Here is a 461,373-nt window from a genome sequence, read left to right as displayed (position 1 = left end):
TGACGGTTGCTGACGCTGCCAGCGCCGACGCGCCCGTAGTTACCGGTCCAGCGTTGCCTGCCACGCCGGCGGCACCAGCTACCCGTCCCAAGGTGGCGCTTGTGCTCTCCGGTGGCGGTGCGCGTGGCTTCGCCCACATTGGCGTGCTCAGGGCTCTGCAGGAATTGCGGGTGCCGGTCGATATCGTGGTGGGGACCAGCATGGGTAGCGTGGTCGGTGGCGCTTATGCGGCTGGCAGCTCGGTCGAGCAACTGGAGCTGCTGGTGCGCCGCACCGACTGGGCAGCGGTGGTGGCCGACCGCCCGCCGCGCGACGAGCTGGTGTTCCGCCGCCGAGAGGAAGATTTATTGCTGCCCTCGCGCATCGAGCTGGGCGCCAAGTGGGACGGCGTGACCCTGCCGCCGGCCGCCGCCGGCAACGAGGCGCTGGAGCTGGCCTTGACGCGGGTGCTGCCGCACGGCGCGCGCGACAAGCCGGTCAACCTGCTGCAACTGCCGTTTCGCTCGGTGGCGTCGGACCTGGTGACGGGCGAATTGGTCGAGCTGTCCGACACGCCGCTGTTCCTGGCCATGCGCGCGTCGCTGGCGGTGCCGGGCGTGTTTGCGCCGGTGCGCATCAAGGACCGGCTGCTGGTCGATGGCGGCCTGGTGCGCAACCTGCCGGTGGACGTGGCGCGCGAGATGGGCGCCGACATCATCATTGCCGTCAATGTCGGCACGCCGCTGGCGCAGGAGAAGGAACTGGTCAGTGCAGTGAGCGTGGCGCAGCAGATGCTGCAAATCCTTACCGAGCAGAACGTGCAGCGCTCGCTCAAGGAACTGCGGCCCGACGACATCCTGCTGGCACCGGACCTGGGGGGCATCGGCTTCCTCGACTTTACCCGCCACGACCGCGCCATGCGGGCGGGGGAAGCGGCGGTGCGCGCCATGAGCGACAAGCTGGTCGGCCTGGCGCTGCCCGAGGGGCAGTACGCAGCGTATGAATTGAGCCGGCTGTCGGCGCCGGTGCCGATCGACCAGCCGATGCGCCTGGCCAAGCTCGAGGTCGCGCCGAGCGGCCACATCAATCCCAACGAACTGGCCGCGCAGTCGGGCCTCAAAGTGGGGCAAATGGTCACCGGCGAGCAGGCCCAGCGCGCTGGCAATTCGCTGTTCGGGCGCGGCGACCTGGCGCGGGTAGAAACCGAGGTGCGCGACGATGGTGATGGCCGCAGCGTGCTGATCAAGCCGACCGAGGCCGACTGGGCCCGCAGCCGCCTGCGCGTGGGGCTCGAGTTCAGCAGCGACTCGCATGACAACAACACCTTCCAGTTCAAGTTCATGCACGTGCTATCGTCGGTCAACGACTGGGGCGCCGAGCTGCGCACGGTGGTCAACCTCGGCACCCAGCGCGCGTTCGGCACGCAGTTCTGGCAACCGCTGGGCGCGGGTTCGCAATGGTACGTGGCGCCGTCGCTGCAGCACGGCATCGTCGCGCGCGACATCTTCGACAGCAGTGGCTTCCGCCAGGCGCGCTACGGCTACAACGCCCACAGCGCCACCTTTGCGATCGGCCGCCAGCTGGGCCGCTGGGGCGACCTGCGCTACAGCGTGTCGCGCCAGCGCGCCAACTACCAGCAAACCATCCCCTACCAGTCGCAGAGCACCAGCGACCGCGAGACCGTGCGCGCACTGTCGTACAGCGTGGACAGCCTCGACACCATCGCCTTCCCCACCCGGGGCCGGCTGTTCAACATCGAGTGGCAGGGCCGCGAAAACGGCGACGCCAACGCTGCCGTCGCCACCCAGCAGCGGGTGCAATGGCTCGAAGCATTCCACCTCGACCGCTGGGCCGGCCACGTCTATGGCGAATGGTCGCGCAACCGGGGCGCTTCGTCCACGTCGAGCCTGGGCGGCTTCCTGCGGCTGTCGGGCACCATGCCCGAATCGGTGGCCGGCGCGCGCACCGTGCTGGCGCGGGTGGTGACGGCGCGCAGCATCGGCAGCATGCCGGCCGCCCTGGGCGGCGACGTGCGGGTAGGTTTCTCACTGGAAACCGGCGGCGCCTACAGCGACAGCGCATCCCTGCACCGCAACACCCTGCGCCAGGCGGCCAGCGCCTTCATCTCGGTCGATACTCGGTTCGGCCCGCTGTACTTCGGTGCCGGCAAGACCCGCGATGGCAGTACCAGCGGGTATTTGTTCCTGGGGCCGGTTTGGTGATGTGTATCGGATAAACTGCCGGCGAGCCTATTGCGCCGGCGACTGCGCGCGCCTGAGCGCGGTAAACGCCGCGAACTCCCACGACCGGAAGCCGACCAGCAAGGTGAAGCCATCGCGGTCGCCTGGCGCCAGTTTGCGGTCGCCCTGGTGCAGGCGGGCCAGTTCGCCGGCCAGTTGCTGGATGCGGCCCACCAGTTCCTGGGCGCTTGGCAGCGACAGCCGGGCCGGCAGGCATAGCAGGGTTTCGCCGGCGCCGTCGAAGCTGCCGCTGAAGTAGTCGCTGACCGCGTGGTCGCGGAAAAATTGCTGCACCGGGCCGTCCGGTAGCCAGCGGAAGGCGTTCGAGACGCGCAGCCGGTAACGGTTCAGCGGTTTCAATTCGATCACGCCCAAGCGGTCGAGCTCGGCCAGCAGCATGATGCATTCGGGTTCGGTGAGGGTGTAGGTTTCCAGCACCTGCTCCACGGTCCAGTGGCCAAGGCAGCAGATCGCCATTAACAGCAGATGCGGGTGCGCCAGCAGCGCTTTTTCCTGGGTGAGGGTGAGGGCGTCGGTTTGCGGGGTGGCATCGGCGGCGCCGCGCAGCACGTCTTCCATCGGCACGCCGGCAGCTTTGCAGATCTGGGCCAGGCGCGAGAGCGCCATATCTTGCTGGCCGAACATGCGCTTGACGCTCGATTCGCTCATGCCGATGCGCTCGGCCAGCATTTTGTAGGTGACGCCAGCGGTGCGCATTTGCGTGCGCAGCACCTGCAACAGCAATTCGGGAGAGCTCATGGTCCGCCTGGTCGGTGTGATAAGGTATCGTAGCACGATACCAGGCGTAGTGAAAAGTGATGCCTGGGACAATCCGCTAGGACTGGGCGGGAAATGGGAGGACACTGCTTGCATGGATAGCGAGCCGACGCCAGCACCGGCGTCCGCCGCAGATCCAGACAAATTCCAGCAAGGGCCTCGAACACGGCAACGTGTTTGAGGCCTTTTTTATGACTGGTCGGGGTCGGCCTTGGGATCGATTTTGGCCAGCAAGCGCTTGGCTGCCTGGCGCTCGGTGGACTGCGGCTTGGCATGGGGGCCGGCGCCACCGGCGCGCGCCTTGGCAGCGACCGCCACCGGGTTGCGCGGCGGCGGCGATGGCGGCACCCGCGTGGGCGTCACTTGTTTCTTTTGCCGCGTTGCCAGTGCTTTGTTTGCCATCACTTAACTCCTATGGAAGCTTGAAAACCGTAGCGAGCGGCTTGCTATCGTCTTGAGTAGCGGAAGCGTACGGACGTACGCTGAGCAACGGAGAGGCGATAGCGGGCCGCGCAGTAGGTTTGCGAGCTTCCATGTTACAGGACGTAGCGGGACAGGTCTTCGTTGACTGCCAGCGCGTCGAGCCGCTCGTTGACATAGGCAGCGTCGATCGTGACGACCTTGCCGCTGGTTTCGCTGGCGGAGAACGATACTTCTTCCAGGAGCTTTTCCATTACCGTGTACAGGCGGCGCGCGCCGATGTTTTCGGTGCGCTCGTTGACCGAGAACGCGATTTCCGCCAGGCGCGTGATGCCTTCCTGCGAAAACTCGACTCTAACGTCTTCGGTGGCCAGCAGCGCCTCGTACTGCTTGGTCAGGCACGCATCGGTGCTGGTGAGAATGCGTTCGAAATCGGCAATCGACAGCGATTCCAGTTCCACGCGGATCGGGAAGCGGCCCTGCAGCTCGGGTATCAGGTCCGATGGCTTGGCCAGGTGGAATGCGCCCGACGCGATGAACAGGATGTGGTCGGTGCGAATCATGCCGTACTTGGTGTTGACCGTGGTGCCTTCCACCAGCGGCAGCAGGTCGCGCTGTACGCCGGCGCGCGAGACATCGCCACCGCCGATTTCGGAACGCGTGGCGATCTTGTCGATCTCGTCGAGGAACACGATGCCGTTCTGTTCGACGTTCTGGATCGCCTTCTGCTTCATTTCCTCGTCGTTGATCAGCTTGGCAGCTTCCTCGTCGACCAGGAACTTCATCGCTTCCTTGATCTTGACCTTGCGCGCTTTTTTACGCGTGTTGCCGATGCCCGAGAACATCGATTTGATCTGTTCGGTCATTTCTTCCATGCCCGGCGGCGCCATGATTTCCATTTGCGGACCGGCATCGGCGATTTCGATCTCGATTTCTTTTTCGTCGAGCTCGCCCTGGCGCAGGCGCTTGCGGAAGGTCTGGCGCGTGCTGTCGCCTTCCTTCGGTGCGTCGGTCGCGGTGCTATTGCCAGGCTGGAAGCCGAAGTCGCGCGGTGGCGGCAGCAGGATGTCCAGCACGCGGTCTTCTGCTGCGTCTTCGGCGCGTGCGCGCACCTTGGCCATTTCGGCCAGGCGGGTTTGCTTGATGCCGATGTCGATCAGGTCGCGGATGATGGTGTCCACGTCGCGGCCCACGTAACCGACTTCGGTAAACTTGGTGGCTTCGATCTTGATGAACGGCGCATCGGCCAGCTTGGCCAGGCGACGGGCGATCTCGGTTTTACCCACGCCGGTCGGCCCGATCATGAGGATGTTCTTGGGCGTGATTTCGTGGCGCAGCGGTTCTTCGACCTGCTGGCGGCGCCAGCGGTTGCGCAGGGCGATTGCCACTGCCTTCTTGGCCTTGCCCTGGCCGACCACGTGTTTGTCGAGTTCGCCGACGATTTCCTGGGGAGTCATGTTCATGCGGGTTCCAGTGTTTCGATGATGTGGTTCAAGTTGGTGTAGATGCACAACTGGCCGGCGATCGTCAGTGATTTTTTGACCACGTCCGCAGGCGAGAGTTCCGTATTTTCTACCAGCGCCTTGGCGGCCGACTGGGCGTACGTGCCGCCCGAGCCGATCGCGCCCACGCCGTCTTCGGGCTCAAGCACGTCGCCGTTACCGGTGATCACCAGGGTCGATTCGCTGTCGGCCACCAGCAGCATCGCTTCGAGGCGGCGCAGCACGCGGTCGGTGCGCCAGTCCTTGGCCAGTTCGACCGAGGCGCGCAGCAGGTTGCCCTGGTGTTTTTCCAGTTTGCCTTCGAAGCGGTCGAGCAGGGTGAAGGCGTCGGCGGTGCCGCCGGCGAAGCCGACCAGGACCTTGCCGTTATACACCTTGCGCACCTTGCGGGCCGTGCCCTTCATGACGATGTTGCCGAGCGTGACCTGGCCATCGCCGCCGAGCGCGACTTCCTTGCCGCGTCGCACGCACAAGATGGTGGTGCCGTGAAATTGTTCCATGTTGACCTCAAATATTCAGTTGGTTGATGCCGCACTGCGTCTTGAAGGGGGAAATGGGGACGGAAAACGCAATTGCAATCCCCGCGCCCTGCACGGCGCCAGGGCAAAAAAAAGCACGCGGGGATTAGGCGCGTGCTTGGGTAGGTATTGCCTGGCGGTTAATCGCCGTACAGCTTTTGCTTCAGTTCGCGGCGCTGCTGCGCTTCCAGAGACAGCGTGGCGGTCGGGCGGGCGATCAGGCGCGGGATGCCGATCGGCTCGCCGGTCTCTTCGCACCAGCCGTAGTCGCCGCCGTCGATGGCCACGATCGATTGCTGGACTTTTTTGAGCAGCTTGCGCTCGCGGTCGCGCGTGCGCAGTTCCAGCGCGTGCTCTTCCTCGATGGTGGCGCGGTCGGCCGGATCGGGGACCAGCACGGTTTCGCGCAGGTGCTCGGTGGTTTCGCCGGCGTTCTTGAGCAGCTCTTTTTCAAGCTGTTGCAATTTCGCCTTGAAAAACGCCATCTGCGCCGGGTTCATGTAGTCCTTCTCATCCATTTTGAGAATTTCTTCTTCGGTCAGGATGCGTTCGGCTGCGGTCGATTTATTAGTTTTAGTGGTCATAACTTCGCTTACCTTCGATACGACAGAGTTTTCAAATTGATCAGCAGAAGGGCCCCAGGCCGTTGCGCTGCACCGGTATCCGCCAGTGGGCTTGCCAGCTTGCAGATGGTGTGGTGTTTATGCTATCCCCACAAAACCCGGATAGTTTATACCAGACATTGTTCTAATCCGCTAATAAAGATATCTTTTGGCAGATTTTTACCTATAAATACCATTTTGCTGCCACGGACCTCGTTTTCACCCCATTTTGCGCCGAGGTCGCTCCCCATGATCTGGTGCACGCCCTGGAACACCACCTTGCGATCGGCATCCTGCATTAACAATACGCCTTTATAGCGCAGCATGCGAGGACCATAGACATTGACCAGCCCGCCAAGGAATTCGTCGAGCTTGGCGGTGTCGAACGGACGTGTACTTTTGAAGACAAACGCGGCGATGTCGTCGCTGTGGTGGCCGTGATGGTGGTTATGCTCGTGCCCGTGATCATGGTGACCATGATTGTGGCCGCAATGTTCGTCATGGACGTGGTCGTCGTCATGGGTCTGGTCGGTGGCCAGGAAATCCGGGTCAAGCTCGAGCTTGTCGTTGAGGTTGAAGCCTTTCAGGTCCATCACCTCGGCCAGCGGCGCGCGGCCGAAGTCGGCGGTGCTGATCGGCGCGCGCGGGTTGATGCGTTTCAGGCGCGCGGTCAGCGTGGCCAGTTCTTCCGGCGTGACCAGGTCGGTTTTCGAGAGCAGCAGCTTGTCGGCAAAACCCACCTGGCGCTGGGCTTCCTCGTGCTGGTCCAGCTGGTCCATCGCGTGGCGCGCATCGACCACCGTCACCACGGCGTCAAGCATGAAGTGAGCGCCTACTTCTTCGTCCACGAAGAAGGTTTGCGCCACCGGGCCCGGGTTGGCCAGGCCGGTGGTTTCAATCACCACGCGATCAAACGTGAGCTCGCCGGCTTCGCGCTTTTGCGCCAGGCTGGACAGCGCCACGATCAGGTCGCCGCGCACGGTGCAGCAGATGCAGCCGTTGTTCATTTCGACGATTTGCTCGCCGCTGTCCTGGACCAGGATTTCGTTGTCGATGTTTTCCTGGCCGAACTCGTTTTCAATCACGGCTATGCGCATGCCGTGCGGTTCCTGCAGGATGCGGTTGAGCAGCGTGGTCTTGCCGGCGCCAAGAAAGCCGGTCAGGATCGTGGTAGGTATCATATTCGCGCGCCAGTCTGTTGTGTGGGTCCCCTAGATGGGGATCAAGTGCAAAAATGCAATCGCTGATTATGCCGGAAAATTAATCGGAACCATGTTTCGTCCGATTGAGGCGCGTCAGTACGTCCAGCAGCTTATTTGATCTTGGCGCGCGGATGCGCTTTGTCATACACGTCGGCCAGGTGCTGGAAGTCGAGCGCCGTGTATACCTGGGTGGAACTGATGCTGGCATGCCCCAGCATGTCCTGCACCGCCCGCAGGTCTCCCGACGATTGCAATACGTGCGACGCAAACGAGTGGCGCAACATGTGCGGGTGCACATGCACCGGCGCGCCGCTGGCCACGCCGTGCGCCTGCAAGCGCTGCTGGATCACGCGCGGCGACACGCGGGTGCCGCGTGTGCTTAAAAACAAGGCAGCGCTGTCGTCATTGGGAGTAGGGCGCACCGCCAGCCAGGCCGCCAGCGCGGTCATTGCCGCGCTGCCCACCGGCACCACGCGGCGCTTGTTGCCCTTGCCGGTCACGACCACTTCGCGGTTTTCCAGCACTACCCAGCCGAGCGCATCCTTGCCGGGTGTGACGTCGAGGCCGGCCAGTTCCGATACCCGCAAGCCGCTGGAATACAGCAACTCGAACATGGCGCGGTTGCAGAGCTCGGCCGGTTCTGCGCCGCCTTTGCCATCGCTGCCGGCGGCGCGCAGTTGCATATGGGACGGCGCCACCAGCTGGACCGCGTCGTCCACCGACAGCGCCCGTGGCAAAGTTTTGGCGCGCTTGGGGGCACGCACGCCTTGCACCGGGTTGGCGGCGAGGGTGGTCTGGGTACCGAGCCAGTCGAAAAAGCCACGCCAGCTCGAGAGCTTGCGGGCGATCGAACGCGGATCGAGCTCGAGCGCATGCAGCTTCGACGTCAGGCGGCGAACCAGGAAATGATCGATATCGGTCCAGTCGCGGCCTTCGGCCAGCGTACGCAGTTCGACCAAGTCGCGGCCATAGGCGGCGGTAGTGTTGTTGGAGAGTTGCCGGCCGTGGCGCAGGTGCGCCAGGTAGTCGGCGATCCAGTCGCGGTCCGCTGTCGGGCCAGCAGCAGATTTAGCAGCGGGCACGACAGCAGCAGGCACCGCAGCAAGTGAGCCAAGAGCGGGCTCTGCCTTCGTGCCGGCAGCGTTGGCCGCCCTTGCAGCATCGGTCACACCGGCGCCCGCGCCAGCCATGGTCAGGCCAGCAGCCAGGCCAGGGCGGTGCTGCTGGTTTCGCCCATGTGGACCAGGAAGTCGGTGGCCATCAGCGAGGTAAAGCGGTTGGCATCGGCCGACCCCATCACCAGCAAACCGAAAGCCTGCTTGTCGCCGGTCTTGCGCAGCGGGATGATCACGGTGGAGACCACGCTGGCTGAGTCATCGAGCCAGCGCACGGCTTCAAAATCCTTGTTGCTGCCGCAGTAAGGGGACAGCAGGCTGTTGGCGAAAATGCGCACATCTTCGGTCACGCCCTTGGTGAACCATTCGTCGGCGTAGTCGGGCGCGGTGTTCCACAGGCGCACGGTCACTTGCGGCACGTCGAACGCGGATTTCAGGCCGCTGACCACCGAGTGTGGCATGGAACCCACATCTTCCGCTTCCAGCAGCACCTTGGTCCAGCGGTGGAACTTGTTGGCGATGGCTTCGTTTTCCGACGCCAGGCGCATCAGATTGCTCATGCGCAGTTCCAGCGTCTTGTATTTCTCGCGCATCACTTCCATTTGCCGTTCCTGCAACGAGACGGTGCGGCCCATCATGGGGCTGGCAAGCTTGATTTCACCGAGCAAATCGGCGTGTTCGACGAAGAAATTCGGATGCTCGGTGAGGTATTGCGCGACTAGTGTGGAATCCAGTGGGACGGTCATGGCTGCTCTATCGAAATCGGGGTGGGAACTAGCCGACCATTCTACCCGACACGGGCAGAAAAGACGGACAAGGTTGCCCTTGTCCGTGCTTGCCCCTGCAGCCGTCAGAAGTTGTGGTGGATGCCGACGCTGACGAAGTTGAACGCGGTGACCGCTTTCTTGCGCGTGGCATCCGCATACAGGTAGGTACGCGGCGACAGGTTGTAGTCGTAACCGACCGAGTACTGGCGGGTTTTGGCGATGCCCGGATCATTGAACTGGTTGTCCGGGCGTTTCTGGCCATAGCCGGCCCGGATCAGACCCGCACCGAGCGTGTAGTTGGCGCCCAACACCCAGCCCTTGGTTTCAGGATTGATGAACACGCTTTCTTGCTGGTCCTGCTTCTGGTACGTGGCCATCAGCTTGAGCGGCTCGATCGGCTTGAACCAGCCGCCCACCGACCACAGCGTGGTGTCCACCGCGTTGCGCTCGTAGGCGGCGTAGGCGGAGAACTTGCCTTGCGTGGCCGTGGCGCTGACCGAGTACGGCACCACGGCTGCCTGGCTGTTGGCCGGGAACTGCGGCGCCAGCGCGGTGCCCCGGCCGATGATGGCCGGGTTGTTGTTGGCTTCCTTGGACGCCACCGTGACGTTGAGCTGGAAGATGCCGGCGATCAGCGGCGTGTTGTAGAACACGGCGTTGGAGAAGCGGTTGAGCGAGTTGCCGGCCGGGCTGAGCGGATCGCTGGTGTAACCGGCCACTTGCAGGTCGGTCTGGTAACCGGCCACGGCGGGCATGCCGCTCCAGGGTTCGTACGCGGTACTGGTTTCCTGGAAGGCGGTCAGGCCACGGCCGAGACGCACCGTGCCGAAGTCTCCTTGCAAGCCCACCCGCGACTGGCCCTGGAACAGTGGACGGGAGTTGCTTTCGATGGTGCCAGTATCGGGCTCGTAGCGGATCTCGAGCTGGAACAGGGCCTTCAGGCCGCTGCCCAGGTCTTCGACGCCGCGAAAGCCCAGCTTGTTGTTGTCGCGCTTGCCCACCACGGTGGGCGTGTTGGGGCCGCTGCGATTGGCAATGCCGGCATCGAGCGTGCCGTAGATGGACACCGACGATTGCGCATGCACGCCGCATGAGGTGCCAGCGAGCGCGCCGGTCAGTGCCAGGGCCACGAGAGATTTTTTCATTGATAGGTTCCTTTTTTAAGTAGATCGAACAAGCGTCCGCCGCTGTATCGGTACTGGTAGGTCCTTGGTTCGGAACCTTAAAGGCTCGCCGGGAAAATTGCGCGGGAGTGGTCGATTGAAGAGGCCAGTCTTGGTTGAAAGCCCCGCAACGACAGCTGCTTGTGGTTTTTTTGAAACGCGGGTGTGGGCCCGCCAGGTACGCTTTCTTTGCAAGGGGTTACGCTAACTCCTTTCAATCGGGCACTAAAACAGCTCTAGCCTACAAGCGCGGGCAGGGTGCTCGATTTGTGAGAGATCAAGCCGTGGCGCGGTTTTCCTAGGATGTGGCGTGGATCGCACGCTACACTGGACGACAACTCCGCACTTCCCAACCCTCTGTTCCTGATCAATCTTTCCCCGCCTAAACGATGGTCAATCGAGCTGAACTAGGCGTCATCCGTGGCGCGCGCGCCGGCGATCCCGCTTGCCAGCTGGCCCTGGGCAAGCTGTACCTGTTCGGCGGCGCCAGCCTGCCGCGCAACATGCCCACCGCGCTGCACTGGCTCAACCGCGCGGCCCGCCAGCAGCAGGCTGAAGCGTGGATGCTGATCGGCAGCCACGTGCCGTTCGAGCATGCGCGGCACTGCGTGGACGAAGTGTTGCCGTGGTACGAGCGCGCCTTCGCGGCCGGGATCGAGCAGGCTGGACTGGTGCTGGCGCAACTGGCGCCGCCGAGCGATGCGACAACGCAGGAGGCCTTTCGGTACAAGGCGCGCTTTGAAGCACCGCCAGTCGAGTCTGCATTGCAGGGGCTGGCGTCGCTGCATGGTCGTGAGTGCGTCGCAGGCAGTAGTGAGCAGGCCGCAGGCAGTTGGCAGCCAGTGCCGGAGCATTGCAAACAGGGCGCAGAGAATCGAGAAAAAAGTGCAGAGAATCGAGGCGCAAGCGCAGCGCAGCGAGAGCAGGGTGCAGCGGAGCGAGAGCAGGGTGCAGCGAGTCGGGAGCCGGGTGCCGCGCCGCGAGAACCGTCCGCAGAAAATCGCGAACAGGCCGCGCAGGCCGGCGACCGTGCGGCGCAACTGGCGCTTGGTTTGTGGTTCGCGCGCCTGCAGCGCGATGGCAGTCGGCAGCCGGACGGCATCGCCACCGTCAACTTCAAGCGCGCGATCCGCTGGCTCACGCTGGCCGGTGAACAGGGCGATCCTAATGCCTGGTTTGCGCTCTCGCGCATCTACATGAAACCGGAGTTTTCGCAGCGCAGCGTGGCCGAGGCGCAGGTCTGCCTCGAGCGTGCAGCCGAATTGGGCCATCGCGGCGCGCAGCTCGAGTGCGGCCTCTACGCGTGGCGTCACCGCCGCCAAGAAGCGGGCAGCGACGTGCGCGCCGTGTACTGGTTGCAGCAAGCGGCGGCCCAGGGGTGCGAGCAGGCGCAGCGGCAGTTGGCGCGCATCGCCCCGGCGCCTCGTGCGGCCGCGTGGGGCCAGGCACTGCTGGCCCTGGCGCCGGCAGCATTGCACACGCTGGCCATGCGCCAGCCGTTGCTGGCGGCGCGGCTGATGCTGGCACGTGCCTTCGGTTTGAACCGGGCCGAAGCGTTGTTACTTGATGTGAAAGAGGCCGATCACGGCCATTGCCTGGTGGTCGATATCCGCGCCAGTTACGGACGCAGCAAGCGCCGCCTGATTGCGCTGCGCACGGCGCAGGACCGGCAACTGCTGGACCAGGTGGTGGCGCAGTTCGACCGGTTTGATGGCTGCCTGGAAGGGAATTACCGCCAGCGCTTGTACCGCCTCAAGACCTGCTTGCCGGCGCTGGCGGACGAACCTTCGCCGGCTTGAAACCCACCGGCTTGAAACCCGCCGGCTTGAAACCCACCGGTTTGAGGCCCGCCGGCTTGAAGCCCATCGACTTGAAAACCGCTGGCTTCAAGCCCATCGACTTGAAACCGCTGGCTTCAAGCCCATCGACTTGAAACCGCTGGCTTGAAACCCACCGGCTTGAAGCCCAACAGCTTGAAGCTCATAAGGCATGCGCAGCGCTGGCAGCCTGGCTAGTTAAATCTCGATCTCGCCCTCGAACACCGTCACCGCCGGCCCCGTCAACAGCACTGGCTCACCCTCGCCAGCCCAGCTGATCGACAACTGTCCGCCGCGCGCATCGACCCGTACCGGGCTGTCGAGCACGCCACGGCGGATACCGGCCACTGCGGCCGCGCAGGCGCCGGTGCCGCAAGCGAGCGTCTCGCCCACGCCGCGCTCGAACACGCGCAGCTTGACGTGCTGGCGGTCGAGCACTTGCATGAAGCCGGCATTGACGCGGTTGGGGAAGCGCACATGGTGTTCGATCAGCGGGCCGGTCAGTTCCACCGGCGCCGTCTCGACGTCATCGACGATCTGCACCGCGTGCGGGTTGCCCATCGAGACCGCCGAGATCAGCACGGTTTCGCGCGCGCCGCCCAGTTCCAGCAGCAGCGGCCACAGCGTGTCCTGCGCCTGGGCTTCGCCCTGCAAGCCCTCGGCATCGAACGGTACCCTGGCCGGTTCCAGCACCGGTGCGCCCATGTTCACGGTGATGCTGCCATCGAGTTCGAGGCGCGGCGCGATGATGCCGGCCTTGGTTTCCACCGTGATGCTGCGCTGGTCGGTCAGGCCTTTTTCCGCCACGAATTTGACGAAGGCGCGCGAACCATTGCCGCATTGCTCGACTTCGCCGCCGTCGGCGTTGAAGATGCGGTAGCGGAAGTCGCAGCCGGGTTGCGTCGGCTTTTCCACCAGCAGGATCTGGTCGGCGCCCACGCCGAAGCGGCGGTCGCCCAGCAGTTGCCATTGCGCCGGGGTGAAGTCGATGTGCTGGTTGATGCCGTCGATGACCACGAAGTCGTTGCCGGCGCCGTGCATTTTGGTGAATTTGAGTTTCATAGTTTATTTACGACGTGGATACAACGATGGTTCGCCATTCGGGCGGGTCTTGAAGCGCTTGTGCGTCCAGAAATATTCAGCCGGGGCTTCGCGCACGCGCTCCTCGATGAATTCGTTCATGCGGCGGGTGGCGGCCACCATGTCGGGGCCGGGGTAATTGTCCCACACCGGGTAGAATTTCACACGCCAGCCCTGGTAATTCGGCAGGAACGTGGCGATCACCGGCATCACCTGGGCGCCGGTGGTGGCGGCGATGCGCGCGGTGGCGGTCAGGGTCGCCGCGTCGATGCCGAAGAACGGCACGAACTCGGCATCCTTCTCGCCGAAGTCCATGTCCGGCAGCATGAAGTACGGCAGCTTGTCGCGCAGCGCGCGCAGGATCGGCTTGATGCCGTCCTGTCGCGTGAACAATTTCACCGGCTTGAACCGGGCGCGGCCGGCGCGCAGCACCTGGTCGAACGCGGCATTCTTTTGCGTCACGTACATCGACGACGCGCTGGCCACCATCGCGATCGACGCGCCGGCCACGTCCAGGCACACGAAATGCGGGCACAGCAAAATAGTCGGCTTGGCTGTCATTTCCGCCACCGGTACCGGGCCCGGTTCTACTTTGATCAGGCGGTTCAGGCGCGCTTCCGACGCCCACCACAGGATGCCGCGCTCCCAGATGCTGCGCGCATAGGCTTGGAAATGCTGGCGCGCCAGCGTTACCCGTTCGGCCTCGGTCAGCTCAGGCATGCACAGGCGCAAGTTGGTCAGCGTGATCTCGCGCCGCGCGCGCAGGAAGATAAACAGCAGGCTGCCGGTGAACTTGCCAAAACGGCCCAGCACGGGCAAGGGCAGCCAGTGCAGCAGCCACATCAATCCGAGTACTAACTTCATGCTGCTTCTCCAGTCTGTGGCGCATCGATGCCGTGGGGCACCTTGTAGCGGTTGTAGCTCCAGTAGTACTGGGTGGGATTACGCGCGATCAGGTGCTCCATCGCGGTGTTGATCGCCTGTGCCTGGCTGGCGGTGTCGCCGTCCAGCGACTCGGTAAACGGCACGAAGTGGATCACGTAGCCCTTTCCACCCGGCAGACGCTCGGCGTACGTGACGATCACGGTGGCGTTGCCCATCTGCGCCAGCTTGGCGGGCAGGGTCATGCTGTAGGCGTCGCGGCCGAAAAAGGTGGCCCATACGCCTTCGCCTTCCTGCGGCACCTGGTCGGGCAGCAGGCCGATCGGCTGGCCTTTTTTGAGGAACTTGGCCAGCATGCGCACGCCGCTCATATTGGCCGGCGCCAGCAGCAGGTTCTTGCGCGCGCGCGCGCCTTCGATCAGCGGCTTCAAGGCCTCTTTTTTCGGCGGCCGGTACATCACCATCAGCTCGGTGCGCAGGGCGATTTCCTGGGCCACGATTTCAAAGCAGCCCAGGTGGGGCGTGAGGAACACGATGCCGCGCCCGGCGTCGAGCTCGGTTTGCACGAGTTGCCAGTTTTCCAGCGTGGCGTGGCGCGACACGCGCGCCGGATCGGCGCACCAGATGAAGGGCAATTCGATAATGCTTTTACCGGCTTCGGCCACGGCGGCCGACAGGTGCTGCGAGTAGCCGGCCTGGGTCATGTTGTCGCGCATGCGGCGCCGGTACGACGGGGATGCCAGGTACACCACCCATCCCAGCGCACTGCCGGCGGCATGCAGGAAGGACAAGGGAAATACGGAAAGGAAACGAAAAATGGGTACGAGCATGAAAGTGTTGTGTGCCTGTGTTTATGCTTGCCTGGTTGCTGGACGAGAAGCAAGTTTTTTTAAAAAAGCGTAAAATAACACGTTAGTAGGAACCGCTGAGTTAATGACAACTTGCGATGCGGGATATAAATATCGCTAAAGCGTCGCAACCCCCGTTGGTGCGCGACAACCATTTTTACCGCCATTTCCAGGAGTTGCGATGTCTAATGATTACCTCTTCACTTCCGAATCTGTCTCGGAAGGCCACCCCGACAAAGTTGCGGACCAGATCTCCGATGCGATTCTGGACGCCATCCTGACCCAGGATCCGAAAGCGCGCGTTGCCGCCGAAACCCTGTGCAACACCGGTCTGGTGGTGCTGGCTGGTGAAATCACCACCCACGCCAATGTGGATTATATTCAAGTTGCCCGCGAAACCATCAAGCGCATTGGTTACGACAATACCGACTTCGGTATCGACTACCGTGGTTGCGCCGTGCTGGTCGCCTATGACAAGCAGTCGCCCGACATCGCCCAGGGCGTGGACGAAGGCGCAGGTATCGACCTCGACCAGGGCGCCGGCGACCAGGGCCTGATGTTCGGCTACGCCTGCGACGAAACCCCGGAACTGATGCCAGCCGCCATCCACTACGCTCACCGCCTGGTCGAGCGCCAGTCGCAGCTGCGCAAGGACGGCCGCCTGCCATGGCTGCGCCCGGACGCCAAGTCGCAAGTGACGCTGCGTTACGTCAACGGCCGCCCGGTGGCCGTGGACACCGTGGTGCTGTCCACCCAGCACGCGCCGGAAATGCAACATAAACAGATCGAAGAAGCGGTGATCGAAGAGATCATCAAGCAAGTGCTGCCGCGCGAATGGCTGACTGACACCAAGTACCTGGTCAACCCGACCGGTCGCTTCGTCATTGGCGGTCCGCAAGGCGATTGCGGCCTGACCGGCCGCAAGATCATCGTGGACACCTACGGTGGCGCCAGCCCGCACGGCGGCGGCGCATTCTCCGGTAAAGATCCGACGAAAGTGGACCGTTCGGCAGCGTATGCCGCCCGCTACGTGGCCAAGAACGTGGTCGCTGCCGGCCTGGCGCGCCAGTGCCAGGTGCAGGTGTCGTACGCGATCGGCGTGGCGCGTCCGATCAACATCACCGTGTACACCGAAGGCACGGGCGTGATTCCTGACGAGCAAATCGCCAAGCTGGTGATGGAGCATTTCGACCTGCGTCCGAAAGGCATCGTGCAGATGCTGGACCTGCTGCGTCCGATCTACGCCAAGACCGCCGCGTACGGCCACTTCGGCCGCGAAGAGCCGGAATTCACGTGGGAGCACACCGACAAGGCGGCGATCCTGCGCGATGCGGCCGGCCTGAAATAAGCTTGTCGTTTCTGCCAGGGTGGTGATGCTGCCCTGCATGTTTTAGCACGTTGCACGTCGTCACCGGCGCGCAACGATGCTAGAATGCCCCTTCCGAGGAGCGCTGCGACGAATCCTTTTCGCCAGGCTCGGAATCTGCAACCGCGCTCACGTTACTTTTTTCTAACTGAAAGGAGGGCGTGATGAACGCCGTACTCAAACCTCTGCAAGACTACCTGGTCGCCAATATCTCCCTGTCCCCGTGGGGCGACAAGGAAATCAAGATCGCTGAAACCGAAATGCCGGGCCTGATGGCCATCCGCGACGAATTCGCCGCTGCCCAGCCGTTGAAAGGCGCGCGCATCACCGGTTCGCTGCACATGACCATCCAGACCGCCGTGCTGATCCAGACGCTGGAAGCGCTGGGCGCCACCGTGCGTTGGGCTTCGTGCAACATCTACTCGACCCAGGACCATGCCGCTGCCGCCATCGCTGCCGCCGGCACCCCGGTGTTTGCCGTCAAGGGCGAAACCCTGGACGAATACTGGGATTACACCCACCGCATCTTCGAGTGGCCAGCGGATGCCGCCGGCAACCCGGTGTACTCGAACATGATTCTCGATGACGGCGGCGACGCCACCTTGCTGCTGCACATTGGCGCGCGCGCCGAGCAGGACATCTCGGTGGTCGGCAACCCGACCTCGGAAGAAGAAATCTGCCTGTTCAATGCCATCAAGGCCAAGCTGGCGATCGACCCGACCTGGTACTCGAAACGCCTGCCGCAAATCCTCGGCGTGACCGAAGAAACCACCACCGGCGTGCACCGCCTGTACCAGATGCACAAGGAAGGCAAGCTGGCCTTCCCGGCCATCAACGTCAACGACTCCGTGACCAAGTCGAAGTTCGACAACCTGTACGGTTGCCGCGAATCGCTGGTCGATGGCATCAAGCGCGCGACCGACGTCATGATCGCCGGTAAAGTGGCTGTCATCGCCGGTTACGGCGACGTGGGCAAGGGCTCGGCCCAGGCCATGCGCGCGCTGTCGGCGCAAGTGTGGGTGACCGAGATCGATCCGATCTGCGCGCTGCAAGCCGCGATGGAAGGCTACCGCGTGGTGACCATGGATTATGCCGCCGAACACGGCGACATCTTCGTGACCTGCACCGGCAACTATCACATCTTGACCGAAGAGCACATGCTCAAGATGAAGGATCAGGCGATCGTCTGCAACATCGGCCACTTCGACAACGAAATCGACGTTGCTGCGCTGAAGAAATACACCTGGGAAAACATCAAGCCACAGGTCGATCACGTGATCTTCCCGTCGGGCAAGCGCATCATCCTGCTGGCCGAAGGCCGCCTGGTGAACCTCGGTTGCGGTACCGGCCACCCGTCGTACGTGATGAGCTCGTCGTTTGCGAACCAGACCATCGCCCAGATCGAACTGTTTGCCAACACCGCCAACTACCCGGTCGGCGTGTACGTGCTGCCGAAGCACCTGGACGAAAAAGTCGCGCGCCTGCAGCTGAAAAAGCTCAACGCCCAACTGTCCGAGCTGACCCCGGAGCAAGCGGCCTACATCAACGTGTCCGTCGAAGGCCCTTACAAGCCTGACACCTACCGCTATTAATTAGCGCTGGTTGAATAGGGTCGGCGGAGTTTGCCGGCCCTGTTTTTTATCGACTTTTAGCAGCGAGAATCTATATTATGCGTTTGGTCCTTACCTGGCTAATCAATGCGGTTGCCCTGCTGGCAATCCCTTACCTGATGCATTCCGTTAATGTCACAAGCATTAGCGCCGCCCTCTTTGCCGCGCTCGTACTGGCCCTGGTCAATACGCTGATCCGCCCCGTGCTGCTGATCCTGACGTTGCCCGTGACCGTGGTGTCGCTGGGACTGTTTATCTTCATCATCAATGGCTTTTCGTTCTGGCTGGCGGCGCAATTCGTGCCCGGCTTTAGCGTTGACAGCTTCATGTCGGCTGTCGGTGGCGCGCTGTTGTACAGCATTATTTCCTGGGCCCTGTCTACCTTACTTTTGAAGAACGCAGATGGCTAATCATAATTTCAGTATTGAATTCTTTCCGCCCAAGACGGCAGAAGGAGCGGACAAGCTGCGCGCCACGCGCGCCAAGCTGTCCGAACTGAAACCCAAGTATTTTTCCGTGACCTTCGGCGCCGGCGGCAGCACCCAGCGCGGCACGCTCGACACGGTGGTGGAAATCCTGGCCGCCGGCGAAGACGCCGCGCCGCACCTGTCGTGCGTGGGCGGTTCGCGCGAGTCGATCCGCGCCATCCTGGCCGAGTTCAAGTCGCATAACATCCGCCGCATCGTGGCGTTGCGCGGCGACCTGCCCAGCGGCTACGGCGGGGCAGGTGAATTCCGCTACGCCAACGAGCTGGTCGAGTTCATCCGCCAGGAAACCGGCGACTGGTTCCGCATCGAAGTGGCAGCCTATCCCGAGGTGCACCCGCAGGCGAAATCGCCGCAGGACGACCTGCTGGCGTTCGAGCGCAAGATCAAGGCCGGCGCCAACGCCGCGATCACCCAGTATTTTTACAATGCGGACGCGTACTTCCAGTTTGTCGAGCAAACCCGCAAGCTGGGCATCGATGTGCCGATCGTGCCGGGCATCATGCCGATCCTGAACTACACGCAGCTGATGCGTTTTTCGGACATGTGCGGCGCCGAGATTCCGCGCTGGGTACGCCTCAAGCTGGCCAGCTTCGGCGACGACTCGGCCTCGATCAAGGCGTTCGGGCTCGACGTGGTGACGCAGCTGGGCGAGCGCCTGCTGGCTGGCGGCGCACCGGGGCTGCATTTTTACAGCATGAACCAGGCGGCACCGACCACGGCGCTGTGGCAGCGGCTGGTATAACTGTCAGCGTGGCGTTGGTTCGGTGATCATCCGGTCCAGCGCCACATCGTGCAAGTCCGCGTCAAACCCCACCTGCAACGCCGAATAGGCAATTCCCACCGTCACCGGCCGTGGCGTCCTTGCCAACGTCCGGTCATAAAACCCTCCGCCATACCCAAGCCGGTATCCCCCCGCATTGAACCCCAGGCACGGCACCAGCAACGCCGCCGGGTAGTCTTGCAGCCGCAAATCGGCCGGCACCGCCACCCCCATGCCATCCCTGACCATCGCCTCGCCGATGCGCCAGTCGGCAAATTCGAGGGCCGCGTCGCGGGCGACCACCACCGGCAGCAGCAGCCGCGCACCGAGGCGTTCCAGCTCCGCGTAAGCAGCCGACAGATCGGGCTCGCCGCGCAGCGGCCAGTACACGCCCAATGTGGCCGGTTGCGCCGCGTGCCACCACGCCACTACCTGGCGGCCGATGTCCCGGTCCCATTGCGCCCGCGACTCCGTATCGAAGGCGCGCCGCGCGGCCAGCAGTTGCTGCCTTAATTCTCCCTTGCCCGGTGCGGATGGGGCTATTGCTTCGTTCTCGCTGCGTGGTATTCTAGGGTCGCTGGTCATGGTTGGTTCTACTCAGGTTCAAGACAGGTTCAAGACTAATAGAGAGTTGCACATTGATTTCCGTTTCGAAATGGATCGCCGGCGCAGTGGGCGCCATGGTGGCCGTCACCGCCTTTGCCCAATCCGAGGATATCGGCGCTGAAACCCGGCGCGAGGACGATGCCTTCCTGCTCATGCGCGACGCCGTGCGCAAGGACGAGACGTCCAAGGTCGATTTCTACGCCGCGCGCCTGGCCAATTATTCGATTCCGTCGTACGTCGACTATTATCGGCTCAAAGCGCGCCTGCGCGATGCTTCGCAGGCGGAAATTCGCGGCTTCATGCAGCGCTACCAGGGCCAGGCCATCGTCGATCGGCTGCGCAACGACTGGCTGCTCGAACTGGGCCGCACCCGCGACTGGACCACCTTCGACGAACAACTGCCGCTGTTCGTCCTCAACGACGACACCCAGCTCAAATGCTACGCGCTGCAATCGCGCGCGATCAAGGGCCAGAACGTCGCCAGCGAGGCGCGCGCGCTGCTGATTTCCCCCAACGGCTACGGCGAGCCGTGCGCGGGCCTGATCGGCACCCTGTACCAGGCCCGCCAGTTCGACGCCGACGACCTTTACACGCAGTTGCGCCTGTCCGGCGAGTTCAATTCCACCGGCCAGGCGCGGCGCATCGTCGCGCTGCTCGGCGGGCCCGATAAAAAAGTCGTGCAGGCGATCGATTTGCCCGCAGTGGCCGTGGCCAAGGGGCCGGGTAACGGGCGCACCGAACATGAAATCTTCATCGTTGCCGTGGGCCGCCTGGCCAAGACCAGCATCAAGCTGGCCACGCTGGCGCTCAACAAGGCCGCGTCCAGGCTGACAGCGCAGGAGCAGCGCGCCGCCTGGGCGGCAATTGCGCTGCAATCGTCGTACTCGCTGTCGGACGACACCACCGGTTACTGGAAGCGGGCCGACGGCGCGCCGCTGTCGATCGACCAGGCCCAGTGGAGCACCCGCATCGCGCTGCGCAACGGCGACTGGCGCCAGGTGCACAAGAATATCGATGCCATGCCGGCCATCCTGCGCGAAGATCCCACCTGGATCTACTGGAAGGGCCGCGCCCTGATGGCCGACGGCAGCGATACCAGCCCGCCGTCGGGCGAGGCGCTGCGGCTGTTCAACAGCATTGCCGACCAGCCCAATTTCTATGGCCAGCTGGCGCGCGAGGAAACCGGCCGCCTGGTGTCGATCCCGCCGCCGGGCGCGCCGATCACCGCCGCTGAAATCGCGCCGATTGCCGCCAACCCCAACTTCCAGCGCGCGCTGAAATTCTTCAGCATGCGGCTGCGCTTCGAAGGCACGCGCGAATGGAACTGGGGCCTGCGCGGCCTGAGCGAACGCGAACACCTGGCCGCCGCCGAATACGCGCGCCAGAACCACATCCTCGACCGCATGGTCAACACGTCGGACCGCACCCGCGTGCTGGTCGATTACACCCAGCGCTTCCCGTCGCCGCACGACGACATCATGCACCCGGCCACCAAGACCCTGGGCCTCGACAAGGCCTGGGTGTATGGCCTGATCCGGCAAGAGTCGCGCTTCATCATGGACGCGCAGTCGCACGCGGGCGCGTCGGGCCTGATGCAGGTGATGCCGTCCACCGGCCGCTGGGTGGCGAAAAAACTGGGCCTGACCGACTTCGCGCAGGACATGCTCTCCGACGTCAAGACCAACATCATGCTCGGCACGAACTACCTGAACATGGTGCTCGGGAATATGGACGGCTCGCAGGTGCTGGCCACCGCCGCCTACAACGCCGGCCCGGGACGCTCGCGCACCTGGCGCGCGTCGCTGGACAAGCCGATGGAGTCGGCCGTGTTCATCGAGTCGATTCCGTTTTTCGAGACGCGCACCTACGTCAAGAACGTGATGTCCAACGCCAACTACTACGCCGCGCTGTTCGAGGGGCGGCCGCAGTCGCTCAAGGCGCGCATCGGCGTGGTCACGCCCAAGGGCTACACCCTGCAGGAAGAGCAGGAAACGACCTTCGCCCGCTGAACCGGCGGCGACCAGATTATTCATACATTAAATCCATCATGCAGACCACCCAACTCGATCCCAGCCTGTCCAACGCTTTGGCTGCCGCCCGTTCGCCCGGCCTGACCCTCGTCATCGGCAACAAGAATTATTCGTCATGGTCGATGCGGCCGTGGGTGGCGATGGCCGCGTTCGGCATCCCGTTCCAGGAAGTGCGCATCCTGCTCGACCAGCCTGACACCGCCAACCGCATCTGCAGCTACTCGGCCTGCGGCCGGGTGCCGGTGCTGCTGGCCGGCGAGATCACCATCTGGGACAGCCTGGCCATCGTCGAATACCTGGCCGAGCAGTTCCCCGAACTGCACCTGTGGCCGCAGGACGTGGCCGCGCGCGCCATGGCCCGCTCGATCTGCGCCGAGATGCACTGCGGTTTCACCGACCTGCGCAACGCCATGCCGATGAATATCAGCGCCAGCCTGCCGGGCAAGGGCCGCACCAATGGCTCGCAGGCCGACATCGGCCGCATCAGCGAGATCTGGGAAGAATGCCTGTCGCGCTTCGGCCACCACCAGTTTTTGTTTGGCGACTTCTCGATTGCGGACGCGTACTTCGCCCCCGTGGTGGCGCGCTTCCGCACGTATGGCGTCTCGCTGGCGCCGGCGCTGGACGCCTACTGCCAGCGTGTGCTGGCCCATCCGGCTGTCGCACGCTGGGTGACCGAAGCGCTGGCTGAAACCGAAACGGCGCCCAAGCACGACGCCGAGCTGCCGGATTGATGATGAAGATTTATGTCGTAGGCGGCGCCGTGCGCGACGAGTTGCTTGGCCTGCCGGTCAAGGACCACGACCACGTGGTGGTGGGCGCCACGCCCGATGACATGGTGGCGCAGGGCTACCGCCCGGTGGGCAAGGATTTCCCGGTGTTCCTGCATCCGAAGACGCAGGAGGAATACGCGCTGGCGCGCACCGAACGCAAGACCGCGCCCGGCTACAAGGGTTTTGTCTTCCACACGTCCACCGAGGTGACGCTGGAAGAAGACCTGGTGCGGCGCGACCTGACCATCAATGCGATTGCCCGCGCCGACGACGGCACGCTCACCGATCCGTTCGGCGGCCAGCGTGATATCGCCGCGCGCATCTTCCGCCACGTGTCCGACGCCTTTGCCGAAGACCCGGTGCGCATCCTTCGCGTGGCGCGCTTTGCCGCGCGCTATCCCGATTTTCGCGTGGCGCCCGAAACCAATGCGCTGATGCGGCAGATGGTGGAGCAGGGCGAGGTCGATGCGCTGGTGGCTGAACGCGTGTGGCAGGAACTGTCGCGCGGTCTGATGGAGCAGCAGCCGTCGCGCATGCTCGAGGTGCTGCGCGACTGCGGCGCACTGGCGCGCATCCTGCCCGAACTGGACGTCTTGTGGGGCGTGCCGCAGCCGGAAAAATGGCACCCGGAGATCGACACCGGCGCCCACATCCTGCAAGTGATCGACTGCGCCGCCCGCGCCAACCTGGAGCTGCCTGCGCGCGTGGCCTGCCTGATGCACGACCTGGGCAAGGGCGTGACGCCGCCCGACAACTGGCCGGCGCACCACGGCCACGAGGAACTCGGCGTAAAACTGGTGGAGCAGGTGTGCAAGCGCCTGCGGGTGCCCACCGACTGCCGCGACCTGGCCGTAATGACCGCGCGCGAGCATGGCAACGTGGGCCGCGCACTGCAACTGCGGCCCAACACGATCGTGAAGTTGCTGGAACGCTGCGACGCGTTCCGCAAGCCGGCGCGGTTTTCGCAAATGTTGCTGGCAACCGAGTGCGATTCGCGCGGGCGCATCGGACCGTCGGCCAGCTACCAGGATGCGCCTTTCCCGCAAGGGGCGTACCTGGAAACGGCAATGGCAGCCGCGCGCGCGGTGAACGCGGGCGAAATTGCGCAAAGGTGCCTCGACAACCCGCAACGCATCCCTGAATTCGTGCATCGGGAGCGGGTGAAGGCCGTCAACATCGCGCTCAATGCCGACGATGACGACGCCGCCGTGTAACCGGCACGGCCGCGCCGGGGTGCGGGGTTAGCGATGGCCCCCATCGACCTGTTCCAGAACCCGCTGCGCGCGCGCAGCAAAACCCCCGACGGCAAATACCGCCCGCGCGTGCCGGTCAAGCAGCTGCACCCGCGCGACCGGCGCCGCATGCGCCGTCACTTCCTCGACCTCGAACCGTCCGATCGCCTGCTGCGCTTCGGCACCGAACTGCCCGACGAGCAGATCGAGCGCTACGTCGCCGCCATCGATTTTTCGCGCGACATCGTATTCGGCGTGTACAACCGCGTGTTCCGGCTGGTGGCGGTGGGCCACCTGGCGTTCGCCCCGCGCGACGCCGCGCAGGACGCAGTGACCGACAAGGCGCGCGTGGCCGAATTCGGCGTGTCGGTCAGCCGCAGCGCGCGCGGCATCGGCGTCGGCTCGAAGATGTTCGAGCGCGCCGCCATCCACTGCCGCAACAACGATGTCGATACGCTGTACATGCACTGCCTGTCGTCCAACAAGACCATGATGCACATCGCCAAAAAGGCGGGCATGGAAATCCACCGCGAATACGGCGAGGCCGACGCCTACCTCAAGCTGCTGCCGGCCGATCCTTCCAGCGTGATGCAGGAAGCGCTCGACGAACAATTCGCCACTCTCGACTACACCTTCAAGGCCAACAAACGCGCCGCGTTGAAATGGCTGGAGCGCCTCACGTTCCGCAAGCCGAAAAAAAAGTAGTGCCTTTCTAGAACCTTTGCTGCCCGGACCGGAATGAACGGTCCGACAAGATACGCAACTGGCAGCGAGGCTCTCACTTACCGTGTCGCTGATTTCATCGATCCTGCCCTGGACCTGGGACGCCGCGTGCGGCGCGCACCTGTACGCCGCGTCGGCGTGGGACTTCCTGCGCCTGCTGCTGCTCTCGCCCGTGCTCGAAGAACTCGTGGTGCGTGCCGGTCTGCAGGAGTGGCTGATGCGGCGCTGGCCGGCTTCGGCGTGGCCGGTGCTGGTGTCGGCCGGCGCCTTCAGCCTGCTGCACCTGGGCAGCGGCTGGCACGTGGCGCTGGCGGTGCTGGGGCCGGGACTGGTGCTGGCGATGCTGTATGCGCGCACCCGCAGCTGGCGCTGGTGCGCGCTGGCGCACAGCGGCATGAATGCCTTTGCGATCTCCGTTTGCAGTATCTAAATTCACTTCAGGAGAACAGGCATGGGCGGGACAATGGGGACGGGATTGGCGGGACGTATGGCCGGGGCGGTATTGATCATCGGGGCGGCAGCAGCTGCGCCGCATGCAGGCGCCGCCGATGCGCTCAACGGCAGAAATTTGTATCTCAACGGCCCGGTGACCGGCGGCGCCAGTTGCGCGTCGTGCCACGGCGCCTCGCCGGCGGCCAATGTCAACGGCATCACGCGCGCGGCCAACCAGCCGTCCGTGATCGCCAATGCGATTGCCAATAATCGCGGCGGCATGGGCAGCCTGTTCACGGGCCGGTTCTCGTCCACCGAGCTGGAAGACCTGGCCGCGTTCATCGGCAACCCGAATGTGACCGCCGCGCCGGCAGCCTCGCTGGCGCCGGCCAGCCTGACGTTTACCGGCACCGCCATCGGCCAGACCAGCGGCCCGCTGTCCACTACGCTCAGCAACACCGGCAGCGCCGCGCTCAACATCGGCACCATCGCGCTGGGCGGCGCCGCTGCCGGCGATTACAGCATCGGCGGCGGCACCTGCGCCAACGGCGCGGCCATTGCCGCCGGCGCCAGCTGCACCGTGCAAACCAGTTTCCGTCCGACTGCCGCCGGCAGCCGCGCTGCCACGTTCACCATCACCCATAACGCCACCGGCGGCAGCAGCAGCGTGGCCCTCTCCGGCACCGGCAACAGCACGCCGCAAGCCACCATCGGCCTGTCGGCTGCCACCATCAACTTTGGCGCCCAGCTGACTGGCGCCGCGTCCGCGCCATCTACCGTCACCGTCACCAACAGCGGCCAGGCCGCGCTCACGTTCAGCAGCATCGTCGTGGGCGGCGCCAACGCCGGTATCTTCACGGTTGGCGGCACCTGCGCCACCGCCACTGCGGTGGCCGCCGGCGCCAGCTGCACCGTGACCGTTACCGCCACGCCAACCGCCGCCGGCGCCTTTGCCGGCACGCTGACGCTGGCGTCGAACGCTGCCAATGGCAGCGCCGGCGTGGGCTTGAGCGGCACCGCCAGCGCCGCCGCCCCGGCGGTGACCGCCACGCCATCGGCCATCGCCTTTGGCGCGCAGACCGTCAACACGCCTGCCGTTGCGCAGACCGTGGTACTGGCCAATACCGGCAACGTGGTCCTGAACATCGCCAGCATCGGCGTCACCGGCGCCGCCAGCGTCACCATCGCGGGCAGCGATTGCAGCAGCACGCTGGCCGTGGGCGCGCGCTGCTCGGTGCCGCTGCGCTTCGCACCGACCACCGCTGGCGCCATTGCCGCCACCCTGGCCGTCACGTCGAACGCTGCGCCGCTGCAAGTGGCGGTCACCGGCACCGGCAGCGCCCAGGCGGTTGGCGTGCCGGTCTTGTCCGAAGCCGGTCCGATCGCGTTTGCCGACACCCAGGTGGGCGCCACGGCCGCCGTGCACACGACCACCTTCAATAACGCCGGTACCGCTGCGCTGCGCATCGCCACGCTCACGCTGGGCGGCGCCAATCCCGGCGACTTCGTCCTCGGCGGCACCTGCGTGGCCAACGCCCAGGTGGGTGCCGGCGCCAGCTGCACCCTGACCACGGCGCTGCGTCCGACGGCAGCCGGCGCCCGCAGCGCCACGCTGATGGTCGTCACCGACGGCGGTTCGCAGTTCTCGCTGGCGCTGGGCGGCAATGGCGTGGCTGTGGCAGCCGGTGCGCCGGCGCTTGGCGTCAATCCGCAAAGCTTCGACTTCGGCGCTGTCACCATCGGCGCCACGCCAACGCGCCGCTTCACCCTGACCAACAGCGGTTCGGCTGCGCTCACGCTGTCCGGCGCCACCTTCAGTGGTCCGTTCGCCCAGGTCACCGACAGCACCGGCTGCGCCGCGTTCCCGCTCACGCTCAATCCCGGCACCACGTGCGACCTGGTGGTGCGCTATACCCCGGTCAACCCGGGCAGCAATAGCGGTTCCATCGTGCTCAATGCGAACGTGGCCGGCGGCAGCTCGACCATCGCCTTGACCGGCCAGGCCACTGCCGCACCGGCAGCCAACGCCACGCCGCAGAACACGGGCGGCGGCGGTTGCTCGGCCTCGCAAGACGTCAACGACCCGATGCTGGCCTTCCTGGTCCTGCTGGCCGGCGGCGTGATCTTCTGGCGCCGCAAGCGCAGCACGTGATCGCGCCGGCATGACATACCGGGCCGTCCACGTGGCGGCCCGCCCAACACCAACCGAGGAGCTAAGCAATGAAGATGTTATCGATGGTATCGGCGGCCACCCTGGCTGTCACGCTGGCCGCAGCGCCCGCGCTGGTGCTGGCGCTAGACAAGGGGGCGCCCGCACCGCAGTTCACGCTGCCGGGCGCCGACGGCGAGGTCAAGCTGGCCAGCCTGCAGGGCAAGGTGGTGTACGTGGACTTCTGGGCATCGTGGTGCGGTCCGTGCCGCCAGTCGTTCCCGTGGATGAACGAGATGCAGGCCAAGTACGGCGCACGCGGTTTGCAGATCGTGGGCGTGAACGTGGACGCCACCAGCGACGAGGCGCGCAAATTCCTCGCCACCACGCCGGCCAGGTTCACCATCGCTTTCGATCCCAAGGGCGCCACCCCGCGCCAGTACGGCATCAAGGGCATGCCCAGCAGCGTGCTGGTGGGCGCCGACGGCAAGGTGATCGCCGAGCACTCGGGCTTCCGCGACAGCGACCGCGCCGCGCTGGAGGCGCAGATCGTCGCCGCCCTGGGAGCGGCCAAATGAAGCTCGTGTTCGCGCTCATGCTGGCCGCAGGGCTGACCGGTTGCGCAGGCTTCGGCCAGGTGCAGCCGTGGGAAAAGGGCAACCTGGCCAAGCCCGAAATGACCTTCAACGACAGCGGGGTGTTCAACCGCTATGACGACCATATCTACACCAGCCGCGAATCGTCTTCGGGCGGCGCCGGCGTTGGTGGCGGCGGCTGCGGCTGCAACTAGGAAGAGCACATGGAACCTATCAAGACCGAAACCCCTTCCGGGGCGGCCCCGTCCGCTACGTCTCCCTTCGCGGCCTCCGCCATCCTGGCCGCCGCGCTGCTGCTGCCCGGCGTGCAGGCGCAGGCCGAGGCGCCGCCCACCAATGGCGTGATCAGCATCGGCTACCTCGATTACAAGGACAGCCAGTCAGGCCTTGACCGCATCCACGTGAAAGCGCCGTCGGTGTCTGTCATGGCGCCGGTGGCCGGCGTGTGGAGCATCAGCGCGTCGGCCGTGAATGACGACGTCTCGGGCGCTACCCCGCGCTACCACAGCGCGGTATCTGGCGCCTCGCGCATGAGCGACCATCGCACGGCCGGCGACGTTGCCGTCAAGCGCTACTTCGACCGCGGCAGCCTGACCGTGGGGGCGGCGTATTCGTCCGAGGACGATTACCTGTCGCGCGCGCTGTCGTTGTCGGGTACCTTCGAGAGCGAAGACCGCAACACCACCTGGTCGGCTGGCATCGGCCGCGCCAACGATGAAATCAACCCCACCAACCAGATCGTCCGGGACGAGCGCAAACACAGCACCAACCTGCTGCTCGGCGTCACGCAGGTGCTGGGCAAGGCCGACGTGGTGCAGGTTACGCTGGCCCACGATATCGGCAAGGGATACTTCAACGATCCGTACAAGTTTCCCGATAACCGCCCGCGCAGCCGCGACGAGAGCACGCTGCTGCTGCGCTGGAACCATTACGTGGAAGCGACCGGCGGCACCAGCCGCACGTCGTACCGCTACTACCGCGACAGCTTCGGCGTGCGCGGTCACACGCTGGGCCAGGAGTTCGTGCAGCCGCTGGCCGATGGCTGGACCGTCACGCCGGAAGTACGGCTGTACACCCAGCGCGCGGCCGACTTTTATTTCGATCCCGTGTACGACCAGGCGCTGGGCCAGCCGTTCCCGCCGGGGTACAGTCCGAGCAACTTCGCGTCGGCCGACTACCGGCTCTCGGGCTTCGGCGCGGTGACGCTGGGCCTCAAGGTGAGCAAGCAGATCGACAAGGACTGGTCGGTCGATGCCAAGGTCTCGGCCTACCAGCAGCGCGGCAGCTGGCGCGCGTTCGGCTCGGGCAGCCCGGGCCTCGAACCGCTGCGCGCGCGCACCATCCAGCTGGCGGTCAACCGCACATGGTAGCGGCCATCCACCGCCAGCAGTTCGACGCCATGGGCAGCCGCTGCGAGCTGCGCCTGTCGGCGCCGAACGCGGCGGCGGCTGCAGACCTGGCGGCGCGCGCGATCGCCGAGGTGCGGCGCATCGAGACCAAGTACTCGCGCTACCGGCCCGACAGCATCGTCTCGCGCATCAACGCCGCTGCCGGCCGCGCGCCGGTGGCGTGCGACAGCGAGACCATGGCGCTGATCGATTACGCGGCCGCGCTGTTCGCGGCCAGCGGCGGCCTGTTCGACATCACGTCGGGCGTGCTGCGCCGGGCCTGGGACTTCGGCAAGCCGCGCGTGCCCGATGCCGATACCCTGGGGCCGTTGCTGGCGCTGGTGGGCTGGCGCCATGTCCATTGCGAACGGCAGCAGGTGTACCTGCTGCAACCGGGCATGGAGATCGACTTCGGCGGCTTCGGCAAGGAATACGCGGCCGACCGCGCAGCGGCGGTGCTGATCGAGGCCGGCGTGCGGCACGGATACGTGAACCTGGGCGGCGACATGCGCTTTATCGGCCCGCGCCTGGACGGGCGGCCGTGGAGCATCGGCATCCAGGACCCGCGCGACCCCGGCGCCACGATCGCCAGCATCCCGATCAACTCCGGTGCCTTGACTACCAGCGGCGACTACGAGCGGTTTTTCGAGCTCGATGGCGTGCGTTACTGCCACATCCTCGATCCGCGCACCGGCATGCCGGTGCGGTACTGGCGCTCGGTCAGCGTGATGGCGCCGATGGCGGTGGCGGCGGGCAGCTGCTCCACCATCGCCATGCTCAAGCAACACGAAGGACACACTTTTCTCAAGACCTCCGACATGGGCTACCTGGCCATCGACGAGCACGGACAGACGCTTTACAGGAATCTCTGACATGAAAACACAACAATGGCTGTGGCGCCGCATGCAAATGCCGGCTGCCATGATGGTGGCCGCCCTGGCCATGCTGCTGGCACTGATCGTTGGCATGACCAACCCGGCGCGCGCCGCCGACTTCCTCGAACCCGAGCAGGCGTTCAAGCTCACCGCCACCCAGACCGACGCCCGCACCGTGCGCCTGGCGTGGAAGATCGCCCCCGACTACCACCTGTACCGCGAGCGCCTGAGCTTTGAGGCCGACGGTGTGGCGCTGGCCACGCCGCGCCTGCCGGACGGCATCCGCAAGTTCGACACCAACTTCAACAAGGAGATGGAGACGTACCAGGATCAGCTGGTGGTCGATCTGCCGCTGGCGTCTGGCAAGCCGATGAAGCTCACGGTGAATTACCAGGGCTGCGCCGACGCGGGCCTGTGCTACGCGCCGGCCAGTGCCAGCTATGCCATCGACCCGGCCAAAACCGGCGTGCTGACGGCGCTGACGGCCGATGGCGAAGCTGCTTTGGCGGTATCCGCAAGTGCTGCACCAGCCGTGCCGCCAGCGGCGGCGGGTGCACCGGCAGCGGCGCCGGCCGTGCATGAAGACGACAGCTCGATCGCCCAGCGCACGCTGGAGAGCGGCAGCGCCTGGCGCATCGGCCTCGCCTTCCTGGTCTTCGGCCTGCTGCTGTCGTTTACGCCCTGCGTGCTGCCGATGGTGCCGATCCTGTCGTCGATCATCGTCGGTGAAGGCAATCCGTCGCGCGGTCGCGGCTTTGCGCTGGCGCTGGCGTACAGCCTGGGCATGGCGCTGGTGTATACGTCGCTAGGCGTGGCGGCGGGGCTGGCCGGCGAAGGCCTGGCGGCAGCGCTGCAAAAGCCGGCCGTGCTGCTGACCTTTGGCGCACTGCTGTTCGTGCTGTCGCTGTCGATGTTCGACGTGTACCAGTTGCAGCTGCCCAGCAGCCTGCAAAGCCGGCTCAGTTCCGCCAGCGGCAATATGGGCGGCGGCAAGTTCGCCGGCGTGTTTGTCATGGGCGCGCTGTCGGCCCTGATCGTGGGGCCGTGCGTGGCCGGTCCGCTGGCCGGTGCGCTGCTGTACATCAGCCAGACCCGCAACGTGTGGACCGGCGGCTGGGCGCTGTTCTCGATGGCCGTGGGCATGAGCGTGCCGCTGCTGCTGACCGGGATCTCGGCCGGCAGCCTGCTGCCGCGCGCCGGCGGCTGGATGAATGGCGTGAAAAAGCTGTTTGGCCTGCTGTTGATCGCCACCGCGATCTGGATGATCACGCCGGTGTTTTCGGCCACGACCGGCATGGTGCTGTGGGGCGTGTTCGCGCTGCTGTGCGCTGCGTTCCTCAACGTGTTCGAATCGGCCGCCAAGGGCGCGGGACTGGGCACGTACGTGGGCAAGGCGCTGGGCATGGCGCTGCTGCTGGTCGGTGTGCTGGAACTGACGGGCGCCGCCAGCGGTGGCCGCGATGTGCTGCAGCCGCTCGGCCACCTGGCGGCACGCGGTGGTGACGCAGGCGCCGCGCCGGCGGCGGCCGACGCGCACTTCCCGCGCATCAAAACCGTGGCGGAGCTGGACCAGGTCCTGGCCACCACCAAGACCCCGGTGATGCTGGACTTCTACGCCGACTGGTGCGTGTCGTGCAAGGAGATGGAGCGCTTCACGTTCTCGCAGCAGGCGGTGAAAGACAAGATGGCCAAGATCCGCGTGCTGCAAGTGGACGTGACGGCCAATAACGCCGACGACAAGGCGCTGATGAAACGCTTCGGCCTGTTCGGCCCCCCCGGCATGATCCTGTTCAAGGATGGCCAGGAAGTGCCTGGCAGCCGCGTGATCGGCTTCATGAAAGCCGAGCCGTTTTTAAATCATCTGAACCGTCACTTCCCATAACGGCGGTTACGGCTGGCTGGTCAGCGGCAGCGCGGTCGTATCCTTGATGCGCTGCAGGGCGAAGCTCGATTTCACGTCGAGCACCGCCGGGTGGCGCAGCAGGGTGGCCATCATGAAGCGCGAGAAGTGCTCCATGTCTTCCACGTGGACGCGCAGCAGGTAGTCCATCTCCCCCGTCATCGCATAGCAGGCCACCACTTCTGGCCACTGTCCCACCGAGTCGGCAAAGTCGGCGCGCGGCGAGGGCGGCGCGTTGGGGGCGCCCAGCGCCCGCGCGTTGCTGTGGGCGCCGGCGTCGCTGTGCTTTTCGAGCCGCACGTTCACATAGGCCAGCAGGCCCAGGCCGATCTTGTCGGGGTCGAGCAGCGCCACGTACTGGCGGATCACGCCAGCCTCTTCAAGCCGCTTGATGCGGCGCAGGCACGGCGATGGCGACAGCGCCACCATCTCGGCAACATCCTGGTTGGATAGCCGGCCGTCGGCTTGCAAAATGGACAGAATTTTGCGATCGGTTTTGTCCAATGCAACTTTGGTCATAAATACCTCAATAAATCAGCGTTAAGGCAATATTATTGCGCACATTCGCCATGTCGGGGAATTGTTTGCAATTAAATGCCGGGTTGGCGGGTCTATACTGGGCGATAAATTTGCAAAACAAAACCAGGAGGAGACAGCAATGCAATTCCAGCCATGGGACAACCCGATGGGCACCGACGGCTTCGAGTTCGTCGAATACGCGGCCCCGGACCCGCAAGCGCTTGGCGCCCTGTTCGAGAGCATGGGCTTTACCGCCATCGCCCGCCATCGCCATAAAAACGTCACCTTGTACCGCCAGGGCGACATAAATTTCCTCATCAACGCCGAACAGGATTCGTTCGCCCAGCGCTTCGCGCGCCACCACGGCCCGTCCGTGTGCGCGATCGCGATCCGCGTCAAGGACGCCGCGTTTGCGTACCGGCGCGCGCTCGAGCAGGGCGCCTGGGGATTCGACAACAAGAACGGTCCGATGGAACTCAATATCCCCGCCATCAAGGGCGTGGGCGATTCGCTGATCTACCTGGTCGATCGCTGGCGCGGCAAGAACGGCGGTGAGCAGGGCGCCATCGGCGACATCAGCATCTATGACGTCGATTTCGTCGCCATACCCGGCGCCGAGGCCAACCCGGTCGGCCATGGCCTCACGTACATCGACCACCTGACCAACAACGTCCATCGCGGCCGCATGAAGGAATGGGCCGACTTCTACGAGAAGATGTTCAACTTCCGCGAAGTGCGCTACTTCGATATCGAGGGCAAGCACACCGGCCTGAAATCGAAGGCCATGACCTCGCCATGCGGCAAGGTGCGCATCCCGATCAACGAATCGTCGGACGACAAGTCGCAGATCGCCGAATACCTGGACCAGTACCACGGCGAAGGCATCCAGCACATCGCGCTCGGCACCGACGACATTTACACGTCGATCGAGGGCATGAAGACTGCCGGCATCGCCTTCCAGGACACCATCGAAACGTATTACGAATTGGTCAACCGCCGCCTGCCGAACCACGGCGAGCGGCTCGAGGACCTGCGCCGCCTGCGCATCCTGATCGATGGCCAGAGTAACGAAACTGAGCGCGAACTGCTGCTGCAGATTTTCACGCAAAACGTGATCGGCCCGATCTTCTTCGAGATCATCCAGCGCAAGGGCGACCAGGGCTTCGGCGAGGGTAATTTCCGCGCCCTGTTCGAATCGATCGAACTCGATCAAATCAAGCGCGGGGTGTTGACCGCATAATCGTTATTTTCGCCGGCAGCGCCTCACAGATTGGCGCGCCGGCACTGAAACACATTCCGTGCGCGCTCACGAGGCGCGCACTGCAAGAATAGTGGAGACAAACACAATGAACGCACCTCAAAAGGGTTTGCTACTGGATCCGGCCATCCCGACGGATGTACCTGAATTCTCGCTCGACGACAAGTGGACGCTCGAACGCGGCCGCGCCTTCATGACCGGCACCCAGGCCCTGATCCGCCTGCCGATGATGCAGCGCGAACGCGACTTGCAGGCCGGCCTCAATACCGCCGGCTATATCACCGGCTATCGCGGCTCCCCCGTCACCAGCGTCGATATGACGGCCATGAAGGCCAAGAAATACCTGGACGCCCACCACGTCAAGTTCCATCCCGGCATGAACGAAGACCTGGCCGCCACCGCCGTCTGGGGCACCCAGCAGACCAACCTGTTCAAGGACGCCAAGTACGACGGCGTGTTCAGCATGTGGTACGGCAAAGGCCCTGGTGTCGATCGCTGCGGCGACGTCTTCAAGCACGCCAACAACGCCGGTTCCGCGCAGCACGGCGGCGTGCTGGTACTGGCCGGCGACGACCATGCCGCCAAGTCGTCGTCCACGGCGCACCAGTCGGATCACATCCTCAATGCCTGCGGCATCCCGGTGCTGTACCCGGCCTCGGTGCAGGAATACATCGACTACGGCCTGCACGCGTGGGCCATGAGCCGCTACACCGGCCTGTGGGTGTCGATGAAATGCGTCACCGACATCATCGAGTCGGGCGCGGTGGTCGATTTCGACCCGGACCGCGTCAAGATCGAGCTGCCGACGGACTTCGAGCTGCCGGCCGGCGGCTTGAACATCCGCTGGCCCGACACCGTGCTCGATATGGAAGTGCGGATGAACACCTACAAGTGGTACGCGGCGCTCGCGTACTGCCGCGCCAACAAACTCAATAAAATCATCTGGGACAGCCCGAAGCCGAAGATCGGCATCATCACCGCCGGCAAGTCGTACCTCGACACGCGCCAGGCGCTGGCCGACCTCGGCATCGACGAGCAGGCCGCCGCCGACATCGGCATCCGCCTGTATAAAATCGGCATGACCTGGCCGCTCGAAGCGGACGGCGTGCACGAATTCGCCAAGGGCCTCGACGAAATCCTGGTGGTTGAAGAAAAACGGCAAATCCTCGAATACGCGTTGAAGGAAGAACTGTACAACCTGCCCGACGGCGAACGTCCGCGCGTGGTGGGCAAGTTCGACGACACGGGCGAATGGAGCAACAAGGGCAAGACCGGCCACGGCGACTGGCTGCTGCCAGCCACCTACGAACTCAATCCGGCGCAGATCGCCCGCGCGATTGCTAGCCGCATCGCCCACTACTGCGACGGCCACCCGGTGGCCGAACGCGTCAAGCAGCGTATCGCCTTTTTGGAGGCGAAAGAGCTGGCGCTGACCACGCTGCCGGCAAAACCGAATCCGCAAACCGACCGCACGCCGTTCTTCTGCTCCGGCTGCCCGCACAACAGTTCGACCAAGGTGCCGGAAGGCTCGCGCGCGCTGGCCGGCATCGGCTGCCATTACATGGTGTTGTGGATGGACCGCGAGACGTCCACGTTTACCCACATGGGCGCTGAAGGCGTGACCTGGGTAGGGCAGGCGCCGTTCACCAACGAAAAGCACGTCTTTACCAACCTCGGTGACGGCACGTATTTCCATTCCGGCATCCTGGCGATCCGCGCCGCCGTCGCGGCCAAGGTCAACATCACCTATAAAATCCTGTTCAACGACGCGGTGGCCATGACCGGCGGCCAGTCGTTCGACGGTCCGCTCGATCCCGGCATGATCTCGCGCCAGATCGCCGCCGAAGGCGTCACGCCGATCATCGTCGTCACCGACGAACCCGATAAATACCCGTCCGATTACAAGTGGGCCGAAGGCGTGACCGTGCGCCACCGCTCGGAACTGATGGACGTGCAGCGCGAACTGCGCGACCAGCCGGGCGTGTCGGCCATGATCTACGACCAGACCTGTGCGTCGGAAAAGCGCCGCCGCCGGAAACGCAACGAGTACCCGGATCCGGCCAAGCGCGCCGTGATCAATGAAGCCGTGTGCGAAGGCTGCGGCGACTGTTCGGTGCAGTCGAACTGCCTGTCGGTCGAACCACTGGAGACGGAACTGGGACGCAAGCGGCAAATCAACCAGTCGTCGTGCAACAAGGACTTTTCGTGCACCACCGGTTTCTGCCCGAGCTTTGTGACGGTGGAAGGCGGCGCGCTGAAAAAGCCGAAAAAGGCTGCTGCCGGCAAGGACGCTGCGCCGCCTGCGGTGCTGCCAACGCCGGTACTGCCGTCCACCGCGCAACCGTACGGCATCCTGATCACCGGCATCGGCGGCACCGGCGTGGTGACGGTCGGCCAGATCCTGGCCGTGGCCGCGCACGTGGAAGGCAAGGGCGCCATCGTGCTCGACATGAGCGGCCTGGCGCAGAAGGGCGGCCCGGTGATGTCGCACGTGCGCCTGGCCGACAGTCAAGCCGACCTGCACTCCACCCGCGTGGGCACCGGCAGCGCCGACTTGGTGATCGGCTGCGACCTGATCGTCACGGCCAGCCGCGACGCCCTGTCGCGCATGGGAGAAAACCGCACGCACGCCATGATCAACTCCACCGGCTCATCGACGGCGGCATTCGTCAAGAACCCGGACTGGCAGTTCCCGGACGCCAGCTCGCGCAGCGAAATCGTGCGCGCCTGCGGCGAAAACATGGCCGACTTCGTCGATGCCGGCCAGATCGCTACCGCGCTGATGGGCGACTCGATCGCCACCAATATGTTCATGCTCGGCTACGCGTTCCAGAAGGGCCATGTGCCGCTGTCGGAATCGTCGATCGTGCGCGCGATCGAACTCAATGGCGTGTCGGTGGCGTTCAACCAGGCCGCGTTTACCTGGGGCCGCACGGCCGCGCACGACCTCGGTTCGGTCACGCGATTGACCGCGCCAGCAAAGGTGATCGAGTTCAAGCGCATCCAGACGCTTGACGACGTGATCGCCAAACGGGTGGAACTGCTCACCGCGTACCAGAATGCGGCGTACGCGCAGCAGTACCTGGCACTGGTGGACGACGTGCGCGCCGCCGAAGCGAAACTGGGCAAGGGCACGCGCCTGGCCGAAGCCGTGGCGCGCTATTACTACAAGCTGATGGCCTACAAGGACGAGTACGAGGTGGCGCGCCTGTACACGGACGGCGCGTTCCAGAAAAAGATCGCCGCCATGTTCGAGGGCGATATCACGCTCAAGTTCCACCTGGCGCCGCCGATCATGGCCAGGCACGATGCCCAGGGTCAGCTGGTGAAAAAGGAGTTCGGCCCCTGGATGATGAAGGCGTTTGGCGTGCTGGCCAAGTTCAAGGGCTTGCGCGGCACGGCGTTCGATATCTTCGGCTACACCGAAGAGCGCAAGACCGAGCGCGCCCTGATCGGCCAGTACCGCGAGACCGTGCGTACGCTGCTGCCCAAGCTGACCGCAGCGAACCTGGCGCAGGCGGTGGCGATTGCCAGCATTCCTGAAGATATCCGCGGTTATGGCCACGTCAAGGAACGCCACCTGAAGGCGGCCAGGCAGAAGGAAGCGGGCTTGATTGCCGCTTTTGATCAGCCGGCTGAAAAGGTGATTGAGCTGGTGCGAAAGGTGCACGTGGCCTGAGGTGCGGTGACTGGATCAACCTGCTGCGCGCTTGTTTGGCGCGGCGGTTTTTCCCGGCCTGGCTAGGCCCGGAGGATTTGGCGAAACAGCTCGCGGTCGCCCGGTTCCGTGAAGCGCGAGTTATGCCATAGCAGGTTGAAGTCGCCGTAGCGCAGCGCGGTGTGCTTGAGCCGCGCCATGGCGGCCAGCGCCGACTCGGGGTCCGCCCGGGCCGAGTCGCCAAGCACTGCGCTTTCCATCAGCATCAGGGGCCTCTGCCGCAAACGTAGCGGCCCTTGCTTTTTCCAGCTCCACATCGGAAATTCGCGTGCCGTGCCATGGCGGAAGCCCGGATCGTATGGAAAGCCTCCCGTCGCATCGTAGTCGAAGCCGGCCTGCTCCAGCAGGTCCGGCGTGATGCCCGCATCCCAGCGCAGGTAGTGCTGGCGGTTGCCGCGTACCTGGGTGTCGCCGCCGGTCCCGGTAGCGCGCCCGTTCCCCGCAGTTGCGGCCGCAGCTGCACCGCCACCAGCACCAGCACCAGCACCAGCACCAGCACCAGCACTGGCTCCTGCGCCGCCACTGGCACTTGCACCGGCGCGTGCGCAGGCGGCCATCAGGCGCTGGCGTTCACGGGCCAGTTGCGCGCCGTTGCGGTAGGTGTGAAAACTGCCGTGCAGGCCGATTTCGTGGCCGCGCGCGGCGATCTGCGCCAGCAGCGCCTGCATCCTCGGTTCCTCCAGCGCGTAGGCGCAGTCGTAGCGGGTGCGCCCCGGCGTGGCGATGAAGTAGAACGCGCCCCTGCTGCCGCACGCTTCGAGCTGGGTCATGTACCAGTCGAAGGTCCAGTGCGGGTCGTGGCGATAGTCGCCCCGGCGGCTTTGCCACGCGTTTTTCAGCCGCGCCGTCGCGCCCGCGACCGACCGTTTGCGCAGCAGCGCGCCGGCCACACCCTGCGCCAGCAGCCACGGATTGCGGACCCAGCGCTCGTACGGTTCATCGACATCGCAGCTTACGCGCATGGCGCCACCGGCCTTGCTGCGGGTGAGGCCGGGCCAGACGCTGCGCAGCGCCGCCCACAGGATCTCGATGTATTCGTCCACCAGCGGTCGTTGCAGGAAGCCGCGCTGCACTGCCAGCGAAGCGGCAGCGGGAAAGCGGTCGTACTGGTCGCGCGCGGGGCTGAGCACTTCCTCGTAGCGCGACAGCAGGAAGAAAATCGCGCCGATCACGTCGAGCTTCAGGTGTGCGCCGTGGGGCGTTTGGACCAGGCCCGGCGCGCCCCACAGCACCGGGATCGCCGCATCTTCCAGCTGCACGTCCAGCATGGCGCGCACATTGATCCACTGGCGCGGCGGATCGAGCAGCAATGCCGCCGGTTGCTGCCACAGGTCATGGTGCCGGCGGAAGAAATCGTTCTCCAGCGTCAGCGCCCGGCCGCGCCAGCGCAATGCAAACTGGTCGCCCGCATTGCCGCCAGCCTGCTTTCCGCCGATCTGCTGTTCGGTGTGCTCCACGAAGCGCGCCGGTACGCCCAGCACCTCGTCGAAGATCCACCGCAGCACCCAGTGGGCAGGCTGGCGGCAGGCCGCTGGCACCACCATCTCGAGAGCGTCATTCATAAAAGGCCTCCTGCATCAGGTGAATGACTGGCGGCGCACCCGCCGCCACAGCCACAGGGGCCAGCGATGAACCCGGTCCCAGCGCAGTGCATTGCAGGTCAGGCAGTCGGGCGAATCGCACAGGTTGAAGCGGCGGTCGCGCGCCAGGATCTCATGCTCGATGGCGTAGCACTGCGCGGCCGGCGCGCAGATGGCATAGGCGTTGCCGACGCGGCCGGTGTTGAGGATGCCGTGCCGCACATAGGCGCCATAAAACTTCCAGTACGAGTTGGAGCAGCAGCCGGGATCGCGCCGGTGGAATACGCGCACCTGGCCCTGGTCGTCGCGGTAGCGGCTCACCGACAGCCAGGGGAAGATGCGGCGCTGGTGCAGCCCCAGGTCCACTTCCGCCAGGTGGGTGGTGGTAAAGCCCGGGTTGACGGCCACGCAGCCGGCCACCAGCATTTTCGCGTCGAGCGCGATCAGCTTGCGCATCGGTTCGTAGGCGCCATCGGCGGGGCCGTGCCCTTCGGTGAGCGCCCGCGCATGGCGGCCGATGGCGACGATCGAGCATTGCGGATGGGTGCTGCGGCAGGCATCGGGGTGGGCCAGCATGGCGTTGGGCAGGGCGCCCGCATACGAGGGTGTGGCGGGCGTGAACGGCGCCAGGCGCCTGGCCTGCCACCACCAGCCGCCCCGGGTGAACGCCAGGCAGGCCACCGTGCCCTGGTCGCCCAGCAGGTCGAGCAGCTCGGCCAGAAAATCGCCGCCGCCTGCACCCGCCCGGCCGACGGCGCGGTATGCAGCGCGCGCCAGCACCACGTCGCCGGGAGCGATGCCCATTTGTAGTAAATCGTTGCGCAGCGAGGTTGCCATGATGGACAGAGAAAGTGGACGGACGAGGATCCAAGTTAGCAGCGCCGCCAGGGCAGGGCAGGAGGTAGCGCAAACGAGTGCACCAAAATAATGCATAAGCATGCGCGAAAACGTTCGTTCACGACTGAAGTGATCGTTGCTAAGGTGGCAGCCTTTACTTTATAGAACCATTTCAATGACAACACAATTCGAATTGAAACCGCTGGCGGCGGGCGCTATCGCGCTGCTGTGCAGCGTGGCGAGCCCAGTTACCCTGGCACAAACGGGAGTTGCCGCTCCCGCCGCCACCCCTGCGGCCACCGAGGTCGTCATCACCGGCTCGCGCATCCCGCGCGCCAGCCTGGAAGGACCATCCCCCGTCACCATCATCACCGCTGCCGATCTGACCAAGCAAGGTTTTACCAATGTGTTCGATGCGCTGTCGAACCAGTCGCAGAACAGCGGCTTTACCCAGGGCGCCGATTACGGCAACACGTTTACGCCGTCGGCCAACGCCATCAGTCTGCGCGGCCTCGGGCCGAATCACACGCTGGTGCTGCTCAACGGCCGCCGCATGGCGGACTTCCCGATCGCCTACGAAGGCACGGTCAACTTCACCAACCTGGCCAATATTCCGTCGAGCGTGGTGGAGCGCATCGAGATTCTCAGCGGCGGTGCGTCCGCCATTTATGGCTCGGACGCGATTGCCGGCGTGGTCAACATCATCCTGAAAAAGCAGTACAGCGGCTACGACATCAACCTCAAGGCCGGCGGCACGTCGCGCGGCGGCGCAGCCAACCAGCGCTTGCAGTTTTCCGGCGGCCAGAGCTTCGGCAAGCTCAATACCCTGTTCAGCGTGGAGCTGCTTGAGCGCGACCCGCTGTCCAGCGCCGACCGCGATTTCATGGCCACGCGTACCGGCGTGGCGCCCACGTCGCTGCTGGGACGGCGCGACGTCACCGCCAACCGCTACATCGATCCGGGCGATACCTGCGCCGCACTGGGCGACCTGTTCGGCGGCAGCACCGTCAAGTACACGGCGCGTAACGGCAGCTACTGCGCCAGCCCCAAGGTGGGCCCCACCTACTGGACCACCCAGACCAGGAACAGCAGCCAGAACGTGTTCGGCGGCGCCAACTACGCGCTGTCGCCGACCACCACGCTGTATGCGGAAGCGCTGTTCGGCCAGAACCGCACCACCAACAACACGCGCGGCCCGTCGTGGACGTCGCGCTCGGTGAGCGACGCCTACTTCTGGAACCGCAACACCAGTGCCTACGAGGCCTGGAGCCGCTATATCTCGCCCGAGGAAATGGGCGGCGTGGAACGCTATAACCGGCGCTGGGACGACCAGGCCAGCTCGTTGTCGCTGGGCGCCAGGGGCGATATTCCCGGCACCGGCTGGCAGTACGAGGCCGGCTACACCGCCTCGCTGTACAAGAGCCAGGGCACCACCCCGCGCGCGCTGGCCAATATCGACAGCTTCTTCCTCGGCCCGCAGCAGGGCGTGGACGCCAACGGCGTGGCGATTTATGCGCCCGATCCGGCGCGCCTGGCGCAGCGCCTGACGCCGGCGGAATTCGACAGCATCACCGGCCGCACCGTGAGCGACGATAAGTCCTGGACCAATACCCTGAGCCTGACGGCCAATGGCGAAGCGTTCGCGCTGCCGGCCGGTCCGCTGCGGCTGGCCACGGTGGCCGAAGTGGGCAAGCAGGGCTTTTCCAACCGCCCGGACGGGCGCATCAACGAAGGCTATTTCAATCTGGCCGGCACGTCCGACGTCACGGCGGGCACCCGCGAGCGCTACGCGCTGGGCCTGGAAGCGAATGTGCCGATCCTGTCCACGCTGTCGGCCACGCTGGCCGGCCGCTACGACCGCTACAGCTTTGCCGATCGCCACGATGGCAAGGCCACCTACAACGGCGGCATCGAATGGCGTCCGCTCAAGCAGTTGCTGGTGCGCGGCACCTACGGCACCAGCTTCCGCGCGCCGGACATGAACTACATCTACAAGGCGCGCGGCACCGGCTACTACTCGCAAACCACCGATTACTACCGCTGCGCGCAGGCCGGCCAGCAGGTGGCCGACTGCGATTTCGCCAACGTCTCGCCGGGGTCGAACTACGTGCAGACCGGCAGCCGCGACCTGCGTTCCGAAAAGGGCCGCTCGAGTGGCCTCGGCATCGTCTGGTCGCCCAGCGCCGACTTCGACGTCACGCTCGACTACTGGAACATCAAGATCGACGACCTGGTGACCAACCTCAGTGCCGACCAGCTGCTGCGCGACGAAGCCCAGTGCCGCATCGCCGGCGACCTGACGTCGCCCACCTGCGCCGACACCATCGGCCGCATTTCACGCTATCCGCTCACGGCGATTAACCGCCCCGGCGAAATCCGCGAAATCCTGGTCAACCCGATCAACGCCGCCTCCACCAGCGTCGATGGCATCGATGTGAGCGGCCGCTATGCGCTGCGCACCACCGGCTACGGCGTGTTCACCACCAAGTTCAATTACTCGAAAACGCTCAACAAGCATTCGCGCCAGTTCGCCGGCGATCCGCTCAACGACGATCTGGCGGACCTGGGCAACTATGACTGGCGCGACAAGCTCAATGCCAGCCTGACCTGGAACCAGGGGGCCTGGTCCAACACAGTGTTCCTGCAACGCTATGGCAAGGTGCCCAACGGCGCCGGTGACGCCTACCTGACGCCGACCACCCTGGTCAACGCCAGCGTGGTGTACCGCCTCAACGAGCGCGCCACGGTGTCGGTCTCGGTCAACAACCTGTTCAACAAGGTCAAGAGCGATGTGAGCGGTGGCTGGCCGTACTACCCGGTAGGGAACTACAGTCCGGTCGGACGACAGGGCTGGGTGGAAGTGAACTACCACTTCTAAAATTGACATAGCCTTCAGAGCAAGGCGCAGCGACGAAGACAGTACGATAGTACGGTGAGGCGCTGCAACGCCGCCATGAAGGCTATGTTATACCGGTTTGCGCTGTGCCGAGGTGTGGGCGGCATACTCGGTCATCCAGTACATCAATGCCAGGCCGGGGAACGCCATCCCGGTCAGCAGCGCCGCATGCCAGCCATGTGCGGCGTACATCCAGCCGCCCAGGGCGGAACCGAGCGCGCCACCGGCGAAGAACAGCGCGAAGTACACGCCATTCAAACGGCTGCGCACATGGGCGCCCAGCGAGAAGATCGCGCGCTGGCCCAGCACCAGGTTGGCCGCCACGCCCATGTCCAGCACGATGGACGCCACCACCAATATTCCCAGCGAGACGTTGCGCATGGCCGCCGATTCGGGCGCCAGCATCGGCAGGGCGAACGCGATCACGCCCAGCGCCAGGGCCGCCGCCGTGGCTGTCAAGGTGTGGCCCGCATCGGCCAGGCGGCCGGCGATCGGCGATGCTACGGCGCCAGCCATGCCCACCAGGGCAAAGATGGCGATGCCGGTTTGCGACAGGTGGAACTGCGGGTCAGCGAGCATTAACGGCGTCACGGTCCAGAACAGGCTGAACGAACCGAACAGGCCGGCGTGGTAGGCGGCGCGGCGGCGCAGCACCGGCGTGGTCGCAAACAGATGCCACAGCGATGCCAGCAGGGCAGGGTAGGTGATGCTCGATACCGGTACGCGTTCGGGCAGCCTGGCGCGCAGGATCAACGCCACGACCAGCACGATCAGTGCGGCGCCGCCGAACACCACGTGCCAGTTGGTGGCGTCGGCCACCAGGCTGGCGACCGGGCGCGCCAGCATGATCCCCAGCAGCAGGCCGCTGACCACCTTACCGACCGTGTGGCCGCGCGTGGCCTCTTTCGAGAGGTGGGCGGCAAACGGCACGATGATCTGCGCCGCCACCGAACCGAGGCCGATGCCGAGTGCGGCCACCAGGAACAGCCAGGCGCTGGTGGAAAACGCGGCGATGACCAGCATCGCCGAGGTAAACAGCAGGCCGGTAAAGATCAGGCGGCGGTTTTCCAGCAGGTCGCCCAGCGGCACGATGAACAGCAGGCCGATGGTGTAGCCGATCTGGGTGAGCGTGACGATCAGGCCGGCCGCTTCGGCCGACAGCCCGGTGGCAGCGCTGATCGGACCGACCAGGGTCTGGGCGTAGTACAGGTTGGCGACGATCAGGCCGGTGGCGACGGCCAGCAGCATGACCATGCCCGGGCTAATATCTTGTTCCTTGATGTCTTTGTCTTCTGTGTGATTCATGATGAACTCCGGTGGAGATAACGATGAACCCAGTGTAGGCCGATTGCGGACTAAGATAATCAGGGCATAATGGTCACATACCATTCATTTAATGTGAACAATCATGGACAGATTGAAGGCCATGCAGACCTTTGTGCGCATCGTCGAAGCCAACAGCTATACCAAGGCTGCCGAAACGCTCGACCTGCCGCGCGCCGCGCTCACCGCCACCATCAACAAGCTCGAAGCGTTCCTCGGCACCCGGCTGCTGCACCGGACCACGCGCCGGTTGTCGCTCACGCCCGACGGCGCCGACTACTTCAAGAAGTGCCTGGACATATTGGAGGCGGTGGAAGACGCCGAAAGTACTTTTCGGGGACAGAATTTGCAGCGCCCGCGCGGCAAATTGCGGGTGGACCTGCCCGGCGCGGTGGGCCGCCACCTGGTCATTCCGCGCATTGCCGACTTCACCCGCGCCTATCCCGAGATCGAACTGATGGTCAGCATGACCGAGCGCGTGGTGGACCTGACGCAGGAGGGCCTCGACTGCGCGCTGCGCGTGGGCGAATTGCAGGACTCGTCGCTGGTGGGGCGGCGCCTGGGCAATATGGGCTTTCTCACCTGCGCCTCGCCGTGGTACCTGGCGCAGCACGGGGCGCCGCACACGCTCGACGATTTGCCCGGCCATCGCGGCGTGCTGCATTTTTCCGGCCGCACGGGGCGTGTGTTCGACTGGGACTTCATGGTCGATGGCCGCGCCGTGATCATCCCCATACGCGGGGCGATCGCGGTCAACGAACCGGATGCCTATATCAGCTGCGCGTTGCAGGGCATGGGCCTGATCCAGGCCGCACGCTACCAGGTGCGCGACCACCTGGCCAGCGGCGCGCTGGTGGAGGTGCTGGCGGCCACGCCACCGGCGCCGATGCCGATCTCGCTGCTGTACCCGCAAGGCCGCATGGCGTCGCCGCGCCTGGGCGTGTTCGCGGCATGGCTGGCGGAGCTGTTGCGCAGCGACCCCGACTTGCAGGCATAGAGCCCGTCGATTGCGAAAATAAGTAGCTTAATTTGCACTTTTCTCGTATGTCGCCAGCTATAATGTTGCACATGAACATTAAATTATCTCCTGCATTCATGGCCGCGCTCGCTGCCGCAGCCATGTTGTCCGGCTGCGGCGGTGGTGGTGGCTCCTCCGGCACGACCGCCGGCAACGGTACAAATTCCGGCAGCGGAGCCACGGGCTCAACAGACACGCGCAGCGACTATGTCAAGCTGGCCGCCTCGTGCCAGCGTCCGCGCAGCGGCACCTCGGCCGCCGGCGTGCGTTTCCCCGACCGCCAGGGCAGCCTGAGCGACGAGCTCAAATGGGTGCGTTCGTTCATCGACGAGACCTACCTGTGGTACCGCGAAGTGCCAACCACCCTGCGCCAGGAAAACTACAGCAACCCGATCGATTACTTCGCCGACCTCAAGACGACGGCGGTCACGTCCTCGGGCCGTGCCAAGGACCAGTTCCACTTCACCTATGCCACCGACGAGTGGGAAGCGTCGTCCACCAGCGGCATCGAACTGGGTTACGGCGTGACCTGGGCTTCCAGCGCGGCCAACGTGTTGCCGCGCCTGTGGCGGGTCACCCTGGTGGAGCCGGGTTCACCGGCCGCCCTCGCCGGCGTGCAGCGCGGCGATACCCTGCAACTGGTCGATGGCGTATCGATTTCCGACACCACGCAGTCCGGCATCAACGTGATCAATGCCGCGCTGTTCCCGCAGTCGGCGGGCAGCCTGCACCGCTTTGCGCTGGACCGCAACGGCGTCACCGTCAATGTGCAGCTGGCCGCCGCCCGGCTGTCGCTGCAGCCGGTCGCCAACGTCAAGGTCATCGACACCCCGACCGGCAAGGTCGGCTACCTGCTGTTCAACGACCATAATGCGGTCGCCGAAACCCAGCTGATCGCCGCCATCAACACCCTGAAAGCGGCCAACGTCACCGACGTGGTGCTCGACATGCGTTACAACGGCGGCGGCTACCTGGCCATTGCCAACGAACTGGCCTACATGATCGCCGGTCCCACCCCGACTACCGGCAAAGTGTTCTCGCGCCTGCAGTTCAACGACAAGACTACACCGATCGCGCCGATGAACTTCCTCGCCAGCGCGGCGGGTATCAGCTCGCCGGCGCCGACTGCGGCCGGCACCGCGCTGCCTTACCTCGGCCTGCGCCGGGTAACGATGCTGACCACGCCCGGCACCTGCTCGGCCAGCGAGTCGGTGATCAACGGCTTGCGCGGCGTCGATGTGGAGGTGAACCTGGTCGGCGGCGAAACCTGCGGCAAGCCCTATGGTTTCTACCCCGAGGACAACTGCGGCACCACGTATTTCGCGGTGCAGTTCCAGGGTGTGAACAACAAGGGCTTCGGTGACTACGCCAACGGCTTCCAGCCGACCTGCCGCGTCAGCGACGACCTGACCCGCCCGGTGGGCGATACCAGCGAAGGCATGCTGTCGGCGGCGCTCAGCTACCGCGCCAACGGCATCTGTCCTGCCACGGCCTCGCGCTTTGCCGCCGGCGCCGCCACGCCGCTGAAACTGGTGCGCCCGCTGGCCAAGGAAGCCGCCATCCTCAGGTAGTTTCAAGCGCCGAAGCGGATTATAATTTTCCAGGTTGCGACGCCGTCCCGGCGTCGGCCCACCTGGAAACTTCTTCATGATCCGTTTCGCCGTATCGCTCGCCCTTGCCACGCTGGCCGCCAGTGCCAGCGCAGCGCCTGCCGCATCGCCACTGACCACCGTCTCCGAACGCTCGGGCTTCCAGAACACCGGCCGTTATGCGGAGGTGGTGGACCTGTGCACGCGCTTTCAAAAAGCGTACCCGAAGCAGGTGCGTTGCTTCGAGTTCGGCCGCACGCCGGAAAACCGGCCGATGCTGGCGCTGGCCGTCACCCGCACCGGCGCCCTGACCGCCGACCAGGCGAAGAAAAAAGGCGTGCCGGTGCTGCTGATCCAGGGCGGCATCCACGCCGGTGAAATCGACGGCAAGGACGCCGGCTTCCTGGCCCTGCGCGAGGTGCTGGAAAACCGCGCCGCCCCCGGTGCGCTGGAAAAACAGGTGCTGCTGTTCGTCCCCGTGTTCAACGTCGATGGCCACGAGCGCTTCGGCCGCTACAACCGCCCCAACCAGCGCGGCCCGGTGGAGATGGGCTGGCGCACCACGGCGCAGAACTACAACCTCAATCGCGATTACGTCAAAGCTGACACCACCGAGATGCAGGCCATGCTGGCGCTGGTCAACGCCTGGGATCCGCTGGCGTACGTCGATCTGCACGTGACCGACGGCGCCAAGTTCCAGCCCGATATCTCGATCCAGGTGGAGCCGGTGCACGGCGGCGACGCGCCGCTGCGCGAGGCCGGCAGCGCGCTGCAACAAGGGGTGCTGGCCGATCTGAAGGCCCAGGGTTCCGATCCCAAACCGTATTACATCTCGTTTGCCAAGGAAGACGACCCGATGTCGGGCTTCGTGGACAGCATGCCCACGCCGCGCTTCTCGCACGGCTACTTCGTCATGCGCAACCGTTTCGGCGTACTGGTGGAAACCCACTCGTGGAAGGACTACCCGACCCGCGTGCGCATCACCCGCAACACCATCGTCTCGCTGCTGTCGCAGGTGGGACAGCATGGCAAGGAATGGGCCAAGACCGCGCAGGAAGCTGACGCCCGCGCCGCCGCCATGGGCGGCGCCGACTTTACGCTCACGTACCGCACCACCTTCAACGCCAAGACCATCGATTTCCCCGGCTACGCCTACACGCGTGGCCACTCGGAGATCTCCGGCGCCCTGATGACGCAGTACGATGAAACCAAACCGCAGGTGTGGACCGTGCCGCTGCGCGATGAAATCGTGCCGGAGCTGAAAGTGGCGGCGCCGCAGGGCGGCTACCTGGTGCCGCTGGCCGAAGCGGCGCGCGTGGCCGCCAAGCTCAAACAGCACGGCATCACCTACAAGCTGCTGGGCGCCGACGAGATGTCGGCCGAGGTGGAAACCTTCCGCGCCACCAAGACCACGTTCGGCGCCAAGTCGTTCGAAGGCCACCAGGCGCTGGCGGTGGAAGGCGAGTGGGCGCGCGAGCGCCGCGCCTTGTCCAAGGGCGCGCTGTTCGTGCCGATCGCGCAGCCGAAGGCGCGCCTGGTGATGACCATGCTCGAGCCGCGTGGCCCGGACTCGCTGCTGGCCTGGGGCGCGTTCAACAACTGGTTCGAGCGCAAGGAGTACATGGAGGACTACGTGGCGGAGGACGTGGCGCGCGAACAGCTGGAAACCAGCCCCGCGCTGCGCGAAGAATTCCGCAAGAAGCTCGACACCGATGCGGACTTCAACAAGAGTCCGCAGGCACGGCTGGAATTCTTCGCGCGCCGCCATTCGTCGTGGGATGAGCGCTACAACCTCTACCCGGTGATGCGCACGGCGATGAAGTACTAGTCTTCCCGCTGCAGCGAAATGACGCCCAGCCCCGTGGTGGGCGTCGAACACGGCTCTTCGTCGAACGCGATATCGCCGAGCGGATTGGCCTGGCCGTCCGCCTTCAGGTCGGCAAAGCCGAACAGGTCGCGGTCCATCAGGTGCGACGGCACCACCGTGGAGAGCGACGAGAAGATGCTCTCCACGCGGCCCGGGAATTTCTTTTCCCAGTCGCGCATCATGGCCTTGATCTGCTTGCGCTGCAGGTTTTCCTGCGAGCCGCACAGGTCGCACGGGATGATCGGGAAGCCTTTGACTTCGGCATAGCGTTCGGTGTCTTCTTCCTTCACGTACGCCAGCGGGCGGATCACCATGTGCTTGCCGTCGTCGGACATCAGCTTGGCCGGCATGCCTTTCAGTTTCCCGCCGAAGAACATATTCAGGAAGAAGGTCTCGAGGATGTCGTCGCGGTGGTGGCCCAGCGCGATCTTGGTGGCGCCCAGTTCGTCGGCCACGCGGTACAGGATGCCCCGGCGCAGGCGCGAGCACAGCGAGCACGTGGTTTTACCTTCGGGGATCAGGCGCTTGACGATGCTGTAGGTGTCCTGGTTTTCGATGTGGTACGGGATGCCCAGCTTTTCCAGGTACGCCGGCAGGATGTGGTCGGGGAAGTTGGGCTGCTTCTGGTCCAGGTTGACGGCCACGATCTCGAAGTTGATCGGCGCGCGCTCGCGCAGCGTCATCAGGATGTCGAGCAGGGCGTAGCTGTCCTTGCCGCCGGACAGGCATACCATCACCTTGTCGCCTTCTTCGATCATGTTGAAGTCGCCGATGGCCTGGCCCACCAGCCGGCACAGGCGCTTGTGCAGCTTGTTGTTTTCGTGGGCGATCTTCTCGGCCGATTTGCCCAGCGGCGCGTTCAGGGTTTCCACGGTTTCCATCACTGCGGCATTCATACCGACTCCTTGGTCTTGAAGACTTCCACGCCCACGCCTTCGCAGTCCGGATAGACGTCCGGCTTCATGGTGGACACATTGGCCGCGCGCACGCGCGGGTGGGCCAGCATGGCGCGCACGATGTCGTCGCACAGGCTTTCCTGCAGCTGCACGTGGCCGCGCGCCATCAGCTTGGCGATGGTGTCGCGGATGAAATCGTAGTCCACCACTTCCTCGAGCTGGTCGTTGATCGGGGTCGATTCCGCCAGCGGGATGTACAGGTCGACGTTGATCAGGAGGCGCTGCTCGCCCTTTTTCTCGAACTCGTACACGCCGATGTTGATCATCACTTCGTAATTGCGCAGGAACAGGCGACGGCAGTCGGTCAGACTGGGGTGCATCAGGGAGGACAACATGGGCGTTACCTTCTTTCGGTTGAATGGGGTGCTACTAACATTATTTGGCCACGAACATCACGTCGCGCGGCAGCGGCACCAGGTGCTGGCCGCCATCGACAACCAGCGTGGTGCCGGTGAGCGCGCGCGCCGATGCCGCATAGACCACGCTGTCGGCGATATCGTCGGGCGTGCTCGAACGCCCGAGCGGCGTTTGCCGGTGGGCGTTGGCAAAGCCGTCTGCGGTCTGGTCGCCGGACACCATGGTGATGCCGGGCGCCACGCCCACCACCCGCACCGTGGGCGCCAGTTGCTGCGCCAGCATGGTGGTGGCCGTGTGCAGCGCAGCCTTGGACAGGGTGTACGACAAAAAGTCGGGGTTGAGATTGTACAGTTTCTGGTCCAGCAGGTTGATCACCACGGCCTGGCCGGCCGGCGCAGTCGCCGGCGTGGCCGCGTGCAGCGCCTGCGCCAGCAGGATCGGTGCGGCGACGTTGGCGTGCATGTGGGCGTCGAGCCGGGCCACCGTGAAGTCAGTCGCGCTGTCGTAGTCGAACAGCGAGGCGTTGTTGACCACGCAGCGCACCGGGCCCAGGGCGGCAATCGCCTGCGCCAGCAGCGTGCGCACGTCGGCCTCGATGGCCAGGTCGCAGCGCAGCGTAACCGCGCGCCGGCCCAGCGCCGCGATGTCGGCCGCCACCTGCTGCGCTTCGGTCGCGGAGTCGCGGTAGTGCACGGCCACGTCCCAGCCGGCGCGCGCCAGGCCGAGCGCAATGGCGCGGCCCAGGCGGCGGGCGGCGCCGGTCACGAGCGCGACGGGCGCTGCAAGAGCTACGGGAGCTGCGGGAGCAATAGGCGATTCCAAGGTTGTCATGATGGTCTGATCGTTTAAAAAGAGGCAGGGCGTGCCGATTCGCTACAATATCGGGATGTCCCTACCCGAACCTTCTAGCGACGCGCTGGCCGCGTCCCACGCCCTGCAGCACCTGATCGCCGCCGACATCGAACGCAACGCAGGCGCCATTTCCTTTGCCCGCTACATGGAGCTGGCCCTGTACGCGCCCGGTCTGGGCTACTACAGCGGCGGCTCCGCCAAGCTGGGAAAAGATGGCGATTTCACCACTGCGCCCGAACTCACGCCGCTGTTCGGCGCGACCCTGGCGCGGGTGGCAGCCGCTATTATCGCCCAAAGCGCGCCGTACATCCTCGAATTCGGCGCCGGCACCGGCAAGCTGGCCTTCGATATCCTGACCGAACTGGCCGCTGCCGGCATCCGCGTCGAACGCTACAGCATCGTCGAACTGTCGGGCGAACTGCGCGCGCGCCAGCAGCACACGCTGCGCGATTTCCCGCAAGTGCAATGGCTCGATGCCATGCCCGAGTCGTTTGACGGCGTGGTGTTCGGCAACGAGGTGCTCGATGCCATGCCGGTGCACCTGGTCACCAGACATCCGGACGGCTGGCGCGAACTGCAAGTGACGGTGGCCAACGGCCGCTTCGACTACCTGGAAGCGCCGATCGGCGCCGACCTGCTGGCGCAGGTGCAGCGCCAGATCGCCCACCACGACGCGCTCCCGGTCGGTTATGTGACCGAGGTGCACGGCGTGGCCTGCGGCTTCATGGCCAGTGTGAGCCGCATGCTGCTGGCCGGCCGCGCCAACGCCGCCTTCCTGTTCGACTACGGTTTCCCGGCGCACGAGTTTTACCTCGACCTGCGCGCCACCGGCACCCTGATGTGCCACTACCGCCACCATGCCCACGCCGAACCGTTCTTCCACCCTGGTCTGCAGGACATCACCGCCCACGTCGATTTCACGGCCATGGCGCTGGCCGCGCAGGACGCCGGCATCGACATCCTCGGCTACTTCAACCAGGCCGGCTTCCTGCTGGGCGCCGGCATCGGCGAGTTGCTGCTGCGTACCGACCCGGACAACGTGATTGCCTACATCCCGCAGTCAAAAGCCGTGCACAAGCTGGTGTCGCCGGCCGAGATGGGGGAATTGTTCAAAGTTTTGGCGATCGGCAAGAATGTAGCGCTGCCGGAAACGATCCTGGCGCAGGACCGCAGCCACCGGCTATGAGCGAATCTGTAGCTAAAAAGGCACGATGATTGATAAAGCAATGGCGTGCATCGACTCTGCGTGCCGGATTGCTGCTGCGCGCGGCGCAAGATCGGCTATCATGAATGATTCAGCGTCGATTTGGCTGCATCATTGACGTCAACCTCCTTCCACCGCCTCGGCCAGCATTGCACAGATGGGCAAAGTACATACTCACTATGACAACCTGAAAGTGTCGCGCATGGCGCCGCAGGAGGTCATCCGTGCGGCCTACAAGGCACTCAGCCAGAAATATCATCCGGACAAGAACCCGGGCGATGAAAAAGCCGCGCGCATCATGGCCATCGTCAATGGCGCGTATACCACCTTGTCCGACCCCCAGCGCCGCAAGGAGCACGACGAGTGGATCGCGGCCGAGGAATGGGAAGTCGACTGGGTCGAAAGCACGCGCCACGAAGACCATCGCGGCGACAAGGGGCGCCCCGATGCCGAGCACTGGCAGCCAGAGACGGTGGACCGTACGCCCCGCAAGCGTAAAGCGCTGGGACGCTGGAAGTGGGGCGCCGCGCTGTTCGGCTGCCTGGTGGTGGGCTGGGTGGGCGGCGCCGTCACGGCCGAGCCGCACTGGCTCGACAAGGCCTGGGGCGGCCGCACGCCGCCCGGCATTTCCCAGGCACGCGCCGCCGCGCCAGATCCGCTGCCCGAACCGCACGACGCCCTGGCCGCCGCCGACCGCGCCGGCCTGTCCGACCGCCCGGCCGGCATCAAGGTCGTGGCTATGTCGCAGGTGGTGCTGCCCAGCGGCGACTGCGACAACAACGACACCGGCAACCACGCGCTGCCGCTGCTCGCCCCCAACGGCGAACCGTGGCCGCGCCAGTCCGGCTATCTCGACGGCTTTTCGGTCGGCAACCGGGGCGACGACATGCAGCTGATGCTCGACAACGCCAACAATGCCTCGGCCGTGTTCATCAAGGTCTATGACGTCGATCGCCGCGCCAATGTGCGCTACGCGTACGTGCAGGCGCACGACAAGTACATGGTCGATCAGTTGGCCAATGGCAAGTACGAAATCCGTTACCAGAACCTCGACAGCAGCGCGTCCTGCCCGGCGTCCACGGTGCCCGCGCCAAGCCGCGCGGCCGACGCCAACCCGCGCCCGTCCTCGCTGCTCTGATACTTTCATAAGGCAAGTTTCAACCGTGCCGGCAGCGCCGCCCGGCGGGTTGTTGCGCGCTGGTGGGCCGACTTCCATTGGGCTTGTCACCGTGTGGGAATCTGATTATGCTAGGGCAATATCAGCCGCACGAGACTCAACAGGAGATAGTCCGCATGACCGATTCCCACGCCACCGAGGAAGACTGGCTGATCGAGGAAGACGAGGAGCTTCCCCCGCCAGCCTGCGGCGGCCCGGAACAGCGCCAATGGCGCGTGCTGATTGTCGATGACGATGTCGATGTGCATGCGGTCACGCGGCTGGCGCTGCGCAATGTGAGCTTCAAGGGGCGCGAGCTGGAACTGTTTTCGGCCTACAGCGGCCGCGAAGGCTTCGCCATCCTGCGCGATACGCCCGACATCGCGCTGGTGCTGCTCGACGTGGTGATGGAAACCGACGATGCGGGCCTGATCCTGGCGCGCCGCATCCGCGAAGAGCTCGACAACCAGATCGTGCGCGTGGTGCTGCGCACGGGCCAGCCGGGCCAGGCGCCCGAGCAGCGCGTGATCATCGAATACGACATCAACGATTACAAGGCCAAGACCGAGCTGACCACGCAAAAGCTGTTCACCACGGTGATCTCGTCGCTGCGCGCGTACGAGAGTCTCAATATGCTTGAACGCAGCCGCGCCGGGCTGGGCAAAATCCTCTCCGGCGCCACCAACCTGTACCAGATCCACTCGCTGCGCGAATTCGCCTCCGGGGTACTGAACCAGGTCAGCGCCATCCTCGACGTGGGCGCCGACGGCGTGCTGTGCCTGATGCAGGGCGGCACCGGCGCCACCAGCGTGGTGGCCGCCACCGGCGGCTATGCGACGCTGGCCGACGCCGAGGCCATGCCGGCCGACCACCCGCTATGGCCCACCATCGCCAAGGCCTTCGCCGAAAAGAAAAGCCAGTTCGACCACCCGGCCAACGTGCTGTTCATCCACACGCTGGAAAACCGTGAAGTCGCCATTTCCGTCACGCCGCCCTGGCCGCTGGCGCAGATCCAGCGCGACCTGCTGGAGGTGTTCTGCCAGCGCATTGCGGCCGCCTTCGACAATCTGTACATGTTCGGCCAGCTGCGCAAGGCGCAGGAAGCCACCGTGGTGGCGCTGGCCGACCTGGCCGAGTTCCGCGACGACACCACGGGCGGCCATGTGCGGCGGGTGCAGCATCTGTCCACGGCGCTGGCCGAACGTGTGGCCGAGCGCGGCGCGTACGCCGATGAAATCACCCCACAGCTGCTGGAGATGATCGGCCTGGCCAGCATCCTGCACGACGTGGGCAAGGTGGCCACGCCCGACGCCATCCTGCTCAAGCCCGGCCCGCACACGCCCGAGGAACGGGTGCGCATGCGCGAACACGCAGGCGTGGGGCAGGCCATCCTCGAACGCGCGGCCAACATGGTCGATGGCGTGAGCTACCTTACCTACGGCGCCCAGATCGCCGGCGGCCACCACGAGCACTTCGACGGCAACGGCTACCCGCATGGCCTCAAGGGCCGCGCCATCCCGATCGCGGCCAGGATCGTGGCGGTGGTCGATGTCTTCGACTCGCTGCTGCACGAGCGCCCGTACAAGGAGCCGTGGCCGCACAGCGAGGTGGTGGCGTACATCCGCGAACGGGCGGGTACGCAGTTCGATCCTGAAGTGGTGGCGGCGTTGTCCGACCTGATCGAGCGCGATCCGTCGATCGGGCACACGCCGGCTTAGACGGAACTGGCGCCGGCGCGCACCATCGCCTCGAACTCGCAAGCCGGCATCGGTCGCGCAAACAGGTAGCCCTGCGCCTCTTCGCACTGCTTGGAGCGCAGGAAGTCGCGCTGGGCTTCGGTTTCCACGCCCTCGGCTACCACGGCCAGGCCCAGCGAATGGGCCAGCGCGATGGTGGCCGCCACGATCACCGCATCGTCGGGATCTGTTTCGATATCCTTCACGAAGCCGCGGTCGATCTTGATGCGGTCGATCTCGAACAGCTTCAGGTAGCTGAGCGACGAATAACCGGTGCCGAAGTCGTCGATTGCCACCTTGATGCCGCGCGCGCGCAGTTGTTCGAGCAGCACGCGGCTGCGTTCCGGATCCTGCATCGCCGCCGATTCGGTGATCTCCAGTTCCAGCAGCGCCGGGTCGATACCCTGGCTGCCCAGCAGGCGGTCGAGCAGGGGCAGCAGGCCGGGGCCGTGGCACTGGCGCGCCGACAGGTTGACGGCCAGGCGCAAATGCGCCAGATCGCCGCCGCGCCATGCCGCCAGCCGTGCCGTGGCCTCGTGCAGCACCCACTCGCCCAGCGGCAGGATCAATCCCGATTCCTCGGCGATCGGAATGAAGCGGTCGGGCCCCACCATGCCCAGCTCGGGATGGTGCCAGCGCAGCAGCGCTTCGGCGCCGATGATGCGCGCGGTGGCCAGGTCCACTTGCGGTTGCAGATACAGCTCGAACTCGTGCTGTTCGAGCGCCTGCCACAGCCGGCCTTCGAGCAGCAGCCGCTCGTGGGTGGCAGCGTTCATTTCGGCCGAGAAGAACTGGAAATTGCCGCGTCCCTGGTTCTTGGCCGCGTACATCGCGGTGTCGGCATGGCGCATCAGGGTGCCGGCGTCGATGCCGTCGGACGGGAACATCGCCACGCCCACGCTGGTGCCGCTGTGGATGGTCTTGCCCTGCAAGGTGTAGGGGGCGCTCAGCGACTCCACCAGCCGCACGGCGATGTTGGAAGCGTCGTCCGGGCTCACCGCGCCGGACGTGACGATGATGAATTCGTCGCCGCCCAGGCGGGCGATGATGTCCACCTCGCGCAGCAGTTCGCGCAGCCGGTTGGCCGCCGCCACCAGCAACTGGTCGCCCACCGCGTGACCATGGGTGTCGTTGATTTTCTTGAAGTGGTCGAGGTCGAGGAACAGCACGGCAGCAGTGCCTTGCCCGCGCCGCGTTTGCGACAGCAACTGGTCGAGCCGCAGGTTGAGCGACAGGCGGTTGTCGAGGCCCGTGAGGGCGTCGCTGTGGGCCAGGCGGTGGATGCGCTCCTGCGCCTGGTGCTGGGCCGTCAGATCGTGCAGGATGGCCACGAACAGGTGCTCGTCGGGCAGCTCCACCTCGCTCACCGAAATGGCCAGCGGGAATTCGCTGCCGTCGCTGCGCCAGCCCGTCAGCTCGTATTCGTGGGTGACGCCGCAGGCGATCATGCGCAGCAGGCCCGCCGCATCGAGCCCCTCGGCCTCGCCCACGCCGACCGGCACCAGGCGCTCCAGGCGCAGGCGCATCATCTGCTCGGGCGAGTAGCCGAACAGGCGGCCGGCGGCGGCATTGGCCGACTTGAGCCAGCCGTCGCCATCGACCGTGAGGATGGCGTCGGCGGCCTTGTTCAAAATCGCCTGCAGCCGCGCCTCGCGTTCGCGCAGGCGCGCGGTGCTGTCGGTCACCTGCGCCTGGATGCGCGCGCGTTCGCCGCTGATCAGCAGCATCAGCACCCCCAACAGGCCGGTGAGCAGCAGGCCGCCGGTCAGCACGGTCCAGCTTTGCCAGCCGCGCTGGAGCATCTGGTAGGCCGGCGTGGGCGCCAGGGTCAGCTCGTAGGTGCGGCCGCCAAAGCTCAGCTGGCGGCGGTAGTCGTTGCCGCTCGTGCTGGCGCCTGCCGGCAGCGTGTCGCGCAGGATGCGGCTCGAACTGGTGTCGCCCACATCGATGAAGCGGACCAGAAAGTGCTCGAACTCGGAGCGCTTGAGCGCCTGTTCCAGCAGCGTGTCGAACTGCATGGTGAGCAGCAGGGCGCCGGTGGCATTGCGCTGATCGCTGGCGGGATATACGGTTTGCAGCAGCACCAGGCCGGCGCTGGGCAGGTTGCGTACGAACTGCAAAGGCGGGCCCGCCGTGGGCTGGCCGGACTGGATCGCCAGCTCCAGCGTGGCGCGGCGCTGGTCCTCGGACAGGAAGTCCAGGCCCAGGTAGGCGCGTGCATCGGCCGGCTCGATGTAGGTCGCCACAAAATATTTTTCACGCGAGCTGGCCTTGCGCGGATAACCGGTCAGCGTCGGTTCGCGGATTTCGAAGCCGGGGTCGATATGCTGGCGCGCCCATGCCTCGAAACCGGCGCGTTCGCTGCCGGCCACCGGCACCAGCCACGACATTGACAGCAGTTCAGGGCGCTGGTCCAGGTAGCCGTGCGCCAGGTTGCTGAATTCTTCCGCGTGCAGCGTGCGGCGCGGATCGTCGAGCGCCTTGGCCATGGCGAAAACAAAGCGTTCGTGCTCGCTGAACTGCGCTTGCAGCAGGTCGCCGGTCTGCTGCGCCTTGAGGCGGAACGTCTGCATCTGCTGGTTGTTCTCCCAGCGGTCGGCTTGCAGGTAGATGCCGATGAAGGCGGCGGTGGACAGCAGCAATGGCAGGCCGACCAGCAGGCGCCGGCGCGACCACAGCGCGCGCGGACGGCCGATGGCGATCCAGGTCAGCGGCGCGGCCAGCAGGATGCCGATGGAGTCGCCCATCCACCAGGCCAGCCAGTCGCCGACGATGGTGTCGCCCTGCAGCTGGCCCGCCAGCACGTGGCCGGCCAGCGCCACGGTGCTGCTGACGAACGTGACGCCGACGGCCAGCAGAACGAAGCGCGCCACATCGCGCCCGGAGCCGATGGCCGGATCGATACAGCGGCGGAACACGGTACTGCCGGCCCAGGCCTGGAAGGTGGCGCCGATGGTGGTGGCCACGGCGCACGCCAGCAGCGCCGGCGTGAGGGGGATGTGATTGACCAGGAGCACCAGCAAGTTGACGACCAGGGCGCCGAGCGCCACCGCCGGCAACAGCCGGGCGCCGCCGACGGCGCAGGCGGCCAGGGCGATGCCGGCCGGCAGAAAGATGGGGGAGGCGTAGGCCGGCGGCAGCGCCAGCAGCAGGCCCAGGCGCCCGGCAATCACATAGGCGGCCAGCAGGGCCAGGTTGGCGCACAGCAGGCGCCATGGGTTGTTTCCCGACTGATGATCCAAACGAGGGGGCTCCTGGCAGGTGATGGTCGAAAGATTGTATAGGGTTGTTTGGAGGAAATCATCGCCTAAAATTTCAGCATTCAATTCAACTTAAAAACAACACTTGCACTTTTGCAGTTCGTGCAGTTACAATCTCGCCCCGAAGCAGACAGTTAATTGCAACGACACGAAATAATGTCAGACGCAGTTGACAGGTCAAAGAAGTTGCTTCATACTCTGCGGTTCCTCGCGGAGGGGTGGCCGAGTGGTTAAAGGCGACGGACTGTAAATCCGTTCTCTATGAGTACGCTGGTTCGAATCCAGCCCCCTCCACCAAGTTGTTGCAGTGAGACTGATAGTAGTGAAATGAACGATACCTCGCGGGTGTAGCTCAATGGTAGAGCAGAAGCCTTCCAAGCTTACGACGAGGGTTCGATTCCCTTCACCCGCTCCAGTGTTGTTGCAATGCCGATGCGCAATCAGGGCATCACCGTAGTACACAAATAAGTAGTACCCAATCAGCCCTTTTAGCTCAGTGGTAGAGCACTCCCTTGGTAAGGGAGAGGCCACGTGTTCAATCCACGTAAAGGGCACCAGAATTCGCAGTACGCAGTATTGGCTGCCACGCGCGGCCCCATCAGCAAAAAGCATAGTATTAAGTCAGCAGTCGGGCGTAGGCCCGGGCAATCACCCCACATCGTTAGGAGTCTAAAATGGCAAAAGAGAAATTCGAGCGGACCAAGCCGCACGTCAACGTCGGCACCATTGGTCACGTTGACCACGGCAAGACCACCCTGACCGCTGCAATCGCTACCGTTCTGTCGAAAAAATTCGGCGGCGAAGCTAAAGCCTACGACCAGATCGATGCTGCACCAGAAGAAAAAGCACGCGGTATTACCATCAACACCGCTCACGTCGAGTACGAAACCGCCGGCCGTCACTACGCCCACGTTGACTGCCCAGGCCACGCCGACTACATCAAAAACATGATTACCGGTGCAGCGCAGATGGACGGCGCGATCCTGGTTTGCTCCGCAGCTGACGGCCCAATGCCACAGACCCGCGAGCACATCCTGCTGGCCCGTCAAGTTGGCGTTCCATACATCATCGTGTTCCTGAACAAGTGCGACCTGGTCGACGACGCAGAACTGCTGGAACTGGTCGAAATGGAAGTTCGTGAGTTGCTGTCGAAATACGAGTTCCCAGGCGACGACGTACCAATCATCAAAGGTTCGGCACGTATGGCGCTGGAAGGCAAAGAAGGCGAGATGGGCGTTGACGCCATCATGCGTCTGGCCGATGCACTGGACAGCTACATCCCTACGCCAGAGCGCGCAGTGGATGGCGCCTTCCTGATGCCAGTGGAAGACGTGTTCTCGATCTCGGGTCGCGGTACCGTTGTGACCGGTCGTATCGAACGCGGCGTGATCAAAGTCGGCGAAGAGATCGAAATCGTCGGCATTATCGACACCGTCAAAACCACTTGCACCGGCGTGGAAATGTTCCGCAAGCTGCTGGACCAGGGTCAAGCTGGCGACAACGTTGGTCTGCTGCTGCGCGGCACCAAGCGTGAAGACGTGCAACGTGGTCAGGTTCTGGCCAAGCCAGCGTCGATCAAGCCGCACAACCACTTCACCGGCGAGATCTACGTTCTGTCGAAAGATGAAGGCGGCCGTCACACCCCGTTCTTCAACAACTATCGTCCACAGTTCTACTTCCGTACGACTGACGTGACCGGTTCGATCGAGCTGCCAGCGGACAAAGAAATGGTTATGCCAGGCGACAACGTGTCGATCACCGTCAAGCTGATCAACCCGATCGCGATGGAAGAAGGTCTGCGCTTCGCAATCCGCGAAGGTGGCCGTACCGTAGGTGCAGGCGTTGTAGCAAAAATCATCGCCTAATTAGGATGGCGGATTGGCCACCAGGGGTGTCCCTGGTGGTATAATCGAAATCCTTTGTAAGTAGTACTCGGAAGGGGCGTAGCTCAATTGGCAGAGCGTCGGTCTCCAAAACCGAAGGTTGGGGGTTCGAGGCCCTCCGCCCCTGCCACCGAATCTGGTGCAGGGCACCGAAAGTAAAAATACAATGTCTAATCAATCCGTGCAGACCGTCAGCACGTCGAATGACAAGATTAAGGTTGCGCTGGCCATAGCCGTCGCAATCGCAGGTGTGGTCGGGTTTTATTACCTGTTGGACAAACCAGCTCTGGTGCGCGCGGGCGCACTTGTAGCTGGTTTGGCTTTTGCCGTTCTGCTCTTGTGGACTTCGTCGACTGGCCGTGATTTCCTGAATTTCGCCCAAGAATCCGTTCGCGAAACGAAAAAGGTCGTCTGGCCTACCCGTCGCGAAGCGATGCAAATCACTGGTATCGTGTTTGCCTTTGTGTTTGTGATGGCGCTGTTCCTGTGGGGCACGGATAAGACACTGGAATTCCTGTTATACGATCTCATTCTGGGCATACGAAAATAATGAGCGAAAATGTGCAAGAAGACGTGCAAGGCGAAGTGCCTGCACAAGAAGCTGGCGCAGCGCCAATCAGCGTCCCAGTAAGCAACAAGCGCTGGTACGTTGTTCATGCGTATTCCGGTATGGAAAAAAGCGTGCAGCGCGCGCTGACCGAGCGCGTAGAGCGCGCCGGCATGCAAGACCAGTTCGGCCAGATCCTGGTGCCAACTGAAGAAGTAGTCGAAGTGAAAAACGGTCAAAAGTCCGTCACCGAGCGTCGTTTCTTCCCTGGCTACGTGCTGGTGGAAATGGAAATGACCGACGAAACCTGGCACCTGGTGAAAAACACCAGCAAGGTCACCGGTTTCATCGGCGGCAAATCGAACAAGCCGACCCCGATTCCTGCCCGCGAGATCGACAAGATCATGCAGCAGATGCAAGAAGGTGTCGAGAAGCCACGGCCAAAAGTGCTGTACGAAGTGGGCGAGCAAGTCCGCATCAAGGATGGCCCGTTCACCGACTTCAACGGCAACGTCGAGGAAGTCAACTACGAGAAATCGAAAGTGCGCGTCTCGGTCACCATCTTCGGTCGCGCCACTCCAGTCGAACTCGAGTTCGGCCAGGTCGAAAAAGTATAAGCAGCACCGTTCGCCAGAACGGGCGACGGTGTAAAAACCTGACAAATCTGGCACAAGAGGAGCCCCGCATGCAATGTATCGCATCGCGGGGCGCTACTACTCAACTCCAAAGACAGGAGCCATCATGGCAAAGAAAATCATTGGTTTTATCAAGCTGCAAGTACCAGCTGGTAAAGCAAACCCATCCCCACCGATCGGCCCAGCGCTGGGTCAGCGCGGTCTGAACATCATGGAATTCTGCAAGGCCTTCAATGCACAGACCCAAGGTCTGGAGCCAGGCATGCCGATTCCAGTCGTGATCACCGCCTTTGCTGACAAGTCCTTCACCTTCGTGATGAAGACCCCACCAGCAACGTTCCTGATCAAGAAACACGCTGGCATCACCAAAGGTTCGCCGAAGCCACATACCGACAAAGTCGGTACGCTGACCCGTGCCCAAGCTGAAGAAATCGCTAAATTGAAAACCCCTGATCTGACCGCTGCCGACCTGGATGCTGCTGTACGCACCATCGCTGGTTCCGCACGTTCGATGGGCATCACGGTGGAAGGTCTGTAATCATGGCAAAACTGTCCAAACGCGCAAAAGCTATCAAGGCTAAAGTTGATAGCACCAAGTCCTACGCCTTCGACAACGCAGTCGCGCTGATCAAAGAACTGGCTACCGCCAAGTTCAATGAATCGATCGACGTGTCGGTACAACTGGGTGTGGATCCGAAGAAATCGGACCAGGTCGTTCGCGGTTCCGTCGTGCTGCCAGCTGGCACCGGCAAAACCGTTCGCGTTGCTGTGTTCGCTTCGGGCGAAAAAGCAGAAGCTGCTAAAGCAGCTGGCGCCGACGTTGTTGGTATGGAAGACCTGGCCGAGCGCGTCAAAGCCGGCGACATGCCTTTCGATATCGTCATCGCTTCGCCAGACACCATGCGTATCGTTGGTACCCTGGGTCAGATCCTGGGCCCACGTGGGCTGATGCCTAACCCGAAAGTCGGCACCGTAACCCCTGACGTCGCTACCGCCGTGAAAAACGCGAAAGCCGGTCAAGTTCAGTACCGTACCGACAAAGCCGGTATCATCCACGCTACGATCGGCCGCAAATCGTTCGCTGACGCAGATCTGAAGAGCAACCTGGTTGCCCTGATCGACGCGCTGAACAAAGCCAAGCCAGCATCGAGCAAAGGTGTTTACCTGCGCAAGGTATCGCTGTCGTCGACCATGGGCGCTGGCGTCCGTGTTGACCAGGCTACCCTGGCTGCCTAAGTTTCACGTATCAAATTTAGTCGCTGAGCTGAACAGCTCGGCGCAGTTCTTTGGGATGGCTGCCGTGCAAACGGCAGTCGCAATCAAAGACCGTTGGGCCAGGTGCATCAGGCAGGCGCCCGGTTAATTGAGTTGTTTCACCCAACGCAGATGGTGTTCCCGACCAAGTTTTGCAGTCCATTGGACTCCTAACCTCGGACGCCGTTGTTCGAACCGATAACCGGCAATTGGGCTGGTTATCATTTAAGGAGATTGACCGTGGGTCTCAATCTGAATGACAAAAAGGCCGTCGTCGCCGAAGTTTCCGCAAAAGTAGCAACTGCGCAAACCATCGTCGTGGCCGAGTATCGTGGCATCCAGGTTGCTCACTTGACGCAACTCCGTGCCAAGGCGCGTGCTCAAGGCGTGTACCTGCGAGTGTTGAAAAACACCCTCGCACGTCGCGCTGTCGAAGGCACGCAGTTCGCCTCGCTGGCAGACAGCATGACCGGTCCGCTGATCTATTCGATCTCGGACGACGCCGTTGCAGCAGCTAAAGTCATCGCTGACTTCGCTAAAACCAACGACAAACTGGTCATCACTGCCGGTAACTACGCAGGCAAGCAGCTGGATAAAGCTGCTGTTGCCGCGTTGGCGAGCATTCCTAGCCGTGAAGTCCTCATCTCGCAGCTGTTGGGCGTTATGCTGGCTCCGGTATCGGGCTTCGCACGTGGTCTGGCTGCTCTGGCAGCGAAAAAATCCGAAGGTGCTCCTGCTGCTGAAGTTGCAGCAGAAGAAGCTCCTGCAGAAGCTTAATCAGCTGATGCATCCCGGCCTCGCGGCCGGGGCGGGTTTTTTTCAAGTAGCTATCTGATGTATTAAACGAATCAAAATTATTGGAGTTTCAAATGGCAATTAGCAAAGACGACATCCTGAACGCAGTGAGCGAAATGTCCGTAATGGACCTGAACGACCTGGTTAAGGCATTCGAAGAGAAATTCGGCGTTTCGGCCGCTGCAATGGCAGCTCCTGCTGCTGGCGGCGCTGCTGCAGCAGCTGTTGAAGAGCAAACCGAATTCAACCTGGTTCTGACCGAAATCGGCGCGAACAAAGTTGGCGTGATTAAAGCAGTTCGCGAAATCACCGGTCTGGGCCTGAAAGAAGCCAAAGACGTTGTTGACGGCGCACCAAAAACCGTTAAAGAAGCTCTGTCGAAAGCTGACGCTGAAGCCGCTAAGAAAAAGCTGGAAGAAGCTGGCGCCAAGGCCGAACTGAAGTAATTCAAGCTGTATTGGCGGCTACCATTAGCGCCACGAGCCAAAGCTGCGGGATTTCTCTCTTTACCGGGGGAAATCCCGGCTTTGGCTCCTTTGTCGTCTGTGTCGTATTTGTAACGTTGTCAAGACGTTGCAGTTCCAATTGATCCGCTGGAAATGGTAGAGATTTCAGGTTTCGTCTGTGTGACACGCAGCCGAGATTGTTGCTGAAGTGGCTGGCAGTGCACTGGCAAAACCTGAATTTTTTTCCTTTCTGTCACTCACGGAGTGTCCATGCACTACTCATTTACTGAGAAGAAACGCATTCGCAAATCATTCGCGAAGCGCGCCAACGTTCACAACGTTCCGTTCCTGCTGGCTACCCAGCTCGAGTCCTACCACAGTTTCTTGCAAGAAGATGTTAGCGCATCGGCGCGCAAGAACGACGGCCTGCAGTCGGCCTTTACCTCGATTTTCCCTATCGTTTCGCACAATGGCTTTGCGCGTCTCGAATTCCTGTCGTACGTTCTGGGCGATCCTGCCTTTGACGTCAAGGAATGCCAACTGCGTGGCCTGACGTTCGCGTCACCGCTGCGCGCCAAGGTGCGTCTGGTGATCCTGGACAAGGAATCGCCGACCAAGCCAGTCGTCAAGGAAATGAAGGAACAGGAAGTCTACATGGGCGAACTGCCCCTGATGACGACCACCGGTTCGTTCGTGATCAATGGTACCGAGCGTGTCATCGTTTCGCAGCTGCATCGCTCCCCGGGTGTGTTCTTCGAACACGACCGCGGCAAGACCCACTCGTCCGGCAAATTGCTGTTCTCGGCACGTATCATTCCTTACCGCGGCTCGTGGCTGGACTTCGAGTTCGACCCGAAAGACATCCTGTACTTCCGCGTCGACCGTCGCCGCAAGATGCCGGTATCGATCCTGCTGAAAGCCATCGGCATGACGCCGGAACAGATCCTGGCTAACTTCTTTGTCTTCGACAATTTCCACCTGCGCTCCGAAGGCGCGGAAATGGAATTCGTTGCCGAACGCCTGCGCGGCGAAGTCGCGCGCTTCGACATCGTCGATCCGAAGTCGGCCAAGACCATCGTCATGAAAGACAAGCGCATCAATGCCAAGCATGTGCGCGACATCGATGCCGCTGGCCTGAAGCACATCTCGGTGCCGGAAGACTACCTGCTGGGCCGCGTACTGGCCAAGAACATCGTTGATCCGGAGACCGGCGAAGTTGTCGCGTCCGCCAACGAAGAACTGACCGAAGACGTACTGAACCGTCTGCGCGATGCCGGCATCACCGACATCCAGACCCTGTACACCAACGACCTGGACCAGGGCGGCTACATCTCGCAAACCCTGCGCATGGACGACACCGCCGACCAAACGGCCGCGCGCGTGGCGATCTACCGCATGATGCGTCCTGGCGAACCGCCAACCGAAGACTCGGTCGAAGCACTGTTCAACGGCCTGTTCTACAGCCCTGAGCGTTACGACCTGTCGGCCGTGGGCCGCATGAAGTTCAACCGCCGTATCGGCCGTGATGAACTGACCGGTGCCATGACCCTGTCGAACGAAGACGTGCTGGCCGTGATCAAGATCCTGGTCGAGCTGCGCAACGGTCGCGGCGAAGTCGATGACATCGATCACCTGGGTAACCGTCGCGTACGTTGCGTCGGCGAACTGGCAGAAAATCAATTCCGTGCCGGCCTGGTGCGTGTTGAGCGCGCTGTCAAGGAACGCCTCGGCCAGGCCGAAGCGGACAACCTGATGCCGCACGACCTGATCAACAGCAAGCCGATCTCGGCCGCGATCCGTGAATTCTTCGGTTCGTCGCAGCTGTCGCAGTTTATGGACCAGACCAACCCGCTGTCGGAAATCACGCACAAACGTCGTGTATCCGCTCTGGGGCCTGGCGGTCTGACCCGCGAACGTGCCGGCTTCGAGGTGCGCGACGTGCACCCGACCCACTACGGCCGCGTGTGCCCGATCGAAACGCCTGAAGGCCCGAACATCGGCCTGATCAACTCGCTGGCTCTGTACGCCCGCCTGAACGAATACGGCTTCCTGGAAACCCCGTACCGCAAGGTTGACGGTTCCAAGGTCACCGAGCAGATCGATTACCTGTCGGCCATCGAAGAAGGCCGCTACATCATCGCCCAGGCTAACGCCAAAGTCGATGAGACCGGTACCCTGGTCGATGAACTGGTATCGTCGCGTGAAGCTGGCGAAACCATTCTGGTATCGCCAGAGCGCGTCCAGTACATGGACGTGGCGCCAGGCCAGATCGTTTCCGTTGCAGCATCGCTGATTCCATTCCTGGAACACGATGATGCGAACCGTGCATTGATGGGCGCCAACATGCAGCGCCAGGCAGTTCCTTGCCTGCGCCCTGAAAAAGCGCTGGTCGGGACCGGTATCGAACGCACCGTGGCAGTTGACTCGGGCACCACCGTGCAAGCACTGCGTGGCGGACTGGTTGACTACATCGATGCGGGTCGTGTCGTGATTCGCGTGAACGATGAAGAAGCCACCGCCGGCGAAGTCGGTGTGGACATCTACAACCTGATCAAGTACACCCGTTCAAACCAGAACACCAACATCAACCAGCGTCCGATCGTGCAAGTTGGCGACCGCGTGGCCAAAGGCGACGTGATTGCCGACGGCGCATCGACCGACCTGGGCGAGCTGGCACTGGGCCAGAACATGACCGTGGCGTTCATGCCATGGAATGGTCTGAACTTCGAAGATTCGATCCTGATCTCGGAAAACGTCGTCAAAGACGACCGTTACACCTCGATCCACATCGAAGAACTGAGCGTTGTTGCACGTGATACCAAGCTGGGCGCCGAAGAAATCACCCGTGATATCTCGAACCTGGCCGAAAATCAACTGGCACGCCTGGACGAATCGGGCATCGTGTACATCGGCGCGGAAGTTACCGCCGGCGACACCCTGGTCGGTAAAGTGACGCCTAAAGGCGAAACCCAGCTGACCCCGGAAGAAAAGCTGCTGCGCGCGATCTTCGGCGAAAAAGCTTCGGACGTTAAAGATACGTCGCTGCGCGTGCCTTCGGGCATGGTCGGTACCGTGATCGACGTGCAGGTGTTCACCCGTGAAGGCATCGTTCGCGACAAGCGCGCGCAACAGATCATCGACGATGAACTGAAGCGTTTCCGCCTGGACCTGAACGACCAGATGCGTATTGTGGAAGGCGATGCCTTCCAGCGTCTGGAAAAAATGCTGATCAATCAAGTGGTGAATGGCGGCCCTAAAAAGCTGGCCAAAGGCGCCAAGATCACCAAGGAATACCTGGACGATCTGGACAAGTACCACTGGTTCGACATCCGCCCATCGGAAGATGCTGCTGCCACCGCCCTCGAAGCGATCAAGGAATCGATCGCCGAGAAGCGTCACCAGTTCGATCTGGCCTTCGAAGAGAAGCGCAAGAAACTGACCCAGGGCGACGAGCTGCAACCTGGCGTGCAAAAAATGGTCAAGGTGTACCTGGCCGTGAAACGCCGCCTGCAGTCGGGCGACAAGATGGCGGGTCGCCACGGTAACAAGGGTGTGGTATCGCGCATTGTTCCAGTGGAAGACATGCCATACATGGCGGACGGTACGCCGGCCGACGTGGTACTGAATCCGCTGGGTGTTCCATCGCGTATGAACGTGGGTCAGATTCTCGAGACCCACCTCGGTTGGGCAGCGAAGGGCCTGGGCATCCGTATCGGCGAAATGCTGCAAGCGCAGATCAAGGTCGAAGAGATGCGCAAGTACCTGACCACGGTCTACAACGAATCGGGTCGTCCGGAAGATCTGGACCAGTTCGACGACGAAGAGATCATGAAGCTGGCGTACAACCTGAAAAAAGGTGTGCCGTTCGCTACCCCGGTATTCGACGGCGCGCACGAGTCGGAAATCCGTCGCATGCTCGATCTGGCGTATCCTGATGATGTCGCTGCCAAGCTGGGCATGACCCCATCGAAAAACCAGGTCACCATGTACGACGGCCGCACCGGCGAAGCGTTCGAGCGCAAGGTCACCGTTGGCGTGATGCACATGCTGAAACTGCACCACTTGGTTGACGACAAGATGCACGCGCGTTCGACCGGTCCATACTCGCTGGTAACGCAGCAGCCACTGGGCGGTAAAGCCCAGTTCGGTGGTCAGCGTTTCGGTGAGATGGAGGTGTGGGCACTGGAAGCGTACGGCGCATCGTACGTGCTGCAAGAAATGTTGACCGTGAAGTCCGATGACGTGAATGGCCGTACCAAAGTGTACGAAAACCTCGTCAAAGGCGACCACGTGATCGACGCCGGCATGCCGGAATCGTTCAACGTGCTGGTCAAGGAAATCCGTTCGCTCGGTATCGATATCGACCTCGAACGAAACTAAAAGACAGACTACCGTCATTTTGGTTTGAGATGTACAAAGCCCGGCTGGGTAACCATGCCGGGCAATGTAGTCTTAGGAATTAGAAGTTTAATCACCTCTGGAGTGATACATGAAAGCACTGCTCGATCTATTCAAGCAAGTACAGACGAACGAGACCTTTGACGCGATCAAGATCGGTCTCGCTTCGCCTGAAAAAATCCGTTCGTGGTCCTACGGCGAAGTTAAAAAGCCGGAAACCATCAACTATCGTACCTTCAAGCCCGAGCGCGACGGCCTGTTCTGCGCCAAGATCTTTGGCCCAATCAAGGACTACGAGTGCCTGTGCGGCAAGTACAAACGTCTGAAGCACCGCGGCGTGATCTGCGAAAAGTGCGGCGTTGAAGTGACCCTGGCCAAAGTGCGTCGTGAGCGCATGGGCCACATCGAACTGGCGTCGCCAACCGCGCACATCTGGTTCCTGAAATCGCTGCCGTCGCGTCTGGGCATGGTCCTCGACATGACCCTGCGGGACATCGAACGCGTGCTGTACTTCGAAGCATATGTCGTGACCGATCCAGGCATGACCCCGCTGAAGAAGTGCCAGATCATGTCGGAAGACGACTACGCCGCCAAGTACGAAGAGTACGGCGACGACTTCACCGCCTTCATGGGCGCCGAAGGTATCCGTGAACTGCTGCGCTCGATCGACATCCACCGCGATGCCGAAACCCTGCGCGTGGAACTGAAGGAATCGAAGTCCGAAGCGAAGATCAAGAAATACGCCAAGCGTCTGAAAGTGCTGGAAGCGTTCCAGCGTTCGGGCATCAAGCCTGAGTGGATGATCATGGAAGTGCTGCCGGTGCTGCCACCGGAACTGCGCCCACTGGTACCACTGGACGGCGGCCGTTTCGCGACCTCGGATCTGAACGATCTGTATCGCCGCGTGATCAACCGTAACAACCGTCTGAAACGCCTGATGGAGCTGCGCGCTCCAGAGATCATCACGCGCAACGAAAAGCGCATGCTGCAAGAAGCAGTCGATTCGCTGCTGGACAACGGCCGTCGCGGTAAAGCGATGACCGGCGCCAACAAGCGTCCGCTGAAATCGCTGGCCGAGATGATCAAGGGTAAAGGCGGTCGTTTCCGTCAGAACTTGCTGGGTAAACGCGTCGACTACTCGGGCCGTTCGGTCATCGTGGTGGGTCCACAGCTGAAACTGCACCAGTGCGGTCTGCCGAAACTGATGGCGCTGGAACTGTTCAAGCCATTCATCTTCAACAAGCTGGAACTGATGGGCTTGGCTACCACGATCAAGGCCGCCAAGAAGCTGGTCGAGATTCAAGAGCCGGTCGTCTGGGACATCCTGGAAGACGTGATCCGCGAACACCCGATCATGCTCAACCGTGCACCAACCCTGCACCGTCTGGGTATCCAGGCGTTCGAGCCGGTCCTGATTGAAGGTAAAGCGATCCAGCTGCACCCACTCGTTTGCGCGGCATTCAACGCCGACTTCGACGGTGACCAGATGGCTGTGCACGTACCGCTGTCGATCGAAGCGCAGATGGAAGCACGTACGCTGATGCTGGCGTCGAACAACATCCTGTTCCCGTCGAACGGCGAACCGTCGATCGTTCCTTCGCAGGATATCGTGCTGGGTCTGTACTACGCGACCCGCGAAGCGATCAACGCGAAAAACGAAGGCATGCTGTTCCCTGACGTGTCGGAAGTCATTCGTGCCTACGACAACAAGGAAGTGGAACTGACCACCCGTATCACGGTGCGTATCGTCGAGAATCCAAAAGATCTCGAAACAGGCGAGTTCGTCCGTACCGTTACCCGCTACGAGACCACGGTTGGCCGCGCCATCCTGTCGGAAATTCTGCCGAAAGGTCTGCCTTTCTCGGTGCTGAATCGCGCGCTGAAAAAGAAAGAAATTTCCAAGCTGATCAACACCTCGTTCCGTAAGTGCGGTCTGCGCGCGACGGTCGTGTTTGCTGACCAACTGATGCAGTCGGGCTTCCGCCTGGCAACCCGCGCCGGTATTTCGATCTGCGTGGACGACATGCTGGTACCGCCACAAAAAGTCACCCTGATTTCGGCTGCAGAGTCCGAAGTCAAACAGATCGAGCAGCAGTACGCTTCGGGTCTGGTGACCGCCGGCGAGCGTTACAACAAGGTCGTCGACATCTGGGGCAAAACCTCGGACGAAGTCGGCAAGGCCATGATGGACCAGCTGAAAGTGGAAGACGTCATCAAGCGTGACGGCACGAAATCGACCCAGGAATCGTTCAACGCGATTTACATGATGGCCGACTCGGGCGCACGTGGTTCGGCAGCGCAGATTCGCCAGCTGGCAGGTATGCGTGGTCTGATGGCGAAACCGGACGGTTCGATTATCGAAACGCCGATTACCGCGAACTTCCGCGAAGGTCTGAACGTGTTGCAGTACTTCATTTCGACCCACGGCGCTCGTAAAGGTCTGGCCGATACGGCACTGAAAACCGCGAACTCGGGTTACCTGACCCGTCGTCTGGTCGACGTGACCCAGGATCTGGTCGTGATCGAAGATGATTGCGGCACGTCCAACGGTACCGTCATGAAGGCGCTGGTTGAAGGTGGTGAAGTCATCGAAGCGCTGCGCGACCGTATCCTCGGCCGCGTGGTGGTCAACGACGTCGTCAATCCTGAGAACCAGGAAACGCTGTACGAAGCCGGCACCCTGATGGACGAAGACATGGTCGAAGAGATCGAGCGTCTGTCGATCGACGAAGTCAAAGTCCGCACGCCACTGACTTGCGACACGCGCTTCGGCCTGTGCGCCAAGTGCTACGGTCGCGACCTGGGCCGTGGCATGCTGGTCAACTCCGGCGAAGCCGTCGGTGTGGTGGCAGCGCAGTCGATTGGTGAGCCTGGTACCCAGCTGACCATGCGTACGTTCCACATCGGTGGTGCGGCATCGCGTGCAGCAGTGGCATCGTCGGTGGAAGCGAAGTCGAACGGTACCATCCGTTTCACCTCGACCATGCGTTACGTTACCAACGGCAAGGGCGCGCAAATCGTCATTTCCCGTTCGGGCGAAGTGCTGATCACCGACGACCACGGCCGTGAGCGTGAGCGTCATAAAGTGCCGTACGGCGCGACCCTGATCGTCAAGGATGGCCTGGTCATCAAGGCCGGTACGGCCCTGGCAACTTGGGATCCGCTGACCCGTCCGATCATCACCGAGTACGCTGGTACCGTCCGCTTCGAGAACGTCGAAGAAGGCGTGACCGTGGCCCGTCAGGTCGACGAAGTGACCGGTCTGGCAACCCTGGTGGTGATCGATGCGAAACGTCGCGGCTCGCTGACCAAAACCCTGCGTCCACAGGTCAAACTGTTGAACGAAGAAGGTCACGAAGTGAAGATCGCCGGTACCGAACACGCTGTAGCGATCGGTTTCCAGGTTGGCGCACTGATCATGGTGAAAGACGGCCAGCAAGTGTCCGTGGGTGAGGTTCTGGCGCGTATCCCGACCGAATCGCAGAAAACCCGTGACATTACCGGTGGTCTGCCACGCGTAGCCGAGCTGTTCGAAGCACGTTCGCCGAAAGACGCGGGCATGCTGGCGGAAGTGACCGGTACTGTAGCCTTCGGTAAAGAAACCAAGGGCAAACAGCGTCTGGAAATCACCGACATGGACGGCAACAAGCACGAGTTCCTGATCACCAAGGACAAGCAAGTGCTGGTCCACGATGGTCAAGTCGTGAACAAGGGCGAGATGATCGTGGACGGCCCGGCCGATCCGCAAGACATCCTGCGCCTGCTGGGTATCGAAGCGCTGGCGCGTTACATCGTTGACGAAGTGCAAGACGTGTACCGTCTGCAAGGCGTGAAGATTAACGACAAGCACATCGAAGTGATCGTACGCCAGATGCTGCGTCGCGTTCAGATCGTCAACGCCGGCGACACCAACTACATCGTTGGCGAGCAGGTCGAGCGTTCGGAACTGCTGGACGAAAACGATCGTATGGATCGCGAAAGCAAGATCCCTGCGACCTACGAAAACGTCCTGCTGGGTATTACCAAGGCATCGCTGTCGACCGACTCGTTCATCTCGGCCGCATCGTTCCAGGAAACCACCCGCGTGCTGACCGAAGCTGCGATCATGGGCAAGCGCGACGGTCTGCGCGGCCTGAAAGAAAACGTGATCGTTGGTCGTCTGATCCCGGGCGGTACCGGTCTGGCGTTCCACCGCGCCCGCAAAGAGAAAGAGCTGTGGGAAGTGGAAGAGCGTCAAGCCCTGCTGCAAGCAGAAAAAGCTGCCATGTCCGGCGGCGATGTGGAAGTGACCGAATCGGTCACCCCGCACGGCGACGAAGCGTAATCAGCTTCCTAGTCCTCTAGAAACGGCGCCTGCGGGCGCCGTTTTTTTATTACTACAAGTTATTGTTTTTGCTGAAAGTTAGTGTTAAGCTGGAGAAATTATAGTTGCAATAAAAGTATGATTTATGGGCAAGTTGGCGGAGCCTCATGTATTGCTTGCTTCCGGCAATCCGAATAGGTTATTGAAAAATTTAGGGCATATACTTTCTGAGACCGAATTAGATAAAATCCGACGGGCAGTTGATCATGAGGTATTCGGATTATATCAACTTGGAATGTCTCATTACGATTTTGCGTCTAGTATAGGAAAATCCGAATGGCGACAAAAAATATCAAGACTTTATTACGCTGCATACAATGTGAAGAGAGCTATTCAGCTAAAAGATAGTGGAGTTTATTCTACGGATAGTAGCGATCACCAACGAATTGATGAACTTCCAAAAAATCTGGAGAACGCTGCTACTTATAAAGGAAAGCTAAAAAATTTGCGAGATGATAGAAATTTGGCAGATTATAGTCACGTAGCAAATGAAGCAGACTTGCTTATCAAAGTTACCGAGTCAGAGGCCTTGGTAGAGGACTTTATTACAGATGCAAAAAAATTATTAGAGGATCAAGGTATTGTGTTATGAATATTGATTTGTCAATTCAGCAGGCTGCTGATCATGCGGTGGATATCTTCTCAATAGAGCTGGGGGGCGTTACTCCTTCATACCATATTAAAACAAGGCCCGACGGTCATTTTTTGATGTTCGAATTTGCAAAAGACAACAATCGACTTCATAAAATACTTGAGCAAGTCAATGATAAATTGGGTTCGGATCATCCATTTTACGATAAATGTGCGATTGTTACCCGTGCAAAGAAGCCTGCGGACATACTTTCAATGGCAGAAACTCGCTTGCTTCAAAAAGCTATTGGTGAGAGTCTAACTATTGATCGCCATAGTTTTGGCGATGATTTTTTTTCCCGTTATACCCCATCCGTTGCAAATTTCGAACAAGATGTGACTAGCGTTGGAAATCATATAGTTTTTGGTAGGCGTGGTGCAGGAAAATCAAGTCTTTTAGCTTATTCAATGCATACACTAACAAAGCGTAATTTACCATTCGCTTGGATTGCCATGCAAACGTACGCTAATCGTGACGATGAAAATGTAATTTGTAGCGTATTAGCAGAAATGTTGACAGCTATAAGGCATCATCCAGAGATTGCTTCAGATGTAAATTCTTTGATTGATCAACTTGAGTTATTAGCAGAGTCGGAGGGCTCTGTCGCTTCCCGTGTTGATAAAATTATTCCTAGAATTAGGCGACAGGTCACCTCAATAGCATCTCCGAGAGTGCCGTTTACATTATTCTTAGACGATTTCCATGTGGTAGACGAATCTCTTCAGCCGCGTATCTTACACGCTCTCTATTCTGTAGCTCGGGGAAATAATATGAGTATTAAGCTCTCCGGAATTGAGCAGTTCACAAAAACTTGGGACGAGGCTAAAAAGCAAGGTCTGCAATCTGGTCACGATGCACGCGTATTAAAGTTGGACCTGAATCTAACGATGCCAGATCGCTCTAAAACTCATATCGTTGGAATTCTGAATGCCCATGCCAATTATTGCGGCTTACCTTCTATATCTTATTTGACGTCAGACTCAGTATTGTCAAGGCTGGTATTGGTTGCAGCTGCAGTGCCCAGGGACGCATTAAGTCTATTCGCACAAGCAATTAATAAGGCAAATATTAAGGGGCAAAAAGAAGTAACCTTGGTGAGCTTGAACGCCGCGGCATCTGAAATGGCCGAAGGTAAGCTTCAAGATATTGAAAAGGATGCTAGTTCAGAATTGGATGGTGTACTTCGAATGCTTGAGGTGGTAAAGACATTCTGTATAACTGAGCAAAAAAGAAATTCATTTTTGGTTAAAATACAAAATTCAGATGATTTCTATAAGGCCATTCAGAAGCTTATTGCACTACGTCTTGTTCATGTATTGCACGAGGGAATAACTCCGCACAAAGCCGGTCAAAGGTTTATGGCCCTGATGCTAGACTACGGATTCTATATTGGAATCAGAGCTTCTCGAAGTGTTAAGCTGTTCCCTACTGAACCTAAGGTACTTCTTGCCAATGATCTTAGAAAGCTTCCTATATTTAAGGTATAGTAAATTTATCTATTTCTGAAAAATAATAATTTCTGATTGGAGATGGTCCGTTAACATTTCACACGATATTTTCCTTTAATAAGTGGCCATGTGGAAGCTTTCAATCTTTCTGCATAGATTGCATGCTTCCATGCTAATATTTGGCTCATGATCGCCCAAGCCCTCTTCACTCCCGCCCAGCAAAAACTGCTGGGTTTGCTTTTTATACGCACCACCGACGGCTATCACCTCAACGAAATCATGCGCCTGACGGGCCTGGGCAGCGCCTCGGCCCAGCGCGAACTGAAACGCTTGCATGAGGCCGGCGTGATCGTCTCCGAGCGCATCGGCAACGTGCGCCGCTTCAAGCCGAATCGCGATTGCATGGTGTACGAGGAACTGACCAGCGTGGTGAAAAAGACCTTCGGCCTGGTCAGCGTGCTGAACTCGGCGCTGGCGCCGTTACAGCATGTCCTTAATGTCGCGTTCGTGTATGGCGCCACGGCCAAGGAGCACGAGGGCATGAATACGCCGGTGGAGTTGCTGTTGATCGGCGAAAACACCAGCTACGGCGAACTGCTGTCGCGGCTGCCGGTGGCGGAGCGCTTGTTGCGGCGGAAGATCAATCCGAACCTGTACGCGCTGCCGGATTTTAAAAGGCGCTTGCGCGAGCAGCAGGGGTTTATTTTGCAGGTGCTCAGGGAGCAGAAGATTTATGTGCTCGGTGATGAGACGGATCTGGAGCGGATAGTGAGCGAGCCGGCTGGTGCTGGGATAAGTACGTAGAATAGCAAGAGCGACCGCCAGATATCCGCTCAAAAGGGAGTGCACAATCATGAGACTTAGTTCCGTTCACCTGGAAAATTACAGGTGTCATGTCAGCCTGAAGATGGATTTGAGGCCAGGTTTCAACGTGATTGTAGGCGTCAACGGCAGTGGAAAAACGTCGGTGTTGAAGGCGATCTGCGATGTCTTGACCGGCTTTACTGGCTGGGTATCGCTACCTTTCGCAAATTACAGTGCTCTTGCCGAACCGAATGTCGCCAGGTTAAAAGGCGAGGTTGTTCAAGGTCGATATCGCTTCGAGCCGCAATTCCCCGTAAAAGTCACCGCAGTAGCCCAAGCATTCGATCACAGCAGCGCCTGTACATGGACCGTCGAAAAATCGAGCCAGGTGAACCACGCTCACCAAAGTGGCATCAGCCCTGGACAGATCTGGCAAGAACAGCACCAGGCGGTAGCAAGCGGAGCGTTTGAAAACGCCTTGCCTGTCATCGCTTTTTATCGCGCCAGCCGCCACTGGAGCCAGTCGCAGCCCACCGAAATGCAGGCGGCAACAAGTGGCAATGCCAGGACAGATGGTTACGCCTCCTGGTGGGACGCTTCCCTGGACTCCAGCGCTTTGCAAGGATGGGTAATCGGCAAATGCCTGGAGCGTCTTCAGATATCATCCGAGTCCGGCGAAGCTTTTGATGACATCGAATCGGATGAGCTGGCCCTTGTGAATCTGGCTTTGGGTACGGCGATCGACGGTGCGAAAGGTCTCAGATACGACATCAGGCAAAAAAGTTTACTGGTTGAATGGACAACGGCACCTGGCGAGAAAGAGCGGCCACCTACCGCTTTTGAAAACCTCAGCGATGGCCAGCGAGCTGTCATCGGTCTGGTCGCAGACATCGCTCGTCGCATGTGCATCTTGAATCCGCAATTGGGCCCGGATGTCACTGCCAAGACTTCTGGCGTGGTGTTGATTGACGAGCTGGATATGCACCTGCATCCGAGGTGGCAGCGGATATTGACCAGCGGACTGAAGCAAGCGTTCCCGGAAGTGCAGTTTATTGTCGCGAGCCACTCTCCGCAGGTATTGGGCGAATTGCAGCCTGAAGAAATTATCCTTCTCCGGACAAATAGTACGACTCATCCGCAAGTCAGTTATGGACTGACATCCAGCCAGGTGCTGGAAGAAATTATGGGCGCAGATGCCAGGTCTCCTGCAGTTCAACAAATGCTGGACGAAGCATTCGAGTCGTTGGAGCGCGGTGAGCTTGAAGTGGCGCGAGAAAAGCTGGACGACCTCGAGACTGCTGCGTCCGGAATTCCGGAATTGGCTGGCGCGTGGGCGTTATTGCGCCGCAAAGAGGTTATAGGGCGATGAAATATGTCACGAAGCAAGCTGAGCCAGCTATGTTTGCCGAGTGGAAAGCGAAAGCAAACGAGGAATGGCAACCCAGCTACGAAGCGTTGCAGAATCCTGAAAAGCGGGTTTTACACACGGCCCTGTTGATTGAGCAAGGTAGTGTATGTTGCTACTGCGGTCGAACCATCTCACTGGCAGACAGCCATATCGAGCATTTCCGTCCACAAGAGTCGCACGAAGATTTGGCGCTCGATTACCGGAATTTGCACGCATCGTGCATTCGGGAGACCAATCCTGGCACGCCGTTACATTGCGGGCACGCCAAGGGTAGCGGTTTCGACGAAAAGCGTATCATTTCTCCTTTAGGTGACGGCTGCGAAAGACGATTCATTTACTCATCGCGAGATGGTGCGATATACCCGACGGATAAGGCTGACGAGGCTGCTGGGTACATGATCAGCCTTCTAAAGCTTGACGTCAGCTTTCTCAACGAACGGCGCGCAGAAGTCCTCAAGAATGTTTATGACGACGAGTTTTTAGTGTCTGCAAGTGAGGAGGAGTTGGCTCAACTTGCAAGGGCCTTTCGTGCGCCCGATGAGGCTGGTCGCTTGACGAATTTCGGCCATGTCCTGTCTCGATATGCTGAGCAATTGCTTAATCATCCCGTTTGAATATCGATTTTTATGGAGCTAAGATGAGCGGATTGATTGAAAAACTGGAGACGGATATTGCCATGCGTGTACGTGCTGGAAAGATCCTTTCCAGCATCCTGTGCATCGTCTCCGTCGCCGCTGTAGTGATGGTTGTCTATGTTTCCTGGGGTATGTCGTCCTGACAGCTATCCGCAGATTACTGCTGCTGCGCAATCCACCGATCCACCTTCTCCTCCAGCAACGCCAGCGGCAAGGTCCCATCGCCCAGTACCACTTCGTGGAACTTCGGCAGGCTGAACCGTTCGCCCAAGGCTTCCTCCGCGCGGTGGCGCAATTCCACGATTTTTAATGAACCGATCTTGTAGCCCAGCGCCTGCGCCGGCCAGGCCATGTAGCGCTCGGTTTCGCTTTTTGCCACTTCATCGTAGCCGAGCGTCTCGCGCATGTACTTGATGCTCTGTTCCCGGGTCCAGCCTTTGGCGTGCATGCCGGTATCGACCACCAGGCGCGTGGCGCGCAGCAGTTCGTCGTTCAGGTGACCGAAGTATTGTGCCGGGTCGTCGAACAGGCCCATTTCCTTGCCCAGCGTTTCCGCGTACAAGGCCCAGCCTTCGGTGAAGGCGTTGTTGCCGCCGAATTTGCGGAAGTCGGGCAAATTCAATTCCTGCATCAGGGCGATGTGGAAGTGGTGGCCGGGCTTGCCTTCGTGCAGGAAGAGCGTGGTCATGCCGGTGCTGCCGTACTTGGTCGGATCGGTCACCACCGACCAGAACACGCCCGGGCGTGAGCCGTCGATGGCCGGGGCCGTGTAGTGGTCGGCGGCGGTGTCGCGGCTCAGTTCGGGTTCCAGGCGCATGTCGAGCTTGGCTTTAGGTACCAGCGTGAACATCATCGGCAGCTTGGTGTCGAGCACGCCGTTGAGCTTGTGGTAGACCGCTTGCACTTCGTCTTCGGTCTTGAACGGGCGGAACTTCGGTTGCGCCGCCACCCACACCGGCAGGCCCGCTGGCAGGCCGTCGTAGCCGAGCTTGGGTCCGAGGATTTCGAACTGCGACTGGATGCGCGCCACTTCGCGCAGGCCGATCGCGTGGATCTCGTCCGGCTTCAGCGACGTGGTGGTGGCGTTGGCCACGCGCGCCTGGTACCAGGCGGCGCCGTCGGGCAGGGCGCCGAGGCCGGTCGAAGTGCGGCACGCCGGGATGTAATCCTTTTCCACGAACGCGGCCAGGCGGCCCAGGGCCGGCATGATCTGTTCGGCGATCTGCTTGCGGTAGGCTTCGGTCAGACGCGCCTTGTCGGCGGCGCTGAAGCTCGCTGGCAAGTTTTTGATCGGGGTGTAATAGATGCTGGTCTCGGGCGTGTCGCTGAGCAGTTTTTTGTACTGCGGCAGGGCCGAGATCATGATGGCTTTTGGCTGCGTAATCCCCTTCTTGATGCCGTCGCGCATATTGCTGATCGCCTGGTCGATCCACGCCGGCATCTGGCTGATACGGCTCAGGTAGGCGTCGTATTGCGCCACGGTACCGATTGGCTGCGATGCCTGACCGCCCGCGTAGTTGGCGAGAATCACCGGCACGCTGTCCATCTGGTTAATTGGCAGCAGGTGTTCGGGGAAGCGCTCCATGGCGATCAGGCCGCGCAGCTCGTAGCGCAGGATGTCGTAGTCGAGGCGGTCTTCGGCGTTCAGCACTTCACGCTTGATGGCCTTGATGCGCTGGGCAAAATCGCGGTACAGCTTGAACTGCAGGGCGCGCTTGCCGGGCGAGATGCTCAGGCCCAACTGGTCGTCGAAGCGGTTGTCGCCGTTTTCGGTGGCGCCGAGCGGCTCGAAGGTGGCGACGGCGTTGTAGTATTCGTCGGCAATGGCTTGCAGCGCCTGGTGCGCCGGGGTGGCGCTCACGCGCGGCACCGGGCGGTTGGGGGCGTCGGCCAGCGGCAGGGCGAAGGTATTGCTAACTGGAATAAACGCCAGCGCCAGGGTGGCGGCGAGGGCGGAAATGCGGGCGGTACTGGTGAGTCGCTTCATCGTTGTTTCCTGGTCCATGGTGGTTCATGCACCGACTAGGATAAGGCATGCCGAGCTGCGCAGCGCAACAAATTGTATCAATCGAAAACGGTTTATCACCTTCTCAGGCCGCCGCCTCCGCCAGCCGGGTTTGGTACAGCGCGGCCACCAGGTCGGACTGGGTAATGATGCCGACAAACCGGTCTTCCGCATCGACAATCGGAATATGGTGGAAGCCCGAGTTGGCCATCAGCGGCACCAGGTCCACGATCGGCGTGTCGGTGCGCGCGGTGGTCGGATGGCCGCTCATGATCTGGCCCACGACCTCGGCCTTTTCGGTATGGGTGACGCCGCTCTTGCGCAGGAAACGCTGCAACTGGCGGCGCATGCCAGCGTAGCTGTCGAGGCCACCATGCTCGAGGAAGTCGGTCTGGGTGACGATGCCGATCACGCGCCGCGCCCGGTTGAGCACGGGCAGGGCCACCACGCGGTGGTTACGCATCAGTTGCCAGGCCGGTTCCAGCCCGGTGCCGAACTCGGCGCTGACGATATCGCGCGACATGATGTCGGCGCAGGTGATCACGCCAAAGCGGCGCTGGTAGGCGCGCTGCTCGGTTTGCATGAACAGCGATTCAAGGTCGTCACGGCTGATGTCGAGCACCTGGTTGTATTGCTTGAGCACGGCATCGAGGTCTTCCGTCTTGAAGCCGAGCCGCACCGTCGGTGCGTCATCCGTGGTGCCATGGACGTTGACGGGCGCACTCTGCTGCACGTGCGGGTAGCGCCGCCCGGTCAGGTTGTTATAGACCATGGCCATGGCGACCAGCAGCGCGGTGTCGATGGCGACCGTGAACAGCACGAACTCGAAGCCGGCCGCGTGCACGACCGGACCGCCGAGCACGGTGGTCAGCGCGACCGCGCCGCCGGGCGGATGCAGGCAGCGCATCACGAACATGGCAGCGATGGCGAGACCGCCGGCCAGGCCGCCCAGCAACGGCAGCGGCAGGCTGTCGCCGAGCCAGCGCACGCAGGCCACACCCACCAGGCCGCTGATGACGTTACCGCCGAACACCGACCACGGCTGCGCCAGCGGGCTGGCCGGCACCGCGAACAGCAGCACGGCGGACGCGCCCATCGGCGCTATCATGAAGATGGAAGTGCCGGTCCGCGCCAATAAATAATGGGCGAACAGGGCGGTGATCAACAGGCCGCACAGGGCGCCGGCAGCGGCGCGCAACTGTTCGGGGCGACTGACGTTGCTGGGGCCGGGCAACCAGTTGAAGAATGCGCGCATAGCTTTTAATTAAATATTTGGATGCGGCATTATCTCACGGCATGATATTTCTCGCACCGGAATGGTGCATTGTTCAAGCGTAGGGTACGAGGTCGAGCGGTAAAGCGGTGGTGAACTTGATCTGCTCCATCGAGAATGCCGACGACACTCCGGTCAGCTGTCCCACCTTGATCAGGCGTTTATAAAACGCGTCATAGCCTTCAATATCGGTCGTGACGACCTTGAGCAGGTAATCGACATCGCCGCTCATGCGGTGGAATTCCTGCACTTCGGGCAGGGCCATGACGGCGGCGGCAAAGCGGTCGAGCCACTTGGCATCGTGCTGGCCGGTGCGCACGCTGACGTACACGGTCACCGGCAAGCCCACCTTGCGGCGGTTGACGATGGCGACCCGGCTCTCGATATAGCCCTCTTCTTCGAGGCGCTTGACCCGCTTCCAGCACGGCGTGCTCGACAGCCCGACCTTCTCGCTAAGCGCGGCGATCGACAAGGTGCCGTCGATTTGCAGGGCGGCCAGGATGGCGCAATCGTATTTGTCGAGTGAGTGCATGGGGCTGTTCTGGTAAATGAAAGTTATTTCATTCTACCGAAGTTCCATAAGAAGCATGAACATGCTTTTATGCGCATCTAACGCAGTCGGCTTTGGCATATTTTCTCCTGGAAAGTTCGCTAAACTGTTTAGCTCATATCGACCGCCTTCCTGCCTTTTAAAATGAATAACGAAATCTACCTCGACGGCAACGCCACCACCTGCATCCTGCCTGCCGCCGCACTGGCTGCTGCCGACATCATGGGCCAGCGTTACGGCAACCCCAGCAGCTCCCACGGCACCGGCCTGCGCGCCAAGGTCGTGCTCGACCAGGCGCGCCAGTGCGCGGTGCGCCTGTTGGGCGTGGGCGATGGGCGGTTGATGTTCAACAGCGGCGCCACCGAGGGCATCCAGACCGCCGTGTTGTCCGCGCTGGTGGCGGTGCGCGAGCGCCAGGCCCGGGGCGAGGCCACCGGCAGCTTGCTGGTGTACGGCGCCACCGAGCACAAGGCCGTGCCGGAAGCGCTGGCGCACTGGAACCGCCTGCTGGGCACCAACCTGACATTGACGGCTTTGCCGGTCGATGGCGACGGCCTGCATGACCTGGCCGCGCTGCGCGCGCTGGCGCCGGACGCGGCCATGATCTGCACCATGGCCGCCAACAACGAGACTGGCGTGGTCAGCGACCTCGACGACATTGCCGCCACCATCGCCGCCAGCGGCACCGGCGCGCTGTGGATGGTCGATTGCGTGCAGTCGCTGGGCAAGCTGCGCTTGAACCTGGCCGCCACCCGCATCGATTACGCGCCGTTTTCCGGCCACAAGCTGCACGCGCCGAAGGGCGTGGGCATGTTGTACGTGCGCGCTGGCGCACCATTCACGCCGCTGATCATGGGCGGCGGCCAGGAAACCGGCCAGCGCTCTGGCACCGAAAACATGGCCGGCATTGCCGCGCTGGGCGTGGTGCTGGCCGCGCTCGAACGCGGCGACACGTTTCCGTCCCACGACCAGTTGCATGGCTACCGCGAACGCCTGGCCGACGCCCTGCGCGCGGCGCTGCCCGGCGTGGTATTCAACAATGCTTTCGACAAATCGCTGCCGACCACGATCAACTTCGCGGTGCCGGGCGTGTCGAGCCGCGAGCTGATGGACGTGTTCGATGCGGCGCGGGTGCGCGTGAGCGCCGGCAGTGCCTGCTCGGCCAGCAAGGCCGCGCCCAGCTATGTGCTCGACGCCATGGGCCTGCCGCTGTGGCGCAGTGCGGGCGCCATCCGCATGTCGTTCGGCGCCATGGTCGATGAGGCCACCATCGCCACCGCCTGCCAGCGCATCGCCCACTGCGGCGCCGCGCTGCGCGCCGCCGGCATAATCGCCGACCAGCCCAGCGCCGAGCCCGACGACGGCTTGCTGCAACTGGGCGTGGAGGGAGAATGCGGCTGGCTGGTGCTGGACGCGGCCAGCCGCAGCTGCATCGTGATCGACCCGTTGCCCACGCTCACCTCGCGCATCACGGCCATCGTGCGCGGCCATAACTACCGGGTGCTGGCCATGGTGGCCACCACCGCCGGCGCCGATCACGCGCCATTGGCCCGGTCGCTGGGCGCCCACTATGACGCCCAGGCGATGACGGACGCGTTTGGCTGGCCGGCCATCACGGCCCATCGCCTGACCTTGGGCGACGGCGCCGAAGTCAATGCGATTGCCATCGGCAGCCAGGTGCTGGCGCAGGTGTCGGCCGGGGAGGGCGCGCGCGCCTATTTATTGGGCAGCAAGGACGGCGCCAGCCTGGCGGCTGCTGACGTGCGCTTTGCCTTCACCGCGCACGCCGACTCGGCCTTGCCGGTCATCACCACCGCGCAGACCCTGCTGTGCCCGACCCGCGATGCCCGCAACCAGCTTTGTGCCGGCCATGGCGGCGACCAGGCTGCTGCCGACCTGCAACTCGACAGCAGCGCGCTGGAGGCATTCCTGCAAGCCCATCCCGGCGCGGTAGTGGTCGATGTACGCGAGCCGTACGAGTTTGCCGCCACCGTGCCGGCGCCAGCGGGCGCGCATGCGGCACAGAGCGTGCCGCTGAGCCGCCTGGTCGAGCACGCCAGCCTGTGGCTGCGCGGCGACATCCATGCGCCGCTGGTCTTCATCTGTCGCAGCGGCAACCGCAGCATGAAAGCTGCGCAATGCCTGCGCCGGCTCGGCCACACCAGCAGCTACAGCCTCACCGGTGGACTGGCACTAGCGGCCTGAACTGCTCACGAAAGTGATTGAAAGGGGTCGCTTCGAGCGGCCCTTTGCGCTTATGTTCGTAAGCGCACAGTAGCAAATTGTTACGAGACGTATCATTGCTTGGCACACATTCCCACTAATCACCGCGCCAGCTTACCGGACGCGGTTTTGTCGCGCACGTCCAAGCGAGGTTTACGTTGAACAAGTCCAATCCCCTGCTCCCCGAGATGTCGCTCGGCTTTCGCGAATCCAACACGGCGGCCATGGTCTCCGACGAAGACGAAGATCTGCCCTTAAGAGCGGAGCTTTTCAGCGCGGCGCAGATGGCCGCGCACGGCCGCTCGCTCGCTTCCCACCACGAATTGAGCCCGCGCGGCGGCGGCGACCAGCTGCTGGCGCGCCTGAGCGACAACGCGGAAGTGATCAGCGCCACCTGCGACGAGCTGACCGCCGCCATCAAGGACGGCCGCCAGATCACGCCCGCCTCCGAATGGCTGCTCGATAACCTGTACCTGATCGAAGAACAGATCCGCATTGCGCGCCGCCACCTGCCCAAGGGCTACAGCAAGGAACTGCCACGCCTGGCCAAGGGCGCGCCAGAGGGCTGCCCGCGCGTGTACAAGCTGGCGCTCGAGATCATCTCGCACGGCGATGGCCGCGTCGATCCGGAATCGCTGTCGCGCTTTGTCGATGCGTACCAGGAAATCGCGCCGCTCAAGCTGGGCGAGTTGTGGGCAATTCCCATCATGCTGCGCCTGGCGCTGATCGAAAACCTGCGCCGCGTGGCCGCGCGCGTGGCGGACAACCGCGCCGAACGCGACCTGGCCAACAGCTGGGCCGACCAGATGAGCGAGGAAGCGGAAAAGAACCCGAGCGGCCTGATTCTGAAAGTGGCCGACATGGCCCGCTCCAATCCACCGATCACCAGCGCCTTCGTGGCGGAGCTGTCGCGCCGCCTGCAGGGCCAAAGCCCGGCGCTGACCATGGCGCTGACCTGGATCACCAGCCGCCTGGCCGATGCCGGCCAGACCATCGAACAGCAGATCCAGGCCGAGATCCAGCAGCAGGCTGCCGACCAAGTGTCGATCGCCAACAGCATCGGCAGCCTGCGCTACCTGGGCACCATGGACTGGCAGGAGTTCGTCGAGACCATGAGCATGGTCGAACAGACCTTGCGCCAGGACCCGGCCGGCGTGTACGGCCAGATGGAATTCGCCACCCGCGACCAGTATCGCCACGTGATCGAAAACATCGCCAAGCGCTCCGACTACTCAGAGGTGGAAGTGGCCGCGCAAGCGCTGCAACTGGCGCAATCCCACGTCGGCAGCGACGACCTGCGCCACAGCCACGTGGGCTTCTACCTGATCGGCGGCGGCCAGGCCGCGCTGGAAAAGCAGACGCGCATGCGCCGCCCGTGGATCGAATCCATGCAACGCACCACCAGCGCCTCGCCACTGACGTCGTACCTGGGCGCCATCGTGGTGCTGTCGGTGATCGCCACTGCGCTGCTGCTGGAGCGCTCGGCGTTCCACGGCGTGCACGGCGCGCTGCTGGTCGCCATGGGCGTGCTGGCGCTGATCGGCAGCAGCCAGCTGGCGCTCAACCTGGTCAACTGGATCACCACCAAGGTCACCCAGCCCAAGCCGCTGCCGCGCATGGATTTTGAAGCCGGTATTCCGCCCGACGCGCGCGCGCTGGTCGTGGTGCCCACGCTGGTGTACAGCCGCGAGAACATCGAAGAGCTATGCGAGCAGCTGGAAGTGCGCTTCCTGTCCAACCGCGATCCGAACCTGCGTTTCTGTCTTCTCACCGACTTTGCCGACGCGCCCACCGAAACCCTGCCCGGCGACGCTGCGCTGATGGACCACATGCGCGAGGGCGTCGAACAACTCAATCGCAAGTACGCGCTGCACCTGAATGGCGACCCGGCCACGCCGTTCCTGCTGCTGCATCGCCCGCGCCTGTGGAATCCGCAAGAAGGCGTGTGGATGGGCTATGAGCGCAAGCGCGGCAAGCTGCAGGACATGAACCGCTACCTGCGCGGCGGCGCGCGCGACAAGTTCTCGCTGGCCGTGGGCGACACCACCGACCTGGAAAGCATCAAGTACGTCATCACGCTCGATACCGACACCCAGTTGCCGCGCGACGCCGCGCGCGACTTCATCTCCACCATGATGCACCCGCTGAACCGCCCGCGCGTGGACAAGGCGCTGGGCCGCGTGGTCGATGGCTACGGCATCCTGCAACCGCGCGTGGCTGTCAGCCTGCCAAGCAAAACCGCGTCGCTGTACGAGAAATTGTGCGGTGGCGAACCGGGTATCGACCCGTACACCCGCACCGTCTCCGATGTGTACCAGGACGTGTTCCTGGAAGGATCGTTCGTTGGTAAAGGCATTTACGACGTCGATGTGTTCGAGCAGGTGCTGGGCCACCGTTTGCCCGACAACCAGGTTCTGAGCCACGACTTGCTGGAAGGCGCCTACGTGCGCGCCGGCTTGATGAGCGACGCCCAGTTGTACGAGGAATACCCGAGCCGCTACAGCGACGACGTCGGCCGCCGCCACCGCTGGATCCGTGGCGACTGGCAGTTGCTCGGATGGCTGCTGCCGCGCGTACCGGGCCCGGGCCGCCGCCGCGAGAAAAATCCGCTGTCGCTGCTGTCGCGCTGGAAGCTGTTCGACAACCTGCGCCGCTCGCTGGTCGCGCCCGCGATGGTGATCGCGCTGGTCGTCGCCTGGCGCTGGCTGCCCGCGCCGTGGCTGTGGACCGGCGCCGTACTCACCGTGATCTTCCTGCCGCCGCTGGTCAATGCGCTGCACGATCTGCTGCACCGCCCGAAAGACACGCTGTGGGACCAGCACCTGCGCAATACCGGCCGCAGCGTGGGCATCCAGCTCTCGCACGCCTTGCTCACGCTGGCGTTCCTGCCGTACGAGGCGTACTTCAATCTCGACGCCATCGTGCGCAGCCTGTTCCGCATGTACGTCTCGCGCCGCCACCTGCTGCAATGGCGCGCGTCGGCACTCGCGCGTTCCACCACCAGTACCTGGGTCACCATGTGGGCCGCGCCGGTCACCGCACTGTTCGTGGGCGGCTTGCTGCTGGGCTGGCGCCCGGCCAGCCTGGCCCCGGCCGCGCTGTTCCTGCTGGCGTGGCTGGTGGCGCCTGCGGTGGCCGACTGGATCAGCCGTCCGATCAAGCGCCGCAACGCCGATCTGGGCGCCGACCAGCACATCTTCCTCAACAAGCTGGCGCGCCGTACCTGGGCGTATTTCGACCGCTTCGTCGGGCCCGACGACAACTGGCTGCCGCCCGATAACGTGCAGGAGCATCCGAGCCAGGTGATCGCGCACCGCACGTCGCCCACCAATATCGGCATGGCGCTGCTGGCCAACCTCACCGCGCACGATTTCGGCTACATCACCGGCGCCCAGGTCGTGGCCCGTACCGGCGCCACCCTGACCACCATGGACCAGCTGGAACGCCACCTGGGCCATTTCTACAACTGGTACGACACGCAGTCGTTGCAGCCTTTGCACCCGGTGTACATCTCCACCGTCGATAGCGGCAACCTGGCCGGTCACCTGCTTACACTGCAACCGGGCCTGATCGCCCTGTATGATCAGCCGGTGGTGGGGCCGCAATACGTGGACGGCTTGCTGACCACCTTGCGCGTCATGGAAGAAACCATCACCACCATCGACGGCACCTTCACGGTGGGCACGGCGGCATCGGCTGCGACTGCAGCCGCCGATGCAGCGGTGCCCGCCGGCACCGGCAACGGCGCCCTGGCCGGCATCGATACGCCCGAATTAGTGGCATTGCGCGCGGTGCTGTCCGACCGTCCCGACGCCACCCATTTGCAGCAGCTGCACGCGTGGCTCACGCGCGTGGCGCAGGCCGCCGACGCACTGCGTCCGCTGGTGGCGGCGCAGGCCGATGTCGCCATGTGGGCCAATTCCCTGGCACAGCAAGCGCACGCCGCGCTCGACGAACTGGCCTTGTTCACGCCATGGGTCAACCTGCCGGCGGACACGGTGCTCGACACCAACCTGCTGCGCGTGCCGACCCTGCGCGAACTGGCGGCACTGGCCAATGCCGGCGCCGACATTCCCGTCTCCGACCTGGCGCCGGCCGAACTGGAACGCCGCCAGCAGATGGCGCAGCTGCTCGAACAGGGCGGCGCCGCCGCCCACGACCGCATGCGCCAGCTGGCCGAACTGGCCCAGCGCAGCACTGCGTTCGCGCAAATGGAATACGGCTTCCTGTACAACGCCACCACCAACCTGCTGGCGATCGGCTACAACGTCAGCGAACGCCGCCTGGACGCCAGCTACTACGACCTGCTGGCGTCCGAAGTGCGCCTGGCCAGTTTCGTCGCCATCGCCCAGGGCCAGCTGCCGCAGGACCACTGGTTCGCGCTGGGGCGCCAGCTGTGCATCGTCGGCGGCAAGCCGGTGCTGCTGTCCTGGAGCGGCTCGATGTTCGAGTACCTGATGCCGCTGCTGGTCATGCCGACTTACGAGAGCACGCTGCTCGACCAGACCTACAACTCGGTGATCGACGCCCAGATCGCCTACGGCAAGCAGCACAACGTGCCGTGGGGGATTTCGGAGTCGGGCTACAACACCACCGACGCCAATCTCAATTACCAGTACCGCGCCTTCGGCGTGCCGGGCCTGGGCCTCAAACGCGGCCTCGGTGACGACCTGGTGATCGCACCGTACGCCAGCATGATGGGCCTGATGGTCCAGCCGGAAGCGTCGTGCCTGAACCTGCAAAAAATGGATGGCCTGGGCTTCATGGGCCGCTACGGCTTCTACGAAGCGATCGACTACACGCCGACGCGCCTGCCGCGCGGCGTCAGTCACGCCGTGGTCCGTTCGTTCATGGTTCACCACCAGGGCATGGGCTTCCTGGCCCTGAGCTACCTGCTGCACGACCGTCCGATGCAGCGCCGTTTCGAATCCGATCCGCTGCTGCAATCGACGTTGCTGGTGCTGCAGGAACGCAGCCCGCAGGTGGGCGCCTTCTATTCCACGTCGGTGGAGTCGGCGGCCATCCGCACCACGGCGCCCGATTCCGGCATGCCGCTGCGCGTGCTTACCTCGCACAGCACCCCGGTGCCGGAAACCCAGCTGCTGTCCAATGGCCGCTATCACGTGATGGTGACCAACGCCGGCGGCAGCTACAGCCGCTGGAAAGACCAGTCGGTGACCCGCTGGCGCGAAGACAGCACCCGCGACAACTGGGGCGCCTTCTGCTACGTGCGCGACATGGAAGACGGCGACTTCTGGTCCACCACGTATCAGCCGACGCTGGTGGAACCGCGCCACCACGAAGTGATCTTCTCGGAAGGCCGCGCCGAGTTCCGCCGCTCCGACAACGGCATCGACCTGTACACGGAAATCGTGGTCTCGCCCGAGGACGACATCGAACTGCGCCGCACCCGCATCACCAACACCACCGACCGCGTGCGCACCATCGAGGTGACCAGCTTTGCCGAAGTGGTGATGGCGCCGGCGGCGGCCGATGCCGCCCACCCGGCGTTCAGCAAACTGTTCGTGCAGACCGAGATCCTGCGCGCCGAGAATGCCATCCTGTGCACGCGCCGTCCGCGCGGCGGCAACGAAGCCATGCCGTACATGATGCACACCATGACCGTGCACGATGCGGCCGTGGGCAACGTCTCGTACGAAACCGACCGCTCGCGCTTCATCGGCCGGGGCAACACGGCCGCCGCGCCGCAGGCCCTGCTCGACGACGCGCCGCTGTCCGGCGGCGAAGGCTCGGTGCTCGATCCGGTGGTGGCGATCCGCTATACCATCACGTTAAAACCCGACCAGACCGCGACCGTGGACATGGTCACCGGCATGACCGACCAGCGCGACGCCGCGCTGCACCTGATCGACAAGTACCACGACCGCCACCTGGCCGACCGCGTGTTCGAACTGGCATGGACCCACAGCCAGGTCGTGCTGCGCCAGCTGAACGCCACCGAAACCGACGCCCAGCTGTACGGCCGCCTGGCCGGCTCGGTGATCTACCCGAACGCCTCGCTGCGCGCCGACGCCGCCACGCTGGTGAAAAACCATCGCGGCCAGTCCGGCCTGTGGGCGTACGCCATTTCCGGCGACCTGCCGATCGTGCTGTTGCAGATCAAGGACTCGGCCAATATCGAACTGGCCCGCCAGATGGTGCAGGCCCACGCCTACTGGCGCCTGAAGGGCCTGGTGGTGGACCTGGTGATCTGGCACGAAGACCAGTCGGGATACCGCCAGCTGCTGCACGATCAAATCATGGGCCTGATTGCCTCGGGTATCGACGCCCAGGCCATCGACCGTCCGGGCGGCATCTTTGTACGCATGGGCGACCAGATCGCCACCGAAGACCGCATCCTGCTGCAAACGGTGGCGCGCGTGATCATCAGCGACACCCGTGGTACGCTGGCCGAGCAGATCAAGCGCCCCGGCCCGCCGGTGCTGCGCATGCCGCCGCTGGCAATCGACCCGCGCAGCGATGGCGCCGACGCCAGCGATGTCGTCGCGCCGCCGCGCCGCAAGCGCGTGCTGCAACTGGAGAACGGCATCGGCGGCTTCTCGGAAGACGGCCGCGAATACGTGATCACCACCAGCGAAGAGCAGCGCACGCCGGCGCCGTGGTCCAACGTGCTGGCCAACGCCAGTTTCGGCACCGTGATTTCGGAAAGCGGCCAGGCCTACACCTGGCACGAGAACGCCCATGAATTCCGCCTCACGCCTTGGCACAACGATCCGGTGAGCGACGCCAGCGGCGAAGCGTTTTACCTGCGCGACGAAACCACCGGCGAGTTCTGGTCGCCTTCGGCGCTGCCGGCGCGCGGCACCGGCGACTACACCACGCGCCACGGCTTCGGCTACAGCGTGTTCGAGCATACCGAGTCGGGCATCGCCACCGAGATGACCACGTTCGTCGCTACCGACGCGCCGATCAAGTACACCGTCATCAAGGTGCGCAACGACTCGGCGGTGGCGCGCAAGCTGTCCATCACCGGCTACGTGGAATGGGTGATGGGCGACATGCGCTCCAAGTCCGGCATGCACATCCTGACCGAACTCGATCCGGTGAGCGGGGCGCTGTTTGCCCGCAATCAGTACAACACCGACTTCACCGGCCGCGTGGCGTTCTTCAATTGCGATGCGACCACGCGCACCGTGACCGCCGACCGCGCGGAATTCCTGGGCCGTAACGGTTCGCTGGCCGCGCCTGTGGCCATGCGCCGCTCGCGCCTGTCCGGCAAGGTGGGCGCGGGGCTGGACGCCTGCGCCGCCATCCAGGCGCCGCTCGAACTGCTGCCCGGCCAGGAACGCGAAATCGTGTTCGTGCTCGGTGTGGCAGGCCGCCGCAACGCCGACGCCAGCGGCATGGTGCAAAAGCACCGCAGCACCGGCGCCGCGCAGGAGGCGCTGGCCGCCGTCCACGCGCACTGGAACGAAACGCTGGGCGCGGTGCACATCAAGACGCCGGAACCGGCGCTCGACGTCATCGCCAACGGCTGGCTGATGTACCAGACCATCGCCTGCCGCATCTGGGCGCGCAGCGGCTACTACCAGTCTGGCGGCGCGTTCGGCTTCCGCGACCAGCTGCAGGATGCGATGGCCACCATCCACACCAAGCCGCACCTGCTGCGCGACCAGCTGATGCTGTGCGCAGCGCACCAGTTCATCGAAGGCGATGTGCAGCACTGGTGGCATCCGCCGTCGGACCGGGGCGTGCGCACCAAGTGCTCGGACGACTACCTGTGGCTGCCGCTGGGCGCCTGGCGCTACGTGTCGAGCACCGGTGATTTGAGTATCCTCGACGAGGAACTGCCATTCCTGGAAGGGCGTTTGCTCAAGGCGGAAGAGGATTCGTATTACGACCTGCCGGGCCGCTCCAACCAGAGCGGCACCATGTACGAGCACTGCGTGCGGGCCATCCGCCACGGCCTGCGCTTCGGCGAACATGGCCTGCCGCTGATCGGCTCCTGCGACTGGAACGACGGCATGGACAAGGTAGGCGAGCATGGCAAGGGCGAGAGCGTGTGGCTGGCCTTCTTCCTGTGCGAAGTGCTGCAACGCTTTGCCGAAGTGGCGGAAATGAAGAACGACGACGCGTTCGCGCAGGAATGCCGCGAGCAGTCTGTCAAGCTGGCCGCCAACGTCGAGCAGAACGCCTGGGACGGCGAATGGTATCGCCGCGCCTATTTCGATGACGGCACGCCGCTCGGTTCGCACACCAACGAAGAATGCCAGATCGATTCGATTTCGCAGAGCTGGGGCGTGCTGTCCGGCGTGGCCAACCCGGTGCGGGTACGCGGCGCGATGGAGCAGGTCAACCAGCGCCTGGTGCGCAGGGATTCCGGCATCATCCAGCTGCTCGACCCGCCGTTCGACAAGGCCGGCCCCAACCCCGGTTACATCCGAGGTTACGTGCCGGGCGTGCGCGAAAACGGCGGGCAGTACACCCACGCCGCGATCTGGACCGCGATGGCCTTCGCGCGGCTCGGTAACACCGACCGCGCCTGGGAGCTGGCGCGCATGATCAACCCGGTCATGCACGGCACCGATGCGGAAAACGTGGCGATCTACAAGGTGGAACCGTACGTGGTGACGGCCGACGTCTATGCGGTAGCGCCGCACGTGGGACGCGGCGGCTGGAGCTGGTACACCGGCTCGTCGGGCTGGATGTACCGCCTGATCGTGGAGTCGCTATTGGGCGTAACGCGTGGCGCGCACGAGCTGACGCTGGCGCCGCGCATGCCGGCGGAATGGAACGAGTTCACGCTCACCTACCGCCACGCCAGCAGTTCGTACGTGATCCGCGTGGCGCGTGCTTTGCCGGGCCAGGCGGCCACCTTGAGTGTCGATGGCGTCACGCGCGAAGGCAATGTGATTGCGCTGGACGACACCGGCGCCACGCACCAGGTGCAGTTGCTGCTGCCGGCATTGCCGGCGTCGGTGGAGGCGCCGGCGATTACGCTGTAATCACGACGCCAGGCCGGCGCCGACACCGAGCAGGGTAGCGACGCCGAGCACCGCGAAGATCACGGCAGCAATGCCGTGCACCAGCTTGAGCGAAATCCGGTGGGCGATGCGGTCGCCCAGGTACACGGCCGGCACGTTGGCCAGCATCATGCCCAGCGTCGTGCCGGCCACCACTGCCAGCAGGCTGTCGTAGCGCGCGGCCAGGGCCACGGTGGCCACTTGCGTCTTGTCGCCCATCTCGGCCATGAAAAAGGCGATCAGGGTGGTCATGAATACGCCGTAGCGCGCGAAGTTGGTGTCTTCCTCATCGAGCTTGTCGGGTACCAGCGTCCATACGGCCATTGCGATGAACGAGGCGCCAAGCACCCAGCGCAATATGTCGGGGCCCAGCAGGCTGGTGATCCAGGTGCCGATGGCGGCGGCAAACGCGTGGTTGGCCAGGGTAGCGACGAAAATGGCGGCGACGATCGGAACGGGACGGCGGAATTTTGCGGCAAGAACGAAAGCGAGCAGCTGGGTTTTGTCGCCGATTTCTGCCAGCGCGACAATGCCTGTGGAGATGAAGAATGCTTCCATTGGGGTGTTGAGTGAGATGCGCGGGCCGGCTGATAAGAACCTATGATCCAAAGCGCGTCCCCGGCCCACTATGGCCGCGCTTCGATCATGGTCTCGTCAAGTTTTTCAACCATTTGCACCACGGTCTGCGGACCGATCATGTTGATGCAAATTCCTGCGCCAGGAGGCGCGGGCCGACTACTCCCCACTTACGGCCGACATGATAGCACAGCCCAGTTAGCACCTTGCAAGCCTGGCAGCGCCGCTGTACACATTACGGATACATGGCTATGCTATTCTGCTCCGCGCTTGAGACCAACATTGAAAAGATCACCATGCAAATCAAGAAAATCTTGTCCGCGGTCGTGCTATCCGCACTGATGTCGCTGGGCGTGACCGTTGCCCACGCCGACCCGCTGAGCTACGCCCGCTACGACCAGGTGCGCACCAGCGACCTGTATCTGGACCTGAAGGCCGATTTCGGCCGCAAGACCCTGTCCGGCTACGCCGAACTGACGCTGAACTGGATCGACAAGACCTCGCGCACGCTGGTGCTCGACACCAAGGAACTCAATATCTCGCGCGTGCAGATATTGAACCCGAACGGTCGCTGGACCTCCACGTCGTACATGCTCGACAAGTTCGACCTGCAAAAGGGACGTGCCCTGCGCATCGCGCTGCCGTTCCAGCCGCAGAAGGTGCGCGTGTACTACCGCACCGCGCCGTCGGCCGCCGCGCTGCAATGGATGGCGCCCGCGCAGACCATGTCGGGCAAGCGTCCGTTCATGTTCAGCCAGTCGCAGGACATCAACGCCCGCTCGTGGGCGCCGGTGCAGGATACGCCTGCCGTGCGCTTCACCTACAGCGCCCGCATCGACGCGCCGGCCGGCCTGCGCGTGCTGATGAGCGCTGACAACGACCCTGCCGCCACCGGCAAGGGCGGCTGGAAGTTCAAGATGACGCAGCCGATTCCATCGTACCTGCTGGCCATTGCCATCGGAGAGATCGACGTGCGCACGCTGGGCCCGCGTTCGGCCGTGTATGCCGAACCGGCGCGCATCGAAGCGGCTGCCAGCGAGCTGGCCGACACCGAGAAAATGATCGAAGCGGCCGAGAGCCTGTATGGCCCGTACCGGTGGGAGCGCTACGACATGATCGTGCTGCCGCCGTCGTTCCCGTACGGCGGCATGGAAAACCCGCGCCTGACCTTCCTCACGCCGACCATGATCGCCGGCGACAAGAGCCTGGTCGATCTGATCGCGCATGAACTGGCGCACTCGTGGTCCGGCAACCTGGTGACCAACGCCTCGTGGAAGTACATGTGGCTCAACGAGGGCTTTACCACTTACGTCACCACCCGCATCGTGGAAAAAATCTACGGCGCCGAGATCGCCGAGATGAACCTGCAAGTGGAGCAGGAAGAGGCGCTGGCGTCGCTGGCCACCATCCCCGCCGCCAGGCAGGCGCTGGCCACGCGCGGCCCGGACGTCGATCCGTCGGCGTACTCGGACGGCAGCCTGATTTATCCGAAGGGCGCCTGGTTCCTGCGCACGCTCGAGCAGCGCGCCGGCCGCGAAACGTTCGATGTGTTCCTGCGCGGCTGGTTCGATTCGCACGCGTTCAAGTCGGCCACCACCGACGAATTCGTCGACTACCTGAAAAAGAACCTGCTCGACGCCCATCCCGAATACATGGCGCAGGTAGAGCTCGACGAGTGGCTGTACGGCGCCGGCATTCCGGCCAATGCCGTGCGCGCGGCCTCGCCACGCCTGGCGGCGCTGGACGAACAGCGCAACAGCTGGCTGCGCGGCGAACTGCCCACGGCCGACCTCAATGGCAAGGGCTGGATCGCGCTCGAATGGATGCACTTCCTGAACGACATCGACGGCAAGGCCACGGCGGCGCAATTGCGTGACCTCGACCAGAACTTCGGCCTGGCAAAAAGCGGCAATAACGAAATCGCCTTCCGCTTCTACCTGGCTTCCGTGAAGGCCGGCTACGACGTGCGCGAACCGCTCACCAAATTCCTGATGAGCGTGGGCCGCCAGAAGTTCGTGGTGCCGCTGTACACGGCGCTGCTGAAACAACCGGCGCAAGCCGAGTGGGCGCGCAGCGTGTACGCCAAGGCGCGCGACCATTACCACCCGGTGACGCAGGCATCGGTCGATAAACAGTTCAAGAAATAAGCCGATGAAGATTGTTCGTTTGTTCAATGCCAGCGCGATGGCGCTGGCGCTGGTAGCGCTCGGCGCTGCCGTTCCCGTGTTGGCGGCGCCGGCAACTGCCGCGACCAAAGCTGCGCCGGTCCCCGCCTACAACCTCGATGCCGACGTCAACCTGGCATTGAAGACGTTCGATGTGCCGGGCATCGCGATTGCCATCGTCAAGGACGGCAAAGTCGTGGCCACCAGGGGTTACGGCGTGCGCAAGCTGGGCGACCCCGCGCCGGTGGACGGCAAGACGCTGTTCGAGGTGGCGTCGAACTCCAAGGGCTTCACCGCCGCCGCGCTGGCCATGCTGGTCGATGAAGGAAAACTCAAATGGGACGACCCGGTGACCATGCACCTGCCGGGCTTCCAGATGTACGACTCGTACGTGACCGGCGTGATGACCATCCGCGACCTGCTCACGCACCGCAGCGGCCTGGGGCTGGGCGCCGGCGACTTGCTGTGGTGGCCGAGCACCGCGTTCTCCACCGACGAAATCATCGCCAGACTCCGGCACGTCAAGCCGGCGACCAGCTTCCGCAACAGCTACGCGTACGACAACCTGCTCTACATCGTGGCCGGCAAGATCATCGCCGAAAAAGACGGCAAGACCTGGGGCCAGTCCATTCACGACCGCATCCTGGCGCCGCTGGGCATGACCGGCACCAAGACCAGCGTGGCCGAGATGCTGGCAACCGACAACCACTCGGCGCCGCACAGCCTGATCGACGGCAAGGCAGCCGTGGTCAAGCCGATGCCGGTGCCGAACGCCGACGGCGCGGTGGGCATCGACACCAACGCCGAGGACCTGGCGCGCTGGATGATCACGCTCATGAACCACGGGAAAAGCGCGGACGGTAAGCAGCTGATCAGCGCCAGGCAGGTCGAGGAGTTGTGGAGCCAGCAAACGCCGATGCGCATCCGCGAACCGAAACCGGCGCTGGCCGCCACCAAGCCCAATTTCGCCGCCTATGGCCTGGGCTTCTCGCTGCGCGATTACAAGGGCCGCAAGATGGCCATGCACGGCGGTGCGCTGCAGGGCTTTTACTCGACGGTGCTGATGGTGCCGGAAGAAAAGCTGGGCATCGCCATTTTGACCAACGCCGAGAACAGCCCGGCCATGGCGGCGCTGTACTGGCGCATCCTGGACCAGTATCTGAAGGTGCCGGCCAGCGACTGGATCAAGCTGTACGCGGACCAGCAGGCGGCAACGCGCCAGGAAGAGCTTGAGCGCCAGGCCAAGGCCACCACGGCGCGCGCGGCGCAGTCGCAGCCATCGCTGCCGCTGGCGGCGTATGACGGCGAGTACGAGGATGCGTGGTACGGCGTGGCGACCATCGGCGAAGAAAACGGCAAACGCATCATGCGGTTTACGCGCACGCCGGATCTGACGGGGGAACTCGAGCACTTCCAGCACGACACCTTCATCGTGCGCTGGAAAGAGCGCAACTTCAACGCCGACGCCTACGTGACGTTCTCGCTCAACCCGGACGCCAGCATCGACCGCATGAAGATGGCGCCGATATCGACCGAGACCGATTTCAGCTACGACTTCCAGGACCTGGAGTTCAAGCCGAAGGCGAAGAAGTAACCCTAGCGGGCCAGCGCCGCATCCTGTCGCAGCAGCTGCGACATGTACTGCGGCGTGATCCCGAGGAACGACGCCACCACCTTCTGCGAAATGCGCTGCTCGAGGCCCGGGTAGTCGCGGCGAAACGCTTCGAGCCGGCCCTGGGCCGGGCACACGCTCAGGTACAGGCGGCGGCTCTGGTCCATGATGCCGCATTCCGACACCTTGACGTAGTAATCGCGCAGTACCGGGTGCTGCTCGGCCAGCGCCCACAGCGCGCGCCAGTCGAAGCGGTACGCCTGCACCGCCGTTTCCGCCACCACGAAATTGTGTGCCGGAGCGTTGCCCATGGCGCGCAGCACATCGTCGTGCGCCACGGCCAGGTGGCCGTCGGTGCGGAAATACAGCGTCACCTCGTTGCCGTTGTCGGGCAAGAAGCCGGCGCGCGCCACGCCGCTGTGCAGCCAGTGGATGTACTGCACTACTTCGCCGCTGCGCTGCAATTGTTCGCCCTTGCGCACGCTGACATGCGTGGCCAGTGGCGCCATCAGGCGCGAAATTTCGTCGTACATTTCAGGGGATACCCGAAAACGCTCGGCGAGCACTTGCCGGTATTTTGCCCGGTGATCTAGGAATGCCTGGTTCATATTCTATGGCGCGGCCGGGGTAGCCGGCATTGGTGTGATGGGTCTTTCGCTGGGTGGGTAGCAAAAAGGCAGCCAGCAGTGTAAACCTTTTTTGAGTCAAAAGTGCAAATATCGTTGCGATTTAGCATTAATTCCCCAGCGTGGGCAATGACCAAGAGTATCGCCTGAAACCAGGTGAAATCGGGGCAGGCACGCTGCCACGGCGCCGCACCAAACATCCTGTTTTGCTAGTCACTAAAGGCGCCGTTTCAAGGTTGTGAGTCTGCAACAGCTGCCTGCAGCGCCCCGTCCGTTTCAAAATTTTAAGCAACATTTACCAGGCATTGCGCTAGAGTGGGACCTCGGCGCCCCCCTTTTGAGGCGCTGGCTGCCGGAGCGGGGTGCCATCGCGTGAAGACGATTTTCGGAGTCGAAGCAAGCTTCAGACAACTGTTTGCGCCGTTCGCACTGGCGGCGGCGGGTGGTGCGGGCACCATCGTGGCTGGCTGGACCGCATGGGGCTGGTACACCGTGTTGTGGGCTGCGCTGCTGGTGGCCGGCGCCGCATGGTGCGCGTTCGGACCGGCGGCGGGCGGCCAGGCACCCGGCGGCGACAGCATGATAGGGCGCTACCTGCACGGGCGCGACGCATTCGGCGCGGCGGTGCTACCGGTGTGGAGCCGCCACATGGAAAACTCGCGCACGCAAATGGAAGACGCGGTGGCCGACCTGGCCACCCGCTTTTCGAGCATCGTCGATAAGCTCGACCACGCGCTGCACGTCTCCAGCCTCGAAGGGAATCAGGGCGGGCAGTCGATGACGGCCGTGTTCTCGCACAGCGCCTCGCAACTGGCGTCCGTGGTGGCGTCGATGAAGTCGGCCATGCAGTCCAAGCAGGCCATGCTGGGGCAGATCCGCGACCTCGAACGCTTTACCCGCGAGCTGCGCGACATGGCCGAAGGCGTGGCCAGCATCGCTGCCCAGACCAATCTGCTGGCCCTGAACGCGGCCATCGAGGCCGCGCGCGCCGGTCCCGCCGGCGCCGGCTTCGCGGTGGTGGCGCAGGAGGTGCGCCACCTGTCGAGCCGCTCGGCCGAGACGGGCCGCAATATCGCGCAGCGCGTGGGCCAGATCAGTAGCGCCATCCTGGCCGCCAGCCAGGCCGCCGAGGCGTCCAGCGATGCGGAAGACCAGAGCATGCAGTCGGCCGAAGGCATGATCGACTCGGTGCTGGCCGACTTCCGCACCATGACCGACGCGCTGGTGCAATCGTCCGACCTGCTCAAGCAGGAAAGCATCGCCATCCAGGGCGAGGTGGGCGAGGCGCTGGTGCAGCTGCAATTCCAGGACCGCGTGAGCCAGGTGATGTCGCACGTGCGCGAAAACCTCGCACTGATGCCGACAGTACTGGAAGAAAACCGCCGCCATTTCGAGGCCACCGGCGAACTGCTGGCGCCAGACCCGGCGCCGCTGCTCGACGCGTTAAAGAGCACCTACGCCATGGCCGAGGAACACGCGGTGCACAGCGGCTCGCGCCACGTGGCGCCCAAGGCGGCGGATGCCGACGAGATCACTTTTTTCTAGAATGGGGTAAAACAGCATGGCAAAGACGATACTGGTGGTTGACGATTCGGCCTCGCTGCGCCAGGTGGTGGGCATCGCGCTCAAGGGCGCGGGCTACGACGTGATCGAAGGCCGCGACGGCGCCGACGCGCTCACCAAGTGCACGGGCCAGAAGATTCACCTGGTCGTGTGCGACGTGAACATGCCCAATATGGACGGCATCACGTTTGTCAAAGAGTTCAAGAAGCTGGCCAGCTACCGGTTTACGCCGGTGATCATGCTGACCACCGAATCGCAGGAAAGTAAGAAAGAGGAGGGCAAGGCCGCCGGCGCCAAGGCGTGGGTGGTCAAGCCGTTCAAGCCCGAGGTGCTGCTGGGCGCCGTCGCCAAGCTGGTGCTGCCGTGAGCGATATCGGCCACCTGGCCTGGAGCGGCGAGATCAATATCTACCGCGCCGCCGATCTGAAGCTTGAAGTGCTTCAGACGCTGCGCGCCGCGCCGGTGCTGGAAATCGACCTGGCCGGCGTGACCGAACTCGATACCGCAGGCTTGCAGGTGCTGATGCTGGCCAAGCGCACCGCATCCATCGAACAGCGCGAACTGCGGCTGCGCAACCACAGCCCGGCCGTGGTGGACGTGGTGGAGATGCTGAACCTGGGCGCGTTCTTCGGCGATGCCGTCCTGATCCACAGTTGAGGAGCCGGCAATGAACCTGGACCAGGCGCTGCAAACCTTCATCACCGAAAGCCGCGAGCTGCTGGCCGACATGGAACACGCGCTGCTCAATATCGACCTGTCCCAGGATTTGGGTGACCAGGGCGAGGCGATCAACGCCATCTTCCGCGCCGCTCACACCATCAAGGGGTCGGCCGGCCTGTTCAGCCTTGATCACATGGTGGCGTTTACCCACGTGGTGGAAAGCCTGCTCGACGCCGTGCGCGATGGCCGCGCGGTGATCGACGACGACATGGTGGCGCTGCTGCTGGCCTGCTGCGACCATTTATCGAGCATGACCGACGGTCTGGCGGCTGGCCAATACGAGGCCGACCCGGACACCGCGCCCGAGGGCGAACGCCTGCTGCAGCAGCTGCGGCGGCGCATGGGCGCAGGTGACGAACCGGCGCAATCGCTGGCGGAGCAGTCACTGACAGTGCAGCCGGAGCCGGATGTGGAGCGCATGGGCCAGGCGGCCGGTGATGGCGACAGCGACTACTGGCATATCTCGCTGCGGTTCGGTGCCGGCGTGCTGCAAAACGGCATGGACCCGATCGCGTTCCTGCGCTACCTGGCCCGGTTGGGCCGCATTGCCGGCATGGCCACCGTGGCCGATGCGCTGCCGGCGGCCGACGAGATGGACGCGGAACTCTGTTATCTCGGCTTCGAGATCGCCTTCGAGAGCACGGCCGACCGCGCGGCGATCCTGGGCGTGTTCGAATTCGTGCGGGACGACTGCGAGATCCGCCTCGTCGCGCCGCGCGGCAAGGTGTCCGAGTACGTGGAACTGATCCGCGCGCTGCCGGAAAACCCGGCCCGGCTGGGCGAAATGCTGGTGCAGTGCGGCAGCGTGACAGCAGCGGAGCTGGCAGCGGCGCTGGCGCAGCAGTCGCAGCAATCGCTACACCCGGAGGTGCAGGGGGAAGCGGGCGCGCAGCCCGCGCAGGAAGCCCCGCAGCGCCTGGGCAGCATCCTGGTCGCTGCCGGCCAGGTGGCGCCGGTGGTGGTGGAGGCGGCGCTCACGCGGCAAAAGCAGGTGGTCGAACAAAAGGCGCAGGAAAACCGCTCGATCCGGGTCGATTCCGACAAGCTCGATCGGCTGATCGACCTGGTCGGCGAATTGATCATCGCCGGCGCGCGCACCAGCGTGATCGGCCAGCGTCTGCACGACGCCGAGCTGCTGGAGGCAACATCCACGGTGTCGAACCTGGTGGAGCAGGTGCGCGACGCCGCGCTGGAACTGCGCATGGTGAAAATCGGCGCTACCTTCAACCGCTTCCAGCGCGTGGTGCACGACGTGGCGCGCGAGCTGGGCAAGGACATCGGCCTGGCGGTCGATGGCGAGGACGCGGAGCTCGATAAAACGGTGGTGGAAAAAATCGGCGACCCGTTGATGCACCTGGTGCGCAACGCCATGGACCACGGCATCGAGCCGGCCGCCGTGCGCGTGGCTGCCGGCAAACTGGCGCGCGGCATGATCACGTTGAACGCCTTCCACGAATCGGGCAGCATCGTGATCGAAGTGAGCGACGACGGCGGCGGCCTGCGCAAGGAGAAAATCCTGGCCAAGGCCATCGAGCGCGGCCTGGTGGACCCGGAGCGCAAGCTCACCGATGCCGAAATCTACAATCTGATTTTCGAAGCCGGCTTTTCCACCGCCGAGACGATTACCAACCTGTCCGGGCGCGGGGTGGGCATGGATGTCGTCAAGCGCAACATCACCGCGCTGCGCGGCAGCGTCGATGTCCGCAGCGTCGAAGGTCAGGGCGCCACCGTGACCGTGCGCCTGCCGCTCACGCTGGCCATCATCGACGGCTTCCTGGTGCAGGTGGGATCGTCCGTGTTCGTGATCCCGCTCGACACCATCGAGGAGTGCATCGAGTTTGCCGCCGAACCGGGGCAGGATTACAGCAACCTGCGCGGCCAGGTGCTGCCATTCATCCGCCTGCGCGCGCTGTTCCATATCGCCGGCGCGCCCACGCGCCGCGAGAGCATCGTGGTACTCCGCTTCGGCAAGGTGCGCGCGGGGCTGGTGGTCGATACCTTGCTCGGCGAATTCCAGACCGTGATCAAGCCGCTCAGTCCCATCTTCAGCGAAGTGCGCTGCATCAGCGGCTCCACCATCCTCGGCAGCGGCGACGTGGCGCTGATACTCGATGTCGGTGCGCTGCTGCAGGCCGTGGACGGTCGTGGCGCCGTCGCCCCCGCATTGCCTGCCCTGGCCGTCTGATGGAGAACACCGCCATGAACCTTGCCACCATCCAGCACGGCGCCGAGCCGCTGTCCACGCAGTACCTGACCTTCCTGCTGGGCGAGGAGCGGTTTGCGGTCGGCATCCTGCATGTCAAGGAAATCATCGAATACGCGGGCACCGCCACCGTGCCGATGATGCCCGACTGCGTGCGCGGCGTGATCAACCTGCGCGGCGCGGTGGTGCCGGTGATCGACCTGTCGGCGCGCTTCGGGCGCGGCGTGGCGGCCATCGGCAAGCGCACGTCGATCATCATCGCCGAGATCGACGATGGCGAAGGCAAGCAGGTGCTGGGCATGATGGTCGATGCGGTGAACGCGGTGGTGGAAATCGAGCCGGCCGACATCGAGGCGGCGCCGCCGTTCGGGGCCCGCATCCGCGCCGACTTCATTGCCGGCATTGCCAAGTGCCAGGGGCGCTTCGTGATCCTGCTGGCGCTCGAACGCGTGCTGTCCACCTGCGAGGTGGTGGAGCTCTCCCGCCATGCCGTGCCGCTGGCCACGGCCAGTTCGCGTGCCGGCCCATGACCTCAGCAGCCCTGACCGACCGCGAATTTTCCCAGTTCCAGCGCTTTATTTACGACGCCGCCGGCATCAGCATGTCGGACGGCAAACAGGCGCTGGTGAGCGGGCGCCTGGCCAAGCGCCTGGCGCACCACCGGCTGGCCAGCTACGGCGACTATTTGCGGCTGCTGCAAAGCCGCAGTGACCCGGCCGAGCTGCAAGTGGCGATCGACCTGCTCACCACCAACGAGACCTATTTTTTCCGCGAACCGAAGCACTTCCAGCTGCTGCGCCAACTGGCGGAAGACGCGCGCAATCGCGACCGGGGGCGCGGGTTGCGCGTGTGGAGCGCGGCCAGCTCCAGCGGCGAGGAAGCGTACAGCATCGCCATGGTGCTGGCCGACGTGCTGGGCGACGCCGCCTGGGAAGTGCTGGGCACCGACATCAGTACCCGCGTGCTGCAACGGGCGCGCAACGGCCACTATCCGCTCGAACGCGCCAGCCAGATGCCGATCGGCTATCTGAAGCGTTTTTGCCTGCGGGGCCAGGGCAGCGAGGAGGGCACCATGCTGATCGAGCGCCCGCTGCGCCAGCGGGTACAATTCCAGCAGGTGAACCTGAACCAGGCGCTGCCCGCATTGGGCCAGTTCGACGTGATCTTCCTGCGGAATGTAATGATCTATTTTAATCTCGATACCAAGCGCCAGGTGGTGGCGCGCCTGCTGGCGCTGTTGCGGCCCGGTGGCCATTTCCTGATCGGGCACTCGGAAACCCTGAACGACATCAACGACACGCTGTCGATGGTGGCGCCATCGGTGTACCGCAAGGACCAGCAATGAGCGACATCAAGGTCATGATCGTCGACGATTCGGCCGTGGTGCGGCAGGTGCTCAGCGGCCTGCTCAACGCCGCGCCGGGCATCACCGTCACCTATGCCGTGGCCAACCCGCTGCTGGCGATCGAGCGCATGAAGATGCAGTGGCCCGACGTGATCGTGCTTGATGTCGAAATGCCGAAGATGGACGGCATCTCGTTCCTGCGCAAGATCATGGCCGAGCGGCCCACGCCCGTGGTGATCTGCTCCACCCTCACCGAGAAGGGCGCGCAGACGTCGGTCGAAGCCTTGACCGCTGGCGCCGTGGCCGTCATCACCAAGCCGCGCCTGGACCTCAAGCAGTTTTTGTACGACAGCTCGGACGAACTGGTATCGGCCGTGCGCACGGCTGCCGGCGCCCACGTGGTCAAGTCCGCGTACCATGCGCCGCTGCCGCCATTGCCACCGGTGACCGCCAAGCTCAATGCGGATGCGGTGCTGTCGCTGGGCGATACGCGACCCATGACTGCGACCACCGAGCGGATCGTGGCGATCGGCACTTCCACCGGCGGCACCCAGGCGCTGGAAGAAGTGCTTACGTCGCTGCCGCGCGTTTGCCCCGGCATCGTGGTGGTGCAGCACATGCCTGAAAAATTCACCGCCGCCTTTGCCGCGCGGCTCGACAGCGTATGCGAGGTGCGCGTCAAGGAAGCGGCCAATAACGACCGCGTGCTGCAAGGCCAGGTGCTGATCGCGCCCGGCGGCAAACACATGCTCCTGCGCCGCAATGGTGCACAGTATTTTGTCGAGGTAGTCGATGGTCCGCTGGTCAATCGCCACCGGCCGTCGGTGGATGTGCTGTTCCGTTCGACCGCGCGCGCGGCCGGCGCCAATGCGCTGGGCGTGATCATGACGGGGATGGGGGACGACGGCGCGGCAGGCCTGCTGGAGATGCTCAAGGCGGGCGCGCGCACCGTGGCGCAGGACGAGGCGTCGTGCGTGGTGTACGGCATGCCGAAGGAGGCGGTCAAGCGCGGGGCGGTGGAAAAATCGGTGCCGTTGACGGCAATTTACCGCGAGATCTTGCAGCAGCTGGGCTGAGGCCGGGGCGCATCCCCGGCCGGCATAACACTTACGGCTTGACGAATTTGAGCGTCATGCGATCGCTCTCGCCGATGGCCTGGTACTTGGCGCGGTCTTCATCCTTGTTGGTGAAGGTGGGTGGCAATGCCCACACGCCGTTCTTGTGGTCGGCCGTGTCCTTGGGATTGGCGTTGATCTCCGATTTGGCGGCCAGCTTGAAGCCTGCCGCTTCGGCCAGGCCGATCACGTACTTCTCGTGCATGTAGCCGCTGCTGGCAGTGGCGTCCTGGGTTTTGGAGGCCGGCAGGCGGTGCTCCACCACGCCGAATACGCCGCCCGGTTTCAGGCTGTCGTACACGCTGGTAAACAGCGCCTTGAGGTTGTCCGGGCCGGTCGGAATCCAGTTGTGGATGTTGCGGAACGTGAGCACCATGTCGACGCTGTTATTTGGTGCGAATTCGTATTTGCGCGGCGGCGAGAACACGCCCAGCGCCACCTTGTTGTACACGGCCGGATTGGCGTTCAGGCGCTCCATGAAGCGCTCGGCGCCCTTGCGTTCGCGCTCGTTGGGCGACGTCAGGTCGTTGCCGGCGGCGATCAGCTTGCCGTTGTCGCGCAGGTACGGCGCCAGGATCTCGGTGTACCAGCCAGCGCCCGGCGACAGTTCCACCACCGTCATGTTCGGGCGAATGCCGAAGAAGGCCAGGGTCTCGTAAGGATGGCGGGCGGCGTCGCGCTGCACGTTGGCGGGCGTGCGCGAGCTGGCGCCGATGGCGTCCTTGAGCTTCGCATCCACCGCCTGCGCCGAGGCGCCAGTGGCGGCGAACAGCGTGGTGCAGGCCAGAGCGGCCACGAGGTATTTCTTCATACTCGGTCTCCTGAGGGTTCAATGGCGGCGCCGTGCGGCCGCCCTGCGCGATCATGGGCGAGGACCGCACGCAGGTCAAGCGAATCGGCGCCAGCGTAAAAATCGCGCAAGTGTGGCGCCGCTTGTAACGCAGTGTATCGCTGTGGCAGATGGCATACATATTGCTATCCCTTTCGTTGATCAGGCGCTAATATTGCCTTTCTGTTGCCCAGGGCGGCTGGCCCGAATCAGGGAAACCTCGAACCATCCCACAAGGGTTTTGCGAGGTGCTCCTGTCTCACATTTGGAGAGATGATGGAACGACGTGCATTCCTCAACATTGGTAGTCTGGCGCTGGGCACGATGTTGCTGCCCGCTTTTGGCCGCGCCATCGCGGCCGAAGAATTACTCAACCCGGTCGCCCTGCAGTTCAAGAAAATGCTGGCCGATACCGCGATGACGGCCGCCACCCAGGCCGGCGCCAGTTACTGCGACGTGCGCGTGGGCCGCTACCTGAACCAGTTCATCACCACCCGCGACCTCAACGTGGAAAACGTGGTCAACACCGAATCTGCCGGCGTGGGCGTGCGCGTGATCGCCGGCGGCGCCTACGGCTTTGCCGCCACCAACGACATGACGCCCGACGGCGTGGCCGGCGCCGCGCGCCAGGCCGTGGCGATTGCCCGCGCCAACGCCAAGCTGCAAACCGAACCTGTCGTGCTGGCGCCGGTGAAAAGCCTGGGCGAAGTGGCGTGGGCCACGCCCATCGTCAAGGACTGGCGCACGGTGCCGATCAAGGAAAAGGCCGAGCTGCTGATCACTGCCAACAAGGCCGGCATGGACGGCGGCGCGAGCTTCATGCAGTCGATGCTGTTCCAGGTGAACCAGCAAAAATACTTCGCGTCCACCGACGGCTCGTATATCGACCAGGACGTGCACCGCCTGTGGATGCCGGTGTACGCCACCGCCGTGGACCAGAAGAGCAACAAGTTCCGCACCCGCCAGGGCCTGTCGGCGCCGGTGGGCATGGGCTACGAATACCTGGATGCGCGCCCCGAGCACAAGGTCAAGGCGGCCGGCGGCGTGACCACGCTGTACACCAAGTCCTATGACCTGATCGAAGATGCGCGCGCGGCCGGCAAACAGGCAAAACAGAAGCTGACCGCCAAGTCGGTGGAGCCGGGCAAATACGACCTGGTGCTTACGCCCGAGCACCTTTGGCTGACCATCCACGAATCAGTGGGGCACCCGACCGAACTCGATCGCGTGCTCGGTTACGAGGCCAACTTCGCCGGCACCAGCTTCGCCACGCTCGATAAATGGGAAACCAAGAAATTCAAGTACGGCTCCGATATCGTCAACATCGTCGCCGACAAGACCACGCCAGGCTCGCTGGCCAACGTGGGCTACGACGACGAGGGCGTGCCGTGCAAGCGCTGGGATATCATCAAGGACGGCATCCTGGTCAATTACCAGGCCACGCGCGACCAGGCAGCCATCATCGGCGAGAAGGAATCGCACGGCTGCTCGTATGCCGACAACTGGAGCAGCGTGCAGTTCCAGCGCATGCCCAATGTGTCGCTGCAGGCCGGTAAAAAGCAGCTTACCCCGGACGAGATGGTCAAGGACGTCAAGAAGGGCATCTATATCGTGGGCGACGGTTCGTTCTCGATCGACCAGCAGCGCTACAACTTCCAGTTCGGCGGTCAGCTGTACTACGAGATCAAGAACGGCAAGATCGGCCAGATGCTCGAAGACGTGGCCTACCAGTCGAACACCCAGGAATTCTGGAACGCCTGCACGGCCATGTGCGACGAGCGCGATTGGCGCATGGGCGGCTCCTTCTTTGACGGCAAAGGCCAGCCTTCGCAATCGTCGGTGGTGTCGCATGGCGCCAGTACGACCCGCTTTAACGGGGTTAACGTGATTAATACTGCGCGCAAGATCGCTTAAGCCGGAGACCCTGACCAATGAAAAACCTCAACCAGGACGACGCCAAGCGCATTTGCGACAAGGTGCTGGCACTGACCAGCGCCGACCAGTGCGAAGTGAACCTGACCGGCAGCCGTAACGGTAACATCCGCTACGCGCGCAACGCCGTCTCCACGGCTGGCCTGATCGAAAATACCGAACTGGCGATCGCGGTCGCCTTCGGCAAGAAGCAGGGCATCGCCACCATCAATGAGTTCGACGACAAATCGATCGAACGCGCGGTGCGTCGCGCCGAGGAACTGGCGCGCCTGGCCCCGGACAACCCGGAGTTCATGCCCACGCCATCGAAACAGCAATACAAGGCCAGCGAAACGTTCTTCCAGAAGACCGCCGACATCGACCCGGAATTCCGCGCCCAGGTGGCCGCCTACAGCATCGAGAACAGCCGCAAGAACAAGCTGGTGGCAGCGGGCTTTTTTGCCGACAGCGCCAAGTTCACGGCGGTGGCCAACTCCAATGGCGTCTTCGGCTTCCAGCGCGATACTGGACTGGACTTCACCATTACGGTGCGCACCGAAGACGGGCGCGGTTCGGGCTGGGCCAAGCGCAGCGTGGGCGATGCATCCAAATTCGACGCGCGTGAAGCATCCAACGTCGCCATCGAAAAAGCCTTGCGCTCGGTGGAAGCCAAGGCATTGGAACCGGGCCGCTACACGGTGGTGCTTGAACCGGCCGCCACGTCCGACATCCTGGCCTATATGTTCAACGACTTCGGTGCGCGCGAGGCCGACGAGGGCCGCAGCTTCCTGTCGAAGAAAGGCGGCGGCAACCGCAAGGGTGAAAAGCTGTTCGACCAGCAGGTCAACGTGTGGTCCGATCCGTGGGACGCCAACGTGGCCGTGCTGCCGTGGGATGGCGGCTCGATGCTGGCGCGCGAACGCCAGGACCTGATCAAGAATGGCCGCGTCCAGGATCTCAATTACTCGATGTACTGGGCCAAGAAACAGGGCCAGCGCGCGGTGGGAGCGCCCGGCAACATCATCATGGCCGGCACCAACAAATCCACCGAGGAGCTGATTGCGAATACTAAAAAAGGGGTGCTGGTCACGCGCACCTGGTATATCCGCATGGTCGATCCGCAGTCGGTGCTGCTCACGGGCCTGACGCGCGACGGCACGTTCTATATTGAGAACGGCAAGATCAAGCACCCGATCAAGAACTTCCGCTTCAACGAAAGCCCGGTATCGATGTTGAACAACATCGATGAACTGGGCCGGCCGGAAATCCTGTCGGGCGACGAATCGCCGTACCAGTTGCTGGTGCCGGCCATGCGCGTGCGCGATTTCAATTTCACGTCGCTGTCGGACGCGGTTTAAAACAGACTTTTGGAGTATCAGTGGAACGACGTTCATTTTTAAAGGTCAGCGCCGCCGCCGGCGGCAGCTTGCTGATCCCCGTTTTCGGTAACGCCATCGCCGCCGACGAGTTGCTGAGCCCAATGGCGGTGCAGTTCAAGAAGTCGCTGGCCGATGCCGCCCTCAACGCGGCCACCAAGGCCGGCGCCAGCTACTGCGATGTGCGCATCGGCCGCTACCTGAATCAGTTCATCACCACGCGCGACCTCAACGTGGAAGACATCGTCAACACCGAGTCGTCCGGCGTGGGCGTGCGCGTGATCGCCGGCGGCGCCTACGGCTTTTGCTCGACCAACGTGATGACGCTCGACTCGGTGGCCGACGCCGCGCGCCAGGCCGTGGCGATTGCCCGCGCCAATGCGAAGCTGCAGCTCGAACCCGTGGTGCTGGCACCTGTGAAAGGCGTGGGCGACGTGGCATGGGCCACGCCGTTCAAGAAGGATTGGCGCGCGGTGCCGATCAAGGAAAAGGCCGAGCTGCTGATCGCCGCCAACAAGGCCGGCCTGGATGCGGGCGCCAACTTCATGCAGGCCAACCTGTTCCAGGTCAACCAGCAAAAGTATTTTGCGTCCACCGACGGTTCGTACATCGACCAGGATATGCACCGTTTGTGGTCGCCGTTCACCGCCACTGCCGTGGACAAGGCCAGCAACCGCTTCCGCACCCGCGACGGATTGTCGTCGCCGGTGGCGATGGGTTATGAATTCTTCGACGCCCGTCCCGAGCACAAGCTCAAGGCGGCTGGCGGCGTGACCACGCTGTACAACGGCGCGTATGACCTGATCGAGGACGCCCGTGCGGCCGGCCGCCAGGCGCGCGAAAAGCTCACTGCCAAGTCGGTGGAGCCGGGCAAGTACGACCTGGTGCTGTCGCCCGAACACCTGTTCCTGACCATCCACGAGTCGGTGGGCCACGCGACGGAACTGGACCGCGTGCTTGGCTACGAAGCCAACTACGCCGGCACCAGCTTCGCCACGCTCGACAAGTGGCAAAGCAAGAAATTCAAGTATGGCTCCGATATCGTCAACTTCATCGCCGACCGCACCACGGCGGCATCGCTCGGTTGCGTCGGTTACGACGACGAAGGCGTGCCGGCCAAGCGCTGGGACATCATCAAGGACGGCATCCTGGTCAACTACCAGGCCACGCGCGACCAGGCCCACGTCATCGGCGAGAAGGAATCGCAAGGCTGCTCGTACGCGGACAGCTGGAGCAGCGTGCAGTTCCAGCGCATGCCCAATGTCTCCCTGGCGGCGGGCAAGAAGCAGCTGACGCCCGACGAGATGGTCAAGGATGTCAAGAAGGGCATCTACATCCTCGGTCGCGGTTCGTTCTCGATCGACCAGCAGCGCTACAACTTCCAGTTCGGCGGCCAGCTGTATTTCGAGATCAAGAACGGCAAGATCGGCAACCAGCTCGAAGACGTGGCCTACCAATCGAACACCCAGAAGTTCTGGAACGCCTGCACGGCGCTGTGCGATGCGCGCGACTGGCGCATGGGCGGCTCCTTCTTCGATGGCAAGGGCCAGCCGAGCCAGGTCAGCGCCGTGTCGCACGGTTCGCCCACCACGCGCTTCAACGGCATCAATGTGATCAACACCGCACGCAAGATAGGATAAACGATGAAGATGCTCACGCAAGACGAAGCAAAACAGATTTGCGACAAGGTGATGGCGCTGTCGAAAGCCGACGAATGCCGGGTGCAGATTTCGGGCAGCCAGCGCGGCAACGTGCGCTACGCGCGCAACAGCGTGTCCACCGCCGGCCTGGTGCAAAACACCCAGCTCACCGTGAGCGTGGCCTTCGGCAAGCGCCAGGGCACGGCGTCGGTGAACGAGTTCGATGACAAGTCGCTGGAAAAAGCCGTGCGCCGCGCCGAGGAAGTGGCGCGCCTGGCGCCGGAAAATCCGGAGTTCCTGCCGGCCGTGAAAGGGCAGGTTTATAAAGCGTCGTCCACGTACAGCGCGACCACCGCCGCCATCGATCCCGAATACCGCGCCGAGGTGGCGGCAGCGAGCATCGAGCTGGCGCGAAAGAAGGGCCTGGTCGCCGCCGGCTTTTTCAGTGACACCACCGGCTTCGAAACCGTGGCCAACTCCAACGGCGTGTTCGGCTACCAGACCCTGACCAACCTCGGCTTCACGGTCACTACCCGCACCGAGGACGGCCTGGGTTCGGGCTGGGTGACGCGTTCGGCCAACGATGCCGCCAGGTTCAACGCGCGCGAGGCGTCCGAGATCGCCATCGAAAAGGCGCTTACTTCGGTCAATGCCAAGGCCATCGAACCGGGCCGCTACACGGTGATCCTGGAGCCGGCCGCCACGTCGGAAATCATCGGCCGCATGTTCGGCGCTTTCGATGCGCGCCAGGCCGACGAGGGCCGCAGCTTCCTGTCCAAGAAGGGAGGTGGTAATCGTCTCGGCGAAAAGCTGTTCGACGAGCAGGTGAACCTGTGGGCCGATCCGTGGAACCCGGACGTGCCGGTGCTGGGCTGGGACAACGCGTCGATGCTGGCGCGCGAGCGCACCGACGTGATCAAGGGCGGCAAGATCGCCTCGCTCGACTACACCCCGTACTGGGCCGAGAAGCAGGGCAAGCGCGCCATCGGCCGCCACGGCAACATGATCATGTCGGGCGGCGGCAAGTCCACCGAAGAGCTGATCGCGTCGGCCAAGAAGGGCGTGCTGGTCACGCGCACCTGGTATATCCGCATGGTCGATCCGCAGTCGCTGCTGCTCACGGGACTGACGCGCGACGGCACCTTCTACATCGAGAACGGCAAGATCAAGCACCCGATCAAGAACTTCCGCTTCAACGAAAGCCCGGTGTCGATGCTGAACAATATCGAGGAACTGGGCAAGCCGGTGGTGATCGGCGGCGACGAAGTGCGCTACCAGATGATGATACCGCCGATGAAGGTGCGCGACTTTAACTTTACGTCGCTGTCGGACGCGGTGTAAGGCAGACGGATTTGGCCTGGGATTTCTACTTCACCCGCCTGACTTACGAGTCGGGCGACTGGGATGTCGATGTGCGCATGCCCAGCAACGTGCTCAATTCGCTGGTCGAGTACACGACCCTGCGCGTCGATCCGGTGGAGCGTATCGTGGCCCTGTCCGACTCGAAGATGCTCGAGGCGCCGTTCTGCTACTTCGCCGGCCACAAGCTGGTGCAATTCACGCCGGCCGAGCGCAAGAACCTCGAGCGCTACGTGAAGGGCGGCGGCTTCGTGTTCGTGGATGACTGCAACCACGACATCGACGGCCTGTTCGCCAAGTCGTTCGAGTCCGAGATCGCCAGCATCTTCGGCAAGCGCGCCTTGCAGAAGATCGCGAACAACCACCCGGTCTATTCGAGCTTCTTCAAGTTCGAGGGGCCGCCGACGACCGGCGTGGAACTCAATGGCTGGGGCGACGACCTGGTACACGACTACCTGAAGGCGGTGGAAGTGGGCGGACGGGTGCGAATTTTATACAGTAACAAGGACTATGGCTGCGAGTGGGACTACGACTTTCGCAACAAGCGGTTTCTGGCGATCGACAACACCCGCTTTGCGGTCAATATCATTCAATACGCGTTGGGAGCTTAGATGAGCGGTACGATGGGCGCAATCGCCTGGAGCGAAAGTGAAGTTGGCGCGTTGTCCGCCAAGGTGGTGGCGCTCAAGGCCAGCATGTCGAAGGTGATCATCGGCCAGGAAAACGTGATCGACTCGCTCATCATCTGCCTGCTGGCCGGCGGCCACGCGCTGGTGGAAGGCGTGCCGGGACTGGGCAAGACGCTGCTGGTCAAGTCCCTCTCGCAGGCAACCGACATGGCGTTCCACCGGGTGCAGTTCACGCCCGACCTGATGCCGTCCGATATCGTCGGCACCGAGATCCTGGAAGAAGACCAGGCCACGCGCAAGCGCGAGTTCCGCTTCCAGCCCGGGCCAGTATTCACCCAGGTGCTGCTGGCCGACGAGATCAACCGCGCACCGCCCAAAACCCAGTCGGCGCTGCTCGAAGCGATGCAGGAACGCAGCGTCACCTTCGCCGGCCAAACCCATGTGCTGCCCAAGCCCTTCTTCGTGCTGGCGACGCAGAACCCGATCGAGCAGGCCGGTACCTATCCGCTGCCGGAGGCGCAGCTCGACCGCTTCCTGCTGCGCATCGATGTCGTCTATCCGACCGAGGAAGAAGAAATCCGCATGGTCGCCGCCACCACCAACGCCGGCCTGCGCGATGCCGAACCGGTGATGGACGTGGCCACGCTGTTGCGCCTGCAGCAGCTGGTGCGCGATATCGAAATCGGCGAGCATCTGCTGGCGTACGCCACGCGGCTGGTGCGCGCCACCCGGCCCGCGCTCACCACCGTGCCAGCGGTGAAGCAGCACGTGGGCTGGGGCGCCGGTCCGCGCGCCGGCCAGGCGCTGGTGCTGGCATCGAAGGCGCGGGCGCTGATGCACAACCGGCTGGCGGTCACGCGCGAGGATATCGGCGCCATGCTGCTGCCGGTGCTGGCGCATCGCGTGATCCGCAACTTCGAGGCCGAGGCCGACGGTGTGGCGATCGCCGACATCCTGCTGGCGCTGCGCGAGCATATCCGTCCCGATTAGCCGACGCTCCACGTCCATTTCGTCCAACACGCGCCCATTGCCGATGCCCGTTTCACCTCCATCCCCCGCCGCCATGCCCGCTGCGACCAATGCCGCCATGGCCGCTACGCGCGACCTGGCGCTGGTGATCCGCCACGTGCTGGCCGGTCTCGGCCACGGCATCCACGCGGGCCGCGAGCGCGGCGCGGGCGTCGAGTTTTCCGAATACCGCGCCTATGCACCCGGCGACGAATGGCGGCGCGTGGACTGGAAATTGCTGGCCCGCGCCGACCGTTATTTTGTGCGCGAGGCGGAGCGCGACAGTCACGTCGCCACCTGGCTTTGGCTCGATGCCTCGGCCTCGATGGCGGAGCCGAGCCGCGAACTGAAAGGCGTCGATAAACTGTGGTTTGCCCGCACGGCACTGGCCTGCGTGGCCGCCATCGCCCAGCGCCAGGGCGATGCCTTCGGCCTCGCCATCTGTAGCGGCGGCAAGGTGGCATTCACGCCGGCCGATCGCGGACCGCGCCACTTGCAGCGGGTGCTGGCGCGGCTGGCTGCCGCGCGGGCGGACGGCCTGCCGCCGACCGCGCAGGTATTGAAATCGAGCCTGCATTTTGCGCGCGCGCCGAGCCTCGTATTTGCCGCCACAGATGGCCTGGACTGGCACGGCCAGTCTGGGCCGTCGCCGCTGTCGGAGGCGCTGCTGCGCCTGCGCAAGCTGCACCACGATGTGCGCCTGCTGACGGTGCGCACGCGGGCCGAGGTCGATGCCGATTTCCCCTCTGGAGCGGCCTACCGTGATCCGGAGCAGGAGACCGGCCTGCACAGGTTCACCAGGGCCGACCGCGCGGCATACCTCGAGCGCAGCGCGGCCCACTTCGGCGCGATTGCCACCAACTGCCGCCAGCACGATATCGTCCACCACGAGGCGTGTATCGAGCAGCCGCTGACGGACGTCTTGCGCCGCTGGCTGCAAAAGGCGGGAGCGCGTTGATGACCAGTAGCTATCCCTGGTGGTGGCTGGCGCTGCCGCTGCTGCTGTTGCTGCCGATCTGGTGGCACCGGCAAAAGCGCCAGCGACTCGACGCCCAATTTCTGGCTACCGCGCGCTTCCTGGCTGCTGCCGCGCCGCAGCAGTTGCGCGTATGGCAGTGGCGCGACCGCTTGCTGTTGCTGGTGCGCTGCCTGTTGCTGGTGGCGCTGATCGCCTGGCTGGCCGTCACCGTATTGCCATGGCGCGGCGACACGGTGCTGGTCGATGCCGGCGCCGATCAGGCGTGGGCTGCGCGCCAGATCGCCGATGCGGGGATGGATGGAGCGCGGCGCATCGATTTGCCGCCGGACGCGCTGGCCTGGCTGCGCCACAACGACCGTAACTGGCGCGCCGGTGCGCGGCTGTTGATCGTTGCGCGCGAGGGACAGATCGGCATGCCCGCGCGGGCGCCGCAGTTCGGTCACGCGGTGGAGCTGCGGGTGCAGGCTGCGCCAAACGTACCTCCGGCACCAGCCACGTCACCTGTGAGTCACCGGGTCGCGCTGTCGGCAGTGCCCGAGCGCGTACAGGCCTGGCGCGCGCTATTTGCTGCGTTCGACCAGGCTGGCGATGGCGCGCAGCGTTACGTAATTGCCGGCGCGCCCGTCGCCGCGACCGAATTGATCGTCTGGGACACGCCTGCACTGGCGCCGCCCGCAGACTGGCGCGCGCCGCACTGGTGGCTGGGCGCAGGTAATGACAAGACCTGGCCGGAACTGAGCAAGGCCACCACCATCACCATCAACGGCATCACACTGCGCCACGCCGACAGTCCGCGCGGCCGCCTGTGGACCTCGGCCGCCTTCCCGCCGCAAGATGCCGAGACCGCGCGCGCCCTGTACGAAGCATGGCGCCTGCTCGCTGCTGCACCGGCGCCTGCCTATCCGGCGCCGTCGCACAAGTTTGACGTGGCGTCCGCTGTCGCCGATGCCAAGCCTGCCTACTGGATCGCCTGGCTGTTGCTGGCACTGTTTTTACTGGAACGGAGTCTGACCCATGCCCGCCGCTCCTGACCTGTTGCGCCAGCGGCTGTGGGCCGCCGTGCTGCGCCGCCGTGCGCCAGCCTGGTTGGCCGCATTGACTCCGCTGGTGGCCGCTGCTGTGCTGCTGCCGGCCATGCGCACGTGGCTGCTGGCGGCGCTGGCCGCCTGGGCGCTCGGGCTGGCGCTGGACGCCTGGCGCTGGCGCCAGCGCATTGCCGCACAATGGGCCGCCTGGCTGGACGCCGCCGTGCCGGCGCTGGAAGACAGCAGCGCGCTGCTGGCCGGCGAGCCAGCCACGCCGATGGCGCGCTTGCAGCAGCAGCGGTTGCAGGCGCGCCTTGCTACCAGCTTGAGCACCGCCGACTATCGCGCCATCGCCTGCCGCCGCGCGCCGCTGGCCGCACCATCCTCGCTCGCCCCGGTAGTGCTGGCGGTGATCGTCGCCGGCGCCGCCTGGCTTTACGATGCCGGCACCGTACGCGCCGTTGCGCAACCCGCCGCAACGCCGGCTGCCAACACGCCGGTGGTCGCCGGCGAAATCTACCTGCGCGTCACGCCGCCTGCTTACACTGGCGTGGCCCCCTTCGAGACCGGTGCGCGCGATATCAAGGTGCCGCAATACGCGCAGGTGCAATGGTGCGTGCGTCAGCCTGCCGACTCGCCCGCCGAAAAGGCAGCGGTGGAGCTGAGCGACGGCGCCATTCTGGCCGTGGGCGAATCCTGCGCCACCCTCCGCGTAGAGGACTCGCTGTTCTGGCGCGCCCGTAATGCCGGCACTGGCGGCGGCGCGCGCTACAACATCCGCGTCACACAGGATCAAGCGCCGCAAGTGACCATCGCCGAGCCGGTTGAATTGATTCACCTGCTGGCCAGGGATGCGGCGACCGCGCGCATCGCCGTGGTGGTGCGCGACGACTACGCCATCGTACGCGCCAGCCTGCATATGACGCTGGCGCGCGGCAGCGGCGAGAACGTGCGCTTCACCGACCGCGAAGTGCCGCTGCCCAAGTCTGCGGACCCCAAACAGCGGACCTGGAACAAGCAGTGGACCTTGGCTGAGCTGGGCATGGAGCCGGGCGACGAACTGTATTTCTTCGTGCGCGCCACCGACAACGATCCCGAAAATCCGCACACCGTGCAGTCGCCTACCTATACGCTGCGCCTGCCGGGACCGGAGGCTGAAAGCGTCGATTCGACCGCGCTGCCCACCATGGTCAAACCGGAAAGTTTGCGCAGCCAGCGCCAGGTCATCATCGACACCGAACAATTGGTGGCCGACCTCCAGGCCCGGCCCAGGCTGGCCGATCTGCGCGCGCGCAGCGAGGCAATCGCCGCCGACCAGGCCGCGCTGCGGCTGCGCTACGGCCAGTTCCTGGGCGAGGAATCGAGCCTGTTTGGCGACGAGCACGGGCACGAGGAGCATGACAGCAAGCAGCCCGGCCACAAGGAAGATGACAGCCACAAGGAGCATGACAGTCACGAGGAGCATGGCGGTGCGTCCAGCGACCAGCAGCACAGCAATCAATCGATGGGCACCGAGGTGGGCGCCATGCAGCGCTTCGGCCACGTCCACGACCAGGAAGACAACGCCACCATCTTCGACCCGCAAACCAAGGCGATCCTGAAACGCGCGCTGGCGGCCATGTGGGATGCGGAAAAGGCGTTGCGCGCGGTGACACCGAAGGCAGCCCTGGGCCCCGAGTACAAGGCGTTGGGCGCCATCAAGGAACTGCAGGCGGCCGAGCGCGTGTACCTGCACCGCACCGCCTTTGTACCGCCCGCGCTCAAGGAAGAAAAACGCATGAGCGGCGACATGGTGGGCGCCATGAGTTACAAGCGCGCGCAGGGAGCCCCGGACGACACGGTGCCGGCCGAAGTGCGCGACCTGGTGCAGGAGCTGGCGCTGGATGGCGCACTGCCGGCGTTGTGGAGCAAGGCCGCGCGCGACGCCATCGGCGCCCGCATCGCCGACCCGGAACAGAAACTGGCGGCGCAACGCGCGGTGCAGGATGTGCAGGACGGCTGCGTACCGTGTCGCGGTCCGCTACGCGCCTGGCTGCGCGGCACGCTGGCCGATGCGCCAGTGCTGGTGCAGGCGCGCGCAACAACGCAGTCGCCGTTCCTGAGCGCCTGGCGCAACGAGACCAGGCAGCAGGATCAGTCAGAACAGCAACCGAAGCAGCAGGCGCCGCAGCGACTGCAATCGCAATCGCAACCGCAGCCGTCCGCACAACAGCAACCGCCGCAGTCCAAACATCAGCCGAAACCGGAGCCGCAACGATGATCACGGTCACCCATTTGGCGTTGGCCTGCGCGGCCCTGGCAATCGGCATCCTCAGCGCCGCGCTGTATGGCCGGCGGCGCCAGTGGTTCAACGCCTTGCTGGCCGTATTGGCGGGAGCGGCGCTGGCTGTGGCGCTGGCCGATGCCCGCCTGCCCGTGCCTGCGCCCGCGCTGACGATCACCACCGATGCCAGTGGCGCCATCACCGACGCCCAAGTGCAGGCGATTGCAGATGCCGGCTCGATCGACCTGGCCGGCGACGGCCTGCGCGCCGCGCAATGGCAGGATCTGCCGGCCCGCCCGCTGCGCTGGACGCCAACCAAGGAAGAAGCGCTGTCGCTCGACTTCCCGCGCACCATGGCGCTGGGCCGCGTATTCACGCTGACCGTACACCGCCCGCAGGCGCAAGGCGCGTGGCGGCTGCAGCTGCTGGCCGAGAACGGCCAGGTACTGGCCGATTCGGCGTCCAGTGCCGCTAATGCGCCAAATGCAGCTAGCGCCCCCAGCCGCAGCGCTGGCAAATCGTCCCAAAGGTCCGTGCAATGGTTGCCGCCGGTGGCCGAGGCGATGGTGCTGCACGCGCGCGTGCTCGATGCCGCCGGCAAGGTCGTCGCCAGCGGACCGGTACCGGTCCAGGTAACGGCCGCCATGCCGCTGCAGATCGTCGGCCGCTTCAACGCGCCCTCGTTCGATGCCAGCGCGCTCAATCGCCTGCTGACCGACGGCGGCGCGGTGCTCGACTGGCAGGTCGTGCTGGGCAAGGCCATCGCCCGCACCGAGACCGCACGCACGGCCATTACGGCTCCCAATGCGATGGTGGTCGATGCCGCCCATGTCGAACAGCTGGCGCCAGCCGCGCGCGCGGCCTTGCTGGCGCAAGTGCGGCAGGGCGTGCCGCTGGTGGTCCTGGGCGGCAACGCGGCCGATGCCGGCCTGTGGCAGCGCGACCTGGGCTTGCGGGTGCGGCCGCAGTCGCCGACCACGGAACAGGAAGACCAGCGCCGGTTTGCGCTTGCCGGTGCGGAGTTGACGCTGGCGCCGGCTGCACTGAATCCCGATGATGCGCCCGGCGGCGAGTGGACGACGCTGGCGCGCGACAGCCATGCGCGGCCATGGGCGTGGCAGCGCGCGCTGGGCCAGGGGCGCGTGGTGTGGATAGGCGTGGCCGACTGGCACCGCTACGCGATCAGCGCGCCACGGGCGCTGGCGCTGTGGTGGCAGGGGGCGATGGATGCGATGGCGCTGGCCGGCGAGTCCGGGGCCGGGTGGGTATTGACGGACCCGATGCCGCTGCCCGGGCTGCGCACCGAGATTTGCGCGCGAGGCGCCAAGCCAGGCGCGGCGCTGCATATCGACGGCCTGGCCGATACCCGTCTGCTACCGCGTGCCGACAAGGCCGATGCCGTGTGCGCCGCCGTGTGGGCGCCACAGGCGGGCTGGGTGGCGCTGCGCAGCGAGGGCCTGGAGGCGGGACGCCAGTACGTGTATGCACCGGGCGACTGGCCGGCGTGGCAGCGCACGCTGCGGCGCGAGGCAACGGCCGTCTATGCCGCGCGCGCTGTCAGCAACCGGGCTGCCACCGGCGAGGCAAACGACAACGGCACCAGTGATGCCACCAACGCCACTGACGGCACCACCAGCGGCACCACTGGCGGCGCCGTCAATGACCGCCCGCTGCCAGCGATGCCGTTTGCCGTCTTGTTCGCGCTGTGCATGCTGGTGCTGTGGTGGCGCGAGCAGCATGGCAACCCCGCACGACCAGCGCCAGGGCGCAACGCCGATGCCGACCTCGCCTCCGGCATCCCGGTGGCCGGTTAACGATTCAAGCGCTCTGCCATCCCGATATATGCGCCGGCGCCTCGATGGTGCAGGCCGGATCGGCCACCGGCGCCAGCCGGGTTTGCGCGAACGGCAGCACGCCCGCCCACGCCGGCCAGGGGAGGTCTTCTTCGTCGTCCTTTGGGCCGCCGCTGCGCACCTTGCAGGCCGCTTCGTCGAGCGCGATGCGCATCACGGTTGTCGCTGCGTATTCCTTGTCCGAGCCTGGCCGCACTTCGGCCTGGCGGCCCGGCAGCAACTGCTCCATGAAGTCTTGCATCGCCCGGCGCCGCGCTGCCTCGTCGGCCACCACTTCGAAGCGTCCGTAGATCATCGCCGACCGGTAGTTCATCGAATGGCTGAACGCCGAACGCGCCATCACCAGGCCGTCCAGGTGGGTGATGGTCACGCAGGCATCGCTCTCCTGCAGGCGCTTGAGCATGCGGCTGCCGTTGGAGCCGTGGATGTACAGGTACTCGCCGTCGCGCCAGCAGGCGGTTGGGATGCAGTGCGCGCCCAGGCTGTCGGTAAAGGCGATGTGGCACAGGTAGGCGGCGTCGATGATCGCGTGCAGGGTGGCGGGGTCGTAGTGCGCGTTGGTGGCGACGCGGCGTACGCGGGTGCGCGCGCTGGGGGCGTTGGCGTGGTCGTTCATGTTCTCCATCTCAGAAAAGTGAGACACCAATATAATGCGATGCTGGCCCTGAAATAAGGTCCACAACTATCAGTTTTCATGGAGCCACGATGGACCTTGCCCGGCTGCTTGCCACCTACACGCATCAGCACAGCCACCGCGCCTGGCCGCGCCAGCGCCTGCTGCACGAATGCCTGCGCGCGGCGATCCGCGACGGCACGCTGGCCGCCGGCACCCGCCTGGCCGCATCGCGGGTTCTGGCGGAGGAGTTGCACGTGGCCCGCAACACCGTGCTGTACGCATATGAGCAACTGGCCAGCGAAGGCTTTGTCGTCACCGACCGGCGTGGCACCGTGGTGGCGACATTGGTACCGCTGGCCGCTATCGCAGCTGTGCCGATTGCCACGGCTGCGATAGCGTCCCGGGTGGTGGCGCCGCGGTCAACGGCCGCGCCGCGAGCTGTCGGCACGGCAGCCGGCATGGCCGCCAATACGGCCGCCAATACAGCCGCCAGCACCGTCAGCGGCCTGTCCCAGCGCGCCCGCAACCTGCGCCCGCTCTACGGCACCGCGCAGCGCATGGGCGCGTTCGTCCCCGGCGTGCCTGCGCTCGACCAGTTTCCGATGGCCTTGTGGCGGCGCCTGGTCGATCGCGCCTGGCGTGCACTCACGCCCGCGCAACTGAACTACGGCGATCCTTGCGGCGAAGCGGAACTGCGGGCGGCGATTGCCGACCACCTGCGCGCTGCGCGCGGCGTGGTGTGCGATGCCGGCCAGGTGTTCATCACCGATGGCGCCCAGGGTGGACTGGACCTGTGCCTGCGTGCGCTGGCCGATGCTGGCGACACCATCTGGCTCGAGAACCCCGGCTACGGCGGTGCGCTGGCGGCCGCGCGCGGGGCCAGGCTGGCGGTCACCGGCATCGATGTCGATGACGACGGCATCGCGCCCACGGCCGACGACTGGCTGCTGCGTCCTCCGCGCCTGGTCTATACCACGCCGTCACACCAGTACCCGGTGGGCAGCGTGCTCAGTTTGCGGCGCCGGCTGGCGCTGATCGACGCGGCGCGTATGGCCGGCGCCCTGATCATCGAGGACGACTACGACAGCGAATTCCGCCACGACGGTGCGCCGCTGTCGGCCATGCAGGGTCTGGTGCCTGGCGCGCCGGTGGTCTACCTGGGCACCTTCAGCAAGACCATGTTCCCGGGCCTGCGCATCGGTTTCGTGGTGGTGCCACGGGACCTGGCGCCGGCGTTTGCCGCCATGCGCGCGCAGTCTTATGCGAGCGGGCGCGCGGCCGAGCAGCTGGCGCTGGCCGAATTCCTGCGCAGCGGCCAGTTTGCCCTGCACGTGCGGCGCATGCGGCGGCTGTACCGGCAGCGGCGCGATGCGCTGGCGGTGGCGCTGGAAAAGCACCTGGGAGCGGTGGCGACGGTGCACGGCGCGTCGGCCGGCATGCACTTGTCGCTGCGCTTGCGCGACCAGGAGCTGGACGACGCGGCGATCAGCGCGCAGGCGCTCGCGCAAGGCGTGGTGGTGAACGCCCTGAGCCGCCATGACACGCACGGCGGCTCGGGCTGGAAGGGACTGATGCTCGGCTACGCGCAGGTGCCGGCGGCAGAGATGGACGACCTGGTCAGGCGGCTGGCGGTGGTGGTGCACCTGGCGGCATACAACCGCCGCTACCGTGCGGCAAAGTGACCTCGGAAAACCGTAGCGAGCGGTTCGGTGTCGTCCCGAGTAGCGCAAGCGTACGAAGGTACGCTGAGCAACGCAGGGGCGACACCGGGCCGCGCAGTAGGTTTGCCGGGGTCACTTAAAACGTCGTATCGGCGCGCACGTACATCGAACGGCCATTGACGCCGAACGGGCAGGTTTCCCAGCAGCGCGTAAAGCCCAGTTTCGGGAAGTCGCCGCCGTTGGTCCATTCGGACGGCAACTGGTCGAACAGATTGTTGACGCCCAGGCTCAGGAAGGTGCGCTTGCTGAAGGCGTAGCGCACCGACGTATCGACCAGCCATTTCGCATCCCACGTATGCAGGGGGCTGAAGCTTTGCGCCTGCACTTCGCCGTAGTAGTTGGCGCGGGCGTTGAGGTTCCACGCACCGTTGGTGTAATCGGCCGCCACCACGTGGTGCTTGCGCGGTTGGCCGCGTTCCAGCAGGGTCACCTGCGCCTGGTCGAACAGGGTCTCGCCGCTCAATACCGACGACGTCGAATGGCGCTTGGCCACTTCGGTCTTGTTGAAGCCCAGTTGGCCCGACAGCACCAGCGCCGACGAGGCGAAGCGGCTGGTGTGTTCGGCCACGATGTCGAGGCCACGGGTGCGGGTATCGACCGCGTTGGTGAAGAACTGCGCCTGGCCCACGCCCAGCGGGCGCAGCACGTTGGCGATCGGGCCGCCGTTCGCTTCCGGTGCGATCTCGCTCGAGAACACGATGCGGTCACGGATCTTGATCTGGTACGCGTCCACCGTCAGCGACATGTTCGATGCCGGCCGCAGTACCAGGCCCACGCTGGCGTTGCGCGAAGTCTCTTCCTTGAGCGGGGCGATGCCGAAGGCTTGCGTGACGGCGCTGCCCTGGCGCGCGGTCAGCGTTTCGGTCAGCACGCCGTTATTCAGGTTGGTCGAGACGGAGCTGTAGAACTCCTGCTGCACGCTCGGCGCGCGGAAGCCGGAGGAGATGCTGCCGCGTACGCCCACGGTCTTGGTCGGGTCCCAGCGGGCGCTGAGTTTACCGGTCACGGTGTTGCCGAAGTCCGAGTATTTCTCATAGCGCACGGCGCCGGCCAGCGTGACATTGTCCACCGGCTTGTGCTCGACGTCGAGGAACAGCGCGATGTTGTGGCGGCCGTCATCGACAGCGGTGGCCGGGGTGTAGCCGGGGAAGCCCTGGATGCCCGAGGCGGCAGTGTTGCCGTTCTGGCCCACGATGCGGATGGCCGGGTTGTTGGTGCGGCCGTACTGGTACGAGACCGGGTCACCGGCGACGATCTGGTAGTTGTCGCGGCGGTATTCGAAGCCGGTGGCCACGAACAGGCTGGCGTCGCCCAGTTTGACCGGGCCCTTGATGTCGGCGTTGAAGGTGGTCTGGTTGAATTTCAGGGTGCCGGTATCGGCTTCGCGCGGCGATTCTGCGTAGATGCCGCCGCCCGGTTTCGGTTCGTACCAGTAGCTGGTGTTGATGCTGTCCGATTCGTGGAACGCCAGCTCGCTGGCGCCGTGGTTGATGCTGATGTCGGCCTTCCAGTCATTGGCCAGGTCGCGCCGGTAGCCGAACGCGAACGAGGCGTCCTTGATGTCGGTGTGGATGGCGGGCAGGAAGCCGTTCGGCGACACGGCCGGCACGGTGCGGTCGTCGCCGGCCGAGCGGAAGAAGCCGAACGAGTCGCCCTTGCGCTTGGAGACGCCGCCGAAGGCGTAGAACTCGCTGTCCTTGTCGATCGGCAGCGCGGCATTCCACCAGAAGTACAGGTCGCGGGTATTGCTGTCGCCGATATGTTGCGTGACGCGCGGCGGGTTCACGCGCAGCGAGTCGGCGCCGGCGCGGTTGGTTTCACCGCGCTTGCGCGCTTCGACCGTCAGGTTCAGGTAGCCGCCGTCCTGGCCCAGCGCCACGCCGGTGTTGGCGCTGGCCGAGTACAGGTCGCCGTCGCCTTCCGAGGTGGTGCCGTAGGTGCCGCTCACCGACGTCTCCTTGATCTGCGACTTGAGCACGATGTTGATCACGCCGGCAATCGCGTCCGAGCCGTACTGGGCGGCGGCGCCGTCGCGCAGCACCTCGATATGGTGGATGGCCGCCAGCGGAATGGCGTTGATGTCGGTGCCGGCCGAGCCGCGTCCCACGCTTTGCTGGACGTTGACCAGCGCCTGCTGGTGGCGGCGCTTGCCGTTGACCAGGACCAGTACCTGGTCCGGTCCCAGCGAACGCAGGGTGGCGGGGCGGATGCTGTCAGTGCCGTCGCTGATGAAGGTGCTGGAGAAGTTGAACGACGGGTCCAGCGTCTGCAGCAGCTTGCCCAGCTCCAGCGGGCCGGCGGTCTGCATGTCTTTCAGGCTGATCAGCCCGACGGGGGACGAGGTATCGAGCGCAGTCTTGGCGACCGAGCGCGAGCCCAGTACGACCACAGTTTGTTCTTTGGCGGCCTGTTCCTCGGCGGCCGATTGCGCGCCGGACTGGCCGGCGGCCAGCAGGGCGACGGCGCCGGCAATGATGCCGGCGAGTTGGCTGCGCTTGAAGTGGGGTGCTCTTGTCATGGTCTCTTTCCAGGATTTTTTTGTGGGGAACGCCCGGTGGTACCGGTCGGTCAAAAAATACTAGTCGGAGGCAGGCCCCGCAGCAATGAGGGTTTTCAACCCTCAGGTGGGCAATGTTGCAGAATGAATACTTGGCATGCTGTCATGACGATATTCCGTGCTTTGTAACGCAATGTATCGTATGCTGGGCTGGCACCAGTCACGCCCGCGGCGGCTGCCGCCGCAAAGTGTGGCGCGCCTGCATCGCTGGCGAGCTACCGCTGGTCCAGCATCCAGCCCTTCAAACCGTTGACCCAGGCCTTGGCCGGCAAATTAAGTGTTTTCTTGATTTGCCCGGCGCGCTCGTACAGCACCGAAAAATCGATCACCGGCGCTTCCTTGAAAGCGATCACCACGATGTTGGCGTCGTGCACTTCAGGCAGCCATACCACGGCGTCGAACACCAGTTCCATGGCCTGCAAATTCTTGTCGTAGTTGGAAAAGTCGCCGAAGACATTGGTGGTCATGATGCCGCCGTCGGCCAGGGTGTCGTAACAGGCCTGGTAGAACTCGGGCGAGTCGAGCACCGGGCCGCGCGCCTCCTCGTCGTACAGGTCCACCTGCAACACGTCCACGGTGCCATGGTTGGCGGGGGCGAGCACGAAGTCCATGGCGTTCATTTCGCGCACGTCGAGGCGCTCGTCGTTGGACGGCAGACCGAATTGCGCCTGGCACATGGCGATCACATTGGGATTGAGCTCGGCCACGGTCACGCGCGCTTTCGGAAAGCGCCGGTAGCTGAACTTGGTGAGCGCGGCGCTGCCCAGGCCCAGTTGCACGATGTGGCGCGGACTGTCGTTGAAGAGCAGCCACATCATCATCATTTGCACGTACTCGAGCTCGATGTTGTCGGGCTTGGCGATGCGCATGGCGCCTTGCACCCAGGAGGTGCCCAGGTGCAGGCTGCGCACGCCCTGGTATTCGGTGATGGTGGCGGGCGGGTGGCCCGGCTGGTCGAAGCGGGTAGGAATGGAAGACATGGCCGGCATTGTACCGGCTGCCGGCAAAAAAAAGACGCCGCAGCGTCTTTTCGGGTTTGCTGCGCGGAGGTTCAGTTCTTCTTGCGGCGACGGGCCATGAAGCCCAGCAGGCCCAGGCCACCCAACATCATGGCGTAGGTTTCCGGTTCCGGTACGGCCAGCACATTGATGTTGCCGCCATAGGAGCCGCCGCCCGACGAGACGATGCCGCTGACGGTGAGCGTCAGTGGGCCGGCGCCCAGGTACACCGGCGCCAGCGTGAACACGCCTGGCTGGGTTGCCGAGGCGGTGAACGGGTTGTTGTTGAGCGAAGCCGTGATCGAACCGAGGTCGCCAAAGCCGAACAGCGAGAAGTTGATCACGCCGCCGCTGGCCCACACTGGCGTGGTAGGCGATGGGGTGAAGGTGAACACGTCGGTGAAGAAGCCCGAAGCGGCATTGACCGGCGTGTGGCTGAAGCCAGCGGTCCAGTAGCCGGGGTTGGTGCTGTTTTGCTCCAGCTGGATGTCGGGGGTGGATGGACCGCCGTTATACGAACCAGCGTGCGCGCTGGTGGCGATAGACCCGGCGAGCATTGCTGCCAGTGCGATGAATTTTAATTTCATTATATGACTCCGCTTAATAAAGACCCGAGGAAGATTCAAGAAAACGCAAACTACAACGTCAACTTACGATGGGCTCAATTGCTTGTCAATTTTATATTTACTTATGTAATTTCAAACTTTAATAGCTTTTTTGTATCGTGCGGGGCGCAGTGCACAAAAATTACTTTATATTAATTTCCGTTGTGCAAAATTTAAAATTTTATTGTCGAGTTCGCCAATGGCGCGTTGCGTGTAACAGACACTAAAGCATCAGGGTAACTGTCAGTCCGCCGCCTTCGCGATTGCTCAGCGTAATGCGACCGCCGTGGGCTTCGATGATTTCGCGCGCCAGCGCCAGGCCCAGGCCGGTACCGCTGCGCTTGGTCGAGTAGAACGGCACCAGCGCGTTGGTCAGCACCGTATCGCTCATGCCCGGACCGCGATCGTGGACGTCGATGCGCAGCAGATTGTAGTGTCGGCGTATTTCGAGCGCCACCTGGTCGGGCGCGGAGCCCGACTCGTGGGCGTTCTTGATCAGGTTGAGCAGTGCTTGTTCGAGCTGGGCCGGATCGAAGGCGCACGGCTCGGACGGCGGCGAACCGACCACGCGGAACAGGATTTGCTCGCCCAGCGCGGCCAGAAACGGCGCCCAATGCTGCATCGCAAGGCGCGGCGTGGGCAGCTTGGCAAAACGGGCATAGCCGAGGATGAAAGTCTCCAGGTGGCGCGTGCGTTCTTCGATGGTAGCGAGGATATGGGGCAGGCGTTCGGTCTGGCCGCGCCGCACCAGCTCGGCGCCGGAATGGGCCAGCGACGTCAGCGGCGCCAGCGAATTGTTCAATTCGTGGCTGATCACGCGTATCACTTTTTTCCAGGTCTGCACTTCCTGGCGCCGCAGTTCCATGGTCAGCTGGCGCAGCAGGAGCAGTTCGTGGCGGCGACCGTTGAGCTGGAAGCTGCGCCGCGCCAGGTGGTACACATCTTCTTCATCGCCATCGGCCCCGCTGCCGGTTGCGGTGGTGGTAAACAGGCCGTCGCCGCCGCGCGCCAGCGCTTCCGACAGCGCCGGCGACACCTGCGCCAGGATGGCGTCAAGGCGCTGGCCTTCGAGCTTGCGGCCCTCGGCCAGCAACTGGCGCGCGGCGATGTTGGCATAGACCACGGCGCCGCTGTGGCCCGCGCTATCGGCGGTGCCGTTGCCAGTACCGCTGTTTATCAGCAGCATCGCCACCGGGGTGTTTTGCACCATGGTGTCGAGCAGCAATTCACGTTGCACCAGTGCCAGGCGTTGCTGGCGCAGCACGTCGCCCAGCGCGTTGTGGGCGTCCACCAGGTCGCTCAGTTCGTCGTTTTGCGGCCAGCGCAGGGAAAACGAAAAATCGCCGTCCTGGTAGCTGGTGACGGTGCCGGTCAGGGCGCGGAACAGCGACAGCATGTGCTCGAGCTGGGCGCGGATGGTGATGATGGCCAGCGGCAGCACGCACAGCAGGCACAGCGCCAGCACCAGCAGCGGCTGGTCGGGCAGCAGGTGGCTCAGGCCCTGGGCGATCACGATGCCGACCGTGACCAGGGTGGCGACCAGCGCGGTCCAGCGGGTGAGCAGCGAAAGTCGCATGCCTTGCGGGCGCGGATGCGGGCCTGGCGTAGGGGACGACATCAGGGCCGCACGATGCCAAGGCGTTCCATGCGCCGGTACAGCGCCTGGCGCGACAGGCCCAGATCGGCCGCCGCCTGCGCCACCACGCCGCCGGCGCGCGCCAGGGCCAGGCCGATGGCGTCGCGGTCCGGTTCGCGACCGGCGTCGTCCGGTGCAGCACCTGCCGGCGGCGCGGCTGGCGCGGCCGGCAGGCCCAGGTCGCCGACCAGGATCAGCTCGCCCCGCGCCAGCAGGCTGGCGCGCAGCATGACGTTTTTCAGCTCGCGCACATTGCCGGGCCAGGCATGGGCCAGCAGCGCGGCCTGCGCATCGGCATGCAGCTGCCTGCCAGCGCCGAGGAAGTGAACCGCCAGCGGCACGATGTCGGCCGGGCGCGCGGCCAGCGGCGGCACCTTCAGTTCGATCACGTTGAGGCGGTAGAACAGGTCTTCGCGAAAGGTGCCGGCGCGGATCATGGCTGGCAGGTCGGCATTGGTGGCGCTGATCACGCGCACTTTCACTTGCCGTTCACGGTTGGCGCCCAGGCGCTCGAAGCGGCCCGTTTCCAGCACGCGCAGCAGTTTCATTTGTCCGGCCAGCGGCAGGTTGCCGATCTCGTCGAGGAACAACGTGCCGCCATCGGCCGCCTCGAACTTGCCTTCGCGCGCGCGGGTGGCGCCGGTATAGGCGCCCGCTTCGGCGCCGAACAGTTCGGCCTCGATCAGCTCGGCGGGCAGGGCGCCGCAGTTGAGCACCACGAACGGGCCGTCGCGCACGGCGGAATTGGCCTGGATGATGGCGGCAATGCCTTCCTTGCCGGCGCCGTTGGGACCGCTGATCAGCACCGGCACGTCGGCGCGCGCCACCTGGCAGGCCAAGTGGATCACGCGTTCGGTGGCCGGGTCTTGCCACACCATGCCGCGCAGGTCGTGACCCGCTTCGAGCTCGCGGCGCTGGCGCTGCTCGGCCTGCGCGCGGCGGGCCAGGTCGCGCCGCGCCTGGCCCAGGGCGATCAGGTTGTTGACGGTGGCGACCAGGCGGGTGTCGTCCCACGGCTTGGCCAGGTAGTCGGCGGCGCCCGCCTTGACCAGGTCCACCGCCGCGTCCAGGTGGGTCCAGGCCGTGAGCAGGATTACCGGCAGTTCCGGGTGGCGGGCGCGGATGGCGCGAAACAGCGCCACGCCTTCCTCGCCGGAGGTGGTGTCGGCAGTAAAGTTCATGTCTTGCAGCACCAGGTCCACCTGGTGCCGCGCCAGCAGGTCCAGGCCCTCTTGCGGCGAGGCGGCGCGCAGCGTGGCGATGTCGTGCAGCGAGAACAGCACGTCCAGCGCCAGGGCGACGCCGGCGTTGTCGTCGATAATGAGTACGGTAGGCATGCTGTAAGCATAACATTGCCTTCCCACCCCGTGGCCGGTCATGCGCTGCGGGTGGCGGTAGCCGGCGAGATGCTGGCTGCGCGCCAGGCCGGGCCGTACACGGCGGCTATGCCCAGCAGCCACAGCAGGACGGCGCCGCCCGCCAGGTACACTGGTGGCAGGCGTGGCAATTCGAGCTGGCTTACCAGCAGCTGGTTCAGGCCCAGCCCCAGCAGCACGCCGGCCACCACGCCGGCGCTGGTGATCATGAAGTTCTCGGCCAGGAAGTAGCGCAGGATGTCCACGCGCCGGGCACCGAGCGCGCGGCGCACGCCGATCTGCTTGCGCCGTTGCGTAACCCACAGGCTGGCCATGCCGACGATGCCGCTGGCGGTGATCAGGAGCAGCAGCACGCTGACGGTGACCAGCATCCAGGCCATGGCGTAATCGGCGCGGTAGCGGTCCTGGCGGTGCCCTTGCAGCGTGTTGGAGCGCACGATCAGCGGCGTGGGCGACGCGGCGCGGATGGCCGCCTCGGCTTCCTTCATGACGCGATCGCGCTGGCCGGCTTCGGCGCGCAGCGTGTAATCAGCACCGAAGCCGCCCGTCAGGCGCGCCGGTGCGATCAGCGAGAACTCGCCGCGTTCACTGGTCTGCGCGGCTGGCGTTTGCAGCCGTTCCACCACGCCGATGATGCGCATGGCGTTGCGGTCGGCGCCGCTGCCCTGGTAAATGCTTTTCCCGATCACGCTGGCCGCGCCGGGAAACAACTGACGCGCCAGCGCTTGCGAGATGATCACCACCGCAGGCGTGTCGAAGCTGACCGTGGTGTCGATGTCGATGTAATCGGTTGCCGTGAAATCGCGGCCTTCCACCAGCTTCAGACCCCAGGTTTGCACCAGCGAATCGGCGGCCACGTAATGGGTGGTCTGCGCGACCGGCGCGGTCTGGCCTGGCGCGGTGAACAAGGAAAAGTAATTGCCGGAACGCGACAGCGGCGATTGCGTGACGGCTGCCACCGATACTACGCCCGCCACCGCGCGCAGCGTGGCCGTTTCGCGTTGTTGCAAGGCGATTTGTTCCTGGTGGCTGCCCTTGACCAGCTGCCGCACCTGCAGGCCGAATACCTGTTCTTCATGGGCTACGCCGGTGGCACGCGCCGCCACCGCCTGGCGCACTTCGATGATATAGAGCGCGTTGGCCAGGATGGCCAGGCTCAGCGCCACCTGGATCGCCACCAGCAACGGGCCGGTCTTGTTGCGCAATAGCGCGGAGAGTATCGGATGCAATGCCATGACAGTCCTTTATTGTGATTTGAGTTGCAGGGCCGGCGTGACCTGGCAGGCGCGCCAGGTTGGCAGCAGGCCTGCCAGAATGGCGGCGGCTACGGCCAGGCAGAAGGTACTGAGCAACATGATCCAGTCCATCTGGGCGACGACCGTCAGGGCTTTTGATTGCATGGCGATCAGCGCCAGCGCGCCGAAGGCCAGCAGCAGGCCCAGCAGGCCGCCCGCGAGGCCGATCACGGTGGACTCGATCAGGAACTGGCGGAAGATGTCGCGCCGCGAGGCGCCCAGCGCGCGGCGGATACCCACCTCGGCGGCCCGCACCGAAAACTTGGCCAGCAGCAGCCCCACCGTGTTGACCAGGCACAGCAGCAGGAAACCGAACGCCAGCCAGGCCGACAATTTATTGTCGTTGCCCACCACTTTCTGGTGCTCCAGCCACTCCTTGACGTTGTACAGCTTGTTGGGCGCATTGCGCTGCATGCGGCCCAGCTTGCGCTGCTCGGCAGCGTAGCTGTTGACGAAATCCTGTAGTGCAGCGCGGTCGGCGCCGGTTGCGGTTTCGAACCAGAAGTGCAGCCAGGTACATTCCGAATCGAGTACTGCCTGGAAGCCGGCGCCGGGATCGGTGGTACAACTCATGTTGCCGTTGCGCCCGATCTGGCGTTGCACGGCCGTCGACAGCGGCACGTAAAACTGGTCTTCCTCGTCGAAGGCGCCGTCGATGGAGCCGATGATGTGGTGGAAACGCGGCACCACTTTCCAGGTTTCCAGCACGCCGATGACCTGGTAGGCATTGCCGGAAAACGTGATGCGGCGGCCAATCGGGTTGGCGTCGCCGTACAGTTTTTCGGACAATGCACGGCTGAGCACGATGACCGAGGCGCCGGCCTTGTCGTCGGCCGGGCTCCAGCCCTGGCCCACGCGAAACGGTGCGTCGAACATGGCGAAAAAGTCGCTGGTGACAGCTTCGCCGCGCGCGCCGAATACGCCCAGGTCCTTGCGCTCCGCCTCGATCGGCGCGCCGATGCCGTACATCGCGGTGCGGCGCACGCCGGCGCTGCTGGCCAGCAGGTTGACGGCGTCGCGGTAACTCAGTTGCTCATCTTCGAGTTCCTCGCCCGGCTGGTAGTTGCTCAGCGGGCCATTGTCGAAGGTGGGTGCGAACAGGCGGTCGCTCTTGGCCGGAATCGGGTCGCCCGACATCACGTGCAGGATGGTCAGCGTGGAAATACTGGCGGCCACGCCCACCGCCAGGGTGAGCACCATCAGCGCGGTCAGTGCCGGGTTGCGGCGCAGGCTGCGCAGGCCGAGCAGGAAGTAATACTGGAACATGGGATCTCCTCAAGCCACGTGGCTGGTGTCATACAAGGACGGACCCTTGCGCACCAGGTCCGAGACCTGGCCGTCGATGATGTGGACGTTGCGCCGGGTGCGTTCGGCCAGTTCGGGATCGTGGGTGACCATCAGGATGGTGGTGCCCTGGGCATTGATTTCTTCGAGCAGTTCCATCACGCCGCGCGCCATTTGCGTGTCGAGGTTGCCGGTCGGTTCGTCGGCCAGCAGCAGCTTGGGCGAGCCGGCCAGTGCGCGGGCGATCGCCACCCGCTGCTGCTGGCCACCCGACAGTTCTGCCGGGTAGTGCTTCATGCGCGAGGCCAGGCCCACCTTGGCCAGCGCGTCTTCGATGCGCTCGCGGCGTTCGGCGCGGTTGAAACCACGGTAGCGCAGCGGCACATCGACGTTGTCGAACAGCGACAGGTCGGGGATCAAATTAAAACCCTGGAAGATGAAGCCGAGCTTTTCGTTGCGCAGGCGCGAGCGGGCGCTGTCGTCCATGCCTTTGACGTTGACGCCGTCGAGGATGTATTCGCCGTCGGTAAATTCCTCGAGCAGGCCGGCGATGTTGAGGAAACTGGTTTTGCCGGAGCCGGACGGGCCGGTGACGGTGACGAACTCCCCCTGTTCGACATTGATCTCGAAGCCGCGCAGCGCGTGGGTTTCGATCATGTGGGTGCGGTAGACTTTGCTCAGGTTATGCATGCGCAGCATGGTAGGCCTTTCGATGGATGAATTAGTTGTTGATGGAGACGCGGGCGGCGTTCTCGAACGTTTCGCTGCCGGCAATGACGATCTTGTCGCCCTGTTTCAGGCCGTCGAGAATTTCCACTGCCGTGACGCTGGTGGCGCCCAGGCGGATCGGGGTGCGGATGGCCACGCCGTCGCGCACCACATAAGCGTAGCGGCCGCCTTCGGATTCCACGAACGGGCCGCGCTGCACGATCAGCGCGTTGGGTTTTTCGTCGATCAAGAGGCGCGCGGTCACGCGCTGGTTCTGGCGCAGGCCGGCCGGTTGCTGGCCGTCGAAGCGCACCCGCGCCAGCACCTGGTTCTTGACCACCTCGGGCGACAGCGCCGAGAGCTTGCCGCTGGCGTTGCCGGTGCCGTAGTTGATCTCGGCGCGCATGCCCAGGCCCATATCGGCCACATAGGTTTCCGGCACTTCCAGTTCCACTTCCAGCTGCGACAGATCGACCAGCGTCATCAACGGCGTGTTGAGCGGCACCACGCTGCGGTTGGCCACCGACAGCGTGCCGATGAAACCATCGACCGGCGCGCGCACGGTCAGCTCATCCACCCGGCGCTGGGCGTTGGACAGGATCATGCGCTGCTGTTCCAGCTGCTTGATTTTCGATTGCAGTTCCAGCGCCACGTTGTCGCCTTCGAGTTCGGCGGCCTGGCCGGCGTGGCGGGCGCGGATCTGCGCCGAGTTGAGCGCGTCTTTCGCCTTCTGGTAATCGATCTTGGCGACGATGCCGTCGTTGGCCACGGCGTCGTAGCGCTCGAGCGTGCGCTGCGCGGACAGGCGGTCGATCTCGGCGGTGTCGGCATCGCGCCGCGCCAGCAATTGCTGCTTGCGCGCCAGGATGCGCTGGCGCGCCACGTCGGCCTCGATCTGGGCGTAGGCCGATTGTTCGCGTTTGAGCGAGTCGGCCAGGTCCGGCGATTCGAGCACGGCCAGCACATCGTTCTTTTTGACGGTGTCGCCGGCAGCCACCTTGAGGGTGACGGTGGCGGCCGAGGTGGCGTACAGGGTGGGACTGACGGCGGCGACGATGCGGCCATTGACGGCAGCGTCGCGCACCAGCGTACCCCGGCCCACTTCGGCGATGCGCAGGCGCGCGCTCGAGACCGAGTGGTCGGTGTCGCGCCAGGTGTGAACCAGGTAATAGCCGGCCGCCAGCAGCACGGCGAGGCCGGCGGCGATGGCCAGGCGGCGCCTGGTGTGCTGGCCCTTGGGGGCGGTGATGACGGCGTCCTGCTGCGAAGTGTCTCGGATCATGGCGGTTGCTTAAAAATTCAGTAAGCCCTGCTATGCAGTATCCGTGCCAGATGCTAAGTATTTGATTTCATGGGGTTTGCCATGGAGGTGTCCGGTGTCCGCGAGTGTCCGGAGGTGTCCGCAGCTGGTGTCCGGCCACCCGGCCTGTGGTGAGAGACAGAATTTTCAGCGCCGCCTTGATAATCTGGCAACCAAGCCCACTTGATGCTCATTCGAAACTTTTGAGCACCCCATGCCGCTGTTCGCCCGTCTTACCAGCTTGATCAATCTGGCGCTTCCCGCGCTGGCGCCGGTCACCGACCTTCCATTCGCCGCCAGCAAGGTGGCGAAGTATCAGCGCCTGGTGCACGGCGAGGCAGACGCGCTCGATGTCCAGACCTGGGATGATTTGATGTTGCCGCAGTACAGCGCCTGCCTGGCGCCGCAGACCAGTATTTTCGGCCAGCAGGAACTGTACCGGCGCTTGCAAGCGCCCTGTGCCATCGATACTTCCGCGCGCACGCAACACGTGCGCGCGCTGGTGGCCGATGACGCCGCGCGTGAGCGCGTGCAGGCGGCGTGCGAGGGTCTGCGCAGGGCCGAAAGCGAAGTGAGCGAAACCCTGTTCGGTCCGCCGCTGGCGCCAACGCCGCGCTGGGCGCGGTGGCTGGGCGCGCTGCCGTTGGGATTCATGGTCGCAGTCGTGCTGGCGCTGGTGACGGGGGCGTTGCCATGGTGGGGCGTGGCCGCCGCGCTGTGGCTGCTGCTGATGGCGATCCAGATGCGCTTGCAGTACGTCGCCGCCAACTGGCAATTGCAGCTCGATGCCATCGGCCACATGCTGCGTACCCATGCATTACTCGCTGGCCTCGGCGATGCGGTGGCGGCGCCCTTGCGGCCCGACGCCGTTGCTGCCGCCCGGCTCAATCGCCGCCTGTGGCAGCTGTCGTTGAGCTTTGTGCCCGGCTTGCAGGAATATGGTGACTGGGTCCTGCTGCGCAATATACGCCACTACTTCGCCAGCCGGGCGGTAGTGACCGCCCACCTGCCGTTGCTGCGTTCAAGCTTTGTGCGCGTGGCCACGGTCGAGGCGGACCTGGCGCTGGCGCGGCACCTGGTGCGCACGCCGCGCTACTGCTGGGCTGCCGGCGTGGCAGGGAATACCGCCCGCTTTGCGTTCGAGCAGGCCGTGCATCCGTTGATTGAGGTGCCGGCGCCGCTGTCGCTGCGGGTGGGCGACGACGGCCGGGGCGCCTTCATCTCGGGCCAGAACGGCATCGGCAAGAGCACCTTGCTGCGCACCGTGGGCCTGAACCTGGCCACGGCGCGCGGGTTCGGTTTTTGCTATGCCGACGCTGCCGTCACGCCCGACTTGCCCGTGTACGCGAGCATGCAGAACGAGGATACGCTCGAAGGCGGCGAAAGCCTGTACATGGCCGAAGTGCGGCGGGCCGGCGAACTGCTGGCGCTGGCGCGGCGCGGGCCGGCCATCTTTCTCATCGATGAAATCTTCCGCGGCACCAACCAGCTGGAATCGGTCTCCGGCTCGGCAGCGGTGCTCGATACGCTGGCCGAATCCGGCTGCGTGCTGGTGTCGTCGCACAATCTGATCCTGGCGCCGTTGTTGGCGCGGCGGCTGGCGCCGCTGTGCGTGGCGCGCGTGGACGGCCGCCTGCAGGTCGAACCGGGCGTGCTCAAGGAAACCAATGGTATTTCCCTGCTGGCGACGGTCGATGTTGATGGCGTGCTCGCGGCCAAGGCCGGCCGTGTCCATGACCAGCTGGCCGCCTACTACCTGGCCTACCCGCAGGCGTGCGAGTCTGTGCTGGAATAGCCACGGTCAGGCCTTTGCGTGAGCCGATTTCAGCCACTAAATGTCAATTCCTTGGTATATTCGGGCTTCACAGTATTGCCAAGAGGCAATTCTAAATTGATAAGAATGCAGGAGATGCAATGAATAACGTGACCGTACGCGCCAGTTTGCTGGGCGTTTTGCTGGTATTTACTGCGATGCTGCTGGCGGGCGCCGGTCTCGGCGTCCATGCCCTGGGCCAGGCTAACCAGGCAATGTCCACCATGTACCAGACCAGCATGCAGGTCATCGCCATCAACGATGCCTACAAGGACACCACCCGCACCCGCTCGGCCCTGACGCGCGTCCATACCATCGTCAAGGATGGCGGCGCGCCGGCCGACCTGGAAGCGGCGCAGGCTGCCGCCAAAAAGACCTATCTGCGCGGACTCGACTACATCGCCAAGTATGAAAAAGCCGCCGCCTATCCTGGCGAGGATGCGGCGTTGAAGAAATCGCTGGTCGAGGCCGGCCGCGCGCAGTCGGCGGTGCTCGACCGCGCTGCCACCGCGCTGGCCAAGGGCGATTCCGACGCTTATGTCGCCATTAACTTCAAGGAACTGACGCCTACCGGCGCGACCTTCTCGGCCCAGCTGGAAAAGTACCAGAAGCTCAGCGACGAGCAGATGACCGCGCTGATGGATGAGCGCCAAAGCGCCTACACGCTGGTGAAATGGCTGGTGGGTTTTGGTCTGCTGGGCGCGCTGGTGCTGGTGGTGGGCGTGCACCTGCTGCTGAAATCGGTGGTGCTGAATCCGCTCGAACGCGCCGTGGTATTGCTCGACCAGGTGGCCCATGGCGACCTGACCGCCCATATCGACGAGCCGGGCGAGAACGAAGTCAAGCGCCTGCTGCAGGCGATCGCCCGCATGCAGACCGATTTGCTGAGCACCGTGTCGCGCGTGCGCGGCGGCGCCGAGATGATCGACCGCGGCTCGCGCGAACTCGCTTCCGGCAACATGGAACTGTCGTCGCGCACCGAGACCCAGGCCAGCTCGCTGGAGGAAACCGCCGCTTCGATCGAGGAATTGACCAGCACCGTCAAGCAGAATTCGGAAAACGCCCAGCACGCGCGCGGCCTGGTGGAAGGCGCGTCGAGCACGGCCGCCCATGGCGGCGAGGTGATGCAGCAGGTGGTGTCCACCATGAACGACATCAACGAAGCGTCGCGCAAGATCGTCGATATCACCGGCGTGATCGACGGCATTGCGTTCCAGACCAATATCCTGGCCCTGAACGCGGCGGTGGAAGCAGCACGCGCCGGCGAGCAGGGCCGCGGCTTTGCGGTGGTGGCGTCGGAAGTGCGCAACCTGGCGCAGCGCTCGGCATCGGCCGCCAAGGAAATCAAGGTGCTGATCGACGCCTCGGTACAAAAAATCCAGCTCGGCACCGACCTGGTGGAAAAAGCCGGCACCACCATGAACACGCTGGTCGATAACGTCCACCAGGTCACGCAGATCGTTGGTGAAATCGCTACCGCCAGCCGCGAGCAGAGCGAGGGCATCGACCAGGTCAACCAGGCCATCGCCCAGATGGACCAGGTCACCCAGCAAAATGCCGCGCTGGTGGAAGAGGCCGCTGCCGCCACCCAGTCGCTGCAAGACCAGGCCACCGAGCTGGCGCAGACGGTGAGCATCTTCAAGATCGATGCCGGTGGCACCGCTGGCCGTCCTGGCCGGTCAATGAGCCGTAACCTGGCGCTGACGTGATATTCGCTTGACATCGCTGAGAGGGAATTCTATTATTTCTGTAATGACAGAAATTCAGGATTCCCTGTCATAAGCTCTTGGCCGATTCGTCGGTCAAATTTTTACCCATCGATTTCTGTTTTTACAGAAATAACTGACGGAGGCGATATGCGGGTACTGGTGATCGGCGCCACGGGACTGGTCGGCGCCCACGTGTTGCAGGCGTTGCGCGCGGCAGGGGTGGACGCTGACGGCGCCAGCCGTCGCCGCCCGACCGGCGCGGCGGCCCATCACTGGATCGAGCTCGACTTCGGCAGCCTGACCGCCGCCCAGCAATGGCTGCCGCTGCTGCAAGGGTTCGATGCCGTGGTCAACGCCGTGGGCATCATCCGTGAAGCGCGCGCAGGCGACTTCGACCGCCTGCACCGCGCCGCGCCGGTAGCGCTGTTTGCCGCCTGCGAACAGTTGGGGCTGCGCGTGGTGCAGGTCTCCGCGCTGGGCAGCCACCCGCAGGCCACCACCGGCTACTGGCGCAGCAAGGGCGCGGCCGAGGTTGACCTGCTTGGCCGCCGGATGGATGCCACCGTCATCCGGCCGTCGCTGGTCTATGGTGACGACGGCGCCAGCAGCGTGCTGTTCCGCATGCTGGCCACGTTGCCGGTCCTGATGCTGCCTGCTGCCCACCGGGCACTGGTGCAGCCGATACACGTTGCAGACCTGGCCGATGTGGTTGTGCGATTGCTGACCACGCAAGCCACGCTGCCGCGCGAACTGGCCGTGGTCGGCCCGCGCGCCATGACCATGGCCGGCTACCTGGCCGATCTGCGGCGCGGCATGCAGGCGCCTGCCGCCCTGGTGCTGTCGCTGCCGGCACCGGTAGCGCGCGTGGCCGCGCACTTGGCCGCGCTGGCGCCATCGTCCGCCTTTACGCCCGAGTCGCTCCTGATGCTCGAGCGCAGTGCGGACGGTTCCAATACCGCCGACGCAGCGCCGGCACAAGCCGTGCTGGGCCGGCCGCTGCGCGACCCCGTCACCTTTGCCGGGCCGGCGCAGCGTGTGACGGCCGCCTGGTCGTGGGGCGCGTCTGTGGTGACGGTGGCAATCGCGCTGATGTGGCTGATTACGGCGTATGTATCGTGGTTTGCCTGGCCCCACGCCGAGAGCCGTGCCTGGCTGGCCGCCTGCGGCGTGCCGCCCGCATGGCAAGAACCGGTGCTGCTGGCGGCCAGCGTGACCGACGCCGCCATCGGCGTGCTGCTGCTGTTGCGGCCGCGCCGCTGGCTGTGGGCGGCACAGCTGGTGCTGGTGGGCGGTTACACCGCCATGCTCAGCGCATTCCTGCCCGGTTTCTGGCTGCATCCGTTCGGACCGTTGACCAAGAACCTGCCCGTGCTGGCGCTGATGTTGCTGATGTGGCGCGCCAGTCCCCGTCACCATCAAGGAGAAAAATAATGGAATATTTTGCCGTCAAAGTGCTGCACATCCTGTCGGCCACCCTGATGGTGGGTACCGGCTTCGGCACCGCCTTCTACATGTTTTTCGTGAACCGCAGCGGCAATGTGCAGGCGATGGCCGTGGTCACCCGGCTCGTCGCCCGCGCCGACTGGTGGTTCACCACGCCGGCCGTGATCATCCAGCCGCTGTCCGGTTTCTGGATGATCCACCTGGCTGGTTACCCGATGCATTCGCGCTGGATCATGTGGTCGATCGCCTTGTACGTGCTGGCCGGCCTGTGCTGGTTGCCGGTGGTATGGCTGCAATTGCGCATGCGCGACATGGCGGGGGACGCGGCGCGCAACCTGCTGCCGCTGCCGGCCCGCTACTGGCGCTACGAAAAAATCTGGACCGCGCTCGGCTTTCCCGCCTTTGGCGCGCTGATGGTCGTGTACTGGCTGATGGTGCACAAGCCCATATAAACCAATAACAATTCGCCAATAACAATCACAGAAAGGACGCCGTATGACCCTCGCACCAACTATCCAGAAATACATCTTGCACTGGGGCGAGATGGGCACCCGCTGGGGCGTCAACCGCACGGTGGCGCAGATCCATGCGCTGCTGTTCCTGGTCAACCGCCCGCTGCATGCCGAGGAAATCGCCGAGACCCTTACCGTGGCCCGCTCCAACGTGAGCAACAGCCTCAAGGAATTGCAGAGCTGGGGCCTGGTGCGCGTGACCCACCTGGCCGGCGACCGCCGCGACCATTTCCTGGCATTGCAGGACGTGTGGGAAATCTTCCGCGTCATCGTCGAAGAACGCAAGAAGCGCGAGATCGATCCCACGCTCACAGTTTTGCGCGAGTGCGCGCAGGAAGCCGAGAGCGACCCCGCGCTGGAAGAGGCCACCAAGATCAAGATGGACCAGGTGCTGGCCTTCATGGAAATGCTGACCACCGCCTACGGCGACACCAAGCACCTGCCTCCGGCCACGCTGCAACGCATGTTGACCGTGGGCGGCAAGATGGCAAAGCTGATGGGCAAGGTTGGCAACGATAAAGGACGATCATGAACAATTCAACCCAAGAGCAATCGGCAACGCCGGTGTTCGGCAACGACAAGCGCAGCTTCCTCATCACCGGCGCCACCGGCTTCATCGGCCAGCAACTGGTACGTGCGCTGTTGCGCGACGGCCAGCAGGTCACGGTGCTCACGCGCGATCCGGCCAAGGCAACGTCGTTGTTCGACGAGCGCCTGGGCCGCGTCGAATGCGTCGGCGGCATGGACCAACTGCCACCCTCGCGCCGCATTGACGTGGTTATCAACCTGGCCGGTGCGCGCATCCTCGGTTGGCGCTGGACCGCGGCGCGGCGTGCAGCCTTGCGCCGGAGTCGGGTGGCGCTGACGGCCAGGGTGGTGGACTGGATCGCGCAGGCCGAGCACAAGCCGGCGCTGATGCTCTCGGGTTCGGCCATTGGCTACTACGGCGTGCAGCCGCAGGGGGATGATACGGTACTGACCGAATCGGCGCCGCCGCAGCCGGTGTTCATGTCCGACCTGTGCCGCGAATGGGAAGAGGCGGCGCAGCGCGCCACCGCCCACGGCGTGACGGTGGCGTGCATGCGGTTTGGCCTGGTGCTGGGGCGCCAGGGTGCGCTGCCGATGCTGCTGTTGCCGATCAGGTTGGGGCTGGGCGGGCCGCTCGGCGGTGGACGGCAGTGGCAGTCGTGGATTCATGTCGACGATGTGATCGCCGGCATGGCGCACCTGTGCCGTACGAAAGAGGGCGGCAGCTACAACTTCACCGCGCCCGAGAGCCTGACGCAGGCGCAGTTCAGCCGGGTGGCGGCCAAGGTGCTGCACCGCCCGTACGGTTTTCCGACGCCGGGCTGGCCGATGCGCCTGGCGCTGGGCGAGCAGGCCGACTTGCTGCTGGAGGGACAGCGGGTGGAACCGCAGCATCTGCTGAAGACGGGCTTCACATTCCGCTACCCGCAACTGGCGCCGGCGCTTACTTCTCTCGCTTGAGCGGCGTGCCCTTGTCGATCACCTCGCGGCAGTCGCCTTTAAAAGTGGCGTTGTCGTAGTTGGTCCAGCCGTAGCTATCCACGTAGCGCTTGTGGGGCTTGAACTGTTTATTTAAAAAACTCCACTCGAGGCGCTGGTCGTCGTAGGTGATGTCGCCGAGGTCGAGCAGGCTGTGGAACACGTTTTCGGTTGCCAGCCTGGCCTTGCGCAGGCGCTTCAATTGCCTGATTTTGTCCGGGTAGTGCGACTGGTACTGGTCGGAATACCACACCAGCGCCGGCACATGAAAATCGTATTGCGTGTTGTGGCCGTGGAAGGCGATGCCGCAACTGCCGTCATATAAGACCTGGCCGTGGTCGGCCACGTACAGCATCGAGGTACGCTGGCCGCTTTGCTTGAGCTGGCCGATCACCTGGGCCAGGAACCAGTCGGTGTACAGGATCGAGTTGTCGTAGCTGTTGTTCAGTTCTACCTTGATCTTGACGTCGGTGTGTTCCGGCTTGTCCACGCCAAACAGCGACGGCTGCCACTTGTCGAATTCCTGCGGGTAGCGCTGGCTGTAGTTCCAGTGGTTGCCCAGCGTGTGCAGCACGATCAGTTTTTTCGGCGCCGGGTCGTGCATTGCCTGTTGCAGCGGTCCCAGCAAGATCTGGTCGAAGTTGGAGCGGTTATTGAAACTGCCCAGGTTCATGAACTGGATCACGTCCGCTTCCTTGGCGAACACCGAGACCGGCGTATCGAACTCGCCAAACGAGATCTGGTTCGACAACCACCAGGTTTTGAAGCCCGCCTCCTTATAAGCGGTGAGGAACGATTTTTCCGAAAACCCCGCTTTCAGGCTCTGCATCGCCGGTTTGCGCGAAATGATCACCGGCACCGACAGCCGCGTGGCCGAAACCGCCGTGATCATATTGGTGAGCGACACCAGGTTGGGCTCTTCCGCCAGCAGCGGGGTGGTTGTGCGCGCGTAGCCGTTGATGCTCCAGCGGTCGTAGCGCGACGATTCGCCGAGCACCATGATCACCACCTCCGGCTCGCCATCGGGTGCGGCCTGGCGGGCCTTGAACGTGAAGTTGCTGCTGCGCTTGCCCAGTTCGGCCAGGTAGCGGCGCTCGTTGTAAAAATCGACGCCGCGCGCGGTCAGGCCGAATGGCCAGGAATTGGCAAAGTTATTAAAAGTGAATGGCGCCTGCTGGAACACCGGCGTCGGCGTGGGCCAGCCCAGCACGGCCAGGGCGGCAAGCGCCGGCACTGCCAGCCAGCGGGTCTTGCCGCGCCAGACCAGTTCCGGACTGCGGCGCGCGGCCATGAACACGGCTACCCACCAGGCCAGCACGGCAATCAACACGGCCGCCATCAGCCAGATCTTGTTGCCGAGGAATTCCATCGCTTCCACCGGGCTGCTCTCGGCGATGATGCCGAGGTGGTGGGTGGAAATGCCCTGGCCGTAATACAGGAACAGGTACAGCTCGGTGGGCAGACCGAGCAGGGCGGGCAGCAGCAGCCAGTGGAACCAGGTGGGGCGCTGGAACACGCCCCAGACCGCGATCCACAGCAGCGCCTCGAGGCCGAGGATGGCGCCCAGCCCGGGCGCGGGCCGGCCCAGCAGCAAGGGCACGCACGGCACCAGCGACAGCAGCAGGTAGCTGCCCAGCACGAACAGGGGAGGGAGTCGCAACAGGGATCGCATGGATGCAGCTATAAATTGGAAAGTCCGCTATTATCAGGCGTTTCCGGCCGTCGCGGGCGGCTTTTGCGGCCGCCCGCAAGTCAATCTGCGCGTTCGCGCTACCACATCTTTCTGCGCTTTATGTTGACTGTTCAGGTCAATTGCCCTACACTCGCGAGTTCTCCATTTAGTCTGCGCATCGTATACGCTGTTTTCGGCTGGTCCCAGAGACTGGCTGTGTGCGCCTCCGATGCCCGGTAAATCGAGACTGAGATTCGTCCCCGGACACTTCGTCCGGGTTGTCCACGTTGTTATTAAGTTGGGTTTAGAACGATGCCAACCATCAATCAACTGATTCGCAATCCACGCGTCGCCCTGACCGTGAAAAGCAAATCGCCGGCGCTGGAAAACAGCCCGCAAAAGCGCGGTGTTTGCACCCGTGTGTACACCACCACTCCTAAGAAGCCTAACTCGGCTTTGCGTAAAGTCGCCAAAGTGCGTCTGACCAACGGTTTCGAAGTCATTTCGTACATCGGCGGTGAAGGCCACAACCTGCAAGAGCACAGCGTTGTTCTGCTGCGCGGCGGTCGTGTAAAAGACTTGCCAGGTGTGCGTTACCACATGGTTCGCGGTGCACTGGATACCCAGGGCGTTAAAGACCGTAAGCAAGCTCGCTCGAAATACGGTACCAAGCGCGCTAAAGCCAAGAAGTAATCTGCATTAAAAGTTTTCGCTCAGTGGCAACTAGCTAAGTGAATGTAATCGACCGGAAATGGTCGAGTAAGTGGATGGTTATGATGACCCTCCGCGAGAGTGCGAACCCATATCGCGCACCTCAACTGAAGATTGAAAGGAATTGATATGCCACGTCGTCGTGAAGTACCCAAGCGCGAAATCCTGCCGGATCCTAAATTCGGTAACACGGATGTCGCCAAATTCGTGAACGTTCTGATGCTGTCCGGTAAAAAATCGGTCGCAGAAAACATCATCTACGGTGCCTTCGAGCACATCGCCGCCAAGTCGGGTAAAGACCCGCTGGAAGTGTTCGCAACCGCGATCAACAACGCCAAGCCACTGGTTGAAGTAAAATCCCGTCGCGTCGGTGGTGCAAACTACCAGGTGCCGGTTGAAGTACGCCCAGTACGCCGTATGGCGCTGTCGATGCGTTGGCTGCGTGAAGCTGCAAACAAACGCAGCGAAAAATCCATGCCACAACGCCTCGGCGGTGAGCTGATGGAAGCGGCTGAAGGCCGCGGCGGTGCGATGAAAAAGCGTGATGAAGTGCACCGTATGGCAGAAGCGAACAAGGCGTTCTCGCACTTCCGCTTCTAATAAAAATCGACCGGGCCACTGTGGTCTGGTTGTTATCTGTTGTTCGAGGCCGGGCTCATTTTTTTCACAAAAAATGCTGCTCGGTTTTGTCCATTAAAAGATTTAGGATTAATTATGGCCCGCAAGACCCCCATCGAGCGCTACCGCAACATCGGTATCTCCGCTCACATCGATGCAGGTAAGACCACTACCACCGAGCGCGTCCTGTTCTACACGGGCGTGAACCACAAGATCGGTGAAGTTCACGATGGCGCCGCCACCATGGACTGGATGGAGCAGGAACAAGAGCGCGGCATTACCATTACCTCGGCAGCGACGACCTGCTTCTGGAAAGGTATGGCCAACAACTTCCCTGAGCACCACATCAACATCATCGACACCCCGGGCCACGTTGACTTCACCATTGAAGTTGAACGCTCGATGCGCGTACTCGACGGTGCTTGCATGGTTTACTGCGCAGTGGGCGGTGTTCAGCCACAGTCGGAAACCGTATGGCGTCAGGCTAACAAGTACAAAGTGCCACGTCTGGCCTTCGTCAACAAGATGGACCGTACCGGCGCCAACTTCTTCAAGGTCTACGAGCAGATGCGCGCTCGCCTGAAGGCCAACCCGGTCCTGATCCAGATCCCTATCGGCGCTGAAGACAACTTCAAAGGCGTGATCGATCTGGTCAAGATGAAAGCAATCCTGTGGGACGAAGCTTCGCAAGGCATGAAATTCGACTACGTCGATATTCCTGCAGAGCTGGCTGATTCGGCCGCCGAGTGGCGCGAAAAGATGGTTGAAGCTGCTGCTGAAGCCACCGAAGAGCTGATGAACAAGTACCTGGAAGAAGGCGACCTGACCGAAGCCGAGATCAAACAAGCGCTGCGTACCCGTACCATCGCTTCGGAAATCGTTCCAATGATGTGCGGTACCGCCTTCAAAAACAAGGGCGTACAAGCCATGTTGGACGCGGTTATCGAATACCTGCCGTCGCCACTGGACATCGACGACGTCGGCGGTACGGATGAAGACGACCAGCCAACCACCCGCCGTCCTGCGGACGACGAGAAGTTCTCGGCGCTGGCCTTCAAGATCATGACCGACCCGTTCGTCGGTCAGCTGGCCTTCTTCCGCGTGTACTCGGGCGCCGTCAATTCGGGCGACACCGTGTACAACTCGGTCAAAGGTCGTAAAGAGCGTCTGGGCCGTATTCTGCAGATGCACGCGAATCAGCGCGAAGAGATCAAAGAAGTGCGCGCCGGCGACATCGCCGCTGCGGTTGGTCTGAAAGACGTGACCACGGGCGAAACCCTGTGCGATCCGACCTCGATCATCACCCTGGAAAAAATGATCTTCCCTGAGCCTGTGATTCAACAGGCAGTCGAGCCAAAAACCAAGGCCGACCAGGAAAAAATGGGCTTGGCACTGAACCGCCTGGCACAGGAAGATCCTTCGTTCCGCGTGAAGACCGATGAAGAATCGGGCCAGACCATCATCGGTGGTATGGGCGAGCTGCACCTGGAAATTATCGTTGACCGCATGAAGCGCGAATTCGGCGTGGAAGCAACCGTTGGCAAGCCACAAGTGGCTTACCGCGAAACGATCCGCAAAACCTGCGAAGAATCGGAAGGCAAGTTCGTCAAGCAATCCGGTGGTCGTGGTCAATACGGTCACGTGGTTCTGAAGATCGAACCGCAAGAACCAGGCAAGGGCTTCGAGTTCGTTGACGCCATCAAAGGCGGCACCGTTCCTCGCGAGTACATCCCTGCGGTGGAAAAAGGCGTGCGCGGCACCCTGAACACCGGCGTGCTGGCTGGTTACCCAGTCGTGGACGTCAAGGTCACGCTGTTCTTCGGTTCGTACCACGATGTGGACTCGAACGAAAACGCGTTCCAGATGGCCGCTTCGATGGCATTCAAAGAAGGCTGCCGCAAAGCATCGCCAGTCATTCTGGAGCCAATGATGGCTGTGGAAGTGGAAACGCCGGAAGACTACGCCGGTACCGTGATGGGCGACCTGTCGTCCCGCCGCGGTATGGTGCAGGGCATGGACGAAATCCCAGGCGGCGGCGGCAAGATCATCAAAGCCGAAGTGCCACTGTCGGAGATGTTTGGTTACTCGACCACCCTGCGTTCCGCAACGCAAGGTCGTGCTACCTACACGATGGAATTCAAGCACTACTCGGAAGCGCCTAAGCACGTGATCGACGCGATCGTTACCGCGAAAGCCAAGTAATTAGTGTCATTGCGGTCCGGTCGATCCCGGGCCGCATATTTCAAACAATGTTTTAAGGATGATTCAAAATGGCAAAAGAAAAGTTCGAGCGGACTAAACCGCACGTCAACGTAGGCACCATCGGTCACGTCGACCACGGCAAAACCACCCTGACCGCTGCAATCGCAACCGTTCTGTCGAAGAAATTCGGCGGCGAAGCGAAAGCTTACGACCAGATCGACGCTGCACCGGAAGAAAAAGCACGCGGTATTACCATCAACACCGCACACGTTGAGTACGAAACCGCCGGCCGTCACTACGCCCACGTTGACTGCCCAGGCCACGCCGACTACATCAAAAACATGATTACCGGTGCAGCGCAGATGGACGGCGCGATCCTGGTTTGCTCCGCAGCTGACGGCCCAATGCCACAGACCCGCGAGCACATCCTGCTGGCCCGTCAAGTTGGCGTTCCATACATCATCGTGTTCCTGAACAAGTGCGACCTGGTCGACGACGCAGAACTGCTGGAACTGGTTGAAATGGAAGTGCGTGAGTTGCTGTCGAAATACGAGTTCCCAGGCGACGACGTACCAATCATCAAAGGTTCGGCACGTATGGCGCTGGAAGGCAAAGAAGGCGAGATGGGCGTTGACGCCATCATGCGTCTGGCCGATGCACTGGACAGCTACATCCCTACGCCAGAGCGCGCAGTGGACGGCGCCTTCCTGATGCCAGTGGAAGACGTGTTCTCGATCTCGGGTCGCGGTACCGTTGTGACTGGTCGTATCGAGCGCGGCGTGATCAAAGTCGGCGAAGAGATCGAAATCGTCGGCATTATCGACACCGTCAAAACCACTTGCACCGGCGTGGAAATGTTCCGCAAGCTGCTGGACCAAGGTCAAGCTGGCGACAACGTTGGTCTGCTGCTGCGCGGCACCAAGCGTGAAGACGTGCAACGTGGTCAGGTTCTGGCCAAGCCAGCATCGATCAAGCCGCACAACCACTTCACCGGCGAGATCTACGTTCTGTCGAAAGATGAAGGCGGCCGTCACACCCCGTTCTTCAACAACTATCGTCCACAGTTCTACTTCCGTACGACTGACGTGACCGGTTCGATCGAACTGCCAGCGGACAAAGAAATGGTTATGCCAGGCGACAACGTGTCGATCACCGTCAAGCTGATCAACCCGATCGCGATGGAAGAAGGTCTGCGTTTCGCTATCCGTGAAGGCGGTCGTACCGTCGGCGCCGGCGTTGTTGCAAAAATCATCGCTTAATTTTTAAGCGCTGAATAAATGAAGCCCGGCAAGGTGTGATACCATGTCGGGCTTCATTGCAGAACCTCGTTCTTTTTAAATTTGCTGGCACTACATAGCCGCCAGTTCGTTCTTTTCAAGGAAATATCATGTCCGCACCAAACCAGAAAATCCGTATTCGCCTGAAAGCTTTCGACTACAAGCTGATCGACCAGTCCGCACTGGAAATCGTTGACACCGCCAAGCGTACCGGCGCCGTGGTCAAAGGCCCAGTTCCACTGCCAACCCGCATCCAGCGTTTTGACGTACTGCGTTCCCCGCACGTCAACAAAACCTCGCGCGACCAGTTCGAGATCCGTACCCACCAGCGCCTGATGGACATCGTCGATCCAACCGACAAAACCGTTGACGCACTGATGAAGCTGGACCTGCCAGCTGGTGTTGACGTCGAAATCAAACTGCAATAATTGCAGTCAAGCCGGGCGGCGCACAGCGCTGCCAGCTGACAAAAAACCGGACGACAACGTCCGGTTTTTTTTCGTCCATACCTGAAGTAACTGTTGTGCGTTTACCTCATTGTCGAGATTGCTTCGCACAATGTGCGACTTGAATTGACTAAAAATTATTTTCCTCCTATTCTTGATAGCGCTATCTACACGCCAAGCATGCCACTTTGGCAGCCCGTGCCGTAACGCGCCCCCCGGGGCTACCACCGCCCCGCCTGTTTTACCCGAAAATAAGTCGTAAAAAATAAACTGACAAACAACGGAGACAAAATGCAACAAAATCTGAAAACGTTTTCAAACCGTCTGCCCAAGCAACGCCGCCTGATTTCCATGGCTGTGGCAGGCGCCTGCGCCACGTTCGCAACCCTGGCGCCAGCTTATGCGCAGCAAGTGGCCGCCCCGGTCCCTGGCGACGTTGACGGCCCGAAAGTGGTCGTTACCGGCATCCGCGCCAGCATGCAGTCCACCATGAACATGAAGCGCAACAGCGACGGCATCGTCGACGGCATCGTCGCTGACGACATCGGTAAATTCCCCGATACCAACCTGGCCGAATCGCTGCAGCGCATCAGCGGCGTGTCGATCGACCGCAGCAATGGCGAAGGGCAGAAGGTCACCGTGCGCGGCCTCGGCCCGGACTTTAACCTGGTACTGCTCAACGGCCGCCAGATGCCAACCACCGACCTCGGTGACCTGGGCGGCCGCTCGTTCGACTTTTCCAACCTGGCCTCGGAAGCGATTTCGCAGTTGCAGGTATACAAGTCCGGCCGTGCCGACAACCCGACCGGCGGCATTGGCGCCACCATCAACGTGATGACCGCGCGTCCGTTCGACAACCCGGGCATGCATTCGAGCATCGGCGTCAAGGCTGTGCACGACACGTCCAACAAGCACCTGCCGGGCCTGCTCAAGGGCGACAGCGTGACGCCGGAAGTGTCGGGCATCTACACCAACACCAGCGAAGACGGCCGCTTCGGCGTGGCCGTGAGCGCCAGCTACCAGGAGCGTAATTCGGGCTTCAACCGCGCCGGCCTGGCCAACGGCTACCAGGGACCGTTCCTGGGTTCGGCGACCACTCCCGATGGCGCCACCTTGCCGCAGCCAGGACAGCCCGGTTCGCAAAACATCACCAACCGCCCGGGTCCGACCGATGTGTATTCGATCCCGCAAAACTTCGGCTATGGCGTCAACGGCATCCAGCGCCAACGCACCAACGGCCAACTGGCCTTGCAGTTCCGCCCGGTCAAGGACCTTACTACCACGCTGGATCTGACCTATTCGGAAAACAAGGTACAAACCAAGCGTAACGAGCTGAGCGTATGGTTCGCGCAGACGCCAACCTCGACCAGCACCTGGCCGGGTGGTCACGTGCAGTCGCCGCTGACGTACTCGGAAACCTATGACAAGCCGCAGGATATCTCGATCGTTGGCGGCGACTACGCCACCAAGACCAAGAACGAGTCGATTGGTTTCAATACCGTGTGGAAAGCCAGCAACGCGCTCAAGCTCAATTTCGACATCCACCACTCGACCGCCGAATCGGGCGCCGACAGCCCGTGGGGTACCGAGAACAACCTGTCCAACGCCAGTTTCAGCCGTGGCGACACCAAGGTTGATTTCACCAACAAGCTGCCGATCGTCTCGATGCCAGCGGCCAACCTGGCCGCGCAACCGATCCAGGGTACCGGTTCGTGGTTCCACAACAGCTACCAGAAGGCCAAGGTAGACCAGGTGCAAGTTGGCGGTGACTGGCAGGTGCTCGAGGCTTCGACCGTCAAGTTCGGCGGCGGCTACAGCAAGTCGTCCAACCGCTCGACGTACTCGAACGTGCAGAACAACACCTGGAGCGGCGCCAGCAAGGCGTCCGACTACCCGGCCAGCGCTTACCAGGCCAACCCGCTGGGCGACTACTTCAGCAAGATCGGCGGTTCGCCTAACCTGTTCGGCACGCTCTACACGTTCGACTTCGCTACCGTGCGCGCACTGACTGCCAATGCTACCGGCAAGCAGGCCGGTTACCTGCCGAACTTCGCCAGTGCCGATACCGACCGCCTGCTGGTCGAAAAAACCAGCTCGGTCTATGCCTCGTTCGGTACCGACTGGGATACCGCCATGCCGATGCACACGTCCGCTGGCGTGCGCTTCGAGAAGACCAAGGTGATGTCGGCGGCCCAGTTCCAGCCCGGCACGGCCATGGTGTGGGAGTCGCAGAACGAGTTGCCGATCACCTTGGCACCTGCGGAAACGGCCAATACCTCGTCCTCGTATAACAACGTGTTGCCGAGCCTGAACTTCGACGTCGATCTGCGTGCCGACATGAAGCTGCGCGCCAGCGCCGGCGCCACCATTGGCCGCGCCCGCTACGACCAGCTACAGGGCGGCCTGAGCCTGGGTACGATCGCCAGCACCTACAACGGCACCGCATCGGTCGGTAACCCGGCGCTGAAACCGGTGAAATCGAAGAATCTCGATTTGTCCTACGAGTGGTACTACGACAAGCAGAGCGTGTTCTCGTTGGCCTTGTTCCGCAAGGAAATGGATAACTACGCCGGTACCATCGTGACCGCCGGTTCGTTGTATGACCTGCACACGCCGGTCGGTGGCGCCTACTACAAGGCCGCGCTGGCTACCGGCGGCTGCACGGTGGCAAACACCAATTGCATCCGCAACTACATCCTGAGCACCTATGATGGCCAGCCGGGCGTGGTGCGCACCGGGGTCAATCCAGATGGTAATCTCGCTGGCAAGATCACCGGCCTGCCAACCGATCCGCTGGCTAACTTCCTTACCACCAGCTACGCCAACCAGAAGTCGGCGCGCGTCAGTGGCGCGGAAGCAAACGTCCAGCACATGTTCGGCCGTACCGGCTTTGGCGTGCAGGCGAACTACACCTACGTGCGTTCGCCGCTCAAGTACGACAACGCCAACGTGAGCGACCAGTTCGCAATCCTGGGGCTGAGCAATTCGGCCAACGTGGTCGGCATCTTCGAGAACGAAAAGTGGTCGGTGCGCCTGGCCTATAACTGGCGCGGCGAGTTCCTGGCCGCCACCGTGGACGGTTCGGGCAAGGCGGCCCCGGTGTACACCGACAGCTATGGTCAGACTGACTTGAGCATCGGCTACAACTACAACAAGAACCTGAGCTTCCAGGTCGAGGCGATCAACCTGACCGACGAGACCCAGCGTCAGCACGGCCGTACCAGCATGGCGACGTTGAACGTGACGCAAGCCGGCCCACGGTATATGCTGGGCGCGCGCTACAAGTTCTGATCGGTAACATCGAGGTGTGACCCGGGGGCGGCGCTGACAAGTGCCGCCCCTTTCTTGTTCAGTCAACGCAATCAAAGAGCAACCATGGCCAAGCCAGTCTTACTCAACAACATCACCCACCAGCATCTGCGGGTGCGCACCGGGCCCGGTGCCGAATTCGGCGACAACCAGATGGCCGCACCGATCGTCGCGGCCGAGTTCCGCCAGGCGCAGGCGCATTATCCGATCGTGTTCCGGCCCACGGCCGGCGACGGTTTCGAAGCGCTGGCCCTGTTCGGCCTGGCTGCCGGCGACAACCTTTTCCTGAGCAATGACGGCTGGGATGCCGACTACGTGCCGCTGGCCGTGCGCCGCCAGCCGTTCCTGATCGGCGTATCGGGCCAGGAACTGACCGTCCACGTGGACGAGAACAGCGCGCGCCTGCGCTGCGGTCCCGACGAAGGCGAAGCCGTATTCCTGGAGGAGGGCAGTCCCACGCCGTATCTCGAGCAAGTCAATTCGATGTTGTTCGCATTGCACGAGGGCATGCTGGAGATGGCAGGCCTGATTGCCGCGCTGCGCGAGCACGCGCTGCTCGAAGCATTCGTGTTCGAGATCGAACTGGCTGACGGCAGCGAGCGCCGGCTGGAAGGCTTGTACACCATCAACGAAGAAGCGCTGGCGGCGCTGGACGCGGCGGCGCTGAACCGCCTGCACCGCGCCGGCTACCTGCTGCCGATCTACATGGTGGTGGCGTCGCTGTCGAACTTCCGTGCCCTGATCGAACGCGAGAACCGCCGGCATGCCGTCCCACGCTGACGCCGTGATGCCGACGGCCGCACAGCCGATCGCCGAGATCGCCTGGACCGCCGGCGTGCCGCTGCCCGATGAGATCCTGGCAGCCACCGAACCGGTAGTGCTGCGCGGCCTGGTATCGCACTGGCCGATGGTACGCGCCGCCCAAGCGTCCAGCCAGGCGGCCGACGCCTACCTGCGCGGCTTTTACCGCGACGCCACCGTGATGGCGATGCACGGCGCGCCCGAGATCGACGGGCGGATTTTTTACAACCACGATCTGTCCGGCTTTAATTTCAGTATGCAGCAGGTGCGCTTCGACGCCGTGCTCGACGCCTTGCGCGCGCACCAGGACGACCCGCGCCCGCCCACGTTGTACGTGGGCTCAACCACGATCGACGCCTGCCTGCCGGGCTTTACGGCTGAAAACGATGTCAAACTCGGTGCGCGCGACGCGCTGGCCAGCATCTGGGTAGGCAACCGCACCCGCATACCCGCCCACTACGATTTGCCCGACAACCTGGCGTGCGTGGCGGCCGGGCGCCGCCGCTTTACGCTGTTCCCGCCCGACCAGCTGGCCAACCTGTACATCGGTCCGCTCGACCTGACACCGGCCGGCCAGGCCGTGAGCCTGGTCGATTTCGCCGCACCGGACCTGGTGCGTTATCCGCTTTTCGCTACCGCGTGGGCGCATGCGCAGCAGGCCGAGCTGGCCGCCGGTGACGCCATTTTCATTCCCAGCATGTGGTGGCACCATATCGAGGCGCAGGACAGTTTCAATGTGCTGGTCAATTACTGGTGGCGGCAGTCGCCCGCGTACATGGATACGCCCGCAACCACGCTGCTGCATGCGCTGCTGACCATGCGCGACCTGCCGCCCGCGCAGCGGCTGGCATGGCAGGAACTGTTCCGCCACTACGTGTTCGAGAGCGACGGCAGCGAAGCCGCCCATATCCCCGAGGCAGCGCGCCATGTGCTGGCGCCGATCGACGCCATGGGCGCCCGCATGCTGCGCGCGCACTTGCTCAACCGCATGAAGCGCTAGACGCGCGTCCTCCGAGAACAGCCGTATCGGCATGGGATTGCTAATATAAAAAGCTTTTCTTTTAATGTTTTGGAGTGGAATATTTTGTTGCTATTCAATAGACAATGATTTTCGAACAGAAAAACAACAAAATGCGGGGTTTTTCGACAAATGCCGTGCAAAAACTGCACTGGGTCTTTTCCCACCCGTCAATATTGTGAGAGATTCTTCCTTAGACGTCGAAAGTGCTGATCACCTTACCCGGTCGATGGTACTCAGAAGCGCATGGAATCCATTAATTTCTCGGGAGTAGTTTTGAAACACACCATGAAAAAAAGTGCCATTGCTATGGCGCTGGGCCTGGCATTTTCGCAGCACGCTGCGGCGCAAGAAGCAGCAGCCACCGAACCCAAGCTGCAACGCATCGAAATCACCGGTAGTAGCATCAAGCGCACCGAACAGGAAGCTGCCGGCTCGATCCAGATCCTGACCCGTGACGATATCGAACGTACCGGCCAGACCACCGCACTGGGCATTCTGAATTCGTCGTCCGCCATCAGCACCGACATCAGCTCGGCATCGAGCAGCTCGGGCAGCTTCGCGACCGGTTCGTCCGGCGTGGGCATGCGCGGCCTGGGCAAGGTTGCTACCCTGGTCCTGGTTAATGGCCAGCGCATTGCGCAATACGGCCTGGCCGATGGTGCACAACAAAACTTCACCAACCTCGATGCCATTTCAGCCTCGGCGATCGACCGCATCGAGATCCTTAAAGACGGCGCATCGGCCATCTACGGTTCCGACGCCATCGCCGGTGTGATCAACATCATCCTGCTCAAGGACTTCGAAGGCGCCCGTATTTCCGCGAACTACAAGGAATCCGAGAACTTCAAGGAAAACCGCAACAGCAACATCTCCGGCATCATCGGTTGGGGTGACATCGACCGTAACGGTTTCAACACCTACCTGACCTACGACGCTTACAAGAGCGACGGCTATTCGACCGGCGACCTGCGCAACCACTACCCGGAATGGCACCGCCAGACCCCGGGCCGCTCGACCTGGGACGTGCCAAGCGTTTATTCGCCAACCGGTAACCTGTATCGCAGCGCTTCTAACTATGTACCTGCGCCAGGCTGCCCGGCTTCGTCGATCGATCCACGCGACGGCCTGTGCAAGTACGACATCCTGCCACAAACCGGCCTGACCACCGACGCCAAGCGTTATGCGCTGGCCAGCAACACGCACTTCCGCATCGGCAAGGATATCGACGCCAACTTCGAGATCACCCACGCCAGCGCCGCCAACGATTACATCGTTGCCCCGTTTGCCGTGCAGCCAACCACCGCGTCGAGCACCTGGTACAACGCTATCGATGGCAAGATGGTGGGGCCGTATTTCTACCCGAAACTGCCGGTTGGCCATGCCAACAACCCGTACAACGTACCGGTTGAATTCCGTGCCCGCATGTTGGACACCGGCGACGGCTTCAACTTCAACCGCACCGAATCGAAACAGTCGCGCGTCATGCTGAGCCTGACCGGCGAAGTCAAAGGCTTCGACTGGAAATCGTCGGTCGGCTACATGACCTCGGACGCGACCAAGGCTACCCGCGCTGCCAGCGCCACCGGCTATACCAACGCCATCACCAGCGGCGCCTACAAGTTCAATGGTCCTGCGGGCACCAACAGCTATGCGCTGCTGGACTCGATGTTCCCGATACGCACCACCATCGGCGAATCGAAAATCGGTTTTGCCAATGCCGTGGTGTCGGGTGCAGTCGCCCAACTGCCGGCCGGCCCGCTGAACATTGCGTTCGGTACCGACATCCGCCAGGAAAAGTACGAAATGGCCAGCTCGGACAACGTGCTGCGTGGTGACCTGATCGGTATCGCCGGTCTGCAGGTCAAGGACAAGATGGACCACTACGCACTGTTCACGGAAGCGACCATTCCTGTGTTCAAGAGCGTTGAACTGAACGCTGCGCTGCGTGCCGACAAATCGACCAACAGCGACGTGCACTACTCGCCGAAACTGGGCGTGCGCTACACCGTGACCGACGGTCTGTTGCTGCGCGCTACCGCATCGGGCGGCTTCCGCGCACCGAACGTGGTGGAAACCGGCAACGGCCTGGGCCGCAGTTCGTTCGCAACCAGCACCAACGATCCACGTCGTTGTGGCATCGCCAGCACGCTGAACAACCTGGTGCAAAACGCTGCCAACGCTACCCCTGCCGACAAGTCGCAAGCCAACACTCTGCGCAACGCGGACTGCCTGGCCGGCGTGCCGACCTTCGTGTCCTCGAACAAGGATCTGAAGCCAGAAACCTCGCGTTCGTTCACCGCCGGTGTTGTCTTCGAGCCGATCAAGAACTGGACCATGGCGCTGGACTACTACCACATCGAGCGCAAGGATGAAATCGGTACCCGTTCGGTGGCCGACGTGCTGCGCGACGAAGCAAACCTGCCAGCCGGTCAATTGGTTCGTGTTGACAACACCGCTTCCGATGCGCAATTCGTTGCGCTGGCACGTAAGTATGCGCCAACCAGCACGGCCAACTTCGGCGGCATTGGTGCCATCGGCTTGTTGTACAACCCATACGTCAACAGCGGCAAGACCCGTGCTTCGGGCTTCGACTTTGACGCATCGGGCCGCTTCAACACCCCGGTTGGTCAGGCTCGCCTGAAACTGGAAGGTACGTACCTGTGGAAATACCAGGAGTTCAGCGTTGCCGACAACGCTTACGACACCAACATGGCTGGTACCTACGACATGGGTTCGCGTCTGAAAACCAAGCTGCGCGGCAGCCTGAGGGCCGGTTCGTTCGACCATGGCATGACCATCAACTACGCCAGCGGCTACAGCAACAACAGCCTGGGTTCGCCAACCTATTGCGTGACCAACAATGTGTCGGCCGCCAATCTGGGTACTTGCGGTCATGTTGGCAGCAACACCACGGTGGATTACAACCTGGCGTACAGCGGTATCAAAAATACCAAGATCAGCCTGTACATCGACAACCTGTTCCAGCAAGATGCGCCGATCCAGTGGCGCGATGGCTTCTCGCCGCAGTTCCGTCGCATCGGCCTGACCGCCAGCTACACGTTCTTCTGATCGGCGCCAGCTGATCATGCCGCCCGGTAGCAATACCGGGCGACGACCAAAAGACCAGGCTCGATGCCTGGTCTTTTTTTGCGCTTTACATCACAAGGGGCGGGCGCTAGAGTTGCCGCATGCTCAATACCCTCAACACGTTCGACACCCATTTGCTCGATGGCGCCCCGCGCAGCGGCTTGCGTGGCATGCAGCGCTTCCTGCTCGAGTTCCTGTATTTCGGCATCAAGAACGCCCGTGCCTGCCTGTTCGTGGGACTGTTCTTCAGCGCCGTGTTTTTGACCCCGCGCGCCGGCCTGTTCGGCGTGCCGCGCTACGACGTGCTGCTCGTTGCCGCGCTGGCGATCCAGACCGGCATGGTGTGGAGCAAGCTCGAGACCTGGGATGAACTGAAGGCCGTGTGCCTGTTCCACCTGGTGGGTTTTGCACTCGAGGTGTTCAAGGTGTCCGGGGCGATCGCCTCGTGGAGTTATCCCGATTTCGCTTACACCAAGCTGTGGGGCGTGCCGCTGTTCACGGGCTTTATGTATGCGGCCGTGGGCAGCTACATCATCCAGGCCTGGCGCCTGTTCGATCTGCGCATCCGCCACCACCCGCCGTACTGGATGGCGGTGCTGATCGCGCTCCTCATCTACGCCAACTTCTTTACCCATCACTACATCGGCGACTACCGCTGGTACCTGGCCGCCGCCGCACTGGGCCTGTATGCCCGCACCATGGTGGTGTACCGCCCGCTCGACCGCGACCGCCGCATGCCCTTGCTGCTGTCGTTCGTGCTGATCGGCCTGTTCATTTGGCTGGCAGAAAACATCAGCACGTTCTGGGGCGTATGGCGCTACCCCAACCAGCTCGGCGCCTGGAGCGCCGTCCACGTCAGCAAATGGAGCTCGTGGTCGCTGCTGGTGGTGATGACCTTTACCATCATCGCCCACCTCAAGCATATCAAGGCGAGCATCCACGTCCCCGAAGCTTAGAACGGACGCTGGCGGCGGCGGGCGAGGGTGCCGGTCAGCAGCAGGCCCGCCAGCAGCGTGGCCCAGGTGTGCGGCTCCGGCACCGGCGCTACGCCGCCGCCAAGCGCATCGACCGGGTTGACCGTGATGTCCGTGTAGGCGAGGAAGCTCAAGGTCAGGAACAGGTCATAGTCGCCAGGGTTGGCGAATGCCAGCAGGAAGCGCTCCTGGCGCGCGGCCTCGGTGGAGTAGGGATCATCCCAGCGCAATGCACTTTCGCGGTTGAGCGTGGTGGACGTAGTACCCTCGGCGTCGGTGATGTCGATCGAGGCCCAGCTAAATACCGCGTAGTTCTCGCCGGCCGCCATGGTGCGGCGCGCCTGCGTCAATAAATCGCCGCCGACCGTGAGCAGGGTGTGCGGCGCCAGCGTCAGCCCCACTTGCTGGTAGCCCTCGGCACCGACGTAATTACCGACGCCCAGTGACATGTCGGCCGCCGCAGTGGCGGTGACATTGCCCACGGCGCCGGTGGTGCCAGCCACGGCGGTGCCCGGGCCTGCGCTGGCAGGCAGCACGGCCTGGCCGGCAGAGAAGGGCGCCGGGTACACCGACAGCTGGGTGTAACTGCCGCCGTTGTTGAGCGTGTTGGAGTAGGCCAGCAGGCGGCTGTCGCCATAGTTGAGCGTATAGCTGGCGCCACTGCCGTCGCCGGGCGTGAGGTCGATCACGCCGAGGGTGACATTCTCGATGCGCGAGGCACCGTCGGCGCCGGCCTGGGCCGACGGCGCGGCGAGGGTGGTGGTCAGTGCGGCCAGGGTCAGCAGCACTGCGGGTAGCACGGTTTTCATGGGAGCTCCGGTGGGTGGAAGGATGGGCGAGGCAGACGGACGCCTGCCTGATCGATGCTAGGCCGCTGTTCCCCGCGTCGTTTGCGCGCACGCAGGGACCGCCGCCAAACCCGCATGGCGCCACGCTTTGCGGCCAAAAATGCGCATCCGCGCCACAGCTTTTCCAACATGCAACGAACCCGCAACAACAACGCCGCAAAAACCTGACATACCTCGTACTAAGTTGTTGCGTCAAGGGTCTTTTCACGCTACACTAGCCGGCTTCGGTATGGATTCATCTTTTTATTGATCCGTACTTATTTAGTAGTTCAACATATCCCCGCCCAATCGTAGGTGGGAATTGGAGAAAAAATGAGCCTTGGCCTCCTCGGTCGCAAGGTTGGTATGATGCGCATCTTCACCGATGACGGGGATTCGATCCCAGTCACCGTTGTTGACGTATCGAACAACCGTGTTGCACAAATCAAAACTCCTGAAACTGATGGTTACACCGCAGTTCAGGTCGCATTCGGTCAACGTCGCGCTTCCCGCGTAACGAAAGCTGTTGCTGGTCACCACGCTAAAGCCGGTGTTGAAGCTGGTACTCTGCTGAAAGAGTTCCGCATCGACGCAGCCAAAGCTGCAGAACTGAAAGCTGGCGAAGTTATCGCTGCTTCCCTGTTCGAAGTCGGTCAAAAAATCGACGTTCAAGGTGTTTCGATTGGTAAAGGCTACGCCGGTACCATCAAGCGTCACAACTTCGCTTCGGGCCGCGCTACCCACGGTAACTCGCGTTCGCACAACGTACCAGGCTCGATCGGTATGGCGCAGGATCCAGGTCGTGTATTCCCTGGTAAGCGCATGACCGGTCACATGGGTGACGTTACCTGCACCGTGCAGAACCTCGAAATCGCTCGTATCGACGCCGACCGTCAGCTGCTGCTGGTCAAAGGTGCGATTCCTGGCGCCAAAAACGGCCAGGTAGTGGTATCGCCTGCTGTCAAAGTTAAAGCAAAGAAGGGAGCTTAAACGATGGAACTCAAGCTCTTGAATGCTCAAGGTCAAGCCGCCTCTAATGTTGCTGCCGCCGATTCCGTATTCGGTCGCGACTACAACGAAGCCCTGATCCACCAGATCGTCGTTGCTTACCAAGCCAATGCTCGCAGCGGCAACCGTAAACAAAAAGATCGTGAAGAAGTCCACCACACGACCAAGAAGCCATGGCGCCAAAAAGGTACCGGCCGTGCTCGTGCTGGTATGTCGTCGTCGCCACTGTGGCGCGGCGGTGGTCGCATCTTCCCGAACTCGCCTGACGAGAACTTCACCCACAAAGTGAACAAGAAGATGTATCGCGCAGGTATCTGCTCGATCCTGTCCCAGCTGGCTCGTGAAGAGCGCCTGGTTGTTGTTGAAGACTTCGCTATCGAAGCTCCAAAAACCAAGCTGCTGTCGCAAAAGCTGAACGGTATGGGCCTGGAGTCCGTGCTGATCATCACCGACGTCGCCAACGAAAACCTGGAACTGGCATCGCGTAACCTGCCTAACGTACTGGTTGTTGAACCACGTCACGCAGATCCGATGTCCCTGGTGTTCTACAAGAAGATCGTGGTCACCAAAGCTGCATTGGCCAAGATTGAGGAGATGCTGGCATGAGCGCATTGAAATTTAGCGAAGAGCGCCTGATGAAGGTGCTGGTTGCTCCAGTGATTTCCGAGAAGGCCACCATGGTCGCGGAAAAGAACGAGCAGATCGTGTTCCGCGTCACCACCGACGCAACCAAGCCAGAAATCAAGGCTGCCGTTGAACTGCTGTTCAAAGTGCAAGTGGAATCGGTGCAAACCGTGAACCGCGAAGGTAAGCAGAAGCGCTCGGGCGCCCACACTGGCCGTCGCAACCACACCAAGCGTGCTTTCGTGTGCCTGAAGCCTGGCCAGGAAATCAATTTCACCGAGGAGGCTAAATAATGGCACTCGTTAAGATGAAGCCAACCTCCCCAGGCCGTCGCGGCATGGTGAAAGTTGTCAACAGCGACCTGTACAAAGGTCGTCCGCTGGCAGCCCTGGTTGAGAAAAAATCGAAAACTGCTGGTCGTAACAACAACGGCCACATCACCACCCGTCACATCGGTGGTGGTCACAAGCAGCACTACCGTCTGATCGACTTCAAGCGTAACAGCAAAGATGGCATCCCGGCGAAAGTGGAACGTATCGAATACGATCCAAACCGTACCGCGCACATCGCACTGCTGTGCTACGCCGACGGCGCCCGCGCTTACATCATCGCCACCAAAGGCATGTCCGTAGGCGATACCGTGATGAGCGGTTCGGAAGCCCCGATCAAGGCCGGTAACTGCCTGCCAATCCGCAACATCCCGGTCGGTACCGTGATGAACTGCGTCGAAATGCTGCCAGGTAAGGGTGCCCAAATGGCCCGTACCGCCGGCGCCGGCGTTGTTCTGATGGCCCGTGACGGCACCTACGCCCAGGTTCGCCTGCGTTCGGGTGAAGTGCGCCGCGTGCACATCGAGTGCCGCGCGACCGTAGGCGAAGTCGGCAATGCCGAACACAGCCTGCGCAAGATCGGTAAAGCCGGTGCCATGCGTTGGCGCGGTATTCGTCCTACCGTTCGCGGTGTGGTCATGAACCCGGTCGATCACCCGCACGGTGGTGGTGAAGGTAAAACTGCAGCCGGTCGTCACCCAGTGTCGCCATGGGGCCAGCAGACCAAGGGTAAGAAGACTCGCAGCAACAAGCGCACGTCTTCCATGATCGTCTCGCGCCGCGGCAAGAAATAAGGATAAATCATGACTCGTTCATTGAAAAAAGGGCCGTTCTGTGACGCCCACCTGGTGAAAAAAGTCGAAGCCGCGCAAGCGATCAAAGACAAAAAGCCAATCAAAACCTGGTCCCGTCGTTCGACCATCATGCCTGACTTCATCGGCCTGACGATCGCTGTTCACAACGGCAAGCTGCACGTGCCTGTGTACGTTTCCGAGAACATGGTAGGTCACAAGCTCGGTGAATTCGCACTGACCCGCACGTTCAAGGGCCATGCCGCTGACAAGAAGGCGAAGAAATAATGGAAACCAAAGCTATCCTCAAAGGCGTGCGCCTGTCGGACCAAAAGGGCCGTCTGGTTGCTGACCTGATTCGTGGCAAGAAAGTTGACGCAGCACTCAACATTCTGCAATTCAGCCCGAAAAAAGGCGCCACCATCATCAAGAAAGTACTCGAGTCGGCAATCGCCAACGCCGAGCACAACGATGGTGCCGATATCGACGAGTTGTTCGTGAAAACGATCTACGTTGAAAAGGGCCCGATCCTCAAGCGCTTCACTGCACGCGCTAAAGGTCGTGGCGATCGTATCTCGAAACAATCGTGTCACATTTATGTGACCGTCGGTAACTAAGGAGCTACGATGGGTCAGAAAATTCATCCAACCGGTTTCCGCCTGGCGGTCACCCGTAACTGGGCTTCGCGCTGGTATGCAGGCAACGGCAATTTCGCTGCCATGCTGAACGAAGACTTGAAAGCACGCGCTTACCTGAAAACCAAACTGAAGAACGCTTCGGTCGGTCGCATCGTTATCGAGCGTCCAGCCAAGAACGCGCGCTTCACGATCTACAGCTCGCGTCCGGGCGTGGTCATCGGTAAAAAAGGCGAAGACATCGAAGTGCTGAAGTCGGCGCTGACCAAGATCATGGGCGTGCCAGTGCACGTCAATATCGAGGAAATCCGCAAGCCGGAAATCGATTCGCAACTGATCGCCGATTCGATCTCGCAACAGCTCGAAAAACGCATCATGTTCCGTCGCGCCATGAAACGCGCGATGCAAAACGCCATGCGTCTGGGTGCCCTGGGCATCAAGATCATGTCGTCGGGTCGTCTGAACGGCATCGAAATCGCCCGTACCGAATGGTATCGCGAAGGCCGTGTGCCACTGCACACCCTGCGCGCTGACATCGACTACGGCACCAGCGAAGCTTCGACCACCTACGGCATCATCGGTGTCAAGGTTTGGGTATACAAAGGTGACCGCGCGCCTAACGGCGATGCACCAGTCATCGATACCCCACCTGACGAGAAAAAGCCACGTGGCCCACGTCGTGACGACGGCAAGCCATCGGGCCGTCCACGTCCAGCTGGTCCTGCAGGCGCCCGTCGTGCTGCTGCCAAGCCGGCTGAGAAAGCAGGAGAATAATCATGCTGCAACCAGCACGCAGAAAGTATCGTAAAGAGCAGAAAGGCCGTAACACCGGCATTTCGCATGGCACCGGCACTTCGGTGTCGTTCGGTGAGTTCGGTCTGAAAGCAGTTGCCCGTGGTCGTATCACGGCACGCCAGATCGAAGCCGCTCGTCGCGCCATGACCCGTCACATCAAACGTGGCGGTCGTATCTGGATCCGCGTTTTCCCGGACAAGCCGATTTCGAACAAGCCAGCTGAAGTTCGTATGGGTAACGGTAAAGGTAATCCAGAGTACTACGTCGCTGAAATCCGTCCGGGCAAAGTCCTGTACGAAATGGACGGCGTCGCAGAAGAACTGGCGCGCGAAGCATTCCGCCTGGCCGCTGCCAAACTGCCACTGGCGACCACTTTCGTGGTCCGTCAAGTCGGCCAATAACAGGAGTGAAATATGAAAGCATCTGAACTCCGCGGCAAAGACCAGGCAGCTCTGCAAAAAGAGCTGAATGACCTGTTGAAGGCCCAGTTCGGCCTGCGTATGCAAATCGCTACGCAGCAGCTGAGCAATACTTCGCAGCTCAAGAAGGTACGTCGCGATATCGCACGCGTAAAAACGGTAATGAACACCAAGGAAGCCAAATGACCGAACCAGTAAAGTCGCTCAAGCGCACCCTGATCGGTAAAGTGGTGTCCGACAAAATGGACAAAACCGTTACCGTTCTGATCGAACGTCACGTGAAACATCCTTTGTACGGCAAGATCATCGTGCGCTCGAACAAGTATCACGCGCACGACGAGACCAACCAGGTGAAAGCCGGTGACACGGTGGAAATCGTGGAAGGTCGTCCGATCTCCAAAACGAAGGCATGGACCGTAACTCGCGTGGTGCAAGCCGCGCAAATCGTTTAATTGAGACATCGCCGCCGGAACTGTGGTTTCGGCGGCGCTTTTCAATTAGTTCTTGCAAGCCCGCAAAAGGTATGTAATACTTGCGGGCTTCGTTCATGTAACGCCGCAAAGTGTCTGGCCACAGACGCTGAACCGTGCGGTCAGTAGCAGTACGAAGGTCAAGCACCCAAACAATGAGCTCTGCTTGAGCGCATTGGCGGGACCAAGACTGACCGCAGGTCCGCATTGTGTGGATTCTTCGGCTTAAGTTGGGAAAGAGAATACTATGATTCAAACTGAAAGCCGGCTCGAAGTTGCCGACAATACCGGTGCAAAAGAAGTTTTGTGCATCAAGGTATTGGGTGGCTCCAAGCGCCGTTATGCTGGCATTGGCGACGTGATCAAAGTAACCGTTAAGGTTGCTGCGCCACGTGGTCGTGTCAAAAAAGGTGAAATTTATAACGCCGTGGTTGTGCGCACCGCTAAAGGTGTTCGCCGCCAAGACGGTTCCCTGGTGAAGTTCGACGGCAATGCCGCCGTTCTGTTGAACGCCAAGCTGGAACCGATCGGTACCCGTATCTTCGGACCAGTGACGCGCGAGCTGCGCACTGAAAAGTTCATGAAGATCGTGTCCCTGGCACCTGAAGTACTGTAAGGAGTCAGCAATGGATAAGATTCGTAAAAACGACGAAGTCATCGTTCTGGCCGGTAAAGACAAGGGCAAACGCGGTGTCGTTTCGCGTCGCGTAGACGCAGAACACGTAGTGGTTGAAGGCGTCAACGTTGCTAAAAAAGCGACCAAGCCGAACCCGATGACTGGCGTACAAGGTGGTATCGTCGACAAGACTATGCCGATTCACGTGTCCAACGTTGCATTGTTCAATGCAGCTAGTGGCAAGGCAGACCGCGTAGGTTTCAAAGATGTCGACGGCAAAAAAGTCCGCGTCTTCAAATCGACCGGCGAAGTAGTGAAGGCTTAAGAAATCATGGCACGTCTCCAAGAGTTCTATAAAGAAAAAGTCGTCGCTGACCTGACCGAAAAATTCGGTTACAAGTCGGTGATGGAAGTTCCCCGTCTGACCAAGATCACCCTGAACATGGGTGTTGGTGAGGCAATCGCGGACAAGAAAGTCCTTGAGCACGCTGTTGGCGATCTGACCAAGATCGCTGGCCAGAAGCCAGTGACCACCAAGTCGCGCAAAGCAATCGCGGGCTTCAAAATCCGTGAAGGCTATCCGATCGGTACCATGGTTACACTGCGTGGCGCTCGCATGTACGAGTTCCTGGATCGTTTCATCACCGTGGCTCTGCCACGCGTGCGTGACTTCCGCGGTGTGAATGGCCGTTCGTTCGATGGCCGTGGTAACTACAACATCGGCGTGAAAGAGCAGATCATCTTCCCGGAAATCGAGTACGACAAGATCGATGCGCTGCGTGGTATGAACATTTCGATCACCACCACCGCTAAGACCGACGACGAAGCGAAAGCTCTGCTCGCCGCCTTCAAATTCCCGTTCAGGAACTAAGAGATCATGGCAAAACTCGCACTGATTAACCGTGAAGCGAAACGCGTGGCACTGGCGAACAAATTCGCCGCCAAGCGCGCCTCGCTCAAGGCCATCATCGATGACCAGTCGAAATCGGAAGAAGAACGTTACGAAGCGCGTCTGAAACTGCAGACCCTGCCACGTAACTCGGCTCCGACCCGCCAGCGTAACCGCTGCGCCGTCACCGGTCGTCCACGCGGCACCTTCCGTAAATTCGGTCTGGGCCGTATCAAGCTCCGTGAATTCGCCATGCGTGGTGAAATTCCGGGTATGACTAAAGCTAGCTGGTAATAGGAGAATATGCAATGAGTATGAGCGATCCTATCGCCGATATGCTGACCCGCATTCGCAACGCCCAAGGCGTTCAAAAAACGACCGTGGCCATGCCATCGTCGAAAGTCAAAGTAGCGATTGCCAACGTCCTCAAGGACGAGGGTTACATTGAAGATTTCGCAGTTGCCGAAGATGGTGGCAAAGCGGAACTGAAAATCGGTTTGAAATATTATGTCGGTCGTCCCGTCATCGAGCGCTTGGAGCGCGTATCCCGTCCGGGCCTGCGCGTCTACAAAGGCAAAGACGAGATCCCAACGGTGATGAACGGTCTGGGTGTGGCCATCGTGTCGACTCCGCAAGGCGTCATGACCGATCGCAAAGCACGCGCTACCGGTGTCGGCGGCGAAGTTATTTGCTACGTCGCTTAAGGAGTAACACATGTCCCGTGTAGCTAAAATGCCAATCGCTGTGCCAGCTGGCGCTGATGTCGCCATCTCCGCACAAGCGATCACCGTCAAGGGCCCCCTGGGCGTCCTGACCCAGAACCTGAACGGCCTGGTAAAAGTACAAAACAACGACGGCACGCTGAGCTTTGAGCCAGCAAACGACAGCCGTGAAGCCAACGCCATGTCCGGTACGCTGCGCGCACTGGTCAACAACATGGTCAATGGCGTCACCAAAGGCTTCGAGAAAAAACTGAACCTGATCGGCGTGGGCTACAAAGCTCAAGCCCAGGGCGACAAGCTGAACCTGTCGCTTGGTTTCTCGCACCCTGTCGTGCATGCCATGCCAGAAGGCGTAACGGTTGTTACCGCCACTCCGACCGAGATCGTCATCAAAGGCATCGACCGTCAAAAAGTGGGCCAAGTGGCTGCCGAAGTTCGCGCTTACCGCGCTCCTGAGCCTTACAAAGGCAAGGGCGTCCGTTATTCGGACGAAGTGGTTAAGCTTAAAGAAACCAAGAAGAAGTAATTAGGGGCTGACGATGGATAAAAAAGAATCTCGTCTGCGTCGCGGACGTCAAACCCGGATCAAGATTGCGCAGCAGAAAGTGAACCGCCTGTCGGTGCACCGCACTAACCTGCACATCTACGCAAGCCTGATCAGCCCGGAAGCCAAAGTATTGGTTTCGGCCTCGACCCTGGAAGCGGAAGTACGCGCTGAACTGGCTGGCCAATCGGGCAAGGGCGGTAACGCCGCTGCTGCCGCACTGGTGGGCAAGCGTGTCGCAGAAAAAGCACTGAAAGCAGGAATCACCGAAGTCGCCTTCGACCGTTCCGGTTTCCGTTTCCATGGCCGTGTGAAGGCGCTGGCTGAAGCCGCGCGTGAAGCCGGTCTGAAGTTCTAAGGAGCGATCATGGCAAAAATGCAAGCAAAAATGGCAAGCGACAAGCCGGATGACGGCATGCGCGAAAAAATGATCGCGATCAACCGCGTGACCAAAGTGGTCAAGGGTGGTCGTATCATGGGTTTCGCCGCGCTGACCGTGGTTGGTGACGGCGATGGCCGCATCGGCATGGGTAAAGGCAAGTCGAAAGAAGTACCAGTGGGTGTGCAGAAGGCAATGGAAGAAGCCCGTCGCAACCTGATCAAAGTACCGTTGAAAAACGGCACCCTGCATCACACCGTACACGGTCGTCATGGCGCATCGAAAGTAATGATGATCCCGGCGAAACCAGGTACCGGCGTGATCGCTGGTGGCGCCATGCGCGCTATCTTCGAAGTAATGGGCGTGACCGACGTCGTGGCGAAATCCACCGGCTCGAGCAACCCTTACAATCTGGTGCGTGCGACCCTCGACGGTCTGGCAAAAATGACGACTGCTTCCGATATCGCTGCCAAGCGCGGCAAGTCGGTTGAAGAGATCCTGGGCTAAGGTGAACGATATGACTAACAAAACTGTCAAAGTACAACTGGTCAAGGGCTTGATCGGTACGCGTGAAGATCACCGTGCCACCGTACGCGGCCTGGGCCTGCGTCGTGTAAACTCGGTCTCCGAGCTGCAAGACACCCCATCCGTGCGCGGCATGATCAATAAAGTCTCGTACCTCGTTAAAGTAGTTGGGTAAGCCGCGAGGCTTACACACGGAGAAATCATGGAACTGAATACCATTCAACCAGCCGACGGCGCCAAGCACTACAAGCGTCGCGTCGGCCGCGGTATCGGCTCCGGTCTGGGCAAAACCTCGGGCCGTGGTCACAAGGGTCAAAAATCGCGTTCGGGCGGCTTCCACAAAGTCGGTTTCGAAGGCGGTCAGATGCCTCTGCAACGCCGTCTGCCTAAGCGCGGTTTCAAGTCGCTCAACGCCACCTTCAAAGCTGAAGTGCGTTTGTCCGACCTGAACAACCTGGCTGTTGGCGATGTCGACATCCTGGTGCTGAAGCAAGCTGGCGTTCTCAGCGTGCTGGCACGCGACGTGCGCGTCATCCTGTCCGGCGAGATCACCAAAGCGGTGAACCTCAAAGGCCTGAAAGTGACCGCTGGCGCGAAAGCAGCCATCGAAGCAGCTGGCGGCTCGGTAGCCTGAGCTTGCCGCTAAACAGCTTGATCGGAGCGAAAATTGGCGACTAATCCACAACTTGCAAAAAGCGCTGCAGCCGGGTTCCCTTGGGGCCGGCTCTGGTTCTTGCTTGGCGCATTGGTGGTATATCGTATCGGTGCTCACATCCCGGTCCCCGGGATTGATCCGGTACAGCTGGCCGCACTGTTCAAGTCGCAAGAGGGCGGCATCCTGGGCATGTTGAACATGTTCAGTGGTGGCGCTCTTGCGCGCTTTACGGTGTTTGCGCTGGGTATCACGCCGTACATCTCGGCCTCGATCATCATGCAGTTGGTGTCGATCGTCTCGCCGCAGATGGAAGCGCTCAAGAAGGAAGGCGAAGCAGGCCGTCGCAAGATCACCCAGTACACCCGTTATTTCACGGTTGTTCTGGCTACGTTCCAGGCCCTCGGCATTGCCGTCGCTCTGGAGTCGCAACAAGGTCTGGTGCTCGATCCTGGTTACGCATTCCGTTTCGTAACGGTCGTAACGCTGTTGACCGGAACCATGTTCGTGATGTGGTTGGGCGAGCAAATTACCGAGCGTGGCTTAGGTAATGGCATCTCGATCATCATTTTCGCAGGTATCGCAGCCGGTTTGCCGGGCGCGCTGGGTGGCTTGGGCTCCTCGGTGTCGAACGGATCGATTGGTGCTTTCTCGGCGATCATCATCATGATCCTGGTAGTGGCGGTAACGTTCTTCGTGGTATTTGTGGAACGTGGCCAACGCAAGATTCTGGTGAACTATGCGAAACGCCAGGTGGGTAACAAGATTTACGGTGGACAAACGTCGCACCTGCCATTGAAGTTGAACATGGCCGGCGTGATCCCACCGATCTTCGCTTCGTCGATTATCTTGTTCCCGGCAACGATCGTGGGCTGGTTCACGACAGGCGCTGACACCACCAACCCGGTGGTCCGGTTCCTGAAAGATTTGGCTGCATCGATGGGGCCAGGCGAGCCCATCCACGCACTGTTGTACGCGGTGGCCATCGTGTTCTTCTGCTTCTTTTACACCGCGCTGGTTTTCAACAGCAAGGAAACAGCAGATAACTTGAAGAAGAGCGGGGCCTTTGTGCCAGGGATTCGTCCCGGTGAGCAGACTGCCCGTTACATCGACAAGATCCTGACACGACTGACACTGGCTGGCGCCATTTACATCACTTTGGTGTGCTTGCTGCCGGAATTCATGGTCGCTGAGTGGAAAGTACCTTTCTATTTTGGCGGTACTTCTCTGTTGATTATTGTGGTTGTTACCATGGATTTCATGGCGCAAGTACAAAACTACGTGATGTCGCAGCAATATGAATCGCTGCTGCGCAAAGCAAACTTCAAGGGCGGAATTCCGACGCGATAAGCGCGGTAAACATACCGAATGGCAAAAGACGACGTCATACAGATGCAAGGCGAGATTCTTGAGAATCTCCCGAATGCAACATTTCGAGTGAAACTGGAAAACGGACACGTGGTGCTCGGACATATTTCGGGTAAAATGCGGATGAACTATATCCGCATCCTCCCTGGCGACAAGGTGACGGTAGAGCTGACACCTTACGACCTGTCCCGTGCCCGCATCGTGTTCCGGACCAAGTAAATTTAATCGAACCTTTTAGAAGAGAGTTCATAATGAAAGTTAACGCCTCAGTTAAGCGGATCTGCCGCAACTGCAAGATCATCAAGCGCAAGGGCGTTGTTCGCGTAATCTGCGTCGAACCACGTCACAAGCAGCGTCAAGGTTAATAACCGTTATTTATCGAGGAATAACGAATGGCACGTATTGCAGGGGTTAATATCCCAAATCATCAGCACACCGTTATCGGCCTGACGGCCATCTACGGTGTTGGCCGCCCGCGCGCAAAGTTCATCTGCGCCGCGACGGGTATTGCGACCGACAAAAAGGTCAAAGACCTGGACGACAGCGAACTGGAAAAGCTGCGCGATGAAGTAGCAAAATTCATCGTCGAAGGCGATCTGCGTCGCGAACTGTCCATGAACATCAAGCGTTTGATGGATCTGGGTTGCTACCGCGGTATGCGTCACCGTAAGGGCCTGCCGGTCCGCGGTCAGCGTACCCGCACCAATGCACGTACCCGCAAGGGCCCGCGCAAAGCCGCTCAATCGCTCAAGAAATAATCTAGGGAAATCACATGGCTAAGCAACAAAGCAGCGCAGCAGCAGCCCGCGTGCGCAAGAAGGTCAAGAAGAACGTTGCAGAAGGTATCGCACACGTTCACGCTTCCTTCAACAACACCATCATCACCATTACCGACCGTCAGGGCAATGCTCTGTCGTGGGCTACCTCCGGTGGCGCTGGCTTCAAGGGTTCGCGTAAATCGACCCCGTTCGCAGCGCAGGTTGCGGCTGAAGCGGCTGGTAAAGTGGCAGTGGAATGCGGCGTGAAGAACCTGGAAGTGCGTATCAAGGGCCCAGGTCCTGGTCGCGAGTCCGCAGTGCGCGCACTGAACAACCTGGGCATCAAGATCACCGAGATCCAGGACGTTACCCCAGTGCCACACAACGGCTGCCGTCCACCTAAGCGTCGTCGTATCTAATTGTTTCGGACGGCGGAGCTTGCTCCGCCTTTCGCAGCAATTGAACAAATCGCTGGAGCAGATGACCGGAAACGGTTATACTGCCCGGCTATTGTCGTCTGTCATGTCGCAAGGCTGGCAGACTTTAGCCACGTCTGGCCCCTCGCGGCACAGACTAGCGCCTAACCAGGCAGCCCTTTTGCTGCGTGGCTGGGGCGTCATTATTTAAAACAAAGGAAGCATCGTGGCACGTTATATCGGACCAAAAGCAAAACTCTCCCGCCGTGAAGGTACTGACCTGTTCCTGAAGAGCGCACGTCGCTCGCTGGACAGCAAGTGCAAACTGGACGTTAAGCCAGGCCAGCACGGTGTCAAGTCGGGTGCCCGCACCTCGGACTACGGCAACCAACTGCGCGAAAAGCAAAAAGTCAAACGTATGTACGGCGTTCTGGAACGTCAGTTCCGTCGCTACTTCGCAGAAGCCGACCGCCGCAAAGGCAACACCGGTGAAACCCTGCTGAAGCTGCTGGAAACCCGCCTGGACAACGTTGCATACCGCATGGGCTTCGGCTCGACCCGCGCTGAAGCGCGTCAGCTGGTATCGCACAAAGCGTTCACCGTGAACGGCCAAGTGGTCAACATCGCTTCGTACGCCGTGAAAGTTGGCGACGTCATTGCTGTTCGTGAAAAATCGAAAAAGCAAGTACGTATCGTTGAAGCGCTGTCGCTGGCTGAACAAGTCGGCATGCCAGCCTGGGTTTCGGTTGACTCGAAAAAAATGGAAGGCACCTTCAAGTCCCTGCCAGAGCGTAACGAAATCGCTAACGACGTCAACGAATCGCTGATCGTCGAGCTGTACTCGCGTTAATAGCTCGTCAAAGTAGTACCAAAACCCGCCCACTCACTCGAGTGGGCGTTTTCACTGATGCCATCAGCCTTATCGGCCTAACGCGCCGAGGGTATTGAAAAGGACATGTACATGCAAAACAGTTTGTTGAAGCCACGTATTATCGATGTAGAGGCGCTCGGCGCCGGCCACGCGAAAGTCGTGATGGAGCCGTTCGAACGCGGCTATGGCCATACGTTGGGTAATGCGCTGCGTCGCGTACTGCTGTCGTCGATGGTCGGCTACGCGCCAACCGAAGTAACGATCGCCGGCGTCGTGCACGAGTACTCGTCGCTCGACGGCGTACAGGAAGACGTTGTAGACCTGTTGCTGAACCTGAAGGGTGTTGTCTTCAAGGTGCACAACCGTGACTCCGTTACCCTGACCCTGAAAAAAGAAGGCGAAGGCGCCGTTCTGGCTTCGGATATCGATCTGCCACACGACGTGGAACTGATCAACCCGGACCACGTGATTGCCCATCTGACCGCCGGCGGCAAGCTGGACATGCAGATCAAGGTCGAAAAAGGCCGTGGCTATGTTCCAGGTAACGTCCGTCGCCTGTCGGAAGACACCAACAAGACCATCGGTCGCATCATTCTCGATGCATCGTTTTCGCCAGTGCGTCGCGTATCGTACTTCGTCGAGTCCGCTCGCGTTGAACAGCGTACCGACCTGGACAAGCTGATCATCAACATCGAAACCAACGGCGTGATTTCGCCGGAAGAAGCGATCCGTCAATCGGCCCGCGTGCTGGTCGATCAACTGAACGTGTTCGCTGCCCTGGAAGGCACCGAAGCTGCTGCCGAAGCGCCATCGCGCGCACCGCTGGTCGATCCGATCCTGCTGCGTCCAGTGGACGATCTGGAACTGACCGTGCGTTCGGCCAACTGCCTGAAAGCAGAAAACATCTACTACATTGGCGACCTGATCCAGCGTTCGGAAAACGAGCTGCTGAAGACGCCAAACCTGGGCCGCAAGTCGCTCAACGAGATCAAGGAAGTTCTTGCCTCGCGCGGCCTGACCCTGGGCATGAAGCTGGAAAACTGGCCGCCTGCCGGCCTGGAAAAGTAATCGCTTTTGTTGTACCCGTAGTACCCGCCGCGAACGCGTTGTTCGCGGCGTCAATCATTTGAACCGGTCCGCGCTCATGTTGAGCGATCGAAGAACTCGGATTTAAACACCTGAAAGGAAGTACCATGCGTCACCGTCACGGCCTCCGTAAGCTCAATCGTACCTCGTCCCACCGTCTGGCAATGCTGCGCAACATGACCGTTTCCCTGCTGCGTCATGAAGCCATCAAAACCACCCTGCCAAAAGCCAAGGAACTGCGCCGCGTTGTCGAGCCTATCCTGACCCTGGGCAAGGTAGACACCCTGGCCAACAAGCGTCTGGCATTCTCCCGTCTGCGTGACCGCGAAATCGTTGGCAAACTGTTCTCGGAACTGGGCCCACGTTACGCTAACCGCAACGGCGGCTACCTGCGCATCCTGAAAATGGGTTTCCGCGTTGGCGACAACGCTCCAATGGCTTACGTTGAGCTGCTGGACCGTCCAGAAGCGACCGACATCGATGCAGCACCAACCGCCGAAGAGTAATCTTCCCGGTTAGTACCGCGTTACGAAAAAGCCAGGCTCTGCCTGGCTTTTTTTTCGTCCGTTATTTCGGTTTGAATTCGGACGTGGCGTTCCAGGTGGGGGTAACGCCCTGGGCGATGTCGAGGCCGACCTGGAACAGCAGACCGATGTCCTGCACGCCGCCGCTGAAGTCCCAGTCGGTGCGCACGTCGTCGGTAACCTGGTGGTAGTCCTTGCCGAAATAGTGATCGACGACTTTTGCAGCGTAGTCGTCCGGCTTGTTCAGGTAGCCGCTGCGCGCCTTGGTGTAGAGCACCGGTACGCCCACGCGGGCGAATTCCAGCTGGTCGGCGCGGTAGAAGCTGCCCAGTTCGGGGCGCGAGTCGTTGGCCATGTTCCTGCCCTGGGATTGCGCATGTTTGAGCAGCAGCGCATCGATGCTCGAATGGCCCGACGTGACGTTTTCGATCTGCGCGGTCTTGCCCCAGGCATTGATGCCGTCGATGTTGATGTTGGCAACGGTTTTCTTGAGCGGGTACAGCGGGTGGCTGGCGTAGTACTTGGCGCCCAGCAGGCCGCGTTCCTCGGCCGTGGTGGCCAGGAACAGGATCGAGCGCTTCGGTGGCGTTGGCAGTGCCTGGTAGGCCTTGGCCAGCGACAGCAGGGCAGCGGTGCCGGAAGCATTGTCGAGCGCGCCGTGGTAGATCTGCTTGCTGCGCGGGCCCGGCAGGCGTTCGTCGATGCCCAGGTGGTCCCAGTGGGCGCTGTACACCACCAGTTCATCTTTCAGCTTGGGATCGCTGCCTTCGATCAGCGCCACCACGTTTTGCGAGGCGATGGTGCGCGAAGTGTTGGCCACCTTGAAGCTGGCCGTGCCCTTCAGGCTGACCGGGCGGAAGTCTTTTGTGACTGCCTGCTTTTTGAGGGCGTCGAAGTCGTAGCCGGCGGCGGCCAGCATGGCCTTGGCCTGGTCGAGCTGGATCCAGCCGGGTACGGCCGGCGCATCCGGGTCATTACCTGTACGCATCAGGCTGAACTGCTCGCCGTTGCCGCCGCTGCGTACCACGTCCCACGGGTAAGCTGCCGGCCTGGTTTCGTGGATGATCAGCGCGGCCTTGGCGCCGAGCTTGGCGGCAATCTCGTACTTGTAGGTCCAGCGGCCGTAATAGGTCATGGCCTTGCCGCGGAACATGGCTGGATCGAGCTCGGCCGGATTGTTCGGGTCGGGCACGGCCGGGTCGTTAATCAGCATCAGCAGCGTCTTGCCGCGGACGTCCATGCCCTTGTAGTCGTCCCAGCCGAACTCGGGCGCCTGCACGCCGTAGCCCACGAAGACCAGGTCGGAGTTGTCCACGGTCACCTGGTCGGGCGCGCTGGTGGAATGGGCGACGAATTGCTCGGGAAAGTCGAGCGCCACGGTTTTGCCGGCGATGGTGTAGCTCAACGTCGGCTTCGGCATCTGGCCGCGCAGCGGCACTGCCTGCACCCAGGTCCCGTCGGGATTGCCCGGCTTGAGTCCGAGCTTTTTGAATTCCTGCGTCAGGTAGGCAACGGTCTTGGTTTCGCCATTGGAGCCGGGCGCGCGGCCTTCGAACTCGTCCGAAGCCAGTACCTTGATGTGGCGCACCAGGTCGTCGGCCGAGATGGTGGCCAGCGCCGCCGCTGGTGCCTGGTCCCGGGCGGGTGCTTGGGCGGACGCCGGGATGGTGGCGAAGGCCAGGGTAACGGCGGCAGCTGAAAACAGCAGGGGACGTGGTGATGACATCGTGCAAACTCCCGGAAGGTAAAAGCCGAGTGTCGCATAAAAATCCACCGCTGTGCCCGGTGTTGGCCTGCCGTGGCACGGGCGGACATTGCATGCTCGGTGTACTATGCCTGTGCTTTGACTTCCGTCTTCAGAGAAAGTATTCATGTCACGTCTCGTCCGATTTTTTGCCGCGCTGTTGCCGCTGGCGTTGCTTTTGTTCTGCGGCTCCGTCCGCGCCCAGGATTTCCTCGAACCGGCCAAGGCATTCCGGTTTTCCGCCAGCATGGTCGATGGCCATACCGTCGCGGTCAGTTTCCAGATCGCCGATGGCTACTATATGTACCGCGAGCCGTTCAAATTCAGCGCCACCGGCGCCAGGCTGGGTACGCCGGCCATCCCGGCCGGCAAGGTCCATTACGATCCGACGTTCGAGAAAGACGTCGAAACCTACCGCAAGAGCGTGACCATCACGATTCCCGTGGACGTGAACGGCCCGTTCACCTTGCAGGTGAGCGGCCAGGGTTGCTCCGAAAAAGGGTTGTGCTATTCGCCGCAGGACTACACTGCGCCATTGACGGGCAGCGGTTCGGTACCGCTGCCGGGCGCTGCCGGCAAGGCCCCCGCACCAGCAGCAACCGCTGCCGCAGCGGCTATCCTGGCATCGGCATCGCCCACAGCAGCCAAAGCACCCGTCATCGGCGAAGGCAAGCCAGCTGCCGTCAGCCCGGGCGTGACCATTTATCCGATTGCGCCACCGACTGCGGAAGACATCGTTCCGCCACCGGCGCCCGCCGCAGCGACCGCCACCGCACCGGCCGCGCCAGCGAGCGACAGCGGCCGCCTGGAAGCGGCGCTCAAGACCGGCAGCCTGCTGGTGATCCTGCCGCTGTTCGCGCTGCTGGGCCTGGGCCTGTCGTTTACGCCGTGCGTGTTGCCGATGGTGCCGATCCTGTCGTCGATCATCGTGGGCGAGGGCGACCGCAGCAATCGCAAGCGCGGCCTGCTGTTGTCGGTCACGTATGCGCTCGGTATGGCCATCGTCTATACGGCGCTGGGCGTAGCGGCGGGCCTGGCCGGCGAGGGCCTGTCGGCCGCGCTGCAAAATCCGTGGGTGCTGGGCAGCTTCGGTGTGCTGATGGTGCTGCTGTCGCTGTCGATGTTCGGCTACTACGAGCTGCAGGTGCCGGCGGCGCTGCAATCGAAACTCAGTTCGGTCTCGAACCAGCAGTCGTCGGGCAAGCTGGCCGGCGTGTTCGTGATGGGCGCGATTTCGGCGCTGATCGTCGGACCGTGCGTGGCCGCGCCGCTGGCCGCCGCGCTGGTGTACATCAGCCAGACGCGCGACGTCTTCATCGGCGGCAGCGCGCTGTTTGCGATGGCGGTGGGCATGAGCGTGCCGCTGATCCTGGTCGGCGCCTCGGCCGGGGCGCTGCTGCCCAAGGCGGGCAAGTGGATGGATGCGGTCAAGCGCTTCTTTGGCGTGCTGATGCTGGCGATGGCCTTGTGGCTGGTGTCGCCGGTGTTGCCGCCGGTGGTGCAGATGATGGGCTGGGCGGCGCTATTCGTTGGCTACGGCATGTACTTGCTTCTCAATAGCGGCAAGTGGCCGGCCAAGGCGCTGGGCGTGGTGGCCGTGGCACTGGGCTTGGTGCAACTGGGCGGCATGGTGACCGGCGGGCGCGATCCGCTGGCGCCGCTGGCGCACGTGACCGGCGCGCAGGATCGGCATTTGACCTTCCAGCGCATCAAGACCGTGGCCCAGCTCGACGCCATCCTGGCGCAGACCGGTGGCAAGACCGTGATGCTCGATTTTTATGCGGACTGGTGCGTGTCGTGCAAGGAGATGGAAAAGCTGACCTTTGTCGATCCAGCGGTGCAGGCCAGGCTGGCCAATACCTTGTTGCTGCAGGTCGATGTGACAGCCAATGATGCGGACGACAAGGCCATGCTCAAGCGCTTCGGCCTGTTCGGGCCGCCGGGGATTATCCTGTTCGATGCACAGGGGCAGGAGATTGCCGGATCGCGCGTGATCGGCTACCAGAACGCAGCGAAGTTTTCGCAGTCGCTGGAGCGCTTGAAATAAGCGGTTCCCCGCCAGCGCGGGGAACCTTGGCAATGCTGACCGACGCGCTTAGCCGCGCTTCATGTCCGGGCCATGCTGGCCACCGTGACCGCGCTGGCCGCGATGACCGCCCCAGCCGCCATGCTTGCCGCGCATGCTGTGCTGGTCGAACGCGGCTTTCTGTTCCGGCGTCAGCTGGTTGTAGAACGCAGTCAGCGCGGTCAGCCGCTGCTGCATCTGGCCTTCACGCAGCTTGGTCTTTTCGATCATCTTGCTCAAACGTTCAGGCGAGGACAGCTTGGCGAATTCGCCGCGCGGCGGACGCTCGGCGGTACGTGGCGCCGGCTTGACCGCCGACTGGTACGCGGCCCAGGCCGACTCCTGTTGCGCCGTCAGTTTCAGCTGATCGTGCAGGCGGGCCTGGCGCTTGGCGTACATCTCTTCCATCTTGGCCTGGCGCTGCTCCGGCGTGGCTTTCTGGCTGTGCTGAGGCTTGTTCTGCGGCGCGACGTCCTGTGCTTGTGCGGCTGCCATGCCCAGTACCGTAAAACCGATGAGGATGCTTTTGCGAATGATGTTCATGGTCGTTCCTTTCGTCTTGGTGGGGAGTAGCGCAGCGTTGTTTCTGCGCTTGAGACCATCTTCGCCCCCAAAGATTGCCAGGACGTTTCTCTCACCACCGCATTTGTATCCAGATGTGACCCAGAGCGCCTAACAAAACCTCCATAGCCGCGTTGCAGCTCCTCGCCGTACATTCGTACTGTCTTCGTCGCTGCGCCTTGCTCTGAAGGCTTTGTTAGGCGCTCTTTAGCACATATACAAGCCGATACAATTGGTCATTGGTAGCGCGCGCATGAACTGGGGATAATGGCGTCCATGGAACCTACATCGACTATTTTGATCGTTGACGACGATCGCGACATCCGCACCCTGCTGGCCGACTACCTCGAGTCGAACAGTTACCGGGCGCTGTGCGCTGCCGACGGTACCGCCATGTGGAAGCTGCTCGACGAGTCCAAGCCCGACCTGGTGGTGCTCGACCTGAATTTGCCCGGCGACGACGGCCTGACCCTGTGTCGCAAGCTGCGCGCGCAATCGACGCTGCCGGTGATCATGCTGACCGCGCGCGCCGAGCCGCTCGACCGCATTCTCGGACTGGAGATGGGCGCCGACGATTACCTGCCCAAGCCGTTCGAACCGCGCGAGCTGCTGGCGCGCATCCGCAGCGTCCTGCGCCGCAGTAACGCCATGCCCACCGGCAGCGGCGCCGAGAAGGCGCAGCAAATGCGCTTTTCCAACTGGACCCTGGACCTGACCGCGCGCCACCTGCTCAACCCGGACGGCCTGGTGATCATGTTGTCGGGCGCCGAGTTCCGCTTGCTGAAAGTGTTCCTCGAGCATCCGAATCGCGTGCTCAACCGCGACCAGCTGCTCAACCTCACGCAAGGGCGCGATGCCGATCCGTTCGACCGTTCGATCGACATCCAGATCAGCCGCCTGCGCCAGAAGCTCGGCGAGGATGCCCGCGTACCGCAGATCATCAAGACCGTGCGCAATGGCGGCTACGTGCTGGCCGGCCAGGTCACGGTGGAGCCGCACGCGTGAAAGATTTTTTCGGCTCGATGACCGGCCGCGTGTTCCTGGTGCTGTTGCTGGGGATGATAGCCTCGGCGGCGCTCACGCAATGGCTGTCGGTGGGCGAGCGCACCCGGTCGTTCGAGCGCTACCGCGACTTCCACGCCATGGAGCGCGCCGAGCAACTCATTACCACGGCCGATGCCCTGGCCAGCGAATCGCGTCCGACCTATTTGCGGATGGCCGAGCGCGGCACCATCAAGCTCGAACGCATGGCCGAGGCGCCGGCGGCGACCAGGGCAGCAACCGCATTTTCCACCACCTTGCAGCAGCGCCTGGCCAAGGGCGTGCAATTGCTGCCGCTGGCCGACCAGCCGGCCGAGTGCGCCCAGCCCCGCCAGCGTTCCATCTTTGCACCGAGCCAGTGGGGTGGCGCCTGCGAGGCGATGTACGTGACGCTGCGCGACGGCGCCAGGCTCAAACTGTCGATCCTGCCGCCGCCCGAGGTGCCAGCGACGGCGCTGAGCGAATACGTGGCGTTGCTGCCGTTCCTGCTGTCGGTGGCGGCGCTGGCCTACCTGGTCACGCGCATGGCCGTGCGTCCGCTCAAGCGGCTGGCCAAGGCTGCCAAGGACCTGGGCAACGACATCAACCACCCGCCGGTGGTGCTCAGCGGCGCCGCCGAGATCCGCCAGGCCAGTGCGGCCTTCAACGCCATGCAGGCGCGCATCCGCCAGCACATCATGCAGCGCACGCAGATGCTCGCTGCCATCACCCACGACCTGCAAACGCCGCTCACACGCCTGCGCCTGCGGCTGGAAAAAGTGCGCGACGACGAGTTGCAGCAGCGCCTGATCGACGACCTGTCGGCCATGCAGCAAATGGTGCGCGAGGGCCTGGACCTGGCGCGCAGCATGGACGCGTCCGAAACCATGCAGGCGCTCGACCTCGATTCGCTGCTCGACAGCGTGTGCAGCGACGCCTCCGACAGCGGCCAGCCGGTGGAACTGCGCGGGCGCGCCAACATGGCGCTGATGGGCCGCCCGCTCGACATGCGCCGTTGCCTGGTCAACCTGATCGACAACGCCGTCAAGTATGGCCACTACGCCAACGTGACCGTCGAGCGCATGACCGGCGCGGCGCGCGTGATCATCCGCGACGGTGGCCCCGGCATTGCCAAGGACCAGATGGCGCGTGTCTTCGAGCCGTTTTACCGGATCGAATCGTCGCGTTCGCGCGAGTCGGGCGGCACCGGCCTGGGGCTCACCATCGCCCGCAATATCGCCGAGCAGCACGGCGCCACCGTGGCGCTCAACAACCACCCCGCCGGCGGCCTGGAAGTGACATTGATCTTGCCGGAGTCGTACGCCAGCCGCCTGTAGTGGAGACCCCGCAGTACGAGACATAACAGCCATACCAAAAAACATAAAGACTGTTCACAATAATGAAAAAATCGACGATTGTTACCCTGCTGGCTACCGCCGCCATCCTCGGCTTCAGTGGCTGGTACATGCAAAATGGCGGCCACCACGCCGCGCCTGCCGGCAAGCAGGCCAACGGCCCGCAAGGCCCGACCACGGTGAGCGTGGTGGCGCCGCAGCGGCGCGATGTGCCGGTGGTGTTGCAGGCCAACGGCACCGTCACCCCGATCAGCACCGTGGACCTGCATCCGCAAACCACCAGCACCATCGTGCGCGTGCATATCAAGGAAGGGCAGTTCGTCAAGGCCGGTGAACTGATGTTCTCGCTCGACGACCGCAGCGCCCGCGCCAACGTGGAAAAGGCAGCCGCCCAGGTGGCGCGCGACCGCGCCGCGCTGGCCGATGTCGAACGCCAGTACCAGCGCGCCGAAGATTTACTGGCGCAAAAATACGTGGCGCAAGGCGCGGTCGATACCCTCAAAAGCCAGGTCGAAGCGGCGCGCGCCGTGCTGGCCGCCGACCTGGCCGCCGCCAGCGCGGTGGGTGTGGACGCCAGCTACAACACCATCCGCGCGCCGATGTCGGGCCGGGTGGGCGCGATCAATGTGTATGCCGGCAGCCTGGTGCAGATGAGCACGTCGCTGACGACCGTCACCCAGCTCGACCCGATCAACGTCGCCTTCACCCTGCCGGAATCGGCGCTGGGCGGCCTGCTCGAAGCCCAGCAGCGCGGCGCGGTGCCGGTGCGCGTCACGCAACCCACCTCGGACAAGGAACTGACTGGCGCCCTGAGCTTCATCGACAGTACGGTGGACCCGGTGGCCGGCGTGATCCGTGTAAAAGCCGAGTTCGACAACAAGGTCACCAGCCTGTGGCCGGGCCAGTACGTCAACGCGCAACTGGTGTCGCACGTGTTGCCCAACGCCACAGTGATTCCGCAAAACGCCATCATCAACAATACCCAGGGCACCTTCGTGTATGCGGTCGATGGCGACCAGTCGGCGCAGGTGGTGCACATCAAGCGCTTGCACGCGTTCGGTGAGTTTGCTGCCGTCTCTGGCCTCAAGGGCAACGAGAAAGTGATCGTCGATGGCAAGCAGAACCTGCGGCCCGGCGGCAAGGTGCGCATTGCTGCCGCCGACAAGGCGCTTGACGCCACCGTCACCAAGGGCTGAGCATGAACATTTCCGAGTTGTGCATCCGCCGTCCGGTGATGGTGGTGCTGCTGTCGGTCACGCTGGTGCTGGCCGGCGTATTGTCGTATTTTTATATCCCGGTGGCGGCGCTGCCGAGCTATAACACCCCGGTGATCAACGTCTCGGCCGACTTGCCGGGAGCATCGCCCGAGACCATGGCGTCGTCGGTGGCGCTGCCACTGGAAAAGCAGTTTTCCACGATTGCCGGCCTGACCCTGATCACGTCGTCCAATACGCTGGGCAACTCGTCGCTCACGCTCGAATTTGACACCAGCATCAACGTCAACGAAGCGGCAGTCGATGTGCAGGCCGCCTTGCTGCGCGCCCAGCGCCAGTTGCCGATCGAGATGACCGACCTGCCGTCGTACCGCAAGGTCAACCCGGCTGACGCGCCAGTGCTGTTCATGACCATGAATTCGCCGTCGCTGAGCCTGGCCGAGCTCAACGACTACGCCGAAAACCTGGTGGCGCCCAGCCTGTCCACCTTACCCGGCGTGGCGCAGGTGAGCGTCAACGGCCAGAAGCGTTATGCGGTACGCATCCGCGCCCGGTCCGACCTGCTCAACGCCCGTGATTTAACGCTGGAAGAGTTGCAGCAGGCGATCAAGTCGGCCAACGCCAACACCCCGCTCGGCATCCTCGACGGCCCCAGCCAGACCCTGACCATCCAGGGCAATCCGCAACTGATGAAGGCGTCCGAATTTGCCGACCTGATCGTGGCGGTACGCAACGGCGAGCCGGTGCGGTTGAAGGACGTGGCGACCGTCGAGGACAGTTTTCAATCGGTCAAAGCGGCCGGCAGCTACAACGGCGAGCGCTCGATCGTGCTGCTGGTGCAACGCCAGCCCGATGCCAACACGGTGCAGGTGGTCGATGGCGTGCGTGCATTGCTGCCGCGCTTCCAGTCGCAACTGCCGGCGTCGGTCAACATCAATCTGGTCAACGACCGGTCGGTGTCGATCCGCGAGGCGATCCACGACGTCAACCTGACCTTGCTGCTGACCATCGTGCTGGTGGTGCTGGTGATTTTCCTGTTCCTGCGCCGCGCGGCCGCCACCTTCATTCCGGCGATCACCATGCCGATCTCCTTGCTGGGTGCGCTGGCGCTGCTGTACGCGTTCGGCTACAGCCTCGACAATATTTCGCTGCTGGGGATCACCCTGGCCGTGGGCCTGGTGGTCGATGACGCCATCGTGGTGCTGGAAAACATCGTGCGCCATATCGAGCTCGGTAAAAAGCCGTTGCAGGCGGCGCTGATCGGCTCGAAGGAGATGGGCTTTACCATTATCTCGATCTCGGTCTCGCTGGTGGCCGTGTTCATCCCGATCTTCTTCATGCCGGGCGTGATCGGGCTGATGTTCCACGAATTCGCGGTGGTGGTGGCGTTGGCGGTGCTGGTGTCGGCCGCCGTGTCGCTGATGCTGGTGCCGATGCTGGCCAGCCGCCTGCTGCCGGCCGATACCATCGACCCCGAACACGACCAGGGCAACTGGCTGGGACGCTGGTTCGAGGCGGGCTTTACCAAACTGCGCAACGGCTACGCCAGCACGCTCGACATCGCGCTGCGCCACCGCTTCCCGGTGCTGATGCTGGCGTTCGGTACCTTCGCGCTGACGGTGGTGCTGTACATGGCGATCCCGAAAGGCTTTTTCCCCGAGGAAGACCTGGGGCAAATCCGCGTCAACACCGAGGCCTCCGAAGATATCTCGACGTCGGCCATGCTTGCGCTGCAAGACCGCGTGGTCGATGTGATCCGCGCCGATCCCAATGTGCAGGATGTGACATCGTTCACCGGCGGTGGCAACACGGGCCGGATGTTCCTGGTATTAAAGCCCCGGGGGCAGCGCGACAAGATGCCGCAGGTGCTCGACAGCCTGCGCAAGGCCACCAGGTCGATCCCCGGCATGGCCGTGTATCTGAGCCCGGTGCAGAACTTGCAACTGGGCGGACGGCAATCTAAAAGCCGCTACCAGTACACCTTGCAATCGGTCAGCCCCGGCGCGCTGGGCGAGTGGGCGCAAAAATACCTGGAGCAATTGCGTGCCGATCCCGATTTCCGCGACGTCACCAGCGATACCCAGAATCGTGGCCTGCAGGCATCGCTCAAGATCGACCGCGACAAGGCCAACAACCTGGGCGTGGCGCTCGGCGACGTGCGCACCGCGCTGTACCTGGCGTTTGGCGAGCGGCAGGTCTCGACTATCTATTCGCCGGCGGCCAGCTATTACGTAATCCTGGAAGCGGCCGACGCCGACCGCCAGTTCGACAATGCGCTCACGAAAATCTCGGTGCGCAACAAGGCCGGCCAACTGGTGAAACTGTCGAGCTTTGCCAGCGTGGAGCGCACCGTGGGACCGACGGCGGTCAACCACCAGGGCCAATTGCAGGCGATTACCTTGTCGTTCAACCTGGCGCCGGACGTGCCGCTGGGCAAGGCCACCGCCAAGATTGACCAGATGGGCATCGACATGCGCCTGCCGCCGGCTATCATTACCAACTACGGCGGCGACGCGGCCGTGTTCCAGAATTCGCAGGGCAGCCAGGTGGTGCTGATCCTGGCGGCGCTGGGCGTGATCTACGTGCTGCTCGGCGTGCTGTACGAGAGTTATATCCACCCGCTGACGATTCTGGCCGGTTTGCCGTCCGCAGCGGTGGGGGCGTTGATCACGTTGTGGATCTTCAACCTCGACCTGACCATGATCGCCATCATCGGCATCCTGATGCTGATCGGCATCGTCAAGAAAAACGCCATCATGATGATCGACTTTGCCTTGCACGTGCAGCGTACCGAGGGCAGGGCACCGGCGGACGCCATCCGCGAGGCGTGCATCCTGCGCTTCCGGCCAATCATGATGACCACGCTGGCGGCCATCATGGGTGCATTGCCGATCGCGCTGGGCCTGGGCGCCGGCGCCGAACTGCGCCAGCCGCTGGGCCTGGCCGTGGTGGGAGGATTAATCTTTTCGCAAGCGATTACGCTGTACATTACGCCGGTGATCTATCTGTACCTGGACCGGTATAGCGGAACGGGACCGCTCAGCGACGAAGCGGTCGCTGGGGCTGTGGTTACGTAAGACGTTTTAGTTCGGCTTTTTGACGGCCTTTGCAAAGGTGGGCGTGACAAGAATGTCCAGCACGGTTAACTCCCGAATTGGTACGGCTCAAGCATGCCGGCTTTTGCCTCCTGTGCCGCCAGCAGGGTATCTTTGATGAACTGTAATGGCAGCTCGGGATTTTCGTCGACAGCTTTGCCAAGCCGTGCCCAGTATTCGATTTGCATGGGAATCGAGCGGTGCTCTGCAGCGGCATGGGGCTTCGCCATCTCTACCAGATCAGCTGACAGTTTTAATGCGACAGACATAGCGAGGCCCTCTTGAGTGAGAAATCAGAATGCCACCGACGACAGGCTTTTGCAACCGTCGCACGGTATTGACGGTTTATGTGCCATCCCGCACTAAAATCCGGCCCCCAGCCGCGTATCGTGAGGCATTCTTACGCATCCGTAATGCAAATTGGTTGCTTTGGATACATAAGGTAACACCCGTCAAGAGCCCTTACTTGTAAAGTAGCTACTTGGTGCACGCGCGTCGTTTCTTGCGGCGCGCTATGATGGCCGGGTTCAGATGTCGAAAGATTCCCAAAGTTACGGGAGTCTGGCACTATGACCGCATTTTGAAGACTTCGTTCCACAAGGTTCCGTATCTTGCACCACGACTCCCACATCCTTTCCGCCAATGGTTATTGCGAGACCTGCGGCCAGCCTTTGCCGGTGCCGGGGGACTCGTACGCCTTGTGGGAAGAGAAGAAATCGATTACCCGCCGCTATGGCCTGGCGTTTACCATCGCCTTGCACCTGGCGTTCGTGCTGTATTACCTGTTTTCGCCGTCGCCGCCGCCACCGAAGACCACGTCCGCCAAAAAAGGCGGCGAGATGGTGTATATCTCGCCAATGCCGATCACGCCGCAAAAGCCTACCGTCAAGCCCACGCCCAAGAAGACCGAGCCGAAGCCGACCAAGCCTACGCCACCGAGCAAGCCGAGCACCGTGCGCAGCAAGCCGACGCCGACCCAGCCCAAGCTGGAAACCTTTGTGCCGCCGGTGCAGGCCACCATGACGCCGCCACCACCGCCGCCGCAGGAACAGGACATGTCTGAAATGCTGGCCAAGCGCCGCGCCGAGCGCGAGGCGGCCAACCCGTCGCCGCAACCGTCCGAACCGGCCCAGTCGGCCGCCGAGCGCTCGCTGGCGCGCGCCAAGGCCAATATTGCCGGCGCCAATGCCCGTGGCGGCGCCGATGCCGACGATACCGGCGGCGTGTTCTCGGTCGATAAACGCTCGAACAGCGCCGATGTGAAATTCCGTGGCTGGAACACCAACTTCAAGCGCAAGTGGCTGCAGCAAATCCACGTGGAGCAGGGCAGCGAGAAGGATATCGAGACCGCTGTCGCCAAGGAAATGATCAAGATCATCCGCAAGGAAAAGCCGGGCGACTTCGAATGGGAATCGCGCCGCCTGGGCCGCACCGTCAAGATGAGTGCGCGCAAGGAAGACGAGGCGGAATTGCAGGCGTTCCTGCTCAAGGAAATGTTCCCGGAATACCGCCCATAGTGCTCAGCGCGCATTCCATACCGCGTTTTATGCAGCCTGTCGCACCAACCAGCAGTTAATCGAAAGACACTGATAAGTTTGCAACTTTGCTCTATAGTAAGGTTGCTTCGGAGCCTGTTGCTCCGGCTTATCAGGAGACCTGGCGTCATGCTTTCGATCAAACAGCTCAACAAGACCTACGACAACGGCGTCAAAGCCATCAACAATGTCACGCTGGAGATCGGCCACGGCATGTTCGGCCTGCTGGGCCCGAACGGCGCCGGCAAGTCGTCGCTGATGCGCACGATTGCCACCCTGCAAGATCCCGACAGCGGTTCCATCCACTTCGATGGCCTCGACGTACTGGCTCAGCCGCAGGCGCTGCGCCGCCAGCTTGGCTACCTGCCGCAGGACTTCGGCGTCTATCCCAAGGTCACGGCCGAGGTGCTGCTCAATCACTTTGCCGTGCTCAAGGGCCTGACCGCGCGCGGCGAACGCAAGGAGGCGGTCGAGGCGCTGCTGCAGCAAACCAATCTGTGGGAGGCGCGCAAGCGCAACCTGGGTACGTATTCGGGCGGCATGCGCCAGCGCTTCGGCATCGCCCAGGCGCTGCTCGGTGCGCCCAAGCTGGTGATTGTTGACGAACCGACCGCCGGCCTCGACCCCGAGGAACGCAACCGCTTCCACAACCTGCTGGCCCGCATCGGCGAGCAGGTGGTGGTCATCCTCTCCACCCACATCGTTGAAGACGTCACCGACCTGTGTCCGCAGATGGCGGTGATCGTCAAGGGACAGGTGCTGGTGCAGGGCGAGCCGCAGGCCGCCATCGACACCCTGCGCGACAAGGTCTGGCGCCGCACCGTGAGCGCCGAGGCGCTGCCCGGCTACCAGGAGCGCCTGAACGTGCTGCGCACCCGCCTGGTGGGCGGCAAGCCGCAAATCCACGTGTATGCCGACAGCCAGCCCGACGACGGCTTCATCGCGGTTGAGCCGAATCTCGAGGACGTGTACTTCCTGCACGTGCGCGCGGCCAACCGCGCTGCTGCGGCAGTGTGAGGAGCACGCCATGCTGATGGAATTCTTCAAGTTCGACCTGCGCTACCAGTTGCGCCAGCCCCTGTTGTGGGTCACCGCCTTCGTGCTGGGCCTGATGGCGTTTGGCGCCACCACCAGCGACGCCGTGGTGGTGGGGGGCGCGATCGGCAATGTGCACCGCAATGCGCCAGTGGTGGTGGCGCAGCTGCTCGGTGCTTTCACCGTGTTCTCAATGCTCACCGTCACCATCTTCATCGCCGGCGCCGTGCTGCGCGACGCGGAAGTTGGCATTTCCGACATGTTGTTTGCCACGCCGATGCGCAAATACCAGTACCTGGCCGGGCGCTTCCTGGCCGGCCTGGCAGCGTGCCTGGCGATGTTCGTGGTGATCGCGCTGGGCACGGTGATCGGCCCGCTGATGCCGTGGGTGGACGCGGCGCGCGTCGGTCCGGTACCGGTGGACGCCTACCTGTGGGCCTTTGCCTGGCTGGTGATCCCCAACCTGGTCTTTATCGGCGCACTCCTGATGCTGCTGGCGGCGACCACCCGCTCGATGATGATGGTGTACCTGGGCGTGCTGGCCTTCTTTGTGCTGTGGGGCGTGGCCGGCGTGTTTACGCGCGACGTCAGCAATGAATGGTTGCCGGTGCTGATCGATCCGTTCGGCGTGCGCGCCTTTGGCCGCGCCACCCGCTACTTCACCTCCGCCGAATCGAACACCATCGTGCCGCCGGTCGCCGGTTATTTGCTGGCCAACCGCGCCGTGTGGCTGGGCGTGGCGCTGGCCTGTTTTGCCGCCACGCTGGTGCTGTTCAAGCCGCAGCGCGCCGGCACCGGCCGCCGCTGGCTGGGCCGCAAGCGTACTAACGCCGCAGTGCCGGAGCTGGTCGTGCCGGCTGCCAGCGTCCTGCCTGCCATCGCGCCGCGCTTCGGACGCGGCACCGCCTGGCTGCAATGCTGGGACATCCTGCGTTTCGATGCCGCTGCCGTGTTCAAGGGCGTGCCGTTCCTGGTGATGCTGTTCTTCGGCATGGCCAACTTTATCGGCGCCGCCAGCCAGGCCAGCACGATGTTCGGTACCACCGTGTATCCGGTCACGTACATGATGCTCGAGACCATGGCCGGCAGCTTCAACTTCCTGCTGCTGATCGTGCTGACGTTCTATGCTGGCGAACTGATTTTCCGCGACCGCCAGTTCAAGGTCGCCGATGTGAGCGACGCGCTGCCGGTGCCCGACTGGGCGCCGCTGGTGGCCAAGAGCCTGGCGCTGGCGGGCGTGGTATTCGGTTTCCTGCTGGCGGGCGCGCTGACGGCGATGTGCATCCAGCTGATCAAGGGCGGCGCGCCGGTGGAGCCGGGCCTGTACCTGAAGGCGCTCCTGCTCGACTCGGCCAGCTTCGTCATGCTAGGTTTGCTGGCGCTGGTATTGCAGGTGCTGGTCAATAACAAGTTTGTTGGCTACCTGGCGATCGTCGTCTACATGGTGGCGCAGCTGGTGCTCAGTGCCGTGCATTTCGACCACAACCTGTATAACTTCGCTTCGCTGCCCCAAATCAAATACTCGGACATGAATGGCTACGGCCACTTCATCCGGGGCTGGTCGTGGTTTGCCGTGTACTGGGGTTGCGCCACGCTGGCGCTGCTGGTGGTGGCGCAGGCGTTCCGGGTGCGCGGCCTGGCGCTGCCGTGGCGCCGCCGCGTGCGTGTCGCCGGTAGCCGCCTGCGCGGGCCATCGGGCGTGCTGCTGGCGCTGTGCGTGGCCGGCTTTGCCGGTACCGGCGCCTGGATCTTCCACAACACCAATCAACTCAACCGCTACCAGCCGGGCAACGTGGCGATGGACGAGCAGGCGCGCTACGAAAAATCGTATCGCAAGTACAAGGACTTGCCGCAGCCGCGCGTGACCGACGTGCGCGCCGACGTCGATATCTATCCCGAGCAGCGCCGCGTGACCGTGCGCGGCCACTACCGGATGGAAAACAAGAGCGGCGTGCCGCTGGCCGAACTGCGCCTGCAACTAAACCGGGACGTAACCACGCGCTTTGCCAACCTGCCTGCGCACACTGTCGTCATCGACGACCGCGACCTCGGTTTCCGCGTGCTGCGGCTGGCGCAGCCGATCGCCCCGGGCGCGCAGCTCGATCTCGATTTCACGGTGGACGTGCACCCGCAAGGCTTTACCAACAAGGGTGATCCGGACCAGCTCAACCTGAATGGCACCTTCTTCAACAACACCGCCTTCTTCCCGCGCTTCGGCTACCAGTCGTCGCTGGAGCTGCAGGACCGCAACGAGCGCCGCAAGCGCGGACTGGGCGAGCCGCAGCGCATGGCCAAGCTCGAAGATGAACCGGCGCGCGCCAACAACGTCTTCGGCGACACCGACTGGATCAATTTCGAGACCACCGTTTCCACCTCCGCCGACCAGATCGCGATGGCGCCCGGCTACCTGCAAGACAGCTGGGAAAAGGACGGTCGCCGCTATTTCCATTACAAGATGGACCGGCCGATGGTGGGCTTCTTTGCCTACCTGTCGGCGCGCTGGAACGTCAAAAAAGGCGAATGGCGCGGCTTGCCGATCGAGGTGTATTACGATGCCAGGCACGGCTACAACGTCGATCGCATGATCACCTCGACGCAAAAGTCGCTCGACTACTTTGTCGCCAACTTCACGCCGTACCAGTTCCGCCAGGTACGCATCCTCGAGTTCCCGAGGTACCAGAGCTTTGCCCAGTCGTTTGCCAACACCATCCCGTATTCGGAGAGCATCGGTTTCATTGCCGACCTGCGTGACAAGAACGATATCGACTACGTGTTCTACGTGACCGCGCACGAGATGGCGCACCAGTGGTGGGGCCACCAGGTGGTGGGCGCGAATGTGCAGGGCTCGACCATGCTGGTCGAATCGCTGGCGCAATACTCGGCGCTGATGGTGATGGAGAAGGAATACGGCCGCAACAAGCTGCGCCGCTTCCTGCGCTTCGAGCTCGACTCCTACCTGCGCGGCCGTGGCGGCGAAGTGATCGAGGAACTGCCGCTGTACCGCGTGGAGAACCAGTCGTACATCCACTACCGCAAGGGCAGCCTGGTGTTCTACCGTCTGCGCGACGAGATCGGTGAAGAAGCGGTCAACCGCGCGCTCAAGCGCTTCCTGCAGGACAAGGGCTATCAGCAGGCGCCGTACACGACCAGCCGCGAGCTGCTCGAGTACCTGCGCGCGGAAGCGCCGCAGGACAAGCAGGCCCTGATCACCGACCTGTTCGAAAAGATTGTCCTCTACGATAACCGCGTGACCGAAGCAACCGCCAAAAAGCGTCCCGACGGCCAGTGGGACGTCACCATGAAGCTGCACCTGGCCAAGCTCGAAGCGGACGGCAAGGGCAAGGAAACCGCGCGCGACTACGACGAGCCGGTAGAGATCGGCATCTTCGCGCGCGCTCCAGGCGCCAAGGAGGCCGATGAAAAAGTGCTGTACCTGGAAAAACGCCTGCTGCGCGGCAGCGACCCGGTGCTGACCGTGACGGTCAAGGAGCAGCCGTTCGAGGTGGGCGTGGACCCGTACAACAAGATGATCGACCGGGTGCCGGGCGACAATCGCAAGGAGATGGGCAATGAGTAAGGCTGTCGTATTGAAGTTGCTGGCCGGCCTGGTCGCAGCGGCGGTGTGCCAGGCTGCTGCGGTGGCGGCCGCACCACACCAGCCGTCGTTCGATCCTTCCACGCTCAAGCTGGTGCGGGGGCAGATCAACCAGGTGATGGTGCTGGGCTCGCCGCACTTGTCGCAACTGCCCAAGCCGTTCGATGCGACGACCTTACAGTTGCTCAACGAGCGGCTGGTGGCGTGGCGGCCGCAGGCGATCGCCATCGAGAATCTGTCGGGCGTACAGTGCGCCAATATGCGCCGCTACCCGCAGCGTTACGCCGATACCGTCAAGAGCTATTGCCGCGACACCTCGGCTGCCCAGGCGGCGACCGGTCTCGATGTGTTCGAGGCCACCGACCGCGCCGAGCGGCTGCTGGCCGCGTGGCCGGCCACGCCCACCGCCACCCAGCGGCGTGCACTGGCATCGCTGTTCCTGGCGGCCGGCGAGCCGGCTTCGGCACTGGTACAGTGGCTGCGCTTGCCGGCGCCGGAGCGGCGCGCGGGCGATGGCCTCGATACCGCGCTGGTGGAAGCCCTGGACAAGCTGATGGTCAGGCCCGACGAAGGCTACCTGATTGCCGCGCAAGTCGCAGCCCGGGTCGGACTGGAGCGCGTGTACGCGATGGACGACCACACGGCCGACAAACCCGAACCGTCGGAAGCAGAGCAAAAGGCGGCCGGCGCGGCCATCATGAAAGCGTGGGACAACCCGGCGACAGCGCAGCGTACCGACAGCGACAAGGCTTTGCAAAGCGCGATCACCACGGCCACCGGGGTGCTGGCGATGTACCGGGCCTATAACGATCCGGGCCAGGCCGCGCTGATCTTCAGAAGCGATTTCGGCGCGGCACTGGAAGAGCCGTCGCCGCAGCACTACGGTCGTGGCTATGTGACCTATTGGGAGACGCGCAACCTGCGCATGGCGTCGACCATCCGCGAGGCGATGAGCCCGCCCGGCATGCGCATGTTGGTGATCGTGGGCGCCTCCCACAAGTTTTATCTTGAAGCGTATCTGAACCAGATGCATGATGTGGGTATTGTCGATACCGATGCGGTACTGCATCACTGACCTTGAAGGGAAACACCATGCTGCAACTGCGACCCAACTGCGAATGCTGCGACATCGACCTGCCGCCCGACTCCACCGAGGCGCGCATCTGCTCGTTCGAATGCACGTTCTGCGCACCGTGCGCCACGTCTAAACTGGCGGGCAAGTGCCCGAACTGCGGCGGCGAACTGGTGGCGCGGCCACGGCGCCCGCTGGCCAAGCTGGCCAACAATCCCGCTTCCACCGAGCGCATCTTCAAACCGGCCGGTTGCGCCGAGGCCGCATAAGCGCAAATAAGTCCTTGACCCTCACGCAACGTCAGGCGCCAACCTGTCTGTACGCACAAAGACAGGAGCTTGACGATGTTGTTGAAAATAGGTGAACTGGCCAAACGCACTGGGTTGACGGTGCGCACGCTCCACCATTACGACGCCATCGGCCTGCTCCAGCCTTCCGCGCGCACCGATGCCGGCTACCGGCTCTACAACCGAACCGACATCGCCCGGCTGCATCACATCCAGGCGCTGCGCAAGTTCGGCTTGTCGCTGGCCGACATCGGTGCTTCCCTGGACAGACCGGACCTGCCGCTTGCCGACGTGGTTGCCCAGCAGATTACCGTGCTGACGCGACAGATCGACCAGGCCGCCACCTTGCGTGCGCGCCTGGTGGCGATGCACGAGCAACTGGCGCAGCAGCAGGAACCCGGACTGGCCGATTGGCTGACCACTCTGGAGCTCATGACCATGTACGATCGATACTTTACCCCCGAAGAACTCAAGCAACTGCCGCTGTACAACCCCGCCGACGCCGTCAAGGCCGAATGGACGACATTGGTGGCCGCCGTGCGCGCGCTGATGGCGTCCGGCGCCGGACCGGACCATCCGCAAGCGCAGGCGTACGCCCGCCAGTGGATGGCGCTGGTGGTGCAGGGCACCGGCGCCAACCCGGCGCTGTTTGCCAAGCTCAACACGATGCACGAGCGCGAAGCGCTGCTGCAGGACGAGACCGGCATCACGCCGGCGGTCATGCAGTTCATCATCGCCGCCTCGGGCCAGCACAAGCTGGCGCTGTACCGCAAATACCTGGACGACGACGAATTTGCCTTCTTGCGCGACAACATCGGCAAGCGGGCCTCCGAATGGCCGCCGCTGATCGCGCAGGTGCAAGGCGCGATGGATGCGGGCAGGGCGCCGGACTCGCCCGAGGTACAGGCGCTGGCGCGCCACTGGTTCGACCTGTTCCGCTCGTTCGCAAGTGACAATCCGGCCACCCAGCAGAAGGTGCGGCAGGCGCTGGTCAACGAACCGGGGTTGACCGACGACGGTTTCGTCACGCCGGCGATGCGCGAGTTCATACGGGCAGCGATGATGGCTGCGGTTAGTAATCGGGACAAGTTAAGTAATTGACAAAACCGGCAGGCGCCGGGATACTTCCCGAATGATAGAACTGAGCAACATTCGCAAAACTTATCACCAGGGCGGCAACGCCATCCACGCGCTCGATGGCATCGACCTGCGCGTGGCGCCCGGTGAATTTGTCGCCATCATGGGGCCGTCCGGCTCCGGCAAATCGACGTTGCTCAACGTGCTCGGCGCGCTGGACCGGCCCGATACCGGCCGCTACCGGCTGGCCGAGGACGAAGTCTCCGCGCTCGACGACGATGCCGCGTCCGATGTGCGTAATCGCCGCATCGGCTTCGTGTTTCAGTCGTTCCACTTGCTGCCGCGCCTGACCGTGCTGGAAAACGTGCTGTTGCCGCAGCGCTACGCGCGCCATGCCGATCCCGGTGCTGCGGCGCGCGCGGTGGCGCTGCTCGAACGCATCGGCCTGGGACAGCGCACCGGCCATTTGCCGGGCCAGCTGTCGGGCGGCCAGTTGCAGCGCGCGGCCATCGCCCGCGCCTTGCTGAACCAGCCGGCGCTGTTGCTGGCCGATGAGCCGACCGGCAATCTTGATTCGCGCAGCGCGGCCGATGTGCTGGCTCTGCTGCATGAACTGCACGCGGGCGGGCAGACCCTGGTGCTGGTGACCCATGATCCGGCGATTGCCGCCGGCGCCCAGCGCACCATTCATTTACGCGACGGCCGCATTGCCGGAGACGCCGCATGACGTTCACCACGCGCAGGCGCGCCGTGCTGGCGCTGTCGGGCGCCGGGTTGCTGGCGCTGGCCGTCGCTGCCGGTCTCGCACTGGGGCGGGGCAGCGGCGCAGCCGTCGCCGCAGCAGCAACCCCGAAAGCCTCCGCCACTGCGGTAACGGCTTCCATTGCAGCCCCGAACGCCTCCGCCGCTGCGGTCACTGCCGCCATTGCAGTAGACGCGGTTGGTCGTGGCAACGAGGCCGCCCCGCGCCCGGTACTGCTGACCGGCGAAGTCGAAGCGCTCGACTCGCAAACCATCCTGGTGCCGCCGTCGAACTCGTCGCCGCTGGTGCTGCGCAATTTCGTGGCCGAAGGCAGCCACGTCAAGACCGGCGACCTGGTGCTGCGCATCGAGACGGCTGATGCAGCCAATCTCGAGCGCTATAAAACCGAACTGGAACAGGCGCGCGCCCGCGCCGAGCGCGAAACCGCCAACCTGGACGTGGCGGCGGTGGAGACCGGCAAAGCGCTGGTCAGTGCCCAGGCCGCGCTGGACAAGGCCAAGGTCGATGCGGCGCTGCCCAAGGTGCAGATCTCGGCACTCGATTATGACCGGCACCAGGCCGAACTGGACCGTGCGACGCGCGACCTGGCGATCAAGCGCGATGCCGATGCCAGCGCGCGCACGGCCGTGGACCGCCGCAGCGAAGACGGCGCGCTGGAAATCAGGAAGTTGCAAATCAACCTGGCGTTCCAGATTGCCCAGTTGGCACAGTCGGAAGTGCGCGCACAGCGCGACGGCGTGGTCGTGCACGGCTACAGCCCGTGGATGGGCACGCGTTTCGAGGAAGGTTCGTCGGCCTGGCCCGGCAATGCCGCGGGCGTCGTGCTGGGCAATGGCGAGATGGCGGTGACCGCGTGGGCGCTGGAAGCGGACCGGCCCTACCTGGCCGAGGGCCAGGCGGTCGATCTGCGTTTCGACGCTCTGCCGGCAACGTTTACGCGCGCGGTGGCGGGGACGATCAAGTCCATCACCAGCGCACCGGAAGCCCGCGCCAGCTGGGGCCGGGGCCGCTACTTCCGGGTCAAGATCGGCTTGCCGGCCGGCCACGCACTGGCGCTGGTGCCGGGCATGAGCGTGCAGGTGGAACCGCGCCCGGCCAAGGCTGCTGTGTCAGCTCAGGCATCAGCCCCGGCGCCGGTGGCGGCCAGCGACGCGCTGACCGTCGAGGGCGAAATCGCCTCGCGCAGCGCGCTGCCGGTGGCGCCGCCCAGCATTCCCTACATCTGGCAGTACAAGCTGGCGCAGATCGCGCCGGAAGGCGCGCTGCTCGAAGCCGGCCAGCCGATCGCCCAGTTCGAATCAAACGACGTCACGACCCGGCTGGTCACGCAACAGGGCGCGCTGCAGGAAAAACTGCGCGCACTCGACAAGCTCAAGCTTGACCAGGCCGAGGCCGACCGCGCCGGCGAACTGGCCGTGGCCGAGGCGCGCAGCAATGCCGACAAGGCCGACCGCAAGGCCACCATGCCGAAGGAATTGATACGGCGCGTCGATTACGACAAGCTGGTGATCGACCGCGTGGAGAAAAATCGCCTGGCCACGCTGGTAGCGACCCAGCACCAGGCGCAAATCCGCGCCCGCCACGCCGAGCGCACCTGGCTGCAGGCGGAGATCGCGCAATTGCAGGCGCAGCTTGCCGCGCTGGTCAAGGGCAAGGCTGCGCTGGCCGTGCTGGCGCCGCGCAGGGGCATGGTGGTGTACCGCACCAGCTTTGACGGGCAAAAATTCAGCGCCGGCAGCCAGGTGTGGATGGGGCTGTCGGTCGCCACGCTGGCCGACCCCGAGCAGCTATACGTGGCCGCCAGCGTGCCCGAGGCGCAGTCGTCGCGGGTGCGCGTGGGCCAGGCGGCGCGCGTGACGGTCCCCGGCAGCAACCTCACGCTCGATGCGCGCGTGGTGGCGCTCGGACGCGCGTTCCATGGCAAATCGCGCGCGCAAGCGCTGATCGTGCGCGATGTCGAATTGCAGTTCGACGGCAAACCGGCCGGACTTAAACCAGGCGCGGCAGTGCAGGCGGTGCTGTTGGCCGACACCGCGCAGCCCGCGCCATCGGTGTCGCAGCGATGAGGAACAACCAGCAGACCATGACCATGCCCGTACTCAAACCCGCCGCCATGGCAGCAATGGCAGCGGTGGCCATGATGGCCGCGCTTGCCGGTTGCAACGCCGACCCGTCCGCAGGCAGCGTGGCCGCAGAAACGCTGGCGCCGCGCCCCTGGCTCGAAACCCTGGCGGTCGATGGCGAAATCAAGGCCGCCGCCAGCACCGCGCTCAACGTGCCCGGCAGCGGCTGGAGCAGCCGCGTGCTGGTGGACATGGTAGCTGACGGCAGCAGCGTGCAAAAAGGCCAGGTGGTGGCGCGCTTCGACGCACCGCAGTCGCGCATGGAGCTGTCGCAGGCCGAACTGGAATTGCTGCGCAAAACGCTGGCCGAGCAGGCCAGTGCCAGCAGCGCTGCCGTCGAGCGCGACAAGCTGGCCGGCGACCGCGCCAAGGTCGAAGACGACCTCGGTCTGAGCCGGCGCTACGCCAACGTCGATCTCAGTATTTTCGCACGCAACACCATTCTCGATGCGCTGGCCGACGTCGGCTTTTTAAGCACCAAGCGCGGCTACCTGGAATGGAAAGATGGCCAGTCGCAGGCGCGCACGGCCGCCCAGGACGCGGTCCTGCATTCGCAGCGCGACAGCGTGGTGCAGACCGCCAGGCAAAAACGCGACAGCCTGGCCGCGCTGGAGCTGGTGGCGCCGCACGACGGCGTCTTCCTGCTGGCCGCCAAGTGGGACGGCACCAAGCCCGAGATCGGCGCCAGCCAGTCGGCCGGCCAGGAGTTCGGCAGCTTGCCCGACCTGGACCAGCTGGTGGCCCACTTCAGCGTGGCCGAAGGCGAGGCGTTCGGCCTGCGCACCGGTTTGCCGGTGCGGGTACGCCTGGCCGGCACCGGCACCGAGCTGACGTTGACGGTCACGCGGGTGGGCAGCAGCGCCAGTACCACGTCGCAGGAGTCGCCGGTCAAGTACAGCGATTTCGACGCTGCCATCGACACCGCCACCGCGCGCAAGCTGGACCTGAAACCGGGCCAGGCGCTGCGCGGCACGGTGCAGCTGGTGGCCAGCAAGGCCGCGCTGACGGTGCCCAATCTGGCCGTGGTGCGGGACGGCGCCGGCCATGCCGTCTATACCGAAGAGCACGGGCGCCAGGTACGGCATAAGGTGGAACTGGGCCAGCGCGGTCCCGTGCGCAGCGAACTGAAAAGCGGCATCGCGGCCGGCGCACGCATCGTGCTGCTGCCGCCGGCCGCCACGGAGAAATCATGAACCTGGCCCTGTTGCACGAAGCGGTCACCGAACTGGGGCGGCGCAAGCTGCGCACCGGCCTGACCTTGCTGGGCATGGTGTTTGGCGTGGCTGCGATCGTCGCCATGCTGGCGGTGGGCGAGGGCAGCAAGCGCGAGGCCTTGCGGCTGGTGGCCGAGCTGGGACTCGACAATGTGCTGGTCGAAAGCAAGGCCATCGATCCCGAGCAGCTCAAGGAGCTGCGCACCCGCTCGCTGGGCCTGTCGGCCGCCGATGGCGCGGCGGCCCTGTCGGTGGTGCCGGGCGCGGTGTCGGTGGCGCTGAAAAAGGAGATCAAGGTCGATCAGCTGGTGCTCGACCAGCGCGTGGTGCCGGCGCGCGCCTATGCCGTCTCGCTCGACTACGCCGCCCATGGCGGCTTGCAGCTGGCCGCCGGGCGCTGGCTGTCTTCTGCCGACAGCGCCACGCTGGCGCCGGTGTGCGTGATCGGCGCGCGCCTGGCGCGGTCGCTGTTTGGCGACGCGCCGGCGCTGGGCCGTCGCGTCAAGCTCAACCATGTTTGGCTGCAGGTGGTGGGCGTGCTGCAAGACCGCGCGCAAAGCAAGTCCGACTTCGAGGGCATCAAGCTGGGGCTCGACGACGAGCGCCTGTTCGTGGCCTGGGAGACCGGGCGTGCGCGGTTCGGTTTCAAGGCCATCGAAGACGAGGTCGATGGTATCAGCGTGCGCCTCGACGGCAAGGTGGCGCCCGACCAGGCGGCCGGCGTGCTGCAGGCGCTGATCGCCCGCCGCCACGGCGGCGCCGACGACACCAACCTGATCGTGCCGATGGGCTTGTACCGCCAGAATCAGCAGACCCAGCGCATCTTCGCCATCGTCATGAGTTCGATTGCGGCCGTGTCGCTGCTGGTGGGCGGGATCGGCATCATGAACATCATGCTGGCCAATGTGCTCGAGCGGCGCCGCGAAGTGGGGTTGAAGCGGGCGCTGGGCGCACGGCGGCGCGACGTGGTCGAGCAGTTCCTGGCCGAAGCGCTGGTGATCGCCGTCAGCGGCGCGCTGCTGGGCGTGGTGCTGGGTGCGGTGGCCGCGTACAGCATTGCCGCGTTGGCCGGCTGGTCGGTGGCGTGGTCACCGCTGAGCCTGGTGGCGGCAGTGCTGCTGTGCGTGGCCGTGGGCCTGGCGTTCGGGGTATTCCCGGCGCGCCAGGCGGCGGCACTGGATCCGATCGCTGCATTGCGCAGCGATGGCTGATTGCCTGCGCCGGGGCTGGCTTATTTGTTAGTTACTTGCCAGCCTTGAGCAGGCGCGCGATGTCGAGCGCAAAATAGGTCAGCACGGCATCGGCGCCGGCGCGCTTGAACGCCATCATCGACTCCATCATGACCTTGTCGTGGTCGAGCCAGCCGTTCTGGGCGGCGGCCTTGATCATCGCGTATTCGCCGCTGACCTGGTAGGCAAACGTCGGCACCTTGAATTCGTCTTTCACGCGGCGCACGATGTCGAGGTAGGGCATGCCGGGTTTGACCATCACCATGTCGGCGCCTTCGGCGAGATCGAGCGCCACTTCGCGCAGCGCTTCGTCGCTGTTGGCGGGGTCCATCTGGTACTGGTTCTTGTCGCCCTTGCCCAGGTTGGCGGCCGAGCCCACGGCGTCGCGGAACGGACCGTAGAAGGCCGACGCGTACTTGGCCGAGTAGGCCATGATGCGGGTGTGGATGTGGCCCTTGTCTTCGAGCGCGGCGCGGATGGCGGCGATGCGGCCGTCCATCATGTCCGATGGCGCCAGCACGTCGGCGCCGGCGTCCGCGTGGCACAGCGCCTGTTTGACCAGCACGTCGGTGGTGATGTCGTTGATCACGTAGCCGTGCTCGTCGATGATGCCGTCCTGGCCGTGCACGGTGTACGGGTCGAGCGCTACGTCGGTCAGGATGCCCAGCTCCGGGAAGGCCTGCTTGAGGGCGCGGATCGCCCGTGGCACCAGGCCGTCCGGGTTGTACGCCTCGGCGCCGTCGAGCGACTTGCCCGACGCTTCGATGACGGGGAACAGCGCCAGCACCGGGATGCCCAGCGCCACGCAGTCCTGCGCCACTTCGAGCAGCAAGTCCACCGACACCCGCTCCACGCCCGGCATCGACGCCACGGTCTGGCGTTGCTGCGTGCCTTCGAGGATGAACACCGGGTAGATCAGGTCGGCGGCGGTGATCACGTTTTCGCGCATCAGCGCGCGCGAAAACGGATCGCGGCGCATGCGGCGCATGCGCAGGGCGGGGAACGAGGAGGGGGCGTGAGGCGTGTGCATCATATTACTTCCTTAGTGTGTGTTACTTGGCATCTTTTACTTCGTTATCGTCATCGGCGCCGTCGATCGCGTCGATCTGCTCGACCTGGGCGGCGATCTGCGCAGCAGCTGCGTCGTCGTCGGTCACGCCGGCCAGTTCGAGGATCTTGTCGTTGGCTTCGTCGATGCCGACGCGCTTGAGGGCGGAGAACAATTGCACGGTGAACGGGAAACCTTCACCGTCTTCATCGACATAGCTGTCGAGCCTAGCCTTGGCCTGGCGCAGCACGTTGACCGACTCATTGCGGTTGAGCTTGTCCACCTTGGTCAGGATGCAGTGGATCGGCTTGCCGGTCGGGGCGAACCATTCGAGCATCTGGATGTCGAGGTCGGTGAACGGGCGGCGCGAGTCCATGATCAGGATCAGGGCGGCGAGCTGTTCGCGGCGCTGGACGTAATCGCCCAGCAGGCGCTGCCAGTGCAACTTGGCCGAGCCCGACACTTCGGCGTAGCCGTAGCCGGGCAAGTCCACCAGCAGGCATTCGATCTCTTCGACGATGGTCGGATCCTTGCGGTGCTGGGCCACGTGGGCGCCGCCGATCGAGAAATAATTGATGTGCTGGGTACGGCCAGGGGTCTTGGACGCGAACGCCAGACCCTTCTGATTGCACAGGATATTGATGGCGGTCGATTTACCGGCGTTGGAACGACCTGCAAAGGCGATCTCCGGCACCGTGGTGTCGGGCAGGTCGCGCAGTTGGTTAACGGTCGTAAAGAAGCGGGCTTGCCAGAGTTTAGACATGAGATAACGTAAGATGGGGGAAAATGCAACAAAGTGGGGCGGTTAGGCAGGTAAGCTATTGTACAATGCCTAGTCACGGAATGTTGCCAGGCATTCGAGAATGCCACGCCTTCATTCGGACGTAAAACTTTATAGACTCCTTCCAAGGTGCTTGAATGAAACGTGCGTTTTCTCCTTTGCTGAAACCCCTGCTCATCGCCGCCATCGCCTTTACCGCTCTCAGCGGCCACGCCGAAGACAAGGCGCCCGCCGCAAGCACTGCTCCCAAAGTCGATCCCGCCAAAGGCGCCACGCTGTACACCGATGGAGACGCCGCGCGCGGCCTGCCTGCTTGCGTGTCGTGCCACGGCGCCAATGGCAACTCGACCATTTCCATCAATCCCAAGCTGTCCGCGCAAAGCCAGAGCTACCTGTACAAGCAACTGGTCAACTTCACCACCGACGCCCGCAACCAGCCGGTGATGTCGCTGTATTCCAAAATGCTGACCGACGCCGACAAGCACAACGTGGCAGCCTGGCTGGCCACCCAGCCGTCGAAACCGGGCGCGGCGAAAAACCGCGACAGCATCGACCTGGGCAAGAAAATTTATCGCGGTGGCATTGCCGAGAAAAACGTGCCGGCCTGTGCCAGCTGTCATGGCGCCACCGGTGGTGGCATTCCCGCGCTGTACCCGCGCCTGGCCGGTCAGCACCAGGATTACACAGTTGCCCAGCTGGGCCTGTTCAAGGGCCACGGCCGCAAGAACAGCCCGGAAATGGCCACCATCGCCGCCCGCATGTCCGACGAGGAAATGAAAGCGGTAGCGGATTACGTGGCAGGGCTCAAATAGCGCTGCCTTATAAATCGCTGACTAGAGCGTTTTTATACCAATTGGGAGGGCGGCGGCGTGAGCGGGCCGCCCTTTTTATTGGTATGCTGCGCGGTTGCCCCATTTTTTAGATCGCCATGCATGACTAGCACCACCGGTATCCAAATCAAGACCCGCCGTCCCATCATCGGCGAGACGATCGAACTGATGTCCTCGATGCGCTTTGCGATTGCCATGCTGGCAATGATCGCCATTGCCGCCGTGATCGGCACGGTGATGAAGCAGAGCGAGGCCACCTCCAACTACATCAACCAGTTCGGGCCATTCTGGTTCGAGGTGTTCGACAAGGCCGGCCTGTATGCCGTGTACTCGTCGTGGTGGTTCATGCTCCTGATGACGCTGCTGGTGTCATCGACCAGCCTGTGCATCGCGCGCAACGCCCCGAAAATGGTGCGCGACATGCGCAGCTGGCGCGAAAACGTGCGCGAGCAGTCGCTGCTCAATTTCCCGCACCGCATGCACTGGCGCGCGCCGCTCGCGCGTGCCGCGCTGGCGCAGCAGACCGCCGCCCGCCTGGCCGACAACGGCTACCGAGTGAAGATCGTCGAGCGCGACAATGGCACCTTGCTCGCTGCCAAGCAGGGCGGCGCCAACAAGTTCGGCTACATCTTCGCCCACGCGTCGATCGTGGTCATTTGCGTGGGCGCGCTGTTCGATTCCGACTTGCCGATCCGCTTCCAGGAATGGGTGCTGGGCAAGACGCCGTTTGCCGGCAGCGGCCTGATCGCCGAAGTGCCGGCCAAGCACCGCCTGAGCACAGCCAATCCCACCTTCCGTGGCAATACCCTGATCCCCGAAGGCTCGAACAGTTCGAGCGCGCTGCTGCAGCGTCCCGACGGCGTGCTGATCCAGGATCTGCCGATTACCATCAACCTGAAAAAATTCACCATCGACTTTTACAGCACCGGCATGCCCAAGCTGTTTGCCAGCGATGTCGAGGTGGTCGATCACGCCACCGGTGAGAAGGTCAACGCCGTCATCGAGGTCAACAAGCCTTTGATCTTCAAGGGCCTGGCGATTTACCAGTCCAGCTTTGAAGATGGCGGCAGCAAGCTCAAGCTCAAGGGCTACCCGATGCTGGGCACCGGCACGCAAAGCTTCGAGCTCAATGGCGAAGTGGGCGGCACCACGCCGTTCAGCGACGCCTACACCATCGAATGGTCGGGCTTCCGGCCGTTCAACGTGGAAAACATGAACAACGATGCGCGCGCGGTCAAGCAGGATAAAAGTCTGCGCGAAGCCTTGTCGGCCAGCCTCGACAAGCACACCGGTTCGGCCGGACGCGGCAGCCTGTCCAACGAGCTGAAAAACGTCGGCCCCAGCGTGCAGTACAAGCTGCGCGACAAGACCGGCCAGGCGCGCGAATACCAGAACTACATGCAGCCGATGACGCTCGACGGCGCGTCCGTGTTCCTGGCCGGCGTGCGCGCCAACCCGTCCGATCCGTTCAGCTACCTGCGCATCCCAGCCGACGACGAACACTCGGTGCGCGACTGGATGCGCCTGCGCGCCGCCCTGGCCGACCCGGCCCTGCGCGCCGCTGCCGCCAAGCGGTACGGCGAGCGCGCCGCGCCGCAGACTGGCGATGTCGCTGCCGTGCGTGCGCAGATCGAAGCGTCGTCCGAAAAAAGCCTGGGCCTGTTTGCCGGTGACGGCAAGGTGGGCGGCTTCGTGTCGATTTCGCAATTCCTGGAAAAAGTGCCGGTCGAAGGCCAGGAAAAGACCGCCGAAGTATTCATGAAAATCTTGAACGGCAGCCTGTGGGAACTGTGGCAGGTGGCGCGTGCAAAAGATGGCCTGGCGCCGGTCACCGCCGATGAAGCCCATGGCCGCTACCTGCTGCTGGCCACCAATGCGCTGTCGGACGCGTTTTTCTACGGCGCCCCCGTGTATTTGCAGCTCGATGAGTTCGTGGAAGTGAAGGCCTCGGTGTTCCAGGTCACGCGCTCGCCGGGCAAGAACATCGTGTACTTCGGTTGCGCGCTGCTGGTGCTGGGCGTGTTTTCGATGTTTTATATCCGCGAGCGCCGCCTGTGGGTGTGGATCAAGGACGATGTTGAACATTCCGGCGGCGCCGAGGCATTAATGGCCATGAGCACGCAACGCAAGACGCTCGATTTCGAGCGGGAATTTGTAACATTGAAGGAAAAGTTGCCGCAATCGGCTTAATGTACGATCAGCGTACGCCAGCGCAGCATGGAGAAATAATGGAACTGACTGAAAAATCAACACGGACCACCCCTACCCAGGCCACCGGCGGCACCTATGTGCAGGCGCCCGGCTACTTCAAACGTCTGACCGTCGTGGACTGGCTGTTTGCCGCCGCGCTGCTGGCGGGCGCCGTGTTTGCCTTCAACCGCTACGGCCACTTCATGGACGTGTACGAGGAAGCGATCATGCTGCTGTGCGCGCCCGTGTTCGCGGCGCTGGGCTGGCACTGGAAACCGGTGCGCTGGGTGATGGCGCTGGTCGCGGTGCTGTCGTTGTGGGCGATCTCGATGTACGCGGGCCAGCTCGACATGGGGACGCAAAAATTCTGGCTGCGGTACATGATCTCGAGCCAGTCGGCGATTTTATGGATGAGCGTGATGTTCTGCCTGTCCACGCTGTTCTACTGGATCGGCTTTGCCGGCCGCTCGGAAGCATGGAGCAGCCTCGGTACCAAGCTCAGCTGGGCTGCCGTGGTGCTGGGCTGGACCGGCATGATGGTGCGCTGGTACGAGTCGTACCTGATCGGCGCCGACGTGGGCCACATTCCCGTCTCCAACCTGTACGAAGTGTTCATCCTGTTTGCGTTGATCACCTCGATGTTCTACCTGTACTTCGAGGACCGTTACAAGACCCGGCAAATGGGCCCGTTCGTGCTGCTGATCATTACTGCCGCCATCGGCTTCCTGTTCTGGTACACCACCTCACGCGATGCCGCCGAAATTCAGCCGCTGCTGCCGGCCCTGCAAAGCTGGTGGATGAAGATCCACGTGCCGGCCAACTTCATTGGCTACGGTAACTTCGCGCTGGCGGCGATGGTGGCGGTGGCCTACCTGCTCAAATCGTCGAACCGGCTGGTGGACCGCCTGCCGTCGCTCGAGGTCCTGGACGACGTCATGTACAAGGCCATCTCGGCCGGTTTCGCCTTCTTCACCATTGCCACCATCCTTGGCGCGCTGTGGGCGGCGGAAGCGTGGGGCGGCTACTGGTCGTGGGATCCGAAAGAGACCTGGGCACTGATCGTCTGGCTCAACTACGCGGCCTGGTTGCACATGCGCCTGATGACGGGCTTGCGCGGCCGTCCGGCGGCCTGGTGGGCGCTGGTGGGCCTCTTGGTGACCACGTTTGCCTTCCTCGGTGTGAACATGTTCCTGTCGGGCTTGCACTCGTATGGCAAGCTATAAAACATTTTTCAAGGTTAATTGAGCCGTAATATCTGTTTTCCGGGATTGGTGTAAGGTTGCGACATTGCCTTGTACCTTTTCTGGAGTCAACATGCTGATCAAGCGTAGCCCCAACGGTATCGAACTGCCGTTTTCGTCGGAAATCACACCGCGCGCGCTGTACGAGTCGCGCCGCACCTTCATCAAGCAGGTCGCTGCCGGGGCCATCGGCAGCGCCGCGCTGCTGGAAATGGCCAACCGCGAAGCGTTTGCGCAAGGAGCAGGGCTTGCCAAGCTGCCGGCCAAGCTCAATCCCGCCTATTCGGCGCTCGACAAGCAGACGCCGTACAAGGACGCCACCACCTACAACAATTTCTACGAGTTCGGCACCGACAAGAGCGATCCGGCCGCCAACGCCGGCACCCTGAAAACCCGGCCGTGGACGGTGCAGATCGAGGGCGAAGTCAAGAAGCCGATGACACTCGACATCGATGCACTGCTCAAGCTGGCGCCAATGGAAGAGCGCATCTACCGGCTGCGCTGCGTGGAAGGCTGGTCGATGGTGATTCCCTGGGTGGGCTACTCGTTCTCCGAGATCATCAAGAAGGTCGAGCCGACCGGCAACGCCAAGTACGTGGAATTCATCACCCTCAACGACCGCAAGCAGATGCCGGGCGTAAACAGCCGCGTGCTCGAGTGGCCGTACACGGAAGGGCTGCGCATCGACGAAGCCAATCACCCGCTGGCGCTGCTCACCTTTGGCATGTATGGCGAAGTGCTGCCGAACCAGAACGGCGCGCCGGTGCGCATGGTCTTGCCGTGGAAGTATGGTTTTAAATCCGCCAAGTCGATCGTCAAGATCCGTTTTGTGAAGGACCTGCCGCGCACGTCGTGGAATATCTCGGCGCCGCGCGAATACGGCTTCTACTCGAATGTGAATCCCGAAGTCGATCACCCGCGCTGGTCGCAGGCGTCCGAGCGCCGCATCGGCGAAGACGGCTTCCTGGCCCGCAAGCGCAAGACGCTGATGTTCAACGGTTACAGCGACGTGGCGCCGCTGTACGCCGGCATGGACCTGAAAAAATTCTATTGAGGCGCTACGCAGCATGGCTTTCAATCCCACCGCGCGCCAGACCAGCCTGATCAAGGCGATCATATTCCTGGCCGCCTTGATTCCGCTGGCGCGCATGGTCTATCTGACGGTAACCGGGCAACTGGTGGAACCGCTCGAATTCATCACCCGGTCCACCGGCGACTGGACCCTGTACTTCCTGTGCATCACGCTGGCAGTCACGCCCTTGCGGCGTTTTACCAAATGGAACTGGCTGGTCAAGCTGCGCCGCATGCTGGGCCTGTTCATGTTCTTTTACGGCGTGCTGCACTTCATGACGTTTTTATGGTTCGACCATTTCTTCGACCTGGCGGAAATGTGGAAAGACGTGCTGCGACGGCCGTTCATCACGGTCGGGTTCATCGCCTTCGTGCTGCTGATCCCGCTGGCGGCCACCAGTACCAACGCCATGATCCGCCGCCTGGGCGGCAAGCGCTGGCAGTGGTTGCACCGGCTGATCTACGTGATCGCGCCGCTGGCGATCCTGCACTTCTGGTGGATGAAGGCGGGCAAGCACAACTTTACCGAGCCAATCATTTACGGTGCCATCCTGGCTGTGCTGTTGGCTGTGCGCGTGTACTGGGCTGTGACGAAAAACCGCTCTGCCAGCAGAGCTTAGCGCGATACTTTAGAGAGAAACGATGGCCGCTGCGCCTACATCCTTGTCCAGCATCTGGGGTTCTGAAATGGCGTCCGCCTTTTCCGTGATTACCCGGTCGTTGCTCGACCGGGGATTTTCAGGTCCCACGACGTGGAAACACAAGTTTTCCATTCCGTACATAAAAAATATTTCTCCAACAGCCAGGGTAGTGTTGGGTGTGAAACGATATGCCTTCGATGGCACCCATGCCGATTTCGATTGCTCGGCGGTGATCTTGTCCAAAACGATATTCGACAACCAGTTGAGCGATGCTCCCTGGAAAACGGGGCATGAGGTGACGGAAAAGGCGTTCGTCGGCTATGTGCCCTGCCTGACCCTGGAACTGTCCCACTTTAAATGGGCCGAGCAAGCCTGTCAGCGCCGTCCCGGATGGCGCATGAGCGAGGATACGGGAATCGTCGAAAATATCGGCCAGTTCATCGCCGATTTCGATCGCTTGTTTATGCCAGTATTTGCCGCCATGAAGACAGACCTGGAGTTACTGCAGGCGATCGAGAAGTTGGAGGTCGAAGTCCCACCCGCTTGCGTGAAGTCGAGGGTACTCTTTTTTGGCGCGATGACGGCTCGTAAAGCAGCGCTGCGCCGGGGGATAGCGTGAGCCCCGGCCTGCTGGTGATGCAGTGCCGGGACTCTTGCTGCGGGCTTGGCCGTTACTTGATCAGCGATTCCAGCGCGTAGAGTTCGGCTGGGGTTTCGCGGCGACGGACGATGTGGGCCGTAGTGCCGTCAACGATGATTTCGGCGGCGCGGCCACGGGTGTTGTAATTCGAGGCCATGGTCATGCCGTAGGCGCCTGCCGAGTGCATCACCAGCAGGTCGCCGGCTGCCACCGCCAGCGCGCGGTCGCGGGCCAGCCAGTCGCCCGATTCGCAGATCGGGCCGACGATGTCGTAGGTCTTGCTCTCGGCCTGGCCTTGCACCACCGGCTGCATGTCCATCCAGGCCTGGTACAGGGCTGGGCGGGCCATGTCGTTCATGGCGGCATCGACGATACAGAAGTTTTTCTCTTCGCCGTGCTTGATGAATTCCACGCGGGTCAGCAGCACGCCGGTGTCGCCCACGATCGAGCGGCCCGGCTCAAAAATCACTTTAATTGGTTTGCCGTCGTAACGCTCGGCGCGCCAGGCGTCGATGCGGGCGAATACGCGGCCCAGGTAGTCGCCCACCGGCACCGGTGCGGCTTCGCCCGCTTCGCGGTAGTCGATGCCGATGCCGCCGCCCATGTCGAGGTGGTGCAAGGTGATGCCTTCGTCGCCGAGGCGGTCGATCAGTTCGATCAGGCGGTCCAGCGCTTCGAGCAGCGGCTGGTCGTCCAGCAGTTGCGAGCCGATGTGGCAGTCGATGCCGGCCACGTCGATATGCGGCAGCGCGGCGGCGGCGCGGTAGGTGTCCAGTGCATCGTCAAAGGCCACGCCGAATTTGCTGGCTTTGAGGCCGGTGGCGATGTACGGGTGGGTTTTCGGATCGACGTTGGGGTTGACGCGCAGCGAGATGCGCGCGGTCTTGCCCATGGAGCCGGCCACGTCGTTCAAACGGTGCAGCTCGGGGATCGATTCGACGTTGAAGCACAGGATATCGTGCGACAGCGCCAGGCGCATTTCATCAACGCTCTTGCCCACGCCCGAGAAAATCACCTTGCCCGGGTCGCCGCCGACGGCCAGCACGCGTTGCAGCTCGCCGCCGGAGACGATGTCGAAACCGGCGCCCTGGCGGGCCAGCAGGTCGAGGATGGCCAGGTTGGAGTTGGCCTTCATGGCGTAGCACACCAGCGCGTCGCGGCCCTGGCAGGCGTCGGCGTACGCGGCGAAATTGCCCAGCAGCGTGGCCTTGGAGTAAACGTAGGTCGGGGTGCCATGCTCGGCGGCGATGGCGGCCAGCGACACGCCTTCGGCGTGCAGCACGCCGTCTTGATACGAAAATTGCGACATAGAATTATTTAGTGGACGGTACGGTGGTGGGGGACTGCATGGACGGCGGAGCCAGTGGCTCGGCCGGCGTCGGCACGATGGGCGCCGGCGGCTCGGCGGCCGGGGATACCGGGACCGTGCTGCTCTTGGCAGGTTTTGTCACTGGCGGCTTGGGCAGGTAGAGCGGGCCGGGTTGGCCGCAACCGCCGAGCATGACCGTCAGCGCCAGGGTGGCGGCGCCGATAATCGGAGAGACAGCATAACGAATAGGGGATGTCGGGGCAGACTTCACGATAGAATCACGGATTGACTATAGATACTGGAGTTTAGCATGGGCGATTCAGAATTCCTGGCGCAGGCCGAGGCCACCCTCGACGCCATCGAGGCGGCGTTGGACAAATTGAACGACGAAGACATGATCGACGTCGAATGCAGCCGCAGCGGCAATGTGCTCGAAATCGAATTCCTCCACAACGGTTCCAAGATCATCGTCAATAGCCAGGCGGCGATGAAGGAACTGTGGGTAGCGTCGCGTTCGGGAGGCTACCACTATCGCCAGGTCGAAGGCCAGTGGATCAACACCCGCGACGGCTCCGAGATGCTGGCCTCGCTGTCGGAGATGGTCAGCGCGCAGGGTGGGGCGCCCGTGGTGATCACGGCAAATTAAAAACTGCGTGCAGATACAACAACGGCAGCCTCAGGCTGCCGTTTTTCATTCCGCTATCAGAACAGCTCGTTCTTGACTGCGTCCTTGGCCTTTTCTTCGGCCGGGGTACCCTGGTTGGCGCCGTCGATATTGTGGACGCCGGTGCCCGGTGGGTTCTCGGCGTAGTAGTACTCGTCGCCGACCAGCATCACGCCTTCCGGTACCGCGCGTTCCTCGATCGGGATGTTTTTCAGCGCCTTTTGCATGTAGTTGATCCAGATCGGCAGCGCCAGGCCGCCGCCGGTTTCGCGGTTGCCCAGGTTGCGCGGCTGGTCGTAGCCGATCCAGGCCACGCCGACCAGCTTCGGTTGATAGCCGGCGAACCAGGCGTCGATCGAATCGTTGGTGGTGCCGGTCTTGCCCGAAATATCCGGGCGCTTGAGCGCCAGCGCCTTGGCGGCCGTGCCGAAGCGCACCACGTCCTTGAGCATGCTGTCCATCAGGAAGGCGTTACGCTCGTCGATCACGCGGTTCTTCTCGTCGCCGGCCTTGTCGGGCGTGGCTTGCGACAGGATCTTGCCGTCGGCGTCGGTGACCTTGGCAATCAGGTACGGGCTTACCTTGTAGCCGCCGTTGGCAAACACGGCGTAGGCGCCGGCCATTTGCAGCGGCGTGACATTGCCCGCGCCCAGCGCCAGGGTCAGGTACGGCGGGTTCTTGTCGGCGTCGAAACCGAAGCGCGTGGTGTATTCCTGGCCATACTTGGCGCCGATCTTGTGCAGGATGCGGATCGAAATCATGTTTTTCGATTTCGTCAGGCCGCGGCGCATGGTCATCGGGCCGTCGTACTTGCCGTCGTAGTTCTTCGGTTCCCACGCCTGGCCGCCGGTCTGGCCGGCGTCGAACGAGATCGGCGCATCATTGATGATGGTGGCCGGCGACAGGCCGCGCTCGAGCGAGGCCGAGTAGATGAACGGCTTGAACGACGAGCCGGGCTGGCGCCACGCCTGCGTCACGTGGTTGAACTTGTTGCGGTTGTAGTCGAAGCCGCCCACCATGGCCTTGATGGCGCCGTCCTCGGTGCTCGCTGCCACAAAGGCCGATTCGATCTGCGGCATTTGCGTCAGTTCCCAGTCCTTTTCTTCGCGCATCACGCGCACCACGGCGCCCCGGCGGATGCGCTTGTTGGGCGCGGCCTTGTCCGACAGCCACTGGCGGCCCATGGCCAGGCCGGCGCCGCTGATGCGGATTTCCTCGCCGGAGGCGGTGACCGCCACGATCAGCTGCGGCGTGGCTTGCAGCACGATTGCAGCGATGATGTCGTCGCTGTCCGGGTGGTCGGCCAGCTCGGTCTCGATGGCGTCGTCGGCGTCTTCCTTTTTCGCTGGAATGTCGATGTACGCTTCCGGGCCGCGGTACGGGTGGCGGCGCTCGTAGTCCATCACACCCTTGCGCAGCGCCAGGTAGGCGGCGTCCTGGTCGGCCTTGGTGATGGTGGTGAAGACGTTCAGGCCACGCGTATACGTGTCTTCCTTGAACTGTTCATAGACCAGCTGGCGTGCCATTTCGGCCACGTATTCGGCGTGCACGCCGAACTCGCTGCTGTCGGTCTTGACCTTGAGCTGCTCGGCGCGCGCTTCCTCGTACTGCAGGTCGCTGATATAGCCAAGCGCGTGCATGCGGGTAAGAATGTACTGCTGGCGCGTACGCGCGCGCTTGGGGTTGACGACCGGATTGTAGGCCGATGGCGCTTTCGGCAAGCCGGCCAGCATGGCCGCTTCGGCCACGGTGATGTCGCGGATATTCTTGCCAAAATAGATTTGCGCAGCCGACGAGAAACCATAGGCGCGCTGGCCCAGGTAAATCTGGTTCATATAAACCTCGAGAATCTGGTCCTTGCTGAGGTTTTTCTCGATTTTCCAGGCCAGCAGCATTTCATAGACCTTGCGCTTGATGGTCTGCTCACTGGAAAGGAAGAAGTTGCGCGCGACTTGTTGGGTGATGGTCGATGCGCCCTGCTTGGCGCCGCCGGTGGCATTGTGCACGGCCGCGCGCAGGATGCCGGTGTAATCGACGCCTCCGTGTTCGTAAAAGCGGTCATCCTCGATGGCCAGCACGGCCTTCTTCATCACATCGGGAATGTCCTTGATGCGCACCAGGTTGCGGCGTTCCTCGCCGAACTCGCCGATCAGGACGTTATCTGCCGAGAAGATCCGCAGCGGCATCTTGGGGCGATAGTCGGTCAGGGTGTCGAGCTCGGGCAGGTTGGGGTAGGCCATCGCCAGCCCGAAGACCACCAGCAGCACGCCGCCCACGCCCAGGCCCAGTACGGACAGGCCGGCCATCAGGAAGAAACGCGAGGCGGATCTGGTTTTACGCGGAGTACCGCCGTCGCCGGTGGGAGGAGCCGATTTGGAAGAAGCCATGCAGTTCGATCTTTCTGAAAATAATCCGGGCCATTATAAGCGAGTGCCGAACCAGCGGCGCGCCTGTGGCGGCCCGGTTTTGGCACAGCTTGCATGATCGACCGTAACAAGTGTGGTGAAAGCGAATCGTGCGCGACAGAAATATCTTTACACCGATACAGGCTCGACTTACTGTAGGAGTTCACTCTCGGGAGGCGCATGAACGCATTCCAGGCCCTGTTCGGCCCTCGTAATCCGCCGTTGATTGGTATTGACATCAGTACATCTTGCGTACGTTTGGTGGAGCTGGCACAGGGCGCCAAGGACGAGTTGCGCCTCGAGCGTTATGCGGCCGAGGCGCTGCCGCGTGGCGCCGTGGTCGATGGCGCCATCGAGAACATGGACCAGGTGGTGGAAACCGTGCGCCGCGTGTGCAAGAAAAGCGGCACCCGCGCCAAGCTGGTGGCGCTGGGCATGCCGCCGGCCTCGGTGATCACCAAGAAAATCATCCTGGCCGCCGGGCTGTCGGAAGAACAACTGGAAATGCAGGTCGAGTCCGAAGCCAGCCAGTACATTCCGTTTGCGCTCGACGAAGTGAGCCTGGATTTCGACATCATCGGCCCCGCCAATTCGCCCGAGGACGTGGAGGTGATGCTGGCCGCGTCGCGCCGCGAAAAAATCGAGGACCGGGTGGCGATTGCCGAGGCATCCGGTTTGAAAGCGACGGTGATGGACATCGAATCGTACGCCGCCCGCGCCGCGCTCGATCGCGTGACCGCGCTGATGCCCGAGGCTGGCGCCGGCCGCGTGGTGGCGCTGTTCCAGGTGGGGGCCCAGGTCACGCACATTTCGGTCATGCTCGATGGCGCTACCGTCTATGAGCGCGAGCAGCCGTTCGGTGGCAACTCGCTTACCCACGACATCGTGCGCGCCTACGGCATGGCCTTCGAGGAGGCCGAGGCGCGCAAGAAAGCCAACGACCTGCCCGACACCTACGTGCCGGAACTGCTCACGCCGTTCCTGGAAAGCGCGGTGATGGAAGTGACGCGTGCGATCCAGTTCTTTTATACGTCCACGCCCTACACGCGCATCGACCGGCTGTTCCTGGCCGGCGGCTGCGCCTTGCTGCCGGGTTTGCTGGACCTGATCGCCAGCCGCACCCGCATCGCCTGCGCGGTGGCGGCGCCCTTCAAGGGCATGCAACTGGGACCGACAGTGCGCGAATCGCAATTGCGCGTTGACGGTCCGGCATATCTCGTGGCCTGCGGGCTGGCGTTGCGGAGGTTCGGCTGATGATACGTATCAACCTGCTGCCCCACCGCGAAGAAAAACGCAAGCAGAAGCAGGCTGCGTTCGTGGCGCTGCTGGCGCTGGGCGGCGTGGTGGGCGTGGCGGTGGTGCTGATGGTGGGGGCGTACAACGCACGGGCGATTTCGATCCAGGAAGAGCGCAACGGCGCGCTCACGTCGGCCATCGGCGAACTGGACAAAAAAATCGCCCGCATCGCCACCCTGAAACAGGAAATCGAAGCACTGAAGGCGCGCCAGCAGGCAGTCGAAGACTTGCAGGGCGACCGCAACCAGCCGGTGTACCTGCTCGATGAGCTGGTCAAGCAAACCCCGGCCGGCGTGTATCTGAAAGGCTTCCGCCAGGAGGGGCAGAAGGTGACTGTCGATGGCTATGCGCAATCGCAGGAGCGGGTATCGGAACTGCTGCGCAACCTGGCCGGCGCGTCGCCGTGGCTGGAAAAGCCGGAATTGATCGAAGTGAAGGCGGCGGCGCTGACGCAGGGGCGCGCGGTGCGCAAGGTGGTGGAATTCAATTTGATCGTCAACATCCGCCGGCCGCGCGACAAGGACGTGGTGCCGCCCACGCAGCCGCCAGGCCCGGCGCCAACACCTTCAGCGGCGGGAGGGCAGGCGGGATGAAGAGCAAACCCAAGCGCCGCACCGGTCCCGACCTGGGCGAACTGGCCGCGCGGTTCACCGCCCAGTTTCGCAATCTCAACCGCCGCCAGCCGGGCCAGTGGCCGCTGGCGCCGCGCGTGCTGTGCGCGGCCGGGGTGGCGGTGGCGATGATCGTGGCCGGCTATTTCGCGTACTGGAGCGGCCAGTTCGAGGTGGAGGAGGCGGGCGCCCAGGCCGAGGTGCGGCTGCGCGCGGAATACCGTCTCAAGACTGCCAAGGCCATCAACCTGGAAGCGTTGCAGGCGCAAAAGCTGCAAGTGGACCGGTATGTCGATCGCCTGCAAAAGCAGTTGCCGAGCAAGGCCGAGATGGCCGCGCTGCTGACCGACATCAACCAGGCCGGCTCCGGGCGCGGCCTGCAGTTCGAGCTGTTCAAACCGGCGCAGGTGGTGCTGCGCGACTACTATGCCGAGCTGCCGATCGACATCAAGGTTACCGGCACCTACCACGACATCGGCGCGTTTGCCGCCGACATGGCCAACCTGCCGCGCATCGTCACCCTCAACAACATGACGCTCAGCACCGGCAAGGACGGCGTACTGACGCTCGACGCCGTGGCCAAGACTTTCCGCTACCTCGATCCCGACGAAGTGCAGGCCCAGCGCAAGGCGGCTGACGCGAAAAAGAAAGCGGCCAAGCGATCATGAACCTGCGCCTTCTCCCATGCCTGTTAATGGTATTGCTGGCCGGCTGCGGCGACAGCGACGTGCAGGAAGTGCGCGCCTGGATGAAACAGGTCGATGCCGAAACCAGGGTGGGCGTGCCGCCGCTGGCCGAGCCGAAGACCTTCATTCCGTTCGCCTACCAGCAAAAGGAGGTGCTCGATCCGTTCAACCCCGGCAAGCTGCTGGGCGAGCTGGCGCGGCAGGGGGCCGACGCTGGCGCGGGTGGCGGCGGGCTGGCGCCGGATCCCAGGCGGCGCAAGGAGTTGCTGGAAAACTATCCGCTCGATACCGTGAAAATGGTGGGCACCATGGAAATGAAAGGCACCATGTACGCCGTGCTGCAAATCGACCGCAATGTGTACAAGGTGGTCAAGGGGCAGTACCTGGGCCAGAACCATGGCGTCGTCACCGCCATCTCCGACAACACCGTGTCCATCCGCGAAGTCGTGCAGGACGCCACCGGCGACTGGGTAGAACACCTGGCCACGCTGGAACTACAGGAAAGCAAGGAGACCGCCAAATGATGGCTCGACTGATGGCTCAACTATTTTTGTTGCTGTTGTTACTGTTTGCCGGCGGCGCGTCCCGCGCCCAGGACAGCAACGCCATCGACACGATTACCGCCAGCCAGCAGGGCGCCAGCCTGGTGGTGCGGATCGGGCTGGCGCAACCGCCCGCCGCGTTGCCTGCCGCGTTTGCCATCAGTAACCCGCCGCGCATCGCGCTCGACTTCGGCGCGATCAGCAACCGCACCGGCAAGACCGAGCACGACTTCGGCCTGGGCGACTTGCGCAACGTGCAAGTGGTGCAGGCGGGCGACCGCGCGCGGCTGTTGTTCAACCTGAATCGCAGCCTCGGCTACACCATGGCCATCGACGGCAAGGCCGTGGTGCTGACCATCGATACCAGTGCGGGAGCGGCAAGCGCTGCCGCCTCGGCGGCCACTACCCAGGCCACCGAGAAGCCGCTGTTGAAAGCCATCGATTTCCGCCGTGGCGACAACGGCGAGGGGCGGGTAGTGGTGGAACTGCCGCGCGGCGCGGCGGCCGATGTGCGGCAAACGCCCATCGGCGTGGTGGTCGATTTCATCGGCGCCGGTGCGCCGGAGTCGCTGCGGCGCCGGCTCGACGTCGGCGACTTCGGCACGCCGGTCAGCTTTGTCACCACGGTGCAGCAGGGCGATCATGCGCGCATGACCATCGAGGCGCGCGGCCTGTGGGAGCAGAGCGTGTACCAGAACGATGCGCAACTGGTGGTGGACGTGCGGCCGATCAAGGAAGATCCGCGCCGCATCGTGCAGGGGTCGCAAGGCTATCGCGGCGACAAGTTGTCGTTCAATTTCCAGAACCTGGAAGTGCGCGCAGCGCTGCAGGTAATTGCCGATGTGTCGGGCCTGAACATCATCACCAGCGACAGCGTGACCGGCAACCTGACCCTGCGCCTGAAAGACGTGCCGTGGGACCAGGCGCTGGAAGTGATCCTGCAGGCCAAGGGTCTGGACATGCGCAAGAACGGCTCGGTGCTGTGGATCGCGCCAAAAGAAGAGCTGCTGACCAAGGAAAAGCTTGAACTCGAGCAGCGCGCCCAGATCGCCGACCTCGAGCCGTTGAAGTCCGAAATCTTCCAATTGAATTACCAGAAGGCCGAGGCGTTCCGCACCGTGTTCGGCCTCGATGCCGCCGCTGGCGCCGGCAACCGCGTGCTGTCGCGGCGCGGCAGCGCCATCATCGAGCCGCGCACCAACCAGCTGTTCGTCACCGATACGGCGGCCAAGATCGAGGACGTGCGGCGCCTGATCGCCAAGACCGACGTGGCTACCAAGCAGGTGCTGATCGAGGCGCGCATCGTCGAGGCCAGCGACACCTTTACGCGCAATCTTGGCGCCAAGCTGGGCTTTTCCGACATGCGTACCGTGCGCGGCGGTAACTCCGGCTACCAGGTGGGCAGCGGCAACACCCGCGTGGGCATCGGCGGCAACATCACCGGCGTGGGCGAGGTGACGGGGCAGATCGCGCCCACCGCCACCAGCTACAACAATACCCAGTTCGTCAACTTGCCGGCCGCCGGCATCAACGGCATCGACGCCGCCAGCCTGGCGCTGAGCCTGTTCTCGGCAGCCGACAACCGTTTCCTCAACCTGGAATTGTCGGCGCTGGAAGAAGACGGTACCGGCAAGATCGTCTCGAGCCCGCGCGTGATCACGGCCGACAAGGCGATGGCGCTGATCGAGCAGGGCATCGAGTTGCCGTACCAGGTGGCCACCAGCAGCGGCGCCACGTCGATCCAGTTCCGCAAGGCGAATTTACGGCTGGAAGTGACGCCACAGATCACGCCCGACGGCAACGTGGTGATCGAGGTCGATGTGAACAAGGACAGCGTGGGCCAGGAAACCCGGTCCGGCTTTGCCATCGACACCAAGCACATCAAGACCCAGGTGATGGTGGAAAACGGCGGCACGGTGGTGCTGGGGGGGATCTACCAGCAGACCGAGCGCAACTCGACCAGCAAGGTGCCGTTGCTGGGCGACGTGCCGGTGCTCGGCTACCTGTTCCGTACCACGGGCCGCACCAACGACAAGACCGAATTACTGGTATTTATCACGCCGAAAATCGTCACCGACAAAGTCAAGTAACCGGGCCGCCAGGCTACACATCGAGGGATAGCGCATGGAACGCATGATTCGTATGAAGGGCCTCATCGGCTGGCTGGCAGCGACCATCTTTGCAAGCTTGCTGGTCGGTTGCGGCGGCGGTGGCGGTTCGCCCGGCACGGTCGGCGGCGGTACCGTCACGCCGCCCACGACGTCAAAAGTAGCCAGCGTGGCGGTGCAGGCCAGCGCCGCCACCATCGCCTCGTCGGGCCTGGCCGGCACCGAGGTGACGCTGACGGCCATCGTCAAGGACAGCGGTGGCAATGCGCTGGTCGGCGAGACGGTCAGTTTTACCGCCAGTTCCGGCACCGTGAGCAGTACCAACCGCGTGACCGACACGGCGGGCCAGGTCGCGGAAAAACTCAGCGTGGCCGGGGACGCGTCGCTGCGCGTCATCACCGTCACGGCCAGCGCCGGCGGGCGCACGTCCGCACCGGTGCAGGTGGCGGTGGTCACGGCCGTGCCGTCGCTCTCGCTCACCACCGACAGCGGCACCCTGGCCTCGGCCGGCGCGGCCGGCAGCGAAGTGACCGTGGTGGCGCTGGTGCGCGACGCCAACAATACCGCGCTGCCGGGCGTGGTGGTGGACCTGAAAGCCGATTCCGGCAGCCTGACGCTGACCTCGCGCACCACCAACGCCCAGGGCATCGTTTCCGAAAAACTGAGCACCGGCGGCGACCCCGCCTCGCGCGCGATCCGCATCACTGCCAGCGCGGCGGGCGCCGCACCGGTCGCCACCGTGGTCAACGTGGCCGGCAACCGGCTTACCGTCAATGCGCCGTCCACCATCAACGCGGGTGCGGCTGCCGACGTTGCGGTCAAGCTGGTCGATTCGGCCGGCAATGCGCTGGTCGGCAAGCCGGTGACGTTCGCGTCGAACGCCAATGCGCTGACCGTCAAGGGCGGCGGCACGGCGGTGACCAACGCCGCCGGCCAATTGATCCTGACCTACGCGGCCAGCGGCGGCAGCGCCGACGTGATCACCGTGCGCTCGCTGGGCGAGACGGCATCGACGGCAATTGCGATCAACACGTCGAGTTTTGCCGTGCGCGTGCTCGACGGCGGCGGCAACGTGGTGACCAGCACCAATATCGGCAGTTGCCGCCAGGTGGCGGTGACCGGCGGATCCAGCGGTGACGTAACCATCAGCAGTTCGCGCGGCACCGTGTATGCCAATGCAGGCTGCACCGTGCCATTGAACGGCGCGCTGACGCTGGCCGGTGGCGCCGCCACCGCCTACATCGACGCCAACAGCCCGGGCGTGGCCACGCTGACGGCCCGGGCCGGCATCCTGGGCACCCAGTCCGACCTGGAGTTCGTCGCGCCGCTCACCACCGCCTCGACCATCACCGTGCAGGCCGACCCGGCAGTGATCGGCGTCAACACGGCCGGCAGCATCACCCAGCAGGTCACGCTGCGCGCCGTGGTGCGCGACGGCCCGGCGCAGAACAACCCGGTCAAGAATGCGCTGGTGTCGTTCTCGATACAGTCGGACGCCAGCGGTGGTTCGCTCACCCAGCCGTCCGACGTGACCACCGCCGCCGACGGCTCGGCCACGGTGAGCTTCATTGCCGGCGCCACGCCCACTGCCACCAACGGCGTGCAGATCCGGGCGCGCATCGTCGGCGGGGGCGTGGTCAACAACAGCGCCACCGCCATGCTGACCGTGGCGCAGCGCTCGCTGTTCATCAGCGCCGGCACCGGCAACCTGATCACCACGCCCGACAGTTCCACTTACCAGCAGGATTTCGCGGTGTTCGTCACCGATGCGGCCGGCAATGCGGTGTCCGGCGTACGCCTGACCACGTCGGTGCTGCCGGTGAACTATTTCAAGGGCCTGCTCGGTTACAGCGATCCGGGACCGTGGCTGCCGGTGCAGCGGATACCGTGCGATAACGAGGACCTGAACCGCAACGGCATCCTCGACGCCGGCGAGGATCTCAACGGCAATGGCAGGCTCGAGCCGGGCATTCCGGTGACCGTGACGCCGGCTGTGACCACCGATGCCACCGGGCGGGCCACGGTGTCGCTCGTGTATCCGCGCGACCGCGCCAACTGGCTCGATGTGAACCTGACCGTGCGCGGACAGGCAAATGGCAGCGAATCGACGTACACCTCTCTGGTACACTTGCTAGGTTTGAGTAGCGATTACACAAACCAGAATGTCGCGCCGCCGGGCGCGGTCAGCCCATACGGGGTGGCGACGACGTGCAGCAACCCGCAATAGCCGCTTAATCACTGGCGCATGCGGGCGTCGGAGCCGCCCGCACTTAGTTGGATTTTGCATGCAAAATGTGTTTCTAGTCGGTTTGATGGGTGCTGGAAAGACCACCATCGGCCGCATCCTGGCCCGCAAGCTGGGGCTGCGCTTTGTCGACTCCGATCACGAGATCGAGGCGCGCACCGGCGCGTCGATTCCGTGGATCTTCGAGATCGAGGGCGAGCCGAGCTTTCGCCGCCGCGAAGCCGAGGTGATCCGCGAGCTGACCGGCCAGCAGGACCTGGTGCTGGCCACCGGCGGCGGCGCCGTGCTCGATCCCGACAACCGCGCCCACCTCAAGGCGCGCGGCATGGTGATTTACCTGCGCACCACCGTCAACAGCATCCTCCAGCGCACCGCCCACGACAAGAACCGGCCCCTGCTGCAAACCGCCGATCCGCGCAAGAAGCTCGAGGAGCTGATGGCGGTGCGCGATCCGCTGTACATGGAAATCGCCGATATCGTCATCGATACCGGCCGTCCTAACGTACAATCGATGGTCCTGACCATCCTGAATCAACTGGAAAAGCTGGCCTGCGAAGCCGCGCCCAACTGTTCCACCAGAGCCCAACCATCGATGAACGAAGAATCCACCATCCTGTTAAATGTTGACCTGGGCGAGCGCAGCTACCCGATTTCCATCGGTCCGTCGCTGCTGAACGACCCGTCGCTGCTGGCGCGCCATGTCAATGGCGGCAAAGTCGCCATCGTCACCAATACCACCGTCGCACCGCTGTACCTCGAGCGCGTGGAGTCGGCGCTGCGCGCGGCCGGCAAGCAGGTGATGTCGGTGATCCTGCCCGACGGCGAGGAGTTCAAGAACTGGTCCAGCCTGATGCAGATCTTCGACACCCTGCTGGCCAACAAGGCCGACCGCAAGACCACGCTGATCGCCCTGGGCGGCGGTGTGATCGGCGACCTGACCGGCTACGCGGCGGCCAGCTATATGCGCGGCGTGGATTTTATCCAGGTGCCGACCACCTTGCTCTCGCAAGTCGATTCGTCGGTGGGCGGCAAGACCGGCATCAACCACCCGCTGGGCAAGAACATGATCGGCGCGTTCTATCAGCCGCGCGCGGTGATTGCCGACACGTCCACCCTGGAAACCTTGCCCGACCGCGAACTGTCGGCCGGCCTGGCCGAGGTGATCAAGCACGGCGCCATCATCGACGCCGCCTTCTTCGACTGGATCGAAGCCAATATCGGCCTGTTGATGGCGCGCGACAAGGGCGCCCTGGCGTATGCGATTGCCCGCTCGTGCGAAATCAAGGCCGACGTGGTGCGCCAGGACGAGCGCGAGGGCGGCCTGCGCGCCATCCTCAATTTCGGCCACACGTTCGGCCACGCCATCGAAGCCGGCCTCGGCTACGGTGAGTGGTTGCATGGCGAAGCGGTCGGCTGCGGCATGGTGATGGCGGCCGACTTGTCGCAGCGCCTGGGCCTGGTCGATGCCGCGACCGTGGCCCGCGTGCGCGCGCTGGTCGCGGCGGCCGGTCTGCCGGTCAAGGCGCCCGACCTGGGCACGGCGCGCTGGCTCGAGTTGATGGAAGTGGACAAGAAGAACGAAGGCGGCGCCATCAAGTTCATCCTGCTCAAGCCGCTGGGTGCGCCCAGCATCACCAACGCGCCGCAGGAACTGCTGCTGGCTACGCTGGCGGCCCACGTGGCGTGCGATTAAGGAGCCATCATGCTGCCCGAAGAGTACCTGGCTCCCTATGCCGCCCATTCGGCGGCAGCGTCTTCTTCGGCCGGTGGCGGGCGGCGCTACCCGGAGGCTGCGCATTCGTCGCGCAGCCAGTTCCAGCGTGACCGCGACCGCATCATCCATTCGTCGGCGTTCCGCCGGCTCGAATACAAGACCCAGGTCTTTCTCAACCACGAGGGAGATTTGTTCCGCACGCGCCTCACGCACAGCCTGGAAGTGGCGCAGGTGGGCCGCTCGATCGCGCGCAACCTGCGCCTGAACGAAGACCTGGTGGAAGCAATTTCGCTGGCGCACGATCTGGGCCACACGCCGTTCGGTCACGTGGGCCAGGACGTGCTCAACGACTGCATGAAGGACCACGGCGGCTTCGAGCACAACCTGCAAAGCCTGCGCGTGGTCGATGAACTCGAAGAACACTACGGCGCGTACAACGGCCTGAACCTGATGTTCGAAACCCGCGAGGGCATCCTCAAGCACTGCTCGCTGCACAATGCCCGCCTGCTGGGGCCGGTAGCGATCCGTTTCATTGAACGCACCCAGCCGTCGCTGGAAGCGCAGCTGACCAACCTGGCCGACGAGATCGCTTACAACAGCCACGATATCGACGACGGCCTGCGCTCGGGCCTGATCACCATCGAGCAGTTGCAGCAGGTTGATTTCTTTGCCCGGCTGTACCGCGACGTGCAGCAGGCGTTCCCGGGCCTGACCGGCCGGCGCGCCATTTATGAAACCCTGCGGCGCCTGATCACGGCGCTGGCGGACGACCTGATTACCACGTCCAGCGCCCTGATTGCCGACGTGGCGCCGAGCTCGCTGGACGACGTAAGGCAGGCGCCGCCGCTGATCCGTTTTTCCGACCCGATCCGCAAGGATGCGACCGAACTGAAACGCTTCCTGCGCGAGAACCTGTATCGCCATTACAAGGTCAACCGCATGCGCGTCAAGGCAAGCCGCATCGTGCGCGAGTTGTTCGATGCTTTCATGGCCGAGCCGGTGCTGCTGCCGCCCGACTATCACGACAAGGACGGCGATGCCGGCAGGCAGGCGCGCAAGATTGCCGACTACATCGCCGGCATGACCGACCGCTACGCGATCCGCGAACACCGGCGCCTGTTTTCACTTGATGAGCTCTGATCTGGCGCAACAGCACGCCGCTTGACAGGCAAGGGTGTGCGGCAGATCATCAAGGTCCACCTTCACCTTTATCTGCAGGAGCGATCATGGAAGCCGAAGTTGCCGACCGGTTCAAGGAATTGAAACAACATGTCGCTGACCATTACGCGAGCAAGCTGGATATCGCGATATTGCGTGAGGAAATTGCTGTCCAGTTCGGTCAAGTCCATGTGAAATTCGCCGAACTGGAGTCGAAGATGGAATCAAAGATGACACTACTCGAATCGACCATCATCAAATGGTTCGTCGCCACCTCGTTCACGTTGGTCGGTATCACCTTTGCCATCGCACGCTACGTGCATTAAAAATCCATGCGCTGTTGCGCCGCCTTGCCATCCCCTACCAATTCCAGCAACAGTTTCTTGATCGGCGCTGGCAGCGCTGCGTCCGCTAATTTGGCAGCATCGAGCCACACGTAACCGCCTTCGGCCACCATGTCCAGCCGCCGGGCCAGCGTGATCCGGTACGGTGCGATGTGCAGCTTGTAGTGCGTGAAGACATGCGTCACGGTCGTCAACCGCTCGGCCGACTCCATTTCGCCGAACTTCCCTACTGCCTGTAACAGCAGCGTGTCGTCTGCCGCCGGCACGTCGTCGTCCTCGGCCAGCAGGTGGCCATCGAGTTCTGGCAGCGACAGCAGGCCGCCCCAGATGCCGGTGGGCGGACGCTGTTCGAGCAGCACCTGGCCGCCGTCGATAATCGTCAGCATCACCGCGTGTTTTTCCGGCGAGATTTTTTTCGGCTTGCGCACCGGCAGTTCGCGGGTGCGGCCGGTGGCGTAGGCCACGCAGCGTGTTTGCATCGGGCAGCGTTCGCATGCGGGGCTGCTGCGGGTGCAGACTGTGGCGCCCAGGTCCATCAGGCCTTGCGTGTACGATTCGATGCCTTGCTCGGGCAGCAGGGCGACCGCGCGCAGCCACATCATTTCCTCGGTCTTGCGCTCGCCGGGAAAAGTGTCGATGCCGAACACGCGGGCAAACACGCGCTTGACGTTGCCGTCCATGATGGCCGCGCGGGTACCGCTGGAAAACGCGGAAATTGCCGCAGCCGTCGAACGGCCGATGCCCGGCAAGTCCGCCAGCAGCGCCGGGTCGGACGGAAACACACCGTCGTACTCGCTGACGACGCGCTGCGCGCACTTGTGCAGGTTGCGCGCGCGGGTGTAGTAGCCCAGGCCGCTCCACTGCGCCATCACGTCTTCGACCGGCGCCGCCGCCAGGTCGCGCAAGGTGGGAAAGCGTTCCAGGAAACGCGCGTAATAGCCGAGCACGGCTGAGACCTGGGTTTGCTGCAACATGATTTCGGACAGCCAGATCAGGTAGGCGTCGCGGGTGTTTTGCCACGGCAGCGCGTGGCGGCCGTGTTGTTGTTGCCAGGCGATCAGTGCATCGGAAAAGCTGGGGTCGGCGTAATGCTCTACTGCGGTGTACTTCATTGTGTCCTTGGGTGTAAAAGTCTCAGGCGGCTTCGAGCGCCGGGTCTTCCTCAAGACCGGCCTCGATGGCGCAGGCGATGGCCGCCGCCAATTGTTGCAGATGCACTTTCTGGGCGTCGAGCGTGTGCTGGTCGCGTTCGTGTGCATCGATTTTCTGTTCCAGGCTGTCGGTGGCGTCGTGGATGCGCTGGATCGAAGCCTGCCGGTGTTTCAGCTGATCCTTGTGCTGGCGGATCTGCGCCTCCAGCGGCGCCATCACCACCTTGAGCCACGCTTCGGCATCGACGTTGGCCGACTTGAAGCAGCCGCGCACGCGCGAAGCGATGGTATCGAAAAATTTTTCCATCAGCACCACGCGGCTGGTGGTGATCAGGGTGGCGGTGCCGAATTGCTTGTAATAGATCGCCTCGATATTGGCGATTTCGTCGCGGTAGGGCGCCAGCGAAAACGGCAGCGGCAGCGCCAGGCTCATGCCGTGTTCGCTGGCGAAGCGGCGCACCATCACGCCCATCATTTCGCTCACTTCGGCGGTTTTATGTTCGGCTGCATCCAGGCGGGCGCGGATGCGCTCGAAGTACTGGCGCACGGCTTCGCGCACGCCGAGGAAAAAGCGGCTGCGCTGCATTTGCTCGCGCACCAGGTCGATATCGTCGCGCACGATGTCCATGCCGATGCTGGTGTACAGCTCGGTGGACAGGCGGGTAAACACGGCGCGCGTGGCTTGCAGCTTGAACAGGCTGGCGTCGAACTCGCGCTTTTCCACGTCGATACGGCGCATCATGTGCTCGATCACGGTGCGGTTCTTGCCGCGCAGGCTGCGCAGTTCGTGCAACTGCTCGACAATGCCGCGCGCGCGGGCGGCAAGCATCGACGATTGCGCGGTACTGAGCGCCTGCAGATCGTCGCGCAGCTGGCGACGCACGATGTCCTGCTTGGCTGGAATCAGCTCGTCGAACAGGGCCGCTTCCAGCGCCGGCAAGCGGCTGCGCGCGAGCAGGGCGCCATCGCCGTTAATCTTGGCCACCAGCGCCTTTTGCGCCGAGACCGGGAATACCTGGCGCGGTTCGAGCGCCAGTACCTGTGCCACGCTGGCCTGCTGGCGCGCGATTTCTTCGCTGACCTCGGTTTCGCTGCGCAGCTCGTCCCACATGCTGTCGATCTTGTTCAGTACCACCATGCGGCCGGCGCCAGCGCCGATATGGTTGCGCCACACTTCGATGTCGCTGCGCGTCACGCCCGTGTCGGCGGCCAGGATGAACAGCACGGCATGGGCGTTGGGAATCAGGTTGAGCGTGAGTTCCGGCTCGGTGCCGATGGCGTTCAGGCCCGGCGTATCGAGGATCACCAGGCCCTGTTTCAACAGCGGGTGGGGGAAATTGATGATGGCGTGGCGCCACAGCGAAATCTCCACCGTGCCGTGCGCGTCCACCGCATCGCGCAGGTCGGGATCTTCGTCATCGTACAGGCCGTAACGCCGTGCTTCCTCGACCGGTGCGCGGCGTGTCATGCTCACCTGCTTGAACACTTCGTGCATGTGGGCGCCGGCATCGAGGTTGAGCGGCAGCACGGTCCAGGCGGCAGGCTGGTCGCGGTAATCGCCGGTGGAAAGGTTGTCGGCGCGGGTTTCGATCGGTAGCAGGCGCAGCGACGGCGCCAGCGCGGCATCGTACATCAGCTCGGTCGGGCACATGGTGGTGCGCCCGGCCGAGGACGGCAGGATGCGCTGGCCGTAGTCGGCAAAGAAGATGGCGTTGATCAGCTCGGACTTACCGCGCGAAAACTCCGCCACGAACGCCACCGACAGCTTGTCGTCGGCCAGCCGGGCCAGGGCGCGGACAATGCGCTGGGCCGTGGCGGCGTCGAGCAGGGCGGCCTCGGCCACCCACGCCTGGTAGTGCTCCAGCGCGGTGACCACGCCCTGGCGCCAGGCGCTGTAGTGCTCGAAATCGCTGACCATCATCGGCTGTGCCTCGTTGTTGACAGTTACTTTTGGCAATTCACGCAATAGAAAGTGGAACGCTGGCCCTGCTTGATCTGGCGCACCGGCGCCGCGCACACCTTGCACGGCACGCCTGCCCGATCATAGACGAAATATGTCTGCTGGAAGTAGCCTGACTGGCCATTAACGCTGATAAAGTCGCGCAAGGTACTGCCGCCCTGGATGATGGCCTCGGCCAGGATCTCGCGGATCGCCTGGGCCAGCTTTTCATAACGCGCCAGGCTGATGCGCCCGGCCGGGGTTTTCGGATTGATACCGGCCCGGAACAGGCTTTCCGACGCGTAGATATTGCCCACGCCCACCACGATATCGCCGGCCAGCAGCACCTGCTTGACCGGCGCGCTGCGGCCGCGCGTGCGGTCGTACAGCAGCTTGCCGGAAAAACCGTCTTCCAGCGGCTCCACGCCCAGCGCACGCAGCAGGATATGGCTGTCCAGTGCGCCGTCGGCGTCGTCATGCCACAGCACCGCGCCGAAGCGGCGCGGATCTTTCATGCGCAGCACTTGCGGGCCGTCCGGGCTGGCAACCACCAGGTCGAAATGGTCGTGCTTTTCCGGTTCGATGCCGACCGCCATCACCCGCAAATGGCCGGACATGCCCAGGTGGATGATCAGGGTGCCGTGCTCGAAATGCACGAGCAGGTATTTGCCGCGCCGGCCGGTGCTCAATACGGTGCGGCCGGCCAGCAGTTGCTGGAGTTGCTCGGGAAACGGCCAGCGCAGGCCGGCGCGGCGCAACACCACGTCCTGCACGGCGCGGCCTTCGAGATGGGGCGCGACGCCGCGCCGGGTGACTTCCACTTCTGGTAATTCTGGCATCTGCTGGGCAAACCTCTCATGAATGGGGGAGGAAACTGGGTACGTCCAATATTTGGTTACACTAGTCAAAAGACGCAAGCCCCGGCTTGCGCGTAAAATCGAAGCGACCCCGTACACCAGCCAGGATGTTCCCTTGAAAAACGCTTTCGCCATTGTAACCCTCTCCGCCTTGCTGTCGGCGTGCGCCACGCAGCCGCCAGCGCAGGCCGACGCTGCGCCAGCGCCTGCCGCCACCCCGGCGCCGGAGTCCGCCGCTACAGACAATTCCGACAAGCAAGCAGACACGACGGCAGCGGACGCCACGCTGCCCAACAACGCGCTCACCGGCGACATCCTGTACCGCATCACCAAGGCCGAGCTGGAATTCAAGCAGGGCGAGTGGCAGGGACCGTTCGTCACCATGATGTCGCTGGCCCAGCAAACCCGCGATCCGCGCCTGGCCAAGCGCGCTGCCGACATGGCGCTGGTGGCCAAACAGGGTAGCGAGGCGGTGGCCGCCATCCGCCTGTGGCGCACCCTGGCGCCGGACTCGGACGAAGCAGCACAGTATTTCCTCGGCTTTGCCATCGTCGGCAACGATCTGACCGAGGTTGAACCGATTTTTGCCAAACGCCTGGCGCAGGCCCAGGGGCCGGCGCGCGTGGTGGCCATGTTCCAGATGCAGCAGCTGTTGCTGCGCGCCCAGGACAAGGCTGCCGCGTTCGCCTTGCAGGAACGCGTGCTGGCGCCGTACGACAACCTGGTGGAAAGCCATCTGATCCTGGCGCAGGGCGCTTTTGCCCTCAACGACGCCGCCCGCGCCCGCGCCGAGGCCGACAAGGCCGCCGCCATCGAACCATCATCCGAACTGGCTGCCATGACCCAGGCCCAGGTGTCCGGCGACATCGACGTGGCGCTCAAGGTGCTCAATAACTTCCTCGACAAGTACCCGAAAGCGCGTGAAGCGCGGGCGGCGTTCGCCCGCGTGCTGATCGACGCCAAGCAGCCAGAGTCGGCGCGCCAGCAATTCCTGGTCTTGCTCAAGGACCAGCCCGACAACCTTGCCACGCTGTACGCGCTGGGTGTGATGGGCATGCAGAACAACGACCTGGCCGGCGCTGAAACCTACTTTACCCGCTTCGTGGGCGTGCTCGAGCAGCAACCCGACGACGAGCGCGACCCGAGCAAGGTGCTGATGATCCTGGCGCAACTGGCCGAGCAGCGCGGCGACGCCGACATCGCCATCAAGTGGCTCGACAAGGTCGATCGCAGCGACGAAAAACTGTACTTTGCCGCGCGCTTGAAGTGGGCGGTGCTGACCGCGCGCCAGGGCAAGTTAGAGGAAGCGCGCAAGGAACTGGCACAACTGACCGCCAACGGCGCCGACGAGCAGGCGCAAATCTTCCAGACCGACGCCCAGGTGCTGCGCGACGCCGGCGACACCACCACCGCCTTCATGGTGCTGCAAAACGCCATCAAGCGCTATCCCGACAATCCCGACCTGCTGTACGATTTTGCGCTCGGCGCCGAGAAAGTGGGGCAGGTGGAGCTGATGGAAACCGCACTGCGCCAGGTGATGATTGCCGCGCCCGATAACCAGCACGCCTACAACGCGCTCGGCTACTCGCTGGCCGAGCGCAACGAGCGCCTGCCTGAAGCGTACGCGCTGGTCGAGCAAGCCCTGAAAATGGCGCCTGGCGATCCGTTCATCATGGACAGCATGGGTTGGGTACAATTCCGCATGGGCAACCTGGACGAAGCGGAAAACTACCTGCGCCGCGCCTACGCCGTGCGCAGCGATCCCGAGATTGCCGTGCACCTCGGTGAAGTACTGTTCGCCAAGGGAAATGTCGAAGGCGCCCGCAAGCTGTGGCAGGAAGCCCATGGCAAGGATCCGAAAAACGACGCGCTCAAAAGCACGCTGGCGCGCCTCAACCAGAGCCTGAAGACCGATCAGGCCAACTAGAAACCACTTCAACGATGACTTTTACCCTTTTTCGCCGTGCCGCACCGGTGCTGGCCTTCGCTGCCGCACTGTCGGTGCTGGCCGGCTGCGCTTCCGTGCCGCGCTCGGCCGCCACAGTTGCCAGTTACCAGGACGCGATCGAACTCAACGGCCGCATTGCCATCAGCTTTATCCGCGATGGCAAGAAGGAAGCCATGAACGGCAACTTCAACTGGCAGCAAACCCCGTCCCGTACCGATGTCAGCCTGAACTCGCCCACCGGCCAGACCGTGGCCCGCATCAGCGTGACCGATCAGGCCGCCACCCTGCAGCAAAGCGGCCAGCCGCTGCGCACCGCGCCAGACCTCGACAGTCTCACGCACCAGGCGCTGGGCTGGACCCTGCCCGTGGGCGGCCTGCGCGACTGGCTGCAAGGCTATGCCACCGACGCCGACGGCAAGCGCTTCACCGCCTCGCCGGCCAACGACAGCGTGGTCACGCGCGACGGCTGGAAGATCGACTACCTGGGCTGGCATGACGAAGCGGCCGCCGTGCCCAAGCCGCGCCGCATCGACGTCACGCGCCTGACGCTGGGCCAGCAGGTCGATGAGCTGTCGTTCCGCATCGTGCTCGATGCGCCAGCGTCATGAACCGTCTGCTCAATTGCCCGGCTCCCGCCAAGCTCAACCTGTTCCTGCACGTGAACGGCCGCCGCGCCGATGGCTATCACTTGCTGCAAACCGTGTTCCAGCTGGTCGATCACGGCGACACCCTGCATTTCACCCTGAGGGGCGATACCGCGCTGCGCCGCGTGACGGAGCTGGCCGGGGTGCCGGAAGAGAGCGACCTGGTCATCCGCGCCGCCAGGCTGTTGCAGGCCGAAGTACAGCGCCGTACCGGCGCCTTGCCGCGCGGTGTCGATATCGCCATCGACAAGGTGCTGCCGATGGGCGGCGGCCTCGGTGGCGGCTCGTCCGACGCGGCCACCACGCTCATGGCCCTGAACGCCTTGTGGCATGCCGGCCTGAACCAGCAGGAACTGATGGCGCTGGGCTTGCCGCTGGGCGCTGACATCCCGTTTTTCATCTTTGGCCAGACCGCGTTTGCCGAAGGCGTGGGCGAAGAATTGCAGGCGGTGGAGGCGCCGCAGTGTTGGTACATCGTCATCGAGCCAGGCGTGCAAGTGCCGACCCCGGCAATTTTTTCGTCAGAACGTTTGACAAGAGACACGCCGGTCATTAAGATAACGGACTTTTCCAGGCACCTTGAAAATCAAAACGATTCAAAGGGATTTGGTAGAAACGATTTACAACAAGTGGCAATGGAGTTGTTCCCGCCGGTGGCAGAAGCGGTAGAATGGCTCAGTGCTTACGGTGAGTCCAGGATGACTGGCTCCGGTGCTTGTGTGTTTAGCGCGGTGGCAACAGAATCAGAAGCCGATGCGGTGCTTTTAAAAGCGCCAGCAAAGTGGAAAGTCTGGAAAGCCCAGTCGCTGAAACAGCATCCGATCATCGACATGTTGTGAGTGAGAAAAAAGATTTTGCTTCTCGTGAAAATGGCTGTATAATATTGGCCTGTAGCGACAAGTAGCAAGTTGCGTAGGGGAATCGCCAAGCTGGTTAAGGCACTGGATTTTGATTCCAGCATACCAAGGTTCGAATCCTTGTTCCCCTGCCATTCGTTTTATCTGGAACCGTCGAGGCACTAGTCTCCGGCCAGGTCAAGCAAAAATGCCGGCGTCCAGCGCGTCGCATTCAACTGTACAGCGCTTCGCGATCAACGTCAGTTGCGCAAGCGATCTTCAAAAATTTCTTCTACTATCTCTGGGACTCCTAATGGCTTACGAAAACCTGATGGTTTTTACCGGCAACGCTAATCCTGCGTTGGCAGAAGGAGTCGCTAAAAATCTCGGTATTCCCCTCGGCAAAGCCAATGTTTCGAAATTCTCGGACGGCGAAGTCATGGTCGAGATTAACGAAAACGTGCGTGGTAAAGACGTCTTCGTGCTGCAGTCGACTTGCCAACCGACCAACGACAACCTGATGGAACTGATCCTGATGGTCGATGCGCTCAAGCGCGCGTCCGCTGGCCGTATCACCGCCGCCATTCCTTACTTTGGTTATGCCCGTCAAGATCGTCGCCCCCGTTCGGCGCGCGTTGCGATCTCGGCCAAGGTCATCGCCAACATGCTGGAAAAAGCCGGTGTCGAGCGCGTCCTGATCATGGACTTGCACGCCGATCAAATCCAGGGCTTCTTCGATATCCCGGTGGACAATATCTACGCGTCGCCGATCCTGCTGGGCGACCTGCAGAAAAAGAACAACGAAGACTTGCTGGTGGTGTCCCCGGACGTCGGCGGCGTGGTCCGTGCCCGTGCGCTGGCCAAGCGCCTCGGTTGCGACCTGGCCATCATCGACAAGCGTCGTCCGAAAGCCAACGTTTCCGAAGTGATGAACATCATCGGTGAAGTCGAAGGCCGCAACTGCGTGATCATGGATGACATGGTCGATACCGCCGGCACCCTGGTCAAAGCTGCCGAAGTATTGAAAGAGCGCGGCGCCAAGAAAGTCGTGGCGTATTGCACCCACGCTGTGCTGTCGGGCCCGGCAATCGAGCGCATTACCAATTCGTCGCTGGACGAGCTGGTCGTGACCGACACGATTCCCCTGTCCGACGCAGCCAAGGCTTGCGGCAAGATCCGTCAACTGACGTGCGCGCCGCTGCTGGCCGAGACGTTCAAACGCATCATCAAGGGCGATTCCGTGATTTCGCTCTTCATCGACTAAGCCACGGCTCAGCGATCAGTTTTACTGGCGGCGCACCCGGTTTCACCGGTTGCGCCGTTGTGGTTTTCCCGCTTTCCCGATTTCATGAGCGTTTTGCGCTCATTTTCGAAGCACCCTGGTCGCGGGGGCTTCATAACACGGGGCGCAAGCCCTGTAATTTTTGGAGTATCACATGAAAGTTGTTGCATTCAAACGCGAATTGCAAGGTTCCGGAGCGAGCCGCCGCCTGCGTAATTCGGGCCAAACCCCTGGCATCATCTACGGTGGCACCGAAGCCCCAGTAACCATCTCGCTGGATCACAATGCCCTGTACCACGCGCTGAAAAAAGAAGCGTTCCACTCGTCGATCCTGGATCTGGAAATCGACGGTAAAGTACAAAAAGTGCTGCTGCGCGACTTCCAAGTCCACGCATTCAAGCAACTGGTTCTGCACGCTGATTTCCAGCGCGTGACCGCTTCGGAAAAACTGCACGTGAAAGTTGCGCTGCACTTCGAAAACGCCGACATCTCGCCAGCAGTCAAACTGCACGGCGCGACCATCAGCCACGTGCTGAACGAAATCGAAATCGAATGCCTGCCAGCAGACCTGCCAGAATTCATCACCGTTGACCTGACCAACGTTGACGTCGGAACCTCGGTCCACGTGGCTGACCTGGCCCTGCCAAAAGGCGTGACCGCAGTTACCCACGGTAACGACCTGACCGTTGCTACCGCATCGGTACCAGCTGGTCAAGTTGCTGCTGAAGCTGCTGCTGAAGAGCCTAAGAAGTAATTCTTGACGCTTTACGCGTCATGGAAACCCTGCCAGCGTTCGTGCTGGCGGGGTTTTTTTTCGTTTGCGCGATAATCCCGCTTATTTGACTGAACACTATGCCCATCCGCCTCATCGTCGGCCTCGGCAATCCCGGCGCCGAATACGAACAAACCCGCCACAACGCCGGCTTCTGGCTGGTGGACAACCTCGCCAACAGCAGCGGCGCCCGCCTGCAGCGCGAGACCAAGTACAACGCGCTGATGGCCAAGACCTCGATCTCGGGCCAGGAAGTGTACCTGCTCGAACCGCAGACCTATATGAACCGCTCGGGCCAGTCGGTGGGCGGACTGTGCCGCTTCTTCAAGATCAACCCCGACGAAGTGCTGGTCGTGCACGACGAGCTGGACCTGATGCCCGGCATTGCGCGTCTGAAAAGAGGCGGTTCGGCCGGCGGCCATAACGGCTTGAAAGACATCACCGCTGCGCTTGGCACGCAGGACTACTGGCGTTTGCGCCTCGGCATCGGCCACCCGCGCAGCTTGAGCTTGCAACAGCAGGTGGCCGATTTCGTGCTGCACCGTCCGCGCCGCGAAGACCAGGACCTGATCGAGCAGGCGATCGATAAATCGTTGCTGGTCATGCCGTCCATTATCGAGGGCAAGTTCGACGCGGCCACCATGAAGTTGCATACGGCCTAAGCTGCGATGGTATGCTGGAGGAATCTTTCTCCAGATGAGGACACCATCGATGACGCTCCGCCCGCTTGCCGCCTTGTTCGCTTCCATGCTGGTGTTGCCAGCCTTCGCCCAGGATAACGGCGCGGTCGCCGCTAAAATCGACGCCATGTATCCCAAGCTCGATGCGATCTACAAGGACTTGCACGCCCATCCCGAACTGGCGTTCCAGGAAGTGCGCACGGCTGCCAAGCTGGCGGCCGAGATGCGCGCGATCGGCTTCGAGGTCACGGAAAAGGTGGGCAAGACCGGCATCGTCGCCATTTACAAGAATGGCCCCGGCCCGACCGTGCTGGTGCGTACCGAGATGGACGGCTTGCCGATGGAAGAAAAATCGGGCTTCGACTATTCCAGCAAGGCCCACGCCCAGCTCGACGGCAAGGACACCATGGTGGCCCACAGCTGCGGCCACGACGTCCACATGGCGGCTTGGCTGGCCACGGCGCGCACGCTGGTGGCGCTCAAATCCCAGTGGAAGGGTACCTTGATGTTCATCGGCCAGCCGGCGGAGGAAATCGTCTCGGGCGCCAAGGCCATGATCAATGACGGCCTGTTTACTCGTTTCGGCAAGCCGGACTACGCGTTCGCGCTGCACTCGTGGCCGCACGCCTACGGCACCATCGGCTATAACAGCGGGCCGGTGTCGTCGAACTCGGACGCCATCGAAATCACTTTTAAAGGCCGGGGCGGCCATGGCTCGGCGCCGGACAAGGCGGTCGATCCGGTGATGATCGCCGCGCGCTTCGTGGTCGATGTGCAGACCGTGATCAGCCGCGAAAAAGATCCCAAGGAATTCGGCGTGGTGACCATCGGCGCCATCAACGGCGGCAGTGTGGGCAACATCATTCCCGACAGCGTCAAGGTGCGCGGCACCATCCGCAGTTACACCCCGCAAGTGCGCGAGAAAATCCTGGCCGGCGTGCGCCGCACGGCGATTGCCTCGGCCGCCATGGCCGATGCGCCCGCGCCGGACGTGGAACTGATTCCGGGCGGCGCGGCCATCATCAACGATGAAAAACTGGTGGCGCGCACCGAGGGCGTGTTGAAACAGGCGTTCGGCGACGACAAGGTCTGGCGCATGCCGGCCATGACCGCCAGCGAAGATTTCTCGCAGTTCGCCAACGCCGGCATTCCGGCCATGTTCTTCTTTACCGGCGTATATTCGCCGGAAGCGGTGGCCGAGGCCGAAAAGCCGGGCGGCAAGCCGATCGCCTTCAACCATTCGCCGTACTACGCGCCGGTGCCGGAGCCGTCCATCAAGACCGCCGCCCGCGCCATGACGCTCGCCGTCATCAACGTGATGGCCAAGTAGACAGTACGAATGTACGGCGAGGCGCTGCAACGCCGCTATGGAGGTTTTTCAGGCTTGAGGTTTCTGGCGCAGCAGGCGCCAGACCATAAATGCCAGCACGCCAGTCCCCAGCAACAGCGTCCCCCACAACACCAGCAGCCGGGTGCGTGCGCCGGCATCGTCGTCGTGCGGCGCCGCCCCCGCGCCTTGCTGCGCGATGGCCGGCCCGGCGGTAGCTCGGTCGAGCTGGCGCAATTCCACGTCACTGAAACCCGGCGCCACCTGTGCCACAGGACGGCTGGTGGCAGGCGCGCGGTCGCGTCCCACCGCCAGCGTGTACGGCGGGTTGCCGCTGGCCAAAAACACCAGCGTGGCCGGTTGCCAGCCCACCTTCAATACCGGCTTGACTGTCACTGCCGCCTCGGTGCGCAGCACCCAGTGCGGCGCTTGCCGTGGCGTCACGGCCAGATCGCCTGAGCTGCGCGCCTGGCCATCCTGCGTGATGCGATAAAAAGTGGTGTTGACGATGGGCTCGAAGCGACGGGTGGCCGCGCCGGCCTGGCGTGTGGGCACGGTGTCGTACACGCCCAGTTGCGCGGGCAGTACGACATTGGTCTCGCTGAACTGCACGCCGATGGTGGCAGGCGCAATAGCCGGCGGCATGGCGTACACCAGGTCTTGCGGCCGGTCGCCGGTGCCGGGTTGCAGCAGCAACTGCTCATTCGGCACGGCGGTGCTGGTGCGCACCGGTTGTTCGGCCACGATGGCGGAAAAGAGCAGCGGCGTGCCGCTGCGCCAGGTCAGGCGCGCGTAGCGGAATGGTCTGGCTTCAAAGGTCAGCCGGTCGTTGGCCAGGGTTTGCTGATCCTGATTGACCAGCCAGTTCAGCTCGGCTGCGCCAACGGCATCCCAGCGCTTCAAGTCGTTGCTTGTTTCCAGCCAGACCTGGGCGCTGTAGTCGCGCTGGTCCGGCGGCAGGGTGAAGCGCAGCGCGTCAACTGCCGGCGCCGCAGTTGTTTGTGATGCGGGCGGCTTGCCGAGATCGAGTATCAATCCCGTCAGGCGCGTGGACCCGGCCGCAGCGTCCTGGCCGCCTTGCTCAGGACGCACCTTGACCGACACCAGTCGGCCATCGGGCGCGGTGCTGACATCGAGGTCGAGCTGCGACGACTGGTTACCAGCCGCCGCCATCAGCGGAAAGATCGTCAGTGGCAAGTCCTTGTGGCCGATGTTGTCTGCCGCCACCGGTTCCTGCAACGCGAACGGTTGCGGTACGCCGTTGGCGTCGAATACGCGCACATCGTCGAGCAGAGGAGAGCGCGCATGCAGGTAGACATCGCGTGGCAGGCGCAGTTGCAGCACACCCTGCTTTGCGCTGGAGGCCAGCGGCAGCAGGTGCGTGTAATCGCCGGGCCTGTCGCTTGCGGGTTCACTGGCGGCCATGGCAATGGCGCTGGCCAGGCAGGCGGCGCCGATCAGGAATGTTTTCATGCCGTCACTGCCTGTGGTTCTGCTGGTTCGGACTGGGGGAAGGGCGCCAGGTAGCCGATGCCCACCATCAGCGCACCCACGCCGAGGAACGAGACGATGCGCTCCACGCCGCCGATATTGGACAAGTCCACCAGGAACAGCTTGATTACCACCAGCCCCAGCAGCGCCGCGCCGACAATCCAGACGCGGCGCATGGCGCGCCGCGCCGCGTAGCGCATCAGCAGCAGCGCTGTCACGCTCCATACCAGCGACAGCATCGCTTGCACGAACTGCGACGCGAACATGCTGGCGAACTCGTACGGCACATCGAGGTAGTGCGAGACCGTGCGCAGCAACGCGAGGTTGAACCATATATAGCCGAGCAGTGCAATGGCCAGCGGCAGCGGCGCTATCCAGCCGGCCGGCCAGCCCGCCGGACCACGCGCCGGCGGCGCTTGCAGGCGGTGGCAGGCCAGCAGCAACAGCAAGGCGAAGCAGGTACTGAGGTCGAGCGGATTGAGCAGCGGCAGATAGGGCAGCGGCGCCATGGCGCCATCCTGCGTCAGGTTCCATGCGCCGACCAGCAGCGCCGACCAGGCGCACCCTGCCGGGATCAGGCGGCTGCGGTACCAGGGCGCGATCGGCGCCACCGGCCAGGCGTCCTGGCGGGTGCGTTGCATCAGCCAGGCGATGGCCGCCATCATCAGCCACGACGGCACGAAGCGCGCCCAGCTGGCGCTGGTGCCCCAGTCGGCAATCAAGGCCTCGTGGCCGGCGCCGGTTAGCCACCGGCCAATCAGGTAGGCGACGACCGGCCAGATCATCAGCCACGGACCTGCGGTGCGAACGGTGTGGAGCACGCGCAGCGCGAATGGCCGCAGCGCCCAGCCTTGCCGCGGCCACGCCGCCAGCAGCCATTCGCCGGTTAGCCACAGCGCGGCAAAGGTAATCCAGGCTTCGACGCGCGGCAGGCGTGATGCGTTGTCGTACAGGTCCACCAGCATCAGCAACGTGGCGCCGGTGAGCGCCGGCCACACGATCGCGGCAAACCACCGCAGGGACGGCCAGCGCAGGCGGTGCGCAAACCGGACTGCCGCCAAAGCAGTGGCCGCCAGCAGCAAGCTGTAGGCGCACCACTGCACACTGGCATCGAACCCGTATTCGGTCGGATATCGTTGCGGGAACAGGCCGGCATAGTGGCCGGCCAGCCAGCTTGCCAGGTTTGGCGCCGCCAGGCAGAACCACCACAGGGCCGACCAGATCAGCGTCAACCGGTAAATCGCGGCGAGGTCGGTCGTGCTGGTGCTTGCCTCGCGGCGGCGCCACAGCGCCCAGCTGCTGAACAGCGCTGCGCCGACGATCATCAGGGCGCCAAGCAGGGGGCGCTCCAGCAGCGATGGCGCGGCGCCGGGGCCATACCAGCCGGAAACCATCAGTTGCAGCAGCTTGAACCCCGCCACTGCCTGCACCGCTAGCGCGATACCGCCAGCCAGCGGCCAGGCCATCTTGCGGGCAACCAGGTACAGGCCAATTACAGCGATCATGGCGCTGCCGACCAGCAGCGTGCCCTGGCGGTTTTCCGTCACCCGCAGCAGGATTTCGGTCCAGGCGCCCGCCACCAGCCATACCGTGGCAAACACCAGGAACACCCCGGCCAGCAAGGCGAAACTGTCGTTGTCCGCGGCGGCCATGTGAGCGCGAAAGCGCGTGGCCATCAGGAAGGCGGTCGCAGCCAGCAGCAGGAAGCCCAGCCACAGGTTGGCGTCGAGCGCGCCAACCGGCGACAGGCCGGTGGCCGAGCCGATGAACGAGACCCAGGCGCCGGCCTGTACCAGCAGCCCGAACGTCCACGCCAGCCTTTGTTGCTGGCGCAGGCCGATCCAGACGATGCCGGCGCCTTCCAGCGCCCAGGCGGCGGACGTCCAGCGGCCGTCGAGCGCGAACGGGATGGCCAGCGTGCCGAACACGATGCCCAGCGCCAGGAACGAATCGGCCAGCAAGGCATAGCGCTGCGCGTGCTGCTGGCGGCGCAGCACGGTGGCCAGCGCCACGTAAAACAAGCCCAGCGCCAGGGCGGAATAGGCGACGCCGAAGTCGAAGCCGCTTACCAGGCTGAACTGCAAGCCAAAGGCCAGCATCGGCGTGCCGAACACCAGTGTGCCGTCCACGTAGTGCTTGAGCCGCACCGACTGCTGGCGCGCATACGCCAGCGGGATCGACACGTAAAAGGCAAAGAACAGCAGCAGGAACAACTGCACCGACAGGTAGTTCTCTGGCGCGTAGCGCAGCACGCCCCAGGCAGTGGCGATGCTGAAGGTGAAGGCAAAGCCCAGCAGGTTGAGCGGCCGCCACGACCGCAGCAGCGCCAGGGCCAGCACGCCGCCATTTAGCAGCGCATAGTACGAAAACAGGCCGATATGGCTGCCGCCGCCGCTGGACGCCAGGATCGGCGTGGCAAAGCCGCCGGCAATACCGAAGATGGCCAGCCACATGGCGTTTTGCAGTACCGCCAGCAGGCAGGTGAACACGGTCAATACCAGCAGCAGTGCAAAGGCCAATCCACCGGGAATCAGGTGGTAGACGCGGAAGGCGCCGAAAGTGACCAGCATCAGCACCGCCAGCGCCGCGCCCTGGACCGGCAGGCTGATCGCCGGCCGTTTGATGCGGATGCGCCAGCCCCAGGCCAGCACTGCCAGGTCGGCCAGCACGATGGCCGCCAGGCGCAGTTCGATCGGCAGCGTGACGCGCGCTGCCGTGTATTTGAGCAGGAAGCTGACGCCGATGAACAGGATCAGCAGGCCGAGCTTGGCCACGAGGTTGCCGCCGAACAGCCAGGCTTTGGCCGTGACCAGCCATTGCGGTGGCTGCTGCGGGGCGCGCGCAGCAGGTGGGACGAAGACGGGAGGGGGAGCAGTGGGTGTGATGGCGGGCCGCTCGGCTGCAGCCGGGGCTGGTACGGGGCGTGCCGTTGGCGTCGGCACAGGTATCGGTAACGGTACTGCGGCCTGTGCTGCAACCGGCGCCAGTATTGGTGCAGGCTCTGTGGCCGGCGGTGAAGTGGGTGGTGGTGATACTGTAGCCGATGCTGGCGCAGTTGCCGGCACCGAGGCTGGCACCGCCAAGGTTTGCGGCTGGCGTGGCGCCGGTGGCGCTAGCACCGCCTCCGGCGGCGCCATGGCCGGCTGCTGAGCGGGGAGGTGGCCGCCGCGCAAGGCAACGACCTCCTCGCGCAATTCATCGATCAGCTTGCGCAAATAGCGCGCTTCGCCACGTGCGCGCCAGGCGATATTAAACGTTACCAGGCCAAAAACAAGCAGAACAAGTTCCATGAAGCCTCCGCAGGATAGCCTTGCAAAATATCACAAATGCAAGACTGTCCATGCGGAAAGAATCAAAGTATTGTTTGCTGCGACGAAACGTCCTTGTCGCTTAGCCGTCGGCGCGCAGATTGCCGTTAACGATGCGCACGCGGTCGCCTTCACGCCAATTCGGTTGCTCGGTCTGGATGATGTTCTGCGTCTTGCCGTTCTCGAGGCGTACCGCGATGGTATAGGTACGGGTGCCTTTCACCCGGCCTTCGACCTGGTTGCCGGCCACCGCGCCACCGATGGCGCCAGCCACGGTCGCGAGCTTGCGGCCGTTGCCGTCGCCCACCTGGTTGCCCAGCAAGCCGCCCAGCAGGGCGCCGCCGACCGCGCCCACGCCGCTGCCTTCGGCGCGCTGGTCCACCGAGGTAATCGATTCGATCACGCCGCAGCTGTTGCAGACGGCCTGTGCGGCTTTCTCGGGGGCAGGGGTGGGCTTGACCACCGGTGGCTTTTCCCGCACCGGTTCGCGCTGAGCCTGGCGCACTGGTTCACGGACCGGTTCGCGCACGGTTTCACGCGCTGGCGCCACCACGGGCGCTGCGATCGGGGCCGGTACGGGCGGCGTCGAGGCAGCCTGTTGCTCGATGACAGGGGGAACATTGGCGGCCAGCGGTACCTCGGGGGTCTGGCTGTTGGAGGAAGGCAGCCAGCCCATCATGGCGGCCACGCCGACACCGCTGACCAGGACGACTGCGCCGGCGGCGGCGAGAACCATCGGGTGCAGCGAGGATTTGTTGGTATTGTTATTCATGGTAAGACCTTTCCTGAGTGATTGCCTGACGTAGACACTGTACACACAACTAACGCGCACCGGCGCCATTGGTATGACCCGGATTTCGTATCAAATGTAAGCAATTGTTCCCAAAAATCATGAGTTCGACCGTGCGGCGGGCGCGGTTTTTTTGAACCTCGGAGGCGGGGGAGGTACAATAGACCCCTTGAACTTAAAAAACGCCATTCAGGCCGTTTTCACCAGCCGCTTGCCGGCGCTATGATTATTAAAGGTTTTCCATGAGTCTCCAATGCGGCATCGTCGGCCTGCCTAACGTCGGCAAGTCCACCCTGTTCAACGCCCTGACCAAAGCGGGCATCCCGGCCGAAAACTACCCGTTCTGCACCATCGAGCCGAACGTCGGCGTGGTGGAAGTTCCCGATCCGCGCATGGCTGCGCTGGCCGAGATCGTCAAGCCGGAACGCATGGTCAACGCCATCGTCGAATTCGTCGACATCGCCGGCCTGGTCGCTGGCGCCTCGCAGGGCGAGGGCCTGGGCAACCAGTTCCTGTCGCACATCCGCGAAACCGACGCCATCGTCAACGTGGTGCGCTGCTTCGAAGACGACAACGTGATCCACGTTTCCGGCAAGGTCAGCCCGCTCGACGATATCGAAGTCATCCAGACCGAGCTGGCGCTGGCCGACCTGGGCACCGTGGAAAAAGCCATCCACCGCGAAAACAAGAAATCGCGCTCGGGCGACAAGGACGCCGCCAAGCTGCTGGCCATCATGGAGCGCATCGTGCCGCACCTGAACGAAGCCAAGCCGGTGCGCGCCATGGGCCTCGATGCCGACGAAATGGCCCTGATCAAGCCGCTGTGCCTGATCACCGCCAAGCCGGCCATGTACGTGGCCAACGTGTCCGACAGCGGCTTTACCAACAACCCGCTGCTGGACCAACTGACCGCCTACGCCAAAACCCAGAACGCTCCGATCGTGGCCATCTGCGCCTCGATCGAAGCGGAAATCGCCGACCTGGACGACGCCGACAAGACCGAGTTCCTGGCCGACATGGGCATGCAAGAGCCAGGCCTCGACCGCCTGATCCGCGCCGCCTACAACCTGCTGGGCCTGCAAACCTACTTTACCGCCGGTGTGAAGGAAGTGCGCGCCTGGACCATCCGCGTGGGCGACACCGCGCCGCAAGCAGCTGGTGTGATCCACACCGACTTCGAACGCGGCTTCATCCGCGCGCAAACCATCGCCTACGACGACTACATCCAGTACAAGGGTGAAGCCGGCGCCAAGGAAGCAGGCAAGATGCGCGCCGAGGGCAAGGAATACGTGGTCAAGGATGGGGATGTACTGAACTTCCTGTTCAACGTCTGATCGAACGGAACCGAGGAGCCCTGCTGATGCGGGGCTTTTTTGTATCTGTCATTGCTATTTCGAACGTTCCACTGCCCGGTAATACCCGATCTTGTCCTCCAGCGCCTGCACCGACAGGCGCATCGCGTCCATTTCCGCCAGCACGTCCTGCAGGTGCGTTTCCAGCATCCGCCGCCGGTCAGGCACGGTGTTGTCGCCTGCTGCGCGCAGGGTGGCGAACGCTTTCATCCGGCTGATCGGCATACGCGTGGTGCGCAGGCGCAGCAGGAAGTCGATCCATGCCAGGTCTGCCGCCGCATAGCGCCGCTGGCCCCCCTCGGCGCGACCCACCGGGGCGATCAGTCCGATCCGTTCGTAATAGCGCAGCGTGTGGGCGGTCAGCCCGGTGCGCCTGGCGACTTCGTCGATGCTGAGGTGGGATGCCATGGGCCGCTCCTGGTGGATGTCATTTTGTTGCAGTGATTTTAACCCCGCGCCTGTCGAATACTTCGCGTGCGGCGCTGATGCCATTCAGGGCACTGGGGAATCCTGCATACACGGCCATCTGGATGATGACTTCGATGATCTCTTCCGGCGTGCAGCCGACGTTGAGTGCACCTTCGATATGGACCTTCAATTGCGACTGCGCATTGCCCAGCGCGGTCAGGGCGGAAATGGTGGCAAGTTCGCGCGTGCGCAGCGACAGGACAGGGCGCGAGAACACGTCGCCATAGGCAAAATCGACGATCCAGTGACCCAGCTCGGGCGACAGGTCGCGCAACGAGTCCACCACTGTCGTCCCTGCGCTGCCGGTGATGGCGGCAATGGTGTGTTCGCCTCGCACGCGACGTTCATCGCGTTGCTCCTGGGCGCTGGCGGCAGTCGTGGAGACGATGCCGGCCAGCAACAGGGTTTTCGGAAACAGCATGGTCATGAGTGCCATTGGTATGCTCCTGGTTGGTCGATGAGAAAGTTCTCAAGCACAGGCTAATACTTCGAGCGCACTCCAAGTCAAGCGCTCACCATGGATCGAGCCGCCAACCGTTTTCGTCAGCCGATAGCCGGTCGGTCAGCGCCAGGTTGTCCAGGAAAGCATCGTCGTGCGACACCACCACCAGCGCGCCCCGGTAGCTGCGCAGCATGGTTTCCAGCGCCTGCAGCGACGGCAGGTCGAGGTGGTTGCCGGGTTCGTCGAGCAGCAGCAGTTGCGCCGGGGGATCGGCGTACAGCACGCAGGCCAGTGCCGCCTTCAAGCGTTCGCCGCCGCTGAGCATGCCGCTGGGAGCGATGATATTTTGCGCACCGAGCCCCAACTGTGCCAGCCAGGTGCGCAAGGTGCCTTCCGCTACAACGCGGTTGGCTGCCATCAGGTGTTCGAGCACGGTGCGCGCCGGATCCAGATCGGCCAGGCGCTGATCGAGGTACACGCAGGTATCGGCCACCTGGCAACTGCCTGCCAGCGGCGCGATGCGGCCGGCCATCACTTGCAGCAGGGTTGACTTGCCGCAGCCGTTGGGGCCGATCACGCCCACGCGCTGCCCGGCGCTCAAGCCGAGCGTGATATGGCGCGTGGCCGCCGGCACGAATGGCAGCGCCACCGCGTCGAGCTGCACCACGCGCCGTCGCGTCCCACGCACTGCGGGCAGCGCGTGCAGCACGATCTCCGCCTCGTCCCGCACCTGCTGCGCGGCAGCGCGCACCCGTTCCGATAGATGTTCACGCGCGGTATCCTGTTGCTGGCGCAATTTACCGGCCGAGCTTTCGCTGCGTTCCTTCTGCCGGCCCAGCAGGATCCTGGCCTGGTTGGCTTCCTTGCCCTGGCGTGCGCCCCTGGCTTGGCGCTGGTCCTGGCGTTCGCGCTGGGTGCGCATCGCCTGCTCTTCTCGCTGGCGTTCGAGCTTGCGCTGGTCGAGCTGGTCGAGTGCGCTTTGGTGCGCCTGCGCGCGGGCGGCAGCATAAAAACTGTAGTTGCCGCCATAGCTGCGCAAGCCCTGCGGCGACAGCTCGACGATGCGCGCCATGGTATCGAGCAACTGGCGGTCGTGGCTGACCACCAGTAGGCCGCGTGGCCAGCGCTGCAATTGGGCGATCAGCGCTTGCCGGTGGTGGCGGTCGAGATGGTTGCTCGGTTCGTCGAGGAGCAGGAAATCGGCGCCGGAAACCATGGCGCCGGCCAGGGCCACGCGCATGGCTTCACCGCCGCTCAGAGCGCTTGCCGGGGTGTTGGCGTCGTGGCGGTCCAGGCCGCTGCGGTCGAGTTCCTGTTGCAGCAATTGCGGCAAATCCCAGCGGTCGCCCACCAGGTCGAAATCTTCCACCGCCACGCTGCCGGCCTCGATGCGGGCCAGCGCATCAAGTTCGGCGCGCACGCCGGCCAGGTCGGCGATGGTGGCGCCGGGCGCGGGGGCCACCTGCTGGGCCAGGTAATACACGGAACCGTGGCGCACGCAGCGCCCGGAGGCGGGCGCCAGCTGGCCGGCCAGGATGCGCGCGAGCACGGTCTTGCCGGCGCCGTTGCGCCCGACCAGGCCGGTTGCCTGCTGGTCGAGTTGTTCATGCAGATCGGAAAACAGCAGGCTGCCGTCGGGCAGGCTGTACGTCACGCCATCGAGCGTGATGTGCGGGGTCGAAAGTTGCGTCATACGTCACTCCAATAGATGCCAGGAACTCCCGGTGGAAAGGGGAGCAGTGGAGACTGGCCGTCAAGAAGACGGCGGCATCAATGGCGCATCGGACGAGTACCTCGGTGATTGGGAAGAGCGCTCATTATAGAACAGGGCATGGATCAGTACATGGAGGGCAAGGCGTTGTTGGGTATAATCGTCGGATTAGCCGACCGCCGGACCACGCGTTTGTTCCCCCGCATCACTCTTCACTAGAAAATATTCCTCATGGCATCTTCCAACGATAACGTCAGCATGGCGCTGTTCTGCGATTTTGAAAACGTCGCGCTCGGTGTACGCGACGCCAACTACGACAAGTTCGACATCAAGCCGGTGCTGGAACGTCTGCTGCTCAAGGGCAGCATCGTGGTCAAGAAAGCGTATTGCGACTGGGATCGCTACAAGGGCTTCAAGGCGCCCATGCACGAGGCCAACTTCGAGCTGATCGAAATCCCGCACGTGCGCCAGTCCGGCAAGAACTCGGCCGACATCCGCATGGTGGTCGATGCGCTCGACCTGTGCTATACCAAGTCGCACGTGGATACTTTTGTGATCATCTCGGGCGACTCCGACTTTTCGCCGCTGGTGTCCAAGCTGCGCGAGAACGCCAAGAAGGTTATCGGCGTGGGCGTCAAGCAATCGACGTCCGACCTGCTGGTGGCCAACTGCGACGAATTCATTTTCTACGACGACCTGGTGCGCGAGAGCCGCCGTGCCCGCCGCGATGCAGGCGAGGCCAAGCCTGCCGTCAAGCGCTCGCCGGAAGAAGAAAACGCCCGCCGCGACGAAATGGAAAAGCGCCGCGACCAGGCCGTGGAAATCGCCGTCAACACCTTCGAAGCCCTGGTGCTCGAGCGTGGCGACAGCGGCAAGATCTGGGCATCGGTACTGAAGGAAGCGATCAAGCGCCGCAAGCCGGACTTCAGCGAGTCGTACTACGGCTTCCGCACCTTCGGCAACCTGATCGAGGAATGCAAGGCGCGCGGCCTGCTGGAATTCGGCCGCGACGAAAAGTCGGGCGCCTACGTCTACCGCAGTAGCGGCGCGCAAAACAGCTCGGCCCAGGCGCGTGCGGAAGGCCAGTCCGGCGAGAGCAGCCACAACGGCCAGAACGAGAACGGCGGCAACGACGCGCCGGAGCAGGGCAACGAATCGCGCCGCAGCCGCAACCGTGGCCGCACGGCCGCCGAACGCTTTGCCGAACGCCAGGCCGAGCGCCATGGCCGCCAGGGCCAGGCCCGTCCCGGCCCGGCTGACGACAACCCGGGCGCAATCGCGATTGCCATCGACACCACGCCGGAAACCGACGCCATTGCGCCTGCCGAACCACTGGCAGAACTGGCTGACGCTGCGCAAGCGGCTGCCAATGCCGGCATCGCTGCTGCACCGGCAGCCAATAACGACCGCGATGGCAACCGCAATCGCAACCGTGGCGGCCGCGACCGCAACAACCGCAATGAGCGAGGCGACCGCAATGACCGCAACGGCGGTGGCCAACGCAATCAGCCCGGTCAGCCGCGTCACCCGGCTGCGGAGGTGGAAGTGCAAGCCGCCGCGCCGGTTGTGCTGGAAGCAGCAGTGGCGTTGCCGGAGGTGCAGGATGCGCCCGTCGTTAGCGGCGAAGGACCAGGCCAGGTTCAGCCACAGGCCCCAGCCAAAAAGAAAAGCGGCGCCAAACCACCGGCACGCAAGGTAAAAGCTGCGGCCAAGGCGCCGGCAGCGCAGCTTGATCAGGCAGTAACGAGCGCGCCAGCGGCGCAGGATGCCGCGGCGGTCGCATCTTCGGCAGTCGCTGCCCCGATGGCCACGCCAGCTACGCAGAAAGCCGCGCCGGTTGCCGCCCCGGTGGTCACGCCAGCGGTGCAGGAAGCCGCACCGGTCGCCACCAAGGTAGTCACGCCAGTTGCGCCGGCTGCCGAGACAGGCGGTACCAACGTTGCCAACGCCAACGCCAAGCCGGCCCGTCCGGCAAAGCCAAAGGCCAAGCCGAAAGCCAAGCCGGCCGCCGACCGCGCGAATGGCGCTGTGGTAGCGATTGCTCAACCGGCCGCCGACCGCGCGCCTGGCGCCGCAGCAGCGGTTGCCCAACCGGCCGCCGACCGCGCGCCTGGCGCCGCAGCAGCGGTTGCCCAACCGGCCGCAATTGCAGCCGAAGCAGCTGCAGAAGCAGCAGCCGGCAACGCAACCCCGGCCGCCAAGGCACCGAAGCAACCACGGGCGCCCAAGGCACCACGGGCGCCGAAAGCTTCCAAGGCGCCAGCCACGGAAGAGTAATACCCCCGGGGGCGCCGCCACGCGCCCCCGTTGTCAATCAATATAGCAAGATTGCAATCCGACTAACCGCGCGCTGGTCGCGCAGCTTTCCGTGTGTGCCATGCCCATCCTGTCCGAACTCATCCTCTACCCGATCAAATCCTGCGCCGGCCTGTCGCTGCCGCAAGCGTTGCTGACCACGGCCGGCCTGGCCACTGCCGATGAAAAAGTCCTTGACCGCGAATGGATGGTGGTCGATGCCAACGGCGGCTACATGACGCAGCGTGATTTCCCGCGCATGGCGCTGATCACCCCCACCTTGCACGCCGACACGCTGACGCTGGCCTTCCCCGGCATGCCGGCGCTGGAACTGGCGTTGGCGCGGCCCGATGCGCAGTCGGCGCCCACGCGCCGCGTGCACATCTGGGATGACAGCCTGCGCGCCTATGACTGCGACGACGCTATCGCCACCTGGTTCAGCGCAGCACTGGGCGTGCCTTGCCGGCTGGTACGGTTTCACGCCGACGCCGTGCGGGTGGTCAGCCAGAAGTGGACCGGCGACGTTGCCGCCACCACGCTGTTTTCCGACGGTTTCCCGATCCTGGTCATCGGCCAGGGCTCGCTGGACGACCTCAACGACAAACTGCGCGGCGCGGGCCGCGCCGCGCTGCCGATGAACCGCTTCCGGCCGAACGTGGTGATCGCCGGCATCGAAGCGTTCGAGGAAGACTACATCGAGACCTTCCAGATCGGCGATGTCGAATTAAAACCGGTCAAGCCGTGCCCGCGTTGCCCGATGCCATCGGTGGACCAGACCACCGGCGAGTTCGGTCCTGATCCGCTGGAAATACTGCAAAGCTATCGCGCAAAACCCGAGCTCGATGGTGCGTTGTGTTTCGGTATGAACGCCATCGTTACCGTCGGTGATGGCCGTATCGTGCGGGTGGGCCAGGAAATCGAGGTTGCGCTGGCGTTTTAATGCACTTCCGGCCAGTGAGGCATTCCCAAGCGGCATAACTTGGCGTAAGGTTATGCAAGACCAGATATTGGGTGAAGAGCAAGGAATTATTTATGACGCAGACTGCAACCGGCAAGTTGGCGCCGAGCACGGATACGGACCACGCAGCGCACGACGCTGAACTGGTCAACAAGCTGGCCGCCGAAAACCAGGCTCTCCGCGCCCGCATGGCCTATCTGCTGGAGCAGGCTGAACGCAATCACTCGATCATGACGCGCCACCAAGCGTTCGACCTGGACATTGTCAGCGCCGGCAACTTCCCGGAACTGGTGGGCACCATCCTCAGCGTGTTGCCGGTCATTTCCGAGCTCGACGCCGTTACCCTCACGCTACTGGACGAGGGTGAAGATATCCGCACCGTCATGCTCAAGCTCGACGTGGTGTTCGAGGATTTTCCCGACCTGATTTTCGTGGAGGAGCTCGACGCGCTCGGTTTCGACCTGTCCGAGCGCACCGCAACCTCGCCGCCGCCCAAGCCGCTGCTGGGCATGTTCGATGCGCACCGTCACGGCGCCGCCTTTCCCAACGCGACAGCGGGGCTGCAAAGCGTGGCGCTGGTGCCGCTGTTGCGCAACAAGCGCATCATCGGCAGCCTCAACCTGGCCAGCCGCGACCCCACCCGCTTCACGCCGAGCCTGGGCACCGATTTCGTCGAACACATGGCGTCGATCGTCGCCATTTGCCTGGAAAACGTCATCAGCAACGAGATGCTCAAGTACATCGGGCTGACCGATTCGCTCACCGGCGTCTACAACCGCCGCTACATCGACCGCCGCCTGCTGGAAGAAATCGCCCGCGCACGGCGCCAGGCGTATCCGATCTCGTTCATGTACATCGACGTCGATCACTTCAAGCGCGTCAACGACACCGTGGGCCACGGCGGCGGCGACGAAGTGCTGCGCGAAGTGGCCAGCCGCATCAAGAACGAGCTGCGCGCCTCGGATGCGCTGGCGCGTTTCGGCGGCGAGGAATTCGTGGTGCTGCTGATCGATGCGCCGCTCGACAGCGCCGCCTTCGTTGCCGAGCGCATCCGCGCTGGCGTGGCTGCCACCATGATCGCCCTTACGCCCGAGCTGCAAGTGTCGGTGACGGTGTCGATCGGCGTGGCCTCACTGCACCCGGGCGACACCGAAGGCGACCCGGTCGCCATTGCCCGCGCCTGGGTCGCCGCCGCCGACCTGCGCCTGTACGCCGCCAAAGAAGCCGGGCGCAATCGCGTGGTCAGCACCGCACCGGCGGCCTAGCCTCTACAAGCTTGTTACCCGGCAGCGTCGGGCCAGCGGTCCACCGCGACTAACTGCGCCAGCTCACGGCGCGTATCCCACCCCTCCATCTCCAGCATCGGCCGTGGATAGAATTGCTCCACGTGCCCCAGGCACAGCACGGCCACCGGCCGCGCGCCGTCGGGCATGGCCAGCAGTTGCGCCAGTTGTTCCGGGTCGAACAGCGATACCCAGCCCATGCCCAGTCCCTCGGCGCGCGAGGCCAGCCACATGTTCTGGATCGCGCAGGCGACCGACGCCAGGTCCATCTCGGGCAGCGTGCGGCGGCCGAACACGTGCGCTTCGCGGCCATCGGTCAGGGCGACGACAAACAGCGCGCCGCACTCGCGGATGCCTTCCACCTTTAAACGCATGAACTCGGCGCCGCGTTCGCCCAGCGCTGCGGCCGTGTTGAGCCGTTCTGCTTCCACCAGGTCGATGATGGCGCTGCGCACGGCGGGGCTGGCGATGCGGATGAAGCGCCACGGCTGCATATAGCCCACGCTGGGCGCCTGGTGCGCCGCGTGCAGCAGGCGCGCGATCACCGCTTCGTCCACCGCGCCGGGAACGAAGTGGCGCACGTCGCGCCGCTCCTGGATGACGCGATAGACGGTGTCGATTTCTTGCTCAGTAAATACTGCGGACATGACTGCCTTGCTAAGTTGGTGCAACTGCCGCGCCGGATCAGCGCAGCAGCAAATTCTCGGCGCGCGCCACGGCATCGGCCGCGCCGCGCAGCACGACCACGTCGCCGGCTGCCAGCACGGTCTCGGGACCGAAGTCGATGACCTGCTTGCCGCGACGCAGGCTGGCAACCACGGCGCCGCTGTCGGCCAGCAGGCACTGGCCCAGCTGCTTGCCCACACTGGGCGTGTTGTCGGCCAGGGTGACCGGGTGCAGGCGGTCGAGGTCGGCGTCTTCGCCGACATCCGAAAAGCCGTGGAAGAAGCCGCGCAGCGACGCGTAACGGGCCTCGCGCGCGGCCTGCACGCGGTGCACGACCTTGCGCAGCGGCACGCCGAGCATCACCAAGGTGTGCGAGGCCAGCATCAGGCTGCCTTCCATCAGTTCCGGCACCACTTCGGCCGCGCCGGCCGCTTTCAGGGCGTCGAGGTCGGTGTCGTCGTGCGAACGCACCAGTACCGGCAAATTCGGCGCCAGCAAATGTACCTGGTGCAGCACCTTCAAGGCCGACGGCGTGCTGGCGTAGGTGATCACCACCGCGCTGGCGCGGTAGATGCCGGCCGCGACCAGGCTTTCGCGCCGCGCGGCGTCGCCGTACGACACTTGCAGGCCGGCCGCCTGCGCCACCTGCACCCGCTCGGGATCGAGGTCGAGCGCGTGGTAGTCAATTTTTTCTTCGGACAGCAGGGTGGCCAGGCTCTGGCCGCTGCGGCCGAACCCGGCCAGGATCACGTGCTTGTTGGTGGACATGGTGCGGCTGGCGATCTTGGTCAGCGCCAGCGACTGCATCATCCAGTCGTTGCTGGCCAGCTTCATGACGATCTGGTCGGACTTGGCGATGATCAGCGGCGCCACCAGCATCGACAGCACCATCGACGCCAGCACGACCTGGGTGATGAAGGGATCGATCAGCTTGTTGCCGCTGGCCAGGTTGAGCAGCACGAAGCCGAATTCGCCGGCCTGCGCCAGCGCCAGGCCGGTGCGGATCGACACGCCATCGCTCGAGCCGAACAGCTTGGCCAGCGCGGCGATCAGGGCAAACTTCACCAGCACCGGCGCGATCAGCAGGATCAGCACCAGCCACCAGTTGTCGATCACCATGCGCACGTTGAGCAGCATGCCCACCGTGATGAAGAACAGTCCCAGCAGCACGTCGCGAAACGGCTTGATGTCTTCTTCCACCTGGTGCTTGTACTCGGTTTCGGAAATCAGCATGCCGGCGACAAACGCCCCGAGCGCCAGGGACAGCCCGGCCTGTTCGGTAATCCACGCGGCGCCCAGCGTGATCAGGAGCAGGTTGAGCATGAACAGCTCCTGCGAGCGGCGCTTGACCACGATGGTGAACCAGCCGCGCATCAGGCGGTGGCCGACGAACAGCAGCAAGGTCAATACGATCACGGCCTTTACGCCCGCCCAGGCCAGGGTTTCCGCCAGCGCATCGGGACGCTGGCCCAGCGACGGGATCATGATCAGCAGCGGCACCACGGCCAGATCCTGGAACAGCAGGATGCCGATGATCTTGCGGCCATGCTCGCTCTCGAGCTCGAGCCGCTCGGTCAGCATCTTGACCACGATGGCGGTGGACGACATGGCCAGCGCGCCACCGAGCGCAAACGCGCCTTGCCAGCTGATCTGTAAATGGGCGGGTAGCTGGCTGGCGATGAGCCAGCCGAACAGCAGGGTGGCGATGATGGTAAACGCCACCTGCGCCAGCCCGAGGCCGAACACGATGCCGCGCATCGCCAGCAGCTTGGGCAGCGAGAATTCGAGCCCGATCGAGAACATCAGGAATACCACGCCGAACTCGGCCAGGCCGTGGGTAGCTTCGCTCTCCATGGCCCAGCCGAGCGCGTGGGGGCCGATCAGGATGCCGACGGCCAGGTAGCCGAGCATGGGCGGCAGATGCATCATGCGGAAGGCCACCACGCCCAGCACGGCGCTGCCTAACAAGACCAGGGTCAGTTCGAGCGGTGAAAACGTCATGTTGCCGTAGCCGTCAGTTTTTTATTCAGTGGTTGCGCACCACACAGGCGCATTGTTTCGACTGGCAAGTTTTTTGCTTTCTTAATTCGGCTATACTTGGGTATGAGTGTAACCCATGAAAAAACAATGCTGAAAGCTTTTGACGCAAAAATGGCGGCGCATGCGCTGCGGCTCGCCCGTGAAACGTTGCAAAACGAGGCCGCCGCCATTACTGCGCTGGAGCTGCGCCTGGGTGACGACGATACCGTCGTCAAAGCGATTGAACTGTTGTTTAATTGCAAGGGTAGGGTGGTGGTGTCCGGTATCGGCAAGTCCGGTCACATCGCCCGCAAGATGGCGGCCACGTTCGCCTCCACTGGCACCCCCGCCATGTTCGTGCACCCGGCCGAGGCTGCGCACGGCGACCTCGGCATGGTCACCGCTGACGACGCTTTCATTGCCATTTCGTACTCGGGTGAAAGTACCGAGCTGATGACCATCCTGCCGGTGGTCAAGCGCATGGGCAGCAAGGTCATTGCCATTACCGGCAAGCCGGGCTCCAGCCTGGCCAGCATCGCCGATGTCCACCTCAATGTTGCGGTGGCCAAGGAGGCGTGCCCGATGAACCTGGCGCCCACCACGTCCACCACCGTCACGCTGGCGCTGGGCGACGCGCTGGCAGTGGCCTTGCTCGATCTGCGCGGTTTCAGGGAAGAAGATTTCGCCCGGTCGCACCCGGGCGGCGCGCTGGGTCGGCGCCTGCTGACGCACGTGCGCGACGTCATGCGCAGCGGCGCCGATGTACCGAAGGTGCGCGCCGACGTCAAGCTCACCGACGCGCTGCTGGAAATGACCAGGAAGGGCATGGGCATGACCGCCGTGGTCGATGCCGACGACCAGCCGATCGGCGTGTTTACCGACGGCGACCTGCGCCGCATGATCGACAAGGTGCAGGACTTCACCCAGGTCCTGATCCGCGACGTCATGCACGCCAACCCGCGCAGCATCGCGCCGGAACAGCTGGCGGTCGATGCGGTCGCAATCATGGAACAGTTCCGCATCAACCAGGTGCTGGTGGCCGATGCCGATGGCAGGCTGGTCGGTGCGCTGCACATCCACGACCTCACACGCGCCAAGGTGATCTGATGCCTAACGTACGTAAAAGAACCGCCCACCGCTGGTCGCTCACCTGGATGGTCGTGATCGGCGTATTTGTGGCCGTCGGTACCGGCTGGATGGTGCAGTTGATTAACGAATCGAACCAGGATACGGCGCAGGACAAGTTCCGCAACGAGCCCGATTACATCATCGACCGGTTCAGCGTGGTGCGCATGACCAAGGACGGCAAGCCGGCTTATATCATTTCCGGCGACAAGCTCACCCACCTGCCGGCCGAAGAAGCGTCCGACATCATCAAGCCCTATATCAACACCTTGTCGGCCGAGCATCCGCCAATGACGGTGCGCGGCGACACCGCCCGCGTCGATCAGGACAACTCGCGCGTCAAGCTCGACGGCAACGTCAGCGTGGTGCGCCCGGCCAGTGGCAAGAGCCAGGCCATGAGCCTGACCACGTCCACGCTCACCGTGTTCCCGGACGAACAACGGATGGAAACCGTCGCACCGGTCGAACTGCACCTGGGCAAGACGGTGGCCACGGGCGTGGGCATGACCGCCAACAATGCAACGCTGCAAACCCAACTGGGTGGACGCGGCAAGATCACCGTGCCGCCGCATGCGGCACGCTAAAGGAAGATTATGAGAGCAATCACCAAGCAAACCTTCTGGTCGGCGGCACTGCTGCTGGCAGCACTGGCCATCCCGGCGCACGCCGAAAAAGCCGACTCCAACAAGCCGATCGAAGTGTCGTTCGACCAGGCCGACTCCGACGACGTCAAGCAGATCAAGACCTTCACCGGCAACGTCATCCTCACGCGCGGCACCATCCGCATGACCTCGCCCAAGGCGGTGGTCACGCAAGATCCCGAGGGCTACCAGTTCGTGGTGCTCACCGGCACGCCCGGCGTGCAGGCAACGTTTCGCCAGAAGCTTGACGGCGACACCGACAAATGGGTGGAAGGCCAGGCCGACCGCATCGAATACGACGACAAGACCGAGCTGGTCAAGCTGATTTCCAAGGGCCGCATCAAGCAGCTCGAGTCGGGCAAGGTCACCAGCCAGGTCGATGGCGAGTTCATCTCGTACGACAGCCGCCGCGAAGTGTTCGCGGTCAAGAACAGCAGCAGCGGCGAGAGCAAACCGGGCGCCGGCCGCGGCACCATGGTGATCCAGCCGTCGTCCAAGCGCCCGCCGATCGCGCCGGCGCAGCCGGTGCCTGCCACCCAGCCTGCGGGGAAATGACATGGAACCAAGTTGCGGTAGCACCCTGATCGTTCGCGGCCTGCAGAAAAGCTATGGCAAGCGCCAGGTCGTGCACGACGTCTCGCTGCAAGTAGAGTGCGGCGAAGTGGTGGGTTTGCTCGGCCCCAACGGCGCCGGCAAGACCACGTCGTTTTACATGATCGTCGGCCTGGTACCGTCCGACGCCGGCACCATCGATATCGGCGGCGTCGACGTCTCGTCACTGCCGATCCACCGCCGCGCCTCGCTCGGCCTGTCGTACCTGCCGCAGGAAGCGTCGGTGTTCCGCAAGCTGACGGTGGAAGAAAATATTCGCGCTGTCCTCGAAATTCAAAAAGTGGACGGCAAGCCTTTATCCAAGGCTGACATTACTGAACGGCTCAATACCCTGCTGGCCGATTTGCAAATCGAGAAGCTGCGCGACAACCCCGCGCTCTCGCTCTCCGGCGGCGAACGCCGCCGGGTGGAGATCGCCCGTGCGCTGGCCACCAACCCGCGCTTCGTGCTGCTCGACGAACCATTCGCCGGGGTCGACCCGATTGCCGTGATCGAGATCCAGCGCATCGTGCGCTTTCTCAAGGAGCGGCAAATCGGCGTCCTCATTACCGATCACAATGTGCGCGAGACGCTGGGCATCTGCGACCGCGCATATATCATCAACCAGGGCTCGGTGCTGGCGTCGGGCCGTCCGGACGACATCATCGCCGACGAGTCGGTGCGCCGCGTCTACCTGGGTGAACACTTCCGAATGTAATCCATGAAACAGTCGTTGCAACTGCGGACCTCGCAGCATCTCGCGCTGACGCCCCAACTGCAGCAATCGATCCGCTTGCTGCAGCTTTCCACGCTGGAGCTGCACCAGGAACTCGAACAACTCCTGACCGACAATCCCTTGCTCGAGCGGCTCGACGATCCGCTCGACCATTCTCTGCGGCTGTTGTCCGACGGCGCCATCAGCCAGCAGGCGCCGTCCGGCGAAGCACCGTCCGAATCGGGTCCGCAGGAAGCGGCGCCCGCCGGCGAGGCCGACGCCTACGACGGCCCCGCCGCCGATACCGAAAGTACCACCGCCGAAGCGGACATGGACTGGAGCGACGCCGGCCGCAGCAAGGCGCCCGACGACGAAGACGCGCGTCCGCAAATCGAAGCGCACCACTGCACCCTGCGCGAGCACCTGATGGAGCAGATGCGGGTGACCGTGCTCGAGCTGCGCGACCGCGCGCTGGTCGAACTGATCATCGATGCACTCGACGAAAACGGCTACCTCGAAGAAGCGCTCGACGAGATCCACGCGCGCCTGCCCGAGGAACTGGAAGTGGAACTCGACGAGCTGCAAACGGCGTTGTCGCTGCTGCAAAGTTTCGACCCTGCAGGGGTGGGGGCGCGCAATGCGGCCGAGTGCCTGGCGCTGCAAATCAAGCGCTTGCCCGGCATCCCGATGGTGACGCGACGGATGGCCGTGGCCATCGTCGAAAAGCACCTGACGTGGTTTGCCCAGCGCGATTTCAACAAGCTGAAAAAAGCGCTGCTGTGCGACGACGAAGACCTGCGCGAAGCGCAGACCGTGATCCGCCAGTGCAATCCGCACCCCGGTGCGGCGTTCGCCTCCGACGTCTCCGACTACGTGGTGCCGGACGTGATCGTGAAAAAATCGCGCACCGGTTGGCAGGTCAGCCTGAACAACGACGTCATGCCGCGCCTGCGTGTGAACGCCATGTACGCCAACCTGCTCAAGCAGGGCAAAGGTGAGGGCGCCATGGGCGCGCAGCTGCAGGAGGCGAAGTGGCTGATCAAGAATATGCGCCAGCGGTTCGACACCATCCTGCGCGTGGCACAAGCGATAGTAGAACGACAAAAGAACTTTTTCTCGCACGGCGCGGTTGCCATGCGCCCCCTTGTGCTTCGCGAAATTGCTGATACACTGGGTTTACACGAGAGCACCATTTCTCGGGTAACAACTCAGAAATACATGCTGACTCCGCACGGCATGTTTGAGCTGAAATATTTTTTTGGTAGCCACGTCGCCACCGAAGCGGGAGGTGAAGCCAGTTCGACGGCGATACGGGCACTGATCGTGCAACTGACAGGAGCTGAAGACCCTAAAAATCCTTTATCCGACAGTAAGATTGCGGACATGCTGGGAGAACAGGGCATGGTGATTGCGCGACGCACTGTTGCCAAATATCGCGAAGCCCTCAAAATCCCTCCAGTCAGTCTCCGCAAGTCTTTGTAGTGCACTGGTTCCTGCGTGCCCGGCATCAATGGGCAACGCACTAACCGTCAGCGACATCTATCTTTAGGAGTGTGTATGAATCTCACCATCAGTGGACATCATCTCGAAGTGACCGCCGCCATTCGTGAATACGTGCAGAGCAAGCTCGAACGCGTGACACGGCACTTTGATCAAGTGATTGATATTGCTGTCATTCTGACCGTAGATAACCTTAAAGAGAAAACCAAGCGCCAAAAGGCTGAAATCAATCTGCGCCTGTCCGGTAAAACGGTCTACGTGGAAAGCCTGTCGCAAGACCTGTACGCTGCGATCGACACCCTGATCGACAAGCTGGACCGCCAGGTCATGAAGTACAAAGGCAAAGTCCAACAGCACGGCCACGATGCGATCAAGCATCTCCCGGATAACTTCGAACCAGCTGCCGCCGCCCTTTAACAACGGCGCGACACACCAACTAAGGGCGCTGAACGAGCGCCCTTTCTTGTTTCTGGAGCTACATGAAAATTGTTTATCTGGTTTATACCGTTCTCCTTTCCGCCTCCGCTGCTTCCGCCGTCGCCGCTACCTGCCAGCCGGCGCCGGCCGCCGTCATCGACATCGACGCCAACAGCTACTACAACGACGCCAACCATTCCGTGATCGACCCGGCGCGGCGCGCCAAAAACATTGCCAGCACCGAGCCGGTCGAACAATTCTTGTCTGGTGTCGCCCGCAACGCCAGCCGCTACCAGGCCAACAGCAAGCCGCAAGACGCCGCCTGCGCCTTGAACTGGCTGGATAGCTGGGCCGGCCAGCAGGCCATGCTGGGCAAGATGTCGAGCGAGCAGGCGTATTTCGTGCGCAAGTGGACGCTCGGTGGCCTCGCGCTCAGCTATGCGCGCGTGCAGGCAGCCGCCACGCCCGCGCAAAAGAAAGCGATCGAAGCGTGGCTGTCCACGCTGGCCGACGCCACGCTGGTCCACGCCGACACCCGCAAGGGCAAGCGCAACAACCATTACTACTGGGAAGGGCTGGCCGTGACTGCCGTCGGCGCCGTCACCCACGACCAGCGTTTATTAACATGGGGGCACGGCGTGTTCGACAACGCGATGGCCCAGGTCGCTTCGGACGGCGCGCTGCCAGCCGAGATGGCGCGCGGCGCCAAGGCGCTGCATTACCACGCGTTCGCTGCCGCGCCGCTGACCATGATGGCATCGATTCTTGACCTGCAATCGCCGACGCTGGACCGGCTGGTGACATACACGCTGGCCGCTGCGCGCAATCCGTCGACCATGAACCAGGTCACCGGCTTCAGGCAGGAAACAGTGACTGATATGCCGTTTGCCGTGATCTATGCGCGCCACATGGGGCACCCGCCGGCAGCCGCTGCAAAATTCCAGGCCCGCCTGGGCGGCGATTTAACCTTGCCCAACCCGCTAGAACACTTGCCTTCGTCGAACAAATCCACAGGACAGCCATGAGCGAAAACGTAATAACGACCGTCAGCCAAGGCACCGGCGTCATCACGCTCGATCGTCCGCGCGCGCTCAACTCGCTGTCACTCGACATGGTGCGCGCCATCACGCACACCTTGCTGGCCTGGCGCGACGACGACGCCGTGCAGGCGGTGGTCGTGCGCAGCAGCAGCGACAAGGCGTTTTGCGCCGGCGGCGACATCCGCTTCTTCCACGACCTGGGCCGCGCCACGCCGCAGCAGGGCAGCGCGCTGGTCGAGGATTTCTTCACCGAGGAATACGCGCTCAACCACCTGGTCCACCATTACCCGAAACCGTATATCGCGGTGATGGACGGCGTGGTGATGGGCGGCGGCATGGGCGTGGCGCAGGCCGGTCCGCACAGCCGCACACGCATCGTCACCGATCGCACGAAGATGGCAATGCCGGAGACCAATATCGGCCTGTTCCCGGACGTCGGTGCCAGCTATTTTCTGTCCCGTTTGCCGGGCCGGTTGGGGCTGTACCTGGGCATCACCGGCGCCACCATCGGCGCAGCCGATGCGCTGTATGCGGGACTGGCCGACCATTACGTGCCGGCGGCCGATTTAACGGCGCTGGGAGAGGTTTTGAATGCGGGTGTCGGTGCTGGCCTGCCGGCGGCGATTGCGGCCTTTGCAGCCCCGTTCAGGGCCGCTGCCGGGCCAAGTTCGCTTGAACGTGACCGCGCCGCCATCGACCGTCATTTTGGTGCGGGATCGGTGCCGGCCATTGTCGCCTCGTTGCAACACGACGACAGCGAGTTTGCCAGGGCGACGCTGGCGCTCATGGCCGCGCGCTCACCGCTGATGATGTGCGTGGCGCACGCCTTGCAGCAACAGGGGGCGGCAATGAGCATGGCCGACTGCCTGCGCATGGAACGCGCCGCAGTGCGCCGCACGCTGGAAAACGGCCAGGTCATCGAAGGCATCCGCGCGCTGGTGATCGACAAGGACCACGCCCCGCGCTGGACGCCACCGGCGCTGGCCGATGTGACCGATGACATGGTCAGGCAGATTTTGGCACCCGCGTGGCCGGACCACGCGCATCCGCTGCGCCATTTTCACGGCGCTGCCTGACAGCATGCGCCCGCGCCCGCCGCACGACCTCGCGCGCCGCCGCAATGTGCGCGGGGTCGGCGGTTTCGATCGCGTCCGCCATGAAGGCGTCGATCGCCTCGGTGCTGGTCAGCAGTTCGGCAGGGTCGAATGGGATGAAATGTTCAGTCATGGTGGTGTCTCCACTGATGAGCAAGATGTTTCGCTTTGAGAATGTCGCGGGCCTGGGAGCCCTTGGTGCCGCCGCTGAGCAGCACAACCACGGTTGCTCCCTCGCGAATAAAGTAGATCCGGTAGCCCGGCCCCGCATGCAGGCGCAGTTCGAAAAGGCTGTCACCGAGCGCGGCGATGTCATTGGCCATGCCTTGCGACAGGCGCAGCAGCCGTGATGCCACCAGTGCCCGCGCTTGTGGATCGCGCAGCCCCCGTGGCCCACTTGTTGAATGTTTCTGATTGGATGATCTGCATCATCCATCAAGGCTAGTTTAGACAACCACCCCGGCTTTGATCAAGCTCTATCGTGCGCAAATTTTACTGCTCGCGATGCCGTATCACCACGCGCTCGCTGGCGTGGAAGTAAGCTGCCAGTTTTTCGGCGATATAGACCGAGCGGTGCTGGCCGCCGGTGCAGCCCAGGGCCACGGTCAGGTAGCTGCGGTTGTCGGTCTTGAACGACGGCAGCCATTTTTCCACGAAGGCGCGGATGTCTTCCAGCATCTCGCCCGCGCTGGGCTGGGCGTCGAGGAATTCGATCACCGGCGCATCGCGCCCGGTCAGCGGGCGCAGCGACAGGTCGTAATACGGGTTGGGCAGCGCCCGCACGTCGAACACGAAATCGGCATCCATCGGCACGCCCAGCTTGAAGGCGAACGATTCGAAGAACAGGGTCAGCGGCGCGTGCTCGAGCTCGACCAGGTCTTTGACCCAGGCGCGCAGCTTGTTGGCGCTGAGCTCGGACGTATCGACCACGTGGCCCAGCTGCTCGATGGCCGACAGCCGTTCGCGCTCTTCCAGGATGCATTCGATCAGGGTGCGGCGCGCGGCCGGGTTCTGGCCCGGGCGCAGTTCGTGCGACAGCGGGTGGCTGCGCCGGGTTTCGGAAAAACGCGCCACCAGCGAGTGGGTATTGGCAGTGAGGAACATCACGCGCACGTCGTGGCCTTCCTCGCGCAAGTGCGCCACATCGGTGGGCAACGTGGCCAGCGATTCGGCGCTGCGCGCATCGACCGCCACCGCCAGCGAGCGCAAGCCTTCACCCACCAGCGTGGAGACCAGGTGCGGCAGCAGGGCGGGCGGCAGATTGTCGACGCAGTAGTAGCCGAGGTCTTCCAGCACATTCAGCGCCACCGATTTGCCGGAACCGGAAATCCCGGTGATGAGGACGATACGCATAACTCAGTCTCCGCTCATGGCAAGGCGTTGCCGCTCCATGAACTCTTGCAGGGTGTCGATCCCGCGTAGTTGCAAAATAGTGTTGCGCACGGCCGCTTCGAGCAGCACGGCGATGTTGCGGCCGGCCGCCACGGGAATCACGACCTTGCGGATCGGCAGGCCCAGCACGTCTTCGGTGGGGAACTGGAACGGCAGCCGTTCGACTTCCTCTTCCTGGCCGCCGCGCTTGACCAGGTGCACGATCAGTTTCAGGCGCATCTTGCGCCGCACGGCGGTCTCGCCAAAAATGGCCTTGATGTCGAGCAGGCCCAGGCCGCGTACTTCCAGCAGGTTTTGCAGCAGCGCCGGGCAGCGGCCTTCGATCATATTGGGGGCGATGCGCGAAAATTCCACGGCATCGTCGGCCACCAGGCCGTGCGAACGCGAAATCAGCTCCAGGCCCAGTTCGCTTTTGCCGAGGCCCGAGTCGCCGGTGATCAGCACGCCCACGCCCAGCACGTCCATGAACACGCCGTGCATGATGATGCGCTGCGCCAGCTTCTTCGACAGGTACACGCGCAGGAAGTCGATCACCTGCGCGGCCGGCAGTGGCGTGGAGAACAGCGGGATATTTTTTTCGTCGCAAATGGCCAGGATGTCGGGCGGCGTTTCCAGCCCTTGCGCGACGATCAGCGCCGGCGGATTGCCGCCGATCAGTTCGCCGATCAGGTGGGCGCGCGTGAGCGACTTCAGGCGCTGGTAGTAATTGATTTCCTGGTGGCCGAAGACCTGGATGCGGCCCGGGTGGATCATGTTCAGGTGGCCCACCTGGTCGGCGGCCGAAGCGACATCGCCGGAAATCAGGCGCTCGCCACCGGGAAAGCCGGCAAACCAGCCGAGCTGCAAACTTTCGCGATTGTCGTCGTACAGGCGTTGTATCGTCAGCGGGGTTTGCAGCATGGGCATCGTGGTCCGAATCGAAAGAGGGAGAGCCTAGTGTACTGCAAGTTGCTGGCGGCGGATCAACCCGCAGCTTGCAGGCTGGGCAGCCAGTTGATGATGCGCGAGTGCACCGATTTCGGATCGGGATCCTCGGTCAGCGCGGTGCGGAACGCATCATCGGAAAACATTTCCGCGATCTCGGACAGGATTTCCAGGTGTTGCTGGGTCACGTGATCGGGGATCAAGAGGAAAAACAACAGGTTGACCGGCTTGCCATCGGGCGACTCGAACGGAATCGGCTCGGACAGGCGGACAAACGCGGCCAGCGGCGACTTCAGGCTTTTCATGCCCTTGATGCGCCCGTGCGGCACGGCCACGCCGTGGCCGAGACCGGTAGAACCAAGCCGTTCGCGAGCGAACAGGTTGTCCGACACGGTCGAGCGGGCGATGCCGCAGTTGTTTTCGAAAATCAGGCCAGCTTGCTCAAAAGCACGTTTTTTGCTGGACACTTCCAGGTCCAGCAAGACGTTTTCGAGAGAGAGAATTTTGCTCAGGTTGTTCATATGACGACAATAGTGTTGCGGCGCACGGCCCGAATTATAGGCTTGTTTGTGCGCCGTGTAACATGAAATCGCTCGCGTCCGAGTTGTATTTCAATCAATGGACCGAAACCTCGGGCCGACCCGTCATCATACGCCTGATTTATGCGGAAGCTACCATCGCAGCGAGGCGATGCGGCTTGCCTGCCGTGATGATGATTTATTGTCGGGCGCCGCGCAGGTTGGGCGGGTTGCGGCCGGTGCTGAAGTTGCTGCGCCACGGGTTGATGTCCAGGCCACCGCGCCGCGTGTAGCGGGCATAGACGGCCAGTTGCTGCGGCGCGCACTGGCGCAGGATATCGACAAAAATGCGCTCGACGCACTGCTCGTGGAATTCGTTGTGCTCGCGGAACCCGATCAGATACTTGAGCAAGCTTTCCTGGTCGATTTGCGGACCGCTGTAGTGGATTTGCACACTGGCCCAGTCCGGCTGCCCGGTGACCAGGCAATTCGACTTGAGCAGGTGCGACACGAATTTTTCCTCGACCGGTTCCTCGTCCAGCGCCGCCTTGAGCAGTTCAGGGGCCGGGCTGTAGTGGTCGATCTCGATGTCGAGGCGGTCGAGCAGCAGGCCGTCCAGCTCGCCCATGGCGACCTTGTCGAAGCCGTCGGGCTGGGTCAGCATGATGTGGATGGACGCGCCCACTGCTTTCGATAAATCCTGTTGCAGCAGCGCCTGCAGCGCATCGACGCTGTCCAGGCGCGTCTGGTTGAACGAGTTCAGGTAGAGCTTGAACGACTTCGATTCGATGATGTTGGGCGAATCGGCCGGCACCGTGATGCGGGCAATTGCCACCTGCGGCTTGCCACGGCTGTTGAGCCACGAGATTTCGTAGGCGTTCCAGATATCGACGCCGAAAAAGGGCAGTGTGCCGGACAAGCCCAGCTCGTCACGCTTGCCCTGGCGCGGGATCGGGAACAGCAGTTCCGGCGCGTAATCGGTGCGGTAAGCGGAGGTTTTTCCCAGCGGGGACAGGTCGACGATATTGGTCATGGCGAGCGTGGTGGCGTGCAGTGATGGCATGTAAGCGCCACATTGTACTGCACCCTTTAGGGCGCTGCCGGCGCCCGTCAAGCGGCCGGCAGTGCCGCAGACGGGCTGGGCAGGCCCACGTCCGGGCACCGATCGCGGCCGCTGCCGCTGCCGTTCGCCCGGCTGTCGGAAGCGCCTTAGCCCAGGAACAGCTTGTACACCGGATTGGCCGTCTCATCCCAGTAGCGGTAACCGAGCGTGGTCAGGAACTGGCCGAACTGGTCCATTTCGCCCGGCGGCACCTGCAAGCCGATCAGGATGCGGCCCACGTCGCCGCCCTGGCTGCGGTAGTGGCACAGCGAGATATTCCAGTTTGGCGCCATGCTGTTCAGGAAGCGCATCAGCGCGCCCGGGCGTTCCGGGAACTCGAAGCGGTACAGCAGTTCGCTGTTGGCCAGCGCGCTCTTGCCGCCCACCAGGTGGCGCACGTGGGCCTTGGCCAGCTCGTCATGCGTGAGGTCCAGCGTTCGGAAGTCGTTCGCTTCGAACGTGCGCGCCAGCGCGCTCGATTCGCCGCGGTCGGCGATCTGCACGCCCACGAATACGTGCGCTTCGTCCTTGTCGCTGATGCGGTAGTTGAACTCGGTGACATTGCGCGGGCCGACCAGCGAGCAAAAACGCTTGAAGCTGCCGCGCTGCTCGGGCAGGGTGACGGCAAACAGCGCTTCGCGCGCTTCGCCCAGCTCGGCCCGTTCGGCGACAAAACGCAGGCGGTCGAAGTTCATGTTGGCGCCGCAGGCGATCGTGATCAGGGTTTCATTCTTGACCGGATTTTTCGACAGCGCCGCGCGTTCCACGTAGGCCTTGGCGCCGGCAATGGCCAGTGCGCCGGCCGGTTCGAGGATGCTGCGGGTGTCGGTAAACACGTCCTTGATGGCGGCGCTGATGGCGTCGGTATCGACGATGATGATGTCATCGACATACTGTTGCGTGAGGCGGAAGGTTTCCTCGCCCACCAGGCGCACGGCGGTGCCGTCCGAGAACAGGCCCACGTCGGCCAGCGTGATGCGTTCGCCAGCCTTGATGCTGCGCGCCATCGCATCCGAATCCATGGTCTGCACGCCGATGATCTTGATGTCGGGGCGGATCGCCTTGACGTACGCGGCCACGCCCGAGATCAGGCCGCCGCCGCCGATGGCAACGAAAATCGCGTGGATCGGGCCCGAGTGCTGGCGCAGGATTTCCATGCCGATCGTGCCCTGGCCGGCGATCACGTCCGGATCGTCGAACGGGTGCACGAAGGTCAGCTTCTGTTCTTTCTCGAGCGTGAGGGCGTGGTTGTAGGCGTCGGTGTACGACTCGCCGTGCAGCACCACTTCCACGTCGGAACCGCCGCGCGCCTTGACCGCGTCGATTTTCACTTGCGGGGTGGTGGTGGGCATGACGATCAGCGCCCGGCAGCCGAGCTTGGCGGCGGACAGCGCCACGCCCTGGGCGTGGTTGCCGGCCGAGGCGCAAATCACGCCGCGCTTGCGCTGCGCTTCGCTCAGGTGGGCCATCTTGTTGTAGGCGCCACGAATCTTGAAGCTGAACACGCTCTGCATGTCCTCGCGCTTGAAATAAATGCGGTTGTCATAGCGCTGCGACAAGGTCGGCGCCAGTTCCAGCGGGGTTTCCTGGGCAACGTCGTAAACGCGCGCGGTCAGTACTTTCTTCAGATAGTCGATAGTCATGGTCTGCAAACAAGAGAAAAAGCGGTGAGGCTACGTGGGTAGCCCCGCAGTGGTCGATGCTAACTATCCGGCGGGTGACCGGGTGGAGCAGGGGCGCAGGTCCGCGCGGATGGGCATGGACCGAACTGTTCAATCGTGCGGTGTGCGGATCATTATAATGGACACCCTTATCAGACCTCAAAGAAACCGATGATCGAATCTGCAATCGCCTGGCTGCTGAACGTGATCGCTGCGCCGGAAGTGGGCCTGACGTCGGTGTTCATCATCAGTTTTATCTCGGCCACCCTGGTGCCGCTGGGCTCGGAGCCGGCCGTGTTTGCGGTGATCAAGGCCAATCCCGAACTGTTCTGGAGCGCGATTGCCGTGGCCACCGTGGGCAACACCCTGGGCGGCGCGGTCGATTACTGGATGGGCTACCAGGCCAAGCAGACCTTCGCCAAGGAGCGCAAAAGCCGCTGGTTCCACTGGCTCGAGCGCTACGGCGCCAAGACCATGTTGCTGGCCTGGCTGCCGGTGGTTGGCGATCCGCTGTGCACATTGGGCGGCTGGCTCAAGCTGCCATTCTGGCCCAGCCTGGCCTATATGGCGGTGGGCAAGTGCCTGCGCTATCTGACCATGACCACGCTGCTGTTGTATGTGCCGGACGGCTTCTGGCACCGGATTGGACAGTTGCTGGGCTAAAACGGTGCAACCGATCCTACTGCGGCAGAGCCTGGATGCTGAATTAAATTCTGCTTAACTTTCAAAGTTGGATTTTATTGCCAATAAACAGCGGTTTTTACGTAGAAAACCTGGATTGATTGCGCGGTGAGTGTCCCTTGGTAAACCAAGGCTGTTCCCGCGTGGTGCAGCGCAATACGCTAAAATGGCAGTCCCGGGTTCAGTAGACTAGTCCAATCGCACAATGAATGCCCCTGCACAAATCCAAGCATTACTGGCGGAAACGCCCCACGGTCCGGAGGCCACGCGCCTGCGCGAAATCCCTTATAACTACACGTCGTTTTCCGATCGCGAGATCGTCATCCGGCTGCTGGGCGAGGAATCGTGGAGTTTGCTGGATGCACTGCGCGGCGCCCGCCAGACCGGCCGCTCGGCGCGCATGCTGTACGAAGTGCTCGGCGATATCTGGGCCGTGCGGCGCAATCCGTACCTGCAGGACGACATGCTGGACAACCCCAAGCGCCGCCAGGAACTGATCGACGCCTTGCACCATCGTCTGGCCGAGGTCGATAAACGGCGCCTGACCGTTGAAGACGACGGCGCAGAGAATGATGCGCACGCGCGCCAGCGCAGCGACAACGTGATCAAACTGCTGCGCGCGGCCAGCAAGGCCGTGGCCGACTTCGGCGAAGAATTCAAGCAAGTGTACGACCTGCGCAAGCGCACCACCAAGGTGCTCGGCCGCTACACCGAAAAGCACAACGTCTGCTTCGACGGCATGAAGCGCATCTCGCACGTGACCGACGCCACCGACTGGCGCGTCGAGTACCCGTTCGTGGTGCTCACGCCCGATACCGAAGATGAAATGGCCGGCCTGGTCAAGGGCTGTATCGAGCTGGGGCTGACCATCATCCCGCGCGGCGGCGGCACCGGCTACACAGGCGGCGCAATTCCCCTGACGCCGATGTCGGCCGTCATCAACACCGAAAAACTGCTCAACATGGGCGCGGTGGAAATGAAGGTGCTGCCGGGCCTGGACAAGGAATACGCCACGATTTATACCGGCGCCGGCGTCATCACCAATAAAGTGTCGGAAGCGGCCGAGAAGGCCGGCTTCGTGTTCGCGGTCGATCCGACCTCGGCGCACGCGTCGTGCATCGGCGGCAATATCGCCATGAATGCGGGCGGCAAGAAGGCCGTGCTGTGGGGCACTGCGCTCGACAACCTGGCCTCGTGGCGCATGGTCGATCCGAACGGTGACTGGCTGGAGGTCACGCGGCTCGACCACAACCTGTCGAAAATCCACGATACGCCGCTGGCCCGTTTCCAGCTCGAGTGGACCCATCCGAACCGCCTGGGCGAAGCCAAGGGCGCGCCGTTCAAGACCGAGATCCTGGAAATTGAAGGCCGTAAATTCCGCAAGGAAGGCCTGGGCAAGGACGTTACCGACAAGTTCCTGTCGGGCCTGCCCGGCATCCAGAAAGAGGGTACCGACGGCCTGATCACGTCGGGCCGCTGGATCCTGCACAAGATGCCGAAGTTCGCGCGCACGGTCTGCCTGGAGTTCTTCGGCCAGGCCCGCGATGCGATTCCGTCGATCGTCGAAATCAAGGACTACCTCGACGGCCTGCCGGCCACCGGCGAACAATTCAAAACCCTGCGCCTGGCTGGCCTCGAGCACCTGGACGAGCGCTACCTGCGCGCGGTTGGCTATGCCACCAAGTCCAAGCGCGGCGTGCTGCCAAAAATGGCGCTGTTCGGCGACATCGTCGGCGACGATGAAAACGCGGTGGCGATTGCCGCTTCGGAAGTCGTGCGCCTGGCCAATACCCGCGTCGGTGAAGGTTTTGTTGCAGTCAGCCCGGAAGCGCGCAAGAAATTCTGGCTCGACCGCGCCCGTACGGCCGCGATTGCCAAGCACACCAACGCCTTCAAGATCAACGAAGACGTGGTGATTCCGCTTAACCGCATGGGCGAGTACACCGACGGCATCGAGCGCATCAACATCGAATTGTCGATCAAGAACAAGCTGCAACTGGTCGATGAACTGCAGACCTTCTTTGCCGCCGGTAACCTGCCGATCGGCAAGAGCGACGATGCCGAAGATGCGGTGGGCGACGCCGAAATGCTCGGTGACCGCGCCGAGCAAACCGACGCCTTGCTCACGCAGGTGCACGCGCGCTGGACCTACCTGCTGGCCAATCTTGACCTGCCACTGGCCGGCATCACCGATGCGCTGGCCACCCACGGCATGGAGCGCCTGCTGCCGGTGTTCGAAGAACGCCTGAAAACCCAGCCGGACGCCACCCTGTTCGACATCGTGCAGGACCGCACCATCCGCGTAACGTGGAAGCAGGAAATCCGCGCCCAGCTGCGCCAGATCTTCAACGGCGCCGCCTACAAGCTGATCCTCGACGAAGCGACCGCGATCCACAAGCGCGTGCTGCGCGGCCGCGTGTTCGTGGCGCTGCACATGCACGCCGGCGACGGCAACGTCCACACCAACTTGCCGGTCAACTCCGACCACTACGAGATGCTGCAACTGGCGCACCAGGCCGTGGCGCGCATCATGGTCCTGGCCCGTTCGCTCAACGGCGTGATCTCGGGCGAACACGGCATCGGCATCACCAAGCTCGAGTTCCTGACCGAAGAAGAAATCGGCCCGTTCCGTGACTACAAGATGCGCGTCGATCCCGAAGGCCGCTTCAACAAGGGCAAGCTGCTGAACCTGCCCGGCATGGAAGCGGACCTGTCCAACGCGTACACCCCATCGTTCGGCCTGATGGGCCACGAATCGCTGATCATGCAGCAAAGCGATATCGGCGCGATCGCCAACAGCGTCAAGGACTGCCTGCGCTGCGGCAAGTGCAAACCGGTGTGCTCGACCCACGTGCCGCGTGCGAACCTGCTGTACTCGCCGCGCGACAAGATCCTGGCGACGTCGTCGCTGATCGAAGCGTTCCTGTACGAAGAGCAAACCCGGCGCGGCATCTCGATCAAGCACTGGGAAGAGTTCGAGGACGTGGCCGACCATTGCACCGTCTGTCACAAGTGCGTGACGCCATGCCCGGTCAATATCGACTTCGGCGACGTGTCGATGAATATGCGCAACCTGCTGCGCAAGATGGAGAAGAAGAGCTTCAAGCCGGCCCTGGCCGCGACGATGTTCTTCCTCAACGCCAGCGATCCGACCACCATCAACGCCACGCGCCAGGTGATGTCGAACTGGGGCTTCAAGGCCCAGCGCCTGGGTCACGACGTGCTGAAGAAATTTGCCAAGAAGCAGACCAAGGCGCCGCCACCGACCGTGGGCAAGCCGAAAGTGCGCGAGCAGGTGATCCACTTCATCAATAAAAAGATGCCGGGCAACCTGCCGAAGAAATCGGCGCGGGCGTTGCTCGATATCGAAGATGACAAGGTCATCCCGATCATCCGCAACCCCAAGACCACCAATGCCGATACGGAAGCGGTGTTCTATTTCCCTGGCTGCGGTTCGGAGCGCCTGTTCTCGCAGGTGGGCCTGGCCACGCAGGCGATGTTGTGGGAAGTGGGCGTGCAGACGGTTTTGCCGCCGGGCTACCTGTGCTGCGGCTATCCGCAACGCGGCAACGGCGAGTTCGACAAGGCCGAGAAGATGATGACGGACAATCGCGTGCTGTTCCACCGCATGGCCAACACGCTCAATTACCTCGACATCAAGACCGTGCTGGTCTCGTGCGGCACCTGCTACGACCAGCTGGCCACCTACGAGTTCGACAAGATCTTCCCCGGCTGCCGCATCATGGACATCCATGAATACCTGCTGGAAAAGAAAGTGAAACTCGAAGGCGTCAACGGCACCCGTTATATGTACCACGAGCCATGCCACAACCCGATGAAGCTGCAAGAGTCGGGCAAGACCATCAACGCGCTGATCACCACGGTCGATAACGTCAAGATCGAGAAGAACGACCGTTGCTGTGGCGACTCGGGCACCTTGCAGGTGTCGCGTCCCGACATTTCCACGCAAGTGCGCTTCCGCAAGGAAGAGGAAATGATCAAGGGCGCCGAGAAGCTGCGCGCCGACGGTTTCGATGGCGAAGTCAAGATTTTGACCTCCTGCCCGTCGTGCCTCGGTGGCGTATCGCGCTACAGCGACGACGCCGGCACCACGGCCGACTACATCGTGGTCGAGATCGCCAAGCACCTGCTGGGCGAGAACTGGATGCCTGATTACGTCAAGCGCGCCAACGACGGCGGCATCGAACGGGTGCTGGTGTAATGGCCTGCGACCTGTGCAAGTTGCTTGAGGCGCCAGGCGCGGCCCTGGTCTGGGCCGATCACCAGCTGTCGGTGGTGGCCGTCGATGAGACCGAATACCCGGGCTTTACGCGCGTGGTGTGGAACGCCCACGTCAAGGAAATGACCGACCTGGCACCGCTCGAACGCACCCGCGTGATGGACGTGGTGTGGGCGGTGGAAGCGGCCCAGCGCGCCATCATGGGGCCGGAAAAGATCAACCTGGCCAGCTTTGGTAATATGACGCCGCACGTGCATTGGCACGTGATCCCGCGCTACCGCGACGACGCGCATTTCCCGAACCCCACCTGGGCGCCGGCAGCACGCGCGTCCACGCCCGAGGTGCTGGCGGCGCGGCGCGCCTTGTTGCCGGCCCTGCACGCGGCGATTATTGAAAATCTGAAAGCATCATCATGACCAGGAACCCCACCGAACTGACCGTTCACAACCTGTCGAAGGTACTCGACATCGCGTTTGACGACGGCGCCAAATTCTCGATTCCGTTCGAACTGCTGCGCGTGTACTCGCCGTCGGCCGAGGTGATGGGCCACGGCCCCGGCCAGGAAGTGCTGCAAACCGGCAAGCGCGAAGTGGGCATCGCTGGCGTGGAGCCGGTGGGCAACTACGCAGTACAGCCGACCTTTTCGGACGGTCACAACACCGGCATCTTCACCTGGGATTACCTGTACAAGCTCGGCAACGAGAAAGAGGCGTTGTGGGCCACCTATATGGATCGCCTGCACGCGTCCGGCTTCGATGGCGACAGCGGCCGCGACAGTGGTATCTCGCTGACCGGACCGTCGGCTGCCAAGCAGGGTGGTGGTTGCGGGAGCGGTAGCTGCGGTTGCAAAAGTTAATAGGTAATATCGTGCCGGTATAGATAGGCGAAGATCGCTTGCATGCGTGGAGGTAATTCGCGCAGCGCGGCGACATTCAGGGCGGGCGGGCGCAGCGGCCGGTTGTCGCAGCGCATGCGGCCGATGGTTTCCTCGTGGGTGGGGATGACATAGCCTTCGGCGCGCCGCCGCTCGACCAGTGCGTCGGCCTCCGCCTTGTCGCGCAGCATGGCGGCGTGCAAGGCATCGATTGCTGCCCTGGTGTCGCTGTCGAGGTCGGGAAAAGTAAAGTCGGGCGGCATCTCAATATTGTAGATCTTCATAACTGTTCTCCATCAGCGCGAACGGTGTGACCAGCTCCGGCAGTTCGAGGTCTTTCAACATCATCAGCTTGCGCAGCACCGCACAGTTGCGTGCATTGATGATGTCGACACAGTTCCACGACAACAGGACATCCATGTCGTGAAACGCCGCGCTGGCAATATGTTGCGCCGGGATTCTGGCCGTGGCGTTTAGACCGCCGCCCAATATCAAAAGTTCAGCGAAGATCGGCACCTCCGGATCGGGGCGAAAATAGATGAGCTTTTCCGCGATGGCCATCCGCGCGGCGATCCGCTTGGGATCGCCGGCCTTGATCTCGTCGAGCACCGCGTCGGAGATGTACGTCATCAAGGGGTCGCGGCGGGCCCACCATTGCCGCGTGAGTTTCTGGCATCCGCGCACGAACGGATCACGGCTTAACGGAGCGGTCAGGAAGCGGATCACTGACGTGTCGATGTAGACCTTTTGGAGCATGGAGTCGCCCTCGCTCTGGCATGCCGCGCAACCGGCGGCATTGACCAGCGTAGCATCGAACTCATCAGGTAGTTTCGGCTACATCAATCGGGCCGCACGGCAGGCCTCGGTTGCCAGACCCAGACGCGGCTGGCGATATTGACTTGCTTGGGGATCAGTTTTTGCTCATAAAACAGGTCGGCCACGCGCTGCTGGTTGGCAACAATCTCGGGCGTGACGGGCGTGGCGCCAAAGCGCGAGCGCGCCAGCCACGTGGCCACGATATCGGCTGGCAGACCGGTCAGCTGTGCCAGGCTGGCGCCGGTTTCCTTCGGATGCGCATTGGCCCACTGGCCCGATGCCGACACCTGCTCCAGCAAGGTTGCCACCAGTTGTGGCGATTGCTGCGCAAAGCGGCGCGAGGCCAGGTAAAAGCCGTTGGCCAGCGGCAAGCCGGTATAGTCGGCCAGCACCCGCACCTGGTAGGCTTTTTGCGCGGACGCGAAATACGGATCCCACACCACCCACGCATCGATGCTGCCCGAAACGAAGGCCGCGCGCGCATCCGACGGTGACAGGTACACGGGCACGATGTCGGCCATCTTCAAGCCGGCCTTGTTCAATGCCGATGCCAGCAGGAAGTGCGAGCCGGAACCCTTTTGAAATGCCACCCGCTTGCCTTTGAGCGCAGCCACGCTGCGCAGCGGCGAATCCTTGGGCACGAAAATCGCCTCGCTGTTGACGGGCGCCGGCTCGGCGCCCACGTACAGCAGATCGACGCCGCCGGCCTGCGCAAACACGGGCGGCGGCGCGCCGGTGCTGCCGAAATCGATGCTGCCGGCGTTGAGCGCTTCGAGCATCTGCGGCCCGGCAGGGAACTCGATCCACTTGATCTGGTGGCCTACGAGGGCTTTTTCCATCGACCCCTGCGCCTTGATCATGCTGAGCAAGCCGCTGCCCTTTTGAAAGCCGATTTTTATTTCGGCACTGTGGGCAGCCAGGGGCAGGGCTGCTGCCGCGACTATTGCAACGATCCATTTCTTCATGTTGTTCCTCATGCGCTTTCGCGCTCTATCAATTCACAGGCCAGCAGATTCAACCGCGAATCGGCATGGGACGCGGGCAGCACGCCCAGTTGTTCGAGGATGCGCAGCGCGGCGATTTCGCCGATCTCGCGCGCCGGTGGCCGTATCGTGGTCAGGCTCGGCAGCAGCAGCGACGAAAACGCATAGTCGCCGAAGCCGACGATCGCGCATTTGCCGGGGATGGCAAGGCCGGCGCGCTGGCCGGCCAGCAGCGCGCCGGCGGCCAGGTTGTCGTTGGCGAAGATGATCGCTTCCACCGCCTTGCTCTTTTTAGCCGGCGCCAGCGCCAGCGCTTCGATGGCCTGCTTGCCGGCGTCGAACGGCGCTTCCATGGTGGGCACGTAGATCACTGGTTCCAGGCCATGCTCGCGCATCACCGCCGCGTAGCCGTCGCTGCGATCGACCGCGCTCAAGTCGCCGGCCACGCTGTTTTGCACGAAGGCGATGCGGCGATAACCCTTGGCATACAGGTAGCGCGCGGCCTGTTCGCCCACCGCGTGGTTCGAATAGCCCACCTGGATATGCTGCCGGCGCGGCTGGTAGTCCCAGGTTTCCACCACCGGCACGCCGGCGGTGGCCAGCAGCTTGTCGGTGGCGCGGTTGTGGAAGCGGCCCGTGACCACCAGCGCTGCCGGCTTCCAGCCCAGGAAGGTGCGCACAGCGCTCTCCTCCTGCTTGGCCGAAAAATAGCTTGACGCCAGCAGCAGCTGGTAGCCGTGGCGGGTGAGGGTGTCGCTGAAACTCTGGATGGTGTTGGCAAAGATCGGCCCCGAGATATTCGGGATCACCATGCCCACCATGCGTCCGTGCGAGGAGGCCAGGCCGCCGGCCACCAGGTTGGGCACATAGCCGAGCTGCTTGACGGCGGCGGCGATGCGCGCACTGAGCTTGGCGCCCACGCGGGTTGGTTCGCTGAAGTAGCGCGACGCCGTGATCGAGCCCACTTCGGCCAGCCGCGCCACGTCGTGAATGGTGGCGCGGCCGGAGCCGCGGCGCTTTCTTGGTGCTGCAGGTTCAGTCATGGATGGCGCTCATAAAGGCATATTCCAAAAAGACATATCGATGATTTTTTTAATTCTTTGACTTCAAAACTGCATGCCACGACACTAAAAAAAGGGTATCGGTACCATCGAAGTGTAGCAAACAGCAGCTGCCTCGCTAAGTTGGTTCTTCACCGATCAAAAGTCAATTTATGCATATGGCGCAAGGCGCGCTTCTCAATCAAGGACTCTGCAATGAAGAACAAGACTAAAAAAATCGGCGTGTTGGCGACGGGCGCTTTGCTGGTCAGCAGCGCATGGGCAACCCCTGCGGAGGATGCCGCGCCGATTGCGGACCGCAGCGAAACCGCATCGATTCCCACCGTGACGGTGAGCGCCACGCGCCGCAGCGCGTCGCTGCAATCGGTACCGGTGGCCGTGTCGGTGATCGACGGCGAGCAACTGGCCCAGTCCAACCGCAACAGCATCGACACCATCATCCAGGAAGTGCCAAGCGCCACCTTCCGCCAGCAGGGCGGCAACAAGGATTCCACCATTTTCGTGCGCGGTATCGGTACCATCTCGACGTCGCCCGGCGTGGAACCCACTGTGTCCACCGTGGTCGATGGCGTGGTGTTCGCGCGCCCGGGCCAGGCCACGCTCGACCTGCTTGATATCGACCGCATCGAAATCCTGCGCGGCCCGCAAGGCACGCTGTTCGGCAAGAATGCGTCGTCGGGCGTGTTGAACGTCATCGGCCGCAAGCCGGGCGAGCAAGCCAGCGGTTACGTCGATGCATCCTGGTACGAAGGCAACGAGAAGCGTGTGCGCGCCGGCGTATCGGGCGCGATCCAGCCGGGCGTGGTGCGCGGCTCGTTCACCGCGCTGTATGCCGACTACGACGGCAATGTCGATAACATCCACGCCGGCGGCGGCAAAGTGAATGGCTACGACCGCAAGGGCGCCCGCGCCCGCGTCGATATCACGCCCAATAAAGATGTCGATATCGTGCTGATCGCCGACTACCTGCGCTCCAACGCATCGCCCACCTTCACGCCGTACAAGCTCACCGGAACCGCTGCCACCAGCGCCCCGTTCGTGGCGGGCATCGCGCCGGTGGTGGCCAGCGCGGAAAACCGCCAGGTCTTTACCGACATCCCGAGCGACATCCGCGACACCAACAAGGGCCTGTCCGCGCAAGTGGACTGGCGCCTGGGCGGCCACACGCTGACCTCGATCACGGCGGTGCGCGACTGGGACAACGCCCAGTACACCAGCACCTCGGCCATCGGCAACGCTGCGGAACCGTCGCGCATCACGGCCGCGTATCCGGCCACGCGCGATATCGGCACGGTGGATTTCCGCCAGGTGTCGCAGGAATTGCGCCTGGCGTCGCCCAAAGACCAGTTGGTCGACTACGTGGTGGGCGCCTACTACCTGCACGGCAAGGACCGCGAAACCTACCAGCGCCTGGTTACCACCAATGTGTTCAATGCCGGCCGCGCCGACTATGGCGTCAAGAACGACAGCTACTCGCTGTTCGGCGAGAGCACGATCAACTTTGCCGCCGACTGGCGGGCGATTGTCGGCGCGCGCGCCACCCGCGATGAACTCTCGTACGACCACGTGCGCACCTCGACATCGACCGCCGCCTTCCCCGGCGTGCAGCCCGGCGTGCAAAACAGCGGTTCGACCAGCGAGGACGGCTACTCGGGCCGCCTGGGCCTGCAACACGATGTCTCGAACAACGTCAACACCTATGCCACCTACTCGCGCGGCTACAAGGGCCCGGCCTACAACGTGTTCTTCAACATGCTGGCGCGCGATACGCTGGCGCTGAAACCCGAGACGTCCGACTCGTTCGAGCTGGGTCTGAAAACCAGCGCCTTCGACCGTCGCCTGACCGCCAACCTGGCCGTGTTCCACACCAAGTATGACAACTACCAGGCCAATTTCTTCGACACCGTGGGCGGCACCGTGATCACGCGCCTGATCAACGCCGGCAAGGTCTCCACCCGTGGCGTGGAACTCGATGTTACCGCCCGCCCCACGCGTGAATTCACGCTGTCCGGCGCGCTGGCCTACACCGACGCCAAGATCGACAGTTTCAATTGCCCGCCTGCGGCCACCGCGTCGTGCAACCTCAATGGCCAGCCGCTGCCGTTCTCGCCGAAGTGGAAGGCGTTCACCCGCGCCAATTACGCGCTGGCGCTGCAAAACGGCCTGTTCGCCGACTTCTCGGCCGATTACGCTTACCAGTCCAAGACCCAGTTCGACCTGTTCCAGTCGCCGGACGCGATCCAGGGCGCCTATGGCATCGTCAACGCCAGCATCGCGCTGTCGTCGCCGGTCGGCGGCTGGCGCATCGCACTGGTGGGCAAGAACCTGGCCAACAAGTCGTACGCCACCAACCTGGTCACGTCCACCGGCTACGTCACCCGCGCCGTGCCGCGCGACGACGAACGCTACTTCGGCCTGACCGCGCGCAAGGAGTTCTGATGACTGCACCAGCCACCCGCCGACAACTGAGCATCGCCGCCTTCATGATGCGCCATGGCCACCACGTGGCCGCGTGGCGCCACCCGCAAACGGACCTGGACAGCAATCCGTTCAAGGTGTTCCGCCAGCAGGTGCGTAACGCCGAAGCGGCGTGCCTGGACGCGGTGTTCTTTGCCGACAGCCTGGCGCTGACCGGCAATATCCCGTCGCTCGAACCATTGACCTTGCTGTCGGCGCTAGCCGCATCGACCGAGAAGATAGGCCTGATCGGCACCGCCACCACGACATACAACGAGCCGTACACGGTGGCGCGCCAGTTCGCCTCGCTCGACCAGCTGTCGGACGGCCGGGCAGGGTGGAACCTGGTCACGTCCGACAACGCGGCGGAGGCGGCCAACTTTGGCCGCGACCAGCACGTGGCTCACGCCGAGCGCTATGCGCGCGCCCGCGAATTTCATCAGGTTGTCACAGGACTGTGGGATAGTTGGCAAGATGGCGCACTGGTCAACGACAAGGCGGGCGGCGTGCTGGCCGATCCATCCCGCATCCGCAAGCTCGATCATCGCGGCGAACACTTCGCGGTGGCCGGTCCCCTGAACGTCACGCGCAGCCCTCAGGGCCGGCCCGTGGTGGTGCAGGCGGGCGGATCGGAAGCGGGCCGGGACCTGGCGGCGGCCACCGCCGAAGTAGTGTTCACTGCCCAGCCCACGCTGGCGGGGGCGCAGGATTTTTACCGCGACATCAAGCGCCGCGTGGCGGACAAGGGGCGCCATCCCGATGCGCTCAAGATCATGCCCGGCCTGTTCGCGGTGGTGGGTGCATCGCAAGCGGAGGCAGACGACAAGTTCGGCGAACTGCAAAGCCTGATCGAGCCGAAGGCGGGACTGGCGCTGCTGGGCCGCATGATCGGCAATTTCGACCTGTCCGGCTATCCGCTCGACGGCCCGCTGCCCGAGCTGCCGGAAACCCAGGACGGCCAGCGCAGCCGGCAGCAGTTGCTGACCAACCTGGCGCAGGGCGAGAACCTGTCGATCCGCCAGCTGTACGAACGCATCGCCGGCGGACGCGGTCACTTCACCGTGATCGGCACGGCGCAGACGGTGGCCGACCAGATCGAAGCATGGTTCGAGGGCGGGGCGGCCGACGGTTTCAACTTCATGGCGCCGGCTTTGCCGGGCGGCCTCGATGATTTTCTGGCGCTGGTGGTGCCGGAACTGCAGCGGCGCGGCTTGTTCCGCACCGCGTACACGGGCACCACCTTGCGCGACCACTTGGGATTACAGGAGTATTGATGAAGGCAGTGAGCAGGGTAGTGGCGGTAGCGTTGTTGATGATGATGGGCGCTCCGCACGCCCAGGAATACTTCGGCGATACCCGGCCCGACGCGCCGGAACTGGCCGCGCGCGGTCCGGCCAAGGTGGGCGTGCGCACGCTGGTGATCGAACACCGCGACCAGCTCGACGTGCTGCGCGTGACCGAACAGGCGCCCAACCCGCGCACCACGCGCAAGCTCACGCTGGAAGTCTGGTACCCGGCCGCGCTGGCCAACGGTCAGGTCGAGCATACCGTTTATACCGATGTCCTGGGCTCCGGCCCCAACGATCCCAAGCGCCCCAACACGCCGTTCCAGTTCAATGGCCGCGCGGCACGCGACGCCGCGCCTTTAATCCCTGTGCGCGATGCAGCTCCTTTCATCCCCGCACGTGACGCCGCTCACGCGTCGGTTGCGCGCAATAACGCCTCGACCTCTGCGGCCGACGTGCTTGCCGCCGGTTCTGCCTCGGCGCCCGCGCGGGACGTCAAATATCCCCTCGTGATCGTCTCCCACGGCTATCCCGGCTCGCGCCTGCAAATGAGCTACCTGACCGAGAACCTGGCCTCGAAAGGCTACGTGGTGGTCGCCATCGACCATCCCGAATCGACCCGCGCCGACAAGGCCGGCTTTGCCAGTACCCTGCTCAACCGCCGGCTTGATGACCTGTTCGTGCTCGACACCGTCGCAGCGTGGGCCAAGCCCGGCAGCGGCAATTTCCTGGCCGGCCTGGTGGACGTGGACCGCACCGCGCTGGTCGGCTACTCGATGGGCGGTTACGGCGCCCTGAACACGGTGGGGGCGGGCGTGAGCGCGGCGGCGGTGGCGTTCGTCCCCGGCGGCAAGCTGGCCGTCAACCAGCAGGGCAATACCCAATATGCGCAGCAGCGCGATGCCCGCATCAAGGCGGTGGTGGCATTCGCGCCATGGGGCGGCGCGCACAAGGTGTGGGATGCCGACGGCCTGGCCGGCGTGCGCACGCCGGTGCTATTCATCAGCGGCGATCAGGACGACGTGGCCGGCTACCAGGATGGCGTGAAGCGCCTGTTCGAAGGCACGGTCAACGCCGACCGCTACCTGCTGACCTACGTGGGCGGGCGCCACAACAGCGCACCGAACCCGCCATCACCGGCCATGTGGAGCAACCCCGACGACTTCCAGTCGTACTCCGAGCCGGTGTGGGACAGCCGCCGCATCAACAACATCAACCAGCATTTCGTCACTGCCTTCCTCGGCGTCCAGCTCAAGCAGCAGCCGCTGCAAGGCTACCTCGACCTGCCGCCCTTGACCGCCGACGGCACCATCAAACCCGACCCCGGCCTGTGGCAAGGCTTCCCCAAACGCGCGGCGCTGGGGCTGGAGTGGCGGCATTTGCCGGCGCGGTGAGTAAACCAGATCCTCTCATTCGACAAACGAGAGGATCTCTGCTTTCTGATCGTAGGTGAGGACCGCCGCGCCAGCGTCGGAAAGCTCATTGATCACGTCACGAAAAGCCTTTGTTCTCGCTGGAGTAGTCGAGTCTGTTGGGCCTTCGACGGCCACCAGAACGCGTTCCGGTAGCGTACCTTTGCGTTTTAGCTGGGCAAGTCGCCACACCCATGCGCCGCCGTGGTCAAGAATTTTGCTCGGTTGGTCTTGTCCAAGGTTGAGTGGCTTAACCGCAGTGAATGCTTCGCCATGCTTTTCCTCTACAAAGGGGAAGGTCGCATGATATTCCTCGTTACCGATCTCCAGCCGGTCAAACCGCGATCCCACACCCGCCTCGTTGAACCACTTACGCAAAGTCTTTTCGAGTACTTGTTCTCGGTATTCGGGCGTAACGAAATCGCGCTCGACGTAATAGCCGTACAGTTCATCGAGCTTCGCTTTCGCGTCGTTCATGAGTACAGCCCTGACATTGCTGAATTTGATTACCGCCTCACGGGGGCGTACGACTTCTTCAAAGAGCGCGCGCGCAAACATGGGATCTTGGTCTTGCGAAAGCTTGCGAATGCGCTCCAGCTCTCCTTTGAGATTTTGTATCGATGTCTTGAACACTTGCGCATCAAGCTGCTCGAAGAAATTGGTAATACGAGCATGCTTCTTGGTCATCAGCTTGAACTCGAATACCTTTTGCTCCGGCGCGATAATAATCACGCCCACATTGGCGAATTCTTCTGTCTCCACGAAGGGGCAGAAGCGAACTATCGCGTACAGGCAAGGGATCATTTTCATGGCATCGTCCAAAAAGCATTGCTGCGGCAGTCAAGCAGCAACAGCTTGAGGGTGTGGCGGTCGAATTCCAGAGGGATGGTGCATTCCGGGTCCAGATACCACCAATCTGGAGGTACAGTATCGCAGATTGCATCCCACGTCGCCATAGCAGCTTCGAAGCGAGTAGCATACGCATCCCTGTCAACCATGTCCGAGAAAATTCTATCGATGTGCGCACGGAAAGGGTGAAGCTCTCCAAAGATTTTGGGAGAAAATTCAGGATCGAAGGCTTGGTTATGATCGAGGACGAGCAAACTATTACTTTCAACATCCCAAAAAAGATTGGGATTGCCACCCACGTCGGTTTGGGTTCGATCCCCATTTTTTATCCACCAGTCGAACATCAAGACGTCTCTTTGAAGCGCGACTGGAATCTGATCTCGATGGGCGACAGTCAGTTCTGTGATCGCCCGTCGGCATGAACCAAACGCAAGGCCTGCACCCAGATCTGCCAAATCAGGACGGGAGGCAAGTCCGATCAGATCCTCGGAGATGGAAACCACTTCAAAAGGTGCAATCGGCAAGCCGAGGTGGCGCGCCAAGGCGCCTGCAATCCATTCGCATACAAGGCTCCTGCGCCCGGCTCCTCTGCCTTTAACAAAATAAATGTTCCCATCTTCGCCACGGCAGATGAACGGAAACGTCATTCCTTGGGTCGAGCGGTCGATTATTTCAACTATTTCTACCGGCATTGGCGTTCACGATTGTGTTTGACTGTTCATTGCGCGCAGCGGCCGCAGCCGCACTTCTTGGGACACCTGTCTGGTAACTACTCTTTCAATTTGCTGTTCTGGCACCCCGAGCTATTGCACTCGCGCGCCCGGTCCTGCAGGAACTGCGAGCGCTTGATGGTGGTGTCGGTCGCGCACTGGAGGTTGACGAAGAAACCCCGGGCCTCGCGGCGCGAGCAGTTGTCGTTGCGTTCCTGGATCCAGGCCAGTTGGCCTTTCTTGAGCGCCTGCTTGCCATCGGCATCGAGCTTGGGGCTCAAGGCCTGGTAATTGGTGTTGAGTTCCTTGTCCGCTTCCTGGTAGACCTTGTTCAAGCAGTAGAGGCCATCGAAATCGCTTTTTGGCTTGTCGCAGGCGGAATTGGCAAACGCGGCGCCCGATGCGCACAGCAGCAGGGCGGCAATGACTGTTTTCATTTTTGATTATCCGGGAGCATCCGGTCAGGTGGTGGTTGCCAAGTTTGCCACGTTTCCCCGGCGCTCACAAGTTTGCCTACCTTGTATAATGCAGGCAAACTAACAGGCCTGCCACCATGACCAATACCACTCATTTCGGTTACAAAACCGTCGCGGAAGACGACAAAGTCCGCGAAGTCGCCAAGGTTTTCCATTCTGTCGCCGCCAAGTACGACATCATGAACGACGTCATGTCCGGTGGCCTGCATCGTATCTGGAAGATCTTCACGATCGCCAACGCCGGCGTGCGTCCTGGCTTCAAGTGCCTCGACATTGCCGGCGGCACGGGCGACCTGGCCAAGGCGTTTGCCAAGCAGGCCGGCCCCACCGGCGAAGTCTGGCTCACCGACATCAATGAATCGATGCTGCGCGTGGGGCGCGATCGCCTCTTGAACCGCGGCCTGCTGACCCCCACCTTGTTGTGCGATGCGGAGAAGCTGCCGTTCCCCGATAACTATTTCGACCGCGTGAGCGTGGCCTTTGGCCTGCGCAACATGACGCACAAGGACCAGGCGCTGGCGGAAATGCGCCGCGTGCTGAAACCGGGCGGCAAGTTGCTGGTGCTGGAATTCTCGAAAGTGATCGAGCCGCTGCAAAAGCCGTACGACCTGTATTCGTTCAAGGTGCTGCCTTGGATGGGCCAGAAGATCGCCGGCGATGCCGAAAGCTATCGCTACCTGGCCGAATCGATCCGCATGCATCCCGACCAGGAAACCCTGAAGACCATGATGGAAACGGCGGGCCTGGAGAGCGTCAAGTATTACAACCTGACGGCCGGCGTGGCCGCGTTGCACACCGGCATTAAGCTGTAACTAAGCCTGTCCAGCCCCTTTGCAGGTAAGCTGGCGGCTCGAAGGACACCGGGCCGCCCGCGCGTCGCGCACAAAACGACGCGCACCACAACAGGCTCCGGGTCCCCGCAACGAGCAATTACTTTGTAGGGTAGAGACCATGACTGTTAAAAAATTCCTGATGACCGCCGTGCTGGCCGTCTCCGTCTTCTCGATGGTGTCCGAAGCCATCGCCCGCCCTGCCGGCGGTGGCCGTTCGATCGGTCGCCAGTCGCAAAATGTCCAGCGCATGCCGCCGGCCGCAGCTCCTCAGCAGGCTCCGCAAGGTGCGCAGCGCCAGGCGCCTGCCGCCACGCCTAACGCGGCCACACCGCCAAAACCGGCCAGCCCATGGAAAGGTATCCTGGGCGGCGCGCTGCTGGGCCTGGGCCTGGGCGCACTGTTCTCGCACCTGGGCTTGAGTGGCGCGCTGGGTAGCGCCATCGGTACCATCCTGATGCTGGCTCTGCTGGCCGGCGCGGTATTCTTCATCGTGCGCATGATCCGCCGTAAATCGCAGCCGCAACCGGCGCCTTCGGCGTTTGGCGGTAACGGTGGCGGCTTCAGCGGCAATGGCGGTAACAGTGGCTATAACGACAACGTCAAGCCGTTCACGCCAGCCCAGCAGCCTGCGCAATTCAATAGCGGCAACACCACGCCGGAAATCGGTTCGGGCCTGTCATCCGGTCAGAACTACCAGTACCAGCCGGCTGCCGTGCCTGCTCACCAGAAATGGGGCGTGCCGGCGGACTTCGATGAAGCGTCGTTCCTGCGTGTCGCAAAAGGCAACTTCATCCGCCTGCAAGCAGCCTGGGACAAGGGCGATACCAACGATATCCGCGAATTCACCACGCCGGAAGTGTTTGCCGAAATGCGTTTGCAGCTGTCAGAGCGCACCCAGGCCGACTACACCGACGTGGTCAGCCTCGAAGCCGAACTGCTGGGCATTGAAACCACCGCCACCGACTACCTGGCCAGTGTACGTTTCACGGGCATGGTCAAGCCGGCCCGCGATGCACTGGCCGAGCCGCTCAACGAAGTGTGGAACCTCAGCAAGCCCGTGTCGGGTTCGGCCGGCTGGCTGCTGGCAGGTATTCAACAGGTGGCCTGAACCGTGGGTTTCCCCGCAAAATGGTAAGATCAAAACCGCCCGTAGATGGGCGGTTTTGTTTTGTGGCCCTGTTTTGATAGCGTACCGAATGACGATCCCCAATCCCAGTGTTCTTTCTGCCGCCGTGCCCGCCAGCGCCGTGATCAATCACCTGCTAGCCCAGGAGCCGTGGGCGCGCCGCGAGTTGCAGCGCCATGCCGGCAAGGTGGCCGCCATCGACGCCGGCGTGGCAAGCGTGCGCCTGCGCGTGACCACCGACGGCCTGCTCGAAGCGGCCCCGGCCGAAGCGGTGGCCAGCGTGACCATCCGCGTGAAACCCACCGACCTGCCGCTGATCGTGCAGGACCGCGCGCGGGCATTTTCCTATGTGCGCATCGAGGGGGATGCCGAGTTTGCCAATGCGCTGTCGAGCCTGAGCCAGTCGCTGCGCTGGGAGGCCGAGGTGGACCTGGAAAAGCTGGTGGGGCCGCTGGCGGCCAACCGCCTGGCGGCAGGGGCGCGCGGCGCGCTCAAGGCGGTGAAAAACGGCCACCAGAAACTGGCCGAAAACGTCGCCGAATACCTGCTCGATGAAAAACAATTGCTGGTGCGCCCGCACGCGGTGGAAGAATTATCGGCCGACGTCACGCGCCTGCGCGACGACGTCGAGCGCGCTGCCAAGCGCCTGGCCAAACTGGAACAGAAACTGGGAACCCAATGATTTTGAAATTACTCCGCTTCCTGAAGATCATGCGGGTGGCGATCAAGTACGGCCTCGACGAAATAGCGATTTCCGGCTTCAAGGTGCCACGCACGGCGCGGTTCATCGACACCGTGATTTTCTGGCGTGACCTGTCTTCCCCGCGCGGCGTGCGCCTGCGCCTGGCGCTGGAAGACCTGGGACCGATCTTCATCAAGTTCGGCCAGGTGCTCTCCACCCGCAGCGACCTGATTCCCCCCGATATCGCCGTCGAACTGGCACGCCTGCAAGACCGGGTGCCGCCGTTCGATTCCGATATCGCCATTGCGCAAATCCACAAATCGCTCGGCGCCCACCCGGACCAGCTGTTCGCCTCGTTCGAGCGCACACCGGTGGCGTCGGCCTCGATTGCCCAGGTACACTTTGCGACGCTCAAGGATGGCAAGCAGGTGGCAGTCAAGGTGCTGCGCCCGGGCATGAAAAAGACCATCGACGAGGACGTGGCGCTGATGCAGATCGCCGCCGACCTGGCCAGCCGCTTGTGGGCCGACAGCAAGCGCCTGAAACCGAAAGAGGTGGTGGCCGAGTTCGACAAATACCTGCACGACGAGCTGGACCTGATGCGCGAGGCCGCCAACGCCAGCCAGCTGCGCCGCAACTTTGCCGATTCCAACCTGCTGCTGGTGCCGGAAATGCACTGGGATTACTGCTCGAGCAATGTGATCGTGATGGAACGCATGCATGGCATCCCGGTCTCGCAGATCGACCGCCTGGCCGCTGCCGGCGTGGACCTGAAAAAACTGTCGAGCGACGGCGTGGAGATTTTCTTCACCCAGGTGTTCCGCGACGGCTTCTTCCATGCGGATATGCACCCCGGTAACATCCTGGTGTCGATCGAGCCGGAAACGTTCGGCCGCTACATCGCGCTCGACTTCGGCATCGTCGGCACGCTGACCGATTACGACAAGGATTATCTGTCGCAAAACTTCCTGGCCTTCTTCCGCCGCGACTACAAGCGCGTTGCCGAGGCGCACATCGAATCGGGGTGGGCGCCCAAGGAAACCCGCGTCGACGAGCTCGAAGCGGCCGTGCGCGCCTGCTGCGAGCCGATTTTTGATCGCCCGCTGAAAGATATCTCGTTCGGCCAGATCCTGCTGCGCCTGTTCCAGACGTCGCGCCGCTTCAACGTGGAAGTGCAGCCGCAACTGGTGCTGCTGCAAAAGACGCTGCTCAATATCGAAGGGCTCGGCCGCCAGCTCGACCCCGACCTCGACCTGTGGAAAACCGCCAAGCCGTACCTGGAAAACTGGATGGCCGAGCAAGTCGGCTGGCAGGGCCTGTACCAGCGCCTCAAGGCCGAGGCGCCCCGCTACGCCCAGATCTTCCCGCAACTGCCGCGCCTGCTACACCGGGCGCTGGAGCAGCAGGGCGAACGTCCCAGCGACAATACCGAGCTGCTCAAGGTGTTGATCCACGAACAGCAGCGCACCAACCGCCTGCTCAGTGGCGCGGCCTGGACCGTCACCCTGGTGGTGCTGGCGCTGGTGTCCTACGAGTTCTGGCCCCATTTCATGCCGCAATAAGGTGATGCAACCAGCATGACGGACTTTGCCCAGCGCGATCCCCTGTCACCGGCGTTCTGGGATGAGCGCTTCGAGCGCCGCTTCACGCCCTGGGACCGGGGCGCCGCACCGCAAGCGCTGCGCGATTTTGTTGTTGCCAACGCTCCGGTGGCCACGGTGATTCCCGGCTGCGGCGCCGGCCACGAGCTGGTACTGCTGCGCGACGCCGGCTGGAACGCCACCGCCATCGATTTCTCGCCGGCCGCCGTCGCTGCCGCCAAGGTGGTGGCAGGCAGCCATGGACAACACGTGGTGCAGGCAGACTTTTTCACGTGGCAGCCACTACAGCCACTGCAACTGATTTACGAGCAGGCTTTTTTGTGTGCGATGCCGCCGGCCATGTGGCCGCAAGTGGCCGCGCGCTGGGCGCAGTTGTTACCGGCGGGGGCACTGCTGGCTGGGTACTTCTTTTTTGACGACCGCCCGAAAGGTCCGCCATTCGGCATTGGCCGCACTGCGCTGGATGCGCTGTTGCAGGCCGATTTCGCCTGCGAAGTGGACGAGGCTGTCAGTGATTCTATCGCTGTGTTTGCAGGCAGGGAGCGCTGGATGGTGTGGCGCCGGCGTTGAGCATCGGACGCTTGCCGGGCAGTTTACGGCGGCTGGCGCAGGCATGCACCGCGACCAGCGCCAGTGCGCACAGGACGATCGAACGGCGGTGCAACGGTTCGCTGGGGGACTCTGCAACGAACTTGCTCTGTGCAAAGGCAGGAGAGAGCAGGGCAGTGGCCAACAGGCCGGCAAAGACGTACTTTTTCATGTATTTCCCAATCAGGAGATGTAAGCGTCGACGACTGGACGACAAGGCGCGCAACGATTCAGGGATTGGGAAATCAGCGCATAAGGGTGGATTAGACCATGAATTCAAACCGCTGGCGAATAGCTTTTTTCAATGAAAGCGATTAACTATGCGCCGCCGACTGACCTTGGCCACAGGAAACAGGAGTAGGGCGCCCAAAAGGCTTTATAATTCAGGGTTTTGATGATTTTTGCGGAGTAATAGATGCCGATCTACGCTTACCGCTGCGAGGCATGTGGTTTTGCCAAGGATGTCTTGCAGAAGATGTCCGACCCGCAGCTGACTGTTTGCCCAGAATGTGGCAAGGACTCGTTCAAGAAACAACTGACCGCCGCCGGCTTCCAGCTGAAGGGCTCGGGTTGGTATGTCACCGATTTCCGTGGTGGCACGCCGCCAGCCACCGGCGTGTCCAGCCCGTCGGGCGCGATCGCCTCGTCGGCGCCGGCCAAGTCGGAAACGCCTGCTGCTGCACCGGCGCCGGCTGCTGCGCCATCCAGCACCACCAAAGGGGATTGACCCCATGAGCAGAGCAATCGATGCGTAAATATTTCATTACCGGCCTGCTGATCCTGGTCCCGCTGGCGATTACCGCCTGGGTGCTGAACCTGGTGATCAGCACCATGGACCAGTCGCTGCTGTTCGTGCCCGAGCGCTGGCAGCCGCACACGCTGATCGGCTTCGACATTCCCGGCCTGGGCACCTTGCTGACGGTCGTGATCGTGTTCCTGACCGGCCTGCTGACCAACAACCTGGTCGGCAACTACGTGTTGCGCGTGTGGGAAAAGCTGCTCAAGCGTATCCCGCTGGTGAACTCGCTGTACTCGAGCGTCAAGCAGGTGTCCGATACCTTGCTGTCGTCGTCCGGCAACGCGTTCCGCAAGGCGGTGATGATTCCGTATCCGCACCAGAATTCTTACACCATCGCTTTCCTCACCGGCACACCCGGCGGCGACGTGAAAAACCACCTGGTGGGCGACTACGTGAGCGTGTACGTGCCCACCACGCCGAACCCGACCTCGGGATTTTTCCTGATGATGGCGCGCAAGGATGTGGTCGAGCTCGACATGACCGTCGATGCTGCCCTGAAATACATCGTCTCGATGGGCGTGGTGGCGCCGGAAGATGTTCCGCAAGCCATCGCCCTGCCGGAACGCATCACCAAGTAAACAATACAGCCGAACTCTCTGAGTAATTTAACCTGAACCGAGAAATAATCATGTCCTCAATGCGTACTCACTACTGCGGCCTCACCACTGAAGCGCTGCTTGGCCAAACCGTCAGCCTGTGCGGCTGGGTACACCGTCGCCGCGACCACGGCGGCGTGATCTTCATCGACCTGCGCGACCGCGAAGGCCTGGTGCAGATCGTCTGCAATCCGGAGCAAGCCGAAGTGTTCAAGGCCGCCGAAGCCGTACGTAACGAGTTCTGCCTGCGCGTGACCGGCGTGGTCAAGGACCGCCTGGCCGGCACCGTCAACAACAACCTGAAATCGGGCAAGATCGAAGTCGTTTGCTCGCAACTGGAAGTGCTGAACCCGTCCGTGGCCGTGCCGTTCCAGCTCGACGACGACAACCTGTCGGAAACCACCCGCCTGACCCACCGCGTGCTGGACCTGCGTCGCCCGCAGATGCAAAACAACCTGCGCCTGCGTTACAAGGTAACGATGGAAGTGCGCAAGTACCTGGACGACCTGGGCTTCATCGACATCGAAACCCCGATGCTGACCAAGTCCACGCCTGAAGGCGCACGCGACTACCTGGTGCCATCGCGCGTGAACGCCGGCAGCTTCTTCGCGCTGCCGCAGTCGCCGCAGTTGTTCAAGCAACTGCTGATGGTCGCCAACTTCGACCGTTACTACCAGATCACCAAGTGCTTCCGTGACGAAGACCTGCGCGCCGACCGCCAGCCTGAATTCACCCAGATCGACTGCGAAACCTCGTTCCTGACCGAGCAGGAAATCCGTGACCTGTTCGAAGACATGATCCGCAAGGTGTTCACCAACACCATGGGCGTCGAATTGCCTAACCCGTTCCCGGTGATGAACTTCTCCGAAGCGATGGGCAAATACGGTTCGGACAAGCCGGACATGCGCGTCAAGCTGGAGTTCACCGAACTGACCGAAGTGGTCAAAAACGTGGAATTCAAGATCTTCAACAGCGCCGCCAACCTGCCTAACGGCCGCGTGGTCGGCATGCGCGTACCGCAAGGCGGTTCGATGCCGCGTTCGGAAATCGACGCGTACACCCAGTTCGTCGCCATCTACGGCGCCCGTGGCCTGGCGTACATCAAGGTCAACGAAAAAGCCAAGGGCCGCGAAGGTCTGCAGTCGCCGATCGTCAAGAGCATCGACGACGAAACCCTGGCCAAGATCCTGGAACTGACGGGCGCGCAAGACGGCGACCTGATCTTCTTCGGCGCCGACAAGGCCAAGGTCGTCAACGACGCCATCGGCGCGCTGCGCGTGAAAATCGGCCACTCGGAATTCGGCAAGAACGCCGGCCTGTTCGACGACGTCTGGTCGCCGCTGTGGGTGATCGACTTCCCGATGTTCGAATACGACGAAGAATCGGACCGCTGGACCGCGACCCACCACCCGTTCACCGCGCCAAAAGACGGCCACGAAGACTGGCTGGAAACCAACCCGGGCGCCTGCATCGCCAAGGCCTACGACATGGTCCTGAACGGCTGGGAACTGGGCGGCGGTTCGATCCGTATCCACCGCGAAGAAGTGCAGTCGAAAGTGTTCCGCGCGCTGAAAATCGATGCTGACGAAGCGCGTCTGAAATTCGGCTTCCTGCTCGACGCACTGCAATACGGCGCGCCACCGCACGGCGGCCTGGCTTTCGGCCTGGACCGTATCGTCACGCTGATGACCAAGTCCGATTCGATCCGCGACGTGATCGCCTTCCCGAAAACCCAGCGCGCCCAGGATCTGCTGACCCAGGCCCCGTCGGAAGTCGACGAGAAGCAACTCAAGGAACTGCACATCCGCCTGCGTGCGGCTGAGCCGAAGGTCGCTAGCTGATTTTAGCTGTGTTCGCTTTAGCGAATAGTTAAAAGAAAAAGGCGCTCTCGTAGCGCCTTTTTCTTATTTCGCGCCATTGAAACGGCGGCTGACAGCGGGTGCCGCTTGGTCTATCCTGTCGAAAGTCCTATCGATTTGGAGGAGCTGGCGATGCGGATCGAACATCTCATGCTTCGCAACTGGCGCAATTTTCGGACGGCCGATGTCGATCTGCCACCGCGCGCTTTTCTCATCGGTCCTAACGCCTCGGGCAAGACCAATTTGCTCGATGCCTTGCGTTTTCTGCGCGATGTCGCGCATGATGGTTTGCAGGCGGCTGTGGCCGCGCGCAGAGGAGTCCATATGTTGCGCAATTTTGCTGCCGCGCCGGATGCCGACATCGAGATTGCCATCGCAGTAACCGACGACAGCGAAACCTGGACATACCGGCTAGTACTCAACCACGACAGCGCTATGCGCGGCTGCGTGGTGCAGGAGATGCTGGCTGGCTTGGGCGAGACGATCAGCCAAGAGGGCGGCTTAGCGACTTCGGGACCAACCTATCAAACCCTGCTCGAAGGTCTGAACGTTCACGATCAGTTCGGGCCGTGTGCACAATTTTTTAAAACCATCTCGTCGCCACTGCTCGTGCACGACCATTTGCCCGGCTCCGGTTTCCTGCCCCGAATGTGGCAGACAGCGGAACGCACACGCATTGCGCGGTTAAAGAAAATCGAGCGGGTTTTGCAGATCGCACTACCGCAACTCAGCAAGCTGGACATTGTTGCCGACGAAGCGGGTAATCCGCATTTAAACGTCGCTTATAGCGATTGGCGCCGGCACACGGTACACGACGAGCGCGATTTGTCCGACGGCACCTTGCGCATAGTGGCTTTGCTATGGGGGATGTTTGATGGCGAAGGTCCTCTTCTGCTGGAGGAGCCCGAAAGTGCGTTGCACCACGACGTCGTTGCGCAGCTGGCGCAAATCTTGGGTCAGATGAACCGGCAGAAGCGGATTCAGCGGCAAATTTTGATCAGCACTCACTCTGAAGACTTGTTACGCGACGGTGGCATCGCAGCTGAGGAAGTCTTGCGACTGGTTCCCGTCAAAGGCGGCAGCATCGTGGCAAGTGCAGACGATTACGATCGGCAGCTGATGCGCGAGGGCATGTCGGTAGCCGAAGTCATGTTGCCCAAATCGGCACCGCCGCGTATGGCACAGCTGGCAGTGGAGCTGTAATGTATTTCAACCTGCTGGTCGAAGGCTATGTTGACGAAGCCGTCGCCCAGCGACTGCTGCAAGACTGCGGCCACGAGTCAGGCGTCACCTACGGTAAAAAAGGCTGGAACTACATCCAGCAGAGAATTGGGTCGTTTGACCGGGCCGCCGGCGTGCACGGGCTACTGACCCTGGTTGATTTCATGGATACTGGCAAAAGCTGTCCACCAGCGGTGGTGCACGACTGGTTGCCGCAACGGGCAGCCACGCACCTGTTTCGCGTCGCCGTGCGCGAGATCGAGTCATGGATACTTGCGGACAGAAAAGGTGTTGCCCGCTTCCTCGACGTGCCGTTGGTAAAAATTCCACGCGATGTCGAAGCGCTGGCCGATCCAAAGCAGGCGCTGGTCAACCTAGCCCGTAGTTCACGGTCGAGAGTGATCAGGGAAGCACTGGTGCCGCGAACGGGCTATACAGCGATGGAGGGCCCGTTGTATTCTTCCGAAGTCGCCCGCTTTGTGCGGCTAAACTGGAACCACGATGCCGCGCGGCTGCAATCGGACAGCTTACATCGTTGCATTCATCGATTACTTGAACTTCATGACAGAAAATAAACCAGCCGGCTACAAGATCCCCGAATCCGTACTGGTGGTCATTCACACCGCCGACCTGCAAGTACTGCTCATTGAACGCGCCGACCGTCCCGGTTTCTGGCAATCTGTCACCGGCTCGATCGACGTGCTTGGCGAGCCGTTCATCGAAGCAGCGGCGCGCGAGTTGTTCGAGGAGACCGGCATCGTGGCCGACGGCGAACGCATCGTGCTGCGCGACTGGCAACTGTCGAATATCTATACCATCTACCCCGAATGGCGCCACCGCTACGCACCCGGGGTGGTCGAAAACACCGAGCACATTTTCAGCGTGGAAGTCCCGCGCGACACGCCGATCACGCTGTCGCCACGCGAGCATATCGACCACGCCTGGCTGCCCTACCTGGAGGCGGCCGACAAGTGTTTTTCGTCTTCGAATGCGGAGGCGATCCTGCTGCTGCCACGACACTTGGAGTAGCTCTGTTCGATTGATCTATCGCAGTCCTCGGCTGTGCACCCAAGCTAATCTGCATTAACCTGGTTGATTAAATTAACCAACTGGGTTAATCTTCGATTCAGCTTGGGACAATCGCCATGACCAGCTGCAGCATTCCGACACACGACCTCTCGCGCATGATTGCGCTGATAAAACAGGGACATTTCCGCACGACTCACGTGGCGCGCGTTGGCGCCGTCGCTCTGGGGCTTGACCTCGACGGTCTGATTGACGTCGTGGTGGATCTGCCAGCCCGAGGCCGGTTTTACAAGACCATGGAATCGAACAAAAATCCGGGGCACTGGATGGATGTCTACCATACGAGGACGCTGGCGGGAGACCCTGTTTATCTTAAATTGATGATACAAAACGGCGTATTGATCGTCTCGTTCAAGGAGTTATAGCGATGAAATGCGAAACCTGCGGTGAATCCGCACTGGTGCACGATGTGCGCGACGTGCCTTATACGTACAAGGGCGAAACCACGATCCTGCCCCAGGTGGAAGGGGACTTTTGTTCCAACTGCGACGAATCTGTCCTGGGGCCGCAAGAGTCCCGTCGCACGATGGACCTGATGCTGGCCTTTAACAAGCAAGTCAACGCTGCGGCGGTCGATCCGCAATTCATCGTCAGCGTGCGCAAGAAACTCAATCTCGACCAGCGCCAGGCTGGCGAGATTTTCGGCGGTGGGGTCAATGCATTTTCGCGCTATGAGCTGGGCAAAACCAGGCCGCCACTGGCCACCGTCAAACTGCTGAAGCTTTTGAACAATCACCCGGAGTTATTACAGGAAGTGGCGGCAGCGTAACCAAGTCGCACCCTTGTTCGCCGGAAAATTCGTATGTGCGGCGGCGAACGTACAGCTTCGCGGACTCAGGGTTACAATGTTTCTATGAAAATCCGTGTTGCCACATATAACATCCATAAAGGGGTGTCCTCGATCCGGGCCGAGCCGCGTGTTTTGGCGCTCAAGCAGGCTATCGGCATGTTCGACGCCGACGTGGTGTTTCTGCAGGAGGTCCAGGGCAAGCATGACCTGAAGGCCGCCAAGTACGGCGCCGAGCACCTCGGTACCAAGCACTGGCCCGCCGCGTCGCAGCACGAGTATTTTGCCGGCGAATCGCGCCACCTGCACGCCGCTTACGGCATGAACGCGGTGTACGACCACGGCCATCACGGCAATGCGCTGCTCAGTGCCTTCCCGATCGCCAATATGGCCAATCACGATGTGTCCGACCACGCCTACGAGCAGCGCGGCATCCTGCATTGCGTACTCAATACCCCGCACGGCATCGTCCACTGCTACGTGGTGCACCTGGGCTTGTTCGAGGCCGGGCGCCGGCGCCAGACCCAGGCCCTGATTTCCGCCGTGCGCGCGTCGGCGCCCGATGGCGAACCGGTGATCATCGCCGGCGATTTCAACGACTGGCGCAATACCCTCAGCGCCGAACTGCGCAATGCGCTCGGCGTGGTGGAGGCGTTCGACCAGCTTGGCGGTCCGCCGTCGGCGCTCAGCGACATCATGCGCACGCTGCGCCGCAAATCGTCCGTCAATCCGGCCCGCACCTTCCCGTCGGCGCTGCCGTTTTTCCGCCTCGATCGGATTTACGTGCGCGGCTTCAAGGTCGATACGGCCGAGGTCTTGCACGGGTCGCTGTGGGCCAAGTTGTCGGATCACGCGCCGATTGTCGCGTCGCTATCACTTGGCTAGAATGGCGCCATGGGCACCTCTGTCAACTTCCTCGCCGATAACGAAGTCAGGCTCCTGCATACCGGCACGGATTATTTTCCCGCGCTCATTGCAGCGATCGACAACGCCCGTCACGAAATCTATTTCGAAACCTATATCTTTGCCCCCGACGACACCGGCCAGCGCGTGATGGCGGCGTTGATCGGCGCTGCCCAGCGCGGCATTCACGTGCGCATGATCACCGACTGGTGGGGCACGGGCCGGCGCCAGGTCAACAACATGCACGAGAAGCTGGTGGCGGGCGGCGTCGAACACCGCGTGTTCAACCCGTGGTTCAAGCGCGGCGTCACGCGCACCCATCGCAAGATCTGCGTGGTCGATCGCGAGATTGCGCTGGTCGGCGGCATCAACATCAACGACGACATGTTCTGCGACTACAACCACGCGATCCCGCTCGATTTTCCGCGCTGGGATTTCGCGGTGCAAGTGTGCGGGCCGCTGGTGGCATCGGTGCAAAAAGAGCAGGAAACCCAGTGGCGCCGGCTGGGCAAGATGAACCTCATCAAGCGCATCAGCCTGTATCGCGACATGCGCAAGGTGAACAAGGCTGCCGCCGAAAACATGGTGCAGGCCGGCTTCGTGGTGCGCGACAACCTGCGCAACCGCAGCACCATCCAGCGCGCGTACTTGCAGGCGCTGGGCCGCGCCCGTAAAAGTGTGCTGTTGGCCAATCCGTATTTCGCGCCGGGGCGCAAGTTTCGCCGCGCGCTGGCCGCTGCCGCCGAGCGCGGGGTCGATGTCACACTGCTGATCGGCGTGGGCGAGATCTGGCTGCAGGATGCGGTCGCCCACTCGTTTTATCCGAAACTGCTGGCGGCCGGCGTCAAGATCGTCGAGTACCGCAAGACGCAATTGCACGCCAAGGTGGCCGTGATCGACGACGACTGGGCCACCGTGGGCTCGAGCAATGTCGATGGCCTGTCGCTGTTCCTGAACCAGGAAGCCAACGTGGTGATCAAGGATGCCGCGTTCGCGCAGACCTTGCGCGCCCACATCGAGGACGCCGTCGCCGATGGCGTACCGATTGATTATGCCGACTTCGAACATGTCGGCCGTTTTCGGCGCATCGGTTACGAGATCGCGTTCGTGTTCTACCGGACCGTGATGCGCCTGTTCTCAGTAGGAAAATATGCATGAGTGATACCGTCAGACTCGACAAGTGGCTGTGGGCCGCGCGCTTCTTCAAAACCCGTACCCTGGCCACCGATGCCATCGATAGCGGTAAAGTCAAAGTCAACGGCGACAAGGTCAAACCGGCACGCAATGTGCACATCGGCGACCAGCTCGACATCGACAACGGCTCCGACCGCTGGGAAGTCGATGTGATGAATCTGTCCGACGTGCGCGCTGCCGCGCCGATCGCCCGCAACCTGTACGAAGAGACCGACGAGAGCGTGCAGCGGCGGGCGCTGGTGGCAGAAAACCGCCGCCTGTTCCGCGAGCCGACCGCCGACTTCAAAGGCCGCCCCACCAAGCGCGACCGCCGCCAGCTCGGCAAATTGTAGGCTCACCTTCGTCCTGATGCGCGGGTCCGGACCGCGCGCAAGGCGCCACCCTGCAACAGATCACCGTTACGGGTGAGTGCACACGTCGCACATCCCCATGCTGTGCTGCAGCAATAGAACTTCGACTCTAAACGTAGCGTTTGACTTTTGTCACGCGCTGGATAATAGTACGAGCGTTCGCAATTCTTTTCACACGGAGTAAATTTAAGTGGCGCAGAATACTTTGCTCCACGGCCAAATTCACCTCGGGATCCATTCTTATTAATACCTCAACTAAATTTATGCGCAAGGGCGAACTGACACGGGCGGCAATTCTCGACGTGGCGCTGGACCTGGCCAGCCGGGACGGGCTGGAAGGCCTGACCATCGGCCTGCTCGCGGACAAGATGAATATGAGCAAGTCCGGCGTGTTCGCCCATTTCGGCTCGCGCGAGGATTTGCAGTTGGAAGTGCTCAAGCTATATCACCATCGTTTCGAGCAAGAAGTGTTTTTCCCCAGCGTCAAAGAGCCGCGCGGCATCTTGCGCTTGCGCTCGATGTTTGCGCGCTGGGTCAAGCGCGTGAGCGTGGAAGTGGCGTCGGGCTGTATCTATATCAGCGGCGCGGTCGAGTACGACGACCGCCCGGGCCCGATCCGCGAAGAGTTGATGGCCATGGTCGGCGCCTGGCAGGCCGCGCTGTTGCGCTGCGTGCAGCAATGCATCGAAGTTGGCGACTTGAAAGCCGACAGCGATGCGCGCCAGATGGTCTACGAGATGTACGGCCTGATCCTGGCACTGCACCACGATGCGCGCTTCCTGCGCATCCCCGGCAGCCTGGAGCGGGCCGGTAATGGATTTGAACGTTTGATCGTGTCGTACAAGAATTAGCAAGGCAGTTGGTAACACCTACGCAAGCCACCATTTTTGCAGTCAATAAAAGTCATCAGGAGAACACCATGGGTCAATACGTCGCGCCAATCCGGGATATGCAATTCGTGCTGCACGAACTGCTCAACGTGCAGGAAGAACTGAAAGCGTTGCCGGACTACGCCGAAATCGATGCCGACATCATCAACCAGGTACTGGAAGAGGGCGGCAAGTTCACGTCGGAAGTGCTGTTCCCGCTGAACCATTCGGGCGACCGCGAAGGTTGCAAGCTCGACGTGGCGACCAACTCCGTGACCACGCCAAAAGGCTTTAAAGAAGCCTACAAGCAGTACGTCGAGGGCGGCTGGGCGGCGCTGGCGTGCGATCCGGAATACGGCGGCCAGGGCCTGCCGGTACTGTTGAACAACTCGTTCTACGAAATGCTGAACTCGGCCAACCAGGCCTGGACCATGTACCCGGGCCTGTCGCACGGCGCCTACGAGTGCCTGAAAGAACACGGCACCGACGAACAGAAATCGACCTACCTGCCGAAGCTGGTCTCGGGCGAATGGACCGGCACCATGTGCCTGACCGAACCGCACTGCGGCACCGACCTGGGCATGCTGCGCTCGAAAGCGCTGCCTCAGGAAGACGGCTCGTGGCTGATCACCGGCAACAAGATCTTCATCTCGGCCGGCGAGCACGACATGGCTGAAAACATCCTGCACCTGGTGCTGGCCCGCGTGCCGGACGCACCGGAAGGCTCGAAAGGCATTTCGCTGTTCCTGGTGCCGAAATTCCTGCCGAACGCCGACGGTTCGATCGGCGCGCGCAACCCGATCACCTGCGGCGCGATCGAAGAAAAAATGGGCATCCACGGCAACTCCACCTGCCAGATGAACCTGGACGGCGCCAAAGGCTGGATCATCGGCCAGCCGAACAAGGGCCTGAACGCCATGTTCGTGTTCATGAACGCGGCCCGCCTGGGCGTGGGCATGCAGTCGCTGGGCCTGACCGAAGTCGCGTATCAAAACGCGCTGGTCTATGCCAAGGACCGCATCCAGATGCGTTCGCTGTCGGGCGTGAAAGCACCGGACAAGCCAGCCGATCCGATCATCGTGCACCCGGATGTGCGCCGCATGCTGCTCACCGCCAAGGCCTACGCCGAAGGCGGCCGCGCGTTCACGTCGTACGTGGCGCTGCAGATCGACCGCGAACTGCACCACCCGGACGCAGACGTGCGCAAGGAAGCTGCCGACGAAGTCGCGCTGCTGACCCCTATCGTTAAAGCCTTTATCACCGACAATGGCTGGATCGCCACCTCGGAAGCGATGCAAGTGTTCGGCGGCCACGGCTACATCGCCGAATGGGGCATGGAACAGTACGTGCGCGACGCCCGCATCAACATGATTTACGAAGGCACCAACACCATCCAGTCGCTGGATCTGCTGGGCCGCAAGATTTTGGGCGACAACGGCGCCAAGCTGCGCAAGTTCGGCGAGAAGATCAAGAACTTCGTCGAAGAAAACGGCACCGACGAAGCGCTGAGCGAATTCATCACCCCGCTGGGCGACCTCGGCGACAAGGTCACCAAGCTGACCATGGAAATCGGCATGAAAGCCTTCCAGAACCCGGACGAAGTCGGTGCTGCCTGCGTACCGTACCTGCGTGTGGTCGGTCACCTGGTGTACAGTTACCTGTTCGCGCAAATGGCCAAGATCGCACTGGCCAAGGAAGACAGCGGCGACAACTTCTACAAGGCAAAACTGGCCACGACGCGCTTCTACTTCGCCCGTCTGCAACCGGAAACCGCCACCCTGATCCGCCAGGCTCGCTCGGGTTCCGCCAACCTGATGGCCCTCGACGCCGACCTGTTCTAAGAGAGGAACGACATGACCAATTTCATCGTTAAAAAAGTAGCCGTGCTGGGCGCCGGCGTGATGGGCGCGCAAATCGCCGCCCACTGCGTCAACGCCAAAGTGCCTGTCGTGCTGTTCGACCTGCCGGCCAAGGAAGGCCCGAAAAACGGCATCGTCCTCAAAGCCATCGAAGGCCTGAAAAAACTGTCGCCAGCTCCCTTGGGCAACAAGGACCACGCCGCCCTGATCGAAGTAGCGAACTACGAAGATGACCTGGCCAAGCTGGAAGAGTGCGACCTGATCATCGAAGCGATCGCCGAGCGCATGGACTGGAAGCACGACCTGTACAAGAAGGTCGCACCGCATATCGGCGCCAACGCCATTTTTGCCTCGAACACGTCGGGCCTGTCGATCACCACGCTGTCCGAAGGTTTCGATGCCGACCTGAAATCGCGCTACTGCGGCGTGCACTTCTTCAACCCGCCACGCTATATGCACTTGGTCGAAATCATCCCGACCGAGTTCACCAAGCCTGAAATCGCCGACCAGCTCGAAGGTTTCCTGACCACCACCCTGGGCAAGGGCGTGGTGCGCGCCAAAGATACGCCGAACTTCATCGCCAACCGCGTGGGCGTGTTCGGCATCCTGGCCATCATCCATGAAGCGGAAAAATTCGGTTTGTCGGTCGACGTGGTCGACGACCTGACCGGCGCCAAGCTCGGTCGCGCCAAGTCGGGCACGTTCCGCACTGCCGATGTGGTGGGCCTCGACACCATGGGCCACGTGATCAAGACCATGCAGGACAACCTGCCGAACGACCCGTTTGCCGCCGTCTATAAAACGCCGGAAACGCTGGCCAAGCTGGTGGAAAAGGGCGCGCTGGGCCAGAAGTCCGGCGCCGGTTTCTACAAGAAGGTCGGCAAGGACATCCTGCGCCTGGATTTTGCCACCGGTGAATACGTACCGGGCGGCGGCAAGGCTGCCGACATCATTGGCCGCATCCTGAAGGAAAAAGATCCGGTCAAGAAAATGAAAGCGCTGCGCGAATCGACCAATCCCCAGGGCCAGTTCCTGTGGGCGATCTTCCGCGACGCGTTCCACTACATCGCCGTGCACCTCGACACCGTGGCCGACAACGCCCGCGACATCGACTTCGCCATGCGCTGGGGCTTCGGCTGGACCGTCGGTCCATTCGAAACCTGGCAGGCAGCCGGCTGGTCGCAGGTAGCGCAGTGGGTCAAGGAAGACATCGACGCCGGTCAGGCGCTGTCGTCCGCACCGCTGCCGGCCTGGGTGTTCGAAGGCCCGGTTGCCGACAAGGGCGGCGTGCACACGCCTGAGGGTTCGTGGTCGGCCGTATCGCAATCGTTCGTGCCACGTTCGACCCTGGCGGTATATGAGCGCCAGGCGTTCCGTGCACCGGTGGTGGGCGCTGGCGCCATCGACGGCCGCACTGCCGGCACCACGTTCCACGAGGACGACTCGGTGCGCATCTGGCACATGGACGACGAAGTGCTGGTGATCTCGCTGAAAACCAAGATGCACGTGATCAGCCCCGACGTCATCACCGGCTTCACCAAGGCGCTGGCCGAAGCGGAGAAAAACTTCAAGGGCCTGGTGATCTGGAACGCGGACGCAGCCGAAGGCGGCGCGTTCTCGGCCGGCGCCGACCTGCAATCGGCCCTGCCTGCCTTCATGCAGGGTGGCGCCAAGGCAGTCGATCCGATCATCAAGGACCTGCAGGACGCGTTCATGTCGCTCAAATACGCCAACGTGCCGGTGGTTGCTGCCGTGGCCGGCCTGGCGCTGGGCGGCGGTTGCGAGCTGGTGCTGCATGCGTCGAAGCGCGTGGCCTCGATCGAATCGTACATCGGCCTGGTGGAAGTGGGCGTGGGCCTGATTCCTGCCGGCGGCGGCCTGAAAGAAGCGGCATCGCGCGCTTACAAGGAAGCCAAGGGCAACGACATCCTGCAATTCCTGAAAACCGGTTTCACCAATGCCGCTACCGCCAACGTGTCGAAGTCGGCACTGGAAGCGCAGGCCATGGGTTACCTGAAGGAAGACGACGTGATCGTGTTCAACGCCTACGAGCTGCTGCACGTGGCCAAGGTGGAAGCGCGCGCCATGTTCGACAAGGGCTACCGCCCGCCGGTAAAAGCGCCGATCCAGGTGACCGGCCGCTACGGCTGGGCCACCATCAAGGCGCAGCTGGTCAATATGCGCGACGGCGGCTTCATTTCGGCGCACGACTTCAAGCTGGGCGACATGATCGCCGAGATCGTCTCTGGCGGCGACATCGACCAAGGTTCGTTCGTGAGCGAGCAGTGGATTTTGGATCGCGAACGCAAGGCCTTCCTCGAGCTGTTGAATCATCCAAAGACGCAAGAACGGATCATGGGCATGCTGCAGACCGGCAAGCCGGTACGCAACTAATCTAGGAAGAACATAATGACCAAACAACTTCAAGACGCATACATCGTCGCTGCCACCCGTACCCCGATCGGCAAGGCGCCGCGCGGCATGTTCAACAAAACCCGCCCGGACGACCTGCTGGTGCGCGTGATCCAGTCGGCCTTGGCGCAAGCGCCAGGCCTTGATCCGGCGCTGATCACCGACGCCATCATCGGTTGCTCGTTCCCGGAAGCGGAGCAGGGTTTTAATATCGCCCGCCAATCGGTGCTGCTGGCCGGCCTGCCGAAAACCGTCGGTGGCGTGACCATCAACCGTTACTGCGCCTCGGGCATCACCGCGCTGGCCATGGCAGCCGACCGCATCCGCGTCGGTGAAGCGGACGCCATGATTGCTGGCGGCGTGGAATCGATGTCGATGGTGCCGATGATGGGCAACAAGCCATCGATGAACATGAATATGTTCTCGGACGAAAACGTGGGCATGGCCTACGGCATGGGCCTGACGGCCGAAAAAGTGGCGACCCAGTGGAAAGTCTCGCGTGAAGCGCAGGACGCGTTTGCCGTCGAATCGCACCGCCGCGCCATCGCTGCGCAGCAGGCTGGTTTCTTCAAGGATGAGACCACTCCGGTCGAGATCATCACCCGCACGCCGAACCTGGCCACCGGCGAGATCGACATCAAGACCCGCACGGTCGATACCGACGAAGGCGCGCGCGCCGATTCCACCATCGAATCGTTGTCCAAGCTGAAACCGGTATTTGCTGCCAAGGGTTCGGTTACCGCCGCCAACAGCTCGCAGATGTCCGACGGCGCCGGCGCGCTGCTGGTTGTGTCCGAGCGTTTCCTGCGCGAGCACAACCTGACTCCGCTGGCGAAATTCTCGTCGTTCGCGGTCAAGGGCGTGCCACCGGAAATCATGGGCATCGGTCCGAAATTCGCGATTCCCGACGCCTGCAAGGCAGCCGGCATCACCCAGGACCAGCTGGACTGGATCGAGCTGAACGAAGCGTTTGCTGCGCAAGCACTGGCCGTGATCGGCGACCTGGGCCTCGATCCGGCAAAAGTGAACCCGATGGGCGGCGCGATTGCGCTGGGCCACCCGCTGGGCGCAACCGGCGCCATCCGCGCCGCGACTGTCGTGCATGCGCTGCGCCGTAACAACCTGAAGTACGGCATGGTCACCATGTGCGTCGGCGCCGGCATGGGCGCGGCAGGCATCATCGAACGCGTATAAGCGCGATCGGATCATCATCAAGAAGGGCGCTGCGGTGAGAACCACGGCGCCCTTTGTTTTACACAGTACATTGGAGACACGCATGGACATTCTGAGCACCAAGCAAGACGGCATCCTGACCCTGGAATTCAACCGCCCCGAGCGCAAGAACGCGATCACCGCCGCCATGTATCAGGCCATGGCCGACGCCATCAACGATGCCGAAGAAGACGCAGCGGTCCGCGCCATCCTGATCACCGGCAAGCCCGAAATTTTCACGGCCGGCAACGACCTGGAAGACTTCATGAAAAACGCCCCCACCAGCGGCGACCTGGAAGACCGCGCGGTCTACAAGTTCATGCTGGCGCTGTCGGGCGCCACAAAGCCGGTGGTGGCTGCCGTCTCCGGCGCGGCCGTGGGCATCGGCACCACGCTGCTCATGCATTGCGACCTCGTGTACGCCGCTGACAACGCCAAGTTCTCGATGCCGTTCGCGCAACTGGGCCTGTGCCCGGAATTTGCGTCGAGCCTGCTGTTCACGCAAATCGCCGGCTACCCGCGTGCCGCCGAAAAACTGATGCTGGGCGAAGCGTTCCTCGCCGCCGAAGCACTGGAAATGGGCTTGGTGTCGAAAGTGGTGCCGGCCGACGAACTGCTGGCCTTTGCCCAGGGCCAGGCGGCCAAACTGGTCGCCCTGCCAGCGAGCTCGATCCGCACCACCAAGCACCTGATGAAGGCCAGCCGCAGCAATGCGATCAGCGACACCATCGCCGCCGAAAACAAGCATTTCGGCGCGATGCTGTCGTCGCCGGAAGCGCGCGAGGCGTTCACGGCATTCTTTGAAAAGCGCAAGCCGGACTTTACCAAGTTTGCCTGAGTACGGTTAGGGTCGCGCAACGGTTCGTCCTGTTCGTGACCTCGCTTATGGATGGTGGCGTTTACCAGTCTCAGGTCATTTTGCCAATTTATTTGCCGCATCTTGCAGCCCCGCCAGAATGGGTTCAGCCACCAGTTCCGGGAAATCATTCGGAAGCTGCGCGCGCACGGCCTCGATCACGGCAGTAGTGCGTTCAACCAGGTCATCGAGCACTGCTGCGACCGGTTTGCCGTCTGGCGTGACGATACCGTAACGCTCGCCGACGGCGATCCAGTGCCGACGCAATATCTCGCGCATCTTGTAATGGGCGTTGGTAGCACGCACGGCCATTGCCATCTTGGCCTTGAAGGGCGACACCTGGTTCGCTCCAGTGCCGAGAACCGGATAGGCCGACAGCACGTCATAAAGCGGCGTCATTGCGAAGGTATCGTTTGGTCTCAGGAAAATACTGAAGTTCTTTGCATGACCGTCCGTAGCGCACAGCATCCAGAATACGACCTGCGACTGGAAAAAAATCAGGCGGTCCGCAGTTCGATTGGATGAGCCTTGCAGGAGCCTCATGATGTTCTCGACCCCGGGGCCGCCATGGCTCTCATATTTCAGTCCCGGCGGGGTGCCCGTGGCCTGGCACATGTCTTCTTGCGGCAACCTCAGCAGATGGTCGGATGCTTCGCCCCACCACCGACGGTCGAAGCGCTCGACGGCAAGAGCCTTCGTATCCTCGAAACGCACCGGCATGCACTTGGCCACTGGCAGTCCGTAAGCATCGAGGATCAAGGAACACAGCCATTCGTTCTCCACCGAGGAGCTCATGTCGGCTTGCATATTGCCGACCAGGCCGAGGGGTAGCTTCAAGATATGCGAGGTGGGCGTTGCGCCTTGCGGTCTTTGCCATTTGCCCTGGTAGAAAAGCAGCGCCGTTTTTTCCTGCGCGCCGGCGATGGAGATGCGGAATTCATCATTGTCATCATCATTCGCTCCCAGCGCATTTTGCGGGGTGACAGTCGCGCGCAGAAGATGCGCGACTTCGCTTTCATCAAGCGCAATGGCCTGTACCGGGCCGGGATCGGCGGGGACTGTGCCAGATGGGAATATCTGTAGCGCGCCGACGCAGTCACGGCCAATTTCGGCGAGCAGATCGAAGGCGCCAGTCGATGCTGTATGGTATCGGCGCGCGACGCGCTCTCGAATCGCTTTGCTGTCTGGCAGGAGATTTTCGAACCAGGCCTCGACCGCGTGTCCGGAGTAGGGCGGGTTTCCCGGTCTGAATGGCAGGGAGCGGGAGAGCGGTCGGCCCCCTTCGTGCTGGACCCATTCATCGGCATACTGCAAGGTTTCGCCATGTGGCGTAATCGACCACGTGCCGACGAAAATCCCGTTCATCCATAAACCGAGCGACTGCGCGTGAGATCTGCGGCCCATGGTTCACCAGGGCAGAGTGTTGCTGCCGACGTCAGAAGGTGTGGAGCTCCCAGGACGTCTGAGTACTAGTTCCACGCCCAGCACACTGAGCAGTGCTAGCACACGCTCGGCACTGGCGCTGCTGGCGTTCAGTTCCAGATAGGACAGTTTTTGTTGCGTCAGGCCCATGCGGGAGGCGACTTCGGTTTGCGACAGCCCCGACTCCTTCCGAAAAGCCTGCAGCACGCCAGGCAATTGGTCCGCAGTACGAATAGGAAATTCTGTGCTCATACTTATATTCCTTGGTAATCCAGCTTTACCAAAATATATTGGTAAAACCAGATTACCAATTTAAGTTGGTAAAGTCAAACTACCAAGAAATTTAAGTATCAAGGTGTTGCGATCAGGCCGCCCGCGCTGCGCGAGCAATGCTCTCGGCAAACAGCGGCGTCTCGCGGCGGTTATGGTCGCCCGACGATGCCTGGCGGTCGGCGCATGCCTTTTCCCACGAAATGCCGTGCTCCTTGATGAAGGCCAGGAATTCCTCGGTCGGATGCGACACCACGCCGTTGGTATATTCGCAGCGGTTGTCGTCGATCTTTTTAACACTCAGATCCCAGATCACCTGCACCTTGGTGCGGCCGGTGGGCGTAAACACGTCCGATGTGGACACCATGCGGCAGTGGTATGCTTCGGTGATGTCGCCCACGTAGTGCTGCACGACCAGGCCGGTGCCGATCATCTCGACGTTGATCGACATGCGGCGGCCGTCATCGGTGAACGTGGCGCCGGCGGCGATGTGGTCGGGTGGGGCGCAGCGCTGGTATTCGGCGTCGGGCAGCGTGAACAGCCACTTGGCGATATCGACTTTCTCGAACGGCACGTCGATGATGTGGCTGAAAGCGGACTGGGACAGAATCAGGTCGGAACGGATAACGGTCATGGCACTCTCCTAATGGTCAATGAAGCTCGCGGCAACCGGGGAATGTGCTGCAAGCGTGTAATGAGAATAGCGAGATTGCCGTGCTGCGAATACTGTACGGGAGGGAAGGGGCGGGACTAACTTTTGGCAAACGGGTGAACTTGCGCTGAATACGAGCCGTTGCAGAGCCCGATGTGGAAGCATTACCGAATGCTGGAAACCAGCCTTACCGGGCGCGCCGGTTCGACAGGATAAAACGCTCGAGATCACGGCTCGCATGCTCGATATGCCGCTTGAGCAAGCTGGCCGCGCCGCGTACGTCACCGCTGCGGCACAGCTCCACCAGTTCCTCGTGCTCCTGCTGCGCCTGGCGGATGCTGTCGGCGCTCAGCGACAGCTGCATGCGCGTGTAGCGGTCGGTTTGCTGCAGCAGGGTGGCCACGATGGCTGCCGTGCGCGGCTGATCGGCGCGCGCGAGCAGCACGTCGTGCAGGCGCGTGTTGAGTTCGCCCCAGCGCGTGGTGTGCTGGGCCAGTAATTCCACCTTGTATTCGGCCAGGATGGCGTCGAGCTCGGCGTAGTCTTCCAGCGTCAGCTTTGGCGCCGACTTCTTCAGCAGCAAAGGTTCCAGCACACTGCGCAGCATGAACAGCTCGCTGATCTCGTCGAGCGACAAGCCCGACACCACCGCGCCCTTGTGCGCGACGATCTTGACCAGCCCTTCGCCCTCCAGTTGCACCAGCGCCTCGCGCACCGGGATGCGGCTGATGCCGAACTCGGCGGCGAGGGCGTCCTGGCGCAGCGAAAAACCTTCGGCCAGTTCGCCCGACATGATCTTGCGGCGCAGCGCGTCCGCCGCCTGGTCGGCGACGGTAGTCACCGCCAGGCCGGCGTGTTTCACGCGGCCACTTCCCGGCTCCAGTTGGCGTACCAGTCGCGGAACAGCGCGTATTGCGATTCGGCGTAGCGGCGCTGGCTGGCGCTCAGGACGTCGGTTTCGTTGAAGTGCAGCGTGTACTCGGTGTCGCCATTGAGCACCATCAGGTATTTGTAGAACAGCACCAGGTCGGTACCCTCGTCGAACGACGACAGCACCAGGAGAGCCGCTTCCAGCTCGCGCGCCTGGCGGCGGGCCACGGCGTTGCCGGCGGCCGCTTTGCGCGACAGGGCGACTAGGTGCAGCACTTCGCGCGGCAACGCATTGCCGATGCCGGTAATGGCGCCGGTGGCGCCGCAGTTGACGAAGCCATGGACCACCTGGGTATCGACGCCCACCATCAGGGTGACATCGTCATCCTGGCTGGTGATGTGCTCGGCTGCGTAACGCAGGTCGGCAGCACCGCCGAATTCCTTGAAGCCGATCAGGTTGGGGTGCTTGGCGCGCAGCTCGAAGAACAGGTCGGCGCGGGTGGCAAAGCCGTAATACGGGCTGTTGTAGATGACGGCCGGCAGCGCCGGCGCCGCTTGCAGGATGGCCGAGAAGTGCGCGTGTTGCGCCGCCGGCGAAGAGCCGCGCGACAACAGGCGCGGGATCACCATCAGGCCTTGCGCGCCGACGTTGGCGGCGTGGGCCGCGTGCGATACGGCCTCTTTCGAATTGACCGCACCGGTGCCGACGATGGTCGGCACGCCGGCCGCCACCAGGCGCGCCACGCCTTCCTGGCGCTGCGCTTCGGTCAGCAGCGGCCAGTCGCCCATCGAACCGCAGTACACCACCGCGCTCATGCCGGCATCGACCAGCTCACGACCCTTGCGCACCAGGGCGTCGAAGTCGGGCGTGCGGTCGGCGGTGCAGGGAGTCATCAGGGCCGGGATGGTGCCGGTGAAAATATTATCGCTCATGGTGTTCCTTCAGCTGGAGGGGAAAGGGCATGGACGAAATCATACTGCGGTTTTGGATATTTTATACAATCCGAACGACGACTATGCAGATTTAGTCGTGTAAGGTGCTGATTTTTAACGCCAATGCCAACTCTGCAGCGCCAGTTCCAGTTCCCCTCGACGTGGTTGTACATGAATCGGCGGTGAGAGTCGGCACCGATCGCTCAGGGTGCGACGTGCGTGTGATAAATCTTGCTCACGACTGTCCACTTGCCCTCAACCTTGAGCAGGTTGAAAAAATCGGTGAAGCAAAAGCCGGAGATATCGTTGGTATCGATGCGGGCGCTGGCGGCCGTACCGGCAATGTCCACCCGAACAATGGCGCCCCGCGCTTGCGGCGAGGGACGGAAGGCGGTGTCGATGGTGTCGAACAGGCCGTCGATGGCGCCGCCCGTCAACTTGCCCTCGGCATCGACGCCGAAGATGGTGGCCTGATCACTGAAGGCTGGTTTCATGATGCGGCTGTCGGCTTGCTTGCCGCCTTCGTTGTACTGGTTCAGTACCTCGACGATGGCGCTGTATTCCTGCACGGTGTCTGGCTTGGACATGGTTTGCTCCTTAAGGTGGTGGGTTAATCTGTAGTGGTTGATACAGATGTGTTGTATTATATAGCGATCGATACAGAATTTGTCAAAACTTGAGGAACGCACATGAATTCAACCAACACCGACCTGTTTTCGCCTGTCACCATGGGTGCGCTGAAACTGGCCAACCGCATCGTGATGGCCCCCGTTACCCGCAGCCGCTACGGCGAGGAGGGCATTCCCGACGACCTGCACGCGCTGTACTACGCCCAGCGCGCCAGCGCCGGCCTGATCGTGGCGGAAGCCACCAATATTTCGCCGCAGGGACGCGGCTATGCAGCCACGCCCGGCATCTGGAGCGATGACCAGGTGGCCGGATGGAAAAAGGTGACCGAAGCCGTGCATGCGGCGGGCGGCAAGATCGTCAGCCAGTTGTGGCACGTGGGCCGCTTTTCCAACGTGGCGCTGCAGCCCGAGGGCGCGGCGCCGGTCGCTCCGTCCGCTATCCAGGCCGAAGGCAATACCTACACCACCGAGGGTTACGTGCCGGTGTCGATGCCGCGCGCATTGGACACCGCCGAGATTCCCGGCATCATCGAGCAGTACCGGATTGCTGCGCGCAATGCCAAACGCGCCGGTTTCGATGGCGTCGAGGTGCATTCGGCCAACAGCTACCTGCTCGACCAGTTCCTGCGCGACTCCACCAACCACCGCACCGACGCCTATGGCGGCTCGATCGAACACCGCGCGCGCCTGACCTTGGAAGTGACGGCCGCGATGGTCGAAATCTGGGGCAGCGACCGGGTAGGCATCCGTCTGTCGCCGGTCACGCCCGATGCGGGCAATACGCCGCCCGACAGCAACGTGATGGCCACGTACGGCTACCTGATCCGCGAGCTCAACCGTTTTAATCTCGCCTATCTGCACTTTGTCGAAGGCGCAACCGCCACGTCGCGCACGGTGCCCGATGGTATCGACCTCGATGCGTTGAGCGCGCAATTCAACGGCGCCTACATCGGCAACAACAACTACGACCTCGAGCTGGCCGTGCAGCGCCGTGCGCAAGGCAAGATCGACGCGGTTGCCTTCGGCCGCCTGTTCATTGCGAACCCGGACCTGGTGCAGCGGTTGCAGCGCGGCGCGGCATTGGCCATCGCCCCACGCGAGTCGTATTACGGCGGCGGCGCCAGCGGCTATACCGACTGGCCGGTCGCCATCAGTTGAATCTTGCCGCCTGATTGCCGGTATACTTGCCCCTTGCGGCCGGCGATGGTGCCGGCGCAGTTGGCACTTATCTCCCGAAACAGGCGCAATATGTCCGGCACCGAAGCTCTTCCATCATCACCCCGCATCAAGGGACGCCCGCGCGGGTTCGACCGCTCGGAGGCGCTGGTGCGCGCGCTCGATGTATTCTGGCGCCGCGGTTACGAACCGGCGTCGCTTTCCGAGTTGTGCGCCGCCATGGGCATCAACCCGCCCAGCCTGTACGCGGCGTTCGGCAACAAGGCCAAGCTGTTCCTGGAAGCGGTGGATTTTTACGAGCGTAATTACTGGGACGCGCCGTGGGCCCGCATGGCTGCGGAGCCCGATGTGCATCGGGCCATCGACAATTTTTTCAGGGAAGCGGGCGAGATTTTGCTGTCCCCCAAGGTGCCATGCGGCTGCCTGGTGGTACTGGCGGCCATCAATGTATCGGCCGAGTCCGGTGAAGTCTTCGAGGCGGTCAAGGCCTTGCGGCTGGAAGGTATCGGCCATTTCACCCGCCGGATCGAGCAGGCCATCGGCGACGGCCAACTACCGGCCGACACCGACGTCGGCTCGTTGGCGGCCGTGCTCAACACCCTGCTCGAAGGGATGTCGATCCACGTGCGCGACGGCGTCGCGCTGGCCGAGATGACCAAGCTTGCAGCCTACGCGGTGCGGCTGTTACCAGCCAGCTTGACACCTTCGCAACCAGACATATAATCAAAATGATATGGGGGGTGTCATGTTGAAATTTAAAGTCACAACCGTTGGTGCATCCGAAGGCTTGATCCTCAATAAAGAGGCCAAGCGGATACTGAACGTCCAAAAAGGCGATACGCTTTATCTGACCGAGGCACCCGACGGTGCGATGCGGATCACACCCCATAATCCGGAATTCGAACGCCAGATAGCACTGGCAGAGGCCATCCTGCATGATGACCGCGAAATATTGCGTGCATTGGCGAAATGACGTGGAAATGGGTTGAATCGGCTACGGTCTACGCAGTGCATGATATATTTACCCATATCGAGGCGATCGACCTTATGCTGGCAATCGCCAATGGCAGCATCAACGAAACCGACACTGCCATTTGGCTCAGGCAGCGCATTACCCCTTAAACAGCCACTGCCACGGGCGCCTGCCGCCGTTCCATCAGCACCGACACTCCCAGCACCGCAATCCCGCCCAGCGCCAGCATGGCGCCGACCAGGCCGGTCGATTGCAGGCCCAGGCCGTGGGCGATCGCCATGCCGCCGAACCAGGCGCCGGCTGCGTTGGCGCAGTTGAAGGCAGAGTGGTTCAGTGCGGCGGTCACGGTCTGGGCATCGCCCGCCACGTCCATCAGGCGCGTTTGCACGGCTGGCGCGACAGCGATGCCGCAGCCGATCAGGAACAGGTTGATCGCCACTGCCCAGACGTTGGCGCTGGTGTAGTAGAAGGCGGTGAGCGCCACCACGTTCCACACCAGTGCGCCAAAAATGGTCCACAGGCGCGAGCGGTCGGCCAGCCAGCCGCCTACCAGGTTACCAAGCGTCATGCCGACGCCGATCAGGGCCAGCAACACCGCCACCATGTTCGGCGACACCTTGGTGATTTCCAGCAGGGTCGGCGTCACGTACGTGTACACGGCAAACAGGCCGCCAAAACCCACCGACACCATCAGCAGGGTGACCCATACCTGGGCGCGGCGGAATACGCCGAGTTCGCGGCGTGGGCTGGCGTCGCCGGCGGCGATGAACGGCACGTAGCGGCGCACCATCAGCGCGGTGACCACGCCCAGCACACCGACGACCAGGAATGCCGAACGCCAGCCGAAGGCCTGGCTCAGCCACGTGGCCAGCGGCACGCCGAAGATGTTGGCAATCGTCAGTCCCAGCAGCACGCGCGAGACGGCCTGGCCGCGCTTTTCCGGCATCGCCATGGCGGCGGCCACCAGCGCAGCCACGCCGAAATAGGCACCGTGCGGAATACCGGCCACGAAGCGCGCCAGCAGCAGCGAACCGTAGGCCGGCGCGGCGGCGCTGAGCAGGTTGCCGGCCGCGTACAGCGCCATCAGCATCACCAGCATGGCCTTCTTCGGCATCCGCGCCAGGAAGATGGCGATCAGCGGCGCGCCGAACACCACGCCCAGCGCATAGGCGCTGATCATGTGGCCCATGTGCGGCAGGTCGGTGTGCAGGTCGGCGGCGACGATCGGCAGGATGCTCATCGAGGCGAATTCGCCGGTGCCTATCGCCAGGCCGCCGATGGCCAGCGCGAAGTTGGCCATGCCGGCGCCGTGCGGCGCGGCAATCGGAACGGCGGGGAGGGAGGTGTCGGAAACAGGGTCGGAATGCATCGGAGTGGCTGAAAAATCAGTGGCAAAAAGGGTCAACCTTAGCATGTTTGGCCGACCTGCGTTGGCCACGGCCCGGCTTGCGTAGTCCTACTTAGACGGCTCAGGCCAGTGCCGACGCCACCGCCCGCACCACCCACAGCAGCGCGGTCGCCGCCGCCAGCGCCCCCCACAGCCGCGCCAGCGTGGCCGCCCCGAAGCTCCAGACGATGATGGCACAGTAGCAGGCAAAACTGGCCAGCATGCCGGCCAGCGCCGCGTCCACGCGCGTCATCCCCAGCGCCAGGGCCAGCACCGCCAGGGTGGATGAAGCCAGCGCTGTGAGCGCGTAGCCGCCAGCGATGGCGGTGATGACGCGCAGCGCCACCTGCCAACGCCACGAAACCGCCCGCGACAAGCGCGGCCGCCTCGTGGCGTCAACGCTCGAAGACACTGGAGCCGGGCGCGGCAAGGGAGGCCGCCTCGTGGCGTCAGCGTTCGAAGACACCGGAGCTGGGTGCAGCCAGCGCGGCCACCTCATGGCGCCACCACTCGTGGCCGCAGGCGCCAGCCGGCCCAGCCCAGCAGTGCGCCGCACAGAAGCAGGCCGGCGTCGGTGGCGGCCACCATGCCGGTGCCGATATCGAGCAGCGCGACATGGGCGTCGGCCGGCGCGGTCACCAGGTTGAGTACCGGCAGCGCGGCAAACAGGGCGGCGCCCAGCAGCAGCTGCACCATCCACATGCGGCGCGATGGCCAGGCCAGTGCGGCCACGGCCAGCACGCCCCACAGCATGAAGAAGCCGTCGATTTCGGCGGCTGCCCGTCGCGTCATGTCGTCCGGGAGCAGGCGGTTGAGCCAGAAGTACCCGGCCATCGCTGCCGGCAGCGCGGCCAGGGTGACGAGGTTGAGGCTTTCGGCCAGCCGCAGCCCGGCCGGCGGACGCAGGCGCAGCCGCGCCTTCACCGTCCACAGCAGCACGCCGGTACCCATCAGCGCGCAGGCGCCCAGGCCACAGGCAAACAGCAGCGCCCGCAGCAGTGGATCGGCAAAATGGCCCAAGTGCAGACCCACCAGCGTGTTGCGGGTTTGTGCGGCAGCCGATGCTGCGGCACTCGAAGGCGCTGCACTCGATCGCGCAGCGCCACCATCGATCACCGTGCCGGCAACGCCATCGAACACCAGGCTCTGGCGCTCGTGGGACAGCCGCTCGGCCTCGTTGCGCTGGACGATGTAGCGGGCGGCGGCGTCGTTGGGCCGCTGCACGGTCAGGCGCGTGGCCAGGCTGCCGTCCCAGCGCGCATAGGCTTGCTCCAGCACCGGCCCCGTGTCTGCCAGCAAGGCCGGCTTGCCGCTGGCGGCCACCAGGGGCGGCGCCTGCGGCAGGGCGGCGCGCACGAAGTCGCCGCGATTGTCGGGATAGAGCTGGTTGACGGCCGCCGGCATGGTCAGCAGCATCAGGGTGACCAGGCCGCTGTAGCAGATCATGGCGTGATAGGGCAGGGCCAGCACGGCCAGCGCGTTGTGGGCGTCGAGCCACGAGCGCTGCCCCTTGCCAGGGCGGAAGGTGAAAAAGTCGGCAAAGAAGCGCCGGTGCGTGATCACGCCGCTCACCAGCGCCACCAGCATCACCATGGTGGCGATGCTGGTGATCCAGCGACCCCAGCGCACCGGCAGGTAGTGCAGGGTGAAGTGGAACACCGCAAAGAAGCCGCCGCCGCGCGTCTCGCGCGCTGCGGGCAGCAGGCGGCCCGCGCCATCGAGCGTGGCCGATTCGAAGTTGCCGCCGGGGCGGCCGGCGCCCGGTCCCAGCTCCTGGCCGCGCGCGCTGGTCCAGCTGATCTCGGTGTACGGTTTGCGCGGCTGCGGCAGGTCGATGATCCAGCTGGCCGCCTGCGGCGCCGTGTGCTGCAAGTGCGCCAGTGCCTGTCGCGCCGCCTGCTGCTGGCCATTCGCCGTGGCCCTGGCGGCAACGCCCGCGTGCCATGCGGGCTGCATCCACAGGCTGATCTCGTCGCGATAATAGGCGGCGCTGCCGGTGATACACATCACCAGCAGCAGCCAGCCGGCCAGCAGGCCGGTCCAGGTGTGCAGCCACGCCATCGTCTGGCGCCAGCCGCCCCCCACGGGAAACACGCGCCGCCCCTTACAGGTCGGTGCTCACCGACAGGCGCACGCTGCGCGGCGCCCCCACCACCAGCACCCCGCGCGAGGCGGACGCCCAGTAGTCGCGGTTGGCGACGTTGTCCACGTTCAGGCGAAAGGTCGTGTCGTGGCCGTTGATTCTGGTGGCGTAGCGGGCGCCGAGGTCGAAGCGGGTCCACGACGGCGTGCTGCGGGCGCGGGTGTTATTGGTGTCGATGAACATGCGGTCGGTATAGACCATGCGCCCGGTGACGGTGGCGCCGGCCAGGAACGGCAAGTCCCATTCGCTGCCCAGGTTCAGGTTATGCTTGGGCACTCCCCTGGCGCGGCGGCCGTCGGTCAGGCCGCCCTGGGTGCGCACCAGGCGCGCATCGATATACGAGTAGCCGCCCAGCAGGCGCAGGCCGCGCGCCGCTTCGCCGGACGTATTGAGCTCGAAGCCGCGGTTGCGCTGCTCGCCGTCGAGCGTGAAGATTTCGCGCGGATCGGCATTGTTGCTGGGCAGGTTGACCTGGTTGGGCAAGGTGATCTGGTACACGCTGCCGGTCACCAGCAGCTTGCCCAATTCATACTTCAACCCTGCTTCGTACTGCTTGCTCGGGTAGGGATCGAAGATGGCATCGACGTTCTGGTAAAACTGCGACGACGGCGTCGGCCCCGGCAGCAGCGACTCGATGAAATTGCCGTAGGCGGCCAGGTTCTCGCCGAACTTGACGACCACGCCGGCCGCCGGCGACAGCTTGCTGGAGTTGCGGTCGCGCGTGACGTCGAGCGCGCCGGTCTTGGTGTTGCGGGAATAGAGCACGCTGCCGATGGCCTGGTTGCGGGCGCCCACCATCACGATCAGCCGGTCGTCGAACAGGCGCATGGTGTCGGTGACGGCGGTGGACTTGGCGTTGTAGCGGCTGAGCATATCGACATCGGTGGACAGGCCGGCGCCGTCGCGGTAGGTGCCGAAGGTGGGGTGGTACAGGTTGGAGGTGACGGCCGTGCCGACCAGCAGCGTGCCCTGGCCGCGCCGCGCGGTGACGTCGCCGAAGCCGGCCACCAGCGTATGGCGGATCGCGCCGGTATTAAAAGTGCCGCGCAGGCCGATGTTGGTGCCCTTGTTGGTGCTGCGGCCCGGGATCCAGACCACCGAACCGGACAGGTTGCCGTTGACATTGCTGATCGAACTGACCGCCTGCAGATAGGTTTCGTTGTTCAGCGACTGGCCGTGGCTGGCGGAAAATACCCAGTCCGGGGTGATGTCGTATTCCAGCCCCAGTTGCAGCGAGCGGTTGTCGGACGTATAGAACTCCCACGGCTGCTTGAAGTTGTTGGCGGCGCGCGGCGCCGGCGGGATCGGCACCGAGCCGCCGATGCGGATCGCACCCAGGCCGCCGTGCAGTTCCTTTTCCTGGTAGTTGCCGTCGAGGGTCAGGCGCAGTTGCTCGCCGCGGTAATCGAGGGCGACGGCGGTCATGGTCTGGCGGTTGGCGGTGCGGTCGATGGCACCGTCGCCGTTCTTGTACACACTGTTGACGCGCGCGCCGAACTGCTTGCGCTCGCCGAAGCGGCGGCCCAGGTCCACGTGCGCGCCCAGTTGCGATTCGGATGCGAAGCTGCCGGTCACTTGCGCGGTGGGCGTATCTTCCGCGCGCTTGAGGATGTAGTTGATCGAGCCGCCGATCGACGAGCCCCAGGGGCTGACACCATTGAGCATGGTGCTCGGGCCGCGCAGCACTTCCACCCGTTCCACCGCCTCGATCATGGCGCTGCGGTTATCGGCCAGGCCGCCGATGCCATTGACCATGATTTCACGGCCGAACATCTCGAAGCCACGCACCATGATGATGTCGGCCTCGCCGTCGATCGGTGCGCTGTTGCGCACCGACGGGTCGTTCTCCAGCACGTCCATCAGGCCGCGCACTTGCTGGTTGGCCATCAGTTCTGCCGTGTAGCTGACCTGGTTGAACGGCGCATCCACTACGCGCACATTGCCCAGCACGCCCAGGCGCCCACCGCTGCCGACCTGGCCGCCGGGCGCGACCGGCAACACGTGGTCGCGGTCGGCGCGCACTTCGATTTCCTGCAGCGCGGCATCGGCCTGGGCCGCGCGTGGCGGCGCGCGGTGCAGCAGGTAGCTGCCGTTGGGCTGGCGCACCGCTTCCAGGCCGCTGCCGGCCAGCAGGCGTGCCAGGCCATTGTCTACCGAGTGGCTGCCCTGCAAGCCGTTGCTGCGCAGGCCGGCGGTCAGTTCCGGCACGAACGACAGCGTGATGTTGGCGGCGCGGCCGAAGCGGCTCAGCGCGTCTTCGAGCGGGCCGGCCGCGATGCTGTAGCTGCGTTGCGCGGTTTCCTGCGCCAATGCGGCCAGCGGCGCTGCCAGCGCGGCAGCGGCGAAGGTGGGAACGGCCAGCGCGCGCGCCAGGGTGGTGAGGGTCAGGATCGAGGGGCGCTTGCGTGCCATGGAGTAGCCTTTCGCGGAGAGGTAAGTTGCTTGCTTACCTGCTATGTCACGCGAGAATTCAAATCAGACCAGGTTGGAAGAAAAAATTTTCAGGGACGCGGCGCCAGCCGGATGCCGCTACGCCAGTGGCCGAAGAAGCGGGTGGTGGTTTCGATGTCCAGCGTCAGTGTAGCCGCCAGGGTTTCGAGCACCCGGCCGATGTCGTCGAGCCGGAAACTGCCCGAGACGCGCAACCCTGCTACCGCCGGTGCGCAACCGAGCGCGATGTCGCTGTAGCGTTCCAGTTCAGCCACGAATGCGTCGAGCCGCATGGCCTTGGCGATCAGGAAACCGTCGATCCAGGCCACGCTGTCCTCGTCGGCCGCCAGTGTGGGCATGACGGCCGCGGCGCCGAACAACGCCTGCTGGCCTGCCTGCAAGACCGACGACGCGGCCAGGCTGGCTGGCCGCAATGCAACTTCGCCATCGAACACGCTGACCTGGGTGGCGTGCGGATACAGGCGCACGGCAAAGCGCGCACTGCTGGCCGCCAGCGTTTCCAGCACGCCTTGCGCCGTGTGCACAAGCAATGGCCGCCCGGCGGTATCGGGGGCAGTGGTGATCAGCAATTCGCCCGCATGCAGGCGCAGGCGGCGCGCGGCGCCATCGATGGCGACGTCGAAGGCGCTGGCGGTGTTGAGCGCCACCCGCGTGCCATCGGCCAGCGCCACCCGCCGGCGCTGGCCGGGGCCGGTGCGTTCGTCAGCACTCCAGGCGCGCCACGGCAGATGTTCTTCGGCGGTCCAGGCCAGCGTGCCGGTAAAGATCGCCAGCGACAGCGCCTTGACGGCCTGGCGGCGGCCGCGCGAACCGCGCGGCGCCAGCAGGGCGGCGGTGAGGGCCGGCGCCGGGTGTTGCTGGCCGGCGCCCAGGCCGCGCAGGCGGTCGTTGACTGCTTCGATGCGCTGCCAGGCGCGCTGGTGGTCGGGGTGGCTGGTGAGCCATTGCTGCCATTCGCGCAGCAATTCGTCGGGCACCGGCGGCGATTGCAATTCCACCATCCACTCCACCGCGCGCCGCGCGATATCCTGCGGTACGGCTGCGGCCGCCATCAGAGCACCACCCCGTGGGCGCCGAAATAGCACTGCTCGCCTGCCTTGACCAGGTAGCGTTTGACGCTGGTGACCGAGATATCGAGCGCGCTGGCGATTTCACCGTGGCTCATGCCGTCGAGCTGGCTCATAAGGAAGGCGCGCTTGACCACCGGCGCCAGGTTGCCCAGCATGCGGTCGATCTCGACCAGCGTTTCCATCACCATCGCGCGGTCCTCGGGCGACACCGCCACCGCCTCGGGCAGGACGGCCAGGGCCTCGAGATAGGCGCGTTCGAGCTGCTGGCGGCGGTAATGGTTGGCCAGTACCCGCTGCGCCACCGTGGTCAGAAAAGCACGCGGCTCGCGCGCGGCCACCGGTTGCTCGCGGGTGAGCAGTTGCATAAAGGTGTCGTGCGCCAGGTCGGCAGCCTGGTGGGCGTCACCGAGCCGCTTGCGCAACCAGCCGCGCAGCCAACCGTGGTGGTCGCTGTACAGCATGGTAATTTCCTGCGCGAGGGCGTGTTCGGTGGCGGACATGGGGGGCGTGGGTGTAAATGCAAATGGTTCTCATTTGATTATACGCAAACCTGCATGCCGGCACAATCGGCAAAAAAAAGCGGCAGGCGTTGTGCACGCCTGCCGCTGATCGATACTGAACGGGTATTGCTTAGAACTTGTAGCGTACGCCGACCGACACCATGTTGGCTTTCAGGTTGTCGTTGCTGTCTTCGAACTTGGCGATTTTGCCAAAGTATTCGTACTCAGCAACAATGCTGAAGTTGGTGTTGATGGCGTAGGCGGCGCCAACGGAGACGTAAGCGGAGCTGCGGTTTGCCTTGTCGTTCACGTTGAAGCCATTGAGCGAAGCGTTGGCCTTCACTTCGGAACGGACCACGCCGGCTTTACCGATCAGCGAGAACTGCGCGTCCAGCGGCAGGGTGCCGGTCGCAGCGAAATACACTGCGGTTGGTTCGAAGGAAGCACGTGCGCCAAAGCCCGAGCGTTCCAGCTTGCCCAGGTCGGTGTAGCCGCCTTCCAGGCCGAAGTTCTGGTTGAAGTTGTAGCCACCGAACAGCTTGAAGCCGGTGTCGTGGTCCTTGGTCGAACCGATCGACAGTTTTTGTTCTGCACGGCCAACGCTGCCGCCGACGTAAGCGCCTTGCGATTGAGCGGCGGCGGTGCCGGCCAGTGCTGCCAGCATGGCGAACAAGATGGTGTTTTTCATATTTCTCTCTTTAAATGGGTCAATTCACGAAGTGGTTTAATTGATATTTCGTGAGCGCAATATTATATATATAAATTAACGTTCGCGCTGAAATGCTTCAATGTGGTGCGCAATCGTGCGCGCCTTTGGTGCGGAACCGGCGCGAGCGTAATGAAGGCTCGGGCCGTGCGTGCGTGGCACCACAGACGCCAGGCCGCAACCACGCCATGATGGCAATGTCAGCCAACCAGCCAGCAGGATACCCTCATGGATTTTCCCACCCGTCACCTGAAACAGCCATTGCCCTACGATCCTTCCTACGAAGTACTGGAGGAGGACGAAGCCGAAACCATTGCCGGTCTGCAGGAGCAGATGCACGATATCGCCGGCACCGTCCACAAGGACAGCGGCCACGCCCCGCGCGGCGTGCATGCCAAGAGCCACGGCTTGCTGCGCGGTACCCTGCGCGTGCTCGACAACCTGCCGCCCGATTATTCGCAGGGCCTGTTTGCCGCCAGCGGTGAATACCCGGTGGTGATGCGCCTGTCCACCACGCCCGGCGACTTGCTCGACGATAAAGTGTCCACGCCGCGCGGCATGGCCATCAAGGTGATCGGGGTGCCGGGCGAGCGCCTGGCCGACGGCCAGGGCGATGTCACCCAGGACTTCGTCATGGTCAATGGCCCGACTTTCCAGACTCCGACCGCCAAGAAATTCCTCGGCAGCGTCAAGCTGCTGGCCGCCACCACCGACAAGGCGCCCGGCTTGAAGAAAGCGCTGTCGGCCGCCTTGCAGGGCGCCGAAAAAGTGATCGAAGCGGTTGGCGGCGAAAGCGCCACCCTGATCAGCATGGGCGGCCATCCGGAAACCCACATCCTCGGCGAAACCTTCTTTACCCAGGTGCCGGTGCTGTTCGGCCGTTACATGGCCAAGCTGCAACTGGTGCCGGTGTCGCCCGAGCTGGCCATGCTCAAGGACCAGCCGGTCGATCTCGACCACAAGCCCAATGGCTTGCGCGGCGCGGTGGTCGATTTCATGACCGAGCACGCGGCCGAGTGGGAACTGCGGGCACAACTGGGCACCGATCTCGACGAGACGCCGATTGAAGACCCGACCGTGGAATGGAACACGCCGTGGGTGGCCGTGGCGCGCATCTCTGCTCCGGCCCAGGCTGGCTGGACGCATGGCCTGTCGGTGCTGGTGGACGACGGCATGCAGTTCAGCCCGTGGCATTGCATCGCCGCGCACCGCCCGCTCGGCTCGATCATGCGGGTGCGGCGCGCCGTGTATGCAGCGTCGGCGCGGTTCCGCGCCGAGCGCAATGGCACGCCATTAGCCGAACCTCACAATCTCGACCACTGGCAAGAACACTAAAAACGGCCAGAGCGTCGTTGCAGCGCCTTGCCGTGCTCACGCACTGTCTACGGCGCTGCGCCTCGCTCTGAGCGTCGTTGCAGCGCCTGGCGCTGACCATTTTCAATAAAAAAGGGGCGCCGCAGTGGCGCCCCTCTTCATTGGTGCAAGCCGATTTAGTACTTGTAATTCATCCCCACCACGAAGGTACGACCCGAATGCACGTACAACAGCGTGTCGTTGCGCTGGTTGTCGCGGCCGTAGCGCAGCGGCGTGTCGTTGAGGTTCTGGCCCTCAAAGCTCAGGCGCAGTTGCGGCGTGAGGTTGTACGACATGCTGAAGTCGACGTTGGTCGAGCCATCGACAATGGTGAAGTCGTGTCCCTGCACGTTGCCAAGCACGTTGAGCAGGTACGACGAACGGTGCGCGGCCGAAACCCGGGCGCTGAACTTCGGATCCTCGTAGAACAAGGTCAGGTTGTGCGCCTTTGGCGACAAGCCGGTGAAGTTGGCGCGCTGGGTCAGCTGCTCGTTGGCCGGCGTGTTCGGATTGTCCACCCGCGTGATGTAGGTGATCTTCGAATCGACGTAGGTGTAGTTCGCCAGCAGACCGAAGTTGCTCCAGATGCCGGGCAGGAAGCTGAACGGTGCTTGCAGGTTGAACTCGTAACCGGTCAGCGGACCGCCCGGGGTATTCACCTGGCGGTTCACCACCACCGTCGTGCTAGGTAACGTTGCGCAAGCCGGCGTGCCGCCGGTGATGCTGCAACCGCCGCCCAGCAGCACCGAGTCGGGCAGGCCCAAGCTCGAGAACACGGCGCGGTCCGACACGCCCTGGATGAAGGTACCGATCTTCTTGTGGAAGGCGCCCACCGACACCATGGCGTTCTTGTCGTAGTACCACTCGGCTTGCAGGTCGAAGGTCTTGGCGCGGATCGGCGACAGGTTCGGGTTGCCGATATTGACAGTCTGCACCTGCGCATTGAGCGTGCTCGATGGCGCCAGGTCGGTGTACTCGGGACGCGCCAGGGTTTTGCCGGCCGAGAAGCGCAGCATCACGTCCTTGTGCAGCGTGGCCGACACGTTCAGCGCCGGCAGGTAGTCGTTGTAGCGGTTGCGGCCGCGCACCGGTTCCAGCGTGCCGTTGGCGTTGACCAGCGCGAACGAGTTCATCTCGGTACGCGCGTGACGCACACCGACGTTGCCGCGCAGCGGGATGTTGAACAGGTCGTAATTAAAATCGGCCATGAGGAAGGCGGCGTCGATCTTTTCCTCGACGCCCCGGTTGGCTTGGTTCAGGTAGTTATATTCGGAACCGGGCACGGCCGCGCAATGGCACTCGATGTTGTACACCGCGAGGAACTTGTTCAAGTCCACCGCCGCCCACGAGCTCGGGACGCCGGAGCCGCCGAGGCCCTTGCCGAAGCCGCTGATCTGGCGCGAGATCGAGTCCATGGTGACGCCGGCCGGCAGGCGCAAGCCGTTGCCGCCCGAACCGATTTCCACGTTGGTCCACTGGTTGTTGCGGCGCGAGAGGCCGGTGCGCAGGGTCAGGTTGTCGTTCGCTTCGAATGCCGCAGTGACCTGGTTGGTTTTCAGCGTGTTGCGGGTGTGCAGGTAGCGGCCCACGAACTGGCCGTGGAAGGTGCCGTCCGCTTCCTGCGGCGCGAACGAGAAATTGTTCGGGTTGGTCACGTCGATGCCGAAGTTAATCGTCGGCACGTTGCGGTTGTTGCGGAAGTCGAAAGAATAACCGTTGGCGTTGGGCGAGTCGAACTGCACGGTGGTGCGCTGCGGCTCGTCCAGGTCCGAGCGCGAGCGGCCGCTCAGGAATTCGAGTTTGAGGCGGTCGGTGACGTCGTGACGGCCCGACAGCACGTATTGTTTAAAGGTGGTCGAATACACGTCGAGCAGACCCTCGGTGCGGATGTCCACCGCGTTGAACTTGCCGTAGTCCCAGCTGCCGTTGTCGTTGAAGTGCGCATCGACGATCGACGTCTGCGGCTTGCCGTTCGATTGCGCCATGCTGCGCCCGAACGAGATGGCCGAGATGTAGTTGTCGTAGCGTTTGTTGTTGAACTTGCCGCCCATCAGGTCGAGGTTCAACTCGGTGGCGCTGCTCGGGCGCCATTGCAGCGCGCCGGTCAGGCCGGTGCGCTCGTACTCGGTGAGCGAGCGGCGGAAGCGTGGAATGCGCGGCGCGAACGCGCCCGAGCCCGGCAGCGGGTTGGCGACCGTGCCGCCGTAATTGTCGGTGCGGCCCATCACGTCGTTGTAGGCGGCGGTATTGGACGTGCGCGGCACGCCGAAACCGCAATTGGTAGCGGTAACTCCCTTGACCGCGTTGTTGGCCGGATTTTGTACTGCCGCGCCCAGCGGCGAGCAGAAGCCGCCGTCGTTGCTGGCGCTGAGCAATTCGACCGCCTCGTAGCCTTCTTCCTGCGCAGTGCGCTTGGAGTACGCGGCCGAGATCAGCGCGCCGAACTGGCCGTACGAGGTTTTCCAGCGGTCCGAGTACAGCGCGGTCACGCGCGGGTCGTTGGTCTTGGATACCGAGTTGTGCATGCCCTGGGCGCCGATGCTGAAGGTGCGGCCCTTGAAGTCGAACGGCCGGCCCGTGCGCAGATCGACGGTGGCGCCGAGCGAGCCTTCTTCCACGGCCGCTTCCGATGTCTTGCGCACTTCCAGGCTGTTGAACAGTTCCGAGGCGAACACCGAAAAGTCGAAGCCCCGGCCGCGGTTGGTACTGCCGTTGATGTCGGACGCGCCGGTGGCGGTCACGCCCTCGATGCCGTTGATGCGCACGCGGGTAAAGCCCGCGTTCAGACCGCGCACCGTGATCTGCTTGCCTTCGCCGCCGTCGCCGCGCGTGAGCGACACGCCCGGCACGCGTTGCAGCGATTCGGCCAGGTTGGCGTCGGGGAACTTGGCGATGTCTTCGGCCTTGATCACATCGACGATGCCGTCGCTGGCGCGCTTGGTGTTCAGTGCGCTGTTCAGGCTGGCGCGGAAGCCGGTCACGACAACGACCTGTTCCTCGGCGCTCTTGGCTTCGCTGGCGCTGGTGGGTGGGGTGGTTTCCTGTGCCTGGGCGCTCATGGCGGCAAGTACGCCGATGACTGCCAGTACGGACGGCTTGAGCGGACTGCTATGGTTCCGGTTCTTCATGCGTATCCTCTTATAGTATTGATTCGTCTCCCCCTTGCGGGTGAATCGATCATATGCGAGGCATCCGGACGAAAAACCGGGGCTGCGGGAAACAGTCACGCAGTTGATTTTATTAATACTTCTTTTGGTACGACCGGGCCTTCGATCACCCCCGGTCGTTGCGCCATAACTACAGTTTGGCAAGCAAACCGCTACGGTGCGGGCGGCACGATGCTCGACGGCGGATGGTCGCGTCCCTCGAACAGCAAGTCGCACAACGCCGCGCGCGCGCCATGCACGGCCACGGTGCCGGCCGGTGTGATCGACAGCGACCCGTCATGGTCGGCCACCGCCGGCCAGCGCGGCAGACCGGGACCGTTCGGATCGCCATGGCGGATGAAGTTGGCCCAGTACCGTTGCACCGGTGGCCAGTCGGTAGCCAGCGTGTTGGCGGGCGGCGCCCGGTAGATATAGTCCATTTCGCTGGTGTGCTCGGGCGGCTTGCCGCTGCCGGGCGCGCCGTAGCCGAACTCGTAGCGCCACACTCGTGGACTGGCCGTTGCCATGCGCCCGGCCAGCCAGCGGGCCGGGCAGCGGAACCACATATCGGTCATCACCTGGGTGGGGATGGCGCCGAGCGGATCGTTCACACCAGGCGTGCCGTACAAGGCTTGCGCGGCGGCGGCCCGGTGGCCGAATGCTGCGGCGATCAGCGCCGGGCCGCTGGCCGGCGCACGGTCGGCGCCCAGTTCCTGGGTGTTGTTGCCGATCAGGATGTCGATGCCACGGCCGGCATCCTTGGGATAGCTTTGCGGCAGCACGTAGCCGTCGATATTTTGCTGTTCCCACGTAAAACTCGGATCGACGCCGGGCGAGACCGGCAAATTTTCCGCTGCCTTGGCAATCGCGGCGGCGGGCAGGGAGCGCAACGCGGCCAGACCGGCGGCACCGCGCGGCAGGCGCAGGCGGTCGAGCAGTTCGTTGCCCATCGCCTCGCTGTGGGCTGCCGTGCGCGGCGCCCCCGGCGCGGCTGCCTGCAGGATGGCGCGGCGGAACAGGCCCCGGGCCAGCGGTGTGTACGTGAGGAACAGGGCGTCGGTGGCGCCGGCCGAGTTGCCGCTGATGGTGACGTTGGCGGGATCGCCGCCAAAAGCGGCAATATTGGCCTGCACCCAGCGCAGGGCGGCGATCTGGTCGAGCAGGCCGTAGTTGGCCGACGAGGCGTGCGGATCTTCGGCGCGCAAGGCGTCCAGCCCCAGGAAGCCGAAAGCGCCCAGCCGGTATTGCAGCTTGACCACGACGATACCCTGGCGGTGCAGGCTGTCGTCGGCCAGGCTGCCGGCGCCGGCAGCGGCATTGGAGCCGCCATGGATATACACCAGCACCGGCAACCGCGCATCCGCTTGCAGCGACGGCGTGCGCAGCGAAACGCTCAGGCAGTCTTCCTGCGCGCTGGCGATGAAACCCTGGTTCCAGCCGACATCGGCCTGCACGCAGGCGGGGGCAGGTGCGGTGGTATCCAACACGCCCGGCCACGGTGTGCGCGGCGCGGGGGGCAGCCAGCGCCTGGCGCCGGCAGGGGAGGCGGCATAGGGAATGCCGTTGAAGATCGCGCTGCCGTCGGCCATGGCGGTACCGAGCACCTGGCCGCCGGTCACGGTGACCGTGGCGGCGACCTGCGACTGCAGTTGTTGCTGCCGCGCTGGCGCATTCGTCTGCGCCAGCGCCAGCGTTACTGGCAGCCACAGCGCCAACAGGCAAGCGATGATTTTTTTGTGCGGCATGGGGCACTTTCCTGTCTTTCCACCCGGCGGGCGAACCGCAGCGAGAATAGCATAAAGGCAATGGAAAATCATGCAGCCGAACAGGCGATTCTCCCGGGATAACTGGTCGTCTATCGTGCGCCGCGCCGCCGCCCAGTTGCTACACTTCTGCTTTCCTCAGATAAATAGATCATGGCGGCCTTACCCGTTTCCTCCCTGCTGGCAACGCCCGCGCACCGCTTCATCGGCGCCGGTACGCCGATGCGCGACCTGGTGCGCGCCTTTCCGTGGCACACCACGGCGCTGGGCCCCATCGACGCCTGGCCGGCATCGCTGCGCACCTGCGTTGGCGTCGTGTTGCACGCTGCCCAGCCGATGTTCTTGTACTGGGGCGAGGACCTGGTGCAGGTCTATAACGACGCCTTCGTGCCGTGCTTTGGCGCGGATAAACATCCCGCCGCGCTGGGGCAGGGCGGGGCGGCCTGCTGGGCCGAGGCTTGGGCCACCATCGGCCCGCAGATCGAGCACGTACGGCACGGCGGCGAGCCGCAAGTCCATGTCAACCAGCTGGTCCCCATCCTGCGCAACGGCATTCTCGAAGACGTTTATTGGAACTACAGCTTTACGCCCGTATTCGATGACAGCGACGGCGTGGGCGGCGTGCTGGTCGTGTGTACCGAAACCACCGCGCAAGTGCTGGCCGAACGGCGCCGCCATGCGCTCGACCTGCTGGGCCGGGCGTTGCTGGCCTGCCGCAGCGAGGCCGACATGGCTGTCGCCATCGCCCGCTGCGCGGCCGACCATCCGCGCGACTTGCGCAGCGTGGAACTGCTGCGCGGCGAAGCGTCCGGTACAGCCGTCTCGGACCTCGATGCCGGCCTGGTCGTGATCCCGGGCGCCGAGCTGCAATTGTGCGCCGAGTTGGCGCTGGCCTTCCACGTCTCGCCGCATTTGCCGGTGGACGCCGCCTGCCGCCAGTTCCTCGCGCAATTCACCGCCAGCGTGTGCGCCACGCTGAGCCGCCTCGAGGCCGACCGTGCACTGGCGCTGGCCATGGCCGAGAGCGAGCGTCTGCACGGCGACCTCGATTCCACGGCGCGCATCAAGGATGAATTCCTGGCCATGCTGGGCCACGAGCTGCGCAATCCGCTGGCGCCCATCGTCACCGCGCTCAAGCTGATGAAGCTGCGCGGCGCCGGTGCGCACGACAGCGTCGATACCGGCCACGAGCAGGAAGTGATCCAGCGCCAGGTCGATCACCTGGTACGGCTGGTCGATGATTTACTGGACGTCTCGCGCCTGGCGCGGGGCAAGGTCGAGCTGCGCAAGGAGACCATGCCGCTGGCAGACATCCTCAACCGCGCCATCGAGATGGCTGCGCCGCTGATCGAACAAAAGCAGCATCGCCTGCTGGTGGACGTGCCCACCGTGCGCTGGCACGGCGATCCGGCGCGGCTGGCGCAAGTGGTCGCCAACCTGCTCAACAATGCCGCGCGCTACACGCCGCATGCCGGCCACATCACGCTGGCCACGCGGGTGCGCGGGGCCGACCTGCAAATCCTGGTCACCGACGACGGCAACGGCATCCCGGCCAGCCTGATGCCGCACATTTTTGATCTGTTCGTCCAGGGCAGCCGCAAGCTCGACCGCGCCAAGGGCGGCCTCGGTATCGGGCTGGCGCTGGCGCACAACCTGGTACGCATGCACGGCGGCACCATCCAGGCCTACAGCGGCGGCGAGGGGCGCGGCAGCACGTTTACCATCAACCTGCCCGATTCGGTAGTTGCCGAGGCTGTGCCCGCGCCGGTCCTGGTGCCGATCGCAGCCCCAGGGCCGGTCGATCCCGGGCCAGCAGCGAGCGGCAGCGTGCGCGTGCTGGTGGTGGACGACAATCAGGATGCCGCCGATTCGCTGGCCGAGCTGCTGGGTGCGCTCGGCTACGAGGCCAGCGTGGCCTACGATCCGGCCCAGGCCATCGCCGCCGCCGGCGTATCGATGCCGCAAGTGGCGATTCTCGACATCGGCTTGCCCGGCATGGACGGCTTCGAACTGGCCGGCCACCTGCGCGCCTTGCCGCACGGCGCAACGGTGACCCTGATCGCGCTGTCGGGCTACGGCAGGGCCGACGACAAGGCGCGCAGCAGCGCGGCCGGCTTCAACGCCCACCTGGTCAAACCAGTCAACCTCGGCGACCTGCAAACCGCCTTGCCCTGAAATGAGATTGTTGTCATAAAGCGTTAACTTTTTCTTAAAACACCTATAAAATGACTCCCGGAAACTTTTGGTCCGGGAACCGCATGAACTTGGTGTACAAGAATGAAAACCTGCTCTTCGGCGTGATGCTGGCGGTGTCCATGCTGGCGTGGGGCGCGCTGCTGATCGGCAACTTGGGCCAGGCGTTGCTGTACGCGGCGGCGTTTTACCTGGCCTGGTATTTGGCCTGCTACCTGGCGCAATCGGCGCTGGTGGCCTGGCTGACCGGCACCGGCGTACGCATCACTGCGCAACAGTTTCCCGACCTGCACCAACGGGTGCAAGCGTGCTGCGCACGGCTGGAGCGCACGTCCGTGCCCGACGCTTACCTGCTGCAAGCGGGTGGCGGTTTTCATGCGCTGGCCACGCGTTTTCCCGGCAATAACATCATCGTCCTCGACAGCGACCTGGTCGATGCGCTCGACGACCGCCCGGACGCCATCAATTTCCACATCGGCCATGCCATCGGCCGCCTCGACCGGCGCCACCTGCACCGGGCGCTGCTGCTGGCGCCGGCCGCGCTGCTGCCGCTGCTGGGCGCAGCGTATGCCCGCGCCCGCGAATACTCGTGCGACCGCCATGGTTTCCACGCCTGCGCCGAGCTGGCCAGCGCCCAGGCCGGGCTGGCCGCGCTGGCGGCCGGCGGCAAGCGCTGGCGCCACCTGGACCGTACCGGCTACGCGGCCCAGGCGCGCCAGGCCGGCGGCTTCTGGATGTCATTCCACGAACTGATCAGCGACCGTCCGTGGCTGGTCAAGCGCATGGCGGTAGTGCGCGACCTGGCGCAGGGCGCGCCGGTCGAACCGGCTGCGCCACGGCACGGGCTCGCGTATGTGCTGGCACTGTGCGTGCCGCGCGTGAGCCTGGGGCTGGGCGCACCCGGTGCGGCGCTGACCCTGCTGACGCTGGCGGCCGTGCTGGCCACCGTTGCCTGGCCCGCCTGGCAAAACCTGGAAGCGCGCACCCGCATGACGCAGGCGGTTGCCGTGGGCCGCGAGGCGGCGGCGGCGGTGGAGCGCTATTACTATGCCAACGGCCAGAGCCCGGCTACCCTGGAGCAGACCGGCTACGCGCTGATCGATCCCGGCCACGCGGTGCAAACCCTGGAAGTCGATGCCGGCAACGGCGTGGTCCGGGTGTACCCGTCCGACATGCGGTACCGCGGCGGCGCGCTTGCGTTCACGCCCCGCGTGGACGAGAATAGGCGCGTGCTCTGGCGTTGCAGCGCGGAAGACCTGCCCGCCGCCGTGCTGCCACATGACTGCCGCGACTGATCGCCTTCGCTTCTGCTTCCGAAAGATACTTTTGACCTCTCTGCTGGAAATCGCCGCCAATGCCGTCATGACGGTTTCGATCATTCTCGCCGGGCGCAACAATGTGCATTCGTGGTGGCTGGGCATCATCGGCTGCGGGCTGTTTGCCGTGCTGTTCTACGACACCCGCCTGTACGCCGACGTCACCCTGCAACTGTTCTTTATCGTTACCTGCGTGATCGGCTGGTGGCGCTGGCTGCGCGGCGGCACCGGCGCACCGTTGCCGATCACGCGCGCCCGGCCGCAGGCGCTGATCTGGATGGGGGCGCTCGGCCTGGCCGCCACGGCCATCTACGGCCTGCTGCTGCAAGCGTACACCAACGCCTACGCGCCGTTCATCGATTCGGGCGTGCTGATGTTCAGCGTGATCGCCCAGCTGCTGCTGATGGGCCGCCGCCTGCAAACCTGGCAATTTTGGCTGTTGGTCAACACCATCGCCGTACCGCTGTACGCCAGTCGCGGCTTGTACCTGACGTCGGTGCTGTACGGCGTGTACTGGATCAATGCGCTGGCGTCGTGGTTCTTCTGGCGGCGCAAGATGCAGCAAGCTGCGCCGCAGTTGCCTGCCTGATCTGATTGACGTCAATTCAACGGCGAGCGCCGCTGCTGGATCGCCTGGCGGTAGGCCGTTGGCGTCACCCCGAGCCGCTCGCGGAACGCGGTGGCGAAGTTGCCGGCGTTATTGAAACCGATTAAGAGTGCGATGTCCTGGACGTCGATGTCGGTGTCCTTGAGCAGTTCCTCACCGCGCCGGATGCGCGCCTCCCTGATAAACGAAAACACCGTCATGCCGGTTTGTTCGCGGAACACCTGCGACAGCTTTTCGCGGTAAGTGCCGACGCTGCGGGCGATTTCGGCCAGGCCCGGCAGCGAGGCCAGGTTGTCGGCGATCAGGCGTTTGACGGCCGCCACGGTCACGGCATCGGGATCGACACCGTAGGGCGAGGCGGGCAGGTGACTGTCGGCCGCATCGTTGGCCGGTGCCGGCGCTGCCGAGGCCGAAGCGCCATGGGCGCGCTGGGCCAGCGCCAGGTGGACCTGGATGCGCGCCGCCAGTTCTCCCGGCGAAAACGGTTTTGACACGTAATCGACGCCGCCGATCGACAAGCCCATGATGCGCTCCTCGTCGGCGTCGGCGCCGCTGAGGAAAATCACCGGGATGTCCTGGGTGGCCGGATTGGCCTTGAGCAGCCGGCAGGCGGTGTAGCCGTCCATGTCGGGCATGCGCACGTCGAGCAGGATCAGGTCGGGATGGTTGGCCAGCGCCAGGTGGTAACCCTGCAGGCCGTTATGCGCCACCGAGACCTTGTACGGCATTTCGCTCAGCAGATCGACCAGCAAACGCTGCTCGAACGCCGAGTCGTCGACGATGAGAATCTTGCTCATAGTGCTATCGGCAGTCTGCATGGCTCACCCTGAAGGTTGGTCATCTTTTGATACGAAGTGTTGCGCACCTGCCGCCATTATGCCCATGTTTGGAAAATTTTTTGGTGGATTTCTACGCACGCAAAACCTTCCTCTCCTCCAGCAGAAGCAGAGTTTTTTTAGATCATCAATAATTGAATCATGTGTTGGGATTGGGCAAGTTTTAAGGCTCCAGACCTCAACTTTTTGTGATTCATTTCTGAAGGAGGTTGTATGATCACCCGTAAAACCAGCCGTGCCGCGCTCGCTGCTGCCATGGCCACCACCCTGCTTGCCGCCGCACCGATGGCCGACGCCGTGACGTATTCCAATGGCACCAAGACAGCGAACTTCGACGTCACGCTCAAGATCATCGCCGACTGCACCATCGCCACCCAGCCGCTGGACTTCGGCCAGAGCCAGGGCGTGCTGGCCAACACGGTCACGGTCAACACCACGCTGAGCGTCACCTGCACCAACACCACGCCGTACAACGTGGGCCTGAACGCGGGCACCGGCACCGGCTCCACCACGGCTGCAAGAGTGATGAGCGGCACTGGCGCCAACACCAGCACCGTCGCCTACAACCTGTTCCAGGCCGCCGGCGCCACCAACTGGGGCAATACCCAGGGCACCGATACCCGCTCCGGCACCGGTTCGGGCACCGCGCAAACGCTCACCGTCTATGGCGCCATTCCCGCCCAGGCGACGCCGCAGCCTGACACCTATAAATCGACCATCACGGCCACGGTGTATTTCTAAACGATGACCTTATCCGCGCGCCTGGTGTGCTGGATGAAACTCGGTATGCTCGTGTTGAGCGGGATGCTGGGGTTGGAAGCGAGCGCTGCTAATTTGCAGATATCGCCAGTCATGATTATTTTGCGTGCAGGCCAAGGTGCCACCGGCATCACCATGCAGAACATGGGAGAGACTCCCGTGTATGGCCAGGTCAGGGTGTTTTTGTGGGACCAAAACAACACGGAAGATGTGTTGACCCCGACACAAGAAGTAGTAGCCAGTCCCCCCATATTGCAGATCGGGCCTAAAAGCAGCCAGATCATTCGCCTCGTGCGACGCAGCAGTCAACTCCCCAGCCGCGAGTTGAGCTACCGGATCCTCATCGACGAAATCCCCCGCGAGGGCGAAGGCCCCGCCAGTGGCGTCGATATCCGCCTGCGCTATTCCGTTCCCATGTTTGTCCAGCCCGCCGACGAGCGTATTGCTCCGGCGTTGGCCTGGTCCGTTTACCGCAAGGACGATCACTGGCGGCTCAAGGTGCGCAACAGCGGCACCCTGCGCGCGCAGATCGGTTCGTTCGAATTGAGCAATGCCCGTGGCAAGAATTTTACGATCGCCGAAGGCCTGTTCGGCTATGTGCTGGCCGGCCGCGAGCGCGAATGGCGCCTGCCGGTACCCGCCGACGCCGACCTGTCCGGCACCCTGGCGGTCAAAGCCAATATCAATGCCAAGCCCGCAACTGCCAGCACCGTGGCGGCACTCGAGTAGCCGCGCCATGTGGCGGCGGCTGCCTTGCCTGAAGGTGACGATGGCGGTGCTGGCCTGGGGACTCATGGGCGGCGTGCGCGCGCAGATTCCTGCCGCGCCGGCGCCGATGCCGGCGCTGGTGCCTGCCTCGGCACCGGCGTCGGCACCAACCTCGGCGGCATCCGAGGAAGAACTATTTCTGGAGGTGACTTTGAACGGCCAAGAGACCGGATTGATCTTGCGCTTCACGCGCCAGCCCGGCACTGTGCTCGGTAGTACCGGACTGAACACGACAGTGCAAAACCTGCGCGACCTCGAACTCGATCCGCAACGGTTGGGCGTGGCCGACCGCGAGTCCGTCAACCTCGACGATGTGCACGGCCTGCGCTACACCTACGACGCCGCCAACCAGCGCCTTGCGCTGCGCCTCGACGACGCATTGCGCACGCCGGTGGCGCTGAACGCGCGCAGCCTGCGACAGCCGGGCGAGGCCAGCGTCACGCCCGGCGCCGTGTTCAGCTACGACGCCTTTGCCCGTCGGGGCGACGAGCGCTACCTGTCGGTGGCCAACGAGCTGCGGTATTTCAACAACAATGGCGTGTTCAGCACGACTGGCGTGTTCAACACCAGCCGCCTGCTGACCCAGTACGTGCGCCTTGATTCTTCCTGGGTCCATTCCGACCCGCACACGCTGGAAACCTGGCAGGTGGGCGACCTGATTTCCTCGTCGCTGACCTGGAGCCGGTCGCTGCGCATGGGCGGCGTGCAGTGGCGCAAGAGCTTCGATTTGCGGCCCGATTTGCTGACCTTTCCGGTGGCGTCGCTGGCCGGTTCATCGGTGGTGCCGAGCGCGGTCAGCCTGTACGTCAACGGCGTGCGCCAGATGGAGACGGCGGTGCCGTCCGGCCCGTTCGTCATCAACCAAGTGTCGGGCCTGAGCGGCGCCGGCCAGGCCACCCTGGTCACGCGCGATACGGCCGGGCGCGCCATCACCACGGTGGTGCCGCTGTATGTCGATACCCGCCTGCTGGCCGAGGGGCTGACCGACTATTCGGTGGAGCTGGGCGTGCTGCGGCGCGACTACACCAGTAAATCTTTTAATTACGATCACTCGCCGGCGCTGAGCGGCTCGATGCGGCGCGGCGTGACCGACCGCGTGACCGTGGAAGCGCACGGCGAGGCCGGCAACGGCGTGGTCAACGGCGGCGTGGGCGGCATGTGGCGCATGGGCCAGATCGGTGTACTGACCGGCTCGGTCGCAGCCAGCGCCGGCACCGGCAAGGGCGCCCAGGCCAGTATCGGCTACCAGTACCTGAGCCCGGGCTTTTCGGTGGACATGGAATCGCTGCGCGCCAGCCGCCATTACAGCGACCTGGGCACCGCCGAAGGCGGCCCCGGCGTGCGCGCCAGCAACCGCGTGAATGTCAACATGGGCCTGTTCGGCGGCCAGACCCTGGGCCTGTCGTTCATCAGCCAGCGCGTGCCGGTATCGCCGCCAGCGCGGGTGGCGGCGCTGTCGTACGCGGCCACGCTGGGCGCCGGCCTGTACCTGAGCGTGAGCGCCTACCGCGATTTCCGCGACGCCAACACGCGCGGCATATTCTTCAGCCTCAGTGGCACCTTCGGCGACCGGCTCTCGGCCAATGCCAGCAGCGGCCGCCAGAACGGCGTGCAATCGAAAAACCTCACGCTGGGCCGCACGGTCGATTACGCGGGCGGCTTCGGCTGGGGCTTGCAGTCGCTGGAAAACAACGGCGCCACCTTGCGCCAGGCCCAGGGCACCTACCTCGGCAATTACGGCCAGGTGGGCGCCTTCTTGCAGGAAAGCGGCGGCAAGCGCGAAACCGCGTTCAGTGCGTCCGGTTCGGTGGTGGTGATGGATGGCAGCGTGCACGCGGCGCGCCAGGTGGGGGCCGGCTTCGCGCTGGTGTCGGCCGGCGTGGGCGGCTTGCCGGTGCTGCAGGAAAACCGGCCGATCGGCACCACCAGCAGCAGCGGCTATTTGCTGGTACCCAATCTCACGCCGTACCTGTCGAACCAGATCTCGATCGACACCAGCAGCCTGCCGCTGGACGCGCGCATCGCCCGCACCACGCTGACCGTGGTCCCGGCGCGGCGCTCGGGCGTGGTGGCGGAGTTCCCGGTCGAAACCTATGCCGCCGCCACCGTGATCCTGCACGACGCTGCCGGCCAGCCGCTGGCGACCGGCCTCGAGGTGGTGCACCTGGAAAGCGGCGCCACCACCGTCACCGGCTTCGACGGCCTGGCCTTCATCGACAACCTGGCCCCGCTCAACCATGTGCAGGCCGTGGTGGAAGGGCGGCGCTGCATCGCCGAATTCGCCTATGTGAAAGAGCCGGGTAACGCCATGCCCACCATCGGACCGGTCGTGTGCCGGAGCGTGCAGTGATGGCGCGCCTGCTGTCTTCGGCGTTGCTGCTGATGTTGCTGATGCTGTGCGGCGGCAAGGCACGCGCCGACAGTTGCGGCATCACGCCGGCCAATGTCATGTTCCCCAGCGTCAGCTCGATCAGTCCCGGGCCCGTGTATGCGTCCTCGACCTTCAAGATCACGTGCACCTGGACCGCGACCGACGTGCTGACCGGCCTGCTCACGCCCAACGCGACCATCTGCCTGAACCTGGGCGCCGGCAGCGGCAACGCGTCAACTACCGCGACCACGTCGCGGCAGTTGTCGAGCGGGGCGCTGCGGGTCAACTACAACCTGTACACCGACGCCACCTACGCGCCGGCCAAGATCTGGGGCGGCTGGACCGGGACCACTACCTCGGGCAATGGCATCGTCTTCACCATGACCAAGAGCGGCGGACCGGGCAGTCTGGACCAGTTTGTCACGGTGTATGGCAAGCTCGAGGCGGACTCCACCTTGTCGAGCCTGTCGGTGGGCCCGGACAACCTCAATTTCACGTCCAACTTCGGCGCCGGCAGCGCGGTCATGAATTACCAGTTCGCGTTGCTGGGCTTGCTCGGTTGCCTGATTCCGCAGACGGTGGCGATTCCGTTCACCGTGAGCGCGCCGGTGATCAACGACTGCAATATCAATATCGGCAACCTGGCGTTCCCGCAATCGCGGCTGTTGACTGCCGCCGTGCGCACCACGTCCAGCCTGTCCGTTACGTGCAGCAAGGACACTGCCTACCGTATTACGCTCGGCGCCGGCACGTATGGCGCCAGCACCACCGCGCGGCGCATGCGCAATACCGGTACGGCGGAGACGGTCGATTACATGGTGTCCAGTGGACTAGACGGCGCCAGTTGGGGCGATGGCACCGGGGGCACGGTGGCGGTGACCGGGACCGGTACGGGCGTGGCGCAGGCGATGACGGTGTATGGGATGGTGCCGGCGCAAAGCACGCCGTCGCCGGGGGACTACAAGGATACGGTGACCGCCACGGTGTCGTTCTAGTCGCGCCTGATAAAGCCGCCACAGCGGCGTTGCAGCGCCTCGCCGTACGTTCGTACTGTCTGCGGCACTGCGCCTTGCTGTGGAGGCTTTCTCAGGCGCTCCAAGACGTTGGCGGTTTAGGAGTTAGAAGTACACGGTCCAGTCTTGCGCGCCGGCGGCGGGGCGCACGGCTGCTGCGTCGGCGGAGGTGGCTGGCGCTGGTTGCGTCGCGGTCATCAGGTGCGGCGCGTTGAGCTGGCAGGCCACGGTCGGGGCCTTGGCGGCGGTGGCGCCGGCTTGCACGGTGCAGGCGTCGGTGACGGTGAAACTTACTTGCATGGAAGCGGACTTGGTGCCGGCCGAAGCCAGCAGTGGCAACGTCATCAGGGCCAGTCCAAGTGCTTTAACAAGAAGTTTCATTTTTGTCAGAGGTGTGATGTATGTATCAGTCGGAAGTGCTTGTCTTTACGTGCAACCACGAAACGAATTTTACCCTACATAAACATTCTATCCAATGTACACAATTCAGGCGAAATCAACTTCTCTTCAAATAGTGGAATTTGGATAGTTTGTAACCCCTCTTTTTAGCCTATTTTTGAGGGGTGTCACGATAGTCTAAAAAACGAAGTTTTCATAGAGAAACATCCGGGTCATGTATCACAACAGGAGAAGAAAATTGAGAGACCAAAATACACACAATGTCACGCGGCATTCACCGCCGGGAAAGTTCACAAATTTTCACCTCAAACATGCAAGTCACTGAATCTCACCGAACTCGACTTAGTGACTGTCTGGCAGTTTTTTCCGATTTAAAACCTGGAACCGAGGAGTAAACAATGAAACATACCGACTTTGGCCGCATGCCTTGCCCGATCGCCCGCAGCCTGGGCAAAGTAGGCGAATGGTGGAGCATCCTGATCCTGCGCGACGCCTTCTATGGCCTGAGCCGCTTCGACGAGTTCGAGAAGAGCCTCAAGATTGCCCCCAATATGCTCACCCGGCGCCTGAACGGCCTGGTCGAGGGCGGCTTGATGGAACGGCGCCAGTACAGCGCCCGGCCGCCGCGCTACGAGTACGTGCTGACCAAGTCGGGCCGCGACTTCAAGCCGGTGCTGCTGGCCTTCATCGCCTGGGGCAACGACCACCTGGCCCCCGAAGGCGCCAGCCTGCTGGTGGTGAGCCGCGAGACCGGCAAACCGGCCGACCAGGTGCTGGTGGACGCCAACAGCGGCCTGGCCATCAACGACGAGGACTATATGTTCGCACCGGGCCCGGCCGCCACCGACAGCATGCGCATCCGCCTCAACGAGATCAGCAAGCACGCTTCCTGACCCGTTCTCTCGCTGCAACCACACGCCGGCCGGCAATGGCCGGCGTTTTTTTTGTCCTCGCGCTGTGATTCCGCCACCGTGTACCGGGTTTGAACCGAAGAAAAACAATAATTGCAAATAGGAAACTGTGTTGTCTGGAAATTGTGGAATAATGCAGAAACTGGCCGGCACCGACCGCCCCCTATAGCAGGAGGAATCACCGAGTGGACATGTTCGTGCGCGACGCAGACCTGGCGCAATGGGAAAACACCTTGCCCGACTTGACCGGCATGGCGCGCCTGCCGCACCTGGCGGCGCTGGCCTGGCACCTGCGCCAGCGCGATCCCGTGCGTGCCCGCGAGCTGTCCGGCGAGGCACAGGCGATGCTGCCGGCCGTGGCGCCGCAGGACGCGCCGGTGCTGCGCGCGCGGCTGCTGCTGGTGGCGGCCGAGGGCGCGTGGGTGCGCGGCGAGCTCGATACCGCCCAGTACCATGCCGACCAGGCGCTGCAACTGCTCGCTCACGACGCGGCCGCTCCCGAGCTGCTGCAGGTTGCCGCCGCGCGCGGCCGCGCCGACGCCTGCTGGGTGCAGGCCTGGATCGCCAACGACCGCGGCGACAGTATCGCCGCCAGCGGCTGGCTGGCGCAGGCGGCTGAAGCTGCCCGTACCGCGTCCGATTCGGTGCGCGGCGACATCATCGGCGCTGCTGCCGGCATCTGCGCCGCCTTCACCGACGGCGCCGGCGGGCCAGTGGCGTGGCGTCCCGACACCGCCACGCGGGACACCGACCTCGATGCCATGCCGGCCATCGCCGCCGGCTGGATCAGCGATTTTCTCGGCACCCGCGCCTTCCAGCACAGCGAATACGGTCGCGCCATCGGCCATCTGATGCGCAGCTTCGACACTGCGCTGACCAGCGGCCAGCTGCGTCGCGCCATCATTATCGCCACCAATATCGGCAACGGCTTCACCTGCCTGAACGCCCACGAGGCGGCGCTGGACTGGATGCAGCGCGCCCAGGACCTGGCGCGTCCCACCGGCTGGCCGCTGTCGATCGGCATGTGCCTGATGCAAACCGCCGAAACCTTGCGCCAGTTGGGCCAGCGCGAGGCCGCGCAAACCCTGCTGCGCGAATCGCTGGTGGTGCTCACGCCGCTGGCCGGCTCGCGCGCCTACGCGGTGGCGCTCGAATACGAAGGTGACCTGGCGCTCGACCTTGGCAACCACGCAGCGGCGCTCGACAGCTTCACCCGGCTGGCCGCGCGCGGCGACGCGCTGGGCCAGGGCGATTTTCAGAGCAGCGCGCGGCGCGGCCAGGCGCACGCGCTGGCGCACCTGGGCCGGGCCGGCGAGGCCTTGTCCGTGGCGCAGGGCGCGCTGGCGCTGGCCCGCACCAAGGGCGACACGCTGGCGCAGATTGCCGCCCTGCAGGTGCTGGCCGACATCCACGCGCGCCCGGGCAGCGCGGAGGATCCGGCGCTGGCGCCGCCGCCCGGCATGAGCGCTCCCAGCGGGCCGCTGCACTACCTGTTGCTGGCGCTGGACATCGCCGCCACCATCGACGGCTACACCGTGCCCGGCGCGCTGCTCGACGCCACCGCGCGCGAATACGCGGCGGTGGGCGACTTCGAGCACGCCTACGCCATCGCGCTGCGGGCCGGCGCCGCGCGCGACCTCACCCACAGCCGCGAAGCGACCAACCGCGCCATCGCCATGCAGGTGCAATACCAGACCGAGCGCGCCCAGACCGAGGGCGAGCACCACCGCCAGCTGGCGGCAGCCGAGGCGCGTCGCGCCGAAATCCTGCAACGCACCAGCGCCACGCTGGCGAACCTGGGCGCAGTGGGGCAGGAGATCACCGCCCACCTGGAATCGGCGGCCGTGTTCCGCGCGCTGGACCGCCACGTCCACGGCCTGCTCGACGCCACCCTGTTCTCCATTTTCCTGATCGAGCCGGGTGGCGAGTGGCTGGCCAGCGCTTTCGGCGTGGAAGCGGGCCGGCCGTTGCCGCCGCTGCGGGTGGCGCTGGACGACCCCGACGCCAATTCCGCGCGCTGCGTGCGCGAACGCCGCGAACTGCTGGTCGCGCTGCAAGAGGGCGAGGCCAATGTCAACCACATCTCCGGCACGCTGCCCACGCTGAGCATGCTGTTCGCGCCGCTGGCCGTGGGCGAGCGGGTGCTGGGCGTGATGACGGTGCAGTCGATGCGCGCCAACGCCTACGGCGAACGCGAACGGCTGATCTTCCGCACCCTGTGTGCGTACGGCGCCATCGCCCTCGACAACGCCAGCGCCTACCGCCAGGTGGCCGCCACCCAGCAGCAGCTGCTCGACAAGAACCTGGAACTCGAGCGCGCCTACCAGGCGCTCGAAGAAGTGAGCCTGACCGACCAGCTGACCGGCCTGCGCAACCGCCGCTTCTTCCTGCGCAACGTCGATGCCGACGTCGCCATGAGCTTGCGCGGCTACGACAATATGCAGGAGCGTGCGCAGCAGCGCGGCCAGCCCCGGCCAGCCAACGACTGCGACCGCCAGGCGCCCAACGACCTGGTGTTCTACATGGTCGATCTGGACCACTTCAAGCACGTCAACGACCGTTACGGCCATGCCGCTGGCGACTCGATCCTGGTGCAGATGCAGACCCGCCTACGCGAAGTATTCCGCGAATCGGACTACGTGATCCGCTGGGGCGGCGAGGAATTCCTGGTGCTGGCGCGCGCCACCCACCGCGACGAAGCCGGCGCGCTGGCCGAGCGCATGCGCCGCGCCGTGGCCGAACGCGACTTCGTGCTGCCCGACGGCGAAAAGCTGCGCAAGACCTGCTCGATCGGCTTTGCCTGTTTTCCGTTCCTGCCCGAGCAACCGCGCCTGCTGTCGTGGCCGCAGGTGGTGGAACTGGCCGACCAGGGGCTGTATATCGCCAAGCGCTCCGGCCGCAATGCCTGGGCCGCGCTGCACGCCACCGGGGAGGGCGATGCGGTGGACCTCTTCCCGCGCCTGATGCACGCGCTGCCGCAAGCGCTGGAAGACGGCGAAGTGCGCGTGGTGAGCAACCTGGCGGGACCGCTGGAACTCGATGGCGAACGGCGCCGCACCGGTTTGTCGATCGACCTGGAGCTATAGCGCGGTTGCGGGGTTGCAGAGTTGTATACTGCGGGTTCGCTTCCCGACAAAAATCCATCATGACCATCATCCGCTGCGCATGGGCCAAGCCCACCAACCCGCTGTACCTGGAATACCACGACACCGAGTGGGGCGTGCCGTGCCACGACGAACTGCGCCTGTTCGAGATGCTGAATCTCGAAGGCGCCCAGGCCGGCCTGTCGTGGGAAACGGTGCTCAACAAGCGCGAAACCTACCGCGCCGCGTTCGATGGCTGGGACGCCGAAAAAATTGCCGCCTACGGCCCGGACAAGGTGGCCGAACTGCTGGCCAACCCCGGCATCGTGCGCAACCGCCTCAAAGTAGCGGCGGCCATCACCAACGCCCAGGCCTACCTGCGCCTGCGCGCGGGTGGCAGCAGCCTCGATCAACTGCTATGGTCTTACGTCGATGGCCAGCCCATCGTCAACAACACCGGGGAGCGCATCATCAAGACCGCGCTGTCGGACCGGCTGTCGAAAGACCTGGCCAAGCTGGGCTTCAAGTTTGTCGGTTCGACCATCGTTTATGCGTACATGCAGGGCATCGGCATGGTGGACGACCATGACGTCGACTGCTTCTGCCGCCACCGATGACCGTGTCGCACGTCGTTCTCGACACCGAATTTGGCGACGGTGCGCGCTTTGCGCAGGCGCGCGTGCAGCACTTGCAGGACAACAAGCGGCTCCATTACCTTGCGCTGACCGCGCGCGTGGCCGATGCGGCGACCATCGCCGATCCGCAGCTGCGCGCCCTGTGGCCGCTCGACGTGCCGGGTTTTCACCGCATCATCCTCGACGACGGCCGCGTCACGCTGGACCTGCTGGCGGGCGAAATGACTGCCGTGCTGCCGCAGGTGCTGGCCCGCGTCGATGCGTTTCACGTTGGCGCGCTGGCGCCCGGGCAGGCGCGCACGCTGGCGCGGCTGGCCGTTCCCGGCGCCACGCTTGACGCGCGCGCGCCCGATGACTTGCTGGTGTGGGCCTTGGTTGCTGCCGGTTTCGCCTGCCGCCGGGTAGATGGCGGTGACGATATTGCCGCCGAGTACCGGGGCCGCCACTCGCCGCCTGTCGCTCGCGCAGCATCACCTGCTGCCCCAGCCGCGCCACAGTTGCGCGATAAACGCGCGGTGGTCATCGGCGCCGGCTTGGCGGGGGCCAGCGCCTGTCGCCGCCTGTGCGCCAGCGGCTGGGAGGTGACGTTGATCGAGCGCCACGCGCTGCCGGCGCAGGAGGCGTCCGGCAACCTGGCGGGCATCTTCATGCCGCTGCTGTCGAAAGACGACAACATTCCCACCCGCCTGGCGCGCGCCGCCTACCTGTTCGCGCTGCGCGAGTGGCGCCGGCTGGGCGGCGTGGGCAACGCCTTCATCGGCGCCGACTGCGGCGTACTGCAACTGGCGCGCGATGCCGGCCACGCCGCCGTCCAGCGCGCGGTGCTCGACCATTGGAACTATCCGCCGGCGTACGCACGCTGGGCCGACGCGACGGAAGCGGGTGCGCTGCTGGGCGGCCCCACACCGCACGGCGGCTGGCTGTTCGCCCAAGGCGGCTGGGCGCGACCGTCGTCGTTGTGCGCGGCCATGCTGGACGCCTGCGGTGACCGCCTGCAGCGCGTGTTTTGCAGCGAGGCGATCACTTTGCACCGCACCGGTGACGGCGAATGGCTGGTGGAGGGCGCCGGCGGTGCCTTGCTGGCGCAAGCGCCCACGGTGATCCTGGCCAACGGCGCTGGCGCCGTGCAGATCGCCCAGGCAGCCCAGCTGCCGTTGCAGTCGCTGCGTGGCCAGGTTACCCACCTGGCCGTGGGGACCAGTGCCCCGCAACTGCCGCTCGTCGTCTGCCGCGAAGCGTACGTGACGCCGGCTGCCGACGGCATCGTTTGCGCTGGCGCCACCTACGACAATGACGACGACCGTGCACTGCGCGCCAGCAGCCAGCGGGAAAACCTGGCGCGGCTGGCGGAGATCGTGCCGGGTGCGCACGTGGCGGCCCTGATCGATACCGCGCCGCTGGCCGGCCGGGTGGGCTTTCGCAGCGCAGCACCGGACCGCCTGCCGCTGGCCGGCGCGCTGCCGGATGTCGAATCGGCCGGTCGCCTGGAGCACCTGCGCGACGTGCCACGCCACCCGGACCTGTACGGCCTGCTCGGCTATGCGTCGCGCGGCCTGATCTGGGCGCCGCTGATGGCCGAACTGCTGGTGTCGCAACTGGAAGGCGCGCCCGCGCCGGTCGAGGCTGCGCTGGCAGAGGCGCTCGACCCCGGCCGCTTCCTGCTCAAGCAGCGGCGCCGCAGCCAGTAGCCCTGCAACCGCCGGGTTCCGCCCGCAAACCGTGCGTTATAATCCCGGTTTGAATCCACGGAGAGCGACGCGATGGATGACGACTTGTCCCAGCACTATCAAGGCTCGCCGGAACTGCTGATGTTCCTGGCGTCGACCGTGCACGACATGAAAAATTCGATCAGCGTCTTGAGTGGCACGCTCGAACACCTGCTGACCAACGTCCCTGCGACCGCAGCTGTACCTGTCCCCGCCGCCCCCGAGCCGGCGCAGTACCAGCAACTGGGCCAGATGCTGTACCAGACGCGCCGCCTGAACGACAGCCTGATCCAGTTGCTTGCCTTGTACAAGGAAGTGGGCAAGCCCGGCTACCCGTTCGATCCCGGCCCGCGCAGCGTGCGCGAACTGGTCGAGCAGGTGGAAGGGCAGGCGCGCATCCTGCTGCAATCGCGCGGCATCGCCTTTGAAACCGACTTTGCGCCGGACGCCATCTGGACCTTCGACGAAGAACTGGTGATCGGGGTGCTGGTCCACGCCATCAACAACGCCATCCGCTACACGCGCGATCGCATCCGGCTGTCGGTGCGGGTGGACGGCGACTACCTGGAACTGCGGGTGGAAGACAATGGCGACGGTTTCCCGCCGACGATGCTGGCAGCCGGCGCGCAAGCCATGGACGTGCGTGACGTGCAGGTGCGCTTCTCCAGCAACAGCAGCGGCCTGGGGCTGTACTTTTCCAGCGAGGTGGCGCGCATGCACCGCCACCGCCAGCGCACCGGCGCCATCGCCCTGGAAAATGGTGGTGAGCTGGGCGGCGGCTGCTTCGTCCTGCGGCTGCCATGACAGCCATGGTACAGAGCGACGGCGAGATCGACTGGGGCGCGAAGCGCTACCTGATCGTCGACGATTTCGTCGGCATCCGCCAACTGCTGCGCGAGTCGCTGCGCAACCTGGGCGCCAAGCATATCGACCAGGCGGCCAGCGGCGGCGAGGGCATGATGTTGCTGGCCAAAACCCGCTACGACGTGGTGCTGTGCGATTACAACCTGGGCGACGGCAAGAACGGCCAGCAGGTACTTGAAGAAGCGCGCATCCGCAACCTGATCCTGCCCAGCAGCGTGTGGCTGATGGTCTCCGCCGAAAAAAGCGTGGAGTCGGTGATGGGCGCGGCCGAGCACCAGCCCGACGCCTACATCATCAAGCCGATCACCGAGGGAGTGCTGCTCACGCGCCTCAATCGGGTGTGGATCAAGAAGCAGATATTCAGCGAGATCGACCAGGCTTACGCCGACAAGGACTACCTGCGCGCAGCGCGCCTGTGCGAGGAACAGATTCCCGTCAACCCGCTGCACGCGATCGACCTGCTGCGCATGAAGGCCACCTTGCAGCTCAAGGCCGGCGACCCGCTGGGTGCGCGCAAGGTGTACGAACAGGTGCTCGAAGAGCGCGACTACAACTGGGCGCGCTGCGGCCTGGCCAAGATCATGATGCACGACGGCGAGGTGGAAGAGGCGCAGAAGATGTTCCAGGCGGTGATCGCCGACAACCGCTTCTATATCGACGCGTTCGATCAGCTGGCGCACGCGTTCCAGCTGCAGGGCAAGCACGAGGAAGCGTTTGACGTGCTGCAAAAGGCGGCCAAGCTGTCGCCCAACTCGGTGCCGCGCCAGCGCACGCTGGGCCAGACCGCGCTGCGGCTCGAGAACATCCCGGTGGCGGAGCGGGCGTTCCGCAAATGTATCGACATCGGCGAGTACTCGGTGGCCAAGACGGTCGATGCATACTTCGGCATGGCGCGCGTGTGCGGCAAGAAGAACGACACCAAGGAAGCGATCCGCCTGCTCAACGCGGCGGTCCACCAGTTCGGCGGCGACCAGGTCACCTTGCGCGCCAAGATCACCGAGGGCCTGGTGTACCACGAGACGGGCGACTTCCGGCGCGCGCGCAAATCGGGCGATGAACTGGAAAGCATGCTGGCCGACGAAAGCCGCCACCGGCCCGACACCGCCACGTGCCTGGACATGGCGACCCTGCTGTTCGCGGTGGGCGTGAAGGAAGCGCCGGTGGGACTGCTGTGCTACATTGCGCGCAACAACCATGATAACGTGCCGTTGATGGACGAGTTGCAGAAGATTTTCGACAAGGCGCGCATGGGCGACGAGGGCACGGAGCTGATCCGCTCATCGCGCAAGGAAGCGGCCGACATGATGAACAAGGGCGTGCTGCTGTGGAAGTCCGAGCGGCTGCAAGAGGCCATCGACTGGATGCGCGTGGCGCGCCACGCGCTGCCGCACAATATGCGCATCCTGTTCAATTCGGCGCAGATCCTGATCTCGCGCCTGCAGCAAACCGGTTACGTGCGCGAACTGGCCGACGAGGCGATCGAGGTGCTGATGCATGTCGATGCCATCGCCCCTGGCCAGCCGCGCTTTGCCCAGCTGATGGAACAACTGGCGCTGCTGGCGCCGGTGTCCGGCGTGGTGGCGGCAGCCGCCGCCAGCGAATACGAGGCAGCCAACGGCGCGGTCCCGGACCGCTAAACCGTTTAGATGAATTAAAACAGGTGCGGCAATCAAGTACGCACCACCAAGAGAGAGGATGTAAATTTATGCGCGATATCGCAAAAGAAGTCTATACGAAAATGAAGATCGGCAGCGTAGCCTGGGTAAAGCCGGTCGCCGCCAAGGGTGACACCATCGAGAGCTTCCAGGGCGCCCTCGACAGCGCCAAGCTGCTCGAAGAAGAAGGTTTGATCGATGTCCAGAAAGTCACGCGCCAGGCCGATGGGCTGATCGACGCCATCCGCATTCTGCGCCTGGCGTAATTTCTATTTACCAGATGCCGGCTTGACCGGCTTCGGCGCTGCACGCTTGGCGGCGGGCTTTTTGTCTGGTGCCGGCTCCGGCGCCTCGGTGGCTGGTGGTGCTGCTTCGGTTGGCGGCTTGGCCGTCGCTGCGGCAGCGAACTTCGCTGCCGTCTCGGCCATCATCGATTCCGATGCAGCAGCGGTCGATACCGCCTGCTTGAACTGATCCTGCAGCAGATTCCACCACAGCGCGGCTGCGCCGGCGGTGGCGTCGGTCTGCTTCGGCGCGTCTTCTGCCGGTGCTGCTGCCTTGGGTTCCGGGGCCGGTGGCGGCGGTGGCTGCTCGGCGGCCGGCTTTTGCTTGTCCGCTTCGCGCGCATGCTGGAAGAAGGCCGAGGTGTACGGGTTGGCATCAAAAATCGATTTGTGGTCGGCGGTCGGCGCCTGCCCTGGCGCGGCGGTTTGATTGACGGCGGCGGCCAGGCTGGCGCCCACCGACTTGAGCGTGGCGATGGTGTTGCGCTGCACCTCGAGCGCCTGGATGCTACCGCGCAGCATGTTCATATTCAGGTTGAGCCACGCCTCGACCGCCTTCAGGTCGTTGATCTTCTTGTCCAGTTCATCGACCGACAGGGTGGGCGTGGTCAGGCCGGGCACGCCCATGCTACCCCACAGGTTCTTCACGAAATCGAGCGTGTCGTTCATCACTGCTGCGCCGGGAATATGCGGCATCTGCGGTTGGGCCATGAAAGTCTCCTGTAGTAGTTGGTTCAGCGTAGCAGATAACGCGGTACCGATCAAAGTTTTCTGGCAACGTTGCTTGCTGCCGGCAACCGCCACGCAAAGGCCGCGCCGGAAGCATTCGGCCGAACACGTTAAACTAGCGCCATGACGATCGCCTCCTTCCTTTCCCAACGCCGCCGCATGGTGCTGTTCTGCGCGGCCACGGTGGTGCTGCACGGACTGGCGATCGACTGGGCCGCAAGCCACCTGGCGGCATCGGCCACCGTCAACGCGTCGCCGTCGGTAGTGACCGCGCAAGTGCGCCTGGCCTTGCCGCCGCGCGTGGCCAGCGCGCCGTTGCAGGAGATTGCGCCGCTTGATGCTGCCGCCAAGCCGCCTGCCGCCAAAACGCCTGCCAAGCCGCCCGTCGCCAGCCCGGCCTTCGCCAGGCCGCGTGCACCGGCGCCGGTGCCAGCGCAGGCGCAGGCGGGAGCGGCCATCACGCCGGTGGATAGCGCAGCGCCTGCACCGGCCATCGACACCGCCGACCTGGAACTGGCGCTCGCGCCCGAGCCGGCGGCGGCCCAAGGTTCGGCTGCAGCGCCGGCAGCAGCGCCTGACACGGCCACCAGCGCACCCGCGCCGGCGGCCGCCGAACCGGTCCCGCAGGGCGGGCGCCGCTACAAGGTGGAATTGCCGCCATCGGCCACGTTCGACATGGACGTGGCACGGGTGGATGCCGACGGCACCAAATGGACAGGGTCTGCCGTGATGACATGGCATACTGACGGCAGCCGCTACCGGGCGTCGGTGGAAGCGGGCGTGAGCCTGCTGGTCACGCGCCTGAACCTGCTGGTGCTGCGCAGCGAGGGCGCCATCGACGACCATGGCATCGCGCCCGACAAAGCCACCGAAAAGCGCGCGCGCCGGTCCGAGACCGCTACCCACTTCAACCGCAATGGCGGCGGCAATGCGGCTGGTGCGAACACGATCTCGTTCTCGGCTTCCGACCGCAGCTACCCGCTGCTGGCCGGCGCGCAGGACAAGGCCACGGTGCCGTTCCAGCTGGCCGGCATTGGCCGCGCCGACATCAACCAGTTTGGCGGCGACATCGACATCCAGGTAGGGGAGGACAAGGAAGCCGCCCTGTTCCGCTTCCAGCTGGTGGGCGAAGATGAACTGAACACGAAGATGGGCAAGCTGGTCACCTGGCACCTGACGCGGCCCCCGAAGCCGGGCACGTATTCGTCGCGGCTCGACATCTGGCTGGCGCCGGGCATGCAGTGGTACCCGGTCCAGATACGCAATACCGAAGCGAGCGGCGCGCTCACCACGCAGACCGTCTCCAAAATAACAACTACCGGACAATGATATGAAAATCAACCATACTTTTTACGCGCTGAGCGTGGCCGCCATGCTGGCGCTGGGCACCGTGACCACCGGCGTCCATGCCGCCGACAGCGAGCACCCGGCCGTCAAGCGCCCGTTCAGCGCACCGCCATCGGCGGACCTGACCTACGCCATCAAGGCCAAGCAGCACGGCCTCACCATCAACGGCACGGCCACCGTGCAGTGGCGCGCCGGCGACGGCAAGTACTCGGTGGCGGCCGAAAGCCGCGCGCCGATCTTCGGCAAGATCCTGGAAACCCGCAGCGAGGGCGCCATCGACGACTACGGCCTGGCGCCGGTGTCGTTCATGGAAAAGCGCTTCCGCAAGGAAGCCACCACCGCCACCTTTAAACGCGACACGAAAACCATCAGCTTCAGCGTGGGCGACGAAACCTATCCGATCAAGGGCGGCGAACAGGATCGGGTGAGCATCCAGTGGCAACTGGCCGCCAACGCCCGCGCCACGCCCGATAAATTCAAGCCAGGCAGCGAGTGGGCGTACTTTGTCACCGCGCGCCGCAATGCCGAGCAGTGGGTGTTCAAGGTGCTCAAGACCGAAAACATCACCGTGGGCGGCAACGAGATCAGCGCCCTGCACCTGGTGCGCCAGCAGGCCGACGACAAGGATTCGCAGGTGGACCTGTGGCTGGCACCGTCCATGAACTGGTACCCGGTGCGCGTGGTGTTCAAGGACGCCGATGGCGACTACGTGGACCAGACACTTGATAAATTCACCAAAAAGTAAGCGCAAGATCGCAACTGCTATACTGTCGCCCCCGTGAGCAGCTGACGATCCCAAGTCCGGCAGGCTGCTTAATGCGGTGATTGTTGCGACCAACATGGCAAAGAATGATAGAAACTATGACAACCGAGTCCGCGCCCGACCCGGCGCTGGACTCGCAACAGGACGGCCTGCAGGCCCACTTCAAGCCCAATATCTCGGCCGATGAAATCGAGCAGGTCTACCACCTGAAACGCGCGCAGCCGCTGCTGCAAGTGTTTACGGCGCTGTTCCACGGCGGTTTCGACGGCGTGCTGGTGCGCCTGCTGGTGCTGCGCGAGCTGGCGTCCGACACGGCGTCGGCCAGCTTTACGCGCCCGGACATCAACACCCGCCTGGCCTACCTGCTGCCCGAGAGCCTTGAAACGGTGCTCATGCGCCTGCGCACCAACCAGTTGCTGGCGTGGGATCCGCAGCAGGCCGTCTATCGCGTCACGCCGATGGCGCGCAACGTGCTGTCCGCCATCGACGCGTTGCTGGCCATGGGCAAAGAGGAAGACCCGGCCGACATGGGCTACCTGCTGTCGCAGGTGGCCGGCTCGCAAATGATGGGTGGCGTCACGGTGGAGCAGCTGCACCACCTGCTGGGCCGCCTGGTGGAGCTGACCGAGGAATTTGCCGACGCCATCGCATCCGGCTCCGAGTTCCGCCTGCGCGAATCGCAGGCGAAGTGGCACGTGGCGTGCGACTGGGTAGAGAAGGGCTCCGAGATCCTGCGCGCGATCACCAGCGACGAAAACGCCGACCACGCCACGCACCGCGCAGCGCAAGCGATTGGCCGCGCGCAGTCGTCGCTATTGAATATGCAGGGCATGTTCTCGCGCGCGCTGAACCAGATCGAGCGCCAGCGCGTGCACCTGGGCCAGTCCGGCCTGTCCACCACCGACATCAAGCGCTGGCTGCTGCTGCATGACGACCTGGCCTCGCTGGCCGTGGGCGCCATCGACCTGCCGGTGGTGCCGCAGTTTATTACGCCGGCGGAGATGATCGACGTGGCCGAAGCCGAACTGCTGTCCGACCGCGCCGCCAGCGCCGTGCAGGGCGGTCTGCCCAGCGGCGAAGATGCGCCCACCACCATCAGCGACGGACCACCGATGCAAAAAGAACTCGACGAATGGCTGGCCCGCCTGGCCGACTTTACCGCGCCCGGAAAATTCCCCGCCAGCGTGGACGGTGCGGCGCCCTCGATCCAGGTGCACGAATCGCTGCTGCCGGCGTCGTTTGCCGTGGCGTCGTACCGCGCCTCGATGCTGCCGCTGCTGGGCGACGCCGACGAAGCGCGCCTGCAAGGCGCCACCGGCGACCTGGCGCGCCTGCCCGTCACGTTTACCCCGAGCGACGAAATGGTACAACTGCCCGACCTGCACGTCGCGGCGATGTCCCTCGCTTCGCTTACCCTGTCTTTGAACCCGGAAGGCGACAAGTCCGATGAATGATGATGCACAAATCCTGATCGCGCGCCTGCTCGCGCATCAGACCCTGCGCCGCGACGACCGCCTGGTCAAGCGCGCGCTCGCGGACGAACAGTTCCGCATCGAAGTCGATGCGCGCCTGCTGGCCGTGGGCCTGAAACTGCTCGACAACGTGTATGCCGACCATGTCACCGTGGCCCTGACGCGCAATATCGAACCGAAGATTTTCGGCGCCAAGGACGTCTGGCAGAACAATAACTTCGGCCTGTCGCGCGACGGCGTGGCCCTGCTGGTCGTGCTGTGGGCCCAGATCATTCTGCCCAAGCGCGAGCGCCAGGAAAACCACCAGCACGCGGACGACAAGCAGAACGACATGTTCGGCACCGAGCGCCCGCTGCCGCGCGCCGAAGACACCTCGATCGGCATCGCCTACAAGGCGCTGCTGGCCGACTTCGGCGACAAGCTCGGTAAAAAGACGCGGCTGGACATGAACCTGTCCATTCTGGCCAAGCTCGGCTTCATCGAACGCCGCGGCGACGTGGTGCTCGAAGGCCCGCTGCTCGATTTGTTGATGGATACCGACCTGCTGAAAGAACGCATCATCAACGGCGCGCTGGCCGACGTCTTCAAACGCACGCCGCCGCAGGAGATGGCCGTGCCGCGCCGCACACCGAAGCCGCGCGCGTACGAGGACGATGCGCCGAATGCCGTGGAAACGATCGAGCCGGAGATGGAAAACCCCGACTACGACGCCGATGGCAATGCCGTACCGGTCTTCGATGTACCCTTCGACGACGCTCAAGAACCACCCAAGGATTAAGCCATGTTTCATATCAAATCGCTGGAGCTGGTCCACTGGGATTACTGGCAGCGCATCAAGAACATCCCGCTCGACGCCAAGATCATCACCATCGCCGGCCAGAATGGTTCCGGTAAAACCACGCTGCTCGACGCGCTGCGCACCCTGTTCGGCCTCGATTGCTCGATGGGCCGCACCTATAAGCACTATGCGCGCCACAGCGGCCAGCAAACGGCCTGGCTGCGCGCCGTGGTCGATAACAAGGCGGTCGGCCGGCAGCTGTCGAATCGCCCGTTCCGCAGTTCCGGTTTTTTCAGCGACGACGAAGTCACGCTGTTCTGCCAGATCCAGAAGAACGGCGGCGACTGGAAGCGCCAGTACCTGATGCGGCCCGGTAACGTGCAGATCGAAGACATCGGCGACGTCGGCAACGACTGGCTCGGCGTGGAAAACTACCGCAAGCGCCTGGCCAACGCCGGCCTGTCGCCGGCCATGGCCAAGGTCCTGGCCCTGGAGCAGGGCGAGACCGACAAGTTGTGCGAATACGCACCGCGTCAGCTGCTCGACCTGGTGTTCCAGGTGTTTGGCGACAAGGAGGTGCTCGACGCCTACGACGAAGCCAAGCGCCACCAGCGCGACACCGAGGAAGAACTGAAACGCTTCGAAGCGGAACTCGACGCGTCCAAGACCAACCTGGAAGGCCTGCGCCTGCGCGTGGCCAACTACCACCAATGGGAAGACCTGAACAAGGAGCGCCGCAACCTGCAGGAGGAAGCGCTGCCCACGCTGGAATACCACGAGGCGCGCGAAAAGCAGGGCAATATCAGCCGCCAGCTGCGCGAGGCGCGTAAGCCATTGCAGCAGGCCGACGCCCAACTGGCCGACAAGCGCAACGCGGTGACCAGTTTTGCCAAGGCGCTGACCGAGGCGCAGCAGCACGAGACGGTGCTGGAACAGGAATCGACGTCGCTGCAATCGCGCCTGAACCTGATCAACGGCAAACTGAAACCGCTCGACAGCCTGCTCGAACAAAAGGCGCGCCTGCAAAAGCTGGCCGCCGACTCCGGCGCCGACCTGGCCGAAGTGGCGCAGCAGCTGCAAGAGAAGGAAATCGAGCTGGCGCGCCAGCGCAATGCGCGCGACGCCATCGCCTCGAAAATCGCCGGCGAAATGGCCACCATCTCGGCGCTGCAGGGCAAGACCGCGATGCCGGAGCCGGAAGCACAGCGCAGCATGCGCCGCGCCCTCAACGACGCCGGCATCAGCCATGCCATGCTGTCCGACATCGTCGAAGTGACTGACCCGCGCTGGCAAGGCGCGGTGGAAGGTGTGCTGGGCGGCTACGCGTCGGTGGTGCTGCTCGATAAAGCCGGCGACGCCACCTCGGCCTACCGCCTGGCGGAAAAAGAGCGCTATCGCCACTTCATCGTCACCGACCTGGTCAACGCCCAAAGTACCCGCGACGACAGCCTGATGTCGGTGGTCAAATTCGCTGCCAAGGTGCCAGCGTGGCTGGTCGAACAGCTTTCGCGCATCACCCGCGTCGATAGCGTCGATGCCGGCGCCAGGCTCGGTAACAACGACGAGTGGATCACGCCCGAGGCCTATCACCGTGAACGTCGCGGTGGCCGCTCGCTGTTCGTGGAAGCCTCGCGTTACCGCTTCGGCACGGCCGGCCGCACCCAGCGCATGGAAGCGATCCAAAAAGCGCTGCCCGCGCTGGAAGCGCAGGAAGATACGCTGACCCTGGCGGTATCGAAACTGGCGTCCGAAATTAGCGCGCTGAAAACCCGCCTGGCGGGCGTGGACGCGGCCAAGGAAATGGCGGCGCGTCACGACGAGTTCGAGGAAGCGGCGCGCAACGCGGTGCCGCTGCGCGCCGAGCGCACCGATGTGGGCAGCCGCCTGGGCGAGCTGCAAAACCTGATCAAGACCGCCGTGGTGGCGCGCACCCGTGCCGACACCACGTGCCAGAACGCGCGCTTTGCCCTGTCGGAAGCGGAAGCGGGCACACGCCTGAACCTGAAACGCCAGATCGAGCAGCGCGCCGACCACGCGCGCGCCTTGCTTACGCTGCGCAAGAACTGGCGCCACCTGCCCAAGGCCTGGCGCCGCCTCGAGCGCCGCCTGGCGCTGGTGGCCGAGCACCAGAACACGCACCAGGTCACGCTGCGTTTGCATACGCTCGAAGCGAGTCTCGCCCGTAGCGACTGGGAACTCGATGCCACCGTGATCGACCAGTACACGCGCCTGAACGAGCAACTGAGCGGGCGCCAGTCGGAAACCGAAGAGCGCCGCTACCAGAACAACCGCGCCATCGAAGCCACCGGCAACGCGCGCGGGGCCTACATGGAGCGGCTGCGCTACACCATCAAGACCTATTCGAAGAACATCAAGGAGCTCGGCGAACTGGCCGGCATCGAGGTGCACGCCGATCCGGTCAAGCTGGAAAACGACGATGTCCTGCTGTCGCAGGCCGGCCTGCACGTGCGCTTCAAGTTCGACGGCAAGGGCATCATCGGCATGAACGACGGCGAAGCGTCGGGCGGCCAGCAGGTGATGAAGTCGCTGGTGCTCCTGATCGCGCTGCTGAAATCGGAAGAGGGTTCCGGCGGCTTCGTGTTCATCGACGAACCGTTTGCCCACCTCGATATCCGCAACATCCAGCTGGTGGGCGAGTTCCTGAAGAACACCGACGCCCAGTACCTGATGACGACGCCGCTCACGCACAACACCGACGTCTATGATCCTTCGGAACTGACGCTGATCACCAGCAAAAAGAAGAAGGACACCCAGTGGGCGCAGCCGATCTTCGTGCTGCAACGGCGCGCGGCGGATGTGGAAGCTGGCAAGGCAGCCGCCAAAGCCGCCTGACGGCTATAAGGCTGGATGGTAAAAGGGGCAAGGAGTCTTCACTCCTTGCCCCTTTTTTTACTTGATATCGAAGATGTTGATCGGCTTCGGTAATGGCGTCTGGCTCTTGTGCCAGCGTACCAGCAGCACGCTGTAGGTCAGATAAAAGCCCGCCAGCAGGCCGAAGACGACGGTGGTGACCGGGCTGCCGAGGAAGTCCGGGTCGAGCGCGATACCGTCGTGCATATGCAGGTACGCCTCGAACAGGCGGTAAATCAGGCGGCTGACGAACAGCATGATGATCAACAGTGGCAGGCGGCGGTCGGGCGTATAGAAAAAGCCTTCCGGCAGGTTGCGCAGGCGCGTCAGGCCGAATTGGCGCCGGCCAAGCCAGGCGCCCAGCGCGGCGCCGGCCACGAGCGCGCCCAGCGCCGGCCATTTGCCGATCGAGAGCACCAGCAGCACCAGCAGCGCGGCGGCCATGATGCCGGCCATCGTGTAGTGCTTCCACAGCTCGGACTGGGTGCGCACCAGCATGGCTTTCAGGCGCGAGTAGATGCGCCACACGGCCACCGGCACCAGCAGCAACAGCACAATAGTAGTCATTTCCATAATCTGCCCACAGCGGTTTTTCGAGAACAGCGATTGTACGCCAGAGTAGTGTGCCCGGCGATTGACATTCACGGGTAGGATAAGCACACTCGACTCGGCACCCTCGACCCGGCAAACTGGAATCGAGCAGCGCCCGCATCGCCGGCCACTGGAAAGGACCTCCATGAAACAACCACGCACCGTGCCGCCCGCAACCCCCGGCCTGATGGCCGCCTCGCCGCAACAGGGCGCGTCCGACACCGGCTACCGCCTGCCGCCCGAACCTTTGCAGGCGATTGTCGATGCGCCACGCGCGCCGGCACTGAGCCTGAGCCCGCGCCGCGACACCGCCGCCGTGGTGCAAACGCCCGCGCTGCCCGGCATCGCCGAAGTGGCGCAACCCGAACTGAAACTGGCCGGCCTGCGCATCAACCCGCGCACGTGTGCCGGTTCGCGCTTTTCGTTCGGCACAGGCCTGTCGCTGCTCGATATCGCCAGCCACGAGGAAAACGCGATTGCCGGCCTGCCGCCGGATCTGCGGCTGTCGGACCTGAGCTGGTCGCCCGACCAGCGCCATCTCGCCTTTACCCACGTGGCGCTCAATGATGGCGTGGGCGGCGTGGGCGAGGACACGGGCGCAGTGGAACTGTGGCTGGTCGATATCGCCGCGCGCCGTGCGCGCAAGCTGTCGCCGCAGCCTCTGTCGGCCGTACTCACGCGCGGCTTCAACTGGCTGCCCGACAGCAGCGGCCTGCTGGTGCACTGGCGCCCGGTCGGCATCGGCAAGCCGCCGCAGGCGAGCGGCGTGCCGGCCGGTCCGATCCTGCAGGACAGCGAAGCCGATGGCGCCGTACGCCAGCTGCGCACCTACCAGGACTTGCTGCGCAACGAGGACGACGCACGCCTGTTCGAGTACTACATCACGGTGCAGATGGTGTTGTTGAGCCTTGATGGCAAGGCGCGTCCGATCGGCGAGCCGGGGCAGTTTTCGCGCACCTCGGTGGCGCCGGGCGGCGAGTATCTACTTACGCAGAGCGTGACGCGCCCATACTCGTATATTGTCACCGCATCGAGCTTTGGCGAACGGGTGGAAGTGCGCGACCTGCACGGCATGCTGCTGCACACGGCGGCCAACCTACCGCTCGAAGAAGGCCTGCCGCCGGGGAACGATGCCGTATCAAGCGGCGTGCGCCACGTGTCATGGCGGGCCGACGCACCGGCGTCGCTGGTCTGGGCCGAAGCGCAGGACGGCGGCGACCCCGCGCGCGACGTACCGGACGGCGTGCGCGACCTGGTGTACCTGCACGCGGCGCCGTTCCATGCACCGCCGCTGGTGCTGGCGCGCCTGTCGATGCGCTACGGCGGCGTGGCCTGGGGCCGCGAAGACGTGGCGCTGGTCAACGAGCGCTGGCACAAAACGCGCCAGTACAGGCAGTGGATGATCGCCCCCGGTCACCTGTCCACTCCACCGGAACTGATTCACTCCGGCTCCTACGAAGACCGCTACAACAGCCCCGGATCGCCGGTGATGCGCGCCGACGCCAGCGGCTTCCCGCGCCTGCTGATCGGCCCCAATACCACCATCCTGCTCGATGGCGCGGGCGCCACGCCCGAAGGCGACCGGCCGTTCCTCGACCGCCTGAGCCTGACCACGCGCGAAAAGACCCGGCTGTTTCAGAGCCAGGCGCCATACTTTGAAAACGTCGCGGCGGTGTTGAACGACGACGGCACGCTGCTGCTCACCACGCGCGAGTCGCCCCTCGAGCGTCCCAATTATTATTTGCGCGATCTGACCAAGCCGGACGATCGCCAACTGCGTGCGCTCACGCACTATCCCCATCCCACGCCGCAGCTGCGCGACATCCACAAGGAGCAGATCCGCTACTCGCGCCACGATGGCGTGGAGCTGACCGCCACCCTGATGCTGCCGCCCGGTTACGACGCCGCGCGCGACGGCCCGCTGCCGCTCTTGATGTGGGCATACCCGCAGGAGTTCAAGTCGGCCGGCGCGGCCAGCCAGACCACCGGTTCGCCGTACCGCTTCAATGCGGTCAGCTACTGGGGCCCGGCGGCGTATCTGGTCATGGGTTACGCGGTGCTGGACAACCCGTCGTTCCCGATCATCGGCAATGGCGAGGAAGAGCCGAACGACACGTACCTGGCGCAGCTGGTGGCCGATGCGCAAGCAGCAGTGGAGGAGGTGGTGCGGCGCGGCGTGGGCGACCGCGAACGGCTGGCCATCGGCGGCCACTCGTACGGCGCTTTCATGACCGGCAATCTGCTGGCCCATACGCGGCTGTTCCGCGCGGGAATAGCCCGTAGCGGCGCGTACAACCGCACCTTGACGCCGTTCGGCTTCCAGTCGGAAGAGCGGCCGTACTGGCAGGCGCCTGCCGTGTACCAGGCCATGTCGCCGTTCAACCACGCGGATCGCATCAAGGATGCGATGCTGCTGATCCACGGAGCGGAAGACAGCAACTCCGGCACGTTCCCGTTGCAGAGCGAACGGATGTTCCAGGCGATCAAGGGATTGGGCGGGACGGCGCGGCTGGTGATGCTGCCGAACGAATCCCACGCCTACCGGGCGCGGGAATCGATCATGCACATGCTGTATGAGACCAATGCGTGGCTGGAGAAGTACGTCAAGAACGCCCAGCCCCGGGGTTAATCGAACGCCCAGCTGTACAACACATCGAGCGCATTATTGGTCCCGGTCTGGAACTGCAGCGAGATGCGCGGATTGAGCTTGTACTTGAGTTTGACCAGGCTGGTCGCCGTGCCCGCACCCTGTTCAAAACTCAGGTAGGCGCGCGACGAAATGCGCTTGCCCACCGTGACCACGGTGTTCTGCAAGCCGGTAGCCGCACCGGCAGCGCTGCCCGATGCCTGTCCCACGCCCAGTTCGTCGAGCCCCAGCGAACTGGCCAGCTTGCCCTGGCCCTTGCCGCCGAACAGCGCGCCGGCGGCGGTGCTCAACAGCGCCATGTCGTTGCCCTCGGTGTTTTCGATGCCGTGGCCCAGCACCAGCCAGGACAGCTTGTCGCTGTCGGGTACCGTCGGCGTGGAGATCAGCTTGGCCGATGGCGCCAGCGCCGTGCCGCGCACTTCCACCCCCGCCTCCACGTTGGTCTCGCTCAAAGGCTCGCCTTCGGGACGGCGGCGCACGGCCACGATGTTCAGGCCCGGATTGTCGTAGGCGCCGGTGAAGTTGATCACGCCACGGTCGATCGCCAGCTTCTGGCCATACGCCGCGTACGTGCCGCCCACCACCCGGATCGAACCATTGACGCGCGGCGGACGGCGGTCGGTGATGCGTACCCGCACCGCGCCAGCCAATTCCGTCTCGATGCCCATGCCCTTCAGTTTGAACGAGTCGCCCAGGTCGGCCTCGACGTCGATATTCAGCGGCAGGCCCTGCGCCGGCTTGGTGGCTGGCGCCGGCGCGCCCTTGCCGAGGACGACCACGTCGTTCGACAGCGTGGGCGCGTTTTCGTCGCCCAGTTCGATATTCGCGCGGTCGGCGCGGAATTTTCCATCGAGCTGGAAGTGTTTGGCGTCGCGTACCAGCGTGCTCTGGCCGCTCAGCACCAGCAGGCGGTCGGGGCGCGACAGCACTTCGAGCTTGTCGGCGGTCAGTTTCAGCTGCATGGTCGCTTCGTTGCCGGCGTAACGGATCCAGCCGTCGGCCTGGGCGCGGCCCTGCTGGCCTTCAAAACTCAGCGTTTGCAGCTGCAACTGGTCGCCGGTCAGGCGCGCCTGCAGCACGCCGTTGCGCAGCTTGATGCCCTGGTCGGGCAGGTTGACCACCAGCTTCTGGCCGTTGATGTCGCCGGTCAGCTGCGGCGCGCCGATGGTGCCGCTGCCTTCCAGTGCCAGCTTGAGGATGCCGTCGATTTCCAGTCCCGGCTGGCCGGCCAGGGGCGCCAGCCACGCCAGCGAACCCATATTGGCGCTGCCGGTTACGGTGAACGGGCTGTCGTTGGCCAGGCGGCCGTCGCGCAGCTGGGCGGTGCCGTCCAGGCGCGCCTGGCCCACGCGGGTGCCATCGACATTGAGCTCCACCCGCAGCGCGCCGTCGTTGACGGTGGCGCGCGCGTCCAGGGTTTTCAGGCCCAGCGGCTGCGACAGGTCGGCGCCGATGATGGTGATGTCGCCCTGTTCGCGGAACACGTGGAACGACCCGGCCAGCACTGGTGCTGCGTTCTTCGCCCCGGCTTGCAGGTTCAGGCCCCAGTCGGCGCCGATGGTCATGTTGCCGCGCACGCTGTCACGCCACGCGTCCGACAACTGGCCCAGGTACCAGACCGGCAACGCCGAAGCCTGGCCCTTGCTGCGCCAGGCGGCGCCGTTCTTTTCCAGGCTGTCGATGCGCACGCTGCCATCGCGGATCTTGATGGTGGTGGTGCCCAGCACGATCTGCTCGGGACGCGCCAGTCCGGCCACGCCGCTGTCCTTGGGCGCGACCAGGCGCAGCGGCGCGGGCGCCACCAGCGCCAGCGCGAAGCGGCCCTTGTTTTGCAGCGCGTCGATGGCGCCGGTCCAGGTGTCGTTGGCCCAGCCGCCTTTTATACGCACGGTGGCGTCGAAGTCGCTGTTGTTGGCGGCCAGCGTGATGGTGTGGGCGCTGCGGGTACCTGCCGTTTGCAGGCGTGCCTTGGCGATCTTGATCGACGGCGATTCGTAGCCGGTAATCTCGATATCGCTGATGAGGGGCACATCCGCCGCTGCTACCGCTGCGCGATTGCCATTGCGCGCCGCCGGCGCGGCGGCCGTGCTGCCCAGGGTGGCGCTGCCACGGATGCTCTCGACCTGCTGCTGGCCCGGCGCGCGCAGCTTGCTGCCGTCCAGGTTCAGCGAAATCGCGGGGCGGGCCGTGGTGCCGGACAGGGTGCCGTTGGCGTGCAGGATGCCGGCAAACTGCGGCCCCAATGCGGCCAGTTGCGGCGCGTCGAGCTTCCAGTCCAGCTTATCCATGGCGCTGCCGAAGCTGCCCTTGGCGACCAGGCTGTTGGCGCCCAGGCGCAGGTCGATGTCGGCGTTGCTGATGTCTTTTGCATTGGCCGACAACTTGGCGTAGCCCGACAATGGGGCGTTCGACAGCGTCGACGGTTGCAAGGTCAGGTTCAGGCCCGCGCGCCAGTCGGCGGACAGGCGCGCGTCCGCCGTAAAGGCGGCGTTGATCGCGCCGGCCTGGGCGGCGCCAAAGGCGGCAGGATTGAGGCGCTGCACGGTGCCGGTCATTTTCAGTTCCGGCGTCTTGGCGGCACCGGCCATGGCCACGTCGCCACTGGCGTGGATCACGCTGTCGTTGGCAGGGCGCTTGGCCGAGGCCAGTCCCAGGCCGCGTGCGTCGGCTTCAAAGCTGGTACGTGGCAGATCCATGGTGCCGGTGACGACGCCGCTGGCGTTGATGGCGCCGATCAGGTCGGGGCTCACGGCCGCCAGCTGGCGCGCATCGACCTTCCAGCGCAGTTGCTCGCCGGGCGCGCCAAAGCTGCCGGTAACGGTGGCGGTGTTCTGGCCCATGGCCAGGCGCGCATCGACGCCGCTGATATGGGTGGGATCGGCATTGAGCTTGCCGGCGCCGGTGAGCGGCTGGCCATACAGCTTGCTGGGCTTGACCTGGAAGTCGGCCGCCACTTTCCATGCGGGGGCGGGTTTGCCCGCGATGTGTCCGGCGGCATTGACGTCGATATTCAGGTCCCCGGCCGGATAGCTTGGGACCAGCGCCGACGGATCGAACTTCTGGGTGCGCATCTTGGCGCTGAACGCCTGCTGATCCTTGAGGCTCAACTGGCCGGTGGCGTTGATGCTGCCATTTTTCGCGACCAGGCGCAACTGCTGCAATTGCAGCAGGGCGTCGGCCAGGGTGGCGTCGGCGTCCAGGCGCAGGCCCTTGTCGGCCAGCCTGGCGTTCAAGGTCTGTTTGGTGGCGGTGCTGGCCAGGACGATGTCGCCGCCGATGGCCGTTTTGTTGGCGGCCGTGTGCAGCAAGGACAGGTCGAGACGGTCGGTGTGCAGCTTGAAGCTGGCCGTGTCGATGCCGCCGTCGATGCCGGTGCGGGCAACGTTGCCGCCGCCGTTGAAGCGGCCGGCGGGACCCAGGTCGAGCAGCACGTTGTCGAGCGTGGACACGGTCAGCGTGCCGCCCAGGCGGCCCCGGAAAACTTCCAGTGGCAACAGGTCCTGGTCGAGCGGACCGGCCTTGCCCTGGTTGATCAGCTCGAACTCGCCGGCCAGCTTCTGGTCGGGCGCAATCGCCGCCTGCACCTTGAGGTTGAATTTGGCCTGCGGCAGGCCGGCGTCAAAGCCGTGCGGATCGACGTCGCGGGCCACCAGGTCGATGGCGCGCAGGATCACCGGATCGAACGGCGCCAGCGCCAGCGATGCGGTGCCGGTGGCGGCGCCCGCATCGCCCTTGGCTTTGAGCTCCAGCAGCGCCAGGCTGCCGCCGGCCTGCAAGGTCAGCGTTGCCGGGGTAGGCGCCTGGCCCACCGGCGTGGCGGCGGTGCCTGGCGCGGCCGGCGTGGCCACCAGCGCCTGCGTGAGCGAGGCCGTGCCCTTGAGCGCGAACGGGCGCGCGCCGGCAATCGTCAGATCGGCCTTGGCCAGGCCGAACGGGGTTCTGGCCGAAGCGTCCTCCAGGTGCCAGCTGGTCTTGTCGCCGTACAGCGCGAAGCGCAGGTTGTCGATGACGGTGGTGCCGGTGTCGCTGGCGATGATCAATTTGTCGAGCCGCGCATCGGACAGGCTCAGACGGAACGGCGACGCCAGCGAAGCGGGCATGGTGGTTGGTTCGTCGGACTTGCCGGTGCTGCGCACGGTGAGCGCAGCCACGTGCAGTTCGCTGATTTGCAGGCCTTCCGAAAAATACTGCAACGGCGACCAGTTGATGTCGATGCTTTGCGCAGTGACGGTGCTGTCCTTGGTTTTATAGACCAGCTGACCGATATGCATGCGGTGGTACAGCGAACCGGTGACGCCCGTGACGGAAATACTGCCGCCGCTGGCGCTGGCTACGCGCTGCACCAGCTGCTGCAAGGTCGATTCGCGGCCCAGCAGCCAGAAGGCGCCGCCCAGCAGCAGCACCAGCACCATCAGCGAGATGAATACGCGGCGCGGCCAGCGGCGCGGCTTCCTGGCGGATTCCGGCGCGCTCTCTTGGGGATCGTGGTTAAGTTGGTCGGACATCAGAAAGTGAATCCCAGCGAGAAGTGCAAACGATATTTTTGAACCGCGTGGCCATATGCCACGTCGACATTGAGCGGACCGACCGGGCTTTTCCAGCGCGCGCCCACGCCGTAGCCGGACTTGGGATGCAGGTCCTTGACCCGGTCGCCGGCGTTACCGGCGTCGTAGAACACGGCCGCGCCCCAGGTGGGCTTGAACCAGTACTGGTATTCGGCGCTGGCGGTGGCCAGGTAGCGCCCGCCGATGGTGGCGTCGCCTTCCTTCACGCCCAGTTCCTGGTACGCGTAACCGCGCACCGACTGGTCGCCGCCGGCGCGGAACAGGAACACGGACGGCACGCCGTTCTTGCTGCCCGAACCGAGCGCGCCGGCTTCGGCGCGCAGGATGATGTTGGAGCTGGCGCCGAACGGCTTGTAGTACACGCCGCGCAGGTAGCCACGGACGAATTTTTCATCGGTGAGCACCGGCAGCACGGCGCCGCCGATCTGGGCGTTGATGGCGTAGCCCTTGGTGGGCAGCAGCAGGTTGTCGAGCCGGCGCCAGGTGACCGCGTACGTGAGCGGCAAGCTTTTGCTGGTGACCTTGGGAATGGCGCCCACCGACTTGGTCTCGGACAGCAGCTCCAGCGTGAAGCTGCGCTCGAGCAGCGGCGTGCCCCAGGCGCGCTTGCCGGCGATGCTCGACACGGCCGTGACTTCGCCGGCGATGTCGCTGCGCTCGTAGGTCAGGCCGATGCTGTGGTTGTAGCCTTCGGGCGTGATCGGGAAGTACAGGTCGGTCTTGGCGGTCTGCTTCTTGGTCTCGAGCGTGAGCGCGCTTTTCATGCGCAGCCCGAACACCTGCAAGTCGTCGTAAGTGACCGAGGCCCGGTTACCCGTATTGGTGCTGATACCGACACCGGCGCTGACATTCTTGCGCTTGTTCTCGGTCACGCGTACCAGCAGCGGCAGCGGCTCCATGGACGCGGCGGTGGTGGCAGGGGCGGCGGTCTCTCCTTCGGCCGTGGCCAGCTGCTGGTCGAGCACTGCGCTCAGGTCCGCGCTCACTTCCACGCTGGCGAAGTAGCCGGTGTCCTGCAGCTTGGACTGGTAGGCCTGCAGGGCGGCTTCGCTGTAGTAGTCGCCGGGCTTGATCGCATTGAGGTTGCGCACCACGGTGTCCGGGTAGCGCTTGAGGCCTTCGATGCGCAGCTCGCCGAAGCGCATCTCGGGGCCGCTGTCGAGCACCACGCGCAGGTTGGCGGTGTGCGCTTCGGGATCCACGGTGGCGCGGCTGTCGGTCAGCTGCGCGCGCGGGTAGCGGGTTTGCACGACCTGGCGCAGGATGGCGCGCTTGGCGCCTTCCCACTCGTCCTGGCGGAACACGGTGCCCTTTTTGAGCGGCCAGCTGGCCTTGAGCGCCTGAGCGTCGAACTGCTTGTCGGCCGGCTGCTCGGGATTGGGGGCAAAGCCTTCGAGTACCAGGTCGGTCTCGCCCACGCGTACCGGTTCGCCCGGCACCACCTTGACATCGACCACCGCCGGCGTGGCGTTGCGGTCGAACGTCACCGACACCTCGGGCGTGTAGTAGCCGCTGGTGGAGACCAGCGTGCGGATTTGCTCGGGCGCGGCGCGCACCAGCCGGAACAGCTGTTCGCGCGTCATGCGCGGGCTGTCGCGGAAGCGTTCCAGGTCGAGGTTGTCTTCCAGTAATTCCTTCAAGTCCCCGGGCGCATCGACGCGCACTGTGTACTTGATGACGACCGGCGCGGCGTTGGCGGCGACAGTGGCCTCGCTGGCAGCCACGGGGGCGGGCGTGGCGACAGGCGCAGTAGCAGGTTCGGAAACCGGCGCCGGCGCGCCGGTTTGGTCCTCCTGGGCCATTGCCAACGAGGGAACCACGGCCGTCACTGCGGTTGTTGCAAGCAGCACGGATACTTTTGTCACAAGATGTGCCAAAATTCGTGGTCTTGCCGATTTATTTGCGGGCGATGCCGGTAACATGAGACTCCATCAGGGGTGGTGCGTTCACCGCATGGTACCGGAATGCCCCGAATCATGGCGTACTAATAATAGTTGATACATCTGGAAAGAAAAGCAATGCTGCCAACCGATTCCGCCCTGGTCCTGTTTAGCGGTGGACAAGATTCCACCACCTGCCTTGCGTGGGCGCTCAAGAATTACGCGCGGGTCGAAACCATCGGTTTCGATTACGGCCAGCGCCATGCCGTCGAACTCACCGTGCGCCCGCAACTGATCGCCAGCCTGCGCGCGCTCAACCCCGCGTGGGACGCCAAGCTGGGCGAAGACCACATGATCGACCTGTCGCTGATCTCGAAGATCTCGCAAACCGCGATGACCCACGATATCGCTATCGAAACCCAGGCCAACGGCCTGCCCAACACCTTTGTCCCGGGCCGCAACCTGCTGTTCATGACGGTGGCTGCCACCGTGGCCTACCGTCGCGGCCTGACGGTGCTCGTCGGCGGCATGTGCGAAACCGATTTTTCCGGCTACCCGGACTGCCGCGACGACACCATGAAGGCGCTGCAAGTGGCGCTCAACCTGGGCATGGACACCCGCACCAAGCTCGAAACCCCGCTCATGTGGCGCGACAAGCGCCAGACCTGGGAACTGGCGCAGGACCTGGGCGGCACGCCGCTGGTGGACCTGATCCGGTCCGGCACCCACACCTGCTACCTGGGCGAGCGCGGCGCGCTGCACGACTGGGGCTATGGCTGCGGCACCTGCCCGGCGTGCGAACTGCGCGCGCGCGGCTACCGCCAGTTCACGGGCGCCGGGAACTAAGTGGATCCGGCCGCGCCAGCGCCATCCCGCCAACGTCGCTTACTGGCGTCGGCACTGGCGCCGGCGCTGGCGTTGGCACAATCGCCACGCATGCTGTCGGCGCTGGTGCTGGCCGTGAGCCTGGGCCTCACCGGCCTGCTGTGGCGCGATGCCCGCAACGATGCCGACCAGGAGCTGCAAGCCGATTTCGAAGTGCGCGTGCGCGAACTGGTCAACCAGCTCGACCAGCGCATGCAAACCTATGTCCAGGTGCTGTACGGCGTGCAGGGGCTGTTCTACAGTTCCGAAGAAGTTACCCGCCGCGAGTTCCGCACGTATCTCGAGGGGCAGGGACTGGCGCGCCATTCGCCCGGCGTGCAGTCGATCGGCTACATGCAGCTGGTGCCCGGCGGCGCCCGCGCGGCGCACGAGGCGGCGGTGCGCCGCGAGCCGGGCGCCAATCCCAGCTACCATATCTACCCGGCCGGCGAACGTGCCTGGTATGCCCCCACCGTGTATAGCGAGCCGCCCAATCCCCTGAGCCTGCGCGCGCTCGGCTTCGACGCCGCCAGCGAGCCGCTGCGCCGAGCCGCGCTCGACCGCGCGCGCGACACCGGGCTGCCGGCCATGACCGGCGCCGTGCGCCTGCTTGACGACCTGGCCGAAGCGCCGCGCTCGGCCTTCCTGATGCTGTTGCCGCTGTACAGCCGCGGCAAGCCGGTAACCACCGTGGCCGAACGGCGCGCGGCGCTCACGGGCTGGGTGTTCGCGCCGTTCCGGGTGGGCGATTTGATGGTTCGCCTGGGCACCCCGCGCACGGCCGGGCTGGCGGTGGAGGTCCACGACGGCGAGAGCGCAACCACCGACAACCTGGTTTACCGCAGCGCTGGCGCCACCGGCGCCGTCAACGCCGCGCCGGTGCGCATGCGGTCGAGCATCCAGCAACTGTCGCTGGGCGGCCACCGCTGGACCCTGCGCATCGCCATGCCGCATGCGGCTCACGTGGCCGCCACCGACCGCATGCGCCTGATCGCGCTGTGCGGCGCCTTGCTCAGCGTGCTGGCCGCCTGCCTGACCTGGGCCCTGGCGCGCGGCCGCGTGCGCGCCCACCAGGCGCTGGCGCGCAGCACCGCGCTGGCGGCGGAACTCAAGGAAGGGCAGGGCGCGCTGCTGGCCATGGCCGACAGCGCCCGGCGCAGCCAGACCATGTTGCGCAGCATTCTCGATTCCACCGTCGATGGCATCCTGGCGGACGATTTCAAGGGCTCGATCCTGAACGCCAACCGGCGCTTCCGCGAACTGTGGAACGTGCCCGAATATTTTGACTGGGACAGCGACGGCGCGGTGCTGATGGCGCACCTGCGCGCCCAGCTCTCGCGCCCCGAGGAGGGCCAGTTCGAGCTCGCCCCCCCGCATTTGCTGCCGCTGGCGCAGCCGGACCAGGATGGCGACTGGCAGTTGCCGGAACAGGCGCTGCTGCGGTTGAAGGACGGCCGCGTGATCGAGCAGCACACGCGCGGTCTGCAACTGGGCCGCGAACCGGCGCGCATCTGGTCGTTCCGCGACGTCACCGAAAGGGTGCACGGCGAACGGCGCGAACAGACCCGCCGCCGCGTGCTGGAGCTGCTGGCCACCGGCGCGCCGCTCAAGACCATCCTCGAGAGCGTGGTGGCCGGGGTGGAGACGGACAACGAGGAATTGCTGTGCAGCGTGCTGCTGCTCGACGAGCAGGGCGAGCACCTGCTGGTGGCGGCCGCACCAGGTTTGCCGCCGTTCTTCAACGCCGCCATCCACGGCACCGCGCTGCACGGCAACGGCGGACCATGCGTAGAAGCCGTGCTGTCCGGGCGCCGGGTGGTGGTGGAAGACCTGCATAACGCGCCGGCATGGATGGAACACCGCGACATCGCACTGCGCGCTGGCATCGCTTCCGGCTGGTCCGATCCGATCTTCGGCGCTGGCGGCGCGGTGATCGGCACCTTCTCGGTGTACCAGCGCGAAGCGCGCCAGCCCAGCATGGCCAATATTGCCCTGATCGAACAGGCCGCGCGGCTGGCCGGCATCGCCATCGAACAGGCGCAGGCGGCGCAGGCCGTGCGCGCCGGCGAGGCTCGCTTCCGCCGCCTGTACGACCACGCGCCGGTGGCGCTGTGGCAGCAGGACTGGTCGGCGCTGCACACCGCGCTGGCCGAGCTCACCGCGTCCGGCATCGACGACATGGGCCGCTACCTCGAAGCCAATCCGAGCCAGGTGGCGCGGCTGGCGGCGCTGGTGCGCATCGTCGATTTGAATGCGGCGGCGCGGCGCCAGGTGGGCGCCGGTCCGCAGGACCTGGCCGCCATCACGCTGGCGCAAAACTTCGAGGCCGCCGCCATGCCGGCGTTTGCCCAGGCGCTGGCGGCGCTGGCGCGCGGCGAGCATTTCTTCGTGTGCGAGGGCAGTTTCCGCCGCCTCGACGGCGTGATGCGCCACAACGAGCTGACCCTGATGATCATGCCGGGCCACACCGATAGCCTGGACTTCGTCATCGTCTCCACCGTGGACACGACCGAGAAGCGCCGCATGCACGACGAGCTGCGCGTGCTGGCCACCACCGACTTCCTCACCGGGCTGGCCAACCGGCGCGAATTCATGCACCGCCTGGCCGACGAGGAGGCGCGGCTGCGGCGCGATATCGGCGCCTGCACGGCGGTGCTGCAACTCGATATTGACCACTTCAAGCGCATCAACGACGAACACGGCCACGCGGCCGGCGACGCGGTGCTGCGCCAGCTCGGCGTGCTGATGCTCGATGAGCAGCGCAAGATCGACATGGTGGGCCGCATGGGCGGCGAGGAATTTGCCATGCTGCTGCCGGGGACCACCTTGCCGGCGGCCGCCGTGTTTGCCGAACGGCTGCGCCAGCGGGTGGCGCTGAGTCCCTTGCAGCTGGGTAGCGGCGTGAGCTTGCACGTCACGGTCAGCATCGGCATTTCGGTCATGGGGGGCAAACTGCCCGGTGGCGACGCGGCCCTGATCCGTGCGGACCAGGCCTTGTACCGCGCCAAGCGCGCAGGGCGCAACCGGGTGGAGCTACAGGACGGTATTGGGTCGGATCGGCCGGGGCTGCAAACCCCCGCCGCTTCCGATTGAAAGGGTTTAAGCGGTTTGCTGGTAGGCGCGGCGCTGGCGACGGGCGCGGGCGGTGAAGATCCAGTAGAGACCCACGGGAATGAGCAGCGGCAGCAGCAGCGGCGACATGGCCGCCAGCACGATCACCGCAGCGAGTACCAGCGCGCTGACCAGCACCATGCCGATACCGGCGCACAGCACGCCCACGAAGACGGCGGCGCAGGTCACGGCCACCGCCGCAATCAGGATGCCGCCGCCGGCCAGCACCAGGCCGAACAGGGCGCCGAGCGGGCCGTCGAATTCATCACCGTCGATATTGATGTGCATGTTATTGCCCAGCACCGAATCCCACAGGGACAGGGCAAGCACGAAGACGATGGCGGCGGCTAACAGTTTTTTGGCGGTGCTGGTCATGGTGGTTCCCCGTTGTTGTGTGTGTTGTTCAGGTGCCGTTTGGCATGGTTGAACTGTACCGGCCAGGTGCTGCGGCAGCCACCGGATTGCGACAAAACGTAGAAATGGCGGGTTGGAACGCAGGCAGGCGGCGACCAGCGGCGCAGCAGGCCGAATTTGCCAGGTTGCCCGATTGTTCCTTGATTTAAAGTTATGCCGTTCTATACTGAATCTCTACCTAGTTGAGGGAGGACCACAACATGGCATGGCTAGTATGGAGCGAGGGGCAAGCTATCCCCGCCGCGTGTCCACACACAACCGGGCGCCAACGCGGCGCCACGCGTTCTTCGGGCGGTGGCCCCAAGGGCCCGCCGTCGGCGCCGCCGGCAATCCCGCCGATTATCATCACGCCGTTCAGCTATCACACGCCGGAACCGGCGATCGATCCGCGCTACAAGCCACCGAAGCCGCCGCTGGTGCAGCGCCGGCCGTGCGTGGTGTGCTGACTATCATTTAGAAGTTGTGGCGCAAGCCCAGCGACACGCCCTTGAGCGTGGCGCCCGGGCTGGCTCCCGCATCGGCGCCCAAACCGTTGATGGCAAAATCCACGCTGGCGTTGCGCTGGTTCTTCAGGTGCGTGTAAAACGCGAACACGGTCGTGCGCTTGCTGAGCAGGTAGTCGTAGCCTGCCGTGTAATGGGTGGCGCCCGTATCGGCCCCCTTGCGCACCTTGCCCACCTGGACGCCATCGGGGGCGCTGCCCTTGCCGTCCCCCGCGCGCGCGATCCCGAACTTGAACGCATGGCGCCCGGCCTGGTGCGTGATTGATACATAGGCTGCGCGGCGCTTGAGCGTGCCGCCCGGTAGCTCGTACTTCAACTGTTCGCCGACGAGCGCCACGCGCGTGGCGCCGGCGGTGTAGGCGGCGCCCAGCTTGGCGCCGGTGTCGCTGCTGCCCGGCCCCTGGTATTCGTGGTGACTCTCGAGCGCGCCGGTGGCGTACCAGCCACCCTGTTCATACACCACCGCACCCGAATTCAGATAGGGCTTGGCGCCGCTGGCCGGGCGCTCTTCGGCAGCCGAACGTGCCACCCGCAATTGCACGCCGTGCCACACGGGCGACCAGTAATGCAGGCTGTTTTGCTGGCGGCGGTCGAACGAGGAGGTGTCGCTGGTATTGTTGACAGTGGCGCCCGCGCCGTTGCCCATGATGCTCATGTACCCGGCCGTGGTCGGATAGAACGGATCGAGGCTGGCAGTGGCGGTGTTGTAGGGCAAGTTCCAGTTCCCCATGAATACGGTGCCGGCCGTGCCTTCCAGGCCCACCCGGGTGTCGCGCGAGGCCAGGCCGCCGGCGCCGGTGTCGAGCGCCAGCGTGCCCTCGATCTGGAAGATGGCCTTCAGGCCGCCACCGAGGTCTTCGGTGCCGCGAAAGCCCAGCACCGAACGGTAATTGCTCATGCGCGTAACGCTGGAGTCGGCGTCCGAGCTGCGCAGCGATTCGAGACCGGTGTTGAGGCGGCCGTACACGGTGACGTTGCTTTGTGCGCAAGCGACGCCAGTGGTGGCGGTGAGGAGGAGGGCGAGGCCAAGTTTATGCATCCGTGGTGACTTTCTATTGTTGTTCCGGTATAAGGCGCTTATTATTTCACCCCCGATGCCAAGACACCCGAGCCTAAAGTATGAGTAACGACTTCCCCGATGTACCGGATACCCCGGACGACGACGCCCCGATCCAGGAGCCGCGCCTGTGGCAGGGCAACGGCTGGACCGCGCGCGTGATCAAGAACGACGATGACGAGGGCTGGGCGGTGGCGATGATCAAGGACGGCGAGCCGGAACCGGCGCTGGTCGGTCCCTGGACCATGGGCCGCGACAAGAAAAATCCCAAGCCGCTCGATGTCAACGCCTTCAATACGCTGGTCAAGACCGCCAACGAAGTGATTCGCCGCCACGAGCAGCAACTGCACGCGCAACTGCACAAGAACGTCTTCGTCAACACCGACGACGGCGGCCAGATCAAGGTCACGCTCGATATCGTGCCCGACGAGGACGACCCGTACGCCATGCTCTCCGCCTTCGACGTGTATGGCGAAGAAATCGCCAAAGTGCGCGTTGTGCCGACTTTCAAGCTCAGTGTGACCAGCGCCACCACATGGATAGAAAACGGGTATCGCAAACCGCAATGATCACTGGCCCTTGCCGGGGCTGACTGATAGTATTTCCTGTGCGTACTAATTACAGGAAATACTATGGAAGACCGTCTCGCCCGTCTTGAAGCCGTCCAGGCCATCTTGCTTGAAATCGGCCGTAAATCGGGCAGTTGCACCGATATCAGCGAATTTTTGCAATCGGTGCACGCGGCGCTGGGACGCATCATGTATGCCGCCAATTTTTTTGTCGCGCTCAGCGACCACGAGGGGCCGGCCAACCACGTGCGCTTCGTGTACTTCGTCGATGAAGTCGATGCGGCGCCGGCCAGGGACGAACTGTTCGAACTGGCGGACGGCGAATCCCCCACCGCCGCCGTGATCGGCAGCGGCCGGCCGATGGTGATGACGGCCGCCGAGCATGTCTCCAAAAGGCTCGACAACGCCGCCTTCGGCATCGGCACCATTGCCGAGCACTGGATGGGTTGCCCGCTGCTGGACCAGGAGCACCAGGCGCTGGGCGCGATGGTGATCCAGAGCTACGACCGCCAGCATACGTTCAGCGGCGAAGACCAGGCCCTGTTCGCGCTGATCGCGGACTTCGTCTCGGCCGCGCTGCGCGGCTTGCAAAGCGTGGACCGGCTCGAGCGCGCGGTGCAGGACCGCACCGCGCTGCTGGCGCACGAGGTGGCCGAACGGCGCCGCGCCGAAGACGACATCCGCCACGCCAACGATGCGCTCGAGGAGCAGAACGCCGCGCTGGAAAACGCCCTGACCTCGCTCAAGGACGCCCAGGGCGAGCTGGTACGGCAGGAAAAACTGGCGTCGCTGGGCCGGCTGGTGGCCGGCGTGGCGCACGAAATCAATACCCCGCTGGGCATCTGCGTGACGGCCACCAGTCACCTGGTGGAAGAACTGAAGCTCACGCGCGCCGACATGGCGGCGGGCATCCTCGACGAAGACGGCTTGAACCAGTTCTTCGACATCGTCGATCAGTCGCTGCGCATCATGACCACCAACACCCAGCGCGCGGCAGCGCTGGTGCGCAGCTTCAAGCAGGTGGCGGTCGATCAATCGTCGGACGACATCCGCAGTTTTAACTTGCGCAAGTACCTCGACGAAGTACTGCTGTCGCTGCAGCCCAAGCTCAAGGGCAAGCCGATCACGATCGACATCGATTGCGACGACAACATCAACATGGCCAGTTTTCCAGGCGCCGTGTCGCAGGTGCTCACCAACATGGTGGTCAACTCGCTGGTCCATGGTTTCGAGGAAGGGCAGCCGGGCCGCATCAAGATCACCGGCAAGGTCGATGGTGATTTCGTCAACTTCGAGTACAGCGACGACGGCGTGGGCATGGACACGTCCACCCTGGGCCAGCTGTTCGACCCGTTCTACACCACCAAGCGCGGCACCGGCGGCAGCGGCCTCGGCGCGCACATCCTGTTCAACCTGGTCACCGGTGCGCTGGGCGGCACCGTCAAGGTTGCCAGCGCCCCCGGCATGGGCCTCCACTACAAGCTGCGGTTCCCCAAGGTCAAACGCAAATAAGAGCGCGGCTGCGTTAGCGCAAAAATGCTATGGTGCGGGTTGTCCACCTTTTCGAGCGTTCTCGTTCCGCCATGCCCACTGCACCTTCCTCCGCTGGTTTCAATCCTGACCTCGGTTTTGCTGCCGGCGGCGGCGAGATGGGGGCGGTGGTGCGCGCGTTCGATTGGGCGGGGACGTCGCTCGGTCCCCTGGCAACCTGGCCGCAGTCGCTGCGCACCGCTGCCGGCATGATGCTGGCCGCGCGTCAACCGATGTACGTGGTCTGGGGGCCGCAGCTGGCGCTGCTCTACAACGACAGTTACCGCGAGGTGCTGGGCGCCAAGGCCGACCATCCGCAGCAGGTGCTGGGGCAACCGTTCAACGTGGTCTGGGCCGAGGTGTGGGACCAGGTAGGGCCCATGCTGGCCGCCACCATGGCCGGTGAATCGCTGTGGTACGAAGACCAGCCGTTTACGCTTACCCGCAACGGCTTTGTCGAACAGATCTACGCCAGTTTTTCCACCAGCCCGATCCGCGACGAGTCGGGCGCGATTGCCGGCGTGCTGTGCGTGTGCAGCGAAACCACCGGCAAGGTGCGCCAGGTCGAGGAGCGCCTGCGCCTGCTCGACGAGATCGGCGAAGCCACGCGCCTGGCCGCCGAACCGGCCACCATCATGGACCACAGCACCCGCCTGCTGGGCCAGTACCTGGGCGTTACACGGGTGGCCTATGCCGACCTCGAACCCGACAACGATCGCTTCACCATCCGCCACGACTGGCGCGTGCCGGGCGCGATCAGCACGGTGGGCGTGTACTCGCTCGACCTGTTCGGCTCGCGCGCCACGTCCAACCTGCGGGTGGGGCGCACGCTCTTGATCAACGACGTGGACCGCGAGCTGGCGCATGGCGACGGTGTCGAAATGTTCAACCAGATCGGCATCCAGGCCATCATCTGCTGCCCGCTGGTCAAGCAGGGCAAGCTGGTGGCGATGATGGCCGTGCACCAGCAGCAACCGCGCACCTGGACCCGTGACGAAGTGGCGCTGGTCGAAGCCGTGGTGGACCGTTGCTGGGCCCACATCGAGCGGGTGCGCTCGACCGAGGCGCTGCGCGAGGCCGACCGCCGCAAGTCCGAATTCCTGGCCACGCTGGCGCACGAGCTGCGCAACCCGCTGGCGCCGATCCGCAATGCGCTCGAGCTGCTGCGCATCGGTGCCGACCGGCCGGGCCTCAAGGAGCGCATGCTGGCCACCATGGAACGCCAGGTCGGCCACATGGTCCATCTGATCGACGACCTGCTCGACATTGCCAGGATCAGCAGCGGCAAGGTGGTGCTGCAAAGCGCGCGCGTCTCGCTGCAGTCGGTGGCTGCCAGCGCGGTGGAAACCAGCCTGCCGCTGGTGGAAGCGGCCGCGCACGAACTGGCGCTCGACCTGCCGCGCGAGCCGGTCTGGCTCGACGGCGACGCCGTGCGCCTGAGCCAGGTGCTGAGCAACCTGCTCACCAACGCCGCCAAGTACACGCCGCAGCCGGGCCGCATCAACGTCACGGCCACCATCATCGACGGCATGGCGGTGATCGCAGTGACGGACACCGGCATCGGCATCGCGCCCGAGGCGTTGGAAAAGGTGTTCGAGATGTTCGCCCAGGCGCCGCACAGCATCGGCATTTCCAAGGGCGGCCTGGGCATCGGCCTGTGCCTGGTACGCCACCTGGTCACGCTGCACGGCGGCAGCGTGACAGCGGCCAGCCCCGGCCCCGGCCTGGGCAGCACGTTTACCGTCCGCCTGCCGCTGGCGGCGCCGGTGGCCGGACAGTCGCAGGACGACAAGCACCCGGCGCACACCGTGCCCGCGCATCCGGCGCTGCGGGTGCTGGTTGCCGACGACAACGTCGATGCCGCCGATACCCTCGGCGACCTGCTCGAGGCGATGGGCTGCCAGGTACTGGTGACCTACGATGGCGAACAGGCGGTGAACGCGGCCACGGCGTTCAATCCCGACCTGGTGTTCCTCGATATCGGCATGCCGCGCCTGGACGGCTATGGCGCGGCCCGCGCGCTGCGGGCGCTGCCGGCATTGGCAGGCGTAAAACTGGTGGCGCTGACCGGCTGGGGTGCGCAAGACGACCGCGCCCGCACCGGGGCGGCGGGGTTCGACCACCACTTGCTCAAGCCGGCTTCGCCGGACCAGGTGGCGGTTGTGCTGGCCAGTGCCACGCCAGCCAGCCGTTAATGCTTACTTGCTTACCTTTGTGATTTCCACTTCCCAATCGACGCCCGAGTCGATCTTGTGCTTGGCCGCATAATTGCCCTGGCTGATCGCCACCGCCACGTCCAGCAAGCTGTTCAGATAAACCAGCGGCTTGCCCTTTTCCACACCGCCAAACGTGTGCTCGAACGGCGCCACCACCTTGTTGATCAGCTTGCCCTTGTGCAGGATGCGCACCTGCACCTTGTCGTGCAGGCCGATGTTCAGCTCGTCGAACAGCGACTTCGGAATATTGGTCCAGACGTTGCCGTACTTGACGTCCAGCACCGGGATGATGCCCTTGATGACGTCGCCGCTGCGAATGGCCTTCTGGTAAGGAATCTTCACCACCGACTCGCTCGGCAGCACCGGGCCCACCTGCTCGAAGGTGATCGCGCCCGAGGCCAGGCGCGCACCCACGTACGCATACACGTCGCGGCCGTGGAACGTGTACGACTCGCTTGATCCGGCCAGGCGGTTGACCTTTTCATCGATCTCGCGCAATTCGGCCACGCCGTCACGCTCGGCGATCAGGGTGAACAGGCCGTTGTCGGGGCCGACGAAATAACGGCCCTCGCGGGTCTTGAGCACCACCGATTTGCGCTGCGTGCCCACGCCCGGATCGATCACGTTGACGAACACGCTGCCGGTCGGCCAGTAGTTGGCGGTCTGGTACAGGCGGTAGGCGCCGAGCCAGATGTCGTAGTCGGGAATATTGTGGGTCAGGTCCGAGACCGACAGGTTCGGATCGACGCCGAAGGCCACGCCGCGCATGGCCGAGACGGCGCCGTCGGACGTGCCGAAGTCGGTCATCAGCACCAGTGCGTGCTTGTTTGCGGGTGCATCGGCAGCGTGGGACAGGGCCGGGCCGGCCAGCGCCGCCGCCAGGCACAAGGAGATCAACAGTTTGGACGGTTTCATGGGTTCTTTCTAGAAGGTGTAGCGTACGCGGCCATAAAAATATGCGCCGTTCAGCCCGATCGGATTGATGAAATTGTACGGCAGCGCGCCGCCATAGCTGGCGTTATTGGTCTGGCGCACGCGGTCCGGGTAGCGGTCGAAGATGTTGTTGCCGCCGGCCGAGACGGTCAGCTGCCTGGTCAGCTTGTATTGCGCTTCGAGGTCCACCGACCACACGGCGCCGAAGCGCTGGGCGTGCACGCCGTCGATCAGCTCGGCCTCGTCGTCATACGAAAAATCCTTCAGCGCGCCGAAGCGGGTGGCACGCGCCTGCAAGCCCCATTGCGCCGCCTGCCAGTCGGCGCTCAGCACCAGCTTGGTCTTGGGCGAGGCGTTGCGGATGCGGAACAGGTTGTTCTCGGTCAGCAGCGTCAGGTCGGAGTCGATTTGCGCCAGCGCGGCCGAGCTCTGATGCACGTTGTCGATGCGCGTCTTGTTCAGGTTGAGCGCAGCGTTCAGGTCCAGCTTGCCGCCTGCGAACGGCAGGTCGTGGTTGACCACCAGGTCGAGGCCAGTGGTGGTGGTGTCGAGCAGGTTGGCCAGGTAGGCCACCGACTGGATGTCCGTGCGGCCGATGGATGCCAGATAGGCGGTGGCGGCATCGCTTTGCAGGTCGCTGGTGCGGGTGATGCGGTCGCGCAATTTAATCCGGTAGGCGTCCACCGTGACGCTGGTATTGCGCTGCGGTTTCCAGGCGGCGCCCAGCGACAGGTTGGTCGATTTTTCGGGTTTCAGGTTCTGTGCGCCGAACGCGCGCGCCAGGCTGTCGGACGCCGGCAGCAGCGACGCCGTCTGCAGGCCGGTGCCGTCGCTGTTGAAGTTCAGCGTGGAAAAGCGGAAGCCCGTCTGCACCAGCGCCGGCGCGCGGAAGCTGTTCGACAGCGAGCCGCGCAACAGGAAATCGTCGGTCACCTTGTAGCGCGCCGACAGCTTGCCGGTGCTGGCGTTGCCGAAGTCGCTGTAGTCGGAATAGCGCGCCGCCGCGCCCAGCAGCAGGCGCGCCGTCAGCTCGCTCTCGACATCGAGATACACCGAGCGCACCGAGCGGCGGCCATCGAACGTATCCTGCGGCCGCAGTCCGGGGCCCGCCTGCGCACCCGGCGGCGCATCGGGTACTGTGCCGGCCGCCGCAGTTCCAGCTGAATATGAAGCAGGGTCGCCGGGCGAACTGGTATAGGTCTCGCGCATGTATTCGGCGCCCAGCGCCAGGTTGACCGTCGCGCCGATGCCGAGATCGAGCTCGCGCGTGACATCGGCATTGACGGCATCCTGGTCGAAGTCGAACGTGGACAGGTGGAAGCTGGTCGGGCTGGCCGCACCCAGCGACGCGTTGGCCGAATTGGCGAGATCGTAGCGGAACTTGTTGCCGCCGTGGCGCGCGCTGACGTCCCAGTTCCAGGCGCCTTGGGTGATGCGCAGGCCGGCCACCACGCTGACATCGGTGGCATTGCCCCGGGTGGTCGGGCGGTAGCCGTTCGGGTACAGCGCCGGCACATTGGACGGATCGCCCGGATAACGGAAGTAGGCGCTGCCGTCCGACTTGCGCTTGTTGACGGTGGCGAACGAGTACGCATCGACGCCGTCGGCAACCGGCACCAGCGTGTTGTAGAACGCGTAGTGGTTGCGCTGCTGCGAGTCGCCAGATTTGAACACGACCTTGCCGTCGAGCGCCAGGTCGGCTGGCGTGGAATTCCACGAGGTCCAGCCGGCATCGCTGGCGCCGGCGCGGTTGGTCGGGTTGCGGTCGCGGCTTTCCAGGCCGAAGCGGAAATAGCCGACGTCGCCAACCGGCACGCCGTAGTCGGCGTTGACGATGGTGGTCTGGCCGTCGGTCTTGCGGTCGTCGGTCGGTTTGAAGTCGGTGTGGTTGGCGCCATAGCTGACCGAAGCCGAGCCGCCGGTGCGCGCCTTTTTCAGCACGATGTTGATCACGCCGGCCACGGCGTCGCTGCCGTACTGGGCGCCGGCGCCGTCGCGCAGGATTTCGATGTGGTCGATGGCGCCCGGGGGTATCGCATTGACATCGACCGGCACGATGCCGGCAAAGCTGCTTTCGGTGTCGAGCACGGCGCTGGCGTGGCGGCGCTTGCCGTTGATGAGCACCAGCACCTGGTCGGGCGCCAGGCCGCGCAGCTGGATGCCGCGCACCGAGTCGGCCGCGCCGCTCGATTCGATGCGCGGGAAGTTAATCGACGGCGACAGGTTTTGCAGGGCGGCGCCGAGGTCGCCGCCAGCCAGCGCATTGTCCACCTCGCGCGCACCGAAACGGTCGATCGGCACGGCGGAATCGAACACGGTGCGGTTGCGCGCGCGCGAACCGACCACGGTGACCTGGTCGATGGCGGCAACGCCGGCTTCAGTGTCGGCGGCGGATTGTGCCTGCGCGGCAGGCAGCGCGGCCAGCAGCAGGGCGCAGGCCAGCACGCTGCGGCGCAGCGGAAAATTCGGGAGGGCGTGGTGGGACATGGTGACTTCCTTGCATGATCTGAACCACAATCTTACTTGCAAGGAATTGTGTCACCAACAACCGATTGTCTATAAGCTTAGAGTTTAATCGGGGAAGCGTTCGTTAATTGCCAGTGCCTGATCCATGTTGGCCACCAGCAGATCGACATAATGCGGATCCAGGTGATGGCCGGCCACGTCGCGCAGGTGTTGCACTACTTGCGCCACCGGCCAGGCATCCTTGTAGCAGCGCTTGTGCATCAGCGCGTCGAACACGTCGGCCACGGCGACGATGCGCGCGTACAGGTGGATGTTCTCGCCCTTGAGGCCTTGCGGGTAGCCGCTGCCGTCGTATTTTTCGTGGTGCTGGTGGGCGATCACGGCGGCCGCTTTGAGGATCGGCCGCTGCGAACCGTCCAGGATCGACAGGCCGATGGTCGGGTGCTGCTTCATGATTTCCCACTCGGCCGGATCGAGCTTGCCCGGTTTGAGCAGCACCGAGTCCGGCGTGGCGATCTTGCCGATGTCGTGCATCGGCGCGGCGTGGCGCAGCACGGCTGTTTCGTCGTCGGGCAGGCCGGCGGCGGTGGCCAGCAGGTGGCATACCTCGGCCATGCGGCGCACGTGGTTGCCGGCCTCGTGCGAGCGCGATTCCACCACGTCGCCCAGGCGCAGGATCAGCTCGGCCTGGGTGTCGGTGATTTCCTGGGTCAGCAAGATATTGTCGAAGGCGATCGCCACGCCGGAACAGAACACTTCCAGGAGCTTGGTGTCGATCTCGGAAATTTCGTCCACGCCCTTGAGGATCAAGAGCGACGCCTTGCCACTGCTGTTGGGGAAGTAGCCGATATAGGTATCGCCTTCCACCCGCGAGATCTTGTTGCTTTTGGCAACGTCGATCTGGGCCAGCACTGCCGGACTGAGCAGGGTGCCGTCCTCGTCGCCGATCCGGGCCAGGATTTCGTAATCGTTGACGTCGCCGATGGCGGTGGCTGCGCGCAGGCGCAGCAGCATGCTGTGCTCGAGCCGCAGCAAGGCCACCACCTGCTGCAGCAGGCCGTTGGCGAAATCTTTGAGATTGCGTTGCTGGAAAATATGGGCCGAGGCGGCAATCACGCGCTCGAGGCCTTCGCGGTAGTTCAGCTGCTGCACGCGCGCTTCTTCCACTTTCATGATGTCGCGGTAGGCGCGCAGTGCGGCAAACGTCGTGGTAAACAGTTTAGTCCGATCGAGCTCGGTCTTTTCCTTGTAGTCGTTGATGTCATAGTTGACGATCACGCGCTCCTCGGGGGCCTGGCCCGGCTGGCCGGTGCGCAGCACGATGCGGGTAAACTGGTTGTCCAGGTCTTCGCGCATCCAGCGCGCCACTTCCAGGCCGCTGTCCTCTTTCTCCATTACCACGTCCAGGAACACCAGCGCGATATCGGTCTCGCGCGTCAGCACTTCCTTGGCTTCGGCGCCGCTGTACGCATGCAAAAATGTCAGCGCGCGGCCATCGAGGCGGAAACGGGTCAGGGTCAGCTTGGTAATGTCGTGGATGTCGGGCTCATCATCGACCAACAAGACTTTCCATGGTGCTAACTTTGGCGATGCAGAGGACAAAAAAGACATGGGCGTTCCGCAAAAAGGTGGCGCATACAAGATTTCGATTGTAGTCCCACTCATTGCTATTAACAACAGGCAACAAAAGAACGCGTTAAAACGCGCAACACTTCTGTAACAAAAAAACCCGCAGGGCTTGCGCGCTGCGGGTAAAAGTACAACTGAAGAAGGAAAAGCGTTAGCCCAGCAGAGGGAAACCGGTCAGATATCCGACTGCCGCGCCATAGCGGTCGCGGTAGTTGGCGCGGATCAGCGGATCGAGCGTGGTGCGCACTTTACCGTGCAGCGAGCTCGACCAGTCACCAGCATGTTGGAAGTTACTCATGATGTAGGCGAAGCCGTTCATGTCGTCGACCGCGTGCAGGCCGGTCGATTCGGCGCCCGATGGCGTGGACAGCAGGCGCGTGAGCACCTTGGTATCGACGTTATACGCCCACAGGAAGTTGTTGACGTGGGTGCCGCTGTCTTCACCGACGAACAGCGTGCGCAGTTTTTCCGAGAACTTGATGTTGTCCGGGTTGGCGACCTTGTCGGCGTTGGCGGTGTTGCCCAGCGCATCCGGCGTGGCCAGGTCTTCGCTCAGCAGGCCCGGCACGGCAGCCATGTCCACCGGCACCCATTCGCTGTCGATGGCCGCGCCGCTGCTGTCTTTCTGCGCGCCCTTCATGTTCAGCGCATAGACGGCGCCAGCGCTCGGGCCCTTGATCGAAATGCCGCCCGAACCGTTGGTCATGGCCGAACCGATGGCCGCGATGGCCGAGTAGGCGATCTTGTCCTTGGCATTGACGGTCGTGCCTTCCATCTTGGTAAAGCCCATGCTGCCGCCAGCGAAGCCGGCGTAGCGGTGGGTTTCCAGGAAGGCGGCGGCCTTCTCCATGCCCGGCTTGACCTTGATCCAGTTGCTGCGGCCGTTGAAGGCGATCTTGGTGAACGAGGCGTCGCTTGGATCGGCGGTGCGCACGTCCATGATGTCGGCCGCTTTCAGGGTGTCGGCCAGCGCCTTGATTTCAGCGCTGGTGGCCTTGCCCAGCTTGATCCATTGCAGGGTGGCGGAGCCGCCGTTGTCCACCGACGTCTGCTGCCACTTGGCCACGTACAGGGTGCCGCTCGACAGGTCGCGCGCCTTGTCGGCCACGAACATGAACAGGCCGCCGTTGGTGGCGTCGTCGCCCATCAGCGCGGTGCGCTCGTCGGGCATTACCTGCACCAGCTCGTGCGAGATGCGGCCCATGCAATAGTGCTTCTTGCAGCTGCCGGTGCCGTCCGGGTTGACCGTGATTTCCGGCATGTGGCCGTAGTGGTAAGGGTTGGCTTTGGTAGCGTCGCCGTACAGGCTGCGCGAGAAGCCGGCGAACTGGGTGTCGGAGGCGATGACGGTCGCGTCCGGCTCGTACTCTTCGCTCGACAGGTGGGTGTTCCACGGCGAGCGGCTGGCGCCGCAGGTGATCCACAGGCCGTTGGCCGGGCTGGTATCGACGTTGTGGTACTTCACCAGCGTCAGCGCGCCGGTGGTTTTGTCCTGGTCCAGCGTGAGCACGGCGATCGGCGACGGCAGCATGCCGTACATCGAGCTGCCGGCGAGGTTGCTGGTGGCGTATTCGAACTGCACCACTGCAAACACGGTATTGCCCTTGACGCCGGCCACGGTGGGCGCGTCGAGCTTGAGCAGCGAGGTGCCGTCCGGGCAGTCGGAGAAGAACTGGCGCGGCGTGGCGCCGCTGGTGTCCATGATCGGACGGTTGTTGATGTCGTAGTAGCCACCCGACAGCGTGGTGCCGCCGCTGCCGTTGGGCACCAGGGCGCCGGTGATGAAGAAGGTCTGGTAAGCCAGCGAATAGGCCTGGGTCTTGCCGTCCGAATAGGTGGCGTTCATGCCCGAACCGACCGTGGTGGTGGCCATCTTGGCGGGATCGGCCAGGGACGGCGCAGCCATGCCGGTGAAGGTGACGGACATTAGCTTGGTGGCGGGCGCGGCGCTGTCGTTGCTGCCACCACAGGCGGTCAGCAGCGCGGCGGTGGCGCCGCCGGCCAGCGGCAGCAGCGGCATGCCGGCAAACAGTTGGACAATGCGACGGCGGGACAGATCGGGCGACTCGGTCATAATCATTCCTGGAAATAAGCCATGTACTTGTGCCGGCGGCGGCGCGGCATCATCCGGGATGGTGGCGCATCCCGACGGGCGAGATGGTAGCTATCTGATATGACGTCACCATGACATGCGGCGACGATTGGTAACAAATCGCATCAATCGGCGCCGCGCGCCGGCAAACGGGCTATATTGTTTAAATTCGTGGATATTTATGAGGAGTGCGCCATGCGCCCGTTGATCAAATCTTCCCTGGCGGCCCTGGTCGTGCTGGCCGCAACCACCGGCGCGGCCTGGGCCCAGGTCAGCGTCAGCTATGTCAAGCCCGACGAGTTCATTGATGTGCCGCGCAGCCCGATCGATCGGGAGCGCATGCTCAAGGATTTCACCCAGTATTTTTCGACCTTCGACAAGAAGCTGCCGGCCGGCCAGCAGCTCAAGATCGAGGTGCTCGATATCGACCTGGCGGGGCGGCTGTGGCCGCGCCGCTCCGGTGGCGACGATATCCGCGTCATGAATGGCGGCGCCGACTGGCCGCACATGAAGCTGCGCTATACACTGGAACAAAACGGCACGGTGCTGCGCAGTGGCGAGAGCGACCTGTCGAACATGATGTACCAGCAGCGCGCCACGCGGCTGTCCGACAGCGATCCGATGCGTTATGAAAAGCAGATGATCGACGATTGGTTCGAGAAAACCATCACCCCTAAGGTCGCCGCCAAGTAAGCTTGGCGGCGGGGCGCGTCAGCCGAACGGCTAGCCGATCCGGTTAACGCGCGGGAACTTGGCCGCAAACGTGGCCGGCATCGGCGCGACTTCGCCGGTGCGGTAATTGAAGAACACGAAGCCGTACTTGGCCATGGCCACCAGGGTCGAGTCGCGCGGGCGCGTGACGCGGAACGTGATGTCGCCGCCATAGCGGTTGAAGTCCATGACCCCCACCTCGAACAGCAAATGGTCGCGTGCATGCGCTTCCGCGCGGTACGCCGTTGCCAGGTCGGTGACGATGATGCCGGCGCCGCTGCTATCCATTTCCTGCACGCCGAATTCCGCCAGGAATTGCGCGCGCGCTTCCGAAATCATCGACACCATCGAATCGTTGCCCAGGTGATTGGCGGCATTGATGTCGGTGTGGCGCACGGTGAGCTGCGTCGAAAAATAGTACTGGTCGTCCGGAAAATCGAGTTTGAGGCGGGCCATGGCGGTCCTTACAGTTGTTCGCTCAGGAAGACCAGCGTGTGGCCGTGTGCTTCGGCGGCGGCGCGCTGGTTGTATGAATCGCGGTGGTTGCAGTTGAAGCCGTGTTCGGCGCCCTGGTACACGTGGATTTCGACCGACTCCACGCCCTCGAAGCGCTCGGCGATGGCTTTTACCGCCTCGTTCGGGATGTGGCTGTCGGCGCTGCCGAAGTGCATCAGCACCGGCACCTTGATGTCGTCTGCGCGGTCGAGGCCGTTCTGGATGCCGCCGCCGTAGTAGGCCACGGCGGTATCGACCAGGCCGTCGGCAGCGGTGCGGTACGACAGCAGGCCGCCCATGCAGTAGCCGATCGAGGCGATCTTCTGGCCGGCGGTACCCTCGTGGGCGCGCAGCGCCTTGACGGTGGCGGCGATGTCGGTCTGGGCCTTGTCGAAATCGAGCGAATTCATCAGTTCCACTGCGCGCTTCCAGCCGGCTTCGTCGTAGGTCAGCTCGATGCGGGCGCCGTCGCGCCAGAACAGGTCGGGCGCAATCACCACGTAGCCATCGGCGGCGTACTGGTCGGCCACATTACGGATGTGCTGGTTGACGCCAAAGATCTCTTGCAGCAAGACGATGCCCGGCCCCTTGCCGCCGCGCGGCAGCGACAGGTAGGCGCCGAACGTGCCGTCCTCGGTGGTGATATCGATCCATTGCGAATTCGTTTCCATGGTGCTCCTTGTACTGTGATCGGGAAAACAACCATCGTACCGTGTTTTTGCCCTTGTCGCCGTACACCTTTGGATATGGAGGAGTCTTAGAACCTATCCCGGTAGGGAATGAGGCGCTGCTTGCGCGCCTCGGCAGCGGGACCAGCGTTGCTCGTCATTGCATGGCCTGCCATGCTTCTTCCTCGCGCCTTGACCCCGCTACCGAGGCATCGCAATCCGCTGCCTCCTCCCTACCGGGATAGGTTCTTAATAAATTTCGCGGGTGTAGATCACCGGGCCGGAGCGATAGAGACCAAAGGTCAGCTTGCCGGTGGTGCTGGGCAGGTAGTAGATCCACTGGGGATCGACTGTCAATTCCACGGAACCGAGACCGTACTGGCCGGACGGCGGCGTAAGCCGGAACCCCGCCTTGCCGGACTGGAAAGCGGCGGTTCCGGGTGCGACCGGCTGCAGTTGCGCCGCCGTGGCGCACACGCTGGCCAGGCCTTTCTGGCAGTTATTGAAGCGCAGGTAACCTGCCAGGCTCTTGGCTGGTGCGTTGTACATGGGATTGAACATGAAGCCGCGATTGGCGTCATAAAACTGGGCTTGCAGCGTGACCGGCATCGGTGACGTCGGCGAACCGTCGATATTGGGCACGACCAGCCGGCCCGAGACGGCGGTTATCGCGGTTTCCATGGAAGCACTGGCGGTGGCGCGCTGGGACGTGGCGCCGTCGGTATCGACCGCCCGCACGAAGAACCGGACCGGGTTGCTGCCGGTGGCTGCCGACGGCAGTGCCTTGAAGCGGAACATCGGCATGCTGATCGTGGATGGGACGTCGAAATTCGGGTCCTCCACTCGCCCCAGTCCCTTGAAGAAGGCGAACGACGGCGCGGTACCGGGAATGCTGCCGCCCATGGCGCCCACGTTGGTATCGACCAGGGTGGCCCCGCCCAGGGTGGCTGCGGCCGACAGGGTGATGGGCTTGGCCAGCGAACCCTGGTAATTGATGGTGAGGCCGTTGGCGCTGTTATAGGCCTTGACGATCACATAAAACGGCTGGTACGAGTAGATGAACACCGGGTCGCACGGCGACAGCAGCGGCGTGCTGTTGGAGGTCGCCTTGCACGGCATGGTCATGCCGGCGAGCTGACCAGGGGCCACCATCTCGCGCGTGCGCGAGCCGGTGAGCGTGGCAAAGATGGGCAGCGACGTATCGAAGTGGTCGGGCACGAAGCGGCCGATTTTTTGCGTGCCGGCGGTCTTGAATTGATCGCCGGCCGCGCCGAGGTAACCGGCGCCGCTGTTGAGGCCCACGTCGAGGCGGATGATGCCGACATCGCTGAAGCTCCAGGCGCCGGTACTGTCGCTCTTGCTGCTGGAGACGCCATCGGTGATCGCATTCATGACGCCCGCCGTGATGTCGCCGGCGTTGCCGGCATCGGCAGGATTATCGACGGCCGGTACGGCGAGCTTCATGTTTTCGGCTGTCGTTTCCTTGCCAAAATTGGTGGTCACCTCGCCCTTGTTGTTGACGGCGCTGATCTTGACCGTAAACGTTTCGCCGGCTTTGGCGAAGATGGCGCTGTTGGCGTCCGGCACCGTGCCGGCGGCCACTTTTTTGCCGCTGGCGCTGATGGCTTCGATGGTGAAGCGGGCCGGTGCGGCAATGAATTTACCGCTTCCCCTGGCCGTGTAGCCGGCGCTGCCGGCGTACGCGGCATCCAGCGAAACCTCGCCCACTTCCGGATAGGTCAGCGTGGTGTTGGCGATACCGGCACTGTCGAACGCCAGTTGCAATTTGGTGGGGCTGTTGCCGCAAGTGAGGTTGTTGCCATTGACGCTCACCTGGGCGCCGGCCCTGGCCTTGCCCGAGACCGGGTTGGCGAAGCCGCAGGACAGGTTGATGCTCTCGGTCTTGCTGGCCACCAGCGGCACGCAGCTTTGCTTGTTGGCGGAAGCCGCCAGCGCCTGGATGCGCACGTTGGCGGTGGTTGCAGCAATATGGTTATCGACGGTTACCTGCAGGCCGGTATCCTCGAACGACATGGCGCACTGGTTGCTGGCCGAGGTATTGGCGCTGTTGACGCACGTGGTGCCGGTCGTGCCGGTGGCTGCAAGCGTGGCGACGCCGACCGTGGTTTGCTCCACCGTGGCGCTGCTGGTCTCGCCAGTGAACGTGAACGACCTGGCGCCCGGTTGCAGGGTCACGCTGCTGCTGCCCGTGAAGTGCGGCGCGGTGCAGGCCGCATTGGCGCAAGCGGTCACCTTGACCGTCTGCGGCTGGCAGGTGAGGGCGCTGCCGGTGTGGGTGATCTGGAAGTGGTGGGCGCCGGCGGCGGGGGCGGCGGCGCAGGTGGGGTTGTAGTTGTACCAGGAGGGCCGCTCCACGCAACTGCACCCTGCTGCGCCCGGGCCGGTGCAGGTAATGACCTTGCTGACGGTCGCACCGCCATCGAGATAGATGTAATTGACGGCCGCATTGCCATTGATGGTGGCGTTACTGGACTTGGTAGTGACCCTTGCTGCCACCAGGTCGCCATTGATGGTCGTGCCGGACTCCATCAAAAAGTCGCCCTTCAGCGTGACATTGCCGTTGACCTTGGCGCCCTCGGCGCGCATGGCCAGGGTGCCCGCGTCCACCTTGCCGGTTACCACGACGCTGCTGCCGATGTCGAGGCTGGTGCTGGCGCTGATATCGCCCTTGATGGTGGAGCTGGACGACGCCAGCACGACCGTGGGGGAGGTGATATTGCCGGTGACGGTGCTGCCCGAAGCAAGATTGAATGACTTGGTGGCCGTAATCGTGCCGGTCAGGGTGACGGACGAGGTAGTGGTGATCTCGGTGCCGCTGAGGTTGCCGTTGACGACCGTGCCCGAGCCTAGTGCGATCGTGCCCTTGGAAACCACGGGACCATTGAGTTCGGCCGGAGAGCCGGTCGTGATGGTGCCGGCGCTGAGACCGCCGCTGAGCTTGATGCCGGAACCGAGGTTAGCCTGGTCGCGCACGGTGGCGCCGCCGCCGATCACATTGCTCGAACCGGTCGTGAGGCTATAGCAGTACACGGCGCCGGTGACAGTGGCGCTCGAGCGCATATTCACCGTGACCGCCGTGACATTGCCGCGGATGGTGGCCGACGAGCCATCGGTACTGACTGTATTGCCGAGTACGTTGGCAGTGACGCTCTGGCCATTGGTGATCAAGAAATTGCCGCCGCCACTGAGGTTGTTGTTGGCGTCTCGTACGAAATTGCCGGCCTGGATGGTGCCGCCGCTCACGTCGATATTGGCGACCTGGGCGCCCGAGAGGTTGATGTCATTGCTTCCCGTGGTTTCCAGGCGCGCAGTGCCGGACATTTTCAGGCCCTGGAAGTAGCCGAGCTGGAAGGCGCCGGTGACGATGACCGTCTTGCCATTGCCGATGACGGCGGTATCGTTAGCGCCGAGGAACGAGGGGGCGCAGGTATAGGTATCGCCGTCTCGGGTGCAGCCGCTGACATTGCCATTGAAATTGACATTACCGGCCTGCGCCAGACCGGTCAGCAACAGGGTACTCAGAACCAGCCACAGGAATCGCAACATTATTTCTCTCAGGTAAAACGCTTGCCTGAATTATAGGCGCTTTACCTTCGAGAAATTGCCGTGTGGCATATAACACACGTTTACTTGCCGCGTTTCACCTTGCCGAATGCTTCGCCCGCTTTCCACGTCTGCATTGCCGGCGCATTGGCGACGTAGTAGCCGAGGTTGAGCGTGAATTGCGCCTGCTGCACCATGCCCGACAGGTCCCACTGCGGGCGGTACTCGTCGGTCACCTGGTGGTAGTCCTTTTTAAAGGCCACCAGCTTGGCGCGCGACGCTTCCAGGTCTTTCACGAAAGTGAAGTGGCCGTCGCCCGAGAACACGGCCGAGCCGACGTTGAAGGCCGGGATGCCGGCCTTGGCAAACACGAAGTGGTCGGCGCGGAAGAACGCGCCCGACAGGTCGGGAATGGCCGGCGCCAGGGTCAGGCCCATTTTCTTGGCCACGACGCCCGATGCCTCGTACAGGCTGCTGCGCTCGGCGCCGGCGACGCCGATGTCGGACGTCTTGCCGACGAAGTTCATGCTGTCGAGGTTGAGATCGGCCGTGGTTTTATCCAGCGGCCAGGCCGGGTTTTGCACGTAGGCGGCAGCGCCCAGCAGGCCTTGCTCTTCGGCGGCCGGCCACAGGAACATTTGCGTGCGCTTGGCCGGGTGCTTGACCGCTTCGGCGGCCATCACCAAGAGGGCGGCGGTGCCCGAGGCGTTGTCGATGGCGCCGTTGTAGATGTGGTCGTGCTGGCCGTTGTCGGTCTTGCCGGCGGTAGCTTCGTCCATGCCCATGTGATCCCAGTGCGCCGAGTAGATTACCGCCTGCTCCTTGAGCTTGGCGTCGGTGCCGGGCACGATGCCGGCCACGTTGAATTCCTCGATCTGGCGCACGGTGCTGCGGATCTGGCCGTGGACACGGGTTTTCAGGTCCACCGGCTTGAAGTCGCGGCGCTCGGCGGCGGCGCGCAGCTGGTCGAGGTCGAAGCCGGCGGCGGCGAACAGTGAACGCGCGGTCTCTTCCTGCAGCCAGCCCTCGACCGGATTGCCCTTGCCCTTGAGGTGGAAGCGCTCGTGGCCGAAACCATTGGCCGGCACGCTCCACGGGTACGACGCCGATGGCGTGGTGTGGATCAGCAGTACGCCGGCAGCGCCCCGGCGCACGGCTTCCTCGAACTTGTACAGCCAGCGGCCGTAATACGTGTAGGCCTTGCCGGCAAAGCGGTTCGGTTCGTCAAGCGTCGGCTGCGGGTCGTTGACCATCATGACCAGGACCTTGCCTTTGACATCGACACCCTTGTAGTCGTCCCACTTTTCTTCGGGCGCCTCGGCGCCATAGCCCACGAAGACCAGCGGCGCATCGATCGCCACTTCCTGTTTGCCGCTCATGGTGCCGATCAGGATTTCTTCGCCGACCTTGGGCGTGACGGTTTTACCGGCGATGTCGAAATTGAGGGCGCTGCCCGGTTGCAGCTTGGTGCCTTCGATTTTCACGGACTGGCGGTAGGTGCCGTCGGCCAGCGGTTTCAGGCCGATGGCGGCCGCCTGCGTTTCCAGGTAGCGCACCGCCAGCAATCCGCCGCGCTGGCCGGTACCGCGTCCCTCGAACAGGTCATCGGCCAGGAAGGACAGGTGGGCGCGCAGCGGCGCTTCGGTGACGACTGGAAGCCCGGCTTGGGCTTGTGCGGTGGCCTGGCAGGCAAGACCGGCGACGAGGGCGAACATGGTAAGGCGCATGGAGACTCCGTAACGTGAAAGCGGACCATCTTACTGTAAATCCGCTGTGCTTGTAAGCAAGTGTAAGTGTGCGTAAGCGAGTGTAATGGTGGTCAACGCGGGGCAGGGCGGCGGCGTTTTTTGCTCATGACCGACGTAACAAGCGGCCATGAAAAAAGCAGGGTCAGTTATCTAAACTATATAAACAATATTACGTTTTTAAGGATTTCACATCATGAAGAAAATCACCGCTACCCTGATCGCCTCCCTGTTCGCCGGCGCCGCTTTTGCCCAAACCCCGCCGCCAGCACCGGCTGCACCTGCGCCAGCACCGATGGCAGCGCCGGCCGCACCGGCAGCCACCCCGGCTCCTGAAGCCAAGCACGCCGACAAGCATGTCAAGAAAGCACATGCCAAGAAAGTAAAACCGGCCAAGGCTCCGGTTGAAAAAGATGGCGCACCAGTGCCACCGGCACCACCGGCTCATTCAGCCGCCGCTCCGGCAGCACCAGCAGCGCCAGCAGCACCAGTCAAGTAAGCACAACGAGCAAGAGCAGCACGCGCCGCCCCGGACCTTCACGGCCTGGGCGGCGTTTCCGTTTTAGAAGTGTTCAGTGGCTGTTAGTGGCTATTAGCGGTTCAATTCTTCCAGCAACGCCTTGTGGAACATGGCCGGATCTTCCATCTGCGGCGCATGCCCCTTGCCCGGGAACTCCACCAGCCGGCTGTCCGGAATCGTTTTGGCAGCCTGTTTGCCGAGCAGCTTGTAGTTGCCGATCTTAGCCTTGACGTCGGGCGGCGCGATGTCGGCGCCGATGGCCGTGGTATCGGCGTCGCCGATCAAGAGCACCGTGGGCACTTTCAGCAGCGGGAACTCGTATACCACCGGCTGGGTATAGATCATGTCGTAGATCAGCGCCGAATTCCACGCCACCACCTGCTTGCCGGGACCGTTCGACAGGCCCGCCAGCATGTCCACCCAGCGTTCGTACTCGGGCTTCCACTTGCCGCCATAATAGGTCTTGCTTTCGTACGCGCGGATGCCGTCGGCCGTGGTTTTCAGTTCGCGTTCGTGCCATTGATCGACGCTGCGCGGCGGCACGCCCAGCGCCTTCCAGTCTTCCAGCCCGATCGGGTTGACCATCACCAGTTTTGCCGTCGCCTGCGGGTACATCAGCGCATAGCGCGTGGCCAGCATGCCGCCGGTCGAGTGGCCGATCATGATCGATTGCTTGACGCCGAGGTGCTTGAGCAGGGCGTCGGTATTGGCCGCCAGCTGCTGGAAGCTGTACTGGTAGTGTTCCGGCTTGCTGGACGCGCAAAACCCGACCTGGTCGGGCGCCACCACGCGGTAGCCGGCGCCGGTCAAGGACTTGATGGTCGCTTCCCAGGTGGCGCCGCAAAAGTTTTTGCCGTGCAGGAGCACGGCGGTCTTGCCGTCGCCCTGACCATGCGCGGTGGGCGCCACGTCCATGTACGCCATTTCCAGCTTGACGCCCTGCGACGTGAAATCGAACTGCTGCAATTTATGCGGATAGGTAAAGCCCTCCAGGCGCGGGCCGTAACTGTAGTTCTGGGCGGTGGCCAGCAACGGCAGGCTGAACGCCGCAAAAGCCAGTGCACGGCGCGTGGATGAATTGATCATGTTGGCAATCTCCTATTGTGGGCAGCGGACAATATAGGCGGATAGGGTGTTTTTCACCCTTAAACAGCGCTTAAATGCGTGGATTTCAAGCAAATTGACGCTCGAATGGCTGAGACAGAGTAAACTATGCACAAATTTCTTTCGCAATTAGGCGATTCGAACATACTTGTGAGTGACGCCATGTCTGACACCCCCATTACCCTTTTTACCGACCTTAACCTGAGCGAACCGCTGATCCAGTCGCTCAAGGACGTCGGCTACGAAACCCCGTCGCCGATCCAGGCCGCCACCATCCCGCTGCTGCTCGATAACCAGGACGTGCTGGGCCAGGCCCAGACCGGTACCGGCAAGACCGCCGCTTTCGCGCTGCCCATCCTGTCGCGCATCGACATCCGTCAAACCTCGCCGCAGGCGCTGGTGCTGGCCCCTACCCGCGAGCTGGCAATCCAGGTCGCCGAAGCGTTCCAGACCTACGCCGCGCACATCCCCGGCTTCCACGTGCTGCCGATCTACGGTGGCCAGAGCTACGGCCCGCAACTGTCGGCGCTGCGCCGTGGCGTGCACGTGGTGGTCGGTACCCCCGGCCGCGTGATCGACCACCTGGACAAGGGCTCGCTCGATATCTCCAAGCTGAAAACCCTGGTGCTTGACGAAGCCGACGAAATGCTGCGCATGGGCTTTATCGACGACGTCGAACGCATTCTGCAGGAGACCCCGGCCACGCGACAGACCGCGCTGTTCTCGGCCACCATGCCGTCGGCCATCCGCCGCATCGCCAATACTTACCTGCGCAATCCGAAGGAAGTGACCGTCGCCGCCAAGACCGGCACCAACGAAAACATCCGCCAGCGCTACTGGCTGGTGTCGGGCATGCACAAGCTCGACGCGCTGACCCGCATCCTCGAAGCCGAAGACTTCGACGGCATGATCATCTTCTCGCGCACCAAGCTCGGTACCGAGGAACTGGCGCAGAAGCTGCAGGCACGCGGCTTCTCGGCCGCCGCCATCAACGGCGACATCCAGCAGGCGCAGCGCGAGCGCACCATCGCCCAGCTCAAGGAAGGCAAGATCGACATCCTGGTCGCCACCGACGTCGCCGCGCGCGGCCTGGACGTGGAACGCATCAGCCACGTGGTCAACTACGACGTGCCGCATGATCCGGAAAGCTATACCCACCGTATCGGCCGTACCGGCCGCGCCGGCCGCAGCGGCGAGGCGATCCTGTTCATCACGCCGCGCGAAAAAGGCCTGCTGAAAATGATCGAGCGCGCCACGCGCCAGCCGATCGGCATGCTCGAACTGCCGACCATCCAGGCTGTCAACGATGTGCGTATCGCCAAATTCAAGCAGCAGATCTCGGAAACGCTGGCCCAGGGCGAGCTGGAACAGTTCCAGTCGCTGATCGAAGACTTCGAGCGCGAACAGAACGTGCCGGCGATCGAAATCGCTGCCGCCCTGGCCAAGATGGCCCGTGGCGACGTGCCGCTGCTGCTCGACAAAAAGCAGGTCACCCAGTGGGAAGAGCGCCCGGCTCGTGCCGGCGCTTCCTTCGACCGTCCGGAGCGCGGCGACCGCTTCGACCGTGGTGATCGTGGTGACCGCTTTGACCGCCCCGAGCGTGGCGAGCGCCCGGACCGCGGCGAGCGTTTCCCTAAAAAGGAACGCATCGTGCGCGCGCCGGACGCCGGCATGGAGACCTTCCGCATCGAAGTCGGCTACCAGCACGGCGTCAAGCCGGGCAATATCGTGGGCGCCATCGCCAACGAAGGCGGCATCGACTCGAAGAACATCGGCCGCATCGAAATCTACGATGACTACAGCGTGCTGGACATGCCGAACGACCTCGCCGGCGACGTGCTCGACCACCTGGCCGGCATCAAGGTAGCAGGCCAGCAACTGCGCATCAGCCGTGACAACGGCGGTGCGCCATCGGCTGCGTCGTCTGCGCCTGCTGCGGCGCCAGCGGCACCGGCGCCAGCCGCCGCGCGTGCCACCCCGGTTCGCGCCGCCAAGCCTGCGCCGGCCGCCGCTGCCGGTCCGGCTGCTTCGCCGCTGTCGCGCACCGTGGCCGCTGCCGCCAACGAGTTCGACGACGAAGCACCGAAAAAGAAAAAGGACAAGCCGGCCAAGGCCACCTTGCCGATGAGCGCCTTCCGCGTGGAAGTAGGCAGCGTCAACGCCGTCACCCCGGCCAACATCGTCGGCGCCATCGCCAACGAAACCGGCCTGGAAGCGCGCCTGATCGGCCGCATCGAGATCTTCGACACGTATTCGATGCTGGAACTGCCGGACGGCATGCCGAACGAGCTGTTCAAAAGCCTGGGCAAGGTCTGGGTCGGTGGTTCGCAGCTGAAGATCAGCCAGGTGGACCGCATGCCGCCGGAATCGGGCAAATCGACGCCACCGAAATCGGTTGCGCCGAAGAAGAAACCAGCGCCGGGCAAGAAATACTGATTGTTTCCGTAGCAAGTAACATGAGAAAGGGCCGCAAGGCCCTTTTTCTATTTCCGCAGCTTGCGCACATAGTCGGTGCTGCGCTGCACCAAGAAAAAGCTTGTGAAAGTGCAAACGTGGTGCCTGGGCCGATGTTGGCAAAGTGTTCTCATAGGTGAACGAGGGGTGGCCCGGTTTTTGCATTAGGACTTGGCACAAACCTGATAAATGGCGCGCTTGACGCGCCTCAACCTGGAGACAAGTCGTTGAACCGGAGCTTAGACATGACGCCATTCAGGAAGCTGTGGAATACTTTTGTCGATGCGATCAAGCCGCCGCTGTTGCGTGAAAATGCCGATGCAGGGCTGCACGCCATCGTGGTTGACACCCGGCCGTTCCACCTCTCGGTGAAGGGGCGCTGATGTTACTGCGCAACGATCTGCTGCACTACCCGCAGCCATCGGCGCGCACCGTCCGTGTTTTGTGGATCGACCCCGGCCAGCGCCATGCCTACGTCTATGACGTGGCGGCGCGCTCGGCCGAGGTGGAACTGGTCCAGTTACCGGCGCTGCTTGCCGACCTGCGGGATGGCCGCGCCAGCGTGCTGCCGGCCGATCCCTACCTGATGGTGGTCAGCCAGGAAATGCTGCCGCCCAAATACCTGCAACTGCGCGCGCGCGCCTGGGAAATCATCGCGCCGCTGGTGGCGCAGGAACCCGACATTTACGATGCGCGCCGGCGCGGCCAGATGATCGCCCGCGCCACCGCCGAACACCAGGTGTCGCACCCCACCATTTATCGCTACCTGCGCCGCTACTGGCAGCGCGGGCAAACCCCCAACGCGCTGCTGCCCGACTACTGCAATTCCGGCGGCAAGGGCAAGGTGCGGCAATCGTCGGAAGGCATCAAGCGCGGCCGGCCGCGCAAGAATGGCGCTGACGACGGCCCCGGCCTGAACGCCGACGAGGACATCCGCCGCATCTTCCGGGTGGCGATCGCCCGCTACGCGGCCAGTCACGACAAGTTTTCGCGCCTGGGAGCCTACCAGCAGATGCTCGATGAATTCTTCATCGAGCGCCGCATCGATCCCGCCAGCGGCCGGGTACAGGCGGCGCCGCAGCGCCGCGCGGTCATGCTGCCCACCTTTGGCCAGTTCAATTACTGGCTCGACCACGACGACGACCGCCCGCCGGAAGTGGCGCGCCGCAGTAGCAGTCCCGGCCCCGGTTCCGGCGCCAGTGCCTTTGCCGGCGCGGCGCAGGCGCTGCGCGGCGCATCGGCGGTCCCGGTTCCGGTTTCGGCCACGCGCATGACCGTGGCGGCAACCACCACAGCGGCCGGCTCCGGTGCGGTGCAGGCGTCGCCATGGCCGTCCGCGCCTGGCCGTCCCGGCGCCAGCTACCAGCTCGACGTCGTGCGCGCCGAGGTGCAACTGGTGTCGCGCGCCGACCGCGAACAGGCCATCGGCCGCCCGCACATCTACGTGGTGCAGGATACCTACAGCCGCATGATCACCGGCATCCACGTGGGCCTGGGGCCGGCCAGCTGGTCGCAGGCGATGCTGGCGCTGGCCAACTGCGGCGCCGACAAGCAGCGCTACAGCCAGCATTACGGCCGCCGCATCGAGGCGGCCCAGTGGCCGGGCTGCCATCTGCCCGACACCCTGTTCGTCGCTGCGCCGCTGGCCGCGCTGGCAGGCGCCGAATGGGGCGATGGCGGCACCCTGCGCACCAACTTCAACTTGCGCTGCATCGCCGCCGAGCAGGGGGCCGGCGACTGGCAAGAGGTACTGGCAAGGCGCTTCCGGCTGCTGGCGCCTGACGTCGCCGGTGGCGCAGATAATGTAGTCAACGCGGTAGTCAATGCGACAGCCAATGCGGCCGGCGCACCGTGCCGGCTCGACGGCGTGCTCGATGTGGCGCAGTTCACCCGCATCGTTATCGACTGCGTTTTGTACTACAACAGCCGCCAGCCGGCGCCTGACGCCGCCACGCCGGCGGCATTGTGGGACTGGGGCGTGGAGCACCGGGGCGGCGCGCTCAAGACTTATCCCGAGCACCTGGTGCGCTGCAGCCTGATGCCGGTGGCCACCGCCATCGTGGGCTGCGACGGCATCCATTTCGCCGACAGTATTTATACTTGTGCGCGTGCAGTCCAGGAGCGCTGGTACGAGCGCGCGCGCCAGCGCGGCAGCTGGCAAGTGAAGGTGGCGCACGACCCGTCCAACCTCGACACGATCTACCTGCTCGACGCCGCCGCGCCGATGCAGTTCCACGCCTGCCACCTGGCCGACGCCAGCGGCGTGCGCCGCCACCTGAGCGCAGTGGAAATGGCGTATCTGCCGGCCGCCGTTGCGGTGACCGCGCCAGCGCTTGCCACCGTTCGCACCAATACTCCCGCCCTGGTCAGCTTCGCCGGCTGATTCCTCCCTCTCTCAATTTTCACACGCTGCACCGCCATGCACCACCGCCATCTGGTGGTGCGTGCGCTTGTGCGTCGCTGTAGTTGCGGTGTCCGGCGCCGCCATGAATAAAGTCTGTTTCAGGTAAATAAAGTTTATCGCTGGAGGCGTTCGGCGGCGTGCCGAAAGCACCCGCAGCGCACTGCCGAAAAAACTTTGTTCGATGAAGCAGGCCTTGCAGTTAAAGGGCTGCTTCGATGATGAACGATGTTTATTCGTCTTTCCAATATGGCACGTTGCTTGCTATGAAGGGGACTATGGGGAAGCAAGTAACCCCGGGGTTTTTCAGTGAAAATGGCGAGGAAAGCAGATGGAAAGCAAAACAGTAAAACCGTTTAAATCGTTTAGCTCTTTTACCCGCAGAGACTTCTTGTATCGGGCCGCAGCGGTGGGCGGCACCAGCCTGTTGTTGACCACCATGAACGCATGGGGCATGGGCATCAACTCCACCGTGTCGGCGCCGCCGGCACTGACCGGCAGCGGCAAGGGCAAGAAGGTGGTGATCCTGGGTGCCGGCCTGGCCGGCCTGACCGCCGCCTACGAGCTGGGCAAACTGGGCTACCAATGCCAGATCCTCGAAGCGCGCGACTTTGCCGGTGGCCGCTGCCAGACCGCCCGCAAGGGCTTCTCGCTGACCGAACTCGGTGGCGAAAAGCAGACCTGCGCTTTCGACGCCGGCCAGTACATCAACCACGGCCCATGGCGCATTCCGCTGCACCACCAGTCCACGCTGCACTACACGCGCCTGTTCGAAGTGCCGCTGGAAGTGATGGTCAATGAAAACGACCACTCTTATGTGTACTCCGAAAACGCCGGCCCGTTCGCGGGCAAGCGCATGCGCATCAAGGAGGTCAAGGCCGACATGCGTGGCCACGTCGACGAACTGCTGGCCAAGTCGATCAAGAACAAGCAGCTTGACCAATCGCTGAGCGCCGACGACCAGCGCCTGCTGCTCGACTACCTGGTGCACGAGGGCCAGTTGTCGGCCTCCGACCTGGCTTACCGTGGCCGCCCGGGCCGGGGTTATGCCGTGTACCCCGGCGCCGGCATGGAACCGGGACCGGGCAAGGCGTCCGATCCGCTCGGTTTCAAGGACTTGCTGGAATCGAAGCTGGGCAATGTGTACAGCGCGGTGCACGACTTCCCGATGCAGGCCACCATGTTCCAGCCGGTGGGCGGCATGGACGCGATTCCGAAAGCGTTTGAAAAGCGCCTCGGTAAAGTGATCCGCTACCGCGCCGAAGTGCAAACCATCCGCCAGAACGACAAGGGCGTGACCATCGCCTTCAAGGACACCGCCAGTGGCAAGGCCAGCACCGTCACCGCCGACTACTGCCTGTGCACCATTCCCTTGTCCGTGCTGCGCCAGATCGATACCGATTTTTCGGACAAGTTCAAGAAGGCTGTGGCCACCGTGGCTTACGCGCCGGTGGGCAAAATCGGCCTGCAAATGAAACGCCGCTTCTGGGAAGAGGACGACCAGATCTACGGCGGCCACGTGCTGACCGACCTGCGCGGGATTAACACCATCTCGCTGCCGTCGTCGAACTGGCAAAAGCAGAAAGGCGTGGTGCTCGGTTATTACCAGTACCAGACCGCCGCCATCGAGGTCAGCGCCCTGACGCCGGCCGAACGCGCCGAGTTCGCGGTGGCCGCCGGCGAGAAGATCTTCCCGCAGTACCGCAAGGAATACGAGAACGCATTCTCCGTGGCGTGGCACCGGGTGCAGTACAACCTCGGTGGCTGGGCCGAGTGGACCGACAAGACCCGTGCTGCCGCCTATCCCACGCTGGTGGAAGGCGAGGGCCGCATCATGCTGGCCGGCGAACACCTGAGCTATCTGACCGGCTGGCAGGCCGGCGCCATCGAATCGGCATGGCAGCAGATCGCCCGCATCCACGCGAGGGCCAGCGCATGAAGCAAATACTGACCACCGCCCTGATGAGCGCCGCCGCGCTGGCCGCCACCGCGCTGCTGGCCGCCGCGCCGGCCCGGGCCCAGAGCCCGGACGGCAAGGCGCTGTTCCTGAAAAACTGCGCGGCCTGCCACCAGGCCAGCGGCAAGGGCATCCCGGGCGCATTTCCGGCGCTGGCCGGCAGCAAGTTCGTCACCGGCGACCATGCCGAAGTGGCCGGCGTGCTGCTCAAGGGGCGCGGCGGCATGCCGGACTTTTCCGAAACCATCAACGACCGCGACCTGGCCGCCATCCTGACCTACGTGCGCGGCGAATGGGGCAACAAGGCCGATGCGCTGACCGAAGACGAAATCCACAAGCTGCGCACCGCGCTGGGCGTGGCGCAATTCGTCACGGCCGAAATGTCGAACAAACATTAAACCCTGGAGAGAGAGAACCATGAAAAAAATCGTTGCCACCGTGTTGACCCCGATTGCCTTCGGCCTGCTGTGCGGCGCCGCCCAGGCGGCAGACATCGTTCGCCACAAGATCCCGAACTCGGACTTCCCGATCGCGCTGGCCGTGACCATTCCGCCGACCGCCACCATCCACTTCATCAGCGGCCAGGTGCCGGCGGTGGTGAACAAGGAAGCCGCCGGCGACTCGCTGGCCGCCTTCGGCGACACCAAGACCCAGACCGAAACGGTGCTCAAGAAGATCAAGGAAATCCTCGAAGGCATGAAGCTGCAAATGTCCGACGTGGTCAAGATGCAGGTGTTCCTGGTGGGCGATCCGGCCAAGGGCGGCAAGGCCGATACCAAGGGCTTCATGGAAGGTTACACCCAGTACTTCGGCGGCACCCAGCCGAACCTGCCGGCACGCGCCGTGGTCCAGGTGGCGGGGCTGAGCAACCCGGGCTGGCTGGTCGAGATCGAAGTAGTCGCCGCAAAAAAATAATAGTCATCGCAGGTCTTACTTTGTAATTTTTCCAAAAATGGGGATGTAAAAATATGCACAAGACCACACTCAAGATCGGCGTTGCCGCCGTCCTGTCCACCCTGGCGTTCGGCGCCTCCTCGGCCTATGCGGCGCCGGCTGCTGCGGAAGCAGCTGATGCCGCTGATGCACAAGTCGCGGCAGCGGCAGCCGCCCCGACCGAAGTCGCATCGACCGCCTCGGTCATCGTTACCGGTACCCGCTCGAGCGGCATGAAGGCCGAGAACAGCGCCTCGCCGATCCAGGTACTCGATGCGGCCTCGCTGCAGCGCACCGGCCAGCCGGACCTGATCCAGGCGCTGGCGCAAAACCTGCCGTCGTTCACGGCCCAGGCCTTTGGCGGCGACACCGCCAACCTGACGCTGTCGGCGCGCCTGCGCGGCCTGTCCCCGAATAACACGCTGGTGCTCATCAACGGCAAGCGCCGCCACGGCACCGCCAACCTGGCCGTGCTGGGCGGACCATACCAGGGCGGCGCAGCAGCCGACCTGAACTACATCCCTGTCTCCGCCATCGACCATATCGAAGTGCTGCAGGATGGCGCGGCCGCCCAGTACGGGTCCGACGCCATCGCCGGCGTGATCAACATCATCCTCAAGTCGAACAACCGCGGCGGCAACGCGACCGTCTCCGGCGGCGGCTACTGGGACGGCGGCGGCCGCTCGGCCAGCGGCGCCGTCAACTTCGGCGTGGAGCCGTTCGAGAATGCCTTCCTGAGCGTGACCGTGGATTCCAAATACCACGGCCACAGCGACCGTGGCGGCATCGACCCGCGCCTGGTCGATCCGCGCAACGTCGCCAACATTCCCGGCATGACGCAAATCTCCGGCTACCCGTACCTGAACAAGATCCAGGGCGATGCCGCGTACCACCTCAACGTCTTGGCCGCCAACTTCGGCTGGGACATCGACGCCAACAGCCAGCTGTATTCGATCCTGACCGCCGGCCGCAAGGAAGCGAGCGCCTACGAAAACTACCGCCTGCCGAACCGCGTGCCTCGCCTGTACCCGCAAGGCTTCTCGCCGAAAGAGGAAATCAAGCAGGATGACGTGGCGCTGACGATCGGCGTCAAGGGCAAGATCGCCGACTGGAACACCGACATCAGCACCACCTATGGCCGCGACAAGTCGCGCATCGGCGTGGCCGATTCGGTCAATGCCTCGCTGTACGCGGACACCGGCGCCTCGCCGACCGAGTTCTCCGCTGGCGCCTTCGTCGCCACCCAGACCACCACCACGCTCGAAGCGAGCCGCGAGATCAATGTGGGCTGGAGCAAGCCGCTGACATTTGCCACCGGCCTCGAATACCGCGTTGACCAGTACGAAATCCAGGCGGGTGATCCGGCCTCGCGTTACAAGGAAGGTTCGCAGTCGTATCCGGGCTTCTCGCTGACCGACGCGGGCAAGCACCGCCGCACCAACAAGGCGGCCTACATCAACTTCGCCGGTAACCCGATCCAGGACCTGACGGTCGACCTGGCCGGCCGCTACGAGCACTTCAGCGACTTCGGCAGCGCCCGCGTGGGCAAGCTGACGTCGCGCTACGAGATGACGCCGACGGCAGCCGTGCGCGGCACGATCAGTAACGGCTTCCGCGCGCCGACCCTGGCCGAATCGTACTACTCGGCCACCAACGTCGGCCCGACCAGCGCCTTCGTGCAGTTGGCGCCCAATTCGCCGGGCGCCCGCCTGGTGGGCGTGAACGGCCTGAAGCCGGAAAAATCGAACAACCTCAGTTTCGGCCTGGTGTTCAACCCTGCCAGCAACCTCAATGTGACGGTGGACGTGTACCAGATCAAGATCCGCGACCGCATCGTCGGCTCCGGCGCCTTGTACGGTTCGGGCGGCGCGGTCAACTCGCCGGCCGTGGTGGCGGCGATCCTGGCCAACGGCAATGTCCTCGACAGCACCGTGAGCCAGACCGGTATCAACATCTTCTCAAACGCCGTCAATACCCGCAGCCGGGGCATGGAGTTCGTGGCCACCCTCAACGAAAGCTACGGCACCTACGGCCGCGTGGACTGGTCGATCGCCGCCAACTACAACAAGGTGGAAGTGACTCAGATTAACCAGGCGCCCACCCAGCTGATGCCGCAGACGCTGCTCGACAAGACCGCCATTTCCAACCTGGAGACGGCCTCGCCGAAAATGCGCGTGAACCTGGGCGCGCTGTGGAAGATCGGTAACTGGACAGTCAACCTGCGCGAAGCGATCTACGGCAAGTCGAACAACTACGACAGTGAAGACGGCGCCGTATATCACAAGAACGAGATCAAGATGCGCGCCATCACCGATCTGGAAGTAGGCTACAAGATCGACAATGCGTGGTCGGTGGCGATCGGTGCGAACAACCTGTTCAACGTCTACCCGAACGGCATCAACCCGGCGCTGCTGGCCGACCAGCGTGCGGCGCTCGACAACGCCGCTGTCACGGTGCTGCCATCGTTCTCGCCGTTCGGTATCAATGGCGGCTACTACTATGTGCGCGCCAACTACAAGTTCTAGTTTTTCCGGTCGTTTATCCTTGGAGTAGTTCGTTGGCCGCCCGCTTGCCCGGGGCGGCCTTTTTTTCGTGTAGCATGGCCGCTTCCCATCCGGAGCATGTCCCCATGAGCACCATTGCCACCACCTTGCTGGCCGCCGCCATCGTCACCACCCCGATGTCGCTCGATAACTACCTGGCCTTGAGCGGCCCGGCGCCCACCGCGCATGTCGCCTATGGCGCCGCGCCCTCCCAGTTTGCCGAACTGTTTGCACCGGCCGGACCGGGACCGCACCCGGTGGCGGCCATCGTCCACGGCGGTTGCTGGACCAAACAGTTCGGCGGCATCACCCAGATGCGCAACATGGCCGGCGCGCTGGCCGCGCAGGGCATCGCGGTGTGGAATATCGAATACCGCCGTTACGACGAGGAAGGCGGCGGCTATCCCGGCATGTACCAGGACGTGGCCACCGCCATGGACCGCCTGCGCACCCTGGCGCCGCAGTACCAGCTGGACCTGGCGCGCGTGGTGCTGGTCGGGCATTCGGCTGGCGGCCACCTGGCGCAGTGGGCCGGCTCGCGCGCGCGGCTGCCGAAATCGAGCCCGGTGTACGTGGCCGATCCGTTCCTGGTGCCGGTGGTGATCAGCCTGGGCGGCCTGGCCGACCTGCGCAACGAGGCCACGCTGATCCAGACCAGCTGCGACCGCAGCACCGCGCAACTAGCCGGCCTGCCGAGCGCCGAGCGGCCCGACGTGTATGTGGACACTTCGCCGGCCGAACTGCTGCCTGCCGGCGTGCGCACGGTGTTGATCCACGGTGAGCTGGACACCATCGCGCCGCTGCGCGCGGGCGAGGATTATGCGCGGCGCGCGCGTGCTGCCGGCGACCAGGCAGAGGTGATCCTGCTGCCGGGGGCCAGTCACTACGACGAAGTCTCAAGCACCTCGAACGCGTGGCACATCGTCGGCGCCGAGATCCGCAAGGCGCTAGCCATGCCCTCGCAATAACCGGCACGGTGCGGCGCGGTCAGATTGCGCAAGGTGGTTCGATACTACCGTTCGCACTGGTCAGCGCAGCGTCCAACCCGGTTAACGGGTGGCGGGGTATTTCACTGCATTGAGCGCGATCTTTTCCAGCGCCGCCGCGTGCAAGTCCACGCCCGTCTTGTCAGCCAGCTGCACCAGGTAGAGCAGCACATCGGCCAGCTCGTGGCGAATGCCCAGGCGCGCGGCGTCATCGAGTTCGGCGTCCGCGCCGGTGGGCAACCACTGGAAATGCTCGACCAGCTCGGCCACCTCGACCGACAAGGCCATGGCCAGGTTCTTCGGCGTGTGGAACGGCGCCCAGTCGCGCTCTTGCGCGAACTGGCGGGTGAGGGCGCGCAGGTGCGCGAGGCTGTCGGGAAGAGTGTTCATGGCCGTCATGGTAGCACTGCGGCAGGGCGTTAAAACGCGTTTCACTCCCCGAATTCCACCGTTCGTCGCATTGACCGCGCCGGCGGCCAGCGTTCTGGCTACAGTGGCAACATCACCACTGACCAGGATCTCTATCATGCGCCGTCTCGCCTTTTCTTCTTCCGCCCTCGTCCTCGCCCTGATCGCCGGCTGCGCCGTGATCGTTGTGCCGGAAGACGGTAATGCCCAGATCAAGTCCGCCTTCAGCAGCAATGCGGTGCAGGGTAATGGCCAGGTGGTGACCGAGCAGCGCGCGGTCAGCGCCAGTGTCGATGGCATCGATATCAACGGCTCGATGCTGGTGACGGTGCGGGTGGGGCAGGCGCCGTCGTTAACGGTGGAGGGCGACAGCAACCTGCTGCCGTTGCTGCGCACCGATGCCAGCGGCGGCACCCTGCGGGTGTGGACCGAGGGCGGCGTGCGCACGTCCAATCCGCTGCGCGTGACGCTCACCGTGCCGCAGCTGCGCCAGGCCGAGGCCAATGGCTCCGGGCGCCTGCAGGTGACGGGCTTGAACGGCGGCGACTTCGACCTGCGCCTGAACGGTTCGCGCGAGGTGGAGATCGCGGGCCGGGTGGGACGCTTCGACGTGCGCCTCAATGGCTCGGGCAGCATGAACGCCACGGCGCTCGACAGCGCCACCACCGACGCCACCCTGAACGGCTCCGGGCGGCTGCAACTGGGCCGCTTGCAAGGCCAGTCGCTGGGCCTCGAATTGCGCGGCTCCGGCCGCGCCACCGCCAGCGGCAGCGTCGAGCGGCTGCGGGTGCGCCTGAGCGGTTCGGGTAATGCCGACCTGGCCGGCCTGTCGAGCCGCGATGCCGATATCTCCACCAACGGTTCGGGCAGCGTGACGGCCAAGGCCAGCGGTGCGCTGGTCGCCGGCAGCAATGGCTCGGGCAGCATCACCGTCTATGGCAATCCGGCGCAGCGCAGCGTCAGCGGCAAGCGCGTTACGGTGGTGCAGTAACAGTGCCATCAACCGCTGCGGTGGCCGGTTGCGCGATCAGCGCGATCAGCGCAGCAAGCGGCATCGGGCGGCCGAACAGATAGCCCGCAAGGCGCCGGCCAGGTCGTCCACCAGGTGGCGATTGGGCAGGCCGGTGAGAACGTCGTCGAATGCCAGCCGGTGGTGTTGGCGGAAGTCAGTCGCCGGCGCTGACGTTGCCGATGCCCGAGACCGACTTGTTGATGGTCTTCGGCTTGCCGTAGTAGGTAAGCGAGCCCATGCCCTTGGCCACCGCGTTGACGGTGTCGGTGGCGTACACGCTGACATCGCCCACGCCGCTGAAGTTGACGTCCACGCGCTCGGCGTGCAGGCCCCTGGTATCGACTTCGCCCACGCCTTTCGCATTCAGGCGCAGGTATTTGACCTTTCCGCTGGCGATGAGCCGGCCCGCGCCCCGGTAGCCCACGTCGAGGCGGTCGCTGGCCACGCCGGTGATGATGGTTTCGCCCGCGCCTTCCACCTTGACCCGGCTCAGCGCGGGCAGGGTGATGGTCACGCGCGCATCGCCCTTGTTGTTCCTGGGCTGCTTGCCGTTGACGGTGATCTGCAGCTCGTTGTCCACCACGCGGGTTTCCAGCGCGGCCACGAACGCATCGTCGCCCGAGATTTTGACCGACTGCGTCTTGCCCGCTTCGACCGTCATGGCAAACGCGCCCTTGGCATCGACTGCGATGAACGGCGCTACCGTGCGTAGCGATTCGGCGGCGCTGGCCGGCCAGGGCAGGGTGACGGCAAACAAGGTGGCAAATATGGGGACGAGCGGGACGCGGCGCATGGGTTCCTCGATCAGATTGCATTTTTTAACATCATCGATTTTACCGGCGCGCCGCACCGGCGGCGACAAATCGCTGTAAATTGATCATCGTGTTGCAGTGTGGATACGAAAATAGGCAAGCAACCCTGGCAAAAGCCAGGGAAATTACCGATTTACTTTACTAATGAAATACCTAATAATGGGCTGACAAAGTTCGTAAAACCATCGTCAACCCGAGGTAGCCATGTCAGCCATTCCTTCCAGTCTCCCCATTCCGCCGGCGCCTGCCGTGCCATCGCGCGCCGGCACCGTGTTCCGCGTTGTCAGCGGCAATTTCATGGAGATGTTCGACTTTTTCCTGTTCGGCTTTTATGCCAATGCCATTGCCGCCGCCTTCTTCCCGGCCGGCGACGAAGTGGCGTCGCTGATGATGACCTTCATGACCTTCGGCGCCGGCTTTTTGATGCGGCCCCTGGGCGCCATCATCCTCGGCGCCTATGTCGATCGCGTGGGCCGCCGCAAGGGCCTGATCGTCACGCTGGCGCTGATGGCAGCCGGCACGCTGCTGATCGCCTGCGTGCCCGGCTACGCCACCATCGGCTATGCCGCGCCGCTGCTGGTGCTCACCGGCCGCCTGTTGCAGGGCTTCTCGGCCGGCGTGGAACTCGGCGGCGTGTCGGTGTACCTGGCGGAGATGGCAACCCCGGGACGCAAGGGCTTTTATGTGAGCTGGCAGTCGGCCAGCCAGCAGGTGGCGATCGTGGTCGCCGCCGCGCTGGGCTTCGGCCTCAATCAACTGCTGGCGCCCACCCAGGTCGCCGAATGGGGCTGGCGTTTGCCGTTCTTTGTCGGCTGCATGATCGTGCCGGTGCTGTTCATGATCCGCCGCTCGCTGCAGGAAACCGAGGAATTCAAGAACCGCAAGCACCGCCCCGAGCTGCGCGAGATCTTCCGCTCGATGGTGGCCAACTGGGGCCTGATCGTCTCGGGCATGATGCTGGTGTCGATGACCACCGTGTCGTTCTACCTGATCACCGTGTACACGCCCACGTTCGGTAAATCGGTGCTGCACCTGAGTACAAGCGCGGCGCTGCTGGTCACGCTGTGCGTGGGCGTATCGAACTTTATCTGGCTGCCAGTGATGGGCGCGCTGTCCGACCGTGTGGGCCGTCGTCCGCTGCTGGTCGGCTGCACCGTGCTGGCCATCCTCACCGCCTGGCCGGCGTTGCACTGGCTGGTGCAGGCGCCCAGCTTTACGCGCATGCTGGAAGTGGAGCTGTGGCTGTCGTTCCTGTACGCCAGCTACAACGGCGCCATGGTGGTGGCGCTCACCGAGGTCATGCCCGTGGAGGTACGCACCGTGGGCTTTTCGCTGGCCTACAGCCTGGCCACCGCGATCTTCGGCGGCTTTACGCCGGCGGTAGCCACCGGTCTGATCGAGGCGACCGGCGACAAGAGTGCGCCGGGCTGGTGGCTCACCTTTGCCGCCGTGTGCGGCCTGCTGGCGACGCTGATGCTGTACCGTCGCCGCGCGTCAGGTTCGCAGCCGCAAAGCTAGCCGTTCCAGGTCGATCTCCTCGATCAGCAGGTGGCCGCCGTTGGCCTTGATCAGGCGCGGCGCCAGCGCCTGGGCGCCGGCGCCCATGGGCGAGGCGGTCAGCGCATCGCTGGAAAACTGCTGCACCGAGTGCAGGTCGTCCACCACCAGGCCGATAGTGCCCGCGCCGAATTTGACCAGCATCACCTGGCTGTTGTCGGTGATGACGGCGGCGCGGCCAGTAGCCAGCAGCGCCAGGTCGAACACCCACACGAACTGCTTGCTGCCGCCGCCCGGCGCCACGTCGAGCATGCCCACCCGCGCCCGGTGGTTGCCGGGCGCCCGCTGCACGCGCGCAAACGGCACCGCTTCCTGGACCGTCCGCGCCGGGAGCGCCATCAGCGCGCCGCCGGCGTGGAAGATGGCGTAGTCAGTCCCGGTCCCGGTACCTGCTCCTTCTGCGCCTTCCATTTGTTCCACCTGCACCGCCTGCGCGCCCAGCGCCGCCAGTTCGCGCGCATCGCGCACCGGCCCGAACGACTCGAGCAGCAGCGCCAGCACCGGCTGCTCCACGCCCGCGCCGGTACGGAATTCCCGGTAGCCAGCTGCGCGCGAGCAGGCCGCGATCACGTACTGGCCGTCGTGCTCCATCATCAGCGCGCCGCTGCTGCGGCCATTGCGGTCGGCCGCCGCCAGCAGCGCAGCCAGTTGCGTGGCCGGCAGCGCCAGCGTGGCGCCCGGAGGGTGGGCGGCGTCGGTGCTGGCCAGTACCTGCCGCTCCGGCGTGATGAAGTACGCGTGCATATTGCGCCGTCCCGCCACACCGCTGTGCAGCATATTGGCCAGCTCCGGTCCCGCATCGAACACCACGCCGATGCCGCCCACCACGTTGGCCGCCTGCTCCGGGTGGCGGATGGCGGCGTGATAGATGAAGGTGGGCGCGCCATCGTACAACGCCGACGGCGCGAACCGTTGCACGTGGTGATCGAGTTCGCTGCGCAGCGCGCAGACGCGGCCCAGGGTGTCGGCATCGACGTGGGTGCACGGCAGCGGCCCGGCGCCGGTGGCCGCGACGATGCGGCCCTGGCGGTCGTACACGAACAGCCGTGCATACACCGTGTACAGGCGGTTGATGTGGAGCAGCACCGTTTTGATGGCGTCGTCGTCGCCGCCCTCGGTCAGGCCGCGCCGCAACTGGGCGGTGAGCGCCCACCAGCGGCAGTCGTTGGCGCGCTCGTACAGGTTGCGGTCCAGCATATCGACCAGCAGTTGCGAGGTCAGTTCGGCCTGGCTGATGCTGGCCGCCAGCACGGTCTGGTACAGGTCGCGGATCGAGCGCGAGAACAGCGCATCGCTGCGCGCGCCGGTGCCGCTGATCTGGTCGAGGATGGTGTTGAGGCGGCTGTTGTTACCACCACTGCCGTTGCCTTCGGTGTGGCTGGTCACCTTGCCGTTCCAGACGATGCGGCCGATGGTGCGGGTGGTGCGCGTGACGGCGGTCATCAGCTCGTGCAGCGGCGGGCTGAAAGCTTGCGCATGCGACAGCAGTCCCTGCACCAGTTGCGCATCGGCGCCTTCGATCACGTCGGCGCCGCTGTCGCGGAAGGCCAGGTCCAGCGGCACCATCAATTGCGCCTTCCAGCCGGTGGGGCCGGGGTAGCCCTGGTAGTCGTTGCAGCCGAAGGTTTGCACCAGGTATTCGCGGCCGCCGAACAGCAATGGCCGGGCCGCGCCGCCGGCGCCTTGCGTGTTGACCGGCACCCGCACGCCGGCCGGTATCCACAGCGGATCGGCGCTGCTGACCACGCGGTTGTCGGCGTCGAGCAGCAGCATGTTGGCGCGGTGCGACGGATCGCGGTAGGCGCTGAAGATGGCGTCCATCTCCTGCTCGAAATTGAAGCACAGGCACAGCACGCCGACCACCGCGCCGCTGCGCGGATCGCGCATGCGGTGCGAGTACACCAGCGCGCGCGATTTGGCCGGCCGCAGGTCGGTGGCGCGGAAGGTTTCCACGTAGCCGTCGGCGGCCAGGGTGGCGGCCAGCAGCGGATCGAGGCTGCGCGCCACCGGCGTGGTCATGTCGGCCTGCACCAGCACCCGACCGCCGGTATCGAGCAGCAGGATTTCATCGTACACCGTGTACTTGTCGCGGTAGGCGGCCAGGCGCCGGCGCGCGGCGTCGAGGCTGGCGCGATGGTGGTCATGACCGCTGTCGTCGGCAACGTCCGCGACAAAGGTGCACAGGTCGGCGTCGGTGGCCAGGAAGCCGACATCGGCGGTGCGCTCGAACAGGTTGCGCACCAGGATGTCGATGGCGTACCGGGCCTGTGTGCCGAGGTTGGCCAGCACCTGGTTGACCTTCTCTTGCACCAGGTTGGCGATCAATGCCTGTTCCAGGTGCGCGAAACCGGTGCGCGTGGCCACCATGGCGGGCAGCAGCAGGCGCGCCTCGGCCGGGCAGTTCATCTTGGCAGACGACTCGATAAGTTGCCACATCTGATTGAGTTCGCGCAGCGACAGCTCGCAGCGCGCAACGTCCGGCATGTAGGGTAAAAACATGTCCGAACGCGGTAAAGGATTTGCGTTCATTACTTTTGGTCGATCACAAAAAGTATGTCCTATGCAATTTTCGTGCCAGTGAGGCAATTTCAAGTGCAAAAAAACGCCACCCGGTGCTGGTTGCACGGGGTGGCGTCTCGGACCTCATCAGGAAGTGCGCTTACTTGGCGCTCAGGCAGGCTTTCATGAACACCTTGCGTTCGTCGCCTTTTTTGCCGACGGCGTCGTTATTGCACTTTTTCATTTTGTTCTGCTGGCTGAGCGGGATTTCCGGTTCGACCGCGACGACCGGCGCCGGCTTGGCACTCAGGCACTGTTTCATGAAAGCCTTGCGCTCATCGCCTTTCTTGCCCGTGGCTTCGGCGTTACAGGTTTTCATCTTGTTTTGCTGGGCGGTAGGCTCGGCAGCAGACGCCGCACCGCCAAACGCCAGCAGCATGCCGGCAACGAACAGCTTTTTCATGGGTGACCTCGCTCAAAAAGGGAAGCAACGGGAAGGTGCAGCCAGATCACTATACGCCGGTTGTTTATGCGTGGCAAAACATTATGCGTGTCTAGACAACGCTCAGCGGGATGAGTATTTCTGGTGCTGTGCGCGTGGTAACTTGCGGTTGCGCTGATATCCACACACGGGAGACGTAAATTGATGAAGAAATGCATGCTGGCCGTACTGATGGCCCTGGGCAGTGCCGCCGCGCAGGCGGGCAACCCGCTGGTGACCGACAAGTTCACGGCCGATCCGGCCACGCTGGTCGATAACGGCCGCGTGTACCTGTACGCGGGCCGCGACGAAGCGCTGCCGCCGCCCGAGGGCACCAAGTACGTGATGAACGAGTGGCTCGTGTATTCCACCTGCGACATGCAGAACTGGACCGCGCACGGCACCGCGCTGCGCTACGACGTGTTCGCATGGGCGAGCGGTTCGGCCTGGGCCAGCGACATCATCAAGCGTGACGGCAAGTACTGGTTCTTTGCCACCGTGACCGAGCGCAGCGCCAAGGCCAAGGCGATCGGCGTGGCCGTGGCCGACAGCCCGCTGGGACCGTTCCGCGATGCCATCGGCAAGCCGTTGATTACCAACAGCATGACCTTGCAGACCGATATCGGCTGGGACGACATCGATCCCGGCGTGTTCATCGACGACGATGGCCAGGCGTGGATGTTCTGGGGTAACCAGGTGCTGAAATACGCGAAAATCAAGCGCAATATGATCGAACTCGACAGCCAGATTTACACTGATGGCCTGCCGCAGTTTACCGAGGCGCCGTATGTCCACAAGCGCAACGGCATCTACTATTTGTCGTACTCGCGCGATTGGCCCGAGTACACCGTGTATTCCACCAGCGACAAGATCACCGGGCCGTGGCGCTATCGCGGCAAGATCATGGACAAGAATCTCAAGACCGGCACCGTGCACCACGCGTTCGTGGAATTCAACGGCAAGTCCTACATCGTCTATCACAACGCCGAATTGCCGGGCGGCGGCGAGTACCGCCGCTCGGTTGCGGTTGAAGAATTTACGTATAACGCCGACGGCACGATTCCGTTCATTCCGCAAACCACCGCCGGCCCCGCCGCCAATCCGACGGCGGCGTGCAAGCCGGCCAAGCAAGGCTGATCAGGCCAGCAGCTTGAGCAGCGCCTCGGCGGCTGCTTCCGACGAAGCCGGATTCTGGCCGGTGATCAACAGGCCATCGGTGATCGCATACGGCTGCCAGTCGCCGAGCTTGGAGTACTCGCCACCGTTTTGCTTGAGCATGTCTTCCACCAGGAACGGCACGATATGGGTCAGGCCCACCGCTTCTTCCTCGGTGTTGGTAAAGCCGGTGACTTTCTTGCCCTTGACCAGCGGCGAGCCGTCCGGGGCCTTCACGTGGCGCAGCACGCCCGGTGCGTGGCACACGGTAGCAACCGGTTTGCCGGCGGCGATCATGGCTTCGATCAGCGCGATCGAATCGCGGCTTTCGGCCAGGTCCCACAGCGGGCCGTGACCGCCCGGGTAGAACACGGCATCGAAATCTTCCGCTTTCACGTCAGCCAGTTTGCCGGTATTGGCGAGTACGGCTTGCGCCTCCGGGTCGGCCTTGAAGCGCTTGGTCGCTTCCGTTTGCGCATCGGGTTCGTCGCTTTTCGGGTCGAGCGGCGGCTGGCCGCCGGCTGGCGACACCACCGTCAGCTTGGCGCCGGCGTTTTTCAGCGTGTAATAAGGTGCGGCGAATTCTTCCAGCCAGAAACCGGTTTTTTTGCCGGTGTCGCCCAGTTGGTCGTGCGAGGTCAGTACCATCAGAATGTTCATTGTGTGTCCTTGGTCGTGAATGGGTTGGTGGGTTGGTTCAGAGTGCTGCTTGCAAAATCTGGCGGCTGCGCGCCAGGTCGATATCGCGGTGCTCGCCCAGCGCGGTCATGCCGTGCGCTTGTAACTGTTTCAGAACGGCTTCCACGGCGTCGTCGCCCAGCTGGTAGGCGGACAGGCGGGTAGGAATGCCCAGGCCCTCGAAGAAGGCGCGGGTGCGGGCGATGGCGGCGTCGATGCGCTGGTCGTCGGTGCCTTCGTTGATGCCCCACACGCGTTCGCCAAACTGTAGCAGCTTGCCGCGTTTTTGCTCGCGCTGTACATCGAGCAGGGCGGGCAGTACCAGGGCCAGGGTGCGGGCGTGGTCGATGTCGTACAAGGCGGTCAGTTCATGGCCGATCATGTGGGTGGCCCAGTCCTGCGGTACGCCGGCGCCGATCAGGCCGTTCAGCGCCAGGGTGGCGGTCCACATCAGGTTGGCGCGGGTTTCGTAATCGTCCGGGGTGGCCACCGCCTGCGGGGCGATTTCCACCAGGGTTTGCAGCAAGCCTTCGGCAAAGCGGTCCTGCACTTTGGCATTGACGGGGTAGGTCAGGTATTGCTCGGTGGTGTGGACAAAGGCATCGACCAGGCCATTGGCGACCTGGCTGGTCGGCAGCGTGAACGTCTTGCGCGGATCGAGGATGGAAAACGCCGGGAACAGCAGCGCATGGCGGAAGGCCAGCTTGGATTGGGTGGCCTTGTGCGTGACCACGCCGCCGTTGTTCATCTCGGAACCGGTGGCCGGCAAGGTCAATACCGAGCCGAAGGGCAGGGCGCGTTGCACGTTGGCGCCGCCTTGCCGGGCGATGTCCCATGGCTCGCCGTCGAACAAGGCGGCGGCGGCCACGAACTTGGTGCCGTCGATGACGGAACCGCCACCGACTGCCAGCAGGAAGTCGATTTTTTCTTCGCGCACCAGGTGGACCGCGCGCATCAGGGTTTCGTAGCTGGGGTTCGGTTCGATGCCGCCGAACTCGCGCACGGTGCGTTCGCCCAGGGCGGTGCGCACTTCGGCCAGGGTGCCGGTTTTTTCGGCACTGGCGCCGCCGAACAGGATCAGCACGCGGGCGTCAACGGGGACCAGGGTGGCGAGCTTGCCGACGGTGTCGGCGCCAAAGACGATCTTGGTCGGGTTATGGAATTCAAAATTTTTCACGGAATAGCTCCTTATTATTAGACTGGTCGTCTAGAATCGGTGTCAAAAAAACGCGGACGACATCATCCGCGCAGGGGATACGATGCTGGCGCCAGGTGCAGCAGGCCCAGCGTGGCGTGCCAGGCCGAATTCAACGCACTCGGCTCGCGCCGCAGCTTGGTGAGCATGGCCGCGCCCAGCCACAGCTGGTACAGCGTTTGCGCCGTCTGCGCTGCGTCTTGCACGACTGGCAGCGAACCGTCCGCCACGCCATGGTCGATGGCGACCGCCAGGCGGGCGATGATGTGGTCGGTGCCATCGCGCAGGGCGACCCGCATCGGCTCGGACATATCCGCCACCTCGCTGCCGAGCTTGACTACCAGGCAGCGGCAATTGCAGCTGTCGGCACTCTCGGTGGCGTCGCTGAACCAGCTGTCCCAGTAGGCCATCAGGCACTGCGCCGCCGGTTTGCCGATTTGCCCCAGCAGGCCGTCCATGTGCACCAGGTACTGCGCCACGTAATCGGCCAGCAGCGCCTCGCCAAATAATTCCTTCGACTTGAAGTAATGGTAGAAGGAGCCCTTGGGCACAGCCGCCGCCGTCAGGATCTCGTTCAGGCCCACGCCGGCAAAACCCTTGCGGGTAATGATGGCCTTGCCCTGGTCAAGGATGTGCTGGCGGATGTCAGTGTATTCGGCTTTCATGAAACGTAGTCTAGCACAATTAGACCAGTCGTCTAGTATTTTCTTTGGCGCACTTCAGCGGAAGATTTCGCCAGCGCGTTCCGGCTGGTAGGGAATATCGACAATGCGCAGGCTGGTGGTCTGGCCGTCGGCCAGGGGCCAGTCGATGCGATCGCCCACGGACAGGCCCAGCAGCGCGGTGCCGATCGGGGTCAGGATCGAGATGCCGTCGTCGAGTTCGGCCATGTCTTTCGGGTACGCCAGGGTCAGGCACAGTTGCTGCGGTGGCTGTTCGATGTCGAACCGCACCTGCGAGCGCATGGTGACCACGTTCGGTGGCATCTGCTCCGGTTCCACGACCCTGGCGCGCCCCAGTTCCGCCAGCAGGCGGGCGTTGGCATTGGCGGTGGCGACGGGCAGGGCGTCGAACAACGCTTCCAGGCGTTCGATGTCGAGCGACGAGACGGTAATCTGAGGATGCATGATGGCTCCAGTTTATTAAGGGACGTGCGTGGGTGATCCGGTGGACCTGTGTCCACGGGCGGTCTTGCGGTCGAGCGGGGGCGGTGAGGTGGCTCGGCAGGCAGGTGAACCGGAAGGTTCTTGCTTACCGAGCGACGAAAAGGCGGGCGAGGTCCCTGGCCGGCACGGCAAAGCGTGCGGCCGCAGGCAACGCACTCCGGGAGGGAGACGTGCGGTTGCAGTGGACAGGGAGGCGCCGGGTGTTCATGGGAAGAGTATATACCGTTTCCCGCCCCGGATGAACCGGGACGGGATTTGCCGCAAACCTTAGTTGGCTGCGGCGCTGGCAGGTGCAGCCGCCGGTGCGTTTTTCACGTACTTGTCGAACCAGCGCAGCATTTCATACACCAGCTGTTCGTTCGACTCGCGCGCCGCGTACCAGTGCGGCTCGTGCGGCAGCATCACCAGGCGGGTGACGCCGCCGTTGCCGCGGATCGCCTCGTACAGCTTGGTCGATTGCAGCGGGGTGGTACCCGGGTTGGCGTCGTCGCCGCCGTGCACGATCAACAGTGGCGTTTTGAGCTTGTCGGCGTAGAAGAAGGTCGAGACCTTGGTGTACACGTCCGGCGCTTCCCATACCGAGCGGCGCTCGTTCTGGAAACCGAATGGCGTGAGCGACTTGTTGTACGAGCCGCTGGTGGCCGCGCCGGCGCGGAACAGGTCCGAGTGCGCCAGCAGGTTGGCCGTCATCAGCGCGCCGTGGCTATGGCCGGTCACGCCCACGCGGGCCGGATCGGTCACGCCCAGGCGCACCGCTTCGTCCACCGCCGCCTTGGCGTTGGCTACCAGCTGCTCGGTGTACGTGTCGTACGCCTTGCGCGGGTCGCCCACGATCGGGAAGGCGGCGCTGTCGATGATGGCGTAGCCCGACAGCAGCAGCAGGCGGTACTGGCGCAGGCGGGTGAACGTCGCTTGCGAACCGGTGGTCTGGCCGGCCTGCGAGGCGTCCGCGTAGTCGAGCGGATAGGCGTTGAGAATGGTCGGCAGGCGCGTGCCTTCCTTGTAGCCGGGCGGCGTGTACAGCGTGAACGACAGATCGACGCCATCGGCGCGCTTGTACTTCACCAGGCGCTTCTGGATCTCGCGCACTTGCGGCGCGGTGTCTTTCAGGTGCGTGAGCGGTGCGCTCGACGAATCGAACGCCGCTTCGCCCTTGACCGCGCCGGCCGCCGGTGCGCCCACGGTGCGCAGCAGCGCGTTCGGGGTGTCGGTGGTGGACTGGTACCAGGTCAGCAGGCGACGGGTGTCGTTGCCGGCAAAGCCGATGAACTGTTCATACGAGGTTTTACCGCTGCGGAACAGGCGCTCCGACTGCTGCGTGCCCAGGCTGAATTTGTCGAGGAACGGACGGTCGCCATCGGGCGACGAGCCCATGCCCGACAGGTAGATGGTGTCGCCGTCCTGGCGGATGACCCACGAACCGTTGGCCAGCTGGCGGCGCACCGGGTTGCCCGGATTCGCATATTTTTCGTCGGCCGACATATCCCACACCAGGCGGCGCGAGTTTTTCGCGTCATCGACATTGAGCTGCCAGGTGCGGCGCCATTTGCGGTTGACGTCGTAGTCGCTCAGCAGCGCGGTGCCGGCGTTTTCGCTCCAGGACAGGCCGGCGTAACGCTGCTCGGTGCGGGTGATTTCCACCGGCGCGCCGGTGAACGGGGCCTTCAGCATGACCAGCTTGTCGCGCTCGGCCGCTTTCACTTTCGGATCGCCGCCATCGAGCGCCTCGGCCCACACCAGCGTGGCCGCGTCGGTCGGACGCCAGGTGAAGTTGCGCGGGCCGGTCGGCACGCCGCGATTCGGCACGCGGTCGGCCAGCGGCAGCGCGGCGATTTCACGCACGACCGGGTTGGCGCCTGGTTTTACGCCACGCAGGTCCCACAGGTCGATCTGCTTGGGGAAGCGGTCGAAGGTGGTCACGTACGAGTACGGCGGACGGATTTCGGTGACCACCACGTGGCGGCTGTCCGGCGCCACGCTCAGCTCTTCGTACAGGCCCGGTTTGCCCACATTGGTGATCTTGCCGGTGGCGGCATCGACCAGCGCCAGTTGGGAGGTGCCGTAGTAGTTGAACAGCGATTCGTCGTAGCGGTTGCGCAGCGTGTCGCGGTTTTCATAGGTGCTGCTCTGGCCGGTGCCGCCGATCGATTCCTGGATGCCGGGGCCGGCCGAGCCGGGAGCTTCCACCGGCGGGGCCTTGTTGCCGGTGACCAGTTTGACCAGCAGGGTTTTCTGGTCGGGCATCCATTGCACCTGGTCGCCGAACATCTGGTTCAGGCGTACGCCAGGCAGGCGGCGCACGGCGCCGGTTTTGGCGTCGCCCACCCACAGCTCGACCGCTGCGGTGGTGATGTTTTCAAACGCAAAGCGCTGGCCGTCGGCGCTCCAGACCGGGCGGCGCGGGCAGGCGTCGGCCGGCAGCTTGACGGCGGTTTGCTTGCCGTCGGCAACCTGCACCAGGTCGATCGCGCTCACGCACGGTGGAATCCCGTAGCCGCCCGGGGTATCGTGCTGGCTGTGGTTGCCCGGTTCGATACGCACGCCGGCCAGGCGCAGGAACGGCGTGGCCACCTTGGCGATCGACGGGAAGTCCTGCATGGTGACGAGCATCAGCTTGTCGCGGGTGGGGCTCAGCGATGGCACCGGCGGTGGCGGCGCGCGCATGACGTCGAGGATTTCCTTCGGCGGCTGGTTGTAAGCCGACGCGGTGGCAGCGCTGGCTGGCGTGGCGGTGGTGGGCGCTGCCAGCGCGCCCGAGGTCATGCCGACTGCGAGCGTGGTGCTCACGAGGCCGCGCAACAAGTATTTACCCTGCATGGTGTTTCTCCATTTTTTATCGAACTTATTTAACGAACTGAATCGTCGAACTGCCTCGATGCGCCGACAGGATCGCCGCCCGCGCATGTGCAGCGGAACATTAGGCCATGAAAATATTTCATCGGCAATATCAAATCTCCGTGAGAAATCTTTTGCTACAAATCTCCCCTTCGAGGTAGCACCCCAGCAACGTTTTATCGCCCTACATCTGCCGGGTGACTAAAAGTGTGCAAGCTTGTGATTATTTGGCGGTGTAATGATCACCGTCGGCACAGCAGCCCTATACTCGCTTTAATACTAATATTTCAGCGAGACACGTTCCATGACGACCTTCATTACGTCGCGCCGGCAGTTCATGCAGTCGGCTGCCAGTGCCGCCGTGTTGACCACCTTGCCATCGCTGGTGCTGGCCGCCACCGCCAACGATGGCAGCAAGCCGCGGCCGGTGGCCGACACCGTGCTGCGCTGGCTGGACGGCGCGGCGCCGGCCCGGTTCGACGGCGCCACGCTGGGCGTGCCGTGGCCGCGCGGCGCGCTGCGCGCACCCGCCAAGGGGGTGTTGCAACTGCGCCTGGCGGGCGCCGGCGCACCGACCGTGCAATCGTGGCCGCTGGCGTACTGGCCCGATGGTTCGTTGAAATGGACCGCGCACGCGGTGGCGGCCAGTGCGCAAAGTGCCGGCGGCTCCGCTACCGCGAGTGTGGGTGCTGGTACTGCGGCGGCCGGCGTTCCGGCGGCCGGCAGTGCTGCCGAGGCCTGGCGCCTGGAGGCCGGCGCACCGGCAGCGGTTGCCGGCGCGGTAGCGGTCAGGCAGACCACCGCCCTGATCACCGTCACCGTCGGCCCCACCGTGTGGACCGTGCCGACCAGTGGCGAACACCTGATCGCCTCCGCCACCCGGGCCGGACGCACTATCGTGCAGGACGTGAAACTGCTGGCGCTGCGCCAGGACGGGCCGGAATCCGACGAAACCGGAACGGTAACCCGCCAGCGTTATACCAGCCGCGTGGAGCAGGTGACGGTCGAGCAGACCGGCCCCGTGCGCGCCACGCTCAAGCTCGACGGCAAACACAGTGGCAACGGGCGCGACTGGCTGCCATTCTCGGTCCGCCTGTATTTTTATGCCGGCGCCGAGAACGTGCGCATCGTCCACACCTTCATCTTCGACGGCAACGCCAAGCAGGATTTCATCGCCGGCCTGGCTGTCACCGCCAGGGTGCCGATGACGGACCCGGCCTACGACCGCCACATCCGCTACGCCGGTGAGGGCATTGGCGTGTGGGGCGAGGCCGTGCGGCCCGTCACCGGCCTGCGCCGCGATCCCGGCGATGCGTTCCGCGCCGCGCAGGTGGCCGGCCAGGCATTGCCGCCGCTGGCCGGCATGGCCAAGCCGGTGCAGGACGGCATGCAGTGGATCCCGCAGTGGAACGACTTTTCGCTCACGCAGCTCAGCGCCGACGGTTTTATCCTGCGCAAGCGGACGGCTGCCGGCCAGGCCTGGATCGATGTCAATGGCGGCACGTGCAGCAAGGGCCTGGCCTACGTGGGCGGCGCTTCTGGCGGCGTGGCGCTGGGCCTGCGCGACTTCTGGCAGCGCGCCACCACCCGCCTCGATGTACGCAACGCTGCCGGCGACATGGCCGACATCACCGCCTGGCTGTACTCGCCGTCGGCGCCAGCGCTCGACATGCGGCCGTACCGCGCCGTCAACGGCATGGACACGCACGACAAGCAGATCGCCGGCCTGAACATCATCTACGAGGATTACGAAGAAGGCTGGGACTCGGCCACCGGCGTGGCCCGCACCAGCGAGCTGCAACTGTGGGCCTTGAGCGCCACGCCATCGCACGATGCGTTTTCGCACATGGCCGAGCAGGTGGCCAATCCGGCGCGCCTGGTGCTGGCGCCCGAGCGCATCCACCAGTGCGCCGTGTTCGGCGACTGGGACGTGGTCGATACCGGCACGCCGGGCCGGCGCCTGCTTGAAGAAAAACTGTCCGCGCAGCTGGACCAGTACCTGCGCGAAGTGGAGCAGCACCGCTGGTACGGCTTCTGGAATTACGGCGACGTGATGCACGCCTACGACAACGACCGCCACATGTGGCGCTACGATATCGGCGGCTACGCCTGGGACAACTCGGAACTGTCCACCGACCTGTGGCTGTGGTACAGCTACCTGCGCACCGGCCGCGCCGACCTGTTCCGCATGGCCGAGGCGATGACGCGCCACACCGGCGAGGTCGATGTCTATCACCTGGGGCCCTTCAAGGGTTTCGGCACGCGCCACGGCGTGCAGCACTGGTCCGATTCGTCGAAGCAGCCGCGGGTGTCGAATGCCGCCTATCGCCGCATCTATTATTTCCTCACCGCCGACGAACGCGCCGGTGACCTGATGCGCGAACTGCTCGATTCCGACGCCGACCTGCACAAGGTCGATATCTCGCGCAAGCTGGCGCCCAATGCCGCCCGCGCCGCACCTGACGGCATGATCAATGCGTCGTTCGGCACCGTGTGGGGTTCGCTGATCGCGGCCTGGCTGGCCGAGTGGGAGCGCACCGGCGACACGCGCTGGCGCGACAAGATCGTCAACGGCATGCAGACCATCGGCGGCATCAAACGCGGCTGGTTCGCCTCGGCCGCGCCGTACGACCCGAAGACCGGCAAGTTCGGCGGCGCCGGCGACTACTTCCAGTTCTCGAATCTGAACGGCGTGTTCGGCGTGGTGGAAATGAATTCGGAACTGCTGGCGCTGGTGGACGTGCCGGCCTACCGCAAGACCTGGCTCGCTTACTGCCGCGCCTACAACGCGCCGAAGGAAGACCTGGTGGCGCTGCTGGGCCGCGATCCGGGCGGACGCGGTATGACCAACACCAATTCGCGCATGACCGCCTACGCCGCCTACCACGAACGTGACCGCACGCTGGCGCTGCGCACCTGGCGCGAATTCTTCGGCAACGACTTCGCCAGGAACGCCGCCCGCGACGCGCCGCGCCGCATCGACGGCACCGCCACCCTGCGCCCGCTCAACGAGCAGCCCAACATCAGCACCAACGGCTCGGCGCAATGGGGACTGGCCGCGATCCAGAACATGGCGCTGGTCGGCGACAGCCTCGACGAAGCGGCCCGCGCGGCCGGCCTGTTACGCTAACGATTAACGAGACCTTTTTGACGACCATGAAAAAAATCCTTATCGCCCTGTGCCTGGTACTCCACTTCGGACCGGCCGCTGCTGCTGCGACTGCAACGCCGCCCACCACCCACGCCGACCTGCGCCCGGCCGTGCTGCTGACCGCCTCGCAGTCGCGCGACAGCCAGGATTTATCGGGCCAGTGGACCTATTCGAAAGACCTGTATCGCACCGGTCTGAACGACATCAACGGCTGGGTGGCCAAGTCGCGCATGCAGCGGTACCGCGACATCGACATCGCCGCCCAGGAAGCCAAGGGTGGCGTCGAGTTCTTCGAATTCGACCTCGATCGCAGCGCGCAGATGAACATTCCCGGCGCCTGGAATGCGGCCACGCCCACCTTGCGCTACTACGATGGCCTGGTCTGGTTCCAGCGCAAGTTCAATGCGCGCAAGGAGCAGGGCAAGCGCGCCTTCCTGCGCTTCGAGGCGGTCAACTACCGCGCCTACGTGTACCTGAACGGCAAGGAAATCGGCCGCCACGAAGGCGGCTTCACGCCGTTCGTGCTGGAAGTGACCGACGCCCTGCGCGCCGGCGACAACCGCCTGACCGTCGGTGTCGATTCCACCCACGACGCGCAAACCATTCCCACCCCGATCACCGACTGGGACCTGTACGGCGGCATCACGCGCCCGGTACGCCTGATCACCACGCCCGCCACCTTTATCGACGACGCCACCGTGAGCCTGGGCCAGGACGGCCGCATCACCGGCGCCGTGCAGCTGCAAGGTGCGCAAGCGGCCGGGCAGGTGGTCAAAGTGGCGATCGGCGACCTGGCCACCGCCAGCGCCACCACCGATGCCAACGGCCGCGCCGTGTTCGCGCTGGCCGCACCGGGCAAGCTGCAACGCTGGTCGCCCGACAGTCCGAAGCTGTACGACGTGCGCTTTTCCACCGCGACCGATGCCATCCGCGACCGCATCGGTTTCCGCACCATCGCCGTCAAGGGCAACGAGATTCTGCTCAACGGCAAACCGATCTTCCTGCGCGGTATCTCGCTGCACGAAGAGGAGTTCGGATCGAACCCGGCGCGCAACATGACCGAACAGGCGTCGCGCGCGCTGCTCAACGAGATCAAGCACGGCTTGAATGGCAACTACGTGCGCCTGTCGCACTACCCGCACTCGGAAACCACGCTGCGCCTGGCAGACGAAATCGGCTTGCTGGTCTGGAGCGAAATTCCCGTGTACTGGACCGTTGATTGGGAAAACCCGGCCGTGCTGCACAAGGCCCTGGTGATGCAGGCCGAAACGATTTACCGCGACCGCAACCGCGCCGCTGTCGTGATGTGGAGCGTGGGTAACGAGACCCCGGTGTCGCCGGCGCGCACCGCCTTCCACAGCGCCATGGCAGATAACGTGCGCGCGCTCGATCCAACGCGCCTGGTCAGCGCGGCGCTGCTGGTCGAGCGCCACAAGGTGAACGGCGAAGAAGTGACCGAAATCCAGGACCCGTTGGCCGACAAGCTCGACGTGCTGGCCGTAAACACCTACGCCGGCTGGTACGGCGGCGACACGCTCGATGCGCTGCCCAACCTGAAATGGAAGCTGCCCACCGACCGGCCGCTGATCCTGTCTGAATTCGGCGCCGACGCGCTGGCCGGCTACCGCAACGACGGCATGAAGAAATTCACCGAGGAGTACCAGGCCGAGTACTACCGCCAGACCCTGGCGCTGGCCGAAAAACTGCCAACCCTGCGCGGGTTGTCGCCGTGGATCCTGAAAGACTTCCAGTCGCCACGGCGCGAACACCCGGTGTTCCAGAACGGCTGGAACCGCAAGGGCCTGATGTCGGAAACCGGCGTGCGCAAGCAGGCGTTCGGCGTGCTGGCCGATTACTACAACCGCAAGGCAGGAACCAAATAATTATTTGGACACCATCTGCCGTACCTTGCGCCGCAACTCCTTTTCGCGCCGGTCTTCGGCGATCCAGTCCTCGCGCATAGCGCGGTACAGCGATACCGCCATCATGACGATCACCAGCGAGAAGGGCAGCGCGAACAGGATGGTGGCCGTTTGCACCGCCTTCAGGCCGCCGGCGAGCAGCAGGCTGATGGCGATGCCCGCCACCAGCACGCCCCACATCACCTTGCTGCGGGCGGTGGGGTTCGGGTTCCCCCTGGCGCTCATCATGCCCAGGACTAGCACCGCCGAGTCGCCGGAGGTGACAAAGAAAATCACCACCAGCGCGGTGGCCACCACCGACATGATGGCGCCGAACGGCATGGCGTTAAACATGGTAAACAGCGCGGTGGACATATCGTCCTTGACAGCTTCTGCCAGCGGCACATGCTGCCAGATTTCCATGTACAGCGCGGTGCCGCCGAAGATCGAGAACCAGATGAACGCGGCCAGCGACGGCGCCAGCACAGTGCCGAGGATGAATTCGCGGATGGTGCGCCCGCGCGAGACGCGCGCGATGAACAGGCCTACGAACGGCGACCACGAAATCCACCAGGCCCAGTAAAAGATGGTCCAGGTGCCCACCCAGGTGCTGTCGCGGAACGGCGTGGCGCGCAAGCTCATGCGCACGATATCGTTGACGTAACTTCCCAGCGAGTTGGTGAGCGTGTCGATGATGGCCACCGTGGGGCCGAGGATGAACACGGCCAGCGCCAGTACGCCAGCCATGATCATGTTGGCGTTGGAGAGCAGCTTCACCCCCTTTTCCACGCCGCTCACCGCCGAGGCGATGAACATGCACGACGTGACGATGATGATCAGCACCTGGTTGCCATCGCTGATGTCGATGCCGAAGACCGCGTGCATGCCGCTGTTGATCTGCAGCGCCCCCACGCCCAGCGACGCGGCCACGCCGAATGCCGTGGCCACCACGGCGATGCCGTTGACCAGCGGCGAGAGTCGCTGCACGAAGCGCCACGGCAGCGCCTCGGTGACGGTGCTGATCAACGCGGTGCCGTTGCGGCGGTACTGGAAAAAGGCGATCGACAGCGCGACGATGGCGTACACGGCCCACGGGTGCACGCCCCAGTGGAAGAACACGTAGCGCATGGCGGCGTTGGCCGCTTCCGGGGTGCCGGATACCACGCCCGGCGGCGCCGAGCTGTAATGCGAGATCGGCTCGGCCACACCCCAGAACACCAGGCCGATGCCCATGCCGGCGGCAAACAGCATCGAGAACCAGCTGACCACGGAAAACTCGGGCTCTTCATCTTCGCCGCCGAGTTTGAGGTTGCCATAGCGGCTGAAGGCGGTGCACACGGCGAAAACCACCAGGCCCAGCACCACCCATAAATACAGCCAGCCGAAGTTGCGGGTGACGGCAGCGAGCAGGGTGTCGAACACCGCCGCCATGTGGTCGGGGGCGAGCACGCCCCACAGCACCACGCACAGGATAAATCCTGCGGAAAACAAGGTTTGCATGCGTTTCTCCGTGGAGCACCGGCATCCACGGCGGATGCCTCTCCAGTTATTCTACATGCAACAAATTTCCCTTGCTTTTCCGCATGAATTAACTGTTTAGCAAATATTTATTTCAGCGCCTCCACCAGCCCCGGTGCAAACTCGGCGCCATATTTCACCTGCGCGGTGGACGCCTTGATGGTGCCGCCGATCGGCTCGGCGCGCCCGCCCAGGCACTTGCCAAGGAAGTTCTCGGTCACCGCGTTGAAGGCGATATTGTTGACCGGCCGGGCAAAGCCGTGGCCTTCGTCCGGGAACTCCACGTAGGTTACCGGAATGCTCTTGGCCTTCATCGCATCGACGATCTGCACCGACTCGCGCACGTTCACGCGCGGGTCGTTGGCGCCCTGGCCGATCAGCAGCGGACGCTGGATGTCGGCGGCGAAGTTGAGCGGCGAGCGTTCCTTGAGCAGTGCTTTGCCTTCCTCGGTGGTGGGATCTCCCATGCGCTTGTAGAACTGCTGCTTGCCCGCTTCCCAGTACGGCGGAATGGTTTGCAGCAGCGTAAACAGGTTCGACGGCCCCACGATATCGACGCCGCAGGCAAACGTGGTGGGCGTGAACGCCAGCCCGGCCAGGGTGGCATAGCCGCCGTACGAGCCGCCCATGATGGCCACCTTGTCGCTGGTGGTGATGCCGTTCTTGACCGCCCAGTCCACCGCGTCGATCAGGTCGTCGTGCATCTTGCGGCCCCATTGCAGGTCGGCCGCCGAGATGAAATTCTTGCCGAAGCCGGTCGAGCCGCGGTAGTTCACCGACAGCACCGCGTAGCCGCGATTGGCCAGCCACTGGTGATAGCTGTTGTAGCCGTAGCGGTCGCGCGCCCACGGGCCGCCGTGCACCATCAGTACCAGCGGCACCGGTTTGCCGGCGCGGCCGGTGCCGTTGGCATCGACCGACTTGGGCAGGGTCAGGTACGACACCAGCGTCAGGCCGTCACGCGCCTTGATTTCCTGCGGATGCATGGCGGCCAGCGGCGCGCCTTCGAGTTCGGGCCGGCTCACGTACAACTTGCTGAGTTTTTTGGCCTTGCGGTCGTACAGCCAGGTGGACGAGGGCGCGGTGACCGGATCGACCGTGATCAGCCACTTGTCGTCGGCCTCGTTGCGCGAGCTGACGAAGAACTGGCCCTCGATGCTTTTCTTCAGGAAGGCCAGGTCGGCCTTCAGTGCGTCGGTGAGCGGCACATATTCCTGCTTCAGGTAATCGACGCCGTAGGCCAGCACGCGGCCGGTGCGCTTGTCGAGCAGCGCGTTGGAGATGTCGGCGCGCGGATCTTCGGCCACCACGGTGGTCTTGCCGCTGGCAACGTCCTGGGCCAGCAGCGCCGACGTATTGCGGTTGCGCGAGTCGGTCCAGTACAAGGTCTTGCCATCGGTAGTAAAGCCCAGCGGCGCCGTGGTCTGCGAATCGTCAAGTCCTACTTCGGTCACCGGCGTGGTCTCGATCTTGCCATCGACGATGCGGTAATAGGTGGCGCCGCCGTCGGCGCGCGCCTTGATGGTCAGGCGCAGCTTGAGCTGTTCGTCGGCCAGGAAGCCGGCGTAGCCGTCGTTCTGCTGCACCAGCGTCAGCTTGCCGGTTTTCAGGTCGAGGCTGTGGACGTCGTGCCACTTCGGATCGCGGTTGTTGATGCCGATGAGGATGCGGTCCTTGACCTTGCTGCTGATATTGACGATCTGCACCCGGGTTTTCTCGAACGGCGTGTAGTTGGTCTGCTTGCCCGAGACGACATCGACGCCATACAGCAGGAAGTTTTCATCGCCCCCCTTGTCCTGGATGAACAGCACCGTGTTCGAGTCCGGCGCCCAGAAGCTGCTGCGAATCGGCCGCGATTTTTCGTCGGTGAGCGGCTTCGCCTTCGTTAAATCACTGCTCGGCGCCACCCACACATTGAGCACGCCGTCGCGCGGTGCGATCCACGACAGCCACTTGCCGTCCGGGCTGATGTTGGCGCCGGACTTGCTGGCGTTGCCGAAGATTTTGGCGCGTTCAATCAGCGGAACCTCGGTTACTGCAGTGGTGGTCTGGGCATGGACGGGCAGGGCGCCGGCAAGCAGCATTGTAGGCAGAAGGGCAGGCAGGACTTTCAGGGCGATACGATTCATGGATACCTCGTCGAAGTGATGAAACGGTCAAACATGCCAGGTTTGCATGTGCCGAATGATGGTAGCGGTAATTGCCCGTTTCGGGGAATTCATGCGATGGACGGCAGACGGCGCGGCATGAATGGCAGAAATTCGGGAACGCGATAGCGTTGTTGCGATGCAAAATAATCACCGGGATTGACTCCGCATTCATTGCGCCATGTAAATTAAATGGTTAACATCGTTTGCGTGACACCACTGGTTGTCGTGTGCTGTCACTGCTAGTCTCTGCCCCAAAAATCGCCGGAGATTCACCATAAAACCAGATCGTGCAGGGAGAAGGTATGCGTATCCAGGATCTAAAAATTGGCACCCGGCTGGGTTTGTGCTTTGCGGCGGTGCTGTTGATGATGGCCGTGCAGTCGGTGGTGTCGATCGCCCAGATCAACGGTATCGGCGCGCGCAGCGAACAAATCGTCCACGAAGACATGGCAAAGGCCGACGCCGTGGCCCTGATCGACGCCACCACCCGCGCCAACGCCCGCTACACGATGGAACTGTTCATGGCGCCGGACCAGGCTTATGCAGACCGCGTGCGCGCCCGGATCGACGCCAACAAGAAGACCATCACCGATGCCGTCGCCGTGCTCGACGCCATGATCACGCGCCCGGAAGGGAAGGCCCTGCTGGCGCAGTTCAAGACCGACCGCGCCACTTATGTGCAGGCATTTTCCAAAGTGAGCGCCTTGCTGGCCGAGGGCAAGCGCGACGAAGCGACCGCCGCGCTGATGGGCACTACGTTGCCCTCGCTCGACGCCCTGCAGGCCACCATCGGCGGTTTGTCCAAGCTGCAAAAAGACATCGCCCACGGCGCGATGGCCGATATCGCCGCGCGCATCGCGTCCACCCGCCTGACCACTATCGTGCTGTGCGTACTGGCCCTGGTATGCGGCAGCGCCGGCGCCTGGCTGATCACGCGCTCGGTCACCCGCCCCATCGGCGCGGCCGTCACGCTGGCCGAAGCAGTGGCTGCCGGCGACCTGCGCACGCGCCATTACCAGCCCACGCGCGACGAAACCGGCCAGCTGCTGCACGCGCTGCACACCATGAGCGGCAGCCTGCAGCAGATTGTCGGCCGCGTGCGCGGCGGCACCGAGACCATCGCCTCGGCGTCGTCGCAGATCGCCAGCGGCAACCAGGATCTGTCGGCCCGCACCGAGCAGCAGGCCAGCGTGCTGGAAGAAACCGCGTCGTCGATGGAAGAACTCACGTCCACCGTGCGCCACAATGCCGACAATGCCCAGGAAGCGCGCCGCAAGGCGCAGACCGCGTCCGACGTGGCGGTGAAGGGCGGCGCCGTGGTCGCCAGCGTGGTCGATACCATGCAATCGATCCGCACGTCGTCGGGCAAGGTGGCCGACATCATCAGCGTGATCGACGGCATCGCCTTCCAGACCAACATCCTGGCCCTGAACGCGGCCGTGGAAGCAGCGCGCGCCGGCGAACAGGGACGCGGCTTTGCCGTGGTAGCCACCGAGGTGCGCAACCTGGCGCACCGTTCGGCCGCCGCCGCCAAGGAAATCACCACGCTGATTAACGCCTCGGTGCAGCAGGTGGGTGAGGGCAGCGCGCTGGTGGAAAAAGCCGGCCAGACCATGACCGAGGTGGTGGACAGCATCCGCGATGTCACCGTCATCATGGCCGACATCGCCGCCGCCAGCGCCGAGCAGGGCCAGGGCATCGAACAGATCAACCAGGCCGTCACCGAGATGGACACCGTCACCCAGCAAAACGCCGCACTGGTGGAAGAAGCGGCAGCCGCCGCAGAATCGATGCAGGAACAGGCGCGCGAGCTGGCGCAGATCGTCAGCCAGTTCCAGCTCGACGACGCTGGCCGGCCGGCTGGCACGGATGGTGCGCGTGGTGAGGTAGGTGGCGCCAGGAGCGCGGGCCGCATGGCCGCATCGTCGCGGGTAGCGCTGTCGGCCTGACCGTGCGGAGCGGTGCTTTCCCTGCCAAACGGTAAGCTTGGCGGTGAAGCACATAGGCTAGACTCGGGTGGTACGTTTTCACGTGACGGAGAGTCCACCCGATGAAAAACATCACCCTGCGCCAGTTCCGCATCTTCGAGAGCGTGGCGCGCAACCTGAGCTTCTCGCGCGCGGCCGAAGACCTGCACCTGACCCAGCCCGCCGTCTCCATGCAGATCAAGCAGATGGAAGGCCTGGCCGGACTGCCGCTGTTTCGCCAGACCGGCAAGCGCATTGCGCTCACCGACGGCGGCCGCGTGGTGCTGCGCCACTGCCAGGTGATCCTGGCCGACCTGCGCGCGGCCGAGCAATCGCTGGCCAGCCTGCTGACCGTTGCTGCCGAACAGCCGCGCCAGCGACTACGCGTGGGCCTGATCACGTCGGGCAGTTGCTGCTTCCCGCACCTGATCCGCGCCTTCCTGCAGGACCATGACCACATCGACCTCGACATGACCGTGCGCAGCCGCGACCAGCTGGTTGCCATGCTGCGCTGCGATACGCTCGACCTGGCGGTGATGCTGCATCCGCCCGAACTGCGCGGGGTCGATGCCACGCCGTTTGCCGACAATCCGTTCGTGCTGGTGGCGCCGCCCGATCACCGGCTGGCCGGCGCGGCGCAGGTGCCGGTCGCGCACCTGGCGCACGAATGCCTGATCGTGCGCGAGCACGGTACCGATACCCGCCAGGTGGCCGACGACACCCTGCTGGGCCGCGCCGCCATCGGCTTTGACACCGAACCGCGCTTCATGGAACTCGGTTGCAGCGAGGCGATCCGCCAGTCGGTCATTGCCGGCATGGGCATCGGCCTGCTGTCCGCGCGCGAAGTGCAGGCCGATGTGCGTAATGGCCAGCTGTGTGTGCTCGATGTGCAGGGTTTTCCTGTGATGCAGCAGTGGTATGCCGTGCACCGTGGCGAACATGGGCTGCCGCGCGCGGCGCGCGACTTTTACCGGTTCCTGCTCGACGAGGGCGCGGCGCGGCTCGATCATTTGTCACTCACCCCGCCAATGCCTGCCACAGCAGCGCCACATTGAGCAGCACGATGGCGGCGGCAGTCACCGCCGCCGCCACGGTCAGCCTGCGGCCGGCCGTAAAACCCTGCATCACCGAGCGGCGCGACGACAGCACCACCAGCGCGATCAGCGGCACCGGCAGCACCAGGCTTAACACGATCTGGCTGTCGATCATGGCCGTCATCGGATTCATGGTGGCGCACACGATAAACGCCGGCACCATGGTGATCAGGCGGCGCGCCATCAGCGGAATTTTAAAGCCGACGAAGCCCTGCATGATGTTCTGGCCGGCCATGGTGCCCACCACCGAGCTCGATATGCCCGAGGCCAGCAGCGAAATCAGGAACAGCACGCCGGCGCCGGCACCGAGCGCTGGCACCAGCGTGTGGTAGGCGGTGGCGATATCGGCCAGGCCAGGTGCGGTCTCGCTGAAGGCGGCGGCAGCCATCGCCACCATCGCCATGTTGACCAGCGCGGCCAGTCCCAGCGCGACCGCCACCTCGCGGTTGGAGAACGACACGAGCTGGCGGCGCTGGGCGTCGTTGCGGGCCGGCGCGCGGTGCTGCGTCAGGCCCGAATGCAGGTAAATCGAATGCGGCATGATGGTCGCGCCGACGATGCCCACGGCCAGCATCAGCGCATCCTTGCCGTGCAGTTGCGGCACGAAGGTGTGGAACAGCGCCGCGTGCCAGTCGGGCGGCACGATCACCAGCTCGGCCAGGTAACTGAGCCCGATCACCGCCACCAGCGCGGCAATCACGATTTCCAGCGGCCGGAAACCCTGCGCATCGAGCGACAGGATGGCGAACGTCACCACGCCCGTGACCACCAGCCCCCAGCCCAGCGGCACGTCGAACAGCAGCGAGATGCCGATGGCGCCGCCCATGAATTCGGCCAGGTCGGTGGCGATGGCGCCGATTTCGGCGGCAATCCACATCGCCACCACCAGCGGCCGCGCAAACTCGTCGCGGCACACCTCGGCCAGGCTGCGGCCGGTGACGATGCCCAGCTTGGCCGACATGGCCTGGAACAGCATCGCCACCAGGCTGGCAAGCAGCACCACCCACAGCAACTGGTAGCCGTAGGTGGAGCCGGCCTGCAGGTTGGTGGCGAAATTACCGGGGTCCATGTACGCCACCGACGCCACCACCGCCGGTCCGGCAAACGCCAGCATCGAGCGCAGGCCGCGCCGCTGGTGGTCGAGGGCGTCGCGCATGGTGGCGACGGTGGCGGTGGTATTGGCGGCGGTGGTCATGAAAGGTCTCCCTACATCAGGCGATGACGTCGCGGCGGTTCTTGAGTTGGTGGATGACGTCGAGCGTGGCGTCGTCCACCCGCAAGTGCTCCTTGACCAGCTGGCGCGGCGTGTTGGCCAGCCACTGTGACAGCGAGACTTCCGCGAAGTGGTCGGACTTGAACAGCTCGAGGAAAATCAGGTCCGAGGTGCCGGTGTTCTTGATGTAGTGGCCCAGGCTTTTCTGCACATAACCGACGTCGCCGGGGTTGAAGTCCACCGTTTGCGCCACAGGCCCGGTATTGAACACCGTCATGCGCCCGGAGCCCTTGATGAAGTACTGCCATTCGTCGGCGTCCGGGTGCCAGTGCATTTCGCGCAGGCCGCCCGGGCGCAAGGTGACCAGCGCCGCCGCCACGGTTTTCGACACCGGAAAATTGTTGCTGTCGACAATGCGCACTTCGCCGCCCGGCTGGGTGAGCGTGGGTTTCATGGCGCCCATGCGGAAGATGAACGGGTGGTCGGGGCGGCCGAGGCTGGAGGCCGCGTACAACTGGTCGGCCCTGAGCGGACCGGCCTGCGCGCCCTGGTAAATCCACAGCTGCTCGAGCGGGATGTTCTTGAATTTATCAGCCGGTACGCCGAAGTTCTGCGCCAGGATGTCGGGCGGCGTGTGGGCCAGCCAGTCGCTGAGCATGAGGGTATTGAATTCGCCGGAGGCGCCGTCGTCGAACGCGATCACGAACTCGCCGCCGTTGGCGCCAATGCCTTGCAGCGAGTGCGGCAGGCCGGGCGGGAAGTACCAGATATCGCCCATCTCGACGTCGGCCACCTCGGAGCGGCCCTGGCTGTCGATGGTGGTGATGCGGATGCCGCCCACGGTGACGATGGCCCACTCGGCCTGCTGGTGCCAGTGCAGTTCGCGCACGCCGCCCGGTCCCAGGCGCATGTTGACGCCGGCGATATCCTTCGAGATCGGGAACGCCTTGGTGGTCACCTCGCGCGCCCAGCCGCCATCCTGGATGCGCTTGTGCGCCATGTTGAACGAGTTCCACGGGATCTGCATGCCGCCCACGTCGGTCGCCGGTGGATTGGCAAACGACGGCAGCACATCGCGCAGCGCCGGATTTTGCGGACCGGGATCGGCATTGGCGAGCGCCGACGAATTGATGGCGCCTTGCAGCGGCCGGTTGGGATTGCCGAACTCGGCAGCCTTGGCAGCAGCTGCCGCTCCCAGCGCCACCGCACCAGCGGCCGCACCGGCCAGGATTCCGCGACGATTAAGGTCAGTCATACTAATTCTCCTTGAAGAGTTTCCATCCTTCCGGGCGGAGGACGGATCGACACTGGAGCGGCTGCGCGGCATGTGAGTTTCGGCAGGCGCTCCCATGGAGAAATAGTAGGGCGGGGCAGGACGGAACGATATTCAGGATTTCTTTGGGTGATCCATAAGCGCGGCTGATAAGTATGGAGTAATGCGGCAGGGAAGCGGATCGACGGGGTTTTCAGGCTGTGGCATGATCACGTGAACAGGGAGGCCATATGTTGAAACAGGTTGGCGCCAGCGGCCAGATTTCGTTGGGCGAGGAGTACGCAGGGCGGCGTTTCGACGTCATTGTTCATCCCGGTGACCGATTGGAACTGATACCGGTACCTGAGGAGGCCGCAACGGCGCGTGATGGATCGGCTATTGTGCAAGCGCCAGATGGATGGTTGCCTCCTGGAGGCTATACCGCATGCACACAATGGGCGCTTGACAACCGCGAAGCACTGGAACAGTACGCGCTGCGGATAGAGCAAGAGGGGACCGCTGCAGAACAACTGCAGCGCTATCTGGCAGAACATCCGGAACTGGTGGCTGATAGCCATGGCAAGATTTGATATTTACGTCAATCCGAACAAGTCTGCCAGGCATTGCTATTACGTGGATGTGCAGAGCGATTTTGTTCGACTCAACACCAGGTGGTGTATTCCTCTTTTCTTGTACAGCCCCCCGGCGCCGATTATTCATGGCGCGCATGCGCTGGTTCAGGTCCGTCATCAATCCTGTATTCTGGACGCGCCCAACCTCCTGGCAGTCCCCGCCAGTTTGTTGCGGCAGCCAGCAGGTCGACTGTCCTCCAGTGAACAATTACTCTCCGAGTCTTGCATAGAGTTTATGTTGCGCGGTTATTAAAATCCTCGGAAGCTCAAGGTAGTTTCTTTTTACCGCAACCGCGCCCCGATCCGCTCGATCTCCGCCTCGCCCTTGACCAGCGCCGCGCGGCTCGTATGGACCGAGTAGTTGCCCATCACCAGCTCGTGTGGGTGCTTGACGGGCCGAGCCGATCACGAAGGACGTCTCGCCCCTGGCCACCATGTCCAGCGCCTGTTGCGATTCCTCGAACACCACCAGTTCGCCGGCTGCCGCCTGCACGCCGCCGTCCAGCTGGCCGGAAGCCCAGCTGAACACGCGGTTGCTACTGCGCTCCACCCGCAAGCTCACCCTCACCAGCGCCGGCCAGGCTTTTCACCAGCGCTGCGCCGCCGCCGTCGACGACCTGGCCGCCGCCAGCCAGGCCAGCATGATCGGCAGCGAGCAGCCCGCCGGGCGGCTGGCGCCGGTGCTGCCGCAGTACAGCAGCGCCAGCTTCGGCCTGCATGCGATGTATCCCACGCGCCAGCATTTGCCGGCGGTGGTGGCCGCCTTGATCGACCTGGTGCGCGATCGCCTCAATGCCATCCCCGAAAAAAAGATTGACGCACCCGACAATAGTGTGTGATAGTGTTGCTCACACACTGCTGAAAAAGAAATGTATGCCCACCAGCTCCCGATTCGCCGTTGCCATCCACACCCTGGTCTCCATCGAAGTAATGGGTGGCAAGCCAGTGCGGTCGGAAGATGTGGCGTACTCGGCCAATACGGGGGCAGCGGTGATACGGCGGTTGTTGTCGATGTTGAGCGACGCCGGACTGACCACGTCGCAACTGGGCGCGGGCGGTGGTGCACTGCTGGCCAAACCGGCAGCACAGATTCGCCTGCTCGACGTTTATCGGGCGGTGGAAGACACCGAGATGTTCACCTTGCACCGCACGCCGCCTTGTGAGAACTGCGCGGTGGGAGGCAATATCCAGCAGGCGATCGCGCCGTCGCTGGCCAGGGCACAGTCCGTGTTTGAAGCGGAACTGGCCAAGGTCACGATTGCCGACATGGCTGCCGAGGTGGCGCGGATCGGCAAGTTTTCGATTCCGCTGGTGTGGTAGCAGCTTTTTTTCATCCTAAATGTAACTGTGTACGTCACACAGTATTTAATGTCTTACCTTTTCAGGAGAATAGTATGTCTATCGGAATCATTGGCTCGGGCGCCCTTGGTGGTAATATCGCGCGCATTCTGGCTGGCGCCGGCTTTTCGGCGGTCATCGCCAACAGATCGGGTCCGGCTGCGCTGGCGCCGCTGCTGGCCGAAACCGGCCCCAGCATTACTGCCGGCACCGTCGAGCAGGCTGCCAGCGCCGACATCGTGTTCGTTGCCGTGCGCTGGGAAACCCTGGAAGAACTGATGCCGCAACTGCCGGCCTGGAACAACCGCATCGTCGTCGATGGCACCAACCCGGTCCTGTTCCTCGATCCCGATTCGGATGACGCCAAGGATCCGACCAACCCGCTGGCCGCCTACGGCATCAAGGCCATCGACCTTGGCAACCAGCATTCGAGCGCGATCTTCAGCCAGCTCGCGCCCGGCGCCCGGGTGGTCAAGGCCCTCAACCACCTCGACGTCAAGCTGCTGCTCGAACCGAAAGAGGCGGGGGGCCAGCGCACCCTGTTCTACTCGGGCGACGACGCCGCCGCCAAGGCCGAAGTACGCCAGCTGCTCGAGGCAGCCGGCTTCTTCGCGGTGGACCTGGGCGCGCTCGATGTCGGCGGCCCGCTGACCCAGCTGCCGTTTGGCGCGCTGTCGGCCAGCAACTTCATCAAGCGCTGAGCATGGCCATGCCGCCCGCCGGCCGCGCAGGGCGGGCGTGCGGCGCGCGCACCGGATGGTGGTTTTGACGAACCGCCGGCGCAGGGTGGGCAGGTTCGAGCTGGAACACGCTGACCGCGTGCGCCAGCCCTGCGGCCTGTTCCTGCATGGCGTTCGAGGCGGCTGCCGCTTCTTCCACCAGCGCGGCGTTTTGCTGCGTGACCTGGTCCATCTGGGTGATGGCGTCGTTAACCTGCTCGATGCCTTGGCGCTGTTCGGCGCTGGCGGCGGCGATATCGCTGATGATGTGGTTGACCCGCTGCACGCTGTCCACCACTTCCTGCATGGTCGCACCGGCGCGGTCCACCAGTTTGCTGCCCACTTCAACCTTGCTGACCGAATCGTCGATCAGCACCTTGATTTCCTTGGCCGCGCTGGCCGAGCGTTGCGCCAGGTTGCGCACCTCGGTGGCGACGACCGCGAAGCCGCGTCCCTGTTCACCGGCGCGTGCCGCTTCCACCGCTGCATTCAGGGCCAGGATATTGGTCTGGAACGCGATGCTGTCGATCACGCCGATGATGTCGACGATCTTGTGCGCCGAATCGTTGATCGAGCCCATCGTCGTCACCACTTCCGCCACCATGGCGCCGCCGCGCACGGCCACGCTGGAGGCCGAGCTGGCCAGGTCGCGCGCCTCGCTGGCGTTGTCGGCATTCTGCTTGACGGTGGCGGTCAGTTCTTCCATCGACGAGGCCGTTTCTTCCAGCGAGCCGGCTTGCTGCTCGGTACGCGAGGACAGGTCCATATTGCCGGCTGATATCTCTGCCGAGGCGGTGGCGATGGTGTCGGTACCGCTGCGCACTTCCTGCACGATGTTGTAAAGCGCCGCATTCATGTCGCTGAGCGCCTGCATCAGTTCGCCCGTTTCATCCTTGCTGGTCACGACTACTTTGCTGCTGAGGTCGCCCTTGGCAACGCGCTGGGCCAGCGCCACCGCGCCTTGCAGCGGCACCGTGATGTTGCGCGTTAGCAGGTATGCCAGCACGGCAGCGATCGATGCCGCCAGGATGCCGCCGCCGATCAAGAGGATGTCGGTGCGGGTGCGCTGGGCGGCGAGGTCGGCCGAGCGTTTTGTCAACAGTACCTGCTCGCCGTCCCGGATCACGGCAAGTTGGGCGCGCATGGCATCCATGGCCGCTTTGCCCTTGTTTGACTGCGCCAGTTGCACCACCGCCGCCATGGTCTCGGGCTGGTCGCCACCGCTGCGGCGCAGTGCGATGGCAGGCTCCACCGCCTCGCGCAGCCACTGTTGTTCAGCCGCCGCCAGGTCCTTCAGCCGCTGCTGCTGGGCCGGGTTGTCGCTGGTCAGTTCGAGAATCTTGGCGAGGTGGCTGGTGAAGGCGGCCCTGCCGGCGTGAAAGGGTTCGAGCGATGCTTCGTTGCCGGTAAGCGAAAAGCCGCGCTGGCCGGTTTCCATGTTGATCAGGTTTTCCTGCAGCGCGTTGGCTTCGGCCAGCACCTCGTAGGTGTGCACGTTCCAGCTGTTGGCCGTGCCAAGGCGGCTGAAATTGACCTCGGCCACAACGACCAGTGTCGCCAGCATGGCAACGATCACACCGAACGCCATGTAGAGGCGCACACCGATTTTCAGATTGGACAAACGCATGGGAGCTCCTGGGCTAGATGACGGTAAGGATGAAGTAATAGTGAATTAAAGATATTTGTATTTCCTTCTGGATATATTTTAGGCGGGGTTTTGAATTGCGTTCGTTAGGCAGGTAACATACGCAGCACCTTGTCCCTGTCACTGATCCCATGAGCACAAAAAATATCGCCTGGAGCGCAGACATCGGTTGCGAAGGCGGTCCCGTGATCGTCGCCAACCTCGCTGATTTCAGCCGCTGGTATGGCAGCGAGCCGTACGATGCATCCCAAGCCACCGAGCTGCATCACTGGTCGCCGTTTGCTGCAGAGTTGCCCGAGATCTGGCGCCCGGCCGGACCCACCGGCCATCAATACCTGGCCAGCGCCAACCCGTCGGCGGCGCGCGAAGCGTTGATGTCGGTCGTGCTCGAATTGTGGCCTGGCGCCATGATTGATCGCAGTGAAGCGACATGGCGCGCCATCCGTCCGGATGGACGGATATTGAACGCCGCCCTGGCGCCCGACAGCGAATACGACCGGGCTATCCGCAGCCTGGGCGACGAAGCGCTGCACGGTTTTCAGGGCGACGCGATGGGGTATTTGTGGAGCGCGGCGCCGGGAATGGTGCGCGTCAGCGTCGATGAACAGCGCGATTTCCTGGTGCTCTCGCAGGTCGAGTTTGCCAACGACGAGACCGACGCGCTTGGCGCGCACCGGCACGCGCTGGAGGCCGACTGGCGCAGCGCCGCTCCGGGCCAGCGTTACCGGGTGACTGCCGGTCCCGTCGTGGCGGCCTGGTCGCCCAACAGCATCCGCGATCTATCGGCACCGATCAATGCGGCCGATGCGACGCCGTCACTTCCCGGGCAATTACTCGACATGGCGACCGGCGCCAGTGGCGCGTTGCTGTGGCTGCAACCGGGCATGTACGAATCGGCGTTGCACTACCATGCCGAGGCAAGCTGGGGTGTTGCTTGGTGCAGGTTGCAGCGCGTGGGGAAATAGTTGCGTTTGGCGTGATACGCCTCAGGTAGCATACAGAGCACTGGCGTGTATGAATCGGCGTTGCACTATCAAAAAAAAACGCCCACTGCATCAGTGGGCGTTTTTCCTGGCGCGGTCCCTTGAGGGACTCGCAGCGCGCTGCGCTTATTGAATTGCTTTCATGAACTCAGGGTCATCGACCAATTGTTCGGTGTTCAATTTAATGGTTTCGTTCATAGCGCCGAATGGATTGACGAACTTGGCGGTCTTGCGCTGCGTGTTTTTTACGGAACTGAATAAAACCTTGGTCGAGCTCGTATCAGTAACCGTATACTTGATCCGCAAGGTCCAGTCGATGCTGTAACCAAGATCGTCGACCAAAAACTCTTCGATTTCACCGTTGAGAACTTTGGCAGGATTATCTATTTTTGCGCCCATGGTGCGCAGCTCGAGGAAGACCGCGTCACGTACGAAGACGCTGACATCTTTGTCGATCTTGATCTCGCCCATTGCGGTATTGCGGATCACATTGGCGGGGACGACTTTCGCTGCTTTCGGGGTTGCAGGCAGATAAGTGAAAGGAGCAACGCTGAGGCTTCCCTGAATCGTCTTGGTCGACGTTGGAGCGTAGTTGACAGGCGCTGGATGGTTTGCGCAGCCCGTCAGTACCAATGCAGCCACGGCGATGCTGGCGGCAGCAGCTTTACGGCACACGAAGCCAGCGTTAGAGAAAAGCGTCATCATTGTAGCAATCCTAGTAATAAAAAGAATGCTAATGGTAATTCTAAATTACCTGGTGGATATCCTCTAATGTCGTAAATATTACCTGCTGTATCCCGATTACGACACAATAACTTCCAGGAATACCCAGCTGCTTGTAAAAAACAAAAACGCCCACTGGTGACAGTGGGCGTTTCGTTGAAGACTATTCTTGGTGGCCCGGGGCGGAATCGAACCACCGACACAAGGATTTTCAATCCTCTGCTCTACCAACTGAGCTACCAGGCCAAGGCGCGCAATTATAGCAGCCCGATTTGAAAATGCCAAATGTTTGCTGGCGGTGGCCAGATTTCCTGTCGACCCACCGCTCGACTTTGCTATGCTACCGGCTTGACGCTGGCGCAGCCGGCAATCCCCCCACACGGAGCAAAGGACATGGTTTCCTTACAAGAGCAGTTTTTAAAAGCGGGCCTGATCGACAAGACCAAGGCCAAACTGGCCAACCAGGAAAAGAGCAAGCAGAAGAAAGTCGAGCGCCGCACCGGCGAGCAGTCGGTCGATGAAGCCCGCCTGGCGGCGCAGGAAATCCAGCGCAAGAACGCCGAAAAGGCGCGCGAAGCGAACGCCTTGCGCGATGCGGCCGCCCAGCAGAAAGCCATCATGGCGCAGATCGTGCAGATGGTGCAGCAGAACCGCCAGGACAAGACCAAAAACGGCAAGGACGATATCGCCTACAACTTCACGCATGGCACCAAGATCGAACGGATCTACGTGTCGCCGGCGGTGCGCGAGCACCTGGTGGCGGGGCGGCTGGTGATCGTGGTGCTGGGCGCGACGGTGGAACTGGTGCCGCGCGTAATCGCCGACAAGATCGAAGAACGCGATGCGTCGCTGGTCGTGCGCGTCAAGCAGTCCGCTGCGGTGGTGGAAGAGGACGATCCATACGCGGCGTTCCAGATCCCCGATGATTTGATGTGGTAATCGGTACGATCCGGTGAAGAAGGCCGCCGCCATGATGGCGCCGCTATTGCTGCTGACTGCGTGCTATGACAGCGCCGATGAGTATCGCGACCTGGCGGCGCGCCACGTCCAGACCGAGGGTAGAGTGGTCTTTCTGACTTGCAGCAACCACGGAACTTTCATCTATTCGTACACCGTGAACGGCATACCGTATGGTGACCGCACCGATACCAGCGCGCTGGGACATGACAAAAGATGCGAGGACTTGCGCCGCAATGATCGGGTGCGTGTGTATTACGATCCGCAACGCCCCGCCGTGCATTCCTTGCGAGAGCCGGACGAGGAATACCGGCGCAGGCACGGGTTCTCCCCGCCGGGGTGGATCATCCTGTTCGGCCCCTTCCTGTACCCGGTCGGCATGTGGGTTTCCGACTTGTGGAAAGGCCGCAAAAAAAGCTGATGCCGGACCGGCAGTTGTCCGCCGGCCCGTTTCCCTTCCTGGTTACTCTTTCGACTTCAGCGTGCGCTCGAACAGCTGGTAAATCCGGCGGTACTGGTCATACCAGCTTTCCGCATGCACGTACGCGTGGCGTTCCAGCGGGTACGAGGCCAGTTCCCAGTTGTCCTTTTTCAGTTCGATGAAGCGCTGCGCCATGCGCACCGAGTCCTGGTAGAACACGTTGTCGTCCACCATGCCGTGGGCGATCAGGATGTGGCCCTTGAGCTTGTCGGCGTATTCGATTGGCGACGAGACCTTGTACGCTTGCGGGTCCAGCTCCGGCGTGTTGAGGATGTTGGACGTGTACTCGTGGTTGTAGGTGGTCCAGTCGGTGACGGGCCGCAGCGCGGCGCCGGCCTTGAACTGGTCCGGCGCGCGCAGCAGCGCCATGAAGGTCATGAAGCCGCCGTAGCTGCCGCCATAGATGCCGACGTTTTTCGCGTCGCCCTGGTGGTTGGCCACCAGCCAGTTCAGGCCGTCGATATAGTCTTCCAGTTCCGGGTGGCCCATCTGGCGGTAGATCGCCGTGCGCCAGTTGCGGCCGTAGCCGAGCGAAGCGCGGTAATCCATGTCCAGCACGATGTAGCCTTGCTGTACCAGCAGGTTGTGGAACATCTGCTCGCGGAAGTACACGGGGAAGCGCTGGGTCACGTTTTGCAGGTAGCCGGCGCCGTGCACGAACATTACGACCGGGTATTTTTTACCGGGTTCCAGGGTGGCCGGGCGGTACAGCTTGGCCCATACCGGATCGGCGCCATGCGTCGATGGCACGGCCACGATTTGCGGTGCGATCCAGTTGCGGGCCTTGTAGTCGGCGCTGCGGGTGTCGGTCAGCTGGGTGGCCGCGCCGCCGGTGGCCGATACGGTGGCGATTTGCGCCGGCATGTAAGAGGTCGAGTAGCGCACCAGCAGCTTGCGGCCGTCGGGCGACACCGTGAAGCTCTCCACGCCGCCAAGCGTGGTCAGTTCCTTTACCTTGGCGTCGGTGGTGTTGCTGGCGCAGACTTCATAGGTGCCTGGCAGCTTCGGATTGCACAGGAAGTAGGCAATCTTGCCGTCGGCCGACCAGGTGACGTCGCTCGCTTCCCACTTGCCCGAGGTGATCGCGCGCGGCGCCGCATCGGGCGTCCGGGCGTTTTTCAGGTAGAGGTGGGCGTAGCCGCTTTCTTCTGACTGGAACCACAGCGTGCTGTTGTCCGGCTGCCAGCCGAAGTCGTTGCCACGATTGTTCACCCAGGCCTGGTCGCTCAAGCGGTGCAGCGGTTGCAGCTTGGCGTCGGCCAGGTCGACGGTGGCGATCCAGCGGTCCTTGTTGTCGACCGCTTGCGCCATCACGGCCACGCGCGCGCCGTCGTCGCTCCAGCGGATCGATTCGGCGCTGCGCTCGAGGCGCACCGGGCGGTTGCCCTTGAGCGCGGCCAGCTTTTGCGCTGCGCGCATGTCGGCCAGCGGATCGGTGGCGATGCCGGGCAGGGCGTCGAAGGACAGGTCGGTCACCTTGCCGGTGGCGATTTCCAGCAGTTTCAACTGGTGCGGCACGGGGCCGGCGTCGCTCACGCGCGGGCGTTCGTCGTCGGCTTCCTCGTAACCGGATTCGGTCACGTAGCGCGGCATCTTGCCCACGCGGCGCTTGTCGGCATCCTTGGCGCTGGTGACCACCAGCAGGTAACGCCCGCTTGGTGACAATGCACTCGACTCGATCACGACCTTCTCGCCCAGGTACACCGGTTTCGGCGCGCGGGTGGCGTCGGCGCTGCGCTCGGCATCGCGCTGGGCGCGGGTCACGTCGCGTTCTTCCTTGACGCGGGCCAGGGTGGAGATCAGGCGCAGTTGCAGGTCGCGCAGCGAATCGGCATCGGGCTTGGCGTCCGGGTCCTTGGCGGTGCGCAGCACGGCCACCGGCGTCACCAGGCGCTCGCTGCGGCTCCAGCTGAACCAGTCGTTACCGATGCGGAATTGCACCTGCTTGCCGTCGGCCGCGTACTGCGGATCGGCAGCGGCAGCGGTGCCGCGCACGATTTGCGTCAGCACGCCGGACTTCAGATCGCGCTCGAACAGGTCACCGTTGCGCAGCACGATGGCGCGCGTGTGCTCGCGGTTGTAAACCGGGTTGGCGGTGTCGAGGTTGGCCAGTTGCTTGTCATCGACCTGTTTGGCGGCACCGTTGTTGACCAGGTACGTGTCGCGCAGCGGCGAGCCGGTGCGTTTTTGCTTGTAATAGACCTGGCGGCTGTCCCAGCCCCACCAGGCCGATTCGACGGGCGTGCCGATCCAGTCGGGATTGGCCATGGCCTGGTCCAGCGTGATCGGGGTGGGGGAAGTGGCAGCAGCGGCGGCGTGGCCGCTGGCGAGCGCGGTGGCCAGGATGGCGGCCAGCGTTGAAGTAGGCAAGACAAAACGCATGGATGGTTCGCTTTGAAGTTGGGTGGACGGAAGCGCCGGTCGCGGTCAGGTTGTAACCGACCGGCGCCATATTCTAGCCTAACCGTTTACACCGATCGTCCTGCCGCGATATCAGCGCTGGTCCGAGTTGCGCGCCAGCTTGTCTTTCTGGCCGCTTTGCGACGCCGGGCCACCGCGCCGGGAGGCGAGGCGCAGCGCCAGCAGCAGGACCAGGCCGGCCGCGAGATACGTGCCGACCAGCGCCGCCAGCATGGCGGCGGTATCGCCCCAGGCCAGCAGGCGGGCGCCCAGCGCGGGGCCGAAGGCGCCGCCCAGCACGCCCATGCTGGTGACAAAAGCGATACCGATTGCCATCTGCCCGCGCGTGAGCAGGTCGGTGGCGATCGCCAGCAGCAGCGGCGTGGCCGAGGCGATGCCGATGGTGGCCAGCGCCAGTCCTGCCAGCGACCAGGCCAGCATGCCGTCGGCGGCGATGGCCAGTCCCAGGCCGCCGGCCGCCAGCACGGTGCTGGCGACAAAATGGCCGCGCCGCTCGCGCCTGCGGTCGGAGTCGTAGCCGATGGCCAGCATGCCGGCGATGCCGGCCAGTCCGGGCACCAGCGACAGCAGCGCCAGTTGCCCAGGATCGCTGGCGGTCCAGCGTTGCAGCAGCGCCGGCGACCAGTGGACGATGGCAAAGCCGGCGCCGGTGAGCAGCAGGTTGGCCGCGCCCAGCAGCACCATGGTGCGGTCGCGCAGCAGGCCCCACAGCACGGCCAGTGCCGACGGTGCATCGGGATCGTCCACATCAACATCCTTATCGCTGCCGCCGTGACGGCGCGCCTCGTCGCGGGCCAGGTCTTGCGCCACCATTTGCTGCTCGAAGCTGGACAGCCACTCGGCATCACCGGGCCGGTCGTCGAGATACCACCAGGCGAATATGCCCAGCACCAGCGGCGGCGCGGCCTGGGCCAGCAGCAGCCACTGCCAGCCATCGAACAGGTCCAGCGGCGTGAGCGCCTGCAACATGGCGCTCGACAGCGGTGTGGCCAGCATGACGGCCGCCAGCGTGCTGGCGGCAAACACGGCGATGGCGCGCGCGCGCCGTCCGGACGGGAACCACCAGGTGAGGTAAAGAATCACGCCGGGGAAGAAGCCGGCCTCGAACACGCCCAGCAAAAAGCGGATCAGGTAGAACTCGATCGGAGAGCGCACGAACGCGCTGGCGGCGGAGCATGCCGCCCAGCCCAGCATCATCCGCAGCAGCATCTTGCGCGTGCCCAGGTGTTCGAGCAGCAGGTTGCTCGGCACGGCGAACACGCAGTAGCCGATGAAAAATGCGGCCATGCCCCAGCTGTGCACATGCTCGCGGAAGGCCAGGCTGGCGCCGATGTGGCGCGCGACAAAATCGACGTTGACGCGATCGAGGTAAGCGACCGCGCAGCACAGCATGAGCAGTGGCAGCAGGCGCCAGCTGATCTTGCGATAAATCGCATCCATGCCGGCCGCGCCGCGCAGGTGCAGAAGGGTGGCGCCTTGACTCATGGTGAGGTGGCAAGCTTGGTGGGCATGAGTCGATATTAGCCTTGCCTAATTTCTTAGGCAAGCATTCCCGGCGCTACCTTGCTGAAAACAACAACGTCAGATGCGGATATCCACCGGGCGGCCGGCGTAGGTGGCCGCATGGCGCGGACGCAGCGATGGCTGGTTGGCGGCGCCGCTGTCTTCCTGCGCCAGCAATTCGCGGCCGATCTCGAACCACTCGGCGCTGGAAATGACTTTTTGCGCCAGCGGCAGCAAGTCCTGTTCTTCGCGGTCGAGCCGCTTGAGCAGGTTGTAGCAATACAGGTCGATGGTGCGGCACAGGAACTGGCACTGGCTGGCGCTGCGCCGCATGGCCCGCCGCATGCACTTGTTGACGGCGTTGAGGGTGGCGCTGCCGTGGCGGCTCAACGATTCGAGATCGTTGATCAGCGCATCGCAGTTGCGGTCGGTGGCGCGCGCGGCCGCGCAGACGGCCGGCATCAGGCACGCTTCCACCTTGCGCTGGTGGCGCGCCTCGGCAAACGAGGTCAGTTGCTTGAGTTGCGATTCGATGGTGGCAGGATCGATTTCCTGCGGACGGCGCCGGACCGATTGCACGGTTTGCAGCAGGCGCGAAATGAACTGGCGTTCTTTCTTTTGTTCTACCGACAGCGAAAGAATGACATAGGTGGCAGTAAGCATAGCGTTTCCCGTTTCTGACTGGATCGTAAGACGAGGCTGCGCGGGTGGCGTTCAGAGGAGGCGTCCAGCGCGGCGGTCGGATAACCTTAGCGCCGGCTTGGCCTCGTTCAACGCCGATTTACACTTGTTCACAACTGTTCAGACTGCAATGTTGTGTGCTGTTCATTTACCGGCTGGGACAGCGCGTTGTTCACATGACATGCCGGTGGTAGTCATGGAAGATTGAACTGGTGAGTGGGAAATTATGCGCCCATTTTTAGCGCTGTGGAACCGGTAAAACGCTTGTCATCGAAATATATTTTCCCGGTCAGTTCAAGTCCTTAAGTAGCGTAAAGTAACATTTGCCCTTTGCACTATCTGATCTTGGTATGATGTTCGACGACCGGCCACCAGCCGGTACTTTTTGTTAACAGTCGGAGATCCCCGAATGAGATTACCTGTGCTGATGCTGGGCGCCGCCGTTGCGGCCTCGAGCGCCATCGCCGCGCCACGCGGCTTTACCGTAGAAGACATGGTCAAGATGGAGCGCGTGGGCGCGCCCGTGTTGTCGCCCGACGCCACCCGCGTGGTGTACACCGTGCGCACCACCGACATGGACAAGAACCGGGGCAACACCCAGCTCTACCTGCTCGACCTGCGCAGCCCCAAGGCGGCACCGGTGCGCCTGACGCAAGCGGACGCCAGCAGCAGCGAGCCTACCTGGTCGCCCAAAGGCGACGCCATTTATTTCCTGTCCGGCCGCAGCGGTTCGTCGCAGGTCTGGCGCCTGCCGCTGGCCGGTGGCGAAGCCGCCAAGGTCACCAGCCTGCCGCTCGACGTCGAGAACTTCCGCCTGTCGCCGCAGGGCGACCGCCTGGCGCTGAGCGTGGCGGTGTTCCGCGACTGCGTGGACCTGGCCTGCACCAAGAAGCGTCTCGACGAGCAGGGCAAGAACAAGGCCAGCGGCAAGGTGTACGACAAGCTGTTCGTGCGCCACTGGGACACCTGGGCCGACGGCCGCACCAACGTGCTGTACGCGGCACCGATCGACACCGCCGGCAAGGTCAGCGCCGAACCGGTAGCCCTGTCGGGCACGCTCGATGGCGACGTGCCGTCGAAGCCGTTCGGCGACAACGGCGAGTACCACTTCAGCCCGGACGGCAAGACCGTGGTGTTCTCCGCCCGCATCGCCGGCAAGACCGAAGCGTGGTCCACCAACTTCGACGTGTACACGGTGCCAGCCACCGGCGGCGAGCCGAAGAACCTGACCGCCGACAACCAGGCCTGGGACACCAAGGCGATCTATTCGCCGGACGGCCGCACGCTGGCCTACCTGGCCATGGACAAGCCCACCTTTGAAGCGGACCGCTTCCACCTGGTGCTGATCGACGTGGCCACCGGCAAGAAGCGCACCGTTGCCGACAACTGGGACCGCTCGATTGCCGACTACCGCTGGACGCCGGACAGCAAGACCATCCTGGCCACCGCCGACGACATCGGCCAGCACCCGCTGTTTGCCATCGACGCCGCCAGCGGCAAGGTGCGCAAGCTGACCGGCAACGGTTACGTCAGCGGCTTCGACGTGGTGAAAGACACCGTCGTCATCGCCCAGGCCAACCTGGCCTCGGGCGCGCAGCTGTACCAGTTCAAGCTGGGCGGCTCGGGCGAGAAAGCCGCGCAACTGACCAACGTCAATGAAGCCGCGCTGGCCGACGTGAAATTCGGCGAGTACGAGCAGTTCTCGTTCGCCGGCGCCAACGGCGAAACGGTTTACGGTCACGTGATGAAACCGTGGGATGCGAAACCGGGCGTGAAATACCCGATCGCGTTCCTGGTGCACGGCGGCCCGCAAGGCAGCTTCGGCAACTCGTGGAGCTACCGCTGGAATCCGCAGGTGTATGCCGGCGCCGGCTACGCCACCGTGTTCATCGACTTCCACGGTTCGACCGGCTACGGCCAGAAGTTCACCGATTCCATCAGCGGCGACTGGGGCGGCAAGCCACTGGAAGACCTGCAAAAAGGTCTGGCGGCAGCCGTGCAGAAATTCCCGTGGCTCGACCGCGAGAAGAGCTGCGCGCTGGGCGCATCGTACGGCGGCTTCATGATGAACTGGATCGAGGGCCACTGGTCCGACGGCTTCAAGTGCATCGTCAACCACGACGGCGTGTTCGACACGCGCGGCATGGCGTATTCGACCGAAGAGCTGTGGTTCACCGAATGGGAAAGCGGCGGTACCTACTACGACAACCCGGAAGCGCACGAAAAATTCAACCCGGCGCTGTTCGTGAAAAACTGGAAAACCCCGATGCTGGTGGTGCAGGGCGACCTCGACTTCCGCATCCCGACCGCGCAAGGACTGGGCACGTTCACCGCGCTGCAACGGCGTGGTATCCCGAGCAAATTGCTGATGTTCCCGGATGAGAATCACTGGGTCCTGAAGCCGGCCAACTCGGTGCTGTGGCATCACGAAGTGATCGGCTGGCTCGATACCTACCTGAAAAAATAATCGTTAGCTTGCAGCTGACGCCACGCCCGCCACTGCGCGGGCGTTTCCACATCAAGGATCCACAATGAAAAAACATCTGATCGCCGCCGCCCTGGTGCTGGCCTTTGGCGCCGCCCATCCCGCGTTTGCCGCTACCCCGGCCCCGCGCGCCGAAAACGCCTACCTGTCGCAGGAAGACGCCATGGCGCGCTCGGCCCGCGTTTCGAACGTCGATTACACGCTGCAATTCACGCTGACCGGCAAGGAAACCTTTGCCGGCACCACCACGCTGGAATTCGACCTGAAAGATACCGACCAGCCGCTGACCATCGACCTCGACAAGGCCACCATCGGCCAGCTCGTCGTCAACGGCAAGGCCGTCGCGCCGCAGTACAACCAGTGGTTCATCACCATCGCGCCGCAAGATTTGAAGGTGGGCCGCAACAGCGTCACCATCGCCTACGAGCGCCTGCACAGCACCAATGGCGAGGGCTTGCACCGCATGGTCGATCCGGTCGATGGCCGCGTCTATACGTATTCGCACTTCGAGCCGGCCGCCGCCCACCAGATGTTCGCGCTGTTCGACCAGCCCGACCTGAAAGGCACGTACCAGGTTACCGTCACCACGCCGGCCGACTGGGTGGCGGTGTCCACCATGCGCGAGAGCGGCGTCAAGGATGTGGCTGGTGCGAAAGAATGGACCTTCCCGCGCACCAAGAAACTGAGCCCGTACAACTTCTCGATGCACGCCGGTCCGTACAAGGTATGGGAAGACAACAGCGGTCCGTATCCGATGCGCCTGTTCGCACGGCAGTCGGTGGCGGCGCAAGTGTCGCCCAAGGACTGGTTCACGTACACGTCGCAGGGCCTGAAGTTCTTCGACGAGTACTTCGGCGTGCCGTACCAGTTCGCCAAGTACGACCAGCTCCTGGTGCCGGACTTCCTGTACGGCGCCATGGAAAACGCCGGCGCCATCACCTTTGCCGAAGGGCGCTTCCTGCACAAGGAAACCATGACCGCCGCCCAGCGCCAGAGCCTGGCGTCGGTGATCATGCACGAGATGGCGCACCAGTGGTTCGGCGACCTGGTCACCATGAAGTGGTGGAACGGCCTGTGGCTGAACGAAAGCTTCGCGTCGTTCATGGGCACGCTGGGTACGGCCGAAGCCACCGAGTTCAAGAACGCCTGGCAGAGTTTTTATTCGAGCGGCAAGCAGGCTGCGTACGTCATGGACGAGCGCGTGACCACGCACCCGATCGAAACGCCGGTGCCGTCGACCGCCAATGCCTTCGACAATATCGACGCCATCACCTACTCGAAGGGCGCTTCTACCCTGATGCAACTGCGCCACCTGCTGGGTGCGGAAGTGTTCCGCAAGGGTGTGCATAACTACCTGGTCAAGTATTCGTACCAGAATGCCGAGTTGAAAGACTTCATCGGCAGCCTGGGCGAGGCCGCCAACCGCGACCTGAGCGGCTGGACGAAGGAATGGTTGTACGAGCCGGGCGTCAACACGATCCAGGCGTCGCTTAGCTGCGCCGGCGGCAAGGTCAACAGCTTTAAACTGCTGCAAAGCGCGCCGAGCAAGGACATGCCGACCCTGCGCGAACAGCGCGTGCAGGTGGCGCTGTTCAAGCAGGGCAAGGATGGCATGGCGCTGAGCCAGAACGTCGCGGTTACCTACAAGGGCGCCGAGACGCCAGTGCCGGAACTGGTGGGCGCGGCCTGCCCGGACCTGGTCTATCCGAACTACCAGGACTGGGGTTTTGCCAAGGTGGCGCTGGACCAGAAATCGTTCGCCACCGCGCAGGCGTCGCTGGGCAAGGTGGACGATCCGCTGCTGCGCGCAATGCTGTGGCAAAGCCTGTGGGATAGCGTGCGCGACGGCAAACTGCCGCTCAACAGTTTCCTGAAAACCGTGCTGGCCAACGCGCCGGCCGAGAAGGATTACACGCTGCTCGGCGATATCGTCGGCAAGATCGGCCAGTCGAAGTCTTACCTCGACAAGATGGGCCCGTCCGCCGCCAGGTACCGCAGCAAGGTGGGCGTGCAGCTGGAAGACATGGCGTTCAAGGCCACTGTCGCGGCCAGCGGCGACAGCAACTTCCAGCGCCGCTGGTTCACCACGTACGTCAACCTGGCCAGCAGCCCGGCCGCGCTCAAGCGCCTGGCCGACATTCTCGATGGCAAGCTGGTGGTGCCGGGCCTGAACGTGAGCCAGGACGCACGCTGGGACATCGTTGCCCGCCTGAACCGTTACGACGTGCGTGGCAGTGCCGCGCTGTTGACCGCCGAGCAGGCGCGTGACAAGTCCGACAGCGGCCAGGCCGCCGCGCTGGCCGCCACCGTGGTCCGTCCGGACGCCAAGGTCAAGGCCGAATGGCTGGCCACCATCGGCGACCTGCAGACCAAGCTGCCGTTCTCGCGCATCCGCACCGCCATGTTCGGCCTGTATCCGGCCGAGCAGGGCGCGCTGGCCGAGCAGAGCGCCGGTGCGCGCCTGGACAGCCTGGCGCAGGTGGATCAAGCGGCCGGCCCGGTCTACATGCGCGCCTACGCGGCAGCCCTGATACCGGCCGCGTGCACGCCGGCCAGCGTGGCGCGCCTGCAGGCAGCGGTGGCAGCGCAGACCGATCTGTCGGCCGGCACCCGCCGTGCGCTGCTGGTCACGCACCAGGAAGATGAACGCTGCGTTGCTATCAAGAAAGCGATGACAGAATAATCTATTCCCTGTTTGTAGTAGGGTTAAAGCCGGCGCTTGCGCCGGCTTTTTTTATGCATGTCATCAAACCGTCATGAACCGCGACGATGGCATGGCATTGCTCGCGTAAAGGCCGAGGATGGGGCAGTGTTTTCGACAAGAATGTTAAATTTCTAGGTGGGAAGTTTGTTTGCATACAACGCAAAGCAGGCTCATCTGAGCGAAATGCAGCGTCTGGAAAATCTGATACTTTCATAGAGGAATCGGTATATTGTTCAGTCTTTATCAATATAAAAAGAATAATAAATTGTAATAATATGTTACTGCGCCGAGAGTTGTTTGTTTATATTCATTGTTACTTTCCAAAAAAGTAGAACATGGGGCCGACAGGCAACCAGCCCGGCGACCCGCGCTCACCACTTAACCACAAGGGCAACAGAAAATGACATTCTTCCAATCGAAACTGCGCCAACTGACTGCCGCCACCGTGGGCGCGCTTGCCGTGATGTCCGCCACGCCGGCGCTGGCCGGGGTGATCGATTTCGAGTCGGTCGCGCCGAACATCTATGGCGGCACCGAAGTCATCACCCAATCCGGCTACAACCTGACCGTGATCGACACTCCTGCCGCCGGTCCTGGCGGCACCGGTTTTGCTGGCGCCATCGGCGATGGCAGCGATCCGTTCCTGTGCACGGTGGCCGCTTGTCCCACCGGCAATGCCAGCCAGTTCTACCTCGGTGTCAACGATGGCAGCCTCAAGGTCACCCGTACCGACAACCGCCTGTTCCAGCTTACCGGTCTCGACTACGCCTTCCTGGCGCCGGTGGGTAACCTGGGGGGCTATACCTATGGCCAGCTGACCCTGGTCGGCGAGTTGTCGAACGGTACCAACGTGTCGTATGCCTACGATTTCCCGGTGCTCGACAGCCTCGGTTATTCGCCGTTCCAGACCTTGTCGTTGACGGCGTTCGGTGGCAACTATTTCAGCAGCGTGACCATCGGTTCTTGCCTGTTCGACGGTAACGGCGGTTGCACCAGCCCGCTGGCCGGCGCCGAGAACCAGTCGCAGTTCGCCATCGACAACCTGCGGGTGGCGCCCGTGCCCGAGCCGGAAACCTATGCCCTGATGGGACTGGGCCTGGGCCTGGTGGGCTGGATGTCGCGTCGCCGTTCGCGTGCCGCCAGCGCTGCCCGCACTAACCATAACAACGCCGTTGCCAACACCACCGCCGCCTGATCGAGGAACCCGTCCATGAAACTTCGTCCTATCTGCTCCGCCATCGTCCTGCTGGCCGCACTGTCCGGCGCCGCCCACGCCGAACAGCTGCGCCGCTCCTACATCGTGCAACTGGTTGACAAGCCGGTCGCCACCTACACCGGCCAGGTCGCCGGTTTGAGCGCCACCCAGCCGGCCGCCGGCCAGCGCCTCAATGTCGATGCGGGCAATGTACAGGCCTATATCAGCTACCTCGACGCCAAACAGAACGACGTCATCAAAACCGTCAGCGCTGCCGAGATCACCCACAAGTACGACGTGGTGTTCAACGGTTTTGCCGCGCTGCTGACTGACGCCGAAGTGCGCGCACTGAAGAAAAACGCTGGTGTGGCCGCCATCACGGCCGACTCCGAAATGATCCTCGACACCAGCTACACCCCGACCTTCCTGGGCCTGGACCAGCCAGGCGGCCTGTGGTCGCAACTGGGCGGCCAGAAGCTCGCGGGTGAAGACATCATCGTCGGTATCGTCGATAGCGGTATTTGGCCGGAAAATCCCAGCTACGCCGACCACGTGGACGAGAACGGCAACCCCACCCACAGCGGCGGCACGCTGGCCTACGATGCGCCGCCTGCCAGCTGGAAGGGCGGCTGCGATACCGGCGAAGGTTTTACCGTCGCCAACTGCAACAACAAGCTGATCGGCGCGCGTGCCTACAAGACTGCCAACCAGCAATTGCACTGGACCGAATTTGCCTCGCCACGCGACTCGATCGGCGGCTCGGTTGGCGAGGGCGGCCACGGCAGCCACACATCGACCACGGCCGCCGGCAATGGCGGCACCAACGCCATCATCAACGGCGTCAACCTGGGCAAGATTTCCGGCATGGCGCCGCGCGCGCGCATCGCCTCGTACAAGGTGTGCTGGACCGACCCTACCCGCCGCAATGGCTGCGCCACGTCCAACAGCGTCTCGGCGATCAACCAGGCCGTCAAGGACGGCGTCAACGTGATCAACTTCTCGATCGGCCCGTCGGCCGGCGGCGGCGCCTTCGACGAGGCCACCGAGCAGGCCTTCCTGGGTGCGGCGGCAGCCGGCGTGTTCGTTGCCGCTTCGGCGGGCAACTCGGGCCCGACCGCCACCGCCCCGGCGCCAGCGAGCCACATCAGCCCGTGGCTGTCCACGGTCGGCAACTCCACCCACAACCGCCTGTACGTCGGCGACGTGATCCTGCCCACCGGCGTCAAGCTGACTGGCGCCTCGAGCAACGCCAACACCCCTTCGTCGTCGCTGATCCTGGCCAGGGATGCGGGCCTGGCCAGCGTCACGCCGGCCCAGCAGCTCGCTCTGGCCCAGTGCTTCGGCGCGGCCGACAACGTGGCAGCCCTGCTCGACCCGGCCAAGGTGACCGGCAAGATCCTGGTGTGCGACCGTGGCAACAACGTCCTGGTCAACAAGAGCGCCAACGCCAAGACCGCCGGTGCGGTGGGCGCGATCATTGCCAACGTCGAGGGCGGTGCAGTCACCATCCTGAACCAGGCGCACTCGCTGTCCACCGTGCACATCACCAAGGAAAACGGCGCCATTCTCAAGAGCTATATGGCGGGCAATACCGGCGCCACTGCTGCGCTGGGCAATCTGAAACCCACCATCGATACCACCGTGGTCGCGCCGGTGATGAGCGGCTCGTCCTCGCGCGGCCCGAACGTGGCCAACGCCAACATCCTGAAACCGGACATGACCGCGCCGGGCACCGACATCCTGGCCGCGCTCACGCCCGACCTGACCCAGGCCCAGCGCAACGCGATTGCCGCCGGCAACCCGGCGCAAACGGTTGAGTTCGGCTTCCTGTCGGGCACGTCGATGGCGTCGCCGCACGTGGCCGGCGTGGCCGCGCTGCTCAAGCAGCGCCATCCGACCTGGAGCCCGGCCGCCATCAAGTCGGCGCTGATGACTACCGCCTACAACACCTTCAACGACGGCCAGAGCGCCAGAGTGCCATGGGACACCTCGGCCACCTATGCGGGCACTCGCCCGTTCGGCCAGGGCGCCGGCCACATTGCGCCGACGACGGCGGCCGATCCCGGCCTGGTGTACGACATCGCACCGGTCGAGTATGCGCGCTTCCTGTGTGGCCAGGGCCTGGTGTACAGCGCGGCGCAGTGCACCACGTTCGGCGGCGGCATCGCAGCCTACAACCTGAACCTGGCTTCGCTGACCGCCTCCAACGTGCTGGGCGCGCAAACGCTCACCCGCACCGTGACCAACGTGGGCGACACCACCGCCACCTATAACGCCACGGCCACGCTGCCCGGCTTCACGGTGGACGTCTCGCCGGCCTCGCTGACGCTGGCGCCGGGCGCCAAGGCCACCTTCACGGCCCGCCTCACCCGCACCACTGCGGCGCGCGATACCTGGTCCTACGGTTCGCTGGTCTGGAGCGACGGCGTGCACACGGTACGCAGCCCGCTGACCGCGCGCGGCACCGGCATTGCTGCCGCTGCCAACGTGTACAGCGAAAACACGTCGGGCGCCAAGGTGCTGACAGTGGGCACCGGTTTTGCCGGCGCCTTCAGCACCGCCAAGGGCTTGCTGCCGGCAACGCAAACCACCCGCACCATCGGCCAGGCCGGCGGCGCGGACAACGCGACGCTGTGCCTGAACGGCGCCTCGGCCGGTGTGAACGTGCACAACTTCACCGTGCCGGCCGGCACGCTGGTGGCGCGCTTCGCACTGTTCGACTCGGACAACACCGGCACGGGCGCCGGCGACTCCGACCTCGACCTGATCCTGTTGCGCGGCACCACCCTGGTGGCCCAGAGCGGCGAACTGACGTCGAACGAACGCATCGAGCTGGTGTCACCGGCGGCAGGCAACTACACCCTGTGCGTGATCGGTTACGCTCCGGCTGGCGGCCAAGCCACCTACAAGCTGTCGAGCTGGCTGGTACAGCCAACCTCGACCGCTGGTAACTTCAAGGTGATGTCGCCAAGCTCGGCCACCCTGGGTGGCACGGCGTCGGTGGGCATGAGCTGGAGCAACCTGGAGGTGGGCAAACGCTACGTCGGTGCGGTGGATTACCTGGTGGGCGGCGTCAAGCAGGGCACCACGGTGATCGATGTGGATACCACCGATCCGCTGCCGCTGTTCAAGAGCTCGTCCGACAAGGGCAAGCTGGCTTACTAAGCCTTACTGAACAGTAACTGCTTCACTAAAAAGCCTGCGGCAGCCATTCGGCGCCGCAGGCTTTTTTTCGTTGGCACGCCAAGGCTGGGGGCGGCCTCTCCCGGTCCCGGCCCCAAATCCGGGGCGGCGCCGGTACGTGGCGGGCGCGGGCTTAGCGCACGTTGGGCTGGCTGCCGGCGCTGGCCGGGTTGAGCACGCAGCGGTTGGCGCGGCAACTGGCGCCGGGATCCGATACCACCGAGCAAGTGGACATCATCGCTTCGCGCGCATCCTGGGCGCGCAGCGCGGCAGCGTGGCGTTCCACCAGTTGTTTAAGGGTTGCACCATCGTCCTGCTTGCTGGACCACGGCAGGTAGCTCTGTGGCCCGCCGCACGCCTTGGCGCCCACGCCGATCGTGTGGCATTGGCTGTCGTTGTCGCACACGGGGTTGGCGCTGGCGGCCTGGATTTGCTGCCACAGGCTGCTGGCTGCGGCTGGCGCTGCGGGGGCGGCGGGAGAGGTGGGAGAACCAGGAGAGGCAGGCGGCGCAGGCGGTGGTGGACTGGCGCAGGCGCTGGTCATCAGCAACAGCAGGCCTGCCGCAGCCAGGCGCGTGGAGAGCAACAGGGACGAGGGCAGTTTCATGGTGGTGCTCCGGTTGAGGAACTACAGCGGCTCGGTCAGGCGCGCCTTGCGGGCCGCGCCATCCGGGCCGAACAAAATAACGAACTCGGCATACGCCGGCTGGCCATCGCTGCCCTTGCCGGCCGCCTGCGGATAGCGGTAGCGCCACACTTGCACGCCGGTATCGAATTGCAGCGCGGTGGCCGGCCCCAGCCTGGCGCGCACGGCGGCCGTGGTGTCGTAGCCGGGCGCCAGCGCGGTGGTGGGCGGATCGTCCATGTATTCGAAGGCCAGCAGGGTGTCGTCGGGCCACGACTTGTCCCACAGCGGCGCGTAAAAGCTGCGGTCGAGCAGGACCTGGCAGTCGCAGTAGGGCAGCGACTCCGGGGTTTGGGTGCCGCCCGCGTACAGCAGGTCGAAGGGCAGGGCGGCGCTGCGCGCACCATGGCGCGCGGTCACGCCGAAAATCGGACGCTCGGCAAAGAACACATAGTTGCCGTCGGGAGCGCCGCAGATGCTGTCGGCATCGGTCAGCAGGTCGCCCAGCCAGGCGAACATCTCCGAATTGTTCGACAGCAGGCCGGCAGCCACGCCCACCTGGCATTCCAGGCGCAGGTCGCCCAGGCGGCGCATGCCGGCCGGCACGCCAGGGCTGCGCACCTGGGCGCGCCAGGTGAGGGTGCTGGTCTTGCGGCTGGCTACCAGGGCGGCGTCCTGCGCCAGTGCGCGGGCGTCGCGCGGCAGCGTGAAGGTGTGATCGGGCGCGACCTTGACCGGCAGCGAGACGCTGTCGCCGGCCACCCGCAAAGTGATGCCGTCGAGTTCGGTGGTGGCCAGGCGCGGCAACAGCTGGAAGCGCAAGGTCGCTTGCGGCGCCAGCGCATGCAGGCGTTCGAAGCGATCCATGCCCGCGATCATCTTGCGGTAGGACTTGTCCACCGGGTCGCGGGTGGTGGCGATGGTGACGCGCGCGGGTTCGTCGCTGGCGGCCAACGCAGGGATGGCGAGGCAGCACCAGGTCATGCACGCGATCAGGCAACGGACGACAGGCATCGGGTTCCTCCAGGACATGAAGACAGGATAGGCCCACCCGGGCGGGCGTGGCGCACGTCTTTTGTTGTTGGCAAGTTTTCTATTAGCAAGTCTATAATGCTACCTTTATTTTAATAAGCAATTGGTGCTACGGCCCACACGCTTCATTCCATGACCGCCACAGCGCCAGCGCCGAATCGCTACCTCCCCGAAATCGATGGCCTGCGCGCCCTGGCCGTGTTGCTGGTGCTGTTATGCCACGCCAGGTTCACTGCTGTAGCAGGTGGTTACATCGGCGTGGATGTGTTCTTTGTCATTTCCGGCTACGTGGTCTGCCGGTCGATACTCGCTGACCAGCAGGCCGGTACCTTCAGCCTCAGGCAATTCTATACGCGGCGACTCAAGCGCCTGGCGCCGGCGCTGTTGCTGGTGATGGCGGCAACCCTGGCGTTCTGCCTGGTGTACAACTTCCCGGGTAGCAATCTCACGCTGCTCAAGAGCATCCGCGCTGTATTGTTATTGAATGCGAATATCTTCCTGGCCAGGCAGACCGGCTACTTCGACTTGCAGGCCGATAAGCACCCGTTGTTGCACACCTGGTCGCTGTCGGTCGAGGAGCAGTTCTACCTGGTCGTGCCGCTGCTGTTGCTGATGGTGGCCAGGCTGCGCGCCGGTTACACGCTGGCCCTGGTGGCGGGGCTGTGGGCTGCTGCTCTGGCCTGGTCGTGGTACGACGTGAGCCGCGCGACGCCCGGCGCATATTTTTATCTGCAAGGACGGCTGTTCGAATTGCTGTGCGGCGTGGTGCTGGTATTTGCCTTGCGCAGTTTTCCCATCACGGCCAGGCGGGTGTGGTACGACGCCATGTTGCTGGCGGGACTGGCCGTGATCCTGGTGTGTGGATTGCGCTACAACGCGGGTACGCCGATGCCGGGGATAAATGCCTTATGGCCGTGTCTTGGCGCCGTGCTGGTGATCGTCGGCATCGAGGGGGCGCATTACTGCAGGGTTTTGCTGAGCAACCGCGTGGCTGTCTTCCTGGGCAAGATATCGTACGTGCTGTACCTGTGGCACTGGCCGGTGATTTTCGCGTTCGGCCGCCTGGGCTGGCAATCGGCGGGCGCGATGTCCGCCGCGCTGGGACTGTCGCTGGCGCTGGCCGTGGCTACCCACTACTTCGTGGAAAACCCGTTGCGTCGCGCGCGCTGGTCGCCGGTGAAAACCGCCGCGCTGCTGTTCCTGCTGCCGGTGCTAACGGTGCTGGCGCTGCTGCAGGTGGCCCGCAAGACCGATAATTTCATGGCCTGGTATCCGGCGCACTACCAGCAGGACAATGCCGATGCCGGCAGCACCGTGTTCGACCGGCCGCGCGCCAGACAGTGCTGGAGCCAGGTCGAGGTGACTCCGAGCGCGCTGTGCACGGTGGGCGACGCCACGTCGCCGCGCAAGGCGGTGTTGCTTGGCGATAGCCATGCTTACCACCTGATCGATTTCATCGATCAACTCGGCAAGGAACATGGCCTGGCCATCCACGACATGACTTTCACCATGTGCGCGCCGATCGAGGACAGTCCCGAGCGCGCCGGCGACCCCGGCTTCCAGCAGCACGCGCAGGAGTGCCGCGCGCATGGTCGCAACACCATCGCCTGGGTATTGTCGCGGCCGGAGATTTCGGTGGTGTTCATGTCGGCAGTGTGGGACCTGTATCAGAACACCGGCACCGGCGCTGGCGTGCAGCCGACCGGCCACGGTTTCCTGCCTGGCCAGATCAATACCGAGCTGGCGCGCACCATCGGCAAGCTGGAAGCAGCAGGCAAGCGCGTGGTATTTCTCGACGACCTGCCGCTCCTGCCTGCCAGTCTGGAAAACTGCGTCTCGAACCGGGTGTACCTGCCCGGCCGCGCGCACGACGAGTGCAGCTTTCCGCGCGCCGAGGCCGACGTGCGCTATCGCGACATCGACGCCATCCTCGCCGACATGCACGCGCGCTTTCCGCGCACCGCCACGCTGCATACCTATGACGTGCCGTGCGATGCGCAGCGTTGCCACGCCAGCATAAAAGGTACCGGTCTGTACGCTCATAACGATCGCGGCCACCTGGGCGCCGGCGGCAGCGCCACGTACTACCGCGCCTACCGCGCGCGCCATCCCGGCGAGATCGAGCAGGCGTTGGCAGAACGTCCCTAGAATCTGTCCCGGCCGGGAATCAGGCGCTGCCTGAGCGCCTCGGCAGCGGGGCCGATCAGCCGTACTGTTTCGGTTCTAGTGCAGGATGTCGATGCGGATTTTGCGCCCGCCGCGATAGGTGTACAGCGTGACCGCCGGGTTGGCCAGGTCGCCGTAGCGGTCGAAGCCGATGGCGCCGGTCACGCCCTGGTACTTGATCTTCGCCAGTTCGGGCAGGTACTGTTTCGGCACGGCGGTGCCGGCCGCCTGCATCGACTTGGCCAGCAGCATCACGGCATCGTAGGCGTACGGCGCATAGGTTTGCAGCGGCAGCTTGTAGCGCTGCTGGTAGCGGTCCACGAAGGCACGGTAGCCGACGTCGTAGTTGCCGGTCACACCGCCGGCCACGGCGCAGGTGAGCTGGTTGTCGGCCAGGGCGTCGCCGGCCAGCTGCGGCAGCCGTTCGGAACAGATGCCGTCGCCGCTGAGGAAACGCAGGTTCATGCCCAGCGATTTCATCTGCTTGAGCATGGGGCCGGCTACAGCGTCCATGCCGCCAAAGAAGATCAGGTCGGGCTGGCGCGCCTTGATCTGGGTGAGGATGGCGTTGAAGTCGGTGGCGCGGTCGTTGGTGTACTGGCGGCTGACGGCGTCCGCTGCCGTGCCCTGCGCGCGCACGCCCTTGAGGAAGGCATCGGCCAGGCCCTGGCCGAACGCGGTGCGATCGTCGATCACGGCGATGCGGCGCGCCTTGAGCGTGTGCACCGCGTAGCGGCCCAGCACTTCACCGATCTTGTTATCGTTGGCCACCAGCCGGAACGCGGTCTGAAAACCCTGGCGCGTGTACAGCGGCGTGGTGGCGGCAGGCGTGATCTGCGGAATGCCTGCAGCCGCGTAGATGCGCGAGGCCGGCACGCTGGTGCCGGAATTGAGGTGGCCGACCACGCCGGCCACCTCGGCATCGACCAGCTTTTGCGCCACGGCCGTGCCCTGCTTGGGATCGCCGGCGTCGTCCTCGACCTGCAACACGAACTGCACGCTGCGCCCGCCGATCTGCGGGCCGGTGGCGTTGAGGTCGTCGATCGCCATGCGGGCGCCGTTTTCGATGTCCTTGCCCATGTGGGCGCTGGCGCCGGACAAGGGCGCGACAACGCCGATGCGCACTTGCGGCACTTGCGGTTGGGGCTTGCCCTGGGACTGGTTTTGGGCAGCAGCGTTCAGGCTGGCGAGCAGGAGGAGGAGGGGCAGGCGCATGAGATTCCTGTAACGGTCTATGGATTCCCGCCTGCGCGGGAATGACGGTTTTACGGCTGGTGGTGCTGGCGGACGCGCATCGGTGCTTGCTGGTAGCCGCCGGTGTTGTTTGGTGGTCGGCTGATGTTCAATTATTGCATGGCTGGCGCCGTGCACCGATGAGGCCGTTGCTTTTACGACTACAATATCCCCAGATCAATACCCAATGGAGTCGGCATGTCGTTCGTCATTGTTCTTGCAGCGTTGGCCTTTTTGATGCTGGCCGCGTACCGTGGCTACAGCGTGATCCTGTTTGCGCCGATTGCCGCCCTCGGCGCGGTATTGCTGACCGACCCGGGTGCGGTGGCGCCGGTGTTTTCCGGCATCTTCATGGAAAAGCTGGTCGGCTTCGTCAAACTGTATTTCCCGGTATTTTTACTGGGCGCCGTGTTCGGCAAGCTGATCGAAATTTCCGGCTTCTCCGAATCCATCGTGGTGGCGGCGATCCGCTACATCGGCCGCACCCGCGCCAATGCCGTGATCGTGCTGGTGTGCGCGCTGCTCACCTACGGCGGCGTGTCGCTGTTCGTGGTGGTGTTCGCGGTGTACCCGTTCGCTGCCGAGCTTTACCGGCAAAGCAATATCCCCAAGCGGCTGATGCCCGGCGCCATCGCGCTCGGTGCATTTTCGTTCACCATGGACACCTTGCCCGGCACCCCGCAAATCCAGAACATCATCCCCACCACGTTCTTCAAGACCACCGGCTGGGCCGCGCCATGGCTCGGTGTGATCGGCAGTGTCGCCATGCTGACCGCCGGCCTGATTTACCTGGAATGGCGCCGCCGCACCGTGATGGCCACCGGCGAAGGCTATGGCGGTAGCGCCGCCGAAGCCGACGCCAAAGCCGATGCCAACACCGGCGCCAACGCCGGCGCCAAAGCCGACAACCTGCCGATAGCACCGCTGCCTGCCAAACGCGGCCTACCACACCCGCTGCTGTCGATCGCACCGCTGGTGCTGGTCGGCGTGGTCAACTTCGCGCTGACCAAGATGATTCCGCACTGGTACGGCGACAATTACGCGCTCACGGCCGACGCCTTGCCCGGTCTGCACAGCGCCATCAACCTGCCCATCAAGGGCGTGATCGGTATCTGGGCCGTGGAAGGCGCGCTGCTGCTGGGCATCGTGTTCGTGGTGGTGACCGCGTTTGGTCGCGTGCGCGCGGCGTTTGCCGAGGGCACCAAGGCCGCTGTGGGCGGCGCGTTATTGGCGGCAATGAATACCGCGTCCGAGTACGGCTTCGGCGGCGTGATCGCGGCGTTGCCGGGTTTCCTGGCAGTGAGCAGTGCGCTCAAAAGCGTGCCCGATCCGCTGATCAACGCGGCCGTCTCCGTGACCACGCTGGCCGGCATCACCGGTTCGGCATCGGGCGGCATGAGCATTGCGCTGGCGGCCATGTCGGACCAGTTCATCCGCGCAGCAGAAAGCGCGCAGATTCCGCTCGAAGTGCTGCACCGCGTGGTGTCGATGGCCAGCGGCGGCATGGATACCTTGCCGCACAACGGCGCCGTGATCACCCTGCTGGCGGTGACGGGCCTGACGCACAGGCAGTCGTACGGCGAGATCTTCGGCATCACCGTGATCAAGACGCTGGCGGTGTTTCTCGTGATCGCGGTGTACTACCTGACCGGGCTGGTGTAAGCGGATATTGCAGCTGGCAGCGCGCGCAGTAAAAGCTGCGCCGCGCAGTCTTGCCCAGGTGCCCGCGCAGGAACGAGATATTGCAGCGCGGGCAGATTTTCTTGGTGTGCGCCAGCCAGTGCTGCTTGAGCGTTCCCTCTTTTTTCCATGCCAGAAAATCGAAGCTGTACGCGCGCGCCTGCGCCACCAGTGCGCGCAGCTTCGCTGCCGGGATATCGCCCATCTTGGAGAGTGGGTGGAGGCGCACCCGGAACAGCACCTCGTTCTTGATGATGTTACCCACACCGGCAAAGATAGTCTGATCGAGCAGGGCGTCGCACGCCAGCAGATCAGGCTGGGCGCGCAGTTTTTTCAGTGCCAGTGCTGGCGACCAGGCGTCGTTCATGACGTCGCCACGCCAGTCGTACTCGCTGTCCAGGTCGTCGGAGAGGGTCTTGATCGAGCACGTATAAAAATGCAGCGCGCTGTCGTCGTCGAAGAACAGGCTCAGGCGCGGCTTGGCGCGGCCGGCCTCCTTGGTTTGGTTGATCAGGTACGTGCCGAACATCAGCAGGTGGATGCGCAGCGCGCGGTCGGCCAGACGTATCAAGAAATGCTTGCCGAAGGTGCGCAGCGCCAAAATGGGCTGGCCGGCCAGCTCGTCCGTCGCGACATCCTTGCTGCTGCCTTGCGCGCGCACGATGGTGCGGCCTTCAAAGTCTGCGACCTGTTCGCGCAGGATGACGATCGATGGTCCTTCGGGCATGGGGGGTCTCCACTGGCGGTATGCCGTCGAGTGTGGACCGCGCGCACCACGCGGGCTGTACGCTGGGTCACCTATGCCGATTCGCCCTGCCATTGCGACCACAAGTAAATCATGTCATATTCGTTGTTCGTTGCAAACTACCGAGGAGCCAGATTTGAAACACACGCTGATTATCGCCGCACTGCTGTCGGCAGGCATGGTGCACGCCGCCACCGGTCCCGAGTTCGACGCCAAGCGCCTGTCGCAGGACGTCAAGGTGCTCTCGTCCGACAAGTTCGAAGGGCGCGGCCCCAACACCGCCGGCGAGACGCTCACCGTCGACTACCTGGTGCAGCAATTCAAGGCGGCCGGCCTGCAGCCTGGCGGCGATCCCGTCAAGGGCAAACCGGGCGAGCGCAGCTGGACGCAGGACGTGCCGCTGGGCCGCTTCGAGATCAAGGGGCCGGTTGCGCTGTCGGTGCGCGACGCCAAGGGTACCCATGCGCTCAAGCAGGGCGACGACCTGGCCGTGCGCGCGTCCATGAGCGGCAGCAAGCTGGTGGACTTCAAGGATGCGCCGCTGGTGTTCGTGGGCTATGGCGTGACCGCGCCCGAGCGCAAGTGGGACGACTTCAAAGGCGTGGATTTGAAGGGCAAGCTGGCCGTGGTGCTGATCAACGATCCCGATTTCGAAACCGGCCAGGGCGAATTTGGCGGCAAGGCCATGACCTATTACGGCCGCTGGACCTACAAGTTCGAGGAAATGGCGCGCCGCGGCGCGCTGGGCACCATCATCGTCCACGAAACCGCGCCGGCCTCGTACGGCTGGGCCACGGTGAAAAACTCGAATACCAACGTCATGTACGACATCGTGCGCAAGAATCCGGCCGAAGCTCATGCGCCCGTGGAAGCGTGGATACAGCGCGACCTGGCGGCGGACCTGTTCAAGCGCGGCGGCCAGGATTTCGAGGCGCTGAAAAAACTGGCGCAAACGCGTGACTTCAAGCCGGTGCAACTGAAGGACGTGACGCTGTCGGGCAAGTACGCGGTGGACGCGCAAGTGATCACGTCGAAAAACGTGGCCGCGCGCGTGGTGGGCGCCAGTCGTCCCGACGACACCGTGATCTACAGTGGCCACTGGGACCACCTGGGCGTCGGCTTGCCCGATGCGAAAGGCGACAAGATTTATAACGGCGCGGTGGACAACGGCACCGGGCTGGCCGCCATGCTGGAACTGGCGCGCGCCTACGGCAAGGCGCCGAAGCCGGCGCGCAGCGTGCTGTTCCTGGCGGTGACGGCAGAAGAAAAGGGCTTGCTCGGCTCCGAATACTACGCGTCGTACCCGCTGTACCCGCTGGCCACCACGGTTGGCGTGATCAATATGGATGCGCTCAGCCCGCATGGCGTCTCGCGCAACTTCACCATCTCCGGTAGCGCCAAGCTCGACTTGCTGGATCAGCTGGTGGCCAAGGCCAAGCAGTGGAACCTGGCGTATTCGCCCGATCCGAAGCCGGAAGCCGGCTACTTCTTCCGCTCCGACCACTTCCCGTTCGCCAAGCGCGGCGTGCCGGCGTTCTCTTACGGTTCGGGTAACGACTGGGTGGACGGCGGCATTGCAGCCGGCAAGAAGAACGAGCAGGCCTACACCACCGACAACTACCACCAGCCGTCGGACGAGTGGAGCGCCAAGTGGCAATTCACCGGCATGGCGCACGACCTGGGCATGTTGTATTCGCTGGGCCGCGACCTGGCCGATGGCAAGTCGTGGCCCAACTGGGCCAGCGATGCCGAGTTCCGCGCGGCGCGCGACCAGACCGCCAAGGACCGAAAATAATCGCTCTATCGTTTATATTATTTCTAACTTTTTCTGATTTGCAATAAAATAAAAGCGCGCCGGCACTGATGCCGGTGCGCTTTTTCTTTCAGGAGCTTGTGCATGACCATTTCGCTTCGCCGCACCATCCTTGCGGCGTCCATCGCCGTTTTCTCCGCTGCCTCGGCCTATGCGGCCGACGTCAAGCCGGTGGCCAAAGCCGATATCGCCATCCCCGATATCGCCTACAAAAAATTCGTGCTCAAGAACGGGCTGACCCTGCTGGTGCATGAAGACCACAAGACGCCGGTGGTGGCGATCAATACCTGGTACCACGTCGGCTCAAAGAATGAAAAGCCGGGCAAGACCGGCTTTGCCCACCTGTTCGAACACCTGATGTTCAGCGGCAGCGACAATTTTAATCAGACCTACCTGAACGCGCTGCAGCGCATCGGCGCGACCGATCTCAACGGCACCACCAATCCCGACCGCACCAACTACTTCCAGAACGTGCCGACCTCGATGCTCGACTACGCGCTGTTTGCCGAGAGCGACCGCATGGGCCACCTGCTCGGCGTGCTCGACCAGAAGAAGCTCGACCTGCAACGCGGCGTGGTGCAAAACGAAAAACGCCAGGGCGAGAACCAGCCGTACGGCGTGACGCGCCAGCTGCTCACCGAGAACACCTGGCCGGTCGGCCACCCGTACTCGTGGACCACGATCGGCTCGATGGCCGACCTCGACGCGGCTTCCATGGCCGACGTCACCGACTGGTTCAAGACCAACTACGGTCCGAATAACACCACGCTGGTGCTGTCGGGCGACATCACGCCGGAAGCGGCGCTCCAGAAGGTCGAGCAATACTACGGCGATATCCCGGCCGGCCCGCCGCTGGCCAAGCACAGCGAGTGGATCGCCAAGCGCACCGGCACCCACCGCAGCACGGTGCAGGACCGCGTGCCGCAGGCGCGCATCTACCGCGTGTGGAACGTGCCCGGCGCCAAGAGCGCCACGGAACCGCTGCTGGACCTGGGCGCCTACGTGCTGGGCGAAGGCAAGACCTCGCGCTTGTACAAGCGCTTGGTGTACAAGGAACAACTGGCGACCAGCGTAGCCAGCAGCAATGCGTCATCCGAGATTGCCGGCCAGTTCTACATGGTGCTCACGGCCCGTCCCGGCGCCGACTCCGGAAAAATGGAACGCCAGGCCGACGAGGAATTGCAGGCGCTGCTCAAAAACGGCCCCACCGCTGCCGAGCTGGAAATTGCCAAGACCAAGATCCTGGCGCAATACACACGCATTGTCGAACGCGTGGGCGGTTTCGGCGGCAAGAGCGATTTGCTGGCCAGCTGCCAGACCTACACCGGCAATCCCGACTGCTACAAGGACTACCTGAAGGCGGTCAAGGCGGCCACGCCCGCATCCGTCAAGCAGGCCATGAACGCCTGGCTGGCCGACGGCGACTTCGTGCTCGACGTGCAGCCGTTCCCGACCAACTACGCCACCACCGCCAAGTTTGACCGCAGCAAGCCGCCAGCGCTGGGCAAGGCCGAATCGTTGAACCTGCCGGCGATGCAAAAGGCGACCTTGTCGAACGGCCTGAAAGTGGTACTGGCCGAGCGCCATGCGGCGCCGGTGGTCAACCTGTCGCTCATCGTCGATGCCGGCTATTCGTCCGACTCGCACGAGCTGCCCGGCGTGGCCAGCCTGACCCTGGCAATGCTGGACGAAGGCACGCAAAAGCGCAACGCCGCGAAAATCAGCGAGGAAGTCGAATCGCTGGGTGCGCAGATTTCCAGCTACAACAACCTCGACGGTTCGTTCGTGCAGCTCAACGCGCTCAAGGCCACCTTGCCGCAAGCGCTGAACGTGTATGCCGACGTGGTGCTGCACCCGGCCTTCGAACAGAAGGAACTGGATCGCCTGCGCAAGGACCAGCTCGCCGCCATCGCGCGTGAAAAAACCAATCCGTCGGCCATGGCGCTGCGCGTGATTCCGGGCCTGATCTATGGCAAGCAGCACGCCTACGGTTTGCCGCTATCGGGCAGCGGCAACGAACAATCGGTGCTGCGCATCACCCGCGACGACCTGGTCAAGTATCACCAGAGCTGGTTCAAACCGAATAACGCCACCTTGCTGGTGGTGGGCGACACCACCCTGGCCGAAGTCGTACCGCAGCTGGAAAAAGCATTTGGCGGCTGGAAGGCCGGCGACGTGCCGAAGAAAAACATCGCGCAAGTGGCGCAACCGGAGAAAACCAGCGTGTACCTGATGGACAAGCCGGGCGCGCAGCAAAGCACGATTTACGCGGTGCAACTGGCGCCGCCGCGCAACGCGCCGGAAGCGGTGCAACTGGGCGTCGTCAACAACATCTTTGGCGGCAATTTCGGTTCGCGCATCAATATGAACCTGCGCGAGGACAAGCACTGGTCATACGGCGTGCGTTCGAGCGTGTTGCCGGCGCGCAGCCAGGGCCTGTACCTGAGCACGTCGCCGGTGCAAGCCGACAAGACCAAGGAAGCGTTGCAGGAACTGGTGCGCGAGTATGGCAACATTGCCGGCGCCAAGCCGATCACTGAAGCCGAATTGAAGGAAGCGCAGGACAACTCCACCTTGTCGCTGCCGGGTTCGTTCGAGACTGCCGGCCAGCTGGGCGGCGCGTACAGCACCATCCTGCAATACCAGCTGCCGGAAGACTACTACAACACTTTCACCAACAAGATCACGGCCATGACGCCGGCCGACGCCAACGCATTGGCCAAGCGCGTGATCGAGCCGGGCAAGCTGGTGTGGGTAGTGGTGGGCGATGTGAAGAAGATCGAAGCCGGCGTGCGCGAGCTCAACCTGGGCGAAGTGCGCAAGGTGGATGCGGACGGCAACGTCCAGTAAGAAATATTGCCATTGAGACCACTGCGTTACGCAGGACGTTTGTAACGTAGTGTATCTCACATGAAAGCAGGTTCAATTACGTTTGTGTAATGGTCATTGCACGGATGTGATTGAACCTGTTTGTTTATGTGTTTGCAATGAGACACTCTTTGAGCAGGATGACTTGCGCCTGGGCTTCGATATCCTGACGAATCACGTTGCGCAGTTCACGGCGCTTGCGGGCGCGGCTGCGGTGCTTGGCAGGAATCGACTCGATCGGCTTGTCCGTAAACGGCAGGCCCACATGGTAAAACCGGCGCGGCGCTTCCACGCCCACCATCGGCATCCAGAACGCGTCGTAGTCGAAGGCGGTGCGTTGTCCGTCGGTCGGCAGGACGCTTTGCGCGCGGCCCTGGCCCATGCCCACCATGGTCTTGATGCCCATTTCGTTTGCCAGCGTTTGCGCCGCGAATAACAGCATGTGCGCCGGCGAGACGTTGTTGCAGGCTTCGGTCGCCTGGCGGATCTGGGCGATCTTGCCGGCAATGCCCTGGATGCCCGAGACCAGCAACACCTGGCTGTCCGCCACGCCTGCCAGCGCGCCCGGCGCAATGGAAAACGTCACGATGCAGATATTTTCGCCATCCAGGTCCAGTGTCAGGCACAGGTCGCCGTCGTGGTTGTAGTTGTAAGGGTAGCGCAGCGCGATATCGTAGCGGCTGTTTTCGTGGGTATGGCGCCACAGGCCGAATCCGCTGCTGCGCGACTTGCGCAGGAAGTCGGGCAGGAAATGCCGGGCCATGCTCTGGTGATGGTTGACCGCGACGGCCAGGCGCTCGGGAATGGAAAAGCTGGAGCCCAGGTAGTACTTGCGCAGGTAGCGGTAGCGGATGCCGGTATAGAAATCCTGCTGGTTGAGCAGACCCAGGTCACCCAGCAGGCGCGACAGATGGAAATGCCGGCGCAGGTGGAGCAGGTTGCGGGGCACGCTGACGACCCTGGACAGCGTGCGGCGAGCCATGTTGCGGCGTCCTGCAACGCCGGCAAGAACTGGTGCGCCAGGCAGCGTACCGTGGTTGGTAGATGCTTCCATTTATTTCACCCTAGACAATGTTAATGTTGTTTTGATCATTTATGCCTGCCCATTCTAGGGTCGGCTTATGCCAATAACATTACCTATGTGTAAGGATGATTTTGAGCGGGCAAGCCGCTCGGGGCGTAACTCAGGCTGCGGCTTCTTCCTTGATAAAGCGCGACTCGGCCGACCACATGGCGCAGGCGCGCGCCAGCAGGGTGGCTTCGGCATCGGCCAGCACGCCGTCGGCGTCCGCGATCGCCCACATGGCCCGCAACAGGCGGCGGCGCAGGTCGGGGTCGGTGACTTCGCCGAGCAGGCTGTCGATGGTGGCCGGCGCCAGTTCCACGTGGCCCTGCTTGACCGAGCTGGTAAGCAAGTCGTTGCACAGGTCTTCCAGCAGGCCGTGGAAGGTGTCGATATCGATGTCGATGTGCTCGAGCAGGCGGGTGCGGGTGAGGGCGCGCAGCTCGGACGGCGCCAGTGCGCCATCGACCACCATGGCCAGGGCCACGATACGGCCAGCGGCGCTGGCAGTGTTTTCTTCATAATGTCGCATTGTCTTTTCCTTTTGGTTTGCCGGGCAAGCGGGCTTGCCCGGCATGTTTCAATGGTTACTTCTTACGAGTGGCGTACAGGCTGGCGATGACGCTACCAGCGATCAGCGATGCCACCACGGTCAGCGAAATGTGCACCGGAATGTGGATCCACGGCAGCAGCAGCATTTTCAGACCGATGAAGCAGAGCACCAGGGCGAGGCCATATTTGAGCAAGTGGAAACGGTCAGCCACGTCTGCCAGCAGGAAGTACAGCGCCCGCAAGCCCAAAATCGCAAACATATTCGACGTGAACACGATGAACGGATCGGAAGTGATCGCGAAGATCGCCGGGATCGAATCCACTGCGAAGATCAGGTCGGTCACTTCGATCAGGATCAGCACCAGGAACAGCGTGGTCACGTAGCGCTTGCCATCCTTGCTGACGATGAACTTCTCGCCGTGGTCGCCTTCCGACACCGGCAACACCTTGCGTGCCCACTTGAGCACGGGATTGTTTTTCACGTCCGGTTCTTCATCGACCGCCTTGAGCATTTTCAGGCCGGTGAACAGCAGGAACGCGCCGAACAGGTACAGTATCCACTTGAACTCGTTAACCACCCAGGCGCCTGCCAGGATCATCACGGCCCGCATCACGATCGCACCGAGCACGCCGTAGATCAGCACGCGGCGCTGGTATTCGGGCTTGACGCCAAACGCGGTAAAGATCAGCAGGAAGATAAACACGTTATCGACCGACAGCGCTTTCTCGATCAGGTAGCCGGACAGGAACTCGAGCGACTTTTGCTCGGCGATCTCCGGGCCGACCGTGCCTTTCAGGTAGTACCAGAGGCCCGCATTGAACAGCAGCGCCAGGCTGAACCAGCCCAGCGACCACGCGCCCGCTTCCTTGATCGACACCTTGTGCGCCTTGTTGCCGCCGAAGACCCACAGGTCCAGCGCCAGCATCACCAGCACGAACGCCACGAACCCGGCCCACATGGGCGCCGTGGCAATATTTTCTAATCCGGTCATTGACGGTCCTCCTTGCATGAAAATAGATGAATGTTTTCGATTAACCCGAAGCCATCATAAGAGCGCACGATTGTTCGTACAATTCGAATATACTTTATGAATTGATCGAAAATATCGATGTATGGAAAAATCGGAGGAATCTATGGCGACGGTATCGGCACTCAACTACAAGCATTTACGCTATTTCTGGATGGTGGCGCGCAGCGGCAGCATCGCCAAGGCGGCCGAGCAGCTGCACCTGACGCCGCAGTCGATCTCGGGGCAGTTGACGGAATTTGCCGATACCTTGGGCGTGGAATTGTTCCGCCGGGTGGGCCGGCGGCTGGAACTGACCGAAACCGGCAACCGCGTGCTGCGCCACGCCGAAGACATCTTCAGCGCTGGCGACGCCTTGCTCGACGTGGTGCGCGACCAGTCGGCCACCAAGGTGGGCAGCTTCCGGGTGGGAGTGTCCGATTCGGTCTCGAAAGCCGTGGCGTGCCGGCTGGTGGCGCCAGCGCTGTCGCTGGCCGAACCCACCCGGCTGATCTGCCGCGAGGGACGGCTGGCGGCGCTGCTGGCCGACATGGCCATCCACCGGCTCGACATGATCATTGCCGACCGCCCCATGCCCAGCCACCTGAGCGTGCGCGGCTACAACCACTTGCTGGGCGAGAGCGAATTGGGCGTGTTCGCCGCGCCGTCGCTGGCGGCCACGCTGACGGGCGAGTTTCCCGCCTGCCTGAACCATATGCCGCTGCTGCTGCCGGGCGAGGATTTCGCCGTACGCGCCAAGCTGATGCAGTGGCTGCACACCCACGTGCCGCGCCTGCACGTGGTGGGCGAGTTCGACGACAGCGCCATGATCAAGGCCTTCGGCGAGTCGGGCGCGGGGCTGTTTTTCGCCCCGGTCGCCATTGCCGAGACCCTGACCGATGCGTTCAACGGCCAGTCCGGCATGGTGCTGGTGGGCACCATCCCGGCGTTGCGCGAGCAGGTGTATGCGATCACGACCGAGCGCCGGCTGAGCCACCCGGCCACACAGGCGATCAGCCAGGCGGCGCGGCAGACGCTCACTTCCTAGAAAGGGACAGAGGTTTCATGAACATAGACCACGTATTTTTGCGCGCAAAATCTAGGGGCAATGGAAGGCTGATGCATCGTGTAATTGGACCAGATTGCCGGGTTTGAATTTACGGTTGCACTGCCATTCGAGGAATACGTAAAGGACTTCGAAGTCCGAACGGCGCACGCATGAATATTGGTCACAAACGGCCAAGAGCGGCCGTTAGATTTTCGGATCAGGTCGAGTAATTAACTAGAAAAATTGTGAGGGTAAAAATGGATCATTCAACCGCGCAGAAGCTTATGGATGCCTACAAAGGCATTGGAGAGGCTCTCAATGGAGCCGATAGCATCATTCGCACACTGCCGGAAGACGAGCGGACTGCGCACTTGCGTGGCCTTGCCGAGATGATGGGACACCTCTGGTTCAAACTTGAACTTCCAGTTGTTCGCGAACACAGAGATCTGGATCCGGATGGCGATCGTTTCCAGAAAAAGTCGGATCAAGAATGATAAGTATGGCCGCTTTGGGGCGACAACGTCGCATCGAGGCAGATCATGAAGTTTTCGCAACGGCAACATGCTATGCTTGAACGACCGGCTGAGAACGGCCAGAAGCAGACCTTCAATTACGGAACCAGTCCACAGATGAATTTCGATGCCATCCTCCGCCAACTTGCGTCTGAAAACGAGGAGCCCGGAACACCGGCAGACGATGCTTTATTTGAACAAGTGGAACGACGCTATCGCATCAATCTACCAGCAGATGTAAAGCGGAACTACCTAATTATGAACGGCTCCCACTGCTACACTTCCGGCTTCGGGTCATGGATGCGATTTTGGCCTTTGGAGGAGTGGCGCCCGGCGATTCAGAAATTCCCCGGCGATACCCTAGTCAGGTCCCTGTCGCGACAGACTTTTGTATGCGCAGACTACGGAATCGGCTGCGTATATTTTGTTATCGACCTTGACGAGCTAGCACCCACGTTTGGCTCTGTCTATGGGCTGGGGGCAACTCGTTTAGGCCTCGCTGCTTCAAGTTTTTCCGAATTCGTAACAAGAGTTGCTGTGGATAGCGACGAATTACACAGCTATGGATAAGGCAAATGAACGTCTGCAACGCGGCGGAAACGACGTGTCGGGCAGACCGTGATGTTTTCGCAACGGCAACATGCTAAGCTGGTCTTACCGGCCGGAAACGGCTACGAGCGGACCCTCGTAGCCAGCCTACGACAGTTAAAAAACGACGTAATTTAAGGGGGATGCAATGGACTTTTTTTCGAAGATTTTTCCTCTTTTTAGCTGTGCCTTGGCTGTAGGCATCTGTTGGTATCGTGAAGCCAATTCTGCCGTAGTGACTTTGAGCATTAAAAAGAAGTACTGGTATGCTGGATTTGAATTGTTGATAGCGCTTATTATTGCAGCGCACTTGGTTAATTGGCTTTACTGATTCCGTTAGTGTCGTAAGCTATTATTTTAGGTGCCGTACACCTTACAGCGGCGCCCAAGTTAAGCAGACGATTGGCTGCTTTCGGCCAAAAGGCGACGTTTGGGGAAGCCTGAGTTGATAAACCAGTGTTGCCCGAAAGCCCTTAATTGGAAGATATTTTGGGTGAATCGTAGATGAGTTTTGACAAAGTACGCGAAGTTTTACACTTGAACGACGGCTCGTTACCTGACATCAATTTTGATTTTGGTCAGGAGCGCGTTGTCGGTGATGTATACGCGCTCATTCAAGGCCGAGCGACTCATCTAGCTTCGGAACATGCATACTACTGGTCAAAAAGTCGAAGCGCGGAGTCTCCAATTCGATTTAGCGAAAACCCGGCGCTCGCGTTCTTGGATGGGGATGCGGAGGGATTTCATGTCGTGTTCAGCGGTCTGCGATCGACGGCTGGGGCGCGGATTCCTGATCTGGGTGTATTCGTGCTGGACGTGGGTTTCATCGCTCTCGATTATAGGATGGGGCTGGAATGGGATGAGCCCGCAATAGTCGGATTGTTTGAAGTAATGCGGGATTTAAAGGCGCTTTCTGAGACGGTCAAGATTTCTCACGTTGGCAACATCTTTGAGTCTGACGAAGGCATACTACTGACCGAATTCAAGAACTGGTTGGACACTGACAATTCGCAGGGAAGGGGCGATAGGTTTGGCAATCACCTATGATCTGAGAGTGCAAGTTCGGCCAGAAGCCGCCACTCGAAAAAATGGTAAGAATTAATGGTTCGACTCGATTGTTCTGGCGTTACATTCGGCTCCCAACTGGACGAGCGGCATTTGTTCGAGTGGGCTATGCAGA

The 461,373-nt window shown here is 63.5% G+C and carries 382 protein-coding genes, 6 tRNA genes, 1 pseudogene and 2 riboswitches (1 of these 391 cut by a window edge); of the genes and pseudogenes, 257 read left to right on the top strand and 132 right to left on the bottom strand.

Features of this window, described 5'->3' with window-relative positions; all coding sequences use genetic code 11:
- A protein-coding gene (locus F8197_RS19400) for a patatin-like phospholipase family protein (protein ID WP_373996938.1) crosses the window boundary here: on the top strand, window positions 1-2,201 show its 3' portion. The gene continues 1 nt to the left of window position 1, outside the view; the window shows 2,201 of its 2,202 coding nt (coding positions 2-2,202); the start codon is cut by the window's left edge — 2 of its three bases fall inside, at window positions 1-2; the stop codon is at window positions 2,199-2,201.
- 27 nt (window positions 2,202-2,228) lie between these two features.
- Here F8197_RS19400 and F8197_RS19395 read toward each other — a convergent pair whose 3' ends face one another.
- From F8197_RS19395 to F8197_RS19355, 9 genes are all read right to left on the bottom strand, one after another.
- Complete coding sequence (locus F8197_RS19395) at window positions 2,229-2,978, bottom strand: helix-turn-helix domain-containing protein (protein ID WP_056146693.1); 750 nt, start codon at window positions 2,976-2,978, stop codon at window positions 2,229-2,231.
- 207 nt (window positions 2,979-3,185) lie between these two features.
- Complete coding sequence (locus F8197_RS19390) at window positions 3,186-3,398, bottom strand: hypothetical protein (protein ID WP_152883225.1); 213 nt, start codon at window positions 3,396-3,398, stop codon at window positions 3,186-3,188.
- Window positions 3,399-3,532: 134 nt separating this feature from the next.
- Complete coding sequence (gene hslU, locus F8197_RS19385) at window positions 3,533-4,879, bottom strand: ATP-dependent protease ATPase subunit HslU (RefSeq protein ID WP_193333480.1); 1,347 nt, start codon at window positions 4,877-4,879, stop codon at window positions 3,533-3,535.
- Entirely contained in the window at window positions 4,876-5,418 is a 543-nt protein-coding gene (gene hslV, locus F8197_RS19380; RefSeq protein WP_152883224.1) for an ATP-dependent protease subunit HslV, read from the bottom strand. The genes hslU and hslV overlap by 4 nt, the downstream gene beginning before the upstream one ends.
- A gap of 158 nt (window positions 5,419-5,576) precedes the next feature.
- Window positions 5,577-6,020 carry an RNA polymerase-binding protein DksA gene (gene dksA, locus F8197_RS19375; protein ID WP_019924723.1) on the bottom strand — a complete coding sequence of 148 codons (444 nt, stop codon included), beginning with the start codon at window positions 6,018-6,020 and terminating at the stop codon, window positions 5,577-5,579.
- A 146-nt stretch (window positions 6,021-6,166) separates the two neighbouring features.
- Entirely contained in the window at window positions 6,167-7,219 is a 1,053-nt protein-coding gene (locus tag F8197_RS19370) for a GTP-binding protein (protein WP_152883223.1), read from the bottom strand.
- Window positions 7,220-7,350: 131 nt separating this feature from the next.
- Complete coding sequence (locus F8197_RS19365; RefSeq protein ID WP_227012324.1) at window positions 7,351-8,430, bottom strand: tyrosine recombinase XerC; 1,080 nt, start codon at window positions 8,428-8,430, stop codon at window positions 7,351-7,353.
- A 2-nt stretch (window positions 8,431-8,432) separates the two neighbouring features.
- A complete protein-coding gene (locus F8197_RS19360; RefSeq protein WP_019924726.1) occupies window positions 8,433-9,101 on the bottom strand; it encodes a DUF484 family protein in 669 nt (222 codons plus the stop codon).
- Window positions 9,102-9,205: 104 nt separating this feature from the next.
- Window positions 9,206-10,267, bottom strand: a complete 1,062-nt coding sequence (locus F8197_RS19355; RefSeq protein ID WP_152883222.1) for a porin — start codon at window positions 10,265-10,267, stop codon at window positions 9,206-9,208.
- A gap of 407 nt (window positions 10,268-10,674) precedes the next feature.
- Between F8197_RS19355 and F8197_RS19350 the strand changes: the two genes are divergently transcribed.
- The gene (locus tag F8197_RS19350) at window positions 10,675-12,084 is read left to right on the top strand and encodes a tetratricopeptide repeat protein (RefSeq protein WP_152883221.1); all 1,410 of its coding nucleotides are present in this window, start codon (window positions 10,675-10,677) and stop codon (window positions 12,082-12,084) included.
- A 216-nt stretch (window positions 12,085-12,300) separates the two neighbouring features.
- Here F8197_RS19350 and dapF read toward each other — a convergent pair whose 3' ends face one another.
- The 3 genes from dapF to F8197_RS19335 are packed head-to-tail and all read right to left on the bottom strand — an operon-like array spanning window position 12,301 to window position 14,894.
- Window positions 12,301-13,164: a diaminopimelate epimerase gene (gene dapF / locus F8197_RS19345; protein WP_019924729.1), complete on the bottom strand. Its 864-nt coding sequence runs from the start codon at window positions 13,162-13,164 to the stop codon at window positions 12,301-12,303.
- Window positions 13,165-13,167: 3 nt separating this feature from the next.
- Complete coding sequence (locus tag F8197_RS19340) at window positions 13,168-14,046, bottom strand: lipid A biosynthesis acyltransferase (RefSeq protein ID WP_152883220.1); 879 nt, start codon at window positions 14,044-14,046, stop codon at window positions 13,168-13,170.
- The gene (locus F8197_RS19335; protein WP_152883219.1) at window positions 14,043-14,894 is read right to left on the bottom strand and encodes a lysophospholipid acyltransferase family protein; all 852 of its coding nucleotides are present in this window, start codon (window positions 14,892-14,894) and stop codon (window positions 14,043-14,045) included. The genes F8197_RS19340 and F8197_RS19335 overlap by 4 nt, the downstream gene beginning before the upstream one ends.
- Before the next feature lie 199 nt (window positions 14,895-15,093).
- Between F8197_RS19335 and metK the strand changes: the two genes are divergently transcribed.
- The 4 genes from metK (at window position 15,094) to metF (ending at window position 19,118) form a co-directional block, all read left to right on the top strand.
- Window positions 15,094-16,260, top strand: a complete 1,167-nt coding sequence (gene metK / locus F8197_RS19330) for a methionine adenosyltransferase (RefSeq protein WP_019924733.1) — start codon at window positions 15,094-15,096, stop codon at window positions 16,258-16,260.
- An 89-nt stretch (window positions 16,261-16,349) separates the two neighbouring features.
- Window positions 16,350-16,416, top strand: a riboswitch (S-adenosyl-L-homocysteine riboswitch).
- A gap of 26 nt (window positions 16,417-16,442) precedes the next feature.
- Window positions 16,443-17,870 carry an adenosylhomocysteinase gene (ahcY, locus tag F8197_RS19325; RefSeq protein ID WP_152883218.1) on the top strand — a complete coding sequence of 476 codons (1,428 nt, stop codon included), beginning with the start codon at window positions 16,443-16,445 and terminating at the stop codon, window positions 17,868-17,870.
- A 77-nt stretch (window positions 17,871-17,947) separates the two neighbouring features.
- The gene (locus F8197_RS19320) at window positions 17,948-18,298 is read left to right on the top strand and encodes a phage holin family protein (protein ID WP_026637818.1); all 351 of its coding nucleotides are present in this window, start codon (window positions 17,948-17,950) and stop codon (window positions 18,296-18,298) included.
- Window positions 18,291-19,118, top strand: a complete 828-nt coding sequence (metF, locus tag F8197_RS19315; RefSeq protein WP_056146711.1) for a methylenetetrahydrofolate reductase [NAD(P)H] — start codon at window positions 18,291-18,293, stop codon at window positions 19,116-19,118. The genes F8197_RS19320 and metF overlap by 8 nt, the downstream gene beginning before the upstream one ends.
- A 3-nt stretch (window positions 19,119-19,121) precedes the next feature.
- Here the strand turns inward: metF and F8197_RS19310 are convergent, their stop codons facing one another.
- Window positions 19,122-19,721: a 5-formyltetrahydrofolate cyclo-ligase gene (locus F8197_RS19310; RefSeq protein WP_152883217.1), complete on the bottom strand. Its 600-nt coding sequence runs from the start codon at window positions 19,719-19,721 to the stop codon at window positions 19,122-19,124.
- Between the two features lie 53 nt (window positions 19,722-19,774).
- Here F8197_RS19310 and F8197_RS19305 point away from each other — a divergent pair, with 53 nt between their 5' ends.
- From F8197_RS19305 to dsbD (F8197_RS19255), 11 genes are all read left to right on the top strand, one after another.
- A complete protein-coding gene (locus F8197_RS19305; protein WP_152883216.1) occupies window positions 19,775-21,751 on the top strand; it encodes a lytic transglycosylase domain-containing protein in 1,977 nt (658 codons plus the stop codon).
- 38 nt (window positions 21,752-21,789) lie between these two features.
- Complete coding sequence (locus F8197_RS19300) at window positions 21,790-22,506, top strand: glutathione S-transferase family protein (protein WP_152883215.1); 717 nt, start codon at window positions 21,790-21,792, stop codon at window positions 22,504-22,506.
- A gap of 2 nt (window positions 22,507-22,508) precedes the next feature.
- Window positions 22,509-23,759, top strand: coding sequence for a multifunctional CCA addition/repair protein (locus F8197_RS19295; protein ID WP_152883214.1), 1,251 nt, complete (start codon window positions 22,509-22,511; stop codon window positions 23,757-23,759).
- 33 nt (window positions 23,760-23,792) lie between these two features.
- On the top strand, window positions 23,793-24,482 hold the full coding sequence (locus F8197_RS19290) for a GNAT family N-acetyltransferase (protein ID WP_056146720.1): 690 nt from the start codon (window positions 23,793-23,795) through the stop codon (window positions 24,480-24,482).
- A gap of 82 nt (window positions 24,483-24,564) precedes the next feature.
- Window positions 24,565-24,930, top strand: a complete 366-nt coding sequence (mrtJ, locus tag F8197_RS19285) for a JDVT-CTERM system glutamic-type intramembrane protease (RefSeq protein ID WP_373996912.1) — start codon at window positions 24,565-24,567, stop codon at window positions 24,928-24,930.
- Window positions 24,931-24,987: 57 nt separating this feature from the next.
- A complete protein-coding gene (locus F8197_RS19280; protein ID WP_152883213.1) occupies window positions 24,988-27,084 on the top strand; it encodes a choice-of-anchor D domain-containing protein in 2,097 nt (698 codons plus the stop codon).
- 68 nt (window positions 27,085-27,152) lie between these two features.
- Complete coding sequence (locus F8197_RS19275) at window positions 27,153-27,659, top strand: TlpA disulfide reductase family protein (RefSeq protein WP_152883212.1); 507 nt, start codon at window positions 27,153-27,155, stop codon at window positions 27,657-27,659.
- Entirely contained in the window at window positions 27,656-27,871 is a 216-nt protein-coding gene (locus F8197_RS19270; protein WP_056146727.1) for a DUF4266 domain-containing protein, read from the top strand. The genes F8197_RS19275 and F8197_RS19270 overlap by 4 nt, the downstream gene beginning before the upstream one ends.
- 9 nt (window positions 27,872-27,880) lie before the next feature.
- Window positions 27,881-29,047, top strand: coding sequence for a DUF3570 domain-containing protein (locus tag F8197_RS19265; RefSeq protein WP_152883211.1), 1,167 nt, complete (start codon window positions 27,881-27,883; stop codon window positions 29,045-29,047).
- Window positions 29,041-29,937, top strand: coding sequence for an FAD:protein FMN transferase (locus F8197_RS19260; protein WP_152883210.1), 897 nt, complete (start codon window positions 29,041-29,043; stop codon window positions 29,935-29,937). Before F8197_RS19265 ends, F8197_RS19260 begins: the two co-directional genes overlap by 7 nt.
- A 1-nt stretch (window position 29,938) precedes the next feature.
- Window positions 29,939-31,822, top strand: coding sequence for a protein-disulfide reductase DsbD (dsbD, locus tag F8197_RS19255; protein ID WP_152883209.1), 1,884 nt, complete (start codon window positions 29,939-29,941; stop codon window positions 31,820-31,822).
- A 6-nt stretch (window positions 31,823-31,828) separates the two neighbouring features.
- On the opposite strand, the gene F8197_RS19250 is transcribed toward dsbD (F8197_RS19255), so the two are convergent.
- Window positions 31,829-32,359, bottom strand: a complete 531-nt coding sequence (locus F8197_RS19250; protein ID WP_019924749.1) for an Lrp/AsnC family transcriptional regulator — start codon at window positions 32,357-32,359, stop codon at window positions 31,829-31,831.
- Between the two features lie 139 nt (window positions 32,360-32,498).
- On the opposite strand from F8197_RS19250, the gene hppD reads away from it, so the two are divergent.
- Both hppD and F8197_RS19240 read left to right on the top strand, forming a co-directional pair.
- Entirely contained in the window at window positions 32,499-33,599 is a 1,101-nt protein-coding gene (hppD, locus tag F8197_RS19245) for a 4-hydroxyphenylpyruvate dioxygenase (RefSeq protein WP_056146731.1), read from the top strand.
- 106 nt (window positions 33,600-33,705) lie between these two features.
- Window positions 33,706-37,296: an indolepyruvate ferredoxin oxidoreductase family protein gene (locus F8197_RS19240; protein ID WP_152883208.1), complete on the top strand. Its 3,591-nt coding sequence runs from the start codon at window positions 33,706-33,708 to the stop codon at window positions 37,294-37,296.
- Between the two features lie 62 nt (window positions 37,297-37,358).
- Here the strand turns inward: F8197_RS19240 and F8197_RS19235 are convergent, their stop codons facing one another.
- Both F8197_RS19235 and F8197_RS19230 read right to left on the bottom strand, forming a co-directional pair.
- Complete coding sequence (locus F8197_RS19235; RefSeq protein ID WP_152883207.1) at window positions 37,359-38,897, bottom strand: polysaccharide deacetylase family protein; 1,539 nt, start codon at window positions 38,895-38,897, stop codon at window positions 37,359-37,361.
- A 15-nt stretch (window positions 38,898-38,912) separates the two neighbouring features.
- Window positions 38,913-39,719: an AAC(3) family N-acetyltransferase gene (locus F8197_RS19230; RefSeq protein ID WP_193333479.1), complete on the bottom strand. Its 807-nt coding sequence runs from the start codon at window positions 39,717-39,719 to the stop codon at window positions 38,913-38,915.
- Between the two features lie 208 nt (window positions 39,720-39,927).
- Here F8197_RS19230 and F8197_RS19225 point away from each other — a divergent pair, with 208 nt between their 5' ends.
- Entirely contained in the window at window positions 39,928-42,630 is a 2,703-nt protein-coding gene (locus tag F8197_RS19225; RefSeq protein WP_193333478.1) for a TonB-dependent siderophore receptor, read from the top strand.
- An 87-nt stretch (window positions 42,631-42,717) separates the two neighbouring features.
- Here the strand turns inward: F8197_RS19225 and F8197_RS19220 are convergent, their stop codons facing one another.
- The gene (locus F8197_RS19220) at window positions 42,718-43,953 is read right to left on the bottom strand and encodes an MFS transporter (protein WP_152883205.1); all 1,236 of its coding nucleotides are present in this window, start codon (window positions 43,951-43,953) and stop codon (window positions 42,718-42,720) included.
- A gap of 103 nt (window positions 43,954-44,056) precedes the next feature.
- On the opposite strand from F8197_RS19220, the gene F8197_RS19215 reads away from it, so the two are divergent.
- The 3 genes from F8197_RS19215 to F8197_RS19205 all read left to right on the top strand — a co-directional run bounded on the left by F8197_RS19215 (window position 44,057) and on the right by F8197_RS19205 (window position 48,406).
- Window positions 44,057-44,968 carry a LysR family transcriptional regulator gene (locus F8197_RS19215; RefSeq protein WP_152883204.1) on the top strand — a complete coding sequence of 304 codons (912 nt, stop codon included), beginning with the start codon at window positions 44,057-44,059 and terminating at the stop codon, window positions 44,966-44,968.
- 71 nt (window positions 44,969-45,039) lie between these two features.
- Window positions 45,040-46,560: a S41 family peptidase gene (locus F8197_RS19210; RefSeq protein WP_227012323.1), complete on the top strand. Its 1,521-nt coding sequence runs from the start codon at window positions 45,040-45,042 to the stop codon at window positions 46,558-46,560.
- Between the two features lie 76 nt (window positions 46,561-46,636).
- Window positions 46,637-48,406 carry a M14 family zinc carboxypeptidase gene (locus F8197_RS19205; RefSeq protein ID WP_152883203.1) on the top strand — a complete coding sequence of 590 codons (1,770 nt, stop codon included), beginning with the start codon at window positions 46,637-46,639 and terminating at the stop codon, window positions 48,404-48,406.
- Here the strand turns inward: F8197_RS19205 and ttcA are convergent.
- The 3 genes from ttcA to F8197_RS19190 are packed head-to-tail and all read right to left on the bottom strand — an operon-like array spanning window position 48,403 to window position 50,589.
- Window positions 48,403-49,341, bottom strand: a complete 939-nt coding sequence (gene ttcA, locus F8197_RS19200; RefSeq protein WP_056146749.1) for a tRNA 2-thiocytidine(32) synthetase TtcA — start codon at window positions 49,339-49,341, stop codon at window positions 48,403-48,405. The two genes, F8197_RS19205 and ttcA, sit on opposite strands and share 4 nt — an antisense overlap.
- Window positions 49,338-49,736 carry a dihydroneopterin aldolase gene (locus F8197_RS19195; protein ID WP_152883202.1) on the bottom strand — a complete coding sequence of 133 codons (399 nt, stop codon included), beginning with the start codon at window positions 49,734-49,736 and terminating at the stop codon, window positions 49,338-49,340. The genes ttcA and F8197_RS19195 overlap by 4 nt, the downstream gene beginning before the upstream one ends.
- 40 nt (window positions 49,737-49,776) lie before the next feature.
- Window positions 49,777-50,589, bottom strand: a complete 813-nt coding sequence (locus F8197_RS19190; protein ID WP_152883201.1) for an SDR family oxidoreductase — start codon at window positions 50,587-50,589, stop codon at window positions 49,777-49,779.
- 55 nt (window positions 50,590-50,644) lie between these two features.
- Here F8197_RS19190 and F8197_RS19185 point away from each other — a divergent pair, with 55 nt between their 5' ends.
- The 3 genes from F8197_RS19185 (at window position 50,645) to F8197_RS19175 (ending at window position 54,688) form a co-directional block, all read left to right on the top strand.
- Window positions 50,645-51,796: a class I SAM-dependent methyltransferase gene (locus F8197_RS19185; protein WP_152883200.1), complete on the top strand. Its 1,152-nt coding sequence runs from the start codon at window positions 50,645-50,647 to the stop codon at window positions 51,794-51,796.
- Between the two features lie 175 nt (window positions 51,797-51,971).
- The gene (locus F8197_RS19180; protein WP_152883199.1) at window positions 51,972-52,952 is read left to right on the top strand and encodes a J domain-containing protein; all 981 of its coding nucleotides are present in this window, start codon (window positions 51,972-51,974) and stop codon (window positions 52,950-52,952) included.
- Between the two features lie 155 nt (window positions 52,953-53,107).
- Window positions 53,108-54,688, top strand: coding sequence for a DUF3369 domain-containing protein (locus F8197_RS19175; RefSeq protein ID WP_152883198.1), 1,581 nt, complete (start codon window positions 53,108-53,110; stop codon window positions 54,686-54,688).
- Here the strand turns inward: F8197_RS19175 and F8197_RS19170 are convergent.
- Window positions 54,685-57,948 (bottom strand): EAL domain-containing protein, encoded by a 3,264-nt coding sequence (locus F8197_RS19170; RefSeq protein ID WP_152883197.1) that lies wholly within the window; start codon window positions 57,946-57,948, stop codon window positions 54,685-54,687. The genes F8197_RS19175 and F8197_RS19170 overlap by 4 nt on opposite strands.
- A gap of 230 nt (window positions 57,949-58,178) precedes the next feature.
- Between F8197_RS19170 and F8197_RS19165 the strand changes: the two genes are divergently transcribed.
- The 19 genes from F8197_RS19165 to F8197_RS28620 all read left to right on the top strand — a co-directional run bounded on the left by F8197_RS19165 (window position 58,179) and on the right by F8197_RS28620 (window position 77,356).
- Window positions 58,179-58,263, top strand: a tRNA-Tyr gene (locus F8197_RS19165).
- A 44-nt stretch (window positions 58,264-58,307) separates the two neighbouring features.
- Window positions 58,308-58,381: transfer RNA gene (locus tag F8197_RS19160), tRNA-Gly, on the top strand.
- 67 nt (window positions 58,382-58,448) lie between these two features.
- Window positions 58,449-58,523: transfer RNA gene (locus F8197_RS19155), tRNA-Thr, on the top strand.
- Window positions 58,524-58,640: 117 nt separating this feature from the next.
- Window positions 58,641-59,831 carry an elongation factor Tu gene (gene tuf / locus F8197_RS19150; protein WP_019923500.1) on the top strand — a complete coding sequence of 397 codons (1,191 nt, stop codon included), beginning with the start codon at window positions 58,641-58,643 and terminating at the stop codon, window positions 59,829-59,831.
- A 72-nt stretch (window positions 59,832-59,903) separates the two neighbouring features.
- Window positions 59,904-59,979 (top strand) — tRNA-Trp (locus F8197_RS19145).
- A gap of 36 nt (window positions 59,980-60,015) precedes the next feature.
- A complete protein-coding gene (secE, locus tag F8197_RS19140; protein ID WP_152883196.1) occupies window positions 60,016-60,399 on the top strand; it encodes a preprotein translocase subunit SecE in 384 nt (127 codons plus the stop codon).
- Window positions 60,399-61,013 (top strand): transcription termination/antitermination protein NusG, encoded by a 615-nt coding sequence (gene nusG / locus F8197_RS19135; RefSeq protein WP_056139862.1) that lies wholly within the window; start codon window positions 60,399-60,401, stop codon window positions 61,011-61,013. Before secE ends, nusG begins: the two co-directional genes overlap by 1 nt.
- Before the next feature lie 124 nt (window positions 61,014-61,137).
- Complete coding sequence (gene rplK, locus F8197_RS19130; protein ID WP_019923555.1) at window positions 61,138-61,569, top strand: 50S ribosomal protein L11; 432 nt, start codon at window positions 61,138-61,140, stop codon at window positions 61,567-61,569.
- Between the two features lie 2 nt (window positions 61,570-61,571).
- Window positions 61,572-62,267 carry a 50S ribosomal protein L1 gene (gene rplA / locus F8197_RS19125; protein WP_019923554.1) on the top strand — a complete coding sequence of 232 codons (696 nt, stop codon included), beginning with the start codon at window positions 61,572-61,574 and terminating at the stop codon, window positions 62,265-62,267.
- Window positions 62,268-62,525: 258 nt separating this feature from the next.
- Window positions 62,526-63,062, top strand: coding sequence for a 50S ribosomal protein L10 (rplJ, locus tag F8197_RS19120; protein WP_026637592.1), 537 nt, complete (start codon window positions 62,526-62,528; stop codon window positions 63,060-63,062).
- 92 nt (window positions 63,063-63,154) lie between these two features.
- Entirely contained in the window at window positions 63,155-63,526 is a 372-nt protein-coding gene (gene rplL, locus F8197_RS19115; RefSeq protein WP_070246949.1) for a 50S ribosomal protein L7/L12, read from the top strand.
- Between the two features lie 270 nt (window positions 63,527-63,796).
- The gene (gene rpoB, locus F8197_RS19110; RefSeq protein ID WP_152883195.1) at window positions 63,797-67,906 is read left to right on the top strand and encodes a DNA-directed RNA polymerase subunit beta; all 4,110 of its coding nucleotides are present in this window, start codon (window positions 63,797-63,799) and stop codon (window positions 67,904-67,906) included.
- 109 nt (window positions 67,907-68,015) lie between these two features.
- On the top strand, window positions 68,016-72,248 hold the full coding sequence (gene rpoC / locus F8197_RS19105) for a DNA-directed RNA polymerase subunit beta' (protein WP_152883194.1): 4,233 nt from the start codon (window positions 68,016-68,018) through the stop codon (window positions 72,246-72,248).
- Window positions 72,249-72,372: 124 nt separating this feature from the next.
- Entirely contained in the window at window positions 72,373-72,879 is a 507-nt protein-coding gene (locus F8197_RS19100; protein WP_152883193.1) for a hypothetical protein, read from the top strand.
- The gene (locus F8197_RS19095) at window positions 72,876-74,405 is read left to right on the top strand and encodes an ATP-binding protein (RefSeq protein ID WP_152883192.1); all 1,530 of its coding nucleotides are present in this window, start codon (window positions 72,876-72,878) and stop codon (window positions 74,403-74,405) included. Before F8197_RS19100 ends, F8197_RS19095 begins: the two co-directional genes overlap by 4 nt.
- A 147-nt stretch (window positions 74,406-74,552) precedes the next feature.
- Window positions 74,553-75,170 (top strand): winged helix-turn-helix domain-containing protein, encoded by a 618-nt coding sequence (locus F8197_RS19090; RefSeq protein WP_152883191.1) that lies wholly within the window; start codon window positions 74,553-74,555, stop codon window positions 75,168-75,170.
- Between the two features lie 49 nt (window positions 75,171-75,219).
- A complete protein-coding gene (locus F8197_RS19085) occupies window positions 75,220-76,539 on the top strand; it encodes an AAA family ATPase (protein ID WP_152883190.1) in 1,320 nt (439 codons plus the stop codon).
- Window positions 76,536-77,192 carry a retron system putative HNH endonuclease gene (locus tag F8197_RS19080; RefSeq protein WP_152883189.1) on the top strand — a complete coding sequence of 219 codons (657 nt, stop codon included), beginning with the start codon at window positions 76,536-76,538 and terminating at the stop codon, window positions 77,190-77,192. The genes F8197_RS19085 and F8197_RS19080 overlap by 4 nt, the downstream gene beginning before the upstream one ends.
- Window positions 77,193-77,215: 23 nt before the next feature.
- Complete coding sequence (locus F8197_RS28620) at window positions 77,216-77,356, top strand: hypothetical protein (RefSeq protein ID WP_193333477.1); 141 nt, start codon at window positions 77,216-77,218, stop codon at window positions 77,354-77,356.
- 14 nt (window positions 77,357-77,370) lie between these two features.
- Here F8197_RS28620 and F8197_RS19075 read toward each other — a convergent pair whose 3' ends face one another.
- From F8197_RS19075 to F8197_RS19065, 3 genes are all read right to left on the bottom strand, one after another.
- Entirely contained in the window at window positions 77,371-79,200 is a 1,830-nt protein-coding gene (locus F8197_RS19075) for a DUF885 family protein (RefSeq protein ID WP_152883188.1), read from the bottom strand.
- Window positions 79,201-79,303: 103 nt separating this feature from the next.
- The gene (locus tag F8197_RS19070) at window positions 79,304-80,473 is read right to left on the bottom strand and encodes an HPP family protein (RefSeq protein WP_152883187.1); all 1,170 of its coding nucleotides are present in this window, start codon (window positions 80,471-80,473) and stop codon (window positions 79,304-79,306) included.
- A gap of 73 nt (window positions 80,474-80,546) precedes the next feature.
- A complete protein-coding gene (locus F8197_RS19065; protein ID WP_019923545.1) occupies window positions 80,547-81,023 on the bottom strand; it encodes an Lrp/AsnC family transcriptional regulator in 477 nt (158 codons plus the stop codon).
- Window positions 81,024-81,185: 162 nt separating this feature from the next.
- Here F8197_RS19065 and F8197_RS19060 point away from each other — a divergent pair, with 162 nt between their 5' ends.
- Together F8197_RS19060 and F8197_RS19055 are read left to right on the top strand one after the other, a co-directional pair.
- Window positions 81,186-83,246 (top strand): aminotransferase class V-fold PLP-dependent enzyme, encoded by a 2,061-nt coding sequence (locus F8197_RS19060; protein ID WP_152883186.1) that lies wholly within the window; start codon window positions 81,186-81,188, stop codon window positions 83,244-83,246.
- Between the two features lie 206 nt (window positions 83,247-83,452).
- Window positions 83,453-92,230: a GH36-type glycosyl hydrolase domain-containing protein gene (locus F8197_RS19055; RefSeq protein ID WP_152883616.1), complete on the top strand. Its 8,778-nt coding sequence runs from the start codon at window positions 83,453-83,455 to the stop codon at window positions 92,228-92,230.
- Here the strand turns inward: F8197_RS19055 and F8197_RS19050 are convergent, their stop codons facing one another.
- A complete protein-coding gene (locus tag F8197_RS19050; protein ID WP_152883185.1) occupies window positions 92,231-92,806 on the bottom strand; it encodes a TMEM165/GDT1 family protein in 576 nt (191 codons plus the stop codon).
- Between the two features lie 27 nt (window positions 92,807-92,833).
- Window positions 92,834-93,004: riboswitch (yybP-ykoY riboswitch) on the bottom strand.
- A 116-nt stretch (window positions 93,005-93,120) separates the two neighbouring features.
- Here F8197_RS19050 and F8197_RS19045 point away from each other — a divergent pair.
- Both F8197_RS19045 and F8197_RS19040 read left to right on the top strand, forming a co-directional pair.
- Complete coding sequence (locus F8197_RS19045; RefSeq protein WP_152883184.1) at window positions 93,121-94,971, top strand: M1 family metallopeptidase; 1,851 nt, start codon at window positions 93,121-93,123, stop codon at window positions 94,969-94,971.
- 4 nt (window positions 94,972-94,975) lie between these two features.
- Window positions 94,976-96,583, top strand: coding sequence for a serine hydrolase (locus F8197_RS19040; RefSeq protein WP_152883183.1), 1,608 nt, complete (start codon window positions 94,976-94,978; stop codon window positions 96,581-96,583).
- 2 nt (window positions 96,584-96,585) lie between these two features.
- Here F8197_RS19040 and F8197_RS19035 read toward each other — a convergent pair whose 3' ends face one another.
- Entirely contained in the window at window positions 96,586-97,134 is a 549-nt protein-coding gene (locus F8197_RS19035; protein WP_152883182.1) for a Crp/Fnr family transcriptional regulator, read from the bottom strand.
- 465 nt (window positions 97,135-97,599) lie between these two features.
- On the opposite strand from F8197_RS19035, the gene F8197_RS19030 reads away from it, so the two are divergent.
- Genes F8197_RS19030 through F8197_RS19000 form a run of 7 tightly spaced genes read left to right on the top strand, consistent with a single transcriptional unit; the run spans window position 97,600 to window position 104,134 of the window.
- A complete protein-coding gene (locus F8197_RS19030) occupies window positions 97,600-98,772 on the top strand; it encodes a methyl-accepting chemotaxis protein (protein WP_373996911.1) in 1,173 nt (390 codons plus the stop codon).
- Between the two features lie 16 nt (window positions 98,773-98,788).
- A complete protein-coding gene (locus F8197_RS19025; RefSeq protein WP_019923537.1) occupies window positions 98,789-99,157 on the top strand; it encodes a response regulator in 369 nt (122 codons plus the stop codon).
- Window positions 99,154-99,447, top strand: a complete 294-nt coding sequence (locus tag F8197_RS19020; RefSeq protein WP_373996910.1) for a lipid asymmetry maintenance protein MlaB — start codon at window positions 99,154-99,156, stop codon at window positions 99,445-99,447. Before F8197_RS19025 ends, F8197_RS19020 begins: the two co-directional genes overlap by 4 nt.
- A 10-nt stretch (window positions 99,448-99,457) precedes the next feature.
- Complete coding sequence (locus F8197_RS19015) at window positions 99,458-101,695, top strand: chemotaxis protein CheA (protein ID WP_152883181.1); 2,238 nt, start codon at window positions 99,458-99,460, stop codon at window positions 101,693-101,695.
- Between the two features lie 14 nt (window positions 101,696-101,709).
- The gene (locus F8197_RS19010; protein WP_227012322.1) at window positions 101,710-102,243 is read left to right on the top strand and encodes a chemotaxis protein CheW; all 534 of its coding nucleotides are present in this window, start codon (window positions 101,710-101,712) and stop codon (window positions 102,241-102,243) included.
- On the top strand, window positions 102,240-103,058 hold the full coding sequence (locus F8197_RS19005; protein ID WP_152883179.1) for a protein-glutamate O-methyltransferase CheR: 819 nt from the start codon (window positions 102,240-102,242) through the stop codon (window positions 103,056-103,058). Before F8197_RS19010 ends, F8197_RS19005 begins: the two co-directional genes overlap by 4 nt.
- Entirely contained in the window at window positions 103,055-104,134 is a 1,080-nt protein-coding gene (locus tag F8197_RS19000; protein WP_056139816.1) for a chemotaxis response regulator protein-glutamate methylesterase, read from the top strand. Before F8197_RS19005 ends, F8197_RS19000 begins: the two co-directional genes overlap by 4 nt.
- A 31-nt stretch (window positions 104,135-104,165) precedes the next feature.
- Here F8197_RS19000 and F8197_RS18995 read toward each other — a convergent pair whose 3' ends face one another.
- On the bottom strand, window positions 104,166-104,984 hold the full coding sequence (locus F8197_RS18995; protein ID WP_152883178.1) for a class I SAM-dependent methyltransferase: 819 nt from the start codon (window positions 104,982-104,984) through the stop codon (window positions 104,166-104,168).
- A gap of 294 nt (window positions 104,985-105,278) precedes the next feature.
- On the opposite strand from F8197_RS18995, the gene F8197_RS18990 reads away from it, so the two are divergent.
- From F8197_RS18990 to F8197_RS18945, 10 genes are read left to right on the top strand one after another with little or no spacing between them, the layout of a single operon-like run.
- A complete protein-coding gene (locus F8197_RS18990) occupies window positions 105,279-106,916 on the top strand; it encodes a TldD/PmbA family protein (RefSeq protein ID WP_152883177.1) in 1,638 nt (545 codons plus the stop codon).
- Window positions 106,917-106,933: 17 nt separating this feature from the next.
- On the top strand, window positions 106,934-108,271 hold the full coding sequence (locus F8197_RS18985) for a TldD/PmbA family protein (protein WP_056139806.1): 1,338 nt from the start codon (window positions 106,934-106,936) through the stop codon (window positions 108,269-108,271).
- Window positions 108,272-108,291: 20 nt separating this feature from the next.
- Entirely contained in the window at window positions 108,292-109,929 is a 1,638-nt protein-coding gene (locus F8197_RS18980) for a TldD/PmbA family protein (RefSeq protein ID WP_373996909.1), read from the top strand.
- Window positions 109,930-109,932: 3 nt separating this feature from the next.
- Window positions 109,933-111,270, top strand: a complete 1,338-nt coding sequence (locus F8197_RS18975) for a TldD/PmbA family protein (RefSeq protein WP_152883176.1) — start codon at window positions 109,933-109,935, stop codon at window positions 111,268-111,270.
- 11 nt (window positions 111,271-111,281) lie between these two features.
- Window positions 111,282-111,899 (top strand): DUF4159 domain-containing protein, encoded by a 618-nt coding sequence (locus F8197_RS18970; protein WP_152883175.1) that lies wholly within the window; start codon window positions 111,282-111,284, stop codon window positions 111,897-111,899.
- Window positions 111,900-112,907 carry a MoxR family ATPase gene (locus tag F8197_RS18965; protein WP_227012321.1) on the top strand — a complete coding sequence of 336 codons (1,008 nt, stop codon included), beginning with the start codon at window positions 111,900-111,902 and terminating at the stop codon, window positions 112,905-112,907.
- A 43-nt stretch (window positions 112,908-112,950) separates the two neighbouring features.
- A complete protein-coding gene (locus tag F8197_RS18960; protein ID WP_227012320.1) occupies window positions 112,951-113,883 on the top strand; it encodes a DUF58 domain-containing protein in 933 nt (310 codons plus the stop codon).
- Window positions 113,883-114,935 carry a hypothetical protein gene (locus F8197_RS18955; protein ID WP_152883174.1) on the top strand — a complete coding sequence of 351 codons (1,053 nt, stop codon included), beginning with the start codon at window positions 113,883-113,885 and terminating at the stop codon, window positions 114,933-114,935. Before F8197_RS18960 ends, F8197_RS18955 begins: the two co-directional genes overlap by 1 nt.
- On the top strand, window positions 114,919-117,189 hold the full coding sequence (locus F8197_RS18950) for a DUF4175 family protein (protein WP_152883173.1): 2,271 nt from the start codon (window positions 114,919-114,921) through the stop codon (window positions 117,187-117,189). Before F8197_RS18955 ends, F8197_RS18950 begins: the two co-directional genes overlap by 17 nt.
- Window positions 117,186-119,006, top strand: coding sequence for a hypothetical protein (locus F8197_RS18945; RefSeq protein ID WP_152883172.1), 1,821 nt, complete (start codon window positions 117,186-117,188; stop codon window positions 119,004-119,006). Before F8197_RS18950 ends, F8197_RS18945 begins: the two co-directional genes overlap by 4 nt.
- A 4-nt stretch (window positions 119,007-119,010) precedes the next feature.
- On the opposite strand, the gene F8197_RS18940 is transcribed toward F8197_RS18945, so the two are convergent.
- Entirely contained in the window at window positions 119,011-119,661 is a 651-nt protein-coding gene (locus F8197_RS18940; protein WP_152883171.1) for a pyridoxamine 5'-phosphate oxidase family protein, read from the bottom strand.
- Between the two features lie 89 nt (window positions 119,662-119,750).
- Between F8197_RS18940 and F8197_RS18935 the strand changes: the two genes are divergently transcribed.
- Entirely contained in the window at window positions 119,751-121,343 is a 1,593-nt protein-coding gene (locus F8197_RS18935) for a PLP-dependent aminotransferase family protein (RefSeq protein WP_152883170.1), read from the top strand.
- 115 nt (window positions 121,344-121,458) lie between these two features.
- Here the strand turns inward: F8197_RS18935 and F8197_RS18930 are convergent, their stop codons facing one another.
- The 9 genes from F8197_RS18930 to F8197_RS18890 all read right to left on the bottom strand — a co-directional run bounded on the left by F8197_RS18930 (window position 121,459) and on the right by F8197_RS18890 (window position 133,123).
- Window positions 121,459-123,900 (bottom strand): TonB-dependent siderophore receptor, encoded by a 2,442-nt coding sequence (locus tag F8197_RS18930; protein ID WP_152883169.1) that lies wholly within the window; start codon window positions 123,898-123,900, stop codon window positions 121,459-121,461.
- 254 nt (window positions 123,901-124,154) lie between these two features.
- On the bottom strand, window positions 124,155-124,928 hold the full coding sequence (locus tag F8197_RS18925) for a spermidine synthase (RefSeq protein ID WP_152883168.1): 774 nt from the start codon (window positions 124,926-124,928) through the stop codon (window positions 124,155-124,157).
- Window positions 124,929-124,990: 62 nt separating this feature from the next.
- Complete coding sequence (locus F8197_RS18920; protein ID WP_227012319.1) at window positions 124,991-125,524, bottom strand: FxDxF family PEP-CTERM protein; 534 nt, start codon at window positions 125,522-125,524, stop codon at window positions 124,991-124,993.
- 241 nt (window positions 125,525-125,765) lie between these two features.
- The gene (locus tag F8197_RS18915) at window positions 125,766-127,118 is read right to left on the bottom strand and encodes a PAS domain-containing sensor histidine kinase (RefSeq protein ID WP_227012318.1); all 1,353 of its coding nucleotides are present in this window, start codon (window positions 127,116-127,118) and stop codon (window positions 125,766-125,768) included.
- Window positions 127,119-127,159: 41 nt separating this feature from the next.
- Entirely contained in the window at window positions 127,160-128,515 is a 1,356-nt protein-coding gene (locus F8197_RS18910) for a sigma-54 dependent transcriptional regulator (protein ID WP_152883166.1), read from the bottom strand.
- A gap of 38 nt (window positions 128,516-128,553) precedes the next feature.
- Window positions 128,554-129,789, bottom strand: a complete 1,236-nt coding sequence (locus F8197_RS18905; protein ID WP_152883165.1) for an ABC transporter permease — start codon at window positions 129,787-129,789, stop codon at window positions 128,554-128,556.
- Window positions 129,790-129,798: 9 nt separating this feature from the next.
- Window positions 129,799-131,115 (bottom strand): ABC transporter permease, encoded by a 1,317-nt coding sequence (locus tag F8197_RS18900; RefSeq protein ID WP_152883164.1) that lies wholly within the window; start codon window positions 131,113-131,115, stop codon window positions 129,799-129,801.
- A 9-nt stretch (window positions 131,116-131,124) separates the two neighbouring features.
- Window positions 131,125-131,832, bottom strand: a complete 708-nt coding sequence (locus tag F8197_RS18895; RefSeq protein ID WP_152883163.1) for an ABC transporter ATP-binding protein — start codon at window positions 131,830-131,832, stop codon at window positions 131,125-131,127.
- A gap of 22 nt (window positions 131,833-131,854) precedes the next feature.
- Complete coding sequence (locus F8197_RS18890) at window positions 131,855-133,123, bottom strand: efflux RND transporter periplasmic adaptor subunit (protein ID WP_152883162.1); 1,269 nt, start codon at window positions 133,121-133,123, stop codon at window positions 131,855-131,857.
- A gap of 232 nt (window positions 133,124-133,355) precedes the next feature.
- On the opposite strand from F8197_RS18890, the gene F8197_RS18885 reads away from it, so the two are divergent.
- The 6 genes from F8197_RS18885 (at window position 133,356) to F8197_RS18860 (ending at window position 140,106) form a co-directional block, all read left to right on the top strand.
- Entirely contained in the window at window positions 133,356-134,936 is a 1,581-nt protein-coding gene (locus F8197_RS18885) for a DNA mismatch repair protein MutS (protein WP_227012317.1), read from the top strand.
- A 119-nt stretch (window positions 134,937-135,055) separates the two neighbouring features.
- Window positions 135,056-136,663: a methyl-accepting chemotaxis protein gene (locus tag F8197_RS18880; protein WP_152883161.1), complete on the top strand. Its 1,608-nt coding sequence runs from the start codon at window positions 135,056-135,058 to the stop codon at window positions 136,661-136,663.
- 147 nt (window positions 136,664-136,810) lie between these two features.
- Window positions 136,811-138,094 carry an SDR family oxidoreductase gene (locus F8197_RS18875; RefSeq protein WP_152883160.1) on the top strand — a complete coding sequence of 428 codons (1,284 nt, stop codon included), beginning with the start codon at window positions 136,811-136,813 and terminating at the stop codon, window positions 138,092-138,094.
- Window positions 138,094-138,558: a DUF2269 domain-containing protein gene (locus tag F8197_RS18870; RefSeq protein WP_152883159.1), complete on the top strand. Its 465-nt coding sequence runs from the start codon at window positions 138,094-138,096 to the stop codon at window positions 138,556-138,558. The genes F8197_RS18875 and F8197_RS18870 overlap by 1 nt, the downstream gene beginning before the upstream one ends.
- A gap of 43 nt (window positions 138,559-138,601) precedes the next feature.
- Window positions 138,602-139,150: a GbsR/MarR family transcriptional regulator gene (locus F8197_RS18865; protein WP_056139744.1), complete on the top strand. Its 549-nt coding sequence runs from the start codon at window positions 138,602-138,604 to the stop codon at window positions 139,148-139,150.
- Entirely contained in the window at window positions 139,147-140,106 is a 960-nt protein-coding gene (locus F8197_RS18860; protein ID WP_152883158.1) for a TIGR01777 family oxidoreductase, read from the top strand. Before F8197_RS18865 ends, F8197_RS18860 begins: the two co-directional genes overlap by 4 nt.
- Here F8197_RS18860 and F8197_RS18855 read toward each other — a convergent pair.
- Window positions 140,090-141,784, bottom strand: a complete 1,695-nt coding sequence (locus F8197_RS18855) for a phosphoethanolamine transferase (protein WP_308937347.1) — start codon at window positions 141,782-141,784, stop codon at window positions 140,090-140,092. The genes F8197_RS18860 and F8197_RS18855 overlap by 17 nt on opposite strands.
- Before the next feature lie 324 nt (window positions 141,785-142,108).
- Between F8197_RS18855 and rpsL the strand changes: the two genes are divergently transcribed.
- The 10 genes from rpsL to F8197_RS18805 all read left to right on the top strand — a co-directional run bounded on the left by rpsL (window position 142,109) and on the right by F8197_RS18805 (window position 156,224).
- Window positions 142,109-142,489, top strand: a complete 381-nt coding sequence (gene rpsL, locus F8197_RS18850; protein ID WP_019923502.1) for a 30S ribosomal protein S12 — start codon at window positions 142,109-142,111, stop codon at window positions 142,487-142,489.
- A gap of 147 nt (window positions 142,490-142,636) precedes the next feature.
- Window positions 142,637-143,107 (top strand): 30S ribosomal protein S7, encoded by a 471-nt coding sequence (gene rpsG, locus F8197_RS18845; protein WP_008444271.1) that lies wholly within the window; start codon window positions 142,637-142,639, stop codon window positions 143,105-143,107.
- Window positions 143,108-143,221: 114 nt separating this feature from the next.
- Entirely contained in the window at window positions 143,222-145,327 is a 2,106-nt protein-coding gene (gene fusA, locus F8197_RS18840; protein WP_056139735.1) for an elongation factor G, read from the top strand.
- Between the two features lie 68 nt (window positions 145,328-145,395).
- Window positions 145,396-146,586 carry an elongation factor Tu gene (tuf, locus tag F8197_RS18835; RefSeq protein ID WP_019923500.1) on the top strand — a complete coding sequence of 397 codons (1,191 nt, stop codon included), beginning with the start codon at window positions 145,396-145,398 and terminating at the stop codon, window positions 146,584-146,586.
- Between the two features lie 128 nt (window positions 146,587-146,714).
- Window positions 146,715-147,032 (top strand): 30S ribosomal protein S10, encoded by a 318-nt coding sequence (gene rpsJ, locus F8197_RS18830; RefSeq protein WP_005663509.1) that lies wholly within the window; start codon window positions 146,715-146,717, stop codon window positions 147,030-147,032.
- Window positions 147,033-147,341: 309 nt separating this feature from the next.
- Entirely contained in the window at window positions 147,342-150,341 is a 3,000-nt protein-coding gene (locus F8197_RS18825; protein WP_152883156.1) for a TonB-dependent receptor, read from the top strand.
- Window positions 150,342-150,425: 84 nt separating this feature from the next.
- A complete protein-coding gene (locus F8197_RS18820; RefSeq protein WP_152883155.1) occupies window positions 150,426-151,139 on the top strand; it encodes a SapC family protein in 714 nt (237 codons plus the stop codon).
- Entirely contained in the window at window positions 151,123-152,160 is a 1,038-nt protein-coding gene (locus F8197_RS18815; RefSeq protein WP_152883154.1) for a cupin-like domain-containing protein, read from the top strand. The genes F8197_RS18820 and F8197_RS18815 overlap by 17 nt, the downstream gene beginning before the upstream one ends.
- Window positions 152,161-152,466: 306 nt before the next feature.
- Window positions 152,467-155,250 carry a TonB-dependent receptor domain-containing protein gene (locus F8197_RS18810; RefSeq protein ID WP_152883153.1) on the top strand — a complete coding sequence of 928 codons (2,784 nt, stop codon included), beginning with the start codon at window positions 152,467-152,469 and terminating at the stop codon, window positions 155,248-155,250.
- A 119-nt stretch (window positions 155,251-155,369) separates the two neighbouring features.
- Window positions 155,370-156,224, top strand: coding sequence for a DUF817 domain-containing protein (locus F8197_RS18805; protein WP_152883152.1), 855 nt, complete (start codon window positions 155,370-155,372; stop codon window positions 156,222-156,224).
- On the opposite strand, the gene F8197_RS18800 is transcribed toward F8197_RS18805, so the two are convergent.
- Window positions 156,221-157,051: a PEP-CTERM sorting domain-containing protein gene (locus tag F8197_RS18800; RefSeq protein ID WP_152883151.1), complete on the bottom strand. Its 831-nt coding sequence runs from the start codon at window positions 157,049-157,051 to the stop codon at window positions 156,221-156,223. The genes F8197_RS18805 and F8197_RS18800 overlap by 4 nt on opposite strands.
- Before the next feature lie 351 nt (window positions 157,052-157,402).
- Between F8197_RS18800 and rplC the strand changes: the two genes are divergently transcribed.
- From rplC to rplQ, 28 genes are all read left to right on the top strand, one after another.
- A complete protein-coding gene (gene rplC, locus F8197_RS18795; RefSeq protein WP_019923493.1) occupies window positions 157,403-158,059 on the top strand; it encodes a 50S ribosomal protein L3 in 657 nt (218 codons plus the stop codon).
- A 3-nt stretch (window positions 158,060-158,062) separates the two neighbouring features.
- Window positions 158,063-158,683 (top strand): 50S ribosomal protein L4, encoded by a 621-nt coding sequence (gene rplD / locus F8197_RS18790; RefSeq protein ID WP_019923492.1) that lies wholly within the window; start codon window positions 158,063-158,065, stop codon window positions 158,681-158,683.
- A complete protein-coding gene (gene rplW, locus F8197_RS18785) occupies window positions 158,680-158,994 on the top strand; it encodes a 50S ribosomal protein L23 (RefSeq protein WP_019923491.1) in 315 nt (104 codons plus the stop codon). Before rplD ends, rplW begins: the two co-directional genes overlap by 4 nt.
- The gene (rplB, locus tag F8197_RS18780) at window positions 158,994-159,824 is read left to right on the top strand and encodes a 50S ribosomal protein L2 (protein ID WP_056146772.1); all 831 of its coding nucleotides are present in this window, start codon (window positions 158,994-158,996) and stop codon (window positions 159,822-159,824) included. Before rplW ends, rplB begins: the two co-directional genes overlap by 1 nt.
- A gap of 9 nt (window positions 159,825-159,833) precedes the next feature.
- On the top strand, window positions 159,834-160,109 hold the full coding sequence (rpsS, locus tag F8197_RS18775) for a 30S ribosomal protein S19 (RefSeq protein ID WP_026133139.1): 276 nt from the start codon (window positions 159,834-159,836) through the stop codon (window positions 160,107-160,109).
- Window positions 160,106-160,438: a 50S ribosomal protein L22 gene (rplV, locus tag F8197_RS18770; RefSeq protein ID WP_174864456.1), complete on the top strand. Its 333-nt coding sequence runs from the start codon at window positions 160,106-160,108 to the stop codon at window positions 160,436-160,438. Before rpsS ends, rplV begins: the two co-directional genes overlap by 4 nt.
- 9 nt (window positions 160,439-160,447) lie before the next feature.
- Entirely contained in the window at window positions 160,448-161,230 is a 783-nt protein-coding gene (gene rpsC / locus F8197_RS18765) for a 30S ribosomal protein S3 (RefSeq protein WP_019923488.1), read from the top strand.
- 2 nt (window positions 161,231-161,232) lie between these two features.
- On the top strand, window positions 161,233-161,652 hold the full coding sequence (gene rplP / locus F8197_RS18760; protein ID WP_019923487.1) for a 50S ribosomal protein L16: 420 nt from the start codon (window positions 161,233-161,235) through the stop codon (window positions 161,650-161,652).
- A 12-nt stretch (window positions 161,653-161,664) separates the two neighbouring features.
- Window positions 161,665-161,856, top strand: a complete 192-nt coding sequence (gene rpmC / locus F8197_RS18755; RefSeq protein ID WP_056146773.1) for a 50S ribosomal protein L29 — start codon at window positions 161,665-161,667, stop codon at window positions 161,854-161,856.
- Window positions 161,853-162,122: a 30S ribosomal protein S17 gene (gene rpsQ, locus F8197_RS18750; RefSeq protein ID WP_008444314.1), complete on the top strand. Its 270-nt coding sequence runs from the start codon at window positions 161,853-161,855 to the stop codon at window positions 162,120-162,122. The genes rpmC and rpsQ overlap by 4 nt, the downstream gene beginning before the upstream one ends.
- A gap of 265 nt (window positions 162,123-162,387) precedes the next feature.
- Window positions 162,388-162,756 (top strand): 50S ribosomal protein L14, encoded by a 369-nt coding sequence (rplN, locus tag F8197_RS18745; RefSeq protein WP_019923485.1) that lies wholly within the window; start codon window positions 162,388-162,390, stop codon window positions 162,754-162,756.
- A gap of 10 nt (window positions 162,757-162,766) precedes the next feature.
- Entirely contained in the window at window positions 162,767-163,081 is a 315-nt protein-coding gene (gene rplX / locus F8197_RS18740) for a 50S ribosomal protein L24 (protein WP_019923484.1), read from the top strand.
- 6 nt (window positions 163,082-163,087) lie between these two features.
- Complete coding sequence (gene rplE / locus F8197_RS18735) at window positions 163,088-163,627, top strand: 50S ribosomal protein L5 (RefSeq protein ID WP_019923483.1); 540 nt, start codon at window positions 163,088-163,090, stop codon at window positions 163,625-163,627.
- A gap of 6 nt (window positions 163,628-163,633) precedes the next feature.
- Entirely contained in the window at window positions 163,634-163,939 is a 306-nt protein-coding gene (gene rpsN / locus F8197_RS18730; RefSeq protein ID WP_019923482.1) for a 30S ribosomal protein S14, read from the top strand.
- 14 nt (window positions 163,940-163,953) lie between these two features.
- Entirely contained in the window at window positions 163,954-164,349 is a 396-nt protein-coding gene (rpsH, locus tag F8197_RS18725) for a 30S ribosomal protein S8 (protein WP_019923481.1), read from the top strand.
- A gap of 10 nt (window positions 164,350-164,359) precedes the next feature.
- On the top strand, window positions 164,360-164,893 hold the full coding sequence (gene rplF / locus F8197_RS18720; RefSeq protein ID WP_026637583.1) for a 50S ribosomal protein L6: 534 nt from the start codon (window positions 164,360-164,362) through the stop codon (window positions 164,891-164,893).
- Window positions 164,894-164,906: 13 nt separating this feature from the next.
- Window positions 164,907-165,269: a 50S ribosomal protein L18 gene (rplR, locus tag F8197_RS18715; protein ID WP_019923479.1), complete on the top strand. Its 363-nt coding sequence runs from the start codon at window positions 164,907-164,909 to the stop codon at window positions 165,267-165,269.
- Window positions 165,270-165,278: 9 nt separating this feature from the next.
- Window positions 165,279-165,797 carry a 30S ribosomal protein S5 gene (gene rpsE, locus F8197_RS18710; RefSeq protein WP_019923478.1) on the top strand — a complete coding sequence of 173 codons (519 nt, stop codon included), beginning with the start codon at window positions 165,279-165,281 and terminating at the stop codon, window positions 165,795-165,797.
- A gap of 10 nt (window positions 165,798-165,807) precedes the next feature.
- Complete coding sequence (rpmD, locus tag F8197_RS18705) at window positions 165,808-165,990, top strand: 50S ribosomal protein L30 (protein ID WP_019923477.1); 183 nt, start codon at window positions 165,808-165,810, stop codon at window positions 165,988-165,990.
- Window positions 165,991-166,017: 27 nt separating this feature from the next.
- Complete coding sequence (gene rplO / locus F8197_RS18700; protein ID WP_008444334.1) at window positions 166,018-166,449, top strand: 50S ribosomal protein L15; 432 nt, start codon at window positions 166,018-166,020, stop codon at window positions 166,447-166,449.
- A 33-nt stretch (window positions 166,450-166,482) separates the two neighbouring features.
- Window positions 166,483-167,817 carry a preprotein translocase subunit SecY gene (secY, locus tag F8197_RS18695; RefSeq protein WP_026637582.1) on the top strand — a complete coding sequence of 445 codons (1,335 nt, stop codon included), beginning with the start codon at window positions 166,483-166,485 and terminating at the stop codon, window positions 167,815-167,817.
- An 18-nt stretch (window positions 167,818-167,835) separates the two neighbouring features.
- Window positions 167,836-168,054 (top strand): translation initiation factor IF-1, encoded by a 219-nt coding sequence (infA, locus tag F8197_RS18690; protein WP_005663428.1) that lies wholly within the window; start codon window positions 167,836-167,838, stop codon window positions 168,052-168,054.
- Between the two features lie 32 nt (window positions 168,055-168,086).
- Entirely contained in the window at window positions 168,087-168,200 is a 114-nt protein-coding gene (rpmJ, locus tag F8197_RS18685; protein WP_005663407.1) for a 50S ribosomal protein L36, read from the top strand.
- Between the two features lie 27 nt (window positions 168,201-168,227).
- On the top strand, window positions 168,228-168,593 hold the full coding sequence (gene rpsM / locus F8197_RS18680) for a 30S ribosomal protein S13 (RefSeq protein ID WP_019923475.1): 366 nt from the start codon (window positions 168,228-168,230) through the stop codon (window positions 168,591-168,593).
- A 14-nt stretch (window positions 168,594-168,607) separates the two neighbouring features.
- Window positions 168,608-169,012, top strand: a complete 405-nt coding sequence (rpsK, locus tag F8197_RS18675; protein WP_008444339.1) for a 30S ribosomal protein S11 — start codon at window positions 168,608-168,610, stop codon at window positions 169,010-169,012.
- Window positions 169,013-169,235: 223 nt separating this feature from the next.
- On the top strand, window positions 169,236-169,859 hold the full coding sequence (gene rpsD / locus F8197_RS18670; protein ID WP_019923474.1) for a 30S ribosomal protein S4: 624 nt from the start codon (window positions 169,236-169,238) through the stop codon (window positions 169,857-169,859).
- A 111-nt stretch (window positions 169,860-169,970) separates the two neighbouring features.
- Entirely contained in the window at window positions 169,971-170,948 is a 978-nt protein-coding gene (locus F8197_RS18665; RefSeq protein WP_026637581.1) for a DNA-directed RNA polymerase subunit alpha, read from the top strand.
- A gap of 125 nt (window positions 170,949-171,073) precedes the next feature.
- On the top strand, window positions 171,074-171,472 hold the full coding sequence (gene rplQ / locus F8197_RS18660) for a 50S ribosomal protein L17 (protein WP_026637580.1): 399 nt from the start codon (window positions 171,074-171,076) through the stop codon (window positions 171,470-171,472).
- Window positions 171,473-171,533: 61 nt separating this feature from the next.
- On the opposite strand, the gene F8197_RS18655 is transcribed toward rplQ, so the two are convergent.
- On the bottom strand, window positions 171,534-173,216 hold the full coding sequence (locus tag F8197_RS18655) for a M28 family peptidase (protein WP_152883150.1): 1,683 nt from the start codon (window positions 173,214-173,216) through the stop codon (window positions 171,534-171,536).
- Between the two features lie 145 nt (window positions 173,217-173,361).
- On the opposite strand from F8197_RS18655, the gene dsbD (F8197_RS18650) reads away from it, so the two are divergent.
- Window positions 173,362-175,281 (top strand): protein-disulfide reductase DsbD, encoded by a 1,920-nt coding sequence (dsbD, locus tag F8197_RS18650; protein ID WP_152883149.1) that lies wholly within the window; start codon window positions 173,362-173,364, stop codon window positions 175,279-175,281.
- 48 nt (window positions 175,282-175,329) lie between these two features.
- On the opposite strand, the gene F8197_RS18645 is transcribed toward dsbD (F8197_RS18650), so the two are convergent.
- Window positions 175,330-175,842 (bottom strand): Spy/CpxP family protein refolding chaperone, encoded by a 513-nt coding sequence (locus F8197_RS18645; protein WP_152883148.1) that lies wholly within the window; start codon window positions 175,840-175,842, stop codon window positions 175,330-175,332.
- Window positions 175,843-176,136: 294 nt separating this feature from the next.
- On the opposite strand from F8197_RS18645, the gene F8197_RS18640 reads away from it, so the two are divergent.
- The 4 genes from F8197_RS18640 to F8197_RS18625 all read left to right on the top strand — a co-directional run bounded on the left by F8197_RS18640 (window position 176,137) and on the right by F8197_RS18625 (window position 182,526).
- On the top strand, window positions 176,137-176,865 hold the full coding sequence (locus F8197_RS18640; protein WP_152883147.1) for a response regulator: 729 nt from the start codon (window positions 176,137-176,139) through the stop codon (window positions 176,863-176,865).
- Window positions 176,862-178,217: an ATP-binding protein gene (locus tag F8197_RS18635; RefSeq protein ID WP_373996908.1), complete on the top strand. Its 1,356-nt coding sequence runs from the start codon at window positions 176,862-176,864 to the stop codon at window positions 178,215-178,217. Before F8197_RS18640 ends, F8197_RS18635 begins: the two co-directional genes overlap by 4 nt.
- Window positions 178,218-178,279: 62 nt before the next feature.
- Window positions 178,280-179,431 (top strand): efflux RND transporter periplasmic adaptor subunit, encoded by a 1,152-nt coding sequence (locus F8197_RS18630; RefSeq protein WP_152883146.1) that lies wholly within the window; start codon window positions 178,280-178,282, stop codon window positions 179,429-179,431.
- 2 nt (window positions 179,432-179,433) lie between these two features.
- Window positions 179,434-182,526, top strand: a complete 3,093-nt coding sequence (locus tag F8197_RS18625) for an efflux RND transporter permease subunit (RefSeq protein ID WP_152883145.1) — start codon at window positions 179,434-179,436, stop codon at window positions 182,524-182,526.
- A 65-nt stretch (window positions 182,527-182,591) separates the two neighbouring features.
- On the opposite strand, the gene F8197_RS18620 is transcribed toward F8197_RS18625, so the two are convergent.
- The gene (locus tag F8197_RS18620; protein WP_056146785.1) at window positions 182,592-182,813 is read right to left on the bottom strand and encodes a hypothetical protein; all 222 of its coding nucleotides are present in this window, start codon (window positions 182,811-182,813) and stop codon (window positions 182,592-182,594) included.
- A 342-nt stretch (window positions 182,814-183,155) separates the two neighbouring features.
- Between F8197_RS18620 and F8197_RS18615 the strand changes: the two genes are divergently transcribed.
- The 10 genes from F8197_RS18615 (at window position 183,156) to F8197_RS18570 (ending at window position 196,456) form a co-directional block, all read left to right on the top strand.
- On the top strand, window positions 183,156-184,061 hold the full coding sequence (locus tag F8197_RS18615) for a hypothetical protein (RefSeq protein WP_056146787.1): 906 nt from the start codon (window positions 183,156-183,158) through the stop codon (window positions 184,059-184,061).
- 147 nt (window positions 184,062-184,208) lie between these two features.
- Window positions 184,209-185,096 carry an ABC transporter ATP-binding protein gene (locus F8197_RS18610; protein WP_056146788.1) on the top strand — a complete coding sequence of 296 codons (888 nt, stop codon included), beginning with the start codon at window positions 184,209-184,211 and terminating at the stop codon, window positions 185,094-185,096.
- A 10-nt stretch (window positions 185,097-185,106) separates the two neighbouring features.
- The gene (locus F8197_RS18605) at window positions 185,107-188,691 is read left to right on the top strand and encodes a M1 family aminopeptidase (protein ID WP_152883144.1); all 3,585 of its coding nucleotides are present in this window, start codon (window positions 185,107-185,109) and stop codon (window positions 188,689-188,691) included.
- On the top strand, window positions 188,684-189,784 hold the full coding sequence (locus F8197_RS18600) for a DUF5694 domain-containing protein (protein ID WP_193333476.1): 1,101 nt from the start codon (window positions 188,684-188,686) through the stop codon (window positions 189,782-189,784). Before F8197_RS18605 ends, F8197_RS18600 begins: the two co-directional genes overlap by 8 nt.
- A gap of 17 nt (window positions 189,785-189,801) precedes the next feature.
- Window positions 189,802-190,050 carry a DUF1272 domain-containing protein gene (locus F8197_RS18595; protein WP_152883143.1) on the top strand — a complete coding sequence of 83 codons (249 nt, stop codon included), beginning with the start codon at window positions 189,802-189,804 and terminating at the stop codon, window positions 190,048-190,050.
- 75 nt (window positions 190,051-190,125) lie between these two features.
- A complete protein-coding gene (locus F8197_RS18590) occupies window positions 190,126-191,169 on the top strand; it encodes a MerR family transcriptional regulator (protein WP_152883142.1) in 1,044 nt (347 codons plus the stop codon).
- A gap of 31 nt (window positions 191,170-191,200) precedes the next feature.
- Window positions 191,201-191,872: an ABC transporter ATP-binding protein gene (locus tag F8197_RS18585; RefSeq protein WP_019923458.1), complete on the top strand. Its 672-nt coding sequence runs from the start codon at window positions 191,201-191,203 to the stop codon at window positions 191,870-191,872.
- On the top strand, window positions 191,869-193,974 hold the full coding sequence (locus F8197_RS18580; RefSeq protein ID WP_152883141.1) for an HlyD family secretion protein: 2,106 nt from the start codon (window positions 191,869-191,871) through the stop codon (window positions 193,972-193,974). Before F8197_RS18585 ends, F8197_RS18580 begins: the two co-directional genes overlap by 4 nt.
- A 17-nt stretch (window positions 193,975-193,991) precedes the next feature.
- Window positions 193,992-195,224, top strand: coding sequence for an efflux RND transporter periplasmic adaptor subunit (locus F8197_RS18575; RefSeq protein WP_152883140.1), 1,233 nt, complete (start codon window positions 193,992-193,994; stop codon window positions 195,222-195,224).
- Window positions 195,221-196,456 (top strand): ABC transporter permease, encoded by a 1,236-nt coding sequence (locus F8197_RS18570; RefSeq protein WP_152883139.1) that lies wholly within the window; start codon window positions 195,221-195,223, stop codon window positions 196,454-196,456. Before F8197_RS18575 ends, F8197_RS18570 begins: the two co-directional genes overlap by 4 nt.
- 31 nt (window positions 196,457-196,487) lie before the next feature.
- Here F8197_RS18570 and hemB read toward each other — a convergent pair whose 3' ends face one another.
- Both hemB and yihA read right to left on the bottom strand, forming a co-directional pair.
- Window positions 196,488-197,504 (bottom strand): porphobilinogen synthase, encoded by a 1,017-nt coding sequence (gene hemB, locus F8197_RS18565; RefSeq protein WP_152883608.1) that lies wholly within the window; start codon window positions 197,502-197,504, stop codon window positions 196,488-196,490.
- 22 nt (window positions 197,505-197,526) lie between these two features.
- Window positions 197,527-198,285, bottom strand: a complete 759-nt coding sequence (gene yihA, locus F8197_RS18560; protein ID WP_152883138.1) for a ribosome biogenesis GTP-binding protein YihA/YsxC — start codon at window positions 198,283-198,285, stop codon at window positions 197,527-197,529.
- A gap of 155 nt (window positions 198,286-198,440) precedes the next feature.
- Here yihA and F8197_RS18555 point away from each other — a divergent pair, with 155 nt between their 5' ends.
- The 6 genes from F8197_RS18555 to F8197_RS18530 all read left to right on the top strand — a co-directional run bounded on the left by F8197_RS18555 (window position 198,441) and on the right by F8197_RS18530 (window position 204,895).
- Complete coding sequence (locus F8197_RS18555; protein WP_152883137.1) at window positions 198,441-199,115, top strand: cytochrome c; 675 nt, start codon at window positions 198,441-198,443, stop codon at window positions 199,113-199,115.
- 120 nt (window positions 199,116-199,235) lie between these two features.
- Window positions 199,236-201,323 carry a cytochrome c biogenesis protein ResB gene (locus F8197_RS18550; protein WP_152883136.1) on the top strand — a complete coding sequence of 696 codons (2,088 nt, stop codon included), beginning with the start codon at window positions 199,236-199,238 and terminating at the stop codon, window positions 201,321-201,323.
- 38 nt (window positions 201,324-201,361) lie between these two features.
- Complete coding sequence (gene ccsB / locus F8197_RS18545; protein WP_152883135.1) at window positions 201,362-202,546, top strand: c-type cytochrome biogenesis protein CcsB; 1,185 nt, start codon at window positions 201,362-201,364, stop codon at window positions 202,544-202,546.
- Window positions 202,547-202,637: 91 nt separating this feature from the next.
- The gene (msrP, locus tag F8197_RS18540; protein WP_152883134.1) at window positions 202,638-203,618 is read left to right on the top strand and encodes a protein-methionine-sulfoxide reductase catalytic subunit MsrP; all 981 of its coding nucleotides are present in this window, start codon (window positions 202,638-202,640) and stop codon (window positions 203,616-203,618) included.
- A gap of 13 nt (window positions 203,619-203,631) precedes the next feature.
- On the top strand, window positions 203,632-204,255 hold the full coding sequence (locus F8197_RS18535) for a sulfite oxidase heme-binding subunit YedZ (protein ID WP_152883133.1): 624 nt from the start codon (window positions 203,632-203,634) through the stop codon (window positions 204,253-204,255).
- A gap of 22 nt (window positions 204,256-204,277) precedes the next feature.
- Window positions 204,278-204,895, top strand: coding sequence for a hypothetical protein (locus F8197_RS18530; RefSeq protein ID WP_152883132.1), 618 nt, complete (start codon window positions 204,278-204,280; stop codon window positions 204,893-204,895).
- Window positions 204,896-204,947: 52 nt separating this feature from the next.
- Here the strand turns inward: F8197_RS18530 and lysA are convergent, their stop codons facing one another.
- Both lysA and F8197_RS29470 read right to left on the bottom strand, forming a co-directional pair.
- Entirely contained in the window at window positions 204,948-206,225 is a 1,278-nt protein-coding gene (gene lysA, locus F8197_RS18525) for a diaminopimelate decarboxylase (protein WP_152883131.1), read from the bottom strand.
- A 4-nt stretch (window positions 206,226-206,229) separates the two neighbouring features.
- Complete coding sequence (locus tag F8197_RS29470; RefSeq protein WP_227012354.1) at window positions 206,230-206,418, bottom strand: hypothetical protein; 189 nt, start codon at window positions 206,416-206,418, stop codon at window positions 206,230-206,232.
- Between the two features lie 117 nt (window positions 206,419-206,535).
- Between F8197_RS29470 and cyaY the strand changes: the two genes are divergently transcribed.
- The gene (gene cyaY / locus F8197_RS18520) at window positions 206,536-206,871 is read left to right on the top strand and encodes an iron donor protein CyaY (protein ID WP_056146809.1); all 336 of its coding nucleotides are present in this window, start codon (window positions 206,536-206,538) and stop codon (window positions 206,869-206,871) included.
- A 56-nt stretch (window positions 206,872-206,927) separates the two neighbouring features.
- Here cyaY and F8197_RS18515 read toward each other — a convergent pair whose 3' ends face one another.
- Window positions 206,928-209,276, bottom strand: coding sequence for a penicillin-binding protein 1A (locus F8197_RS18515; RefSeq protein ID WP_056146810.1), 2,349 nt, complete (start codon window positions 209,274-209,276; stop codon window positions 206,928-206,930).
- Between the two features lie 198 nt (window positions 209,277-209,474).
- On the opposite strand from F8197_RS18515, the gene F8197_RS18510 reads away from it, so the two are divergent.
- From F8197_RS18510 to F8197_RS18470, 9 genes are all read left to right on the top strand, one after another.
- A complete protein-coding gene (locus tag F8197_RS18510; RefSeq protein ID WP_152883130.1) occupies window positions 209,475-210,548 on the top strand; it encodes a pilus assembly protein PilM in 1,074 nt (357 codons plus the stop codon).
- Window positions 210,548-211,183 carry a PilN domain-containing protein gene (locus tag F8197_RS18505; RefSeq protein WP_152883129.1) on the top strand — a complete coding sequence of 212 codons (636 nt, stop codon included), beginning with the start codon at window positions 210,548-210,550 and terminating at the stop codon, window positions 211,181-211,183. The genes F8197_RS18510 and F8197_RS18505 overlap by 1 nt, the downstream gene beginning before the upstream one ends.
- On the top strand, window positions 211,180-211,869 hold the full coding sequence (locus tag F8197_RS18500; RefSeq protein WP_019923441.1) for a type 4a pilus biogenesis protein PilO: 690 nt from the start codon (window positions 211,180-211,182) through the stop codon (window positions 211,867-211,869). Before F8197_RS18505 ends, F8197_RS18500 begins: the two co-directional genes overlap by 4 nt.
- Window positions 211,866-212,411: a pilus assembly protein PilP gene (locus F8197_RS18495; protein WP_193333475.1), complete on the top strand. Its 546-nt coding sequence runs from the start codon at window positions 211,866-211,868 to the stop codon at window positions 212,409-212,411. Before F8197_RS18500 ends, F8197_RS18495 begins: the two co-directional genes overlap by 4 nt.
- On the top strand, window positions 212,411-214,519 hold the full coding sequence (locus tag F8197_RS18490) for a type IV pilus secretin PilQ (protein ID WP_193333516.1): 2,109 nt from the start codon (window positions 212,411-212,413) through the stop codon (window positions 214,517-214,519). The genes F8197_RS18495 and F8197_RS18490 overlap by 1 nt, the downstream gene beginning before the upstream one ends.
- Window positions 214,520-214,553: 34 nt before the next feature.
- The gene (locus F8197_RS18485) at window positions 214,554-216,764 is read left to right on the top strand and encodes an Ig-like domain-containing protein (RefSeq protein WP_227012316.1); all 2,211 of its coding nucleotides are present in this window, start codon (window positions 214,554-214,556) and stop codon (window positions 216,762-216,764) included.
- Window positions 216,765-216,822: 58 nt separating this feature from the next.
- Complete coding sequence (gene aroKB / locus F8197_RS18480; RefSeq protein ID WP_152883128.1) at window positions 216,823-218,475, top strand: bifunctional shikimate kinase/3-dehydroquinate synthase AroKB; 1,653 nt, start codon at window positions 216,823-216,825, stop codon at window positions 218,473-218,475.
- 9 nt (window positions 218,476-218,484) lie between these two features.
- On the top strand, window positions 218,485-219,636 hold the full coding sequence (locus F8197_RS18475; protein ID WP_152883127.1) for a deoxyguanosinetriphosphate triphosphohydrolase: 1,152 nt from the start codon (window positions 218,485-218,487) through the stop codon (window positions 219,634-219,636).
- 86 nt (window positions 219,637-219,722) lie between these two features.
- A complete protein-coding gene (locus F8197_RS18470) occupies window positions 219,723-219,980 on the top strand; it encodes a hypothetical protein (protein ID WP_056146825.1) in 258 nt (85 codons plus the stop codon).
- Here the strand turns inward: F8197_RS18470 and mutY are convergent.
- The 3 genes from mutY to mutM are packed head-to-tail and all read right to left on the bottom strand — an operon-like array spanning window position 219,977 to window position 223,927.
- A complete protein-coding gene (mutY, locus tag F8197_RS18465; RefSeq protein WP_152883126.1) occupies window positions 219,977-221,110 on the bottom strand; it encodes an A/G-specific adenine glycosylase in 1,134 nt (377 codons plus the stop codon). The two genes, F8197_RS18470 and mutY, sit on opposite strands and share 4 nt — an antisense overlap.
- Window positions 221,111-221,132: 22 nt before the next feature.
- Entirely contained in the window at window positions 221,133-223,067 is a 1,935-nt protein-coding gene (locus F8197_RS18460) for a dynamin family protein (RefSeq protein WP_152883604.1), read from the bottom strand.
- A gap of 26 nt (window positions 223,068-223,093) precedes the next feature.
- The gene (gene mutM / locus F8197_RS18455) at window positions 223,094-223,927 is read right to left on the bottom strand and encodes a bifunctional DNA-formamidopyrimidine glycosylase/DNA-(apurinic or apyrimidinic site) lyase (protein WP_152883125.1); all 834 of its coding nucleotides are present in this window, start codon (window positions 223,925-223,927) and stop codon (window positions 223,094-223,096) included.
- 133 nt (window positions 223,928-224,060) lie between these two features.
- Between mutM and F8197_RS18450 the strand changes: the two genes are divergently transcribed.
- The 8 genes from F8197_RS18450 (at window position 224,061) to F8197_RS18415 (ending at window position 231,437) form a co-directional block, all read left to right on the top strand.
- Window positions 224,061-225,872 carry a tetratricopeptide repeat protein gene (locus F8197_RS18450; protein WP_227012315.1) on the top strand — a complete coding sequence of 604 codons (1,812 nt, stop codon included), beginning with the start codon at window positions 224,061-224,063 and terminating at the stop codon, window positions 225,870-225,872.
- Window positions 225,873-225,886: 14 nt separating this feature from the next.
- Window positions 225,887-226,501: a lipoprotein insertase outer membrane protein LolB gene (lolB, locus tag F8197_RS18445; protein ID WP_152883124.1), complete on the top strand. Its 615-nt coding sequence runs from the start codon at window positions 225,887-225,889 to the stop codon at window positions 226,499-226,501.
- Complete coding sequence (gene ispE, locus F8197_RS18440; RefSeq protein WP_152883123.1) at window positions 226,498-227,376, top strand: 4-(cytidine 5'-diphospho)-2-C-methyl-D-erythritol kinase; 879 nt, start codon at window positions 226,498-226,500, stop codon at window positions 227,374-227,376. Before lolB ends, ispE begins: the two co-directional genes overlap by 4 nt.
- Before the next feature lie 75 nt (window positions 227,377-227,451).
- Window positions 227,452-227,528: transfer RNA gene (locus F8197_RS18435), tRNA-Gln, on the top strand.
- Between the two features lie 158 nt (window positions 227,529-227,686).
- Complete coding sequence (locus tag F8197_RS18430) at window positions 227,687-228,637, top strand: ribose-phosphate pyrophosphokinase (protein ID WP_019923428.1); 951 nt, start codon at window positions 227,687-227,689, stop codon at window positions 228,635-228,637.
- 172 nt (window positions 228,638-228,809) lie between these two features.
- Window positions 228,810-229,409 carry a 50S ribosomal protein L25/general stress protein Ctc gene (locus tag F8197_RS18425; RefSeq protein ID WP_019923427.1) on the top strand — a complete coding sequence of 200 codons (600 nt, stop codon included), beginning with the start codon at window positions 228,810-228,812 and terminating at the stop codon, window positions 229,407-229,409.
- Between the two features lie 98 nt (window positions 229,410-229,507).
- Window positions 229,508-230,089, top strand: coding sequence for an aminoacyl-tRNA hydrolase (gene pth, locus F8197_RS18420; protein ID WP_152883122.1), 582 nt, complete (start codon window positions 229,508-229,510; stop codon window positions 230,087-230,089).
- Between the two features lie 49 nt (window positions 230,090-230,138).
- Entirely contained in the window at window positions 230,139-231,437 is a 1,299-nt protein-coding gene (locus F8197_RS18415) for an amidohydrolase (protein ID WP_152883121.1), read from the top strand.
- A gap of 48 nt (window positions 231,438-231,485) precedes the next feature.
- Here the strand turns inward: F8197_RS18415 and F8197_RS18410 are convergent, their stop codons facing one another.
- The 3 genes from F8197_RS18410 to F8197_RS18400 form a co-directional block, all read right to left on the bottom strand.
- Window positions 231,486-232,907 carry a DUF3999 family protein gene (locus F8197_RS18410; protein WP_152883120.1) on the bottom strand — a complete coding sequence of 474 codons (1,422 nt, stop codon included), beginning with the start codon at window positions 232,905-232,907 and terminating at the stop codon, window positions 231,486-231,488.
- Window positions 232,904-236,215 (bottom strand): DUF2339 domain-containing protein, encoded by a 3,312-nt coding sequence (locus tag F8197_RS18405; protein WP_193333474.1) that lies wholly within the window; start codon window positions 236,213-236,215, stop codon window positions 232,904-232,906. Before F8197_RS18405 ends, F8197_RS18410 begins: the two co-directional genes overlap by 4 nt.
- Before the next feature lie 100 nt (window positions 236,216-236,315).
- Window positions 236,316-237,005: a glycine zipper 2TM domain-containing protein gene (locus F8197_RS18400; RefSeq protein WP_152883119.1), complete on the bottom strand. Its 690-nt coding sequence runs from the start codon at window positions 237,003-237,005 to the stop codon at window positions 236,316-236,318.
- A 260-nt stretch (window positions 237,006-237,265) separates the two neighbouring features.
- Here F8197_RS18400 and ychF point away from each other — a divergent pair, with 260 nt between their 5' ends.
- Window positions 237,266-238,357: a redox-regulated ATPase YchF gene (gene ychF, locus F8197_RS18395; RefSeq protein WP_056146846.1), complete on the top strand. Its 1,092-nt coding sequence runs from the start codon at window positions 237,266-237,268 to the stop codon at window positions 238,355-238,357.
- 54 nt (window positions 238,358-238,411) lie between these two features.
- On the opposite strand, the gene F8197_RS18390 is transcribed toward ychF, so the two are convergent.
- The 3 genes from F8197_RS18390 to F8197_RS18380 all read right to left on the bottom strand — a co-directional run bounded on the left by F8197_RS18390 (window position 238,412) and on the right by F8197_RS18380 (window position 240,978).
- Window positions 238,412-238,783 carry a MerR family transcriptional regulator gene (locus F8197_RS18390; RefSeq protein ID WP_152883118.1) on the bottom strand — a complete coding sequence of 124 codons (372 nt, stop codon included), beginning with the start codon at window positions 238,781-238,783 and terminating at the stop codon, window positions 238,412-238,414.
- 19 nt (window positions 238,784-238,802) lie between these two features.
- Window positions 238,803-239,279: a carboxymuconolactone decarboxylase family protein gene (locus tag F8197_RS18385; RefSeq protein ID WP_193333473.1), complete on the bottom strand. Its 477-nt coding sequence runs from the start codon at window positions 239,277-239,279 to the stop codon at window positions 238,803-238,805.
- 76 nt (window positions 239,280-239,355) lie between these two features.
- Complete coding sequence (locus tag F8197_RS18380) at window positions 239,356-240,978, bottom strand: ABC-F family ATP-binding cassette domain-containing protein (RefSeq protein ID WP_152883117.1); 1,623 nt, start codon at window positions 240,976-240,978, stop codon at window positions 239,356-239,358.
- A gap of 249 nt (window positions 240,979-241,227) precedes the next feature.
- On the opposite strand from F8197_RS18380, the gene F8197_RS18375 reads away from it, so the two are divergent.
- From F8197_RS18375 to F8197_RS18365, 3 genes are all read left to right on the top strand, one after another.
- Window positions 241,228-243,273 carry an NYN domain-containing protein gene (locus tag F8197_RS18375; protein ID WP_152883116.1) on the top strand — a complete coding sequence of 682 codons (2,046 nt, stop codon included), beginning with the start codon at window positions 241,228-241,230 and terminating at the stop codon, window positions 243,271-243,273.
- A 100-nt stretch (window positions 243,274-243,373) separates the two neighbouring features.
- Entirely contained in the window at window positions 243,374-244,231 is an 858-nt protein-coding gene (locus F8197_RS18370; protein ID WP_152883115.1) for an MOSC domain-containing protein, read from the top strand.
- A gap of 92 nt (window positions 244,232-244,323) precedes the next feature.
- Complete coding sequence (locus F8197_RS18365) at window positions 244,324-245,514, top strand: diguanylate cyclase (protein WP_152883114.1); 1,191 nt, start codon at window positions 244,324-244,326, stop codon at window positions 245,512-245,514.
- Window positions 245,515-245,528: 14 nt separating this feature from the next.
- On the opposite strand, the gene bluB is transcribed toward F8197_RS18365, so the two are convergent.
- The gene (gene bluB, locus F8197_RS18360; RefSeq protein WP_152883113.1) at window positions 245,529-246,179 is read right to left on the bottom strand and encodes a 5,6-dimethylbenzimidazole synthase; all 651 of its coding nucleotides are present in this window, start codon (window positions 246,177-246,179) and stop codon (window positions 245,529-245,531) included.
- A 37-nt stretch (window positions 246,180-246,216) separates the two neighbouring features.
- The gene (locus F8197_RS18355; protein ID WP_152883112.1) at window positions 246,217-248,199 is read right to left on the bottom strand and encodes a monovalent cation:proton antiporter family protein; all 1,983 of its coding nucleotides are present in this window, start codon (window positions 248,197-248,199) and stop codon (window positions 246,217-246,219) included.
- Between the two features lie 126 nt (window positions 248,200-248,325).
- Here F8197_RS18355 and F8197_RS18350 point away from each other — a divergent pair, with 126 nt between their 5' ends.
- The 8 genes from F8197_RS18350 to F8197_RS18315 all read left to right on the top strand — a co-directional run bounded on the left by F8197_RS18350 (window position 248,326) and on the right by F8197_RS18315 (window position 255,322).
- Window positions 248,326-249,324, top strand: a complete 999-nt coding sequence (locus F8197_RS18350) for an SIS domain-containing protein (protein ID WP_152883111.1) — start codon at window positions 248,326-248,328, stop codon at window positions 249,322-249,324.
- The gene (gene lptC / locus F8197_RS18345) at window positions 249,324-249,926 is read left to right on the top strand and encodes an LPS export ABC transporter periplasmic protein LptC (RefSeq protein WP_026637565.1); all 603 of its coding nucleotides are present in this window, start codon (window positions 249,324-249,326) and stop codon (window positions 249,924-249,926) included. The genes F8197_RS18350 and lptC overlap by 1 nt, the downstream gene beginning before the upstream one ends.
- Before the next feature lie 9 nt (window positions 249,927-249,935).
- Window positions 249,936-250,538 (top strand): lipopolysaccharide transport periplasmic protein LptA, encoded by a 603-nt coding sequence (gene lptA, locus F8197_RS18340; protein WP_056146862.1) that lies wholly within the window; start codon window positions 249,936-249,938, stop codon window positions 250,536-250,538.
- A gap of 1 nt (window position 250,539) precedes the next feature.
- Window positions 250,540-251,292: an LPS export ABC transporter ATP-binding protein gene (gene lptB, locus F8197_RS18335; RefSeq protein WP_152883110.1), complete on the top strand. Its 753-nt coding sequence runs from the start codon at window positions 250,540-250,542 to the stop codon at window positions 251,290-251,292.
- A 3-nt stretch (window positions 251,293-251,295) separates the two neighbouring features.
- Entirely contained in the window at window positions 251,296-252,771 is a 1,476-nt protein-coding gene (locus tag F8197_RS18330) for an RNA polymerase factor sigma-54 (protein WP_056146865.1), read from the top strand.
- A 75-nt stretch (window positions 252,772-252,846) separates the two neighbouring features.
- Entirely contained in the window at window positions 252,847-253,206 is a 360-nt protein-coding gene (hpf, locus tag F8197_RS18325) for a ribosome hibernation-promoting factor, HPF/YfiA family (protein ID WP_019923404.1), read from the top strand.
- 62 nt (window positions 253,207-253,268) lie between these two features.
- Window positions 253,269-254,231, top strand: a complete 963-nt coding sequence (locus F8197_RS18320) for an alginate lyase family protein (protein ID WP_152883109.1) — start codon at window positions 253,269-253,271, stop codon at window positions 254,229-254,231.
- Entirely contained in the window at window positions 254,228-255,322 is a 1,095-nt protein-coding gene (locus tag F8197_RS18315; RefSeq protein ID WP_152883108.1) for an enoyl-CoA hydratase/isomerase family protein, read from the top strand. Before F8197_RS18320 ends, F8197_RS18315 begins: the two co-directional genes overlap by 4 nt.
- On the opposite strand, the gene F8197_RS18310 is transcribed toward F8197_RS18315, so the two are convergent.
- From F8197_RS18310 to ilvA, 7 genes are all read right to left on the bottom strand, one after another.
- Complete coding sequence (locus F8197_RS18310; RefSeq protein ID WP_152883107.1) at window positions 255,252-255,473, bottom strand: hypothetical protein; 222 nt, start codon at window positions 255,471-255,473, stop codon at window positions 255,252-255,254. The genes F8197_RS18315 and F8197_RS18310 overlap by 71 nt on opposite strands.
- Complete coding sequence (locus tag F8197_RS18305) at window positions 255,466-255,696, bottom strand: type II toxin-antitoxin system RelE/ParE family toxin (protein ID WP_373996907.1); 231 nt, start codon at window positions 255,694-255,696, stop codon at window positions 255,466-255,468. The genes F8197_RS18310 and F8197_RS18305 overlap by 8 nt, the downstream gene beginning before the upstream one ends.
- A gap of 136 nt (window positions 255,697-255,832) precedes the next feature.
- Complete coding sequence (rapZ, locus tag F8197_RS18300; protein ID WP_019923400.1) at window positions 255,833-256,693, bottom strand: RNase adapter RapZ; 861 nt, start codon at window positions 256,691-256,693, stop codon at window positions 255,833-255,835.
- A gap of 3 nt (window positions 256,694-256,696) precedes the next feature.
- Window positions 256,697-257,632, bottom strand: a complete 936-nt coding sequence (gene hprK, locus F8197_RS18295) for an HPr(Ser) kinase/phosphatase (RefSeq protein WP_040378044.1) — start codon at window positions 257,630-257,632, stop codon at window positions 256,697-256,699.
- Window positions 257,633-257,694: 62 nt separating this feature from the next.
- The gene (locus tag F8197_RS18290) at window positions 257,695-258,177 is read right to left on the bottom strand and encodes a PTS sugar transporter subunit IIA (RefSeq protein WP_056146873.1); all 483 of its coding nucleotides are present in this window, start codon (window positions 258,175-258,177) and stop codon (window positions 257,695-257,697) included.
- Window positions 258,178-258,373: 196 nt separating this feature from the next.
- Window positions 258,374-259,207, bottom strand: a complete 834-nt coding sequence (queF, locus tag F8197_RS18285) for an NADPH-dependent 7-cyano-7-deazaguanine reductase QueF (RefSeq protein WP_152883600.1) — start codon at window positions 259,205-259,207, stop codon at window positions 258,374-258,376.
- 176 nt (window positions 259,208-259,383) lie between these two features.
- Window positions 259,384-260,919 carry a threonine ammonia-lyase, biosynthetic gene (gene ilvA / locus F8197_RS18280; protein WP_019923396.1) on the bottom strand — a complete coding sequence of 512 codons (1,536 nt, stop codon included), beginning with the start codon at window positions 260,917-260,919 and terminating at the stop codon, window positions 259,384-259,386.
- 189 nt (window positions 260,920-261,108) lie between these two features.
- Between ilvA and F8197_RS18275 the strand changes: the two genes are divergently transcribed.
- From F8197_RS18275 to F8197_RS18260, 4 genes are all read left to right on the top strand, one after another.
- Window positions 261,109-261,600, top strand: a complete 492-nt coding sequence (locus tag F8197_RS18275; RefSeq protein ID WP_019923395.1) for a YqaA family protein — start codon at window positions 261,109-261,111, stop codon at window positions 261,598-261,600.
- 223 nt (window positions 261,601-261,823) lie between these two features.
- Window positions 261,824-265,840 (top strand): FAD/FMN-binding oxidoreductase, encoded by a 4,017-nt coding sequence (locus tag F8197_RS18270; RefSeq protein WP_152883106.1) that lies wholly within the window; start codon window positions 261,824-261,826, stop codon window positions 265,838-265,840.
- Window positions 265,840-266,274 carry an HIT family protein gene (locus F8197_RS18265; protein WP_152883105.1) on the top strand — a complete coding sequence of 145 codons (435 nt, stop codon included), beginning with the start codon at window positions 265,840-265,842 and terminating at the stop codon, window positions 266,272-266,274. The genes F8197_RS18270 and F8197_RS18265 overlap by 1 nt, the downstream gene beginning before the upstream one ends.
- The gene (locus F8197_RS18260; RefSeq protein ID WP_019923392.1) at window positions 266,271-266,714 is read left to right on the top strand and encodes a gamma-butyrobetaine hydroxylase-like domain-containing protein; all 444 of its coding nucleotides are present in this window, start codon (window positions 266,271-266,273) and stop codon (window positions 266,712-266,714) included. Before F8197_RS18265 ends, F8197_RS18260 begins: the two co-directional genes overlap by 4 nt.
- On the opposite strand, the gene F8197_RS18255 is transcribed toward F8197_RS18260, so the two are convergent.
- From F8197_RS18255 to F8197_RS18240, 4 genes are all read right to left on the bottom strand, one after another.
- A complete protein-coding gene (locus F8197_RS18255; protein WP_152883104.1) occupies window positions 266,711-267,016 on the bottom strand; it encodes a hypothetical protein in 306 nt (101 codons plus the stop codon). The genes F8197_RS18260 and F8197_RS18255 overlap by 4 nt on opposite strands.
- Window positions 266,997-267,488: a hypothetical protein gene (locus F8197_RS18250; RefSeq protein WP_019923390.1), complete on the bottom strand. Its 492-nt coding sequence runs from the start codon at window positions 267,486-267,488 to the stop codon at window positions 266,997-266,999. The genes F8197_RS18255 and F8197_RS18250 overlap by 20 nt, the downstream gene beginning before the upstream one ends.
- Window positions 267,489-267,571: 83 nt before the next feature.
- Window positions 267,572-268,513, bottom strand: a complete 942-nt coding sequence (locus F8197_RS18245; protein ID WP_152883103.1) for a sulfonate ABC transporter substrate-binding protein — start codon at window positions 268,511-268,513, stop codon at window positions 267,572-267,574.
- An 8-nt stretch (window positions 268,514-268,521) separates the two neighbouring features.
- Window positions 268,522-269,574 (bottom strand): LacI family DNA-binding transcriptional regulator, encoded by a 1,053-nt coding sequence (locus tag F8197_RS18240; protein WP_152883102.1) that lies wholly within the window; start codon window positions 269,572-269,574, stop codon window positions 268,522-268,524.
- A gap of 213 nt (window positions 269,575-269,787) precedes the next feature.
- Here F8197_RS18240 and F8197_RS18235 point away from each other — a divergent pair, with 213 nt between their 5' ends.
- The 3 genes from F8197_RS18235 to F8197_RS18225 are packed head-to-tail and all read left to right on the top strand — an operon-like array spanning window position 269,788 to window position 274,729.
- Window positions 269,788-272,031: a TonB-dependent receptor gene (locus F8197_RS18235; protein ID WP_152883101.1), complete on the top strand. Its 2,244-nt coding sequence runs from the start codon at window positions 269,788-269,790 to the stop codon at window positions 272,029-272,031.
- A complete protein-coding gene (locus F8197_RS18230) occupies window positions 272,031-273,323 on the top strand; it encodes an LLM class flavin-dependent oxidoreductase (RefSeq protein ID WP_152883100.1) in 1,293 nt (430 codons plus the stop codon). Before F8197_RS18235 ends, F8197_RS18230 begins: the two co-directional genes overlap by 1 nt.
- Entirely contained in the window at window positions 273,323-274,729 is a 1,407-nt protein-coding gene (locus tag F8197_RS18225) for an alpha/beta fold hydrolase (RefSeq protein WP_152883099.1), read from the top strand. The genes F8197_RS18230 and F8197_RS18225 overlap by 1 nt, the downstream gene beginning before the upstream one ends.
- Window positions 274,730-274,744: 15 nt before the next feature.
- Here the strand turns inward: F8197_RS18225 and F8197_RS18220 are convergent, their stop codons facing one another.
- The 3 genes from F8197_RS18220 to F8197_RS18210 form a co-directional block, all read right to left on the bottom strand.
- Complete coding sequence (locus F8197_RS18220; RefSeq protein WP_152883098.1) at window positions 274,745-275,557, bottom strand: DUF3037 domain-containing protein; 813 nt, start codon at window positions 275,555-275,557, stop codon at window positions 274,745-274,747.
- Window positions 275,554-276,288, bottom strand: a complete 735-nt coding sequence (locus F8197_RS18215) for a HipA family kinase (protein WP_152883097.1) — start codon at window positions 276,286-276,288, stop codon at window positions 275,554-275,556. Before F8197_RS18215 ends, F8197_RS18220 begins: the two co-directional genes overlap by 4 nt.
- A gap of 77 nt (window positions 276,289-276,365) precedes the next feature.
- The gene (locus F8197_RS18210) at window positions 276,366-276,743 is read right to left on the bottom strand and encodes a lysozyme inhibitor LprI family protein (protein ID WP_152883096.1); all 378 of its coding nucleotides are present in this window, start codon (window positions 276,741-276,743) and stop codon (window positions 276,366-276,368) included.
- Window positions 276,744-276,859: 116 nt separating this feature from the next.
- On the opposite strand from F8197_RS18210, the gene ubiE reads away from it, so the two are divergent.
- The 5 genes from ubiE to F8197_RS18185 all read left to right on the top strand — a co-directional run bounded on the left by ubiE (window position 276,860) and on the right by F8197_RS18185 (window position 281,594).
- The gene (ubiE, locus tag F8197_RS18205) at window positions 276,860-277,594 is read left to right on the top strand and encodes a bifunctional demethylmenaquinone methyltransferase/2-methoxy-6-polyprenyl-1,4-benzoquinol methylase UbiE (RefSeq protein WP_019923383.1); all 735 of its coding nucleotides are present in this window, start codon (window positions 276,860-276,862) and stop codon (window positions 277,592-277,594) included.
- 139 nt (window positions 277,595-277,733) lie between these two features.
- Entirely contained in the window at window positions 277,734-278,723 is a 990-nt protein-coding gene (locus F8197_RS18200) for a Tim44 domain-containing protein (RefSeq protein ID WP_056146902.1), read from the top strand.
- An 88-nt stretch (window positions 278,724-278,811) separates the two neighbouring features.
- Complete coding sequence (locus F8197_RS18195; protein WP_152883095.1) at window positions 278,812-279,423, top strand: SCP2 domain-containing protein; 612 nt, start codon at window positions 278,812-278,814, stop codon at window positions 279,421-279,423.
- Window positions 279,420-280,985, top strand: coding sequence for a ubiquinone biosynthesis regulatory protein kinase UbiB (gene ubiB / locus F8197_RS18190; protein WP_152883094.1), 1,566 nt, complete (start codon window positions 279,420-279,422; stop codon window positions 280,983-280,985). Before F8197_RS18195 ends, ubiB begins: the two co-directional genes overlap by 4 nt.
- Before the next feature lie 15 nt (window positions 280,986-281,000).
- The gene (locus F8197_RS18185) at window positions 281,001-281,594 is read left to right on the top strand and encodes a methyltransferase (protein ID WP_152883093.1); all 594 of its coding nucleotides are present in this window, start codon (window positions 281,001-281,003) and stop codon (window positions 281,592-281,594) included.
- Here F8197_RS18185 and F8197_RS18180 read toward each other — a convergent pair.
- Window positions 281,542-281,784 (bottom strand): hypothetical protein, encoded by a 243-nt coding sequence (locus tag F8197_RS18180; protein ID WP_152883092.1) that lies wholly within the window; start codon window positions 281,782-281,784, stop codon window positions 281,542-281,544. The genes F8197_RS18185 and F8197_RS18180 overlap by 53 nt on opposite strands.
- A 243-nt stretch (window positions 281,785-282,027) precedes the next feature.
- On the opposite strand from F8197_RS18180, the gene F8197_RS18175 reads away from it, so the two are divergent.
- The 16 genes from F8197_RS18175 to F8197_RS18100 all read left to right on the top strand — a co-directional run bounded on the left by F8197_RS18175 (window position 282,028) and on the right by F8197_RS18100 (window position 297,597).
- Window positions 282,028-282,339 (top strand): FmdB family zinc ribbon protein, encoded by a 312-nt coding sequence (locus F8197_RS18175; protein WP_152883091.1) that lies wholly within the window; start codon window positions 282,028-282,030, stop codon window positions 282,337-282,339.
- 20 nt (window positions 282,340-282,359) lie between these two features.
- Window positions 282,360-282,989, top strand: coding sequence for a DUF502 domain-containing protein (locus F8197_RS18170; RefSeq protein WP_152883090.1), 630 nt, complete (start codon window positions 282,360-282,362; stop codon window positions 282,987-282,989).
- Window positions 282,990-283,048: 59 nt separating this feature from the next.
- Window positions 283,049-284,848 carry an aspartate--tRNA ligase gene (gene aspS, locus F8197_RS18165; protein ID WP_193333514.1) on the top strand — a complete coding sequence of 600 codons (1,800 nt, stop codon included), beginning with the start codon at window positions 283,049-283,051 and terminating at the stop codon, window positions 284,846-284,848.
- A 150-nt stretch (window positions 284,849-284,998) separates the two neighbouring features.
- On the top strand, window positions 284,999-286,069 hold the full coding sequence (locus F8197_RS18160; protein WP_152883088.1) for an AAA family ATPase: 1,071 nt from the start codon (window positions 284,999-285,001) through the stop codon (window positions 286,067-286,069).
- Window positions 286,069-286,662, top strand: a complete 594-nt coding sequence (locus F8197_RS18155) for a hypothetical protein (RefSeq protein WP_056146918.1) — start codon at window positions 286,069-286,071, stop codon at window positions 286,660-286,662. The genes F8197_RS18160 and F8197_RS18155 overlap by 1 nt, the downstream gene beginning before the upstream one ends.
- Window positions 286,649-287,116, top strand: coding sequence for a dihydroneopterin triphosphate diphosphatase (gene nudB / locus F8197_RS18150; protein WP_152883087.1), 468 nt, complete (start codon window positions 286,649-286,651; stop codon window positions 287,114-287,116). Before F8197_RS18155 ends, nudB begins: the two co-directional genes overlap by 14 nt.
- Window positions 287,117-287,232: 116 nt before the next feature.
- The gene (locus F8197_RS18145) at window positions 287,233-287,538 is read left to right on the top strand and encodes a type II toxin-antitoxin system MqsR family toxin (protein ID WP_152883086.1); all 306 of its coding nucleotides are present in this window, start codon (window positions 287,233-287,235) and stop codon (window positions 287,536-287,538) included.
- Window positions 287,539-287,540: 2 nt separating this feature from the next.
- Complete coding sequence (locus tag F8197_RS18140) at window positions 287,541-287,942, top strand: type II toxin-antitoxin system MqsA family antitoxin (protein ID WP_152883085.1); 402 nt, start codon at window positions 287,541-287,543, stop codon at window positions 287,940-287,942.
- Between the two features lie 84 nt (window positions 287,943-288,026).
- Entirely contained in the window at window positions 288,027-288,845 is an 819-nt protein-coding gene (locus F8197_RS18135) for an endonuclease/exonuclease/phosphatase family protein (protein WP_026637556.1), read from the top strand.
- 9 nt (window positions 288,846-288,854) lie between these two features.
- A complete protein-coding gene (gene clsB / locus F8197_RS18130; RefSeq protein WP_152883084.1) occupies window positions 288,855-290,021 on the top strand; it encodes a cardiolipin synthase ClsB in 1,167 nt (388 codons plus the stop codon).
- On the top strand, window positions 290,018-290,389 hold the full coding sequence (locus F8197_RS18125; RefSeq protein WP_056146928.1) for an RNA-binding S4 domain-containing protein: 372 nt from the start codon (window positions 290,018-290,020) through the stop codon (window positions 290,387-290,389). The genes clsB and F8197_RS18125 overlap by 4 nt, the downstream gene beginning before the upstream one ends.
- Window positions 290,390-290,670: 281 nt before the next feature.
- Window positions 290,671-291,258: a TetR/AcrR family transcriptional regulator gene (locus F8197_RS18120; protein WP_019923369.1), complete on the top strand. Its 588-nt coding sequence runs from the start codon at window positions 290,671-290,673 to the stop codon at window positions 291,256-291,258.
- 68 nt (window positions 291,259-291,326) lie between these two features.
- On the top strand, window positions 291,327-293,117 hold the full coding sequence (locus F8197_RS18115) for an acyl-CoA dehydrogenase C-terminal domain-containing protein (protein WP_152883083.1): 1,791 nt from the start codon (window positions 291,327-291,329) through the stop codon (window positions 293,115-293,117).
- Window positions 293,118-293,129: 12 nt separating this feature from the next.
- Complete coding sequence (locus F8197_RS18110; RefSeq protein ID WP_152883082.1) at window positions 293,130-295,529, top strand: 3-hydroxyacyl-CoA dehydrogenase/enoyl-CoA hydratase family protein; 2,400 nt, start codon at window positions 293,130-293,132, stop codon at window positions 295,527-295,529.
- 15 nt (window positions 295,530-295,544) lie between these two features.
- A complete protein-coding gene (locus F8197_RS18105) occupies window positions 295,545-296,741 on the top strand; it encodes an acetyl-CoA C-acyltransferase (protein WP_056146934.1) in 1,197 nt (398 codons plus the stop codon).
- Between the two features lie 82 nt (window positions 296,742-296,823).
- Complete coding sequence (locus tag F8197_RS18100; protein ID WP_152883081.1) at window positions 296,824-297,597, top strand: enoyl-CoA hydratase; 774 nt, start codon at window positions 296,824-296,826, stop codon at window positions 297,595-297,597.
- 75 nt (window positions 297,598-297,672) lie between these two features.
- On the opposite strand, the gene F8197_RS18095 is transcribed toward F8197_RS18100, so the two are convergent.
- The 6 genes from F8197_RS18095 to F8197_RS18070 all read right to left on the bottom strand — a co-directional run bounded on the left by F8197_RS18095 (window position 297,673) and on the right by F8197_RS18070 (window position 302,349).
- Window positions 297,673-298,980, bottom strand: a complete 1,308-nt coding sequence (locus tag F8197_RS18095) for a type II toxin-antitoxin system HipA family toxin (RefSeq protein ID WP_229214509.1) — start codon at window positions 298,978-298,980, stop codon at window positions 297,673-297,675.
- A gap of 42 nt (window positions 298,981-299,022) precedes the next feature.
- Window positions 299,023-299,289, bottom strand: a complete 267-nt coding sequence (locus F8197_RS18090) for a helix-turn-helix transcriptional regulator (RefSeq protein WP_152883079.1) — start codon at window positions 299,287-299,289, stop codon at window positions 299,023-299,025.
- A gap of 112 nt (window positions 299,290-299,401) precedes the next feature.
- On the bottom strand, window positions 299,402-299,941 hold the full coding sequence (locus F8197_RS18085; RefSeq protein ID WP_152883078.1) for a hypothetical protein: 540 nt from the start codon (window positions 299,939-299,941) through the stop codon (window positions 299,402-299,404).
- 205 nt (window positions 299,942-300,146) lie between these two features.
- Window positions 300,147-300,821 (bottom strand): GntR family transcriptional regulator, encoded by a 675-nt coding sequence (locus tag F8197_RS18080; protein ID WP_373996906.1) that lies wholly within the window; start codon window positions 300,819-300,821, stop codon window positions 300,147-300,149.
- Entirely contained in the window at window positions 300,818-301,762 is a 945-nt protein-coding gene (locus tag F8197_RS18075; RefSeq protein ID WP_152883077.1) for a dihydrodipicolinate synthase family protein, read from the bottom strand. Before F8197_RS18075 ends, F8197_RS18080 begins: the two co-directional genes overlap by 4 nt.
- Window positions 301,763-301,965: 203 nt before the next feature.
- Window positions 301,966-302,349 (bottom strand): nuclear transport factor 2 family protein, encoded by a 384-nt coding sequence (locus tag F8197_RS18070; protein WP_152883076.1) that lies wholly within the window; start codon window positions 302,347-302,349, stop codon window positions 301,966-301,968.
- A 102-nt stretch (window positions 302,350-302,451) separates the two neighbouring features.
- Between F8197_RS18070 and F8197_RS18065 the strand changes: the two genes are divergently transcribed.
- From F8197_RS18065 to F8197_RS18055, 3 genes are all read left to right on the top strand, one after another.
- Complete coding sequence (locus F8197_RS18065; RefSeq protein ID WP_152883075.1) at window positions 302,452-303,549, top strand: alkene reductase; 1,098 nt, start codon at window positions 302,452-302,454, stop codon at window positions 303,547-303,549.
- Window positions 303,550-303,639: 90 nt separating this feature from the next.
- The gene (locus F8197_RS18060; protein WP_152883074.1) at window positions 303,640-304,290 is read left to right on the top strand and encodes a TetR/AcrR family transcriptional regulator; all 651 of its coding nucleotides are present in this window, start codon (window positions 303,640-303,642) and stop codon (window positions 304,288-304,290) included.
- A 22-nt stretch (window positions 304,291-304,312) separates the two neighbouring features.
- Entirely contained in the window at window positions 304,313-304,540 is a 228-nt protein-coding gene (locus F8197_RS18055; RefSeq protein WP_152883073.1) for a transcriptional regulator, read from the top strand.
- Between the two features lie 145 nt (window positions 304,541-304,685).
- On the opposite strand, the gene F8197_RS18050 is transcribed toward F8197_RS18055, so the two are convergent.
- From F8197_RS18050 to F8197_RS18020, 7 genes are all read right to left on the bottom strand, one after another.
- On the bottom strand, window positions 304,686-305,909 hold the full coding sequence (locus F8197_RS18050; protein ID WP_193333472.1) for an MFS transporter: 1,224 nt from the start codon (window positions 305,907-305,909) through the stop codon (window positions 304,686-304,688).
- 100 nt (window positions 305,910-306,009) lie between these two features.
- Window positions 306,010-306,303, bottom strand: a complete 294-nt coding sequence (locus F8197_RS18045; RefSeq protein ID WP_152883072.1) for a hypothetical protein — start codon at window positions 306,301-306,303, stop codon at window positions 306,010-306,012.
- Window positions 306,304-306,422: 119 nt separating this feature from the next.
- Complete coding sequence (locus tag F8197_RS18040) at window positions 306,423-308,021, bottom strand: PepSY-associated TM helix domain-containing protein (RefSeq protein ID WP_152883071.1); 1,599 nt, start codon at window positions 308,019-308,021, stop codon at window positions 306,423-306,425.
- A 10-nt stretch (window positions 308,022-308,031) separates the two neighbouring features.
- Window positions 308,032-310,482, bottom strand: a complete 2,451-nt coding sequence (locus F8197_RS18035; RefSeq protein ID WP_152883070.1) for a TonB-dependent receptor — start codon at window positions 310,480-310,482, stop codon at window positions 308,032-308,034.
- A gap of 89 nt (window positions 310,483-310,571) precedes the next feature.
- On the bottom strand, window positions 310,572-311,573 hold the full coding sequence (locus tag F8197_RS18030; RefSeq protein WP_152883069.1) for a FecR domain-containing protein: 1,002 nt from the start codon (window positions 311,571-311,573) through the stop codon (window positions 310,572-310,574).
- Window positions 311,573-312,091: a sigma-70 family RNA polymerase sigma factor gene (locus F8197_RS18025; RefSeq protein WP_152883068.1), complete on the bottom strand. Its 519-nt coding sequence runs from the start codon at window positions 312,089-312,091 to the stop codon at window positions 311,573-311,575. Before F8197_RS18025 ends, F8197_RS18030 begins: the two co-directional genes overlap by 1 nt.
- A gap of 130 nt (window positions 312,092-312,221) precedes the next feature.
- Window positions 312,222-312,779, bottom strand: a complete 558-nt coding sequence (locus tag F8197_RS18020) for an outer membrane beta-barrel protein (protein WP_019923352.1) — start codon at window positions 312,777-312,779, stop codon at window positions 312,222-312,224.
- Window positions 312,780-313,025: 246 nt separating this feature from the next.
- Here F8197_RS18020 and F8197_RS18015 point away from each other — a divergent pair, with 246 nt between their 5' ends.
- Complete coding sequence (locus F8197_RS18015; protein WP_152883067.1) at window positions 313,026-314,132, top strand: catalase family protein; 1,107 nt, start codon at window positions 313,026-313,028, stop codon at window positions 314,130-314,132.
- A 155-nt stretch (window positions 314,133-314,287) separates the two neighbouring features.
- Here F8197_RS18015 and F8197_RS18010 read toward each other — a convergent pair whose 3' ends face one another.
- Window positions 314,288-317,278: a TonB-dependent receptor gene (locus F8197_RS18010; RefSeq protein WP_152883066.1), complete on the bottom strand. Its 2,991-nt coding sequence runs from the start codon at window positions 317,276-317,278 to the stop codon at window positions 314,288-314,290.
- Window positions 317,279-317,469: 191 nt separating this feature from the next.
- On the bottom strand, window positions 317,470-319,041 hold the full coding sequence (locus F8197_RS18005; protein ID WP_193333471.1) for a carboxylesterase/lipase family protein: 1,572 nt from the start codon (window positions 319,039-319,041) through the stop codon (window positions 317,470-317,472).
- 171 nt (window positions 319,042-319,212) lie between these two features.
- Between F8197_RS18005 and F8197_RS18000 the strand changes: the two genes are divergently transcribed.
- The 3 genes from F8197_RS18000 (at window position 319,213) to pnuC (ending at window position 323,157) form a co-directional block, all read left to right on the top strand.
- On the top strand, window positions 319,213-321,234 hold the full coding sequence (locus tag F8197_RS18000) for an ATP-binding protein (protein WP_152883064.1): 2,022 nt from the start codon (window positions 319,213-319,215) through the stop codon (window positions 321,232-321,234).
- An 83-nt stretch (window positions 321,235-321,317) separates the two neighbouring features.
- On the top strand, window positions 321,318-322,547 hold the full coding sequence (locus tag F8197_RS17995; RefSeq protein ID WP_152883063.1) for a M48 family metallopeptidase: 1,230 nt from the start codon (window positions 321,318-321,320) through the stop codon (window positions 322,545-322,547).
- A gap of 31 nt (window positions 322,548-322,578) precedes the next feature.
- Window positions 322,579-323,157 carry a nicotinamide riboside transporter PnuC gene (gene pnuC / locus F8197_RS17990; RefSeq protein WP_152883062.1) on the top strand — a complete coding sequence of 193 codons (579 nt, stop codon included), beginning with the start codon at window positions 322,579-322,581 and terminating at the stop codon, window positions 323,155-323,157.
- An 11-nt stretch (window positions 323,158-323,168) separates the two neighbouring features.
- On the opposite strand, the gene F8197_RS17985 is transcribed toward pnuC, so the two are convergent.
- Complete coding sequence (locus tag F8197_RS17985) at window positions 323,169-323,993, bottom strand: response regulator (protein ID WP_152883061.1); 825 nt, start codon at window positions 323,991-323,993, stop codon at window positions 323,169-323,171.
- Between the two features lie 231 nt (window positions 323,994-324,224).
- On the opposite strand from F8197_RS17985, the gene F8197_RS17980 reads away from it, so the two are divergent.
- The 4 genes from F8197_RS17980 to F8197_RS17965 are packed head-to-tail and all read left to right on the top strand — an operon-like array spanning window position 324,225 to window position 328,904.
- Window positions 324,225-324,752, top strand: a complete 528-nt coding sequence (locus F8197_RS17980) for a spore coat U domain-containing protein (protein ID WP_152883060.1) — start codon at window positions 324,225-324,227, stop codon at window positions 324,750-324,752.
- Between the two features lie 33 nt (window positions 324,753-324,785).
- On the top strand, window positions 324,786-325,499 hold the full coding sequence (locus tag F8197_RS17975) for a molecular chaperone (protein WP_227012314.1): 714 nt from the start codon (window positions 324,786-324,788) through the stop codon (window positions 325,497-325,499).
- Between the two features lie 7 nt (window positions 325,500-325,506).
- Window positions 325,507-327,888, top strand: a complete 2,382-nt coding sequence (locus tag F8197_RS17970; RefSeq protein WP_227012313.1) for a fimbria/pilus outer membrane usher protein — start codon at window positions 325,507-325,509, stop codon at window positions 327,886-327,888.
- Window positions 327,870-328,904, top strand: a complete 1,035-nt coding sequence (locus F8197_RS17965; RefSeq protein WP_152883059.1) for a spore coat U domain-containing protein — start codon at window positions 327,870-327,872, stop codon at window positions 328,902-328,904. Before F8197_RS17970 ends, F8197_RS17965 begins: the two co-directional genes overlap by 19 nt.
- 123 nt (window positions 328,905-329,027) lie before the next feature.
- Here the strand turns inward: F8197_RS17965 and F8197_RS17960 are convergent, their stop codons facing one another.
- Complete coding sequence (locus tag F8197_RS17960) at window positions 329,028-329,267, bottom strand: hypothetical protein (RefSeq protein ID WP_152883058.1); 240 nt, start codon at window positions 329,265-329,267, stop codon at window positions 329,028-329,030.
- Between the two features lie 452 nt (window positions 329,268-329,719).
- Between F8197_RS17960 and F8197_RS17955 the strand changes: the two genes are divergently transcribed.
- The 7 genes from F8197_RS17955 (at window position 329,720) to F8197_RS17925 (ending at window position 338,441) form a co-directional block, all read left to right on the top strand.
- Window positions 329,720-330,214, top strand: a complete 495-nt coding sequence (locus F8197_RS17955; protein ID WP_019923340.1) for a helix-turn-helix domain-containing protein — start codon at window positions 329,720-329,722, stop codon at window positions 330,212-330,214.
- A gap of 209 nt (window positions 330,215-330,423) precedes the next feature.
- Complete coding sequence (locus tag F8197_RS17950; protein WP_152883057.1) at window positions 330,424-333,318, top strand: sensor domain-containing diguanylate cyclase; 2,895 nt, start codon at window positions 330,424-330,426, stop codon at window positions 333,316-333,318.
- A gap of 59 nt (window positions 333,319-333,377) precedes the next feature.
- Window positions 333,378-333,932 carry a DNA-3-methyladenine glycosylase I gene (locus F8197_RS17945; protein ID WP_152883056.1) on the top strand — a complete coding sequence of 185 codons (555 nt, stop codon included), beginning with the start codon at window positions 333,378-333,380 and terminating at the stop codon, window positions 333,930-333,932.
- On the top strand, window positions 333,929-335,638 hold the full coding sequence (mnmC, locus tag F8197_RS17940; protein ID WP_152883055.1) for an FAD-dependent 5-carboxymethylaminomethyl-2-thiouridine(34) oxidoreductase MnmC: 1,710 nt from the start codon (window positions 333,929-333,931) through the stop codon (window positions 335,636-335,638). Before F8197_RS17945 ends, mnmC begins: the two co-directional genes overlap by 4 nt.
- Window positions 335,639-335,710: 72 nt before the next feature.
- On the top strand, window positions 335,711-336,460 hold the full coding sequence (locus F8197_RS17935; RefSeq protein ID WP_152883054.1) for a sensor histidine kinase KdpD: 750 nt from the start codon (window positions 335,711-335,713) through the stop codon (window positions 336,458-336,460).
- On the top strand, window positions 336,457-338,157 hold the full coding sequence (locus F8197_RS17930; protein WP_152883053.1) for a tetratricopeptide repeat-containing response regulator: 1,701 nt from the start codon (window positions 336,457-336,459) through the stop codon (window positions 338,155-338,157). The genes F8197_RS17935 and F8197_RS17930 overlap by 4 nt, the downstream gene beginning before the upstream one ends.
- 68 nt (window positions 338,158-338,225) lie before the next feature.
- Window positions 338,226-338,441, top strand: coding sequence for a hypothetical protein (locus F8197_RS17925; RefSeq protein ID WP_152883052.1), 216 nt, complete (start codon window positions 338,226-338,228; stop codon window positions 338,439-338,441).
- A gap of 3 nt (window positions 338,442-338,444) precedes the next feature.
- On the opposite strand, the gene F8197_RS17920 is transcribed toward F8197_RS17925, so the two are convergent.
- Complete coding sequence (locus tag F8197_RS17920; RefSeq protein WP_152883051.1) at window positions 338,445-339,170, bottom strand: PhaM family polyhydroxyalkanoate granule multifunctional regulatory protein; 726 nt, start codon at window positions 339,168-339,170, stop codon at window positions 338,445-338,447.
- A gap of 141 nt (window positions 339,171-339,311) precedes the next feature.
- Between F8197_RS17920 and F8197_RS17915 the strand changes: the two genes are divergently transcribed.
- The 5 genes from F8197_RS17915 (at window position 339,312) to F8197_RS17895 (ending at window position 346,401) form a co-directional block, all read left to right on the top strand.
- Window positions 339,312-340,517 carry a DUF3108 domain-containing protein gene (locus F8197_RS17915; RefSeq protein ID WP_152883050.1) on the top strand — a complete coding sequence of 402 codons (1,206 nt, stop codon included), beginning with the start codon at window positions 339,312-339,314 and terminating at the stop codon, window positions 340,515-340,517.
- A gap of 1 nt (window position 340,518) precedes the next feature.
- Window positions 340,519-341,280: a DUF3108 domain-containing protein gene (locus F8197_RS17910; protein ID WP_152883049.1), complete on the top strand. Its 762-nt coding sequence runs from the start codon at window positions 340,519-340,521 to the stop codon at window positions 341,278-341,280.
- Window positions 341,281-341,396: 116 nt separating this feature from the next.
- On the top strand, window positions 341,397-342,752 hold the full coding sequence (locus F8197_RS17905) for a hypothetical protein (protein WP_373922151.1): 1,356 nt from the start codon (window positions 341,397-341,399) through the stop codon (window positions 342,750-342,752).
- Entirely contained in the window at window positions 342,745-343,548 is an 804-nt protein-coding gene (locus tag F8197_RS17900; RefSeq protein WP_152883048.1) for a hypothetical protein, read from the top strand. The genes F8197_RS17905 and F8197_RS17900 overlap by 8 nt, the downstream gene beginning before the upstream one ends.
- A 3-nt stretch (window positions 343,549-343,551) precedes the next feature.
- On the top strand, window positions 343,552-346,401 hold the full coding sequence (locus F8197_RS17895) for an ATP-binding protein (RefSeq protein ID WP_152883047.1): 2,850 nt from the start codon (window positions 343,552-343,554) through the stop codon (window positions 346,399-346,401).
- A gap of 57 nt (window positions 346,402-346,458) precedes the next feature.
- On the opposite strand, the gene F8197_RS17890 is transcribed toward F8197_RS17895, so the two are convergent.
- Complete coding sequence (locus F8197_RS17890) at window positions 346,459-346,986, bottom strand: hypothetical protein (RefSeq protein WP_227012312.1); 528 nt, start codon at window positions 346,984-346,986, stop codon at window positions 346,459-346,461.
- A gap of 169 nt (window positions 346,987-347,155) precedes the next feature.
- On the opposite strand from F8197_RS17890, the gene F8197_RS17885 reads away from it, so the two are divergent.
- Window positions 347,156-349,639: a S9 family peptidase gene (locus F8197_RS17885; RefSeq protein ID WP_152883045.1), complete on the top strand. Its 2,484-nt coding sequence runs from the start codon at window positions 347,156-347,158 to the stop codon at window positions 349,637-349,639.
- On the opposite strand, the gene F8197_RS17880 is transcribed toward F8197_RS17885, so the two are convergent.
- Window positions 349,636-354,162, bottom strand: a complete 4,527-nt coding sequence (locus tag F8197_RS17880; protein WP_152883044.1) for a translocation/assembly module TamB domain-containing protein — start codon at window positions 354,160-354,162, stop codon at window positions 349,636-349,638. The genes F8197_RS17885 and F8197_RS17880 overlap by 4 nt on opposite strands.
- The gene (locus tag F8197_RS17875) at window positions 354,162-356,024 is read right to left on the bottom strand and encodes an autotransporter assembly complex family protein (RefSeq protein ID WP_227012349.1); all 1,863 of its coding nucleotides are present in this window, start codon (window positions 356,022-356,024) and stop codon (window positions 354,162-354,164) included. The genes F8197_RS17880 and F8197_RS17875 overlap by 1 nt, the downstream gene beginning before the upstream one ends.
- Before the next feature lie 216 nt (window positions 356,025-356,240).
- Here F8197_RS17875 and queC point away from each other — a divergent pair, with 216 nt between their 5' ends.
- Together queC and F8197_RS17865 are read left to right on the top strand one after the other, a co-directional pair.
- Window positions 356,241-356,948, top strand: a complete 708-nt coding sequence (gene queC / locus F8197_RS17870; protein WP_019923322.1) for a 7-cyano-7-deazaguanine synthase QueC — start codon at window positions 356,241-356,243, stop codon at window positions 356,946-356,948.
- Window positions 356,949-357,020: 72 nt separating this feature from the next.
- Window positions 357,021-360,059: a CHASE domain-containing protein gene (locus tag F8197_RS17865; RefSeq protein ID WP_227012311.1), complete on the top strand. Its 3,039-nt coding sequence runs from the start codon at window positions 357,021-357,023 to the stop codon at window positions 360,057-360,059.
- 6 nt (window positions 360,060-360,065) lie between these two features.
- Here the strand turns inward: F8197_RS17865 and F8197_RS17860 are convergent, their stop codons facing one another.
- Entirely contained in the window at window positions 360,066-360,452 is a 387-nt protein-coding gene (locus tag F8197_RS17860; RefSeq protein ID WP_019923320.1) for a hypothetical protein, read from the bottom strand.
- A 239-nt stretch (window positions 360,453-360,691) separates the two neighbouring features.
- Between F8197_RS17860 and F8197_RS17855 the strand changes: the two genes are divergently transcribed.
- Window positions 360,692-360,937 (top strand): hypothetical protein, encoded by a 246-nt coding sequence (locus F8197_RS17855; protein WP_152883043.1) that lies wholly within the window; start codon window positions 360,692-360,694, stop codon window positions 360,935-360,937.
- Between the two features lie 7 nt (window positions 360,938-360,944).
- On the opposite strand, the gene F8197_RS17850 is transcribed toward F8197_RS17855, so the two are convergent.
- Window positions 360,945-362,033: a porin gene (locus F8197_RS17850; protein ID WP_152883042.1), complete on the bottom strand. Its 1,089-nt coding sequence runs from the start codon at window positions 362,031-362,033 to the stop codon at window positions 360,945-360,947.
- A gap of 80 nt (window positions 362,034-362,113) precedes the next feature.
- Between F8197_RS17850 and F8197_RS17845 the strand changes: the two genes are divergently transcribed.
- From F8197_RS17845 to F8197_RS17835, 3 genes are all read left to right on the top strand, one after another.
- Window positions 362,114-362,620: a hypothetical protein gene (locus F8197_RS17845; RefSeq protein WP_056147000.1), complete on the top strand. Its 507-nt coding sequence runs from the start codon at window positions 362,114-362,116 to the stop codon at window positions 362,618-362,620.
- A gap of 63 nt (window positions 362,621-362,683) precedes the next feature.
- Window positions 362,684-364,132: a GAF domain-containing sensor histidine kinase gene (locus tag F8197_RS17840; protein WP_152883041.1), complete on the top strand. Its 1,449-nt coding sequence runs from the start codon at window positions 362,684-362,686 to the stop codon at window positions 364,130-364,132.
- Window positions 364,133-364,203: 71 nt separating this feature from the next.
- Window positions 364,204-366,345, top strand: a complete 2,142-nt coding sequence (locus F8197_RS17835) for an ATP-binding protein (protein ID WP_152883040.1) — start codon at window positions 364,204-364,206, stop codon at window positions 366,343-366,345.
- A 3-nt stretch (window positions 366,346-366,348) separates the two neighbouring features.
- Here the strand turns inward: F8197_RS17835 and F8197_RS17830 are convergent, their stop codons facing one another.
- From F8197_RS17830 to F8197_RS17815, 4 genes are all read right to left on the bottom strand, one after another.
- Window positions 366,349-367,281 (bottom strand): S-adenosyl-l-methionine hydroxide adenosyltransferase family protein, encoded by a 933-nt coding sequence (locus tag F8197_RS17830; protein ID WP_193333470.1) that lies wholly within the window; start codon window positions 367,279-367,281, stop codon window positions 366,349-366,351.
- Window positions 367,282-367,290: 9 nt separating this feature from the next.
- Window positions 367,291-369,786 (bottom strand): TonB-dependent siderophore receptor, encoded by a 2,496-nt coding sequence (locus F8197_RS17825; RefSeq protein WP_152883039.1) that lies wholly within the window; start codon window positions 369,784-369,786, stop codon window positions 367,291-367,293.
- A gap of 84 nt (window positions 369,787-369,870) precedes the next feature.
- On the bottom strand, window positions 369,871-371,376 hold the full coding sequence (locus F8197_RS17820; RefSeq protein ID WP_152883038.1) for an HD domain-containing phosphohydrolase: 1,506 nt from the start codon (window positions 371,374-371,376) through the stop codon (window positions 369,871-369,873).
- Window positions 371,377-371,545: 169 nt separating this feature from the next.
- A complete protein-coding gene (locus F8197_RS17815; protein WP_152883037.1) occupies window positions 371,546-373,468 on the bottom strand; it encodes a PhoX family phosphatase in 1,923 nt (640 codons plus the stop codon).
- A gap of 213 nt (window positions 373,469-373,681) precedes the next feature.
- Here F8197_RS17815 and F8197_RS17810 point away from each other — a divergent pair, with 213 nt between their 5' ends.
- A complete protein-coding gene (locus F8197_RS17810) occupies window positions 373,682-374,179 on the top strand; it encodes a DUF3016 domain-containing protein (RefSeq protein WP_152883036.1) in 498 nt (165 codons plus the stop codon).
- A gap of 30 nt (window positions 374,180-374,209) precedes the next feature.
- Here the strand turns inward: F8197_RS17810 and F8197_RS17805 are convergent, their stop codons facing one another.
- The 4 genes from F8197_RS17805 to F8197_RS17790 form a co-directional block, all read right to left on the bottom strand.
- Window positions 374,210-374,653, bottom strand: coding sequence for a thioesterase family protein (locus F8197_RS17805; protein ID WP_019923310.1), 444 nt, complete (start codon window positions 374,651-374,653; stop codon window positions 374,210-374,212).
- 8 nt (window positions 374,654-374,661) lie between these two features.
- Window positions 374,662-375,363 (bottom strand): dienelactone hydrolase family protein, encoded by a 702-nt coding sequence (locus F8197_RS17800; protein WP_152883035.1) that lies wholly within the window; start codon window positions 375,361-375,363, stop codon window positions 374,662-374,664.
- Window positions 375,364-375,609: 246 nt separating this feature from the next.
- A complete protein-coding gene (locus F8197_RS17795; protein WP_152883034.1) occupies window positions 375,610-378,927 on the bottom strand; it encodes a polymer-forming cytoskeletal protein in 3,318 nt (1,105 codons plus the stop codon).
- Between the two features lie 80 nt (window positions 378,928-379,007).
- Entirely contained in the window at window positions 379,008-380,651 is a 1,644-nt protein-coding gene (locus F8197_RS17790) for a M28 family peptidase (RefSeq protein WP_152883033.1), read from the bottom strand.
- 214 nt (window positions 380,652-380,865) lie between these two features.
- Between F8197_RS17790 and F8197_RS17785 the strand changes: the two genes are divergently transcribed.
- Window positions 380,866-381,168: a hypothetical protein gene (locus tag F8197_RS17785; protein ID WP_152883032.1), complete on the top strand. Its 303-nt coding sequence runs from the start codon at window positions 380,866-380,868 to the stop codon at window positions 381,166-381,168.
- 93 nt (window positions 381,169-381,261) lie between these two features.
- Here F8197_RS17785 and F8197_RS17780 read toward each other — a convergent pair whose 3' ends face one another.
- Window positions 381,262-382,275, bottom strand: a complete 1,014-nt coding sequence (locus F8197_RS17780; protein WP_152883031.1) for an alpha/beta fold hydrolase — start codon at window positions 382,273-382,275, stop codon at window positions 381,262-381,264.
- Window positions 382,276-382,455: 180 nt separating this feature from the next.
- Here F8197_RS17780 and F8197_RS17775 point away from each other — a divergent pair, with 180 nt between their 5' ends.
- From F8197_RS17775 to F8197_RS17745, 8 genes are all read left to right on the top strand, one after another.
- Complete coding sequence (locus tag F8197_RS17775) at window positions 382,456-384,729, top strand: DEAD/DEAH box helicase (RefSeq protein WP_056147023.1); 2,274 nt, start codon at window positions 382,456-382,458, stop codon at window positions 384,727-384,729.
- Window positions 384,730-384,992: 263 nt separating this feature from the next.
- Window positions 384,993-385,130 (top strand): hypothetical protein, encoded by a 138-nt coding sequence (locus F8197_RS28615; protein ID WP_193333469.1) that lies wholly within the window; start codon window positions 384,993-384,995, stop codon window positions 385,128-385,130.
- On the top strand, window positions 385,130-387,130 hold the full coding sequence (locus tag F8197_RS17770; protein WP_152883030.1) for a Mu transposase C-terminal domain-containing protein: 2,001 nt from the start codon (window positions 385,130-385,132) through the stop codon (window positions 387,128-387,130). The genes F8197_RS28615 and F8197_RS17770 overlap by 1 nt, the downstream gene beginning before the upstream one ends.
- A gap of 409 nt (window positions 387,131-387,539) precedes the next feature.
- Window positions 387,540-389,087: a flavin monoamine oxidase family protein gene (locus tag F8197_RS17765; RefSeq protein WP_227012310.1), complete on the top strand. Its 1,548-nt coding sequence runs from the start codon at window positions 387,540-387,542 to the stop codon at window positions 389,085-389,087.
- Window positions 389,084-389,503 carry a cytochrome c gene (locus tag F8197_RS17760; protein ID WP_152883593.1) on the top strand — a complete coding sequence of 140 codons (420 nt, stop codon included), beginning with the start codon at window positions 389,084-389,086 and terminating at the stop codon, window positions 389,501-389,503. Before F8197_RS17765 ends, F8197_RS17760 begins: the two co-directional genes overlap by 4 nt.
- Before the next feature lie 19 nt (window positions 389,504-389,522).
- Window positions 389,523-390,020: a RidA family protein gene (locus F8197_RS17755; protein WP_152883028.1), complete on the top strand. Its 498-nt coding sequence runs from the start codon at window positions 389,523-389,525 to the stop codon at window positions 390,018-390,020.
- Window positions 390,021-390,073: 53 nt separating this feature from the next.
- Window positions 390,074-392,563: a TonB-dependent siderophore receptor gene (locus F8197_RS17750; protein WP_152883027.1), complete on the top strand. Its 2,490-nt coding sequence runs from the start codon at window positions 390,074-390,076 to the stop codon at window positions 392,561-392,563.
- Between the two features lie 104 nt (window positions 392,564-392,667).
- Window positions 392,668-393,549, top strand: a complete 882-nt coding sequence (locus F8197_RS17745) for an alpha/beta hydrolase (RefSeq protein WP_152883026.1) — start codon at window positions 392,668-392,670, stop codon at window positions 393,547-393,549.
- A gap of 81 nt (window positions 393,550-393,630) precedes the next feature.
- Here the strand turns inward: F8197_RS17745 and F8197_RS17740 are convergent, their stop codons facing one another.
- Window positions 393,631-393,957, bottom strand: coding sequence for a nucleotide pyrophosphohydrolase (locus F8197_RS17740; RefSeq protein ID WP_227012309.1), 327 nt, complete (start codon window positions 393,955-393,957; stop codon window positions 393,631-393,633).
- A 136-nt stretch (window positions 393,958-394,093) separates the two neighbouring features.
- On the opposite strand from F8197_RS17740, the gene F8197_RS17735 reads away from it, so the two are divergent.
- Window positions 394,094-394,966 (top strand): head GIN domain-containing protein, encoded by an 873-nt coding sequence (locus F8197_RS17735; RefSeq protein WP_056147049.1) that lies wholly within the window; start codon window positions 394,094-394,096, stop codon window positions 394,964-394,966.
- Between the two features lie 175 nt (window positions 394,967-395,141).
- Here F8197_RS17735 and F8197_RS17730 read toward each other — a convergent pair whose 3' ends face one another.
- Window positions 395,142-395,780 carry a head GIN domain-containing protein gene (locus F8197_RS17730; protein ID WP_227012308.1) on the bottom strand — a complete coding sequence of 213 codons (639 nt, stop codon included), beginning with the start codon at window positions 395,778-395,780 and terminating at the stop codon, window positions 395,142-395,144.
- Between the two features lie 223 nt (window positions 395,781-396,003).
- On the opposite strand from F8197_RS17730, the gene F8197_RS17725 reads away from it, so the two are divergent.
- Entirely contained in the window at window positions 396,004-397,317 is a 1,314-nt protein-coding gene (locus tag F8197_RS17725) for an MFS transporter (RefSeq protein WP_152883024.1), read from the top strand.
- Here the strand turns inward: F8197_RS17725 and F8197_RS17720 are convergent.
- The gene (locus tag F8197_RS17720; protein ID WP_152883023.1) at window positions 397,294-399,855 is read right to left on the bottom strand and encodes a chemotaxis protein CheW; all 2,562 of its coding nucleotides are present in this window, start codon (window positions 399,853-399,855) and stop codon (window positions 397,294-397,296) included. The two genes, F8197_RS17725 and F8197_RS17720, sit on opposite strands and share 24 nt — an antisense overlap.
- A gap of 160 nt (window positions 399,856-400,015) precedes the next feature.
- Complete coding sequence (locus F8197_RS17715; protein WP_152883022.1) at window positions 400,016-400,318, bottom strand: PsiF family protein; 303 nt, start codon at window positions 400,316-400,318, stop codon at window positions 400,016-400,018.
- Window positions 400,319-400,513: 195 nt separating this feature from the next.
- Between F8197_RS17715 and F8197_RS17710 the strand changes: the two genes are divergently transcribed.
- Window positions 400,514-401,473 (top strand): glycoside hydrolase family 43 protein, encoded by a 960-nt coding sequence (locus F8197_RS17710; RefSeq protein WP_152883021.1) that lies wholly within the window; start codon window positions 400,514-400,516, stop codon window positions 401,471-401,473.
- Here F8197_RS17710 and F8197_RS17705 read toward each other — a convergent pair whose 3' ends face one another.
- The 5 genes from F8197_RS17705 to F8197_RS17685 all read right to left on the bottom strand — a co-directional run bounded on the left by F8197_RS17705 (window position 401,474) and on the right by F8197_RS17685 (window position 407,347).
- A complete protein-coding gene (locus tag F8197_RS17705) occupies window positions 401,474-402,151 on the bottom strand; it encodes a type 1 glutamine amidotransferase domain-containing protein (RefSeq protein WP_152883020.1) in 678 nt (225 codons plus the stop codon).
- Between the two features lie 37 nt (window positions 402,152-402,188).
- The gene (locus F8197_RS17700) at window positions 402,189-403,346 is read right to left on the bottom strand and encodes an iron-containing alcohol dehydrogenase (RefSeq protein ID WP_056147062.1); all 1,158 of its coding nucleotides are present in this window, start codon (window positions 403,344-403,346) and stop codon (window positions 402,189-402,191) included.
- A 62-nt stretch (window positions 403,347-403,408) separates the two neighbouring features.
- Window positions 403,409-404,029: a TetR/AcrR family transcriptional regulator gene (locus F8197_RS17695; RefSeq protein ID WP_152883019.1), complete on the bottom strand. Its 621-nt coding sequence runs from the start codon at window positions 404,027-404,029 to the stop codon at window positions 403,409-403,411.
- A 54-nt stretch (window positions 404,030-404,083) separates the two neighbouring features.
- Entirely contained in the window at window positions 404,084-404,491 is a 408-nt protein-coding gene (gene rnk / locus F8197_RS17690; protein WP_152883018.1) for a nucleoside diphosphate kinase regulator, read from the bottom strand.
- Between the two features lie 306 nt (window positions 404,492-404,797).
- Window positions 404,798-407,347, bottom strand: coding sequence for a prolyl oligopeptidase family serine peptidase (locus F8197_RS17685; RefSeq protein WP_152883017.1), 2,550 nt, complete (start codon window positions 407,345-407,347; stop codon window positions 404,798-404,800).
- Between the two features lie 322 nt (window positions 407,348-407,669).
- Between F8197_RS17685 and F8197_RS17680 the strand changes: the two genes are divergently transcribed.
- The gene (locus F8197_RS17680) at window positions 407,670-410,495 is read left to right on the top strand and encodes a Tat pathway signal sequence domain protein (RefSeq protein ID WP_152883016.1); all 2,826 of its coding nucleotides are present in this window, start codon (window positions 407,670-407,672) and stop codon (window positions 410,493-410,495) included.
- 26 nt (window positions 410,496-410,521) lie between these two features.
- Window positions 410,522-412,399, top strand: a complete 1,878-nt coding sequence (locus tag F8197_RS17675; protein WP_152883015.1) for a glycoside hydrolase family 2 protein — start codon at window positions 410,522-410,524, stop codon at window positions 412,397-412,399.
- Here the strand turns inward: F8197_RS17675 and F8197_RS17670 are convergent, their stop codons facing one another.
- Window positions 412,400-413,917 (bottom strand): BCCT family transporter, encoded by a 1,518-nt coding sequence (locus tag F8197_RS17670; RefSeq protein ID WP_152883014.1) that lies wholly within the window; start codon window positions 413,915-413,917, stop codon window positions 412,400-412,402.
- 107 nt (window positions 413,918-414,024) lie between these two features.
- Window positions 414,025-416,064: a S9 family peptidase gene (locus F8197_RS17665; protein ID WP_152883013.1), complete on the bottom strand. Its 2,040-nt coding sequence runs from the start codon at window positions 416,062-416,064 to the stop codon at window positions 414,025-414,027.
- Window positions 416,065-416,387: 323 nt separating this feature from the next.
- On the opposite strand from F8197_RS17665, the gene F8197_RS17660 reads away from it, so the two are divergent.
- Both F8197_RS17660 and F8197_RS17655 read left to right on the top strand, forming a co-directional pair.
- A complete protein-coding gene (locus F8197_RS17660; protein ID WP_152883012.1) occupies window positions 416,388-418,034 on the top strand; it encodes a methyl-accepting chemotaxis protein in 1,647 nt (548 codons plus the stop codon).
- Between the two features lie 101 nt (window positions 418,035-418,135).
- Window positions 418,136-419,107, top strand: a complete 972-nt coding sequence (locus tag F8197_RS17655) for a LysR family transcriptional regulator (protein WP_152883011.1) — start codon at window positions 418,136-418,138, stop codon at window positions 419,105-419,107.
- Here the strand turns inward: F8197_RS17655 and F8197_RS17650 are convergent.
- The gene (locus F8197_RS17650; RefSeq protein WP_152883010.1) at window positions 419,070-420,341 is read right to left on the bottom strand and encodes an Nramp family divalent metal transporter; all 1,272 of its coding nucleotides are present in this window, start codon (window positions 420,339-420,341) and stop codon (window positions 419,070-419,072) included. The two genes, F8197_RS17655 and F8197_RS17650, sit on opposite strands and share 38 nt — an antisense overlap.
- 16 nt (window positions 420,342-420,357) lie before the next feature.
- Window positions 420,358-421,614: a cupin domain-containing protein gene (locus tag F8197_RS17645; protein ID WP_152883009.1), complete on the bottom strand. Its 1,257-nt coding sequence runs from the start codon at window positions 421,612-421,614 to the stop codon at window positions 420,358-420,360.
- 248 nt (window positions 421,615-421,862) lie between these two features.
- Here F8197_RS17645 and F8197_RS17640 point away from each other — a divergent pair, with 248 nt between their 5' ends.
- Window positions 421,863-422,201: a hypothetical protein gene (locus F8197_RS17640; protein WP_152883008.1), complete on the top strand. Its 339-nt coding sequence runs from the start codon at window positions 421,863-421,865 to the stop codon at window positions 422,199-422,201.
- Window positions 422,188-422,496, top strand: a complete 309-nt coding sequence (locus tag F8197_RS29465) for a CcdB family protein (protein WP_152883007.1) — start codon at window positions 422,188-422,190, stop codon at window positions 422,494-422,496. Before F8197_RS17640 ends, F8197_RS29465 begins: the two co-directional genes overlap by 14 nt.
- Window positions 422,497-422,525: 29 nt before the next feature.
- Here the strand turns inward: F8197_RS29465 and F8197_RS28950 are convergent.
- A pseudogene (locus F8197_RS28950) lies at window positions 422,526-422,757 on the bottom strand (pirin family protein); the annotation flags it as partial.
- Here F8197_RS28950 and F8197_RS17625 point away from each other — a divergent pair.
- The 3 genes from F8197_RS17625 (at window position 422,678) to F8197_RS17615 (ending at window position 424,282) form a co-directional block, all read left to right on the top strand.
- Complete coding sequence (locus tag F8197_RS17625) at window positions 422,678-423,082, top strand: hypothetical protein (RefSeq protein WP_193333468.1); 405 nt, start codon at window positions 422,678-422,680, stop codon at window positions 423,080-423,082. The pseudogene F8197_RS28950 and the gene F8197_RS17625 overlap by 80 nt on opposite strands.
- 34 nt (window positions 423,083-423,116) lie before the next feature.
- Window positions 423,117-423,563: an Rrf2 family transcriptional regulator gene (locus tag F8197_RS17620; protein WP_152883006.1), complete on the top strand. Its 447-nt coding sequence runs from the start codon at window positions 423,117-423,119 to the stop codon at window positions 423,561-423,563.
- Window positions 423,564-423,637: 74 nt separating this feature from the next.
- A complete protein-coding gene (locus tag F8197_RS17615) occupies window positions 423,638-424,282 on the top strand; it encodes an NADPH-dependent F420 reductase (RefSeq protein ID WP_152883005.1) in 645 nt (214 codons plus the stop codon).
- Here F8197_RS17615 and F8197_RS17610 read toward each other — a convergent pair.
- The gene (locus F8197_RS17610) at window positions 424,272-425,927 is read right to left on the bottom strand and encodes a methyl-accepting chemotaxis protein (protein ID WP_152883004.1); all 1,656 of its coding nucleotides are present in this window, start codon (window positions 425,925-425,927) and stop codon (window positions 424,272-424,274) included. The genes F8197_RS17615 and F8197_RS17610 overlap by 11 nt on opposite strands.
- A 149-nt stretch (window positions 425,928-426,076) precedes the next feature.
- On the opposite strand from F8197_RS17610, the gene F8197_RS17605 reads away from it, so the two are divergent.
- Window positions 426,077-426,910 (top strand): hypothetical protein, encoded by an 834-nt coding sequence (locus tag F8197_RS17605; RefSeq protein ID WP_152883003.1) that lies wholly within the window; start codon window positions 426,077-426,079, stop codon window positions 426,908-426,910.
- A 144-nt stretch (window positions 426,911-427,054) separates the two neighbouring features.
- Here F8197_RS17605 and F8197_RS17600 read toward each other — a convergent pair whose 3' ends face one another.
- Together F8197_RS17600 and F8197_RS17595 are read right to left on the bottom strand one after the other, a co-directional pair.
- The gene (locus tag F8197_RS17600) at window positions 427,055-427,633 is read right to left on the bottom strand and encodes a hypothetical protein (RefSeq protein WP_152883002.1); all 579 of its coding nucleotides are present in this window, start codon (window positions 427,631-427,633) and stop codon (window positions 427,055-427,057) included.
- Between the two features lie 188 nt (window positions 427,634-427,821).
- Window positions 427,822-427,897: transfer RNA gene (locus F8197_RS17595), tRNA-Phe, on the bottom strand.
- A 147-nt stretch (window positions 427,898-428,044) separates the two neighbouring features.
- Between F8197_RS17595 and F8197_RS17590 the strand changes: the two genes are divergently transcribed.
- A complete protein-coding gene (locus F8197_RS17590) occupies window positions 428,045-428,590 on the top strand; it encodes a DUF2058 domain-containing protein (protein WP_056147087.1) in 546 nt (181 codons plus the stop codon).
- A gap of 13 nt (window positions 428,591-428,603) precedes the next feature.
- The gene (locus F8197_RS17585) at window positions 428,604-429,029 is read left to right on the top strand and encodes a hypothetical protein (protein WP_152883001.1); all 426 of its coding nucleotides are present in this window, start codon (window positions 428,604-428,606) and stop codon (window positions 429,027-429,029) included.
- A 42-nt stretch (window positions 429,030-429,071) separates the two neighbouring features.
- Here F8197_RS17585 and F8197_RS17580 read toward each other — a convergent pair whose 3' ends face one another.
- The 3 genes from F8197_RS17580 to F8197_RS17570 all read right to left on the bottom strand — a co-directional run bounded on the left by F8197_RS17580 (window position 429,072) and on the right by F8197_RS17570 (window position 433,676).
- Window positions 429,072-431,471, bottom strand: a complete 2,400-nt coding sequence (locus F8197_RS17580) for a S9 family peptidase (RefSeq protein WP_152883000.1) — start codon at window positions 431,469-431,471, stop codon at window positions 429,072-429,074.
- A 111-nt stretch (window positions 431,472-431,582) separates the two neighbouring features.
- A complete protein-coding gene (locus tag F8197_RS17575) occupies window positions 431,583-432,995 on the bottom strand; it encodes an MFS transporter (protein ID WP_152882999.1) in 1,413 nt (470 codons plus the stop codon).
- 96 nt (window positions 432,996-433,091) lie between these two features.
- Entirely contained in the window at window positions 433,092-433,676 is a 585-nt protein-coding gene (locus F8197_RS17570) for a hypothetical protein (RefSeq protein ID WP_056147093.1), read from the bottom strand.
- Window positions 433,677-434,103: 427 nt separating this feature from the next.
- Between F8197_RS17570 and F8197_RS17565 the strand changes: the two genes are divergently transcribed.
- The 4 genes from F8197_RS17565 to F8197_RS29290 all read left to right on the top strand — a co-directional run bounded on the left by F8197_RS17565 (window position 434,104) and on the right by F8197_RS29290 (window position 443,243).
- A complete protein-coding gene (locus tag F8197_RS17565) occupies window positions 434,104-436,161 on the top strand; it encodes a S9 family peptidase (protein ID WP_152882998.1) in 2,058 nt (685 codons plus the stop codon).
- 64 nt (window positions 436,162-436,225) lie between these two features.
- Window positions 436,226-438,862, top strand: coding sequence for an aminopeptidase N (gene pepN, locus F8197_RS17560; RefSeq protein WP_152882997.1), 2,637 nt, complete (start codon window positions 436,226-436,228; stop codon window positions 438,860-438,862).
- A gap of 421 nt (window positions 438,863-439,283) precedes the next feature.
- Window positions 439,284-440,078, top strand: coding sequence for an NF038120 family PEP-CTERM protein (locus tag F8197_RS17555; RefSeq protein WP_152882996.1), 795 nt, complete (start codon window positions 439,284-439,286; stop codon window positions 440,076-440,078).
- Window positions 440,079-440,093: 15 nt separating this feature from the next.
- Window positions 440,094-443,243, top strand: a complete 3,150-nt coding sequence (locus F8197_RS29290) for a S8 family serine peptidase (protein ID WP_152882995.1) — start codon at window positions 440,094-440,096, stop codon at window positions 443,241-443,243.
- A gap of 151 nt (window positions 443,244-443,394) precedes the next feature.
- On the opposite strand, the gene F8197_RS17545 is transcribed toward F8197_RS29290, so the two are convergent.
- Together F8197_RS17545 and F8197_RS17540 are read right to left on the bottom strand one after the other, a co-directional pair.
- A complete protein-coding gene (locus F8197_RS17545; protein WP_152882994.1) occupies window positions 443,395-443,868 on the bottom strand; it encodes a hypothetical protein in 474 nt (157 codons plus the stop codon).
- A gap of 21 nt (window positions 443,869-443,889) precedes the next feature.
- Complete coding sequence (locus F8197_RS17540; RefSeq protein ID WP_227012307.1) at window positions 443,890-444,900, bottom strand: hypothetical protein; 1,011 nt, start codon at window positions 444,898-444,900, stop codon at window positions 443,890-443,892.
- Between the two features lie 150 nt (window positions 444,901-445,050).
- On the opposite strand from F8197_RS17540, the gene F8197_RS17535 reads away from it, so the two are divergent.
- Window positions 445,051-447,066, top strand: a complete 2,016-nt coding sequence (locus tag F8197_RS17535) for an acyltransferase family protein (protein ID WP_152882993.1) — start codon at window positions 445,051-445,053, stop codon at window positions 447,064-447,066.
- Window positions 447,067-447,141: 75 nt separating this feature from the next.
- On the opposite strand, the gene F8197_RS17530 is transcribed toward F8197_RS17535, so the two are convergent.
- The gene (locus tag F8197_RS17530; RefSeq protein ID WP_152882992.1) at window positions 447,142-448,299 is read right to left on the bottom strand and encodes a branched-chain amino acid ABC transporter substrate-binding protein; all 1,158 of its coding nucleotides are present in this window, start codon (window positions 448,297-448,299) and stop codon (window positions 447,142-447,144) included.
- Window positions 448,300-448,515: 216 nt separating this feature from the next.
- Between F8197_RS17530 and F8197_RS17525 the strand changes: the two genes are divergently transcribed.
- Complete coding sequence (locus tag F8197_RS17525; protein ID WP_152882991.1) at window positions 448,516-449,979, top strand: GntP family permease; 1,464 nt, start codon at window positions 448,516-448,518, stop codon at window positions 449,977-449,979.
- Here the strand turns inward: F8197_RS17525 and F8197_RS17520 are convergent.
- The gene (locus F8197_RS17520) at window positions 449,921-450,724 is read right to left on the bottom strand and encodes a DNA-formamidopyrimidine glycosylase family protein (protein ID WP_152882990.1); all 804 of its coding nucleotides are present in this window, start codon (window positions 450,722-450,724) and stop codon (window positions 449,921-449,923) included. The two genes, F8197_RS17525 and F8197_RS17520, sit on opposite strands and share 59 nt — an antisense overlap.
- Before the next feature lie 196 nt (window positions 450,725-450,920).
- On the opposite strand from F8197_RS17520, the gene F8197_RS17515 reads away from it, so the two are divergent.
- A complete protein-coding gene (locus F8197_RS17515) occupies window positions 450,921-452,537 on the top strand; it encodes a M28 family metallopeptidase (protein ID WP_373996937.1) in 1,617 nt (538 codons plus the stop codon).
- A 102-nt stretch (window positions 452,538-452,639) separates the two neighbouring features.
- Complete coding sequence (locus F8197_RS17510; RefSeq protein ID WP_152882988.1) at window positions 452,640-455,405, top strand: pitrilysin family protein; 2,766 nt, start codon at window positions 452,640-452,642, stop codon at window positions 455,403-455,405.
- A 124-nt stretch (window positions 455,406-455,529) separates the two neighbouring features.
- On the opposite strand, the gene F8197_RS17505 is transcribed toward F8197_RS17510, so the two are convergent.
- From F8197_RS17505 to F8197_RS17495, 3 genes are all read right to left on the bottom strand, one after another.
- Window positions 455,530-456,477 (bottom strand): DUF535 family protein, encoded by a 948-nt coding sequence (locus F8197_RS17505; RefSeq protein ID WP_152882987.1) that lies wholly within the window; start codon window positions 456,475-456,477, stop codon window positions 455,530-455,532.
- A gap of 130 nt (window positions 456,478-456,607) precedes the next feature.
- Window positions 456,608-457,018: a TerB family tellurite resistance protein gene (locus F8197_RS17500; protein WP_056147117.1), complete on the bottom strand. Its 411-nt coding sequence runs from the start codon at window positions 457,016-457,018 to the stop codon at window positions 456,608-456,610.
- Window positions 457,019-457,073: 55 nt separating this feature from the next.
- The gene (locus F8197_RS17495) at window positions 457,074-458,030 is read right to left on the bottom strand and encodes a TerC family protein (RefSeq protein WP_056147118.1); all 957 of its coding nucleotides are present in this window, start codon (window positions 458,028-458,030) and stop codon (window positions 457,074-457,076) included.
- A gap of 142 nt (window positions 458,031-458,172) precedes the next feature.
- On the opposite strand from F8197_RS17495, the gene nhaR reads away from it, so the two are divergent.
- The 4 genes from nhaR to F8197_RS17475 all read left to right on the top strand — a co-directional run bounded on the left by nhaR (window position 458,173) and on the right by F8197_RS17475 (window position 461,240).
- Window positions 458,173-459,093 (top strand): transcriptional activator NhaR, encoded by a 921-nt coding sequence (nhaR, locus tag F8197_RS17490; protein ID WP_019923250.1) that lies wholly within the window; start codon window positions 458,173-458,175, stop codon window positions 459,091-459,093.
- Between the two features lie 257 nt (window positions 459,094-459,350).
- Window positions 459,351-459,587, top strand: coding sequence for a hypothetical protein (locus tag F8197_RS17485; protein WP_152882986.1), 237 nt, complete (start codon window positions 459,351-459,353; stop codon window positions 459,585-459,587).
- 45 nt (window positions 459,588-459,632) lie between these two features.
- Window positions 459,633-460,175, top strand: coding sequence for an SMI1/KNR4 family protein (locus F8197_RS17480; RefSeq protein ID WP_152882985.1), 543 nt, complete (start codon window positions 459,633-459,635; stop codon window positions 460,173-460,175).
- A 522-nt stretch (window positions 460,176-460,697) separates the two neighbouring features.
- Window positions 460,698-461,240, top strand: a complete 543-nt coding sequence (locus tag F8197_RS17475; RefSeq protein WP_152882984.1) for a hypothetical protein — start codon at window positions 460,698-460,700, stop codon at window positions 461,238-461,240.
- The last annotated feature ends 133 nt before the right edge of the window (window positions 461,241-461,373 follow it).

The organism is Duganella sp. FT27W, from assembly GCF_009295655.1.
In the GTDB taxonomy this organism is placed as follows: domain Bacteria; phylum Pseudomonadota; class Gammaproteobacteria; order Burkholderiales; family Burkholderiaceae_D; genus Rugamonas; species Rugamonas zoogloeoides.
The sequence above is the reverse complement of the archived record's forward strand: the minus strand, read 5'-3'. Positions and strand labels throughout refer to the sequence as shown.

Bases quoted from the DNA above. Each gene is read 5' to 3' on its own strand.
- F8197_RS19025 (WP_019923537.1), top strand. From the start codon at position 98,789: ATGGCAAAGACGATACTGGTGGTTGACGATTCGGCCTCGCTGCGCCAG.
- F8197_RS18590 (WP_152883142.1), top strand. From the start codon at position 190,126: ATGTTGTTGAAAATAGGTGAACTGGCCAAACGCACTGGGTTGACGGTG.
- clsB (WP_152883084.1), top strand. From the start codon at position 288,855: ATGGGCACCTCTGTCAACTTCCTCGCCGATAACGAAGTCAGGCTCCTG.
- F8197_RS17680 (WP_152883016.1), top strand. From the start codon at position 407,670: ATGACGACCTTCATTACGTCGCGCCGGCAGTTCATGCAGTCGGCTGCC.
- F8197_RS18380 (WP_152883117.1), bottom strand. From the start codon at position 240,978: ATGACGCAACTTTCGACCCCGCACATCACGCTCGATGGCGTGACGTAC.
- rpsL (WP_019923502.1), top strand. From the start codon at position 142,109: ATGCCAACCATCAATCAACTGATTCGCAATCCACGCGTCGCCCTGACC.
- mutY (WP_152883126.1), bottom strand. From the start codon at position 221,110: ATGAAGTACACCGCAGTAGAGCATTACGCCGACCCCAGCTTTTCCGAT.
- F8197_RS18050 (WP_193333472.1), bottom strand. From the start codon at position 305,909: ATGCATTCCGACCCTGTTTCCGACACCTCCCTCCCCGCCGTTCCGATT.
- F8197_RS18175 (WP_152883091.1), top strand. From the start codon at position 282,028: ATGCCGATCTACGCTTACCGCTGCGAGGCATGTGGTTTTGCCAAGGAT.
- F8197_RS18485 (WP_227012316.1), top strand. From the start codon at position 214,554: ATGGAACGCATGATTCGTATGAAGGGCCTCATCGGCTGGCTGGCAGCG.
- F8197_RS18860 (WP_152883158.1), top strand. From the start codon at position 139,147: ATGAACAATTCAACCCAAGAGCAATCGGCAACGCCGGTGTTCGGCAAC.
- F8197_RS18995 (WP_152883178.1), bottom strand. From the start codon at position 104,984: ATGAAGAAATACCTCGTGGCCGCTCTGGCCTGCACCACGCTGTTCGCC.
- F8197_RS19085 (WP_152883190.1), top strand. From the start codon at position 75,220: ATGAGACTTAGTTCCGTTCACCTGGAAAATTACAGGTGTCATGTCAGC.
- F8197_RS19230 (WP_193333479.1), bottom strand. From the start codon at position 39,719: ATGGGCATCGCTCCCGGCGACGTGGTGCTGGCGCGCGCTGCATACCGC.
- fusA (WP_056139735.1), top strand. From the start codon at position 143,222: ATGGCCCGCAAGACCCCCATCGAGCGCTACCGCAACATCGGTATCTCC.
- F8197_RS17740 (WP_227012309.1), bottom strand. From the start codon at position 393,957: ATGAACACTCTTCCCGACAGCCTCGCGCACCTGCGCGCCCTCACCCGC.
- ilvA (WP_019923396.1), bottom strand. From the start codon at position 260,919: ATGACTATCGACTATCTGAAGAAAGTACTGACCGCGCGCGTTTACGAC.
- F8197_RS17505 (WP_152882987.1), bottom strand. From the start codon at position 456,477: ATGGAAGCATCTACCAACCACGGTACGCTGCCTGGCGCACCAGTTCTT.
- F8197_RS18195 (WP_152883095.1), top strand. From the start codon at position 278,812: ATGACGATCCCCAATCCCAGTGTTCTTTCTGCCGCCGTGCCCGCCAGC.
- F8197_RS17910 (WP_152883049.1), top strand. From the start codon at position 340,519: ATGAAAATCAACCATACTTTTTACGCGCTGAGCGTGGCCGCCATGCTG.
- F8197_RS19075 (WP_152883188.1), bottom strand. From the start codon at position 79,200: ATGAAGCGACTCACCAGTACCGCCCGCATTTCCGCCCTCGCCGCCACC.
- F8197_RS17825 (WP_152883039.1), bottom strand. From the start codon at position 369,786: ATGTCCCACCACGCCCTCCCGAATTTTCCGCTGCGCCGCAGCGTGCTG.
- F8197_RS18200 (WP_056146902.1), top strand. From the start codon at position 277,734: ATGACTGTTAAAAAATTCCTGATGACCGCCGTGCTGGCCGTCTCCGTC.
- F8197_RS18160 (WP_152883088.1), top strand. From the start codon at position 284,999: ATGCGGATCGAACATCTCATGCTTCGCAACTGGCGCAATTTTCGGACG.
- F8197_RS17745 (WP_152883026.1), top strand. From the start codon at position 392,668: ATGAGCACCATTGCCACCACCTTGCTGGCCGCCGCCATCGTCACCACC.
- F8197_RS18410 (WP_152883120.1), bottom strand. From the start codon at position 232,907: ATGAAAACATTCCTGATCGGCGCCGCCTGCCTGGCCAGCGCCATTGCC.
- ubiE (WP_019923383.1), top strand. From the start codon at position 276,860: ATGACCAATACCACTCATTTCGGTTACAAAACCGTCGCGGAAGACGAC.
- F8197_RS18290 (WP_056146873.1), bottom strand. From the start codon at position 258,177: ATGAACAACCTGAGCAAAATTCTCTCTCTCGAAAACGTCTTGCTGGAC.
- F8197_RS17790 (WP_152883033.1), bottom strand. From the start codon at position 380,651: ATGCGCCTTACCATGTTCGCCCTCGTCGCCGGTCTTGCCTGCCAGGCC.
- F8197_RS17915 (WP_152883050.1), top strand. From the start codon at position 339,312: ATGACGATCGCCTCCTTCCTTTCCCAACGCCGCCGCATGGTGCTGTTC.
- F8197_RS19335 (WP_152883219.1), bottom strand. From the start codon at position 14,894: ATGCTCGTACCCATTTTTCGTTTCCTTTCCGTATTTCCCTTGTCCTTC.
- queF (WP_152883600.1), bottom strand. From the start codon at position 259,207: ATGACCAATATCGTCGACCTGTCCCCGCTGGGAAAAACCTCCGCTTAC.
- F8197_RS19235 (WP_152883207.1), bottom strand. From the start codon at position 38,897: ATGAATGACGCTCTCGAGATGGTGGTGCCAGCGGCCTGCCGCCAGCCT.
- F8197_RS19185 (WP_152883200.1), top strand. From the start codon at position 50,645: ATGTCCCTACCCGAACCTTCTAGCGACGCGCTGGCCGCGTCCCACGCC.
- F8197_RS17890 (WP_227012312.1), bottom strand. From the start codon at position 346,986: ATGACTACTATTGTGCTGTTGCTGCTGGTGCCGGTGGCCGTGTGGCGC.
- F8197_RS17525 (WP_152882991.1), top strand. From the start codon at position 448,516: ATGTCGTTCGTCATTGTTCTTGCAGCGTTGGCCTTTTTGATGCTGGCC.
- F8197_RS18595 (WP_152883143.1), top strand. From the start codon at position 189,802: ATGCTGCAACTGCGACCCAACTGCGAATGCTGCGACATCGACCTGCCG.
- rplL (WP_070246949.1), top strand. From the start codon at position 63,155: ATGGCAATTAGCAAAGACGACATCCTGAACGCAGTGAGCGAAATGTCC.
- F8197_RS18085 (WP_152883078.1), bottom strand. From the start codon at position 299,941: ATGACCGTTATCCGTTCCGACCTGATTCTGTCCCAGTCCGCTTTCAGC.
- F8197_RS18865 (WP_056139744.1), top strand. From the start codon at position 138,602: ATGACCCTCGCACCAACTATCCAGAAATACATCTTGCACTGGGGCGAG.
- F8197_RS18940 (WP_152883171.1), bottom strand. From the start codon at position 119,661: ATGAACGACCACGCCAACGCCCCCAGCGCGCGCACCCGCGTACGCCGC.
- tuf (WP_019923500.1), top strand. From the start codon at position 58,641: ATGGCAAAAGAGAAATTCGAGCGGACCAAGCCGCACGTCAACGTCGGC.
- mnmC (WP_152883055.1), top strand. From the start codon at position 333,929: ATGACCGTGTCGCACGTCGTTCTCGACACCGAATTTGGCGACGGTGCG.
- F8197_RS18880 (WP_152883161.1), top strand. From the start codon at position 135,056: ATGAATAACGTGACCGTACGCGCCAGTTTGCTGGGCGTTTTGCTGGTA.
- mutM (WP_152883125.1), bottom strand. From the start codon at position 223,927: ATGCCAGAATTACCAGAAGTGGAAGTCACCCGGCGCGGCGTCGCGCCC.
- F8197_RS18810 (WP_152883153.1), top strand. From the start codon at position 152,467: ATGAAAAAAAGTGCCATTGCTATGGCGCTGGGCCTGGCATTTTCGCAG.
- nusG (WP_056139862.1), top strand. From the start codon at position 60,399: ATGAGCGAAAATGTGCAAGAAGACGTGCAAGGCGAAGTGCCTGCACAA.
- F8197_RS18020 (WP_019923352.1), bottom strand. From the start codon at position 312,779: ATGAAAAACACCATCTTGTTCGCCATGCTGGCAGCACTGGCCGGCACC.
- F8197_RS17930 (WP_152883053.1), top strand. From the start codon at position 336,457: ATGACAGCCATGGTACAGAGCGACGGCGAGATCGACTGGGGCGCGAAG.
- F8197_RS19045 (WP_152883184.1), top strand. From the start codon at position 93,121: ATGCAAATCAAGAAAATCTTGTCCGCGGTCGTGCTATCCGCACTGATG.
- F8197_RS18110 (WP_152883082.1), top strand. From the start codon at position 293,130: ATGACCAATTTCATCGTTAAAAAAGTAGCCGTGCTGGGCGCCGGCGTG.
- F8197_RS17880 (WP_152883044.1), bottom strand. From the start codon at position 354,162: ATGTCCGACCAACTTAACCACGATCCCCAAGAGAGCGCGCCGGAATCC.
- bluB (WP_152883113.1), bottom strand. From the start codon at position 246,179: ATGTCCGCAGTATTTACTGAGCAAGAAATCGACACCGTCTATCGCGTC.
- F8197_RS19055 (WP_152883616.1), top strand. From the start codon at position 83,453: ATGTCGCTCGGCTTTCGCGAATCCAACACGGCGGCCATGGTCTCCGAC.
- rplW (WP_019923491.1), top strand. From the start codon at position 158,680: ATGAGCGCATTGAAATTTAGCGAAGAGCGCCTGATGAAGGTGCTGGTT.
- rplO (WP_008444334.1), top strand. From the start codon at position 166,018: ATGGAACTGAATACCATTCAACCAGCCGACGGCGCCAAGCACTACAAG.
- F8197_RS17845 (WP_056147000.1), top strand. From the start codon at position 362,114: ATGAGTAACGACTTCCCCGATGTACCGGATACCCCGGACGACGACGCC.
- F8197_RS18955 (WP_152883174.1), top strand. From the start codon at position 113,883: ATGACCAGTAGCTATCCCTGGTGGTGGCTGGCGCTGCCGCTGCTGCTG.
- F8197_RS18470 (WP_056146825.1), top strand. From the start codon at position 219,723: ATGGAAGCCGAAGTTGCCGACCGGTTCAAGGAATTGAAACAACATGTC.
- F8197_RS18915 (WP_227012318.1), bottom strand. From the start codon at position 127,118: ATGCGACTTTCGCTGCTCACCCGCTGGACCGCGCTGGTCGCCACCCTG.
- F8197_RS18180 (WP_152883092.1), bottom strand. From the start codon at position 281,784: ATGAAAAAGTACGTCTTTGCCGGCCTGTTGGCCACTGCCCTGCTCTCT.
- F8197_RS28620 (WP_193333477.1), top strand. From the start codon at position 77,216: ATGAGCGGATTGATTGAAAAACTGGAGACGGATATTGCCATGCGTGTA.
- rpsC (WP_019923488.1), top strand. From the start codon at position 160,448: ATGGGTCAGAAAATTCATCCAACCGGTTTCCGCCTGGCGGTCACCCGT.
- F8197_RS18600 (WP_193333476.1), top strand. From the start codon at position 188,684: ATGAGTAAGGCTGTCGTATTGAAGTTGCTGGCCGGCCTGGTCGCAGCG.
- F8197_RS18250 (WP_019923390.1), bottom strand. From the start codon at position 267,488: ATGCTCCAAAAGGTCTACATCGACACGTCAGTGATCCGCTTCCTGACC.
- F8197_RS17875 (WP_227012349.1), bottom strand. From the start codon at position 356,024: ATGGCCCAGGAGGACCAAACCGGCGCGCCGGCGCCGGTTTCCGAACCT.
- F8197_RS18960 (WP_227012320.1), top strand. From the start codon at position 112,951: ATGCCCGTTTCACCTCCATCCCCCGCCGCCATGCCCGCTGCGACCAAT.
- F8197_RS19310 (WP_152883217.1), bottom strand. From the start codon at position 19,721: ATGACCAGCGACCCTAGAATACCACGCAGCGAGAACGAAGCAATAGCC.
- rpsS (WP_026133139.1), top strand. From the start codon at position 159,834: ATGACTCGTTCATTGAAAAAAGGGCCGTTCTGTGACGCCCACCTGGTG.
- F8197_RS29290 (WP_152882995.1), top strand. From the start codon at position 440,094: ATGAAACTTCGTCCTATCTGCTCCGCCATCGTCCTGCTGGCCGCACTG.
- F8197_RS17510 (WP_152882988.1), top strand. From the start codon at position 452,640: ATGACCATTTCGCTTCGCCGCACCATCCTTGCGGCGTCCATCGCCGTT.
- F8197_RS18105 (WP_056146934.1), top strand. From the start codon at position 295,545: ATGACCAAACAACTTCAAGACGCATACATCGTCGCTGCCACCCGTACC.
- F8197_RS18895 (WP_152883163.1), bottom strand. From the start codon at position 131,832: ATGCTGCGCATGCATAACCTGAGCAAAGTCTACCGCACCCACATGATC.
- F8197_RS18985 (WP_056139806.1), top strand. From the start codon at position 106,934: ATGAAAAACCTCAACCAGGACGACGCCAAGCGCATTTGCGACAAGGTG.
- F8197_RS18585 (WP_019923458.1), top strand. From the start codon at position 191,201: ATGATAGAACTGAGCAACATTCGCAAAACTTATCACCAGGGCGGCAAC.
- F8197_RS17665 (WP_152883013.1), bottom strand. From the start codon at position 416,064: ATGAATCGTATCGCCCTGAAAGTCCTGCCTGCCCTTCTGCCTACAATG.
- F8197_RS18010 (WP_152883066.1), bottom strand. From the start codon at position 317,278: ATGAAGAACCGGAACCATAGCAGTCCGCTCAAGCCGTCCGTACTGGCA.
- F8197_RS18870 (WP_152883159.1), top strand. From the start codon at position 138,094: ATGGAATATTTTGCCGTCAAAGTGCTGCACATCCTGTCGGCCACCCTG.
- F8197_RS17955 (WP_019923340.1), top strand. From the start codon at position 329,720: ATGAAACATACCGACTTTGGCCGCATGCCTTGCCCGATCGCCCGCAGC.
- rplA (WP_019923554.1), top strand. From the start codon at position 61,572: ATGGCAAAACTGTCCAAACGCGCAAAAGCTATCAAGGCTAAAGTTGAT.
- F8197_RS19090 (WP_152883191.1), top strand. From the start codon at position 74,553: ATGATCGCCCAAGCCCTCTTCACTCCCGCCCAGCAAAAACTGCTGGGT.
- F8197_RS18210 (WP_152883096.1), bottom strand. From the start codon at position 276,743: ATGAAAACAGTCATTGCCGCCCTGCTGCTGTGCGCATCGGGCGCCGCG.
- F8197_RS18875 (WP_152883160.1), top strand. From the start codon at position 136,811: ATGCGGGTACTGGTGATCGGCGCCACGGGACTGGTCGGCGCCCACGTG.
- rplN (WP_019923485.1), top strand. From the start codon at position 162,388: ATGATTCAAACTGAAAGCCGGCTCGAAGTTGCCGACAATACCGGTGCA.
- F8197_RS18820 (WP_152883155.1), top strand. From the start codon at position 150,426: ATGGCCAAGCCAGTCTTACTCAACAACATCACCCACCAGCATCTGCGG.
- F8197_RS19280 (WP_152883213.1), top strand. From the start codon at position 24,988: ATGGCCGGGGCGGTATTGATCATCGGGGCGGCAGCAGCTGCGCCGCAT.
- F8197_RS19010 (WP_227012322.1), top strand. From the start codon at position 101,710: ATGAACCTTGCCACCATCCAGCACGGCGCCGAGCCGCTGTCCACGCAG.
- F8197_RS17835 (WP_152883040.1), top strand. From the start codon at position 364,204: ATGCCCACTGCACCTTCCTCCGCTGGTTTCAATCCTGACCTCGGTTTT.
- F8197_RS19260 (WP_152883210.1), top strand. From the start codon at position 29,041: ATGGTAGCGGCCATCCACCGCCAGCAGTTCGACGCCATGGGCAGCCGC.
- F8197_RS19040 (WP_152883183.1), top strand. From the start codon at position 94,976: ATGAAGATTGTTCGTTTGTTCAATGCCAGCGCGATGGCGCTGGCGCTG.
- ttcA (WP_056146749.1), bottom strand. From the start codon at position 49,341: ATGAATGCCGCAGTGATGGAAACCGTGGAAACCCTGAACGCGCCGCTG.
- hslU (WP_193333480.1), bottom strand. From the start codon at position 4,879: ATGAACATGACTCCCCAGGAAATCGTCGGCGAACTCGACAAACACGTG.
- F8197_RS18930 (WP_152883169.1), bottom strand. From the start codon at position 123,900: ATGACAAGAGCACCCCACTTCAAGCGCAGCCAACTCGCCGGCATCATT.
- rpoB (WP_152883195.1), top strand. From the start codon at position 63,797: ATGCACTACTCATTTACTGAGAAGAAACGCATTCGCAAATCATTCGCG.
- F8197_RS18945 (WP_152883172.1), top strand. From the start codon at position 117,186: ATGATCACGGTCACCCATTTGGCGTTGGCCTGCGCGGCCCTGGCAATC.
- hprK (WP_040378044.1), bottom strand. From the start codon at position 257,632: ATGCTGCAAACCCCGCTGACGATACAACGCCTGTACGACGACAATCGC.
- rplQ (WP_026637580.1), top strand. From the start codon at position 171,074: ATGCGTCACCGTCACGGCCTCCGTAAGCTCAATCGTACCTCGTCCCAC.
- F8197_RS17920 (WP_152883051.1), bottom strand. From the start codon at position 339,170: ATGGCCCAACCGCAGATGCCGCATATTCCCGGCGCAGCAGTGATGAAC.
- F8197_RS18255 (WP_152883104.1), bottom strand. From the start codon at position 267,016: ATGAAGATCTACAATATTGAGATGCCGCCCGACTTTACTTTTCCCGAC.
- F8197_RS17785 (WP_152883032.1), top strand. From the start codon at position 380,866: ATGAAGAAAATCACCGCTACCCTGATCGCCTCCCTGTTCGCCGGCGCC.
- F8197_RS17895 (WP_152883047.1), top strand. From the start codon at position 343,552: ATGTTTCATATCAAATCGCTGGAGCTGGTCCACTGGGATTACTGGCAG.
- lptA (WP_056146862.1), top strand. From the start codon at position 249,936: ATGAGAGCAATCACCAAGCAAACCTTCTGGTCGGCGGCACTGCTGCTG.
- F8197_RS18185 (WP_152883093.1), top strand. From the start codon at position 281,001: ATGACGGACTTTGCCCAGCGCGATCCCCTGTCACCGGCGTTCTGGGAT.
- lysA (WP_152883131.1), bottom strand. From the start codon at position 206,225: ATGTCGCAATTTTCGTATCAAGACGGCGTGCTGCACGCCGAAGGCGTG.
- F8197_RS19340 (WP_152883220.1), bottom strand. From the start codon at position 14,046: ATGAAGTTAGTACTCGGATTGATGTGGCTGCTGCACTGGCTGCCCTTG.
- F8197_RS19225 (WP_193333478.1), top strand. From the start codon at position 39,928: ATGACAACACAATTCGAATTGAAACCGCTGGCGGCGGGCGCTATCGCG.
- F8197_RS18075 (WP_152883077.1), bottom strand. From the start codon at position 301,762: ATGAGCGATAATATTTTCACCGGCACCATCCCGGCCCTGATGACTCCC.
- F8197_RS17755 (WP_152883028.1), top strand. From the start codon at position 389,523: ATGAAAAAAATCGTTGCCACCGTGTTGACCCCGATTGCCTTCGGCCTG.
- F8197_RS18125 (WP_056146928.1), top strand. From the start codon at position 290,018: ATGAGTGATACCGTCAGACTCGACAAGTGGCTGTGGGCCGCGCGCTTC.
- hpf (WP_019923404.1), top strand. From the start codon at position 252,847: ATGAATCTCACCATCAGTGGACATCATCTCGAAGTGACCGCCGCCATT.
- F8197_RS17905 (WP_373922151.1), top strand. From the start codon at position 341,397: ATGACAACCGAGTCCGCGCCCGACCCGGCGCTGGACTCGCAACAGGAC.
- F8197_RS19320 (WP_026637818.1), top strand. From the start codon at position 17,948: ATGCGTTTGGTCCTTACCTGGCTAATCAATGCGGTTGCCCTGCTGGCA.
- F8197_RS18000 (WP_152883064.1), top strand. From the start codon at position 319,213: ATGGCGGCCTTACCCGTTTCCTCCCTGCTGGCAACGCCCGCGCACCGC.
- F8197_RS17900 (WP_152883048.1), top strand. From the start codon at position 342,745: ATGAATGATGATGCACAAATCCTGATCGCGCGCCTGCTCGCGCATCAG.
- F8197_RS17475 (WP_152882984.1), top strand. From the start codon at position 460,698: ATGAGTTTTGACAAAGTACGCGAAGTTTTACACTTGAACGACGGCTCG.
- F8197_RS17820 (WP_152883038.1), bottom strand. From the start codon at position 371,376: ATGTCTTTTTTGTCCTCTGCATCGCCAAAGTTAGCACCATGGAAAGTC.
- F8197_RS18665 (WP_026637581.1), top strand. From the start codon at position 169,971: ATGCAAAACAGTTTGTTGAAGCCACGTATTATCGATGTAGAGGCGCTC.
- rpsH (WP_019923481.1), top strand. From the start codon at position 163,954: ATGAGTATGAGCGATCCTATCGCCGATATGCTGACCCGCATTCGCAAC.
- F8197_RS19175 (WP_152883198.1), top strand. From the start codon at position 53,108: ATGACCGATTCCCACGCCACCGAGGAAGACTGGCTGATCGAGGAAGAC.
- F8197_RS18035 (WP_152883070.1), bottom strand. From the start codon at position 310,482: ATGGCACGCAAGCGCCCCTCGATCCTGACCCTCACCACCCTGGCGCGC.
- F8197_RS17605 (WP_152883003.1), top strand. From the start codon at position 426,077: ATGAGCACAAAAAATATCGCCTGGAGCGCAGACATCGGTTGCGAAGGC.
- F8197_RS18275 (WP_019923395.1), top strand. From the start codon at position 261,109: ATGATCGAATCTGCAATCGCCTGGCTGCTGAACGTGATCGCTGCGCCG.
- F8197_RS19275 (WP_152883212.1), top strand. From the start codon at position 27,153: ATGAAGATGTTATCGATGGTATCGGCGGCCACCCTGGCTGTCACGCTG.
- F8197_RS17540 (WP_227012307.1), bottom strand. From the start codon at position 444,900: ATGCCTGTCGTCCGTTGCCTGATCGCGTGCATGACCTGGTGCTGCCTC.
- F8197_RS17640 (WP_152883008.1), top strand. From the start codon at position 421,863: ATGTTGAAACAGGTTGGCGCCAGCGGCCAGATTTCGTTGGGCGAGGAG.
- F8197_RS17775 (WP_056147023.1), top strand. From the start codon at position 382,456: ATGTCTGACACCCCCATTACCCTTTTTACCGACCTTAACCTGAGCGAA.
- F8197_RS18230 (WP_152883100.1), top strand. From the start codon at position 272,031: ATGACTGCACCAGCCACCCGCCGACAACTGAGCATCGCCGCCTTCATG.
- F8197_RS18405 (WP_193333474.1), bottom strand. From the start codon at position 236,215: ATGGAACTTGTTCTGCTTGTTTTTGGCCTGGTAACGTTTAATATCGCC.
- F8197_RS18365 (WP_152883114.1), top strand. From the start codon at position 244,324: ATGACGCAGACTGCAACCGGCAAGTTGGCGCCGAGCACGGATACGGAC.
- F8197_RS17805 (WP_019923310.1), bottom strand. From the start codon at position 374,653: ATGGCCCGCCTCAAACTCGATTTTCCGGACGACCAGTACTATTTTTCG.
- F8197_RS18575 (WP_152883140.1), top strand. From the start codon at position 193,992: ATGACCATGCCCGTACTCAAACCCGCCGCCATGGCAGCAATGGCAGCG.
- F8197_RS19205 (WP_152883203.1), top strand. From the start codon at position 46,637: ATGATCCGTTTCGCCGTATCGCTCGCCCTTGCCACGCTGGCCGCCAGT.
- secE (WP_152883196.1), top strand. From the start codon at position 60,016: ATGTCTAATCAATCCGTGCAGACCGTCAGCACGTCGAATGACAAGATT.
- F8197_RS18090 (WP_152883079.1), bottom strand. From the start codon at position 299,289: ATGAGCACAGAATTTCCTATTCGTACTGCGGACCAATTGCCTGGCGTG.
- dksA (WP_019924723.1), bottom strand. From the start codon at position 6,020: ATGACCACTAAAACTAATAAATCGACCGCAGCCGAACGCATCCTGACC.
- F8197_RS18115 (WP_152883083.1), top strand. From the start codon at position 291,327: ATGGGTCAATACGTCGCGCCAATCCGGGATATGCAATTCGTGCTGCAC.
- F8197_RS18965 (WP_227012321.1), top strand. From the start codon at position 111,900: ATGAGCGGTACGATGGGCGCAATCGCCTGGAGCGAAAGTGAAGTTGGC.
- F8197_RS17515 (WP_373996937.1), top strand. From the start codon at position 450,921: ATGGTGCACGCCGCCACCGGTCCCGAGTTCGACGCCAAGCGCCTGTCG.
- F8197_RS17705 (WP_152883020.1), bottom strand. From the start codon at position 402,151: ATGAACATTCTGATGGTACTGACCTCGCACGACCAACTGGGCGACACC.
- F8197_RS18390 (WP_152883118.1), bottom strand. From the start codon at position 238,783: ATGGCATCCCACCTCAGCATCGACGAAGTCGCCAGGCGCACCGGGCTG.
- F8197_RS19295 (WP_152883214.1), top strand. From the start codon at position 22,509: ATGAAGATTTATGTCGTAGGCGGCGCCGTGCGCGACGAGTTGCTTGGC.
- F8197_RS17590 (WP_056147087.1), top strand. From the start codon at position 428,045: ATGGTTTCCTTACAAGAGCAGTTTTTAAAAGCGGGCCTGATCGACAAG.
- hppD (WP_056146731.1), top strand. From the start codon at position 32,499: ATGCAATTCCAGCCATGGGACAACCCGATGGGCACCGACGGCTTCGAG.
- F8197_RS18805 (WP_152883152.1), top strand. From the start codon at position 155,370: ATGCTCAATACCCTCAACACGTTCGACACCCATTTGCTCGATGGCGCC.
- F8197_RS17950 (WP_152883057.1), top strand. From the start codon at position 330,424: ATGTTCGTGCGCGACGCAGACCTGGCGCAATGGGAAAACACCTTGCCC.
- F8197_RS17655 (WP_152883011.1), top strand. From the start codon at position 418,136: ATGAAAAACATCACCCTGCGCCAGTTCCGCATCTTCGAGAGCGTGGCG.
- F8197_RS19270 (WP_056146727.1), top strand. From the start codon at position 27,656: ATGAAGCTCGTGTTCGCGCTCATGCTGGCCGCAGGGCTGACCGGTTGC.
- F8197_RS17645 (WP_152883009.1), bottom strand. From the start codon at position 421,614: ATGACTGACCTTAATCGTCGCGGAATCCTGGCCGGTGCGGCCGCTGGT.
- F8197_RS17985 (WP_152883061.1), bottom strand. From the start codon at position 323,993: ATGCAGACTGCCGATAGCACTATGAGCAAGATTCTCATCGTCGACGAC.
- F8197_RS18320 (WP_152883109.1), top strand. From the start codon at position 253,269: ATGAAAATTGTTTATCTGGTTTATACCGTTCTCCTTTCCGCCTCCGCT.
- F8197_RS17975 (WP_227012314.1), top strand. From the start codon at position 324,786: ATGAAACTCGGTATGCTCGTGTTGAGCGGGATGCTGGGGTTGGAAGCG.
- F8197_RS19360 (WP_019924726.1), bottom strand. From the start codon at position 9,101: ATGACCGTCCCACTGGATTCCACACTAGTCGCGCAATACCTCACCGAG.
- F8197_RS18235 (WP_152883101.1), top strand. From the start codon at position 269,788: ATGAAGAACAAGACTAAAAAAATCGGCGTGTTGGCGACGGGCGCTTTG.
- F8197_RS18990 (WP_152883177.1), top strand. From the start codon at position 105,279: ATGGAACGACGTGCATTCCTCAACATTGGTAGTCTGGCGCTGGGCACG.
- cyaY (WP_056146809.1), top strand. From the start codon at position 206,536: ATGGGCGATTCAGAATTCCTGGCGCAGGCCGAGGCCACCCTCGACGCC.
- F8197_RS17830 (WP_193333470.1), bottom strand. From the start codon at position 367,281: ATGAAACCGTCCAAACTGTTGATCTCCTTGTGCCTGGCGGCGGCGCTG.
- F8197_RS18315 (WP_152883108.1), top strand. From the start codon at position 254,228: ATGAGCGAAAACGTAATAACGACCGTCAGCCAAGGCACCGGCGTCATC.
- F8197_RS18260 (WP_019923392.1), top strand. From the start codon at position 266,271: ATGACCAGGAACCCCACCGAACTGACCGTTCACAACCTGTCGAAGGTA.
- F8197_RS18225 (WP_152883099.1), top strand. From the start codon at position 273,323: ATGAAGGCAGTGAGCAGGGTAGTGGCGGTAGCGTTGTTGATGATGATG.
- F8197_RS19250 (WP_019924749.1), bottom strand. From the start codon at position 32,359: ATGACCAAAGTTGCATTGGACAAAACCGATCGCAAAATTCTGTCCATT.
- F8197_RS18385 (WP_193333473.1), bottom strand. From the start codon at position 239,279: ATGGCACTCATGACCATGCTGTTTCCGAAAACCCTGTTGCTGGCCGGC.
- F8197_RS17960 (WP_152883058.1), bottom strand. From the start codon at position 329,267: ATGACGTTGCCACTGCTGGCTTCGGCCGGCACCAAGTCCGCTTCCATG.
- F8197_RS19210 (WP_227012323.1), top strand. From the start codon at position 45,040: ATGAACATTAAATTATCTCCTGCATTCATGGCCGCGCTCGCTGCCGCA.
- F8197_RS19100 (WP_152883193.1), top strand. From the start codon at position 72,373: ATGGGCAAGTTGGCGGAGCCTCATGTATTGCTTGCTTCCGGCAATCCG.
- F8197_RS18370 (WP_152883115.1), top strand. From the start codon at position 243,374: ATGCCCATCCTGTCCGAACTCATCCTCTACCCGATCAAATCCTGCGCC.
- F8197_RS17860 (WP_019923320.1), bottom strand. From the start codon at position 360,452: ATGACCAGCACCGCCAAAAAACTGTTAGCCGCCGCCATCGTCTTCGTG.
- aspS (WP_193333514.1), top strand. From the start codon at position 283,049: ATGCGTACTCACTACTGCGGCCTCACCACTGAAGCGCTGCTTGGCCAA.
- F8197_RS18515 (WP_056146810.1), bottom strand. From the start codon at position 209,276: ATGGCTTCTTCCAAATCGGCTCCTCCCACCGGCGACGGCGGTACTCCG.
- F8197_RS18900 (WP_152883164.1), bottom strand. From the start codon at position 131,115: ATGTTCCAGTATTACTTCCTGCTCGGCCTGCGCAGCCTGCGCCGCAAC.
- F8197_RS19290 (WP_056146720.1), top strand. From the start codon at position 23,793: ATGGCCCCCATCGACCTGTTCCAGAACCCGCTGCGCGCGCGCAGCAAA.
- rplK (WP_019923555.1), top strand. From the start codon at position 61,138: ATGGCAAAGAAAATCATTGGTTTTATCAAGCTGCAAGTACCAGCTGGT.
- F8197_RS18610 (WP_056146788.1), top strand. From the start codon at position 184,209: ATGCTTTCGATCAAACAGCTCAACAAGACCTACGACAACGGCGTCAAA.
- F8197_RS18100 (WP_152883081.1), top strand. From the start codon at position 296,824: ATGGACATTCTGAGCACCAAGCAAGACGGCATCCTGACCCTGGAATTC.
- F8197_RS17760 (WP_152883593.1), top strand. From the start codon at position 389,084: ATGAAGCAAATACTGACCACCGCCCTGATGAGCGCCGCCGCGCTGGCC.
- F8197_RS17535 (WP_152882993.1), top strand. From the start codon at position 445,051: ATGACCGCCACAGCGCCAGCGCCGAATCGCTACCTCCCCGAAATCGAT.
- F8197_RS18950 (WP_152883173.1), top strand. From the start codon at position 114,919: ATGCCCGCCGCTCCTGACCTGTTGCGCCAGCGGCTGTGGGCCGCCGTG.
- pth (WP_152883122.1), top strand. From the start codon at position 229,508: ATGCCCATCCGCCTCATCGTCGGCCTCGGCAATCCCGGCGCCGAATAC.
- F8197_RS17530 (WP_152882992.1), bottom strand. From the start codon at position 448,299: ATGCGCCTGCCCCTCCTCCTCCTGCTCGCCAGCCTGAACGCTGCTGCC.
- F8197_RS18535 (WP_152883133.1), top strand. From the start codon at position 203,632: ATGGCTTTCAATCCCACCGCGCGCCAGACCAGCCTGATCAAGGCGATC.
- F8197_RS17610 (WP_152883004.1), bottom strand. From the start codon at position 425,927: ATGCGTTTGTCCAATCTGAAAATCGGTGTGCGCCTCTACATGGCGTTC.
- rapZ (WP_019923400.1), bottom strand. From the start codon at position 256,693: ATGCGTATCGTCCTCATCACCGGGATTTCCGGTTCCGGCAAATCGGTG.
- F8197_RS17935 (WP_152883054.1), top strand. From the start codon at position 335,711: ATGGATGACGACTTGTCCCAGCACTATCAAGGCTCGCCGGAACTGCTG.
- F8197_RS19070 (WP_152883187.1), bottom strand. From the start codon at position 80,473: ATGCGCGCATTCTTCAACTGGTTGCCCGGCCCCAGCAACGTCAGTCGC.
- F8197_RS17500 (WP_056147117.1), bottom strand. From the start codon at position 457,018: ATGCGACATTATGAAGAAAACACTGCCAGCGCCGCTGGCCGTATCGTG.
- F8197_RS19370 (WP_152883223.1), bottom strand. From the start codon at position 7,219: ATGATACCTACCACGATCCTGACCGGCTTTCTTGGCGCCGGCAAGACC.
- F8197_RS18935 (WP_152883170.1), top strand. From the start codon at position 119,751: ATGGACCTTGCCCGGCTGCTTGCCACCTACACGCATCAGCACAGCCAC.
- F8197_RS18550 (WP_152883136.1), top strand. From the start codon at position 199,236: ATGACTAGCACCACCGGTATCCAAATCAAGACCCGCCGTCCCATCATC.
- F8197_RS18555 (WP_152883137.1), top strand. From the start codon at position 198,441: ATGAAACGTGCGTTTTCTCCTTTGCTGAAACCCCTGCTCATCGCCGCC.
- F8197_RS19215 (WP_152883204.1), top strand. From the start codon at position 44,057: ATGGACAGATTGAAGGCCATGCAGACCTTTGTGCGCATCGTCGAAGCC.
- F8197_RS17885 (WP_152883045.1), top strand. From the start codon at position 347,156: ATGAAACAACCACGCACCGTGCCGCCCGCAACCCCCGGCCTGATGGCC.
- F8197_RS19195 (WP_152883202.1), bottom strand. From the start codon at position 49,736: ATGTTGTCCTCCCTGATGCACCCCAGTCTGACCGACTGCCGTCGCCTG.
- queC (WP_019923322.1), top strand. From the start codon at position 356,241: ATGCTGCCAACCGATTCCGCCCTGGTCCTGTTTAGCGGTGGACAAGAT.
- ubiB (WP_152883094.1), top strand. From the start codon at position 279,420: ATGATTTTGAAATTACTCCGCTTCCTGAAGATCATGCGGGTGGCGATC.
- F8197_RS17485 (WP_152882986.1), top strand. From the start codon at position 459,351: ATGGATCATTCAACCGCGCAGAAGCTTATGGATGCCTACAAAGGCATT.
- yihA (WP_152883138.1), bottom strand. From the start codon at position 198,285: ATGTCTAAACTCTGGCAAGCCCGCTTCTTTACGACCGTTAACCAACTG.
- F8197_RS18030 (WP_152883069.1), bottom strand. From the start codon at position 311,573: ATGGCGGCCGCAGCCGTACCGCAGGATATCGCGCGGCGCGCGGTGGAG.
- F8197_RS18170 (WP_152883090.1), top strand. From the start codon at position 282,360: ATGCGTAAATATTTCATTACCGGCCTGCTGATCCTGGTCCCGCTGGCG.
- F8197_RS17815 (WP_152883037.1), bottom strand. From the start codon at position 373,468: ATGACCGAGTCGCCCGATCTGTCCCGCCGTCGCATTGTCCAACTGTTT.
- F8197_RS18330 (WP_056146865.1), top strand. From the start codon at position 251,296: ATGAAACAGTCGTTGCAACTGCGGACCTCGCAGCATCTCGCGCTGACG.
- F8197_RS19240 (WP_152883208.1), top strand. From the start codon at position 33,706: ATGAACGCACCTCAAAAGGGTTTGCTACTGGATCCGGCCATCCCGACG.
- F8197_RS19355 (WP_152883222.1), bottom strand. From the start codon at position 10,267: ATGAAAAAATCTCTCGTGGCCCTGGCACTGACCGGCGCGCTCGCTGGC.
- rplX (WP_019923484.1), top strand. From the start codon at position 162,767: ATGGATAAGATTCGTAAAAACGACGAAGTCATCGTTCTGGCCGGTAAA.
- rpsJ (WP_005663509.1), top strand. From the start codon at position 146,715: ATGTCCGCACCAAACCAGAAAATCCGTATTCGCCTGAAAGCTTTCGAC.
- rpmC (WP_056146773.1), top strand. From the start codon at position 161,665: ATGAAAGCATCTGAACTCCGCGGCAAAGACCAGGCAGCTCTGCAAAAA.
- F8197_RS17685 (WP_152883017.1), bottom strand. From the start codon at position 407,347: ATGCAGGGTAAATACTTGTTGCGCGGCCTCGTGAGCACCACGCTCGCA.
- F8197_RS18655 (WP_152883150.1), bottom strand. From the start codon at position 173,216: ATGTCATCACCACGTCCCCTGCTGTTTTCAGCTGCCGCCGTTACCCTG.
- hemB (WP_152883608.1), bottom strand. From the start codon at position 197,504: ATGCACACGCCTCACGCCCCCTCCTCGTTCCCCGCCCTGCGCATGCGC.
- F8197_RS17730 (WP_227012308.1), bottom strand. From the start codon at position 395,780: ATGCGCCGCGTCCCGCTCGTCCCCATATTTGCCACCTTGTTTGCCGTC.
- dsbD (WP_152883149.1), top strand. From the start codon at position 173,362: ATGTCACGTCTCGTCCGATTTTTTGCCGCGCTGTTGCCGCTGGCGTTG.
- F8197_RS18925 (WP_152883168.1), bottom strand. From the start codon at position 124,928: ATGCCGGCCATGTCTTCCATTCCTACCCGCTTCGACCAGCCGGGCCAC.
- F8197_RS17840 (WP_152883041.1), top strand. From the start codon at position 362,684: ATGGAAGACCGTCTCGCCCGTCTTGAAGCCGTCCAGGCCATCTTGCTT.
- F8197_RS17545 (WP_152882994.1), bottom strand. From the start codon at position 443,868: ATGAAACTGCCCTCGTCCCTGTTGCTCTCCACGCGCCTGGCTGCGGCA.
- rpsG (WP_008444271.1), top strand. From the start codon at position 142,637: ATGCCACGTCGTCGTGAAGTACCCAAGCGCGAAATCCTGCCGGATCCT.
- F8197_RS17520 (WP_152882990.1), bottom strand. From the start codon at position 450,724: ATGCCCGAAGGACCATCGATCGTCATCCTGCGCGAACAGGTCGCAGAC.
- F8197_RS17620 (WP_152883006.1), top strand. From the start codon at position 423,117: ATGCCCACCAGCTCCCGATTCGCCGTTGCCATCCACACCCTGGTCTCC.
- rplC (WP_019923493.1), top strand. From the start codon at position 157,403: ATGAGCCTTGGCCTCCTCGGTCGCAAGGTTGGTATGATGCGCATCTTC.
- rplB (WP_056146772.1), top strand. From the start codon at position 158,994: ATGGCACTCGTTAAGATGAAGCCAACCTCCCCAGGCCGTCGCGGCATG.
- ychF (WP_056146846.1), top strand. From the start codon at position 237,266: ATGAGTCTCCAATGCGGCATCGTCGGCCTGCCTAACGTCGGCAAGTCC.
- rpsN (WP_019923482.1), top strand. From the start codon at position 163,634: ATGGCAAAACTCGCACTGATTAACCGTGAAGCGAAACGCGTGGCACTG.
- F8197_RS17625 (WP_193333468.1), top strand. From the start codon at position 422,678: ATGTCCAGCGCCTGTTGCGATTCCTCGAACACCACCAGTTCGCCGGCT.
- lptC (WP_026637565.1), top strand. From the start codon at position 249,324: ATGCCTAACGTACGTAAAAGAACCGCCCACCGCTGGTCGCTCACCTGG.
- F8197_RS17780 (WP_152883031.1), bottom strand. From the start codon at position 382,275: ATGATCAATTCATCCACGCGCCGTGCACTGGCTTTTGCGGCGTTCAGC.
- F8197_RS17495 (WP_056147118.1), bottom strand. From the start codon at position 458,030: ATGACCGGATTAGAAAATATTGCCACGGCGCCCATGTGGGCCGGGTTC.
- F8197_RS17855 (WP_152883043.1), top strand. From the start codon at position 360,692: ATGGCATGGCTAGTATGGAGCGAGGGGCAAGCTATCCCCGCCGCGTGT.
- F8197_RS19095 (WP_152883192.1), top strand. From the start codon at position 72,876: ATGAATATTGATTTGTCAATTCAGCAGGCTGCTGATCATGCGGTGGAT.
- F8197_RS18155 (WP_056146918.1), top strand. From the start codon at position 286,069: ATGTATTTCAACCTGCTGGTCGAAGGCTATGTTGACGAAGCCGTCGCC.
- F8197_RS18460 (WP_152883604.1), bottom strand. From the start codon at position 223,067: ATGGTCAGCGATTTCGAGCACTACAGCGCCTGGCGCCAGGGCGTGGTC.
- F8197_RS19395 (WP_056146693.1), bottom strand. From the start codon at position 2,978: ATGAGCTCTCCCGAATTGCTGTTGCAGGTGCTGCGCACGCAAATGCGC.
- F8197_RS18070 (WP_152883076.1), bottom strand. From the start codon at position 302,349: ATGTCCAAGCCAGACACCGTGCAGGAATACAGCGCCATCGTCGAGGTA.
- F8197_RS17565 (WP_152882998.1), top strand. From the start codon at position 434,104: ATGAGATTACCTGTGCTGATGCTGGGCGCCGCCGTTGCGGCCTCGAGC.
- dapF (WP_019924729.1), bottom strand. From the start codon at position 13,164: ATGAAACTCAAATTCACCAAAATGCACGGCGCCGGCAACGACTTCGTG.
- F8197_RS18310 (WP_152883107.1), bottom strand. From the start codon at position 255,473: ATGACTGAACATTTCATCCCATTCGACCCTGCCGAACTGCTGACCAGC.
- F8197_RS17720 (WP_152883023.1), bottom strand. From the start codon at position 399,855: ATGTTTTTACCCTACATGCCGGACGTTGCGCGCTGCGAGCTGTCGCTG.
- F8197_RS17695 (WP_152883019.1), bottom strand. From the start codon at position 404,029: ATGAAAGCCGAATACACTGACATCCGCCAGCACATCCTTGACCAGGGC.
- F8197_RS17600 (WP_152883002.1), bottom strand. From the start codon at position 427,633: ATGATGACGCTTTTCTCTAACGCTGGCTTCGTGTGCCGTAAAGCTGCT.
- F8197_RS29465 (WP_152883007.1), top strand. From the start codon at position 422,188: ATGGCAAGATTTGATATTTACGTCAATCCGAACAAGTCTGCCAGGCAT.
- F8197_RS18815 (WP_152883154.1), top strand. From the start codon at position 151,123: ATGCCGTCCCACGCTGACGCCGTGATGCCGACGGCCGCACAGCCGATC.
- F8197_RS18400 (WP_152883119.1), bottom strand. From the start codon at position 237,005: ATGAATAACAATACCAACAAATCCTCGCTGCACCCGATGGTTCTCGCC.
- F8197_RS19265 (WP_152883211.1), top strand. From the start codon at position 27,881: ATGGAACCTATCAAGACCGAAACCCCTTCCGGGGCGGCCCCGTCCGCT.
- F8197_RS19190 (WP_152883201.1), bottom strand. From the start codon at position 50,589: ATGACAACCTTGGAATCGCCTATTGCTCCCGCAGCTCCCGTAGCTCTT.
- F8197_RS18475 (WP_152883127.1), top strand. From the start codon at position 218,485: ATGCTGCCCGAAGAGTACCTGGCTCCCTATGCCGCCCATTCGGCGGCA.
- F8197_RS17670 (WP_152883014.1), bottom strand. From the start codon at position 413,917: ATGCAAACCTTGTTTTCCGCAGGATTTATCCTGTGCGTGGTGCTGTGG.
- metK (WP_019924733.1), top strand. From the start codon at position 15,094: ATGTCTAATGATTACCTCTTCACTTCCGAATCTGTCTCGGAAGGCCAC.
- F8197_RS17925 (WP_152883052.1), top strand. From the start codon at position 338,226: ATGCGCGATATCGCAAAAGAAGTCTATACGAAAATGAAGATCGGCAGC.
- F8197_RS18265 (WP_152883105.1), top strand. From the start codon at position 265,840: ATGGCCTGCGACCTGTGCAAGTTGCTTGAGGCGCCAGGCGCGGCCCTG.
- F8197_RS18015 (WP_152883067.1), top strand. From the start codon at position 313,026: ATGGATTTTCCCACCCGTCACCTGAAACAGCCATTGCCCTACGATCCT.
- rpmD (WP_019923477.1), top strand. From the start codon at position 165,808: ATGACTAACAAAACTGTCAAAGTACAACTGGTCAAGGGCTTGATCGGT.
- F8197_RS17750 (WP_152883027.1), top strand. From the start codon at position 390,074: ATGCACAAGACCACACTCAAGATCGGCGTTGCCGCCGTCCTGTCCACC.
- F8197_RS17480 (WP_152882985.1), top strand. From the start codon at position 459,633: ATGAAGTTTTCGCAACGGCAACATGCTATGCTTGAACGACCGGCTGAG.
- F8197_RS18885 (WP_227012317.1), top strand. From the start codon at position 133,356: ATGCCGCTGTTCGCCCGTCTTACCAGCTTGATCAATCTGGCGCTTCCC.
- F8197_RS18570 (WP_152883139.1), top strand. From the start codon at position 195,221: ATGAACCTGGCCCTGTTGCACGAAGCGGTCACCGAACTGGGGCGGCGC.
- F8197_RS17945 (WP_152883056.1), top strand. From the start codon at position 333,378: ATGACCATCATCCGCTGCGCATGGGCCAAGCCCACCAACCCGCTGTAC.
- F8197_RS18625 (WP_152883145.1), top strand. From the start codon at position 179,434: ATGAACATTTCCGAGTTGTGCATCCGCCGTCCGGTGATGGTGGTGCTG.
- nudB (WP_152883087.1), top strand. From the start codon at position 286,649: ATGACAGAAAATAAACCAGCCGGCTACAAGATCCCCGAATCCGTACTG.
- tuf (WP_019923500.1), top strand. From the start codon at position 145,396: ATGGCAAAAGAAAAGTTCGAGCGGACTAAACCGCACGTCAACGTAGGC.
- rplP (WP_019923487.1), top strand. From the start codon at position 161,233: ATGCTGCAACCAGCACGCAGAAAGTATCGTAAAGAGCAGAAAGGCCGT.
- F8197_RS17555 (WP_152882996.1), top strand. From the start codon at position 439,284: ATGACATTCTTCCAATCGAAACTGCGCCAACTGACTGCCGCCACCGTG.
- F8197_RS17580 (WP_152883000.1), bottom strand. From the start codon at position 431,471: ATGCGTTTTGTCTTGCCTACTTCAACGCTGGCCGCCATCCTGGCCACC.
- F8197_RS17995 (WP_152883063.1), top strand. From the start codon at position 321,318: ATGAACTTGGTGTACAAGAATGAAAACCTGCTCTTCGGCGTGATGCTG.
- F8197_RS18350 (WP_152883111.1), top strand. From the start codon at position 248,326: ATGCTGAAAGCTTTTGACGCAAAAATGGCGGCGCATGCGCTGCGGCTC.
- F8197_RS19300 (WP_152883215.1), top strand. From the start codon at position 21,790: ATGCAGACCACCCAACTCGATCCCAGCCTGTCCAACGCTTTGGCTGCC.
- F8197_RS18920 (WP_227012319.1), bottom strand. From the start codon at position 125,524: ATGAAATTAAAATTCATCGCACTGGCAGCAATGCTCGCCGGGTCTATC.
- F8197_RS18490 (WP_193333516.1), top strand. From the start codon at position 212,411: ATGGCTCGACTGATGGCTCAACTATTTTTGTTGCTGTTGTTACTGTTT.
- F8197_RS17725 (WP_152883024.1), top strand. From the start codon at position 396,004: ATGTCAGCCATTCCTTCCAGTCTCCCCATTCCGCCGGCGCCTGCCGTG.
- F8197_RS17570 (WP_056147093.1), bottom strand. From the start codon at position 433,676: ATGCTTACTGCCACCTATGTCATTCTTTCGCTGTCGGTAGAACAAAAG.
- F8197_RS18645 (WP_152883148.1), bottom strand. From the start codon at position 175,842: ATGAACATCATTCGCAAAAGCATCCTCATCGGTTTTACGGTACTGGGC.
- rnk (WP_152883018.1), bottom strand. From the start codon at position 404,491: ATGCATCCTCAGATTACCGTCTCGTCGCTCGACATCGAACGCCTGGAA.
- F8197_RS18355 (WP_152883112.1), bottom strand. From the start codon at position 248,199: ATGACGTTTTCACCGCTCGAACTGACCCTGGTCTTGTTAGGCAGCGCC.
- F8197_RS19180 (WP_152883199.1), top strand. From the start codon at position 51,972: ATGGGCAAAGTACATACTCACTATGACAACCTGAAAGTGTCGCGCATG.
- F8197_RS19365 (WP_227012324.1), bottom strand. From the start codon at position 8,430: ATGGCTGGCGCGGGCGCCGGTGTGACCGATGCTGCAAGGGCGGCCAAC.
- F8197_RS17970 (WP_227012313.1), top strand. From the start codon at position 325,507: ATGTGGCGGCGGCTGCCTTGCCTGAAGGTGACGATGGCGGTGCTGGCC.
- msrP (WP_152883134.1), top strand. From the start codon at position 202,638: ATGCTGATCAAGCGTAGCCCCAACGGTATCGAACTGCCGTTTTCGTCG.
- F8197_RS17710 (WP_152883021.1), top strand. From the start codon at position 400,514: ATGCTGGCCGTACTGATGGCCCTGGGCAGTGCCGCCGCGCAGGCGGGC.
- rplD (WP_019923492.1), top strand. From the start codon at position 158,063: ATGGAACTCAAGCTCTTGAATGCTCAAGGTCAAGCCGCCTCTAATGTT.
- F8197_RS18065 (WP_152883075.1), top strand. From the start codon at position 302,452: ATGAATTCAACCAACACCGACCTGTTTTCGCCTGTCACCATGGGTGCG.
- rpsK (WP_008444339.1), top strand. From the start codon at position 168,608: ATGGCTAAGCAACAAAGCAGCGCAGCAGCAGCCCGCGTGCGCAAGAAG.
- F8197_RS18245 (WP_152883103.1), bottom strand. From the start codon at position 268,513: ATGAAGAAATGGATCGTTGCAATAGTCGCGGCAGCAGCCCTGCCCCTG.
- F8197_RS18215 (WP_152883097.1), bottom strand. From the start codon at position 276,288: ATGCCGGTAGAAATAGTTGAAATAATCGACCGCTCGACCCAAGGAATG.
- F8197_RS17810 (WP_152883036.1), top strand. From the start codon at position 373,682: ATGCGCCCGTTGATCAAATCTTCCCTGGCGGCCCTGGTCGTGCTGGCC.
- F8197_RS28615 (WP_193333469.1), top strand. From the start codon at position 384,993: ATGACGCCATTCAGGAAGCTGTGGAATACTTTTGTCGATGCGATCAAG.
- rpsQ (WP_008444314.1), top strand. From the start codon at position 161,853: ATGACCGAACCAGTAAAGTCGCTCAAGCGCACCCTGATCGGTAAAGTG.
- F8197_RS17770 (WP_152883030.1), top strand. From the start codon at position 385,130: ATGTTACTGCGCAACGATCTGCTGCACTACCCGCAGCCATCGGCGCGC.
- rplE (WP_019923483.1), top strand. From the start codon at position 163,088: ATGGCACGTCTCCAAGAGTTCTATAAAGAAAAAGTCGTCGCTGACCTG.
- F8197_RS18240 (WP_152883102.1), bottom strand. From the start codon at position 269,574: ATGACTGAACCTGCAGCACCAAGAAAGCGCCGCGGCTCCGGCCGCGCC.
- F8197_RS18005 (WP_193333471.1), bottom strand. From the start codon at position 319,041: ATGCCGCACAAAAAAATCATCGCTTGCCTGTTGGCGCTGTGGCTGCCA.
- F8197_RS19065 (WP_019923545.1), bottom strand. From the start codon at position 81,023: ATGCACTCACTCGACAAATACGATTGCGCCATCCTGGCCGCCCTGCAA.
- F8197_RS18890 (WP_152883162.1), bottom strand. From the start codon at position 133,123: ATGATCCGAGACACTTCGCAGCAGGACGCCGTCATCACCGCCCCCAAG.
- F8197_RS17650 (WP_152883010.1), bottom strand. From the start codon at position 420,341: ATGACCACCGCCGCCAATACCACCGCCACCGTCGCCACCATGCGCGAC.
- F8197_RS18135 (WP_026637556.1), top strand. From the start codon at position 288,027: ATGAAAATCCGTGTTGCCACATATAACATCCATAAAGGGGTGTCCTCG.
- F8197_RS17795 (WP_152883034.1), bottom strand. From the start codon at position 378,927: ATGTTGCGATTCCTGTGGCTGGTTCTGAGTACCCTGTTGCTGACCGGT.
- F8197_RS19015 (WP_152883181.1), top strand. From the start codon at position 99,458: ATGAACCTGGACCAGGCGCTGCAAACCTTCATCACCGAAAGCCGCGAG.
- F8197_RS18120 (WP_019923369.1), top strand. From the start codon at position 290,671: ATGCGCAAGGGCGAACTGACACGGGCGGCAATTCTCGACGTGGCGCTG.
- ahcY (WP_152883218.1), top strand. From the start codon at position 16,443: ATGAACGCCGTACTCAAACCTCTGCAAGACTACCTGGTCGCCAATATC.
- F8197_RS18055 (WP_152883073.1), top strand. From the start codon at position 304,313: ATGTTGAAATTTAAAGTCACAACCGTTGGTGCATCCGAAGGCTTGATC.
- F8197_RS18975 (WP_152883176.1), top strand. From the start codon at position 109,933: ATGAAGATGCTCACGCAAGACGAAGCAAAACAGATTTGCGACAAGGTG.
- F8197_RS17575 (WP_152882999.1), bottom strand. From the start codon at position 432,995: ATGAGTCAAGGCGCCACCCTTCTGCACCTGCGCGGCGCGGCCGGCATG.
- F8197_RS19080 (WP_152883189.1), top strand. From the start codon at position 76,536: ATGAAATATGTCACGAAGCAAGCTGAGCCAGCTATGTTTGCCGAGTGG.
- rplF (WP_026637583.1), top strand. From the start codon at position 164,360: ATGTCCCGTGTAGCTAAAATGCCAATCGCTGTGCCAGCTGGCGCTGAT.
- F8197_RS17850 (WP_152883042.1), bottom strand. From the start codon at position 362,033: ATGCATAAACTTGGCCTCGCCCTCCTCCTCACCGCCACCACTGGCGTC.
- ccsB (WP_152883135.1), top strand. From the start codon at position 201,362: ATGGAACTGACTGAAAAATCAACACGGACCACCCCTACCCAGGCCACC.
- F8197_RS18495 (WP_193333475.1), top strand. From the start codon at position 211,866: ATGAACCTGCGCCTTCTCCCATGCCTGTTAATGGTATTGCTGGCCGGC.
- rpsM (WP_019923475.1), top strand. From the start codon at position 168,228: ATGGCACGTATTGCAGGGGTTAATATCCCAAATCATCAGCACACCGTT.
- F8197_RS18580 (WP_152883141.1), top strand. From the start codon at position 191,869: ATGACGTTCACCACGCGCAGGCGCGCCGTGCTGGCGCTGTCGGGCGCC.
- F8197_RS17800 (WP_152883035.1), bottom strand. From the start codon at position 375,363: ATGGAAACGAATTCGCAATGGATCGATATCACCACCGAGGACGGCACG.
- F8197_RS19060 (WP_152883186.1), top strand. From the start codon at position 81,186: ATGAATAACGAAATCTACCTCGACGGCAACGCCACCACCTGCATCCTG.
- F8197_RS18505 (WP_152883129.1), top strand. From the start codon at position 210,548: ATGATACGTATCAACCTGCTGCCCCACCGCGAAGAAAAACGCAAGCAG.
- F8197_RS18800 (WP_152883151.1), bottom strand. From the start codon at position 157,051: ATGAAAACCGTGCTACCCGCAGTGCTGCTGACCCTGGCCGCACTGACC.
- F8197_RS18415 (WP_152883121.1), top strand. From the start codon at position 230,139: ATGACGCTCCGCCCGCTTGCCGCCTTGTTCGCTTCCATGCTGGTGTTG.
- nhaR (WP_019923250.1), top strand. From the start codon at position 458,173: ATGGCGACGGTATCGGCACTCAACTACAAGCATTTACGCTATTTCTGG.
- F8197_RS18145 (WP_152883086.1), top strand. From the start codon at position 287,233: ATGACCAGCTGCAGCATTCCGACACACGACCTCTCGCGCATGATTGCG.
- rpmJ (WP_005663407.1), top strand. From the start codon at position 168,087: ATGAAAGTTAACGCCTCAGTTAAGCGGATCTGCCGCAACTGCAAGATC.
- F8197_RS18095 (WP_229214509.1), bottom strand. From the start codon at position 298,980: ATGAACGGGATTTTCGTCGGCACGTGGTCGATTACGCCACATGGCGAA.
- F8197_RS18025 (WP_152883068.1), bottom strand. From the start codon at position 312,091: ATGTCCGCCACCGAACACGCCCTCGCGCAGGAAATTACCATGCTGTAC.
- F8197_RS18270 (WP_152883106.1), top strand. From the start codon at position 261,824: ATGAATGCCCCTGCACAAATCCAAGCATTACTGGCGGAAACGCCCCAC.
- lptB (WP_152883110.1), top strand. From the start codon at position 250,540: ATGGAACCAAGTTGCGGTAGCACCCTGATCGTTCGCGGCCTGCAGAAA.
- F8197_RS19350 (WP_152883221.1), top strand. From the start codon at position 10,675: ATGGTCAATCGAGCTGAACTAGGCGTCATCCGTGGCGCGCGCGCCGGC.
- infA (WP_005663428.1), top strand. From the start codon at position 167,836: ATGGCAAAAGACGACGTCATACAGATGCAAGGCGAGATTCTTGAGAAT.
- F8197_RS19035 (WP_152883182.1), bottom strand. From the start codon at position 97,134: ATGTACGACGAAATTTCGCGCCTGATGGCGCCACTGGCCACGCATGTC.
- pepN (WP_152882997.1), top strand. From the start codon at position 436,226: ATGAAAAAACATCTGATCGCCGCCGCCCTGGTGCTGGCCTTTGGCGCC.
- F8197_RS17615 (WP_152883005.1), top strand. From the start codon at position 423,638: ATGTCTATCGGAATCATTGGCTCGGGCGCCCTTGGTGGTAATATCGCG.
- F8197_RS18620 (WP_056146785.1), bottom strand. From the start codon at position 182,813: ATGTCTGTCGCATTAAAACTGTCAGCTGATCTGGTAGAGATGGCGAAG.
- F8197_RS19220 (WP_152883205.1), bottom strand. From the start codon at position 43,953: ATGAATCACACAGAAGACAAAGACATCAAGGAACAAGATATTAGCCCG.
- F8197_RS18910 (WP_152883166.1), bottom strand. From the start codon at position 128,515: ATGCCTACCGTACTCATTATCGACGACAACGCCGGCGTCGCCCTGGCG.
- F8197_RS18640 (WP_152883147.1), top strand. From the start codon at position 176,137: ATGGAACCTACATCGACTATTTTGATCGTTGACGACGATCGCGACATC.
- F8197_RS18220 (WP_152883098.1), bottom strand. From the start codon at position 275,557: ATGAAAATGATCCCTTGCCTGTACGCGATAGTTCGCTTCTGCCCCTTC.
- F8197_RS18510 (WP_152883130.1), top strand. From the start codon at position 209,475: ATGAACGCATTCCAGGCCCTGTTCGGCCCTCGTAATCCGCCGTTGATT.
- F8197_RS17675 (WP_152883015.1), top strand. From the start codon at position 410,522: ATGAAAAAAATCCTTATCGCCCTGTGCCTGGTACTCCACTTCGGACCG.
- F8197_RS17660 (WP_152883012.1), top strand. From the start codon at position 416,388: ATGCGTATCCAGGATCTAAAAATTGGCACCCGGCTGGGTTTGTGCTTT.
- rpoC (WP_152883194.1), top strand. From the start codon at position 68,016: ATGAAAGCACTGCTCGATCTATTCAAGCAAGTACAGACGAACGAGACC.
- F8197_RS19005 (WP_152883179.1), top strand. From the start codon at position 102,240: ATGACCTCAGCAGCCCTGACCGACCGCGAATTTTCCCAGTTCCAGCGC.
- F8197_RS18425 (WP_019923427.1), top strand. From the start codon at position 228,810: ATGAAAGTTGTTGCATTCAAACGCGAATTGCAAGGTTCCGGAGCGAGC.
- F8197_RS18605 (WP_152883144.1), top strand. From the start codon at position 185,107: ATGCTGATGGAATTCTTCAAGTTCGACCTGCGCTACCAGTTGCGCCAG.
- F8197_RS17980 (WP_152883060.1), top strand. From the start codon at position 324,225: ATGATCACCCGTAAAACCAGCCGTGCCGCGCTCGCTGCTGCCATGGCC.
- F8197_RS29470 (WP_227012354.1), bottom strand. From the start codon at position 206,418: ATGCTCGGCGGTTGCGGCCAACCCGGCCCGCTCTACCTGCCCAAGCCG.
- F8197_RS19000 (WP_056139816.1), top strand. From the start codon at position 103,055: ATGAGCGACATCAAGGTCATGATCGTCGACGATTCGGCCGTGGTGCGG.
- F8197_RS17715 (WP_152883022.1), bottom strand. From the start codon at position 400,318: ATGAAAAAGCTGTTCGTTGCCGGCATGCTGCTGGCGTTTGGCGGTGCG.
- dsbD (WP_152883209.1), top strand. From the start codon at position 29,939: ATGAAAACACAACAATGGCTGTGGCGCCGCATGCAAATGCCGGCTGCC.
- F8197_RS17735 (WP_056147049.1), top strand. From the start codon at position 394,094: ATGCGCCGTCTCGCCTTTTCTTCTTCCGCCCTCGTCCTCGCCCTGATC.
- F8197_RS18375 (WP_152883116.1), top strand. From the start codon at position 241,228: ATGGCATCTTCCAACGATAACGTCAGCATGGCGCTGTTCTGCGATTTT.
- rplR (WP_019923479.1), top strand. From the start codon at position 164,907: ATGGATAAAAAAGAATCTCGTCTGCGTCGCGGACGTCAAACCCGGATC.
- ispE (WP_152883123.1), top strand. From the start codon at position 226,498: ATGAACCGTCTGCTCAATTGCCCGGCTCCCGCCAAGCTCAACCTGTTC.
- F8197_RS18630 (WP_152883146.1), top strand. From the start codon at position 178,280: ATGAAAAAATCGACGATTGTTACCCTGCTGGCTACCGCCGCCATCCTC.
- lolB (WP_152883124.1), top strand. From the start codon at position 225,887: ATGACTTTTACCCTTTTTCGCCGTGCCGCACCGGTGCTGGCCTTCGCT.
- F8197_RS18905 (WP_152883165.1), bottom strand. From the start codon at position 129,789: ATGGCATTGCATCCGATACTCTCCGCGCTATTGCGCAACAAGACCGGC.
- aroKB (WP_152883128.1), top strand. From the start codon at position 216,823: ATGCAAAATGTGTTTCTAGTCGGTTTGATGGGTGCTGGAAAGACCACC.
- F8197_RS19390 (WP_152883225.1), bottom strand. From the start codon at position 3,398: ATGGCAAACAAAGCACTGGCAACGCGGCAAAAGAAACAAGTGACGCCC.
- hslV (WP_152883224.1), bottom strand. From the start codon at position 5,418: ATGGAACAATTTCACGGCACCACCATCTTGTGCGTGCGACGCGGCAAG.
- F8197_RS19050 (WP_152883185.1), bottom strand. From the start codon at position 92,806: ATGGAAGCATTCTTCATCTCCACAGGCATTGTCGCGCTGGCAGAAATC.
- F8197_RS18500 (WP_019923441.1), top strand. From the start codon at position 211,180: ATGAAGAGCAAACCCAAGCGCCGCACCGGTCCCGACCTGGGCGAACTG.
- F8197_RS18140 (WP_152883085.1), top strand. From the start codon at position 287,541: ATGAAATGCGAAACCTGCGGTGAATCCGCACTGGTGCACGATGTGCGC.
- F8197_RS18825 (WP_152883156.1), top strand. From the start codon at position 147,342: ATGCAACAAAATCTGAAAACGTTTTCAAACCGTCTGCCCAAGCAACGC.
- F8197_RS18060 (WP_152883074.1), top strand. From the start codon at position 303,640: ATGTCCGGCACCGAAGCTCTTCCATCATCACCCCGCATCAAGGGACGC.
- F8197_RS18530 (WP_152883132.1), top strand. From the start codon at position 204,278: ATGGCCGCTGCGCCTACATCCTTGTCCAGCATCTGGGGTTCTGAAATG.
- rpsE (WP_019923478.1), top strand. From the start codon at position 165,279: ATGGCAAAAATGCAAGCAAAAATGGCAAGCGACAAGCCGGATGACGGC.
- metF (WP_056146711.1), top strand. From the start codon at position 18,291: ATGGCTAATCATAATTTCAGTATTGAATTCTTTCCGCCCAAGACGGCA.
- F8197_RS18430 (WP_019923428.1), top strand. From the start codon at position 227,687: ATGGCTTACGAAAACCTGATGGTTTTTACCGGCAACGCTAATCCTGCG.